The 461,373-nt window shown below is 46.7% G+C and carries 398 protein-coding genes, 6 tRNA genes, 1 pseudogene, 1 riboswitch and 2 other annotated features (2 of these 408 cut by a window edge); of the genes and pseudogenes, 283 read left to right on the forward strand and 122 right to left on the reverse strand.

Going from position 1 to position 461,373, the window contains the following annotated elements:
- From MHI55_RS05490 to MHI55_RS05510, 5 genes are all read left to right on the forward strand, one after another.
- Positions 1-191: the 3' portion of a hypothetical protein gene (locus tag MHI55_RS05490; RefSeq protein ID WP_143781108.1), read on the forward strand. 259 nt of this gene lie to the left of the window's left edge; the window shows 191 of its 450 coding nt (coding positions 260-450); its start codon lies off the left edge, out of view; its stop codon occupies positions 189-191.
- A 40-nt stretch (positions 192-231) separates the two neighbouring features.
- Positions 232-729 carry a hypothetical protein gene (locus MHI55_RS05495; protein ID WP_036606227.1) on the forward strand — a complete coding sequence of 166 codons (498 nt, stop codon included), beginning with the start codon at positions 232-234 and terminating at the stop codon, positions 727-729.
- A gap of 225 nt (positions 730-954) precedes the next feature.
- The gene (locus MHI55_RS05500; RefSeq protein WP_036672582.1) at positions 955-1,281 is read left to right on the forward strand and encodes a nucleoside triphosphate pyrophosphohydrolase; all 327 of its coding nucleotides are present in this window, start codon (positions 955-957) and stop codon (positions 1,279-1,281) included.
- Positions 1,265-3,706, forward strand: a complete 2,442-nt coding sequence (locus tag MHI55_RS05505; protein WP_036672581.1) for a DEAD/DEAH box helicase family protein — start codon at positions 1,265-1,267, stop codon at positions 3,704-3,706. The genes MHI55_RS05500 and MHI55_RS05505 overlap by 17 nt, the downstream gene beginning before the upstream one ends.
- 464 nt (positions 3,707-4,170) lie before the next feature.
- Positions 4,171-4,770, forward strand: a complete 600-nt coding sequence (locus MHI55_RS05510) for a hypothetical protein (protein WP_036672580.1) — start codon at positions 4,171-4,173, stop codon at positions 4,768-4,770.
- A gap of 148 nt (positions 4,771-4,918) precedes the next feature.
- Here MHI55_RS05510 and MHI55_RS05515 read toward each other — a convergent pair whose 3' ends face one another.
- Genes MHI55_RS05515 through MHI55_RS05525 form a run of 3 tightly spaced genes read right to left on the reverse strand, consistent with a single transcriptional unit; the run spans position 4,919 to position 7,924 of the window.
- Positions 4,919-5,707, reverse strand: coding sequence for a MerR family transcriptional regulator (locus tag MHI55_RS05515; protein WP_036672579.1), 789 nt, complete (start codon positions 5,705-5,707; stop codon positions 4,919-4,921).
- The gene (locus MHI55_RS05520; RefSeq protein WP_076319378.1) at positions 5,682-6,608 is read right to left on the reverse strand and encodes a DUF2268 domain-containing protein; all 927 of its coding nucleotides are present in this window, start codon (positions 6,606-6,608) and stop codon (positions 5,682-5,684) included. Before MHI55_RS05520 ends, MHI55_RS05515 begins: the two co-directional genes overlap by 26 nt.
- A 59-nt stretch (positions 6,609-6,667) precedes the next feature.
- The gene (locus MHI55_RS05525; protein WP_076319379.1) at positions 6,668-7,924 is read right to left on the reverse strand and encodes an MFS transporter; all 1,257 of its coding nucleotides are present in this window, start codon (positions 7,922-7,924) and stop codon (positions 6,668-6,670) included.
- Positions 7,925-8,200: 276 nt separating this feature from the next.
- On the opposite strand from MHI55_RS05525, the gene MHI55_RS05530 reads away from it, so the two are divergent.
- Complete coding sequence (locus MHI55_RS05530; RefSeq protein ID WP_076319380.1) at positions 8,201-9,499, forward strand: galactokinase family protein; 1,299 nt, start codon at positions 8,201-8,203, stop codon at positions 9,497-9,499.
- A 166-nt stretch (positions 9,500-9,665) separates the two neighbouring features.
- Positions 9,666-9,947 (forward strand): hypothetical protein, encoded by a 282-nt coding sequence (locus tag MHI55_RS05535; RefSeq protein ID WP_076319381.1) that lies wholly within the window; start codon positions 9,666-9,668, stop codon positions 9,945-9,947.
- Positions 9,948-10,049: 102 nt separating this feature from the next.
- Here MHI55_RS05535 and MHI55_RS05540 read toward each other — a convergent pair whose 3' ends face one another.
- A complete protein-coding gene (locus tag MHI55_RS05540) occupies positions 10,050-10,586 on the reverse strand; it encodes a hypothetical protein (protein WP_076319382.1) in 537 nt (178 codons plus the stop codon).
- Between the two features lie 209 nt (positions 10,587-10,795).
- Between MHI55_RS05540 and MHI55_RS05545 the strand changes: the two genes are divergently transcribed.
- Together MHI55_RS05545 and MHI55_RS05550 are read left to right on the forward strand one after the other, a co-directional pair.
- The gene (locus tag MHI55_RS05545; protein WP_340389226.1) at positions 10,796-11,158 is read left to right on the forward strand and encodes a hypothetical protein; all 363 of its coding nucleotides are present in this window, start codon (positions 10,796-10,798) and stop codon (positions 11,156-11,158) included.
- Between the two features lie 48 nt (positions 11,159-11,206).
- Positions 11,207-11,710 carry a hypothetical protein gene (locus MHI55_RS05550; protein ID WP_340389228.1) on the forward strand — a complete coding sequence of 168 codons (504 nt, stop codon included), beginning with the start codon at positions 11,207-11,209 and terminating at the stop codon, positions 11,708-11,710.
- An 81-nt stretch (positions 11,711-11,791) separates the two neighbouring features.
- Here the strand turns inward: MHI55_RS05550 and MHI55_RS05555 are convergent, their stop codons facing one another.
- From MHI55_RS05555 to MHI55_RS05565, 3 genes are read right to left on the reverse strand one after another with little or no spacing between them, the layout of a single operon-like run.
- Complete coding sequence (locus tag MHI55_RS05555; RefSeq protein ID WP_340389230.1) at positions 11,792-12,955, reverse strand: Ger(x)C family spore germination protein; 1,164 nt, start codon at positions 12,953-12,955, stop codon at positions 11,792-11,794.
- Entirely contained in the window at positions 12,952-14,454 is a 1,503-nt protein-coding gene (locus tag MHI55_RS05560) for a spore germination protein (protein ID WP_235193878.1), read from the reverse strand. Before MHI55_RS05560 ends, MHI55_RS05555 begins: the two co-directional genes overlap by 4 nt.
- Positions 14,426-15,547, reverse strand: coding sequence for an endospore germination permease (locus MHI55_RS05565; protein WP_340389232.1), 1,122 nt, complete (start codon positions 15,545-15,547; stop codon positions 14,426-14,428). Before MHI55_RS05565 ends, MHI55_RS05560 begins: the two co-directional genes overlap by 29 nt.
- 195 nt (positions 15,548-15,742) lie before the next feature.
- Here MHI55_RS05565 and MHI55_RS05570 point away from each other — a divergent pair, with 195 nt between their 5' ends.
- The 21 genes from MHI55_RS05570 (at position 15,743) to MHI55_RS05670 (ending at position 38,242) form a co-directional block, all read left to right on the forward strand.
- Positions 15,743-16,636, forward strand: a complete 894-nt coding sequence (locus tag MHI55_RS05570) for an NAD(P)-dependent oxidoreductase (RefSeq protein ID WP_036606250.1) — start codon at positions 15,743-15,745, stop codon at positions 16,634-16,636.
- 277 nt (positions 16,637-16,913) lie between these two features.
- Positions 16,914-17,645: a nuclease-related domain-containing protein gene (locus tag MHI55_RS05575; RefSeq protein ID WP_017690394.1), complete on the forward strand. Its 732-nt coding sequence runs from the start codon at positions 16,914-16,916 to the stop codon at positions 17,643-17,645.
- Between the two features lie 265 nt (positions 17,646-17,910).
- Positions 17,911-18,801, forward strand: coding sequence for a hypothetical protein (locus MHI55_RS05580; protein ID WP_101314686.1), 891 nt, complete (start codon positions 17,911-17,913; stop codon positions 18,799-18,801).
- Positions 18,802-19,028: 227 nt separating this feature from the next.
- Complete coding sequence (locus MHI55_RS05585; protein ID WP_340389233.1) at positions 19,029-20,804, forward strand: histidine kinase; 1,776 nt, start codon at positions 19,029-19,031, stop codon at positions 20,802-20,804.
- On the forward strand, positions 20,801-21,865 hold the full coding sequence (locus tag MHI55_RS05590; RefSeq protein ID WP_340389235.1) for a response regulator: 1,065 nt from the start codon (positions 20,801-20,803) through the stop codon (positions 21,863-21,865). Before MHI55_RS05585 ends, MHI55_RS05590 begins: the two co-directional genes overlap by 4 nt.
- Positions 21,866-22,137: 272 nt before the next feature.
- Entirely contained in the window at positions 22,138-23,055 is a 918-nt protein-coding gene (locus MHI55_RS05595) for an ABC transporter permease subunit (protein WP_051446994.1), read from the forward strand.
- 14 nt (positions 23,056-23,069) lie between these two features.
- Positions 23,070-23,939, forward strand: a complete 870-nt coding sequence (locus MHI55_RS05600; protein ID WP_340389237.1) for a carbohydrate ABC transporter permease — start codon at positions 23,070-23,072, stop codon at positions 23,937-23,939.
- Positions 23,940-23,999: 60 nt separating this feature from the next.
- Entirely contained in the window at positions 24,000-25,655 is a 1,656-nt protein-coding gene (locus MHI55_RS05605) for an extracellular solute-binding protein (protein ID WP_083669860.1), read from the forward strand.
- A 343-nt stretch (positions 25,656-25,998) separates the two neighbouring features.
- A complete protein-coding gene (locus tag MHI55_RS05610) occupies positions 25,999-26,445 on the forward strand; it encodes a tellurite resistance TerB family protein (RefSeq protein ID WP_036606259.1) in 447 nt (148 codons plus the stop codon).
- 35 nt (positions 26,446-26,480) lie between these two features.
- Entirely contained in the window at positions 26,481-27,074 is a 594-nt protein-coding gene (locus tag MHI55_RS05615) for a TerD family protein (RefSeq protein ID WP_036672556.1), read from the forward strand.
- A gap of 90 nt (positions 27,075-27,164) precedes the next feature.
- Positions 27,165-27,740: a TerD family protein gene (locus MHI55_RS05620; protein ID WP_036606264.1), complete on the forward strand. Its 576-nt coding sequence runs from the start codon at positions 27,165-27,167 to the stop codon at positions 27,738-27,740.
- A 92-nt stretch (positions 27,741-27,832) separates the two neighbouring features.
- The gene (locus MHI55_RS05625) at positions 27,833-28,414 is read left to right on the forward strand and encodes a TerD family protein (protein WP_036606267.1); all 582 of its coding nucleotides are present in this window, start codon (positions 27,833-27,835) and stop codon (positions 28,412-28,414) included.
- 30 nt (positions 28,415-28,444) lie between these two features.
- Positions 28,445-29,701: a TerD family protein gene (locus MHI55_RS05630; protein WP_340389239.1), complete on the forward strand. Its 1,257-nt coding sequence runs from the start codon at positions 28,445-28,447 to the stop codon at positions 29,699-29,701.
- A 209-nt stretch (positions 29,702-29,910) separates the two neighbouring features.
- A complete protein-coding gene (locus MHI55_RS05635) occupies positions 29,911-31,113 on the forward strand; it encodes an HpcH/HpaI aldolase/citrate lyase family protein (protein WP_051446978.1) in 1,203 nt (400 codons plus the stop codon).
- Positions 31,043-32,476, forward strand: coding sequence for a phosphoribosyltransferase family protein (locus MHI55_RS05640; RefSeq protein WP_081745830.1), 1,434 nt, complete (start codon positions 31,043-31,045; stop codon positions 32,474-32,476). Before MHI55_RS05635 ends, MHI55_RS05640 begins: the two co-directional genes overlap by 71 nt.
- Positions 32,473-33,624: a cysteine protease StiP family protein gene (locus MHI55_RS05645; RefSeq protein ID WP_340389241.1), complete on the forward strand. Its 1,152-nt coding sequence runs from the start codon at positions 32,473-32,475 to the stop codon at positions 33,622-33,624. The genes MHI55_RS05640 and MHI55_RS05645 overlap by 4 nt, the downstream gene beginning before the upstream one ends.
- A complete protein-coding gene (locus tag MHI55_RS05650; RefSeq protein ID WP_047844115.1) occupies positions 33,624-34,472 on the forward strand; it encodes a hydrolase in 849 nt (282 codons plus the stop codon). The genes MHI55_RS05645 and MHI55_RS05650 overlap by 1 nt, the downstream gene beginning before the upstream one ends.
- Positions 34,473-35,522, forward strand: a complete 1,050-nt coding sequence (locus MHI55_RS05655; RefSeq protein ID WP_036606276.1) for an ATP-grasp domain-containing protein — start codon at positions 34,473-34,475, stop codon at positions 35,520-35,522.
- A gap of 147 nt (positions 35,523-35,669) precedes the next feature.
- Positions 35,670-36,422: a hypothetical protein gene (locus MHI55_RS05660; RefSeq protein ID WP_100526565.1), complete on the forward strand. Its 753-nt coding sequence runs from the start codon at positions 35,670-35,672 to the stop codon at positions 36,420-36,422.
- A gap of 11 nt (positions 36,423-36,433) precedes the next feature.
- On the forward strand, positions 36,434-37,537 hold the full coding sequence (locus MHI55_RS05665; protein ID WP_036606281.1) for a toxic anion resistance protein: 1,104 nt from the start codon (positions 36,434-36,436) through the stop codon (positions 37,535-37,537).
- Between the two features lie 138 nt (positions 37,538-37,675).
- Complete coding sequence (locus MHI55_RS05670) at positions 37,676-38,242, forward strand: hypothetical protein (protein ID WP_340019396.1); 567 nt, start codon at positions 37,676-37,678, stop codon at positions 38,240-38,242.
- Positions 38,243-38,306: 64 nt separating this feature from the next.
- Here the strand turns inward: MHI55_RS05670 and MHI55_RS05675 are convergent, their stop codons facing one another.
- The 4 genes from MHI55_RS05675 to MHI55_RS05690 are packed head-to-tail and all read right to left on the reverse strand — an operon-like array spanning position 38,307 to position 41,180.
- Positions 38,307-38,969, reverse strand: coding sequence for a DUF2642 domain-containing protein (locus MHI55_RS05675; protein ID WP_340389243.1), 663 nt, complete (start codon positions 38,967-38,969; stop codon positions 38,307-38,309).
- Between the two features lie 13 nt (positions 38,970-38,982).
- The gene (locus MHI55_RS05680; RefSeq protein WP_036606287.1) at positions 38,983-40,329 is read right to left on the reverse strand and encodes an arsenic transporter; all 1,347 of its coding nucleotides are present in this window, start codon (positions 40,327-40,329) and stop codon (positions 38,983-38,985) included.
- Positions 40,330-40,467 carry a hypothetical protein gene (locus tag MHI55_RS05685; RefSeq protein WP_155985018.1) on the reverse strand — a complete coding sequence of 46 codons (138 nt, stop codon included), beginning with the start codon at positions 40,465-40,467 and terminating at the stop codon, positions 40,330-40,332. It lies immediately after the preceding gene.
- A 53-nt stretch (positions 40,468-40,520) separates the two neighbouring features.
- On the reverse strand, positions 40,521-41,180 hold the full coding sequence (locus MHI55_RS05690) for a hypothetical protein (protein ID WP_340389245.1): 660 nt from the start codon (positions 41,178-41,180) through the stop codon (positions 40,521-40,523).
- A 344-nt stretch (positions 41,181-41,524) separates the two neighbouring features.
- Here MHI55_RS05690 and MHI55_RS05695 point away from each other — a divergent pair, with 344 nt between their 5' ends.
- The 4 genes from MHI55_RS05695 (at position 41,525) to MHI55_RS05710 (ending at position 47,060) form a co-directional block, all read left to right on the forward strand.
- Positions 41,525-42,577: a CotH kinase family protein gene (locus tag MHI55_RS05695; protein WP_340389248.1), complete on the forward strand. Its 1,053-nt coding sequence runs from the start codon at positions 41,525-41,527 to the stop codon at positions 42,575-42,577.
- A gap of 245 nt (positions 42,578-42,822) precedes the next feature.
- Positions 42,823-44,631 (forward strand): ABC transporter ATP-binding protein, encoded by a 1,809-nt coding sequence (locus MHI55_RS05700; protein ID WP_100526567.1) that lies wholly within the window; start codon positions 42,823-42,825, stop codon positions 44,629-44,631.
- Positions 44,612-46,450 carry an ABC transporter ATP-binding protein gene (locus MHI55_RS05705; protein ID WP_340389250.1) on the forward strand — a complete coding sequence of 613 codons (1,839 nt, stop codon included), beginning with the start codon at positions 44,612-44,614 and terminating at the stop codon, positions 46,448-46,450. Before MHI55_RS05700 ends, MHI55_RS05705 begins: the two co-directional genes overlap by 20 nt.
- Before the next feature lie 274 nt (positions 46,451-46,724).
- Positions 46,725-47,060, forward strand: coding sequence for a hypothetical protein (locus MHI55_RS05710; RefSeq protein WP_076319394.1), 336 nt, complete (start codon positions 46,725-46,727; stop codon positions 47,058-47,060).
- 97 nt (positions 47,061-47,157) lie between these two features.
- Here MHI55_RS05710 and MHI55_RS05715 read toward each other — a convergent pair whose 3' ends face one another.
- Complete coding sequence (locus tag MHI55_RS05715) at positions 47,158-48,762, reverse strand: bifunctional UDP-sugar hydrolase/5'-nucleotidase (protein ID WP_340389252.1); 1,605 nt, start codon at positions 48,760-48,762, stop codon at positions 47,158-47,160.
- A 273-nt stretch (positions 48,763-49,035) separates the two neighbouring features.
- Between MHI55_RS05715 and MHI55_RS05720 the strand changes: the two genes are divergently transcribed.
- From MHI55_RS05720 to MHI55_RS05740, 5 genes are all read left to right on the forward strand, one after another.
- Positions 49,036-50,019, forward strand: a complete 984-nt coding sequence (locus tag MHI55_RS05720; protein ID WP_036606301.1) for a phosphate/phosphite/phosphonate ABC transporter substrate-binding protein — start codon at positions 49,036-49,038, stop codon at positions 50,017-50,019.
- 177 nt (positions 50,020-50,196) lie between these two features.
- On the forward strand, positions 50,197-50,994 hold the full coding sequence (phnC, locus tag MHI55_RS05725) for a phosphonate ABC transporter ATP-binding protein (protein ID WP_036606306.1): 798 nt from the start codon (positions 50,197-50,199) through the stop codon (positions 50,992-50,994).
- A complete protein-coding gene (gene phnE, locus MHI55_RS05730) occupies positions 50,991-51,842 on the forward strand; it encodes a phosphonate ABC transporter, permease protein PhnE (protein ID WP_340389254.1) in 852 nt (283 codons plus the stop codon). The genes phnC and phnE (MHI55_RS05730) overlap by 4 nt, the downstream gene beginning before the upstream one ends.
- Entirely contained in the window at positions 51,839-52,645 is an 807-nt protein-coding gene (gene phnE, locus MHI55_RS05735; protein WP_101314703.1) for a phosphonate ABC transporter, permease protein PhnE, read from the forward strand. Before phnE (MHI55_RS05730) ends, phnE (MHI55_RS05735) begins: the two co-directional genes overlap by 4 nt.
- A gap of 317 nt (positions 52,646-52,962) precedes the next feature.
- On the forward strand, positions 52,963-53,223 hold the full coding sequence (locus MHI55_RS05740) for a hypothetical protein (protein ID WP_101314704.1): 261 nt from the start codon (positions 52,963-52,965) through the stop codon (positions 53,221-53,223).
- Positions 53,224-53,319: 96 nt separating this feature from the next.
- On the opposite strand, the gene MHI55_RS05745 is transcribed toward MHI55_RS05740, so the two are convergent.
- Positions 53,320-56,067 (reverse strand): DUF5689 domain-containing protein, encoded by a 2,748-nt coding sequence (locus tag MHI55_RS05745; protein WP_257468112.1) that lies wholly within the window; start codon positions 56,065-56,067, stop codon positions 53,320-53,322.
- 261 nt (positions 56,068-56,328) lie between these two features.
- Entirely contained in the window at positions 56,329-56,805 is a 477-nt protein-coding gene (locus MHI55_RS05750; RefSeq protein WP_036606312.1) for an RNA polymerase sigma factor, read from the reverse strand.
- A gap of 216 nt (positions 56,806-57,021) precedes the next feature.
- On the opposite strand from MHI55_RS05750, the gene MHI55_RS05755 reads away from it, so the two are divergent.
- The 8 genes from MHI55_RS05755 to MHI55_RS05790 all read left to right on the forward strand — a co-directional run bounded on the left by MHI55_RS05755 (position 57,022) and on the right by MHI55_RS05790 (position 69,926).
- Positions 57,022-57,735: a response regulator transcription factor gene (locus tag MHI55_RS05755; RefSeq protein ID WP_036606313.1), complete on the forward strand. Its 714-nt coding sequence runs from the start codon at positions 57,022-57,024 to the stop codon at positions 57,733-57,735.
- A complete protein-coding gene (locus tag MHI55_RS05760) occupies positions 57,732-59,198 on the forward strand; it encodes a HAMP domain-containing sensor histidine kinase (protein ID WP_101314706.1) in 1,467 nt (488 codons plus the stop codon). Before MHI55_RS05755 ends, MHI55_RS05760 begins: the two co-directional genes overlap by 4 nt.
- Positions 59,195-60,358, forward strand: a complete 1,164-nt coding sequence (locus MHI55_RS05765; RefSeq protein ID WP_339285785.1) for a hypothetical protein — start codon at positions 59,195-59,197, stop codon at positions 60,356-60,358. The genes MHI55_RS05760 and MHI55_RS05765 overlap by 4 nt, the downstream gene beginning before the upstream one ends.
- Before the next feature lie 383 nt (positions 60,359-60,741).
- Complete coding sequence (locus MHI55_RS05770) at positions 60,742-61,425, forward strand: ABC transporter ATP-binding protein (RefSeq protein ID WP_047841819.1); 684 nt, start codon at positions 60,742-60,744, stop codon at positions 61,423-61,425.
- A gap of 18 nt (positions 61,426-61,443) precedes the next feature.
- A complete protein-coding gene (locus MHI55_RS05775) occupies positions 61,444-62,814 on the forward strand; it encodes an ABC transporter permease (RefSeq protein ID WP_083677543.1) in 1,371 nt (456 codons plus the stop codon).
- Positions 62,815-62,842: 28 nt separating this feature from the next.
- Entirely contained in the window at positions 62,843-63,919 is a 1,077-nt protein-coding gene (locus tag MHI55_RS05780; RefSeq protein WP_340389256.1) for an efflux RND transporter periplasmic adaptor subunit, read from the forward strand.
- A gap of 571 nt (positions 63,920-64,490) precedes the next feature.
- Complete coding sequence (locus MHI55_RS05785; protein WP_340389258.1) at positions 64,491-66,935, forward strand: glycoside hydrolase family 6 protein; 2,445 nt, start codon at positions 64,491-64,493, stop codon at positions 66,933-66,935.
- Positions 66,936-67,589: 654 nt separating this feature from the next.
- Positions 67,590-69,926: a rhamnogalacturonan lyase gene (locus MHI55_RS05790; protein WP_253509396.1), complete on the forward strand. Its 2,337-nt coding sequence runs from the start codon at positions 67,590-67,592 to the stop codon at positions 69,924-69,926.
- A 409-nt stretch (positions 69,927-70,335) separates the two neighbouring features.
- Here MHI55_RS05790 and MHI55_RS05795 read toward each other — a convergent pair whose 3' ends face one another.
- A complete protein-coding gene (locus tag MHI55_RS05795) occupies positions 70,336-70,953 on the reverse strand; it encodes a histidine phosphatase family protein (protein ID WP_340389260.1) in 618 nt (205 codons plus the stop codon).
- A 181-nt stretch (positions 70,954-71,134) separates the two neighbouring features.
- Between MHI55_RS05795 and MHI55_RS05800 the strand changes: the two genes are divergently transcribed.
- The 10 genes from MHI55_RS05800 (at position 71,135) to MHI55_RS05845 (ending at position 80,213) form a co-directional block, all read left to right on the forward strand.
- Positions 71,135-72,148 carry a helix-turn-helix domain-containing protein gene (locus MHI55_RS05800; protein WP_253505974.1) on the forward strand — a complete coding sequence of 338 codons (1,014 nt, stop codon included), beginning with the start codon at positions 71,135-71,137 and terminating at the stop codon, positions 72,146-72,148.
- Positions 72,149-72,338: 190 nt separating this feature from the next.
- Positions 72,339-73,844: an alpha-glucosidase/alpha-galactosidase gene (locus tag MHI55_RS05805; RefSeq protein ID WP_047841825.1), complete on the forward strand. Its 1,506-nt coding sequence runs from the start codon at positions 72,339-72,341 to the stop codon at positions 73,842-73,844.
- Between the two features lie 452 nt (positions 73,845-74,296).
- Complete coding sequence (locus MHI55_RS05810; RefSeq protein ID WP_253505976.1) at positions 74,297-74,656, forward strand: PadR family transcriptional regulator; 360 nt, start codon at positions 74,297-74,299, stop codon at positions 74,654-74,656.
- Positions 74,653-75,348 (forward strand): permease prefix domain 1-containing protein, encoded by a 696-nt coding sequence (locus MHI55_RS05815; protein WP_253505978.1) that lies wholly within the window; start codon positions 74,653-74,655, stop codon positions 75,346-75,348. Before MHI55_RS05810 ends, MHI55_RS05815 begins: the two co-directional genes overlap by 4 nt.
- Positions 75,345-75,902: a DUF4825 domain-containing protein gene (locus tag MHI55_RS05820; protein ID WP_253505980.1), complete on the forward strand. Its 558-nt coding sequence runs from the start codon at positions 75,345-75,347 to the stop codon at positions 75,900-75,902. Before MHI55_RS05815 ends, MHI55_RS05820 begins: the two co-directional genes overlap by 4 nt.
- 132 nt (positions 75,903-76,034) lie before the next feature.
- Positions 76,035-76,805, forward strand: coding sequence for an amino acid ABC transporter substrate-binding protein (locus tag MHI55_RS05825; RefSeq protein WP_340389262.1), 771 nt, complete (start codon positions 76,035-76,037; stop codon positions 76,803-76,805).
- Positions 76,806-76,917: 112 nt separating this feature from the next.
- Complete coding sequence (locus MHI55_RS05830; RefSeq protein ID WP_253505984.1) at positions 76,918-77,577, forward strand: amino acid ABC transporter permease; 660 nt, start codon at positions 76,918-76,920, stop codon at positions 77,575-77,577.
- A 33-nt stretch (positions 77,578-77,610) separates the two neighbouring features.
- Complete coding sequence (locus tag MHI55_RS05835; protein ID WP_301291329.1) at positions 77,611-78,375, forward strand: amino acid ABC transporter ATP-binding protein; 765 nt, start codon at positions 77,611-77,613, stop codon at positions 78,373-78,375.
- Between the two features lie 311 nt (positions 78,376-78,686).
- Entirely contained in the window at positions 78,687-79,436 is a 750-nt protein-coding gene (locus tag MHI55_RS05840; protein WP_253505986.1) for a hypothetical protein, read from the forward strand.
- Positions 79,437-79,463: 27 nt separating this feature from the next.
- The gene (locus MHI55_RS05845; protein WP_253505988.1) at positions 79,464-80,213 is read left to right on the forward strand and encodes a hypothetical protein; all 750 of its coding nucleotides are present in this window, start codon (positions 79,464-79,466) and stop codon (positions 80,211-80,213) included.
- Between the two features lie 154 nt (positions 80,214-80,367).
- On the opposite strand, the gene MHI55_RS05850 is transcribed toward MHI55_RS05845, so the two are convergent.
- Positions 80,368-82,554: a YhgE/Pip domain-containing protein gene (locus MHI55_RS05850; protein WP_253505990.1), complete on the reverse strand. Its 2,187-nt coding sequence runs from the start codon at positions 82,552-82,554 to the stop codon at positions 80,368-80,370.
- Between the two features lie 76 nt (positions 82,555-82,630).
- Positions 82,631-83,212, reverse strand: a complete 582-nt coding sequence (locus MHI55_RS05855; protein ID WP_101314711.1) for a TetR/AcrR family transcriptional regulator — start codon at positions 83,210-83,212, stop codon at positions 82,631-82,633.
- Positions 83,213-83,874: 662 nt separating this feature from the next.
- Here MHI55_RS05855 and MHI55_RS05860 point away from each other — a divergent pair.
- Positions 83,875-84,387: a hypothetical protein gene (locus tag MHI55_RS05860; RefSeq protein ID WP_339189465.1), complete on the forward strand. Its 513-nt coding sequence runs from the start codon at positions 83,875-83,877 to the stop codon at positions 84,385-84,387.
- Between the two features lie 131 nt (positions 84,388-84,518).
- Here the strand turns inward: MHI55_RS05860 and MHI55_RS05865 are convergent, their stop codons facing one another.
- Positions 84,519-86,255, reverse strand: a complete 1,737-nt coding sequence (locus MHI55_RS05865) for a HAMP domain-containing methyl-accepting chemotaxis protein (RefSeq protein WP_036606543.1) — start codon at positions 86,253-86,255, stop codon at positions 84,519-84,521.
- A gap of 458 nt (positions 86,256-86,713) precedes the next feature.
- On the opposite strand from MHI55_RS05865, the gene MHI55_RS05870 reads away from it, so the two are divergent.
- Positions 86,714-88,699 carry a CotH kinase family protein gene (locus MHI55_RS05870; protein WP_340389264.1) on the forward strand — a complete coding sequence of 662 codons (1,986 nt, stop codon included), beginning with the start codon at positions 86,714-86,716 and terminating at the stop codon, positions 88,697-88,699.
- A gap of 92 nt (positions 88,700-88,791) precedes the next feature.
- Here MHI55_RS05870 and MHI55_RS05875 read toward each other — a convergent pair whose 3' ends face one another.
- Both MHI55_RS05875 and MHI55_RS05880 read right to left on the reverse strand, forming a co-directional pair.
- Positions 88,792-89,733, reverse strand: coding sequence for an NADP-dependent oxidoreductase (locus MHI55_RS05875; protein ID WP_339189459.1), 942 nt, complete (start codon positions 89,731-89,733; stop codon positions 88,792-88,794).
- A 29-nt stretch (positions 89,734-89,762) separates the two neighbouring features.
- On the reverse strand, positions 89,763-90,263 hold the full coding sequence (locus tag MHI55_RS05880; protein ID WP_339189456.1) for a MarR family winged helix-turn-helix transcriptional regulator: 501 nt from the start codon (positions 90,261-90,263) through the stop codon (positions 89,763-89,765).
- A gap of 442 nt (positions 90,264-90,705) precedes the next feature.
- Here MHI55_RS05880 and MHI55_RS05885 point away from each other — a divergent pair, with 442 nt between their 5' ends.
- Positions 90,706-92,394 (forward strand): methyl-accepting chemotaxis protein, encoded by a 1,689-nt coding sequence (locus tag MHI55_RS05885; protein ID WP_339189453.1) that lies wholly within the window; start codon positions 90,706-90,708, stop codon positions 92,392-92,394.
- A 35-nt stretch (positions 92,395-92,429) separates the two neighbouring features.
- Positions 92,430-93,074: a Vat family streptogramin A O-acetyltransferase gene (locus MHI55_RS05890; RefSeq protein ID WP_017690335.1), complete on the forward strand. Its 645-nt coding sequence runs from the start codon at positions 92,430-92,432 to the stop codon at positions 93,072-93,074.
- A 331-nt stretch (positions 93,075-93,405) separates the two neighbouring features.
- On the opposite strand, the gene MHI55_RS05895 is transcribed toward MHI55_RS05890, so the two are convergent.
- Positions 93,406-93,678, reverse strand: coding sequence for an HU family DNA-binding protein (locus MHI55_RS05895; protein ID WP_036606368.1), 273 nt, complete (start codon positions 93,676-93,678; stop codon positions 93,406-93,408).
- Between the two features lie 99 nt (positions 93,679-93,777).
- Entirely contained in the window at positions 93,778-93,978 is a 201-nt protein-coding gene (locus tag MHI55_RS05900; RefSeq protein WP_017690333.1) for a cold-shock protein, read from the reverse strand.
- 168 nt (positions 93,979-94,146) lie between these two features.
- On the opposite strand from MHI55_RS05900, the gene MHI55_RS05905 reads away from it, so the two are divergent.
- The 7 genes from MHI55_RS05905 (at position 94,147) to mglC (ending at position 103,957) form a co-directional block, all read left to right on the forward strand.
- A complete protein-coding gene (locus MHI55_RS05905; protein WP_339189450.1) occupies positions 94,147-95,049 on the forward strand; it encodes a tyrosine-type recombinase/integrase in 903 nt (300 codons plus the stop codon).
- A gap of 335 nt (positions 95,050-95,384) precedes the next feature.
- Positions 95,385-97,118, forward strand: coding sequence for a response regulator (locus MHI55_RS05910; protein ID WP_339189447.1), 1,734 nt, complete (start codon positions 95,385-95,387; stop codon positions 97,116-97,118).
- A gap of 26 nt (positions 97,119-97,144) precedes the next feature.
- Entirely contained in the window at positions 97,145-98,932 is a 1,788-nt protein-coding gene (locus MHI55_RS05915) for a sensor histidine kinase (RefSeq protein ID WP_340389266.1), read from the forward strand.
- The gene (locus tag MHI55_RS05920) at positions 98,919-100,097 is read left to right on the forward strand and encodes a substrate-binding domain-containing protein (RefSeq protein WP_340389268.1); all 1,179 of its coding nucleotides are present in this window, start codon (positions 98,919-98,921) and stop codon (positions 100,095-100,097) included. Before MHI55_RS05915 ends, MHI55_RS05920 begins: the two co-directional genes overlap by 14 nt.
- A 183-nt stretch (positions 100,098-100,280) precedes the next feature.
- The gene (locus MHI55_RS05925) at positions 100,281-101,342 is read left to right on the forward strand and encodes a galactose ABC transporter substrate-binding protein (RefSeq protein WP_047844125.1); all 1,062 of its coding nucleotides are present in this window, start codon (positions 100,281-100,283) and stop codon (positions 101,340-101,342) included.
- A 74-nt stretch (positions 101,343-101,416) separates the two neighbouring features.
- On the forward strand, positions 101,417-102,922 hold the full coding sequence (locus MHI55_RS05930) for a sugar ABC transporter ATP-binding protein (protein ID WP_340389270.1): 1,506 nt from the start codon (positions 101,417-101,419) through the stop codon (positions 102,920-102,922).
- Positions 102,923-102,937: 15 nt separating this feature from the next.
- Positions 102,938-103,957 carry a galactose/methyl galactoside ABC transporter permease MglC gene (gene mglC, locus MHI55_RS05935; protein ID WP_036606383.1) on the forward strand — a complete coding sequence of 340 codons (1,020 nt, stop codon included), beginning with the start codon at positions 102,938-102,940 and terminating at the stop codon, positions 103,955-103,957.
- A gap of 276 nt (positions 103,958-104,233) precedes the next feature.
- Here the strand turns inward: mglC and MHI55_RS05940 are convergent, their stop codons facing one another.
- Complete coding sequence (locus MHI55_RS05940) at positions 104,234-104,569, reverse strand: hypothetical protein (protein ID WP_036606384.1); 336 nt, start codon at positions 104,567-104,569, stop codon at positions 104,234-104,236.
- Between the two features lie 274 nt (positions 104,570-104,843).
- Between MHI55_RS05940 and MHI55_RS05945 the strand changes: the two genes are divergently transcribed.
- Positions 104,844-106,400: an ATP-binding protein gene (locus tag MHI55_RS05945; RefSeq protein ID WP_036672692.1), complete on the forward strand. Its 1,557-nt coding sequence runs from the start codon at positions 104,844-104,846 to the stop codon at positions 106,398-106,400.
- A 670-nt stretch (positions 106,401-107,070) separates the two neighbouring features.
- Here the strand turns inward: MHI55_RS05945 and MHI55_RS05950 are convergent.
- From MHI55_RS05950 to MHI55_RS05980, 7 genes are all read right to left on the reverse strand, one after another.
- Entirely contained in the window at positions 107,071-108,903 is a 1,833-nt protein-coding gene (locus MHI55_RS05950; RefSeq protein ID WP_340032073.1) for an ABC transporter ATP-binding protein, read from the reverse strand.
- Positions 108,896-110,680 (reverse strand): ABC transporter ATP-binding protein, encoded by a 1,785-nt coding sequence (locus MHI55_RS05955; protein ID WP_340389272.1) that lies wholly within the window; start codon positions 110,678-110,680, stop codon positions 108,896-108,898. Before MHI55_RS05955 ends, MHI55_RS05950 begins: the two co-directional genes overlap by 8 nt.
- A gap of 83 nt (positions 110,681-110,763) precedes the next feature.
- Entirely contained in the window at positions 110,764-111,198 is a 435-nt protein-coding gene (locus MHI55_RS05960) for a MarR family transcriptional regulator (protein ID WP_340389274.1), read from the reverse strand.
- 313 nt (positions 111,199-111,511) lie between these two features.
- The gene (locus MHI55_RS05965; RefSeq protein ID WP_340389276.1) at positions 111,512-112,459 is read right to left on the reverse strand and encodes an iron-hydroxamate ABC transporter substrate-binding protein; all 948 of its coding nucleotides are present in this window, start codon (positions 112,457-112,459) and stop codon (positions 111,512-111,514) included.
- 61 nt (positions 112,460-112,520) lie between these two features.
- The gene (locus tag MHI55_RS05970; RefSeq protein WP_340389278.1) at positions 112,521-113,537 is read right to left on the reverse strand and encodes an iron ABC transporter permease; all 1,017 of its coding nucleotides are present in this window, start codon (positions 113,535-113,537) and stop codon (positions 112,521-112,523) included.
- Positions 113,538-113,539: 2 nt separating this feature from the next.
- Complete coding sequence (locus tag MHI55_RS05975) at positions 113,540-114,613, reverse strand: iron ABC transporter permease (protein WP_340389280.1); 1,074 nt, start codon at positions 114,611-114,613, stop codon at positions 113,540-113,542.
- Positions 114,614-114,712: 99 nt separating this feature from the next.
- Positions 114,713-116,443, reverse strand: a complete 1,731-nt coding sequence (locus MHI55_RS05980; protein ID WP_340389282.1) for an AraC family transcriptional regulator — start codon at positions 116,441-116,443, stop codon at positions 114,713-114,715.
- A 489-nt stretch (positions 116,444-116,932) separates the two neighbouring features.
- Here MHI55_RS05980 and MHI55_RS05985 point away from each other — a divergent pair, with 489 nt between their 5' ends.
- Entirely contained in the window at positions 116,933-117,934 is a 1,002-nt protein-coding gene (locus MHI55_RS05985; protein ID WP_036672452.1) for a Gfo/Idh/MocA family oxidoreductase, read from the forward strand.
- Positions 117,935-117,955: 21 nt separating this feature from the next.
- Positions 117,956-118,579, forward strand: a complete 624-nt coding sequence (locus MHI55_RS05990) for a pyroglutamyl-peptidase I (protein WP_340389284.1) — start codon at positions 117,956-117,958, stop codon at positions 118,577-118,579.
- 1,219 nt (positions 118,580-119,798) lie between these two features.
- On the opposite strand, the gene MHI55_RS05995 is transcribed toward MHI55_RS05990, so the two are convergent.
- Together MHI55_RS05995 and MHI55_RS06000 are read right to left on the reverse strand one after the other, a co-directional pair.
- On the reverse strand, positions 119,799-120,641 hold the full coding sequence (locus tag MHI55_RS05995) for a 1,4-dihydroxy-6-naphthoate synthase (protein WP_340389286.1): 843 nt from the start codon (positions 120,639-120,641) through the stop codon (positions 119,799-119,801).
- Complete coding sequence (locus tag MHI55_RS06000; protein ID WP_245838456.1) at positions 120,638-121,402, reverse strand: futalosine hydrolase; 765 nt, start codon at positions 121,400-121,402, stop codon at positions 120,638-120,640. Before MHI55_RS06000 ends, MHI55_RS05995 begins: the two co-directional genes overlap by 4 nt.
- Positions 121,403-122,764: 1,362 nt before the next feature.
- On the opposite strand from MHI55_RS06000, the gene MHI55_RS06005 reads away from it, so the two are divergent.
- The 11 genes from MHI55_RS06005 to MHI55_RS06055 all read left to right on the forward strand — a co-directional run bounded on the left by MHI55_RS06005 (position 122,765) and on the right by MHI55_RS06055 (position 134,685).
- Entirely contained in the window at positions 122,765-123,154 is a 390-nt protein-coding gene (locus MHI55_RS06005) for a GntR family transcriptional regulator (protein ID WP_036606399.1), read from the forward strand.
- The gene (locus MHI55_RS06010; RefSeq protein ID WP_076329443.1) at positions 123,147-124,049 is read left to right on the forward strand and encodes an ABC transporter ATP-binding protein; all 903 of its coding nucleotides are present in this window, start codon (positions 123,147-123,149) and stop codon (positions 124,047-124,049) included. The genes MHI55_RS06005 and MHI55_RS06010 overlap by 8 nt, the downstream gene beginning before the upstream one ends.
- Positions 124,024-126,051: a hypothetical protein gene (locus MHI55_RS06015; protein WP_340027327.1), complete on the forward strand. Its 2,028-nt coding sequence runs from the start codon at positions 124,024-124,026 to the stop codon at positions 126,049-126,051. Before MHI55_RS06010 ends, MHI55_RS06015 begins: the two co-directional genes overlap by 26 nt.
- 286 nt (positions 126,052-126,337) lie before the next feature.
- A complete protein-coding gene (locus MHI55_RS06020; RefSeq protein WP_076251242.1) occupies positions 126,338-127,441 on the forward strand; it encodes a hypothetical protein in 1,104 nt (367 codons plus the stop codon).
- Positions 127,442-127,521: 80 nt separating this feature from the next.
- Positions 127,522-128,547, forward strand: coding sequence for an alpha/beta hydrolase (locus MHI55_RS06025; protein ID WP_340389288.1), 1,026 nt, complete (start codon positions 127,522-127,524; stop codon positions 128,545-128,547).
- 52 nt (positions 128,548-128,599) lie between these two features.
- Positions 128,600-129,133, forward strand: coding sequence for a nickel-responsive transcriptional regulator NikR (nikR, locus tag MHI55_RS06030; RefSeq protein ID WP_076251243.1), 534 nt, complete (start codon positions 128,600-128,602; stop codon positions 129,131-129,133).
- Positions 129,134-129,424: 291 nt separating this feature from the next.
- Positions 129,425-131,083, forward strand: a complete 1,659-nt coding sequence (locus MHI55_RS06035) for an ABC transporter substrate-binding protein (RefSeq protein WP_340389290.1) — start codon at positions 129,425-129,427, stop codon at positions 131,081-131,083.
- 42 nt (positions 131,084-131,125) lie between these two features.
- The gene (locus MHI55_RS06040) at positions 131,126-132,121 is read left to right on the forward strand and encodes an ABC transporter permease (RefSeq protein WP_047841855.1); all 996 of its coding nucleotides are present in this window, start codon (positions 131,126-131,128) and stop codon (positions 132,119-132,121) included.
- Positions 132,118-133,119, forward strand: coding sequence for an ABC transporter permease (locus MHI55_RS06045; RefSeq protein WP_143781115.1), 1,002 nt, complete (start codon positions 132,118-132,120; stop codon positions 133,117-133,119). Before MHI55_RS06040 ends, MHI55_RS06045 begins: the two co-directional genes overlap by 4 nt.
- 2 nt (positions 133,120-133,121) lie before the next feature.
- Positions 133,122-134,078: an ABC transporter ATP-binding protein gene (locus MHI55_RS06050; RefSeq protein ID WP_340389292.1), complete on the forward strand. Its 957-nt coding sequence runs from the start codon at positions 133,122-133,124 to the stop codon at positions 134,076-134,078.
- Positions 134,068-134,685 carry an ATP-binding cassette domain-containing protein gene (locus MHI55_RS06055; RefSeq protein WP_101314178.1) on the forward strand — a complete coding sequence of 206 codons (618 nt, stop codon included), beginning with the start codon at positions 134,068-134,070 and terminating at the stop codon, positions 134,683-134,685. Before MHI55_RS06050 ends, MHI55_RS06055 begins: the two co-directional genes overlap by 11 nt.
- 185 nt (positions 134,686-134,870) lie before the next feature.
- Here MHI55_RS06055 and MHI55_RS06060 read toward each other — a convergent pair whose 3' ends face one another.
- A complete protein-coding gene (locus MHI55_RS06060; RefSeq protein ID WP_340389294.1) occupies positions 134,871-136,064 on the reverse strand; it encodes a MalY/PatB family protein in 1,194 nt (397 codons plus the stop codon).
- 410 nt (positions 136,065-136,474) lie between these two features.
- Between MHI55_RS06060 and MHI55_RS06065 the strand changes: the two genes are divergently transcribed.
- The gene (locus tag MHI55_RS06065; protein ID WP_051449838.1) at positions 136,475-137,164 is read left to right on the forward strand and encodes a stalk domain-containing protein; all 690 of its coding nucleotides are present in this window, start codon (positions 136,475-136,477) and stop codon (positions 137,162-137,164) included.
- A gap of 130 nt (positions 137,165-137,294) precedes the next feature.
- Here MHI55_RS06065 and MHI55_RS06070 read toward each other — a convergent pair whose 3' ends face one another.
- Positions 137,295-139,304: a S9 family peptidase gene (locus MHI55_RS06070; RefSeq protein ID WP_340389296.1), complete on the reverse strand. Its 2,010-nt coding sequence runs from the start codon at positions 139,302-139,304 to the stop codon at positions 137,295-137,297.
- Between the two features lie 563 nt (positions 139,305-139,867).
- Here MHI55_RS06070 and MHI55_RS06075 point away from each other — a divergent pair.
- The 6 genes from MHI55_RS06075 to MHI55_RS06100 all read left to right on the forward strand — a co-directional run bounded on the left by MHI55_RS06075 (position 139,868) and on the right by MHI55_RS06100 (position 144,056).
- A complete protein-coding gene (locus tag MHI55_RS06075) occupies positions 139,868-140,425 on the forward strand; it encodes an STM3941 family protein (protein ID WP_340389298.1) in 558 nt (185 codons plus the stop codon).
- A 43-nt stretch (positions 140,426-140,468) separates the two neighbouring features.
- Positions 140,469-141,335, forward strand: coding sequence for an aldo/keto reductase (locus tag MHI55_RS06080; protein WP_340389300.1), 867 nt, complete (start codon positions 140,469-140,471; stop codon positions 141,333-141,335).
- Between the two features lie 225 nt (positions 141,336-141,560).
- Positions 141,561-141,947, forward strand: coding sequence for a GntR family transcriptional regulator (locus tag MHI55_RS06085; RefSeq protein ID WP_036606428.1), 387 nt, complete (start codon positions 141,561-141,563; stop codon positions 141,945-141,947).
- Positions 141,940-142,638, forward strand: coding sequence for an ABC transporter ATP-binding protein (locus tag MHI55_RS06090; protein WP_340389302.1), 699 nt, complete (start codon positions 141,940-141,942; stop codon positions 142,636-142,638). The genes MHI55_RS06085 and MHI55_RS06090 overlap by 8 nt, the downstream gene beginning before the upstream one ends.
- Entirely contained in the window at positions 142,635-143,375 is a 741-nt protein-coding gene (locus tag MHI55_RS06095) for a hypothetical protein (protein WP_339197522.1), read from the forward strand. Before MHI55_RS06090 ends, MHI55_RS06095 begins: the two co-directional genes overlap by 4 nt.
- Before the next feature lie 180 nt (positions 143,376-143,555).
- Positions 143,556-144,056 carry a hypothetical protein gene (locus tag MHI55_RS06100; RefSeq protein WP_036672424.1) on the forward strand — a complete coding sequence of 167 codons (501 nt, stop codon included), beginning with the start codon at positions 143,556-143,558 and terminating at the stop codon, positions 144,054-144,056.
- Positions 144,057-144,183: 127 nt separating this feature from the next.
- Here MHI55_RS06100 and MHI55_RS06105 read toward each other — a convergent pair whose 3' ends face one another.
- Together MHI55_RS06105 and MHI55_RS06110 are read right to left on the reverse strand one after the other, a co-directional pair.
- Complete coding sequence (locus tag MHI55_RS06105) at positions 144,184-145,068, reverse strand: WYL domain-containing protein (RefSeq protein WP_340389304.1); 885 nt, start codon at positions 145,066-145,068, stop codon at positions 144,184-144,186.
- Positions 145,016-146,371, reverse strand: coding sequence for a WYL domain-containing protein (locus tag MHI55_RS06110; protein WP_036606433.1), 1,356 nt, complete (start codon positions 146,369-146,371; stop codon positions 145,016-145,018). The genes MHI55_RS06105 and MHI55_RS06110 overlap by 53 nt, the downstream gene beginning before the upstream one ends.
- A 345-nt stretch (positions 146,372-146,716) precedes the next feature.
- On the opposite strand from MHI55_RS06110, the gene MHI55_RS06115 reads away from it, so the two are divergent.
- From MHI55_RS06115 to MHI55_RS06135, 5 genes are all read left to right on the forward strand, one after another.
- Positions 146,717-148,210, forward strand: coding sequence for a TROVE domain-containing protein (locus MHI55_RS06115; protein ID WP_036606435.1), 1,494 nt, complete (start codon positions 146,717-146,719; stop codon positions 148,208-148,210).
- 26 nt (positions 148,211-148,236) lie between these two features.
- Positions 148,237-149,037, forward strand: coding sequence for a nucleotidyltransferase domain-containing protein (locus MHI55_RS06120; RefSeq protein ID WP_340389306.1), 801 nt, complete (start codon positions 148,237-148,239; stop codon positions 149,035-149,037).
- A 433-nt stretch (positions 149,038-149,470) separates the two neighbouring features.
- Positions 149,471-151,081 carry a 3' terminal RNA ribose 2'-O-methyltransferase Hen1 gene (locus MHI55_RS06125; RefSeq protein WP_340389308.1) on the forward strand — a complete coding sequence of 537 codons (1,611 nt, stop codon included), beginning with the start codon at positions 149,471-149,473 and terminating at the stop codon, positions 151,079-151,081.
- Positions 151,078-153,756 carry a polynucleotide kinase-phosphatase gene (locus MHI55_RS06130; RefSeq protein WP_084650413.1) on the forward strand — a complete coding sequence of 893 codons (2,679 nt, stop codon included), beginning with the start codon at positions 151,078-151,080 and terminating at the stop codon, positions 153,754-153,756. Before MHI55_RS06125 ends, MHI55_RS06130 begins: the two co-directional genes overlap by 4 nt.
- Positions 153,757-153,851: 95 nt before the next feature.
- Positions 153,852-154,481, forward strand: coding sequence for a copper amine oxidase N-terminal domain-containing protein (locus MHI55_RS06135; RefSeq protein WP_036606441.1), 630 nt, complete (start codon positions 153,852-153,854; stop codon positions 154,479-154,481).
- Positions 154,482-154,615: 134 nt separating this feature from the next.
- On the opposite strand, the gene MHI55_RS06140 is transcribed toward MHI55_RS06135, so the two are convergent.
- Positions 154,616-155,008, reverse strand: a complete 393-nt coding sequence (locus MHI55_RS06140; RefSeq protein ID WP_036606444.1) for a RidA family protein — start codon at positions 155,006-155,008, stop codon at positions 154,616-154,618.
- 276 nt (positions 155,009-155,284) lie between these two features.
- On the opposite strand from MHI55_RS06140, the gene MHI55_RS06145 reads away from it, so the two are divergent.
- Entirely contained in the window at positions 155,285-155,536 is a 252-nt protein-coding gene (locus MHI55_RS06145) for a hypothetical protein (RefSeq protein WP_036606446.1), read from the forward strand.
- A 61-nt stretch (positions 155,537-155,597) separates the two neighbouring features.
- On the opposite strand, the gene MHI55_RS06150 is transcribed toward MHI55_RS06145, so the two are convergent.
- The gene (locus tag MHI55_RS06150; protein WP_150366318.1) at positions 155,598-156,518 is read right to left on the reverse strand and encodes an AEC family transporter; all 921 of its coding nucleotides are present in this window, start codon (positions 156,516-156,518) and stop codon (positions 155,598-155,600) included.
- A 121-nt stretch (positions 156,519-156,639) separates the two neighbouring features.
- Here MHI55_RS06150 and MHI55_RS06155 point away from each other — a divergent pair, with 121 nt between their 5' ends.
- The 3 genes from MHI55_RS06155 to MHI55_RS06165 all read left to right on the forward strand — a co-directional run bounded on the left by MHI55_RS06155 (position 156,640) and on the right by MHI55_RS06165 (position 159,581).
- Complete coding sequence (locus MHI55_RS06155; RefSeq protein ID WP_340389310.1) at positions 156,640-157,155, forward strand: mismatch-specific DNA-glycosylase; 516 nt, start codon at positions 156,640-156,642, stop codon at positions 157,153-157,155.
- Positions 157,156-157,414: 259 nt separating this feature from the next.
- A complete protein-coding gene (locus MHI55_RS06160; protein ID WP_076329460.1) occupies positions 157,415-157,990 on the forward strand; it encodes a sigma-70 family RNA polymerase sigma factor in 576 nt (191 codons plus the stop codon).
- Complete coding sequence (locus MHI55_RS06165) at positions 157,968-159,581, forward strand: hypothetical protein (RefSeq protein ID WP_340389312.1); 1,614 nt, start codon at positions 157,968-157,970, stop codon at positions 159,579-159,581. The genes MHI55_RS06160 and MHI55_RS06165 overlap by 23 nt, the downstream gene beginning before the upstream one ends.
- 233 nt (positions 159,582-159,814) lie before the next feature.
- Here the strand turns inward: MHI55_RS06165 and MHI55_RS06170 are convergent, their stop codons facing one another.
- Positions 159,815-160,876: a LacI family DNA-binding transcriptional regulator gene (locus MHI55_RS06170; RefSeq protein ID WP_340389314.1), complete on the reverse strand. Its 1,062-nt coding sequence runs from the start codon at positions 160,874-160,876 to the stop codon at positions 159,815-159,817.
- Positions 160,877-161,206: 330 nt separating this feature from the next.
- Between MHI55_RS06170 and MHI55_RS06175 the strand changes: the two genes are divergently transcribed.
- Positions 161,207-162,526, forward strand: a complete 1,320-nt coding sequence (locus MHI55_RS06175) for a glycoside hydrolase family 125 protein (protein ID WP_340032098.1) — start codon at positions 161,207-161,209, stop codon at positions 162,524-162,526.
- A 346-nt stretch (positions 162,527-162,872) separates the two neighbouring features.
- Here the strand turns inward: MHI55_RS06175 and MHI55_RS06180 are convergent, their stop codons facing one another.
- Positions 162,873-163,928 carry a Gfo/Idh/MocA family oxidoreductase gene (locus tag MHI55_RS06180; RefSeq protein WP_340389316.1) on the reverse strand — a complete coding sequence of 352 codons (1,056 nt, stop codon included), beginning with the start codon at positions 163,926-163,928 and terminating at the stop codon, positions 162,873-162,875.
- Between the two features lie 48 nt (positions 163,929-163,976).
- Positions 163,977-164,864, reverse strand: coding sequence for a sugar phosphate isomerase/epimerase (locus tag MHI55_RS06185; protein WP_047841877.1), 888 nt, complete (start codon positions 164,862-164,864; stop codon positions 163,977-163,979).
- A 130-nt stretch (positions 164,865-164,994) separates the two neighbouring features.
- On the opposite strand from MHI55_RS06185, the gene MHI55_RS06190 reads away from it, so the two are divergent.
- Positions 164,995-165,891, forward strand: coding sequence for an AraC family transcriptional regulator (locus MHI55_RS06190; protein WP_339189361.1), 897 nt, complete (start codon positions 164,995-164,997; stop codon positions 165,889-165,891).
- A 268-nt stretch (positions 165,892-166,159) separates the two neighbouring features.
- Here the strand turns inward: MHI55_RS06190 and MHI55_RS06195 are convergent, their stop codons facing one another.
- Complete coding sequence (locus tag MHI55_RS06195; protein WP_339189360.1) at positions 166,160-166,843, reverse strand: serine/threonine protein kinase; 684 nt, start codon at positions 166,841-166,843, stop codon at positions 166,160-166,162.
- Positions 166,844-167,356: 513 nt separating this feature from the next.
- Between MHI55_RS06195 and MHI55_RS06200 the strand changes: the two genes are divergently transcribed.
- The gene (locus MHI55_RS06200) at positions 167,357-168,274 is read left to right on the forward strand and encodes a PD-(D/E)XK nuclease family protein (RefSeq protein ID WP_339189358.1); all 918 of its coding nucleotides are present in this window, start codon (positions 167,357-167,359) and stop codon (positions 168,272-168,274) included.
- A gap of 168 nt (positions 168,275-168,442) precedes the next feature.
- On the opposite strand, the gene ald is transcribed toward MHI55_RS06200, so the two are convergent.
- Entirely contained in the window at positions 168,443-169,576 is a 1,134-nt protein-coding gene (ald, locus tag MHI55_RS06205; RefSeq protein WP_340389318.1) for an alanine dehydrogenase, read from the reverse strand.
- 189 nt (positions 169,577-169,765) lie between these two features.
- On the opposite strand from ald, the gene MHI55_RS06210 reads away from it, so the two are divergent.
- Positions 169,766-171,436 (forward strand): PucR family transcriptional regulator ligand-binding domain-containing protein, encoded by a 1,671-nt coding sequence (locus tag MHI55_RS06210; RefSeq protein WP_340389320.1) that lies wholly within the window; start codon positions 169,766-169,768, stop codon positions 171,434-171,436.
- Positions 171,437-171,495: 59 nt separating this feature from the next.
- Here the strand turns inward: MHI55_RS06210 and MHI55_RS06215 are convergent, their stop codons facing one another.
- Complete coding sequence (locus MHI55_RS06215; RefSeq protein ID WP_338707938.1) at positions 171,496-171,786, reverse strand: hypothetical protein; 291 nt, start codon at positions 171,784-171,786, stop codon at positions 171,496-171,498.
- Between the two features lie 318 nt (positions 171,787-172,104).
- Here MHI55_RS06215 and MHI55_RS06220 point away from each other — a divergent pair, with 318 nt between their 5' ends.
- Positions 172,105-174,174 carry a hypothetical protein gene (locus MHI55_RS06220; protein ID WP_340389322.1) on the forward strand — a complete coding sequence of 690 codons (2,070 nt, stop codon included), beginning with the start codon at positions 172,105-172,107 and terminating at the stop codon, positions 174,172-174,174.
- Between the two features lie 46 nt (positions 174,175-174,220).
- Here the strand turns inward: MHI55_RS06220 and MHI55_RS06225 are convergent, their stop codons facing one another.
- The gene (locus MHI55_RS06225; protein WP_340389323.1) at positions 174,221-175,906 is read right to left on the reverse strand and encodes a sigma 54-interacting transcriptional regulator; all 1,686 of its coding nucleotides are present in this window, start codon (positions 175,904-175,906) and stop codon (positions 174,221-174,223) included.
- A gap of 477 nt (positions 175,907-176,383) precedes the next feature.
- Here MHI55_RS06225 and MHI55_RS06230 point away from each other — a divergent pair, with 477 nt between their 5' ends.
- The gene (locus tag MHI55_RS06230) at positions 176,384-178,414 is read left to right on the forward strand and encodes a collagen-like protein (RefSeq protein ID WP_340389326.1); all 2,031 of its coding nucleotides are present in this window, start codon (positions 176,384-176,386) and stop codon (positions 178,412-178,414) included.
- 227 nt (positions 178,415-178,641) lie between these two features.
- Here the strand turns inward: MHI55_RS06230 and MHI55_RS06235 are convergent, their stop codons facing one another.
- The gene (locus MHI55_RS06235) at positions 178,642-179,565 is read right to left on the reverse strand and encodes a proline dehydrogenase family protein (protein ID WP_340389328.1); all 924 of its coding nucleotides are present in this window, start codon (positions 179,563-179,565) and stop codon (positions 178,642-178,644) included.
- Positions 179,566-179,965: 400 nt separating this feature from the next.
- On the opposite strand from MHI55_RS06235, the gene pruA reads away from it, so the two are divergent.
- Both pruA and rpoN read left to right on the forward strand, forming a co-directional pair.
- Positions 179,966-181,513: an L-glutamate gamma-semialdehyde dehydrogenase gene (gene pruA, locus MHI55_RS06240; protein ID WP_076251309.1), complete on the forward strand. Its 1,548-nt coding sequence runs from the start codon at positions 179,966-179,968 to the stop codon at positions 181,511-181,513.
- Positions 181,514-181,641: 128 nt separating this feature from the next.
- Positions 181,642-182,946, forward strand: a complete 1,305-nt coding sequence (gene rpoN, locus MHI55_RS06245; RefSeq protein ID WP_340389330.1) for an RNA polymerase factor sigma-54 — start codon at positions 181,642-181,644, stop codon at positions 182,944-182,946.
- Positions 182,947-183,067: 121 nt separating this feature from the next.
- On the opposite strand, the gene MHI55_RS06250 is transcribed toward rpoN, so the two are convergent.
- Positions 183,068-184,501 carry an aspartate ammonia-lyase gene (locus tag MHI55_RS06250; protein ID WP_047841890.1) on the reverse strand — a complete coding sequence of 478 codons (1,434 nt, stop codon included), beginning with the start codon at positions 184,499-184,501 and terminating at the stop codon, positions 183,068-183,070.
- 334 nt (positions 184,502-184,835) lie between these two features.
- Between MHI55_RS06250 and MHI55_RS06255 the strand changes: the two genes are divergently transcribed.
- The 3 genes from MHI55_RS06255 to MHI55_RS06265 all read left to right on the forward strand — a co-directional run bounded on the left by MHI55_RS06255 (position 184,836) and on the right by MHI55_RS06265 (position 188,133).
- Positions 184,836-186,113, forward strand: a complete 1,278-nt coding sequence (locus MHI55_RS06255) for a methyl-accepting chemotaxis protein (RefSeq protein WP_036612082.1) — start codon at positions 184,836-184,838, stop codon at positions 186,111-186,113.
- A 198-nt stretch (positions 186,114-186,311) separates the two neighbouring features.
- A complete protein-coding gene (locus MHI55_RS06260; protein WP_051447252.1) occupies positions 186,312-187,157 on the forward strand; it encodes a hypothetical protein in 846 nt (281 codons plus the stop codon).
- Between the two features lie 268 nt (positions 187,158-187,425).
- The gene (locus tag MHI55_RS06265; RefSeq protein ID WP_036672368.1) at positions 187,426-188,133 is read left to right on the forward strand and encodes a stalk domain-containing protein; all 708 of its coding nucleotides are present in this window, start codon (positions 187,426-187,428) and stop codon (positions 188,131-188,133) included.
- Between the two features lie 151 nt (positions 188,134-188,284).
- On the opposite strand, the gene MHI55_RS06270 is transcribed toward MHI55_RS06265, so the two are convergent.
- Entirely contained in the window at positions 188,285-189,259 is a 975-nt protein-coding gene (locus tag MHI55_RS06270) for a ring-cleaving dioxygenase (protein ID WP_340389332.1), read from the reverse strand.
- Positions 189,260-189,521: 262 nt separating this feature from the next.
- On the opposite strand from MHI55_RS06270, the gene MHI55_RS06275 reads away from it, so the two are divergent.
- Complete coding sequence (locus MHI55_RS06275; protein WP_076251317.1) at positions 189,522-190,283, forward strand: TIGR02206 family membrane protein; 762 nt, start codon at positions 189,522-189,524, stop codon at positions 190,281-190,283.
- Positions 190,284-190,416: 133 nt separating this feature from the next.
- Here the strand turns inward: MHI55_RS06275 and MHI55_RS06280 are convergent, their stop codons facing one another.
- The 3 genes from MHI55_RS06280 to MHI55_RS06290 all read right to left on the reverse strand — a co-directional run bounded on the left by MHI55_RS06280 (position 190,417) and on the right by MHI55_RS06290 (position 192,826).
- Positions 190,417-191,211 (reverse strand): SDR family NAD(P)-dependent oxidoreductase, encoded by a 795-nt coding sequence (locus tag MHI55_RS06280; RefSeq protein ID WP_036612094.1) that lies wholly within the window; start codon positions 191,209-191,211, stop codon positions 190,417-190,419.
- 208 nt (positions 191,212-191,419) lie between these two features.
- Complete coding sequence (locus MHI55_RS06285) at positions 191,420-191,683, reverse strand: YqkE family protein (RefSeq protein WP_036612099.1); 264 nt, start codon at positions 191,681-191,683, stop codon at positions 191,420-191,422.
- Between the two features lie 492 nt (positions 191,684-192,175).
- Entirely contained in the window at positions 192,176-192,826 is a 651-nt protein-coding gene (locus MHI55_RS06290) for a peptidylprolyl isomerase (protein WP_340389334.1), read from the reverse strand.
- Between the two features lie 255 nt (positions 192,827-193,081).
- Here MHI55_RS06290 and MHI55_RS06295 point away from each other — a divergent pair, with 255 nt between their 5' ends.
- Entirely contained in the window at positions 193,082-194,296 is a 1,215-nt protein-coding gene (locus MHI55_RS06295; protein WP_047841895.1) for an MFS transporter, read from the forward strand.
- Positions 194,297-194,398: 102 nt separating this feature from the next.
- Here MHI55_RS06295 and MHI55_RS06300 read toward each other — a convergent pair whose 3' ends face one another.
- The 3 genes from MHI55_RS06300 to MHI55_RS06310 all read right to left on the reverse strand — a co-directional run bounded on the left by MHI55_RS06300 (position 194,399) and on the right by MHI55_RS06310 (position 195,285).
- Positions 194,399-194,590 (reverse strand): hypothetical protein, encoded by a 192-nt coding sequence (locus MHI55_RS06300; protein ID WP_221819027.1) that lies wholly within the window; start codon positions 194,588-194,590, stop codon positions 194,399-194,401.
- Between the two features lie 39 nt (positions 194,591-194,629).
- The gene (locus MHI55_RS06305; RefSeq protein ID WP_036611534.1) at positions 194,630-195,001 is read right to left on the reverse strand and encodes a hypothetical protein; all 372 of its coding nucleotides are present in this window, start codon (positions 194,999-195,001) and stop codon (positions 194,630-194,632) included.
- Positions 195,002-195,123: 122 nt separating this feature from the next.
- The gene (locus tag MHI55_RS06310) at positions 195,124-195,285 is read right to left on the reverse strand and encodes a hypothetical protein (RefSeq protein ID WP_017690239.1); all 162 of its coding nucleotides are present in this window, start codon (positions 195,283-195,285) and stop codon (positions 195,124-195,126) included.
- A 144-nt stretch (positions 195,286-195,429) separates the two neighbouring features.
- Between MHI55_RS06310 and MHI55_RS06315 the strand changes: the two genes are divergently transcribed.
- On the forward strand, positions 195,430-195,711 hold the full coding sequence (locus tag MHI55_RS06315; protein WP_036611533.1) for a hypothetical protein: 282 nt from the start codon (positions 195,430-195,432) through the stop codon (positions 195,709-195,711).
- 153 nt (positions 195,712-195,864) lie between these two features.
- Positions 195,865-197,763: a HAMP domain-containing sensor histidine kinase gene (locus MHI55_RS06320; protein ID WP_340389336.1), complete on the forward strand. Its 1,899-nt coding sequence runs from the start codon at positions 195,865-195,867 to the stop codon at positions 197,761-197,763.
- Positions 197,764-197,840: 77 nt separating this feature from the next.
- Here the strand turns inward: MHI55_RS06320 and MHI55_RS06325 are convergent, their stop codons facing one another.
- Both MHI55_RS06325 and MHI55_RS06330 read right to left on the reverse strand, forming a co-directional pair.
- Entirely contained in the window at positions 197,841-198,083 is a 243-nt protein-coding gene (locus MHI55_RS06325; protein ID WP_143781073.1) for an NHLP leader peptide family RiPP precursor, read from the reverse strand.
- Between the two features lie 54 nt (positions 198,084-198,137).
- Positions 198,138-199,085, reverse strand: a complete 948-nt coding sequence (locus MHI55_RS06330; protein ID WP_253506129.1) for a hypothetical protein — start codon at positions 199,083-199,085, stop codon at positions 198,138-198,140.
- A gap of 219 nt (positions 199,086-199,304) precedes the next feature.
- Between MHI55_RS06330 and MHI55_RS06335 the strand changes: the two genes are divergently transcribed.
- On the forward strand, positions 199,305-200,042 hold the full coding sequence (locus MHI55_RS06335; protein ID WP_340389338.1) for a hypothetical protein: 738 nt from the start codon (positions 199,305-199,307) through the stop codon (positions 200,040-200,042).
- Between the two features lie 37 nt (positions 200,043-200,079).
- Here the strand turns inward: MHI55_RS06335 and MHI55_RS06340 are convergent, their stop codons facing one another.
- Positions 200,080-201,333, reverse strand: a complete 1,254-nt coding sequence (locus tag MHI55_RS06340; protein ID WP_340389340.1) for an acyltransferase — start codon at positions 201,331-201,333, stop codon at positions 200,080-200,082.
- Positions 201,334-201,472: 139 nt separating this feature from the next.
- Positions 201,473-202,468, reverse strand: a complete 996-nt coding sequence (locus tag MHI55_RS06345) for an LCP family protein (RefSeq protein WP_340389342.1) — start codon at positions 202,466-202,468, stop codon at positions 201,473-201,475.
- A gap of 184 nt (positions 202,469-202,652) precedes the next feature.
- Between MHI55_RS06345 and MHI55_RS06350 the strand changes: the two genes are divergently transcribed.
- The 5 genes from MHI55_RS06350 to MHI55_RS06370 all read left to right on the forward strand — a co-directional run bounded on the left by MHI55_RS06350 (position 202,653) and on the right by MHI55_RS06370 (position 213,169).
- Positions 202,653-203,204 (forward strand): undecaprenyl-diphosphatase, encoded by a 552-nt coding sequence (locus tag MHI55_RS06350; protein WP_076251333.1) that lies wholly within the window; start codon positions 202,653-202,655, stop codon positions 203,202-203,204.
- 207 nt (positions 203,205-203,411) lie between these two features.
- Positions 203,412-205,151, forward strand: a complete 1,740-nt coding sequence (locus tag MHI55_RS06355; protein WP_083684457.1) for a methyl-accepting chemotaxis protein — start codon at positions 203,412-203,414, stop codon at positions 205,149-205,151.
- A 342-nt stretch (positions 205,152-205,493) separates the two neighbouring features.
- The gene (locus MHI55_RS06360) at positions 205,494-208,487 is read left to right on the forward strand and encodes a glycoside hydrolase family 9 protein (RefSeq protein ID WP_083684505.1); all 2,994 of its coding nucleotides are present in this window, start codon (positions 205,494-205,496) and stop codon (positions 208,485-208,487) included.
- Positions 208,488-208,573: 86 nt separating this feature from the next.
- Positions 208,574-211,849 (forward strand): glycoside hydrolase family 48 protein, encoded by a 3,276-nt coding sequence (locus tag MHI55_RS06365; RefSeq protein ID WP_340389344.1) that lies wholly within the window; start codon positions 208,574-208,576, stop codon positions 211,847-211,849.
- 525 nt (positions 211,850-212,374) lie between these two features.
- The gene (locus MHI55_RS06370) at positions 212,375-213,169 is read left to right on the forward strand and encodes an SH3 domain-containing C40 family peptidase (protein ID WP_047841902.1); all 795 of its coding nucleotides are present in this window, start codon (positions 212,375-212,377) and stop codon (positions 213,167-213,169) included.
- A 120-nt stretch (positions 213,170-213,289) separates the two neighbouring features.
- Here MHI55_RS06370 and MHI55_RS06375 read toward each other — a convergent pair whose 3' ends face one another.
- Positions 213,290-214,198 carry an ArsR family transcriptional regulator gene (locus tag MHI55_RS06375; RefSeq protein WP_082218994.1) on the reverse strand — a complete coding sequence of 303 codons (909 nt, stop codon included), beginning with the start codon at positions 214,196-214,198 and terminating at the stop codon, positions 213,290-213,292.
- A 179-nt stretch (positions 214,199-214,377) separates the two neighbouring features.
- Between MHI55_RS06375 and MHI55_RS06380 the strand changes: the two genes are divergently transcribed.
- Positions 214,378-215,883, forward strand: coding sequence for an alpha-N-arabinofuranosidase (locus MHI55_RS06380; RefSeq protein ID WP_100526926.1), 1,506 nt, complete (start codon positions 214,378-214,380; stop codon positions 215,881-215,883).
- Positions 215,884-216,414: 531 nt separating this feature from the next.
- Here the strand turns inward: MHI55_RS06380 and MHI55_RS06385 are convergent.
- Complete coding sequence (locus tag MHI55_RS06385; RefSeq protein WP_339189327.1) at positions 216,415-217,167, reverse strand: MBL fold metallo-hydrolase; 753 nt, start codon at positions 217,165-217,167, stop codon at positions 216,415-216,417.
- Positions 217,168-217,298: 131 nt separating this feature from the next.
- Between MHI55_RS06385 and MHI55_RS06390 the strand changes: the two genes are divergently transcribed.
- The gene (locus tag MHI55_RS06390; RefSeq protein ID WP_339189324.1) at positions 217,299-217,730 is read left to right on the forward strand and encodes an Lrp/AsnC family transcriptional regulator; all 432 of its coding nucleotides are present in this window, start codon (positions 217,299-217,301) and stop codon (positions 217,728-217,730) included.
- Positions 217,731-217,764: 34 nt separating this feature from the next.
- On the opposite strand, the gene MHI55_RS06395 is transcribed toward MHI55_RS06390, so the two are convergent.
- The 3 genes from MHI55_RS06395 to MHI55_RS06405 all read right to left on the reverse strand — a co-directional run bounded on the left by MHI55_RS06395 (position 217,765) and on the right by MHI55_RS06405 (position 221,922).
- Entirely contained in the window at positions 217,765-218,265 is a 501-nt protein-coding gene (locus MHI55_RS06395) for a hypothetical protein (RefSeq protein WP_339189323.1), read from the reverse strand.
- A 104-nt stretch (positions 218,266-218,369) separates the two neighbouring features.
- Positions 218,370-220,187, reverse strand: coding sequence for an ABC transporter ATP-binding protein (locus MHI55_RS06400; RefSeq protein ID WP_339189322.1), 1,818 nt, complete (start codon positions 220,185-220,187; stop codon positions 218,370-218,372).
- Positions 220,180-221,922, reverse strand: a complete 1,743-nt coding sequence (locus tag MHI55_RS06405; RefSeq protein ID WP_340389346.1) for an ABC transporter ATP-binding protein — start codon at positions 221,920-221,922, stop codon at positions 220,180-220,182. Before MHI55_RS06405 ends, MHI55_RS06400 begins: the two co-directional genes overlap by 8 nt.
- A 361-nt stretch (positions 221,923-222,283) precedes the next feature.
- Between MHI55_RS06405 and MHI55_RS06410 the strand changes: the two genes are divergently transcribed.
- Positions 222,284-223,207: an S-layer homology domain-containing protein gene (locus MHI55_RS06410; protein WP_339189319.1), complete on the forward strand. Its 924-nt coding sequence runs from the start codon at positions 222,284-222,286 to the stop codon at positions 223,205-223,207.
- Positions 223,208-223,660: 453 nt separating this feature from the next.
- Here MHI55_RS06410 and MHI55_RS06415 read toward each other — a convergent pair whose 3' ends face one another.
- A complete protein-coding gene (locus tag MHI55_RS06415) occupies positions 223,661-225,175 on the reverse strand; it encodes a glycoside hydrolase family 43 protein (protein ID WP_340390576.1) in 1,515 nt (504 codons plus the stop codon).
- Positions 225,176-225,343: 168 nt separating this feature from the next.
- Here MHI55_RS06415 and MHI55_RS06420 point away from each other — a divergent pair, with 168 nt between their 5' ends.
- Positions 225,344-226,210 carry a helix-turn-helix domain-containing protein gene (locus MHI55_RS06420; RefSeq protein ID WP_036611501.1) on the forward strand — a complete coding sequence of 289 codons (867 nt, stop codon included), beginning with the start codon at positions 225,344-225,346 and terminating at the stop codon, positions 226,208-226,210.
- An 80-nt stretch (positions 226,211-226,290) separates the two neighbouring features.
- Here MHI55_RS06420 and MHI55_RS06425 read toward each other — a convergent pair.
- The 4 genes and pseudogenes from MHI55_RS06425 to MHI55_RS06440 form a co-directional block, all read right to left on the reverse strand.
- A pseudogene (locus MHI55_RS06425) lies at positions 226,291-226,860 on the reverse strand (YdeI/OmpD-associated family protein).
- A gap of 11 nt (positions 226,861-226,871) precedes the next feature.
- Complete coding sequence (locus MHI55_RS06430; RefSeq protein ID WP_076251353.1) at positions 226,872-227,381, reverse strand: DinB family protein; 510 nt, start codon at positions 227,379-227,381, stop codon at positions 226,872-226,874.
- A gap of 83 nt (positions 227,382-227,464) precedes the next feature.
- Positions 227,465-228,382 carry a YafY family protein gene (locus MHI55_RS06435; RefSeq protein WP_076251355.1) on the reverse strand — a complete coding sequence of 306 codons (918 nt, stop codon included), beginning with the start codon at positions 228,380-228,382 and terminating at the stop codon, positions 227,465-227,467.
- Between the two features lie 274 nt (positions 228,383-228,656).
- Positions 228,657-229,574: a winged helix-turn-helix transcriptional regulator gene (locus MHI55_RS06440; protein WP_076251357.1), complete on the reverse strand. Its 918-nt coding sequence runs from the start codon at positions 229,572-229,574 to the stop codon at positions 228,657-228,659.
- Positions 229,575-229,971: 397 nt separating this feature from the next.
- On the opposite strand from MHI55_RS06440, the gene MHI55_RS06445 reads away from it, so the two are divergent.
- The 8 genes from MHI55_RS06445 to MHI55_RS06480 all read left to right on the forward strand — a co-directional run bounded on the left by MHI55_RS06445 (position 229,972) and on the right by MHI55_RS06480 (position 238,790).
- Positions 229,972-230,883, forward strand: a complete 912-nt coding sequence (locus MHI55_RS06445; protein WP_076251708.1) for a glycoside hydrolase family 43 protein — start codon at positions 229,972-229,974, stop codon at positions 230,881-230,883.
- A gap of 132 nt (positions 230,884-231,015) precedes the next feature.
- Positions 231,016-232,356, forward strand: coding sequence for a sugar ABC transporter substrate-binding protein (locus MHI55_RS06450; protein ID WP_036611486.1), 1,341 nt, complete (start codon positions 231,016-231,018; stop codon positions 232,354-232,356).
- 157 nt (positions 232,357-232,513) lie between these two features.
- Positions 232,514-233,404 (forward strand): sugar ABC transporter permease, encoded by an 891-nt coding sequence (locus MHI55_RS06455; RefSeq protein WP_036611613.1) that lies wholly within the window; start codon positions 232,514-232,516, stop codon positions 233,402-233,404.
- Between the two features lie 26 nt (positions 233,405-233,430).
- Positions 233,431-234,273 carry a carbohydrate ABC transporter permease gene (locus tag MHI55_RS06460; protein ID WP_036611483.1) on the forward strand — a complete coding sequence of 281 codons (843 nt, stop codon included), beginning with the start codon at positions 233,431-233,433 and terminating at the stop codon, positions 234,271-234,273.
- Between the two features lie 56 nt (positions 234,274-234,329).
- Entirely contained in the window at positions 234,330-235,745 is a 1,416-nt protein-coding gene (locus tag MHI55_RS06465; RefSeq protein WP_340390577.1) for an arabinan endo-1,5-alpha-L-arabinosidase, read from the forward strand.
- 477 nt (positions 235,746-236,222) lie between these two features.
- Entirely contained in the window at positions 236,223-237,203 is a 981-nt protein-coding gene (locus tag MHI55_RS06470; protein WP_282319151.1) for a family 43 glycosylhydrolase, read from the forward strand.
- Positions 237,204-237,397: 194 nt separating this feature from the next.
- Complete coding sequence (locus MHI55_RS06475) at positions 237,398-238,243, forward strand: EcsC family protein (protein WP_083669829.1); 846 nt, start codon at positions 237,398-237,400, stop codon at positions 238,241-238,243.
- A 58-nt stretch (positions 238,244-238,301) separates the two neighbouring features.
- Positions 238,302-238,790, forward strand: coding sequence for a prolyl-tRNA synthetase associated domain-containing protein (locus MHI55_RS06480; protein ID WP_340389348.1), 489 nt, complete (start codon positions 238,302-238,304; stop codon positions 238,788-238,790).
- A 420-nt stretch (positions 238,791-239,210) separates the two neighbouring features.
- Here MHI55_RS06480 and MHI55_RS06485 read toward each other — a convergent pair whose 3' ends face one another.
- Positions 239,211-240,485 carry an MFS transporter gene (locus tag MHI55_RS06485; RefSeq protein WP_036611474.1) on the reverse strand — a complete coding sequence of 425 codons (1,275 nt, stop codon included), beginning with the start codon at positions 240,483-240,485 and terminating at the stop codon, positions 239,211-239,213.
- A gap of 210 nt (positions 240,486-240,695) precedes the next feature.
- Here MHI55_RS06485 and MHI55_RS06490 point away from each other — a divergent pair, with 210 nt between their 5' ends.
- On the forward strand, positions 240,696-240,908 hold the full coding sequence (locus tag MHI55_RS06490; RefSeq protein ID WP_076251363.1) for a hypothetical protein: 213 nt from the start codon (positions 240,696-240,698) through the stop codon (positions 240,906-240,908).
- Positions 240,909-241,061: 153 nt separating this feature from the next.
- On the opposite strand, the gene queF is transcribed toward MHI55_RS06490, so the two are convergent.
- From queF to MHI55_RS06520, 6 genes are all read right to left on the reverse strand, one after another.
- Positions 241,062-241,553 carry a preQ(1) synthase gene (gene queF, locus MHI55_RS06495; RefSeq protein ID WP_076251365.1) on the reverse strand — a complete coding sequence of 164 codons (492 nt, stop codon included), beginning with the start codon at positions 241,551-241,553 and terminating at the stop codon, positions 241,062-241,064.
- Positions 241,554-241,701: 148 nt separating this feature from the next.
- On the reverse strand, positions 241,702-242,475 hold the full coding sequence (gene queE / locus MHI55_RS06500; RefSeq protein ID WP_076251366.1) for a 7-carboxy-7-deazaguanine synthase QueE: 774 nt from the start codon (positions 242,473-242,475) through the stop codon (positions 241,702-241,704).
- Entirely contained in the window at positions 242,468-242,959 is a 492-nt protein-coding gene (gene queD, locus MHI55_RS06505; RefSeq protein ID WP_253431357.1) for a 6-carboxytetrahydropterin synthase QueD, read from the reverse strand. Before queD ends, queE begins: the two co-directional genes overlap by 8 nt.
- The gene (gene queC / locus MHI55_RS06510; protein WP_150366675.1) at positions 242,956-243,633 is read right to left on the reverse strand and encodes a 7-cyano-7-deazaguanine synthase QueC; all 678 of its coding nucleotides are present in this window, start codon (positions 243,631-243,633) and stop codon (positions 242,956-242,958) included. Before queC ends, queD begins: the two co-directional genes overlap by 4 nt.
- Before the next feature lie 373 nt (positions 243,634-244,006).
- The gene (locus MHI55_RS06515; RefSeq protein WP_282319147.1) at positions 244,007-244,711 is read right to left on the reverse strand and encodes an AIM24 family protein; all 705 of its coding nucleotides are present in this window, start codon (positions 244,709-244,711) and stop codon (positions 244,007-244,009) included.
- A gap of 18 nt (positions 244,712-244,729) precedes the next feature.
- Positions 244,730-245,185: a hypothetical protein gene (locus MHI55_RS06520; RefSeq protein ID WP_036611459.1), complete on the reverse strand. Its 456-nt coding sequence runs from the start codon at positions 245,183-245,185 to the stop codon at positions 244,730-244,732.
- A 330-nt stretch (positions 245,186-245,515) separates the two neighbouring features.
- Here MHI55_RS06520 and MHI55_RS06525 point away from each other — a divergent pair, with 330 nt between their 5' ends.
- From MHI55_RS06525 to MHI55_RS06535, 3 genes are all read left to right on the forward strand, one after another.
- Entirely contained in the window at positions 245,516-245,683 is a 168-nt protein-coding gene (locus tag MHI55_RS06525; protein ID WP_164783260.1) for a hypothetical protein, read from the forward strand.
- Positions 245,684-245,890: 207 nt separating this feature from the next.
- Positions 245,891-246,595, forward strand: coding sequence for a hypothetical protein (locus tag MHI55_RS06530; protein WP_017690195.1), 705 nt, complete (start codon positions 245,891-245,893; stop codon positions 246,593-246,595).
- A gap of 151 nt (positions 246,596-246,746) precedes the next feature.
- The gene (locus MHI55_RS06535) at positions 246,747-247,718 is read left to right on the forward strand and encodes a WYL domain-containing protein (protein ID WP_036669185.1); all 972 of its coding nucleotides are present in this window, start codon (positions 246,747-246,749) and stop codon (positions 247,716-247,718) included.
- Between the two features lie 57 nt (positions 247,719-247,775).
- On the opposite strand, the gene MHI55_RS06540 is transcribed toward MHI55_RS06535, so the two are convergent.
- Complete coding sequence (locus MHI55_RS06540; protein WP_017690193.1) at positions 247,776-248,447, reverse strand: 3'-5' exonuclease; 672 nt, start codon at positions 248,445-248,447, stop codon at positions 247,776-247,778.
- Between the two features lie 436 nt (positions 248,448-248,883).
- Between MHI55_RS06540 and MHI55_RS06545 the strand changes: the two genes are divergently transcribed.
- Both MHI55_RS06545 and MHI55_RS06550 read left to right on the forward strand, forming a co-directional pair.
- Positions 248,884-250,830, forward strand: coding sequence for an FAD-dependent oxidoreductase (locus tag MHI55_RS06545; RefSeq protein WP_339189294.1), 1,947 nt, complete (start codon positions 248,884-248,886; stop codon positions 250,828-250,830).
- Between the two features lie 368 nt (positions 250,831-251,198).
- Positions 251,199-252,983 carry a proline--tRNA ligase gene (locus MHI55_RS06550; RefSeq protein WP_339191387.1) on the forward strand — a complete coding sequence of 595 codons (1,785 nt, stop codon included), beginning with the start codon at positions 251,199-251,201 and terminating at the stop codon, positions 252,981-252,983.
- Positions 252,984-253,580: 597 nt separating this feature from the next.
- Here MHI55_RS06550 and MHI55_RS06555 read toward each other — a convergent pair.
- From MHI55_RS06555 to MHI55_RS06565, 3 genes are all read right to left on the reverse strand, one after another.
- Positions 253,581-255,380: a 5'-nucleotidase C-terminal domain-containing protein gene (locus MHI55_RS06555; RefSeq protein ID WP_339189291.1), complete on the reverse strand. Its 1,800-nt coding sequence runs from the start codon at positions 255,378-255,380 to the stop codon at positions 253,581-253,583.
- Positions 255,381-255,552: 172 nt separating this feature from the next.
- Positions 255,553-255,969: an ImmA/IrrE family metallo-endopeptidase gene (locus tag MHI55_RS06560; protein WP_017690190.1), complete on the reverse strand. Its 417-nt coding sequence runs from the start codon at positions 255,967-255,969 to the stop codon at positions 255,553-255,555.
- A 42-nt stretch (positions 255,970-256,011) separates the two neighbouring features.
- Positions 256,012-256,455 carry a helix-turn-helix domain-containing protein gene (locus tag MHI55_RS06565; RefSeq protein ID WP_082219000.1) on the reverse strand — a complete coding sequence of 148 codons (444 nt, stop codon included), beginning with the start codon at positions 256,453-256,455 and terminating at the stop codon, positions 256,012-256,014.
- Between the two features lie 834 nt (positions 256,456-257,289).
- Here MHI55_RS06565 and MHI55_RS06570 point away from each other — a divergent pair.
- The 7 genes from MHI55_RS06570 to MHI55_RS06600 all read left to right on the forward strand — a co-directional run bounded on the left by MHI55_RS06570 (position 257,290) and on the right by MHI55_RS06600 (position 263,336).
- On the forward strand, positions 257,290-257,772 hold the full coding sequence (locus tag MHI55_RS06570; RefSeq protein ID WP_017690187.1) for an ArpU family phage packaging/lysis transcriptional regulator: 483 nt from the start codon (positions 257,290-257,292) through the stop codon (positions 257,770-257,772).
- 46 nt (positions 257,773-257,818) lie between these two features.
- On the forward strand, positions 257,819-259,543 hold the full coding sequence (locus MHI55_RS06575) for a GAF domain-containing sensor histidine kinase (protein WP_340389351.1): 1,725 nt from the start codon (positions 257,819-257,821) through the stop codon (positions 259,541-259,543).
- Positions 259,544-259,561: 18 nt separating this feature from the next.
- Complete coding sequence (locus MHI55_RS06580) at positions 259,562-260,296, forward strand: response regulator transcription factor (RefSeq protein WP_282319144.1); 735 nt, start codon at positions 259,562-259,564, stop codon at positions 260,294-260,296.
- Between the two features lie 188 nt (positions 260,297-260,484).
- On the forward strand, positions 260,485-261,060 hold the full coding sequence (locus MHI55_RS06585; protein ID WP_076319051.1) for an NAD(P)H-dependent oxidoreductase: 576 nt from the start codon (positions 260,485-260,487) through the stop codon (positions 261,058-261,060).
- 47 nt (positions 261,061-261,107) lie between these two features.
- A complete protein-coding gene (locus MHI55_RS06590) occupies positions 261,108-261,566 on the forward strand; it encodes a VOC family protein (RefSeq protein ID WP_076327336.1) in 459 nt (152 codons plus the stop codon).
- Positions 261,563-262,198, forward strand: coding sequence for a VOC family protein (locus MHI55_RS06595; RefSeq protein WP_282319143.1), 636 nt, complete (start codon positions 261,563-261,565; stop codon positions 262,196-262,198). Before MHI55_RS06590 ends, MHI55_RS06595 begins: the two co-directional genes overlap by 4 nt.
- Positions 262,199-262,376: 178 nt before the next feature.
- Positions 262,377-263,336 carry a hypothetical protein gene (locus tag MHI55_RS06600; RefSeq protein ID WP_340389353.1) on the forward strand — a complete coding sequence of 320 codons (960 nt, stop codon included), beginning with the start codon at positions 262,377-262,379 and terminating at the stop codon, positions 263,334-263,336.
- Between the two features lie 100 nt (positions 263,337-263,436).
- Here MHI55_RS06600 and MHI55_RS06605 read toward each other — a convergent pair whose 3' ends face one another.
- Entirely contained in the window at positions 263,437-263,919 is a 483-nt protein-coding gene (locus MHI55_RS06605; RefSeq protein WP_076251382.1) for a hypothetical protein, read from the reverse strand.
- 574 nt (positions 263,920-264,493) lie between these two features.
- On the opposite strand from MHI55_RS06605, the gene MHI55_RS06610 reads away from it, so the two are divergent.
- Positions 264,494-266,350 carry a DUF4127 family protein gene (locus tag MHI55_RS06610; RefSeq protein WP_340389355.1) on the forward strand — a complete coding sequence of 619 codons (1,857 nt, stop codon included), beginning with the start codon at positions 264,494-264,496 and terminating at the stop codon, positions 266,348-266,350.
- A 165-nt stretch (positions 266,351-266,515) separates the two neighbouring features.
- On the opposite strand, the gene MHI55_RS06615 is transcribed toward MHI55_RS06610, so the two are convergent.
- Positions 266,516-267,538, reverse strand: coding sequence for a hypothetical protein (locus MHI55_RS06615; RefSeq protein WP_340389357.1), 1,023 nt, complete (start codon positions 267,536-267,538; stop codon positions 266,516-266,518).
- A gap of 501 nt (positions 267,539-268,039) precedes the next feature.
- Here MHI55_RS06615 and MHI55_RS06620 point away from each other — a divergent pair.
- The 40 genes from MHI55_RS06620 to MHI55_RS06815 all read left to right on the forward strand — a co-directional run bounded on the left by MHI55_RS06620 (position 268,040) and on the right by MHI55_RS06815 (position 308,246).
- The gene (locus MHI55_RS06620) at positions 268,040-268,963 is read left to right on the forward strand and encodes a hypothetical protein (protein ID WP_340389359.1); all 924 of its coding nucleotides are present in this window, start codon (positions 268,040-268,042) and stop codon (positions 268,961-268,963) included.
- A 393-nt stretch (positions 268,964-269,356) separates the two neighbouring features.
- Positions 269,357-269,557 carry a hypothetical protein gene (locus tag MHI55_RS06625; RefSeq protein ID WP_017690177.1) on the forward strand — a complete coding sequence of 67 codons (201 nt, stop codon included), beginning with the start codon at positions 269,357-269,359 and terminating at the stop codon, positions 269,555-269,557.
- On the forward strand, positions 269,557-271,020 hold the full coding sequence (locus tag MHI55_RS06630; RefSeq protein ID WP_340389361.1) for a phage tail sheath subtilisin-like domain-containing protein: 1,464 nt from the start codon (positions 269,557-269,559) through the stop codon (positions 271,018-271,020). Before MHI55_RS06625 ends, MHI55_RS06630 begins: the two co-directional genes overlap by 1 nt.
- A 150-nt stretch (positions 271,021-271,170) precedes the next feature.
- A complete protein-coding gene (locus MHI55_RS06635) occupies positions 271,171-271,578 on the forward strand; it encodes a phage tail tube protein (RefSeq protein ID WP_036611426.1) in 408 nt (135 codons plus the stop codon).
- 256 nt (positions 271,579-271,834) lie between these two features.
- Positions 271,835-272,269 (forward strand): hypothetical protein, encoded by a 435-nt coding sequence (locus MHI55_RS06640; RefSeq protein ID WP_017690174.1) that lies wholly within the window; start codon positions 271,835-271,837, stop codon positions 272,267-272,269.
- 35 nt (positions 272,270-272,304) lie between these two features.
- The gene (locus tag MHI55_RS06645) at positions 272,305-272,427 is read left to right on the forward strand and encodes a hypothetical protein (RefSeq protein WP_256337973.1); all 123 of its coding nucleotides are present in this window, start codon (positions 272,305-272,307) and stop codon (positions 272,425-272,427) included.
- Between the two features lie 24 nt (positions 272,428-272,451).
- Positions 272,452-274,128 (forward strand): hypothetical protein, encoded by a 1,677-nt coding sequence (locus MHI55_RS06650; protein WP_340389363.1) that lies wholly within the window; start codon positions 272,452-272,454, stop codon positions 274,126-274,128.
- Between the two features lie 56 nt (positions 274,129-274,184).
- Positions 274,185-274,817, forward strand: coding sequence for a LysM peptidoglycan-binding domain-containing protein (locus MHI55_RS06655; protein ID WP_036611596.1), 633 nt, complete (start codon positions 274,185-274,187; stop codon positions 274,815-274,817).
- Positions 274,814-275,800, forward strand: a complete 987-nt coding sequence (locus tag MHI55_RS06660; RefSeq protein WP_340389365.1) for a phage portal protein — start codon at positions 274,814-274,816, stop codon at positions 275,798-275,800. The genes MHI55_RS06655 and MHI55_RS06660 overlap by 4 nt, the downstream gene beginning before the upstream one ends.
- The gene (locus MHI55_RS06665; RefSeq protein ID WP_036668841.1) at positions 275,793-276,203 is read left to right on the forward strand and encodes a hypothetical protein; all 411 of its coding nucleotides are present in this window, start codon (positions 275,793-275,795) and stop codon (positions 276,201-276,203) included. Before MHI55_RS06660 ends, MHI55_RS06665 begins: the two co-directional genes overlap by 8 nt.
- Complete coding sequence (locus MHI55_RS06670; protein ID WP_340389367.1) at positions 276,196-276,651, forward strand: DUF2634 domain-containing protein; 456 nt, start codon at positions 276,196-276,198, stop codon at positions 276,649-276,651. The genes MHI55_RS06665 and MHI55_RS06670 overlap by 8 nt, the downstream gene beginning before the upstream one ends.
- Positions 276,652-276,655: 4 nt before the next feature.
- Complete coding sequence (locus MHI55_RS06675) at positions 276,656-277,795, forward strand: baseplate J/gp47 family protein (RefSeq protein ID WP_340389369.1); 1,140 nt, start codon at positions 276,656-276,658, stop codon at positions 277,793-277,795.
- 137 nt (positions 277,796-277,932) lie between these two features.
- Positions 277,933-278,523, forward strand: a complete 591-nt coding sequence (locus MHI55_RS06680; RefSeq protein WP_339189259.1) for a YmfQ family protein — start codon at positions 277,933-277,935, stop codon at positions 278,521-278,523.
- A complete protein-coding gene (locus MHI55_RS06685; protein WP_339189258.1) occupies positions 278,523-279,500 on the forward strand; it encodes a pyocin knob domain-containing protein in 978 nt (325 codons plus the stop codon). Before MHI55_RS06680 ends, MHI55_RS06685 begins: the two co-directional genes overlap by 1 nt.
- The gene (locus MHI55_RS06690; RefSeq protein WP_221819087.1) at positions 279,501-280,136 is read left to right on the forward strand and encodes a hypothetical protein; all 636 of its coding nucleotides are present in this window, start codon (positions 279,501-279,503) and stop codon (positions 280,134-280,136) included.
- Positions 280,136-280,567, forward strand: coding sequence for a hypothetical protein (locus MHI55_RS06695; protein ID WP_339189256.1), 432 nt, complete (start codon positions 280,136-280,138; stop codon positions 280,565-280,567). The genes MHI55_RS06690 and MHI55_RS06695 overlap by 1 nt, the downstream gene beginning before the upstream one ends.
- A 423-nt stretch (positions 280,568-280,990) precedes the next feature.
- Entirely contained in the window at positions 280,991-281,149 is a 159-nt protein-coding gene (locus tag MHI55_RS06700) for a hypothetical protein (RefSeq protein WP_339189253.1), read from the forward strand.
- Positions 281,150-281,370: 221 nt separating this feature from the next.
- On the forward strand, positions 281,371-281,790 hold the full coding sequence (locus MHI55_RS06705; protein WP_339189250.1) for a DUF6838 family protein: 420 nt from the start codon (positions 281,371-281,373) through the stop codon (positions 281,788-281,790).
- Between the two features lie 114 nt (positions 281,791-281,904).
- Complete coding sequence (locus tag MHI55_RS06710; RefSeq protein WP_339189247.1) at positions 281,905-282,114, forward strand: hypothetical protein; 210 nt, start codon at positions 281,905-281,907, stop codon at positions 282,112-282,114.
- Positions 282,114-283,430, forward strand: coding sequence for a phage tail sheath family protein (locus MHI55_RS06715; RefSeq protein ID WP_339189245.1), 1,317 nt, complete (start codon positions 282,114-282,116; stop codon positions 283,428-283,430). The genes MHI55_RS06710 and MHI55_RS06715 overlap by 1 nt, the downstream gene beginning before the upstream one ends.
- Position 283,431: 1 nt before the next feature.
- The gene (locus tag MHI55_RS06720) at positions 283,432-283,890 is read left to right on the forward strand and encodes a phage tail tube protein (protein WP_339189242.1); all 459 of its coding nucleotides are present in this window, start codon (positions 283,432-283,434) and stop codon (positions 283,888-283,890) included.
- Positions 283,891-284,061: 171 nt separating this feature from the next.
- On the forward strand, positions 284,062-284,484 hold the full coding sequence (locus MHI55_RS06725; RefSeq protein WP_076251400.1) for a phage portal protein: 423 nt from the start codon (positions 284,062-284,064) through the stop codon (positions 284,482-284,484).
- Positions 284,485-284,685: 201 nt separating this feature from the next.
- Complete coding sequence (locus tag MHI55_RS06730; protein ID WP_340389371.1) at positions 284,686-286,659, forward strand: hypothetical protein; 1,974 nt, start codon at positions 284,686-284,688, stop codon at positions 286,657-286,659.
- The gene (locus tag MHI55_RS06735) at positions 286,660-287,355 is read left to right on the forward strand and encodes a phage baseplate protein (protein ID WP_036668863.1); all 696 of its coding nucleotides are present in this window, start codon (positions 286,660-286,662) and stop codon (positions 287,353-287,355) included. It abuts the gene before it with no gap.
- Between the two features lie 13 nt (positions 287,356-287,368).
- Positions 287,369-288,379, forward strand: coding sequence for a hypothetical protein (locus tag MHI55_RS06740; RefSeq protein WP_340389373.1), 1,011 nt, complete (start codon positions 287,369-287,371; stop codon positions 288,377-288,379).
- Positions 288,380-288,385: 6 nt separating this feature from the next.
- Entirely contained in the window at positions 288,386-288,643 is a 258-nt protein-coding gene (locus MHI55_RS06745; protein ID WP_017690156.1) for a DUF2577 family protein, read from the forward strand.
- On the forward strand, positions 288,640-289,053 hold the full coding sequence (locus MHI55_RS06750) for a DUF2634 domain-containing protein (RefSeq protein WP_076251406.1): 414 nt from the start codon (positions 288,640-288,642) through the stop codon (positions 289,051-289,053). Before MHI55_RS06745 ends, MHI55_RS06750 begins: the two co-directional genes overlap by 4 nt.
- Positions 289,046-290,104 carry a baseplate J/gp47 family protein gene (locus MHI55_RS06755; protein WP_340389375.1) on the forward strand — a complete coding sequence of 353 codons (1,059 nt, stop codon included), beginning with the start codon at positions 289,046-289,048 and terminating at the stop codon, positions 290,102-290,104. Before MHI55_RS06750 ends, MHI55_RS06755 begins: the two co-directional genes overlap by 8 nt.
- Positions 290,101-290,646 (forward strand): putative phage tail protein, encoded by a 546-nt coding sequence (locus MHI55_RS06760; protein WP_076251410.1) that lies wholly within the window; start codon positions 290,101-290,103, stop codon positions 290,644-290,646. Before MHI55_RS06755 ends, MHI55_RS06760 begins: the two co-directional genes overlap by 4 nt.
- Entirely contained in the window at positions 290,647-291,684 is a 1,038-nt protein-coding gene (locus MHI55_RS06765) for a phage tail protein (protein ID WP_076251412.1), read from the forward strand. It abuts the gene before it with no gap.
- 268 nt (positions 291,685-291,952) lie between these two features.
- Positions 291,953-292,450, forward strand: coding sequence for a phage holin family protein (locus MHI55_RS06770; RefSeq protein ID WP_076251413.1), 498 nt, complete (start codon positions 291,953-291,955; stop codon positions 292,448-292,450).
- 251 nt (positions 292,451-292,701) lie between these two features.
- The gene (locus MHI55_RS06775; protein WP_076251415.1) at positions 292,702-293,649 is read left to right on the forward strand and encodes a glycoside hydrolase family 25 protein; all 948 of its coding nucleotides are present in this window, start codon (positions 292,702-292,704) and stop codon (positions 293,647-293,649) included.
- A 920-nt stretch (positions 293,650-294,569) separates the two neighbouring features.
- The gene (locus MHI55_RS06780; protein WP_339189222.1) at positions 294,570-296,222 is read left to right on the forward strand and encodes an ABC transporter substrate-binding protein; all 1,653 of its coding nucleotides are present in this window, start codon (positions 294,570-294,572) and stop codon (positions 296,220-296,222) included.
- Between the two features lie 207 nt (positions 296,223-296,429).
- On the forward strand, positions 296,430-297,434 hold the full coding sequence (locus tag MHI55_RS06785) for an ABC transporter permease (RefSeq protein WP_315938337.1): 1,005 nt from the start codon (positions 296,430-296,432) through the stop codon (positions 297,432-297,434).
- Between the two features lie 228 nt (positions 297,435-297,662).
- The gene (gene nikC, locus MHI55_RS06790; RefSeq protein ID WP_074093899.1) at positions 297,663-298,562 is read left to right on the forward strand and encodes a nickel transporter permease; all 900 of its coding nucleotides are present in this window, start codon (positions 297,663-297,665) and stop codon (positions 298,560-298,562) included.
- Positions 298,563-299,882: 1,320 nt separating this feature from the next.
- Complete coding sequence (gene htpG, locus MHI55_RS06795) at positions 299,883-301,763, forward strand: molecular chaperone HtpG (protein ID WP_339189216.1); 1,881 nt, start codon at positions 299,883-299,885, stop codon at positions 301,761-301,763.
- A 702-nt stretch (positions 301,764-302,465) separates the two neighbouring features.
- The gene (dgt, locus tag MHI55_RS06800) at positions 302,466-303,881 is read left to right on the forward strand and encodes a dGTP triphosphohydrolase (RefSeq protein ID WP_076209597.1); all 1,416 of its coding nucleotides are present in this window, start codon (positions 302,466-302,468) and stop codon (positions 303,879-303,881) included.
- Between the two features lie 42 nt (positions 303,882-303,923).
- Positions 303,924-304,928: an MsnO8 family LLM class oxidoreductase gene (locus MHI55_RS06805; RefSeq protein WP_339191383.1), complete on the forward strand. Its 1,005-nt coding sequence runs from the start codon at positions 303,924-303,926 to the stop codon at positions 304,926-304,928.
- Between the two features lie 285 nt (positions 304,929-305,213).
- Positions 305,214-306,926 carry a methyl-accepting chemotaxis protein gene (locus tag MHI55_RS06810; RefSeq protein WP_340389377.1) on the forward strand — a complete coding sequence of 571 codons (1,713 nt, stop codon included), beginning with the start codon at positions 305,214-305,216 and terminating at the stop codon, positions 306,924-306,926.
- 342 nt (positions 306,927-307,268) lie between these two features.
- On the forward strand, positions 307,269-308,246 hold the full coding sequence (locus MHI55_RS06815; protein WP_340389379.1) for an RNA methyltransferase: 978 nt from the start codon (positions 307,269-307,271) through the stop codon (positions 308,244-308,246).
- A gap of 123 nt (positions 308,247-308,369) precedes the next feature.
- Here the strand turns inward: MHI55_RS06815 and MHI55_RS06820 are convergent, their stop codons facing one another.
- On the reverse strand, positions 308,370-309,326 hold the full coding sequence (locus MHI55_RS06820; RefSeq protein ID WP_340389381.1) for a D-2-hydroxyacid dehydrogenase: 957 nt from the start codon (positions 309,324-309,326) through the stop codon (positions 308,370-308,372).
- Between the two features lie 207 nt (positions 309,327-309,533).
- Between MHI55_RS06820 and thpR the strand changes: the two genes are divergently transcribed.
- Both thpR and MHI55_RS06830 read left to right on the forward strand, forming a co-directional pair.
- A complete protein-coding gene (thpR, locus tag MHI55_RS06825; RefSeq protein WP_340389383.1) occupies positions 309,534-310,136 on the forward strand; it encodes an RNA 2',3'-cyclic phosphodiesterase in 603 nt (200 codons plus the stop codon).
- A 130-nt stretch (positions 310,137-310,266) separates the two neighbouring features.
- The gene (locus MHI55_RS06830) at positions 310,267-311,124 is read left to right on the forward strand and encodes a cell wall hydrolase (protein WP_036611353.1); all 858 of its coding nucleotides are present in this window, start codon (positions 310,267-310,269) and stop codon (positions 311,122-311,124) included.
- A gap of 275 nt (positions 311,125-311,399) precedes the next feature.
- Here MHI55_RS06830 and MHI55_RS06835 read toward each other — a convergent pair whose 3' ends face one another.
- Positions 311,400-312,614 (reverse strand): glycosyltransferase, encoded by a 1,215-nt coding sequence (locus MHI55_RS06835; RefSeq protein WP_339285948.1) that lies wholly within the window; start codon positions 312,612-312,614, stop codon positions 311,400-311,402.
- A 382-nt stretch (positions 312,615-312,996) separates the two neighbouring features.
- On the opposite strand from MHI55_RS06835, the gene MHI55_RS06840 reads away from it, so the two are divergent.
- The 4 genes from MHI55_RS06840 to MHI55_RS06855 all read left to right on the forward strand — a co-directional run bounded on the left by MHI55_RS06840 (position 312,997) and on the right by MHI55_RS06855 (position 321,723).
- Positions 312,997-313,578, forward strand: a complete 582-nt coding sequence (locus MHI55_RS06840) for a TetR/AcrR family transcriptional regulator (RefSeq protein ID WP_036611349.1) — start codon at positions 312,997-312,999, stop codon at positions 313,576-313,578.
- A gap of 206 nt (positions 313,579-313,784) precedes the next feature.
- A complete protein-coding gene (locus MHI55_RS06845) occupies positions 313,785-316,067 on the forward strand; it encodes a YhgE/Pip domain-containing protein (protein ID WP_100530033.1) in 2,283 nt (760 codons plus the stop codon).
- Positions 316,068-316,738: 671 nt separating this feature from the next.
- Positions 316,739-321,337 carry a glutamate synthase large subunit gene (gene gltB, locus MHI55_RS06850; RefSeq protein ID WP_340389385.1) on the forward strand — a complete coding sequence of 1,533 codons (4,599 nt, stop codon included), beginning with the start codon at positions 316,739-316,741 and terminating at the stop codon, positions 321,335-321,337.
- Positions 321,338-321,567: 230 nt separating this feature from the next.
- Entirely contained in the window at positions 321,568-321,723 is a 156-nt protein-coding gene (locus tag MHI55_RS06855; RefSeq protein WP_017690128.1) for a hypothetical protein, read from the forward strand.
- Positions 321,724-321,820: 97 nt separating this feature from the next.
- On the opposite strand, the gene MHI55_RS06860 is transcribed toward MHI55_RS06855, so the two are convergent.
- Complete coding sequence (locus MHI55_RS06860; RefSeq protein WP_036668894.1) at positions 321,821-322,189, reverse strand: helix-turn-helix transcriptional regulator; 369 nt, start codon at positions 322,187-322,189, stop codon at positions 321,821-321,823.
- A gap of 378 nt (positions 322,190-322,567) precedes the next feature.
- Here MHI55_RS06860 and MHI55_RS06865 point away from each other — a divergent pair, with 378 nt between their 5' ends.
- The 28 genes from MHI55_RS06865 to MHI55_RS07000 all read left to right on the forward strand — a co-directional run bounded on the left by MHI55_RS06865 (position 322,568) and on the right by MHI55_RS07000 (position 349,803).
- The gene (locus MHI55_RS06865; protein ID WP_340389387.1) at positions 322,568-322,972 is read left to right on the forward strand and encodes a hypothetical protein; all 405 of its coding nucleotides are present in this window, start codon (positions 322,568-322,570) and stop codon (positions 322,970-322,972) included.
- Between the two features lie 155 nt (positions 322,973-323,127).
- A complete protein-coding gene (locus MHI55_RS06870) occupies positions 323,128-323,886 on the forward strand; it encodes a CpsB/CapC family capsule biosynthesis tyrosine phosphatase (RefSeq protein ID WP_105597655.1) in 759 nt (252 codons plus the stop codon).
- Between the two features lie 32 nt (positions 323,887-323,918).
- Entirely contained in the window at positions 323,919-324,674 is a 756-nt protein-coding gene (locus MHI55_RS06875; protein ID WP_340389389.1) for a Wzz/FepE/Etk N-terminal domain-containing protein, read from the forward strand.
- Complete coding sequence (locus MHI55_RS06880) at positions 324,655-325,332, forward strand: CpsD/CapB family tyrosine-protein kinase (protein WP_036611333.1); 678 nt, start codon at positions 324,655-324,657, stop codon at positions 325,330-325,332. Before MHI55_RS06875 ends, MHI55_RS06880 begins: the two co-directional genes overlap by 20 nt.
- 187 nt (positions 325,333-325,519) lie before the next feature.
- Positions 325,520-326,422: a UTP--glucose-1-phosphate uridylyltransferase GalU gene (gene galU / locus MHI55_RS06885; RefSeq protein ID WP_036611572.1), complete on the forward strand. Its 903-nt coding sequence runs from the start codon at positions 325,520-325,522 to the stop codon at positions 326,420-326,422.
- Positions 326,423-326,457: 35 nt separating this feature from the next.
- Positions 326,458-327,117 (forward strand): sugar transferase, encoded by a 660-nt coding sequence (locus MHI55_RS06890; protein ID WP_243391516.1) that lies wholly within the window; start codon positions 326,458-326,460, stop codon positions 327,115-327,117.
- Positions 327,118-327,151: 34 nt separating this feature from the next.
- Positions 327,152-328,528 (forward strand): O-antigen ligase family protein, encoded by a 1,377-nt coding sequence (locus MHI55_RS06895; protein ID WP_076319065.1) that lies wholly within the window; start codon positions 327,152-327,154, stop codon positions 328,526-328,528.
- Entirely contained in the window at positions 328,525-328,983 is a 459-nt protein-coding gene (gene pssD, locus MHI55_RS06900) for a PssD/Cps14F family polysaccharide biosynthesis glycosyltransferase (protein WP_340389391.1), read from the forward strand. Before MHI55_RS06895 ends, pssD begins: the two co-directional genes overlap by 4 nt.
- Positions 328,980-329,459: a PssE/Cps14G family polysaccharide biosynthesis glycosyltransferase gene (gene pssE, locus MHI55_RS06905; protein WP_340389393.1), complete on the forward strand. Its 480-nt coding sequence runs from the start codon at positions 328,980-328,982 to the stop codon at positions 329,457-329,459. Before pssD ends, pssE begins: the two co-directional genes overlap by 4 nt.
- Positions 329,460-329,497: 38 nt before the next feature.
- Positions 329,498-330,565 (forward strand): glycosyltransferase family 4 protein, encoded by a 1,068-nt coding sequence (locus MHI55_RS06910; protein ID WP_340032141.1) that lies wholly within the window; start codon positions 329,498-329,500, stop codon positions 330,563-330,565.
- Positions 330,566-330,586: 21 nt separating this feature from the next.
- Positions 330,587-331,531, forward strand: a complete 945-nt coding sequence (locus MHI55_RS06915) for a glycosyltransferase family 2 protein (protein WP_076327307.1) — start codon at positions 330,587-330,589, stop codon at positions 331,529-331,531.
- Between the two features lie 11 nt (positions 331,532-331,542).
- On the forward strand, positions 331,543-332,565 hold the full coding sequence (locus MHI55_RS06920) for a glycosyltransferase (RefSeq protein ID WP_076209611.1): 1,023 nt from the start codon (positions 331,543-331,545) through the stop codon (positions 332,563-332,565).
- Between the two features lie 43 nt (positions 332,566-332,608).
- Positions 332,609-333,514, forward strand: a complete 906-nt coding sequence (locus MHI55_RS06925) for a glycosyltransferase (RefSeq protein WP_235200775.1) — start codon at positions 332,609-332,611, stop codon at positions 333,512-333,514.
- Between the two features lie 8 nt (positions 333,515-333,522).
- Positions 333,523-334,899: an oligosaccharide flippase family protein gene (locus MHI55_RS06930; protein ID WP_340389395.1), complete on the forward strand. Its 1,377-nt coding sequence runs from the start codon at positions 333,523-333,525 to the stop codon at positions 334,897-334,899.
- A complete protein-coding gene (locus tag MHI55_RS06935; RefSeq protein WP_036668919.1) occupies positions 334,886-335,914 on the forward strand; it encodes a polysaccharide pyruvyl transferase family protein in 1,029 nt (342 codons plus the stop codon). The genes MHI55_RS06930 and MHI55_RS06935 overlap by 14 nt, the downstream gene beginning before the upstream one ends.
- On the forward strand, positions 335,911-337,293 hold the full coding sequence (locus MHI55_RS06940; RefSeq protein ID WP_047841971.1) for a sugar phosphate nucleotidyltransferase: 1,383 nt from the start codon (positions 335,911-335,913) through the stop codon (positions 337,291-337,293). Before MHI55_RS06935 ends, MHI55_RS06940 begins: the two co-directional genes overlap by 4 nt.
- A 32-nt stretch (positions 337,294-337,325) precedes the next feature.
- The gene (locus MHI55_RS06945) at positions 337,326-338,657 is read left to right on the forward strand and encodes a UDP-glucose/GDP-mannose dehydrogenase family protein (protein WP_047841972.1); all 1,332 of its coding nucleotides are present in this window, start codon (positions 337,326-337,328) and stop codon (positions 338,655-338,657) included.
- Between the two features lie 13 nt (positions 338,658-338,670).
- On the forward strand, positions 338,671-339,591 hold the full coding sequence (locus MHI55_RS06950) for an LCP family protein (protein WP_036668922.1): 921 nt from the start codon (positions 338,671-338,673) through the stop codon (positions 339,589-339,591).
- Positions 339,592-339,630: 39 nt separating this feature from the next.
- Positions 339,631-341,772, forward strand: a complete 2,142-nt coding sequence (locus tag MHI55_RS06955; RefSeq protein ID WP_340389397.1) for a hypothetical protein — start codon at positions 339,631-339,633, stop codon at positions 341,770-341,772.
- Between the two features lie 10 nt (positions 341,773-341,782).
- The gene (locus MHI55_RS06960) at positions 341,783-342,367 is read left to right on the forward strand and encodes a VanZ family protein (protein ID WP_340032149.1); all 585 of its coding nucleotides are present in this window, start codon (positions 341,783-341,785) and stop codon (positions 342,365-342,367) included.
- A gap of 84 nt (positions 342,368-342,451) precedes the next feature.
- Entirely contained in the window at positions 342,452-342,973 is a 522-nt protein-coding gene (locus tag MHI55_RS06965) for a hypothetical protein (RefSeq protein WP_340032150.1), read from the forward strand.
- A 251-nt stretch (positions 342,974-343,224) separates the two neighbouring features.
- Positions 343,225-343,476: a hypothetical protein gene (locus MHI55_RS06970; RefSeq protein WP_127551208.1), complete on the forward strand. Its 252-nt coding sequence runs from the start codon at positions 343,225-343,227 to the stop codon at positions 343,474-343,476.
- 32 nt (positions 343,477-343,508) lie between these two features.
- Complete coding sequence (locus tag MHI55_RS06975) at positions 343,509-344,417, forward strand: ABC transporter ATP-binding protein (protein ID WP_340389399.1); 909 nt, start codon at positions 343,509-343,511, stop codon at positions 344,415-344,417.
- Positions 344,410-345,201 (forward strand): DUF2705 family protein, encoded by a 792-nt coding sequence (locus MHI55_RS06980; protein ID WP_340389401.1) that lies wholly within the window; start codon positions 344,410-344,412, stop codon positions 345,199-345,201. Before MHI55_RS06975 ends, MHI55_RS06980 begins: the two co-directional genes overlap by 8 nt.
- 177 nt (positions 345,202-345,378) lie before the next feature.
- Entirely contained in the window at positions 345,379-346,452 is a 1,074-nt protein-coding gene (locus MHI55_RS06985; protein ID WP_340389403.1) for an AI-2E family transporter, read from the forward strand.
- 183 nt (positions 346,453-346,635) lie between these two features.
- Positions 346,636-347,031: a GntR family transcriptional regulator gene (locus MHI55_RS06990; RefSeq protein WP_036611299.1), complete on the forward strand. Its 396-nt coding sequence runs from the start codon at positions 346,636-346,638 to the stop codon at positions 347,029-347,031.
- Between the two features lie 23 nt (positions 347,032-347,054).
- Positions 347,055-348,155: a DUF5808 domain-containing protein gene (locus MHI55_RS06995; RefSeq protein WP_340389405.1), complete on the forward strand. Its 1,101-nt coding sequence runs from the start codon at positions 347,055-347,057 to the stop codon at positions 348,153-348,155.
- A 58-nt stretch (positions 348,156-348,213) separates the two neighbouring features.
- Positions 348,214-349,803, forward strand: coding sequence for a stalk domain-containing protein (locus tag MHI55_RS07000; RefSeq protein ID WP_340389407.1), 1,590 nt, complete (start codon positions 348,214-348,216; stop codon positions 349,801-349,803).
- Positions 349,804-349,920: 117 nt separating this feature from the next.
- On the opposite strand, the gene MHI55_RS07005 is transcribed toward MHI55_RS07000, so the two are convergent.
- Positions 349,921-351,279 carry a hemolysin family protein gene (locus tag MHI55_RS07005; protein ID WP_340389409.1) on the reverse strand — a complete coding sequence of 453 codons (1,359 nt, stop codon included), beginning with the start codon at positions 351,277-351,279 and terminating at the stop codon, positions 349,921-349,923.
- A 376-nt stretch (positions 351,280-351,655) separates the two neighbouring features.
- On the opposite strand from MHI55_RS07005, the gene cls reads away from it, so the two are divergent.
- Together cls and MHI55_RS07015 are read left to right on the forward strand one after the other, a co-directional pair.
- Entirely contained in the window at positions 351,656-353,095 is a 1,440-nt protein-coding gene (gene cls, locus MHI55_RS07010; protein WP_076251454.1) for a cardiolipin synthase, read from the forward strand.
- Between the two features lie 348 nt (positions 353,096-353,443).
- A complete protein-coding gene (locus MHI55_RS07015; RefSeq protein WP_036668942.1) occupies positions 353,444-354,355 on the forward strand; it encodes a YitT family protein in 912 nt (303 codons plus the stop codon).
- A gap of 55 nt (positions 354,356-354,410) precedes the next feature.
- Here MHI55_RS07015 and ligD read toward each other — a convergent pair whose 3' ends face one another.
- From ligD to MHI55_RS07040, 5 genes are all read right to left on the reverse strand, one after another.
- Positions 354,411-355,301, reverse strand: coding sequence for a non-homologous end-joining DNA ligase (gene ligD, locus MHI55_RS07020; protein WP_076251456.1), 891 nt, complete (start codon positions 355,299-355,301; stop codon positions 354,411-354,413).
- Positions 355,302-355,372: 71 nt separating this feature from the next.
- The gene (locus tag MHI55_RS07025; protein ID WP_249911535.1) at positions 355,373-356,323 is read right to left on the reverse strand and encodes an RNA ligase family protein; all 951 of its coding nucleotides are present in this window, start codon (positions 356,321-356,323) and stop codon (positions 355,373-355,375) included.
- A 35-nt stretch (positions 356,324-356,358) separates the two neighbouring features.
- A complete protein-coding gene (locus MHI55_RS07030; protein ID WP_340389411.1) occupies positions 356,359-357,471 on the reverse strand; it encodes an endospore germination permease in 1,113 nt (370 codons plus the stop codon).
- 177 nt (positions 357,472-357,648) lie between these two features.
- A complete protein-coding gene (locus MHI55_RS07035; protein WP_315372854.1) occupies positions 357,649-358,518 on the reverse strand; it encodes a VOC family protein in 870 nt (289 codons plus the stop codon).
- A 324-nt stretch (positions 358,519-358,842) separates the two neighbouring features.
- Positions 358,843-359,757: a Ku protein gene (locus MHI55_RS07040; RefSeq protein WP_047841984.1), complete on the reverse strand. Its 915-nt coding sequence runs from the start codon at positions 359,755-359,757 to the stop codon at positions 358,843-358,845.
- A gap of 257 nt (positions 359,758-360,014) precedes the next feature.
- Between MHI55_RS07040 and MHI55_RS07045 the strand changes: the two genes are divergently transcribed.
- The 7 genes from MHI55_RS07045 to MHI55_RS07075 all read left to right on the forward strand — a co-directional run bounded on the left by MHI55_RS07045 (position 360,015) and on the right by MHI55_RS07075 (position 366,626).
- On the forward strand, positions 360,015-360,311 hold the full coding sequence (locus MHI55_RS07045) for a hypothetical protein (protein WP_076209630.1): 297 nt from the start codon (positions 360,015-360,017) through the stop codon (positions 360,309-360,311).
- A gap of 4 nt (positions 360,312-360,315) precedes the next feature.
- Complete coding sequence (locus MHI55_RS07050; protein WP_026081228.1) at positions 360,316-360,492, forward strand: H-type small acid-soluble spore protein; 177 nt, start codon at positions 360,316-360,318, stop codon at positions 360,490-360,492.
- A gap of 266 nt (positions 360,493-360,758) precedes the next feature.
- The gene (tsaE, locus tag MHI55_RS07055; RefSeq protein ID WP_076319083.1) at positions 360,759-361,241 is read left to right on the forward strand and encodes a tRNA (adenosine(37)-N6)-threonylcarbamoyltransferase complex ATPase subunit type 1 TsaE; all 483 of its coding nucleotides are present in this window, start codon (positions 360,759-360,761) and stop codon (positions 361,239-361,241) included.
- Between the two features lie 2 nt (positions 361,242-361,243).
- Positions 361,244-362,092, forward strand: coding sequence for a tRNA (adenosine(37)-N6)-threonylcarbamoyltransferase complex dimerization subunit type 1 TsaB (gene tsaB / locus MHI55_RS07060; RefSeq protein ID WP_340390578.1), 849 nt, complete (start codon positions 361,244-361,246; stop codon positions 362,090-362,092).
- Positions 362,093-362,109: 17 nt separating this feature from the next.
- Complete coding sequence (rimI, locus tag MHI55_RS07065; protein WP_076251466.1) at positions 362,110-362,631, forward strand: ribosomal protein S18-alanine N-acetyltransferase; 522 nt, start codon at positions 362,110-362,112, stop codon at positions 362,629-362,631.
- Complete coding sequence (gene tsaD, locus MHI55_RS07070) at positions 362,628-363,683, forward strand: tRNA (adenosine(37)-N6)-threonylcarbamoyltransferase complex transferase subunit TsaD (protein ID WP_036611272.1); 1,056 nt, start codon at positions 362,628-362,630, stop codon at positions 363,681-363,683. Before rimI ends, tsaD begins: the two co-directional genes overlap by 4 nt.
- Positions 363,684-363,967: 284 nt before the next feature.
- Positions 363,968-364,326, forward strand: a binding site (T-box leader).
- 66 nt (positions 364,327-364,392) lie between these two features.
- Positions 364,393-364,731, forward strand: a binding site (T-box leader).
- Between the two features lie 335 nt (positions 364,732-365,066).
- Positions 365,067-366,626 (forward strand): 2-isopropylmalate synthase, encoded by a 1,560-nt coding sequence (locus MHI55_RS07075; protein ID WP_076327292.1) that lies wholly within the window; start codon positions 365,067-365,069, stop codon positions 366,624-366,626.
- Positions 366,627-367,267: 641 nt separating this feature from the next.
- On the opposite strand, the gene MHI55_RS07080 is transcribed toward MHI55_RS07075, so the two are convergent.
- Positions 367,268-369,226: an ABC-F family ATP-binding cassette domain-containing protein gene (locus tag MHI55_RS07080; RefSeq protein ID WP_036668959.1), complete on the reverse strand. Its 1,959-nt coding sequence runs from the start codon at positions 369,224-369,226 to the stop codon at positions 367,268-367,270.
- A 279-nt stretch (positions 369,227-369,505) separates the two neighbouring features.
- Here MHI55_RS07080 and MHI55_RS07085 point away from each other — a divergent pair, with 279 nt between their 5' ends.
- From MHI55_RS07085 to MHI55_RS07135, 11 genes are all read left to right on the forward strand, one after another.
- The gene (locus tag MHI55_RS07085; RefSeq protein WP_340389413.1) at positions 369,506-370,144 is read left to right on the forward strand and encodes a 5-formyltetrahydrofolate cyclo-ligase; all 639 of its coding nucleotides are present in this window, start codon (positions 369,506-369,508) and stop codon (positions 370,142-370,144) included.
- A gap of 27 nt (positions 370,145-370,171) precedes the next feature.
- Positions 370,172-370,663: a cyclic pyranopterin monophosphate synthase MoaC gene (moaC, locus tag MHI55_RS07090; protein WP_306068493.1), complete on the forward strand. Its 492-nt coding sequence runs from the start codon at positions 370,172-370,174 to the stop codon at positions 370,661-370,663.
- Between the two features lie 37 nt (positions 370,664-370,700).
- Positions 370,701-371,186, forward strand: coding sequence for a MogA/MoaB family molybdenum cofactor biosynthesis protein (locus MHI55_RS07095; protein ID WP_017690080.1), 486 nt, complete (start codon positions 370,701-370,703; stop codon positions 371,184-371,186).
- 214 nt (positions 371,187-371,400) lie between these two features.
- Positions 371,401-371,649 carry a twin-arginine translocase TatA/TatE family subunit gene (gene tatA, locus MHI55_RS07100; RefSeq protein WP_036668966.1) on the forward strand — a complete coding sequence of 83 codons (249 nt, stop codon included), beginning with the start codon at positions 371,401-371,403 and terminating at the stop codon, positions 371,647-371,649.
- A gap of 78 nt (positions 371,650-371,727) precedes the next feature.
- Positions 371,728-372,510: a twin-arginine translocase subunit TatC gene (gene tatC, locus MHI55_RS07105; RefSeq protein WP_017690078.1), complete on the forward strand. Its 783-nt coding sequence runs from the start codon at positions 371,728-371,730 to the stop codon at positions 372,508-372,510.
- Positions 372,511-372,909: 399 nt separating this feature from the next.
- The gene (groES, locus tag MHI55_RS07110) at positions 372,910-373,191 is read left to right on the forward strand and encodes a co-chaperone GroES (protein ID WP_017690077.1); all 282 of its coding nucleotides are present in this window, start codon (positions 372,910-372,912) and stop codon (positions 373,189-373,191) included.
- Positions 373,192-373,264: 73 nt separating this feature from the next.
- Positions 373,265-374,899 carry a chaperonin GroEL gene (gene groL, locus MHI55_RS07115; RefSeq protein ID WP_036611259.1) on the forward strand — a complete coding sequence of 545 codons (1,635 nt, stop codon included), beginning with the start codon at positions 373,265-373,267 and terminating at the stop codon, positions 374,897-374,899.
- Between the two features lie 198 nt (positions 374,900-375,097).
- Positions 375,098-375,538 (forward strand): hypothetical protein, encoded by a 441-nt coding sequence (locus MHI55_RS07120; RefSeq protein WP_340389415.1) that lies wholly within the window; start codon positions 375,098-375,100, stop codon positions 375,536-375,538.
- Between the two features lie 122 nt (positions 375,539-375,660).
- Positions 375,661-375,897, forward strand: a complete 237-nt coding sequence (locus tag MHI55_RS07125; RefSeq protein WP_340027218.1) for a hypothetical protein — start codon at positions 375,661-375,663, stop codon at positions 375,895-375,897.
- Positions 375,898-376,113: 216 nt separating this feature from the next.
- The gene (locus MHI55_RS07130) at positions 376,114-377,166 is read left to right on the forward strand and encodes an NAD(P)/FAD-dependent oxidoreductase (RefSeq protein WP_340027217.1); all 1,053 of its coding nucleotides are present in this window, start codon (positions 376,114-376,116) and stop codon (positions 377,164-377,166) included.
- A 276-nt stretch (positions 377,167-377,442) separates the two neighbouring features.
- Positions 377,443-377,790, forward strand: a complete 348-nt coding sequence (locus tag MHI55_RS07135; protein ID WP_338708006.1) for a hypothetical protein — start codon at positions 377,443-377,445, stop codon at positions 377,788-377,790.
- 268 nt (positions 377,791-378,058) lie between these two features.
- Here MHI55_RS07135 and MHI55_RS07140 read toward each other — a convergent pair whose 3' ends face one another.
- Both MHI55_RS07140 and MHI55_RS07145 read right to left on the reverse strand, forming a co-directional pair.
- Positions 378,059-378,802 carry a hypothetical protein gene (locus MHI55_RS07140; RefSeq protein WP_340389417.1) on the reverse strand — a complete coding sequence of 248 codons (744 nt, stop codon included), beginning with the start codon at positions 378,800-378,802 and terminating at the stop codon, positions 378,059-378,061.
- A 94-nt stretch (positions 378,803-378,896) separates the two neighbouring features.
- Complete coding sequence (locus tag MHI55_RS07145) at positions 378,897-382,016, reverse strand: glycoside hydrolase family 2 TIM barrel-domain containing protein (protein WP_340389419.1); 3,120 nt, start codon at positions 382,014-382,016, stop codon at positions 378,897-378,899.
- Between the two features lie 105 nt (positions 382,017-382,121).
- Between MHI55_RS07145 and MHI55_RS07150 the strand changes: the two genes are divergently transcribed.
- Positions 382,122-382,976 (forward strand): AraC family transcriptional regulator, encoded by an 855-nt coding sequence (locus MHI55_RS07150; RefSeq protein WP_257467884.1) that lies wholly within the window; start codon positions 382,122-382,124, stop codon positions 382,974-382,976.
- Positions 382,977-382,981: 5 nt separating this feature from the next.
- Here MHI55_RS07150 and MHI55_RS07155 read toward each other — a convergent pair whose 3' ends face one another.
- The gene (locus MHI55_RS07155; protein ID WP_340389421.1) at positions 382,982-385,036 is read right to left on the reverse strand and encodes a helix-turn-helix domain-containing protein; all 2,055 of its coding nucleotides are present in this window, start codon (positions 385,034-385,036) and stop codon (positions 382,982-382,984) included.
- 262 nt (positions 385,037-385,298) lie between these two features.
- Between MHI55_RS07155 and MHI55_RS07160 the strand changes: the two genes are divergently transcribed.
- From MHI55_RS07160 to MHI55_RS07190, 7 genes are all read left to right on the forward strand, one after another.
- Entirely contained in the window at positions 385,299-386,519 is a 1,221-nt protein-coding gene (locus MHI55_RS07160) for an amidohydrolase family protein (protein ID WP_340389423.1), read from the forward strand.
- Positions 386,520-386,585: 66 nt separating this feature from the next.
- The gene (locus tag MHI55_RS07165; protein ID WP_340389425.1) at positions 386,586-387,752 is read left to right on the forward strand and encodes a hypothetical protein; all 1,167 of its coding nucleotides are present in this window, start codon (positions 386,586-386,588) and stop codon (positions 387,750-387,752) included.
- 255 nt (positions 387,753-388,007) lie between these two features.
- Positions 388,008-388,943 (forward strand): helix-turn-helix domain-containing protein, encoded by a 936-nt coding sequence (locus MHI55_RS07170; protein WP_340389427.1) that lies wholly within the window; start codon positions 388,008-388,010, stop codon positions 388,941-388,943.
- A 27-nt stretch (positions 388,944-388,970) separates the two neighbouring features.
- Positions 388,971-389,459 carry a DinB family protein gene (locus tag MHI55_RS07175; RefSeq protein ID WP_091033740.1) on the forward strand — a complete coding sequence of 163 codons (489 nt, stop codon included), beginning with the start codon at positions 388,971-388,973 and terminating at the stop codon, positions 389,457-389,459.
- A 190-nt stretch (positions 389,460-389,649) separates the two neighbouring features.
- Positions 389,650-389,937, forward strand: a complete 288-nt coding sequence (locus MHI55_RS07180) for a hypothetical protein (RefSeq protein ID WP_253506327.1) — start codon at positions 389,650-389,652, stop codon at positions 389,935-389,937.
- Between the two features lie 136 nt (positions 389,938-390,073).
- Positions 390,074-390,802 carry a hypothetical protein gene (locus MHI55_RS07185; protein ID WP_340389429.1) on the forward strand — a complete coding sequence of 243 codons (729 nt, stop codon included), beginning with the start codon at positions 390,074-390,076 and terminating at the stop codon, positions 390,800-390,802.
- 121 nt (positions 390,803-390,923) lie between these two features.
- Positions 390,924-391,445, forward strand: coding sequence for a GNAT family N-acetyltransferase (locus MHI55_RS07190; RefSeq protein ID WP_340389431.1), 522 nt, complete (start codon positions 390,924-390,926; stop codon positions 391,443-391,445).
- Between the two features lie 53 nt (positions 391,446-391,498).
- On the opposite strand, the gene MHI55_RS07195 is transcribed toward MHI55_RS07190, so the two are convergent.
- Complete coding sequence (locus MHI55_RS07195) at positions 391,499-391,849, reverse strand: hypothetical protein (protein WP_282319088.1); 351 nt, start codon at positions 391,847-391,849, stop codon at positions 391,499-391,501.
- Positions 391,850-392,287: 438 nt separating this feature from the next.
- Between MHI55_RS07195 and rhaD the strand changes: the two genes are divergently transcribed.
- From rhaD to MHI55_RS07235, 8 genes are all read left to right on the forward strand, one after another.
- Positions 392,288-393,133, forward strand: a complete 846-nt coding sequence (rhaD, locus tag MHI55_RS07200; protein WP_339189132.1) for a rhamnulose-1-phosphate aldolase — start codon at positions 392,288-392,290, stop codon at positions 393,131-393,133.
- A gap of 261 nt (positions 393,134-393,394) precedes the next feature.
- Positions 393,395-395,212, forward strand: a complete 1,818-nt coding sequence (locus MHI55_RS07205; protein WP_282319086.1) for an APC family permease — start codon at positions 393,395-393,397, stop codon at positions 395,210-395,212.
- Positions 395,213-395,555: 343 nt separating this feature from the next.
- Positions 395,556-396,518 (forward strand): sugar ABC transporter permease, encoded by a 963-nt coding sequence (locus tag MHI55_RS07210; protein ID WP_076327280.1) that lies wholly within the window; start codon positions 395,556-395,558, stop codon positions 396,516-396,518.
- Positions 396,515-397,336: a carbohydrate ABC transporter permease gene (locus MHI55_RS07215; protein WP_340390579.1), complete on the forward strand. Its 822-nt coding sequence runs from the start codon at positions 396,515-396,517 to the stop codon at positions 397,334-397,336. The genes MHI55_RS07210 and MHI55_RS07215 overlap by 4 nt, the downstream gene beginning before the upstream one ends.
- Before the next feature lie 382 nt (positions 397,337-397,718).
- Entirely contained in the window at positions 397,719-399,077 is a 1,359-nt protein-coding gene (locus tag MHI55_RS07220; RefSeq protein WP_340389433.1) for an ABC transporter substrate-binding protein, read from the forward strand.
- Positions 399,078-399,264: 187 nt separating this feature from the next.
- Positions 399,265-400,419 carry a copper amine oxidase N-terminal domain-containing protein gene (locus tag MHI55_RS07225; protein ID WP_051447209.1) on the forward strand — a complete coding sequence of 385 codons (1,155 nt, stop codon included), beginning with the start codon at positions 399,265-399,267 and terminating at the stop codon, positions 400,417-400,419.
- 572 nt (positions 400,420-400,991) lie between these two features.
- Positions 400,992-406,115 (forward strand): S-layer homology domain-containing protein, encoded by a 5,124-nt coding sequence (locus MHI55_RS07230; RefSeq protein WP_340389435.1) that lies wholly within the window; start codon positions 400,992-400,994, stop codon positions 406,113-406,115.
- Positions 406,116-406,250: 135 nt separating this feature from the next.
- On the forward strand, positions 406,251-406,463 hold the full coding sequence (locus MHI55_RS07235; RefSeq protein ID WP_047842001.1) for an immunity 17 family protein: 213 nt from the start codon (positions 406,251-406,253) through the stop codon (positions 406,461-406,463).
- Between the two features lie 253 nt (positions 406,464-406,716).
- On the opposite strand, the gene MHI55_RS07240 is transcribed toward MHI55_RS07235, so the two are convergent.
- Both MHI55_RS07240 and MHI55_RS07245 read right to left on the reverse strand, forming a co-directional pair.
- Complete coding sequence (locus MHI55_RS07240) at positions 406,717-409,305, reverse strand: glycine betaine ABC transporter substrate-binding protein (protein ID WP_340389437.1); 2,589 nt, start codon at positions 409,303-409,305, stop codon at positions 406,717-406,719.
- Complete coding sequence (locus MHI55_RS07245; protein ID WP_340389439.1) at positions 409,271-410,500, reverse strand: glycine betaine/L-proline ABC transporter ATP-binding protein; 1,230 nt, start codon at positions 410,498-410,500, stop codon at positions 409,271-409,273. Before MHI55_RS07245 ends, MHI55_RS07240 begins: the two co-directional genes overlap by 35 nt.
- Before the next feature lie 501 nt (positions 410,501-411,001).
- Here MHI55_RS07245 and MHI55_RS07250 point away from each other — a divergent pair.
- Entirely contained in the window at positions 411,002-411,577 is a 576-nt protein-coding gene (locus MHI55_RS07250) for a transcriptional regulator (protein WP_036611216.1), read from the forward strand.
- 126 nt (positions 411,578-411,703) lie between these two features.
- On the opposite strand, the gene MHI55_RS07255 is transcribed toward MHI55_RS07250, so the two are convergent.
- The gene (locus MHI55_RS07255) at positions 411,704-413,335 is read right to left on the reverse strand and encodes a helix-turn-helix domain-containing protein (protein WP_340389441.1); all 1,632 of its coding nucleotides are present in this window, start codon (positions 413,333-413,335) and stop codon (positions 411,704-411,706) included.
- A 187-nt stretch (positions 413,336-413,522) separates the two neighbouring features.
- Positions 413,523-414,809: a DUF5050 domain-containing protein gene (locus tag MHI55_RS07260; protein ID WP_340389443.1), complete on the reverse strand. Its 1,287-nt coding sequence runs from the start codon at positions 414,807-414,809 to the stop codon at positions 413,523-413,525.
- 243 nt (positions 414,810-415,052) lie between these two features.
- On the opposite strand from MHI55_RS07260, the gene MHI55_RS07265 reads away from it, so the two are divergent.
- Together MHI55_RS07265 and MHI55_RS07270 are read left to right on the forward strand one after the other, a co-directional pair.
- A complete protein-coding gene (locus MHI55_RS07265) occupies positions 415,053-416,066 on the forward strand; it encodes a Gfo/Idh/MocA family oxidoreductase (protein WP_340389444.1) in 1,014 nt (337 codons plus the stop codon).
- Positions 416,067-416,098: 32 nt separating this feature from the next.
- Positions 416,099-417,085 carry a Gfo/Idh/MocA family oxidoreductase gene (locus tag MHI55_RS07270; RefSeq protein ID WP_340390580.1) on the forward strand — a complete coding sequence of 329 codons (987 nt, stop codon included), beginning with the start codon at positions 416,099-416,101 and terminating at the stop codon, positions 417,083-417,085.
- Here MHI55_RS07270 and MHI55_RS07275 read toward each other — a convergent pair.
- The 3 genes from MHI55_RS07275 to MHI55_RS07285 all read right to left on the reverse strand — a co-directional run bounded on the left by MHI55_RS07275 (position 417,082) and on the right by MHI55_RS07285 (position 419,745).
- Complete coding sequence (locus tag MHI55_RS07275) at positions 417,082-417,906, reverse strand: MurR/RpiR family transcriptional regulator (protein ID WP_340389446.1); 825 nt, start codon at positions 417,904-417,906, stop codon at positions 417,082-417,084. The two genes, MHI55_RS07270 and MHI55_RS07275, sit on opposite strands and share 4 nt — an antisense overlap.
- Positions 417,907-418,013: 107 nt before the next feature.
- Positions 418,014-418,847, reverse strand: a complete 834-nt coding sequence (locus MHI55_RS07280; protein WP_340389448.1) for an ABC transporter permease subunit — start codon at positions 418,845-418,847, stop codon at positions 418,014-418,016.
- On the reverse strand, positions 418,840-419,745 hold the full coding sequence (locus tag MHI55_RS07285) for an ABC transporter ATP-binding protein (protein ID WP_340389450.1): 906 nt from the start codon (positions 419,743-419,745) through the stop codon (positions 418,840-418,842). Before MHI55_RS07285 ends, MHI55_RS07280 begins: the two co-directional genes overlap by 8 nt.
- Before the next feature lie 446 nt (positions 419,746-420,191).
- Between MHI55_RS07285 and MHI55_RS07290 the strand changes: the two genes are divergently transcribed.
- Both MHI55_RS07290 and MHI55_RS07295 read left to right on the forward strand, forming a co-directional pair.
- Positions 420,192-422,027: an HSP90 family protein gene (locus tag MHI55_RS07290; RefSeq protein ID WP_340389452.1), complete on the forward strand. Its 1,836-nt coding sequence runs from the start codon at positions 420,192-420,194 to the stop codon at positions 422,025-422,027.
- Positions 422,027-423,076, forward strand: coding sequence for a hypothetical protein (locus MHI55_RS07295; protein WP_340389454.1), 1,050 nt, complete (start codon positions 422,027-422,029; stop codon positions 423,074-423,076). Before MHI55_RS07290 ends, MHI55_RS07295 begins: the two co-directional genes overlap by 1 nt.
- A 149-nt stretch (positions 423,077-423,225) precedes the next feature.
- On the opposite strand, the gene MHI55_RS07300 is transcribed toward MHI55_RS07295, so the two are convergent.
- The 4 genes from MHI55_RS07300 to MHI55_RS07315 form a co-directional block, all read right to left on the reverse strand.
- Positions 423,226-425,433 (reverse strand): serine hydrolase, encoded by a 2,208-nt coding sequence (locus tag MHI55_RS07300; protein WP_340389456.1) that lies wholly within the window; start codon positions 425,431-425,433, stop codon positions 423,226-423,228.
- Positions 425,434-425,483: 50 nt separating this feature from the next.
- Positions 425,484-426,254, reverse strand: coding sequence for a DUF3169 family protein (locus tag MHI55_RS07305; protein WP_047842012.1), 771 nt, complete (start codon positions 426,252-426,254; stop codon positions 425,484-425,486).
- Position 426,255: 1 nt separating this feature from the next.
- Positions 426,256-426,465 carry a helix-turn-helix transcriptional regulator gene (locus MHI55_RS07310; protein WP_340389458.1) on the reverse strand — a complete coding sequence of 70 codons (210 nt, stop codon included), beginning with the start codon at positions 426,463-426,465 and terminating at the stop codon, positions 426,256-426,258.
- A 174-nt stretch (positions 426,466-426,639) separates the two neighbouring features.
- Entirely contained in the window at positions 426,640-427,890 is a 1,251-nt protein-coding gene (locus MHI55_RS07315) for an MFS transporter (RefSeq protein ID WP_340389460.1), read from the reverse strand.
- Positions 427,891-428,013: 123 nt separating this feature from the next.
- Here MHI55_RS07315 and MHI55_RS07320 point away from each other — a divergent pair, with 123 nt between their 5' ends.
- Positions 428,014-429,897, forward strand: a complete 1,884-nt coding sequence (locus MHI55_RS07320) for an ABC transporter substrate-binding protein (protein WP_340389462.1) — start codon at positions 428,014-428,016, stop codon at positions 429,895-429,897.
- A 243-nt stretch (positions 429,898-430,140) separates the two neighbouring features.
- Here the strand turns inward: MHI55_RS07320 and MHI55_RS07325 are convergent, their stop codons facing one another.
- Positions 430,141-431,634, reverse strand: coding sequence for a serine hydrolase (locus MHI55_RS07325; RefSeq protein ID WP_340389464.1), 1,494 nt, complete (start codon positions 431,632-431,634; stop codon positions 430,141-430,143).
- 248 nt (positions 431,635-431,882) lie between these two features.
- Here MHI55_RS07325 and MHI55_RS07330 point away from each other — a divergent pair, with 248 nt between their 5' ends.
- The 6 genes from MHI55_RS07330 to MHI55_RS07355 all read left to right on the forward strand — a co-directional run bounded on the left by MHI55_RS07330 (position 431,883) and on the right by MHI55_RS07355 (position 440,481).
- Positions 431,883-433,079: a DUF4367 domain-containing protein gene (locus tag MHI55_RS07330; protein WP_340019589.1), complete on the forward strand. Its 1,197-nt coding sequence runs from the start codon at positions 431,883-431,885 to the stop codon at positions 433,077-433,079.
- A 394-nt stretch (positions 433,080-433,473) separates the two neighbouring features.
- The gene (gene alr / locus MHI55_RS07335) at positions 433,474-434,661 is read left to right on the forward strand and encodes an alanine racemase (RefSeq protein WP_340389466.1); all 1,188 of its coding nucleotides are present in this window, start codon (positions 433,474-433,476) and stop codon (positions 434,659-434,661) included.
- 260 nt (positions 434,662-434,921) lie between these two features.
- Positions 434,922-435,203, forward strand: coding sequence for a ribbon-helix-helix protein, CopG family (locus MHI55_RS07340; RefSeq protein WP_017690037.1), 282 nt, complete (start codon positions 434,922-434,924; stop codon positions 435,201-435,203).
- Between the two features lie 3 nt (positions 435,204-435,206).
- Positions 435,207-435,557: a type II toxin-antitoxin system PemK/MazF family toxin gene (locus MHI55_RS07345; protein WP_024630714.1), complete on the forward strand. Its 351-nt coding sequence runs from the start codon at positions 435,207-435,209 to the stop codon at positions 435,555-435,557.
- Positions 435,558-435,792: 235 nt separating this feature from the next.
- The gene (locus tag MHI55_RS07350) at positions 435,793-437,982 is read left to right on the forward strand and encodes an alpha-galactosidase (RefSeq protein WP_340389468.1); all 2,190 of its coding nucleotides are present in this window, start codon (positions 435,793-435,795) and stop codon (positions 437,980-437,982) included.
- 276 nt (positions 437,983-438,258) lie between these two features.
- Positions 438,259-440,481 carry a Tex family protein gene (locus MHI55_RS07355; RefSeq protein ID WP_036611182.1) on the forward strand — a complete coding sequence of 741 codons (2,223 nt, stop codon included), beginning with the start codon at positions 438,259-438,261 and terminating at the stop codon, positions 440,479-440,481.
- A gap of 180 nt (positions 440,482-440,661) precedes the next feature.
- Here MHI55_RS07355 and cmpA read toward each other — a convergent pair whose 3' ends face one another.
- Positions 440,662-440,805: a cortex morphogenetic protein CmpA gene (cmpA, locus tag MHI55_RS07360; RefSeq protein ID WP_017690033.1), complete on the reverse strand. Its 144-nt coding sequence runs from the start codon at positions 440,803-440,805 to the stop codon at positions 440,662-440,664.
- A gap of 182 nt (positions 440,806-440,987) precedes the next feature.
- Positions 440,988-441,344, reverse strand: a complete 357-nt coding sequence (locus MHI55_RS07365; protein ID WP_047842018.1) for a hypothetical protein — start codon at positions 441,342-441,344, stop codon at positions 440,988-440,990.
- Between the two features lie 119 nt (positions 441,345-441,463).
- Between MHI55_RS07365 and MHI55_RS07370 the strand changes: the two genes are divergently transcribed.
- The 3 genes from MHI55_RS07370 to MHI55_RS07380 all read left to right on the forward strand — a co-directional run bounded on the left by MHI55_RS07370 (position 441,464) and on the right by MHI55_RS07380 (position 442,189).
- Positions 441,464-441,925, forward strand: coding sequence for a SprT family protein (locus MHI55_RS07370; protein WP_036669054.1), 462 nt, complete (start codon positions 441,464-441,466; stop codon positions 441,923-441,925).
- Positions 441,926-442,018: 93 nt separating this feature from the next.
- A tRNA-Asn gene (locus MHI55_RS07375) sits at positions 442,019-442,094 on the forward strand.
- Positions 442,095-442,100: 6 nt separating this feature from the next.
- Positions 442,101-442,189 (forward strand) — tRNA-Ser (locus tag MHI55_RS07380).
- A 222-nt stretch (positions 442,190-442,411) separates the two neighbouring features.
- Here MHI55_RS07380 and MHI55_RS07385 read toward each other — a convergent pair.
- Positions 442,412-443,110 (reverse strand): winged helix-turn-helix domain-containing protein, encoded by a 699-nt coding sequence (locus MHI55_RS07385; protein WP_047842019.1) that lies wholly within the window; start codon positions 443,108-443,110, stop codon positions 442,412-442,414.
- Between the two features lie 107 nt (positions 443,111-443,217).
- On the opposite strand from MHI55_RS07385, the gene MHI55_RS07390 reads away from it, so the two are divergent.
- Both MHI55_RS07390 and MHI55_RS07395 read left to right on the forward strand, forming a co-directional pair.
- Positions 443,218-443,877, forward strand: a complete 660-nt coding sequence (locus tag MHI55_RS07390) for a flavin reductase family protein (RefSeq protein ID WP_340389469.1) — start codon at positions 443,218-443,220, stop codon at positions 443,875-443,877.
- Positions 443,878-443,970: 93 nt separating this feature from the next.
- On the forward strand, positions 443,971-444,642 hold the full coding sequence (locus tag MHI55_RS07395; protein ID WP_340389471.1) for an MgtC/SapB family protein: 672 nt from the start codon (positions 443,971-443,973) through the stop codon (positions 444,640-444,642).
- Between the two features lie 64 nt (positions 444,643-444,706).
- On the opposite strand, the gene MHI55_RS07400 is transcribed toward MHI55_RS07395, so the two are convergent.
- On the reverse strand, positions 444,707-445,603 hold the full coding sequence (locus MHI55_RS07400) for a Cof-type HAD-IIB family hydrolase (RefSeq protein WP_340389473.1): 897 nt from the start codon (positions 445,601-445,603) through the stop codon (positions 444,707-444,709).
- A gap of 4 nt (positions 445,604-445,607) precedes the next feature.
- Complete coding sequence (locus MHI55_RS07405) at positions 445,608-446,384, reverse strand: DeoR/GlpR family DNA-binding transcription regulator (protein WP_340389476.1); 777 nt, start codon at positions 446,382-446,384, stop codon at positions 445,608-445,610.
- 306 nt (positions 446,385-446,690) lie between these two features.
- Between MHI55_RS07405 and MHI55_RS07410 the strand changes: the two genes are divergently transcribed.
- From MHI55_RS07410 to MHI55_RS07425, 4 genes are all read left to right on the forward strand, one after another.
- A tRNA-Glu gene (locus tag MHI55_RS07410) sits at positions 446,691-446,762 on the forward strand.
- A gap of 106 nt (positions 446,763-446,868) precedes the next feature.
- Positions 446,869-446,944: transfer RNA gene (locus MHI55_RS07415), tRNA-Lys, on the forward strand.
- Between the two features lie 17 nt (positions 446,945-446,961).
- Positions 446,962-447,044 (forward strand) — tRNA-Leu (locus MHI55_RS07420).
- A 169-nt stretch (positions 447,045-447,213) separates the two neighbouring features.
- Complete coding sequence (locus tag MHI55_RS07425; RefSeq protein WP_036610863.1) at positions 447,214-447,639, forward strand: helix-turn-helix transcriptional regulator; 426 nt, start codon at positions 447,214-447,216, stop codon at positions 447,637-447,639.
- A gap of 108 nt (positions 447,640-447,747) precedes the next feature.
- On the opposite strand, the gene MHI55_RS07430 is transcribed toward MHI55_RS07425, so the two are convergent.
- The 6 genes from MHI55_RS07430 to MHI55_RS07455 are packed head-to-tail and all read right to left on the reverse strand — an operon-like array spanning position 447,748 to position 452,531.
- Positions 447,748-448,644 (reverse strand): urease accessory protein UreD, encoded by an 897-nt coding sequence (locus MHI55_RS07430; protein ID WP_340389478.1) that lies wholly within the window; start codon positions 448,642-448,644, stop codon positions 447,748-447,750.
- The gene (gene ureG, locus MHI55_RS07435; RefSeq protein ID WP_017690021.1) at positions 448,625-449,344 is read right to left on the reverse strand and encodes an urease accessory protein UreG; all 720 of its coding nucleotides are present in this window, start codon (positions 449,342-449,344) and stop codon (positions 448,625-448,627) included. Before ureG ends, MHI55_RS07430 begins: the two co-directional genes overlap by 20 nt.
- 33 nt (positions 449,345-449,377) lie before the next feature.
- Entirely contained in the window at positions 449,378-450,073 is a 696-nt protein-coding gene (locus MHI55_RS07440) for an urease accessory protein UreF (protein WP_340389480.1), read from the reverse strand.
- 33 nt (positions 450,074-450,106) lie between these two features.
- A complete protein-coding gene (ureC, locus tag MHI55_RS07445; RefSeq protein WP_036610857.1) occupies positions 450,107-451,825 on the reverse strand; it encodes an urease subunit alpha in 1,719 nt (572 codons plus the stop codon).
- Positions 451,822-452,211 carry an urease subunit beta gene (locus tag MHI55_RS07450; RefSeq protein ID WP_036610844.1) on the reverse strand — a complete coding sequence of 130 codons (390 nt, stop codon included), beginning with the start codon at positions 452,209-452,211 and terminating at the stop codon, positions 451,822-451,824. The genes ureC and MHI55_RS07450 overlap by 4 nt, the downstream gene beginning before the upstream one ends.
- Before the next feature lie 17 nt (positions 452,212-452,228).
- On the reverse strand, positions 452,229-452,531 hold the full coding sequence (locus tag MHI55_RS07455; protein ID WP_036669066.1) for an urease subunit gamma: 303 nt from the start codon (positions 452,529-452,531) through the stop codon (positions 452,229-452,231).
- A 261-nt stretch (positions 452,532-452,792) separates the two neighbouring features.
- Here MHI55_RS07455 and urtA point away from each other — a divergent pair, with 261 nt between their 5' ends.
- The 5 genes from urtA (at position 452,793) to urtE (ending at position 457,689) form a co-directional block, all read left to right on the forward strand.
- Positions 452,793-454,043 carry an urea ABC transporter substrate-binding protein gene (gene urtA, locus MHI55_RS07460; protein ID WP_340389482.1) on the forward strand — a complete coding sequence of 417 codons (1,251 nt, stop codon included), beginning with the start codon at positions 452,793-452,795 and terminating at the stop codon, positions 454,041-454,043.
- Between the two features lie 182 nt (positions 454,044-454,225).
- Positions 454,226-455,131 (forward strand): urea ABC transporter permease subunit UrtB, encoded by a 906-nt coding sequence (gene urtB, locus MHI55_RS07465; protein WP_036669070.1) that lies wholly within the window; start codon positions 454,226-454,228, stop codon positions 455,129-455,131.
- Between the two features lie 21 nt (positions 455,132-455,152).
- Positions 455,153-456,244, forward strand: coding sequence for an urea ABC transporter permease subunit UrtC (gene urtC, locus MHI55_RS07470; protein WP_127544208.1), 1,092 nt, complete (start codon positions 455,153-455,155; stop codon positions 456,242-456,244).
- On the forward strand, positions 456,207-457,016 hold the full coding sequence (gene urtD / locus MHI55_RS07475) for an urea ABC transporter ATP-binding protein UrtD (RefSeq protein ID WP_076319112.1): 810 nt from the start codon (positions 456,207-456,209) through the stop codon (positions 457,014-457,016). The genes urtC and urtD overlap by 38 nt, the downstream gene beginning before the upstream one ends.
- Positions 456,994-457,689 (forward strand): urea ABC transporter ATP-binding subunit UrtE, encoded by a 696-nt coding sequence (gene urtE / locus MHI55_RS07480; RefSeq protein WP_076209466.1) that lies wholly within the window; start codon positions 456,994-456,996, stop codon positions 457,687-457,689. The genes urtD and urtE overlap by 23 nt, the downstream gene beginning before the upstream one ends.
- Before the next feature lie 30 nt (positions 457,690-457,719).
- On the opposite strand, the gene MHI55_RS07485 is transcribed toward urtE, so the two are convergent.
- The 3 genes from MHI55_RS07485 to MHI55_RS07495 all read right to left on the reverse strand — a co-directional run bounded on the left by MHI55_RS07485 (position 457,720) and on the right by MHI55_RS07495 (position 459,554).
- Positions 457,720-458,355 carry a hypothetical protein gene (locus MHI55_RS07485; RefSeq protein WP_340389484.1) on the reverse strand — a complete coding sequence of 212 codons (636 nt, stop codon included), beginning with the start codon at positions 458,353-458,355 and terminating at the stop codon, positions 457,720-457,722.
- A 27-nt stretch (positions 458,356-458,382) separates the two neighbouring features.
- Positions 458,383-458,586 (reverse strand): hypothetical protein, encoded by a 204-nt coding sequence (locus MHI55_RS07490; protein WP_017690011.1) that lies wholly within the window; start codon positions 458,584-458,586, stop codon positions 458,383-458,385.
- Between the two features lie 266 nt (positions 458,587-458,852).
- Positions 458,853-459,554, reverse strand: a complete 702-nt coding sequence (locus MHI55_RS07495) for an urease accessory UreF family protein (RefSeq protein WP_340389486.1) — start codon at positions 459,552-459,554, stop codon at positions 458,853-458,855.
- 444 nt (positions 459,555-459,998) lie between these two features.
- Here MHI55_RS07495 and MHI55_RS07500 point away from each other — a divergent pair.
- Positions 459,999-460,081: transfer RNA gene (locus MHI55_RS07500), tRNA-Leu, on the forward strand.
- A gap of 147 nt (positions 460,082-460,228) precedes the next feature.
- On the opposite strand, the gene MHI55_RS07505 is transcribed toward MHI55_RS07500, so the two are convergent.
- Complete coding sequence (locus MHI55_RS07505; protein ID WP_036610823.1) at positions 460,229-460,708, reverse strand: glutathione peroxidase; 480 nt, start codon at positions 460,706-460,708, stop codon at positions 460,229-460,231.
- Positions 460,709-461,079: 371 nt separating this feature from the next.
- A riboswitch (cyclic di-AMP (ydaO/yuaA leader) is annotated at positions 461,080-461,255 on the forward strand.
- A gap of 115 nt (positions 461,256-461,370) precedes the next feature.
- Between MHI55_RS07505 and MHI55_RS07510 the strand changes: the two genes are divergently transcribed.
- A protein-coding gene (locus MHI55_RS07510; protein WP_235193755.1) for a hypothetical protein crosses the window boundary here: on the forward strand, positions 461,371-461,373 show its beginning. Its footprint extends 396 nt past the window's final position; 3 of the gene's 399 nt are visible here — the first part of the coding sequence; the start codon lies at positions 461,371-461,373; the stop codon falls past the right edge of the window.

The raw sequence follows: 461,373 nt of genomic DNA on the forward strand, positions 1-461,373 counted from the left end.
CAGCGGATGTGCACCATGCTAAACAAACTGAGGCATATCAAGTGAATTTGGAACTTGAGGAAGTGCTTCAAGATTCATATAAAGAAATCTGTGAGCAAGCCATTCAAGACATTCCATTGTTATGTAATCATATTGAGCAATGGTTTGGGTTGGAACATAAGCAACTACATGCGCCTACAATACCGAATTAATGTGATATGAAGAATTACCTGATGTAAGAGGGTCTGTATTGTGCAAAGTTTAGAAATCATTTTAATTGATTTTAACAAAAATAATCTGGATCGATTCATTAAGAATGATTTGAACATTCAGGCGGATCAGATCAAAAGTTCTCACTTTTATGATAACCGTAGTGAAAACGATATTGAATTTCAGCAAATAGAGAGCCTTGAAGAGATTCTTTCTCCTAAGGGAACGGGAAATGTATTGTTGTCTCAGCTTAACCGGGGTCATACCTTTAACGACGTGATGATTGTATTCTCATTTGATGAGGAATTTGGAGATATTGTAATTAACTTTCCTGAAGAGGAATTGTTCAGCGGAGAAAATTCAGAGACAACGTTAAAAGCTCAGAAGTTAATAGAGTATATTCTTGATATTAAGAACAAGTATGCAATTGAGAAGGTTAGAATCGGTTATGAACCAGCTATGGATGATGACACTTGCTTGGTCGAGATTGATAAAGAAACAACGAATATTAATGCTATTATCGCAAAACTGTTGGCTTAGAATCCTTCTTAACCAGAGTTTGATGCAGAACAATTAGACTTTAATTGGCAGAAAGCCCATTTCAACTCGAATACGAGTAGTCATGGGTTATTCTCATCTCCTCAATCGAATCTACTGCACTACAAAATCAATCCTTCCCTTACCACGGCAAATGGTATAATGGCAAAAAGGGAGATTCTAGCGCGAGGCTCGAAGGCTCTCACAGCAGAAAGGATGTTATACCACATGCCTACATACAACAAATTGGTGCGGGACAAGATCCCGCATATTATCACATCCAGCGGTAAGGAATGCCGCACACGCATTCTGGACCCGGAGGAGTATAAGCAAGAATTAAGAACGAAGTTGCAAGAAGAATCGGATGAGTACGTAAATGCAGCGAGTGATCAGGAAGCCCTAGAAGAACTAGCCGACATGCTGGAGGTCATCCGGGCGTTGGCGGAGGTACACGGGGCGAATGCGGCCCAGTTGGATAAGCTTCGAGCAGACAAAGCCGAGGAGCGTGGTGGATTCCAGGAACGGGTGTATCTGATCGATGTCGACGAAGCTTAACGTTAAACTCATTACAGATAACTTGGCAGACGAACTGATTGCCCGGATGCAACATGCATCCGGGATTTATATTATGACGTCCTTTATTATGCAGTCTGGTGTGAAGCTGCTGGCCCCGCACTTAAAGCGGGCGGCGGAGCGTGGGACCGAGGTGCGGATGCTCGCGGGAGATTATCTGTACATAACACAGCCAGAAGGATTGCGGGCGCTGTGTGAGGTTCATCCCCGAATTGAGACACGGCTGTGGCGAAGTATGGGCACTTCTTTTCACCCGAAAGCGTATCTGTTCGATCATGACAACGGGGAAGGACTGCTGATTGTCGGCTCGTCTAACTTTTCGTTCACGGCGCTCAAGACGGGGTATGAATGGAATCTGGCGATGAATGCGGAAGCGGAGCCGTATACGTTCCAGATGGCTTTGGACAAATTCATGCAGAGCTTCTACCACGAGACAACCTTGCCAGTGAACCCGGATTCGATTGCGCTGTATGAGGAAGAGTACCGCAAATATCACCAGAAGAACCCGGAGATGATCCAGCGGATCATGGAGATGGAAGAAGCAGAGTTCGAGACGGGGCTACCTGAGGACAAAGAGGAAGAAGCCGCCGAGCTGTCGCTTGCCCCGATTCAGCCGCGTTTGGCGCAGTTGGATGCGCTTGAAGCACTCCAGGGCACGATGGAGGAGCAGTACGACAAAGCGATGGTCGTCATGGCGACCGGGCTTGGCAAAACGTATCTGGCGGGTTTCTTCGCCCAGCGGTTCCAGCGGGTGCTGTTTGTGGCGCACCGGGAAGAGATTTTGTTCCAGGCGAAGAAGTCTTTTCAGCGGATCATGCCGGAGCGCAGTCATGGGATCTATAACGGACAGTACAAGGATGGGGCGGCGGATTGTGTGTATGCTTCGATCTTTACGCTGAGTATGCAGAAGCACCGGGATGGATTTGCGGTGGATGCCTTTGATCTGATTGTGGTGGATGAGTTTCATCATGCGGCGGCGAAGACGTACATGTCAGTGATTGAGCATTTTCAGCCTAAGTTCCTTCTGGGCATTACGGCTACCCCGGATCGGCTGGATGGCAAGGATGTGTATGCGCTCTGTGATGGGAATGTGGCTTACCAGATGCATTTTATTGAAGCGATCCGGCGAGGTTGGCTGGCGCCATTTCAATATTACGGGGTATTCGACGATACGGACTATTCGCAGATTCGCTGGATCGGGACAAAGTATGATGAAGAACAGCTCATGGCCGTTCAATTGCAAGAGGAGCATGTAGAGACGATCTATGCAGCCTGGGTCCGACACAAGCAGACGAGAACGATTGGTTTTTGCTCGTCGATCCGTCAGGCGGATTATTTGGCTGCGTATTTTCGCAGTCAGGGGGTGAAGGTGCTCAGTCTTCATTCGCGAACATCGGAAATGTCGCGGGAGGAAGCGATTCGGCAGCTTGATGCGGGTGAGTTGGAGGTTGTGTTAACGGTGGACCTGTTCAATGAAGGTACGGATATTCCGAGTGTAGACACGCTACTCTTTGTGCGTCCAACGGAGTCGCTTACGGTGTTCACTCAGCAGGTAGGTCGCGGTTTGCGGCTGGCGGAAGGCAAATCACATTGCGTCATCATTGACCTGATCGGGAATTACCGCAATGCGGATGTAAAGTTGAGTCTGCTGGATGTGCGCGGGGAGCTGGAGGGAACCGCGAAAGACCGGGATTCGGCTGTACCGGAAGTTCCAGACAACTGCGGGATTCATCTGGAGACCCGAGTGGTGAATCTGCTTCAGGAGCTAAGCCGCAAACGGCTGCCGCGCCGCGAGAAGCTGCATCAGGATTTTTTGGATGTGAAGCGAGAGCTGGGGCGTATTCCGACTTATCTGGAGTTGCATCTGATGGGGCGTTCGAAGAGTATCGGATATCGAAGCGATTTTGGTTCCTATGTTGGATTTCTCTATTGGGCGGAGCTGCTGTCCCCTGCTGAGGGAGAGGTGTACGTCCGGCATGAGGCGTGGCTGCGTGATGTGGAGAAGACACTCATGAACAAAAGCTACAAAATGATCGTGCTGCTGTACATGCTGGAGCGAGGCGAAGCGCACTGGATGGACCCGATCACGCCGGGGGAGATGGCGAGTTTTTTCCATACGTACCTGACGGAGAAGGAATATCGGAAACGGAAAGACTTTTCGGACAAAGGCAAACTTGCGCTATGGGAATGGAATGAGAAGACGGCAACGGAGATTGAAAAGTTGATTATCGACATGCCAATGTCCAAGTGGAGCGGGGCGAAGAGTAGTATGACCCGTTTCGAGAATGGCGTGTTCTCGCTGAATGTAAAAGTGCATGATAGGGAGGAACAGGCAGTGTTATATCGCTGGACACGGGAAATATGTCTGTATCGGCTGCATACGTATTTTGAGCGAGGAAGTTATTGATAAGTAGCGAGAAGAAGTTCTTATACAGTCAGTCAAATTGAAATTTTACTTGGCAAATAAAAATTTACCAAGAAGAGAAAGCAAAAAGCGTACCAATGGAGTAGTGGTACGCTTTTTGCTTACTTGAAATTAACTTTTTGTAGTTCACTTATATTATTCGAATAGGGGGAACTGTCTAATAATTGCAGAGAGATCGAACAACAAATATATCAACTTAAAAAAGATTAGACATTATTAATATTAAAAGAGGGTTTTATTATAATTTATTGAATAATATATAATATATGGAAGTGGTATCGTCATAAGGAGGTGAACTATTTAGATCTATTTTTTATTAAAAAGTAGATTGTGCCAGAAACTAGTCCAGCTAAGATAAGAAGGCTAACAACGAGAATAAGTATATTATTCCACACAATGTGCATTGTCGAAACCCCTTTCATAATAATTTTTAGGAGGTATTTAAAGTGAAGAAGATCAGTATGTTATTGACATTATTCTTGGTTTCAATATCCATTTCCGTTCTTTTTACTAATTCAGCCCACGCAAGTACAGGTGAGGATGATACAGCCTTAAAAATACAAAATATACTAGATAAGTATGAAGTTAACGAACCATTTTCTGACGAAGATACACAATATTTAAAAGAAAACTCAGCTTTAAACAATAATATAACATATATTCAAAATAAAGGGGACGTATCAGTCTTTTCGGTCTCAAAGAAATTTTTCACAGGTAACAATAAAACATTAGCTTTAACTGGTTATGTAGAATACGATAACGGATTCGGTAAAAATAGTTGGAATTTCTATATGGACGCATGGGACACAGCTGGCATAAAAAGAAACATCCGAGCAGAAGTTAAAATTGATTGTGTAGGTATTGTAAATTTTGAAACTGGAGCAATAGGTAAGATCTATAACAATACAGTAAGCCAGACATCGTCCGGCAAAGTGGATTTCCTTACCTTAAATAAGTCTGATTCATTCACAGGCCTACCTATGTTTGTTTATTATTATCCAAAGGCTACATTTGACGGAGTTGATTTAGCCGGTGAGTTCAGATAAAAACATTTCTCGAAATTAAAATATCAATCTAATAAACCCATGGCTAAGGTGCTCTAGCCATGGGTTTATTAGATTGATCATTTACATAATGGGGCGTTTAATTGATATTACCATTGTTCCGTGTTTTTTCAGTGCGTTCTTTTGGAGGTCACCTAAAATCTTTCACACCTGATACCTCCCCACCCTCCACATAAACCATAATCGCTTGATACAAAAACCTCAAAAAGTCCTCATCGCCAAACTGATCGAAATAACCCACATAGCGACGATCTGTCGTATAGGCTTCCGCGATACATCTCAGAATCTCATCATCACAGCTCATAAATTGTTCCAAGCAACTCTTCCATTCACGCACTAACGCTTGCACCTCACCAGAAGCAGGGGACAGATCCTGATGCTTCGCCAAATCCCGAAAAACCTGCTCCATGTTGACCGAGAACTGCTGGTAGGCTTTTTCTTGCTCTTCCGCAGACAGCTCGCTCACATTTGCTTCAAATTCCTGATACTTCTCGGTATTTCCATATACAAACTTCGCCTCGGATTCATATTGTTCTTGAATGGAAAGGATGGAAGAGTCGTCAAACAGATGAAGATGAGAGATATCCGTCCCATCCACATACTCGTCCAACTGGTCGATGATGGTTTCAAGCTTTTGTTTGCGTTGAACGAGTGTACTGCGATGCTCTCTCAGGATATCTTTCTGTTCTTCTTTGGAAAGTTGCACCATGGCTGTAATGTCTTTCAATGAGAAATTCATTTCTTTGAACAACAGAATCATTTGCAGATTCCCCAGTGCCTCTTGATCATAATACCGATAGCCATTGTCCTCGACTTTGCTCGGTTTCAATAGATCCGTTTTATCGTAATAATGTAATGCGCGTTTGGTGATGCCAGTGATCTGAATGATATCTTTAACGGTGAAATAAGGTGTCTTCATTCCAAAATTCCTTTGTTTCCGCAAGGATGACACTTGCCGGAGTGATGGTCGCTTCGGTAATCGGTGTACCTGTTTTGTTGAGATAATATTGAATCAAGTGATAACCGCAGGCATAGCCAGCTGCATAGGGCATACCCACGGGCGTGAAATTTTGCATAATGGCAAGTTCATCGCCGTATAGATACGGATTAATCTGGTCAAAACCGGTGACATGCAGCTGGTCTTTCATCTTTGGTTTGATAACTTTATTCAATGTTTCCATATCCGTCTTGGCTACCCAGGGGCCTAACAATTCTTCTCCATACAGGGATGTGGCAAAGCTCTCGGCCAGCCCCTCGCTAACAACCATCTCGCCAAGCGTAATCTGCGGACTCCACTGGATATATTGATATCTCACGTTATGATTGCATTCATGGGCTAACACGGATTGCATACGAGGTAGAGTATACCCATTGGGGATCAGGTTCGCAATAATATAACCGGGGATTCCACCATCTCCGCTGATACCTTCGTTCATGGTGAGTGAAGGACTGTTCTTATCGCCTAATAAAATCGTGTATAGATATTCGGGGACCGATAGCTCAATCCCGTGATCTGTAAAGGTAGATAGACTCCTACGGACAGCTTCATGACACTGTTGCCAAAATGCTTCAGACGAAATCGCTGCTAACGATTCGTTAATTTCAGGTGTAATATCTGCTGGAGCGATATTCATAAAGTTATTCATCATGATCACATCGAAGCCATTAGGGTCGCTTGATCGAAACGGGATCTGTTGAATGTTCCATTTGTTCATGAATGGACTCATCATAAGATCGCGGTATAACTCCAATTTCTTATCGGGTGCAGCCTGGATGATCTCCTCATAGATTTGATCTGAACGTAACGCGGTAATCTTCATCTTTAATCTCTCCTTCATGTAAGCTTGAGATCATTATCAAGTATGACCTAACGTAACAGTCAAGCGTTGAAGTTACGCTGCTGGCTCTCTGAACGGTTCTTCATCTTCATAGTGAACACCAGACCAGACAGGATATAGATCAGGCTTAACAAGAGGTAAGGGAGTTGCAGCGAGAATACGCGATCAAATGTCGTTTCACTAACCCGCACCAATAATCCGCCGAGAAGCGTACCAATGGCACTGATCCCAAAGGACAAAAAGCGAAACACACTTCCGACCCGGCCAAGCATTTCATTAGGAACGGAACGTTGCAGGATGGAGGAACGGGTAACATTGTAGACAATAATGAAAAATGCAGCACAGAAATACAGGCCGCCTACCATATATGCATTTGTAGTAAGACCCACCACACCGTAGATGATTCCCATGCACAGAATGGAGGAAATAATCAATTGTTTTGTACTCCATTTCTTACGCATATATGCAACAGCCTGGCTCCCTACAATGCTGCCGATTGTTGCAATGGAGATGAGAATACCGAATGCAAAAGCATCCAACTGAAGCACATCTCGTACAAAAAAGATCTGAGTAGCCAAGATAATCGAATACATCAGCGTAATGGTGACAGATAGAATGGCTAATCCGCGGAGAAAACGATCATGATAGACATATTGAATACCGGACCACATCTCACGTTTCCAATTTTTCATCGGGCGAACTTCCTTCTTGGTTGTTTCCGTATCCCCTGGGTAGAAGTTTCCCTTCAAACTGATTAAAAAAAGCAGAGCAACTACAGCCGTTACGGCGTCTATGGCAAAAGGAAAAACAATATGCAGGGTGATAATGAACCCTCCCAGGGCAACGCCCAGAATATCACTTGTGATTAACTGTCCGGCGGTGAACTGCCCATTCGCTTTTTCCAATTTACTCTCATCTACCAGTTGAGGGATGACCGTCTGCACCGTGCTGTCGAATACAACTCGGCTCAGGCCAATACCAAACATGAACAGAGCCAGAATCGGAATGCTCACCCATCCTCCCCAGATGCATAACGTCAGTCCAAGCAGAAGGAGCATTCGAGTAAAACCTGCGCCAATCAGCATATGTTTGCGTGAGTAACGGTCGATGAGGACACCTACAGGAAGACTGAATAGTAGCCAGGGTAAACGAAGTGCCGTCATGGTGACAGAAGCATACAGCGTATCGCTTGTAAGGGTTGATATGAGCCAAGGAACCGCAGCCAGTGTAAGTCCATCACCCAAAAATGTAAGCGAAAATGCACCGAATAACTTGGTATAGTTTGACTTGATTTTCATCGTTCCCTCCACCAATAAGATGTTAAGCATAGCAACTCCGAGGTTGGAAAATAATGTGTTTTCACTTATACCAAATTTAAGTTATTACAAAATGGTTTTCAATCCTATTTTTACATTAAATAACTTCACAAAACGCTTACAAACTTTCAATTCTACCCTACCTTTTCCGCTACGAAGCTGAGATAATGGGAGAGGAATAAGGTATGAAACAGACGCGACAACCATGTTTACCAACAGTCTAAAAATAAAAGCTGCATATCCATAGGAGGATTATTAATGACGACACAACCATTGAATCTGATCCAATCCACGGAGGGCCAAGCGTTGCTTGCCCAAATGTATGGACAATCACAAGTAGAGGAACAGATCGCACGTTACACGAAGCTGAACGCAACGTTTGAAGAGTACTTTGGCGCACAAGAAGGAAGCAAGTTGTTCAGCGCATCAGGACGCAGCGAGATTGGCGGCAATCATACGGATCATAACCATGGTAAAGTGCTGGCGGGCAGCATTACGCTGGATACGATTGCAGTGGCTGCACCAACTGCGGATTCCGTTATTACGTTTTACTCAGAAGGCTATGACAAGAAATATGTAATCGATCTCACGAATCTTAAACCAAATACGGAAGACGATGGCACAACAGCATTGATTCGCGGTATGGCTGCAGGATTTGGAGAATTCGGATATAAGGTAGGCGGCTTCCAGGCGTACCTCTCAAGTAATGTGTTCTCAGCATCTGGGGTGAGTTCCTCGGCGTCATTTGAGATGCTGATCTGTACGATTTTGAATCATTTCTATAACGATGGAGCACTGGATGTTGTGACCTTGGCCAAAATCGGTCAGTATGCGGAGAATCACTATTGGAACAAACCTTCGGGTCTGCTGGATCAGATGGCTTGTGCGTACGGCGGACTCATTGCTATTGATTTTGAAAATCCTGCACAGCCGGTCATCGAGCCTGTTCAGTGGGATTTCCAACAAAACGGCTACTCATTGGTCATTGTGAATACGGGCGGTAACCACGCCGATCTGACGGAAGATTACGCTGCTGTGCCATATGAGATGAGAGCGGTTGCTCAGGCGCTCGGCAGTGAGTATGTTCGGGAAATTACAGCTGACGCAATCTACGCCAACCTCAAGAAGGTTCGTGAAGCTGCTGGGGATCGTGCCGTGCTGCGTGCACTTCATTTCCTGGAGGAAAATAATCGTGTCGATGGTCAGGTTCAGGCGTTGCGTGATGGACGTTTTGCTGATTTCTTGAAACTGATTACGGCGTCCGGGAACTCATCATGGAAGTGGCTGCAGAATGTATATCAGAGTGGTGCTGTGAAGGAACAGGAGATTGGCATCGCGCTGGCACTGACCGAGAATTATCTGCAAAACCTGGGTGATGGCGCTTGTCGTATTCATGGTGGTGGATTCGCAGGGGTTATTCTGACGATCCTTCCAAACGAAAAAGTAGAAGAGTATATGTCATGGATGCACGACATGTTGGATACGCCGATTATCGTCGTTAATGTGCGTGCACAGGGTGCGGTATGCTTGAATGCATTGATCGCTAACGCGAGCTAAATAGCACTCAGTTAAATAGTTCTAACATGATTCTACGAAGTCTGGGCTATGCCCGGGCTTTTTGGATTGTCCATTTTTTTTTAAAACTTCAAACCTTGAAGGTCTGTAATGTGTTATTTAAGTAGTGGCTATATCTCAATAATGTTCTTATGAGAGGAAGGGTTAGATGAGTACACCTACAGTGGCTGGGCAGGAAGAGGCTCAATTATACGAGGAGTTGCGGCATGCGATCGATGAATTCGAAGAGGGCGAGCAGCGGCAAATAGTTCTGAATCAAATGATCAGACGGCTCAAGTTTGCCAAGTGGCGTAAAGATCGGATGCGCAAGGTCGATGCATACTGTCAAAAGATCAAGCCCGCGACACTTTGGATCATATTAGCCACAGGCGCACTTGCACCAGTCTTGCTGTTTAGCATGTTCATCTGGGTATCGTTGTGGGTGGAATGAAGCTGTAGAGAAGAGTGTACATTATGAAGTTAATAAAAAAGAACCGTTAACCATCGGATTATCGTATTCCGACTGTAACGATTCTCTGAACTATCTTTAGGGTTAGTGGGACATTTGCGTAGACTTACCGTCTAAAGATTGCACTTGTCCCTGGATATACTGGTGGTAATCGCGGAAGCTGCTGATGTGATGCAAGGAATCGGAATTCTCGGACTGAATTTTAATTTTGCCGTCCTGAGGCAGATTTTTCATCTCAGCAATGACGGATTTGGAACCTTGGATATCGCCGGACATGTCCTGGATTCGCTGTAATAATGCCGGATGTCCTTCATGTTGGAGCATTTCGGCGAGCGGTCTCATTTCCTCCAACTTTTGACTCGACCGTTCAAGTGTGGTCATCACTTTGTCTCCATCTGTACTTGCGCTAAGCGAAACCATTCGGTGGATGTGATCTTTCTCCATGCGCTCAAGCGCTTCAAGATGGGAAGCTTCCAGTCGTTTGGGATCGCTCCAACTCTCCGATCGAACGGTGTCATTCTGTTGCTGGGAAGCATTATTCGCAGTGCCATTGCCACAGCCCCATAACAGAGTTGAGCAGGTTAACACGGCTCCAACGGCGATGATACTTTTTAACCTCATGCTGTCACTCCTTCAATAATTTCCTGAAGGTAGTATGAGCAATAATATCCAATATCATGCTTCATCTTTTCATTTCTTTCCCATAATAACCTTTAAAAATGGAGCGTACATACTTTTGGCTACGGATAATCAAAGTGATAGTAATGTAGCAAATGACCCCAATAAGTGAAGTTACAATTGCAACGTTATGTAATGAGGTGAGAAGCTTTATGAATCTTTATACTAATAACATATGGCGCTGGACCATCAATCTTCTGTATCCTGCCATTATCTTTGTCTTCCAGAGTTGGGGACCGATATTGGATTCTTGGGCGGGGCCTATTTTGTTCGTCGCGGTGTTCTGCTTTCTATGGAGCGATGTAAAAGACATGTTCGTTTCGACAGGATTGACATGGTTTATTGCCATCCCGTGTTGGTGGTATTGGATTGAGCGTCCGAAACCATCGTTTGGTGCGGAGAATTTTGCCGCACATCTATGGTTAATTGTACTTATGTATATTGTCTTTGTGCTCATTCCCCAGACTTTAATTCTGACTACTCGGTTGCGGGTAATGCATTATTATAAGAAGTGAAAGTCAATTTAGAATAGGCAAACGTACAAGGATTAGGGGGAAGCAAATATGAGTCTCTTAAAAAGGATCAACAAGCCATACTTCATCTTCCTCATCTGGAACGTACTCATGATCGGCGCTGTACGTGGATTAACCTTCCAGCACGAACCCGGCAGAGGGGTGTCTGGCAACGGTAACCTGGGACTTCTAGTGTTAGCTCCATCTCTTCTGACCTTCCCGATTCTATGTATTTGGACGACAACTTTGTCCAAATGGTGGTTATATGATCAGCGTCAGCGCTGGGGAGGAAAGGTGCATGTCTGTGTACCCTTGATTGCTCTCCTACTGTGTGTGTTGTCAGTCTTTCTGGAGTTACGTATTATCGATGACTTACGAATGCAACTCAATGGATTTACGAATGATCCGAATTCGGCAGTGTACCGTTTTGGCTGGCTGAACCAATACACGAACACACTGTTTTACAACATGCCGATCCTGCTGTTCGGCCTATCTTTCTCCATATTGATAGGCTGGCTGATGGAATGGAAACTTCGCAGTAACAGATCCGCATGATTCGAATTGCAAACGAACGACATCATAAACTTAAAACCCCTTATCCGGCTCCAGACGGACAAGGGGTGTTTTACGCGTTTCCTACACTTTCCGTTTATATTTCCCTGTATAAGGAATCGTGAGATGGATTTTCAGATCCTGAATCGAGTCTTCCGTAAGCATCATCTTGCTCCCGTTGTTGGATAACTTACGCCAGAGCTTTGGATTTTTGCGATACAGCTTCTCCTGAAGACCGTAAATATCCACACCACGCTCAAGGCCGTGACGATAGGTCTGCATGATCTGCTCCCGCAACTTCACTTCACTGATCTGGATCATCTCTTCATAAGAAGTGGGCACCAGGTATTCGTACAGGGCAGTTAGGTAGTGGGCATCAATGTTGAACGTAACGTCTTCACCCTGAATGACAGGTTTAATTTTGATCTTTGGCAACCCTACACTGAGCGCCCCGTAGATCGTTCCATCCTTCTGGACTAGTAAGGGGGCACGCCGCATGTCCTTAATTAGCCAGTGATAACCGGGAAGCTGACTGCGTGGAAAGTATTCAAAGTCATAGCCAGTCTTCTCGAAAAAGGCCCCTTCCACCAGAAACAAATCATGTTTCTTCTCATTCTCAGCCCACTGGGTATTGTTCAATGCAAGACTCGGCAGATACGTCGTGGTAGCCGGATCATTATGTGTTGCAATGAGCTTAAAGCTAAGCACAGGCGGGTACAACGATTCTTCCATGTACGTGGGGAGCGGGTTGTGAAGAATGCTGTCCAGTGGCGACATATTATAGATGGACGTTGCACTCAGGATTTTCTCCAGAGGCTCTCGTGTTCCGTACACCCAGGTTGTATAACGGGATTCTGGAAATCGTCCCAGCATGTCGAACACTTCTTTGATGTGTTTGCTGGTCAGCACACCTTCAGCCATAACGATGGCTGTCACATGCCCCCAAGCCATGTGTAATTGAGCCGTACGGAACAGTTCGTTCAGCGCCAGACTCATGGTCTTCCCTTCGGCATGTCCGACCCATACAGGCGGTGTATCTGCACTTTTGGTTGAACTTTCACTTTTGGCGACACTGGCAAAATCCAGCGTTTGTACATACAGGTGATACATGCCGTCCTTATAATCAATCCCAAATGCTTTGGCGTAGTCTACCTGTTGAATCTCAAAGGCACTCCAGCACCCACTCGTCATCACGCACATCGATAGGCTTAACAGACCCAGCAAACATCGCTGTAACAAGTGTTTCATCGTCCGTTTCCTTTCTTACGCGGTTCTTGAGTCTCAAGATAGACGGGTCTTCGTTTACCTAACCCCTTTGGCAGTTTGAATAATGAAGCTATCGCTTGTTTGAAATGAAGCGGTGTTAGCGGCGTGAGATACGGAATGCCAAATGATTTGAGATCGGTCAAGTAGATGAGGAACAGAATCAACGACAGGATGAACCCATAGATGCCGAGGGATGCCCCCAAGACAAAACAAAGGAACCGCAGGATCAGCACAGAACTGGTCATGACCTGATTCACAATGGTTGCTCCAGCTACGACGGTAACTGCGATGATGACAATCATGAGGGGAGAGACCATGCCGGCTCGAATGGCGGAATCACCGATAATCAGACCTCCAACGACGGTTAATGTCTGGCCGATGGCACTTGGCAAACGTACCCCTGCCTCACGGAACAGCTCCATCAGCAGCATAATGAGAAACATCTCCATTCCCGATTCCATCGGAAGTCCCATGCGTCCAACCGAGATCGTCGCGACTAGAGGAAAGGGGATCTGATCCATATGAAAGGATGTCAGCGCAATATAGAATCCGGGCAGGAACACGGTGATCATCAGGCCAAGAAAGCGCAGCATCCGTCCTACGTTCACAGGCAAGAAGGGAAAGCTGGCATCCTCCGGGGATTTGAGCAAAAGAAACAAATTGACTGGCCCAATAATGGCGCTGGGATTGCCGTCGACAATGAGGATAAAACGTCCGTTCAGGAGACATTCTGCAGCAAAGTCAGGCCTGCCCGTATAATGGGTGACGGGAAACAAAGTAATTTTCGAAGGTGACAGCAACTCTTCCAGTTCATTGGCGGTCAAGATGCGTTCGGTCTCAATCTTACGCAACCGATCCTGAACGTCCTCGATCAGCTCCGGATTGGCGATATTTTTGATATACATCAAAGCCACCTTGGTTGCAGAACGTGTACCGATCAGTTCGATATTGCAGGCAAGTTGGTTCGTACGCAGACGGGTGCGTATCAAGGCAACATTGACGGCAAGTGGTTCAATGAACCCATCTCTTGCCCCGCGGATCGAAACTTCGGTGGTCGATTCCTCCGGTGTCCGAGTAGGGATGTTAGATATATCAATACTCCACATGGTTTGCAGGGAAGGAATACAGATTAACATATGGCCTTCAAAAACACGGAGAGACATCAGTTCAGTTCCAAATGCCGGATCTTCCAGATCCATTCGGGTCCAATCCAGGCTGATGCACTTTTCAATGTCGGATGTACGGATAAAGTGTGTATTTTCATATGTTCGTTTGAGTTCCGGGAGAATAATATGGTAGATCGCTTCACTATCTACCATACCGCTGCAATAGGTCATAAGGATTTGCATCGGAGGTTCTCCGATCATATGACTATTGATGATGACATCATCAGATCCGGCAAAAAAGGTATTCAGGTTATGCTCGTTCATTCGGAACGGTTCAACGTCAGGATTATTCTTGGGTTGGGTTGAGATCGGCACGTTTGGGAGCCTCCTTGTCCTTTTTGTGGATTAATGAAGCAATGGTCAATATTACGGTAACGATGGATACATAAGCGAGCATGACCGGGAACTGAATATGGTCCACATAATAATCCACGTAATCAATGCGCCACCATTGCATCGCCATGAAGCTCATGATGACGGTAATGGTGAGAATCGCGATATATCGTTTCTTCGGTCTGCGGAAATTCAGCAGATCCACGATGAGATACATGGATATGGCCACCCTTGCAAAGGAACCACTAAGCCACTGATAGATGGATAGAAAATCAACGTGCTGCAGCAGCTTGCCTATATTCACAAGTTTCCATTGCTCATAGGGACTGTTTCGTTGTTTGGCTGCTTCTTCTGGGCCAAACTCCACGATGGCTCCGATCGTGGGACCGATCGCCATACTGAGCATAAACACGCCAAGGATCAGAACATGCCACCAACGAATTTTGCCTTTGACTTCATGTTGGAACAACATAATAATCCAGATTTCCATAAGCCCGGCAAGAGAGTAGATCATGCCCCGCCACACGGGACCCATGCCGTTCTCCATAATCGGGAACAATAGACTGTAGTCTTTGTATTTCATATTGGCGGACATTACAAAATAACCAAGCAAAATGACAAAGGGCAGCAGCAGACTGGAAGTCATCGCAATGGAGCGTATGCCTTTAGCCGCTGCCCACGCAGCAACCAGTGCTCCGCCACCTGCCAGAACATAAGGAGGTGTGAATTGAAGATACGTGGATACGGTCCAGTTGGTTGTCTCATACAACGTATGTGTGCCAAGCGTGAATAACAGAATGGAAGCGGAGATTCGGAAGATCCAGGAAGGGACCGCCCCGAATTCTCGCGTAATCCAATCTGTTAATCGCTGTCCACGTACTCGCCGAATGATGATATACATCATGCATAGAAACAACATGAAAAAAGGGCCAGCCGCTACGACAGACAACCATCCATCCCTGCCTGCTGCTTCGAGAATTCCTGGAATGGACAAGACATGGCAGACCAGTCCGGCACTTAATAAAATGATGGAAAAGGACAACCAAATGGTAATTTGACCTTTTTCACGACTCATGCGAATCCTCCTTTCCAATGAAGGAAGTTTCCGTTAGGTTGTACAGCATACAGGAAGTTGATTCCTTTTTCAGATTTTTTCACAGAAAGCTGCAAGCGATATGGACGGACTACGCAGAAAGCTTTAACATACAGATATAGGAATGTCGAAGACAAGCACTGAGCGAAGCATAGAGAAATAGGGAGGAAACCTGCGATGACAAATACAACGAAGGCACCTGGAGAGACAAAAGTTGGCTTTATTGGTACAGGCGTGATGGGTAAAAGCATGGCTGGGCACATCCAGCAAGCGGGATATCCGCTGCATGTGTACACGCGAACTGCTGCCAAAGCGGAAGCATTGGTGAAGGAAGGTGCCGTATGGCATGACACACCAGGCAAACTGGCTGCCGCGTGTGATGTCATCATCACAATGGTGGGGTATCCGAAAGATGTAGAGGAGATTTATCTCGGTGAGGATGGTCTCGTAGCCAATGCCAAACCGGGTTCATATCTGATTGATATGACAACATCCAGTCCGTTACTGGCTGCACGAATCTTTGAAGCTGCGGAAGCCAAAGGACTGCATGCACTGGACGCGCCTGTATCGGGCGGTGATATCGGAGCGCAGAACGCGAAGTTGTCCATTATGGTTGGTGGTAGTTCGGAGGCCTTTGAAGCTGTGCGTCCGCTGTTTGAGCAGATGGGCACCAACATTGTGTTGCAAGGCAAGGCGGGAGCCGGGCAGCATACCAAAATGTGCAACCAGATTGCCATTGCCTCTGGCATGATGGGCGTATGCGAAGCACTTGCCTATGCCAAGACGTCTGGTCTGGACGCGGAGACCGTGCTGAAGAGCATTGCTACCGGTGCAGCCGGAAGCTGGTCGCTCAGCAATCTCGGTCCGCGCATGATCGCAGGCGATTATGAGCCTGGATTCTATGTGAAACATTTTATCAAAGATATGGGAATTGCACTGGAGTCTGCAAAAGCGATGGGCATGAAAACGCCTGGGTTGGCTTTGGCCGAATCTCTGTATCAGGAAATAGCGAATAATGGTCTGGAAGAGAAGGGTACTCAGGTGCTCTACACCTATTATCTTCAGGCTTAACAACCAAGAGAACAGCAGCGTATTCTTTTTCTATTCAGGAAAGGGTTGCGCTGTTTTTTTCAATTTTGCGGTTTATTTATGCGTCTAAAGTCACGAAATTGGTTAAATGTTCATATGTACTTTACGTCTTGGAGAGATTTTGATCGTTTTCCCTTTATTTTTACCCCGCTTTATCCGACATAAGTAATAGAAGTTTACATAATGAATGTGTCAAAGGATGTTATTCCTCCTGTAATGGTCACCCGTAACCCACACTATAATAGAACGGAGCTTGCCCATGTTCAAGAAAATCCTGTCTCTGTTCAAGACACAACCAGAGCTTGCGAACCAGATTACAGCCTCCGCTTCAGCGTTACCATCAACGACAACCATTCCCCCGCGTATGGTCCGAAGTAAGCGCAAGAAAAAAGCGGAAGGGGATTGGACACGTCAGCCGGAGGAGCCTAGTACAGCAGATCAGCTGATAGGTCTTCCAAGTCAATATAAAGTGCTGAACGACCTGCTCGTTACCAATCCGAAGTCACGCTCCGGTTATTCGCAGATTGATCATGTTGTGATCGGCCCTCGGGCAATCTTTGTGATCGAAACCAGAAATCTGACGACAGGTGAGATTCGCGGTGGAAGAAGAGAGGCCAATTGGTCGGTCAGCAGCAGCCGGGTCAAAATGTACAATCCACTTATGCAGCATCGTGCACATGTGGAAGCCATCCATGCACACCTTGGAGACTACAAAAGAGTACGTCTCGTCTCTATGGTGACCTTCACCAACCGATGCCGCATCAGTGTTGATCCTGCTGTGAGGTATGTGAATTCGGATGAACTGATCATCTACGATCATGAATTGGTGGAAACGATTCAGCGCAAGACGGAACGACTTGAGACTGAGGTTCCCGAAACCGTATTTCAAGAGAAAGATATCCAGGCGATCTACGCTCTGTTATCATCGGTTAATTCCACCGATCCTCAGATTCGGTCAGAGCATATGGAGAAGGCTAAAGGGATCAAATAATTACGCTTCACAAACACTGTTGTCCATATGGGCGGCAGTGTTTTTGCGTTGCGGTGGTAGTTAATGCGCGCCTAGTAAAAGGCTTTAGACACAGGTATATCGTCGTATACAACCGGTTTTTAACTTATGATAGAATGTAGACCATATCCAATTGTGTGAATCAAGCATGTTATATGAAAGGATATTTTTGTAAGTAAGTGTTCAAGTCTTGGAGCAGAGGTTAATGGTTCTCAGGAATATACATACGATAGGGGAAGATTATACGATGAAATGGAATTATACGATAAAGACGTTCACAGTTATGCTTGGTTTGGCAGCGATTCTGACAGCTTGTGGTGGCGGAGCGAAAGAGACGTCATCGCCGGAGTCTGCTTCCGGTACAGAAGTTGCTTCATCAGAAACAAGCAGCTCGAATGCTGCCGTAACAGAAACCACAGCAACCGGTTCGAATGGGAGTGATGAGATAGGTTCAGCTACAGAAGAAGCTTCTTCAGCTGACGACGGCAAGATTGGAAAGGACTCCACATTGGAAGAGTTGAAGCAGCAGTATGCGGATAAACTTGGTTATATCCGTGTCCCTCTGAATGATTATCCGGTGCGTCGGGTCAGTGAGGCAGGTTCCAAAAATATTAATGTAGCCAATTATAGCGATGCCGTTGTGGACATGAATGCAGGGGTGCCGATTCATTCCGATTCGCAGCGGTTAATTGATGATGCCTTTCCATTTTTCACAACCGTACAAGCACCTGACGAATCTTATATAACTTGGGAAGAAGCAACCAATCTGGAGCGTGCCATGGTGAAAACACTGTTTATCGCCCGTGAAGGTCTACTGATCACTGAAGATGCGATGAAAAATAAGGATTATAGCAGTACATCGTTCCAGGATTCCAAGGATTTCTTCAGGGTCACAGCGAAATTTGAATCCATGGCACCTGTTGCACAGCATCCGCGTGACATTACGTTGAGTACGCTATACGACAAAGCACGCACGTCATGGGGCAAGCTTGCTGCGATGGACCCGGAGCAGGATGAAGCGGCGTTTGCTGAGATGTACAAGACGACGAGAACCGATGCCAATAATGCCATGGGGTTGCTTAATGTTCTGTTGTCTACGAATGAGGAAGAACGGATCAAAGAGATTTACGGGGAATAAAAATGCCGTGATCCAGAGTTAATCTGGATCATCCCGGTAACATGTCTGGATCACATGCCTTCAAACTCTGACTACCGATTGAAGCGGGGTCAGGGTTTTTCTGGTTTTTTCCAATAGGTGTATGATATGTTTTTAGGAGTAAGACATGTCCGGAATATAGGTGAGGTGTGGGAAAGATGTGGTGGATGAACTTTTGTAAACGCTTTAAATTTAAAACGAAGCTAATCTTGTTTTTATCTACCGCAACGGTCTTAATCTCCGGAATCACAGGGTTGATCACCTATCGCATCCATATCGACCTGTTCAATGAAGAGGTCAGTCGCCAGTATAGTCTTACCGCAGAGCAGATTCTTGCACGTCTGGATTCCAGGGTACACGACATGTATAAAGTCACCGATTATATCACACTGAATCCCTCCGTAAAAAATGCCATCAAAGCACAGACCTCTGGCATCTCGTCCTATGATCAGATGAAGCTAGAAGATGAACTGGATGATCAGTTGTATCAGGTAAGGCTGGATGCACCGGAGATCATGGGGCTCCGCATATATGACCTGAAGGAAAACATATTTAATCTCGGTGCCTTTGCTGGCTCATTTCAACAGATGGATCCTTCCTATCTGGCAGAGATGGTTCATAGACTGGAAGGAACGGGCGGCGAATATGGTTGGAATCGTTTGGGGCCGGATGCCTTCTTGCAGGAGGAACAATCCAATTGGATTCTGGCGGGACGATTAATGCGGTCTGTTGATCTGGAGACCTATGGCGTCATGTTAATTCTGTTTAACACCTCGTTGTTCGAATCGTATCTCAAAGATCTGCGACTGAACGAGGAAGTTGCTGTCTACTTGTTTGACGCAGATGGTGAGCTTCTATATGCCTTTCATAATCAGGATGCGGATCCACCACCACTTACCGAGCTAAGCCTAGGGGCGACGGAGATCAGGGACGAGCAGGGAACAACCCAATTGTATACGAAGCAAACGTCAGACAAAGCGGGCTTCACCCTGGTCAGCAAGGTCTCACTGGCTCAGATTCAGAACAAGGGAAAGATTATTGTAAAAGTTGCTGTGTTCTCTGCAGTAGCCAGCATATTATGCTCCTGGTTCATCATTACCGTAATTAGCGGCAGACTGTTGCGTCCACTTGCGAGTCTAGTCAACGCGATGAAAAGAGTGCGTGATGGACAGTTCGATACACGGGTACGGATCGAGACACGGGATGAGCTCGGTTTCATCGGTGAACGATTCAATGCAATGGCTTCCCGGATTGATACGCTTATACATGAAGTGTACGAGCGCGAACTCAGTGAAAAAGAGGCTGAACTCAAAGCTATTCAGGCCCAGCTGAATCCCCATTTTCTGTATAACACGCTGAGCATGTTTTTCTGGAAGTTCTATATGCTTGGTGATGAGAAATCGGCTCGCCTGGTCACTGCCTTGTCCGAGATGCTGCAGTATACGCTGGAACCCGTGCAGCAACTGACGACCGTTCAGGATGAGATGAAGCAAATAGATCACTACCTGCAGATTCAGCAGGCCCGGTATCAGGAAGCCTTGTCGATTGAAATTGCCGTTCCTGCTGAATTGCTTCGCTGTCAGGTGATCCGGCTGTTGCTTCAGCCCATCGTGGAGAATGTTTTTGTTCATGCCTTCTCGGACAAAAGGAACAACCGCCATCTGGAGATTCGTGGCTCGCGGCAAAACGGGCATGAAGGAGAGCCGGATCTGCTCATCATCGAAATTTCAGATAACGGCTGCGGCATGCACGCATCGGTCATTGAACGCATTATGAAGCCAGTGGCACATGCCGATGAGGAACGTCAGCACATTGGCATGCGGAGTGTACTTCGAAGAATTGAGTTGATTCACGGTGAACCCTACGGTGTACAGATCGAGTCGACTGTGGGAGAGGGTACGCTAGTACGTCTTTGTTTGCCTTATCAGATCGGTGAGGACTTATGCCGGGAAATTCAGGTGACTGAGAGGAGTAGGTTCTGTTGAATGGACGTATGCTTGTAGTGGATGATGAAGCATTATTTCGTCAGGGTCTGATTCATCTGGTTCGCAATAACCCCCTCGGTTGGGAGGTTGTTGGGGAAGCGGCCGATGGAGAAGAAGCGATACAGGCTGTACACAGCTGCACACCTGATCTAATCATTACGGACATCAACATGCCTGTGATGGATGGTCTAGATTTGGCTGAACGCATACACGAGAGTGGACTGGACATTATGATTATCATTTTGACAGGTTATCGAGAGTTCGAATATGCACAGCGTGCCATCCGATATGGAGCAATTGAATTTTTGTTAAAGCCGTTCTCGCTCGATGAAGCATGCCAGGTGTTACAAAAGGCACATGAACGATATCGCCGAAAACAGTCCGACATTCGGATCAGGGAACAATACAGCCAGGTGGACCGTACCGAGAGACTGCGAGAGGAACTGACTTTGTTGCTGCTCCACCATCAATTCGGATCGATAATGAATCGGATCGAGATGTTGCTAGAAGAAGCGTCCGGGATGAGCTTGTCACAAGGCAAAGCGGAGATTCATATGCTTATGAAGGTCATGACGGACTTACGGGTACAACAGCTTCAGCCTCAGGAATCCAGTGGTATGGACTCAACTGCCCCAGATCCACTACTCTGGATTCATACCATACCTGAAGTCATCGCTTGGGCCAGATGCAAGAGCGAAGAGTGGGTGGATATGATAATGCGGCTAACTCAGGAACAGCAGGATCATGTCGTTACACGAGTTATACAGTATATTGAAATGAACTATTCCAGCACATGTACGTTGCAGGCCGTGGCTGCCCATGTTCATGTGACTCCCAACTACTTAAGCCATTTGTTCAAAAAAGAGACAGGACAAGGCTTCAGCCAATATGTCAGCAAGCGCCGAATTGATAAGGCGAAGCTGCTGCTGCACAGCACTCGGCAGAGTATGGCAGATATCGCGGAACTGACCGGGTTCGATAACTCCAGTTATTTTACAACCGTATTCAAACAGATGACGGGGGTATCACCCCGCGAATATCGCAAGCAAGTAGCCAAGTGAAGTGCCCGGTAGCAATCCCCCTCGAACTGCTGCAGGGTCTCAAATTAAAGAGAAGCCTTCTCTTAATATCTGTTCGTTTCCAAGGTCAACCCCACCATGTGGGGTTATTTTTGCGTAGAAAATTATAAAAGGATCGTTAAATAACAAATGTTTACGCTTACATTTTTATCTAAAATACAACTATAGTACATCAACAGCAGAGAGGAGTGATGGATGTGAAGGGAGAACTGACCGCAGGTCCGCCGTCTGGATTACAACCGCCGGACAGTGAGATGAAGCAGCGGCTTCGGCAGCAGCGGCTTCGACGATTCAAGATGAATATTCCGTTAATCTTGATGTTTGTTCCGGTGATTATGTTCTACCTTACCTTTCGTTATGCACCCATCGGAGGGCTGGTCATGGCCTTTAAGGATTACAACTTCTATGATGGGCTGTGGAACAGTCCATGGGTGGGCTTTCAGCATTTTCAGACGCTGTTCAGTGATCCGCGCACGGTGGAGATTATTCGCAACACCTTGTTCCTCAGTCTGTTAAGCATCATTATCGGGTTTCCCATTCCGATCATTCTGGCCATTATGCTGAATGAAGTGCGAAACATGGCCTTTAAGCGAACGGTGCAGACGGTGGTCTATATGCCACACTTCTTTTCCTGGGTCATCATTGCGATGATGATCATGACGGTTTTCTCTTTGGAAAATGGGATCGTCAACCGCTGGGTCGAGGCCTGGACGGGAGCACCTTATCCGTTCATGTACAACAAGGGTTCGTGGGTAGCGGTGTTTGTTGGCTCAGGGATATGGAAGGACATGGGCTTTAATGCCATCATTTTTCTCGCGGCACTAACGACCATTGATCCGAGTCAATACGAGGCTGCACAGATGGATGGGGCCAGCAAAATGCGCCAGATCTGGCATGTCACCCTTCCGGGTATACGCTCTACCATTATTCTCCTGCTGATTTTGTCGATGGGGCGGGTGATGGAGGTCGGATTCGACCAGGTGTATATGCTTCAGAATTCCAATGTCAATGAGATAGCAGATGTAATCAGTACCTATATCTACCGCACCGGTCTACAGGGAGCACAGTTCAGCCTGACAACAGCGATGGGATTGTTCGAATCACTGGTTGCATTTATCCTCATTTTCAGTGCAAATTATATCGCGCGTCGATTTAACGAAGGTTTGTGGTAGGGAGGGAGAACAGCATGAGAAAAACCAAAGGAGAAAAAGTCTTTTATCAAATCAATTATGTATTGTTGTCATTGGTTGCCGTCAGCTGTATCCTGCCCTTACTGAACATTGTTGCTTTGTCATTTAGTGATGCGAGAGCGGTTGTTTCAGGTCAAGTGGGGTTATGGCCCGTCGATTTCACCTGGTTCTCCTATCACAGCCTAATTACGGGAACGCCGATTCTGAATGCATTCTGGAACAGTGTGGAGATCACATTGATCGGTACAGGGCTCAGCATGGCGGTGACGATTATGGCGGCATATCCGCTGTCACGTAGACATTTTTACCACCGGCGCTTCTTTACGATGGCGATGGTGTTCACGATGATTTTTAACGGTGGACTCATCCCGACTTATTTGGTTGTGCAAAATCTCGGTCTTGTGAACAGTTACGGCGCGCTTTGGCTACCGGGTCTGGTAAGCACTTACAACATGCTGATTATGCGATCTTATTTTGAAAATCTGCCGGGGGAAGTGGACGAGGCTGCGCGCATCGATGGTTGTGGTGAACTGGGGCTTTTGTTCCGAATCGTGTTGCCATTATCCAAACCTTTGCTGGCGACTATTGCTCTCTTTTACGGCGTGGGTTACTGGAATTCGTTCATGAGTGTGATGATTTATATCAATGATACGTCCAAATACAACATGACCGTGCTCGTCCAAAATATGATTATGTCCAATCTGAATGTACAGGATTTTACTGATCCAACGATGATATCGAATCTGACCCCGGAAGGCATCCGGGCAGCAGCTGTCATTGTGATGGTCATACCCATTTTGGCAGTGTATCCGTTCTTGCAGAAGTACTTCGTTAAAGGGGTCATGCTTGGATCAATTAAAGGTTAAAGCAGGCTGTGGGTTAACCCGCATGGGTTCATATTACAGGAGAGAAAGAGGGTCTTATCTATGGCGTTAACGATGAAGGCATGGATGAAGTCGGGTCTCGTTCTGGGCTTGATCGGTGGTTTGCTGGCGGGATGTACAGGAGGTAAAGGTAGCGAACAGGCGGAAGGCGAAGGCAACAGGGGGAACATTACGTCAACGATCTATGATCGGGGCGCGGTCCCAAGCGGCATGGGTACGATCGAAGATAATATGTGGTCCAAGTGGATTAACGAGAATGGCCCGGCTAATGTAAAATATACAGCAGTTCCCCGCTGGGAATCTCAGTCGAAACTTAACGTATTATTCGCTTCTGGCAGTGCACCGGATATCATTTTTGAATTCGGTACGCCCATCCGTAACACTCTGTTTAATCAAAAACAGCTGATGCCACTGGATGAGTTGATCGAGAACTCGAGTGTGGAATACAAAGCCTTGATGGAGAAATATCCCCAGCTCAAGAAGGCTGGCATCAAAAGCGATGGTAAGCTCTATGAAGTGGGACGTATGAACGAGGTGTTTCCACTAACGAGCTTTTTTATTCGGGAAGACTGGTTGGAAAAGTTGAATCTGGAGGTACCGACCAATGAGGAAGAGATGCTGGCGGTAGCCAAGGCATTCACGGAGAATGATCCCGATGGAAACGGAGCTAAGGATACATACGGCATCGGTGGATTTCAGTTCGGCGATACAGCGGGTCTGTTCCGCTATATGTACAACGCCAACTGGGTGAATGTGGAGGACGGGGAGATGGTGGTTGGTCCCAACAACATGAAAGAAGCCACGGCATTCAAACGTGCATTATATGAAGCAGGAGTGGTGGATAAGGACTTATTGACCGACAAGGACGGGGCCAAGGCAAAGCAGGATTTCCTGAATGGCAAAATCGGTATGTACGCGGCCATGACTTCGGATTATACCGGGTTTGCAGCGAAGGAACTGGATACACTGATGCAGAATGTTCCTGAAGCCAAATTAAAGGTTATCGCTCTGCCAACCACGTCCGTAGGACAGCACACGATGGTGTGGAATAACCCGGTTCAGATGACTGCAGCTGTGAATTCACGAGCCAAAAATCCGGAAGCAGTTATGCAATATATCGATTTTCTGACCAAAACAGAGTCAGGTCGAACCTTCAAAAATGGATTTGAAAACACGCATTATACGCTGAACGATCAAGGCTGTCCGCGCATCTCGGATCAGGAGAAATATAAGCAGGAGATCAGCTGGGCAGGCGATTACGCCATGTTGTACAGCCGTCTGGAGGAAGGCAAATGCGGGTACACAGAAATGCTGTTCAGCGAAGAGATCCCATCGCAGAAGGAAGGACTTCGACTATTCAAGGAAGCGCGTGAGGTATACATGACGGATCTTCCTGTAGGAGAGGGTGTTACCCATTCAGAACATATGCCGCAGCTACCCAAGGAGCTTCAGGTGAAGTTGACCAATGTGACAACAGCGATCAACGATATCTTTACCCGCTCCATCATTGGCGGAAGCAAATATACAGTCGAACAGGCTGCAACGGAAGCACAGCAGAAGTGGGAGCAAGGCGGGGGCCCGGAGATTGAAGCATGGTACAAAGACTGGTGGAGCAAGGAAAAGGATAATGTACTAGTCTGGGACGACTTCTATGAAATCTATGAACAACAACAGGCTGATTTTGAAAAATCGGAATAAATTCACGGATTCAAATCATTCATGAAATTTATAATTTTGGTGTTGATAGAAATAAGCGCTCTGATCCCCTGATCAGAGCCTTTTTATGTTTGGGCTTCAAATAGGGGAATATTTGACTGAAAAATGAAGTGAAGAGAAAGTTCTCGCATCTCGCTTGAAACTATATCCAGAACGATGCGTATCATAAGGTATTAATTGTTTTTTAATGTAGAAAATTGCCGTATTTCAGAGTATAGTTAAGGAATAATTTAACTTATATTCAACATGATGTAGACATGAAAGTTACTGAAAAATCTTGAAAAGAATGTACGGAACACCAGGTTGAAACTATTGGAGGTTGAGTATGAGTTCATTTAAAAGCTGGTTAAATTCAACAAAACAAGGACTTGAAGAGCAAGTCAAAAAGTTTAAAAATAAAGATTTTATGGATGCCGTGGTTGCAGGTTGTGCACTGGTTGCTTTTGCAGATGGTTCCATTGACGAAGCGGAAAAGAACAAGATGGCCGGTTATATCAACCTGAGTCAGGAATTGAAAGTATTTGATATGGCTGAAGTGATTACACGCTTTAATCATTATGTCGCGAACTTTGAGTTCTCTCCAGAGATCGGGAAGCAGGAAGCGCTGAAAGCCATTGGGAAATTCAAAGCCAAGCCGGATGTAGGACGCGTTATTGTGGGTGTATGCAGTGCGATTGGTTCAGCTGACGGCAACTTTGATGATCAGGAGAAAAGAGTCGTTGCCGAGATATGCATCGTACTTGGACTGAACCCGAGTGAATTCAATCTCTAAGTAGCTATTTTACATATGAAGGGAGGTGAAAATCAGTGGCAAGCATTAATTTGGTCAAAGGACAAAAGATTGATTTAACCAAAGGCAATGCAGGACTTACTGAGGTGATTGCTGGTCTCGGTTGGGACCCGGTAACTGCCAAAGGTTTCTTTGGAAGAAAAAAACAAGCGGATATCGATTGTGATGCATCGGCGATCATGTTGAATGAGGAAGGCAAGTTGGTCAAGGACTCCAACCTGGTTTGCTTCCACAACAAGCAAAGTGCATGTCGTTCGGTTATCCATTCAGGTGACAATCTAACAGGACAGGGAGACGGTGACGACGAACAGATCAAAATGGATCTGTCCCGTATTCCTGCTGATGTTCATAAAGTATTAATCGTTGTTAATATCTACGATTGTGTCAATCGCAAGCAAGATTTTGGCATGATTGAGAAGGCTTATATTCGTATTCTGGATGGTAAAAATTCCAGTGAGCTCGTGAAGTTCAATCTATCCGAAAACTACACAGGTTCAACAGCGTTGATCTGTGGTGAATTGTATCGTCATGGAGGCGAATGGAAATTCTCGGCAATTGGAGAGGGTTCCCATGCGGTACATATCAATGAACTCGCTCGCAGGTACTCCTAAGTACAAGATTTAACCTAAATCGACAATAACCCTGATATTCATATGTCACGATAACTACAATACACTTAAATAAGCGAGGATGATCATACGATGGCAATTAATCTCTCTAAAGGTCAAAAAATCGATCTGACTAAAACGAACCCAGGTTTGACAAAAATCACAGTAGGCTTGGGCTGGGATACCAATAAGTATGATGGCGGAAAAGACTTTGACCTGGATGTATCGGTATTCTGTGCCAATGCAAACGGTAAAGTAGAAGGCGAGAAAAACTTCATCTTCTTCAACAATCCACAAAATGAAAATGGTTCTGTTGTTCACACCGGTGACAACCGTACAGGAGATGGCGATGGTGATGATGAGCAGATCAATATCGACCTGCCTAACGTACCCGCGAATGTAGAGAAAATTGCATTCTCCATTACAATCTACGAAGCTACAGAACGTAGCCAGAACTTCGGACAAGTCTCCCGTGCTTATGTGCGAATCGTCAACGAAGCAAACAGCGAAGAACTGATTCGTTTCGACCTGGGAGAAGACTTCTCCATCGAAACAGGTGTAGTTGTTGGTGAATTGTATCGTCATAGCGGCGAGTGGAAGTTCAGTGCCATCGGTAGTGGTTACCAAGATGGATTGGTTGGATTGACACGCGACTACGGTTTGCAATAGGACGTACAGTACGACTTACAGGATGGGAAGAACCGTCTCCTGGACGGTTCTCCTTTTCATTTAATCACATATTTGGAAAGGTGGAAAAACAAATGACGATCAGTCTTGCCAAAGGACAACGTATTGACCTGACTAAGACGAATCCGGGCCTTACCCGTGTGGTGGTTGGTTTGGGTTGGGATACAAACAAATATAGTGGTGGAGTCGACTTTGACCTGGACGCTTCGGCTTTTTTGTTGTACGAAGATGGAAAAGCCAAAGGTACGGATGACTTTGTTTTTTACAACAATCCAAGCGGCGGTGCGGGTTCAGTGACACATACCGGTGACAATCGTACGGGTGAGGGTGACGGCGATGATGAACAAGTTGTTGTTGACTTCAGCAAAATCCCTGCGCACATTCACCGGATCGGTATTACGGTAACCATCTATGATGGAGATGGACGAGGGCAGAATTTTGGACAAGTCTCCAATGCTTTTGTTCGTGTTGTAGATGCTGCAAGTGATCGGGAAGTGCTTCGTTTCGACCTCGGAGAGGACTATTCCACAGAAACAGCTGTGGTGTTCTGTGAGTTCTACCGTGCAGGTGCGGACTGGAAATTCCAGGCGGTAGGCAGCGGCTTCACCGGTGGACTATCTGCTTTATGCAAAAATTACGGGCTGGATGCACAATAACATAACTTGGCATAGAAAGGTGATTCTGCTATGGCGTTTTCTGTCGTGAAAGGCCAGAAGAGTGATCTGACCAAAACCAATCCGGGCTTGTCCCGTCTAACGGTAGGCATTGGTTGGGAGGCAGCCTCGGGTGTAGAGCTGGACACATCAGCATTCCTTCTGGGTTCAGACAATAAAGTGGCTGGAGATGAGGATTTTATCTTTTATAATCAACCCTCTACCTCGTTCATCACGTACATGGATGGTGGACAGGTTGGTGGCGAGAAGAAACAATTCGCCATTGATCTTGGCAAAATCCCTGCCCGAATTGAGAAAATCGCCTTCAGCCTGACGATTCATGACGGTGAAGCACGACGCCATCATTTTGGACAGGTTCAGCATGGTTTTCTACGGTTTGCCAATGCAGCTACAGGTCAGGAAGTAATGAGATATGATCTGGGAAGCGGTTTTACAGTGGAGACCGCGATTGTCATCGGTGAATTGTATCGTCATAACGGAGAATGGAAGTTCAATGCAATAGGATCGGGTTTTGCAGGCGGATTGAATGCACTCTGTGCTAACTTTGGTGTGGATGTGGATGGTGGAGCGGACCCTGCACCAACGACTTCAACCGTTCCTCCGACAGCTGTACCGACTCCACCACCCCCGGTGCCCGCACCAGAACCGACGCCTTCTCCTGTGAATTCGATCAATTTCAGCAAAATTGAATTGAAGAAGAAGGGCGACACCATTAACCTCAAGAAAAATGCGGGTGGACTTGGTGAAATCCTGATTAATCTGAACTGGAATCAACAGGGTAGCAAAGGGTTGTTTGGTCGCAGCAAGAGTGTGGATCTGGACTTGGGCTGTCTGTTCGAGATGAAGGATGGTACACGAGATGTGATTCAGGCATTGGGACAAACGTTTGGTTCACTGAATCGTTTCCCTTATATTGCACTAGATGGGGATGACCGGACGGGATCGGTTAAGACGGGAGAGAATCTGCGGATTAATGGTGCCCGTATCTCGGAAATTGAGCGCATCTTGGTATTTACCTATATTTATGGTGGTGTGGCCAACTGGTCTCAAGTAGACGGTGTGGTAACTATCCAGCAGAAGGATGGCCCGGATATCATTGTCCGAATGAATGAATACGGGAGCCCGCTTGGCATGTGTGGCATCGCGATGTTACGCAATGTGAACAATGAGACATTCAGTATTGAACGAATCGTGCAGTTCTATAATGGCCATCAGGCGTTGGACGAGGCTCATGATTGGGGAATGCAGTGGGTTGCGGGAAGAAAGTAATCATTTGAATTTAATCAATATATAAACGCTGTATCGGTCAGCGCCATTGCAAGGATACTGTTGACCAACGTTATCCTCGATAATAGACCATCAATCCCTCCAGACTAAGGAGGGATTGGTTTTTATGCCCCGACAGCTGGAATCAACTATTGCAGATTGGCTATTGCCAAAGGTGCGAGGAGGAGACAACCCTGAAATATTTTAACTTTTTGAGTCTGGAAGAAGAAGATACTTTATTTTTCTCTTCACCCGTCTCGTTCAATCACCGGACTTCCAAAGATCTACTGGCATATGCTGTTGGGGCTGCTTTATATATGCCCGCGACGCGCACACATATCGCGGACGACATTATGAATGGTAAACATGAAGGTCTGACGACCATTATTATTGATCTGGAGGACGCTGTGGGTGACGACCAAGTAGAGTTTGCCGAGCAGTGTCTGGTACAGCATCTAACTCAACTGATGACTTATATGGAGACAGGCATGCTGAGTCAGGATCAAATGCCTCTTCTGTTTGCTCGTGTACGTTCACCACAACAGTTGGAACGTCTCATTGATACGTTGGGAGAATTGGTGTCCATGCTGACAGGCGTGGCATTGCCCAAGTTTTGTGTGGGCAATGGAAGAGCCTATTTCGACCAGATCCGCAGTTATAATCAACGGAAACCGGATCATTATCCCGTTCTCTATGGAATGCCTATATTGGAAACGGCTTCAATTATATATCGGGAGACACGTTGGGAGACCTTACTGGGCCTTCGAAACATCCTCGATGAAAATGTTGAATATGTGCTCAATGTACGCATAGGTGCGACCGATTTCTCCAGCCTGTTTGGACTACGCCGAAGCCCGGAATTGACCATATACGATATCGCCACGATCCGTGACTGCATCTCGGATATTATCAATCTGTTTGGACGAATGGACAAGCCGTATGTGATCTCAGGTCCTGTCTGGGAATATTTCAGTCAGCGGGAGCGCGTGTTCAAACCTCAATTACGACAGACTCCATTCGAAGAAACCCTGGGCAAATCAGGGCTGCATCTGAGAATGAAATATATTACGAACACAATGGATGGATTGATGCGTGAAGTCATGATGGACAAGGAAAATGGAATTGTAGGCAAAACGATCATTCATCCTTCTCATATTAAGCCCGTACAAGCGATGTACGTTGTTACACATGAGGAATATTCCGATGCCCAAGACATCATTGCCCGTAATGACGGTAGCCTGGGTGTGTTCAAAAGTAATTACTATAACAAAATGAATGAGATTAAACCACACTTGAGCTGGGCGAATCGAATTCTAATCCGATCACAAATATATGGGGTGTTACATGAACAGCAGCATTTTGTCGGGCTCTTGCCCAAGCACGAACAACAACACAACTACGTTCCCAATTCTTGATCAATTCAGCCTGAACGTTCAGGTTACACATAACCCGCTGCAACTTCCACTAGAATCTCTATTTTCCATGGCTGCACGCATCAATAAGAAACGTTCATTTCTGTTTGTAAGCAGACTGCTGGGCAAGCACATCCCAGTTAATCCGTATACCTCGCTTCTGAGTGGCGCGGCATTGGCTGTTCTGTTATATGAGCACCTGACTGAAAAGACGGAAGAGACGAAAGTTCAGATCACCGAGTGGAAACGGGCAATGGTCGAGGGGCTGATTGATCCCCAACAAGCCCGGCAAGTGTATAACATGCTGTTGCAAGAAAGCTTGAGTTTGCCGGAAACGATTCGTTTTGTTGGTTTTGCGGAGACCGCTACAGCGCTGGGCCATAGCATGTACGAGATGTTTGCTGATCATGCTTCTTACATTCACACCACTCGCGAATATGTTCCAGCGATGCATCCGGATATTCAATTTGAAGAAGAACACTCCCACGCGATGGCTCATCGTTGTTATGCGTTGGATCATGAAGCCTTTGCAGGAGAGGGTCCGATTGTTCTGGTGGACGACGAGATTACGACGGGCAAAACGACGTTGAATATCATTCGGGATATTCAGGCCAGATATCCTAGGAAGCAATATGTGATTGCTTCGCTGTTGGACTGGCGTACGGAAGCGGATGAGAATCGATTTGCCGAGCTGGAAGCTGAACTTGGAATTACTATTACACCGTTAAGCCTGTTGAAGGGCCGTATTGAAGTAGTGGGTACTCCACAGATGGAAGCAACACAGCAAGATGAGCAGCTATCCCGTCCTGCCGTAACGCTTCAAACCTCTACCGTTGCTGATGCCTTCGATCAGCTGCACGCTACTTCGGAGGATGGTGAAGGTAAACGTAGCACAGCGAGCTACGTCCAGCATACGGGCAGGTTTGGTATGCAATCCCGTCATAATGGCGAATTGCGCCAGGAGATTAGCCGGATTGCAGAACGGCTTCGGACGCAGCGTACGGGAGAACGGACTTTGGTGATGGGAACAGGGGAGTTCATGTACATTCCGATGCGTATTGCTGCCGAGATGGGAGAAGGCGTGTTGTATCAATCCACTACCCGCAGTCCAATCCATACACATCCGGCTCCAGGATATGCTGTTCGTAGTGGTGCCGGATATGCCTCACCGGAAGACGCATCTGTTCGTAACTTTATCTATAACATCGCCCCGGGACAGTATGACGAGATTTTTGTTCTGCTGGAGAGACAGATGTCCGAAGAACGAATGGAACCGATGTTGAAGGTACTGGGGCAGTTGGGGTGTGGACACATTCATATTGTATATTGCGGCTTGCCAGAGAAGACAGGGGACAACGAGCAATGAACTTAACTAAACTGGAGCTAATCAGACAACGTGAGATTCCGTCTCCCGAACCGATGGGCAGTTATGCTGCATCGGACGTTGTTTTCCTACTGAAGGATATCAGCCATGTGGATCTGGAAAAGGGAACGGGTGAACGGGAGCAGGCGATCCAATCCGGGATTCATTATTCGGAGATGCTGCCCGTGGAATACCAGCCCACAGCAGAATACATCGAGCTGTTCCATCAGACACTGGAACAATCCGCTGCAAGAATCGCACGTCATACCGCCATTGTGGCTGAGAAGATTGTAGAGCGCAGGGGACTGAATCTTGTGCTGGTATCTCTGGCTCGAGCCGGAACACCTGTGGGCATCCTGATCAAACGTTATATTGAATTGAAATACAAAGTGACGATTCCGCATTATAGCATTTCAATTATTCGTGGCAAGGGTATGGACGAGAACGCAATTTTATATATTTTACAGCAGCATGGTCTGGAAACAGCTATTCAGTTTGTAGACGGTTGGACAGGCAAAGGGGCTATTCGCAAAGTGCTGAAAGAGTCCTGTGACCACATGGAACGGACTTATGGCGTAAGTCTTGATGATGATCTTGCTGTGTTGGCTGATCCGGGGCAATGTTCAGGAACTTTTGGGACAAGGGAAGATTATCTTATTCCTAGTGCTTGTCTGAATTCCACCGTCTCGGGACTCGTGAGCCGTACAGTACTTCGGGATGATCTGATTGGGCCGGCAGATTTTCACGGGGCCAAATGGTATCGTGAATGGTCCTCTGCGGATGTGTCGACCGAATACGTGGATACTATTGCTCAGCATTTTCCGGAGATGATGGACCTGACGGAGATTCAAACGGAGGACAATGCTACTGGTACTTCGGAAATCACCTGGAAAGGCTGGCAGGATATCGAGTCCATCCAGCAATCCTTTGGCATTGCGAACATCAATCTGATCAAACCTGGAATCGGAGAAACAACCCGGGTGTTACTGCGCCGTGTCCCTTGGAAGATTCTTGTGGACCGTCTGGATAATCCGGATTTGCAACATATCATGATGCTCGCCAGAGACAGAAATGTGCCGGTTGAGGTATATCCGGGATTAACCTATTCCTGTTGCGGCATTATTCAATCCCTGGGAGGTGGAGGAGAATGATGATCTACGCAAGTGATCTGGACCAGACGCTGGTGTACTCCCGTCGTGCGCTCCGTATTCCCGAAGATACACCGGGACTTGTTCCCGCAGAGTGGATTAACGGCAAGTTGTCCGCTTTTATGTCGGCATATGCACTGGAGCGACTGCAGTCTTTGCCACAAGACATTGTATTCATGCCTGTAACTACACGTACAGTTGAGCAGTATAGGCGCATTCATATTTTTCAGAGCGAATGTATTCCGAAATATGCGGTGACGAGTAATGGTGGCAACATCATTGTTGACGGTCAGGTAGACGATGAATGGAATCTGCATATTCGTTCTTTGCTTCGTCAGCAGGCAGCTACTCCCGAAGAGATCCTGAATTTATTTGACGATGTGCTGAGCCCGGAGTGGGTAATTAATCAGCGATTGTGTGATGAGCTGTTCTTTGCATTGCTGATCGAACGTGACAAGCTTCCAATGGAGCATATTGCGGAAAAGATTCGGGTGTTAGAGACGCTGGGATGGGAGAGTTCGATTCAGGGGCGGAAGCTCTATCTGGTGCCTTCGGCCGTGAACAAACGAGCTGCAGTGGAGCATATTAGGCAACGCATTGGCGATGTGCCTGTGATTGCTTCGGGTGATTCCTTGCTGGATCGTTGTTTGCTGGACTTTGCGCACTACGCCATTGCTCCGTCTCACGGAGAGTTACATGTGGAGAGACAGCGTGTACCTGAGCAGGTACCGTATCAATTTACGGAACAATTCGGTGCTTTTGCAGCAGATGAGATTCTCGATTACGTTCACCGTATTCATAACGATCAACAGACCCAGATAGACCATGCCGAGATAAGGGAGACCGTATAAATGAAAAAAATGAAGATTTACTTCAACCGTTGGTTCTCTGTAACGTATCATTATATGAATGCGATTCGGGACAATGAGGACGGTATGGAATTTGAGATCTACGGTACTCATCCTGATCCTGGACATATGGCATTACAGGGCTGTGATGTTGCAGAAGTTGAACCGCGTCTAACGGGCCGGGAGTATGTTGATTTTTGCCTCGACTTTTGCCGTCGTCATCAGATTGATGTGTTTATTCCACGCTGGAACATGCTGGACATCAGCAGACATATCTCCCTGTTCGAAGAGATCGGTACACGGGTTATCGTATGCTCGGACACGGAATTGCTGGAACAATTGATGGAGAAAGACCGGTTCTATGAATCGGTGCGTGAGAAGGGCATTATGGAGATTCCGGATTATTTCACGGTCAGTAATGCTGCACAATTCCAGCAAGCCTATGAGGCGCTACGTGCACGTGGACACGATGTATGCTTCAAACCATGTAATGGTGAGGGTGGTATGGGATTCCGAGTGATTAATAATGAACGTGATCCGTTGCAGGAGTTGTTCGGATACGCGCTTAACTCCATTTCGTATGAAGATGCCCTGCGTGCGTTCTCTTCTGCTCCGTCCTTTCAAAATGTCATGGTGATGGAGGTACTGGAAGGATATGAATACAGCATTGATTGTCTTTCGGATCGCAATGGGAAACTTATAACGGCTATCCCGCGTAGAAAAGAAAGAGGACGTTTGCGCTTGCTTGAAGAAAACGAGGAATTGCTGGCGATTGCCCGCAATGTGGCAGAAGTATATCGGATTCCTTATAATTTTAATATACAGATGAAATATCGCAAGGATACACCGAAGCTGCTGGAGATCAATCCGCGTATGTCGGGTGGGTTGCACATGTCTTGTCTGTCGGGCGTGAACTTCCCGTATCTGGCGGTCAAGTCTGCACTTGGCCATGATATTGGACCACTTCATCCGAAGTTTGGCATACTGGGAAGTCATATCGAACAACCATTTATAATCGACGTTCAGAAGGTAAGCGGAGTACACCACGTCTAGCTGAGAATTTCCCTCAACATTGACACCTTCTGGATGGTTTTTTTACAATACGGATGAGAGGTTATTCAAAAAGTCCATCTTCTCGGTACTGAAAATCAGACTTTTTGAATATGCACTGTATGTGTTGTTAAGGCAGGAGGACAAGTAATGTTACGGAAAACGAAGATAGGTATAGGCGCATTGGTCGGTTATGGTCTCGCGGCGATCACGAGTCCCTTTCTACCGGATGTCATCACGTGGGCAATTCCGGCACTGGCAACTGTGGTCGGAGGATTGATTCCTTCACGTTCCACGCCACGTACACAGGTCCAGGGTTCGTCATCAGCCCCTGTACCCATTACAGATATCGGAAATGAACCATCCCGCTTGAATGGTGGACAAGCACCGAGCACAGTGCCAACAGGGGCACGAGAAGCTTCTCTGGCAGAGCCCCAACCGAGCTCCACTCCCGCACAGCATGCGGGCACAGAACAAGCGAAGCCTTCCCGCACCGAACCAGATCCTGTATTTGATCCGGTGATTGAGTACCTGGAAGTTCTGGAGGACATGATCATCTCCGAAGGTCAGAAGAACGAGCTGGATAATGAGATCGTGGAGAAATCATTGGCGTTGTTTGCCCGTTTGCAGCGTGTGATTCCTTCCCTTCAGGAACTAAATAACGGAGATATCAACCATACGGTGCGCAGACTTATTTTGAAAGACCTGAACGGTTTTATTAATCCATTTTTACGTTTAAGTGGAGAAGCCAAACGCAACAATCGGCGTATGCTGCTGAATGGTCTTCGAGACGTGGATTCCAAGATATCGGATATTGTATCAACGATTGAACATAAAGACTTAATGGAGCTCCAGAACAAAGCGGAACTAATACATCAACGGTATAACAGCTCTGAATTATAGGAGGGATTGGCATGGCAACGGAATGGGCTCAGTTGAAGCAGGAAGATGAGCAACGGATTAACCAGGAAGCAACACAGCTTATTCAGAAAGTGTCCCAAAGTGATCCGGCTCATCTGGATACCTTAATGGATGATATCGGCAAGTTGGGCGTGAAAACACAAGAGAGAGCAGGACAGACTCTCAAGTTGCTTGATCGCCCAGTCAATGAATTGATGTCCGGGAACCGGGCAGAGGTATCAAACATGATCCTGAAGCTCCGTGATGAATGTGAGAGTTTGCAGCAGAGTAAAAATGTGAGTTTTGTCGGGAAGTTGTTACGTAAAAGCCCGCTGAAAAACTATGTATACCGTTATCAATCTGTTCGCACGAACATTGATGCGATCATTAACGGGTTGCGGGACGGCAAGGACAACCTGGAAGAAAGCATCGTAAATATGCGCCAATTGAAACGTTCGTCCATTCAGGAGATCTACAATCTGCAGACCAAAATCTCTTTTGGTAATCAATTGAAAGCATTGTTCGAAACCGAGATTGCCAAGCCTGAGAACGAGAATCGTAAAGCACATCTGGAGCGTGGGTTGCGCAAAGTGGTAACACGTACCCAATCCATGACAGAGATGATCATGCTGTACAATCAGGCAATCGCAGCTACCGACATCATTAATGATAACAATGACAAGCTGATTGATTCCGTTAATAATGCCATTGATAAAACAGCGAATCTGATCACCGTTTCGGCCATGATTGCGATGGCTCTTAATGATCAGGAGAAGGTCATTTCTGCTGTGGAAGCGACGAATAAGACGATTGAAGATCAATTCAAGGAGAACGCCAGATTGTTGAAGACAACAACAGAGAAAACAAATGAACTGTTGTCCAAACCTGCGATGTCCCTTGAAGCGGTCAATCAGGCGATGGGTGATCTGATGTCTGCACTGGATCTGTCCGAGCAGTCCAATCGCCGGATCATCGAGAGCTGTAATGACTATACCAACAAGATGACAACCCTTAACGCTAAAATGAGCGATCGACTGGGTCTGGAAGGGCCGAAGGCTGCTGCCATTCCGGAGAAAAACAAACCGGATTCCAGTGCATTAGGATCTTTCCTGGATTAGGGTAGGACTCGCTGCATATCGTATCGAGATTGCTACATGGTTTTATTTTCTACGAGGGACGCCGAGTGCGTCTCTTTGTTTCATTTATTTGATAGAATGAAGGTAAAATCTGGGGTTGTGCGAAGGAGCTTGCTGAACATGCTGGACTTTTCATTCGAGATTATTGATGAGACCAAGATTAATATTCAATACAAATATGGCAGTGAGTTCTTTAACTTTAACCTGTATTATGCAAACGGGGAGTGGACGCTGCATCCTTTTGACGGCATACTGATCCAAAACCGTGAAATGTGCAGTCTGATTGTATCGGAGCTACTCCGTAACAAAGATTTTCATGTCATGTTGGCTAAAGAGAAAATCATCTTATCCCAATTACGCACCAGTGTTAACCTCCAGTCCAATGAGCCGGATGAATGGGTAGCAGATCGGAGAAACGCGGATTATTCCAGTCCTGATGATGAGTTGATGGATTACATAGGGAACCACAGTTTCGAAGACATATTACAGCTTGAGCAAGAACAGATTGAGGCCAAAGTGCAATTCTTCCAACAGATCATTCAGAGAATGTTTATGGAGGGGCTTGGACCGGAAGATGCTGATTTCATCAAAGTTCAGGCCGTGATTCGGATATATAAGGAGACATACGATCGTCTTGGTGAGTTGAATGATCATAATAGGGGTGATCGTGGACGCAGAAGATGGTAGGATGTAAAGGTGAAAAAAAGGTTCATCAGCCATAGGCAGATGAACCTTTTTGTTCTTCTGATATTCAAGGGAGATGAATGGTTTGGATATGATCGGTATGCATAATTAAAGAAGTCCCATCCGCTTCTACCAACGCAAGCAAGTGGCTGTCTGCACTCTTCAATAACCCTGCTCGGTAAGGCTTGCAACCGAGGTTGAGTACAACAAGTTCACCTATCATTTTATGAAGTTGCTGATCGAGTGTACGGGAGAGTGACATGGACGAAGGTTGCATAGGGAAATGTTGCTTACTAAGGGAATAGGGTGTGCTGTTAGTAGGGGAAGGAATAATATACTTCAGATGATTAATGGAAACATAGATAGAATGATATAACGGAGAGTAGAACATAAAGTAGTCATTCATAATATTTGTAATATAACCATGCAGTGTTTTCCCTCCGATGGATATTTCACTGAAACGTCCACGGGCGTTCATCAGCATTTTGCGGTAAGAGATGTTGGTGTGATCCATCTCGGGGTCAGGTGTTGGCACAATCATACTTGTATCATCTGCTGAGTGGACATGCATGGTTTGAACATGATGAAGTGGAATATAAACAAATCGCTGGTTTCCGTAGACTACAATCAGATCCTGGCCTACATCAATGATCTCACCCTGGATCGGTAGTTTACAGCCAGACAGCTCCAATTCGACGGATTTACCCAGCCAATGAGTAAGAAGTTCCACAGTATTCCTCCTCTCAATAGAGAATAGATGTCCAAATATATAGTGAAATTAGGCTAACAATTAGACTTATTGGTATCACAATAAAGGTAACTTTCATATACTGTTTCCAGGAGATTCGAATATGATGGGTCTTTAATATATACATCCAAATTAACGTTGCCAAGGTGCCAATAGGCGTCAGCAAGGCTCCGATATCACTTCCCAGAATGTTGGCAAGATACGCAAGATGCAGTTGAGATTCACTTAGTGGAAGATCTGTAACAGCAAAGGTCCCAATCATGACGGAGGGCAAATTGTTGAATAGATTGGAAAGCAGAGTGAGCATTAACCCCGACACAGCAATGATGCTGGCATTTCCTCCTTCTATTATAGGTTTCATCCACTGAATGATCGATGCGGTCATGCCTGCTCGGTGAAGACTATCCACAATAACATAAATGCTGAAGGCAAAGAGTAGAATGTGCCAGGGCGTTTGTGTTATCACATCTTTGAGTCCAGTCCGGGTGCGATACCAACGCACAGCGAGCATGAGAATAACACCAGTGATTGCAACTACCTCCATACGTATACCGACTTGCTCAGCTAGAAAATATCCTGCACGGATAAATACAACGATACCAATACAGACACGGAACAGCCACCAGTCTACTTTATTCTCGGATTCAGTTGTCTGCAGCGGATGATATCCTGAACCTGATGAAGACTGCAGGGATACAGGGAAATGATGAATAACTTTGGGAATACTTCTACGAAAATAATAGAACAGTAGTACAGTCATCACCATGATCGCAAGCATGGATGGCACAAACATCATCTGAGTATAAGTATTCAGATTTAAGCCAACCATTTGCAAAGCAATCAGATTAGCCAGATTACTAAGTCCAATTGGCGCACTGGAAGCCGTGGCGATTAGAGCACCGGAGATCAGGTAGGGTAACTGTTGATGCATTTTCAGACGAAGTATAGAACAGATTCGAATAATGATCGGAGTTGTGATCAGAATACTGCCATCATTGTTGAAGAAGATGGTCATGAGAAAACAAAGTAATAGAATTAGCCAGAACAATCGAAAGCCAGAACCTCTTGCTTTCTCAATCATATTCAAAGCGATCCAGCGAAAAAAACCGATGCTATCTAAAATAATCGACATGACAATGGTAGAGAGGATTGTTACGGCTGCACCAGATACGATCCCGAAGATTCCAACAATGTGAGCATAGCTGCTCACTCCAGTTAAAATAAGAAGAAGGGCGCCAAGCGAGGTGGGTATAGATTCATTCAATCCGCCAGGACGCCACATCAGGAAAATGACAGTGATGATAAAGACCCCGAAGGTTAACCACAACTGGTAGTCAGGCATTTACTGTGATTCACCTCCCAGGGGGAGAAGTCCTGACGAAGCCTGAAGCAGATGTTCATGGGATGGAGTGGGCCTTCCGGGTGTAACGATCCAGTAAAAAGGCACACCAATCAAGACTAATGCGACGAAGATCAACATGATAATTCCCCCCTTTAAGCTGGTAGATAACTTAAGTTGTCAGTTTATTTCAGTTACTTCTTTTTACCGCCGGATTTGTTGCCACGGGACTGGTTGCCTTGATTGCCTCGCGACTTGTTACCACCTGATTTATTGCCTTGGGATTGGTTGCCTTGAACTCGTTGCCCCTGAGAACGATTGCCTTGGTTGTTCCGTGACTTGTTGCCGCCGGACTTATTACCCTGGGATTGGTTCCCTTGAGCTGCTTGGTTCCCTTGACTTGTATTACTACTGTTGTTGTTGTTGTTGTTCCCACCACCACGTACGAGGGATACAGATTTCACATGTTGCATCGGAATACGAACAATCTCCTGATTTTTCAAAGTCATGATCAATTGGTTCTGGTTGGCATCGGCCAGGATGCCTTCCACTTTTTCAGGTCCTCCCCGGTTAATCTGGACACGGCGGAAGCGGAGTGCTTGCATAACGCCCAAAAACGTGTTGGAAGGAATAGGATTCCCCATGGCTGCATTTCGGTTACCACCGGAACGGCCTGTATCTGTTATGCTTTTGACATGTGATTCATTAACGTAGACAATCCCTTCTTTGCAGTTCATCGCCATATAGTCCCAGCGTACGTCCGTGAGTGTACCTTGTACTGAATCAGGTCCTCCCCGGTTAATCTTAATCTCTCTTCCCAACAAACCTCTCATTCCTTGACCATTCATAGACATTGTGTTTGACCCCTTCCATGATATAAGTTCAGATGGACAAAAATGGTGGATGTAATTATGATCCCTTCCATTCGTCATTCGTGTCTGTCTGTAGTTTAAGCATATGTGACATGCTTCTTGGAGGGACTAGCCAGTTAACTATTTTTATACCATTTCAGCTATAATCTATGAAAATGATGTAAATTTATAGATTAATAACTCGGTTATTCCGCATTATGACAAGTGAATTGGGATGTGATAAGTATCAGGACTGTGCATTCGCCCGTACGACTTTCTGTGCATCTGCATAGGATGATGTAAGAGCCTACGGGCGAATCTTACAGGTACTCGAAAGGCGGATGGAAATGGCTCTACCTGTCTACCATATCAGCTTGTCTCCAACCGAATATCAACAGTTAACGTCCAATATATGGTCAGAGACGTTTGTGAACAGCACGATGCAGATGGACGGTAAGCCGTTTCCGATCCGGCTTCGATACCGTGGAGGACATACACGCGGTTATCCCAAAAAATCATTTGAGATTCGTACATCCAGCCGAACGTATCATTTTAATGCGGAGTATGATGATCCTTCGTTGTTGCGCAATGCACTTTCTTTTCGTTTTTTTGAGTCGATTCGTGTACCCGCACCGTCTACACAACACTGCGTACTCTATCTGAACGGGCAGCTTCTGGGTGTATACCTGAGGATCGAAGGAGTGAAATCCTTCTTTTTTCGCCAACGGAAAATCCCTGTGCGCAGTATCTTCTATGCGGTGAATGATCATGCTGGTTTTATGATAAATTCGAATTCCTCTTCAACAAGTACCGACTTATTGTCAGGGTACAGCTTAATTCGTGGTAAAGATGTGGATCGCACAAGGCTACGTAACTTTATTCAGCAGTTGAACATAAAGTCCAGGCTGGAATTGTTTCGTTTTTTACAGTCGAGGGTGGATACAGACAATTATTTACGCTGGTTAAGTGGAGCTGTGCTTACAGGGAACTTCGACGGATTTCATCAGAATTACACATGGTATGAGAAAATCAAAAGCGGAAAATATGGCATCCTGCCTTGGGATTATGAGGGTACTTGGGGGAGGAATTGTTATGGAACACGAGTTGACCCCAATCTTGTTCGTATTCAGGGGTATAACAGACTTACCGGACGATTGCTGGCATTCCGCAGTTTCCGTCAACAATATAAAAAGCTGATGCGGCAGCATCTGATGAATGCTTTTACAGAGAAGCGAATTATGCCTCTAGTCCATCGATTGCACAATGAGATTCGGGAAGATGTCAACAAAGATCCTTACATGAAATGGCCCATGGACGTATTTGCAGGTGAACCGGAAAGAATTCGCGAATATGTGCTGAAACGTCGGGAGTATCTAAGTGAAAAACTACGTCAGCTGTAAGCACTTAACTAGTGTGAGGAAGGGAGACCTTCCTTTTTTTATTGCCAAAATGATGAGAAGTTTATTGTATTGGGAAAAGTAGGGTAATAAGAATAGAAGCGGCATTGTAAAATACGCTATAATAACCATATGTGTACATAGAAATGATTACATATTGGACGCTGTGGAGAAAACAACATGTCTAATGGAGGCTCTGAGCTGGAACGTGTTATCGGTTTAGGGTGCTCCGAGCCGGAGGAATGCTTATGATCAAGCTGTTGTACTACTTGAAGAAGTACCGAGTTGCCGCGATTGCAGCCCTGGTCATGATGTTAATTGAGCTTGCGGTGGAGCTGGCTCAGCCTTATCTGATCTCCAAGATCATTGATAACGGGATTCAGCAGGGAGACCTTTCTGTCGTCTGGTTGTGGGGCGGTGTGCTGGTTGGCAGTGCTGTTGTGGCTTTTGCTGCCGGAATTGCGAGTTCGTTCTTTGCATCCCATGCAAGTCTGGGGTTCGGATACGATCTGCGGGAGAAGTTGTATGAGAAAGTGCAAACGTTCTCTTATGCCGTCTTTAACCGGTTCGCGACGTCGTCCCTGATTACCCGATTAACGGGGGACGTGACCCAGGTTCAGGACACCGTCTTCATGAGTCTGCGATTCATGACACGTGTGCCCCTGGTGGTGATTGGTAGCATGATTATGGCAGTAATCGTGAACCCGAGGTTGGGTCTGCTGCTGGTTGTCATGGTGCCTGTACTGCTCATTGTTGTAGTGTGGATGATCAAAAAGGCAGCGCTGCTGTTCCGCAATGTGCAGCGCAGACTGGATGCCGTCAATGGAGTCATCCAGGAGAATCTGACAGGCATTCGGCTGATCCGTGTCTTCGTACGGATGAGCCATGAGATCGAACGCTTTGCCGGATTCAGCGGCAAGCTGATGAAAGGCACCATTTCCGCGCTGCGCCTGACGGAGACCACGATGCCGTTCATGCTGCTTATGATGAACGTTTGTATCATCGCCGTGTTATGGTTTGGACGAGTCGACATTGCCTCCGGTAATGCAACCGTGGGTGAAGTGGTCGCCGTCATTAACTACCTGCTTCGCACAATTGGTGCCATGTCTGCGTTGTCATGGATTCTGGTGACGTTCTCCAGAGCAAGCGCTTCGGCGCAACGGCTGAATGAAGTGTTTAATACGGAGGATACATCGGAGACTGAACAGCATAAGGCAGTATCAGCGTCTGTACCATCTGCTGGATCTATGAAATCTTCGCATTTTCCGCAATCTGTATACCCAGCGAAGAAACAGCGCGCTGTGCAGGGAGCGGTTGAATTCCGCAGTGTAGGCTTCAGTTATCCCAATAGTGAAATTACAGTACTGGATAACATCACATTCACGGCAAAAGCGGGGGAGCGCATTGCCATTATGGGGGCAACAGGCTCGGGCAAATCCTCGCTGGTACAGCTCATTCCGCGTTTATACACAGAGGATCAAGGAAAGGTACGGATTGATGGTGCCGATGCATCAGAGCTGGATCTGTCCATGCTGCGTGGTGCGATTGGTTATGTGCCTCAAGAGGTTGTCCTGTTTACCGGTTCCATACGGGAGAATATTGCCTGGGGTCAGGAAGATGCTACCTTGGATGAGATCGTGGAAGCCGCAAAGCGTGCGCAGATCCATGAAACGATTGAGAATTTACCAAACGGTTATGATACATTGCTGGGTCAACGGGGAGTGAATCTCTCCGGTGGACAGAAGCAGCGACTTTCCATTGCACGAGCACTGGTACGCAGACCAAGAATTCTGATTCTGGACGATAGCACAAGTGCGCTGGATGTAGCTACAGAAGGCAGACTACTCGATGCGCTGGAGGAATTGTCGTGTACCACGTTTATCATCACCCAGAAGATCAGTTCAACCACTTCGGCGGACCTTATTCTGCTGCTTGATGATGGACAACTCATTGGGCAAGGAAAACATGAAGACCTGATGGAGTCGTCAGAGCTGTATCGTCGAATTCATGAATCACAATACGGGGAGGGTGCACAGCATGTTCAAAGCATTCATTGAGCCTTTCCGTCAGCCACCGCCTCCGATTGATCCGGAGACGTTACGATCAGGTGGTGGTCGCAAACCCAAGGCACGGGCGAAGAACTGGTCAGGTACGCTAGGTCGTATCTGGACCTATCTGGCACGTCGCAAGGTTAAGCTGTCCATGGTACTGTTGATGGTGTTTGCCAGTTCCGCACTCGCTTTGCTTGGCCCTTACATGGTAGGGGTGGCCGTGGATGATTTCATCGCGGGGGAAGCCGGGGCAAGCTGGACTCAGTTTCTGATTGGATTAACCGCAGTGTATGTCTTGTTCTCTCTTACATCCTGGTTACAAAATATATGGATGATCGAAATTGCACAGGAAACCGTGTTCCGCATGCGGTATGATCTGTTCTCCCATCTGCACAAATTACCGATTCCATTCTTCGGTAAACGCCAGCAGGGGGAGATTATGAGCCGGGTGACCAATGATATCGAGAATGTCAGCGGTACGTTGAACAGCTCGGCGATCCAGATTTTCTCAAGTGTATTAACACTGCTCGGAACGTTTGGGGTTATGCTCTGGCTCAGCCCGTTACTGACCCTGCTTACCTTTATCGTTGTGCCTCTGATGGCCATTGGCATGCGTTGGATTACGCGCAGAACGGGACCGCTCTTCAAGGAGCGGCAGCGCAATCTCGGTGAACTTAACGGTTACATCGAAGAGACTTTATCCGGGCAGCGGATCATTAAGGCATTCTCCCAAGAGGAGCGAGTGATTCGCGGTTTTGAGGAACGAAATACCCGCATCCGGATTTCCGGTTTCTGGGCACAGACGATCTCTGGTTTTATCCCGAAACTGATGAATGGATTGAACAACCTGAGCTTTGCGATTGTGGCGGGCATCGGTGGTATTCTGGCGATTCAGGGTTCGGTTACGGTCGGGGTGATTATTATCTTTGTGGAATATGCCCGTCAATTCACCCGTCCGCTGAATGATCTGGCGAACCAGTGGAATACGTTATTGTCCGCGATTGCGGGGGCCGAGCGCGTATTCGAGGTGCTGGACGAAGATGAGGAAGCGAAGGATGAAGGGGCAGCGATATCTCTGGACAAGGTAGAGGGAGCCGTTCGCTTTGACAAAGTATCCTTTGGATACGATGAAGGACGTAACATTTTGCATGACATCAGCTTTGAAGCCAAACCGGGTGAGATGATTGCCCTTGTGGGTCCGACCGGAGCGGGGAAAACAACATTAATTCAGCTGTTATCCCGTTTCTATGATCCAACAGGTGGCACATTAACGGTAGATGGTCGCGATATGACCACCATTCGGCGTGAGAATCTGCGGTCACATATGGCATTTGTGCTTCAGGATTCATTTCTGTTTCAGGGCACGATTCGAGAAAATATTCGATTTGGCCGTCTGGACGCAACGGATGAAGAGGTGGAAGCAGCCTCCCGGCTGGCGAATGCCCACTCCTTCATTGTGCGAATGAAGGATGGATACGACAAAGTGCTCCAGGCCGATGGGAGCGGCATTAGTCAGGGGCAGAAGCAACTACTCGCCATTGCCCGGGCAATCTTGGCAGATCCATCGATACTCGTACTGGACGAAGCGACGAGCAGTATTGATACTGTTACGGAGATTAAAATCCAGGAAGGGCTGCAACGCCTGATGCAAGGCCGTACCAGCTTTGTTATTGCCCACAGGCTGAACACGATCCGTCAGGCCGACCGGATTCTGGTGCTGAAGGATGGGCAACTACTGGAGCAAGGCTCGCATGATGCATTGCTGGAACAAGGCGGTTTCTACAGCGAGCTGTATTACAGTCAGCTGCGTAAAAAGGCGCAATAGTCATTTTGGATAATATGGGACATGTATTAGAGAACTTGTAGGTATGTAAAAAGAGCAGGGATGAGGGCACGATGCTCCTCACTTCTGCTCTTTTTGCATATTTTATTGAATAAACGTGGGAAATGGAACTGCGATTGTATGTTAAAATAAGGATATATTGGAATAGGTCCGTTTTTGGACGGTTGCCAGCGGTTTTGAAGCATGAGAATGAATTTTTACACGTATGCCTGTAGTCAGTCATGTGATGCATTAGAAGAGAGGAGGGCAATGCGGAATGGAATTCAAATTTGGGAATGCTGCTCTTCTTTTTCCCCCTTTACACATTACGATTATCGCAATCATTATTATTTTCATTCTAGTAAGGTGGAGCAAGCAGTTAGAAACAAGACGTTTTACGGTTTTCTTTTACTTTTTGATTAGTACGTTCATTACGCCAATTTATTCTCAAAGTACAACAAATGGTGTCTTTGAGCTATGGATCCCCGCAGGGTTTATTTTGGTTTTCTTTTATTTGATTCGCAGCGAAAGATATCATCCATCTAAAATGAAAGCGAGTATCTTAGGATTTTCAATAGCATTATATCAGTTAATCCTTCAATATGTCGGATGAAGGGACAGGACAGGATAGGATAATTCAACAAGAACAAGTAAGCAATAGGTTGAAAACAAAAGAGCAGATCCTGATCACAGGACCTGCTCTTTCTCATTTAACTTCCGATAACTTTCCAGTTATTAGCCTGCTCCACCGTTAACGGCTGGTGTCTGCGGATGTAATCTTCCACCAGTGCGGCCATGTCCGTGGCACCTTCGTGCAGTACCTTTTTGCCCGGATACATTGCATAATCCCCGCCGCCAGCAGCGCGGTAGCTGTTCATCACCACAGAGTACATGCCATTCATGTCCATTGGCTTGCCTTCATGTTCCAACTTCACAACTCGACTGCCAACAGGTTGGGAGATATCTAGCTCGTATTCCATGCCAGCCCACATATCGTAATTATAATGTTGAGGTTTGGGTTCCATATAAGCCGGATTAACTGCCACCTCACCAGAAGCATTCACTTCAAAGTAACGTGCCGTTTGTTCCAGTGCCTCCCGGATATCCTGACCACTCAACTCCAGCACCGTCAGAGTATTAGGATAGATGAAGTTGGATAACACGTCCCGAACGGTGATGTGACTCCCGAAACCGCGAGCTTCTTCACTCAGCATGGCGGTATTGGAGAGCTGCGCTCCAGTCGCTTCCATCTGCACTTGATGTACAAAAGCAATGAATGGATGTGCCTTGAGTCGCAGAGCCGTAGCATTGGTGATGGATAAATCCCCAGCCACCTCGCCAATGGGTTGATCAAGCCATGATTGTGCCTCAGTTTCCAGCTCTTCCGTCAGTTTCATGACGGTTGCATCAGGTTCAACCTCATGATGTTCATCCAGAAGTAACAACCGAGCCTGCTTATCTGTAATCTGCCACTTGCCGCCCGATGATTGTTCCAACTGAACGGTTACATGCCCCGCACCATTTCCACTGAAGCCCGGCTGAATGACGGTTACACCATGAATATTAGCGGTAAGCTGACGATGCTGATGTCCGGTAAGCAGCACATCGATGCCTTCGATGTCCCGACAGATGGCATAGCCTTGATTTTCTCCAGTTAACCGTTCTGCGGGCTCGCCTGTCTCCAGATCACTCTCAAATCCGCCGTGATAACTGACGACCATTACATCTGGTTGTTCATGCTCATGGATATAGCTGACCCATGTACGAATCGTCTCCAAGGCATCAAGGAACTGTAAACCCTCAATATTTTTCGGGTGCTCCCAGTTCGGTATGTAGTGCGTAGTTGCGCCCAAGAGGGCTACTTTGACACCCGTAGACAAGGTTTTGATTAGATACGGAGGACCGAAGGTAGGTACATCTGGTTGCTCATCTTTTACAATATTGGCAGACAGCCAAGGGAAATTGGAAGCTTCAACGGCTCCGCGCAACAGATTCTGACCATAGTTAAACTCGTGATTGCCCATCACCGCTGCATCATAACCGAGTTCATTCAGTACTGTAATGAATGGATGCACTTCGTTTGTGGGAACCTGTGAAGCTGCATAGGAGGCCAAGGGTGATCCTTGCAGCAGATCCCCGTTATCCACCAGCATCAATTCAGGTGAACGTTCACGTTCCTTACGAATCAGGGAAGCCAGCAGGGCAAGCCCAGCCGGGCGGTAGGCATTGGTGTTGTAATGAATGGGACGAATCGCCCCGTGCAGATCACTGGTATACAGAATATCAAAGCTTGCCGTATGGTTTGTGGATGTCATTTTACAATCTCCTCTAATATATAAGTTCAGATATATGGAATTACTATAAAACGGAGAAGAATGAATAGCCTGAAGAACCGAAGTATACGCCGATATCTCCGATGTTCTTCTTATATCTTCAACCATAATGAGCCTATTCTAACAGATACAAGTCCCGCTGACAGCCTGACAGGAAACTTTACAAAACTCCAAATTTCGTTTCACATCGCGCTAATATTTGGCAACTATAGTAGATAAGTACTGAAAAATAGAAACTCTTTGGAGGGTGTTCGTTTGAAGAAGTCTGCTTTATTTTTACCATTGTTGATTTTGGTTCTGTTTCTGAGTGCTTGTGGGTCTAGTAGTAGTACAACAGGTTCGGCTAACGGGGATAATGCGAGTTCGAATGCATCCGGTACGTCTACGGCAGAGACAGAGAAAGTTGTCGAAGGTTATGTGCCAACTGAATTGACGGTTCAATTCGTTCCTTCCCAGAATGCAGATACGCTTGAAGCCAAAGCGAAACCGCTGGAGAAGCTGCTTGGTGACAAACTGGGCATTCCGGTAAAAGTCAGCGTATCCACCGACTACAACACAATTATTGAAGCAATGGCTTCCAACAAAGTAGACGTAGGTTTCTTGCCTCCGACAGCTTATGTACTGGCTAAAGAAAAAGGCGCTGCGCAGGTTATCTTGCAAGCACAACGTTTCGGTGTAAATGATGAGACAGGTGCTCCAACCGAAGAGTTGGCGGATTCCTATAAATCCATGTTCATTGTGAAAAAAGATTCGCCGATTCAATCCATCGAGGACCTTAAAGGTAAAAAAGTCGCTTACCAAAACGTAACGTCTTCCGCAGGTTATGTATGGCCAGCAGGTCTGTTGCTAGACAGAGGCATTGATCCATTAAAAGATGTAACACCTGTAACGTTGAAAGGTCATGACCAAGGTGTTATCGCTGTATTAAACGGTGACGTTGATGCAGCAGCTATTTTCCAAGATGCCCGCAACACGGTAGCTAAAGACTATCCGACTGTATTTGAAGATACACGAGTACTGGCGTTCACTGAGCCTATTCCTAACGATACCATTGCCGTTCGTACAGACATGAATGCAGATTGGACTGCGAAGATCAAACAAGCCTTCATCGATATCGGTAAAGATACTGAAGGTCACCAGATCATCAAAGAAATCTATACGCATGAAGGTTATGTAGAGTCCGATGATAGCAAGTTTGAGATCGTTCGTCAGTATGGCGAAAAAGTGAAAGGTGAATAATTTTGATCCAAAAGTAGTTCGGGATCTGTTCACATTGTAGTAGCTTTCTTGGATGGGAACAGCTTAATCGTAGCAATGGACAGGCCAGTTCAGCGTGATCTACGCTGCGCTGGCTTGTGCCATTATAGCAAGGACTCATGTATGGTTGATCATTATGAATGAAAGAAGGATATTGTCATGATTGAGCTTCATAACGTTACCAAAACTTACGCTAACGGCACCAAGGGCCTGGATAATATTAATCTGAAATTTGAGCAGGGTGAATTCATTGCTGTAGTGGGTCTGTCCGGTGCGGGTAAATCAACGCTCTTACGCTCCATTAACCGACTGCACGACATTAGTGAGGGCGAGATTCTGATTAACGGAAGTTCCATCACGAAGGCACAAGGCAAACGGCTGCGCATGATCAGACGTGACATCGGCATGATTTTTCAGAGCTTCAATCTGGTAAAACGGTCCAGTGTACTACGTAACGTACTCGCTGGACGGGTTGGATATCATTCCACTATGCGTACCATTATGGGTCGTTTTCCAAAAGAGGATATTGAACTGGCATTCACTGCGCTGGATCGTGTGAATATTTCGGAGAAAGCTTATTCCCGTGCAGATCAGTTGTCTGGTGGACAACAACAGCGTGTGGCTATTGCCCGTGTATTGGCACAGGAAGCAAAAATCATTCTGGCCGACGAACCGGTTGCTTCACTTGACCCACTTACAACAAAACAGGTCATGGATGACCTGAAACGCATCAATCAAGACCTTGGGATTACGACCATCGTCAATCTTCACTTTATTGATCTGGCGAGAGAGTATGCGACCCGTATTGTCGGATTGCGAGCAGGCGAGGTCGTATTCGATGGTCCGGTGGAAGAGGCAACGGATGAGCGCTTTGCAGAAATATACGGCAGACCGATTCTGGCTGACGAATTGTTGGACAAGCAGGCTGTGCATGAGCAGGGAGAAGTTGTGGTATGAAGGGGCAGTCCAACGTTCCAATTCAGAATTCAGGCGGAGTGGGGAAGGAACCAGGTTCCAGCCCGGCTCAGGTTGTGAATCGCCCAAAACCGCCTGGGCGTACGAAACATTTGCTCACCTTAGTGATCATACTGCTCCTTCTGTGGGCCAGTGCCAAACAGACGGATGCCAGCTTCACGGAGTTGTTTGAAGGTTTTCCCAACATGCTGGATCTGCTGAAGGAGATGTTCCCGCCCCGGTGGAGTTACTTTGATAATATCGTGCAAGGCATGCTTGAAACGATTCGAATGGCCCTGATTGGGACAACCATTGGTGCGATTATTGCAATTCCAGTCTCGATTATCTGTGCCGGTAACCTGATGCCAAGTCGCTGGATCTACTATCCGGCGCGCTTTCTGTTGAACCTGATTCGGACCGTGCCGGATCTGTTGCTTGCTGCTTTGTTCGTTGCTGTGTTTGGTTTGGGGCCAATCCCCGGAATCTTGGCACTGGCTGTGTTCTCGATAGGTCTGATCGCGAAGCTGACGTATGAGACGCTGGAAACCATTGATCAGGGGCCGCTGGAAGCGATGACGGCTGTTGGTATGAACCGGATTCAGCTCATTGTATATGGCGTGGTGCCGCAACTGGCTGCCCAGTTCACATCCTATGTGCTGTATGCCTTCGAAATTAATATACGTGCTGCTGCCATTCTGGGACTGGTGGGAGCCGGAGGGATTGGACTCTACTATGAGGCAACACTTGGGTTCCTGGAGTATGACAAGACCAGCGTAATCATTCTGTTTACCCTCGTCATTGTTCTGGTCATTGATTATGTAAGTACTAAGCTGCGGGAGAAATTGCTATGATGAAAAATGAAACAAGCCGCATCCGGCCTAAACCACGGAAGAACCCGCTACGCTGGGTCATTGTGTTACTGTTAATCCTTATGTATGCCTGGGCGCTTGCCGGTGTACCGTTTACTGGTTTCAAGGAAACTGCCGCTCAGATTATGAAAGCCATTGTAGCCGGGATTTTCTCACCGGACTGGGAGTTTGTATATTTGCCTGAGGGAGAAGACCTGCTGCGCGGACTTCTAGACACGTTGGCAATCTCCGTACTAGGTACTGTAATCTCGGCCGTGCTCTGTATCCCGTTTGCCTTCTGGTCTGCCCGTAACATGAGTGGGCATCGTTCCATCTCGGGTGCAGGTAAAATGGTACTCAGCTTTATCCGCACGTTCCCTGAGATTATCATGGCCTTGTTATTCATTAAGGCAGTAGGTCCCGGATCGTTTGCAGGGGTACTCGCCCTTGGATTACACTCCATCGGCATGTTAGGCAAATTATACGCGGATGAAGTTGAAAATATCGACTATGGCCCATCTGAGGCGCTGCTTGCCTCCGGAGCCAATCGTATGCAGCAGTTGTGGTTTGCCATCCTGCCGCAGGTTATGCCTGGATTCCTGAACTATACGTTGTATCGTTTTGAGATCAATGTACGTTCCGCGACTATACTGGGTGTAATCGGAGCAGGGGGAATTGGTACACCACTGATCTTTGCATTGAGCACCCGGAACTGGCCGCGAGTCGGTATAATCCTGCTGGGTATTATCGTGATGATCACGATTATCGACCTGATCTCGGGGTATATTCGTAAGAAGCTGGTGTAGAATTAAAGTGGCGCTACGAATATATTAGATGATAAATTAAGATAAGTTGATAGCGTAAGAAGAGAGGGCTATTCGGTGCCAAAATATTGGCAAGGATAGTCTTTTTTTGTGTGTCAGACAATAAACAAAGTAGCGTTCTTGATGGTCTGCTAACGGCTGAGGAATAAGAGTATTCCAAGAATTGTATAATAATGATTGAATAATTTTCCAATTACATATAAGATTAATATGTTTCTATATAAAGGGAATTAAGGATATTAATTAATACTCTTTATAGATACCGATACAAGAAGTGAGCTTTAAAAGGAAGGTGACCTATGGAAGTATTTTATTTTATATGGATTGGGTTTATGGTACTCCTATTACTCTACAGAATGTTCTTTCAGAAGTTTAAAAAGCATAACATAGAGAATATTGGACTCAGTGCAATCCTGATCGTTTTCACGGGGAGAAGTTATCCGTATCCCCACATAAACTGGATTTTTGTCATCAGTGTTATCGCCGTGGCTGTTTATGCTGCTGTATGGAACAGTATTCTAGGTTGGAAGAAATGGAATGAGCTGGAACGTTTGAAATGAACCTAAAAAACCGAAACCATGTTACCCTGTGAATCAGGCAATGTTGGTTTCGGTTTTTTAGTTGCTTGGTTAAACGTTAGGCTTCTTTACTGAGACTTAACTAGCCAAAGGCAAAGCTTTAGTAACTTGAACCGTAATTGTCTCGGTGCTGGTTACGCCTGCAGCGTTGATCAGCTCAGCACGGTACGTGTACGTTCCGTTAGCGCGACCCGACAATTCAGTTGTAGCACTTTGGGAAGCTGGTGTTGCTGCGTTCAACGCTTGTGTATCAATCAATACATCATTCTCATAGAGACGATATTCGGTTGCATTTGTACCCCACCAGAGGTTCATGGATACGTTGTAGTTGCCGTCACCATCCCAGTTGTTTTGGGACAACGTAGCTTTGCCCGGAGCAGCATTGGTTACTTGTACCGTCAGCACGTCACTGCGTGTTGTGCCTTTGTCATTGGTCAGCTCAGCTACATAAGTATACGTGCCGTTGGCTTTGCCTGTAATGGCGGTTTTGGAGGACTGAGCCGATGGCGAAGCCGCAGTCAACTTCTGCGTATCGATCAGAACGCCATTCTCATACAGTTTGTACTCAGAACCGTTTTCACCCCACCAGAGGTTCATGCTTACGTTGTACGAACCTTCGAACAGGCCAGTGGTATATCCATTATCAGAAGAAAGCACCGGTTTACCCGGTGCTCCTGCAGCTGGAGTGGAAGGCACTTCGCCGCCACCTTGCTCTTCAGCAGGTACAAAATCATTCAAACTTCTAGGTTTCAATTGATATACATCTTTGAAAATAGCGGAAACGCCTGTGATATCGATTTTGTCACCAGCAGCATAAGGGAAGGAAGTCTCCGTCACACCTGTACGGGTGTCTACACGGATGTGTGTGCTCGTTCCATCTGCTGCTACCGCGTCGAATTCAAAAGATCCAACTGGTGTAGCACTGATGATATTCTCAATCGTTACATTTTTCAATTGAACCAGTTGACCTTGGTTCGCATCTGTAATTGCAGTAACCTCGATTGGAGTAGGTACGGAAGCCGTACCTGTTTTCTCAATCGCAACGATATCGGTAAGCTCGAACTCGCTGTTATAGATGGTTGTTGCTGCTGTTACTTTCACCTTGTCACCAGCATGGAAGCCGCTAGTGTGCTGGAATACGTAGATTCCGGCAGTTTCATCTTGAAGATAGAAGGCTTGTCCACCGAATGCACCAGGCTCTGTCGTCACAACACCTTCGATGGTTACGGTAGTGCCAGCAGCTTTGGTACGTGCTTCAGCAACTGTGATAGCTGCTGGAATCGGTCCTTCTTCTTCCGGAAGCTGTTCTGCTGGCACATTGCCAACAGTCACGGCATTGGTGATCAGGTTGCTACCATTCAGACGCAGACGCAAGCTGGCAGCGCCAGTTGTACCTGGTTTGATCCGGACGTCCAGATCTTTGATCCCGCGACCTTGGCTGTCCGAGGTTACACTGAATGTGGAGCTATACCCGTACGAAGTTGGCCAAGTACCACTTTCATTCTGGATCATGGCGACCTGTGTTCCGCCAGTCAGATAGATACCGGCACTATAACCGGATACGGTTGTGTTCGGAGCCATGTTCTCCACAACTACACGAATCTGGAAGTCTTCTGCATTCGGAAGAGTATCCTGTTTCACGAAGCTGTATGCAGCGTTCGCACTGGATGCAGGGCCACCGTAAGAACCAGCCTTGAACGTGGAACGATCGTACCACTTATATCCGGCAGCAGGTGCGGACCAAGGTTCAGCCTGTGGTTCTGTGGAAGCAGCCGGCTCTTCGAATGGCAACAGCGCTGTAGCTGTGTCCAGTTCAAGTCCGTTCACTTCAGTCAGGCTTGTGTAGTTCTCTTGTGTAGCAAGCCAGTTTACGGTGTTCACGAGCAACACGGCATCATCGGCTTCTTTAAAACCGTCATAAGTTGTTTTGCGTGTGCCTGTCTCTTCACGCAAGTATTTTGGTGATGCATCTTCTACTGGAGAGGAGTCACCGATGAAGGCAGCTTTACCTGCGCCCAGCTTGGATACAGCCACGTAAGGACCTTCTTCAATCCCGCCGCCGTTGTAGACACCTTGGTCTACCGCGTTATTCCATTTTGCGTTGGTTTTTGGCAGGTACACAATACCTTTTGCCTTTTCCGGATCGGTGATTGCAAGTGTTGAACCGGCGTGCATGGCTACAGCCGATAAGCCTTCTGTGATGCCGAAGGCTTGATCTGCCGGTACAACGATATTGGCGTTGATATCGCCAAGTGCGTTATAGCGGAAACGTACGCCGAAGTTATCGGACAACCAGTCCGAGCCGGTTACATTTTGCATCGCTTCAGAATTACGCTCATCGGTGCTCATACCTTTGGCCGGATCTTCGAATGCTCCCCGACGATAGCCGTTGATGACTTCAGAGCCATCCCAGCGGTTTTTATTACGGTCTGCATTATAGTGATCTCCAACAAAGAAGATGCTGCCGCCCGTTTCAACATATTGTTTGAGTGCTGCTTGTTCGGATGTTTTGAAAGGAATTTGAGGCTCTGCAATAACGAATACGTTATACTCTTTCAGATCATCATAGGTAAATGGAGTTGTCTTGCGAAGTTCTTTGACATAGTAACCATCATTCGCGAGTGCATTCCCGAAGTCGGAGAAACCTCCATCAATGACCCAGTCTGCAGCTCCAGCCGTTTGGCCGTGAGAGTTGTCGAACAATACTTTTTTACCTGCATTTTGGTTCACAACCTTTGCCTGGATGAACGGTGCCGGGTCTGTCGGTCCTTCCGCATGAACCGATGCATCTCCGTTCCATAATCCGACCTGAAGCGGCAAAGCCATGGACAATGCCAGGAGTGATTTTAAAAATACTCCTCGCATACCTGTTAATTTACCCAACCAAATCCCTCCCAAATATTAGTTGATTCATGAGTTCGTCCATATTCTACCACATGAAAATCTCACATAGTCATAACAATTTGTAAAAATTAACTCGATATTTGTAAAATTGGGTCTTTTGACATATCCATAGGTATTTCGGTCCCGTCATAATCCATCCAATTCTGCGTACATATTGATTTTACGCAAATAAAAAGCCATCTCTTATGAGATGACTTTGGCCCGAATTCGATTGACGGCATGGAAGACAGAGGATTTAATCATGCCTTCACTGCGATTCACCAGCTCTGCCGTTTCCTTAATGGAGTATCCATGGATGAGGCGAAGTTCTAATATTTTACGATGTTCGGTGTTGTTAATATGGGAAACAAGATCATGAACACCTTCGCTAATTTCAAGGTGGGAAGTATCGACGTGGTGGGTAGGTACCTCCAGACGGCTGTCTCGTCTGAGTGTACGGGTCCGCCTGCGGAAGCTGTCCATCGCCAGGTTACGGGCAATGCGTTTGAGATAATAGAGAATGCGATCTTCAGGGATATCCACGGTAACGTTCATTAGTCGAATGAAACAATCCTGTGCCAGATCTTCTGCATCTTGCGGTTGTTTGACAATATGGGATAGATACCTTGTGATTTCTGATTTATAGTTGATATAAGCATCATTAATTTGTGTGCTGTTCATATGATGTGAATCCCCCTTGGATACAGATCAGGCTTGGGTCCGGTCTGGTATGAGTCTCTTTATTATCCAAGTATATCGGGTGGTTGTTTCCAAAAGGTTCAGAGTTGTATCGGAGTTGTAACATTTCGTGCTTCCCTCTATTCAAGCATACCGCTTGGGATACAAAATAAAGGCAGATGAAGGAAATTCATAGAGCAGGGAGATTACGAAAGTATCATGAGACAAAAAGAGATTTTAATTATTGAGGACGAGGAGTCCATTCGCGATATTTTGTCCTATTCGTTACGTAAGGAAGGATTTGAGATCAAGGAAGCAGCTACGGGAAAAGAGGGTCTGGATCTGCTTCGGGATTCGAAGCCGGATCTGATCCTGCTGGATCTGATGCTGCCAGATATGAGCGGTTTTGATGTGTGCAGGCAACTATCTGTGAACTCCAAGATACCTGTCATCATGATCACTGCGAAGTCGGACATGCTGGACAAGGTACTTGGCATGGAGCTTGGGGCGGATGATTATATCACGAAGCCTTTTGATATCCGTGAAGTGGTTGCACGCATTCGGGCGATCTTTCGCCGGATTGATCTGATCAGCGAGACACTGGAGAATCAGTCCTATGAGGTGGTAAGGCTTGGCAAGCATATTGAGATCCGCAAGGATGAACGGGAAGTGTGGAAAGACGGGGAACGGGCAGGACTTACGAATAAGGAATATGATCTATTGTTATTTCTCGTGACCCATCATCGTAAGGTTCATACACGTTCTGAACTGCTGGACAAGGTATGGGGATTTGATTTTGCAGGGGATACCCGAACGGTGGACATTCATGTGCAACGGATTCGCAAGAAACTGGATAGTGGTGTGCAAGGCATTTCGATGATTGAAACGGTATTCGGTGTGGGGTACAAGCTGAATATTCAGGTACAGACATGAAGTGGACGATCCAGTTCAAAATGGTGGTGTTATTCTCGGTCATTGTATTTATCGGATTCTCCGTCCTGCTGATTCTGTCCAATAAGGTAGCCCAGGAGAATATGTACCGGGAAGTGCATGAGGATATGGTGCAATCCAAAAGAAATCTGGACATTGCGCTGAATCAGTACTTTCTGATACATAACAAACGCATGAGCAGAGACTCGCTCGAAGCAGGGAGTCGCGAGCTCGCGGAGCAGATTGGATCAGCCGTTGGTGGGGAGATTATAGTATATCGCCCCGATGCTTCGCCATACGAATCTGTTGGCAGCGAGGTTAACGTTGCTAAGCGGTCTGACCATCCTGATGTGGAGGAAGCCGTACATTCCCGGATTGCTTACACCACAGTTGTGGATAAGGGTCGGGTCACAGCCAGTCTGTCCTTCCCTCTCCAGATGGATCAACAATTGATTGGAATCGTACAGATGAAGAAGGATTACACGGAATTGTTCAAACGCAACCTTCGTTTTCAAAATACAATCAAGTTTTTTGCAGCAGTTATTTTCGTATTTGTATTTATCGCATCCATCTTTATTTCCCGGAAAATTACACAACCCATCCGTGTACTCACGAAACGTTCTGCGGAAGTGGCCCAAGGAAGTCTGAATGCGGACATTCAGATTACAACCAAGGATGAGATCGGTGAACTGGCTTCAAGCTTCACCGTCATGATTGATCGGGTTCGGGAGCAGATTGATGTGATTGAGCGAGAGCGGGACGAAGTGAAGCAAGTACAGGCCAGAAGCAAAGTCTTTTTTGACAATGTGACACATGAATTGAAGACACCCTTAACGACGATTCTGGGATACGCCCAGATTTTACGGGATAACGGATTTACCGACCAGGACTTTTTTGACAAGGGCATGAATTATATCATCAAGGAAAGCCAGCGTCTCAACACGATGGTTGCGGATATTCTGGAGGTCTCGGTCTCCTCTGCGGTCATTCAGGCATACCGGTTCGAACGTATCGATATATCAGATATTATTCGTGAAGCTTGTGAGGACATGTCGATTAAGGCGAGCAAGTACAATATAGGCATTCACTATGAGCTGGAGGAACATCAGTATGTGCAGGGAGATCGGGATAAGTTGAAGGAGGTCTTCCTCAACATCCTGGATAATTCGGTCAAGTACAGTGATGTGAACTCCATTATCGAAGTACAATCCTTCAGGTTAGGTGATTCCATTGCTATTGTGATCCGTGATCAGGGGGAAGGAATCGGTGCAGAAGCGCTCCAACATGTATTTGAACCCTTTTACCAGGATAAAGGAATCAACAGGGCCGAGAAAGGCAGTGCCGGGCTGGGTTTATCTATTGTGAAGAACATCGTTGAGCGTCATGGAGGAACAGTGGAGATGAAGAGCATCATGCGGGAAGGGACACAAGTGAATATCAGTCTTCCGGGGGAAATGAACGCATGAGACATCCTGGATTTTGGCGTAAAAATCGTGACAGATTGATGCTGTCAGGGTTGTTGATCGCATTTGTCAGCGGGATTTTTGGGATTGGGAGCCTGTTCAGTCTCGGAAATCTCAAACCAAGAACGGTGATTTTGCCAAGTGAGCAGTTCAACAGCCGTCTGGCACCACCACCGAGCAGTACGATTCAGATCGAGTCGGCTACCAAGATTCCAAATGACTTTGCGATCTTTGATTTTGAAGTGTTAGACCGGAATACGATTATATTTAATCAGCCGGAATTTTCCTATTCAGGGCTCAAGCTGTCTCTTCTGCATCTGGATGATAAGGAAGTGAAGAACATTGCGGCTAATACGGATTACGGTGTAACGATCAGCCCGGATCACAAGAAAATCATTTACTCCCAGTATCGGGCAGGTCAGACGCAGAAGACAACGTATGAGTATATAATACAGAGCGGGGAACGTCGCAAGCTTCCGTACGACAACTCGTATTATCGAGTGTTTGTAGGGAACGAATCCTACATCGGTCAGGATGATCTGTTATTTAAACAAGTTGATTTGAGCCAGGGGACGAGTCATGTCATCTACACGTATGAAGAGCTGATGAGCATGTTCACAGGACCAAAACAAGGGAAAGGTTCGAGTGATACGTTTATCGTTATGGATGTGTTGCAGGTCAGTGAGGATCACCAACAGTTTTATATACTGGTGATGCTGAAAGACAAGTATGCTATCTATCGTGTATCGCTTGAGGATGAGCATGAAGTGAAGGCGTATGCTGCAATGGAAGACATCCAACAGTACAAGTTGCTGAAAAATGGTGACATGCTCATCCAGGGAACGATGAATAAGGTACAGGGGCTGTATCGGTATCACGCAGCAGAGGAGCAGTATGATCTGTTATTACAAGGTTCGATCTGGAGCTTCGATCTGGATGCAGATGAATCCCGAATAGCTTACTTTTTCCCGATGGACAGTCAGAATCAGAAAAATGAGTTGCATGTTGCCTACCTGAATGACAGCAAGATTTCGTCGGATACGGTGATCTATCGCAATATTGATAACTTCATCAGTCTGAAATGGAATGACGATGAATTATTTGCTGTAAGCAGCTCAGTGGATAAAAGTGAAATGTACCGCTTTAGTTTCAGAGCCTGGTAAGCTGCGGAAGGTATACGAATATAAGGCCTTGGTCTGATGGAGCGATAGCTGCTCTGTGGACAAGGTCTTTTTGTTATGACATGTTACAAGTTGGATACAACTCCGGCCAGCCCGGATACATCTCCACCCTATAATGATAAGGGAATGTGCTACACGAATCTATACATACAAGTTCAAAAAAACTGGTTTTCAGTACCGAGAAGATGGGATGAAGCTAGAAATGGAGTAGCAGAGCGTAGGGAAAACTACGTGAGCAACGGACATTTCGGCTGAATTCTATATTCGATGTTGATGATGTCATTAGACATCCTTCGTAATCAAAAGCGGGTTTTTTTGAACAACCTCTGTACATATTTAGCAAGTAGAAAGGAAGACATGTAGCAATGCTTCAAGTTGAACAATTATCCCACTCGTTCCGCAATGGCCAGGGAACTGTGCCGGTGCTTCAGGATATCAACCTGACGATTGGAGAAGGCAAGATGGTAGCCCTGCTGGGCAGTTCTGGTTCGGGTAAATCCACACTGCTGAATCTGATGGCGGGGCTGATGAAACCGGATCAGGGCAAGATTCTAATTGCGGGACAAGATATTGTACGTTTCAGTGAAAATCGCCTGGCTGAGTTCAGGCGCAGTCATATCGGGTTTATTTTTCAATCCTATGAACTGCTGTCCAATCTTACGATCCGGGAAAATGTAGAGTTACCCTTGGTGTTTATGGGGATAAGCCCTTCGAAACGCAAAGCAAAAGCATTGAAGTTGCTGGAACAAGTGGGACTGGGTGAAAAGGCAAGCTTGTTCCCGTCACAGTTGTCGGGCGGTCAACAACAACGTGTCAGTATTGCACGTTCGCTCATTACAGAGCCCTCGGTGATCTTTGCAGATGAGCCTACCGGGAATCTGGATACCGAGACGGAGGAAGAGATCATTGCGATTTTGCAGCAGCTTAACCGGGATATGAATACAACCTTTGTCATTGTGACACATGAAGCAGAGGTCGCGGAGCAGATGCAAGTTGTGCTTACACTGCAACATGGAATACTGGTCGAAGAAGCTGTAAGGGAAGTTTGAGGCAAAAGGAGAGGAAAAGTGAGAATACGGGATGTAGCACGTATGGCCTGGGGACAGATCATTCGCAGAAAAATGGTCACGCTGCTTTGTATGATGGGGCTGTCCATCGGTTCTGCCGCCATGATCATTGCACTTAGTGTGGGGCAGTCCGTACAGACCTATAGCGAGAAAACATTGAACGACAATTACAAGATGGATGAAATCACGATTACGCCCAATGAAGGCATACGTACTGGGAACGGCAAGGGGAATGGTCAGACATCGAAGTTTGAACGGGGAGCATTGACGTTGGAAAAGATTCAGATTATCCAAAGACTTCCTCATGTGGTTGCCGTGGCTCCCATGTTAAAGCTGGATTCGCTGGAAATGGTGCTTCCGGATGGTCGCAGCACGTATGTTGAGGTCATTGGTACCCAGCTGGAGACCCTGGGCGGGTTTGGATACAAGTATGCTGAGGGACGTGGGGCAGAGGATGGTCGTATGGCGGTAACCAGTTATGGGGCTGCATTTGGACTCGTGGACCCCAAAGTAACTCAGAAGTTATTCGAGCAGTTGAATGCTGATCCATATAACAACGAGCTTTTGGAGCAGTTTACGGAAATGTCAGCGAAGCAGGATCAGTTGGTTCAGCAGCTGGTTCAGTTCCGATATGAAGATTATGCGAATGCGAGCAAAACCAAAATGAGTGGTTCTATACGTGTGTCTGGAGAGTTGACGAAGCCTTCCAACATGGATGAGATGAGCGCTCAAAACGATAAAAAAGTATATCTGCCGCTCGATACAGCTCGTGCATTGCAGGATGAGCTTGGATTACAGCAGGCCGACAGCAGTGCGGCCAAGCATCTTAACTCGGCTCTGGTCAAGGTTGAGGATAAACGTTATGTATCCCAGGTGGAAGAACAGATTAAAAAGCTGACGTTAAACACACAGAGTAATCTGTTCCAGGAGGAAGCGATGGCAGGTCAATTGGCGATGTACCAAAAAGCGGCATTGGGGATCGGTGGTTTTATCATGTTACTGGCCTCATTATCCATTATTGTAGCGATGATTATGTCTACGCATCAGCGTCGTAAACAGATTGGTGTGATGAAGGTGCTGGGCGCAAATCTGTGGCAGATCCGTCAGATGTTTATTACGGAAGCAGCGATGCTTGGATTAATGGGCGGCGTGGCTGGTGTGGGGATCGCCTTTGCTGCCCTCGGCGGGGTGAACAGTCTGCTGGCGAGTCAGATGGCAGATCAGATGAATGGTCCAATGACCGTCGTTATTCAGCAGTCGGCTCTGCCACTTGGCATCGTTTTTGCTGTTCTGGTTGGCATTGTATCGGGTATATATCCGGCAATCAGCGCATCTCGGACCAATGCATTAACTGTGATCAAATCAATGTAATTTTATCAGCGAAAGGGAAATTGGGCACATGAAGAAATGGATTAAAATTATCATCACCATTGTACTTTTGGCAGGTGCAGGGTACTGGCTGTATGAAAAGTACAAGCCAAAACCGGAGGCACCTATAGAGATTCCGCCCCCGATTACCTTTGATGTGACACAGGAAACGATGACGCAAACGATACAGGTGAAGGGGAAATCCGTATACACCGATCAGACGGATATCTTTGCTCCGTATGCTTCCAACATCAAGCAGTGGCATGTGAAAAGTGGTGAGCAGGTGAGCAAAGGTGATATCCTGTTTACCCTCGATACTTCCACGTTACAAACGGAAGTAGAACAGTTGCAGAGTGATCTGGAGAAAGCTCAGCTGGAAAACAAGATGAATCAGGTTACCCTGGATCAGGCGAATATGAGTGAGTCCCTTGGCGTGACGGAAGAGGAGCGCAAGAAGGCATTTGCAGATCGGGAAGGTAAACGCCTGACGAATGAATTGAATCAAAAAGCGCTGGTCCTCAAGGAGAAGGAGATACAGAAAAAGCAGGCAGTTATAAGTAAGTCTGTTGTGTATGCTTCCGCTTCCGGTATATTTCAGATGAATGAAGAGGATAGCAAGACACGTGCGGTGACGGAAGGACAGCTGATCGGGTCCATTACAAACATCAGCAAACTGAAATTTATGACGATTGTTGGTGAGGAAGAAATGTTCAGGCTCAAGGTGGGCATGCCGGTTAAGGTGCGAATGACAGCGCAGAAAGACCTGCAATTCACCGGGAAGGTAAGTAAGGTGTCCAAATTCGCCCGCAAGAGTACCGATACGGACCTCAAGCAAGCTTCACAGTTTGACGTGGTCATTGATCTGAAGCCGGACGCCAGAATGTATGGAGGCGTGAGTCTGGAAGGCGATATCGAGACGATGCGGAAGGATAAAGTGACGGTAGTGTCCAGTCTCGCGATCATGCGGGATCAGACCGAGCCTTACGTACTGTTAGACAAGGGCAATGGACAGACAGAGCCGCTGACGATCCAGGCTGGAATGGAATCGGGGGACAAGACGGAAGTAGTTAGCGGGTTGAAACCGGGAGACATTGTCGTTTTGCCCTAGATGTAGGAATATAAGAACGAGACATTATATGTAGTGACTAGCTAGACGAGAGGGTTAATTCGGCATTGTAAAACACGAGGTTCATTGTGGCAGATTGCCAGGATGGACCTCGTGTGTCTTTTGGAGCAAGGGATGTCCAGATTCCTGCCTGAATTATGGAAAAAAATATAATTAAATTTATATAATTCAATTTACAGTAAAATTTACATGTCGTATAATCAGAACATAAGGAGGTGACACCGAACATCATGTTTGTAGATGAATAGGAGAAGGCCTTTTTTTTAACCGTTTGAAGAAAGCGCTTACCCAATTTAGGATTCAGACATCCCATAAGTCGTTTTTCACACTTCTTCATGTTTAACACACGTTCAACCACACCCACCATATTATACTCATTCACATGATTCGCCCTCACACACCATTTGTTTGCTCAAGATTACAGTGATACAACCATTTCTTTAGGAGGTGATACAACCAACTCATCCGAACGTTCTCTTCGTGCTAAGCATCATAATGACACAGAGGATCAGACATGAGTACAACCCAATCTAACTAAAGGAAAGGTGGAACTATGAAGACTAAATTGAAAACCAAATCGAGAGGTAAGAAGATCCTGCGCAAAGGTGTAAAGCAAATGTTGGCAGCAACGCTGCTCGCGGCGGGGATTTTCCCTGGACTGTCTCCAGGCTTGGCTCAGGCGGCTGAAGCACATGTGGATAATCCATTTGTAGGGGCAACGGCCTATCTGAATCAGGACTATTCAGCTCTCGTGGATACATCCATTGCACTGACCAACGATGCGTCGTTGAAGGCCAAGATGGAGACCATCAAATCGTATCCAACCGCAGTATGGGTTGACCGGATTGCTGCAATCTATGGCGGTACGGACAACGCTGGTCGCAAAAGTGTAGAGCAACATCTTGATGCCGTTCTCGCTCAAAAGAAACCGGGTACACCAATAACGGCTTCATTTGTTATTTACAATCTGCCCGGACGAGATTGTCATGCACTTGCATCGAATGGTGAGCTTCCACTAACACAGGCGGCACTGCAGACCTATAAAACGGATTATATTGATGTGCTCGCAGATATCTTCGCAGATCCGAAGTATCAGGATATTCGTATTATTGCTGTCATTGAACCGGACAGTCTGCCTAACCTTGTGACCAACCTGAGTACACCAGCTTGTGGTCAAGCCAGCTCAACAGGTATCTATGAGGCGGGTGTGAAGTATGCATTGGACAAGCTGCACGCCATTCCAAATGTGTACAACTATCTGGATATCGGCCACTCCGGCTGGCTTGGATGGGATAACAACCGTTCTGCAGCAGTCGCGCTGTATACAAGTGTTGTGCAAGGGACAGCCGCAGGTCTGAGCAGTGCAGATGGCTTCATTACAAACACAGCGAACACTACACCGCTGGGGGAGCCGAACCTGTCTAACCCTGATCTCAATATCGGTGGACAACCGATTAAATCTGCCAAGTTTTATGAGTGGAATCCTTATTTTGACGAAACCGATTTCACCGCTGCCCTGTATGCTGATTTCGTACAAGCTGGCTGGCCAAGCAGCACAGGTTTCCTGATTGATACTAGCCGGAATGGGTGGGGCGGGGTAGACCGTCCAGCATCTGCTACGGGCAGCAACATCAACGATTATGTGAATTCTGGACGTGTAGATCGTCGGGAGCATCGGGGGAACTGGTGTAATGCCAGTGGTGCAGGTATTGGTGAAGCACCTAAGGCTGCACCAGGACCAGCGCATCTGGATGCTTATGTATGGGTGAAACCTCCGGGTGAATCCGATGGCTCCAGCTCCGAAATTCCGAATAACGAAGGCAAAGGTTTTGACCGGATGTGTGATCCAACCTTCACAACTCGGGATGGTGTATTAACAGGTGCATTGCCTAATGCTCCGGTATCGGGTCACTGGTTCCATGATCAATTCGTGGCACTGGTGAAAAACGCATTCCCTGTACTTCCTGCAAGTAACGGTGGAGGTAATCCTCCGGGCGGAACAACAGCTCCGGCAGCACCAGCAGCATTGACAGCTTCTGCCGGTAACGCTCAGGTCTCCTTGACGTGGACTGCTTCCACAGGGGCTACAAGTTATAGTGTGAAGCGGGCACTGAGTGCATCAGGTCCATTCACAACAGTTGCAGCTAATGTAAGTGGAACATCTTACAGCAACACCGGTCTGATCAATGGTACAACCTATTATTATGTGGTAACGGCAACAAATGCAGTAGGTGAAAGTGTTAACTCTGCAACAGCAACAGCTACACCTGTTGCAGGTGTTACGGCGCCAGCTGCACCGACTGCTCTCACAGCAACTGCAGGCAATGCACAGGTGAGCCTAACGTGGACCGCTTCTACAGGTGCAACAAGTTATGATGTGAAACGCGCGCTGAGTGCAACAGGTCCGTTCACAACGATCGCGGCGAATGTGAGTGGTACGTCCTACACGAACACTGCCCTGACGAACGGCACAACGTATCATTATGTGGTAAGTGCAGTGAATGCAGCAGGGCAAAGTGCCAATTCCGCTGTAGCTTCCGCGACACCTCAAAGTGTCGTTGTACCAACGAGTGATCTTGTCGTGCAATATCGTGCTGGAGATACCAATGCTCAAGATAGCCAGATCAAACCGTATTTCAACATCAAAAACTTGGGCAGTACTGCTGTGAATCTGAGTGATCTGAAGATCCGTTATTACTTCTCCAAAGAAGGCTCGGCTACGATGGATTCGGCCATCGATTACGCTCAAGTTGGCGGAGCCAATATCCAGCGGACCTTCACAGACTCGTATGTAGAGCTGAGCTTCACATCTGGCGCTGGCAGCATTCAGGCTGGTGGACAGACTGGAGACATCCAGCTTCGTATGTACAAAACGGACTGGTCCAACTTTGACGAGACTAATGACTATTCCTTCGATCCAACGAAAACATCCTATCAGGATTGGAACAAGGTAACACTCCACCAAGGTGGAAACCTGGTATGGGGCATGGAGCCTTAAACTTTACTTGTAACTGTCTTAACCGCGATCCTCAGTGTGTTAGAGGATCGCGGTTTTTTGCTATGCATTACAAGAGTCATTCTAGATTGAAGTTCTTGATCAACTGAGAAACGTAGTGGAGGGGACGAAATCGATTCTGAAGAAGCGAAGCGTTCGCCTTTATCAACGGATTTTTCCCTTGGAAAGGGGATGGAAGAAAATCCGGGGATAACAGCGATCATAAGAACGATTCGTAACCGGAACGGATAACCCTCAGAGTTGCAAGTACTTATTTCCTAATGACTCCTAAAAACACTGATTATTAATCGTTTTGGACGGATATTTGCCTAGGGTCTGGCAGACAGGATGTCTATAATAGAACCCGATGGGCGGGATCACCTCGCTCGGATTGGAAAGAGAATGGAAGGGGGACCGCACTCTGGTAGTCGGGCAAGCTGATTTCTCTTTTTTAATTTTGTAAGCGTAATCATTGCGGGTTGAAACCTTCTTTCGAAGAAGGTCTGTGTGGATTATCGAACGTCTAATCATCATCGATGTGTACAAGCGTTACCCATTCTGTCTCAAGGAGCGTGAAGGTGGATGAACTCAGAAACAACAGCGCCGGTACATAAGGGATCGGTGTCAGGTCAGCAATCCGGTCGCAGGAAGGCTCGTATGCCACTTGCAGCCAAGGTGCTCTCTTCGGCACTCAGCGTAGCTTTGCTCATTGGAGGAACAGCTGGGATTACCGGAGCGGAAGCTTCGAACGGTAATGGGGCGACGGAGGCTGGCCTGCAATCACATAAGGGGGGCAGTCACGTGAAAGAGATTCAACTGGAATATCTGGATCGGGGACTGGTGGCTGCATCGACATCTGAAGGTGTTTTTCTCAGTTGGAGATTGCTTGGTGACGAGGCCACAGGGTATAGCGACAAAGGGCTGACAGGTACGGACTTTAACGTCTATCGTGATGGCAAAAAGATCGCTACCGTCACCGACAGCACCAACTATGTAGATGCCGCGGGCAAATCTTCTTCCCGTTATGAAGTGGCAGCGGTGAACAAGAAGGGCAAGGAGAGCAAACGCAGTGCATCAGTCAAACCTTGGGCGAACGGGTATGTGGACATTCGACTGCAAAAACCCGCCGATGGTGTGACGCCTGCGGGAGAAGCTTATACGTATTCCGCCAATGACATGAGCGTGGGTGATGTGGATGGGGATGGTCAATATGAGTTTTTCGTCAAATGGGACCCTTCCAACGCCAAGGACGTATCGCAAAAAGGATACACAGGTAAAACCTACATTGATGCTTACACCTTGGACGGTCAGTTGTTGTACCGGATCGATCTTGGGGTCAATATCCGTGCAGGTGCTCATTATACACAGATGCTAGTTTACGATTTTGACGGAGATGGCAAGGCCGAGATGATGTTCAAGACCGCTCCGGGCACGAAGATTATCAAATATAACAAAAAAGGAAAAGTAACCTCCGAGAAGTACATCACGCTTCCGAAGCAGGATCGCAAGGCAGGGTACTCGAACGAAGATGATTATCGTTTAAGTGCGGATGGTTACTATGATCACGTGGTGGATATGTTCAAAAACTGGCATAAACACGATGAGGTTGTGAAGGGGAACTGGCCTGCGACATTGGAAGAGGCTTTTGGAATGGAGAAAAAATATAACTACCCATTATCTCAGCAGGATGCTGAGAGCCTGGCCGACTATTTCATTGATGTGTACGCAGTAGAACGCAGTAACCGCAATGAGCTGCGCAAGTTCGAAGGTTTTATTGTGGATGGACCGGAGTATGTTACGGTATTTGAAGGTAAATCAGGCAAAGAGCTGGAGACCATTCCATATGAACCCGAGCGTCATGATGATGGTCTGATGTGGGGCGATTATGCCATGGCACGGATTGAACCGGGGAATCGGGTGGACCGTTTCCTGGCAGGCGTGGCGTATCTGGACGGCAAGAAACCGTCTGCAATCTTTGCACGCGGATACTATACACGTTCAACGATGGTTGCCTACAATTGGGACGGCAAGAAGCTGAAAAAGGAATGGAAAGTGGACAGCGGCTGGACGCCAATGAAGAACCCATTCAATGACGGACCGCATGGTGTGGATGGCACAGATCCGCAGTATGGTTCCATCACCACTCAAGGTGCACACTATTTCAGTGTGGCGGATGTGGATGGAGACGGCAAACAGGAGATTATCTATGGCTCCGCTACAATTGATCATGACGGCAGCGTGCTGTACAGCTCCACAGACCTGATGCCAGCCGAGAGTGCTGCACCGGGAACGATTGCCCGTCTGGGTCATGGGGACGCACTTCATGTGGCAGATATTGACCCGGATCGTCCGGGACTTGAGATTTTTATGGTACACGAGGGTGGGCCTTGGGCGCCATATGGTTATTCCCTGCGTGATGCGAAGACCGGAGAAGTAATCTATGGTGGGTACACGGGGAAAGATACCGGTCGCGGCATGGTGGGTGATGTTGATCCGACTCGGCGTGGACTTGAGACATGGGCTGTAGGTTTGTGGACAGCTAAGGGTGAGAAAATCAGTGATCAGATGCCGGGAACGAATATGAATATTCGTTGGTCTGCCGATATGACGACACAGATCGTTGAAGGTGCCATCGACGTCACACCTACAATCAAAGATTGGAATCGTGGCACGTTGCTGACGGCAACAGGCACACTGACCAACAATCACACCAAAGGTACACCTTCTCTCGTAGCTGATATCTTCGGGGATTGGAGAGAAGAGATGCTGGTGAGAACCACCGACAGTTCAGCGATTCGTATCTATCTGAGTACCGAGAAGACAGACCGCAAGCTGTACACGCTGATGCATGATGCGATGTATCGTGTGGGCATTGCCGGACAGAACAGTGGATACAACCAGCCGTCCTATCCGTCCTTCTACATGGCATCGGATATGGACTGGTCCAAAGTAACGCTGCCTAAGTTCTACACGCCAGGTAAGGGCGGAAAGTAAGCAGGCCGGAGTAATAATAGCTAACAATAGCAACATAATATGTGTTCATGATCAGGATGTAACGTAACGCAGCGTCGTTAGTTTTAAGTGTTGGCATCGAAGCTTGGAAGCTCTGGAATTCCCATGTGTCTCGTCACATGGAGGTTTCAGAGCTTTTTTTACATTAGGATCTGCGGGTAGAGGTTGGCGTGATTCAATCCATCCGTGTTACATCATTCTTTTTCATATGTTAAGTCTAAATAAGTTGAACTAATCATTTACACGATAACGGAGAGGACAGAAAAAACCTGAAAAAGCGAAGCGTTCGCCTTTATCCCCGGATTTTCCCTTTAGTAAAAGAATCAATAAATCTGGGGATAACAGCGATTGGAAGGTTGTTCTGTCATCGTAGTGTCAGTGTAAATAATCTTTATTTCAACTTATATAGATGCACGGTATAAGCGAACGCTTTAATAGTGTAGTTACCTTGATCATGGATCAAGGTGGTGATGGAGCACTCGGGAATAAGTTGGTTCTGCATAGCTATAAAATCGGAATGCCAGACGTTAAGCTCGCCCTCGGTAAAGGTTTGCACCAGAAAATCAGTAATGAGTCCACCATGTGCAACCACAATAATGTTACTGTTCTCTGGCTCTTCATTAGCTAATTCGGTTAGGAGGGAGGCCAGCCGTTCACCAGCCTGTTTGGCCGAGTCACCCACGGGTGGAATGTAATCTGGGTCAGACGTACATCGATCCCACATCGCAATGAATTCTTCGAATGACTGATCCGGGCAATCGCCCCAATTGGCACGTTCGCGCCGGCGAGGATCTTCGGTTATATGGGAATGGGTGTGGCGGGCAATCATGTTGGCGGTTTCTTGGGCTCGTCGAAGTGGGCTGGTAAGGATTTTAGTAACGGGAAAGGTAGCTCTGGCAAAATGAAGTGCTGTGGCTTCGGCTTGTAAAACCCCTTCGGAAGTGAGGGAGACATCACCGATTCTTCGTTCTTTGAGACCATGTCTCACCAAATGAAAGGTGGTACTCATGATTGGAAACCTCCTTAGTTATAGACAGTTCACATAAATGATTAGATGATAAACTAATTATATATTCATCTAATTAAATATTGCAATGAGGCTTTTAAGCAAGACAGTTTATATTCAACCTATAGAATTGTTACAATGGTGAAAAGTGAGGATCGATCGTTGAAGGAATGGAGGTATCGACATGAGCATCACAAAGCCTTGGACAGGAAGCCTGTATCAGGAGGGTTTGCGAACAGAGGATTGCGGGCCGCGATTTTACGCGTACTACTACAAGCAATGGGACAACTATCGTATGTCCTATCACAATCATGATTCGACAGAGATCATGTATATTATTTCGGGAATGTGCCGGGTGGATGTGCAGATGTCGGATGGGAGTTCGGAGCAGGCGATTTTGAAAAAAGGGCAGTTCATTATGCTAGATGCAGGTGTCCCGCACCGTTTACTGGTGGAAGATGGCGTTCCTTGCCGGATGCTTAATGTGGAGTTTGCATTCTCAAACTCGCCTCCTGGACAGCTATCCATTCGCCAACTCGCGCTGGAAGAGGAAGAAGTCCACACTCTACTCACTAATGCTTCGCCATATCTGGTACTGCCTGACCCGGAAGAGGTGTATCACATTATGAAAAGTCTGGTGCTGGAACTCGATCAGCGTGGTCTGCTGGAGCAAGGAAGATCGAACGTGCCGATGAAGATCATTCCGCCAGAAGAAAGGTTGCATCACCGCGAGGCCCGAAATCTAACGTCTCCAGAACAGGGCATGCTGGTGCGTACATTGTTCATCCAGTTGCTGGTCCGTGTTGCACGTCTGCGTGGAGAAATGAGCCGGAGTGCGCCAGATCAGGCGGAACTGTACGTCAAACGAACCATTGAATTCATGCATCACAATATGGATCGCAACATTCAGATGAAGGATATTGCGGCAGCAGTTAATCTGCATCCAGGCTATTTACATCGTATTTTTCGTCAGCACACGCAGCACACACCTACCGACTACCTGACGATGCTTCGCATGGAGAAGGCCAAGATGCTGCTTCAGCAGACGAATATTCCGATTTCGGAAATCTCCGACTATGTTGGAGTAGGCAGTCGTCAGTATTTTCATATGTTATTCAAGAAGACGACGGGCATGACTCCGGTCGAATTTCGCTCCTCTATGGAACGACATGTTAGTCAGTACCCGTCGGATGAATGAGCCGATTGCAGTTATTTTCGAAGACGTATCGATTAGTGGGACTGGCGCGTAAAAGTTAGGATTTTTGACAACAAGATCTTGAACAGGTCATGATTTTGATAACGCTTCCCTATTTGCGGTTGGTACAATGATTTCATGAAGAGGGTCATTAACCGAAGCGAAAGATTCGGATTTAGGGGAGGACATAGGCATGTCGTTTAAAGTGGCGTTTATCGGGGCAGGAAGTATCGGATTTACACGGGGTTTGTTAAGGGATTTGCTGACGGTACCAGAGTTTAACAACATCGAGATTGCGTTTTGCGATATTAACCAGCACAATCTGGACATGGTGACTGAGCTGTGTCAGCGGGATATCCGTGAGAATGGATTGAATATTCAGATTCAGCCAACAACGGATCGGAAAGAAGCGTTGAAAGATGCGAAGTATGTACTGTGTACGATTCGTGTTGGGGGACTGGAAGCATTTGCAACGGATGTGGATATTCCACTGAAATATGGTGTTGATCAATGTGTCGGCGATACGCTGTGTGCAGGCGGCATTATGTATGGACAACGCGGAATCGCCGAGATGTTGGACATCTGTAAAGATATTCGTGAACAGAGTGCACCCGACGTACTGCTCTTGAACTATTCCAATCCGATGGCGATGCTGACATGGGCTTGCAACAAGTACGGCGGTGTGCGGACGATCGGACTGTGTCATGGTGTACAGCATGGTCATCATCAGATTGCGGAAGCTTTTGGATTGAAAAAGAGTGAAGTGGATATTGTCTGTGCCGGCATCAACCATCAGACCTGGTATATCCAGGCTTCTCATGAAGGTAAGGATCTTACAGGTGATCTGCTCGAAGCCTTCGAAAAACATCCCGAGTACAGCCGCACCGAGAAAGTGCGGATCGATATGCTGCGCCGCTTCGGTTACTACAGCACGGAATCAAATGGTCATCTGAGTGAATATGTGCCGTGGTACCGCAAACGTCCGGAAGAGATTAACGAATGGATCGACCTGGGCAACTGGATCAACGGAGAGACGGGTGGATATTTGCGGGTGTGTACCGAGGGGCGCAACTGGTTTGAGACTGATTTTCCTAACTGGATGAAGGATGAACCGATGCAATTCATTCCGGAAAAACGGGGCGAGGAGCACGGTTCGTATATTATCGAGGGACTGGAAACGGGACGTGTCTATCGTGGACATTTCAATACCGTTAATAATGGAGTCATCTCGAACCTGCCGGATGATGCAATCATAGAAGCACCGGGATATGTGGACCGTAACGGTATCTCTATGCCACATGTAGGGGATCTTCCACTTGGACCGGCTGCCGTGTGTAACGTGAGCATCTCCGTGCAACGGCTCGCGGTTGAAGCCGCGGTGAACGGAGATGACAAATTACTTCGTCAGGCGTTCATGATGGACCCGCTCGTGGGTGCCGTATGTAATCCAAAAGAAATCTGGCAGATGGTCGACGAGATGCTGGTTGCACAGGCCGAGTGGTTGCCGCAGTACGGAGATGCGATTGCAGCTGCAGAAGCAAGACTTGCTGCAGGTGACTTGATTCCAACAAAGGAATATGAAGGTGCAGCACGTCTTAAGGTGAAAACGGTGGAAGAAATGAAACAGGATCGCGATGCTGCGAACAAAAACGCGGGTGAATCCGATAAAGGGAAAGATCGCGAGAAAGTGCAGCAATAGATAAAAATGCGTAAGGGCCTCTCCAAAATTGGAGGGGCCCTGTTTATTTCTATTTTTTTTCGAAACCACGGATAACAAAGGCAAAAGAGGTATCACCCAAGGAAACCTGCGAATTTTGAGAGGAAATCCAGCGGGCAAAGGCTCCATAATAATGAGTACCTTTTTCCTGCGCTAACTGGAATGAACCTTCTCGCAAAGAGTTGAGGGTGAGGCAGTTTTGTTTGCAACATGACTTGGAGTAGGATTACAGCCGGATAATATCAGCAAAGTTGAAAGAAATACCAATGTGGTCAATGTTCTTATCGTATTAAAGAATTTTATTTGCAAGAGAGGAATGTTGCTAGTGTTACTCTTGCGATGCATATTTACCATGTGATACATATTACCTTTACAGACATAGTAATGTGTCTTATAGTATACACAGGACGGAAGAAAGTCGGTGAAACTCGTAGATGGATGTGCAAGTGATTAACAGTGATCTGATTCGGGGCAATATTGACCCCATCATTCTGAGTGTACTTATACCCGCAGATAACTATGGCTACAGCATTATTAAGGAGATCTATCGTAAGAGCGGAGAGCAGTTTGAATTGAAGGAACCTACGCTTTATTCCAGTTTGAAGAGGCTGGAGAAGAGTGGATATGTGGAGTCCTACTGGGGGGAAGAGACGCAGGGAGGACGACGCAAATATTACCGAATTACAACGCAAGGCCTTGAAGCCTATAGAGAGCAGATTCATGCTTGGCAAGCAGCCAAGGCACTGATTGATTGCATGATTGTCACTGGAGAAAAAGGAGATGAAGACCTATGAGATTGGAAGCTCGCATCACTCGCCATGTGAATCGTTTGTTCGCTCACGCACAAGATACATTAGACAATCGAGAATTAAAAGAAGAGATTCACAGCAATCTCGCTGCGCGGATTGACGATTATATCTCGCAGGGTATGAGTGAAGAGAAGGCGTTCCAGACCGCCATTCAGCATATCGCTGGTATGGATGAAGTGATGAGTGACCATCGAAGGGTACAACGTGTTCCTTACTGGACAGCGTTGTTGCAGTCTGCTCTGATTTATAGCCTCATAGCCTGGATCATTACCATTCCAATGAGAGTGCTGATGCAAGGCTCCGCCATAAACAATCTGTTTATGATCGTGAGTCTCATTGTTGGTGGAATGTATGTATTGTATCTGTTGATCAACAAGACGAGCGATTCTGCAACTTCCGTGAAAACCACGGTTATTCGAATCCCTGCCTTAGTGCAGTGGAATCGCAGGATATGGTGGTTGTGGGCAGCATTAATACTCGTACTATGGGGAACGCAGGCAGCGTTGCGATTCGGAAGCAACATCTGGTTTAATCGACCCATTCAGGTGGATGGACCCTATCAGTTTGCAGTGATCGTCATTGCCTTTGCCATCCCATTACTAAGTGTTATTATTCCTTTGGTTGTGCATCGGGCGTATCGGATCGTTAGTAAGTATGAAGTGAGTGATGCGTTATGAGAATTAGAAACATATGGATTATAACACTTGTTGTGTTGGGCATCATTGGCTTGGTGATTGTTGAAGGCTTCGTTAATCCGAAGATCGAGGCGAAACAGGCTCGGTACGAGGAAGAGCAGCAGAATCCGCTGACACATGATTTTGCCGCTTTAGCCAAATATCGCAGTCCCTACATGGGTGATAATTCAAACCTTAGTCATCTGAATCAGGCTTTACCTTTACGTGAAAGATTGAATGGTTACCAACTGTACCCGGAGACGTTCACGGTCCAAGTGAATTATAGCTTGGATACGCGTGAGATGGATGCAGAGGAACTTGAGCGGATACTTGTATATAATGCGGTTGCGAACTTTGTTATGATTGATAATCTGGAGCAGATCGTCTACCAGTTTGAGAATACCAGCCATACCTTACGTCGTGAATCTGCCCAACAATGGACAGGTACGGAATTAAAGGAGCTTCAGAACCCGGAGCTATGGAATTCGACTGTACGCGAGAAGCTGGTAGAACCGGCACAAGTGAAAAAGGCTTTTTCACAGATTGTTTACAATTAAGCTGCATGAAATAGAAGGAAATAGGCAAGAGACTCGACTCTTCTCCCATGCTATGTTATTATAAATCTCTGATAACGTGGTAACGAACTAAAGCGTTTGGGTTTTGGTTATAGACATGGAGGGGTTCGAGAGATGAGAAAAAAAGCGATTTTACTATTATTCATTAGTATATGTGTATTGATTGTGGCTGGTTGTTCCAGTTCCGCAAGCAAAGACGATAACACGATTGTTGTAGGAATTGATGATAAGTTTGCTCCAATGGGTTTCCGGGACGAGCAGAATGAAATTGTAGGTTTTGATATTGATTACGCAAGAGCTGCAGCGGAGAAAATGGGTAAAGAAATCACATTCCAGCCGATCGACTGGTCTTCCAAAGAGTCAGAGCTGAACAGTGGCCGGATCGACATGATCTGGAACGGGTACACCATTACGGATGAGCGTAAAGAGAAAGTGCTCTTCACGAAGCCGTATCTGGAAAACAGCCAAGTAGCTATTACCTTGGCAGACTCACCAATTACAAAGCTGGATGAACTCGATGGCAAAAATGTTGGATTGCAGGCACTATCCTCCGCGGCAGATGCATTAGCAGCAAGTCCCCTGAAGGATAAAGTGAAAGCTTCCGAATTTAAGGATAACGTGCTTGCACTGACGGATCTGAAGACAAAACGTCTGGATGCGGTCATCATTGATGAAGTGGTAGCTAGATACTACATGTCCAAAGAAGAGGGAACATTCAAACTGCTGGATGAATCTCTTGCACCGGAACAATATGGCATTGGTATCAAAAAAGGCAATGAAGAGCTTCTGAATCAACTGCAAGAAGCGCTGGATGAGCTGAATGCAGATGGAACAGCAGCTAAAATTTCCACCCAATGGTTGGGTGAAGATAAGGTTCTGAAATAGGCAGGTTACACACCTGATATATAGTTAGAAACAAAACGGACCCCGTATTCCATGCTGGAGCGATTTATGCTCCAGAGGAATGCGGGGTTAACAGATTAGAGGAGACAAAACAATGAGTTGGGATTATATATTGACGATTTTAAAACCTATGCTGGAGGGTGCCCAGACAACGATCATTATGTTTTTGGTAGCCATCGTATTGTCTGTGCCACTTGGATTTGCCGTAACGCTCGCCATGAGAAGTCAGTTTAAACCATTGGCATGGATTGCACACACATACGTCTATGTGATGCGTGGAACACCATTACTTCTGCAGGTGTTTTTCTTCTGTTTTGGTCTTCCTTTGCTTCCCGTAATTGGTGAGCATTTGGTGTTTGATCGCTTTGTTGCAGCGGCGATTGCGTTCATTTTGAACTATGCGGCGTACTTCGCTGAAATCTTCAGGGGCGGACTGCTTTCCATTGATAAAGGGCAACATGAGGCAGCGAAGGTACTAGGATTAACGAAGTGGCAGACAATGACCAAAGTCATCATTCCTCAGATGGTCCGAGTAGTACTTCCGGCAACAGCGAATGAATCCATTACGTTGGTCAAGGATACAGCATTATTGTATGCCGTTGCTGTACCTGAGTTACTTTCTTACGCTCAAGGGATAGTGAATAGAGATGCCAAGTTGTTTCCTTTTTTCTTAGCAGCTATTATGTATCTGCTTATAACATTGGTGCTTACTTTGCTGTTCAAGGCATTGGAGAAGCGTTTTTCATATGAATAAATTAAATCTGATCAATCAAAGGACTGTCTGCATATGACACATATAATAGAAGTAAATCAATTGAGAAAATCATTCGGTACACTTGAGGTGCTGAAGCAGGTATCTTTCAACGTGGAACCAGGCGAAGTAATTGCCGTGATTGGACCTTCCGGTTCGGGGAAAAGTACGATGCTGCGCAGCCTGATTCATCTGGAGGATATTTCGGGCGGAACGATTCGCATTCAGGATCAGACGTTGGTTGATAATGGCCGTTACGCAGGTGCCGCAGATATTCGCAAGATGACGGATCGTATGGGTATGGTATTCCAGCATTTTAACTTGTTCCCGCATCTGACCGTACAGGCTAATCTGGAACTCGCGCCGAAGGCTTTGAAAAAAGAAAGTTCAAGCGTCATCAGGCATCGCAGTCTTGAATTACTCGGCAAAGTAGGGCTGTCGGACAAGGCTGATGTCTATCCGGCCAATCTGTCCGGTGGACAGAAACAGCGTGTTGCCATTGCTCGTGCACTGATGATGCAACCAGACATTCTACTGTTCGATGAGCCGACATCGGCACTCGATCCCGAACTGACGGGAGAAGTGCTGCGTGTCATCAAACAGCTTGCGCAGGAGAACATGACCATGATGATTGTCACGCATGAGATGGGCTTCGCCCGTGACGTTGCGGATCGTGTATTTTTCATGGATAACGGGGAGATCGCAGAGGCGGGGCCTCCAGAACAGATCTTCGGCAATCCAAAGCTTGCACGTACCCGGACGTTTTTGCAGCGGGTGGAAGTGCAAGAGGAGTCTCGTTGAATTAATTTAAGAAATGTATTATATGTGAAAATAACCTGTACGCGACGAATACATCCCAGGGTGGTGTGTTCATCGCGTTTTTTGGTGAAAAAAAATAAATGAATTCAATCTTCATCTTCATTTTACAAAAAGTGAAGTAAATGAGTTTGGTATAAATCAGCTGAATTGATTAATTATCAACTAATTTTATAGTTGAAACCTCCTAATTGCATAGGTATAAAGTATGTTATTTAGGATAAAATCCACTATTTGTTACTTTTTATAAATATTTATGATATGGTTTAAGAATTATTTATAAGAGGAGGAATATTATGAGATACGGTTCATTATTGAAACTATGTATGGTTTCTATTTTTTTTATTACGTCTTTTGCTTTTGGTTCGTCTTCTTCAGCTCTATCTGATGATGTGACCTACGATGAGGAAAAGTACGAGATTGTCAAAGGATCTTCTAACCTACACCAAGAGAGTGATGAAGCTAATAAAAATTATGCAACAAGCAAAATCTCTAATAGTCTTATATCTTTGGGAGAAGTTAAGTTAACTGATACAGAAACTGGTGAAACAAGCCTTGGTCTAATTGAAAATGTAGAAATTGAGAAACTCTATGACCTTGTAGATAAACAAACTGGCGAAGAAGCTGTACATTATAAAGCAGAAATTATGGCTTCAACAGAAAACCAAGCAAGTGATAATGGAATTGATAAATCTGGAGGATTAAAATACTTTCAAACAATTTATTATACGGCAACAACAAATGTTGTCGATTATATAAATATTAATAAAATTGATTACAGATTTGAAAGGCAAGAACCACAGTATGTAGTAACTCAAAAGAAAATGCTCATCAATCAAAAGGGCACAGGGATTAATGATAATAAGTACAAAGATCAATTTATTACAGTTGATTTAAATAGCTCAGGAACGATATTGGTTAGAGATTTCGGATGGGTCGCTACTCGATTTGATCATCTAATAACTAGATTAGGAACTAAAACAACTGCTTTAGTTACAAGAGGGTCGAATTCGTGGGAATTCTCATTTAGTATGAATCCGAGGTAAGAAAAAATAATGAAAGGTGGAATAATTTTGAGAAAACCGAGATTTTCAAGAATAATATTATCCGTTCTATTACTCATTTCATTGGGAAATACTTCTGTTCTTGCACAGGAAAACGAACATTCATTTGATACTGAAAAGTATACTATTAAAAGAAGTTATGCTGACACTCATAAACAGAGTATATTAAATGAAAAAGAGTTAGAGTCAAGTCTTCTTGGGCATACATCTAGTTCTCAAATAGAGATAGCAATGGATAACGATGTAACTGGTGAGAAAATAATAGGGTCTGTAGAAGAATTACAAACCAAAAAACTGTATGACCTCATTGATAAAAAAACTGGAGAAGAAGCAGTTCAGTACAAAACTGAAATTAGAGCAGCATCAGAGCATCAAACAAAAGGTAATGAATCTGACTCCAATAACGGTATGATTTTTTATGAGACAATTTACTATACTGTAAATTTGGACAATCCCGGATTTAGTTATATAAACATAAACAAAATTGACTATCGATTAGAAATACAAGACTCACTGTACAAAGTAACCGATAAAAAAATGGAGATTCAACAAAATGGTATGGGGATTAACGGTAAGGCAGTGAGTAACCAAACAAAGATTATAAATTTGAATGGTTCTGGTACAATCCTTCCAAGGGATTATGGATGGACTTCAGTAAATGTCCCTTCTGCTGGTGCAAGAGTTGGTACAAAAACTACAGCGAAAATTGAAGTGAAAGGATCAACGTGGAATTTTTTGTTTTCCTTGAATCCGAGGTAAAACATAAATGATTTTGATAAAAATATTAGTGAGTTGTGCTAAGTAAACAGAGTTATCTAATACTAAAAAAAGCAAAGGCGTACTTTGACTCACACCTCTTGTTGTCCAGAAGAGGGGGGCTTAGGTACACGCCTTTGCTTTTTAATTTACGAATTTACAGGTGAAGTGCGACTTCACTGCTGACGTTTGCGTTCTCCGTGGTGCGATGCATCAGGAAATACGTTAAGGTTCCTCCAAGCCCAATCACGGCGAATATGCACAGAATACCAATTTGATCCCAGGCTACACCGAACTGTCCACTTGAGATGACTGCTTTATAACCCGTTACCGAATAGGTCATAGGCAGCCATGGATTAAACACTTTCAGCCAATTTGGAATTAATTCGAGCGGGAAGGTGCCCGCGCTGGTAGTAAGTTGGAAGATCAGCATCAGAATCGCGAGGAAACGACCCGGATTCTCCAGCCAAGTCACCAGTGCCTGAATGATGTACATGAAGCTTAGGCTGGTAACAAAGCTGAACAAGAGGAACAATGGAACGCTCTGAACATCCAGACCCAAGCCGTATAAGACCAGCCATGAAGCAAGCAGGGACTGCACTGCACTCATGAGTGTGAAAGCCAGCGTTTTACTCATAAAACGATTCCAGCCACTTGCTTCGCTAACCGTGCTGCCGCGTGTGGGTACAACCAGTGTGGCAATCAATGCGCCGACAAAGAGCCCAAGTGACAGGAAGTATGGCGAGAATCCTGTACCATAGTTGGGTACCTCGTTATATTTATGCTCATCGACCTGAACAGGCTCTGCATACATGGTTACGAGTTCATCGGTCTTTTTTACACTACCCGTCTGCTCAGCCGCTTCATTCAACTTGGTGGCAAGTTCGCCAGAGCCGTCTGTTAGCTTAAGGGTACCTTCTTTTAACTGACCAGCACCTTCATCCAGCTTATGTGAGCCATCTGCAAGGGTTGAGATTCCATCAGTGAACTGGCTTACACCCGCAACCAACTTGCCTGCACCAGCATTCAATTGACCTGAACCATCCGCAAGTTTGGCTCCTCCAGCGGCTGCTTCGGATAATTTGGAATTGAACTGTTGTAAACCAGTCGCAAGCTTTTCTTGTCCGGCGGATAACTGCGTGGCACCTTGTACCAGTTGTTGTTCACCCTGCACTAACTGACTGCTGCCTTGATGCAGTTGCTGTTGTGCAGCGTACAAGTTTTGACTGCCTGCGACCAATTGCTGCCCGCCCTGATACACCTGTTCGCTGCCAGTGGCTACAGCCTGACTTACTGCCAGGAGCTGCTGCACAGCTGGACTTGCGGCCAGTTCTGGACTCGCTTCGGCTAATTGGGCAAGACCTTGCGCAACCGCTTTGGCGCCCTCGCTAACTTGGCCGCTACCCTCAACAGAACTTTGCAGCCCAGCAGTCAGCTTTGCACTACCTTCCTCGGAAGCTGTCAGTCCTGCATCCAGCTTGGCTGCACCTTCTTGAGCGGATTGAATTCCTGCCTGTAACTGTTTTCCACCCGCTTCAGCCTGGGTTGCTCCATCACCCAGCTTCTTGCCTGCTGCTGCCAATTGGGACAATCCATTGGACAGGGCACTCGCGCCAGTATGAAGATCATCTGTGCCTTGGGCGAGAGTGGACGTACCTTCTTTTAATGTAACTACGCCCGTTTCGAGCTTATCGGTTCCTGCGGCCAGTTTGGACAGGTTCTCTTTTAATGTAGCAGCACCCTTATCCAGCTTGATCGCGCCATCACGGATCTGACCTGCGCCATCCCCGGCATCCGCCAAACCGCCGGAGATTTTTTCGACCTGATCCAATAACGTTTCGGTATACGATTCTGTGACTTTGGCAGCGACTTTGGAGCGAATTTGTTTGACCGCCGTGCCGCCAATCTGACCTGCGAGGAAGTTGTATCCTTCATTGGGTTCGTAGATCAGGTCTGCCGGCTCAGGGTGCTTATCCATCAGGGTTGTTGCTTTGGTGGAAAAGTCCTCCGGAATCACAATCGTCATATAATACGTGTTGTCTTGCATACCTTGTTCTGCTTGTTCACGAGTCACGAATTGCCAGTCGAAATCATCACTTTTTTTCAATTCATCGACCAGATTCTGACCGACCTCGAGGGATTTGTCGTTGTAGACTGCCCCCTGATCCGTGTTGACCACAGCCACAGGTAACTCGTTCATTTTGCCATAAGGGTCCCAGAATGCGTTCAGGAACAGGCCACTATACAATACCGGAATGAACAGTACAACGAGGATCGGAATAAATACTTTTGGTTTCTTGAAGGCGGACTTCAGATCCTGCCCAAATACGTGGAATGATTTCATCATGTTCTCTCCCTATCCTTACGCTTTCCGTTTGTTCTATCTCTATTATGTTTTGAATCAAGTGATACACCTTTCTCTATGTGGTGGGGGATAAGCCATTCTTGAGAAAGAGGCCCACAAAATCCTTGATCTGATCCTTATGCAGCGTAGGATGCGCTTTGTTCCAATCCGAGGTTAAGGTGACATACAGCTTCAGCAGGACAAAAGAAACCAGCTTGGGATCATCTCTGCGAATCTGCTCTAATTCCATGGCACGGCTCACCTGACGCTCCAGATATTCAAGAATGGCTGTCTCCACTTTCTGCAAACCTTCCTTGGCTTGCGGTGTACCGAACTCGTTGACCTCCTGAAAGAGTTTGATCAACAGCTCATGTTCCTCCCGATACTCCAGCAAAGAATCCATACTCATATGCACGTTATCCAGAAAGGAGTTCTCTTCCTTCACAGTCTGCTCTGTAATCTGTCTCATATCCGCAATGATCGAGCGCAGAATCTCGCTAAACAGTTCTTCTTTATTTTCGAAAAAAGTATAGATCGTTCCCTTGCCCACATTGGCAAGTCTCGCAACCTGCTCCATCGTTGTGGCCTTGTAGCCAAACAGGGCAAAGGATTTCTCGGCAGAATCCATCACCTGTTGCCTTCGATCTATCGTTTTCATCGCATATGCACCTCCTTATATGTTGAAAGGTAATGGGTAAGGTAAGTTATCTAATGACCAATTTACTATTTCGGTCATCTGGTCGTTAACAACTGTAGCACTTGAACGGGGAAGGTGGATGTGATCTTTGTCATAATGTGGGCTGGGGGATGAAAACAATAAATGAGTAGAGGAAGTACGGATGAGGAGTACGTATAAAACACGTTTTATGGACGATCTATCTTGGATTACTTGGCACAGCATCACTCTCGTATCTTATTAAAGGAAAGTATAAGTCGAAACTTAGCAAAATCGATTTTGTCGTATCCGTTATTACATGGATAGGGTTGCTAGGATATGTAACGGAAACAGCTATTTTAAATCCTTCTTTGTGGAAATTTATTACTGTGGCAGCGTTGTTATGGGATGTATTATTCGCAATGCTTTTAAAGGATAACGAAGGGGAAGAGATTTTGGATGGATTACCAATTATGACGAGGAGAGTTTGGATGTTGATAACTTTAGTTATCGCGATTGGACCTCTATACTATGGGCTGTTTAGATATGCTTTCTCTTAAGCGGAGAACTTCTTTTATATTTTATTAACAATGTAACTTAATGGTACAATTCTGCGTCCAAAATCTAAGAGCCAAATTATATATTAGAATGAGAGGAGGTCTACCTTGAAATATTTCTCCTACATCCTGATGATGTGTCTTGTCCTACTCGGTTGTTCCGATTCATCATTGGAAAGCAACGATACAGCAGACCGGATTCAAAGAGAGGGACAGACGATGACGGCAACCAGACAATTGGGTGATTATGAACTCCGATTAAGTGTCCAACAATCTGGTGATCACGACTTCACTTTTCAACCGGGAATAAGGTATAGAGGACAAGATGTCAACCACGAGATTTTCCATTCGAAACAGCTTTTTGATATCGATCTGCAAATGGATGGCAAGACGCTTCTCCCGCCGAGGTCGAGTACCAGCGAAGAATTGGTAACGAAATTAACGAAAGATAGCTGGTATTCAGAAAAAGTTGAAATAACCCTTACACCGGAGCAGGTTCAATATATATCGAATAGTGAGGCCGATCTTATTCTTAATGCTGGATTTCGATCCGAACAATCCGGCTACAATGATGAGAAAAAGATCATGATAAGAGCAGAAGAAATACTGTCTGTTAAATGATACCGGGAAGTATAGAACTAGAACCTACCCACCTACCCTGGTAACAACAAAAAACCAAGGCTTTGAGTGTAGTCACTCATGAGCCTTGGTTTTTACTGTGTCGTATTCTTGTTCTCTATATCCTATTAATTCTATTCTGCACGTACTTTAAAGAATGAGATCAGTTCTTGCAGTTGTTCGGATACAACCGAGAGCTCATCGGAGGCACTCACAATGGCTGCCATGGAGGCTTCCTGCTCATCAATTGACTGCTCAATTTGTTTACTGCTGCTTGCTGCTTTGCTGACATTGGCAGAGAGTTCATCTGCCGTGGCAGACATTTCCTGTGTGCTTGCCGAGATCTCTTCAGTAGAACTGGAGATATCCTGAATCTGGTTTGCAACTTTATTCGTAGCAGTCAGAATATTCTCGAAGAATACACCAGTTTCTTGGGTAACTTCCAAGCCTTTGGTAACTTCCTTGGAACCCAACTGCATCGCTTCGGAAGACTGCATAATATCCCGTTGAATTTCTTCAATTAACTGTCGAATTTGCTTCGCTGATTCCTGCGATTGCTCTGCCAGATTACGTACCTCACCTGCAACCACCGCAAAACCTCTTCCTTCTTCACCTGCGCGGGCTGCCTCAATTGAAGCGTTAAGTGCAAGCAAGTTGGTTTGTCCAGCAATCTCCGTAATCACGTTAACAATGTTGCTAATCTGGTTCGAGTTATTTTCCAAAGACTGAATCGAATTTGACGTATTTTGGACCGCACCCGAGATCAGGCGCATCTGCTCAATGACTTGTTGCATCACCACATTACCTGTGCTGGAGCGCTGCTCCATGCTGAGTGCTTCATCTGCCACATCGGCTGAGCTGCTGGCGATCGTCTGAACTACCGTTGACATCTCTGTCATGGCGCGTGCGTTCTCCACAGTGGCTTTGTCTTGTGACACCAGTCCAGTAGATATTTCTCGAATATTGGTGCTGATGGATTGAATGTTCACATTATTTTTCTCGGAAATGCCCAGTAGTTGTTTGGAAGATTCCGAGAGGTGATGTGAAGCATTCTGTACTTTATAGATGGTTGTATTGAAGCGATGGATCATCGCATTAAACTTCTCGTTGATGATACCCAGATCATCTCGCCCGGTATCGATGGTTACGTCCAGATTACCCGTGCTGACTTCTTCGATACCTTTCATCAGATTGCGGATCGGAAGCAACGTTCTTTTCAGCAAAATGAATTGCAATACCATGAACAGGATCAGGAAACCGATCAGGAACATCAAACCGTACGTAAGCAGTTTGTTCAGGCCTTTTGGAACGGCACTTGCATCTACATCGAAGTAAAGAGCAGCATACATGGAGCCGTCTGCGTTATTAATCGGATAGATCAGAGTGGTCCAGGTTCCGTACTCATCCGTGTAGAAATCACTGAAGGCAGGTTTTCCGTCCTTTTTCATCTGTTCCAGCACTACGACGTTATTCTGAGGCAGCGGGTACATGGCACCCGCGGGTAGATTACCTTCCTCGAATGGTTCCAACAGATTCGTTGGAATCGCGATGATGGACGTTCCGTTTCCTTGCTCAAGTTCTGAACCAAAAATGTACGCTTGCGCGATGTTTGGATAGAATTCATGGATGGAATCGAGATAAGTTTTCATTTCCAGCTGTACAGGACCGGAGTAGCTTTTTTCCTTAGCCGCTTCTGCCACTTTGGCAGTGTCGAGATCATCGTACCATTTCTGGGTGATGACGGTAGCCTGGTCGTGCAACTGTTCAACCAAGATATTTTTTTGCAATTGATACGCGGCAGTAATCAGGATTACACCGATCAACATGATGCTGCCGAATGAAATCACCAAATTTTTGATAAAGAAAGGCATGGTACTCCAGCGAAGCTTATTAAACAAGATGGTTCACTCCTTCTACGATTGTGACGAAGGACTTACCCTGGGTGTTGTACACGCTATGTAATTGTTGACTTAAAAACTGTGAAATCGTCCCTTAATATCCTGTCTGATCAAATTCTCTTTTGTTTCTAAAAGTTTTTCGTAATGGGTTTTGCTATTCACGTATATGAACTCCAGGTAAGTTCTACTCTTCAGATATATCGTTATATAGGCATATTAATATTAGATATTTGCAACAAAATAGGACTTATGAACCGGTTCCAAGGTTATAATTGCGCTTTTTTTCATTATATTTCTTGTATATCCATGAAAATTTCATAGTGATACATATCATTTTTGATCGCGTTTAAGATTCACTAAAGGTTCGTCCCCTACCATGGTTACATAAGCCTCAGTTGCTTAACAGAAATCCAAGAAGGAGGATTCATCATTTGAATATTTTATTACGAAAAGTTGCAGTAACGGCATTGTCCGTGACGATGGTAACGACATCTTTTGGTCTGATTGCAAGTCCGAATGCGGCATATGCTGCAGAGAGTACAGCGACAACCACAAGTGCAGGTGTGACGCAAGCTTATGAATCGTTGTTTCAGACGGATAACGTTATTGATGTGAATGTAACGATTGATGATGCAGACTGGAAGAGCATGCTCGAAAGCCCTCTGGATAAAGATTATAAGAGTGTTAGTGTGGAAGTGGACGGCAACAAGCTGGACAACGTCGGTTTCTCAACCAAGGGGAACCTCACCTTGAAAGCTGTAGCTTCGATGGAGGATTCAGACCGTTACAGCTTCAGACTGAAGTTTGATAAATACGACAAAACGCAAACGCTACTTGGATTGGACAAAATGGTACTGAACAACAACTACGCTGATCCATCGTATATGCGTGAAGTTCTTCACTATGAAGCACTGCGCAGCATTGGCATGGATGTACCGATGACGAACTATGTTAATCTGTATGTTAATGGCGAGCTGGTGGGTTTCTATACTGGTGTTGAAGCAGTGGATGATAGTTATCTGGAGCGCAACTACGGTGAGGATTACGAAGAAGGCGTCCTCTATGATACGGATGAGAAGAGTTATCTTCAATATGAAGAGGGCAGTGACTACAGTACAATCACCAAAGACTTGGGTACGGATAAGGATAAAGCCAAACTCAAAACCTTCATCCAAACGTTGAACGAGATGCCAGAAGGTGAAAAAGGCGATATTGAAAGTGTACTGGACGTAGATTCAGCGCTTCAATATATTGCAGGCAACATGGTTTTTGGCAACTATGACAGCTATAACGGCGACAAAGGACACAACTACATGCTCTACAGTGATGCCGCTGGCAAGTTCACCGTTGTTCCTTGGGACTTTAACATGTCCTTCAACGGGTACTCGGGTGGAGGTGGACGTGGCACAACGACCGGATCAACCACGACCAACGCCAACGCAACAAACGTATCTGTGGACGAGCCCGTACTGGGCATTAACATGGAAAATGTACCGATGATTAACAACCTGCTTGCTGTGCCAGAGTATAAGGAAAAATATTTGAGCTACGTCAATGAACTGACGGACTACATGGAAGGCATTCAGGATCGTATTACTGGCCTTGCCGATGAGATTCGTCCTTACGTAGAAGCAGATCCAACGAAATTTTATACGACAGAACAGTTTGAATCCAACATAGCTTATTCTGCAAATGCAGACGCGGCTGTTGGTATGGGCGGTACACCACCAGCAGGATTTGAAGCCATGACCCCACCCGAAGGCATGGAAGGAATGACTCCGCCTGAAGGTTTCGAAGGAATGACACCTCCAACTCAGCCGGGTGCCGCAACTGGAAACGGTACAACAGATGCAACAACGGGTAGAGATAATACCCAGACACGCCCTGGTGGTAACTTTGGCGGCGGTGGGGGCGGAGGCATGGGCTCCATGGCAGCCGGATCACTGACGACATTTGCAATGAACCGTCTTGCGAATCTGCAAGAGCAACTCGGACGTGAAGTAACGCCTTTGCCTGAGACTCCAGAAGAGACAGGTTCGAATACCTCATCCGGAACAACTGACAAAACCATTACCGTAACTCTCGATGGTAAATTGATCACATTCCCGGATCAGGACCCGTTGCAGCAAAGTGGCCGAGTGATGGTGCCTGTGAACGCAATCCTCGAAGCAATGGGTGCAGAAGTGACTTGGGACAAAACGGCGAAGACGGTAACAGCTGTTCTGAATGATCAGACCCTTGTGCTCAAGATCGGGAGCAGCACCGCAACCGTAAATGGAGATACACTCGAAATTGATGCACCAGCGATCATTCAAAACAGTCGCACACTTGTGCCTGTACGCTTCATCTCAGAAGGACTGGGACTTACCGTGGACTGGGATCAAACCGCTGCACAAGTAAGCCTTACATCCAAATAAGAAATATCTCCTGCAGATCAACGTTATTGTATGGAGAACGAGAAAAGGGATTCGATGGTCAGATCGAATCCCTTTTTGTTCTGCTTTTCAGGTTAGACGGAGCGAACATCCAGCAAAATCCGGCCTCGTCCATGTCTGGCCTCACTTTTGGCATGCGCTTGATTTGCTTCACTCAAAGGGAAGATGGAATCAATCTCTGAGCGGAGGGAACCGTTAGCGATTAGCTGAGCGATTGTGTACAGATCCTCTGATGTCGGGAATTTGGAATTAAACTTGGCTGTAACACCATACTGCGCTGCTTTTTCGGCAGAAGGCAGTTGAGTTAACGATACCAGTCGGCCCCCAGGTTTCAGAACACCCCATGAGCGATCTTCGATCTCTCCACCAACAGCTTCAACAACCAGATCTACATTGCTTACCAGCTCTTCAAACAAGGTTGTCTTGTAATCAATCACTTGATCGGCACCCAATGAAGTAACAAAATCAACATTGGCACCAGACGCGGTAGCAATAACATGAGCGCCTTTCCATTTTGCCAGTTGCACTGCGAATTGTCCGACACCGCCCGCAGCAGCGTGGATCAGAACGGTTTGCCCGGCTTCCAACTCACCTTCGGTGAACAGTGCTTTCCATGCAGCTTCAGCTCCGCCTTTAATGGTCGCAGCATCCTCAAAACTCAGGTCGTCTGGCATATGCACCAAATCCTGAGCAGGAGCCATACCATACTCGGCATAACTACCCTTCACATTACCAAAAACACGATCTCCCGACTGAAAGGTATCAACACCTTCTCCCACGATTTCAACGATGCCAGACATGGCCGTTCCGGGTGTATAAGGCAGCTCTTTGACAAACACGTCCTGCAACCAGCCGTTACGAATCTTCCAGTCCAGTGGAATGGCTCCAGCATACTGAATGCGTACCAGAACTTCGCCGGCAGCTGGCTGGGGCTTATGGACTTCCTGTTCGAACTGTAATGTATCGGGTCCTCCGTATTGATGAATCTGAATAGCTTTCATTTTAGATGTATGCATTGTGCACACGCTCCATTCGTTAAGCAAATTTAGGATAGGGATGAATCAATCTGTGCAGCAATTTTCTGTGAAAGAGATAACAGTAAGTTCTTTTCTTCCTCGGAGAGGCCAGCTGTGGTGATCTGCTCCACTTGGCGCCAGGCGTTATTCACTTGCTCCTCCAGTGCGCGTCCGGCTTCTGTTAGGGATACAATGGTCACCCGTCCATCTGTTTTGGAACGACTCCGAGTAACGAGACCGGCATCTTCCAGACGGCGAACAGACTTGGCTACGGTTGAATGATCCAGGCGAAGTGTGCGACCCAATGAGTTTTGGGATTGATGGTCTTGTGCATATAACTGCATCAGCATAATCTCTTGACCGGGAAAAAGCCCGGTATCCCGAATCAACTGCGCAGCAAGACCCTTGTGAGAGCGTGCCAGAGCAAAAATGCTAAAGCTGATGGGATACTGCGCTACTGCACTGAATTCCTCATTATTTAATTCCTGGAGATTATCAGGCTTTTTGAAATCATCTTTGGCTGTCATCATGTACCTCAACTTTCTTGATTATGTTGTCGGCAACATAAATATAACACTTGGATATGTGGTTGGCAACATAAATTGAACTAAACACTTCTACATGAAACGTAGAGGACAGAAAGAACCTGAAGAAGCGGAGCGTTCGCCTAAAAGCTTTCTGAAATAAAACTTCATTGAAAGGTTGTTCTGTCATCGGAGTATCCAGTGTATATATTCTTTAGTTCAACTTATATAACTCCTCTAAATTTCCAGACAGCAGATCATTCTCACATAATTACGGAGAAAGCGGAAAAACTTTGATTTTTAATTTTGATTACCGTGATAAAAGTCACTGAAATATTATAAATATTGTGAACACTCCTACCGATAAGACTATAGTGATATTCGAAACGGAATCGAAATTGGCTTGAATATCCCCACAATTACATAGGGAAAAGGGTGGCTCACACACATGCGAAGCATGAGCATCGGTACCAAAATCAGTTTGATCGTTATCAGTATATTTATCGTCTTCTCTTCAGCCGTGGCGGTAAGTGTAATCATGGAGATGAAGCAGGGGATCACGACATTTGCTACAGAGAAGGCAAAGCGAGATTTGGAGATGGCGAATAGTATCATTACATATAAGCATCCAGGAGATTGGGCCATTAAGAACGGACAATTATTCAAGGGAGATACCGCGCTGGAAGGCAATTTCGAACTGGTGGATGAGATTGGACAAGCGTCTGGGGACACAGTGACGATCTTCCGAGGTGACGAACGTGTTGCAACAAATGTCATGGTGGACGGAAAGCGTGCTGTCGGCACGAAGGTATCGGACGAGGTCGCCCAGACCGTTTTGCAGCAAGGGGAAAAATACTTCGGTGAAGCCGTGGTTGTGGGTCAGAAATATCAGACGGCCTATGAACCAATCAAGAACGCATCCGGAGAGATTATCGGAATTTTCTATGTTGGCGCTTCTCAATCGTTAATTGATGTGATTATCTCCTCGTTCCTCAAGACATTCCTGATCGTATTCCTGCTTGCAATGTTAGTCGCAATTACCCTGATCCTGCTGTACGTTCGCAGGGTGAGAGTAAGAATCGAACGGGTATCCGTAGCGATTAAACGTGCGGGTACGGGCGATTTCACACAGCCAGTTGTGGACAACGTCCAAGACGAGATTGGCATGCTGGGCATGGGATACAATGAGATGAGAAGTAATCTCCAGGTCATCATTCAAGGAGGACTTCAAGCTGCGGAGAAAGCAGAGCATTCGACTGGGCTGCTACTGAAGATTGCGGACCAAACGTCCAAAGAATCGGCGCAGATTGCATCCTCCGTTGAACAAGTCGCACAAGGAGCCGAGAGTCAGACAATTAGTACAGAAGAAAATCTGCAGGCCATGGAAGAAGTGGCGATAGCCGTACAACGCATGGCGGACAAGGCCTCCAGCATCTCGGATTCTGCTTTGTATTCACGCAAACAGGCTGAAACCGGAGGTGAAGCGGTGCAACTTACCGTTCAGCAGATGTCTACCATTGAATCTTCCGTTACCACAACGGATGAAGTCATTCGTATGCTGGAAGGGAAGTCGGCACAGATTAGCCAGATGGTTTCCGCCATTCATGAGATTGCAAATCAAACGAATCTGCTTGCCCTCAATGCATCCATTGAAGCAGCAAGAGCAGGGGAGCATGGCAGAGGATTTGCCGTCGTATCTACCGAGGTTCGTAAACTGGCTGAACAAGCCGGAGACTCTTCAGATCGTATTGAAGAACTGGTCGAAGCCATGGAACAAGATATGCAGCAATCGCTATCGGCCATGTCGAGAGTGAAGGACGAAGTACAGGAAGGACTGCGCTTGACCCGGGAAACGGAGCAAAACTTCAGCCTGATCCGGGATACAAACCTGCGTATGGCTACAGAGATTGAGGACATGGCTGCGACAAGTGAAGAGATGTCCGCAGGCGTGGAACAGATCGTGGCTTCTGTGCATGAGATCGCTCGTCATGCGCAGACGGCCAGTACCAATTCACAACAGGCTGCCGATTCTGTCCATGAACAGCTCAAGTCGGTAGAGCAGATCAAGGCATCTGCGGCTATTTTGTCTGATGTGTCGACAGAGTTGCAGACCTCACTTAGTCCGTTTAAGATTTAAGATCTGTTACAATAGGGAAAAGGAGGGACTACAATATGGCCCCTGATAAAACAAAACTTTTCCCGAATGAGAATATCCGTACGGTATGTTACATTCAAAACCTGCCGCCGCGTTCCAACGTGGACATCGGTGATTATACGTATTATAGTGACAACACAAATCCGCCAGAGCAATTCTATGACCGGATACAGCATCATTATGACTTTATTGGTGATCGCCTGGTCATTGGCAATTTCTGTGCAATTGCGGAAGGTGTGACATTCATTATGAATGGCGCGAATCATCGGATGGAGGGTATGACCACGTATCCGTTCAACATTTTTGGTGGAGGATGGGAGCGTGTGACACCTACACTGGAACAACTTCCATATAAGGGTGACACGGTACTGGGGAACGATGTATGGCTTGGACAAAATGTTACGATCATGCCTGGTATCACGATTGGAGACGGGGCAATCGTTGCCTCCAATTCAACCGTTGTTAAGGACATTGAACCCTATACGATTGTTGGTGGTAATCCAGCCAAGACTGTTAAAAAGCGTTTTGACGAAGAGACGATTGCACTGCTGCTGGAATTGAAGTGGTGGGATCAGGATGAGGAATGGCTGGATACGCATTTGGAACGTCTTGTCTCTACATATGATCTACAGATCTTGCGCGAACTTCTGAACAGCAAATAGGATGGATGTGCATTGTGCTTAAAAGACAAAAAAAGCTGGTTCCTGATGGAGCCGGCTTCCAAGCAAATCAGGCCCTGGACCGTTTTGAGCGGATCAGGGCCTCTTGTTGTCCAAGATGAAATGTTAATTTAACGGGTGGGTGGTCGTAGGGTACAATCAGACTTTGTTGATGGGGGCTTCAAATGAGTGTGATTTTCTGTATGATCCGAGTTTGTCTGTTTGCCTGAATAAAAGTTAATGATATCATCAACGGTAGTAAACACGACATTTAAATCCATATTATCATTGTGTGTTTGAATAAAAACCTCTTTTCAATAAGTTGTTGCGTTGTTTAATTTAAAGCTTCTTTCATGCTTAAGCCTGCTGTGAATACAGGAACTTTACCTGCAGGTAGTTGAATTTCTTTGCCTGTTTTCCGACTTCTTCCCGTTCTTGCCTCACGCTTCTGCACTTCAAATTTCCCGAATCCGACCAGTTGAACTTCTTTGCCTTCTTTGAGAGCTTCGAGAATCGAGTCCAGTACAACGGTTACAGCTTTTTCAGCATTCTTCTTGGAGAAACCGCCAGCCTTAGCTACTTCTGTGATCAATTGTTCTTTATCCATGGGGAATACCTCGCTTTCAATCTTGGGATGTGGAAACTTTGCTGTGACACATATGTGTAAATAAAAAGCTGCCTTATTAATAAGGCAGCTTTCATATAATTAAAGTTTAGTAACGTTCTCAGCTTGTGGTCCACGGTTACCTTGAGTTACTTCAAATTGAACGCGTTGACCTTCGTCCAAAGATTTGTAACCTTCACCTTGAATTGCACTGAAATGAACGAATACATCTGTTCCTTCTTCAGTTTCGATAAAGCCGAATCCTTTATCCGCGTTGAACCATTTCACTGTACCTGTTTGCATGTGATTCCTCCAAAAAATAAGTTTTTAGCCGATCATTATGACGAGTATAATTTAAAATTGACACTCACCTGGTGCATTTAAACCACGAACTTGATGTCCGCTAATGTATCGATTAATATGATAATACCATGTCCGCTAATATAAGTCAAGATTTGGAGGTATTTTCTAATGAATCAGTCATCAGGGGTTTCGGTGCAGCGGGAACCGACAGTAGAGGAATTCATACATATGCTTGCTAATGAGGGTGAATTGCATCCCAAAACCGTGAAGGAATATACAAGTGATCTGAAACATTTTATCGAATGGTACAAGGAAAGCACCATGCTCAGCGAAGAGTTCTCACTGCAAATTGAAGATGTGGATACATCCACTTTAGTCAGTTATCGTGAAGATGCTCACCAAGTTATGTTATTGAAACCAGCTACCATTAACCGGAGATTGATAACGCTGAAGCGTTTTTTCAAATGGGCTGTCTTGGAATCCAGGCTCAGTCATGACCCTTCCAAACCATTAAAATTCATTCCGGAAGACAAAGTAAGTCCACGTCGAATGACATTGGAAGAAGAGCAGGCATTCCTCGCGGCAGTGGAGTATGGTAATTCCCTTCGTGATCAGACCATCCTCACCCTTATGTTTCACACAGGCTTGCGAACGATGGAGGTATGCAACCTCAAGCCTCATGATATCGAACTTGGTAGACGAAGCGGTCACCTGACAGTGAGCGCCGATAAACGCAACGTGCAACGTAAGATCCCTTTGAATATGCAGTGTGTTGTCATGTTGAATCAGTACTTATCTGATCTTGCTCCCGATCGTGCGTATCTTTTTCCTTCAGAGAAGACAAATGATCGTTTAACGGAGAGAGCACTGCGCCACCTGATTAAAAAAGTAATGATAACAGCAGGGCTGGAAGGACTGAGTTCACACGACCTGCGTCATCGTTTTGGCTACGCCATGGCTGAGCATACGCCACTGCACCGTTTGGCCGAGATAATGGGACACACCAACCCAGATACAACAATGATTTATTTTAAAGCATTAAGTACGAATCATCGTAAAGAACAAGAATGAATTCTGAATTATAGTCAGAATCAAAACACCTCTTAATTAGAAGTACTTCGAAATTTTCCGTGTTTGTATTACTTTAACCTACCTTTAGCATTCATATACGATCCTTCACATTTCACTTAGGCACTGCCCGACAGGGTTGCCTTACCTCTAACAAAGAAAGCGATTACATATCCCTGATAATATTGTATATTATGATGGCAACCTTGGAACAGATCAACATGATCCTGTGCATTTTGCTTCAATTCGGTGACAGAAAGAAATCAAATGATTCACAATGCTACATATATATTCGTTGATAGGGCATAAGGCCGTCATCAAAAGGGAGGAATCCAAACGTGTACCGGGTACTGCTGGTGGATGATGAAGAAGATGTGCGTGAAGGACTTGTTGTAGAGGTCGATTGGGAAGCGCTCGATCTGCGGATTGTCGGTTTGGCTGAGAATGGGCGGGAAGCATTGGAGATGGCGGAGCGGGTGGAGCCGGACATTGTGGTGACGGATATCAGCATGCCATTCATGAATGGTCTGGAACTCGCACAAAGATTGAGGAAACGTAATCCACTCGTGAAGGTGGTCATTTTGACTGGATATGATGAATTTGATTATGCGAGGCAAGCCATCTCGTTAAGTGTGGATGAATATCTGCTGAAGCCGTTCTCGGCAGGGCATCTCACCGAACTGCTCACAAGACTGCGCGCCCAGATGGCGGCTGAAGTGGCTGAGCGTGAAGATGTACAGCAGCTGCGTGAGCACTATCATACCAGTTTGCCTTTATTACAGGCAGATCTGATGGCGACCTTGCTCCATCGGCAGAAATCCTCAACATATATTCATAGTAAAGCCAAACAATGCGGATTGGATCTGACAGGAGAACGTTATGGGGTGTCCGTATTGACACTGCATATGGATGGAGATGTGCAGAAGGAGAAGTCTGAGGGAGTATTCAGCGAGCCTTCACAGCGACATAACCCAACAACATCCGAGGTAGCGGACCAGTCTGAGATATTTGTTCCCGGAGGTTCCTTGCGTCAATCTGAGGATGCTGAGCTGAAACGCTTTGCGGCACTTAACATTGCGGCAGAAGTTTGGGCGGAGCATGGGGCTGGTCATGCCTTTATGCATCAGGAGACGATTGTTCTGCTCTATGTGGATCGTACGGGCGGTACAGATGGAGCGAAGCGACAACAGAAGGCATTGGAAAATGTGATGCGCAGCATCAACCACTATTTACGTATCCCGGCTACGGTGGGCTCTGGTCAGATTGTGGATACACTCGCGGATGTGAATCATGCCTATGAAGATGCCCTGCTGGCATTGGATTATCGGCTTGTGCCCGGGACAGATTCAATCATATACATTGCGGACGTCGAGCGACAGACGGCGGGCAAGTTGCGTTTTGATGAGTTGAAACAGCAGACGCTGACACGATGCCTGAAGGCAGGTACACAAGCAGAGCTGGAGGAAGCACTGGCGATCATTTTCCGGGAAATTACAGTGGAACACGGGCGAAGTGATATTCAGCTCTATTTAATTGAAGTATTAACAACAGTATGGAAGGCAGCACAGGCATCAGGAGAAGCGATGGAAGACATCTTTGGTGCAGGGTTCCAGTTGTATGCGGATTTGTTCCGACTGCCGGGACTTACTGAGGCACAGAAGAAGGTACAGGAGGTCTGTCTACTCGTGCAACATCGCATTGCGAGCGGACGCCAGCATGTATACAAAGATATTGTCGAGCAGGCGTTAGTCTTCACGAAAGAGCATTATGCCGACCCGGACCTGTCCATTCAGAAGGTGTGCGGGCATTTGCATATCAGCTCCGGTTATTTTTGTGGCATTTTCAAAAAAGAAGTACAACTTACCTTCCTGCAGTACCTGATGCAGATCCGAATGGAGGCAGCGCGTGAACTGCTTCGCTCGACCGAGCTGAAGTCGTTTGAAATTGCGGAGCAGGTTGGCTTTGCCGAACCCAACTACTTCAGTTTTTGTTTCAAAAAACATATTGGCGTCTCGCCCAAAGAATATCGTAAACAGGCTTCCCAGGCGGCAAGTGAAGGTTCGATCCGATGAAGTTCTTGTCCAGATGGGTGAAGTCCATGGGAGTTCAATTACGCTCTCGTCTGCGTTCGTCCAGAGTCAGCAGTATCCGGTTTATTATTACATGGTCCTTTTCCGTCTTCATCGTCTTGGTGCTAACCATCATGGCGATGCTTCTGCATGACAAGTTCACGCAGGCTGCCGAGCGAAGTGCGGAACTCACGACGAGACAGATTGTGGACCAGGTCAGTTATAACCTGGAGGATTACGTCCGTAGTATGTCTCATCTGTACCGTGCCATTGAGGAACACATGCTGCGTGACGGGACATGGGAAGGGGAACTGGTGGACAAACAGCTTGACACACTGCTCAGCAGTCGTGAAGATATCATCTCGATTACTCTGCTTGATTCCACGGGGAAATTGCTCAAGAACCGACCTACAGCCGAATTAAAAACCAGCGCCCATGTGACACAGCAAGGGTGGTTTCAGTCTGCGCTTCGTGTGCCGGATCACCTGAGTTTCTCGTTACCTCATATTCAGAACATGTACACAGGCCCATATAAATGGGTCGTTTCCATGAGCAAAGGCATAACGATACGGCAAAATGGTCAGGATCGGCAGGTTATTTTGCTGGTCGATATCAATTTCAAACAGATGGATGAACTGAGCCGTCGGGTCAGTCTGGGGCAACGAGGATACGTGTATATCATTGATGAGAGTGCGGGCAATATCGTGTACCATCCGCAGCAACAATTGATGTATATGGGACTCAAAAGCGAGAATATCGAACAGGCTTTGGTGGCTTCCGGCAGTTACGAAGATGAAGCAGATGGGCAGAAAAGGCTGAATACCGTGAAGTCCGTTGCCAATATCGGGTGGAAAATCGTCGGTGTTGCTTATCTGGATGAGATTATGACAACGCGTCAGGAAGTGAACGGATATCTCATTCGTGTATTGGTCGTTGTACTGGTACTGGTCATTCTCGTATCCCTGTTTCTTTCCTCCAGTCTGACTCGTCCGATCCGGCGAATGGAACGTAAGATGAAGGCCGTGGAGCGCGGGGATTTCAACGTGGAGTTGCCTATTGAAGGGCCGCTGGAGGTGGAACGACTATCCCGTCGCTTCAACCTGATGGTCAATAAAATCCGAACCTTGATGGATGAGATCATCCATGAACAGGAGCAGAAGCGGCGTCTGGAGCTGGAAGCCTTGCAGGCCCAGATCAATCCACATTTTCTATATAATACTCTGAATTCAGTGGTGCGCATGGTAGGCATGAGCCGCAATGAGGAAGTGATTACGATGATCACGTCTCTCTCTCGCCTGTTCCGCATCAGTCTCAGTCAAGGCAAAACGATTATCACGATCAGGGAAGAGCTGGAGCATGCGCAGCATTATTTGACGATTCAACAGATGAGGTTCAAGCGCAAATTCAACTTTACGATTAAGGCAGATGATACGCTTCTGGATTGCCTGACATTAAAGCTGGTGCTTCAACCCCTAATTGAGAACGCCATTGTTCATGGCATCGAGTACCACATGGACGAAGGAAGTATTGAGGTCGATGTTTATCGTGAGGACAACAAGCTGGTGTTTCGCATTACAGATAATGGGGTCGGCATGACGGAAGCACAGATGTCGGGATTATTAAGTGGTCGTCCTGTGGTCAAAAGTGGTGCAGGCTCCGGCGTAGCGGTACGCAACGTCCATGACCGAATCCGGCTCTATTATGGGGAGGGCTTCGGACTTGAATTTGCAAGTGAGTTGGAAGAAGGAACCACGGTCTGGGTTCGGATTCCCATTCAATCTCAGCAGAAGGAGGGCGAGCCTAATGACAGACAATAAGGAGAATAGGGGCGATATCCACAGCCACAGAGTTGTAGGGTCATACATTCGTACGTTTTGGAAAAAGGTTGCTGCGATCTTTCCTGGAATCCGGAAACGTCGGTTAGTAACCCAGACAGCTGCATGCTGCTGTCTGCTCATATGCAGCGCCTGTGGCTTATCGAGTCCCGATGCTACGGCAGTGCCGCCACGTATCGCGCTGATTACGCCAGCTGGGACAGGGGAACTTGCGGAAGCTATCCGGCTTGGCGCCGAAGCGGCTGCCAAAGAGAACGGAGCCGAACTGATTACTGTGGAAGCATACCCTTCCGATGGTGATGTGTACACGCCTGCCATTCTGGACTCTGCTGGAAGTCAGATGCAGGTTAAGCAGGCCAATGCAGGCCGTGGAACGTTGTCTCGCAGTGCGCGAGAGCAGGCTCAAGTGGAGGCCGCAGCATCGGCTCTGAAGCAGGGGGCATCAGCTCTATTGGTTGATCCCCTAAGTGAGAAGGCCCTTAGTGACATCATTCAGGAGGCACAGACAACAAATTCCGATGGAACCATTGTTCCTGTCATTGTGCTTAACGATGAATTTCCCGTGAAAGGCATCACCAGTTTCATCTCGATGGATAATGTTGAGGCGGGAAGACAGGCCGGCCAGGCTATGGCGGAGCTTCTGGAAGGGAAAGGGCATGTGGCTTTATTGGGCCCCGATCCTCTTAATTCTGGTCTTATTCAGAGAGAGCAGGGAGTTATGGAAGCCTTGGTACAGTATCCTGATATTCAAGCGGAACCCAAATCGATATGTAATACACGGGATGGATGTTGGCAGACTGCGAAGCAATTGCTGGACCAGCAGGAGGTGGATGGCTTCATTACTCTTCAGGAACCTGCTTCTCTGGGAGCAGCCGATGAACTGAATCGACGCAAATCGGCGGAAAAGGTAAGGATTGTTGGGTTTGGCAGTGAACAACAGCAACTGGAGCAATTGCAAGAAGGGGTCTTTGATCATCTCATCGTCCAGAATGGATACAGTGCAGGTTATCTGGGATTGAATCAAGCCGTTGCGCGGCTGAACAATCAACAGGTGCAAGCGAGAGTGTTACTTGAGACCAAGCTGGTTAGTACAGACAATATGTTCTGGATGGATAACCAGAAGCTGTTGTTTCCTTTTGTACAATGAACCAATGCTGGAACGAGTGCCGGAACGAATACTGAATGACGAAATTAAGGTGTTTGTTAATTTGAGGAAGATTTCGATAGAACAGGTGAAGATATTGTATTCGAATTTAATGTAAACCCTTTCATAATAAAGACATCGGTGAAGCCGAATGAACTTGGGGGAGGTCATTAGGATATGAAGAATATGAAGAAAACGTGGATGACACTGTTGATTACGGCATGTATGGTTGTGGCGGCGGGGTGTAGTAGCGGCGGAGACAGCGCAGGTGGAAATACGGGAACAGATACAGGAGGCCAGACAGCAGCCGGTACGGAAACGCCAAAGATTGGTGTTGCCATCTACAAATTTGACGATACATTCATGACGGGTGTACGTAATGCCATGACCGCAGCAGCGGAAGGCGTTGCGACTCTGGATATCGTGGATAGCCAGAATGCACAGCCGACCCAGAATGAGAAAGTCGATCTGTTTGTATCCAAGAAATATAATGCAATGGCCGTGAACCCGGTGGACCGGACGGCGGCAGGTGTCATTATTGACAAGGCCAAGGCAGCGAACATTCCGGTGGTATTCCTCAACCGTGAGCCAGTAGCTGAGGATATGAACAAGTGGGATAAAGTGTACTACGTAGGAGCCAAAGCGGAGGAGTCCGGTACGATCTCCGGTCAGCTGATTGTGGATTACTGGAAAGCACATCCGGAAGCGGACAAAAACGGTGATGGCAAACTGCAATACGTCATGCTGAAAGGGGAACCGGGTCACCAGGATGCAGAGCTTCGGACCAAATATTCGGTTCAGGCGATCCAGGATGCCGGTATCGAAGTGGAAGCACTGGCGGAAGACACGGCGATGTGGGATCGGGTAAAAGGTCAGGAGAAAATGCAGGCGTTCCTGGCTTCCCATGGTGACAAGATTGAAGCTGTTCTCGCGAACAATGATGACATGGCCTTGGGAGCCATTGAGGCATTGAAAGCAGCCGGATACTTCAAGGATGGCAAATCCATGCCGGTGGTAGGTGTGGATGCAACAGCTCCAGCCATTCAGGCTCTACAGGATGGCACAATGCTGGGCACGGTGCTTAATGATGCCAAGAATCAGGGTGCAGCTACGGTGGCACTGGCTTCCGTTCTTGCTAAAGGTGAGACACCAACAAAGGAAAATACCAAATACGACATTACAGATGGTAAATACGTCTGGATTGCATACAAAAAGATTACAAAAGACAACATCGCCGACGCCCAATAACAGCACGAGACAGGGACGTCCGACATTCGGGTAGCGTCCCTTTTTTGCCGGTCATATGGAAGGGAGGAACCAAGATGGAGTCACCTTACCTGCTGGAGATGAATGGAGTTTCCAAAGCATTTCCGGGTGTGCAGGCACTAAGTCAGGTCACATTGAAAGTGAAACCGGGGACGGTTCACGCCTTGATGGGAGAGAATGGAGCGGGGAAATCCACACTTATGAAATGTCTGTTCGGCATGTATCACCCGGATGAAGGAACGATACGTATCGAAGGAAAGAGTGTGGATATTCCGAATTCCAAAGCGGCCCTACAGCAAGGCATATCCATGATTCATCAGGAGCTGAACCCGGTCCCGCATCGTCCGGTGATGGAGAATATATGGCTGGGTCGTTTTCCGATGAGGGGAATACTGGTGGACGAGAAACGGATGTATACTGATACGCTGGCGCTGTTCAAAGACTTGAACTTGGATATTGACCCGAAGGCTCAGGCTGGAACACTGTCTGTCTCCAAAATTCAATCCATGGAAATTGCCAAGGCGGTCTCTTTTCAATCCAAAGTCATCGTCATGGATGAGCCAACTTCTTCCCTGACAGGCAAGGAAGTGGATCAGCTCTTTACCATTATTAATGAACTGCGCAGTCGCGGCGTATCCATTATCTATATTTCACACAAGATGGAGGAGATCTTGACGATCTCGGATGAAGTGACGATCATGCGTGATGGCTTCGTTGTCGGGACATGGGATGCTGCGGATTTAACGACAGATCTGATCATTACGCGTATGGTTGGCCGTGATCTGGACGAACGTTTCCCGGAACGGACGAATGTACCTGGTGAAGTGATATTAAAAGCCGAGGGTCTGACATCAAGCCAGTCCAAATCGTTTTGTGATGTATCCTTTGAGCTGCGAAAAGGTGAAGTGCTTGGCATTGGCGGCCTAGTTGGAGCACAGCGGACAGAACTGATTGAGTCCTTGTTCGGACTACGCGGACTCGCTTCAGGTACGATTTCGATTCATGGGCGCAAGGTGAAGATTAACTCCCCCGCAGCAGCGAAGCGTCATAACATCGCGTTACTCACCGAAGAACGAAGAGTCACAGGAATCTTCCCGGTGTTGTCGGTGTATGAGAACACGATCATTGCCAGTCTGGGGCGCTACCGAAATCGCGTGGGCTTGCTGGACGAGAAGAAGGGCCGCGAAGAGGCACGTGAGCAGACGCAGAAGTTCAGAACCAAAACGCCTTCAGTTAACACTTTGATTCGCAACCTGTCTGGCGGTAATCAACAGAAGGTTTTGCTGGCCCGCTGGTTGCTGACCGACCCAGAGATACTGCTGCTGGATGAACCGACACGTGGAATCGATGTAGGGGCCAAGTTCGAGATTTACACCATTATTACGGAACTGGCTCGTCAGGGCAAAAGCATTATCATGATTAGCTCGGAGATGCCCGAACTGTTGGGTATGTCGGATCGCATTATGGTGATGAGCGAAGGGCGTCTCACAGGAATCGTGGACGGAGCCGAGGCAACCGAGCAGGATATTATGAGGCTGGCCGCGCAGCAGCGGATGGCTTAGTCAGGAGGGAAACAGATGAACACACAGATGATCAATCAAGTGAAACAATATGTAACACAACGCGCCATCTTTATCGTACTGATCCTGCTCATTATAGGTATTGCGATTGCCGATCCGAATTTTCTGGCCTTCTCCACACTGCGGGACATCTTGCAGCAGTCCTCCACACGGGCCATTATTGCGCTCGGTGCAGCCTTTATCCTTGTCACGGGTGGGGTCGATCTGTCCGCTGGACGGGTGGTTGGTCTGACGGCGGTTGTATCGGCATCGATGCTGCAAATTGACGAGTATGCCAATCGCTTCTTCCCCGATCTGCCTCAGTTGTGGGTGGGTCTGCCGATCCTTGTCGGGATTACCGCGGGTCTATTCGTGGGATTGGTAAATGGACTCATTGTCGCCAAATTACATGTGCCACCTTTTATCGCAACGTTGGGTACGATGGTTGCCGTGTACGGACTGAACTCCATTTATTTTGATACGGAACCCAACCAGTCACAGCCGATCGGAGGATTGCGACCCGATTTTACCGTTATTGGCTCTGGATACATTGATCTAGGCGGAGGTTATTCCATACCGTATATTGTCCTGATTGCGATTGCGGTGGCATTAATCTGTTGGGTGATCTTCAACAAAACACGTCTCGGCAAAAATATGTACGCGATCGGTGGCAACATTCAGGCAGCGCATGTATCCGGGATTCATGTGGCTCGCAACCTGGTTGCGCTGTATGCCATTGCGGGTGCGTTGTATGGCCTGGGTGGTGTGCTTGAGGCAGCACGCACAGGTGGAGCAACAAACAATTACGGTAACATGTATGAGCTGGATGCAATTGCCGCATGTGTGGTAGGCGGCGTATCAACGGCAGGAGGTATTGGAACGGTACCCGGGGTTATGGCGGGTGTGTTGATCTTCGGGGTCATCAACTATGGTCTAACGTTTATCGGTGTAAGTCCATACTGGCAGTTGATTATCAAAGGATTGATCATTGTTGCTGCGGTGGCTTTTGATATCCGTAAGTATATGGCGAAGAAATAAGATGAGCCTCAAGAGGTTACACCAGTCACTCCGATGACAGAACAACCTTCTGATCGCTGTTATCCCCAGATTTTTTGATTCCCTTCTAAAGAAGTGAAAATCCGGGGATAGCATATGCTTCCGATGCAGCTTTCTTTCAGAAAGCTTTTAGGCGAACGCTCCGCTTCTTCAGGTTATTTCTGTCCTCTACGTTATCGTGTAAACAATTTGTTCATCTTATATGGTAAAGCAGCAAAGAAGCCAGCCCTCGGGATATAGAGAGCTGGCTTTAATTGTTTAACCATTGACCATCCAATCGATAACGGGGATAACTGGTCCAATGATGCATAAGAGCAACATAAATCCGGCGACGTTATAAGATACACTTGTGCCATAATGTGAACGATTTTTTTTGGCGATCAAGAAGGCTGGAATCCAGAAGAGGGCTGCTACTACAAAAGGAATGTGAAGTCCTTGAGTTCCGTTGCTATAAATCGGTATATTTATTAAGTTAAAAAGATAATGACTGATCATAAAATTTGTTGTGCCCCATTGAAAATTAAAGGCGAGACCCATCAAGAGTACGAGTAGAGAGAGCGTTCCGAGGCCCAGTGGTTTTCGTTGTGTTGTCATGTGATATCCTCCATTACCAAGTATTTATCCTAAATTAATCCATTAATGTATTGTACCACAATATTGATCTATGCGAAGAGGAATTGTTTCACTTTTGTTGATTACAATTACATCATATGTCCTATTGCCTTCATAATTTATACATTCGTGCGAATTTGGCGAGCCTCCACTAATCGACAACATCAGCTAATCATAATCGATATAATACATGTACATAAGTTATTTGATGTGAGTTTTATGTCAAAGGGGGCGAGGCTGTTTGCTTAGTTACACGATGAAAATGGTGATATTCCCGCTAGGTTGTCTGCTTGTCATTCTGTCCTCTTATGTTCTCAGGCTTACCCCTAATATGGCAATAATGTCACTTTCGGCGACATTATTGGTAGCAAGTATTTATGGGGAGAGACGATATCCTGTGTTGCGAAAATTTCAGTGGATTTTTCTAGGGATATTCCACTATTTCAGTGAACTGAACTGGTGCAACATGCTGTATTATATGCTCATTATTTCAATGATCCAGGACAAACCAAGGTTGGCGCAGACCTTGCCGATTTCGTTGCTGCTTATGTTGCAATATACGTTGATTCGGCTTTCGTATGTGCCTGTAGATACATATGCTTTGCTGGTTTCGTTATTTGACCTGTTAACCTCGGTTGTTATCATTTTTTTGTATCATACCTTAATCAACAGTGAGGTCGAGAAGCGCAGGCTTCGGGAAAAAAATCGGTTCTTGACCCTGCATGATCCGCTTACCGGACTGTTGAATTACGAAGGTTACATGGAGGTGTTACATAAGACAGTAGAAGAGCAACGGTCTTTTTTGCTTGTCCTTTTGAACGTCAATAACTTTAGCGGCTTTAAAAAAGAGTCAGAAGATCCTTGGTGTACGGTAATCACAGGTACAGGCCAGATGATCAGCAATCATTTCACCGAGGCCTATGGCATATCCCGGTATGCAGGAGACCGATTTGCGGTCGTTTTGCCAGAGATACAGGATGTGGAAGAACGAATGTCGTCACTGTTATCCGTGCAGCTTCAAGGACTCCAGGTAAGCTATAGCATCTCCCTGTACCCGGAAATGTCGGATTCGTTGCAGCACTTTATGACGGTTGCCGAAGATAGGCTTCTTCAACAACAGCGTAGCAAATGGCTGAAAAATGAAGAAGAAGTATTTCGTTCCGAAAGACTAAGGGCTGTGGGTGAACTGGCCGCAGGTATGGCTCACGAAATTCGAAATCCGCTTACCGCAATTCGGGGATTCCTGCAGTTGTCACGTGGACAAGCGTTTAATATCGCGCCATGGTATGAAGTGATTATGGGTGAGGTGACGAGAGTAACCGATCTGACAGCTGAATTTTTGCAGTTTTCCAAACCACATGCCAATCACATGAAGCCTGAACATTTGGGTCACTGCCTTGAACGAGTGATGTCTTTGACCGAGTCAGATGCGGCATCCCGAGGGCATCAAATTACGCTTGAAATGACTAATGAGCCAGTTGTGATCATCATGGATCGAGATAAAATTGTGCAGGTATTGATCAATCTGATTCGTAACGCTTTTGAAGCAATGACAGACCCTGGTGAGGTCCATATGGATTTGTTGCAGGACGGAGACGCAGTACTCATTTCAATTACAGATACAGGAAGCGGCATTCCGGAAAATTCGCTATCCACAATCTTTAATCCATTTTATACAACCAAAGAAGAAGGTACGGGACTGGGACTTGCGCTCTGCCAGAAAATCGTTCAGGATCACAATGGTAAAATTACCGTCCATAGTGAAATGGGGGTTGGTTCCACCTTCACGCTTCATCTGCCAATGGAGACATAAATCATATAACTGACCCAGAGATAGCAATTAAATAGTCATTAGACAAAAACATAAAAACGCCGCATGGGTCCAGAAGAACCCCGTGCGGCGTTTAATATTTCGATTAGCTAATGTGTGGAGTCCACATCGGTTCCGATCATTTTAGCTATATAAGAGTGTGACTTCAAATTCAAGTAAGCGATATGATGATAGAGGTCAGCGTATAAAAGTCTGAAGTTCAAGCCGGTTGATCTTGGCGAATGGGTAGTCGATTTTCTAAGGAACATAGGACGTCTTATTTAGCCTTCAAGTCCTTACTTTAATTTGTAAGAAACTTCAGACACGTTATTTCCCAACAACCCATGAAAAAACGCTGAAAATGGCTGTTTATTTGGATATAACGTGTCTCAGGTTCTTTAGATTTCTGAGGGAGCTTCAAAAGCTTGAATAAGGCGCCTCAGATTCGTTAGTTTACGCTCTTGCTCTGTTCCAACCGCGAGCTGGACGATGTCCTCAAGCCCGGCACGGAGTGGAGCTTTTCATTTGGAATAGAGAAAATCCACTTTTGTGGCATATTGATCGCTTGTTCGCACGCGAAGGACATGTTCTCCCACATTCAGGATACAACGCAATTACTTGCTCCATACGCGCTAAGGTCCGCTTCGGCATGGAGTAACTTTGCAGAGTCGCTTTAGTTCGACTTATTGAGCTGTCCCTGATGTAACTGATAGTAGAATCCTTGTTGCTTCATCAACTCATCATGGTTGCCCCGTTCAGCGATCTGTCCATCATCAATGACGAGAATCTGATCGGCTTCACGAATCGTGCTCAGCCTGTGGGCGATGACAAAGCTGGTGCGGTCTTTCATTAAAGTGCGCATCGCTTCCTGGATCTTCATCTCTGTACGCGTATCAATGCTGCTTGTTGCTTCATCCAGAATAAGAATGGCCGGATCAGCCAGAATTGCCCGGGCAATGGTCAGCAGTTGTCGTTGTCCCTGACTCAGGTTGCTTCCCCCGGAAATGATGGGGGTGTCGTAACCTTGTGACAGTTTGCGGATGAACGAATGTGCATTCGCCAGCTCAGCCGCTTGCCTGATCTGTTCATCGGTTGCGTCGGGCTTGCCGTAGGCGAGATTGTCGCGAATGGTACCCGAGAACAGGTAGGCATCCTGAAGTACAATGCCGAGTTGCCGACGGAGTTGATCCTTCTCCAGTTCCGAGATGTTACATCCATCGATGGTAATCCGTCCGCCTGTAATCTCGTAGAAACGGGGTAACAGGTTGATAATGGTCGTTTTGCCTGCGCCGGTGGGTCCAACAAGTGCAATCATCTCACCAGGTTTTGCAGTAAAACTGACCTTCTTCAAAATGTCTCGCTCCGCACTGTATCCGAAAGAGACGTCTTCAAATACCACTTTACCTTGAATCTGGTCCAGTTGTTTCTTCTGTTCCTCTACGTATTCGCTAGGTGTATCCATAATGTGGAACACACGTTCAGCACCTGCGATTGCAGCCTGAATCAGATTGTACTGATTGGCCAGATCGTTGAGCGGCCGCTCAATCTGGCGGGAGTAAGCGAGAAAGCTGACGATCAGTCCGATGGACGTCATTTCATGATAAGCCATCCATCCACCTACAGAAGCGAGTATGGCAAACCCGATATTATTCATCACGTTCATCGTAGGTCCAACCAAACCCGAAACGGTCTGGGCCTGTGTGCTGGATGTGCGCAGTTTCTCGTTCAAATTCTCAAAATGTTGATGTGCCTGATCCTGACGGTTATAAGCCGCTACGACTTTTTGTCCAGCAATGGTTTCCTGAGCATACCCATTAAGCTCACCAAGCAATTTCTGCTGGGCGGTGAAGTGTTTACGTGTTCTTGACGCGATCAGGCGAGTGGCGATGGTAATCAACGGTACAGTCACCAGACTGAGCAGGGTAAGCCGTACATCAAGTGCAAACATGATTGATAAGGAACCAACGAGCAGGATGGCACTGGACATCAATTGGGTTACGCTTTGGTTCAGCGTTGTAGATACGTTATCGATATCATTGGTCGCCCGGCTCATGAGATCCCCGCTTTGATTTTTATCAAAAAAATGGACAGGCAGCTCTTGTAGTCGGGAGAACAATGCATGTCGCAGATCCTTAACGGTCAGTTGGGACACACCAATCATGACATAGGATTGAGCCCACATCAGGAGTGAGCCAAGGACATACACACTCAGCAAAAGAAGACATTCCTTCAGCAAACCCGCTGTTACTTTGGGCACAATATGTTCGTTTACGGCGCGGCCGAGAAGGTAAGGTCCTGCCAGATTGAGCAGTGTTCCAAGAGCCGTCAGCACTAATGCAGCGATAACTCCTTTGCGATGACGTCCCATGTACGACCATACCCGAATCAGGGCGTGGCGAGCATTTTTGGCTCTGACTTTGGGAACAGGTCCTCTGCCCGCTGGTCCGGGTCTTCCGATGGGAGGCACGACCGTTTGTTGTATGGAGGAAGATGCAGGTTTAGCCAAATTGAACATCCTCCTTCCGTTGCTGCGAATAATAGATGGCTTGATAGTGTGATGAATGAGCCATAAGGTCATCATGTGTGCCTCTGGCAACGATCTGTCCTTCATCAATGACATATATACAGTCTGCATCCTTCACGGAGGAGATCCGCTGTGCAATCAAAAAGGTCGTGCTGTCTTTCATCAAGGACTGCAAAGCCTTCTGAATGCTCGCTTCCGTACGCAGATCAACAGCACTGGTGCTATCATCCAGAATCAGTACTTCCGGTCGCATGAGCAGGGCGCGTGCAATGGATATCCGCTGTTTTTGTCCACCGGACAGATTGACCCCGCGTTGACCCAGCTCCGTGTCATAACCATCTTTCAGTTTCATAATAAAATCATCCGCTGCCGCAGCTTGTGCCGCAGCACGCAATTCAGCATCCGTTGCACCGGGCCGGCCGAAACAAATGTTATCCCGGATGCTGCCGCTGAACAGGATGGATTCCTGTAGCACAATGGACACACGACTACGAAGATCCTGAAGATCCCAGTGGCGAACGTTCACTCCATTCACGAGCACTTCACCCTGCGAAGCATCGTATAGACGGGGAATCAGCTGCACCAGCGAGGTTTTGCCTGAACCTGTTGAACCGATCAGGGCCACTTTCTCACCCGGGCGAGCCTTCAGGTTAATGTCAGTGAGTGCATGGTCTCCGTCATAACGGAAAGATACGTCTCTGAACTCCACTTGACCGCCTGTGTGGGAGGGAAGAGAAGACGTTTGGTTTCGGGACTGATCACGAGTAGACGGGGATGACTGTACATTCCGGGAGTTATCGGTTCCCGATTGAATATCCGGCTGTGTATGTAACACCTCGTTGATCCGTGCAGCTGATACCTTGGCGCGGGAGAAACTCATCATCATCATGCCGATCGACGTGAGGGACGAGAGTACAACCGTGACATAGTTGATAAAAGCAATCAGATCCCCGGCAGCAATATCGCCTCCCACTACCTGGAAACCTCCAAACCACAGCACCGCTACAATGGTAGCGTTCAGCATCAGGCTGAGTACGGGTGCATTCAGTGTGACAATACGCCAGGCTTTGACGGCAGTTGAGGTGTAATCTTCATTGGATTGTTTGAACCGCTTTTTCTCCAGACGCGCACGTGCAAACGCCTTGACGACACGAATGCCGGCAAGATTCTCCTGAAGCACAGCGTTGACCTGATCAAGCTTGCTCTGCACACTGGCGAACAGCGGATAGGAAGCTTTTATCAGGATAAATAAAATAATAAACAGCACCGGTACAGTCGCAATAAGAATCAAAGCCAGCTTCACACTGATCGTAAACGCCATGATGATACTACCGATGATCAGCATCGGCGAACGGATAAACATCCGTAGCAGCATCTGCACAAAGGTCTGCATCTGGGTAATGTCACTCGTCAGACGAGTGATCAGAGATCCTTCCTGAAACGTATCCAGATTGCGGAAAGAGAAGGTTTGAATATGGTCAAACAGTTCCTGGCGCAGATCTGTGCCGTATCCAACGGCAGCTTTGCTTGAATAGAGTGTACAGCCTGCGCCGCCGATCCAGCCGATTAACGCAACAAGTAGCATGATCAGACCTGTAGTCACGATATGGGGCAGATTCCCTGCAAGTACACCATCATCTACAATGCTGGACATCAGCTTGGGCTGGAGCAGGTCCATGGTAACCTCAAGTACCATGAGCAGCGGGGCGACGATTGCCGCCGACTTATATGGGGTCAAGAATCGTTTTAACGTCCACAATAGGGAATCACCTCAATCTTCATAGCATAAGTGAATCAATTTCATAATACCTTTAGCTGCTTCAATCGCGAATCTGCATCACCTCAGGATTCACGCAGGTTTTGAAGCATACGCTGTGCAAGTGCAGACATGATCTTGGATTCTTCCGGTGTAAAATCTTTCTGGGCTTGCTGTTCCAACTCCTGAATCACTTCTCTCAATTCTTGTAGCGCGGAGCGCCCCTGATCCGTCAGGTATACCCGCAGACTGCGCAGATCCTTCGGGTCTGCTTCACGTCTCACATAACCGGATGATTCCATACGCTTGAGCATGACGGTTACCGTTGCGGGACTGCGCTGAAGTTGTTCGGCCAGGTTTTTCTGGGATTGGCCATCTTCCCGTTCAAGCTGGAACAGCAAAGGGGGCTGCCCCGGGTATAACTCGGGGTGGTTCACAAGTTTCTCATGAACCTTGTAGCGTTTCAGTTTCACCAGTTCGGATAGCTGGCCCATTAACCGATCATTTTGGACTGGGTTCATATCATCTACTCCATTTCTACCTTCGTTCCATCTTCTCGGTACAGAAAACCAGACTTTTTGAACATGCACATTTAGTTAGTCGACTAACTAAATTTTAAGTTTGATTTGATATATCGTCAAGTGAATGCAAGTCGTTAATTTTGGATTTAAGGTATTTCCAGGTCGATTGGCTGGAAAGTAAACAAGTAAAATAGATAAGAAAAAAACAAAAACCTCTACTTTGAGCGAAAGAGAGCATGATAACTAACTCTGTTCCGGTCTCTAAGAGAGGTTTTTTGGTATTGTCACACGTTAAGTGTGGAGTGTAAGAAAATTATTTTTTGGAGAACATTTCTTTGGCTTCATCCATGGCCATTTTATTACCGATAGATGAGTAATCCAGCCAAGGCTGTGCACCAATCGGGTAGACGTGACCGGCTTTGACTGCTTTCAGACCTTGCCAGATCGGATTGTTTTGCAGCTCCTTGAACATGGTTTGGGCTTCATCATCCGAATTCACAACCACAAAGATCGCATCTGCATCATAGTCCGGCAATATTTCACGGGAGACGACTTGATACGGTTTAGTCGAATCGATATCAGTGATCCCTTTGGCAGGAGTCAGACCGAGATCCTCATACAAAATGGGACCCATGGGACGGCGTGTACTGAATACACGCAATTCTTTGGCAGTAACACGAATCGCCATCACAGTCCCATCACCAATCGTATCATGAATTAGAGATTTCACTTCTTCCGTTTCGGTTGCGTAGTCCTGAATGTATTGCTCGGCTTCCTTCTCGCGATTCACGAGTTTGCCAATGTCTTTCAGATGGTCGCGCCATGTACCGTCATCCAGATTAAAGACATGCACCGGAGCAATTTTTTCGAATTTGGCAAGATCACCACCGGAAAATTCTTCGTCCAGATAGATCACATCGGGTTTCAGGGCAAGCAAAGCTTCCATATCCGGGTCTTTAACCGGACCAAGTGGCGTTGTATTTTGAAGTTGATCAGCAACATGGGACAGGAAATCTTTGGCTTCGCCACCGATAACGGAACCAACCGGAGTAATGCCGAGAGACAGCAGATCATTGGTCAGATGGATCGACATGGAGGCAATACGTTGCTCTCCTGAACTTGCACTGTTGTCCTGATTTTTGGTTGAAGTATCCGTGGACGAACCACCAGAAGCAGATGATGAATTATTGGTCGTTCCACAGGCTACAAGCACAAGCACCAGACAGATACTCATGACAAGCATAAGATTTTTCTTTAACATGGGTAATCACATTCTCCTTGAACATCTCTTGGATGTCTTTATTGTTTTTTTGAAAAAAAGATCACTTGCTTCGTACTAAAAGGTACAAAAAGTAAGGTGCACCAATCGCAGCAACCACCACGCCTGCCGGAATGGCATTAGGCTGAAAGATCGTTCGCCCGATTGTATCGGCGCTCACCAGAATAACCATACCGATAAGCCCGGCGGCTGGAATCAGATGCCGATGCATCGGACCGACAAGCCTACGCGCCAGATGTGGTGCCGCCAGACCGATAAAGCCGATTCCACCAGCCATTGATACACTAACGGCAGACAAAGCCACGGCACAGAGCAGCAAAATAATACGCTGGGATCGGACAGGCGTTCCGATACTGGTTGCGGCAGCATCTCCAAGATTGAAGGCATCGAGCGTTTTGGATCGACTCCAGATGTACGATATACATAACACCACCCAAGGAAGCAACGCTTGCACATGAATCCAATCCCGGCCCCAGACGCTTCCTGCCAACCAGCGAGCGGCAAAGGAATAGGTGTCTTCATCCAGACGCAGGGATAGGTAGAGTGTCAAGGCATGGAACCCGGCCGCTACCGCGATTCCCACCAGAATCAGCTTAATGGGTGATACGCCGTTATGGCGATCATAAGATAACAGCATGATGATCAGGGCAGCGGCCACACTGCCTGCAAAAGCAAACAACGGGATCAGCAAGGCCACAGAGCCATCCATCGTAAAGGAGAGACTAACAAACACCATTAGTCCAAATGCAGCCCCTGCATGTAATCCCAGAATGCCCGGGTCCGCCAATGGATTGCGGGTGATCCCTTGCAAGGCTGCTCCGGCAATACCAAGTCCTGCTCCGGCCAGTACAGTTACCAGGATGCGAGGCAGTCGGTAATCAAACAGTACAATCTGATCATCCGAACTGCCATTACCAAACAAAGTCTGTAACACAGCCGCTGGGGAGAGACGAATGGTTCCCGTGTTCAGGCTGATCACAATAACGGCAATCGCGATGCAGAGCAGCGTGATACTGACAACTATCGAACGTTTACCTCGTGAAGGTGTATTAAAATTCATCGCTACAAGGCCCTCCTTTCTTTACGGGCCAGATAGAGGAAGAACGGTACACCGACAAAAGCGACCATAATGCCTACCGCGAGCTCCTCGGGCGGGTTCACGATGCGTGAGCCCAGATCGGCGAGCACCAGTAATATCGCTCCAAGTAGAGAAGACATCGGAATGATGAGTCGATAATCCACACCCACCAGTTTGCGTGAGATATGGGGGATGACAAGTCCGACAAATCCAATCGAGCCTACTGCCGACACGGACACACCAGCCAGCACAACAACTGCTGCGAGGGCGAGAAACCTCGTCCAACGCAGGTTAATCCCGAGATTAATCGCCACTTCTTCACCGAGTGACATAAGGGATACACGCCGGGCGAGTGGCATGATCAGCACGAGCGTCATGAGCAGCACGGGAAGAATCAACTTCAGATGCCGCCATTCAATTCCGCCAAAACCACCCGCATACCAGAAGGCCAGATCCTGACTCAGGTCAAAATAAATGGCAATGCCTGTGCTGAGCGAGGTTAACATGGCTGCAATAACGGCTCCGGCAACGGTCAGTCTGATGGAATTCAGACCACCAGGTGCTGCCATTCCAAGCAGGAAGATAAGCAGTGTGCCCAGAACAGCCCCCACGAATGATAAAAACATAATCCAGCCGTATGGCAGTCCGGGCCAAAAGGCAAAGCTCAATGCTACGACAAAAGTGGCTCCAGCATTGATGCCCAGAATGCCCGTGTCTGCCAGCGGATTACGCGTAATACCTTGCATTAAAGCTCCTGCAACGGCAAAGGCAGCGCCGATAATAACCGCGGCAAGGACACGAGGCAGCCGCAGTTCATGAATAATCTGATGTGGTGTCAAAGCTGGGTTGTACTGAAATATGGCAGCCCATACGGTTTCCAGCGTTAGCCCTTTGGCACCTAAAGAGATTGCGACAAACATACTTAGCAGCAGTATGGCTATGGCAGACAAAAACGTCAGCCCAACGGTCACTGCAGATTTTCTTGAATTAGATGGACGATGTGGCAGTCCCGGATGTTGAATACGGGTCACTCCTTTGGTACCAACAACGTATTTCATTGTTATTGATTATCATTATCAATTAGTGATCATTATAGAATCTTAATTCAGGCCCGTACATGGCATAAATTAAGATTCTGGAGATGGACATTTTTTAGATTACAAAAGTGAAGGTTTGTTCGTCAACATAGAGAGCGCTTCATCGAGCTGGATGTTGATGGAATATGGAGCATATACGACCCACGAGTTCCAGTCGATGAGATGTACACGTCCGTTTTTTACCGCAGTATGGCTGTTCCACAGTGGATTCGAAGCCATCTCTTTCAACAGTGTTGCCTTTTCATGCATAGAATTAATCGCCAGTACCAGCACATCTGCCTCCAGTCCGTCCCATTCTCCTGGTGTGAAGGGCAGCCAGTTGAATCCAACGCCGGGAGATTTGCCAGCCAGTTCGGTCTGAATGCGCTGAGGAGCGGCCAATTGCAAGGTTCGATAAAAGACATGTCCAAAGTTCCGATGGCTGTACATCCGTGGACCTTTAGGTGTTAACGTGCCAACGGCAACGGTGATGTCCCCGACGAATTCCTTGATTTTTTTGCGTGCACGCTCTGCCTTGCGTTCATGTCGATCCAGCCAATCTGTGGCTGCTTGGGTACGATCCACAATGGATGCAATCTGATGCAGATGACCAAAGACGTCTGTCTGGTTCCAGGGAATCGTGATGATGGGCGCGACATCGCCAATATGCTCCATCGCTTTGGTAGCTGCATTGTCCTTGGTCAGAATCAATTCAGGATTCACATCCAGGAAAGCCTGACGTCCCTGTTCCCAAGGTTCATAGGCGTGGAAGGGCAGCGTCAGCGATTTGGGCATATGAGGAAGATGGCCTTGGATCTGAGCTGCGCATGGCGTGATACCAAGTGTCATCAGGTGGTCCGTGTATGGATAGGAGAGCGACACGATATTTCGGTGGACCTGCTTCGAATAGGAAGTTGGCGCATAACCAGCATGGTTTCGGAAACGTCGGCTGAAATAAAATTCGTCACGGTAACCCACTTCACGAGCTACATCACGGATACGCAGATCTGAAGTAAGCAGCAATTCCTTGGCTCGGTTCATACGCAGATGAGTGATGTACTCAATCGGATTTTTCTGCATGCGGCTCTTGAATAGCTGCGAGTAATAGGACGGGTGCATGTCAGCCAGTTCAGCCAGCTTCTCCAGCTTGATCTCGTGCATATAGTTTTCGCGCATGTATTGCAGGGTGGACCTGAGCCACTGTTCGGGTTCATCCTGCCCAGCCCCCACGTCAGTCTGGTCTTCTTGAGGCCAGAGCATATGTAACAGTTCCGTCAGGAAGAGCTGTGCTTTCAAGCCCCTTTCCAAACCTTCATTGCTTAATTGTGTAAGCTGTGCGGCAATGCGCTGTATACCGTAAAATGGGCCCTGAATCCAGCCTGTAACAGGTGAACTGAGCTCACGTTCGTAGATTCGTCTGGCTTTTGTTTTCTCCGTAGCCCGATACATATCAAAGTGAATGATATAAAGTTCAATATCATGGTCTTCATCTCCGATCAGTTCAATCGCAGTTCCTGGTAGGGACAGACAAGCTGATTTGCGAACCACGTGAGATTTGATTCCATTCATGATCAGTTGGCCTGTGAATTTGTGCATGTATATGAAGGTATGATGAGCTAGCTCAGCTGTGGACCAGCGCCATTTCCCACGGGTTATAATATGTTCTGCCTGACGAAGTTCGATCAGGGTATCATTCAGGAAGGCATCCAGGCCTGCCCGGGTTGAGGATTCCTTTTCTGCGTTGGGACTTGTCTGCTGATGCAACGTGTGTGGATTCATGCCGCTGTGGGCAGTACCGGGGATGGTAGTCATGGTGCTGTGCAACCTCCTCTCTTATGAACAGTTTAGCTAATAATTGAATCTGGAACGTACCATATTTTCTCGGACCTGAAGGTCTTTCTTAAACGTCTATTGATGTGTTTGGCATGATGTAGTGAATACTGGCTGCCTTGTCAAAAGCACGTTTGCAGTATAGCCAGATGTTTTATGAATAGCACAGGGTATATGATCCCGTTATCAGATGTGATCGATAGTTTAACCAGATTGTCGCTAGTTACAAGTATGTTTACGGACAAGACTTCTTGGCCCTAGTCTGCTGATAATCTTAGCAAATCTACTGGAGAATTGAAATGTACACAGATATGTTCGAGGCCCTGATGAGCTTGAAGTCTATTGAAAGCACATAATCGAAATCGTTTTCTGACGTAAGCGTTTCTTTTTGGTAAAATAAAGGGGATAACATGTTGGCCTGATCTGAATCATGAACCTTTTCAACTCAAATTGCAGTAGGGAGGCTTTAATATGACAGAAGTAGTGGGACGGGACAAAGTACGCTGGGGCATTATGGGCACGGGATGGATTGCATCCCAGTTTGCAAGGGATCTGGAGCATGCGGGAAACGCTGTGAAAGCAGCGGTAGGTTCACGGACAGCGGGAAGTGCGGAGAAGTTTGCAGCTGAATATGGTTTTGCACGCGCTTACGGTTCTTATGATGAAATGCTACAAGATCCTGAGGTAGATATTATCTATGTGGCAACACCTCATCCTGTGCATAAGGAAAATGTAATGGCTTGTCTGGAGGCAGGCAAGGCGGTGCTCTGTGAAAAGCCGTTTACGATGAACGCGCGTCAGTTGGAGCAACTGGTGGAGACGGCACGGGAGCGTAACCTTTTCCTGATGGAAGGGATGTGGACACGCTTTTTGCCACCGATCGCTCAAGCCAGAGCATGGATTGCAGAAGGACGAATTGGTGAAGTGCGTTTGCTCCAGGCAGACTTTGGATTCCGTGTCGGCTGGGAGCCGGAAGGTAGGTTGCTTAATCCGGATCTGGGTGGAGGCGCATTGTTGGATGCAGGGGTGTACCCGATCTCATTCGCATCGATGATCTTTGGTGAACAGCCCCAGCATGTATGGAGTACGGCCAATATCGGTGAGACGGGTGTGGACGAGCAATTTTCCGTGTTGTTGTCCTATTCCGAGGGACGTTCTGCATCACTGAGTGCTGCCATTCGTCTGAACCTTAGCAATGAAGCGGTCATATACGGTACGGAAGGCAAGATTCGTCTTCCTTTATTCTTGGCGGGTAAAGAAGCCTATCTGCATGTGAATGGTCAGGACGAGCCGGAGAAGTTCACGGATGATCGAACATGTATTGGTTATGCTTTTGAGGCAGAAGAAGCGGGACGTTGTATCCTCGAAGGTCGGACGGAGAGTAACACCATTAAACTGGACGAATCCTTGGAAATCATGAAGCTGATGGACACGATTCGGGGCCAGTGGGGATTACGTTACAAATCGGAGTAAACAGACAGGAGCTGACGTGTGATGGTGAAGATTCTGATATCCGGGTTTGAACCTTTTGGCGGGGATGCGGTGAATCCGACGGGGGCGTTAATGGAGGCTCTTGCAAACGAAATGATCGAGGGTGCTGAGCTAAAAACAGTACTGTTGCCCGTGCACTTCGATGAATGTGCAGACCTGCTGATCGCAGAGATGGGAGCCTATCGGCCAGATGTCGTCATCGCCTGTGGGCTGGCCAAGGGCAGAACATCCATCACACCGGAGCGGATCGCCGTGAATGTCAAAGATATTCCGCCAGGCTCCTACGCGGATAACCAAGGACAGCGTCCTGTGGACGAGCCAATTGTAGATGGCATCCCAGATGGATTGTTCTCCACCTTGCCCATACGTGCCATGGTGAATGACATGTCCGCAGCAGGTATTCCTGCTACCGTGTCCAATACAGCAGGTACATATATCTGCAACAACACAATGTACCGGGTGCTGGATCACATTCGAGTAGGGCAACTCCCGATCCGTGCCGGATTTGTACACTTTCCCGCCTCCACAGAGATGGCTGTGTTGCAGCCTTCCGTCCCTTCGCTGCCTATTCCCATGATGCTGGATGCGCTGCGGATCATGATCCGCACGGTTGTGGCTGATTCGTAGGGGATGGTTGCGATCGTTCGGCTGCGGTTGCAGGAGAACGTAGGCGAGGGTTAGATTCGTAGACCGCAGTTGTGAGAGGGAGAGCAGTGGGGTGGATGATGGAGTACAGTAGGGTTCAAGATGACGTGGAGAGCGTGTAGTTGCATGGTTTTTGTCTGCTTCGATCTTGGGTTGAGCAGAGTGTTAGATATGAGTATAAATATGAAGTTGAATAGAGAGTAAAAAAAGAGCTGTCCCATCGTCATAAGTCTGACGTTAGGGGACAGCTCTTTCTATTTCGTGTGTCATGTGTCATGGGTAGTGTAGTCCAACATGGTTAGTGAGGTCACTAGTTTGCAGCAAAGAATCTTGATGAAAGTTTTTTGCCTAGTTAAAAATTAGACTCTAAAACCGCAAACCGCAAACCGCAAACCTCAAATCCGAAACCCATTAAGGCTTATACAACTGTTGTTGGAAAGTAGGAATTCAGCAAAACAGGTACGGGGCAGTTAAAGGACAGACTCCGATTCGTGCCCTCCTGAATGCGACCTTTACTAACCCTAAGTAACTAAGCTCTTAAGAAACAAGACGCAAGGACACCACCATCACCCTGGCTAGCTAAGTGGTTTGTATCCACGAAAACCCCGAATAGACTTCTACGAAGCTTACTCCTCAGAACACCTTGGAACGGACTCAAACGAACCGAGCACACGCTATTCTAGGAAAATCTGCACATACCAATTTCTAACGAATCGTAGGATCGTTATTGGGTGGAATGAAGCGAATTTGTTGGTGATATGACCGATTTCTAACTGAATAGAGTGTCTGGGATTCGTTAGAATTTTCGTAGCATGATATTTGGCTAAATAAGGTGCACTGGGTTCGTAAGAGAAAAAAACTGCGAATTTGTAGCACCCTAAGTCTACTTTTACAAACCACTTAAATTTCGAATCCCCGAATAGGCGCTTCTACGAAGCTTGCTCCTCAGAACACCTTGGAACGGACTCAAACGAACCGAGCACACGCTATTCTAGGAAAATCTGCACATACCAATTTCTAACGAATCGTAGGATCGTTGTTGTGCGAAATTATGCGAGTTTGTCGGTGATATGAACGAGATTTAGCCGAATACGGTGTCTGAGATTCTTTAGAATTCTCATACCACGTTATTCGGCTAAATAAGATGTGCTGTGTTCTTTAGATATAGAGCGAAGTGAAACTAACTCAAATTAAATCAAAGTTAGATTCGCAACAGATCAAGGTCGAACTCGGGAACGAGTCCTTCTTTCATGGCGCGGCCAAGCAGTGCAGTGATTGCACCGTAACCATCATCACCCAGGTTGGCGCTGAACTCGTTAACGTACAGGCCGATATGTTGTGCAGCTACGTCAGGGTCCATTTCTTGGGCATGTTCCATAACGTATGCTCTCGACTCATCCGGGTGCGCCCATGCATATTCAACGGAGGCGCGTGCCCATCCGGCGAGGGTAAGAGCGTCCATGTTGCGACGTGCGATGATCGCTCCAAGCGGGATCGGAAGGCCTGTGTCGCTTTCCCACCAGTTCCCGAGATCTGTCATTAGTTTGAGATCATAATTCTGGTACGTGAAGCGTGCTTCATGGATGACAAGTCCGGCATCGATCTTGCCGTCACGAACAGCAGGCATGATCTGGTCGAATGGCATGACAACAATCTCGCCTATACCGTCAGAAACATTTTGCGCTGCCCACAGACGGAATAATAGATATGCTGTCGAGCGTTCACTTGGCACAGCAACCCGTCGTCCAGACAGATATGCTGGATCGGTCGTGCCATTTGCGGTCAGAACCAAAGGACCACAGCCTCTGCCAAGTGCGCCTCCAGCAGGAAGCAGAGCATAGTCAGATAACACGTATGGCAGTGCTGCATAAGATATTTTCATCACTTCAGGTGTGTCGGGTCCATCCGGATTTGCTGCCAGACCATTGGTAATATCAATATCAGCATAACGGACATCCAGCTTAGGTGCGCCCGGGATTAACCCGTGCACCCACGCGTGAAAGATAAATGTATCGTTTGGACAAGGGGAAAATGCAATTTTCATGATGTAATAACCTCCCGTAAAATGGAACTTGCGGCCTGGAGCGCATCGAGGGCGTCCTTGATGCGCCAAGCGTCGCGGTCGCGTGGACCGACCGCGTTGGATATGGCCCGCAGTTCGAGTGCTGGCACGCCGAACTGCTGGGCAGCTGTTGCCACGCCGAAGCCTTCCATGCCTTCGGCGGCGGCATCGGGCACGCGGCGCAATAGCTCCGCGGCCGTCTCCGCTGTTCCGGTCGCCGTGGACACGGTGACCGCAGTGCCTCCGCTGACAGCGAGCCCGGCCCGCTGCAGTTCATGGCGCAGGCGAGCGGCAAGCTCCGCGTCCGCCGCCACAATGGACGAGCCGAATCCAAGCTCGTCCACACTAAGGAAGCCGTCTGGCGTCTGCGAGCCCAGATCGGCAGCAACCATGGCGTCGGCTACCACGAGGGAGCCGACGTCTGCCCGGCCGGGGAACCCGCCGCCGATGCCGGCACTGATCACCAGCATGTAGGCTGGTGATCCGGCTCCGGCAAGGGGGCCCGGCCTTGAAGATGTGGCAGATGCCTGTGCCACATCGGATGGGCTTGGCGCGGTGGAACCCTGCGCCAACGCCCTAGTGCTCGCAGCCGCTACGGCATATGCCAATGTAGCGGCTGTTCCTGCTGCGGCCGAGGCTGGGCCAACGCCAGCAGCGATGACGTCAAATCGTTCCGCGGCCATGTCTCCCAAACCACGGAGGACCGCATCTTTCTCCGCATCAACCGCGGTTACAATTAACACACGTTGTGATGAATTTGCTTGTACCGGACTAGTATCTGAAGTCGTTGTTGCCTCGCTTAATTCTCCCTGTTGGTCACTAGTCTCGAATGAGGCGTTCGCTTTATTATTCTGATCTTTATCCTGTCTATGTTCATTCATCTCGGATTCTCCTTATGAGGTATTAGAAGTGTAACATATGCCTCCATAGTATCTTTCTTACAGCAAGTTTCTAGTTACACTTCTTAGGGTTACTACTTACTTCTATATTTTCGTGTAAATGTATAGTTCAGCTTATATAAATGGAATTCGGGCATATATTTGTCCACTACAAAAGGACATTTATCTTGATTTTGTCTTTCAAAGAGTGGACACTTTTTCTAAAAAGATACTATATCCATCCATGAATATGAAACACTACATATAGATGTTTTCAGATATAAAATTAAAAATAATCTATATGTAGAATATCAATTCCGAGGTGCTTTCTCATGTCCGTGTCCACCCTTTGAAAGACATATCTACAATATGTATGCTCAGTGCGGACAGCACGAGTTGGCCCTCCAAACGAACAGATAAACGATTCAAAAGGCTGGAGTCTGCCCGACCCATCCAACGCGAATCATATATAGCCTTAGGATTTTAGACCAACAAGCCAAATGAATAACGGTCCAGTCTACACTCGACCACTGCATAGTAGCTTATTTGTGCAAACCCGAATTTTAAGCAAATACACAGTTTTGCTAACTCTGATATAGCTGCCCACTTTACGGCCTACCGTTTGTGCAGACAATAGATCTATAACGCGAGACAACACAACACAAAACAACACAACTAACGCATAACAGACCTAACAATCAATCAGATTAAACGCGCACAAAAAAGTAACAAAGATACAGTGATTATTGAACAATATTTCATCTCCATCATAACGGAAGGGGAAAGATCTGAACAACCTTTGCATGTAATTCTGTCAAAAGCGGTCAAGCAAAGGTTGCGGGTAGCCGTATCACTTCAAGTAGCCACATCTAGCCACATCGCTTCAGATAGTGGTTTTGCTTCACTTCATGTGAACGCCACCCTGATCGAGCCCCGTCGTAAGCCAGAATGAACCTGCTTCCCCAAATTATATATGTCATTTAAACCATATAACCTATCTTTATTAACGTACTCCCAATAAAACAAGAAGTCAAAGTCAACGGTTGACAATTCGATTTAACTGTATTAATAATAGTAATACAGTTAATACACCTAAGAGTTGAATACGTACAGCTGTACAGCTTAGGTAATGCCTTTTTACACCCAGATAACTACACATACACCTCAGATACAGTCATATTTAAAACCCATAGGTTATTTCACACATTTACAGAAAGGAGGTGCGGGATGTTCGAATTAGATGTACGCAGCCGTAAGGCGATCTACGAGCAACTAGTGGACAAAGTCAAAGAAATGATCGTATACGGTATTCTAAAGCCCGACGAGCAGCTTCCTTCCGTTCGTGCGTTATCCACGCAGCTGACCGTGAATCCAAATACGATTCAGAAAGCGTATCGTGAGCTTGAACGTGAAGGTTACATTTATTCTTTGCAGGGAAAAGGGAGCTTCGTATCATCGTCAGTGGAACATCCGAATGAAGCCATGAGAGATGAGATCAGAGAGTCTCTGGTGAAGTTGATTGCAGAAGCTTCGTATTCCGGTTTGACCAAAGCGGATATGACGCTTTTGTTTGAGGAAGCGATGGCCCGTATAGAGAAGGAGGAGCCTCATGATTGAGCTGAATCAAGTCGTCAAAGCATTTGAACAGGAAAAGGCAGTGGATGGCGTAACGATGCACATACATAAGGGGTCGATCTATGGTTTGCTCGGTTCCAACGGGGCAGGCAAGACATCGCTGCTCAAAATGATGGCTGGTATTTACCGTCAGGACAGCGGAACTGTTCGTATCGAAGATAATGAGATTTATGAAAATATGGATCTCAAAGGCCGCACAATTTTTATGGCCGATTCGCCATACTTTTTCCCGCAATCTTCAATAACTCAGATGGCTGCATTTTATCGTTCGGTATATCCGCGCTGGAATGAGGAACGGTTCAAGCAACTGGCCACCGTGTTCAAACTGGATGTAAAACGCAAGCTGCATCGTATGTCCAAAGGCATGCGCCGTCAGGCAGCCGTATGGCTGGGACTTAGCTGCATGCCTGAAGTGCTGCTGATGGATGAGCCTATTGACGGCCTTGACCCGGTCATGCGCCAGCAGATCAAAAACTTGCTGTTCCAGGAAGCAGCTGAGCGTCAGGTAACCATTGTCATCTCGTCGCACAACTTGCGTGAGATCGAAGATTTGTGTGACCATGTGGCGATTATGCACAAAGGCCGAATTATTGTAGAGAAGGATCTCGATGATCTGAAGGCGGATACGCATAAAATCCAGGTTGCTTTCCGCCACCCGGACCATGCCAAAGCCATGGATGAGCAGATTGATATTTTGCATGAAGAGAAACGGGGAAGTGTATCCCTGTACATTGTCAAAGGCAGCCGACAACAGGTAACGGATAAATTCCGTATACATGATCCATATCTGCTGGATGTACTGCCTTTGACGCTCGAAGAAATCTTTATCTATGAAATGGAGGACGCAGGATATGATATTCAACCGATTGTTCTGTAACCGGGGCATCCTGATCCAAAATTTCAGACAGCATGGATGGATAGGCATTTTATATCTCATCACATTGTTGTTCTCACTTCCGTTATATATCGCTACCGAGTACAGGGATGTGCCACAGCAGATTATAAGTTTGTTTCAGGCCAATGGTGAAGTGCAGATTCTGTTCGCTATCACACTGCCCGTAGCAGCTGGTATTTTTCTTTTTCGGTATATTCAGTCTGGTGCACCTTCGGATCTGTTCCATAGTTTGCCGTTACGTCGTAAACATCTATTAACGGTGAATCTGTTGACCGGATTTGTCATGATCCTGATTCCAATCTGGATTACAACTGCGATTACCGGCTGGGTATGGGCGGTACTGGATCAACCTGCGTTTCTGTTCGATGGCAGTACAATCTGGATGTGGGGCTTGAGCATGAGTATCTACTCGCTGTTTATGTTCATGCTAACTGTGGCGGTGGGCATGTGTATTGGTCAATCTGTATTGCAGGGACTCACCGTGTACGCACTCGTCTTGTTACCTGTTGTCGTATGGTTCATTATGTCACTTCATCTCCAGCATTATTTGCTCGGATATGCTTTTGAAGAAGTGGGCTTTAATGCGGAGAAACTCTCACTTGTCCTGCGTGTGGGTTCGATCAGTAACCTCCCTGTAATCCGTCAGGAGTTAATTATCTATGCGATATTTGCAATCCTGTTTATTCCTCTAACCTATGTACTTTATGCGAAAAGACAGGTTGAATCTGCTACCCAAGCAGTTACGTTTAAGCTTATAAAACCTATATTTCGCTTTGGATTGATGTTTACATTGGTTCTGATTGGCGGAGGTTACTTTACAATGATTGCTCCAAGAGGATCAGCTGGATGGGGAATCTTCGGATATATCCTCGGCGGAATTGTAGGTTATATCGTTGCCGAGATGATTATTCGCAAAACATGGCTGATCTGGAGCAGCAGGCTGCTACCCAAGCTGATTCTATATGGTATCATCGCTGGTCTGATACTGTACGTACCTATTGCCGACTGGAATGGATACGCCGCTCGAGTGCCTGAAATGAGCAAGGTGAACAGTATCAAGCTTGGTGGGGAGAGTTATACCTACAGTAACGGTGTCAGTCAGAAAAAGGACGATGCTCACCTCTATTCTAATGATCCGGAATACATGGGGGCAGTTATCGCTCTTCATCAAAAAATTGTGAATTCCGATCTTCCTTTACTGGATGATCCGATTAATACAGGTATGCGTAATGATGAGTCTATATTAATTAACTACAAGCTGGATAACGGCAAAGTGATGAAACGTAAATACTACATTCCAGAAGCCGAATTCCATCAGGAATTAAAGGCTCTGAAACAGTCCCAGGATTACAAAAGAGTCGCCTTTGAAACGTATAAGCTGGATGAAGATGCGTTAAGTTTCGGTATTCGTTCTGCCATAAGTTCATACCGGAAGGTTTATATTAGCAATCCGGAGCAAGTCCGTGAGTTCAAAGCATTGTTGAAACAGGACATTTTTGATCAGACCTATGAAGAACAGCGCTCCCCGTGGCAGTCGTTTGCTTACGCGGAGATGAATCAGGACTCTACTTCGAAAGATCCATTTCAACCGAGGGAGATGTGGAATTTTGAGATCAAACCTAGCTATGATCGGGTATTGGCTTGGCTGAAGGAGAACAAGTTATACGACCAGTTGCTTGTCCAGGCAGATGAGATTGTCTCCGCTCAGTTTGCGAAGCAGGAGATTAACAGTCCGGGTTCGCTTCAGTGGACTACTCCGCAGCCAGAATATATCGATGGAAATCTAAGTGGTAACAAACAGATAGCGACTAAAAACAAAGAAATCATTAGTGATTTGCTCAAACGTCAACGGTCTGGTTATCTAACAGAGAAAGATACCATTTATCAGATCAAGTTGAATGTAACTCGTGGCGAGAACATCTATATGATACTGAAAGAAGAGGATCTGACCGAGGAAATGAAAGCTATTTTGGTCAATCAATAAGCTGGGCTGTATCAGTTGTTAACTATAAGCGGGAAGGGTTCTCCCGTTGATCGAAAGTTTTATTCAACCAGTGAAACCAGATTTACTTGACCAGACACAGTGAATGGAATATATTAGAAAAAGGAAAAGTTCGAGTGACTCGTTCAATCGAATCTCATATGGAACGGCTTATGAGGGAAGCACCCGTAAGAGCAGGCAAATGCCTGACTTGCGGGTGCTTTTTTGTTGTTCGTTGATTTCGTTGGCTATTCTGCTAAATATTTTAGAAGAAAGGGTGTAGAGACGCATGCAAACAGAAGCATGGAAGGAAACGATAAATGAACAGGAGGCCATGGTATGTTGTTCCCTATTGGAACGATCAAGCTCTCATAACTTCATAGAACATCACGGTTTAGTAGAAGAGAAGAAGGGGCGACAGCATATCGAAGATATATCTACAGAAGAAATAGCTTTAATGGAGACGAGTGACATACTATTCCCTTCTCCAGTAGCAGGTAGCCATAGTCACATGAAGGAACAAAGTAACGTCCGGCGTCGTCAATTGCCATTGTTGACTCATCTTATTTTCGGATCACGCCTGCTTATAGGGCTTGTGATTCTGTTCAGCGCAGGCACGATGTATTTTGCTTCTTCAGTAGAGGCTGCTGGCATAGATCTTGGCGTAACAGCGCAAAAAGCATGGGATTCCGTTTTGAACAAAGCCGACGCACAAACCAAGTTAACGTTGAAGCAAGCGTACGATAAAGTGGGAAACTGGAAGACACAAGAGCAGGCTTGGGAACAAAAAATAAAGACACTTCATGCCGCCAATACCGCGCAATTGGAGCGATTACGTGTAGAAATAAGACAAATCGATGATGCGAAGGTCGCAGCTCTAGCTGAAAAGGTGAAGCAAACACAAGCCCGATATGAACCACTATTCGCCCTCTATAGTTCAGTGAATAGACAGTTGGATGCAGCCAAAGCCATCAAAAATAAGGAATGGAGTGCAGCAATCCGCACTCAGGCAGAGACGTTGAGACCCGTTGTGAAACTTGCCAGAGAAGCCATCCGGATCAAGAAAAAGGAACTTGCTGAAGCACGTAAACGGAAGAGCGCTGAAATAAAACGTTTACGAGCTATGCTAGCAGGGGCCGACTCCGCGAAGAAACAGATTCAAACGGCTAAAAAACAGGCGAGTCTGGCAAAAGAACGATATTCCAACGCTCTACAACAGTTCAAACAGAGTACAAAGCAAAGCCAAACGTCACGTGTACTCAGCTCATTGAACGCCTTGGCGTCTGCAGCAGAGAAGTGGGCAGGCACAAAACAAAATATCTACACACTGGAGCAAAAAGTGTCCACTACATATGTGAAAGTCAGACAGGAAATCGCCAAGAGACCCAAATAAGAGGAAACCCGGTCCTCTCTGCAACGTACACAACTTTAGATGTAAAGACGCTTCGATGATGATGGAACGAGGTGGAGCTATTGCAGTCCAAGTTGGAAACGAAACGTACGGGGGCAAAAGGTTTTAAACGTAAACGTTACTGGATTCCCAGCGTTGTACTAATTTTGATCATAGGTTTTATTGGGATTGGTACACAATGGACACCCAAAATAACGGTATTTTTATTACAATCATTAATTGAAACTGCTAATCCAGACACAAATAGCAAGGACACTACGCTCTCGGATGGGATAACTCGTGTTGCGGATGTACCCTATGCAGACGAAGGGCGTAATGACAGTACGCTGGATATCTATTATCCTTCCGTAACATCGGAACCTTTGCCTGTTGTGTTGTGGGTTCATGGTGGTGGATGGGTCTTGGGTGACAAAAAGGATATCGCAGATTATGCCGTACAATTAGCCAAACAGGGTTACGTTGTGGTCAGTATGAATTATGCGCTCGCACCGGATACGAAATATCCCATTCCCGTGATCCAGACGAATCAGGCTTTGACTTACGTGAAGAACCATGTCAGTGAGTATCAGGGTGACCCGGAAAACATATTTCTCGCAGGCAATTCGGCAGGTGCCCAGATTGCAAGTCAGACTGCGGCAGTGGTGACCAATCCATCTCTGGCTAAACTGATGAATATAACGCCAGCCGCCCAGCCGGAAGAGTTGCGTGGGGTTCTGCTATTCTGTGGTCCATACAATCTAAGCACGGTAGCCAATACAGGCTTTCCACTCATACGGACATTTCTCTGGTCATATACGGGAGTCAAAACATTCGAAGACTATCCACGTCTGCATGAAATGTCGACCGTGCTTCAGGCTACAGCAGCGTACCCGCCTGCATTTATTACCTCAGGCAATGATGACCCGTTGACCAGTCAATCGATTGAGCTGGCACAAGTATTGAAGCGCCTTGATGTTGAGGTGGAAACCTTGTTTTTCTCGAACTCATCAGAGAAGCTGGGACATGATTATCAATTTAATCTGGAGAGTGACGCTGGACAACAGGCGATACATTCGGCAGTACGATTCATGCAACAGTATAGTCGATGAGCAGACAAGTCTGTGGTACACTCGAAGCAAATGAGGGCGCAGGAGGAGAAGTATGGCAGATAAAGAAGATTTGACCCGGTTCGGGGTGGCTTTTCCTACACCTCTAATTGAGCAGTTTGACCAGTATATTGAGGAACAGGGATACAAAAACCGATCGGAGGCTTTCCGTGATCTTGTTCGCAAAACATTACTTCAACCTTCTGTATTACAATCCGACCAGGATGTGGCAGGCACCATTGTGATGGTCTACGATCACCATATCAGTGATCTTCCCATTCGTTTGATGGAGCTCCAGCATGAGGCGCATCATGACATCATTTCCAATATGCACGTGCACCTGAACCATGACCAGTGCCTGGAGGTAATTGCCGTACGGGGTAACCTGGGACGATTGCGTCATTTGCATCAACAGATCCAGGTACAAAAAGGTGTTTTGTATGCGGAGCTGTCCGTGACTTATGTAGATGAACTCAACAAACTGGCTCATGCTCAGAGTCGTCAGGAGGGCAATCCGGATCAAAGTCTGGATCACAATCAAGGTGCGGGTCAGCATGGTCACAGCCATCATCATCGCTCTACGGAGTAAGACAAATACGAATACGAGTGTAATTTCTATGAAAATATAACAAATCTAAAAAACAGACTATTGGTTAGATGCCAACTGTCTGTTTTTTTTGTTTGTTATAATACCTGACTTTATAGAGCGCTACAAATGCTCGGTTATACAACTTTTTATTTATTAATTCTGAAATATGAAAAAATATGGATTACGAAGTTAACTTTGTTGACATATGTTTTGTATTTTGTGCTACAATTTCTCTAAAAAGTAACACGATAAAAGGGAGTGCAGCACATATTTAGAGGGGGGACGACCAGAATGGGCAGATTTTTATGGAGATGGGGAAAACGAAAAGGTAGAACAGGATTAGGCATCTTACTTGTATGTTCCATTGGTTTATCTGGTTGTGCACAGAGCACAGCGCCAACAGCTTCATCAGCAGAGAATGGAGAATCAGGTACAGCCTTAACCAAAGACGAATTGGTGCTGGCGGTTGGCACCGAGCCGGAAGGTGGGTTTGATCCAACAACCGGATGGGGGCAATATGGGTCACCGCTTTTCCAAAGTACCCTGCTGAAGAGGGATGCCAAGTTACAACTGGTTAACGATCTAGCTACCGCATATTCAGTTAGTGAAGATGGGCTGACCTGGACGGTTACGCTTCGGAACGATGTGAAATTCTCTGATGGGGAACCCCTGACGGCTGAGGATGTAAAATTTACGTTTGAAACAGCTGCCAAGAGTGGGTCCGTGATTGATCTGACCAATATGGCTGATGTACAGGCACCTGATGATAGCACGGTCTTATTTACACTGAAGTCGCCGCAGTCTACATTCATCAGTCTGCTGACGACACTTGGCATTGTGCCTGAACACGCCTATGGTGCCGATTATGCAGAACATCCGGTCGGATCAGGACCGTACAAGCTGGTTCAGTGGGACAAAGGACAACAGGCCATCGTAGAAGCCAATGAAGAATATTACGGTAACAAGTCTGTATTCCACAAACTCACCTTCCTCTATCTGGATGAAGATGCAGCCTACGCCGCTGCGCAGGCAGGTACGGTGGATATCGCTGCTATCCCGGCAGCGTTTAGCAAACAACAGGTGAATGGCATGACATTAGAGGCCGTGAAAACCGTAGATAACCGTGGCATCATGTTCCCGATGCAGCCTGCTGGTGCCAAGTCGGGCGATGGTCTTCCCGCAGGGAATGATGTGACATCCGATTTGGCGATTCGCCAAGCGGTGAATGTCGTGATTGATCGTAAGGCTTTGGTTGAGGGTGTACTGGAAGGGTACGGTCGTCCAGCGTATTCCGTCAGCGATGACCTGCCTTGGAGCAATGCGGAAGCTGTATTTACGGATGCCAATCTCGAAGAAGCAAAGCAGATTCTGGCCGCTGGTGGCTGGGTAGATGCGGACGGTGACGGTATCGTCGAGAAAAACGGCGTCAAGGCCGAATTCAATCTGCTTTATTTTGCAGGTGATTTAACAAGACAATCTCTGGCACTGGCTGCTGCGGATATGGTAGCCCAGGCGGGAATCAAAATCAATGTTGAAGGCAAAAGCCGTGAAGAGACAAAAAAGATGGCTTACTCCAACGCTGTATTATTTGGTTGGGGCAGTCATGACCCTTTGGAAACCTATAACCTCTATAGCAGTACTCATAAAGGAGAAGGGTATTACAATGTGGGGCTGTACAGTAATCCTGTCGTGGATTCTTGGATGGACAAAGCCCTTCAGGCAACAAGTGAAGAAGAGGCATTGCCGTTCTGGCAGAAAGCGGAATGGGATGGAACAACAGGTTTCAGTTATCAGGGTGATGCGCCATGGGCGTGGCTTGTGAACATAGATCACCTGTATCTGGTTACGAATGGCCTGAACATTGGTGAGCAGCAGATCCACCCCCATGGTCACGGCTGGCCGGTGACAACCAATCTGGAGGAATGGTCCTGGGATAACAGTACAAAGTAGGAAACGTACCGGTAGCTTTAGCCTGAATTGGGGAGAGATTGGATGACAGGCAGGAATGGATGGGCCAGATTTGTTGGTTTTAAAATGTTGCGACTTGTATCTCTATTGGTTGGAGTCAGTGTGTTGTCTTTTATATTAATGCAATTCTCTCCTGTTGATCCGATCGAAGCTTACATTGGTGGAGACATGATCAGGGTAAGCGCCGAACAGCGCAGTTTAATCGAAGAACGTTGGGGATTGAATGAATCTCCCGTGGAACGATTACTAACCTGGGGACAAACGCTGATTCAGGGAGATCTGGGGACATCAATGATCTACAGACAACCTGTAGCGGATATTATCCAGGAACGATTCATGAATTCTGTCGCACTTATGGCTGTAGCTTGGATATTATCTGGCATCATTGGTTTCACTCTTGGTGTAGTTGCCGCCATGAGACGGGATTCGAAGCTGGATCGCCTGATCTGTTGGTATTGTTATACGCTGGCTTCCACGCCAGTATTCTGGATTGCGCTGTTGTTGCTGATGGTATTTGGTGTGTGGCTTGGATGGCTTCCGGTTGGGCTTGGAGTACCCGCCGGGATGTCAGCTGATCAGGTTACATGGGGAGATCGGGTTATTCATATGATTTTGCCAGCGTTGACTCTCAGCCTGACCGGGGTAGCCTCTATTGCTTTGCATACCCGGCAGAAGCTCACAGATGTGCTCGAGTCAGATTATATTCTGTTTGCGAGAGCGCGAGGTGAGCGTGGATTTCAGCTGTTCCGTCGACATGGGTTCAGACATGTTGTTTTGCCAGCCATCACGCTGCAGTTTGCTTCGTTCAGTGAACTGTTTGGCGGGGCTGTGCTTGCAGAGCAGGTATTTTCATACCCTGGCCTTGGTCAGGCGACGGTTCAGGCGGGGTTGCGTGGAGATGTTCCACTGCTGCTTGGACTTGTGATGTGCAGTGCGATTTTTGTTTTCACAGGTAATATGGTTGCCGACATTCTGTATCGCTTGATTGATCCACGGATGAAGGAGGAGCTGATGTCATGAAGCAGACGGTAGAACGCTCCTCCGAGCAGACGACAGAAACAGCCAAAATACAGAAAGTGAAAACTGCGAATCAAGAGGTACGGTACAACATTAATACCGGGTCTCTACAAGCTGGGAATGGAACAGGAACATCACGCCCATCGAGAAAAGATTATACGGCTGCCAGAGACCAAAATTTCCGCAACCCTCGCCAAAGAGCGGTGATCTGGGGAAGCCTCGCGGTGATCTGGATTGCCGTTGTGTGGTTGACGGGCAGACTGCTTCCCACTGGTTCTACGCTGACTTCACTAATGGATCGGAATTTGGCTCCAACCTGGGCGCATCCATTTGGCACAGATTGGCTCGGAAGAGATATGTTCATGCGTACGTTAAAAGGATTGGCAACCAGCATTCAAGTGGGATTGCTTGCTGCATGTGGTGGCGGATTGATCGCACTGCTGTTGGGTTTGACTGCCGCTTCAAGCAAGGCTGCTGACCGGGTAATCTCATGGATTATCGACCTGTTCCTGAGTGTACCTCATCTGGTATCGCTAGTTATGCTGGCCTTTGTATTCGGTGGAGGTTTGGCAGGAGTTGCGGCAGCGATTGCACTCACTCACTGGCCGAATCTGGCTCGGATTGTAAGAGCGGAGATGATTCAACTGAAATCCGCAGAATATATTCAGATTTCACACAAGTTAGGCCAATCGCGGTTACGAATTGCAGTGCAGCATATGCTGCCACACCTGGTTCCACAGCTGTTCGTGGGCGTACTGCTAATCTTTCCCCATGCAATTCTGCATGAGGCAGCTATTACGTTTCTGGGGCTGGGGTTGTCCCCGCAACAACCGGCAATCGGAATTATTTTGTCCGAGTCGATGAGATATTTATCTGCTGGCATGTGGTGGCTCGCCTTTTTCCCGGGACTGGCATTGTTGTTGGTTGTTCGTGCGTTTGATGTATTGGGCAATAGTCTGAAGACGTTGACGGGTACAGGTAGTTCGAGGGAGGTGAGGTAAATATGGCTCTTCTTGATATTGAGGGAGTGTCGGTGTCATTTCGGCGCGCTCACGGCTGGTTTGGGTACGAACAGACTTATGTCATTCAGAATCTGGATCTTTCCATAAACGAGGGCGAGATCGTGGCTGTTGTAGGCGCAAGCGGATCGGGTAAAAGTGTGCTGGCGCAGGCCATCATGGGCATTCTGCCTGCCAATGCCAGGTTGGAGGGGCGTATTAGCTATGGTGGCGAGCCTTTGACCCCAGACCGACAGCTTCATCTGCGTGGTGATGAACTGATGTTGATTCCACAATCCGTCAGTTATTTGGACCCGTTGATGAAGGTGGGGAGGCAAGTTGAACCGGTAACCCGAAATTCGGGACGAAAACGCGGGTTTGTAACTCGATCCCATATGAAAAAGACGGAGCAGGAGCTGACCGAGCGGTATCATCTTCCTCAAGGAACAGCCGGGAAATACCCGTTTGAGTTGTCCGGAGGAATGGCAAGGCGGGTGTTAATGGCTACAGCGACCTCAGGTCAGCCCAAGCTGATCATTGCGGATGAGCCAACACCAGGAATCCATCCCGAAGTGTTGGCCGAGACGATGAAGCAATTTCGCAAGCTTGCAAATGAAGGCGTAGGTATCCTATGGATTACGCATGATGTTACGACAGCGCTGACGGCTGCCGATCGCATCGCTGTATTTCACGCGGGGACCAATGTAGAGGCGGCGCAGGTGGATGATTTTAAAGGGAATGGAGAACGTCTGCGTCATCCATATACAAAAGCGCTCTGGAATGCGTTGCCGCAGAACGGATTTCAGCCACTCCCAGGCTCCCAGCCGTTGGCAGGTCAAGAGATCACCACAGGCTGTTCATTTGCTCCCCGATGTAGCGTAGCAACCGTTGCATGTACCCGCGAACGTCCAGAGCTTCGTAAGGTACGGGGCGGAGAAGTGAGGTGTTTCCATGTCACTTGAAGCACGGGACGTGAGTTACCGTTACGATCCGAAATCGTGGGTGTTCCAGCAGATGAATATGCAGGTGAAACAAGGCGAAGTCGTGGGCTTGTGGGGACCAAGTGGCTGTGGAAAAACAAGCCTTGGACGCATCCTTGCAGGATATGCCGAACCTGTAGCAGGACAAGTACTTCTGGATGGGAATCCACTCCCACGTACAGGAGTATGTCCGGTTCAGCTGGTATTCCAGCATCCGGAGAAAGCTGTGAATCCACGCTGGCGAATGCGTCGTGTACTTCAGGAGGCGTCTGTGCAGGATGAACAGTTGCTCGAAGCATTGGGTATTCAGCAGACCTGGTTGGACCGCAGACCGGGTGAATTATCCGGTGGAGAACTGCAACGTTTCTGTGTGGCGCGAGCGCTTGGTACAGCGACACGTTACGTGATCGCAGATGAGATGACAACGATGCTGGATGCGATCACTCAGGCACAGATCTGGCATACCGTGATGGAAGTGGCTCGCCAGCGTGATCTGGGATTACTGATCATAAGCCATGATCGGGATTTGCTGAACAGGTTGTGCGACAGAATTACACCGATGCCGATATCGATGTCACTGTCACTGTAATTTTAATTATATTCGAATAAATAAATGGATCGAATACAAAAGGGATGCCCCTTGTGCAGTCATTGACCATGAATATGAGTCATGGACTTGACTACGGGGCACCCTTTTTTCTATTTTGACAAATATTCACCATTTAACAAACAGTACACGTTTTGTTCGCAACGTACATAGATGTAACTGACAGCTTATTTGCCCGACACATTGCTTAACAACACAGATAACCTGCGCATCGCCTCTTCAACCGTGGAACGTGGACAGGCTACATTAATGCGCATGAACCCTGTACCCTCCGTTCCAAAGAAGCTCCCGTCATTGAAAGCAAGCCCTGCTTCATGAAGCAGCATATTGCATAGTTGTGCATGTGGGATATTCAGCTCCCGGAAATCCATCCATAACAGATAGGTCGCTTCGGGCAAATGCATTTTGATCTGTGGCATATGTTCCGCAACATATTGCTGTACATACTCCATATTTCCACGGATATAGGCAAGGCACTCATCCAGCCATTCCTCGGCATCATTGTAAGCAGCTTCGGTTGCAGCAGCCCCCAATGTGCTGATATTGGCAAGTCCCATCGTTTTTACACCCTGCGCGAACGATTCCCGCAACTTGGCATTGGGGATGATGATATTGGATGTGCAGAGGCCAGGAATGTTGAACGTTTTGCTTGGAGCCGTACAGATGATGCTTAGATCAGAGACGGCGTCCGAGATCAGGGTCAGTGGTGTATGAGTTCCGCGCTGATGAACAAGATCGGCATGGATTTCATCTGAAACCATCAGTACGTTGTATTGCAGACACAATGACGTAAGCCCTTCAAGCTCTTCACGAGTCCATACCCGTCCAACCGGGTTATGAGGACTGCACAGAATCAGCATTTTGACCCGACCGGTCTGTAAGCTGGATTCCAGTTGTTCCAGATCCAGCGTGTAATGACCGTTATTCTCTACCAAAGGATTGGTGATCAGTTCACGGCCCTGACCACGTACTACTTCATAGAAGGGCGCATACACCGGAGTTTGGATGACTACAGCATCTCCAGGATCGGTGAATCGTTGTACAGCAATGCTGAGTGCAGGCACAATACCTGGAGTGAATACGATCCAGTCATCGTTAATTTTCCAGTTGTGGCGCCGTTCCATCCAGCCTGCAACAGCTGCATGATACGCCTCAGTCCGCACTGTATAACCAAAAATCCCGTGTTCCATCCGTGTTTGCAGGGCCTGAATGACGGATGGTGGAGCAGCAAAATCCATATCGGCCACCCACATCGGAAGCGCATCAGCGGCTCCGAAGATATCCTCAAGCGCATCCCATTTTTCTGATCCGGTAGAGATCCGGTTAATAGGTTGGTCAAATGTACTGTTATTGTTGTTCATCGTATTTAATCCCCCTTAAGTTCCGTTCCTTCGACCACAAATCGACAAATAATTATCTAATACATTGGTTAATTTCGCAACTATTGTGCGTGTATGATTAGCTTCATATGTATGGTCTGGAATTCAGGACTTTATTCATATAAGAACAACTTAACGAGCGAGAGTACAGCGGGAATACGACAAAGACTATTTTTGTACGCCCTTGGTCCTGTTTTGTCCGTTTATCGTTTACAACCTCTTGTCAGATGCTATTATATTGCTAACATTTGGTGGAACAACGGGCTGTTATCCGAATAAGCTCGTACCCATACATGATGAGCATAATTACATGAGTCTTTCGCGTACATCGAGCGATCGCTTGAATCGTATTATGCATAAGGCTGACATTTGAACTCAGGAGGCGTTTAGAGATGAAAAGCAAAAAGTGGTTGGTTGCTGCGGGTGTGTTTGGCATGGTGTTAACCGGATCGGCAGGTGTATATGCAGGTACACAACTGGAGACAATCAAAGCTTATCTGAACCATGGGCTCGCCATCGAAGTGAACGGACAGAAATTTACACCGACAGGTGACCAGGGCAAAAAGCTTGCGCCAATTACATATCAAGGCAGTACATATCTTCCCGTTCGTTCGATTGCAGATGCGTTGAAGACCGAAGTGAAGTATGATTCCCAAAACAATAAAGTAAGCATCGGTTCTTCAAGCTCTTCTGGTGGGTCAACATCCACAGGCAACAGTGGATCGACATCGCCCTCAACAGGTACAAACACACAGGCGGCAGGAGTGAAGTCCAAGTATCTTCCGGCTGATTTCCCATTACCTAAGGATGCGAAGGCAACAAGTCTCATTGAGAACATAATGGATGGTGACAAAAAAGTAGTGCTCACCTACACAACCAAAGAAACGTTGCTAACCGTTGGAACATCCTACAAAGACTACTACCAGACCAAAAACTTGAGTCAGAACACTCAGGATATCCAGGCAGACGGCTTCAGCATCGTGGGGCGTGAAGATGGCAAATATGCCGTAACCATCACAGGTTCGGTGTCTGCAACCAACAAGGATCTGAATGAAATCACCGTAGTGTGGGGCGAAGAGTAATCTTTCCTTCCATAAAAGGTGAACAGCCAAAGCCGCCCGTTGAAATCATAACAGATTTCATTGGACGGCTTTTAGGGTTGTATCCATATCTGGTTCTATAATCTGAACTAATAGTCTAAATATTAGTCCGTTACAGGTACTCGTTGAACCATCCGGCAATATGCTCCAGACGGCGTACCCTCAGATGAGGATGACCTCCACGGGACAACTCGTGGTTTGCCCCTGGGAAACGAACAAGTCTTGTGGTCTGCTTGCGCCGTTTTAATGCAATGAACAACTGCTCGGCTTGTTCAATTGGACACCGCAGATCCTGTTCGCCATGCAAAATGAGCAGCGGAGTACTGACGTTTCCGACATAAGCGAGCGGGGAATGTTTCCATAGTTTTTCCGTGTCATCCCACGCGTTACCGCCAATCTGGTCTTCCGTGAAGAAATATCCAATGTCACTTACACCGTAGAAGGATAGCCAATTGGAGATGGAACGCTGGGTAACAGCCGCCTTAAAGCGGTCCGTGTGTCCTACAATCCAGTTGGTCATGAAGCCACCATAACTGCCCCCGGTTACGCCCAATCGTGATTCATCGATAAACTCATACTGGGACAGGGCATAATCCACACTCTCCATGAGATCGCGATAATCGCCACCGCCATAATCTCCGCGACAGGCGTCTACAAACTGCTGCCCGTATCCGAGGCCACCGCGTGGATTGATATACACAACAGCGTAGCCTTGTGCGGCGAGAATTTGGAACTCGTGCATAAACGTAAAACCATACATCATGTGCGGGCCGCCATGAATCTCCAGAATGGTCGGGATTTTGACCCCGTCAACCATGCCATGAGGTTTTATAATCCATCCTTGCAGCCGCAGGCCATCTGAGGAATTAAACCAGAAGGTTTCTGGTGTACTAAGGTGGATCTCATCCTCAAGCTGTGGATTGCTGCGGGTGAGCTGAATCGGTTCTACCTCAGGATCTTCTGGTTGTTCATATATATATAGATCACCAGGATTTAGTGTATCGGCTACAGCGGCAACGATCTGCCCGTTTTCCAACTCGGCAAATTGATAAATCTCCCGTTCGTCAGGCCATATATAGTCGGCACTGCTGCCGTCTCGAGCGAATTTGGCGATGCGTACACTACCATGGATGGTCGCCAGACAGAAGATTGAAGAACCATCCCTGCTGAATACTGGCCCCGTGGTTGTCAGATGTGAACGCATGTCGCCAACAATGCTGTGATTCAACTGTACGTCCCAATCCGTGCTCAGACATACGAGTTCACCACCTGATATCTGAAGGGTGTACAACTTCACAAGCGTGGCATTTCCATAGGAACGGTCACTGGCGAGCAGTGCAAGAGATTGTCCATCCGGTGCAAAGGCCAGTCGGCTGAACGTATACCCTTCCGGGGTCAACTGTTGCACATCCGATCCGTCTGCTTTGGCAAGGTACACATGATTAGTCAGGGTGTAATCATTATGGTCCTCGCCTTCTTCAGGCATCTGCGCAATCCAAGCGATGGATGTTCCGTCCGGGGACCAGGCGTAGTCTCCGACGTCATAATGACCTGTAGTTACAGGAATTGCTTCCGCATCGATCGGTGCGAGAGCGAAAAGGTGGGAACGTCGACCGTTCCACAATCCACTGGCATCTGACTTCATGCGAATCCGGTCTACGACATGTTCTTGCAGCAGTTTGGGTTTATCGTCTATAGGATCTGTATGTTCTGATTCTTCATTTCCGCTCATATCCACGGATGATTTCACAAGCAAAGTATGACCATCTGGTGACCAGAGTAGGGAACTGACGCCATGTTTCAGGTGACTGATTTGCTGTGCTTCCCCGCCATCTGATGCGATAATCCACACTTGGGATTTCCCATCAACCTCTCTTAAAAAGGCAAGCTGAGACCCATCGGGCGACCAGGCAGGGGAATGATCCTTCTCACCAGAGGTAAAGGGCCTGTCCTTCTGACTCCCCAGATGCAGCAGTCTTAGGTGAGAACAATAACCGTCACGTGCTTCATTCGTTTTCCGGCTTACATATACCAGTTGTCCGCCTTGAGGGGACGGAGTTGGATCATTAACCCATGTAATCTGATAAAGATCTTCCGATGTTATGCCGCGCTGACTCATCATTGTTTGTCCTCCCACCATGAATTAGAATTGGTTAATTTCCTAACCTTTCCATTTATATTAACGGAAAGCAAGGGACAGGACAATAAGTGTAATGAGGGAGGGGGAAGACATTTAACAATGTATATTCATTGAATTAAATATTTGCACGTAACGTAGAGGACAGAAATAACCTGAAGAAGCGGAGCGTTCGCCTAAAAGCTTTCTGAAAGAAAGCTGCATCGGAAGCATAGGCTATCCCCGGATTTTCACTTTGAAAAAGTGGAATCGAAAAATCTGGGGATAACAGCGATCGGAAGGTTGTTCTGTCATCGGAGTGGCCGGTGCAAACATTCTTTAGTTCAATTCATATAGGTGTGTTAAAAGGATTTGCTCGAAGGATGACGAATCCTAATGTTGAATAAGCGCAGAAATGACGAAAAACGGTCTAATTTTAATGTTTAACATTGGTGAATTTGGTTTAATGTACAATGCAATTCCTGTTCTACATTTCAGGTATTTGGTTCTTAGCCATTCGTTTATATAGAACTCGTATGATTCAGTCGCAATGGAGGAGGAACGTCACGTTGAGCACATCCTATGAGCAACATGTGGAATATCCAAACCGGAAACGAATGGCGTGGCTTACGGCAGGGGCGGCACTCTTTGTGGCAGCCGGATTTTTTTTGATTTTTGATCGTTCTTCAGTTACGAATGATTCCATCCTTTCGGATGTGATTGGACTTCTATCCATTTTGTTTTTCGGGCTATGTTTCTGTTACAGTCTGGTAAAGATGATTAAGAAGGAACCTTCTTTTGTAATCGATGAGGATGGGTTTGTGGATGCATCTTCTTATACCGCAGGAGGAGCAGTGGCCTGGAGAGACGTTGAGAATATTTTTATGTATGAATTGATGGGACAGAAAATGATCGGGGTCAAGTTGCGGGACGAGAAAGCCTTTCTGGATCGCCAGAACGGGATGAAACGCAAATTGATGACGGTCAACAGTAATATGGTCGATGCAACCATCAGCGTTGCCCAGAGTAGCCTCACAGTTTCGCTGGATCAATTGTATATCATGATGATGAGCCACTGGAGACATGTGAGTGATAACATGATTTATGATTCGTATAATCGTCGTTAGAGAGGTCAGAATGTCCATAAGTCTTCAGAATGGAGGAATATAGATGATGCATGGTAATCAAACACGCACGATTCTACTTCCGGATGGAACTGCACTGCCTGCGATAGGACAAGGCACATGGAACATGGGAGAGAAACAATCCAGCCAGCAAGAAGAAGTACGGGCACTGCGTTCCGGTATTGAACAGGGAATGACCGTGATTGATACGGCGGAGATGTATGCAGAAGGTGGGGCAGAGGTTATTACGGGAAAGGCCATCTCGGGCCATCGTGACGAAGTTTTTCTCGTATCCAAAGTGTATCCCCATCATGCGGATCACAAGCAGATGATTGCCGCTTGTGAGCGTAGTCTCACGCGTCTTGGTACAGATCGTCTGGATCTGTATTTGCTTCACTGGCGTGGAGGAGTACCGCTCGAAGAGACGGTTGAGGCTTTGGAACAATTGAAGCAATCCGGTAAAATCATTCGCTGGGGTGTATCAAACCTGGATACAAGGGATATGCAGGAGTTATGGAGTCTGCCGGAGGGGTCTCAGTGCATGGTGAATCAGGTGCTGTACCATGCAGCATCGCGAGGTATTGAACATGATCTGCTTCCCTGGATGCGGGAACGGAGCGTTCCTGTAATGGCGTATTGTCCACTGGCACAGGGTGGCAGACTTCGAAGTGAATTGTTGGAGCATCCCGTCATTCAGGAGATTGCACAGGGTCGAGGAGTTACAACTTCGCAGATCGCATTAGCCTGGGTGATCAGGGATGGAGATGTGCTGGCGATTCCCAAGGCGGTGCAGCTGAATCATGTGGCAGACAATGCAGCAGCAGTGAATATCGTTTTGACACAAGAGGAACTCGCCCGTTTGGATGAGGCATTCCCTGCACCTAAAGGCAAAGTACCTCTAGATATCGTGTAGCTGGCTCTTTTTTATTGGATAAGCATATGAATAAGATAACAATACGATTAATAAAGTTATGCAGAGCAGATCTTCACGATCTGCTCTTTTTTTTGTATGGATATCGATAGCAGAAACTTGCCCATCAATTGAGCGAATATATATTTAAACAAATGGGCTTTACAACACTATTTCACTAGTGTACTATGTAACTAACACACCAGTACAGAGAGGAGCGAGAGCTTTGTGACTATAGAATTTGATAACAATTTACCAATCTATCTGCAGATCATGCAGTACATCAAGAGACAGATTGTAACCGGGACACTTCAGGCAGGTGACAAAATTCCTTCGGTTCGTGAACTGGCGGCTGAACTACAGATCAATCCAAATACAGTACAACGGACATTTCAGGAGCTTGAGCGGGAAGAAGTGGTCGAAACCAAACGGGGCTTGGGCAGATATGTGACCAGTGAGGAGCGGAAGATTATGACGATCAAAAAAGAGATGGCCGGTGAATTGCTGGAACGCTTTCTGACCGGAATGCAGGAACTGGGGATCGAAGAGCAGGATATCTTATCCATCGTAGCCGATGCCGTTGCGGAAGGAAAGGGAGGAACAACGCATGAGTAACATCCTTGAACTGAACCAGATCAATAAGACATATGGCAATAAGAAAGCGCTCAGTAATATTACATTGGATATTGCTCCAGGACGAATCGTAGGTCTGCTGGGTAGCAACGGTAGTGGAAAAAGTACGCTCATGAAGCTGGTTGCAGGGTTGTTACATCCGAGCAGCGGAACGATTCAAGTCACAGGTAAGCCTGTTGGGCTGGAGACAAAGGCGCTGGTTTCATTTATGCCGGATCGTCCATTAACCGAGAAGTGGATGAGAGTGCGGGATGCGATTGCGTATTATCGCGATTTCTATGCTGATTTTGATGAGGAGAAGGCGCGGGAGATGCTTGACTTCATGAACCTTGTCGAGAGTGACCGGGTACGACATCTGTCAAAAGGTATGAATGAACGACTACAACTAACACTGGCACTTTCTCGTAAGGCTCGTCTGTATTTGCTGGATGAACCGATTGGCGGAGTAGATCCGGTTGCGCGTGGCAAGATTCTGGATGCGATCGTCAAATTCTATGATGAAGAGAGCAGTCTGATCATCTCCACGCATCTTGTGAATGATATCGAACGGATTTTTGATGAAGTTGTCTTTATTCGCGAGGGTGAGTTGGTGATGCGGGAAGAAGTGGAAACGCTCCGTCTGAAATATGGGAAAAGTGTGGATGAGATGTTCAAGGAGGTCTATGCGGAATGATGACATTATTGAAATATGACTTTAGAAGGAACTGGAATACACTGTTGGCGGGGCTAGTTATTTTGATTATCGCGCAAGTGGGACTTTCCCTTTTCGTGTCTGAGGTCACAGGGATTGTGCTTGGCATTATGGGATATGTTGGAGTAGGTGTGGCTATTTATGTGAAAATGATCAAAACATACACGTCCAATATACGTTCTTATAATCGCCGCCTTTTACCCGTAACGGGCCTGTCACATGTGTTGTCTCCCTTGATCTTTGGAGCCCTTTGCGGGTTGGGGTTAGTCATTATATTCGCGACTCATGCCTACATCTATATCTCAATGAAGCTACGAATGAACATGGCTACCAATATTGATCTTTCGGGTCTGCATGTCTCGGATTATATTAGTTTGTTGCTGTTTAGCGCATGGGTTATGGTATTCATGACCGTCATTATCTTCCTTTCGATCTCGATTGCAGGCAGCTTCCGTTGGAGAACGGGGCCATGGATTGGAATCGTTGCATTCTTTGTCCTCGTTAATCTGCTTGGCTGGTTGGAAAATATCATTACGACAGGACGTTTTAGTCCAAATGAGATGTTCCGGTATACGGAAGAAAGTACAGGTATTGCAATCACAGCCAATGGTGTACTATGGTCGGACGGCATGTGGGGAAGCATTGTATTTGAAGTCATTGTGGCGGTCATCTTGGTGTGGGCTACCATTTACCTGAACAACAAAAAAGTCGAAGTCTGATGACAGGATAATTTGAACGTGATGCGAGCAACCAGGGTTGCTCGTTTTTTTACATCCAGTAATAATCCACTTTTTGAATCCATTACCATTAATTATACGTATATATAAATATATTGTGTGCTTGAGGCGAGAATAGGTTAAAGAGAACAAAAGGATATGTAAGCGAAAGGAGGAAGCGTTATGGAACTATACTTCAGGGATAACTTTTTTAACGCGGGTTACACCGAGATTATGAATCCGAATCAGGAACAGGCCGGGCATCTGGATTTGAAAAGTGTCTTTGGTTCTTCGCTCGATGTATCGGATAACACGGGATTGGTCTGCAGCGGCAAATTTCGCATGTTAACGAATCGTTGGGATATCACTGCAGCAGATGGGAGACATCTGGGTGTGTTGCGGGCGAGATTCAGTTTTTTTAGTAAAAAGTATGAATATGACGCAGGATCACGCGGTACATATGATGTGTCTGCTCCAGCATTTTCGCAGGAATATGATATAAGTGGCAGTGGTGGCCGCATCGTGGCCAGTTTCCGTCGCACCAGCGGCTGGTTTAGTTCAGGGGCATTTGTATTAGATAACCAGTCGGAACAACTGGACACGTATGAATTAATTGCAGTGGTCATGGGCGTGCACGCGATTAACAAAAGACGGAACTCGGCTGCCAGCAGTGGTGGAACCTAGTTTAGGCGCATGTATAGCAAAAAGGTTTGGATGAGATCATCCAGACCTTTTTTTTCGTATATGGATATGGATATGGATATGGATTTGGCTTTTGAGCAATAGTTATGGTTAACCCACTCTTACAAAATCATTGACCATCGGCTTTCGCAAGAGAGCCTTCCTCGCGTTGGGGGTGCTGAACTTCATTGGAGTGTTTGGGATGCATATCAGGATCTTTTTCTATATAACGGGCCAATGCCTTGGCAGCTGTTTCGGACATTCGCTCCCGCAGTACTGTGTGGTCAGCAATTCGAACCCGTTTGCCGAGAAAACGCATTTTGGATAAGACGTAATCCATCTCATTGCGCGGAACGGTCAGCTCGATCCGATATGTCTGCTTGGCTTCCAGGTACTCGACCTGTTTTTCGAAGCAGGAGAAGGCATAGAGGATTCGGGACAGCTCCTGATTGAACTCGGGCAGTACCTCGATGGTGATGGTCGTTTTACGCTTCTCTGTTATCGCAGCAATTCGGGCAGTGTAACCCGAGGCGGTATCCGGTTCAACCGGTTGGGCTTCCACGGTAACGATGCTGTGCAGCTTGGTCGACATGAGTTTGTCGAAGCGAGGAGCATACCAGAGCACGTACCATTCTTTTTTGACCATGGAATACTCCAGTTTATACGGGAAGCCGAATTCATCATGGCTCGTGCGTCCATTGCGGACGCGACCCGTCATGCGAAATCCCTGATGATGCAGAATGATTAGCCGTAACTGTCGAAGTAGTGGGTGAGAGACACTGTTTTCTTCGCTTTTGGCTTTTTCGGTCAGGTAATCTTGAAGGTTCAGGTCCTGCTCACTATTCAACATATTGTGCATTTTATCCAACGTTACAGGGCTCAGCGCTTCTCTCGTAGCAGGGTGATTCAGCATCATGCGAAGCCAGGCCCGTTCCTGTGAGGTCCAGGTGAACAGTCCGGTTTCATTCAGTCGTGTCATCATCTGATAGTTGAACATCTTCTCGAACAGGTTCATAATATTCCGCAATCTCCTTCCATTCCTTGATCATCTCTTGGCGTAGTCTCTGAGGTGCGATTACTTCACAGCTTGAGCCAAAACTCCGCAACCACGGTTTGATCTCAGTGGTACCGTTGACCTGGATTTCGTAGAGAAAGGTATGATCCGTTTCGGGTATAATTTTGCCCCATTGACCTTGCAGACGAACCCGATCCAGAATAAAGTTGCGCTGACCACGCTCCGGGTGGAAAAAGCGAGCTTGAACCGTCACGGTATTTCCCGTATCCACGAGCCAACTGTAGCGACTAATGTCGGTCCACTGCTGCTTCAGTTTGAGCATGTATTGCTCTTCTACTGAATCCTGTTCCTCCAACTGTGTTATGCCTTCCATGCGGAATTTCACAAAGCCGCGCCGGCCCTGATATCCAATTACATACCAACGACCATACTGATGGTCATAGATCACTTCAAGGGGCACGATCCGGTTGGATCGACCACCTGCTTCCCGTTCAAAGCGCGGATTCGTATTCTGTGAACTGTAGCTGGATGGTTTTTTCGGTGAATAGTATAGGAACTGCACACGTTTACGCTGACGAATCGCACTAAGCAGCGTGTAGAGATGAGCTTCGTCCAGGATACGAGAATAATAGTGATACTTATAGATATAGGGCTCGGTAGCTTCTTCTTGCGGGAAACTTGCCGTAATGGCTTTTTTTAAACTGTCGCGCAATAAGTACCCCTGTACGGAAGGAACCTGGGTGTTCGCCATCATATCCACAAAATCATACAACTCCAGCTGTTCCTCCACTGTTAATTGGGTAAGGACGTCCTGTTGTAAGGCATATTGATATGGCCTGCCACCCGGCTCTTTTCGAATAACCCCAACCTCTTCCAGATACTTTAGATCGGAACGAATGGTTTTCTCGTCAGGTAACGCCAGATCCTCCGGCAGATCAGCACAGCAGGCGTCCAGCAGTTCCATCGCGGTCAGGGTTTTATGTTGTAAGGTATGCAAAAGGACAGAAAGCCGCTGAACTTCAGTCTCTTTCATCGACTTGGCGCGGAAGAGGAAGAGCAACATAGGCTCTGCCGACTCCCCGTATTGGAAGCGGACGAGATCTGCCATTTCCCGGCCTGCTTCGGCACTTGAGCGTTGGTCGGCGACGGTCTGCATGATTTCTTTTAATCTGCGATTGGTTTTATCAAAGGTATGTACGGATATGCCAAGCCGCTCGGCATATTGTTTGCGGTTATATGCACCGCTTGTTAGGGATAACATGCGTAAGAACTGAATTTCTTTGTCAAAACTCTCTCTTGCCATGAACATTCACTCCTTGTTATCCCTTCATTGTAGCAGGATGAGTGGCAGGTTTCATTTTAAACTTATGATGGTCGCCATACTTTCGCCATGTTCGCGTGCAGATGTGTGAGGCATAATAAGGTTGTGAAGCGGGGCAGCAACAAACGCTGCGGATCAAGGTTCCGAGGCGCCAGGGAGGGTTACTTCGACTGTTAATCGACCAGGTCGTTGGTTCGAATCCAATCGCCGCCGTACATGGCGGTGTAGCTCAGCGGTAGAGCGGGTATTATACCTTCCCACCTTTTTCCTCGGAACATTTTATTATGGAATATCAGTAAATAGACTCACACCGGGAGGTCATGAGTGATGAGCAGAGCGAAACAATTATTTAATCAACCTCAGCCAACGACACGTAATCATGGGGGCTACGGAGCCTATGAGCGATTGGTGGAGGAACAATATATACAGATGTTGATGACCAATACTTTGAACAATACGTTCTATGCAGATACCCAGCAACTGATGGACGATGCGATGGTCAGTCATCAGGAGATGGCTGAGGTCGATGCAGGGTTTATGGCGCGGGCGCTGGTCTATGCTCGTAATGAAGGTTTGATGCGGTTACAGCCTCTATACGGGCTGGCACTGCTGTCCAAAGTGGATGTGGATCATTTTGCAAAGGTGTTCTCCCAAGTCGTACAGACACCGGCTGATTTGGCTGATTTTCTGACCATTCTGAGAGGATTGGGTCGGGGGCAGGGCGGCCGAGCGGTGAAGCGTCAGGTGAGTCAATTTTTGAACGGCATTACTGAATATTGGGCGATCAAATACAACGGGCGTGGGCGTGGATACAGTCTGGGCGATATGATCGCTACAGCACATCCCAAGCCGATAGATACGAAGCAAAAAGCCTTATTCCGTTATTTGCGCGGGCATGAGGTGGATCTTACGGAACTTCCGCAGTTGCAGGCGCTTGAAAAGCTGAAAGCTACCCCAAACCCGGCAAGCCGGATGCATCTGATCGAGAAAGGTAAACTCCCGTATTCGGTGGTCACCTCGATCATGCAACCGACACGTACGGTGTGGGAGGCGTTAATGTCACAAATGCCGACTTTTGCGTTGCTGCGCCATCTGAATGCAATGGATCGTGCGGGTGTTTTTGAGAAATCGAAAAATATCGATTACGTAACAGGTCGTCTAACGGATGCAGAAGCCCTGCGTAAGTCGCGCATCTTACCTTTCCGATTCGCCAGTGCGTATGAAATGATTGCGAGGGAAGAACTGCGGGATGCTTTGCGACAAGCGGTAGAGCTATCCATTGGCAACCTACCAACGCTGCCGGGAAGAACGGCTATTTTCCTGGATCGTTCCGGTTCCATGCAAGGGGATTATTTACGGATTGGTTCGGTGCTGGCACTGGCGCTTTATAAACAAACAAGAGGTAACGCACTGTTCTGGTTATTCGACCATATGGTTGAGGATGCTCGTCCCAAGATGGATGAGAGCATCCTTTCCCAAGCTCACCTTATTCGCGCACAAGGTGGAACAGACACCGGTCGACCGGTGCGGGAACTTCGGGATATCGGAGAAAAAGTGGATCAGATCATTATGATCACCGATGAACAGCAGAATGAAGGCAGCCCGTTATATGCTGAGCTTGAGCGATATCGCCGGATGATGAATCCGGAGCTGAAGGTATTTATTGTGGATATAGCACCTTATCAGCAGGCAATGGTACCGCCACGGGATGGCAAAACCTTTTACATCTACGGTTGGAGTGAAACGGTATTGACGTATATTGCCGAGACTGTGGCAGGATATGATACACTCGCGAACCGGGTGAGAGAGATAGAGATTTAAATTGGGGAATTTGGAGGGGACGGACCATGACCTACGTTCATGAAGAAATGAGAGATACGATTAGACAACAGCTGAAGCAGATTGAACAGGAGGAGCAGGTAAGGATCATCTATGCCTGTGAATCTGGCAGTCGGGCGTGGGGGTTTCCTTCACAGGATAGTGATTATGATGTTCGTTTCTTGTATGTAAGACCGCTGGAGTGGTACTTGTCGATTGAGGATAAAAGGGATGTTATCGAACGCCCCATCAGTGATCAGCTCGATATTAATGGTTGGGATCTGCGTAAGGCTTTGAAGCTGTTTCGCAAATCAAATCCACCGTTACTGGAGTGGCTGCAATCCCCCATTCAGTATGATGAACAGTATAACGTGGCACAGCATATCCGTGCACTGTCGCCTTTGACCTTCTCGCCCAAGTCCTGCATGTATCATTATCTCAATATGGCAAAGGGGAACTTCCGCGATTATTTACAAGGTGAGCAGGTGAAGATCAAAAAGTATTTCTATGTTCTAAGTCCATTGCTCGCTTGTGGCTGGATTGAACGTTATGATGCGATGCCACCGATGGCATTTGAAGAGCTTGTGCAAGAACTTGTACCTGCGACTACGCCGCTATATATGGAGATTCATGAATTGCTGCGCCGGAAAAAGGCGGGCGAGGAACTGGATCTGGAGCCGCAACTGCCCGCAATACAGGCTTTTTTGGCGGAGAAGATTGAGCATTTTGAACAACTGGCCGGCCAGATGGAGAATGAGCGGATTATTCAATTTGAAGAATTGGACCGGATTTTCCGTTTGGCACTGCAAGAAGTATGGGGGAACAATTAGGACGTTTCTTCTCACCCAGGCAAGCGATTCGATGATGAATGTCCGCGTCCGAATGTTTTATAGTCCAGGTCGGCTGGCTGATTGTGACGAATTGCAATTGCTAGGGAGAGTATGTTCTAAGGAACACAGGACGTCTTATATGGCCTCCAGGGTGCCTTTTTAAAATGTAAGGAACATGGGACACGTTATTGTCCGAAAAAGTCGGATAAAAGGCTGGAAAATGGCGGTTTAGCCCCATATAGCGTGACTTGGGTTCGTTAGGTTTCAAGGGGGCTTCTCATCATGAAATAAGACGCCAGCGATTCGTTAGCGCTCCATCATGCACTTGTGCTGCTTTGGCTCAGGGACGTTTAAGTACGCTTGGGCTTTCAGCAGGTTTGCAAGAAACGCACTAGTGCGTGACGACATTTTTCATATATAAGGAGGAGAACTGATGCATCTGATCTTGAAAGCAAGCGGCGCTGACGCGGGGGTTGTATCCCATTTATTAGCGAAGAATCCGCTGAATATATATGACCGCGTAGACAAAGGTGTGCGTGTAAGAATGGTGTACACTGCGGCTACAGAGAACGAAACAGAAGTACTAATTCATGCCGAGCCTGATCCTGTGGATCTGGTCAGAGGTACACCTGATGGGTATGACATTACGCAATATATCAATGATCGTGAGTTCGTGACCAGCAGCTTGTTCTGCTCCTACATACGTGGGGCGCTAGGGACGGCCTTGAATGGTAAGCCCAAGGAAGACTATGTGCAATGGGTAGGTCATGCTTTTGAGTTGGAACTGACCTTTGGACCAGTGGCTTCCGATCTGCCGGATCGAGTTGTGGAAGAATTATTCTCGCCATTAGGATACGCCGTTTCGGTGGAGCGTGGAGAACTATCGTATTCATTTGATCTGAAAAATAAAAGCACGGTTCGCCATATCATCCTGCGTGGACGTAATACGGTACAACATGCACTGCGTCAGCTTTTTCTACTGATTCCAGTGCTGGATAATTACAAACATTATTTCATCAGTGAAGATGAGATCGATAAAATCAAACGGTATGGTGAAGGGTGGCTGGATGCTCACCCACTGAAAGAACTCATAGTGAAGCGTACGCTACGTTTTACCGAACTGATTCGGCAGTATGAGCGTCAAGAGGGTGCTTTGACTGTGTCCTTTGGACAGGACAGAGGAATAGGCCACACCTCGGAAGCGATTATTCAGGAGAATAAAGCAGGACATCAGGAAGAAGGAGAACAAGAGCACCTGGGGTCCGAGTCCGATAGCGATGAGAAGCAACTGAATGCAGATTCTAGAGGTCCAGGTGAAGGTACGGATGCAGATACAGAGATAGAAGATGGTGATGCAAAGATTGCTGATGTAGATACAGGTACAGCTGGAGGAGATGGCGGGCAATCTGAACAATCTGAACCTCCTGTGCGGTTAAACGAGTTGCGTTATCGTGCGATTACAGATGTGGTTGCAGCGTTGCCAGTCAAACGGCGCATTGTTGATATGGGAGCGGGTGAAGGCAAGCTTTCTGCCCGTTTGGCGTACATTCCCGGTGTGGAGGCAATTCTGGCCGTTGAACCTTCCGGTCAGTCGCGGCTCCGGGCCATGGAGCGCTTTGCTAAGTTGGAGGGTCGTTCAGGAGTGGTGGCTATGCCGGAACCAATCATCGGTTCACTGTTTTATTTTGACGAGCAGATGCAAAACCAGGACGTCATGATCCTGTGCGAAGTGATTGAGCATATTGAGGAATATCGTCTAAACGGAATTATGGATACAATCATGAACGAATATCAGCCAGAAGTGCTGCTGGTCACTACACCAAACAAGGAATATAACGAAGTGTATGCTATGGAGCAGGAAAGCTTTCGCCACCATGATCATCGCTTTGAGTGGACCCGTGCGGAGCTGGTTTCCCGGTGTGAGGAATGGACGCAACAAGGGAACTATGCCTATGAAATTAAAGGTATCGGTGAGCATGCAGAAGGTTATGGAAAACCTACCCAACTGGTCATTTTTGAGCGGAGAAAGGAGAGCCAATCATGAGGAGAATAATAACACCGAACGAAATCTCGGATGTAGGCAGAGGGCAGCAGGATAGGGAAAGTGGGACGGAGGAAAGACAGCGTGAGATTCATCTACCCAACGCAGGCATTGTCGTTCTTGTCGGCCCGTCCAACAGTGGCAAAAGTACGTTGCTGGATCGTCTTGTTGCAGAAAGCGTCATTCGCCGCACGGAAGCCGTCTCATCCGATCAATTCCGCATGCTGGTTGGAGATGATGAGTATGTGGATTGGAAACACCGTCCCCGCAGTGAAGCGGATGTGATCTATGCGGAGTATCAGCAAGTATCGGCCAAAGCATTTGAAGCGATGGAGGCGATTCTGGCAACCCGCTGCCGCCTGAACAAGCTGACCTGGGTGGATGCGACACATCTGTATCCCGAGGATCGCGAGCGCCTGATTCAGGTGGCGAGAAAGGCTCATGTGCCTGTGATTGCTGTCGTGTTGGATATTCCGGAAAAAGAACTACTGGAACGTGATGCCCAGCGGGAGTATCCGCGTGGCCGTCAACGGGTGAAACAACAGGTGCAGCAGTTCAAGCGCACATTACGCTCGATCCGTGAGGATGGCTTTGATGCCAGTTATGTGCTGAAGCGGCCAGATGAGATTACGTTTGTCCGCACATCCAATCCGCTGGTGACTGACATGGGTACAGGTATTGATATCATCGGAGATATTCACGGTTGTTATGATGAAATGATGGAATTAATCGTGCGCCTCGGATATGTGGACAAGGACGGAAGTGGCCTGTACCGTCACCCTGAAGGACGCAAATTGGTCTCCGTTGGTGACGTAACGAGCCGTGGACCTGAATCGTTAAAATGTCTGTTGTTCTGGCAACGTCATTGTGCCGCCGAGCTCGCCTACATGATTGACAGTAATCACGGCTGGAAGATCGCACGTTATCTGGATGGTCGAGACGTTACGCTGAGTCATGGTGACGAACGGGTGGAGATGGAACTGCTACAGTTTGAGCAGGAGCACGGCCAAGAGACAGCAAAGCGAGTACGTGCAGAGCTTAGGACCTTTCTGCTTGATGCACCATCTCATCTGGTCTTTTCCCGAAATGGGGTAAGACAGGTGGTTGTGGCACACGCAGGGATACGAGATCATTTTATCGGAAAACAGTCCAAACGTATTCAGGATTACTGCCGGTATGGCGATGTGGAAGGTACGGATGAGCAGGGTCGGCCAGTGCGCAAGGATTGGTATGTGGATCACAATTCGGGTGAATGCATCGTCTGGGGACATGATCCCCGTCCATATCCTACGATTGTGAATGATACGGTCAACATTGATCAAGGTGTCGTTTTTGGTGGCATGCTCACTGCTTGGCGAATGCCAGAACGTGAGGCAGTCAGTGTTCCGGCGAAGCAGGATTATTCTGGAGATCCGGATAGTCCATTAAAGCGCTGGGAACAGCGGCGTTTTGCTCCGCCAAACATACGTAAGTTCAAGGAGGGTTTCACAGTTCAGACAGCATCCAAACTCGACGTGTCTGTGCACGGTGAGGTGGCGAAGACGGCGATTGATACGTTTTCCCATTATACTGTGCCGCTGGAAGAACTGCTCTACATCCCGCCTACGATGAGTCCGCCCCCGGGTGTCTGTTCTGTAGAGGGGTATCAGGAGCATCCACAGGATGCGTTCCAGTATTATCGCTCACAGGGCGTTACCCGTATGGTTGCCGAGAAGAAACACATGGGCAGCCGGGCCATTTTACTTCTTTTCCGCGATGAGCAAGCTGCGGTGCAGCGAGTGGGCCGACCTATGCTGGGGAACATTGTGACACGGACAGGCCGATCCTTTTTTGACCCTTCAACAGAGCAAGATGTGCTGTCAAGGTTACATACGGACTTGACTGCAGATGGGTATTTTGATCGTCATCAGACGGAGTTCGTACTGCTCGATGCAGAGATTGTACCTTGGAATCTGAAGGCGCGTGAGCTGATTGCTTCACAATATGCACATGTGGCCGAAGCTTCGCTCATGGATCGCTCTACGGTGCTGGACAAACTGCGCGAAGCTGAAGCGGCAGGTCGTAATGTAGATGACTGGTTGCAGGAGACAGCAGGTAAACTCGCTAATGCGGAGACATTTCGCGATGTATTCCAGAAATACTGCTGGGATGTGGATGATATCGGAGATATTCGGATTGCGCCGTTCCACACACTGGCACATAGCTCAGGAGCATTTTGGGAGCAAACGCATGAATGGCACATGGAACAAAACCGTGAGTTTGCCCGGATATCAAAATTGATGATGAAGACGGAATATCGCGTGATTGCAAGTGAGGCAGATGAAGCGGATGTCATTCGTTGGTGGGATGAGATTACGGCGGAAGGACATGAGGGGATTGTGATCAAACCCGAAACATTCCGCGCCTGGAATAGCAACAAAATCATCCAGCCTGCGATAAAAGTACGAGGACGTGCATATTTGCACATCATCTATGGTATGGATTACCTGGCACCCGACAATCTGTCCCGGCTTCGTAAACGCAAAACGTCCAAAAAAGAACGTCACGCCTTAATGGAGAGTGCTTTGGGCATGGAGGGGATCGAGCGCTTTATACGCAGAGAGCCAGTGGAACGAATTCATGAATGCGTGCTGGCGACGCTTTCGCTAGAATCAGAGCGAGTAGACCCGCGTTTGTAAACTGTTATGTGAAAATAAATTTTGTTATTAACCTATATTGTATGGGTAATTATGGTATGATACTCTGGCCAAACTAATTGCTGGAGGTTATCCGTATGCGTATCAAATTAATAAGCAGTTTGCTTGCCATTTTTATGATTTTTGCTACTGTTGCATCTGCCCATCCGGGAAGAACAGATGCAAATGGGGGACATACCTGTCGAACCAACTGTGCAAAATGGGGGCTGAAACAAGGGGAATATCATTATCACAACGGAGGTTCTTCTTCGAGTTCCAAATCTTCCTCTTCAAGTTCATCCAGTTCAGGAAGTACCAAGAAAAGTAATAAGTCTTCAACGGCAACCCAAAAGAAAGCCACTCCTAAACCAGAATATATCAAGTCTGCTATTCAGGTGAAGGTGAATGGTTCCAAGGTTATTTTCACCGAGTCTCCAATTATAATGAATAACACAAATCTCGTACCTCTGCGTGAGATGGCCAAAGCAATGAAAGCCAAAACGTCTTGGGACAGTAAGACTCAGACCATTACCGTTACCAAAGACAAGTACAAGCTAATCTTTACCTTGGGCAGTAAAAAGGTGAAGGTGAACGGAAAAGAAGTCACCCTACAGGCAGCACCCAAGGAAATTAAGGGAACGACGTACATTCCCCTCAGAGTTTTGGTAGAAGGGCTTGGGGCATCCCTCACTTCATCTGGTAATACGCTGACGGTGAAAGTCAAATAATAAGAATAAGAATTCATAAAGAAGCAGGTTAGGAGTTTATCCGGCCCTGCTTCTTTTTTTGTATATGAACTTCGTTAAAGCGAAACCTTATCAGGCCATTTTACTTGGCGCTGCAACTTTTGACATGACCTGGATCAGTCGGTATGAGCAACGGCGCGAATCTCAATCAGTTGATGAGGGAAGGCCAGACCCGATGTCCCAACCATCGTAACAGCCGGACGATGAGTACCAATATACTCTTTATACACAGCAACACATGGCTCAAGATGCTCCTGCGGGTGAACCAAAAAAATCTCCAGTTCAGCAATGTTCGACTTGGTCACGTTAAATCCTGCGAGCACGCGATCCAAGTTATTCAATGTCTGGCGAACCTGTGCTTCAATATCATCGACACCAATAAACGTTCCCTGCATATCATGCGAAAATTGTCCTGCAATGTAGATCGTACCGTTAATGCTGTATCCCTGAGCAACGCTAAATGCTTCTTCCCACGGGACACCGTGGCTATATATTTGAGCTGTAGTCATAAGTTTCTCTCCTTTGGGAATTCAAGATAAGGTTAGTATAAACGGAGAAAAACGACTTGGGCAGTACGCACTTTCATGACAGTGACTATCCATTAGGATAGTGTAAACACGGTGTTTGTGAGCCTAACGACTCATTCCAGAGAATCTTTATATCAGGATATTTAATTTAGGTATAACTAACTTAAGTCCTATATCCTTCCACTAGAATCTGGGTAATAATTATAGTAGGCAAGTGATTAATGGAATCTCATAACGTAACGATAGGGGGTAACCTGTATGGCATCTGTGATTCTGCTGGTGAAACAGACGGAGGACGATGAGAAGGTTATTTATCGCTTCGGACCGAATGAGCGAAAGATGGGGCTCATTGAGATGAATAAGATTAAGGAAAGTGTGAAGGAACTGGAACCTGTCCAGGTGGATGGGGTAAGCCCGAGTTTTTTCTTTAACCGAGCCGCGCAGCGACTGGTACGATGTTTATTCAGGGAAGGCGGCAAGTTCCCGGAACGAACGACGTTTGAAACATAGTTTTAGCACCGCAAAAATAAGTCCACAACCCTGCTCATGGGTCATGGACTTATTTTTCGTTTCAGAACGTTTTGGCATAAGAGATAAGTGCCGTAATTGTGATGATGTTAAGCAACGTTGAGATTAGTACTGTCTGGGCTGCAAAGTCGGGTTCGTTATCGTATTCTTCTGCGAGAATGGATGCGTTGACACCCGTCGGCATACCGGAAGCGATAATAAGTGCCTGTGCAGCGATACCTTCCAACCCAAGCAGTAGCACAATTGAAATCCCGATAGCCGGGCCAATCAGAAGACGCAAAAATGTGCTAATATACACATCAAGGCGATACAGTTGAATTGGATATTTTACAATCTGTGCCCCGAGTGTCAGAAGCGCCACGGCAACCATACTTTGCTGCGCATAGGTCAGCGGCATGGACAGGAACGTAGGCAAGGGAACCTTCCACATGTGTAACAGAATCCCCAGCAAGAGTGCATACGGAACGGGCATTTTAAGAAATCCAATAATCACCGCACGGTAATTACCTTTGAGCTTCGCGCCCTGAATGGACAACACGCCATAGGTAAATGTCAGTAATGCCTGCAAAGACATGACCAGTGCCTGAATGGAAGAGGCGAGTGGATCGCCGCGGAATACCAGTGCATTGATGGGCAGTCCATAGTTGCCTGCGTTATCCAGCATAATACTGTTGTTGAAAGCAGCCTTCATGCCTTTATTCATCTTAAGTGAACGCGCAAATACAGAACCTACAATATAGAGAATCAATACATATATCGCGTAAAAGAGTGTCACGGTCCCAAGCAGTTCGCCCGACATATCCGAGTGGTACATGCTCATAAAGACGGCTGCGGGGGTAATACAATAGAAATTGATTTTGGCGAGTGTGTACAAGTCCAGCTTGAACACCTTTTGCATCCAGGACCCGACGGCGATCAGGAGAAAGACGGGCAGGACGACTTCAAGCATGATGTCTGCAATCATTAGTTCAGCTTCCTTTTTCATGAAAATTTCAATCCGATTTCGAAAATACTTTGATTATTATATCATTTTATACACACACGAAAGATGTAATTAGTTAAAAAAGATAAGGGGGCTTCCCATCATGATTCCAGATCATCTGGATGTTGGTTTATCGATATTGTTTATCGGCTTCAATCCGAGCATTACGTCTGGAGAGACAGGTCATCATTATGCTTACAAAGGAAACCGGTTCTGGCGCATCCTTGAAAGGTCGGGATTAACCCCGCGTTTATATGATGCACAAGAGGATGGAGAGTTGCTGAAGCTGGGGTACGGATTCACGAATATCGTCGCCCGGCCCACCAGAGGTATGGAGGATATTACGAAGGAAGAGTATGCAGAAGGACGCCAGATTTTACGGCAAAAGCTGGAGGACTACCGACCGGACATCGCCTGTTTTGTCGGGAAAGGTGTCTACACCCAGTACAGCAAACGTGCCAAAGTGCAATGGGGATTTCAGGACGACCCGGTCGTCAAGGAGATTCAGGAATTCGTCGCTCCGTCGTCCAGTGGACTCGTGCGCATGTCGATGGATGAGATTGTGGCGATCTATTCCCAGCTTGCTGATTTTGTTGCGGAGAAGAACAGGGAAGATTAAGAGGCGAGTAAGGCAGGAAAGGTAAGATAGCAGGAAGAGGCTACCACGGAATGTGTGATTCGGGTTGCCATAAAGTTCACCACCAAACCTGTAGAGAATGTGCAGCGGCAATTACAGAATGTTGGTACGCAGAGTTCACCCAGTCGGCTTTGGCGATAAGGGCGAATTCTTTTTTTTGGATAAAGTGAGAGGTTTCGGGAACGGCTTCCGTCTATATAGTACAGAACCATGCATGGAAGCTGTGGAGAAGGGGGATTACATGAATCAACAGATACCGGAGGAGGAGCTTATTCAGCGTATTGTTGCAGGGGATAAGCAGTTGTTCTCCGTGCTAGTGGATCGATATAAAAATAAAGTCTACGGCATCATGCGCGGAATGGGCGCGAGTCATCCGGATGCACAGGATCTCGCTCAGGATACGTTTATTCGCATCTATCGTTATCTCCCTTCGCGGCGGGAGGGAAGCAGTTTCTCGTCGTGGGTGTATACCATTGCGGTGAATCGGATGCGGGATTTTATACGGGAAAAGAAACCCGTCATGTTCCCGGTCAATCAGGGGATCGAACCTGTCAGTAATGAAACACCTGAAAAGCGTGTGCTGCATAAAGAGATGCAGCGTGAAATATATCGACAGCTCGAACAGTTACCTGAATCGTATCGCCTGGTGTTATTACTGAAGTACACAAACGAGTTGAGCTATGAAGAGATTGCAGACATTACAGGCATGAGTTCAACCAAAGTGCGCAACGCCCTTTATCGCGGGAAAAAAACGCTGAGGAAGCAAATGGAACGCAAAGGAGGTTTAGCTACGTATGAAGCCTATTTCAAAGGATGAAGATCGGTTGTGGGAAGAGCACCTGTTCCGTGAGGAGCCGGATGCGGATTTCACGCTTAAGGTCATGCAGAAGCTGGATGGCGTGTCCATGGAAAGTGTGGAAGAAAAAAGTCCATTCGTGAAAAAATCTATGAGAGCACATTGGATGCGCCGGACTGGAATCGCCGCAGCGGCAGTTGTGATTCTTGCCGGAGGGGCCTGGTATGCTTTTGATCACACAGCAGAGCCAGCGCAACCCGCGGTAAATGCTGTAGATCGTCTGCCATTGCCTAACATACCTGTGCCTGAAGCATTGAAATATTCCTATTTTGCGGATGATTATAAACGTCTTAAACCTCTTGGACTTGTGGTTAATCCGGATATCAATATCAATGACCAGGGCTACACGCTTAAAATTGAAGACGTGCTTGTAGACCGATCTCATATGGTAATGACCATGCAACAAACAACACCTGATGGATTAGGGGTATCACGGTTTCTGCCTGAGTTGGGGAGAATTCATGTTACGGATGAAGAGGGGCGACAGGTTGCCACTCTTGCAAGAGATGCAAGAACAAAGGGCCCTCTAACTGAACGATTGTTATTCCAGTTTCATGATGAAATTCCGGATCAAGTGGTCGTGCGGGGTGAACTGCGTAATTTAAATGTGGGTAGATATTATGATTACGAGAAGAAATCCTACGAAGATAGAGATGTTACGGTGGATTGGAGCTTCAAATTCAAGATCGATATGACCAAAGCCAAATCATTGGCTGTTGAAAATTCTATGGATAACATATATACGACGCCAGAAGGACTAAAGCTTGATATGACACAGCTTGTACGCACGCCAAACGGAACTCGGCTTGACCTGAATGTGAGTCTGGATGATGAACTTCGTGCCAAAGTTGATGAGAATTGGGCGAGCTATATGAGTATCATCTACCATCTTGAGATTCCTGAAACAAATGAATATCGAATTTTCAATGGAATAAGACCAGATGCCCGTCAAGCCAAGTTCCAGCTCCAAGATCAGAGTGACTTAAGGAACGGTGGGCCGTTGAAGTTGTCAGAGACATGGGACCCTGCGTTGGTAACGGTAGATGCGAAGAACATTCGCTTTGTTCTGGATGGTTACACCCTGCCGGTGAAAGAAGAGAAATCAGTGGAAGTTGACCTGAATAAGAGGCGTAAGGACACGAATTTTTATACTTTTGCACAATTTGAACAGCTTGGAGATAAAATATTATTCTATGATTTTGAGTACGAGCCACTGATGGAATCGTATGATCCTCCGAAGATTGATGTACAGGAAGGGTATTCACTAGTTCTGAAGGGGAGTGGGACGTTCCGAAATGCTTTCATGGGTGATCGCTGGGTTGCAGTAGATTCGGATGGAAAAGAGTATCCTGTTGAAGTGAACGGTTATCCGGATCAACCTAATAATAACGGTGAATACGTTGAAGATGATCTGCAATTAAAAATTCGGGGGTTTAACGAAGAAAAGGGTACAAAATTCACTTTGAAAAGAACCGTAGTCAATAGAGAGTATCGTGATGTGAATTGGGAAGTGGATCTTCCGTCGTACGATAGCCTGCCTTGGCTGAAATAACCACTAGTACAATTCCTCAGACATGAAGTAAATGAAGCTTCGAATGGATGATATAAGGATGGGTGGATGGATCATCAGATTTAAGTGTGAATGTACAGGAATATAAGGATATAAGCCTAATATACGAAAAAGGCCCTGCATAATATGCGGGGCCTCTTTTGTATGCACCAGACTTATGGGACAGCAAGTACCTAACGAATTCATCTTCAGAAAAGAGCAGTACCTTTTCCGAATTATGCCGATTCCCTTGGAATCAACGTAGTCGATAACATAACCGTCTCTTTCGGCGTTCCCGGGCGTTCGATCCGGCGTTGTAAAGCTTCAACGGCACGCTGTCCGAGTTCCTCTTTGCACAGGTTAACCGTGGTCAGGGGCGGGGAGGACGTAACGGCAGAATGTACATTGTCGATACCGATGACAAGACAATCTTTAGGCGTGGAGATGCCCATCTCCTTTAATTTGTGCATCCACTGCAAGGCGATATCATCATTAACACCAATCCAGGCATCAGGGCGCTCGTCCTCTGGCATGTTTTGAATGGTGGTAGCCAATTGGTTAACCCATTCCCCGTTCTCATACGGAATGTTCCATTCTCTGAAGCTGGTCGTATGACTGGTGTCCACATGGAAATGATTCAAAGCCAACTCAATCCCGATTTTCCGCTGGGCGAAGCTCGCAGCACGACCATCATCTGTGATGAGGCCGATCCGTCGGCAATTCAGAGACATTAGATATCTAGCCACGGTGATGCCAGCTTCCAGATTATCATGGCTGATCGTATCACAATTCAGCAGGGGTTCCTGATGATCTACCAAAATAATAGGCCGACCCGTCTGAGAGAGTCGTTGCAGAACCGTATGCGGGAAAGCTCCCATGACAATAATCCCGGCACAACGTTCCCAGTCCAAGTGAGGAGCAATAGCTTTTTCGGGTGAGGTGTTCTCGTCCGTCACTCCGAGTGAGGGAGATACAATGGCATGATGCCAACCACGCTCATTACAGGCGGAGATCATGCCTGACAGAACACGTTGCCAGTAGTGGGGTTCACCGCGGTTGAGCTGATTCATGCAAATGAGAACAAACGGTGGATCGGACGGATCTGCATGGTTTGCAGTAGCAGAACTATTGCTAGTACCTGGAGTACTTTGGCGATACCCCAGTGCCCGAGCGAGTTCCAGAACCCGTGCGCGTGTTGCTTCACTGACACCCGTCTTGCCACTGAGTGCGCGGGAGACGGCATATTTGGATAATCCCAGCTGGTCAGCCAGCGTCTGAATGGATACTTTGCGTGACATATCATTACTCCTTCATTTGACGATCATCTTCTGACACAGTACACTTACAAATAATAATGTTATTATAATTTATCATAACAAAAATAACAATATAATTAGAGTGTTAGCTCCAATCTATATATGTTCAACTGAATATTTACACGATAACGGAGAGGGCAGAAATAACCTGAAGAAGCGAAGTGTGCGCCTTTATCACCGGATTTCCCCTTGAGAAAGGGGATCGAAAAATCTGGGGATAACAGCGATCAGAAGGTTATTCTGCAATCGGAGTGCTGGTGTAAAAAATTATTAGCTGAACTTAAATAAACCAATTCAAAGGAGACAACATCTATGGAACAGTTCAGATTACCGAAAATCCCTATGCCGCATCTGGAATTGCCGCAAGCTGTGCAGGATATTCTGACTGAGGCGGACGAGCGTTTGCAACATCGACCGAGATTGCTGACTCAGTTTCGCAATTGTTTTCCGAATACACTGGAAACGACCACGAAGCTACTGGAGGATGGGACAACCTTTGTGATTACAGGGGATATTCCCGCTATGTGGTTACGGGATTCCGTAGAGCAGGTCATGCATTATGTTCCACTTGCGAAGGATGATGAGAAGTTGCAGCGTATTATCGGAGGCCTGATCAAACGGCATACGTTCTACGCTGATCAGGATATCTATGCCAATGCGTTCAATGAAACAGCGAATGGATGGCATTGGGATGCCAATGATGAGACGGAGATGTCACCTTGGGTGTGGGAACGGAAGTTTGAATTGGATTCTCTTTGTTTCTCCATGAAGCTGGCTTATACATATTGGCGGGAGACGGAACTTACGGATATATTCGATGAGCGCTTCAAGAAAGTGATGGAGAATATCGTACAACTATGGGAGACGGAGCAGCATCACGAAGAGCAATCACCTTACCGGTTCATGCGGCGCAATTGTCCTGCCCATGATACGCTACGTAATGAAGGATTGGGTATGCCGGTGAATTATACGGGGATGATCTGGTCCGGATTTCGTCCGAGTGATGATGCCTGTGATTTTCATTATAATATTCCGGCGAACATGTTCGCTGCGGTAACCTTGCGCCAGATGGGGGAGATCGCGAAGTGGGTGTTCCGAGATGAACAACTGGTAAGCCGGATGGCTCGTTTGGAAGAAGAAATACGACATGGTATTGCCCTGTACGGTACTTACCGTCATCCAGAGTATGGGCAGATTTATGCCTATGAGACGGACGGTTACGGCAACTTTTGTCTGATGGATGATGCGGGCACACCTGGACTGATGTCTATACCGTATATGGAGTATGCTTCGATTGAAGACAGGGTGTATCAGAACACACGGCGATTCATTTTAAGTAAGGAAAATCCGTTTTATTATGAAGGGCGGGTAGCCAAAGGTATTGGTAGCCCTCATACCCCTCCGGGATATATCTGGCACATGGCGCTATCCATGCAGGGTCTGACTGCAGACAATGACGAGGAAATACTGGCGATGATTGAATTGCTGGAGAACACGGATGCGGGTACTGGATATATGCATGAGGGTTTCCACGCCGATGATCCAAACACGTTCACCAGACCATGGTTTGCCTGGTCCAACAGCCTGTTCTCGCAGTTGGTGTATAAGGCAATGAAAAAAGGAATTCTATAAAATGATGAAAGTTCAAAAAAAACTCTCTGCTCGCGAAGCAGCCGTTCCGGTTACGAATCGTTCTTTTGATCGCTGTTATCCCCGGATTTCCTGATCGACTTTTGTAAAGTCGAAATCCGGTGATAAGCGTATGCTTCCGATGCAGCTTTCTTTCAGAAAGCTTTTAGGCGAACACTTTGCTTCTTCAGAATCGATTTCGTCCCCTACACTACTTTTACTATCGAGCGCGACTGTTTTTGAACGATATCATTTTTAGAATAGGGGAGTAGGTAAAAAAAACAAGAAAGCCCAAACTGCTGAACTTTGCAGTTGGGCTTTGTTTAATATGAAAAACACAGGCGCTTTGCTATGTGTTTTTCAGTAGATCGGCGATGAACACTTTCTGGCCTGTGCGGGCGCTTTCCAGGGAAGCGAGGACCATGGCCATGCTGAACTGGTTATCACTGCAATCGGTCTCAGGCAGTCGGCCGGATTCCAGTGCTGCGAACATGTCTTCGAGACAGCCGTGATGACCTGTTTTGTCCATGACAGGCAGTTCCGCTTCAATCCGCTCACTTGGCTGGAAAAAGGATGGTTTGCCGTCAGCATCCAGGCTTTGCGCAGTAACTACTTCAGCATAGATGTCATCATGACCATCCCAGATGGCGGTTCCTTTTTCACCGATTACGCGCCAGCTTGCTTCCCATGATGTGGGTACACCTTCTGCGCACCAAGATCCGCGATAGTTGAATACGGACCCGTCAGACATCTCAAATATACATAACGCCATCGCATTGCCCCGATACCAGGAACCTGGAGGGTTGAACTCATGGCAGTACACCGATACTGGGTTGGCTCCGAGAATATACCGTGCCTGATCAAACGTATGTATCGCCATATCGAGCAGCAGCGGACTATCCATCAGATCACGGAATCCGCCGAAGTGTGGCCCGAGGAAAAAGTCGGCTCCTGCGTAACCTACCTGCCCTATAGCTCCACCGGAAATGAGGTGCTGGTAGGCGCGGATACGCGGATCAAAACGGCGATTCTGCATGACGGCTTGAATGTGTCCTGTGCTGCGAGCGGTTTGCACAATATCTGTGCAATCGGAGAAGGACTCTGCCAGTGGCTTCTCGCCAAATACGTGACATCCTTCCTTCAGCGCCGTCATGGCAATGCCGTAATGACTCGCCGGAATCGTGACATCAAATACGATATTTGCACCAGTCGTTTGAATGGCTTCACGGATATCGGTGAACGTGGGGCAGGTGAGGCCATATCTTGTAGCAAAAGCAAGGGCTGTCTGTTCATACAGATCGACCAGTCCGACGATTACTGTATCTGGCCTTTGCAAGGCATAGTCCGCCCACGTGTTTGCCATGGCACCGCAGCCAGCAATAATTACCCGATAAGGATGAGTCATGTTCTCATCTCCTTTGCATGGATTGTGTTATACAGCTCGCATGGTTTTCTATACCGGATTTGGCACGAAATCGCCACCGCGGCATTGTTTCAAATATCGCAATGCATGCACCTGTCCGGTCATTTCGAGTTCGTCTTTGTAGACGGGATCATGCCAGCCTTCAATATCAATCGTGCCTTGATAACCGTTCTGGCGCAGAATGGTGATAATGTCTGCCCAGTTGTTATCCCCGAAGCCGGGTGTGCGGTGCCAGACAAATTCACGTGGGCCATGCACACCGTATTCCTTGACAATATCCCAGGCAATCGTGGCATCTTTGCCATGTACGTGGAAGACTTTGTGAGCCCATTTGCGTAGCTGTGGAATAGGATCGATCAGGCTGGACATTTGATGGCAAGGCTCCCACTCCAGGCCTACATTTTCATCCGGAACAGCATCGAACATCATCTCCCAGGCCGTTGGATTATGTGCGATGTTCCAGTCGCCTGTCTGCCAGGTGCCTCCCATATCACAGTTTTCAAAAGCAATCCGTACACCCCGGTCTGCTGCCCGGCGTGCCAGTTCACCAAATACTTGCTTGAACCGGGGGATGGACTCATTAATGGGTTGATCGGTCAGACGTCCGGTGAACCCGGAGACGATATCTGCACCAAAGAGCTGTGCATGATCGATAACTCGCTCCCAACTTGCCAATGTATCGGCGTTGTCTCCGGCTCCTGTGAGCGGGTTACCAAATACACTCACCGCGGAGATGACAATACCTTGTTCGTCCACGATTTCACGGACACGTTTGGCTGTCTCAGCCAGGTCCAGGTCACCAGTTGTTTGCCAGAAGGTCAGGTTAAATGATTCGAAGCCATGTTGCATGATCTGCGGGATAACGCGGACGGCGTCCTGCCCGCCTACAAGGGTACCGATGCGTAATGATTTATTCATGGTTGTATTTCACTCCAATATTGGCTTATAGTACTTCGTGACACACTCATTATAGCCGTGGATTAAAGGGATGGCTCTAAACAATCTTGTGTAATAATAGTCGGATCTTGTGAAGAGGGGGGGAGAAGTCGTGCTGGATCTGAAAGCGCTTCACGAAAATACCCGAATTGACCATAAATCACATCCATTTCAGCTGTTCCAAAATCGGTGTTCAGATATGAAAGCGGAAGAATGCATTCTGTATTTGCATTGGCATGAACATTTTGAACTGATTATTATGCGTAAGGGCAGTGCGCTGTTTCATATTGATAGCAAACCTTATGTGGTTCGAGCAGGTGAGGTCATCATCATTCCTGGAGGTACATTGCATGTCGGATATGCTCTGGATGAGGGGGATGTGCATTATGATTCCGTTGTGGTCAACCGTGCACTGTTCCATGATTTCACCCATGATCCTGTGCATGAGCAATATGTCGCGCCGTACTTGGAAGGAAGGGTGAGGTTTCCGGTCAAACCGGCAGAGGAAAACACAGCCTGCACAGAGTATTATTCTTTGCTGAATGAAGCTGTGGAGGAAATGGCGTTACAGCCCCCGGCTTATCAGCTCGTGGTGAAGTCCAAACTGCATGCCTTGTTCACCCTGCTTGCGCGAACCTTTATGCCGCAGCAGCTACCGGATAGATCGGTCGGATCGTATTTTCCAAACCGCGAACGTTTCAAACAGTTGATTGCACAGATTGAAGCGGACCCCACAGGTAAGATGTCTGTTACGGAAGCGGCAAGTCATGTGGGATTGAATGCGTATCACTTCTGCAAAATGTTTAAAAAGCTGACCGGACGTACCTTTGTTGAATACGTGAACGGGTGCAGGATGAGTGAGGCAGAGCAGCTGCTGCAAGGCAGCAGTCTGACCATTACGGAGATCGCCGCCAGAGTTGGCTGCGACAACGCCAACTATTTTACGAAGTTATATAAACAGTACAAGGGCATGACCCCCTCACAGGGGCGGGGGAGAAAAGAAGGTTGAGTACGGCCAGTTTACCAGTAGTCTCGAATAAAATGTCTATAACGAAGGTAGTAGCCATATGCAACTCGCAATCACAAATGTGAGCAGAAGCAGAAATAGAAGTAGAAGTAGAAGTAGAAGTAGAGCGCACAACAGTGATTACCTTTACAATAATCATGCGCATACGCACATATACAAAGAATAACCCGGATAAAGGCCTCTTCAAGGCTGTTATCCGGGTGGTTTTGATTCAATCATATCAAGACAATCATCTATGTGTACAACGTGCTTATTTCATAAATCTGGAGAACAGACGATTGGCTTTCTTGGCGAGGTCGTCCATTTTGACGTTGGCATGATCGAACTGATTGTATCCCCATTTGATCGTTTGCAACATGCGTGGAGATATGGGCGTTCCTTTGATCCGTGGATAGATGTTGTGATAGGCCCAGACAAGATGCTCCCAGCGATTGTCATTGCCGTCCTGAATATATTCGGATACGTCAATCACTTTCCCGCGTCCGTTCTGGAGAATTACATTTTTCAGATGAATGTCGCGAGGGTTCAACCCGCGACTGCGAACGGCTTCTCGCGCTGCTTCCACATCGAGCATCACCTGCTCGGGGACGGGGATTCCTTTTTCCAAACATTCCAGCAAGGTATCCCCGGGTTCAAAACTGATCACAAGTACATTCCGGCCACTGCCGTAATAGGTAGGGAAGTATGGCAGGCCTTTGAGCTGCTCGTATACCTGTTTTTCATTTTCGAGTTTGTCCAAGGCATGATCCGAGTACATTTTGAAGGCATACTGCGGCAAGCCGTCATACGTAAATACAGCCGCATCCGTACCTGTGCCAATGCAATTCAATCCTTCTACATCGCCGATGATGTTCACGAGCTCATTCCGGTCGCTTCCGATGACTTGGATCTGTTGTAGTGCTTCTTCCGCCTGGAACCAATCCGGTCGATTCATGGGTGGTGCCTCCTTTTAGGATATGCCTGTACAATTTTTTTTCATATAATCATTTTCTAACGAACCGAGTAAGTCTTATTTCACGTAAATCGCCAGATCTGAAAATGTAACGAATCAGAGACAAGCTATTGGCTCATTTGCTCGCAGTAAACATGTTCTCCAACCGAAATAAGACTAATTAGCTTGTCTGGGGTTCGTTAGATTCCGTAAAACCTCGTGATCCACGTGATAAGGTGTGTGAGATTCGTTAGCGCCGGGCCCGCACTGGCCTCGGGCTAGACCGTACTAACATCCCGGTCCCGGATTCGCTGCCCTCTATAGAGTATATTATGCGTTCTGCTCCGCAATTTCATCTTTTGGTGATGTTACTATATAAACGATACGGATCGAATCGGAAACGGTTGCGTCAGAAGAAAATAACGGAAGCACGCTTGCGGCAATGTTGCCCGGGCTTTATACTGTGAGCATTAAGGGATCTCATGCAGATCCGGCATACAGAAAGGCAGATTACTTATGGCACAATACCCGCAGTGGTCTTATTCGCAGTCGCGGGCGAGTATGTTCGATGAGTGCCTGCGCAAATATTATTATCATTATTACGGTGCCCATAACGGTTGGAAGACAGACTCTGCTGATGAGATGCAGGTTCGTCTGTACCGTCTGAAGCAGCTCAGCAATCTGTATCTTGTCTTCGGGGATCTCGCGCATCGGATGTGTGAGTCGGCGGTACGCAGCAGGGAAGAGGGCAAAGATAAACCGCGTGAACACTTCCTGGAACAGACGATACGCAAGCTGCTGAATCAGGCGTATGTGGAATCCATGGACGCGGATCAGTGGCGGCTGAACCCCAAGAATCGCACGATGCTGTCGGAGATTTATTACGGGGATGACACGTTAAATGACCGGATTGCCACGATTAAGGAACGGGCTTCGGCCTGTGTCGGTAACCTGTACCAGACGCTTACGTGGGAGGACTTGTCCCGAGCAAGTACGGACATTCTGGAGATCGAGAAATGGGATACCATGATGCTGCACGATACGCGTGTGTATGTGAAGATGGATTTATTGTATCGACGCAGTAACGGCAATATTGTTATTGTGGACTGGAAGACGGGCAAGGAAGATGACTTCTCCGATCAGCTAATGCTGTACGCATCCTATGTGAGAGAACACTACCGAATCCCTTTGGAGCAGATTGAGCTGCGAGTGGAGTACCTGTTAACCGGAAAACACCGAGAGTTTACAGCGACAGAAGAGGATATCCGGAAGGTGGAGGAGAACGTGGGTCGTTACATTGAGGAGATGCGATCCTGCGTGGAGGATGAGTATTACAACCGTCCCAAGGACGTCACCTACTTCACAGCGATGCCATCGCGCCGGTCCTGCCGGGATTGCAACTTCCGCGAAGTATGCAGTGAGCGAGCAGTCTGAAGCCCCAAAACCGGAACAACCTAAAGGCCTTATACCAACCAACAAGCTATCTATGTGAAAAAAATCAAGAAGCGCAAGCCGGGAACATCATCTACCCGACTTGCGCTTCTATTGCGTTCCACAGGCCTGGCGACAAGGCGCCGGGCCTGTGGAACGATCATATCAAGATTACTGGACAGCGGCGGTATTCTCCAGCGCCTGACCTGCAGGAACATAGGCATGCCCGAGATCCCGGGCAACCGCCTCATACGTGATATGTCCATTTAGAGCATTGACCGCGCTGCGAATGGACGAACTGCCGCGAATCGCGGCGGCTGCACCGTGGTTGGCCAGCTGCAGCGCATAAGGCATGGTGGCGTTGGTCAGCGCCACCGTGGACGTACGCGGTACGGCCCCTGGCATGTTTGCCACCGCGTAATGCACGACGCCATGTTTCACATAGGTAGGTTCATCGTGGGTTGTGATATGATCAATGGTCTCAACGATCCCACCTTGATCAATCGCCACATCCACAATGACCGAACCCGGTGCCATCGTCTTCACCACTTGCTCGCTGACAAGTGTTGGCGCCTTGGCGCCCGGAATCAGCACCGCACAGATCAACAGATCTGCCGCCGCAACAGCTGTTGCGATGTTGGACGGGCTGGATACTAGCGTGTGGATCTGATTGCCAAAGATATCATCCAACTGCCGCAGACGATTCAGATTCAGGTCAAGGATGGTCACATCGGCGCCAAGACCAATAGCAATTTTGGCTGCATTTGTTCCCACCGTTCCGCCACCAATAATGACCACTTTCCCCCGACTGACGCCGGGTACACCGGACAACAGAATGCCCTTGCCACCTTCTGTTTTCTCCAGTAGCTGTGCTCCGATCTGGGAGGCCATGCGGCCTGCAACTTCACTCATAGGGGTGAGCAGGGGTAGGGTACTGTTGACCTCCAACGTCTCATACGCAATAGCCGTTACCCGACTTTTAATAAGGGCTTTGGCAAGCTCCGGTTCCGCTGCGAGGTGCAGGTATGTGAACAGAATCAGTCCCGGACGAAAATATCCATATTCACTGGCAAGCGGTTCTTTCACCTTGATGATCATATCGGCTTCGGTCCACACGGACTTGGCATCCATCCGAATCTCGGCGCCCGCAGTTTGATATTCATGATCCGTGAATCCACTGCCGATCCCCGCGCCTTGTTCGATCAGTACCTGGTGACCGGCTCTGATGAAATCAGCAGCCCCGGCCGGAGTCATTGCTACACGATTCTCATTGTTCTTGATTTCTTTGGGAATTCCGATTCTCATCACCATGCACCTCGTCCATTTATTGGTTGTTAGCTTATACTACAAGTTTATGACTTGGATAATCGTTTTGCACCTTACTTGATGTCTAATCTTTAGAAATTGAACTCAACATATTGTCGAAAAAGACTGTTCAGGACATTTGTCCATGGATTATAATGTAAGAAAAAATAACACGAAGAGGGATCGCCATTGCGAAATGACCGTGTGTTTACGATCAAAGATATCCTTGCACGTCCGGTATTTGGCCGAGCACGACTAGCGGCAGGGAAGGATGGAGTGAACCGTCAGGTTGGCTGGGTTCATGTATTGGAGATTACCAATGTATCTCCATTCGTAAGCCCCCATGATCTTATTTTATCCACTGGACTGTGGCTTCAATCGGAAGAAGGGCGCGGAGAGTATCTGCTTCAGCTCATTGGCAGTGAGGCAGCCGGGCTGTGTGTGGAGTTTGGTACCAGCATATACGGAATCCCGGAAGAACTGATTGAACTGGCGGACAGACACCAGTTTCCGCTGATCGTATTTGAGCAACCGGTCCGTTTTGTCGAGATTACACAGGATATTCACTCTCTGCTCATTAATCATCAGCACCAACTGTTGAAAAGTCTGGAAGCCTACTCCCGCCAGCTTCAGCAACGAACATTACAGAGTACGGATATGTCTGCTGTGCTGAACCTGCTGCATGAGTACGCTGCCAAACCGGTGGTGTACATCTCGTCTATGGAGCCGGGTAGCTTTGTGCCCGAACTTGCTCCGGAGATGGAGCAAGCAATCTATACCTGGTATGAACAGGAGGTAGAACATCTGGATCTGAACGATTCGGATACTGAATTATGGTTCCATATGGATGAAGAGAAAGTTCTGCTTTGCCATCCGGTCGTCTGTTTCGGACAGGTGTTCTCTGCTGTAGGCATGATTGTGCATCCGTCCGCTCCGGTGGAGTATCTCAAGCTGTTACTCGACTATACGGCGAAGGCGGCCGCAGCGCTCACGCTTCGATCCCAGTTTCTTGAAGAGAAGATGGTTCGCAATCAGAATGAACTGATCCAGGATCTGATGAATGGCAACATCCATCAGGAGGAACAGGCTCAGACTCGAATGGGGCTTCGTTTGCTGGTGAAGGGACAGTACTGGTTTGCAGGAGGAGTCATCGAGATTGAGCATCGATTGAAGGGTACAGGCCGGGAGCGAATGGAAGCGAATCATCAGGATGTTCTTGTCCTGCTGCGTTCCCTGCTCAAGAAGAACAATCTGCCTAGCCTGATTATGCTGAAGAACAACCAGGTATATCTGTGCTGTGCGAAGGAAGTGGTATCGGCTGCTGCACGTCATCAACTGCTGCGATTGCTGGAAGGAATCGCTCTGGACGTGAAGCAGTTTGCGAGCCGCAACTTGAAGCAGGTCATGATTCATGTGGGATTTGGCAAGTTTCGCAGCCGTTTGACCGGTCTACCGGAGAGCCTTCAGGAGGCCTATCAGGTGATCGAAGTTTCGAGATCGGTAGATTCGATGGAACATGTTCACTTTTACGAACGTATGGGTATATATCAAATGTTAAAAGCATTACCCCAATCCTTCCTGCAACCCTTTGTCCAGGATCACCTGGGTATGTTGATTGAACATGACCAAACGCATCACCTGCGATTGGTAGAGACGTTGGATGCTTACCTGCAGAACTTTGGTTCCAAACGGGATGCGGCCGCCCAGTTATTTATTCATCGGCAAACGTTGTACAACAGACTGGAGAAGCTGGAAGAACTGATGGGTCCAGGTTACATGGATCAAGGGAGAAGAATCTGTCTGGAGATGGCGCTGCTCGCGCACGCGATGATTGAGAATGGGCAGTGGCACTCCTCTTGATGAGGTGAAAGGGATGCAAGACAGACTGTGCACCCATCTTACACTACCTTGAGCACAGTCTAGCAGTTTCTACTAATCCGCCGGGTATGTTGTAATGAAGCAGGCAGGCGTTGCAGAGTGGAAGTGGAGCGTCGGCCCCGATAAAGCTTCATTTGACCGGAGGATGGTGCCAGTGATAAGGAAGAAGGCGCAGCCAGCCGATACGGGGGGGATGACCGGTCAGGGAGTCCTTCCGGTTCTGCGACGTTGTCCTCCATTGAAATGCCACTTTGGTGCAGCCATTCATTAAGTCGTTTAGGATTGATTCCAAGTTGTCCGCTCAGATTACAGATATCGAGGTTTATTCTCACACAAATCCGCCTTTCCTGGAATATCGGGCTGGTAGTAGGGTATGAAAGGGAAGCATGAATTCGAGATCGGTAAATGCTCATGTACATGTTGGCTGTGCTTGATTGGCGGAATGATCCATTATGTTAAGAAGTAGCGCGGAGGGGTCTATGTATACCTTGTAAAAACGTTTCCATGTCCGCTGTTTTGAATATTTACTATAAATTGGCTTTTAACAAGATTCTATCACTTCACATGCAATTGCGCGTCTCAATATAGTCTCAATTTTGTGAGAGAAAAAAGTATATTAAAAGTACCAGTATCTAGTACGGAGGACATATATGGGAAACAGTAGTGAGGCTCAATACGACAAATATGTTGAGGATGGCAAACGTTTCATTGGTCGAACCAAGGAACTGACGACACTGGAGCGGTGGTTCAATCATCCGGAAGCGCCACTGACCATATTTTCAATTACGGGTATGGGAGGCATCGGTAAATCTTCCTTGCTTTCAGAGATGTTATCCGTATCTCGTGATCAAGGTGCGACGGCAATATGGATGGATGGCCGATCATGCGGCGCAACGCCTTCCGTTTTTATGGAATATTTGTCCTCTACTTTGGAGTTGGAAACACTGGATAATGACGGATATCCGCGACCACTGAGCTTGCTGAAAGACACTTCGGTCGAGAAGCGATTGGTTCTGGCAGTGGATAATTATGAAGAACTCGCACTGCTGGAAAGTTGGTTCATGGAAGTCTTCATATCCAAACTTCCGTTAAGAGGGATACTTGTCATTCTGGCATCACGCCCAGAACTTGCATCCGCCTGGCGGACACATCCCCGATTGCATCAGCGGTTTGTACAGATGCAGCTTCAACATTTTACCGTCGAAGAGATTTCGGAGTATATCTCGGTTGCGGGCTCTCTGAATCAGGGGATGGCAGGTACTATTACGAGAATGACCGATGGACATCCGCTGGGTTTGGCGCTTGCTGTGGAAGCTGCGGATCAGAGACGGAATCTTCCCCATGCCGAATGGGCTGAACTGTCGCATATGATTAGTGCCCGATTGCTGTTGGAACTGACGATTCCTCGTCTGCATCCCATGGTGGAGGTGTTAACCCTGCTTGGAACAGCAAATCAGGAATTGTTATCATCTGTACTGGATATGACTGTGACCCAAGAAGAGTACCACATGCTGAGACAGATGTCGTTTATTCGTTCCGGCCCGGATGGTCTTGCCCTGCATGACATGGGCAGGGTGCATCTGCTACGGGATTTGCGCCAACGTGAGCCGCATCGGTTGCAGACGATGCGTATCCAAATCGCGAAGTTGCTTAAACCGCTACATGAACAGGCAGGTTCGCATGAGCGCCGCCAGATTGCCCGGAAGATGTTGTTGCTCTGTCAGGAGTCCATGCTTCAATTCCGCAAGTACGCGGATGTGTCCCGTGATTCCTTGTTCTCCCCTCTTGAAACGATGAAACAAGAGGATCTGCCTTCGCTGCACAGGCTGTTACAACAATGGTGTGAGTACAGCGTGGCACCAGATCAGGCCGTGTTCTATGGCCCGTTCCTGAATGAGCTGGCGCACCGTTATCCCGAAGGGATCGTATTGATGCGTGACCAGCTTGGAGAGCCGATCGCCATGTTCATTACAGTGCTAGTACATAGGGAAAGTAGCGGGTTGCTACTGAAGTATTTTCCAAATGAGATGAATGAATGCTTCACACCACAGGAGCTTGGCAATGATCCGGATCAAAGTGATACTCACTTTGCTTTGCTGGCTGCGGCAAGAGATGACGTGCCTGGTTACACACGAGAAGAACTGGTGGGGTATATGGCACTGGACCGACTGTCTCTGTTGGGTGATGGTGCGAGAGTGATATTGATTGCAACGAATCCTCATCTGAAGTTGTTCCTGCTGAGTATTGGCTTTCAGATGCGGAGAACCCGAACCCGTGCTTGTGACAGATATGAGGACCCGGCAGATGTGCTTGATTTGGATTTGCGTAGTGGGCAATTCGGAGCGTGGGTTATGTCCCTGCTTGATCCTGAATGGCAAGATGATCGGATACAGCCAGGAACAACGGTGCGGGAGCGGACATCCTGGTCGGAACAGGATGTTCGCAAGATGCTAGGGCACCTTCGTTCTCCAGGAGAATTGCATGAATATGCTGGCAGGGTTGCAGGAGCCAGGGATGGCATCCAATTACAGCTGTATGTCATGGATCTGTTGGAAGGCAGAGTGCATGGTTTATCTCCACAGGATCAGATGCTGTTATACGCGGCCTACTGGACGCATGCTGGCAATCCAACTGCCGCAGCCCAGACGTGTTCCATGAGTCGGGCGACATTCTATCGCCATCTCAGAACAGCGCTGACTCGCTTGGCGCGGATTTTGTAGGGTTCTATTCATTCATATACCAATAATAACGACATGAAGAGGCTGGTCATAGACCAAGCCTCTTCATGCGATTATAGAGCGTTGCCCTGGAGATGCCAAGTTGCTTGGCGAGGGTTCGTTTGTTACCACTTGCTGCTTTCAGATATTGAATTAGAAGTTGCGCCTCATAGGTGTCCAATTTTTGCTGGTAGGTAACACCGGAGACAAGTTCGGAATCATCCGAGGTATCTGATTCATCCACATTTGCAACTGTTCGAGGTTCTTGTTCTGCTCCTGCCGAATCCTGACGTTGCTGATATTCGTTGCTCTCATGTGAATGAATTCCGGATGTCAGTTGAATTTCGGACTGTTCTTGTATGGTGAGGGAAGTGAGGGTATCGGGCAGATATTCCTGCTTCACCTCACCATCTGTCGTCAGAATGGTCAGGCGTTCGATCACATTTCGTAATTCACGCACATTGCCTGGCCAATCATATTGGAACAGCAACTTGAACACTTCAGGTGGAACCAACTCAATATGACGGTTATAGAGCAATGAGAATTCTTGAAGGAACGTCTGGGTTAATTCATATATATCTTCCTTGCGCATACGCAGAGGAGGGATGACAAGGTTAATGACATTCAGCCGATAGTAGAGATCTTCTCGGAATTGATTACGGGCAATCATACTCAGTAGATTCTGGTTGGTTGCTGCGATAATCCGGCAGTCGGCCTGCTTCATACGCGTTCCCCCCACAGGAAAGTAACTCTTCTCCTGCAACACCCGAAGCAGTTTCACTTGCAATTCCAATGGCATCTCACCGATCTCATCCAGAAAAAGAGTACCCCCTTCGGCAAGCTCAATCTTGCCCTTTTTGCCTTTGGGATCCGCTCCGGAGAAGGCGCCTTTTTCGTAGCCGAATAATTCACTTTCGAACAAGGAAGCAGGGATTGCCCCACAGTTAATAGCGATGAACGGTGCAGTCTGCAATTCACGGAGATCATGAATGGCTTTGGCGAATAACTCCTTGCCTGTGCCGCTCTCCCCGAGAATAAGTACGGTTGCTGAGGTGGTACTGATCTTGCGAATGGTCTCCATGCATTGCTTGATGACCGGGCTGCTGCCCTTGATTCTGGCAAATGGATCTAATTCGGGACGTAGCCGAGCAACGGCTTTCTCCAGGTGCTGGACTTTGGAGGTCATATGTAATAGTTCCTGATGTAATCGGATTTCGGTTGTTATATCCACTTCGGCAGCAACTGCACCCACAATATGTCCATCCAGTTGGACAGGACGAGCATTAATCAGGGCGAAGAGGTCGGGCCGTGGCTGATGCTGTTTGCGATAGACCGTTTCGCCGGTATACAACGTCTTGAGAGACTGTAGCCGATCTGGAGGAAAAAAGTCCGCCGCGGGTTGTCCGATAATATCATTTTTGCTGATCGAAAAAACATGCTCCGCGCCAGTTGTCCAGTAGGCCACTTTGGCATCTTCATTAATTAATGTCAGAGCTGAACCCGCTGTCTCCAGTGTGGTCTCAAAATAAGCTTCTATTAGGCGATGCGCATGCATCATGGCATGCAAAACATCGGATACGGCGATATATCCCAATAGAGGGCCATCATCCTGAATGAATAAATAAGAAGATGTGTCGAATAAGCAGAAGGCATCTACCAACGATGTTGATGACGGAATGGTAAGTGTGGGGAGGTCTGTATCCAGAACATCCATATCCGTACGCAATAAAGACATTAATTCTGGAAGTAAATGTTTCATCGATATCACCTCAGTTAGAACATAACTTTTGGAAACGACTTCTTTTACACGAGTTACTTACAAAGTGATCTACATATGAAATGACTGGAGAATGATGGTTACCCATATTATAACTTTCCAAATGAGGTGTGTATATATTTTTTGACATGAAGCATACATGTTGTCGGCACAGAAGAGATCAATGTTGAATTTTCATTTCTGATATTTCCTTTTACTATTATTTTAAGGAATTAATGCTAGTTTTTATGAGCGACTCAGTAATTTAAAGTGAGGGTTGAGTTATTAAAAATGACATTTGAGTTACCTTATTAAGCTGTTATTTCTCAATATGTTACACGGGCAGTTGAAGTGATTATTCGTATAGAACATGAATTGTCCACACCATTATGAAACTTCTGAATAATGCTATATGAAGGCTATCCGCATGAAGAAGAACCAAAGGAGGGTGATGAAATGGCCATTCTATCAACTGGGCCCATTGAGAATAATATTTCAGGAATAACGGGGATCCGACCAACTCAATCCGTTACGGTCAAAATCGATAACCGGAATGCGACAGATGTGTTCACGGTGCTTCTTCGGGGCTATTACCTTAATGGAGTCAGAACATTATATGTAGAAGAACTGCTCAATGTATCACCTAATCAGGTCATAACCAAAGTTTATAATGGGAATTTTGATGCTTTTGAGTTTGTATTTTCAACCTCAGACACGGCTGCTCCAGAAGCACAAATATCCGTATGGGGTAAAAATGCCGCAGGCGAATTAGTCGCGGCTCACCGATTGGTATCCCAGGAGTTATTGGGAGAAACGCTGAGCACAACGGGTGTAACTGGAGCCACGGGTATTACGGGAGTAACAGGAGGCACCGGAGCTACTGGAGTGACAGGAGCTACGGGAGTAACGGGAGGCACTGGGACCACCGGAGTGACAGGAGCCACGGGCGTAACGGGAGCAACGGGAAGCACCGGAGCTACTGGATTGACAGGAGCCACAGGCATCACAGGAGTTACGGGTGCGACAGGGACCACCGGAATAACAGGAGCCACAGGCGTTACGGGAGCAACGGGAAGTACCGGAGCTACTGGAGTGACAGGAGCCACGGGCATTACGGGAGCAACGGGAAGCACCGGAGCTACTGGATTGACAGGAGCCACAGGCATCACAGGAGTTACGGGTGCGACAGGGACCACCGGAATAACAGGAGCCACAGGCGTTACGGGAGCAACGGGAAGTACCGGAGCTACTGGAGTGACAGGAGCCACGGGCATTACGGGAGCAACGGGAAGTACCGGAGCTACTGGAGTGACAGGAGCCACGGGCATTACGGGAGCAACGGGAAGTACCGGAGCTACTGGAGTGACAGGAGCCACGGGCATTACGGGAGCAACGGGAAGTACCGGAGCTACTGGAGTGACAGGAGCCACGGGCATTACGGGAGCAACGGGAAGTACCGGAGCTACTGGAGTGACAGGAGCCACGGGCATTACGGGAGCAACGGGAAGTACTGGAGCTACCGGAGTAACAGGAACCACTGGCGTTACAGGAGTAACAGGAGGCACAGGGGCCACCGGAGTGACAGGAGCCACGGGCGTTACGGGAGCAACGGGAAGCACCGGGGCCACCGGAGTGACAGGAGCCACGGGCGATACGGGAGTAACGGGAAGCACCGGGGCCACCGGAGTGACAGGAGCCACGGGCGATACGGGAGTAACGGGAAGCACCGGGGCCACCGGAGTGACAGGAGCCACGGGCGTTACGGGAGCAACGGGAAGCACCGGGGCCACCGGAGTGACAGGAGCCACGGGCGTTACGGGAGCAACGGGAAGCACCGGGGCCACCGGAGTGACAGGAGCCACGGGCATTACGGGAGCAACGGGAAGTACCGGAGCTACCGGAGTAACAGGAGCCACGGGCGTTACGGGAGTAACGGGAAGCACTGGAGCTACTGGAGCAACGGGAAGTACCGGGGCTACCGGAGTAACAGGAGCCACGGGTATTACGGGAGTAACAGGAAGCACTGGGGTTACCGGAACAACAGGTGTCACTGGAGCAACCGGTACAGCAGGGCAAGGGTTGTCCTCGTACGCCTATATTTTTAATACTTCAGCTCAAACTGTAGCTATTGAAGCGGATGTAATCTTCGACAGCAACCAAAATCTTACTAATATTACTCATGCGCCCAATACCGCTGCGATTATTATTGGTAATGCTGGGGACTATGCGGTGTTTTTCAACGTTGCAGGTGTGCAGGCAAACCAATTCACCCTTTATCAAAACGGAGCCCCTGTAGGTGGCAGTGTCTATGGTTCAGGAGCTGGGACTCAACCGAATCCAGGCATGGTCATTATTACGGCTGCTCCCGGTGATGTGCTGACATTACGAAATCATTCCAGCGCATCAGCTGTTGGTCTGCAAACACTAGCAGGTGGAACACAGACCAATGCTAATGCTTCTATTCTTATTCAACAGTTAAGCAGTTAAACTTTTCGAGCGTATAATTTTGATTAATAAATGGATGTGTCCAAAAAAATAGACATTTAAAATTGGGGATGCTAATTTTTTAGACATTAAGAGAAGAACCGGAGAAAAGGAAAGTTGGATGCTCTGCTAAAGTGTTCGTACAGAAAAAAACCATGTGCCCAGAAAAAAAGAGGCAACATGGTTTTCTTTTGTCTTTTTTCATATATATTGATCCAGTTGGAGAATAACTATCGGAACATATTCTTAACGACCATCCAGAGATTAGCCGGTTTTTCGGCCAAACGGCGGGTATAGTACGGATACCACATGGTGCCATAAGGTACGTAACAGCGAATGCGATAGCCTTCTTTGGCGAGACGTTCCTGTTCGCTCATGCGCAGACCATATAACATCTGAAATTCAAAGGCATCCGTCGAGATCCCCCGATCCTTGGCGTATTGTTTCGTCCAGTTAATGATGTGATCATCATGCGAGGCAACCGCAGTGTACACACCCTGATCGAGGTGATTACGAATCATCGTTTTGAATTGATGAATGACTTCAGAAGTATTCTGATAGGCGACTGATCCAGGTTCTTTGTAAGCACCTTTAACCAGCCGAAGCCGAATACCTTCCCGAATTATATCACGTGTATCTTCTTCGGTGCGATGCAGGTAGGCTTGCAATACTGTGCCTGTATTATGCAGTCCTTCCGAGTGCAGTCTTCGGACAATATCCAGCGTCGCTTGAGTAAATGGACTATCCTCCATATCAATTCGGACAAATAGATCATGCAATTTGGCTTGTGTGGCAACGGTACGGATATTTCGATAACCCTCTTCCGGGTCAAGTGCGAGGCCCATCTGGGTTGGTTTTAGCGAGACGTTGGAGTCTACGCCTTCACGTGCAATGCCTTCTACCAGGCGTACATACTCATCCCTGTACAATGCCGCTTCGCTCAGGCGAGTGATGCCTTCGCCCAGATGATCGAGTGTAGCCATAATGCCTTTATTATTGAGTATGTGGATCTCTTCGAGAGCTTCTTCCAAGGTGTTTCCTGCAATAAACTTGCCTGCCAGCTTCTTACCATATCTAATGGACAGGTTCTCTACAGCTTTGTTGCCTGCCACGGTTAATAAGGTTTTGCGATATATTTCCGTTCCCACACTCATTTTCGTTTCCTCCCTCAGCATTGTGCATCTTTAATTCAAGCAAGAAACGTGCCAGATTTGGTGATGTCTACTATTTTTCATGAAAATTAAATTGAACTAAACATTTACACAAAACGGAGAGGACAGAAAGAACCTGAAGAAGTGGAGCGCTCGCCTTTATCCCCGGATTTTCCCTCTATAAAAAGGAAATAAAAAAATCTGGGGATAACAGCGATCGGAAGGTTATTCTGTCATCGGAGTGGCCCGTGTGAATTTTCTTTAGTTAAATTTAACGAGAAAAATATTTCAGTCTCAACCGGAGTTGGCACGGATTTTGCTACATATATTTGGTGATGAGTAACATGCAAAATAATTCAGGCGAGCAGCCAGCGAATCCCACATCCTGAAGGAGGAATCATTGATGAATATCCCTTTTGTTAACGAACCATTCACACCCTTTGCAGTCCAGGCGAACCAGGAAGCATTTGAAGACGCACTTCGTCAGGTAGAAGCTGAACTTGGGCAGGAATACCCGATTATTATTGGTGGGCAAAAAATAACAAGCAGCCGCACGTTAACTTCCGTGAACCCCGCAGCCAAGAATCAAGTTGTCGGAACGATCCATCAGGCAGATCAGGAATTGGCCGAAAAGGCCATTCAGACAGCAGCGGAGACATTCCACACATGGAAACATACTGACCCGAATGAACGGGCTCGTTATCTATACAAAGCAGCTGCCATTATGCGCCGTCGCAAGCATGAGTTCTCTGCATGGATGGTTTATGAAGCCGGCAAGACTTGGCCTGAAGCCGATGCGGATACAGCAGAAGCCATTGATTTTATGGAATTCTATGCACGGGATATGCAGCGACTGAGTGAACCGCAGCCCCTCGTGCGGATTGCAGGGGAAGATAATGAGCTGAGCTATATTCCGCTGGGTGTTGGTGTTGTTATTCCACCTTGGAACTTCCCGCTGGCGATTATGGCAGGCATGACTTCGGCTGCACTGGTATCTGGCAACACAGTGGTCTTGAAGCCTGCCAGCACAACTCCGGTGATTGCCGCCAAGTTTATGGAGCTGCTCGCAGAAGTTGGTCTGCCGGATGGCGTTGTGAATTTTTTACCAGGACCAGGCAGTGAAGTGGGTGATTATCTCGTGGATCATGCGCTCACCCGGTTTATCAGCTTCACCGGTTCCCGAGATGTGGGACTGCGAATTAATGAACGTGCAGCACGAACAGCTCCAGGTCAGAAGTGGATCAAACGGGTTATTGCAGAGATGGGCGGCAAGGATTCTATCGTAGTAGACAGTGACAGTGATCTGGAACTCGCGGCAGAGTCCATTACCGCTTCGGCATTTGGTTTCTCAGGCCAGAAATGTTCGGCGTGTTCCCGTGCCATTATTCATAAGGATGTATATGATGAAGTATTGCAAAAAGTGATTGAACGGACACAGAAACTGACGATGGGTAGTCCTCTTGAAGTTGGCAGTCAAGTTGGGCCGGTTATCGATGACAAGGCATATGCAAAGATCACGGAATATATTGAAATCGGCAAGGGTGAGGGGCGTCTTGTGCACGGTGGCGGTACAGGGAACGTTGAAGGTTATTTCATTGAACCAACCATAATTGCCGATGTGGACCCAAAAGCCCGGATTGCTCAGGATGAAATTTTTGGACCTGTGCTTGCGTTCATCAAAGCAGAATCTTTCCAGGATGCATTGGATATCGCCAATAATACAGACTATGGTCTGACCGGCGCGGTGATCTCACGTAATCGTGAACATCTGGAACAGGCAAGACGCGAATACTTTGCGGGTAATCTGTATTTCAACCGGAAATGTACCGGAGCACTGGTAGGCACACATCCATTTGGCGGATTTAACATGTCAGGCACGGATTCCAAGGCAGGTGGAAGAGACTATCTGCTGTTGTTTACCCAGGCGAAGCTGGTGTCGGAGAAATACTAGACAGAAACTCATAATCCAACTAAAAACTTCTTACATTCGCTTGAATAGTATGCTATTATCCCTGCAAATCCTTTTGTTCGTATAAGAAACACAGATGCTTATTGCCGAAGGCATAAGGAGGGTAACGGATGTTAGGTGTTCAGTTGGTACAGGAACAACGTATTCGGCTGTCCATCACGCCGGAGATGAAACAATCCTTTCATTTGCTAACCATGTCTGGCCAGGATCTGACTCGTTACTTGCTGGACGCAGCGGAGGAAAATCCGGTGCTTGAACTGGAAGAACAAGCTGTGCCCCTTGCCCGGATTCCGCGGCGAATGGATCAGCGCAGGTATGATTCCTATGATCCGTTGCTTCAGGCTAAAGGTGCCGAACCTACTCTGGAACAATTGCTGATTGCGCAAATTCGAGTGATGACAATTTCAGACGAATTGGAAAATATGGCCGTATATTTGGCAGGGTGCGTTAATGATGATGGTTATCTGACGGTTGAACTGGCAGAGGTGCAAGCAACACTTGAGCTTCCGATGAGCAAGATTGCAGCGGGACTGGAGCTTCTCCAATCGCTGGACCCTGCTGGTGTAGGGGCGCGGAATCTGCAAGAATGTCTGTTGCTCCAGATTAGACGTGATCCATCAGCAGCGCTGAATGCGGAGTGGATGGTGGAAGCGGGATTGGAAGCACTGGTTCCTTTTCACCCAGGTAGAACAGGGAGACGATTAGGCATGACTTCGCAGGAAGCTCAGATTGCCTATGACTATATTACACGTCTCGATCCCAAGCCCTGTCGATCGATCGGATGTATAGAACGGCCACATTACATTATTCCGGATGCCATTGTTGGGGTGCGTAACGGTGAGGTCCATTATAGTTTGCATACAGCAGGTAACCCTCGGGTATCGATGAATGAAGCGTGCTTCCGCTGGATCAGGGAAGAGGCTCCGGACACAATCTGGTCTACCCGTGTGGCAGAGGCGAGGGCTATCATTCGGAGTGTACACTTGCGGCGCAGGACTTTAGTGCGTGTGCTGGCGGCAGTGATGGAAGAGCAGAAGCACTTTTTGGTCAAAGGCCCATCCGCGCTAAAACCACTTAATCTGGCTGTTATTGCAGAGAAGATTGGCATGCATGAATCAACGGTAAGTCGGGCGGTGAACGGTAAATACATTGAGACACCACATGGTGTATATGAACTCAGGGCTTTTTTTGCCTCGGGAATCAGTACAACGTCAGGGGATAAAACATCAGCATCAGCGGTAAAACGAAGATTAAAAGAAATCATTCGCATGGAGCAGGCTCAGCGTCCATACTCGGATAGTCATTTGGCCACACTGCTCGCCGAGGAGGGGATTGTCATCTCCCGCAGAACGGTTGCCAAGTACAGGGAGGAACTTCAGATTCTGCCTTCCCTTGAGCGTAAACGGTGGGCTTAATCGAATAGCTGGCGTCTTATCATCTCTGAATACAAGAACCCCCGCAAACCGGATAAACGGTCTGTGGGGGTTCTTGTTAATTAGTTCGTGTTTGGATTGCTGCACCAGTTTTCCTGATTACCTACAATCGTTCCATATTACGCAGGAAGTGTTCTCCGGCAATCCCTGGTGTAGTCATCTGTTCCGGATGAAGAATCTCTTCCAGTTCTTCCGGTGTCAGCAATCCGCGTTCCAAAATAATCTCTTGTAAGGAAAGTCCAGTCTTGAGCGCTTCCTTCACGATGGAAGCTGCCACATTATAACCCAAGTGCGGGTTCAATGCCGTAACCATACTGAAACTTTGGTTCATGATTAATTCGCAGCGCTCACGGTTAGCTTCCATCTCTTCAACTGCATAACGCGTGAAAACATCGATGCCGTTATTCATAATTTTCAGCGATTGCAGCAAGTTGAACGCAATAACTGGGCCCATGACATTCAGCTCGAATTGACCGGCTTCACACGCCATACAGATCGTATGATCGTTCCCCATCACCTGGAAGGATACCTGGTTAATGACTTCCGCCATAACGGGGTTGACTTTGCCCGGCATAATGGACGAACCTGGCTGACGCGGTGGCAGGCGCAATTCATTGAATCCTGCACGCGGGCCTGAAGCCATCAAGCGAATGTCATTACAGATTTTGGAAAGGCTAACCGCACATACCTTCAGCGCCGCTGAAAGTTCCAGATAGGCATCTGTGTTCTGGGTTGCATCCACGAGATCCTCAGCTGTTTGTAGTGGTAGTCCGGTAACAGCTGACAGGTGCTCTGTAACTTTGACGATATATTCGGGTTTTGCATTGAGTCCTGTACCTACCGCAGTTGCACCCATGTTAATGGTAAGCAAGCGGCGATTGGCGAATTCAAGACGCTCAATATCCCGTCCGATTACACGGGCATAAGCTCCGAATTCTTGTCCAAGGCGAATAGGTACGGCATCCTGAAGATGGGTACGGCCAACCTTGACCACATCGTTGAATTCCACTTCTTTTTTACGGAACGCATCCTGTAGTCTTCTCATGGTAGCGAGTAACGTCTCCGACAGTTGGTACGCCGCAATGCGCAGTGCTGTAGGAACCACGTCATTAGTAGATTGGGACATGTTCACATGATTATTGGGATTGCAATGGAAGTAGTCTCCCTTGCTTTTGGTTAACAGTTCCAGCCCGCGGTTGGCCAAAATTTCATTCATATTCATATTCATGGAGGTGCCTGCACCGCCCTGAATGGAGTCTACAATAAAATGATCCAGATGATGGCCTTTCATCATTTCTTCAGCCGCCATGACGATTACATCGCCAATCTTGCTCGGCAGCATCTTCAACTCCATGTTGGTAATCGCTGCTGCCTTCTTCACCGCAGCCAGAGCCGTGATCAGCTCCCGGTGTACCGGAACGCCGGTAATCGGGAAGTTTTCCACGGCCCGTACCGTCTGAATTCCGTAATAAGCATAAGCCGGGATTTCTTTTTCACCGATAAAATCTTTCTCCGTCCGTGTGGACATAGTAGACATCTCGTTCGCCTCCAGTGGCATCAATAAAAATAGTTCGGCTCCAGCGTTGCTGAAGCGCACTCAGTATATCATTTAAGCAAAATGGATGCCAATCTAAATCATTTGGCCTCTTGTGCCGATAATAAATAAAATTAGGGATTTTAAATGGAATATTATTCAATTTTTAAGAAAGGGAGGGGCGGCCAAGCTTGTCTTATACATTATGCGCTTTATGGTAGAGAAGTCATGCATGAACGGCAAGTATGGGGGGAATAGAACGGTTTCAGTGATGTATATCACATGAAATTTGGTACATGATTGGTAAAATAGGAAAAAAGGACTACGGGGTGTGCACATGAAATGGACTTTAGGAGCAAAGACTGTCGCAGGTCTGGTACTGATTTCGATTATTACCTACGGAACTAGCGGCTTTTTTATATTTTTTGTCAAAGACTGGATTACGTTAGATATTCCGAATTGGGTATACATATCGATTATCCTGATCATGGGAGTATGCTGGAACGGGATTCTGGGATGGTTTGCCTCACGCTGGCTGACTCGTCCAATCGTTCACCTGTCCCGGGCTGCACAGCAGGTATCAGCGGGAGATCTGACAACCGAGATTCCGCAGCGACGCACGCAGGATGAACTTACTGTATTATATGATGCTTTTCGCGCAATGGTTTCTAACCTTCGAAGCATTGTAAATGATATTGCAGACAGTACAAGAACGACTTCACAGAACGCACAGTCTCTGAGTGAAGCGATTACCCAGGCCGCTGAACAGATCGAGATGATGTCGGATGCGGTAGATCATATTGCAGTAGGCGTAGAAGAACAGAAGGTCACTTCCCATCAATCTTTGATCACTGCGGATGAGATGCTGAACGATTTCCAACGTATGCATAGCCAGTCAATGGACATGACAGAGATGTCCGGTCAGATGGAACGATCGGTGGATCATACAAAACAGACTTTCTCATCGTTGATGAAAGGGATGGACGAGCTGGCCGAGTCGCACAATCGTTCCCGCGATATTATGCTGTTGCTGGAGAAGGAAGCCTCCGATATCGAGGTAATTACCCAGTCTGTCAAAAACATCGCAGAGGAAACTGGGTTACTTGCCTTGAATGCTTCCATTGAGGCTGCACGAGCTGGCGAAGAGGGTTCTGGTTTTGCAGTCGTGGCGCAGCAGATCCGCAAGCTGGCAGACGAAAGTAAGGAATCGGTACACCGTATTAATGAGCTGATTAGTCGTGTGCAAGAGCGGATCAGGGAGACAGCCCAACTGTCTCATGAGCAGCATGGTCTCGTGGTTAATGAATCGGAGCGGACCGTCTCTGTGGATCAGACGTTGCATGAACTGACAGGAACAGTGGAAGTATTTATGAAGGGTGCGCATGATATCGGTTCCAAGATTGCAGAACAGACCGGTCGCGTGGAGCAAACGCACGGTCATGTGAAGAAGATCCAGGGGAAAGCCGGATCGTTCTCGGATGAGGCGAGACGAATTATGGATGCCGCACACGAAGAGACAGCCATCATGGAGGAGATTTCATCCTCGGCTGAAGAACTGAGACAATTAACCGATCGGTTATTGGACAAAACCAAAGCATTCCGGATGCAGCCTTAAGCTGTGTTCGGGATTTTTTTTGTTTTTGGAGAACAGTTTTGGCATGATAATTTGCTTATTCTGGTTAAAGCCGAACGTTCTTTCGTGAAAACGAAAATTTGTAAAGATTATTTTATGAAAGATTAACAAATTCGCAACTTGCAGGCGATAAATGAAGATATAATAGGATTATCACAACAGATAAAGGAGCCCAGTATATTGAAAACTTGGACAGGTATCCTGCTGATGATTATTTTGGCGGTAGCTACGATTAGTACAACTTCGGCTGCCAGAACCATGAATGAATCGCAAAAACAGCTTAACATAGATGATCAATCCAGCCAGACCGAAGTGGTCGAGGCTTCCAATATAGATAAAATGCATGACACAGCGAAGACAACACAGGAATCCATCCCCGTGAAAGAGGAATACATTTCGATAGCTCCAGAGAATGAGAAGGTCAGATTATACCCTATGAAAGTTGAGGGTTCAGGATATATATATAACGGAATGATTTTGGAAGTGGACGGCAAAGTGCAAGAATTTAGTGATTGGCAGGGAGAAGGCGGGTCTTACAAACCCGAAGTGCACGAGTTGGATCTGAATGGAGACGGCCAGAAAGAAATTATCGTTTTGTACACGGAAGGTCATGGAACAGGTATTTATTTGGGACAAGCACGTATCATTAATCCGGTAACGCTGGAAGAGATGAAGATGCAATCTCTGGATGAGATTGCGAAACAACATGTGAAGTCAAAAGTTACGGTTAGATCAGACCGTGTGGATGTTGATGTCGCCGTTGATGGCGTTCAAGCAGAACCTTTACGGATCGAGGAAGATACGAGTGGCGGCGTATATAACGAAGAGTTGGGGTTCGGTGGAGTTACCTATTACAGTGTAGAGGATGGCCAGCTTGTCGTATCAGCAGCAGGATCTTACGGTGCGGCTTTGTATGCGGGTGATCTGACATTTGCTTATGAGTATCAAGATGGCGAGTGGAAGGCCGTAGATTTGAAGTACAGCATGGAAGTGTATGAAGAAGAATATTATGAATCTTTTGATTGATATCATCCTGTTGATATCATAGTGCAGTGGGAATTAAAAGTTCTCGATTGTGGAGTTAAGTGAACAACTGACAAGAATATCTTCCTTTCTCCGTATACGGACAATGGGAAACAGGGCGAGGCTGAAAAAAATGGGGACATACAGCCTCGTTTTGTGCTGCCCGGAAATAGGCACTGTGTACTAAAAACGTAGGAAACAATTGACATTATCACTTTAGTCGTTTAAATGTATAAAGGACAAATCATTTTAACATTCAGGAGGGATTTTGATGAAGAAAAAAGTTGTACTGGGTTTGATGGTAGGCACACTAACGCTTGGGATCGGAACAGGTGCACTCGCAGCAACAGGGTTGGAGCAGATTAAAGCCTATCTAAACAGCAAGATTACGCTAAAAATGGATGGTGCCACGGTGACAGCCAAAGATGCCAATGGTAAAACAGTGTTGCCTATCACTTACAACGGAACGACTTATTTGCCTGTGCGTGCTGTGGGATCTTTGCTTGGGACAGAGATCACTTATGACAGTGCAACTTCATCCGTCCTGATTGGTGGAAAGAATGGATCTGCGCCCGTAACCAACGGAAAAGTAACGCTGAGTGCACTTGGAACATCCGTACTGGGATCTACCGCTTGGCACACCAAAGATCCTAAGGATACCACATATAAAGGCAAGGATTACAAGGATGTTTATCTGCATAATGATCCTACGAAACAGGGGGATGATATCCAGATTAATACGGGTAAAAAGTATTCTTCTCTGCACTTGGAACTTGCCGCGCTGAAAGGAAATCAGGAGATTCATATCTATGATCAGGATCTCGCGACACTCAAAAAGTTCAATATCACTCCAGAAAGCGGTATGATGAGTCTAGATGTGGATGTTAAAGGTACAGACGCTGTCTATGTAGAGATTGTATCTGAAGATCCGGGTTCGGCTCTGTTTGTACCGCTCACAACATCGTATCTGACGAAGTAAAACACAATCTGCAAGTTTGCGACCTTACAGAAGGGGCAAGGCAAGCATAAACATAAAAAAAACGATGATTCACTAGGCGATTCCTGAACCGTATCCGGTATTCAGAGTTGCCTGGTGAACATCGTTTTTTATTTTCTTTTTGTTACGAATATTAACGAATGACGGTATCCAGCGGTTTAAGATTGGCTTCAATCTCGGCGCGGCGACCTTCAAGGAATGGAGGCAAAGCAAGCGATTCACCCAGATGCTCCAATTCTTCGTCTGTATCAAATCCCGGACCATCGGTTGCAAGTTCGAATAGAATACCGTTTGCTTCACGGAAGTACAGGGAGCGGAAGTAGAAGCGATCTACAAAACCGGAGTTAGGGAATTGGAAGTTACGAACCCGTTCCACCCACTGTTTCAGTTCTTGTTCGTTATCCACACGGAACGCAACATGATGTACGCTGCCACGTCCAGGACGCTCTTGGGCAAGGTCATTCCGTTCCTCAACATGCACCTCGGAGCCGCTACCACCTTCACCGGATTCAAAAACGAGTACATCAGGTTGACCTGGAGTAAAGGCAGGGTAACTTCCTTTAGCTCTGAAACCGAGCAGTTCGGTAAGAACCGGAGCGGTAAGGGAAGCATCTTTTACCGTAAGATGGATAGGGCCTAGGCCTACAATGCCATACTCGGCAGGCACAGGGCTCTGATCCCATGGTTTACCACCAGCGACACCTGTATTATTTTCATCCGAGACCAGAATCAGACGTTGTCCTTCAAAGTCTGTGAACGAGAGCGTGGCACGACCACCCCGTTCAACAATCTCTCCATGTGGGACTTCGAATTCGTCAAAACGCTGCTGCCAGTAAGTCAGTGCTGCATCACTTGGAACGCGCAGTGACGTGCCAGATATACTGTTCACACCTTCACGTGTCTGTCCGGCCATCGGAATCTCGAAGAAGGTAAGTTCGGTACCCGGATTGCCTTTTTCATCGCCATAGAAGAGATGGTAGACGGACACGTCGTCCTGATTGACCGTTTTTTTAATGAGGCGCAAACCCATGATGTTGGTGTAGAAACGATAGTTCTGATCGGCATGTGCTGTTAGAGCGGATACGTGGTGAAGTCCTTTGATTTGCATAATAATTCCTCCTAGGTGAAATGGGATAGTGTAAATGTTCAGTTGAACGTTTGTTAAGTACGGTATATTTTATTTCGATTAAGAAAGTTACTAACTTTTAGTTTGTTTTGTTTCTGAATTTATCTTAACATAAAGATATTTAAATTACAATGCTTATTTAGAATTCCAACTGGACAGCTCTTTCATTCAATGGCAAAATGAAAAAGTTAACATTAAAGAGAGATAATGTTGGTGAGATTCTTGTAAAGGAGAGAAGAGATGCATGGCGTATCCACCATGGCTGGACCCTTATGATGCAGAGCCGTTTATCCTGTTCTCCACTTCACATATCGTTTCAATTAGCGTAATTACAGCATTGATTGTACTGATGTTTTTGCTTCGACACCATCTTCGATCATGGTCAGAGAGGGCACGCCGCATACTGCGGATTGTTCTGGCTTGTATCATGTTTGCCTCCGAAATCGTGCTGCAGCTCTGGTATGTGTATGGAGGGATATGGAGCCTGCAGACGTCACTGCCACTCGAACTATGCAGTCTGTCTCTGCTATTATCGGCGTTGTTACTACTGACACGCAGTCGACTGTTGCATACTGCACTGCTGTTTGCAGGCATTGCCGGAGCCCTTATGGCGATCCTGACTCCTAATCTGGGTTATGGTTATGCACATTTTCGATTTATTCAATTTTTCGTTGCTCATGCCTGCATTATTCTGGCTTTACTCTACATGACCTGGGTAGAACAGCTGCGACCTAGCTGGAGATCTGTAGCAGGTTCGATGATATTTGTGAATGTGGCAGCACTAATTGTATACATTGTAGATGTCATGCTTGACGCGAATTATATGTTTTTGAGACACAAGCCGAGTACACCCTCGGTGCTGGATATGCTAGGTCCGTATCCCATGTACATCCTTGGGGAAGAGATACTTGCGCTAGTTTTGTTCTCGCTAATGTACATTTTGCTCTTTGCCATTCCAGATCGGTTGAAGCATCGTGTGAAAAAAGGTAAAAGCTCCGCGGTATAGGGATAATCCTTGTAGTTGCGTCTGCGCCGCATTATAAACTCTTTATATAAAACATCCCGCAGTAACCTGACTGGATCAGGTCGCTTGCGGGATGTTTGGGCGTTGTCCCTGAATGGGGCCAGCTTTTATATTTTTAACCACGGAGCAGAGATTCCGCACCATCCACATAGATTCGTGTACCTGTAACATGAGAGGCTTCATCGGAAGCGAGGAACAGAACGAGGTTCGCCACTTGCTTCGACGTTCCAGGTTCGCCCTTGAGCGGATGTTCGTGACCCTCAGGGAATTCAACGGGAATCTGTACTTCTTTCAGATCATCCGACGGGTAGGTGTTATCATCAATGTTGGTATCGATGGCTCCTGGGCAGACGGCGTTAACACGTATCTTATAACGAGCCAACTCCAGCGCAGCCATCTTGGTAAACGCAGTTTGTCCCGCTTTGCTGGAAGCGTATGCAGAGAAACCGATCCCTGAGAAGACCCGGTTACCATTGATGGAACTGGTAATAATGATGCTGCCGCCATGTTCTTTCAGATGAGGAATGGCATATTTGACGGTTGCGAAGGTTCCTCGCATATTGATCTCCATCGTCTGGTCCCAGTCCTCAATTTCCATCGTTTCAATCGGGGCCATCGTTCCGTTAATGCCTGCATTTGCAAATATGATATCCAGTTTACCCGCTTCAGCCGCAGCCTGATTGATTGCCTTCTGCACATTATCCGGTTTGGAGATATCACATTCGATCACATACGCTTCTCCGCCAGCCTTTTCAATCGTCTGCTTTGTTTCCTCCGCATTTTCGGGTGTGCGATCGAGCATATATACTTTGGCCCCATGCTCGGCGAAACGAATAGCGGTAGCCTGACCAATACCCGATCCACCTCCGGTTACAATCGCGACTTTGCCTTCCAAACGTTGTTCTGTCATCTCTGATCCCTCCATAAGTTAGATTATCGTTGTACGCTCTACTTCTAACATACCCGGCTCAAGATGCGTGAATCATATGTGTATATATCAAAAAGAACAGGACCGCAATGCGGCCCTGTTCTGGAACAGATCAACTTCATCATCTGTCTGCTGTGAACTTATTTTGGCATGTGAATGGTGGGAAACTCATTCAAGTCATGCCCGATACTTACTTATGTTTCTTCCAGTCCATTGCACTGTTATTGAGCAAATATTCGAAGTCGTTATCCCGGCGCTTCTGCTCCGCTTGGCGAGCTTCTTCTGCTTGCTGACGTTCCTGCTCTTTAAGAGCCGCTTCGGCAGCCTTGGCTTCATCCGCCTGAGCTTTCAGCTTCTCCAGCACATCACTGCTAAGCAGATCCTTCAGTGTTGTGGGTTTATCCTGTGCTACTGCTGCTTTGGGAGCAGGAGTGCGTTTTTTGGATTTTGCCATAGGAAAATCTCCTTTCCAAACATGAATCAGGTTCCATTTATCGTACAGTAGTCATAGTATATCAGGTTCCCGTAAAGCATTCCATGAATCTGCGGAACAAAAGCAGGAAAACGAGGGTTGCGTGACGAATGAAAACGGGTATAAAATCATATACTATTACCGATACTGCGACTATTCCCTGGAGAAAGGAGTCGTTGTTCGTGGAAGTAAACCGTGGTTTACTGAAAGGGCTTGCATGGGGCGTTGCCTTTAGCTGCCCGTTATGGATTGCGATTATCGGCTGGTTACGTTTGATGGGATGGATGTATTGAGGATGATGCCGGAAGAGGTCATTTTTTATAAAGTCATATATGTAACCGCTATCATTAAAATCAAAAAATAAAGCTCTGCCTTGCGAGATTCGCAAAGGACAGAGCTTTTGTTTGTTTAGAGTTCATTAACTCATTAACGAGATATAAAAATGAGGTTTCATCTGTTTGGCTAAGCTGCTGATTAAGGCACTTTTACCGGCTCTGGATACTCCAGACCGTGGGTGTCTACCGTAACTTTTTTCATAACTTGATCCGTAACGGGTTTGTCACCTTCACCTATTTCCTGAGCTGCAATGTTATCAACAACTTCCATACCTTCGGTCACTTTTCCAAAAGTAGCATAGGCATTATCCAAATGATCCGCGTCAGCTAACATGATGAAGAATTGGGAGCCTGCGGAATCCAGATCTCCATCTTTTCGTGCCATGGAAATAACTCCGCGAGTATGATTCAGGTGGTTTTTGTGACCGTTGGATGTAAATTCGCCCTTAATCGTGTATCCCGGGCCGCCCGAACCGTTACCATTTGGGTCACCACTTTGAACCATAAAGCCCGGAATGACCCGGTGAAAGATCAGGCCGTCATAGAACCCTTTATTCGCAAGGGAGATGAAATTATACACCGTGTTGGGCGCAATCTCGGGATAGAGCTCAATAACGATCTTTTGACCATCCTGCATCTCAATGGTAGCAACCGGGTTTGGACCTTCAGGTGCGGCCGGGACCGGCGCTTGCTCGGCACTGGTTGCAGGGCGTCCGCAACCACTAATGACGATAAGCAGCATCGCAAGAACGAGCGATACTGCGGTTGTTTTTTTCCACCGTAAAGACATGAAAACGTTCCTCCTTGCATCTCTGCATTATATATTTTCTCCAAATCATATTTGGATATTTACCCAACTATCATACCGTTTTTGTGGACAGGATGGCAATGTAATACATGTGTTTGTGGTGAACAAGGGATGGTCTTCGTGGAATGATGGGTGTAAAATAAGGAAAATGCTTCCGCATCGGGACGTACGGGTCTGTTCCGTCCGCTCCAATACAGGGCAGTCCCGTCGTCAGTAACGGAAAGGGCGTGCGGGTATATGAACTTCTCGTGGAAGCGCAATCTGGTCATATTGTGGATTGGTGTATTTTTTTGCAGCACCGCGTATTCGATCTCGATTCCATTTCTGCCCCTGTTTCTAAGTGCTGACTTGGGGGTTCGTGATCACCTGGAGTTATGGTCTGGACTGGCATTTGGCATTACGTTTCTTGCGAGTGCACTCGTGTCTCCGTTCTGGGGATCACTGGCTGACAAATACGGACGCAAGCCCATGCTGATCCGGTCGGGATACAGCCTTGCCGTCTTGTATTTAATTAATTATTTCGTGCAGGACCCGTATTCGCTGATTGTTGTTCGATTGTTCCAGGGTCTGCTTGCAGGGTTTGTTCCAGCAGCGATTGCCCTGGTAGGCACAAATACACCTGAAGAGAAGACTGGTTATGCACTTGGTATTATGTCCACTGCAGGAGCCACTGGTGGTATTATCGGACCGTTAATTGGTGGCGTGGTGAGTCATTATTATGGCAACCGGAATGCATTTTTGTTTTCGGCTATTGTTGTGTTAGTCTCCGCGATCATCGCAACCTTCTGGGTAAAAGAAGAGAACTTCAACCGGAACAAAGCGCGTTCCCACGTCATGGATGACATTCGTGAAGCAAGAGCGAATCGTTTGTTTATGACGGTGCTTGGCATGATGGGCATATGTACATTCTCCGTCATGATTCTGGAGCCACTATTGACGGTCTATGTGATGGAGATGGGCGTTCAGCCGGATCGTGCCTCACTCAGCTCGGGTATTATTTTCTCAGCGGTGGGGGTAGCAACAGTTATTATGGCGCCGCGTTGGGGCAAGATTGGTTCAAGGATTGGATACGGTAAAGTGTTGATCATTGGACTGGTTGGTGGGGCTGTAGGGAATCTTCTGCAGTTCTTTACAACAGGTTATATCGCTTTCGGCATTTTACGATTTGTGTATGGTTTATTCTTTGCGGCTGTATTTCCAGCAATTAACGCCATGATTGTGCAGGCTACCGCATCGAGTTTCCGGGGCAGGGCTTTTAGTCTGAATCAATCCGCTGCCCAGATCGGGACGATGGCGGGACCGATTATTGGTGGTGTACTTGGGGGCTGGCTGCCGATACGCTGGATATTTATTATTAATGGAGTGGCATTGATCATCACTGCGATTGTAGCGAAGTGGTCAGGATTGGATCACAAACTGCCCGTGGCAAGTAAGGTTTCCGCTAAGCGTTGATGCCGAATTGCAAAGAGAAAGTGAACTTACAGGTAACAAAAAAGATGACGCTGTGAAATTACAGACGTCATCTTTTTTAAGTCTACTACGGATCTATATAAGTTAGTCATCCGAAGAGGGCTTACGAGAAGCCTTCTCTTTGGGAATGGCATGTTCGACCGCATCACGTTGATCCTCATCCTCAAGTGCTTCGGGAAAGGAGTCCTCAGTGAACAGTCCGAAGTCCGGGTCAATATCCCGTTCGGTCACGAGATTATCCGGTTCATGCACCTGCTTTTGGCGATCTTCCTTCATCGTGTATGCACCTCCTCATTCAGGATGTCATAACAGCTGTTAATGTCGTGGTGGAATGTCGTTCTCTGGTTTGGCATCTGCACCAGCACCATTAAGCAGATCGGTACCATGCAGCGCATCCGGATCGGGTGCAGCAGGATCAACCGGACTGTTCGGTTGCAGAAGGTCTGCATCCGGTACAGATTCCAGCGGTGTCTCAGCCAAACGTGAATCCAATTCCGGCTCATCCACAGCGGTTGCGGCTACGGGTGCCAGATCCGAATCTTCCGTTACAATCCGTCTGCCGGAAACTTCATCAAAGGTATCCATATCGCCTTCCGGGACTTCCGTCTCTGGTGGAATATCGCGGGACCTCTGATAACGGTCATAATAGCGGTCGCTCTCTTCGTTACTAATTGGTTTGTCAGACATGAGTAACACTTCCTTTCATTGTCGGTTGTCCAAATGCTTCTTACCCCGTAGTTACCCAAAGCGCTAGTATTGTAATCTTGCACAGGTTATTATCTCCGGGTGTTCGCTACGATATGAATGCCTTAGAATTTGGGGAATACATATTTAACCAAGAAGTATAAGAATCCGAAAAAGATAATGATATATGCGGCATATTTAATAAATGTGGAAGCGACCATACTTGAATCCGATTTATGCTGAACATCCTTATGTTCTACCTCAACCGTACGATGGGGCTCATTCATTGTAATCATCTCCTTAGCGTGTTTGTTTGCTTTGAGAAACCATTACACCCGGAGCAAAGGATTGAATCGCAGCCACCGTTTTTACAGCTTTTCCTGTTTTGCCTATGTTATGATGAAGCTTGAATATGTAAGGGAGGGATTCATGTGGACTGGTATACACTGGGTAATATGATCACACGCATCCGTATCGGGCAAAAGGCGTCCACACCCGGGTTCTCCCGTACCGTCATCCGTCGTCCGGATGGTTTGTTTTGGGTAGGCGGTATATGGTCCGGGCAAGTTGTCCAGTTACGGGATTTCCTTTTTTCCGACATATGGACCATCTATGATGATGAGGAGACAGAGCAGTGGCTTGAATTTCGCAGTCAAGTTGAACAGAAAGAACGGGAAATGATAGTGAACCAGTTCGAAGACCTGCGTGATTAATTGAATAACTTTAACAATAAAATGGAAATAAGACTATAAATCGACTTAAATGTGAAATTTCATTTTATCTCAAGAAGGTGACGTGACAAACGGTGGCGAATGATAAATGAGAGAATCTAAGATAGGGAAAATTAGAACTTTGAGGTGCTGTGAATGAAAAATGTGCCCAAAGCTATCGTCATCTTATGGATGAGTGTATTGATTATTCTAGGCATGCCACATGGGATAGTCTTTGCAACTACAGGAGCGGTTCAGCAACCTGTATCCATTACAGGATGGGAAGTAAAATGGGGGAACGTTGACGATCAAGGGTTCATCAGTGAGGTTAAGGGAGCAGACGAGATATGGGAAAAGCAGGGCAGCGATAAATTAGAGTATAGCAATACGGATCGATCGAATTCTTTATGGACTCGCCTGACCATTCCTGAGTTGAGTGAGGAAAGTTCAGCCATTCGATTTGAGAACGTTAAAGGCAATCATATTGTTGTTTATCTGGAAGACCGCAAGGTCTACGAGAACTATCATTACAATTATGATAATAATGCTGTGTTGCTGCCCTTATCCAGCGAAAATTCAGGTGACACGCTCTATGTATGGTCGCAAAATGAAAAAGGCCGTCTGGGGATACAAGGTATTGTTCAGGTTGGACCTTATGCCGCGTTACAGGAGAAATATATTCATAACGGACTTATTGATGTAATTTTGGGCGCGACCTTTGTGTTCACAGCGATTACGATGCTGAGTTGTACATTCTTCCTTGGCAAATTCCATAAGGGATTATGGATCTCGCTATGCATCGTGATGGGTTCCATCGGCACAATGATCATCACGTACTCGCAATTTTTGTATACGTTCTATCAGGTATATGGTGACCTGTATTCCGTAGTCTTTGATCTGGCGATGCTGCTGGGTATGCCAGCGCTATGTTATTTTTTTGAACAGATTATCGGGCCAGGACTGCATGGAATCTTCACCAAACTGCGAAAAATACTATTCATATATTCAGTTATCGCGGTGTTATCTCTATTTATCTATGTTACTTCAGGTGGGCAATGGGAGATCCTCTACAATCTGCTCGTACAGCGTGTGGTTGGCATTGTGTTGGTCATTCTGCTGACAATCCTGTTGGTTGGTACCATCGCCAAAGCGCTGCAACGAAATCGGGAAGCTATGCTGCTTGCGACAGGATTTGGTACATTTGCCTTGATCAGTGTGGCTGAACTGTTGTGGTATTATCAGCGGAGTGGGACGTATCATCTGTTATGGTGGAAATGGTCCATGGTTGCATTTGTGATCTCGTTGATTGCCATTCTCGGAAGTCGTTTTGCCGAAAAACATACTAAAGTTCTAGAGTATTCCAAGGAACTGGAGCTGTTCAACAATGAGTTGCAGCGATCCGAAAAGATGGAGATTATTAGTGAATTGGCCGCTTCCGTTGCCCATGAAGTACGTAATCCACTTCAGGTGACAAGAGGGTTCTTGCAACTTATGACGGAACAGGAAGACAACAAAAATAAGGGGTATGTGCGAATTGCACTGGAAGAACTTGATCGGGCTTCGGGCATCATAACGGATTTTCTTACCTTTGCCAAACCTGAGTTTGATCATATTATCTCGCTCAATATCTCGGATGAGTTCAATCATATTGAAGGCATTCTTGTACCGATGGCTAATCTGGAAGGTGGTAAAATCACCACCGACATTCCGCCAGATCTATATATTCGAGGCAATTCCTCGAAGTTTAAGCAGGCTTTTATCAATATTATTAAGAACAGTATTGAAGCTCTGCAGGGACAAGGCCAGATTGATATCTGGGCGTACAAGCAGGACGGAATGATTAAGGTGCATGTCAGGGATAACGGAGAAGGAATGGACGAGGAAGCACTCTCCCGGTTGGGCGAGCCTTATTTCTCCAATAAAATCAAAGGCACAGGCCTCGGCATGATGGTGACATTCCGTATTGTTGAAGCGATGCAAGGACAGATCAGCTTTACAAGCACCAAAGGGGTAGGAACAGAAGCGGTTGTATCTTTTGTCGAGTTCGTCGATTGACGAACTCACAGAAGGATACAGCGGCTTTTTTTGTTCCTACCCCAGATTTCTTACACTACAAGATTAGCTCACCCGAATTAACTTCTCCAAGGTCCGCAATTCACATCATAATTTACTTTGGAAGGATTGGGAGGTATGACAAGTACATAGTTATTCTGCTGCTCCTCAACAGTACGTACCTGAATGTGCTCCGGAATTACGATGCCAAACGCTTCACGAAGCGCCTGCTTCGGATTGGAGTGCAATTGTTGTCTGAAGTGCTCGTCAGTCCAAGCCTTTTCAATAATATCCTCATGCAACGTTTTCTCTGATACCATCATCGTCAACATTCCCTTCATATTTAAAATTAAACTGAATCAGCTTAGTCCTTATGCTCAGAATCCCAACTGTTGCTCGCTAATCCAGTGATGAAACCCGCCTTGGAGAAGCTGTTTCTTCCGTTGTGTAATGTCCTGAACAGCTTGTACTAAAGTGCTGCATAAATAAGAATCAAACGCCTCAAGATGCGATATTCCTAAGTTAGACGATGTTAGTGTACGATTATAGTGATAAGCAATGTCTACGTAAGAGTTCATGAGTTGTGTATTGTATACATTGTCATGTATACGTTCGCTTAGAGGTTGAACTGGATAGTTGTGATTCAGTGCTGCGGATATGTGGGAGAGGTAGCTGTTGTAGTTTCCATGCACAGCATCTTGTTGCGTGTCTGTGAAGTCATCGGTCATCTGAAGTGTCATGAGTGTGATGTTGATGGCAGAACACACCGGGATGATCCGGTCGGACTGATTCAGCAGAAGCAGTGCACCAGTAGCTCCAATGAGGAGAGGGGCAGCCTTTTGCGCAATCAACAAGGGATTCTGTTGGAAATAATCAATGGAATGCTCACCCGTAACACTCACGGCCCAATCCACTACATATTGTCTGAAATAGACCCAGAACGTGGAGGAAGGATTGAATAATACCGAGTAAGATTGAAGTGCATCCATGTAATATAGATTACCCAGGGATAACTTCAATGTGGCATTCTCCGGTTGTTCATCCATCACGTCGTCCTGATTCAGAAAATATAACATATGGATGAGACAGGCTGTACTTAATTGGTGTGCTTTCTCTGGGGGTAGTTTATCTGAGTGTTGCATCCAAAGTGGAGTGATGTACCCGATGTAGCTGTGTCCCGAATCTCGTAACAGCGGATTAACCGAACGAAGCTGCTCTAATGCATGTCCTGACAAGGGTTCGGGATATTCCCGTACGAGTTGTTCCGCTGAAGCAAACACGACCTCCAGATCGGATCTAAACGGATCTAACCAATCTTTCCGCATTATTACATATCGTCCTTCCTGCGATAAGGTGACTAAGGACTGTTCGACTAGATCATGAAGTTACATTTAGTATAGCGGAAATAAACTGAAAAAAATAGGATTTTTTGTGATCAATTGTGAGAAAAATGATGACTTTTTGTATTTTATGGCATAAAAAAGTGGATTTTAGGCCCAAACTAGGAAGGCACAGGATTTCGACATCGGAAAGGCGGCAGAAAAATGAATTTGAAGTGGAAAACATGGATGGCAGCCGGATTGGCAGCCGTAGTTATAACAGCAGCAACAGGACATGTGGCATTTGCTGATCCAGCCGTTCGTGCTGAGCAACATGACGATGCGTCAAAAGCTTCTTCCTCCGGCAAACCAGCGAAGCCATGCATGCAGGCAGGACACGGTCTGTTCATGATTGGTGAGACGGCAGACTTGCTTGGGATTGGACTTCGGGATCTGAAAGAACAGATGGAACTTGGCAAGACGTTGTCCCAGATTGCGAAAGAGCGTAAGGGACTTAGTGAGGAGCAGTTATTGCAGAAGTTGAAGCCTACACTGGCACAGCGTTTGGATCAAGCTGTGGAAGAAGGTTGTCTCACCAAGGAACAAGCTGCAGCCACGAAGGCAGACATGGATACCAAGTTGAAAAAGGTCATTAATACACCGCTGCGTGATTTGCGGCGTGAATTTGCCCACCATGGCAAACGTTCCATGGTAGATAAGGGCGAAATTGCCCGGTTTATTGGAGTCACCCCTGCTCAACTGCACGAGCAGCTTCAGGGAGGGAAATCCCTGGCTGAGATTGCTCAGGCAAAAGGCATTAGTGAAACGCAGCTGGTGGACAAGCTGAAGGAACAATTAACGGGTGATCTGAAGAGATTTGTGAATCAGAAGGGCAATGTACATCCAGCCCCGGGTCCCCAGGAACCTGTTCCTGGACGATCAACTTCGAGCGAAGTAAATTAAAGAAGAGCGTCTCCGTGAGGGGACGCTCTTCTTTATTCTAAAACGGCTCACTCGTTCCCGGACTGCGAGTTGAGCCGGGTGACGGAGTTCGCTCAGGTGAATTTCTTTTGTCCACAGCAGCTGATGGATTGGGAGTTAAACGTGGTTTGCGCATTAACCCTACGGTGAAACGTGAGCCAGGAAGCTTGGACAGCGCCCAACTGATTGCAAGAGCAATACCAACGGTTACAAGGAACGATAGCAACGTTACAGGCAGATGCCATCCACTGAGTTGAAGCGGTCTGGTGACATAAGCGATCGCGTAGATCACCAGTGCATGAACCAGATATCCACCAAATGAATAGCGGCCAATCCAGGCTAAGAGGCGCTGAAACCGTGTATCTTTGCCCCGCATCAGTACAAGGAAACCATACATCATAAACATCTGAGCCATAATGATCAGAAATGTGGTTGGTTTCAGATAGGTGGAGATATTCAGATTAACAACATCCCCGGACCCACGCAGCACTTCGTAACCAAGCCATATATACATCCCTATAAACAGACAGATCGTCCAAGGCAGGATCTTCGTGGTCCAACTCCTCCAGCTATCCACTGACCAGGCACATACGGCACCCAGTAAAAAGTAAAACCAGTACATCACCCATGAATAGGAGCGATATTGCAGCAACGTTGACCAAGGCTCAGACATGGATTCTGTCCAGCCCCCCATATTATAGTAGGACCATTGCATAAGCAGGGCATATAGTGCTGCTGCAAAGAGAATTAGTCCGATAATGACTTGCATGGGCGTGAAACGTGAGGTGTTCTGGATACGTCTCTGAATGGCTTTTGCTCCTGTCCAGAACAGGGGGAACAGAATATAGAACTGAAACACCATAATAACAAACCAGAGATGATATCCCGTCTGTGGTATAAACAGTTCACGAATCAGACTGCGAAAATCCGGTATGCCTGCAAGCCAGAACGCGGGGGTGAAGATACGGACAGAAAGCCAGTAGATCAGTGTCCATACGACAAACGGCATATAAATATCGCCAAATCGCTTTCGAATGAAGCGAGGATATTCCGGTTTGGTGTTACGATGATGGTAAAACAACATTACACCCGATAGAAATACAAACGTTGGCGTACCAAATCGGGTCAGATGATAAATCATGGTCAGCATAATGGAATCCGGTTGTTCAATATCAGCGCGGTAGATATACTCAGCGATACTATGCTGCATGACGATTGCCAGAAAGGCAATGCCCCGCAGTTCGGTCCATTCCGCTATTCGCGGTTTTTTCACATTGTAATCCTCCCTCCAGGAACCGGAGTTCATCACATAAGGGTACCCGTTAAACATTAAGACTGCATTAAATGGAGAAAATAGGTACTAAAAAAGACGGCTTTGGCCGTCTTTTCTATTGATATATCTCATGCTTGTTTTAGTTCTGTTCCTCTGATGATGGAGTCTCTGAGGACTCGGCATCTTCTTCAAACAGTTTCTGAATGTAGGACTGGAGTTTGGTTACATCAACACCCAGCACCTGAGCTGAGCCGACCAGTTCATTGGTGAGTAGCTTGTTTGGTGGAATCTGCTGCTGATCGATTTCGTTCACATGGATATCGAAGCCAAGTGATGCGAGTTTTAACATCTGGGTTGGACTAAGATCTGTCTCGATATAGGGAGCGATGGCTTCCAGGATATCCGGGATTTTGAAAAGCGACGTAGTGCTCTGCATTTTCTTGGCCAGCTCGGTCATGAAGATCCGCTGCCGTTCGGTACGGGTGAAATCCGATGTGGCATCATGCCGGAACCGAACATATTGCAGGGCGGTCTTGCCGTCCATATGCTGCAATCCTTTTTTTAAGTCAATGTCGTACATATGTTTATCTGCTTTACTGGTGTAATACATGTCTTTCTCCACGTCGATTTCAATGCCACCTACCGCATCAACGAGTGCCATGAAACCTGTAAAGTCTGTGTAGACATAATGCTGAATGGGAATACCGAGCAGATCACTGACGGTTTGTTTGGTCAGCTCCGCACCCCCGTAGGAAAAGGCTGCATTAAGTCTGCTTTTTCCATGCCCGGGAATGGCGACATAGGTATCACGCAGTACGGAGAATAGATGGGCTTTCTTGGTGACCGGATCAATGGAAGCGACCATGACCGAGTCCGAGCGTCCTGCATCGTCGCCTCTTGAGTCTCCACCAAGGAGCAGAATGTTCACCCGTTCTTGGCCCTCCCATCTGGGAATCGTTGTTGTTGGTGTGTCTGAATCGTTGTCTGTGCCGGAAGAGGACGAGTTGGATGAAGTCCCGGAAGCCGTGGAGATGCTATTGGCAAAATGAACAATCGAATATCCGTAATATACAACGACACCTGTAATCGCAAGTGCCAGGGTCAGGGCTGTACCCCATAACCATTTTTTAAGCATAATCTTCACCTTTCTATGATTGAACTGATATGTAACCCAAACTAGTTTAACAAAAAGAAAGCAAAATGTCCTCTTTGATTTCGTAACTTCGGTCAATGTGAGGAATGTTTGACAAATAGTTAGTGTATATTTATTATGTAAAAAATAATCTTGTTTTGTGTAATGGGGGTATTAAAAGCCAGTTATGAATCAATCACTATTTAATTGGATTAATCAGTTTGCAGACCAAATACCGTTTCTGGACTGGTTTATGATCACATCATCCGAGTATGCGGTTTGGGTCATGATTGCACTGCTCGTTATCGTATGGTTTCTCGGCGATCCATCGAAACAACGAATTGTTTTTTATGCCTGTGTGGCTTCCATTGTAGCGCTAGTTCTGGCCAAATGGGGGATATCACCAGCGGTCGGTCACCCAAGACCTTTTGTAGAAGGGACTGTGCATCAGCTGGTTGCCCATGTACCTGATCCTTCTTTTCCAAGTAAACATGCTTCCTTTGTATTTGCTCTAGCGGCTGCTTCATTCTTTATTGGACGTCGCTTCGGGTCATGGATGTTGTTACTCGCTGTGTTGACAGGGGTGTCGCGTGTATATGTTGGTGTGCATTATCCAGGAGATATTCTGGGAGGATTCATTCTCGGAAGTCTGCTTAGTGTGGTTCTGATTACAACCCGCAATTATACCAAGTCGATTCCCGACTTCTTCATTAACATACACCGACGTGTTTTTCGTTAGCTTTTGAAAGCAATGTCTAGTGAAGTTTTGGTAGTTTAGTTTATTGAAAGAAGTCTCTTATCTCTGGTTCTGCCAAAGATGGGAGACTTTTTTTGTGTTATGTTCGAAGTTACATGAAATTTACAGAAATTGAATTCTAACATATACAATTCACGACGATAGGTGACGATATATTATAAATATGTATTATTTTGAGGAGTGGGACACATGGAAGACACGCGGGGGAATAAGTTGGGGATATTGAAGTTAACGATTCGAGGCAAGTTACTGACTGGTTTTCTCATAGTCGTGGCTCTGTTGATTGTTGTAAGCGTTTATGCGTTAATACAGATCCATAATATGTCTGGTAAAGCCAATGATGTGGATCAGACCTGGATGCCGAGTGTAAGCCTGCTAGGTATGATGAATGGTGATGTTTCGGATGTAGAGCGGTTGGCGCTGGCCATTATCGTTGAACAGGACGAAGACGAAAACGTCAAGTTAAATGAAGCGTTACAGCTGCTTCTTACCAAGATTGAAGATGAGCGCAAACAGTTGCAAACGTACTTTGTAGGCAACGAAGCAGCGCTTAAGCTGTATAATGAAGATTTCAGTACGAACTATGATGCATATCTGGCTAAAATGCCCGCATTCATCGAAATGGGTCTGAAAAACGATTATGCGGGAGCAAGCAGACTTCATACTGAGGCCTACCCAATGTGGTATACAGCAAACGACACCCTTGCCAAGTTAATTACCTTGGGCAATGAAGGATCGGATGCAGCAACGAATGATTCTGTCGAGTTGGCGGAGAATACATTTAATGTGATTTTGGCAGTGACGATTTTTGCATTCCTGATCGCCGTGTTCATTGCATTCTTCATTGCAAGCATCATCTCACGTCCAATCAAAAAGATGAATGAAGCGGCCATGGCTATTGCCAATGGTGATCTGACGGGTGAGACGATTGTGCTCAAGAACAAAGACGAATTGGGAACGCTCGCGGCTTCCTTCAATACCATGAGTGGTAATTTGCGCTCCATGATTGAATCGGTATCGATGACTTCCGAACAGGTAGCAGCTTCATCGGAAGAGCTTCTTGCAAGTGCAGAGCAGAATACTCAAGCCTCGGAACAGATTTCCGAAACGGTTGAGGAACTGGCCGTGGGCACGTCAGATCAAGTTGATATTGTGAAGCGCTCTTCACAGGCGATGAATGAGATGGCTCTCGGATCAGAGCAGATTGCCGAGCTTGCTCAGAGTGTATCCGTATCTGCTGTAGATGCGGCGAATCAATCTTCCGAAGGAAATATGATTATTCAGCAAGCGGTTGAACAGATGGGTTCTGTTCGAAATTCCATTGCTTCGCTTACTGAATTGGTTACAGGGCTGGGGGAACGTTCAGCAGAGATTGGAACCATTACCGAGGTAATCAACAACATTGCCCGGCAGACCAATCTGCTTGCACTGAATGCAGCCATTGAAGCCGCACGAGCAGGAGAGCACGGACGTGGTTTCGCCGTAGTTGCGGGAGAAGTGCGTAAGTTGGCTGAGGAATCTTCTACATCTGCGCAAAGAATTACGGATCTCGTTCAATTGATTCAGAAAGATACGGATCATGCTGTTCAGGCAGTGAAAGTGAACAGCAGTGAGACAGAAGCAGGAATCGAGATGGTTACTGCGGCAGGACAAGCCTTCGAGCAGATCTCGGATGCGGTCAACAAAGTAGCGGGTGAAATCCAGGAAGTATCTGCAGGTTCAGAGGAAATGTCGGCCAGTACAACTGAGGTTGTAGGATATGTAAGTCAAATCTCCAACATTGCCGGAGAGGCAGCGGGCGGGGTTCATAATGTATCTGCCGCAACTCAGCAGCAGTTGGCTTCGATGGAAGAGATTGCATCATCCGCAGGTTCATTATCCAAAATGGCCGAAGAACTGCAGGAGCAGATTAACAAGTTCAAAGTGTAACTAAGAGATGTTCTGTGATATCTAGGGTGTACAGAAACATACTGACAGGATGGTCAGAATGCCATTCGATTTGTACTGCTGATGATAACAAGGGCGAGAAGCTGTTTCTCTAACGCGCATATGCGTTAGAGAAACAGCTTTTTTTGTCACATGACGCAGAGCAGGTCACAACAATGTTATTTCAGAAGTCACCAACGCTTATATAGCTGGTGAAACAAACGGCTATAATGGTAATTAATGGTGGAACTTACACTGAAATACACCATGGGAAGGAGCGATATAAACTTGCAGTCCAGAGTAATGCATACGGAATATTGATGAAGAGGAGATGAATAGTTGAACATGAAGGGGAGCTGGTGGAGACGAGTCGCTATGATCGCGTTATCGGCAGGATTACTGGCAGGGAGTTTATCGATGGGCACAGGAATTCGTAAGGCGGATGCGGCCGCTGGAAATCAGAACTATGCTGAAGCACTGCAAAAGGCCATTTACTTCTATGAGGCACAGCGCTCGGGTCCGTTGCCAGCGAGTAATCGGGTCGAATGGCGTGGTAATTCGGGCATGCAGGATGGAGCTGATGTAGGTGTTGATCTGACCGGAGGATGGTATGATGCCGGAGATCACGTGAAGTTTGGTTTTCCGATGGCTGCTTCCGCAACGATGCTCGCCTGGTCTGTCGTGGAATACAGTGACGGATATGAACAGGCCGGACAACTGGAGGAGATCAAGGATAATATCCGATGGGCGACCGACTATTTTATGAAAGCGCATACGAAACCAAATGAATTATGGGGACAAGTGGGGGCAGGTAATACCGACCATGCCTGGTGGGGACCCGCAGAAGTCATGCAGATGAACCGTCCTTCGTTCAAGATTGATGCTTCATGCCCGGGCAGTGATCTGGCGGCAGAAACGGCTGCAGCGCTGGCAGCGTCATCGATTGTATTTGCAGATGATGATCCGGCATATTCGGCCAGACTGCTTCAACATGCGAAAGAGCTGTACAACTTCGCAGATACATATCGGGGGGAATACACCGATTGTATCACTGATGCTGCAGCGTTTTATAATTCGTGGACAGGATACGAAGACGAGTTGGCATGGGGTGGCGCATGGCTTTATTTAGCTACTAATGATAGCGCTTACTTGTCCAAAGCCATTGCAGCTACGGACCGGTGGTCTTCTAGCGGAGGCTCAGCCAATTGGCCTTATACCTGGACACAAGGTTGGGACAGTAAACATTATGGTGCCCAGATTCTGCTTGCCCGTATTACGTCCAGTTTGAACATGCCGGAGGCGACAAGATTTATTCAGTCGACTGAGCGCAATCTGGATTATTGGACGGTTGGAGTCAATGGGACACGAGTCAAGTATACGCCAGGAGGTCTGGCGTGGCTGGATCAGTGGGGATCGCTCCGATATGCAGCGAATGCATCCTTTATTTCTTTTGTATACTCCGACTGGGTCAGTGATCCTGTGAAAAAGTCAAGATATCAGGATTTTGCTGTCTCACAGATGAATTATATTCTGGGCGATAATCCGCGTCAGAGCAGTTATGTGGTCGGATATGGGCAAAATGCACCTCAACATCCGCATCATCGGACCGCTCACAGTTCATGGCTGAATAACGAAGATATCCCGGCTAACCATCGCCACATTCTGTATGGTGCCATGGTCGGTGGCCCGAATGCATCGGATGGATATACCGATGATATCGGGGATTACGTGAGCAATGAGGTCGCAACCGATTACAATGCTGGTTTTACCGGCGCACTGGCAAAGATGAATTTGCTATTTGGTCAGAATCATCAGCCCCTGGCGAACTTCCCTGCACCTGAGGTGAAGGGAGATGAGTTCTTTGTGGAGGCTGCGATCAAATCATCAGGTGCCAATTATACGGAAATCAGAGCACAGCTTAATAATCGTTCCGCTTGGCCTGCCCGAATGGGAGATCAACTTTCTTTTAAGTATTTCCTGGATCTGAGTGAAGTGTATGCTGCCGGACGTACGGTATCGGACGTGCAAGTGACAACCTCCTATACGGAGGGGGCGACGGTATCCCAACCAGTTGTGGTGAATGCAGCCCAGCATATCTATGCCATTACGGCGAACTTCGGTAATACCAAGATCTATCCAGGTGGGGAAGGAAATTATCGTAAAGAAGTACAGTTCCGCATTACAGGCCCACAGGGTGCATGGAATGCCAGCAATGATCATTCGTTCCAGACGCTGACCACAGGCACTCCTGTGAAGAGCATATACCTTCCAGTCTATGATGCAGGTGTGAAGGTGTATGGACAGGAGCCTGGTGTTACACCAGTCACTGTCCCAGCCGCACCCGCTGGCGTGCAGGCTGTAGCGGGAAGCAGTCAGGTTAACCTGACCTGGGCCGCTGTATCCGGGGCCGAATCGTATACGGTGAAGCGCTCCGAGGTGAGTGGAGGACCATATACAACTGTTGCAACAGGGGTTAATGGATTGACCTACACAAACACGGGACTGACCAACGGGACGGCTTATTATTATGTAGTGACTGCTGTGAATTCAGCAGGGGAATCATCGGGTTCTGTACAGGTGTCGGCTACCCCGCAAGCAGCTTCGACGGTGCCGGGAGCACTGACTTTAAGTGGGGCAGCTGGTAATGCGCAGTCGGTCCTGACATGGACAGCAGCCTCGGGCGCGTCTAGCTATAAGGTACAACGTTCGGTGGCAGGTGGGGCATATGCAGATGTGGCAACCGGATTGTCCGTGTTGACTTACACCGATACAACAGCGCTGAATGGCACCACGTACAATTACCGGATTGCAGCCGTGAATGCGAACGGACAGACACTGTCCAATGTCCTGGCACTAACGCCTTCTGCACCTCCGGTGACGACCGGTACACTCGAAGTGCAGTACCGCAGCGGAGGGTCAGGGAATTCAAGTAATGCGGCGACTCCGCAGTTCAACGTGAAGAATACCGGAACACAGGCGATTGATCTCAGTACCGTGAAGATCCGATATTATTTCACCAAGGATGGTGCGGATCAAATGACCTTCTGGTGTGATTATGCCGAGATGGGCACGGCCAATGTTGAAGGTACATTTGTCGCAGTGAATCCGGCGAAGGGTACCGCAGATACGTATCTGGAGATTAGCTTCAAGTCCGGAGCAGGCAGTTTGGCCGCTGGAGCAGAGACCGGCGTGATTCAAGCACGCTTTTCCAAAAATAACTGGAGCAATTTCGATCTAAGTAATGATTATTCCTATGATGCTTCCAAGACGGCTTTTGCCGCATGGAACAAGGTAACCGGGTATCAGGGAAACACCAAAGTATGGGGCTTGGAGCCGTAACTGGCTGAATCATAAGCAGAAGAGCAGCATGGACAGACCAACAGCAATTATATTCAATTTCCACTATTCCAGGGAGGTATATATTAATGTTGAAATCAGCTGCGAAAAAAAGTTTAACAGCCATGCTGGCGGGAACCGTCATGTTGACCGGATACACCGGACTCTGGGCAGGGCCGCAAACAGCACATGCCGCAGATCAGGCCATCGAGATTCAGGCAGACAGCATTAATGAAGCCCGGTTTTTGCAATTATATGATCAGTTGAAAGATCCGGCGAACGGATATTTTTCGCCAGAGGGTCTACCGTATCATTCCATTGAGACCCTGTTGAGTGAGGCCCCGGATTATGGTCATATGACGACGTCAGAGGCATACAGTTACTGGCTGTGGTTGGAAACTATGTATGGCCACTACACGGGAGACTGGTCCCAACTGGAAGCAGCTTGGGACAGTATGGAGAAATACATTATCCCGGTCAACGAAGGTGACGGCAAGGAAGAGCAGCCTACGATGAGCTCATACAACCCGAACAGCCCTGCTACGTATGCAGCGGAAAAACCTTTTCCTGATCAATATCCATCGCCACTTAATGGTCAATATGCAGCGGGTAAAGACCCGATTGATGCTGAACTTAAGGCGACCTATGGTAACAATCAGACCTATCTCATGCACTGGCTGGTCGATGTGGATGACTGGTATGGATATGGAAACCTGTTGAATCCATCACATACGGCTACCTATGTGAACACGTTCCAGCGTGGGGAGCAGGAGTCTGTGTGGGAAGCCATTCCGCATCCATCTCAGGATGATAAATCTTTTGGTAAGGCAAACGAAGGCTTCATGAGCTTGTTCACAAAGGAAACTCAGGTACCGTCAGCGCAATGGCGTTACACAAACGCAACGGATGCCGATGCACGTGCAGTACAGGTGCTGTATTGGGCGAAGGAGATGGGATACAACAATCCGGAATATCTGGATAAAGCGAAGAAGATGGGGGACTATCTGCGCTACGGCATGTATGATAAATACTTCCAGAAAATTGGGAGTGCAAAGAACGGTACACCAACTCCGGGTACAGGCAAGGATTCCAACATGTATCTCATGGCTTGGTATACGTCTTGGGGAGGTGGCTTGGGTCAAGGTGGGGATTGGGCTTGGCGCATTGGAGCGAGCCATACCCATCAGGCTTATCAAAACCCGGTTGCAGCGTATGCTTTGTCTGATCCGGCTGGCGGCTTGATTCCGGAATCAGCAACAGCGAAGGCAGATTGGAATGCGACGTTGAAACGTCAGTTGGAATTCTACACTTGGCTACAATCCCATGAAGGAGCCATCGGCGGGGGAGCAACGAACAGTCTGGATGGTTCATACAAAGCCTATCCGGCAGGCGTAAGTACATTCTATGACATGGCTTATCAGGAGGCACCTGTATATCGTGATCCGGATTCCAACACCTGGTTTGGATTCCAGGCATGGCCGCTGGAGCGTGTAGCCGAGATGTATTATATTCTTGCGGAGAGCGGGGACTTGACCTCTGAGAACTTCCAGATGGCCAAGAAGGTAATCACGAAGTGGATCGACTGGAGTAAGGATTATGTATTTGTAGGTGAGCGTCCGGTGACGGATGCGCAAGGGTATTATCTGAATTCGGCTGGACAGCGCATTTTGGGAGGAACTAATGTTCAGGTAGCAACAACGCCGGCGCCGGGAGAGTTCTGGATTCCGGGTGGTCAGGAATGGCAGGGTCAACCGGACAAGTGGAATGGATTCAGTTCGTTTACGGAAAATCCGAACTTCCGTGTAACGACCAAAGATCCAGTGCAGGACACAGGAGTTCTGGGAAGTTACGTTAAAGCTCTGACCTTCTTCGCAGCCGGAACACAGGCAGAGAACGGTACACTTAGCGCGGAAGGCCAAGAAGCCAAGGATCTGGCTGAGGCTCTGTTGAATACAGCTTGGGATTACAATGATGGTGTGGGGATTGTTACAGAAGAAGAACGTAAAGACTACTTCCGCTTCTTTGCCAAAGAGATCTATATCCCGGCGAACTGGTCTGGAACCTTTGGTCAAGGCAATACAATTCCAGGTACAGCAGGTGTACCTTCCGATCCGGCAAAAGGTGGCAATGGCGTATACATTGGATACTCCGATCTGCGTCCAGCTATCAAGCAAGATCCGGCATGGGCTTACCTGGATAATATGTACAAAACGTCATATAACACAACCACGAAACAGTGGGAAAACGGTGCACCTACCTTTACGTATCACCGGTTCTGGTCACAGGTGGATATGGCTACAGCGTACGGCGAGTATGATCGTCTCCTCGGAGATTCGAATAGTCCGGAAGTGGAAGTACCCGCTGCTCCTGCTGGCGTAACAGCAACTGGAGGAAGTGAGCAAGTGGTTCTGAATTGGAACGCAGCCGCTGGTGCAGCCTCGTATACTGTGAAACGTGCAGCGGTGAATGGTGGTCCTTATACGTCTGTAGCGACAGGGGTTACAGGATCAACATTCACGGATACAGGCTTGACCAACGGCACAACGTATTATTATGTCATCACTGCGGTGAATGCCGTAGGTGAGTCTGCACCGTCGACACAGGCATCTGCAACGCCACTCGCAGGTACCGTTGTGCCAGGCGTATTCAACCTCACTGGAACGGCTGGCGATGCCCAGGCGATACTGACATGGACCGCATCAACTGGAGCAGCGAGTTATAAGGTACAACGTTCGGTAGGCACCGGAGCATATGCTGATCTGGCAACAGGTTTGACCGCACTGACGTATACCGACGCTACAGCGGTGAATGGTACGGCTTATAATTATAGAGTCGTAGCCATTAATACGAGTGGTCAGACGAATTCAAATGTATTGGTGTTGACCCCATTGGCACCTCCAGTTACAACGGGAACACTTGAAGTACAATACCGTAATGGAAGTTCAGGGGCTTCGGTCAATGCGATTACTCCACAATTTAATGTGAAGAATACAGGTACAACTGCTGTGGACTTGAGCAAAGTGAAGGTCCGGTATTATTTCACCAAGGATAGTGCCGCTGATCTGAGCTTCTGGTGTGATTATGCGCAGATTGGCAGTGGTAACGTGGAAGGGCATTTTGTTTCGATAGATCCGGCCAAGGGCACGGCAGATACGTATCTGGAGATTGGATTCAAAGCGGGTGCCGGCAGTTTGGCCGCGGGTGCCGAAACCGGAATCATCCAGGGACGTTTCTCGAAAAACAACTGGACGAATTTTGATCAAACGAATGATTATTCCTTTGATTCTACCCAATCGGCCTTCAGTGCCTGGACAAAAGTGACGGCTTATCAGGATGGCGCCAAGGTATGGGGAATTGAACCTTAAATGAGTTGATCGACCGATTGTAGAGTGATGTTACTCATCATACAGGTTAAGCCGGGGAGGAATCCCTGGCTTTTCTTGTTTTATGGAAAGCAAAAATGAAATTCGAAATAATCACCGGAAACTGCTGATAAATCGATCCGTATTGAGTCTGGAGGCAAAAATGTGAATTCGGTGAACGGTAATCGGCAAATGAATCATAGTAATGTTTACCATATTTGCGATTTTAATCATTAAAATATAGGTCATATGGCATATACCCTGAATGAGAAACGACCTAACTCTTTTATCGCGGTAAAATGAAGCATATCAAATAGTTACAATAATTTAACCTTTCAAAAAGAAGGGATCAGCAGTGAATTTTTCCAGCAGATTATGGACACACCCTGATACTTAGTGCTCAAGTTCGCCTATATCAATACAGGACTTTCGACTGATGAACGTTATGGATAGCCCGTTTACAATGGGGCAAGCCCGGGAGAACCAAGCCAGGTTAAAATTCTGTAACATCAGGGGGAACTCGACATCATGAACTGGAAAAAAACGATTATTACGGCAAGTGTCACAGCAACGATGCTGATGGGAAGTCTGACGACAGGAGCACTAACGGCACAGGTATCGGCAGCTGCTGTTAACAATTCACAAGTAAAAGTAATTTGGGGCGTAAACCTACGCACAACACCTTCTTCTTCTGCGAAGATTGTTCGCTTGGTCGCTAAAGGGGAAACGGTAACGGTGCTTCAGCAATCCGGTTCGGATTGGTATAAGATTAAGGATTCTGCTAACCGGACAGGCTACATATCTTCTTCATCCAAATACACACAAGCGATTAGTGGCGGCACAAGCGGATCGGGTTCGAATAGTGGTACATCGGTGACCGGCAATGCATCTGTAGAAAAAGTGATTGCAGCCGGAATGAAATATTTGGGAACACCTTATGAGTTCGGAGCCAGTCGTAACAGCACAGCTACTTTTGACTGTTCCAGCTTTGTACGCCAGGCCTTCATTGATGCACTGGGCATCAAGCTTCCAGCGGATTCCCGCAAACAGGGAGACTATGTAAAAGCCAAGGGTACAGTTCAGACGAACTGGAAAAACCTGAAACGCGGTGATCTGATGTATTTCATGTCGTATAAAGGCAGCTCTGCATCATCGTATTCGGGCGTGAATAAATCTAGCGCAACCATTACGCACACAGGGATTTACCTGGGCAACGGCAAGGTATTACATACGTATTCCAACGCTGGCGGTGGTGTAACAACTAGTGATATCTCCGGCAAACACTGGGAGTATCGCTTCCTGTTTGGTGGCAGTGCGCTGTAAGTTAGAACAAGAACTTTCTTAAATAATCTACGCATGTTCATATGCATACAAAACACCTCCCATTCTGCCTTTGACAGGCGACTGGGAGGTGTTTTGGTGTTATTTATTATTTTGAAGAACTCAATCGTGGTAGTACAGCCGGAACAGGATATCCTGATTGTAGTTGCCGAATCCCTCGCCATATAAGGTAAGCCCGCCCACATGCTGAGCATCTTCCTCCACCGAAAGACGAAGAGTCCATTGGTTGCGTTCGACCGGGATATCTGCGAGTGTAATGTCGGATAGATGTTGTCCATCAATAAACGTACCCTCATTGGTAATTCGCAGTACCTTGAGCATGCCGTACTGATTGACACTGTCACTCCACCATTCAGGGGTGAACATGCCACGTCCGTTGCCTGAATCTCCAGGACTTGTCCATTCCCCCAATCGGATGCCATTCAGCATGAATGTAATATCCGAGGGCCAATTCGGATTAACCGAAGGTGCTTCTGATCCGATCTCAAGGGACAATTCAATCGCATTGATCTGTTGTCCGGATAAAATATAGTTTGGAATTTTGTACTCCACAAATCCACGGCCAAACCACAGAATATGCGCATGCATCCGCTCGGGGTCGAGAAAATAACGAGGGTCATCATACTGTCCGATAACATGATTGGATGTAGCCAGACCACATGTCGGATAGACGTCAAAGTGGGTGTAGTGTCCCACAGGGACGGAAACCTCGTGAAGCTTGCGGGCTGTCCCGCTTTCCTGTGGCATTGAGATGCCAATCCAGTCTACAGCAAGGCTGTTCATTTTATGTGTGCCGCCGTCTTTGCGTATCATTTTGGACTGAATAATGCCCACATCCTGAAGTTTGCGGACATGCATGGTCACGATGGCACTACTCAGACCCAGTGAAGCAGCAAGGTCTTTCACATTCATCGGAGTCTCTGCAACAAGGCGGATGATCTGTAGACGGACTTCACTGGCAAGTGCTTCATATAGGGGTAGCCATTCGGCATCGGTATTTGCTCTGATCACAGTTGTTCCTCCATTTTATCTGTATAGAATTAAGTTAAACATAAATTCAGTAAAAAGAATAACATTTTGCAAAATTCAGGTTGAAATTAAGGCTATAATCGATTTTAATATAAATATGAACGTTGATCCATAGAATATCAATTAATTTTTATATTAATCTTAGGGAGTTGAAATTCATTATGGAAAAAGCAAAAATGACGGTTGATAAAGATTTTACTATTGGTGTAGTGGATAAGCGCTTGTACGGATCATTTATTGAGCATCTGGGACGTGCCGTCTATGGCGGGATTTATGAGCCAGGGCATCCATCAGCGAACGAACAGGGTTTCCGCACGGATGTGCTGGAGATGGTCAAGGAGTTGAATGTACCGATTGTACGTTATCCTGGAGGTAATTTTGTATCCGGTTACAATTGGGAAGATTCGGTTGGACCTGTGTCAGAACGCAAACGCAGACTGGAACTGGCCTGGAGAACGATTGAGACGAATGAATTTGGCTTCAACGAATTCGTGGACTGGGCAAAACAGGCTAATTCTGAAGTGATGATGGCGGTCAATCTGGGAACACGGGGTACGGATGCAGCTCGCAACATTGTGGAGTACAGCAACCATCCGGAAGGTTCGTACTATAGTGATCTTCGCATCAAGCATGGATACAAGCAGCCACATGCGATCAAAACATGGTGTCTGGGCAACGAGATGGATGGTCCTTGGCAGATTGGTCACAAAACGGCAGATGAGTATGGACGGTTAGCTGTTGAAGCGGCAAAAGTCATGAAGTGGACGGACCCGACGATTGAGCTGGTAGCCTGCGGAAGTTCGAATCTGAATATGCCATCGTTCCCGGAATGGGAAGCAACGGTGCTGGATCATACGTATGATCACGTCGAGTATCTGTCCTTGCATCAATACTACGGCAATCAAGAGCAAGATACGCCAACGTTCCTGGCACGCTCGCTTGAAATGGATCGTTTTATCGATACCGTGAAGGCGACTTGTGATTATATCAAAGCGAAGAAACGTAGCAAAAAGACGATGTATCTGTCCTTTGATGAGTGGAATGTATGGTATCACTCCAATGAAAATGATTCGAAGATGGACCCTTGGCAGATTGCTCCGCCACAGCTTGAGGATATCTACAATCATGAGGATGCACTGCTTGTTGGATGTATGTTGATCAGTATGCTCAAACATGCGGATCGGGTTAAAATGGCTTGTCTGGCACAACTGGTTAACGTGATTGCGCCGATCATGACAGATACGGGCGGTGGTTCATGGAGACAGACGATTTTCTATCCATTCATGCATACGTCCCTCTTCGGACGTGGAACAGCATTGGTACCATTGATCCAGTCTCCAAAATACGATACAAAACAAATCACAGATGTTCCTTATCTGGAAGCTATTGCGGTTCATAACGAAGAGCAGGGTGAAGTGACTGTATTTGCAGTCAACCGTCATCTGGAAGAATCCCTTCCGCTCGAAGTGGACCTGCGCAGCTTCGGGAAGTGTACCGTGATCGAGCATATCGTGCTGGAAAGTGATGATCTCAAAGCATCTAATACGGCGGCACAACCAAACCGCGTTGCTCCTCATAATCGCGGGGGTGCAGTTGTATCTGATACTCTGATTACGGCGAGTTTGGCGAAAGCATCATGGAACGTAATCCGTTTGAAAGTCCAGTAATGGATTAGCATAAAGGGATGGGACACGTGGGAGCGCAATGGCAGGTATGATGCCTGAGAGGGAAGCCAGTGAACAGCGGATTAGCGTGTTCCTTCAATTAAAAAAGCTGGGTGCGAGTTCATCGCATCCAGCTTTTTTTCGTTGTATTTTATAGGGAAAGGGAAGGCATGGGGGACATGAGTGATGATGTGGCAGACAAGATAGCATATGAGTTAGGTAATGGTGTGTGTTGAAAATGAAGTGCACAGTCCTGTCATACGCATACGCGCTAACGAGCCTGGGACACCTTATTGTGCCGATTATCGTTATAGTAGATATTTAACGAATCTGAGACACGGTATCCTGGCAAAATGATGGATGAATCTCGGTAAAATCATGCCCAAAGCGGAAAAAACGTGTCTAGGATTCGTTAGAAAATTAGAGTAGCCAAAAACAGACTAATAACTTGTGCTGAGTTCGTTACAATCCCACCCACCTGTGTGAAAAGTTTATTTCTGTTCCGCTTTGATTCAGCGTAGCTTCCGCTCCAATTCAAAACTCAAAACTTTCGCCGTCACGTGGGATGAGCACCTGACCATCCATCTGCTCGGATGCCAGATAAGTCGCAAGATCCGTACGAGACATCACACAATGGTTAATCGCATCCATGTGCACAGCGATGACATGAGCAGATGGCGCATGGCGCTTCACGGCGACAACGTCAGGCCCATCCATTGTAATGGGATCACCCTCCACGAAGCGTGCACCTCCGGCATTCACGACAATGACTTCAGGCGTATATTGGCGGATGGTCTCAGCAGGTTCTTCACACCAGATGGTATCCCCCGCAATATAGGTGACAGGTTCTCCATCTGCTTCAAGTACGAAACCGGACACCTTGCCCATACGTTCGCCGATTTCACCTGTGCCATGATGCCCGGATGTACGGGCGAATCGGACAGAGTGATGCTCATGTTTTTCATCTACAGCTGTTACATTCGTGAATCCAGCCTCCAGAAATACGTTCTCGTCCCCAGGCTGGCAGATCAGAGGAATGTCTTTGCCAAGTTGTTTCGCCGCGGCTTCATCCCAGTGGTCCACATGGGTGTGTGTCACAATCAACAGATCCGGATTCAGATAATCCGTTTCGGTTTCGGGCAAACTCACTCTTGGATTACGTAGCTCATTGGGTGTGTTCGGGAATGCAGGCATGACTTCGGCGTCCATCAACATCGGATCAACGAGAATGTTCAGTCCTCCGTATTCCAGCCACAGTGTAGCATTGCGAATCAGTTGAATTTTCATTATATTTGCACTCCTTCGAGTTGTTTAATAGTATTACCCTATATGGTATACAACCCGTTTAACGGCGTACATAACATGATGAATGGAATTAGGCCACACTAATTTCACCGTGAAAGGATTGCTGAAGCAAGATGAATGAAATGGTAGATGACACAGATATACGTATTTTGCAGATTCTGATTCAAGATGCCAAACGTTCTCACAAAGAGATCGGTGAAGCGGTTCATCTCACAGGACAGGCCGTTGGTGCAAGAGTGCGCAAGCTGCAAGATCTGGGTGTAATTGAAGGGTATACGGTAAAATGGAACCCGGAACGCCTTGGCCTCGGCCTACAGGCATTTGTCACGGTTTTTTTGAACTCAGGCGACAGACACGCTGCCTTTCGTACATTCATTGTTGATCGTAAGGACATCGTTGAAGTCCATCGCGTTAGCGGAGAAGGCTGTTATCTGATGAGAGTGCAGACCGGCACCACAGAGCAGCTGGGTCAACTGCTTGAAGCATTACTGCCCTACGGCAATTACAAAGTCAGCCTGTCCATAGGTGTAGAGAAATCACAGTGATGTGTGGGGAGCTTGTCCTCATCCATCCCGGTACTCAACGATCTTGTTTCTGTTCCTGCAAAGTCTCCTGAAGTAAGGACACCGCCTGGTTCAGCTCTTTTTTGCTCAGCAGATGATCTGTCTGAATATGAGACCGTGTGCCGTCCTTTAAGTACAGGACAAACATGGGAGAAGCAGACAGGAGCCACTTGTTGCGGGCAGGTGAGGCGAGTTCAACTTTGCGAATCTTGCTCCATGGAATCTTCCGTTTGCCCGTGCTCAACGCATCATCATCCCAGGATAACAACATGGCAGGGGTTCTGGTTAGTCGTGACACAAACATGAAGAATAGCGGTCCGATCAACCACATACCCAGCACGGCTGCAATGGAATAGTATATGGTCTCCAGTCTTTCGGCTTGTCCGTCCACGATGATCCATAATAAGCTCACGCACAAGAGAAGGAAAAGGAAGCATAGACTTCCCTTCCATAGAGCTGTGCTGCGTTGGTAACGAATCTGCTGATGGTCACGCTTGGGTGTTTCGGGTTGTTGCATAGATGTTCCTCCTAATTAACAATGCTGATCGATATGCCAAACGTGCCGCCTGCATAAGCAGAGCGGCATGTTCAACGTTCTGTATTTACTATAACTCAGGTTCATTACCCTGATATAGCTGAATTTTTACCTGCATCACGCGCGTGGGTGTACAAGTCTGCATATACACCTTTGGCTGCGATTAGTTCCTGGTGTGGTCCTTCCTCCACAATCTCGCCATTCTCCATCACCAGAATTCGATCGGCATGCATCACTGTGGACAGGCGATGAGCAATGACAATGGTGGTGCGTCCCTGGGATACCGATTCCAACGCCTGCTGAACAAGCTGTTCCGTGTGTGAGTCCAGATTGGCGGTTGCCTCATCCAGGATGAGTACTCGGGGCTGGAACACCACGATCCGGGCAAATGAAATCAACTGCCGCTCCCCAGCGGATAGTCCGCTTCCGCGTTCGGATAGATGTGTATCATATCCGTGAGGCAAACGTGAAATCATCGCATGTGCTCCGACAAACCGGCAGGCCTCAATCGCCTGCTCTCGCGTAATATCCTCACGAAACATCCTCACATTATCAATAATGGAACCGGAGAACAGGAAAGGTTCCTGTTGAATCAGACCCACGATCCGATGAAGCTTAGCCTGCGGCAGATGCCGGATATCGGTACCGTCAATCTCGATACTGCCCTTGTCTACATCATAGAAGCGATTGAGCAGGGAGATCAGTGTGCTTTTGCCAGCGCCTGTTGTGCCTACAATACCTACCATTTCACCCGGATAGAGGTGCAGGTTCATCTGTTGGATCAAGGGCCGGTCTGCCCGATAACCAAACGACACATCATTAAAATCAATCTGGCCCATCACATTTTGTGGTTCCAGCGAGGAGGCCATCACGGGTTTGGGATCGGCAACTTCAGGCCGTGTATTCAGAATGTTCCAGATGCGATCCATTGATACGGTCGTGGACTGGAATGTATTCCATTGCATCGTAATCTGGTTAATCGGTTGAAAGAACTGACGAATATAGCTGATAAACGCATACAATACCCCGACTTGCAGGGACTCACCCAGTACGGCGCGACCTCCAAGCCAGACCATCATAACCAGTGCCGCATTACCAAGGATATCAAACGTCCGGTTGAAGATAACATTGGAGCGGGCTTGAGCAATGTTGGCTTTCAGGTGAAGTGCGTTCTGTTCCGAGAAACGTTTCTTCTGTTCTTCCTCTTGGTGAAAAGCTTGAATCAGAAACATACCGGACAGGTTCTCCGCCGTAAATGCGATCAGACGGGAAAGACGCGTACGGGCATTTTGATAAGCTTTTCGCAGTCGACTACGGAATAATACCGCAACCACCGCAATGACAGGCAGAACGATCAGTGAGTAACTCGCCAGCACAGGATCAAGTTGGAACATAAAGACGATAATGAGCACCAGCATCATACCATCCCGAATCAGACTGAGCAGTACTTGAGTGAAAAAGCTGCTGATGGTCTCCGTATCACTGGATACGTTTGTGACCAGACTGCCGATATGAAAACGGTCAAAGAAGGACATGGACATCTTGGAGATATGCTTGAACAGGTCCTTTCTGATCCGGGATACAATGTTCTGACCCACATGCTGCAACAGATTATTCTGGATATAGGTAAAAATAAAACTGATGACAGCCAACCCAAGAAAGATGGCTGCGAGTTGAACGAGAAAGCCCACACTGGTCTGGCCTACGGCCAGATGATCATCGATGGCGATCTTCACCAGATATGGTTGTAACAAATCTGCCGATATGCCAAGCAGTGAGCAGAAGAAGATACCGGCAAAAGCCCATTTATGAGGTTTGGCGTATGCCATCATTGCTTTAAACGAAGTTCGTTTACTCTGATCGGCTTCTGCATCTGGGTGAAGTTCAGGGTTAGCGTTAGACATGATGTAATCCCTCCTCCTGCAAACGGTAGGTGGCCGCATATAACCCTTTGGCAGCCATCAACTGCGCATGTGTTCCCTGCTCAGCGACTCGCCCTTCATCCAGAACGATAATATCGTCCGCATGACGGACCGCGCTGATGCGATGAGAGATGATTAATGTAGTCTTGCCCTTGCCGATCTCACGCAAACTGCGCAGAATACCACTCTCGGTGACAGCATCAACCGCGCTCATACTGTCATCCAGAATAAGTAACTGTGCTTGTTTGATCAGTCCTCTTGCAAGGCTGGTTCGCTGACGTTGTCCACCAGACAGGGTGAGTCCACGTTCGCCAAGCAGTGTATCGAAGCGATCAGGAAAACGGACAATATTGTCATAGATCATGGCTTGCCGTGCACTATGTTCCACTGTATCCAGCGATACTTCCCGGTCGCTAAATGCGATGTTATCCCGGATGGTGGTACTAAACAGGAATCCATCCTGAGGGACATAAGCGATGCGCGATCTTAGACTTTCCAGCGACAGCTGCCGAATATCGGTACCATTGATGCGAATTGTTCCTTCAGGTGGTTCATATGTACGCAGCAATAGCTTAACGAGGGTACTTTTACCCGAGCCGGTCTTGCCTACAATACCGACCGTTCGCCCGGCACGGATATGGAGTTGAATGTTTTTGAGAGCAGGAGATGAACTGCCAGGATAGGAGAAGGTTAGATTCTCCATGGTGATATCTTGTACGGTTTGGAGCGATGTGGCTTCAGGAAGTTCACGCACATCCGCTACTTCGCTGAGCAGGTCATTCACCCGCTCCAGTGATGCGCCTGAGCGCTGAACGGTATTAATAACATTGCCGATCTGTTGAAGCGGTCCCATAATAATGCGCAGATATAAGGTTAAGGCGACAAAACTCCCGAGTGTAATAGAATTCTGCATGGTCATAATACCTCCGACAAGCAGAGAAACGACCAATGAGATGGCTCCCAGCAGCGGGAGCAAAGCCTGAAACAACGAAGACAGACGAACCAGACGAAGCTGCTTGCTCTTGATTGCATCGACGGTAGTTCCAAAGCGCGCACGAGCACTGTCTTCGATTGCAAATGTCTTGGTTACGCGAATGCCACCCAGCTGCTCTTCCGCAGATTCCGTCATGGTAGCAAGAGCTTCCTGCACGTCGCGAGAGCGCTTGCGAATCCGCGGACCAAAAAACACGACCAGAAATGGAATCGCCAGCAAAGGAACAACACTAATTAGAATGAGCGTCAACGGAATCCCGCTAAGCAGCATCATGACAATGCAGGACAACAGCAGGAAGGTGGCGTTGGTCATGAGTGTCACACCATTGGATATCGCTTCACGTACGGAAGTCACGTCATTCATGACATAACTGAGCAGTTTTCCGTTCCCCTGTTTGGAGAAATAATGTTCGCTAAGTTCGGAAAACTTACTGAATATACGCTCACGCGTCATGAATTCGAAGCGTCGACCGAGCTTCATAATCATGAATTGCCCAGTACCGAACAGCAGATTATACCCGATGGCAATAGCCAGAAGGGACAGGCTGTACCTTACGACCGTCTGCATCTGAAGAGAGTTCTGCATCAACTGATCCGTGAAGCTGCCGAGTATGCGGGGCAGGGATGCTTGCCCGACATTGGAGGCAATAATCAGAAGAACAGCAACCAGATAAACAGGCCAGTTCGACACAACATAACCGCGAAGTAATCCTTTCTTGGACATAAGCGTTGTTCTCCTTTTGTTATAGGTGAAGTCAGTTCAGGCAGGTGGAGTCAAGAAAAGGGCCGACACCTGTTATTAGCGCGTCGTGCCCTCTTACTGTATGCGATCCAGTTCGTTGTTTATCCGTCATCCGATAGATTTCTCTATTCTTATTTTTGCGCTAATCCGATGGGATGTCAACGAAGCCAGTTAGCAATAGCAGGTGGCCCCGATTAGTGACAGCGGAGAAGAGTTCTATGTCGTGTTCTCCTGTTGTATTCACCAGATGTCGAAATTACTGAAACATTTTCTAGGGATGCCCCGTCTGTAGGAATGAAGAGGTTAAAAATAGGCTTTACTAATCATATGGAGGTGCCAGGAAATGAAACATAAAAAAGGATTGGCTGCAACACTTGCGCTCTGCGTTTCTTTGACAGCAGGAGGTGCATCGGTACTTGCTTTCACAGATGTGAAGGATGAAGGTCAGAAGTCGGTTGTGGATTCATTGAAATCAAAAGGCATTGTTAACGGAGTAACAGCGGATCTGTTCCGTCCAGATCTTGCATTGTCCGAGCCACAGGGTGTTCAACTGATTGTGAATGCATTTGGTCTGAAAAATGAATTTGCGGAAGCATCCGCTCAGAATAAAATCAGTCCGGATACGTGGTATGCCGATGCGGTGCAGGCCGCTACTCAGAATGGACTGTCCATTCCGGTTGAAGTGAACCCGCAGGGCAAGTTGACGCGTGAACTGTTTGTCATTTTGCTGAATGAAGGGATTAACACAACCGGGAATTATCCGGTCATCATGAAGTATAATCTTGTTAAGGACGAAAATAAAATCGGTAAGGACGCCATATCTGCAGTCCAGAACCTGCTGAACATGAACATCATTGAACTGGATAAGGACGGGAATTTCCGTCCAGATCAGTCGCTTACCCGTATGGAGGCTGCAAGCATGATCTTTAATGCACTTGAATTTGTGGATAAACACGGCAATGGCGGCTCGACAGAGCCAGCTCCAACCAATCCAGGTGAAGGCCAACAAGCGATTGTACCTGAAGTAACAACGACAAAGGTTGATGACAAAACAACCAAAGTTAAACTCAGTGCTGAAATGCCGCACCCTGGTTATGGATTGAAGATTGATGATGTGAAATTGGAGAAGGATGGACGCGCCATCGTGCTCTATTCCATTATTCAACCTGATCCAGACATGATGTATCCGATGGTTATCACAAATGTGACTGCAGAAACGGATATCCCAACAGGGTATACGGCAGAAGCTCAACCTTCTGGTAAGTAAATTATTCTTTGAGATATCAAACTTGCGCTAAGCACAACGTCAATGAACAGAATATAGCTTAACTTAAAAACTCACCCTTCATGCGTGCATGGAGGGTGAGTTTTTAAGTTGCTGGAGAGGCGACACCAATTACCAGCATTCAACTAATGCAAGGTGAGATACGCTAACGAACTCAGCGCACCTTATTTGGACGTTTATAGTGGTTATGCAATTCTAACGAACTTGAGACGCGTTATTCCCGCAAATAAGACTGGAAACAACATATAAAGCATCTAACAGGCAGGAATAACGCATCTACGATTCGTTAAAAATCCCAATCAGTGAAATAGCGTCGAATAACGTGTGCTGGGTTCGTTAGACTTTCCAGATTCACGACGCTTCTGCGAAAGGTAAATTAGTGAGAGGTTGCATAGTTACAAACCTGATCGAAAGGTATTGGATCTTGCGGTTTGATTATTCGTCCAGAGGTTCATAGTCAAACCAATCGAAACTTGCAGGCGTACACTCCCCCGATGGAGCATAAGCGTAGATGGCGATCATCACACCTGTGAAACCACTTGCCACTTCGGTAGATAACAGATGTGTTTCTCCAGAACCCACTTCGATGGCATCGGATGAACCTTGCTGATAGAGGAACGTGAAGTGATTACGGTCAGCCTTGATTTGTAATACAACCGGCCCCGTGTCACAGTCAAGCACCTGTTCGGTTCGCAGAGAGCCGACGGTTCGCCGCAATACGATTTTCTTCTGACCGTCGATCTGTGTTACAGCCAAGTCGTAATGATATTTATCATTCATAAATAAGGTTAGTCCAGCTTCCTCACCGTTCGCATTTGGCTCATAACGCAGCTCGGTTGCCATTTTGCATAAGAAATGGCTCAAGCGACGTCCGACAAAGGCTGGATTTCCTCCATCATCGAGTGAAACCGGCTGACCCCGCAGGATGAGTTGCCCGGGATTTTCTGTGAGTGTCCAACTATTCGGAGCCGGGTTCCGTAAGAAGATCCAGTTCATGCCTAATGATGGTTCGTCAAAATCATCCCGAATAGCCTGAGGTGACCAAGGGTGCTCAGTCAACAAAGGCCCAGTCATCTCCTGCTCAATATGTCCGTTCACACCGATTATCGGCCAACCGTCATCCGTCCACGTGACAGGTGCCAGGAACGTTTCACGTCCCAGATGGTGCCGCATGGGGTAACCTGCCGGGCGAATACCAAGAGATACGGCCCACCAGCTTCCATCCTGGATCTGGACAAGGTCTGCATGACCGGTTGCATGAATGCTGGATTTCATGCTCCGATTGGACAGAATCGGATTATGAGGACACGGATCAAATGGTCCGTATGGCTCTGCGCTCCGAGCGATGGTTTCCATATGGCCATACTCGGTTCCACCTTCGGCGATCATCAGATAATAGAGGCCGTTTATTTTATACATGTGGGGAGCTTCGGGGGCTGCTCCTCCGGTTCCAGTCCAGATCAATCGACTATCGGTTAGTCTGGCTCCGGTCGTGGTGTCTATCTCGCACTGATAGATGCCTTCGCCTTCATCGCCGTTACAGGCCGTTTGAAAATACACACGTCCATCTTCATCAAAGAGAAAAGAGGGATCAATGCCGCCCTGATCAATAAAAATCGGAGCAGACCATGGTCCCTCGGGCAGGGCACTACGCACATAAAAATTTCCGCCGCCGCTGACATTGGTTGTTGTCATGTAGAACCAGCCATCATGGTACCGGAGTGTTGGGGCAAAAATACCGCCAGAGCTGCCTGCGTTCGCTAAAGGGAGTTGTTCAGCTGTTGTGAGGACATGGCCGATCTGTCGCCAGTTCACAAGGTCTTTGCTGTGGAGGATGGGCACACCAGGGAAATATTCAAAGGTACTGGTTACCAGATAATAGTCTTCATCTAGACGGCAGATACTTGGATCTGGATAAAACCCCGGAATGACCGGATTGGTATATTTCATCATTTATGCTCCTATTCATTGTGAGAGTTTAGTATGAATCTGGACACATTGAAAATCCCTGCTACAAGGCGAATTATAACGCTTATAAGTATATGGAACCTTGATTTTTCGGTCTTGGAATAGCATGATATAGACATTCAACCCAACTATGTTCGAGGAGGGGTGCTTTTGAGTAATGCATATTTGAGATGGTTTACCTCGGACCATCAACAATTTCCGTTTTTTATTCAGTACGGTGGACATGTTGAGGACATGGAGCTTCATAATCATATGGATTTTACGGAACTTGTGATTGTTCTGAATGGTCATGCAACCCATGTGGTGAACACCGAGGAATTTTTTATTAAAAAAGGGAACGCATTTGTGATTAATGGCGACACCCATCATGCGTATAAAGACCCTCATGATTTTAGGATCTGTAACATTATGTTCAGTCCCGAGATGCTTGCTTCGGCTGGGCCCGATCTGAGAAAATCTAACGGCTTCCAGGCGCTGTTTGTTTTGGAACCGTTTTATCGTAATATTCACTCCTTTCCGAGTAAATTGGCGTTATCCATTTCCAGTCTGGAGTATGTAGAATCACTGATATCGTTCATGATTGAAGAGTATCAGAGTAAACAGCAAGGGTATCAGACGATGTTGATCTCACGTCTTACGGAGATGGTTGTTTATTTGTCGAGGCAATATGATACGCAGGAGAAAGGGATCGAAGGTAATAATCTGATGCATCTGGCAAATGCCATTTCATTTATTGAAGATCATTATCTGGAGCCACTGTCGCTAGAGGATATTGCGGGGAAGTCGAATATCTCAATAAGGCATCTGAATCGGATTTTTCGATCCTATTATCAGATGACCCCGATCTCTTATCTGCAAAAGTTGCGTCTGGAGAAGGCATGTCATTTGTTGAAAAACGGGAATCTGTCCATCACGGAAATTTCGTATGAATGTGGATTTAACGACAGTAATTATTTCACCCGCCAGTTTAAGAAAGCTTTTGGCAAGTCTCCAAAAACATACAGGCAGACTCATTAATACATGACCGAATATAAAACACCAAAACAGGGCCTCCTCATATGGAGGTCCTGTCTGCTGTCTCAGGGAAAAGGGGGAGTTCAATAGTTCAAGAGCCGTCCGTTGTCATGCCACTGACCGTACATTTTATTTTCCTTTGTGTTGGTTATGAACTTATTCAATCTGCTCTGGAATAATGCTGGCTGATTCTTAACACTTTGGATCGTATCGATCCGAACGTTTTGATACAGGGTAGGAAAGGACATGAAATTTGCATAAACCTGATGATCTTATTTCAGCCTCTGTTCGATCACACCATCAATTATGAAAGCATTTGGCTCCATAACAGGAAGAACCTTTCTACCCTCGTCATGCATGAAGCCCAACTTTTCAAGACGACGGACACGTTCCTTGTTCAATTCAGTCCATGAGCTGCGTTTACTTCTAGGAGATAATCTCTGTGCTAATTGAGTCTCGGATATTTTCTTTTTGACTCCATCGATCCAGCCAAAGCACAGCGACTCCTCAACCACGTCCAAATACAGCAGGGTATTTGGCACGGGTTTTATGCTTATCATTACCCAGCAAGATTTCTCGACTTTTCCACGCGTATGCAACCAATTTCTCAATTCATCCCTCGACGTCATGGGGATACAATTTACATTTTCCATCCGATTGTCAACTATACTTGAGCCGGTTCCTGATACCAAAAGAGTGAATAGTCATTCATGATGGAGGCATACCCCAATTGACGCAGCATGGTAGAAACATTGCCTCGATGATAGGTTCCGTGGTTAACTACATGGATTACGATGTCCGATAAGCTGGTTTCGCGAACTCCTGCAAATGGATTATCGAGTAGAATGGTTTGCTCCAGATCAGCTTGGCCTCGTAACCACTCACTGTATTGTGCCGACAGGTCGGTAAAACATTGGATGTACTCATCCACAGAACCGTGAATTTCACTATTGAGTGGTATGCATGCTTGCAGTGCCTCGGGCATCCCGGTGCCAGTTAACACCAGATACCACATCTTATCCACTGTATAGATATGGCTGAGTGCGTGAGCAATGGTTGGATATGAACTGTTCACTTCCTGACTCAGGACAGAGGAGGGCAGTTCCTTGATTCTGCCCAGGATGGTTTGATTGGCCCATGCGTGGTAGTTATACATTTGTTCCGGATGATTCATTGATGATCGTCTCCTTTAATTTGGCGATGGATTAGATGAACTTACTGAGATGATTATAAAAAAAGAAGTATGACAACAGCGTGTCATACTTCTTCATAGAGCTTAAGTGCGTTTCGAAGTTGTTCTTTCAGAATGTCTCTTAATTCAATCGGTTCAAGTACCTCGGCGCCACTGCCTAAACTAAGTAGAAACGACCATAACCACTTGGCTTGTAACGGTTGATGAACCGAGATACGCATTGTCATACTTCCATCCTCGTGAAATTGCTTATCTGCCTGTTGAAAATGATCCATGGCTTCCGCGAGCGCTTCCGGGTTCACCCGAAATACCACATCACTTACCTGATCTTGCCATGATGGATCTGAGACAACCGTCTCTTGGGGAAGCTCAAGGTGGGGTTGGAAGTGTTCCGATGTCAGTTGCACGTTCATCATCCGGGACAGTCGGAACTCGCGATAATCCTGCCGTGTCTGGCAAAATCCATATATATACCAATTACGATATTTAAAATGAAGTCTTACCGGTTCCAGATGGCGGGGGGTATGTTCATTTTTCGTATTGATGTAGTCAAAACGGACAACCTGATGATCCGTAATACCTTTACGCAGATGAGGAAGGGCATCAGGTTCTGTTCGACGTGTCTCCAGATCCACCGAGAGACTTGAGGTTTGATGCTCCGGTCCAATCGTTTGCAGACGTTCAATCGTGCCTTGTGCACGTGCATCTTCGAATACTGTGGACAGACTGCTCAGGACCGTGATCAGGGAATCCACATCATAAGAACCAAGCAAGCTTTTATCCATCTTGTATCCGTCCATCATGCCATAGCCGCCTTTGAGTCCCTGATGGGAGACGACCGGGAAGCCGGCGGCACAGATTACATCAATATCCCGATAGATCGTTCTTGGGGACACCTGAAACTCTTCAGCCAAGGTGGAAGCAGACAATACTTCGTGGTTCAGTAGTTTATATATGATTGAGATTAATCGCTCCAATTTCAAAAGGTATCCCCGCCCGTTATTCCATTTTGTCTTTATAGGCCATTATTATATCACGCCAGGGTAAACAACATGGAGGATTACAGAGGGGCTATAGGAGTCATATCATCCAGTATGTTTTGTTCCAACATGATAGGACAAGTTCTTAGGCGAGAGCAAACAAAAAAGAGTGCTGGATAGCACCCTTTCGAAGACACATGATTGTTGTTGTGTTGAACAGTTACGTTAGCAGATCGGTCGAACTTAATTAATATCGAGTGAATAGTCAGAGCCGGCTCTACTCTTCTTGCACGTTATAGAGAACCCGAGCGAGCAGATTCTGTCCATAGTTTCCGAAGTTTTTACCAAAGATCGTTAAGCCCCGTTTGTTCAAAGGTTCGTCCGTAACCGCAATGCGGAAGTGAATATCGCTTTTGTAATCCAGCCTAATCTGGTCCAACGTCACGTCCGAGATGCGGCATCCGTCGATATAGCTGCCTTCCTGTGTAATCCGGATCAGCTTCAGCATGCCGTACTGATTCAAGTGCGGAGGCCACCATTCCGGATTAAAGGTACCGCGTGTATTGCCAAAATCCCCCGGACTTGTCCAGCAGCCAATCTCAATCCCATTGACATAGAAGTAAATATCCGAAGGGTAATTGTCACAAAAGCCAGGGGCCTCCGATCCCAGTTCCATCGACAACTGAATTTCGCTAAAGGACTGATTGGGTTTGAGATAGTTTGGAATCCGATATTCCAGATAACCTTCAGCCAGCCAGATCATCTCCGCATCAATTCGCAGTGGATCAGCAAAGTACCGCGGATCATCGAACTCTCCAACAATGCTGTCCCGGGTAGCGAGACCACATGTAGGTGCGGCCTGATAATCGCTATAATGACCGACCTGAATTTCCACCTCATAACGATTGTTAATCTCTTGTGAACGCAGATCAACCATCAATTTTTCCTCATTGAGATAACATATCTTCTGAATTCCATGTTTGCCAACGGCGGTGTTGATCTCGATCAATCCGCTCTCTTCAAGCTTCTTGATATGCATCGTGATGGCGCCATTGCTCAGTCCCAGCTTGGTTGCAAGATCATTGAGATTAAGACTTTGGTTCTTGGCCAGCAGCTCGATGATCTGAATCCGGATTTCCGAACTGAGCGCTTTGAAGATATTCACACCCGACATCAGATCTTTAATATAAATCATAGGTGGATTTCCTTTCCCCGTTCTGAACAAAGTCTTCGACACAGACATTTGCACATTTATATGTTTTATTTCAGATAATTATAAATCATTCCCTCATGGAAGGGAAGGGTGGAGAAATAGAAGCCAAAACCCTTGTATATAGCGCAAATACGAAAATATAATCTATATTTTGTCCACTAATCCGGTTAAAATAAGTGTTAATCAGTTCACATATATTTGAAATATACCATTGAAATGTCATGTAACCGCTTTTATAATCCTATTATACCTAAATTGATTCAATACTTCATGAACCTAATTAACCATTTGAACAGGAAAGGTGGAGTTCAGTTTGGAAAAGTTAAGCAATGTGAAGAGGTTTAAGTGGAAACGGTTGGCGTTACCGGCATTACTTGTGATGGTATTACTGCTGGCAGGTCAGTCAAAAGCTTTGGCGGCATTCTGGAATCTGACCGGAGATACCGCTGTTCATGATCCGTCGATTATCAAAGAGGGCAATTCCTGGTACACCTTTTCAACCGGCCCGGGCATTCAAGTATTGAAATCCGATAATGGATCGTCCTGGTATCGTGTTCCACAGATCTTCTTAAGTAAGCCATCCTGGTGGGCTTCTGCCGTTCCGGGACAAAGCGGATTGGATGTATGGGCACCGGATGTAGAGCAGTATAACGGAAAAGTATGGCTCTATTATTCAATCTCCACCTTTGGCTCCAATCGGTCTGCGATTGGTCTTGCGTCTGCGAATAGCATTGGAGCAGGGCAGTGGAAGGACGAAGGATTGGTGCTTCAAACCACGACCGCCAATAATTATAATGCCATTGATCCAAATCTGGTCATTGATGCTTCAGGCAATCCATGGCTGGCCTTTGGTTCTTTCTGGAGTGGCCTGAAGATTGTCAAGCTGGACAAAAACACGATGAAACCGACGGGAAGTATAACTTCCATTGCTGCGCGCCCGAATAACGGAGGTGCTATTGAAGGACCAAGTATTGTATATCGTGGCGGCTACTATTACCTGTTTGCTTCCATCGATTCTTGCTGCCAAGGGGTGAACAGTACCTACAAAATGGTCTATGGACGTTCGACCAGTATAACAGGCCCTTATGTGGACAAAAACGGAGTTAATATGCTGAATGGTGGCGGAACGATATTGGATACAGGCAATGTAAAATGGAAAGGTCCAGGTGGTCAGGACGTGTACAACGGCAATGTCATCGCAAGACATGCCTATGATGCAGAGGATAATGGCAATCCGAAATTGCTGATTAATGACTTGCTTTGGGACTCGAGTGGCTGGCCGAAATATTGATTTATTTTATATAAATATAAAATGTTTTATAAAAGTGTTGACTAAAGTGATCTGGATTTGATAAATTTAACAACAGAAATCTTATTTCATCCAATTGAATACGGTTACAAGTCCAGATCAGGAGGGGTTCAGATGGTAAAGAAAAAGAATTGGGTCACATTTATGCTTCTTATGCTGGTAAGTGCGCTGGTACTCGCAGGTTGCGGAGGAAGCAGCGGTGCAAGTGGGGACAAGGAGTTAACGTTTATGTTCCGCGGCGGTACTGATGAGCAGAAAGCATACCAAGCGGTGGTCAAGAAATTCGAAGAAGATCATCCGGGTGTGAAAGTCAAAATTATCGTAACGGCTGCGGATCAATATGCAACCAAGCTAAGAGCGGCAATTACAGGCAACAGCTTGCCTGACGTATTTTATATCAATCCGGGTGACGTGAAAGCGTATGTGAACAGCAATGTGCTGATGAACCTCACTTCGTATATTGAAAACAATCCGGATGTTGATCTCGATAATATCTGGAAATACGGCGTGGACCTGTATCGTTATGACGGCCAAATGGCAGGTCAAGGTGATATCTACGGTATGCCGAAGGATCTGGGGCCATTTGCACTGGGCTACAACAAAACGTTGTTTGAAAAAGAGGGCATCCCACTCCCTGACAAGGATAAACCATACACATGGGAAGAGTTCATCAAGGTGAACCAGCAAGCGACCAAGGATACCAATGGAGATGGTAAACCGGATGTATACGGTACTGGATTCAACGTACAGTGGGCACTGCAATCCTTTGTATGGAGTAACGGTGGGGATTGGTTGGATGAGACCAAAACAAAAGTAACGATTGATGATCCAAAATTCGCTGAAGCACTGCAATTCTTCGCGGATATGCAGAACGTATACAAAATTACACCTTCCATTGAGGAAGCGCAAACATTGGATACGTATCAACGCTGGATGAAAGGTGAAATGGCTTTCTTCCCTGTAGGCCCATGGGATATGAGTACATTTGAGAAATTGCCTTTCGATTATGATTTGCTGCCATTCCCTGCGGGATCAACTGGCAAATCGGCAACGTGGATCGGATCTCTGGGAATCGGAGTATCCGCGAAAACGAAACATCCAGAAGAAGCAGCAGCATTGGTGAACTACCTTACGGCTTCGAAGGAAGGCATGCAACAACTGGTAGATGCCAAGGTACAAATTCCGAACTTGCTTGATATGGCAGACGAGTGGGCCAAAGATACATCCACGAAACCAGCCAACAAACAGGAATTCATTGATATTGTTGAAGATTACGGCCGGGCTCTGCCAGGTAACTACACGTACAATGCGGAATGGTATGACCTGTTCTTCACGGACATCCAGCCGGTATTGGATGGCAAGATTACAGCCGCAGACTATGTGAAGCAGCAACAACCGAAAATGCAAAAACTGCTCGACAAAGCGGTAGAACAAGAAAAGAAATCTCAGAAATAGTAGATAGGAAAGGGTGATGCCGGCAGCCTGCAATCATGCTGCTGGCATCATTCGTATTGGAACTTATTGGATTCCATACGGGCATGTGGCATTCGTTGATCGACAAGGTTCAATCGAAGAATGCCACATGCTGATACTAGAAACAGGGGTGAACGCCGTGATTACGAAATCGAGTTTGTATCGCAAAGAGATGCTGTACGGATATCTGTTTATTTTACCTCCGATTCTTGGATTGCTGATCTTTGTCATGTTCCCGTTCCTCTACTCCCTTTATGGTTCCTTTACGGATTGGGACGGACTGGGACAGATGAACTTTATCGGTTTGGCCAACTTCAAGGATTTGCTCACGGATGACCTCTTTTACAAAGCGATGTTTAATACATTCTTCCTGATGCTTGGTATTCCAATTGGATTGTTGCTCGCATTATTGCTGGCAATGGGTCTGAATCGTAAAATTCCCGGCACGACGACATTCCGTGTGATCTATTACATTCCGGTTATTTCTTCCCTCGCTGCGGTGTCCATCATGTGGAACTGGGCGTACAACGGGGATTACGGTCTGGTGAACCAGTTCCTTGACCTGTTTGGGATTAAAGGTCCTAACTGGCTAGCGAACAAAGACACGGTTAAACCGGCTTTGATTATTATGACGGTGTGGAAAGGCTTGGGATACACGATGTTGTTGTACCTGGCAGCACTGCAAAGTGTATCACGTACATACTACGAGGCGGCTGAGCTGGATGGAGCGAACGGGTTCCAAATCTTCCGCAATATCACCTGGCCTATGGTGAAGCCAGTTACCTTTTTCCTCATTGTTACAAATATCATTGGCGGTTCCCAGATCTTCACCGAGATGAACATTATGACACCTACGGGTGGTCCTGAATACTCTTCGGCATCAATCGTTTTCTACATCTGGCAGAAAGCCTTCAGTAACTTGCAGATGGGTTATGCCTCAGCGATGGCCATGATTCTTGGTATTTTCATTTTTGTCATTACCCTGGTGCAATTCAAAATGAACGAAAAATCAGCCTATGATGGGGATTGATTGTCAAGGAAAGGAGTGAACCGGAGATGTCTTACAGTCAAAAGAGGAAATTAACAAACTCGATCATCTTTATCGTACTCGCGATTGGGGCGATTGCGATGATTGCACCACTGATCTGGATGTTGTCCACTTCATTGAAGGAGAAGCAGGATGTGTTCGCGCTTCCGCCTGTATGGATACCTGAAGTATTCCAATTTGGAAAGTATAAAGAAATCTGGGAAGCCGGTCCCCTACTCAGCGGGATCAAAAACAGCCTCATCGTTGCGGTAAGTGTAACGGTGGTGGGTACGTTTACGTCCAGTATCGCTGCCTTTGCTTTTGCCAAATTAAGATTCCCGCACAAAAACAAACTGTTTCTCGCGTTGCTGGCATCCATGATGATTCCTTATCCAACAGTCATGATCCCGCAATTCATCATGTTTGCAAAGCTGGGCTGGGTGGATACGCTGTTACCACTGATTGTTCCTGGCCTGTTCGGTAACGTAATCATGATCTTCTTCCTGCGCCAGTACCTGCTTAGTGTACCTGATGCAATTATTGAGGCGGCCAAAATCGATGGAAGTTCCTACTTCCGGCTGTACTCCAGTATTACGTTTCCGCTTATCAAACCGGCGATTGCTGCACAGCTGATTCTCTGGTTCATGGGCATCTGGAACGATTATCTGGCACCGATTATTTATCTGAATTCACCAGAGAAGCAGACGTTACAGCTCGTTATAGCAAACTTTAATGCCACGTATGCGATTCAAACCGATTACCCGCTTATTATGGCGGCGTCGATTGTGGCTCTGTTACCTGTATTAATCATCTTCCTGATCTTCCAGAAACAGATTATTGAATCGGTTGCCATTTCGGGAGTGAAGGGATGAACCAGCGGAAGAAATTCCGACGGTGGTCGAATTCAGGAAAAGGAGTGGTTGCTTCCATGTTGTTATTGTTGGTTGTTGGAGCTACTGGTTGTTCTGGAGCAGGAGAAACGGTGTCCCGTCCCGTCTTTCCTGAAGCTCCTCAAGATACTCAGCTGTATGACACTTCCATTTTGGACGATGAATCACGCTGGACGGTTAACAATGCGCATGATCCGGCCATTATCAAAACAGACCAGGGATACTACGTCTATTCCACAGACGTTCGTGTAGCAGGAGAAGCGAAACCCGGTGTCATGGTACGCAAATCAGATGATCTGATCCACTGGACATGGGTAGGTCAGGCTCTGCCCGGGATTCCGCAAGAAGCGCTGGATTGGACAGGTGCAGTCAATCTGTGGGCACCGGATGTGATTCAGGCTGGTGATACCTATCGGATGTATTATTCGGCTTCTTCTTTTGGCAGTACCCAGTCAGCTATTGGTCTTCAGACATCCTCATCTCCCGAAGGTCCATGGACAGATGAAGGGCTGGTTGTGAAAACCTCTGCGAATGAACAGGACAAGTTAAATGCCATTGATGCTAATCCCATCGTAGATGCTGAGGGCAATTCGTGGATGGTATACGGTTCATTCTTTGACGGCATCTATATTGCGCCACTTGATCCCGACACCGGGAAATTCAAGGACGAGGGTTACGGTACTTGCATTGCTGCTCGGGATCGTGCAACTGAAGAGGGCGCAGTGGAAGGTCCATACATTGTGTATAACCCGGAGTTCAAAAAGTATTATCTGTTCGTCTCCTATGATTCCTTATTCGAAGATTATAACGTGCGGGTTGCGCGTGCTGATTCGATCACAGGACCGTACACGGACATGAATGGCATGAACATGCTGGATACGGATCATCTGCCGCAATATGAGATCGGCACCAAAATTCTCGGCGGTTATCGCTTCACAGAAGGCGAGGGCTGGGTTGCGCCCGGACATAACTCGGTTCTGAAGGACGGAGACGATTATTACATCGTGCATCATGCACGGGGCGAGACGGATAAAAACTGGCCATATCTGCATGTACGCAAAATGTTATGGACCAAGGATGGCTGGCCTGTGGTTTCACCTGAACGTTACGCAGGTGAGACTGCACAGGATATTCCGAAATCCATGATTGCCGGGGAGTGGGAAGGCATGGCGCTTGATCCGTCCGTGGACGGGCAGATTCAAGCCGTGCCTTATACCCTAACAAGCAACGGTAAAATTAAAAGCGAAAAAGGTTCAGGAACCTGGACATTTGATGACAAACAAACACTGACGTTGAAGTGGAAAGAAAGCCCATGGGGCGGAGCTTCCACGGAAGAGCTGCAACTGCTGCCGTCCTGGGACTGGGAACGAAGCCAGCCCGCGCTGGTGGTGACAGGCCTCGATGACCACGGCATGGCGGTCTGGGGCAAGCAGATCAGCGCAGCTGAGGAATAAGGAGCGAGCTGCGAGAGAGAAAAGAGACGAGCTGCTGCGCCAAGGTGCACAAGCAGAGAGCGCCAAGGCCCTACCACCCCCGAACGTCCGCTGTGTATGACAAAGTTGGCCAATAGCTCTGCGGCCAGCCCTGCATTACATGGGGAGAGTTGACCCTGCGAAGCGGTCAACCCCATAAGACCGAGCCACAAAAAAGGCTCGAAGTTGAGTTGTAACCCAGCGAGCGCGGTGAGAGCGAGCTGCTGCTCCGATGGTGCACAAGCAGTGAGGGGGAGGAAGGAGCCGCAGGAGCGAGTTTGGCATCCGATTTCAACCGCCAGGAGCGGTGGAAAGAGAAATCGGAGGACAAGAGAGCACCAAGGCCCTGCCACCCCCGAACGTCCGCTGTGCACCACCTCAAAAGGGTTTTCGCTTTTTCGCAATTGGGTTACATCCCCAAACTACGAGTCAAACAACATTTGAAAGGGGAGCATTCCCATGACTGATTCCATTACATTTACTAATCCTATCCTGGAGCAACGTGCTGATCCGTGGGTGTACCGTCATACAGACGGTTACTATTATTTCTCCGCTTCCGTGCCAGCCTTTGACCGGATTGAAATCCGAAGAGCAGAGACGTTGGAAGAGTTAAGAGATGCTGAGCCGGTAACGGCTTGGACGAAGCGTGACACAGGGCCAATGAGTGCCAACATTTGGGCACCGGAGATTCATTTTATCGATGGCAAATGGTACATACACTACGCTGCCGCTCACACCAGTGAGACCAACGAAGGTCTGTTCGATCATCGGATGTATGTCCTGGAGAACGATTCCGCGAATCCACTCGAAGGAGAGTGGGTAGAGAAAGGGCAGATTCACACCCGGTGGGAATCATTCGCGCTGGATGCAACGACCTTTGAACATAAGGGAATCCGCTATCTGGTCTGGGCACAGAAAGATCCCGATATTGTGGGCAACTCCAACCTGTACATTGCCGAAATGGAGAACCCATGGACGCTACGCGGCGAACAGGTTATGATCTCTACGCCAGAGTATGATTGGGAGATCATCGGCTTTAAGGTCAATGAAGGAGCAGCCGTGATGCATCGGAATGGGCGTTTGTTCATCGGCTACTCGGCCAGCGCGACTGATTACAATTATTGTATGGGTCTGCTCACTGCAGATGAAAATGCCGACTTGCTTGATCCGGCCAGCTGGGTGAAATCACCCAAGCCGGTATTCCAGACTTGTGAAGCGAACGGCCAATACGGCCCGGGTCATAATAGCTTTACGGTGTCACCGGATGGCAAGACCGATATTCTGATTTATCATGCGCGTAATTACAAAGACATCGAGGGTGATCCCTTGTATGATCCGAACCGCCATGCCCGTGCTCAAGTGATTCATTGGCGTGAAGATGGCACACCTGATTTCGGTGTTCCGGTCCCAGATGGCAGCGCAGTAGCAGAAGCAAAATAAGAGGTAATGAAACCTTAATATGAGAGCCCTTAGTTAGCGAGTGATGCTGATTAAGGGCTCTTCTGGGTGTGAACGATAAGATAGAGTGGCCTGAACATATGTGTCCTGGACACAAAACAAAGCAACCACAACGATGATTTCTGCGTATGAGAGAGATACAGATTACGATGCAGAACCTATTAGGAGGATCACATATGGATTCACGCGAGACGTTGGACAAGGAACTTGAACAGATTTTGAAATGGGAGAAACAACAGAAAGACTTGTTTATTTGGGATAAAATCGGGCGTTTGCCCTTTGCGATGTTGGATAAAGTGATGCCTAAAGCGCTGAAACAGAAGATCGGAGATTCCCTGAACGACGTGGGTCAGTATGTGCAGAATGGGGGCAAGTTTCTCGTACAGAAGAAAAAAGTAGCCAAGCTGTTGCAAGAGGAAGCCGGGAGGTCCGGTTATTCCATGATGGATACGACCTATCGTCTGGAGCAGGAATCTGAAGCGGAGGGGACAGCAAAGATTCATAGTGTAGAGAATCTGCCACTTCAGGTGCTGGACCAGGTGGCTGATAACATTACCGAGAGTCGAACGAAGTTTGCCGCGGCTCAGGGAGCAGCTACAGGGTTTGGTGGCATTGTAACCATTGCTGCAGATATTCCGATGGTGATGGGGCTTTCCTTGAAGGTACTGCAAGAGATGGCTCTATGTTATGGTTATGATCCAGATGAACCGCTGGAGCGTATCTTCATTGTCAAATGTCTGCAATTCTCTTCCGCTGATATTGTAGGCAAGAAAGCGATCATTGAAGAACTGGCCGCTTATGATGATCCCGACAAACCCATTGAAGTAGTATCGCAGATGCAGGGATGGCGGGAAGTGTTTAACTCCTACAGTGAATCTTTTGGCTGGAAGAAGCTGTTCCAACTTGTGCCGATTGCAGGCATGGTGTTTGGTTCGGTGAGCAACAAAAATACAATTCGAGATGTCGCCGAAGCAGGCAAAATGTTGTACAAAAAACGGCTGATCCTTCAGCGTTTGAAGTAATATTACAGAAGAAGTCATATTATAGAAGAATATTTATATTGAAAGAGATGAATTTGATATGTTAAACAAACAGGGTTTCTATGATCTTTTAGATCGCAATAATATCGTTTACAAAAGTATTGAACATCCCGCAGTATACACGATGGAGGAAATATTCTCTTATCAGATTCCACATACAGAACGTATCGTTAAAAATCTGTTTCTGCGTGATGATAAGAAGCGCAACTATTATCTGGTGACGATTGCTGGGACGAAGTCCGTTGATTTGAGAAGTTTAAGCGAAAAGATACCTAGCCGCAAATTAAGTTTTGCCAGTGAAAAGGATTTGTTGGAATTCCTCGGATTGGAAAAAGGGCACGTCAACCCTATGGGGGTTCTCAATAATATTCAGAAAAACGTGACCGTAGTTTTTGACAAGGATTTAGTTGGTCAGAAAATTGGAATTCATCCCATGGAAAATACGGCGACGGTATTCCTTGAATTTGAAGATGTGAAGGAACTGATAACGGCTCAAGGTAGCAACGTTGTCATGTGTGACGTGGAATAAACGGTTGAAGCTAAATACGAGAACAACAAATATAAAAAAGGGTTCCTGCCAGTCTGTGAATACAGAGTTGGCAAGAACCCTTTTGTTATGGTTCAAACATTTTATATAGACTGCAAATGTAGGTGACTAAAGTGAAATCTAACGAACTCAGCAGACGCTACTGGGCGATATTTCACTAATCCCGATTTCTAAAGAATCTCAGACACGTTATTTCTGCATTTCACACGCACATTCCAAGGTTTTCGGCCTTTTTCTCGGGAATAGCGTTCCTCAGATTCTTTAGATTGCGAAATCGGCAGTATTCGTTCAAATAAGTGCTGTCAGGTTCGTTAGCGCAAGATAACGTCTTATAAGGGCAATGCTGCACGTAAGGATTGGATCTAATATAGAATAAAAAGTGGGCACCTATTGATGTATTTTTTACTCTTCACTACCGTTTTCTTTCGCCCAGATATTGAGTAATTTATCGGATGGAAGCAGGAACGTGAAGATCCCGAGCAGGGGCAGGAAGCTGCACATCTGCATTACGGGTGATACACCGAAAACGTCAATCCAGTTGCCCAGCACGAGTGCGCCCAGACCTCCCATACCAAATGCCAGACCAGTAATTAGACCGGAAACCGTTCCGATTTTGCCCGGAATCAGCATCTGTGCGTACACAACCGTAACCGAGAAGCTGGATAACATAATAAAACCAATAATGGTTAGCAGTACGCCTGTCCAGAACAGATTCGCATAGGGCAACAACAGAGCCAGAGGAGCAGCTCCAGCCATGGACAGGAAGATCAGGTTACGTTTGCCGAATCGGTCCGCAAGAGGTCCTCCGAAGAATGTACCAAGTGCTCCAGCAGCCAGGAACAAGAAGATATAGATCTGCGCGTCCTCTGTGGACAATCCAAAAGTATCTTTCAGATTAAACGCATAAAAGCTGCCGATGGAAGCGATATACCAGGAACGAACAAAGACGAGCAAGATCAATAGCGTGATGGCGGCAGTAATCTTTTTACGTAAAGCAGGATTGGGTGCACGACGGGCAGCAGCTTGTCTACGCAGGTATCCTCCCGATTGCAGCATGCGTCCATACCAACGGGCGATGTAGATCTGAACCGCAATCCCCATGGCAGCAATGCCTGTAAATCCAATGGCACCGAACAGTCCAAACGGGATAAAGATCCAGCGTGTAAGCAATGGGGCAAGGGATTGCCCTGCGTTACCACCGACTTGGAAGATGGATTGTGCCAGCCCGCGGCGCTGACCAGCAGCCATATGCGATACCCGTGAACCCTCCGGATGGAAAGCGGCAGAACCCAGACCCACAAAAATAACGGAAATTAGGACAGCCATGTAACTGTCAGCGAAAGCCAACAGCAACATGCCGGTAAATGTAAAACCCATGCCAATGGGCAGAATGGATGGCGTCGGTTTTTTATCTGCAAACCAGCCTACGACAGGCTGCATAATGGATGCGGTAAAGTTAATAGCAAAGGAGATCCATCCGATCTGAGTATACGTGAGATGCATAGAATCTTTCAGAATCGGAAAAATGGCTGGAATAACCGACTGGATCGAATCATTGAAGAGATGAACCAAACTAATGGCAATGAGTATCCGGTAAACGGTGCTTTGGGCATCCGATCCGGGTGGGGCTTTCGAACGCGCTGCGGCGTCCTTGGTTAAAGTGGATTGAGTAGACATGTACAATTCTCCTTTGGTCGCGGTCACGAGGGATCAGCGCCTGATGTTGTAATATATGCGTGTAAGCATATTGTTACATAATAGGATAGATTGATTGGACCGACAAGGGGAACATGAGAAAACGTACATTTACAAAAGAAACGTATTACTTTAGCGTATACTGTAAGAAGACCCATATTTATGTGTAAGAAGGATAGAGGAGGGATGGATATGAAATCCTTATCACCTTATGAATCCGCCAAACGTGAGTTGGTGATGACTATTTTGTATATGGCTGTAATAACGTTTCAGGCTATATATGTTTCCCCAGCATCTTTGTCTGTGGCTATCGTCATATTTATCATTTTTCAATCGATTGGTGTGATGATGTTGAGACATTACATTAAAAAAATCAAAGCACTAAAGGAAGATCAGTCTACTTGAATGCGCTGCGATCCAATTGCGTTGAGACACTTAGTCTCATACAGGTGTATACTAACCAAAGAAAAAGCCGGATCTCTTCAGGTTTTGAAGAGTTCGGCTTTTCTGTGTCCTATAATTTATTTTAGTTATAGCAGAGTTTATTTACCCGCCAGTTTAACGATTATCAATCGTCTCCGGATACATATCATGGTTCATCATGCGGTGGTCGGCCATCTGCTCGTACTTTGTTCCCGGCTTACCATAGTTCGTATACGGGTCAATGGAAATGCCGCCGCGCGGTGTGAATTTGCCCCATACTTCAATGAAGCGCGGGTCCATCAGCTTGATCAGGTCGTTCATGATAATATTCACACAATCCTCGTGGAAATCACCATGGTTGCGGAAGCTGAATAGGTATAGTTTGAGCGATTTGCTCTCCACCATTTTGATATCAGGAATGTAGCTGATATAGATCGTCGCAAAGTCCGGCTGACCCGTAATCGGGCATAGGCTAGTGAACTCCGGACAGTTGAATTTCACAAAATAATCACGGTACGGATGTTTGTTATCAAAGTTCTCCAAGATTCCCGGATCATATTCAAACGTATATTTTACGTTCTGGTTGCCCAGCAACGTCACATCTTGCATCTCATCAGGTTGTCTCATCGGTTATTAAACGCTCCTTGTTTCCGTCAAAGCCCAAAGCCTCGCGGTATATATGAATAGGCAATTTCGCCTGTTTAATTCTCTTGTTTTCTAAGGACATTTCGTCCTCATCCTTACATCATGCCGCCCATTCCACCCATACTACCCATCACACGCCGCGTTTGTTGCCCCATACCAACGTATGAAGCTGTGGAAGCACACGAACGTTGTTGAGGTCATCGGATGCACTAACTTGGTCGATCAGCCACTCATAGCGAGCAAGCAGTGAGGACGCCAGATCTGGCGTATCAGCGGAAGTCACATCCGGGTTCCCGGTTTGCAAAAATAAATCCGTGCCCGGATACCGTGCATGCACACGGCGGGCATAGTCCAAGTCTGTCTCATCGAAGATCACGATCTTCAGACTGTGACTTCGTTCTACCGGGCCAGCGGCCAACCGTTCGATCAGATCATCCAGCACGGCCCAATCGGTGTCCATGCCGGAGCTGGGTGGCTTGGGCGAGACGGTGACTTCGTCAATGTTCGCCAGCCAAGGCTGCCAGCGGGAGCCCTGTGTCTCCACCGCAGTGCGGATGCCGTTCTCCCGCAGCAGGGCAACCAATCCGCCCAGCGAAGCGAGCAGGGCGGGATTACCGCCAGAGATAGTGACATGGGAGAAACGGGTGCCGCCAACGCGGCGCAATTCTTCCCATACATCCTCTGGCGTAATCATGCGAATCTGGTCCTTGCCGCTGCCGTCCCAGGTAAAGGCCGAGTCGCACCAGGAGCAGCGATAATCGCAGCCCGCGGTGCGAACAAACATCGTTTTTTGCCCGATCACCATGCCTTCGCCTTGAACTGTCGGTCCAAAAATCTCCATCACGGGAATACGAGCCTCTTTGCGAGATCCCGTCTCATTCACCTGTTGTGTCACACTACTCATCGATCATCCACTCCCGTCTCGCTTCCGCGTAACTGGTTGGTGTCTCGAAGAGTCGGACAAACTCCGTCCGTCCACCGTCCGTTAGCCCGGCATAGGGCTCCGTTTGTAACGCATTTTCCATCTGTTCGAATAGCCAAACGACCATATTTTCAGCCGTTGTATTCATTAAAGGAAGCGTCTCGTTGAGGTACTGATGATCCAGATATCCCTCAATCTGAGTTTTCCATATATCTTTGATATGTCCAAAATCAACCGTCAGCCCGGTTTCACCTGGATAACCGCTGATGCCAAAAATAACTTTATACGTATGACCGTGCAAGTTCTTGCACTTGCCTTCATAACAATGTAGATGATGTGCCGCGTCAAAAGTAAACTCTTTGCTGACGAGCACACGTTTGCGGTGATAGCGCAGCTGGGTGGGCAGAATATCTTCTCCGATGCGTTGCAGATGCTCTACAATACGGAATGTTCCAGGCTCTCTCATCGTACATCCACTCCCGTAGATCCGGCAGCACGTTGCTGTACATAACGATCCAGTCCGGCTTTGCGCAGTTTGCAAGCAGGGCATTCTCCGCATCCATCGCCGATCACGCCGTTATAGCAGGTTAAGGTACGCTCGCGTACATAATCAAAGGCGCCGAGATCATCCGCCATCTTCCACGTTTGGGCTTTGTCCAGCCACATGAGCGGCGTATGAATGACAAATGGATAGTCCATCGACAGGTTAAGCGTCACATTCATCGACTTCACAAATGAATCACGGCAATCCGGGTATCCGCTGAAATCCGTCTCACATACACCTGTAACCAGGTGACGTGCTCCTTTTTGCTTGGCCATAATGGCCGCAAAACTGAGGAACAGCAAATTTCGTCCATCTACAAATGTACTCGGCAGTTCGCCTTCTTCATGTGTAATCTCCACATCCGTGCGAGTGAGCGCATTGGGGGCAAGCTGATTTAACAGGCTCATATCGAGTACCGTTTGCTGTACGCCCAGATCACGAGCGATCTCGGCTGCACATTCAATCTCCAGCTTGTGGCGCTGACCATAATCAAACGTAACAACCTCGACTTCGGCAAACTGTTGTTTGGCCCAGAACAGACACGTGGTACTATCCTGACCGCCGCTGAATACAACGACTGCTTTTTCTTCGTTCAACATAAAAAAACCTCTCCATCTTCTTGAGATCAAACCATGCACATAGGCATAGAGTGTCGGAAGAACAGAGAAGTTCATGAACTGGCATCCATCAAAAAACACACCTTCTCGATAACCGCTTCAAAAAAGCAGGCAAGAGTAAGTGTCCTTAGTTTTTTACGTACATGATTGCATGGTGACCGCAATGTGTACGCAAGACTTATACTGACCATCACATGGTCAAGTCTTATAGAGGGAGTTCGCGAACCTCTCCCATGCCACAGGCATGGATTTTCTTCTTCAATTGTCTGAACCATTATAACATGAAACGGTGTGGTGACCACCCCACTGGAGCATAGTGGAAGCTAATTGGTCGGCTCCATCAACTAACAGCTTATTTGATCAATACATTGCCGAAAGGGATCACTTCTTTCAGAATTCGTTTTAACAGTCCCTCATCGTTAAGATCCTGTTCCAAGCGGTGATTCTCACGTCCCGCCTGAAAGAGTACAGATCCATGTCCTGTCATCTTCCAATGATAATTCATATGCTGACTGGCAAGGTTGTTACCATATACGGTGAGTTCCAGATGTGCATTTTCGGGATAGGCAATAATGCTACCAGCATCCACATAGAGCGGCGCTGTTGGGTGAAGTTCCTGTTGGCAGACCTGACCTTGAGTGAGCAATCCGATTTTGCCTTTGCCGGAAAATTTCATTTTCACTGCATCACGGGTGATCAGCATGTTTTTGATTTTCTGAATTTTGGTATGCATGGTTACACCATCAGAGTAGAAGAACAGGTGGCGGAAGTCATAGAGCAGATCACTGTCCTCCGTGAGCTCCACTTCCTTCATCGTGAATCCGGGAGGCAGGGCAGCCACAAATTGGCAAGGTCCGGTGATTTCGGATTTAATCAGCTTTTTTTTGCGATATATGCCCGTGATATTCATGAATTTATCATTGCGACTCCCACTTGGACCGCGGAAGGCCACAATCTGCTGCGGATGCAAAATATGAAGGCGGTCATCTTTAATCAGTGAAAATGTGACGACTTGTCCTGCTCCGCTTGCTTCAGCATTGTTCAGGTGTATGTTCATGCAGTTGCTCCTGTTCTTTTATACTCGGCCCGAACGGCGACGCATTCCCCAGCGCATCACACGAATCAGAACAAAGTAACCCAATATGAGAGAAACGACAGTGATGATCGTCGTCTGAATTCGTTTGGTGGTAGCTGCTTTGGCATTCTGGTCGTCCTGTAATTTACTTACCATTTCAGTTAGTTTCTGGTTCTGAGCCAGTAGTTGTTCGTTCTGGGTCTTAAATGCTTCGACATTGGCCTGGGCTTGTCCCAACTGAGCAGACGTTTGATTTAATTGCTCCATCGTTTGCTTATAACTTTCCTGCAGAGCGTTCACTTCTCCGGGCAGTTCGGAGACTCGCTCCCATCCGCTGTATATATCCGTAAAAATATTGGCACTGGCTGCACTTACTGTCGAAGCGATCGAAACGGTAAATAGAATGCATGTGGTGAATAACACCCGAATGAAATAACCCTGAATGGATTTTGGCATCGTTAACACCTCTTTCTTCGGTTAGATAGATCAATCGCCGAATTCGTCGTCTATTGTTGAAATACGGCTCTTACATTATACGTCAAAACCGGGACGATGGGTTCAAGATGATATCGTTTTATTACCCGAAATATATAAAATTATTTAGGAACAGGGCTGTTTAGCTTACAAATCTGCGGGGTAATAGAACGATAGGCAAGCATACCGGACCGTTTTACAGATCTTTTACTTCAGTTCCGGGTGCATGCTATTCACAAATGCGCAATTTAATGAACGATACCAATATATCCGATTGAATATAAGATCGTGAACATGAAGGAGTAGAAACATATGTATACAGCAGATCAGAACACATCAACCAAAACAATTATGATCACTGTTAATGGAGAGCCAGTAGGGCGTAAGCTGGTCATTGACAGTGTCACCTATGCACCGGTAAACGAAGCAGATAGTGTACAATATTTACACAAAATGGGAATCGATCATCCTACTGTTTAATTTGGGACTTGTCATAGATAAGTGATTGATAAGCTTGGCATAATGCCAGGCTTTTTCGTCGTTTATTGTCGTATTGAGACGGATTTAGGGATATAAAACTAATATATTGGAAAAATTTAATGAGAACATGTGTTCCGTGACAATATAGTGTCCATTCACCCTGATAACTTAGAAGATAATACACATAAATCGGGGGAGAGACTACCAGTGAACTCAGTCTTTGAAGTATCTTATTCGTGGAATAAAGAGGCCATACCGACAGGGGGAGCCGACCCCGTATATATGATGGTAGAGTGGCGTAACGGTGCCCCTGCCAAAAGACTTAGGAAAATAGCACCCAAAATTGTATCAAGAGATTTGGAACTTTTGCTCAAACCGGAATATGGAGTACAGCTAAAAGGCATTTATGGATGTCGTTCCAAAGAAACGGATATTGGCTGGTTATTGAGGCTTGGGGATATGTACAAGGGAGAAAGTAAACAAATTTTGCTTGAATTCGTCATGGGACCCCGTGTATCAGGAAAAGCTGCCGTATGTTCAGCCTACTGGAGCACAAGGAAGTTGAAGCAAAGTCAACGTGTATTGTTACGAAGAGAACAGTTGTATATTCAGTACACCAGTCATCTGGGCATGCTGCGACAGCCAGAAGATCCCAAGGTGGAAAAGACGATCAAATTAAGTGAAACGGTACCCTTGATCAAACAAGCCCTGCGCGCCTACGAAAGAGGCCGGGTTCAAGAAGGAAGTAATATGTTACGTCGTCATGCTGATGCCTTGTTAATTGAAGCTGCGCGGAAGCAAGATCTGGACTATTACGCGGAAGCCGAGATCGTTGAAAAGTTGCGTTATCACTATGAGATCACGTTTACAACAGGATATCATGATCGTGAAAAAAAGATATTAGGGGAATAGGGTTGATTTCAGGTGGTAACGGTATAGAGAGAGTCTACATATTTGAAGGTGAAGTTTAGGAGAAGGTCGAATGTATGTATCAATATCATATTAAACAATGGATGGAGTTGTATCAAATTTATTGAAACAACATCGTGGAGGGTCCGGCAAAATGACAGACCGACTAATCCGATTAATGCGCATTATAACGCTGGTGCAGGCGAAGCCAGGCATACTGGCACGTGAGCTCGCCCAGCGATGCGAGACGACGGAAAGGACGATATACCGCGACATGGAGGCCCTCAGTGCAATGCATATCCCGATCGCCAATATGGGACACGGGCAAGGGTACATGTTTATCAGCCAATTTGCCATGTATCCGCTAAATTGGTCTGATGAAGAAGCCCAAGCCTTCATGCATCTTGCTGAAGTTATGGAGAATATTCGTCCTTTGCTGAAACCTGCTTTTGAGAGCGCTTATGAGAAAGTGGTTGCTGCGAGTCAGAAAAACAAAACAGAACGAGTGGAATGGTCGGAGCAAATTAGTGGATTGTTCAAAGCGGGATTGCCCGCATGGCAAAATGAAAACAACGATTCGCAGAATCAATCCATGATTACCCTGCTTCAGGCTGGCATTTCACAGAACACCATTGAAGGGGAGTATCTGTCTCAAGGTAAAAAAGGGATCGTACGTATAGATCCTTACTGTCTTATCCCTCGTGAATACAGATTTGAGCTGTTAGGGTATTGTCACCTGTCGGAGAAACTTCGAATATTTCAGGTGAGCCGGCTGCAAAAGATACGAATATTGCCACGCACGTTTCGCAAAGAGGATTATCTGATGCAATCGCACTTCCGCATTCCTTGGGCATACGAGGGAAGTACGGAGTGGACTGCGTTCAAAATTCGATTTGCACCCCATGCTGTGGAGCGTGTGATGCAGGAGCAATTTTTTTTACGACCCATCCTAACCATTGAACCGGAAGGTAGCCTGTTATTTGAAGCCATATTAAGTGATGTTGACGAATTTCTTGTATGGATATCTAAATATGGACCTGATGCGGAAATTCTCGAACCGGAGATCTGCCGCATCAAGATGAAAGAACGTCTAAACTATTGGCAACAAATGTACAATAAAAGTTGAGATTAGAATGCCACCTATCCTAAGCCAAAACACGATTAAGTACTGTGCTGTGGACGGTTACTCTTTGGTTTTGAAAAGGCTTGCCAGATTGCCAAATGGGGATTCTTTTTCTTCATCTTCTGTGGAGCTGGAATAAACAACCTTGGATGTAATGCCCTCATCATCGGCTGCACAGTTGTTTTCCAGAGTGAAACGGTCAAATTGATGCATAAACACCTTGGCTGTATTGATGGCATCATCCAAGGCACGATGCTGGGTACCATCAAATTCAATTCCGCAGATTTCAAGAGCCTGAGCGAGTCCGAGTTGACGGAACTTACCTTCTTTACGAACGGTGCGGGACCATTGTTGCTGGAGATCGTTATGATTGGTGATCCAGGCCACATCAAGTTGATGGGTGCGACAATGAGAGATCAGTTTGCTGCGGTCATCGGGTCCCCAGGAACACATGTAATAGGGGTCACTTCCCATCCAGGCGATGAATTGATTCAGTGCTGCCGGAAAAAGAGGGGCTGCATCAATATCTTTCTGTGTGATACCTGTAAACTGAATCGTGTCAGTGGAAAGAACAGACTTATTGGAAGGACGAACATACGTATGGAACGTATCCGTTACGACCAATCCATCCGCACTTTCCGTAACTTTAACGGCACCGATATCAATAATTTCAGAAGAATAGCGAGTATTGCGGCTTACCGTGAATTCAAGATCATATATGATATATGGCATAGGACAAGCTCCTTTATCGATTAATACCTGTGATAGATTTCTATTCCTCTATATTACAGGGAACGTGCTGCCATGTCAGCCATCGCCAGAGAATTCATTGTAGTCAGGATGAACGGACAGTCTGAGTGTTTAATGGTCTTTCTAATGCATTTCCGGTTTTGGTAAGTCTTTACTTCGCCAAAAGTGGTCGTTATAATGAGGAAAGTTAGGGACTTTTCCTATGTTTTGTTTGTATTTATGGCAACATAAAAGTAGAATTTTACGTCTTATTATCAGAACTTCCTAACACCGTTTGAAGTGTTGGGGAGTTTTTTATTATTTATAGCATACTCATGTAGGAAAGGAGAAAAAGTTAGTCGGTTGTTGGTATAACATAGGAAAACTACTTCACGAGTTAGTATTATTGAATTTCAAGTACATATGGAGGTTTGTTTCTTTGATTAGTAGAAAATTGAAAATAACAACAATTATAGCCAGTGTGTTTATTGTTTTAATGAGCGCTGCATATGGTGCATTCTATATTTGGAACAAGAATTATAAATTTAATAATAATTATGTATGGCAGCCTTTGGAGGACGTGCAATCTACACTAAACCTGAAAGATTCCTATAACGTTATTGTAGCTGGAACGGATCCGGAAGGTATTACTGCTGCCTTATCAGCTGCTCGTAATGGGATGCGTGTATTGCTGGTGGAAGCAAGAGATCGCAACATGTTGGGAGGATTGTTGACCGAGGGAGGTCTTAATACGCTGGATCTAAATTATTCCCCTGAACAACCGCAGTTATTGAGTAGTTTGCGGCAGCCTGACTTTTTGAACAAAGGTATCTTCCAGGAATGGTTTGACCAGATCGAGGGTAGTTCATTTGATACCAATACAGCGGCTAACATTTTCTATCGGATGGTTCGTTCTGAACCTAATATTGACCTGTTGATGAATGTTAAGGAATTAGTCCCACTTACTGAACAATCTACGGGAGATCACACGACAATAACGGGTATGAGCATAACTAAAGAAGATGGAACAACTGTTCAGATCTCAACCCGCTCTATCATTGATGCAACGCAAGATGCGGATATTGCAGCCGCTGCAGGAGTTCCATACTCCATAGGTAGACAAGATATTGGAGATGGTAAATCGAAAATGGTGTCTACGCTTGTATTCAAGTTAAGCGGTGTTACTGATGAGGTATGGCAAAAGTTTAGGGAAAGAGAGGGAACCGGGGTTGATAAGATGAGTGCTTGGGGGTACGGTGATGCTCGAAAATATGAATCCTCCAATCCACAACATATTAAGATTCGCAGTCTGAATATCGGAAGACAAAATGATGATACAATCTTGATTAATACGATGCAAATCTTTGGGGTAGATCCGTTAGATCCGATATCTGTGAAAAAAGGTCTGGAAATCGGGCGTAAAGAAGCCCCACTAATTGTTGATTTTCTGAAGGAAAATTATGATGAATTTGCAGGGCTACAATATGCTGGAACAGCGAACGAACTTTACGTGAGGGAATCACGTCATATCTATGGCGAGTACCGATTAACATTAGCTGATGTCATGGAAAATCGTGATCATTGGGATGCCATTGGATACGGCTCATACGATATTGATATTCAGAGCACGAGTGTTGGAAATCCCGGCACGATTATGTTGAGTCCGATTCAATATGGTGTACCCTTTCGCTCGCTTGTACCGCTAAAGGTTGATGGTTTGCTCGTCGTTGGACGTGCAGCAAGTTTTGATACAATCCCACACGGTAGTGCAAGAGTTGTCCCACTGGGAATGGCAGAGGGAGAAGCAGCAGGAGCGGCGGTCAAGCTGGCATATATCCATAAGGAGTCCTTCCGCGAACTCTCAACTTCCGAAGAGCGAGCATCTGAATTACGTAAGATGCTGGAGAATCAGGGGATGGATCTGAAAGTACATCGTTTCGAACAGCCTGATTATATGGAGCATAAGGATTACAAGGGATTGCTGGCTGCAGCGAGTATGTATATGACTTCAGGCAATTATAATAACGATGGTTGGGAACTGGATAAAGGAATGAATCCAGAACGATTTTTAAGTAAATTGAAAAGAATGCAAGCGATGTTTCCAGAAGCCTACACAGGCAGTGCCGACCAAGCTCTAGCAAATATGGAGAATGCCGTAACCCTACCTTTAACGTTGGATCAGGCTGCGTATATGTTATGTCTGGCAATGGGATCTTCAGAAACGGAAACTTCACTTGAACAGGCACTTGCTCATTTGCAAACACAAAACTTTATAAGTGCCGACACGCTTGCTGGCATTGCTGACAAGAACAATCTTACAAATGGGGATGCGTTTATGCTCATTCGTGATGTAGTGGAGTATTATTCAGGAGTTGTATTCGACTAATTGGTTGACAATTACTTGTAAATGAACTAATGTGGTCAAAAATGATAACAGCGTTATAACGAGGACATGATTGTGCAAGCCAGCTTCAACAGAGAGGGAACAGTGTGGTGCAAGGTTCCTGTAGCTGCTTCATAAATTCCTACCTCGCGAGCTGCGGAAGAGAATGCCCCTACAGGGTTGCAACCTCCGCCGGCAGGGCCCGTTATGCCCCGTAGGACTGCATGTTACAGATCGCAAAGGTTGCGAACGGATTAATTTGCAGTTAAATAAGGGTGGTACCACGACACATTCGTCCCTTGACGGATGTGTCTTTTTGCTGTTTATGCGCCGTATTTAATAACAAAAAGGAAGATTAGGAGTGTGTTATGATGCGTCAAAGTGAAATGCTTGTCCCAACATTACGTGAAGCGCCAGCGGAGGCAGATGCAGCGGGACATCGCTGGTTACTGCGTTCCGGTATGATTCGCCAACTGGCAGCAGGGATATACAGTTACTTGCCCCTCGGACGGCGTATATTGTTAAATGTTGAACGGATCGTTCGTGAAGAGATGGATCGTGCTGGATGTCAGGAAGTGTTGCTGCCGATTATGCAGCCAGCCGAACTGTGGGAAGAGTCCGGAAGGTACACACAGTATGGTCCTGAATTAATGCGTCTGAAGGATCGTCATGCACGGGAATTTGCTCTTGGACCAACACATGAGGAAGTCGTAACCGCTTTAGCGCGGGACGAGGTGAGTTCGTATCGTAAGCTGCCATTCACCCTTTACCAGATCGGAACCAAGTTCCGGGATGAACGCCGTCCTCGATTTGGATTGCTGCGTGGACGTGAGTTCATCATGAAGGATGCGTACTCTTTTGCTTCGGACTGGGAAGAGCTTGATCGGACTTATCAGGCTATGAACACGGCGTATAGTCGCATTCTGGAGCGTTGTGGTCTGGACTATATCCGTGTTGAGGCTGACGCAGGAACGATTGGCGGCCAAGGGGAAACACATGAGTTCATGGCTCTTGCTGATGTGGGTGAGGACACAATTGTAACCTGCAAACATTGTGGATATGCTGCAAATCTGGAGAAAGCGGGTTATCAGACTTCTGGAGATATTCAGAAAAAAGAAGGAAGCTTGGAAGTTCCAGCCGACTCTTCGAGTGCAGACTCCGCGCTTCAAACGGTTGAACATTCAGGAGCGGAAAACCTAGTACGTATCTCGACACCTGGCGTTCGTACGATCGCAGAGTTAACTGCTTTTGTGGGCAAAGGTGCTGAACATATGATCAAAACGCTGCTTTATGTGGCGGATGGTCAGCTCGTCGCTGCCCTTGTGCGTGGAGATCATGAATTGAATGACATCGCATTGAAACAGGTGTTGGGGGCAGAGGAACTGATCCTTGCAGACGATGCAGCCATTGCGGCACATCCAAATCTGAAGGTAGGATTCCTGGGTCCGATTGGACTAAATCTGCCGATGGTGGTGGACGCTGACGTGGCAGTGATGAAGAGTGCAATTACAGGAGCCAATGAAGTGGATGTGCATGTTTCCGGTGTACGCCCAGGGATTGATTTTGCATTGGAGCGAGTAGAACGAATCCGCTTTGCTGCGGAGGGGGATGCTTGTCCAACATGTGGATCACCACTTGTGTTTACCAAAGGTATTGAGGTTGGACACATATTCAAATTGGGAACGAAATATAGTGATGCCATGGGTGCTTCATTCCTGGATCGTAATGGTCGCCAGTGTGCGCCAGTCATGGGATGTTACGGCATTGGCGTATCCCGCCTGATGGCTGCGATAGCTGAGCAGTATGCAGGAGATGAAGGCATAAGATGGCCTGCCGCTGTTGCGCCTTATGATGTGCATCTGGTTACAGTAAGTTGGAAGGATGAGCAGCAGCGTCAGCTCACCCTCGAACTGGAACAACAATTGATCGATGGCGGTTACACAGTATTGGTTGATGACCGGGATGAACGTCCAGGTGTGAAATTCAAGGATGCGGAGCTGATCGGATTGCCTGTGCAGATCGTTATTGGCCGAGGAGCAGCCGAAGGACAGGTCGAACTGGGATCACACGCACTTGCAGCAACAGGTGAATCGAAACGAATCGGGTTGACGGCACAGGAAGCTGTACGTTATGTGAAGGAACAGCTCACTTCCTAAATTCAGGGATTCGTTAATTATATGAGTTCATATAATAGTACCGAATATGATGCGGTAGCTGATTTTGATTGCTGAAATTCCAATGTGAGCATGAAAAAGAGGGCTATAGGCATGCAATTTGGTAGGATTTTATGAGTGATATCATACGAAATAACTATATTTGGATAGTTGTATTTAGTATACAAATGATTTTATGATTAAGGATTTGAAGATGATCATACGCAGGCGGATTTATGTGCAAGTATGCAATTTTGAGAAGATAGAGATGTCGAAATTAAATGTACAATAAACGCATGAACACGGTCATTCCGGAGAGTTCTTATATAGTTCGGTGTCGAAGGCACATGATAAAGTTGGTCCGTAAAGGCCAGGCTGGGATTTATTTTTGCCTCAGATGATTGTCAGGATCAGCAGGATATGTCCACAGGAAATGTTCAAGTATCTGATGTGGATTGATGTTTAAGAATGGAGATACAAAAGGGTGTCCCTTTAACCAGTAATCTGGCTTTGGGGACACCCTTTTAGTTATGACAAGATAGATCGGTATGCTGATGCACTATAAGCGGTCATGCCTATATGCACTTTGCTTTGCTGAGCTTAAGAAGCTGCAGGCAATTTCAATTGTTGACCTGGATAAATCCAGTGTGGATTTTTGATATTGTTCAGCTTTTGCAATGCCTGCCAAGTTGTGCCGTATTGTTTGGAGATAGAGTACAGGGAATCTCCGGATTTCACAACATGCAGTTTGGCTGGAGCAGGTTTACTTGGTGTTGGTTTAGACGGTTTTTCCGGTTTTGGTGTTTCTGGTTTTGGCTTGGTTGGAACTGGTGTTTCTGTTGCCGGAGTTTCCGGCTCTACTGCAGGTTTTACCGCTTCACTGATCCGACCATCTGTTTTGATGTCTACAGCGCCAAGCTTCTGCATGTAATTGATCAATGCTTCGTCCAGCGCGCCGTACATACCCGTAGTCGGATATTTGGCAAACATGGTGTATTCGTCACCACCAACAGCTGTGAAATCATTGGTTGCCAGTGTATACGTTGCTTCCGGATCAAGGGCTTTATCGCCCACGGTTACGGAATGTACACGGCTACCTTCTGCAGCGGAAGTGTCGATTTTGAACTTGATACCAGATACTTGCGGGAATCCACCGCTTGGTTCCGGGTAGGAAGCTACACCGACTTCAAGGGCTGCCAGAATATCGGACCCTTTCACTTCAAGAGTTACCACTTGATTACCAAAAGGAAGCACTGTGATGATATCACCTTTGGTTACGATCCCTTTTTCAATGGAAGAACGGATACCACCACCGTTAGTCAGTGCAATATCGGCTTTGCTGACATCACGAATGGCATCTGCAAGCAGGTCACCCAGGTTAGTTTCTCCTGCACGTACCTGTTCACGTTTACCATCCAGCAGAATAGCTGTATTGGCTACTTCTTCTTTCAGGATAGGTTCTTGTTCTTTTTGAATGGAGTTCACGAGAGTCGCGACTTTCTCATTTGGTTTGATGTCTTTTGCTTCCGTTTCATCAATTAATGTTGCTTGTTTCTTTGTTACTTTACCACCATCTACCCATAGATCAATGACACCTACGTAGTTAGTGTATTCTCCTGCACTTGCAATCAATGTTCCGTTATCGGATACAAGGCCATCTTGCAGTACAGTGTGGCTGTGACCATCGATGAATACATCGATGCCAGGAACTTCTTTAACAACTTTAAAGCTAGTATCGGTGCTGGACGCGTCTTGTCCAAGGTGTCCCAGAACAACAACAACATCTACTTTGCTGCGGATTTCGTTCACCAGAACTTTGGCTTCCGCAGATGGATCTGTAATATCAAGACCTTCTACGTTTTTTGGATTCGTTTTGTACAACGTTTCCGGTGTAGTCAAAGCGATGATACCAATTTTAACGCCATCCACCTCTTTAATGAGGTAAGGATCGAAGAGACGTGTTCCGTCTTTTTTCTTCACGTTGGCACTCAGCATGGGGAAGTTCATCATGTCCGCCAGTTCGATCAGGCGATCTGAACCATAGTTGAATTCGTGGTTACCCGGTACGATGGCTTGGTATCCCATTTCATTCATGACTTTCACGATGCTCTCACCATTCACGAGAGTGGCAAATGTTGTACCATGCACAGCATCTCCAGCATCGAGCAAGAGTGTGTTCGGGTTTTCGCTACGATATTTGTCAGCGATTCCAGCTACTTTGGCAAAACCCATAGCAGGTGAAGACTCAACTGCACGGGCATGCGTATCATTCGTATGTAGAATGGTAATGTGTTTACCTGTGCCCGGAGTGGTATCCGTTGCAGCTGCGGCAATACCTACACTGCCAAACAGCAAACAGACCGTTAGCAGAAGTGAAACGTAATTCTTCCAGATTTTCATATGAATCCGAAACCTCCCAAAATAATAATCTACTTGAGCATTTACACAGCTCAAATAGTATTTTAACAGACTATTATTAGGAAATCTCGCGAATTACGTAAAAATAAGTAACCTGAAAGTGACATGTAAATCTGCTGTTGGAAAATATAATCTTCGGAAAGAACGTATGTTCTTAAAGAGTGTAAAAAAAATGCTGCGCTTCACGTGGCAGTCCGGTACGCAAACAAAATTTCTCCAAAGATTCATCCGGTTCAGGCATCACTCCGGAGGTCAGCAATTGAATGGCAAAACGGTTAGCCTGTCTTTCCAGCTTGCCTGGAGCAAAATAGGAATGTTCCTCCAGAAAGAATCGATTAATCCCTTTATGAAGTCGGTCGTGTCCAAGCTCATGGGCGCACACAAACCGTTGCCACTCCGGCGGCAAATCATTGTGTATGACGATAAACCTGCGCCGGAGCTTGCGAAAGTACAGTCCCTTGGTGGACTTCCCCAAATTGGTGAAACGAATCTGTATTCCAACCGCGCGGGCAATGCTGAACGGGCAGTTGGTCCGGTGTTTTCGAATCAGCTTTGTTACGATGTCATCCATATGATCTCACCTGCTGCCTCATTAAATTCAGTGGGTCATGCCTCATGGGCGATTGTCCGATTCGTCTGTCTTTTTGCGTTTGTTCATCTGTTTGGCTTCCCAGAACAGACCTGTCAGCACATCCTTGATTCGTTTCTTGTCCTCTTCATCGAGTGGAATACCGTCAAACATCAGATCATCATCGTCCTCCAGCATCTTTTTGAAATCACGACGGTCTTTGTATGTAGCCCATTCCGGTACGTCCTGAAGTTCAGCAGCACTCCCTGGTTCAATATAACCGGCCTGCTTCATCATCTCTGTATAGGGCACCGAGAGTGCATCTGAAATCTTGCGGATGGTCGCTGGTTTCGGGACACCCCGGACCCCATTCTCAATACGTGAAATCTGTGAGTTGCTTATTCCGGCTGCTTCGGCGAGCTGATTGATGCTGTATCCTTGTTGCTCGCGCAGTTGTTTCATATAAGGACCAAAAGCGTGCTCCACAATTATGCCAACTCCTTTGATTCGTACAAGTGCTTGAGTTATAAAGAAGGCAGTTGGATGGGGGAGGTAGGTGTGCGTTCAATGCCCGTTTCGGATTCGGATCGTTCTTTTGATCGCTGTTATCCCCAGATTTCCTATTTCCCTCTCTAAAGGGAGAAATCCGGGGATAAAGGCGAACGCTTCGCTTCTTCAGAATCGATTCCGTCTCCTTCACTGCGTATGCGCGTGATACACACCTAAGTCCCTTCCCTAAAAATCAGTGGCTTCTTTATAAAAATCAAATGACTTGTACGGAAGTTCATTAATTAAACAGTACTATATCGTATATATACCATTAGGTAAAGAGATATGAAACAATTATGCCAAAAGGCATAGGAAATGAGAGCGAAGGTTTTATTTTATCGTCAAAACGAACCAAAATGAAGGTTTACTCCGATCTCCAGAAAGTGGTATCCTCAAATAGAAATACGAACACTATACGAACAAAATGTAAAGTTGAGGCGGAGCGTGTGTTTTGTAATCACCTTCTGAAAAGTGGAATTCCCCGGATTATAGCGGTTTGGAGTGATTCCAAAAGGCAACAGGGGGAAATTTAAAAAATGTCGTTACTTTTTTAGGAAACTGGACAACTCTATGAATAAGAGCGTTTTGTCATCGAGCAAATAACGATTGCAAAACAATTTCATGTGAACCATTGAATGAGTGATATGAGTTGAGAAATGAAAGTGCTAAAGATGAAGTGGTTGCATGTTTAACTAGGTTGTTCTGTCATCGGAGTGATCATGCGAAACTATTAGAAATTTATTTTATAAAGAATACTAAAGGAGGAAGATAAATATGGAATTGATGCTGCCCGAATTGGACCGACGCAAAACGCAAACAGCTGTTGAAGCTGCGCTGGAAAAATACCGAATCTATAAAACCATTGCATTTGAAGAACGAGAGGTCATGGTGACGGCAAGTTATGCCGAGCGTTTCCACGGTGCAACCAATGTAACGGGGGATTCCACGGCGAGAACGGCAATTTACAATGTGGACGTGCAGCGCGCGCGTCAGGCATATTGCGATACGATTGATTTTGTTGTGTCCCGGCTGAGTGAAAAGGAACGTGTACTCGTCTGTGAACGATATCTGAAAGACGATGATGTGTTTGACTATAAAGTGTATAACCATGTGTTTGACCCGCCTGTCAGCAAGGATACGTATACGAAGATTCGTACACGTGCTTTCTACAAAATGGCGCTGGCTCTGTCAGATCGAGGTCTGATTAATATGGAGCCTTTGTCTGTGTCCCGCAAAGAGCGACAGAAGCTGGGCTGAGTGAGTGAGTGATTGAAGAAGTTGATCCTTTAATATCCAAGGTGGATTGGTTACAATAGTTGAACAAACCACAGTTGGTACAGCCAAAGGAGAGAAGTCTGCGATGTCGGAAGAAGTCGGAATGCAGGAAATGGTCACGTTGAAGACAATCGCGGAAACGCTCAATACGTCCAATAATCTGAACTTAATGCTGGATACCGTGGTCGGGAAATTACTGGAGTTGACCGGATTAACGGCAGGCTGGATGTTTCTGATTAATGAACGTGGAGACTATACCTGTGTTTCGGATTACAATCTGCCCCCGGCATTACTGCGTGAAGATAAAGAGCCCATGCGAACGGGTACCTGCTGGTGTGTGAACCGCTTTAAGGACGGTCAACTCAATCATGCGGTCAACATCATTAACTGTAAACGGCTGGAGGATGCGGTGGAATTCCAATGGGGAGATACCCATGATATTACCCACCATGCAACCGTCCCGTTAAGGTCAGGTGAGAAGATGCTCGGCCTGCTCAACGTGGCTGCGCCAGCCAAGGAACATTTCAGCGACAGTGAACTGGCGCTGTTACAGGGCGTGGCATACCAGATTGGTAGTGCGGTAGAGCGGATGAGATTGTATCGCACGGAGCAGCGACGAGCTGATCTGTATGCCAAGCTGGGGGAGTTCAGCACGGCCTTGGGTCTTGCAGTGAACGAATGCACCAATTCTGATGCTTTTTGTTTAAAAGTTGTACAGCTGCTTGGGCAGCATTATGATTGGCCTTTTGCTACAATCATTCAGCAGAAAAGCGGAATGTTCGTTTTGCAGGCAGCCTATGCAAATGATACGGTTCGAACGTTATCAGGTACTCCGTTATCTTCCGAAGTGACGAGCCACATTAACCATGTAATCAATAGTCATCGTGTAACATCTCTGTCTGGGACAGAGATCGCTGAAATATTTACCCTGTGCAAGCCTGACCAGACTACGAATTCCATTGCCTCGGGAATTGCTGCTCCACTTCCGTACCATACGCCGGGAGAAACGGGAATTCTGGTGATCGGAATAGGAACATCAGGTCCTGCACAGGCGGACCGTGAAGTGCTGGAGGCATTGGCCGAACATATTGCGGCCTCATGGGAGAGTCTGAAGCTGGCGGAGAATCGCCGCGAACTTGCACGAATGGAAGAGAGAAACCGGTTGGCTCGCGATCTGCATGATTCGGTTAATCAGATTTTATTTTCACTATCGTTAACGGCTAAAGGCGCGGAAAGTATGTTATCCGGCTCCGAGCAGTTGCTCCCGGCAACGGAAGCGTTGAAGGATATTCGGGCTTTGTCTCAGGAGGCTCTCAAGGAAATGCGCGCATTGATTATGCAGCTCCGTCCCGCGGGACTGGAAGCAGGGCTGCTCCATGCACTACAGGAATACGGCACAAGCCAGGGGCTTCAAGTGGTGACGAATCGGACGGGAATGCGGTCTTTACCACGTAATATAGAAGAAGCATTGTGGCGAATCGGACAGGAAGCGCTGAATAATGTACGGAAACACGCGGATGTTCCTTCTGCTGAGGTCACCCTCAAGTTAAGTAATCATGAAGTGGTGCTCACTGTCACAGATCAGGGAAAAGGTGGTGCGAACAGGCCAAAAGCGTCGTCTGGAAGCTCCCTTGGCCTGTCCATTATGAAGGAACGGGCTCAATCGCTCGGAGGCAGCTTAGAAATAGTGAGTTCTTCCCGTAAGGGAACGACAGTAACGGCAGTCATTCCACTTCCGTTCGAATCTGTATAAAGTCAGGGGGAAGAAGAGATGCCGATTACGATTTTGCTCGCAGATGATCATGCGATGGTGAGACGGGGGCTGCACGTTTTTTTGACGACACAGCAAGACATGAAGGTTGTGGGCGAAGCATCGAACGGACAGGAAGCATTGGCTCAGGCGGAAGCGTTAAAACCTGACGTGGTATTAATGGATCTGCATATGCCGGTCATGGACGGAATCGAAACAGCCAGAAGGCTGCGCACGTTATTGCCAGCAACGCGAATCATTGTGCTCACCTCGTTTTCGGATCAGGATCATGTCGTTCCTGCTGTTCGCGCAGGAGTTAAAGGATATCTACTCAAGGATATTGAACCGGAGGATCTGGCTGTAGCCATTCGCAATGTGCATGCAGGTCAGGTGGAATTGCATCCTGACGCAGCAGGTCAATTGATGCATGTGATGGCTTCATCCGATTGGTCCATAAATGAACAGCAACCACAGCATATACTGACAGATCGGTCAGCAGACAATCAACATCAGGAGCCAAAGCAGAAGGGGAAATCAACTGAAGCGTCTCTTGGCGGACTGGATATGCTCACTCGCCGTGAACAAGAAGTCTTGGGGCTGATTGCTCAAGGATTGAGCAACAAGGAAATTGCAGTTCAATTGGTCATCACCGAAAAAACGGTCAAAACCCATGTCAGTCATCTGCTCGACAAACTGGGACTGGCAGATCGGACGCAAGCGGCTCTTCATGCCGTAAGAAATGGCTGGGTCGTGTGACCAATTCCGACATATGTTCATACTTAAGTCGTATAAACTCAACCTAAAGGTTGAGTTTTTTGGTATTTCAAGTTAAGTCTATCTGCTGACGATTTGGATGCAAAAGAAAGGTAAGATAAGAGTAGAAATAACAGATCGGTTGAAACATGAGAGTTTGAATTATTAAAAAACCAAGGAGAGTGACATGAATGAATATTGTTATTTTGGCAGGAAGCAATCGGAACAATGCAACCAGTACACGTCTGGGAGAGTATGCTGTGGAGATTATTCGCGGTCAGGGACATCAGGCCAGCCTGTTTGATCTGTATCAGACACCACTCCCATTCTACGCACCAGATGAAAAACAAGCGGATCATGAACATCTGGCAGACCTGAATACACGTATGCTCGCGGCTGATGCGATCATCCTGTCTACACCAGAGTATCACGGCAGTATTAGCGGTGTGCTCAAAAATGCACTGGATCACCTGAGTCAGGCTCATTTCAGCGGCAAGACCGTCCTGTCCATCAGCTCCTCTGGCGGAGCGGTGGGGGTAAGTTCGCTTTTACAACTGCAAGCGATTGTTCGCAATCTGCATGGCATCAATGCCCAGGAGTGGATATCCATTGGTGGTGCGCAGCGCAGACGATTCGAAGCGACATTTGACGGATATGAAGAGTACGAAGGCAGTCAGGATATAGAGGACCGGGTGCAGCGGGTTATTGGATCGTTTTTAAATCTGGCACAGACGTTAACGAATGCGCGGAATTCAACCATGAGTTGAGAACCAAGGAAGATGAAAAATCGGAAAAGGAAAAGAGGTTGAGCATTATGATTACTGGCATATTTGAAACACATCTAAACGTGACGGATCTGGAGAGATCCCATCATTTCTATGAAACGGTCCTTGGTTTACCTCATGCCTACGGGCAGAAAGAACGTGGGAACTCCTTCTACTGGATTGGTGGAAAAGGCAAAGCCATGCTGGGATTGTGGCAAAAGGAATCTTCCGAGGTGAAACGTCAGCACTTTGCTTTTCATGTATCTCTGGAGGATATGAAACACGCGGTGGCTCACTTGGAGAACAAAGGGATCAAGACACAGAACTTCCTGAATGATGATATCGGTGAACTGTACGTCTTCGGCTGGATGCCTGCGGTATCTGTATATTTTAAGGATCCAGATGGTCATTTGCTTGAATTCATCGCCATGCTCCCGGATGAAGCGAAGCCTGAACTCGGCATGGTGCCGTGGAGTCAGTGGGAGGAGATGCAGGAGAAGACCGTATGATGATTGAAGAATTACAGTTATATACAACACGGATGGAGGACCTCAAGCATTTTTATCGTGATACGTTGGGAATGGAGGTGTCCAATACGACGGATCAGGCCTTCAATCTGCAGGTTGGAAGGACAAAGATGATTTTCAAACCGTGTGAAACAGATCGTGAGCCCTTTTATCATGTGGCCTGGTCGATTCCGACGAATCGGTTCAAGGAAGCGAAGCAGTGGGCTGCATCACGTGTTGTTTTAAGCAGGGAGGAAAATCGGGATGAGACATACTCTGCTAATTGGGACTCTCATTCTCTCTATTTCGAAGATCCAGCAGGCAATATTATCGAGCTGATTGCTCATCATCGTATTCAGAACGAGAGTGACCATGACTTCTCGACTCAAGATATATTACAGGTGTGTGAAGTTGGACTGGTGACGGAGGATGTTCTGTCTACGGTGAATGAGCTTCAGCAGATTGGACTCACGCGATGGGGTGAGGTTAGTGATACCTTTGCTCCTGTAGGAGATGTACATGGTTTATTTATTGTGGTGAAGAAGGATCGAACATGGTTTTTCTCCAAGCAAAAAGCAAAGATCTATCCCCTGGAAGTATCCATCCGTGGCGTGGGCAAGCTTCGAATTGGCTAAACTTTGTATTCCGGGGCAAAACGGGCATATGTGGAGCATTTCCATCATGTTATAGAAGTAAACGCTTTATTTATTAATTAGGATATATAAGTTGAACTAAATTTACAAGATAACGGAGAGGACAGATCTTAGTTCAACTTATATAGTTTCTCTGATGGCTTACAGATGATGAAGGGTGGTGGCAAGCTTGGATCGACGTTTGTTGGAAGATGGACTAGCGATTATCGTTTCCAGTCGGGAACGTACAGGAGATCTGTGGCACGCACATTATGGGGCGGGTGCGATTGCGGCATATTTTTGGTTGCGGGAAAATCGTCTCACTGCCCTTGCCGCCGGCAGTGTTACCGCCGAAGCAAAAGCCATGCTTCGCCAGCATGGAATCAGCCCTGGTCAGACCTCTCCGATTGGTGAGATGATGCCCAGGGAAGATGCCGAGGCGTGTATTACGGACGCATTGGATCGAACGATTGGAGAACTGCACTGGGTTGGACACCAGGCCATCTACGGGGCAATCAGTCTGAAAGCTATTCGCGAACTGGATGGATGGGGTACTGCGGAGGATATTGGTCGGCTGGTTGAACTGATCGATTCATTCGATCGAACCATCCCGGGAAGATCCTGGATGAACACAACGATGAAAGAAATTCGCAGTCTGAAGCCGGAAAACGGCGATGGTTTCCCCGAGATCGAAGATCCAACGCAGTTGTCACGCCTGATTCTGGATGAGCTTGGTGCGTTCCAGACTATCTATCACGCGGAAGCGCATCATGATCTGATCGGTCATATGCTGACCTATGGACATGCGCTTAACATATTATATGAATTGGGTTATCCGGCATTATTCCACAAAGGCATTCCGCCTTTCCTTACCATGGTGAAGGCACTACGCTTAAGCCGAGATGTGGATATTGAACAGGAGATGCCGACATTGCAATCACCCGTAGACCTGCTGCCACTAGAACGGGCGGAACGATCAGTGGCGCTCCCTCATGAACTGGAATATTGGCTCACCGACAGACGTTCCCGTGACTGGAACGGAGGTCATGTATTCAAATTCCCGTTCAGTTTCTATCATCATGCGAAGAACGGGGAGCCCGTACCGGAAACGTGGGAGAACTTTCGTTATATCATCGCGTGAGATAAAACATACATTTCAGAAGGGGTGTCCGACATGACGGACACCCCTTCTAGGCATTATTCTGGTCTACCGAATTGTAGGGTAGGCATCCTGTACCTTTTTAACGGGGCCAAATTTCAAGGATAAAAAGGATCAGCATGACTCTGGACACCAGCATGTATGGTGATTTTCGTATGGGCTGACGCGCTGCCCATATTCCCCAGGAACTCATAAGTGCAATACTCCCCCAGAACATCCATAAGGAGATGCCTTCGGGTGTAAATAGAAAGGACAGCTTGGGCAGTCCCCTGTTGCCAGCCCCAAGAAGAACAGTGGTCATATAGACGAGGATAAGGAAAAACAACTCGAAGAGCAGGGTTTGCAGCCAGAAATAATAGATGTTGAACACTCGTAGCATGATGACTGTGATCAGGATAAACAGGATACCAACGGATAAGAATGTTGCCGCGGTCCATCCAATGAGAGATGTTGTTACAACATCTGTTTCCTGATATAAGATGTACATCGCCAACGCATACATAGCGGGACCCGCCATATAACTGGTGACAGCAATCCAAAGATAGAATAAATACCTCTTTTTCATGGTTATATCCATCCTTTATTGTTCGTAGGATTTGAAAGCTACTTATGTCATATAAACATCATCAGGATGGGTTTGGTTGGACTATCAATAGGAGTTTTCTCCAAGAAATCGGCATTTAACCGCCATAGAGACAACTACATTCATGCGTATTTCATCCCGATTACCATCAGCGCGAGTGGGAAAAGGCAGTAAAATGGTATTATCGGATCAGCAGCAAGGAAGACAACCGACAGCTCATACGCTAAAGTACAGCCGGCCATGGGGCCGGTTTTTTAATTCGGTGATTGCATCCTTGCCCTGATCGGGTATTAAAGACTAGATATATAAGTTGAACTAACGATTTACACGAGAACGAAGAGGACAGAAATAACCTGAAGAAGCGGAGCTAAAAGCTTTCTACAAGAAAGCTACTTCGGAAGCATACACTGCGCCTTTATCCACGGATTTCTACCTTTATATAAGTGGATCAAGAAAATCCGGGGATAACAGCGATCGGAAGGTTGTTCTGTCATCGAAGTGGCAAGTGTAAATATTCTGTAGTTCAACTTATATAGATAACAGGAGGCTACGTGATATGAAAACAGTATTGTATGTTCCACTGGATGATCGTCCAGCGAATCTGGATGATGTGATTGTGCAAGGGAAAGCAGCCGGTATCCATATCGTTACACCGAACCTGAGTGATATTAAGAATCGTCTCGACTCGGAGAAAACCGTAGATGGCACAACGCTGCTCGGCACCTCCACGCCGGTTTATGGCAAACCGTCCAAGATTCACGACTTTATTCTGAAACATGCTGCCAAGGTCGACGGATTTATTATTTCATCCGATATGCTCGCCTATGGCGGTCTGATTGGCAGTCGTCAGCTCCGCGAAGATGGAGGAGGCACCTATCCTGAGTACGATGAGGAAACCACTCGTTTGCTGGATGTGATCCGCGTGATCAAGCAGAAATACCCACGCAAACCCGTATTTGTAATGGACACCATCATGCGTTTGGCTACGACCTCGTTTGCAGATGGCTTGGCGCTTGATGCATATAATGAGTCCCGTGCATTGATGCAGCAGCCACGTCAGACATACACTGAGTTTGAGGATATTATCGAAGGTTATAACCTGTCTCCGGATGGAGTGGAATATGGGACAACGACCTATTTTGATAAAGAACAGTATTACAATACAAGACAGCATAAATTCAAAACAAATCTGTACATTCTGGATCAGCTGGCTCGCACAGGTTATATCGATTTCCTCGCAGTTGGAGTCGACGATGCTAACACGCAGGGTGTTCAGATCAATGAAATCAAATATGTAGAAGCGCGGATCAATGAATGGCTGGGTGGAACCAATGGGCAAAATCCGGATCGTGCTATTATCTTGCCGGATGCAGATGGTCTGGGGCACGCTTTGGTTGCTCGCATGGCTAACCAGTTGTTCCGAGGCGGGGCGAGGGCACGTTACGCAGTGAAATATTTTGGTCCTCACGGCAATACCATCATTAACACGTATGAATACATGGATGTACACGAGAATGTGGTTCGTCATGTGGATATTGTAGGTGGTGTGCTTGTAGCGGATTCGGCATATCCTGAACCGGAAGTGGTGACGGATGTGGGTGCTGGCTTGGAAAATGAACAGCTAGTGGCTGTAGCAGCCGATCAAGTTGTCCCGTTTGACATGACCTCCGAACTGGATCGTATGACGAAGGGTCACCCAGGTAATTCCGGGGAGAACACGGGCATCGACATTGAGATTATCGCCATTACGGCTCTGGATCAGGTGCAGGCTGCGTTGGAGCAATTGACGCTGAATAGTGAGCAAGGTCTACCTTCGGTGTTGATTGATTTTGTGGGTAAAGGGCCAGCCAATGTTGATGTTGCCGAAGCATTGCTCAACAGTCCATATACCGGACGGGTTCTGGGTTATAGTGCATGGAATACACCAGGTAACAAGATCGGTATTGCTGTAGGTATGGGGCAGTCGAGGTACGCATTGATCACAACAGAGAAGCATGAGCATAAGTTGCGAGATGCTATGAATGCGCATGGCTCGCTGTTGTTTAAGCGTTTCCTGAAGGATTATTACTACAAAGCGGTAGCGATTGCGGACATCCGCACGTATTCCCGAGCCCATGCGTTGTATACCAACGTGGCTACCCTTTCAGACCAAAATATGTTGCTGTTCAACTCAGAGGAAGACTATGCCCATTTGCAAACATTGCTCCGTGATTTGATGCAGACTTATACCACGGCGCTTGCGAATAAAACAGCCTTCCAGACAGGCAATGTGGCGATTAAGCAGATCTGTGATGACGAATTGTCTTATGCGACGTATAGCAGTGCGCTGCTGGAATATGGGAATCCTGATTTCATCTGGGGCCGTGCATTTGAGATTACGTTGAACCCGCAGGTTAATTTTAATATTGTGTAAAAGATTGCCTCCGATATGCAGCCTATAAGCCATGACCGCTTCCTTTAAACGTTGACTTAGGCCAGCACTGGAATAAGGTATGGTGTGGAATGGATCGGAACCAGTTAAGGGGATCGGATCAGTTGATCATTACGATCCCCTTAACATTACGTTTAACTTGCAACGCTACCCTATTGCACTAGCTAACTTATCAAGTGCAAGGTACTCCTTATTCGAAAGCTCTTCAATCATTGAAGTTAGTTTGGGTATATTGAGAGAGTGTTCGTTGATTATCATTTGTTTAAGCGTATTGTTTCGAAGAGAACGAGCCTTTAGTTCAATATCCTCAAATAGGTTATAAAACAGACTGCCATCAATTAATCCAAGTTTATGTAAATAATGAATTCGCTTGGTCATTAACGTCTTATGCTCAGATAACATATGTAATGCTCTTATATATTGATGATCGGCACGAACAGATTCAATTAATTTGTTATAAATGTGGATACCAAATACAGGGTCCAGACTGCCGTGCAGACATTGCTCTTCTGCTGGAGTGCCTTCAATGACTTCAAAGTATGCAGCACTATTCGTAGAATTAAGATAATGTTTCAGTGAGATTTTGAAAAACTCCAAATTGAAACGATAGGACTTGAACGAATTCATGGAGATAAGTTGTATACCAAATACATTATCCCAGCAGTCCTCTTTATAGTTGATATGTTCATTGACTGCTTGCTCAATCTCATAAAAGGATCCCTTTGTTTTCTTATAATTGGGCAACGGGTCAGGAAAAAAATCTGCGATATTAAATTCTTGATTATCCCGATCATAACCGTATATGAATAAATCATGAGGTGCACTTTCTTCAGTTCTATAGGCTTTAATATGTTGTTTATCGATAAGAACATAAATGTAGTTACCATTATTAATTGACTCTATGAAGAAATCGGTAACATTTAACTTGAGCAATTGGATCATTTCTTTTTGCATACTGTGAATATTTAACAACGGATGGTACTCTCTCATTAATGGCTGGTAGAACTCCAAGTGGAAAGTATCCGGTTGGTAGAAATCAAACCTTAGTTGCATGTGATTCGTAAATAACCATTCATGGTAGGAAGGGTGATTGGGAAGAATAGAGTGCATATTAGCATGAATCGGATAACCTTGAATTACAGGTGAATGCATAATAAGTTCTTTTTTCATGATCAATATCTCACTCTCTACATGGGATAGTTAACTTTTAGCGCACCACAAACGCCTTTCTTAATGCTTCACACTTCGTCTAATTACGTACAGCCTATATACGAAGGATATTACACCTGCAATAAAATGTAAATAAATAACATTGTTTTGATATCGATATAAAAGTGATTGCTGTGTTGGGAAATTAGAACAGGTGTCGTCTTTTTTCCACCCGAACGTCTCCCTTAATCGCACCGAAGTCGTACGGAACACCATCCGCGCTAGGAATGAAAGGGTGTAAGATTGTATTATCGGATCAATAACAAGGGACGCACCGAAAGCACATACGCTAATGTACAGACCGGCCAGGTGGCCGGTCTTTTTGATGCGGTGAATGTAGTCCCGTTACTGGTTCGATAGCAATACAGACTCTGAGTTAAAAGGGGGAGTCTACTGCTGCTACATTGTCGCTGCACGGTGTGGGCAGATCTCAAACTTGCAGCTAAAGGGGGCGAAATGAATGTGTCTATGAGAAATGAGATTAGCACTGCCATGAGCACCAGTAAAATGAGTAAGCTCATTAAAAAAACGCTGAAACAGAAGCTTGCGGTACTTGTTCCAGATTGGAACGGTCGTGTGCTGGATGTACCTGCGTCAGGCGAAGTTTTGGCCGGGCCTTGTGCAGTGGTTGCGTTTGCCGAAGAAGTGCCGAAGTCTGCATGGGCGGGATATCGAAGGATTATTAAAATCTCACCATACACTCGTCCGGAAGATGGTGGCGCTGAACAAGTGGAAGCTTGGTCATCCCTTCTAATTGATGGGTTACACCAGGTAAGACTGATTGACGAAGAAGGCGGAGCCTTCACTTGCATCTATCTGGGTTCTTCAGATAGTGACCGGGTGGAGGCAGGGTCTGGAATGCTTACGCGCAGTCTGCGGTTCGGAGTGTATGTTCCAGAAGACTCGGGAGCTGTCCTCGCTGAAACAGGCGACGCGTGGTTAGCTGCGCTTCAAGGCTGGACACAGTCGGAACTTGGTTCGGGCTGGTCGGTATATGGGGATGTCTGGCCCGGTGGATACGATATGCCGTCTGTGTTATGGCGATTGGCTGGATGCAGCACGTCTGTGGCGGGGACTTCAGCATTGGAGGTTCGACAACAGTGGACTGGGCATGTGCTCACCGATCATTCGGTACTAACACGCCAGACCGTTACTCGGTTGGTCCAGCAACTTGCAGTGCAATCTCGTCTTGCCGTCACTGAAACGGGTGGCGAAGAGCACGAAGGTAACACGCGATATATCACAGTGGATGAAGTCACAGCAGATCTGCAGACCGATGCGTATCTGAACGGACAGATTCGCCTGACGTTGCAACAGCGGATTCGTCGTCCGGGTACAAATGTACCTTTCATTCGTGAGATTCACCATAGCAAAGGTATGGAGTAAACGTTAGTCGAGAGGAACCTTCTATTAGAGGTTGTTCAAAAAGTCCGCTTTTGATTACAAAGGATGCCTAACGGCATCATCAGCATCGAATATGGAATTCAGCCGAATAAGCATAAGCTTACGAAGTATGTTTCCTTTGGAAACATTGTAGTTGCTCACGTAGTTTTCCCTACGCTCTGCTACTCCATTTCTAACTTCATCCCATCTTCTCGGTACTGAAAACCGATCTTTTTGAACATGCACTTTTAAGAGTGGTTCCAGATTATAGCTTTGAAATGATAGATGTGGCTTCAATATTATAGCTTCATATTCATAGGATCAAAAATTCATAGATCAAGCTTAAAGATCATCGTTTCACGAAATTAGTAGTCCAACAAATGAGGTGAGATGGCAATGGCAAGCTCAGTGAAAAAAAGCAAACAGACAGCCCCGCGGTATACACGGGCAGAACTGATGAATCATGCAGAAGCCCTCTTTGCCGTTAAGGCAGAGGTGCTGTACGGTGCGCTGTACGAAGCGGCGCAAGAGACGTTTTCCATTGAAGAAACGCAAGAACGAATTAACCAATTTATGAAAGCGAAGGTGAAGGGATAATGGCAGGTGGAACTTGGGAGCAAACAAATCGTCCGGTCCTTCCGGGCTTATATATGAATTTTCAGGCGGCAGCATCTTCGGCCATTCAAGCGGGTACGCGGGGAACGGTCGTTGTGCCAGTCAAGGCCAACTGGGGTCCTGTGGGGACTTTTGTTGAAGTAGGGAGCGAAGCGGCGATTGAACGTATCTATGCGGCGAATGTGCTGGACAACGGTACGGCTTATACGTCCTTGAAGCTCGCCCTGTTGGGTGGGCCGAAGAAGTTGCTCGCTTATCGGGTAGCAAGTGCCGCGGCCAAAGTAGCCACGCTTACCTTGAAGGACAGCAGTGATGCCAATGTGCTGCAACTGGACGCGAAGTATCCGGGGGATCGTGCAAATGGATTCTACGTCACCATCCAGCCAGGTGTGATTGATAATACGAAACATGAAGTGCGTCTCTTCGAAGGTAACCGGATGTTGTATGCGCTCCTGACAGCGGATATTACAGCAGCTTCTCTGGCAAAAGAGATTAACGCGGATGAACAAAATGTCTGGGTAACGGCGCATGCGATTGGCGATGGTGCAGGTGTAGTTGCAACAATTGCGGGTGCGGCATTCAAAGGTGGCGTAAGTGGCAACGATGACCTGACCAATGCAGAATACATTGCTGTACAGGGTGCGCTGGAAGGGGAGCAATTCGACGTCTTGGCTTTGGATCAGGCGGCAGATGCACCTCTGCTTGCGAGTTTTGCGGCATGGGTGAAACGTGTACGTAGTGAAGGTAAACCGGTGGTGGCTGTATTTGGCGGTTCCGCAGTGGATGACACTTCTGCTACAGCAGCACAAAAAGCAGCAGCACGTTCGCTTGCGCTCAACCATGAAGGTGTGATTAATGTTGGTACAGGCGTTCGCCTTGGAGATACATTTTACAGCTCGGCGGAAACGTCCGCCTATGTTGCGGGACTGATTGCCGGACAACGTCTGAACCAATCCACAACCTATGCAGCTACTCCGTTCGATGATGTGACACGTCGCTGGACGCGTGCAGAACAGGAACAGGCGGTACACAATGGCGTATTTATTTTCTTCCATGATGGACGTCAGGTGAAAGCACTTCGCGGTGTAAACACACTGGTAACGCCAGCGGCTGGACAGAATAATGCGTGGAAAAAAATCCGTTCCATTCGTGTGTTGGATGCTATTAACACGGATCTGCAACGTTCCGCAGAAGATACGTATATCGGTAAAGTAAACAATACCGAAGAGGGCCGTCAAGCACTGATTAGTGCCATGAAGGCCTATTTGGCGCTGCTCGCACAGAGCAATGTGATTGAAGCCGACGGTTATGATGTCATTCTTGACCCGGCATATTATGGTGCTGCACCAGTTCTCAAACCGGAAGCGGATCAGGTATTCCTGCAATGGAATGTGAAGCTGACGGATGTAATGGAGCAGTTGTTTGGTACATTTTACGTGCAATAAGGTTGTGTGAAAGGAAAGAACCGTTTTCTAGGATAATTACTATACGTTGAACTGATGCTTTACACGATAACAGCGATCGGAAGATTGTTCTGACTGCGGAGTTATACCGTGTAATATTTATTAGTTCAACGAACCCAAGGAGGAAAATATATGTTGGATGCATCAAGAGTAATTCTCGGTACCCATGGTCAGCTGCATATCGATGGTGTGTGGCAGACAAACATTAACAAGTTGGAAGCGAGTGTGGAGATTGAAAAGCGTGAGCTGAACCTGGTCGGTAACGACTGGAAAGTGCACAAAAACGGCGCAAAAAAAGGAACAGGCACGATGACCGGCTACAAAGTCACTTCCGATATGATCCAGCGCGGCTTCACCAAATTCGAGATTATTTCCAAGCTGAACGACCCAGAATCGTATGGACATGAGAGTGTATTGCTGAGAGGTTGCATGGTGGACAAAATCCAGCTTGCCAACTGGACAGCGGGTGAGGAAGTACCTGAGGAAACGGGCTTTACGTTTGAAGGATTTGAATTGCTGAATCCGATTGTGGCGAACTAAAAAGGACTTTAATGGAGGCCGAGATGATCTCGGTCTCTTTGTTGTCTACTTAAAGCAAATTTAGTATCTACACGATAACGGAGAGGACAGAAATAACGTGAAGAAGCGGAGCGTTCGCCTTTATCCCCGGATTTTCCCTTGAAGAGGGGAATCAAAAAAATCTGGGGATAACAGCGATCGGAAGGTTATTCTGTCATCGGAGTGGCTAGTGTACCATTATGATTGCCAAATGTGAGCAAGAAGGAGATAACGCCCAATGAGTATGAATGAAAATATGTCCGAAGAACAGATTTTGGATCAGTTGTTTGAAGCAGCAGAACGTTTGCCAGAGGAGAATGTGCGCATTCAGCGTCTGGATCTGTTGTTGACCTTGCGTGGACTGACGTCTTCCAAAGTGGATCATATTCGTGAACGTTGTACCATTCGAAAAACGACCAAAGGCCGCACCGAGGAAAAGGTGGACACCGAAACGTTTAACGCGCTGCTCATTTCTGAAGCAACCGTGAAATTAAAAGTCCGCAGCCTGGAATTGTCCGGCTGGGGGGACACCCGCATTACAGGCCGCATGAAGCTATCCGGTGGCGAACAGGCGGTACGTCGTATGTTGCTGGCTGGTGAATTGGATGCTGTAGGTGATAAAGTGCTGGAGCTGTCCGGCTTTGGTGTGGAGATTGAAGACCTAAAAAACTGATTCACTCCGGCGGAATGACCACGTTCCTATATCATATGTGGGTACGTCATCATCTCCGGCCCGGAGAGTTCTGGTCTTTGCCACGCGGGGAGCGCTCGCTGTTGATTGCGTTCTCGGAAGAAGAGATGGCAGCAATAACCTCGCAAATGAATCGATAACGAAATAGGGCAGGAGGTGAAGAAATGGCAGAAATGATTGTAGGTTTATCCAAATCGAATGCGGAAATGCGGACAACCCTCCGATACCTGGATCAGATCCAACGCTCAACCGAACGTCTGGGCAGAGTTCGTTATCAGAGTCTGATTAAGGTGAACAATGAACTGAGAACGACCGGACGCAGGTTGGAGCATATTTATAGTATGGCTGTGCGAATCAGCAGGCTGCGTATTACACCGACGGTTGATCTGGTTGACCGTGCTACTCCGGCATTGAATGGTTTGTTGAGAAAAATGAAGCAAATCCGATCTAAGATGTTGAATGCTACAGCTAGTGTGCAGCTCAAAGTCAGCCACCAGATTTCAGGTGTATCCGTTAATGTGAATTCACAGCCACTGATCGATGCTTTGAATATAAATACCCAATCTATTAATATGCTGAGTACCAAGCTAGACTCTATCAATATTGGAGCGGCACCAGCGGCCGAAGCGAAACCTAAAACTTTTTTGCAGAAGATGAAAGGTATGTTTGATCGTGGGAAATCAATCTCATCTGGTGTGGGGAAAGTCTTTGATGCAAGAAATAGTGGGAAGAAGCTATGGAAAGAAATCACAACACCTGCCACACCGGGGAATAAATTGAAAAAGGCGTTCAAGGTTACAAAACGTGGGGCAAAGTTTGTGAATGATTTCTCGTCCGCAGGGTCCGATTTGATCGGTGGATTCGATGGATTGTGGGGCGATGTAAAAGGTCTCTTTGGTGGAGGTGGAAGCGGAAGTGGGGCAGGAGGCAGTGGTGGGTCTGGCATCATAAGCAAACTTGGTGGCAACCTCGTTAAAGGAGCGGGAAAATTGTTCGCACCACTCCGTATGTATAACAATATTAAAGAACTTGCAAGCGCCCCACCTGAGGATCGTGCTCGTGCGGTGGGTTCGGTTGCTGGTAATGCAGTAGGAACAGCTATTGGTACCGTACTTGGCAGTGTAATTCCAATTCCGGTGGTTGGGAACATGCTGGGCGGTTCAATAGGCGGTTGGCTGGGTGAAAAGGCAGGCGGTTGGCTGGGTGACAAGGTAGGTGGATTCCTAAAAAACAACGCGGAAGACATCTCAAAAGTAGCAAAATTTGCTTCTGAGGGAGCGAGTTACGTGGCGGAGAAAACGACGAATTTGTTCAATGGGGTTGCAGGTTTTTTTGGTTTCGGTTCTAAAAAGGAAGAGCAGACCGCCCCAGCCGCAGCGGTCATAACGTCACCCTCAACACCTGTAGCAACGCAGACACCACCCCCTCCACCGATAGCACCTCAGATGCCGCCTCCATACAGGCCGGCAGTTCTATCGATCACCGGTCCAGAAGCCTACATGAACAATCGATTTGGTTCACCGACGGCTGCGGGTCTTATGGGAACAAGTGTGATGCAATCCCAAGCGGTAGCAATGAATAACGCGGGTCAACCCAATGAGAAAGCTTCGCCGCTCACAGTGCGTATTTCCGAAGAACAGATGAGCAGTCTTGCAGGTTACCTTAAGGATTTCAAAACGGAAACGACGAACCAAATTGCTGTGAATATTGCACCGGGTACGGTACAAGTGACCGTTCGGGAGAACGCTATTGATTATGACGCAGTTTCTCATCAGGTGGGGCAACGTATCTCTGATGAGTTCCGCCGCGCGATGCAAAATCGCAAAACAATTATGGCCTAAGCAGAAAGGAGGCCGCAGATATGTCTGTACTTGAAGATAAAGTTGGTCCTAACAAAATGTCATTTACGTTGAAGGATGGCAATACTCCATTTCAATTTCCGGTAAACCCTGAAGAAGTTAATATTTCCAGATCTAAGGGATATGAAACGGTCAATATGTTGGAGCATGGCGAGTTTGATTTTGCACAAGGGGAGAAGGTGAAGGAGATCACCTTCTCTTCTTTTTTTCCGAAACGATATGATCCGTCCTATTGCATGGATGAAAAATATTTTCTGGATCCACGCGTGGCGATGAATGTGTTGAACACTTTTCTCATCTCCAAAAAGCCGCTGCGTTTCATCATTTCAGAGACGGGCGTGAACGTGCCTGTTTTTATTGTTTCGCTTAATTCGAGCTTTCGTGGGGGGGAGACAGGGGATATTTATTTCGACCTGACCCTACGCACATGGCGGGATTCCAAGGTGGAGAAGGTGGGCTCTGCGGCATCCGCGAGCAAGTCAGGTTCGCGTACCGATTTGAAAAAGAACAGCAAGACCTACACCGTCAAATCTGGCGACTCCCTGTCCAAAATAGCAAAGCTTGAGCTGGGTAGCAGTTCCAAATGGAACGAGATCTACAAGCTCAACGCAAAGATCATCGGGAGTGATCCGAACCGGATCAAACCCGGACAAAAGCTGGTGATGCCATGACCTACAAGGTCATTGTCGACGACAAATACGACATCACCAAGTTGGTGGAGACGATTACGCTGAAGGACTCGCTTGACCAGATTGCCTATCAGGCTAACATCCGGCTGGCGGTGTCTGCATCTTCCGGTCTGCCTTCGATCTCACCGGGCATGGCGGTGCGGATTAGCGGGGTTCCTTTTGGCGAAAAATCCATGGTTCATCTGTTGCATCCTGCGGTCATCTGGGAGGTGGAAAGCTCGAACAGCGGCACCAAGCGGCTGTCTCTCACGGTGTACGACCGGATGATTTATCTGGAAAAATCGGAGGACGAGTTCCTGTTGCCTAAGGATCAGACCGCTACGCAACGACTCAAAACCTACGCCAAAGAGTGGAAGATTCCATACGCTACATTGCCAGAAACCAAGATAAAGCTGGGAAAAGCCGTGTATCGGTCACAGACGATCTTTTCGATGATGTTTGCTGATCTGAAAGAAACGGCGAAGTCCGGCGGGGAAATGTACCATCCACGGATGACACCCGGCGGGTTGCAACTCTTCCAGGTCGGCAGTAATGCAAAGGTGTATGAACTTGATCGACTGATTGATCTGACCCAGATGCGTACGCTCGAAGGGGCGGTTACCAAAGTGAAAGTCATGGCGGCGTCGGAGTCACCGAGTGGCAAAGAAGTTCCTTCCAAAGTGCTTGCGATTGAGCAGGATCGTGTGGAAGAACTGGGCACATTACAAAAGCTGGTAGAGGACGATCAGGTGAAATCGACAACCGCCGCGAAAAAACTGGCGAAAAGTCATCTGACGGGTATTCAGGAGACCTTTACGATATCCGCACCGGATGTGAATACGATCCGCGCTGGGGACGCAGTGTTGTTAAAAGGACTGAAGCTAATCGTCATGTCGGTTAGCCGTGATCTGTCTGCCGGACCTGGAATGATGACGTTGGAACTGGGGACAGCCGAGCTGGTGAAAAGGAGGTATTACCTTGAATAAAGATGATCCGTATGGGCATTTTGCCGACGTCATGCGGGGTGCGATGAGTACACATTCCCGTCAGGCCGTGAGCGGGCTGGGCGCGGTACTGGGTACGATGACCTCATCCGGCGTGAAGCTGGATGATTTCAAGCACGAAGTGCAGGATTATCTCGTGGCCGAGTTGCCGGGCACGCTTGGACTGCCGGAGCGCGAGGCTGCTGGCGCGATTTCCGGTATACCTGACGTGGCAAACGGCGGAACGACGGGCACGGGACGGTTTCTTTTGCAAGAAGAGGAAGTGGAAGAAACGGTGTTGTCTCTTGGCAAAGGTCTGAAAGCGGGAGATCGTGTGCTGGCGATGCGCGTGAATGGCGGTAACGACATTGTGGTGCTGTGTAAGGTGGTGAGTGCGCATGCCTAGTTTGTTCCCGGAAACGGGTGTGGTCTGGGGAGATGAGGAGGGTCTGTCGGGGGCGGCTTCGGAAGAGGTACGCTTTGGACGGAGCTGGCGATTCGATTACGATGCAGGGGATTTTGTGCTGACCCCAAGTGGTAAAGTCGCTGCGGCTGGTGGGCATGAAGCCTGGGTACAGTGGTGCATTAAGGCCGTGAAAACGCCAAGATACAGACATGTGATCTATTCCCGAAACTATGGTTCGGAGCTGGAGGATCTGGTGGGTCAGGGTGACAGCCGGGGTGTGATGGAAAGTGAGATTACCCGGATGGTGACTGAGACGTTGCTGGCTGATCCACGCACGGATTCGGTAGACCAGTTTACGTTTGATTGGAATCGGGAGCAGTGTATGTTCTCGTGCCGAGTGGCGAGTGTGCAGGAAGAGATGTTTATTCTGGAAAGTGAGGTGATCTGACGGGATGGCTGAGATTCCGCGTTATTTGGAGGACCAGACGGAGGAACAGATTATGCAGCGCATGCTGGATCGTCTGCCCGCGGATCTGGATAAGTCGGAAGGATCGTTTCTGTGGGATGCGGAGGCTCCGGTTGCGTTTATGCTGTCTGAAGCGGCATTGTGGGCGCAGGAATTACTTCGGCGAGGGTTTGCTAGTACTGCGGCGAGCAGTGATCCGAATTTTCGTTCGGAAGAGCTGGATCTGCGGGCGGGAGAGCACGGCATCACACGGCGAGCTGCGGTAGTTGCACAAGGTTCGGTTAGATTCGTGGGTACGCCGGGCAAGGTGATTCCTGCGGGTACGGTTGTGGCTACGCTCGCGGATGAAGTATCTGCTGAAGCTTCGCTCGAATATGAGACAGTGGGACGTTTGGAACTGGATGCAGATGGTTCTGGGGTGGTAGGCGTGCGAGCCCTTGTTGCCGGAAAAGAGAGTAATGTGCCTGCAGGCACGGTAACTGTGCTCTCTACACCTGTAAGTGGCGTGACTTCTGTCACGAACGTTGATGTGATCAAAGGCGGTGCGGATATTGAGGCCGATACGGCATTGTTGGAACGCTTTTATGCCAAAGTCCGCAACCAAGGGACAAGCGGCAACAAAGCACAATATGTGCAATGGGCCAGTGAAGTGCCAGGTGTTGGTGCAACGCGTGTTATTTCTTTATGGCAAGGGCCAGGCACGGTGGGATTGTATCTGCTGGACACGGAAAAGCGCGCTGCGGGCACCGATCTGGTGACGGCGGTACAGAAGTATGTTGACCCCACGCAGGATGGACAGGGTGAAGGCGTTGCACCGGCGGGGCCAGTGGTGTCCGTGATGCCAGCCGAGGAAGTGCCGATGAACATTCAGGTGAAGCTGACTCTTGCTAGTGATGCAACGTTGGCCGATGTACGAGCATTGATCGAACGCGGGGTGACCGCGTATCTGAAGCAGTTGGCTTTTGCCGATCCACTCGTTCGTTACACCCGCATTGCCGCGATTCTGCTGGACATTCCGCCGATTATCGACTATTCGGAGCTGACCGTGAACGGTGTAAGTGACCAGAATATCGAGATGATCGCGAGTCAGGTGGCGGTGCTGGGGACGGTGGATGTGTATGAGTAGTGTTGGGCAGATGGTGGGCGAGGAAGTAGTTTTGGAGTGTGGAGACCAAGAAAGATTGGGAGAGGTACGCCGATCTGAGTTGAAGCTGGTGAGCGAGACGCTCCATGTGGATGTGCAAGGAAGGGAGGGGACAGGGCATGAGTGCTCCTTCTATTGTAGATGTTGGACTGACGAGTGAGAGAGGGCGGGAGTTGTTCTCGTATTTACCAAGGTATTATGAGACATCACGCGTGATGCAGGCCGATATGCAGGCCAAAGGCAACGAGATGGATCTACTGTACCAGGCGCTGGATGAGACGTTGGAGCAGTTTTTTGTCCGTACAGCGACGTGGGGGCTGGACTTCTGGGAAGAAGAGCTTGGCATTGAGACGGATCGTCTCAAACCCGTGGAACAAAGGCGTGCGGTGGTCGAGTCGAAGCTGCGCGGGGCAGGAAAGTTTTCTGGCAGGCTGGTGGCGAACGTGGCTGAGGCGTATGCCGGGGGCAAGGTGGATGTAACTTTTCAGCCGGAAGCGTGGAGTTTTACGGTGAGTTTTGTGGATACGATGGGCATCCCGCCCAATATTGATGATCTTAAACGGGCAATTGAGGAATTAAAACCGGCCCATATGGCCGTGGAGTATGAGTATCGCTATCTGGTGTGGGATGATCTGGACAAGAAGCAGAAAACATGGGACGAACTCGATGCCGCGTCCTTGACGTGGAATGAACTGGAGGTGTGGGCGTAATGCCAAAAGAAACCGATCGACTGAAATTACCTCTTCCCTTGGGGAACGAGAATGTAACCCGAGAGAGTATTAACAGGATTTTTGAAAAGATTGACGCAGGCGTTGCAACACGTGAATCCATCCTTATACCTGCGGAATCTGATCTTAATAGCTATATTACAGAAGGGGAATATTATTGTCCTGCTAATGCTACTGTAGAAACCTTGCTTAATTCCCCAACAGGAGAGGCGTTTCACTTGACTGTAGAGCCTCATGCGGGAGTGTTGCAAACCCTGACCACCTTCCAGCCTGGCAACTTAGAGGTTTTTCAAAGAAACTACTATTTTGGTTGGGGTCCATGGAATAAAGTACCTACTAGAGACGAACTTGAAGTGATACTGCCCCAGGCTGACGAGAATGCTCAGGCGGCTGTTAACGTCGCTGTTAAACCTATAATTGAAAGTTATTCGCCCAACCTCGTGAAGAATTCCGCCGCATTATTCGGTTTAGATTTTTGGGAGAACACCGGGAGTCAGCTCACTTGGACGACTAGCAAAGGTGCTAAAACATTAAAATATTTTGTGATGTCATCAACCGTACAACAAGGATCAACAGCCCTTTTGCATTCGGAAAGTATAAGCGTCAATCCAGGCGCACACAGGTTTCAGGGTGTTTTTTACACGTTAGGCATGACAACAGATTCCTTGCGTTTAGATGTGATGGACCCAAGAACAGATGATGTAATACGGACACTTATACCAGAGCGAAACACGGATTGGCACCGCAAGTCATCGGTGGTTACAATTCCAGCCGGGCTGTTCAGCGTTAAAATACGGCTGACCGTTAGCGGCATGGGCGGAGCTGTGACAAACTCAGCTAAAGGAATCACTAGAATCAAACTTTCGGAAGGTTCAGCCGATGTGCCTTACAGCGCCGAGGGTGATGATTTGGCACTGTACGAGTCAAGCAAACAAAAAACTCCATGGGGGGCGCTATAGATGGCAGATACAGCAGTTAAATTATTTGGCGGCACACTCCCGACTACGCCGACAGTTGCTTACACCGGAAAAGCGAATACGACATGCATCCTTAAATCAATAGTGATTTGTAATTTTAGTAGCGTGACCAATTATGTTTCTATACGACTAAGTGGCAATCGATATTTGGTTGGCGGGAGACCTTTAAAACCGTATGAAACTTTAGTTGTACCAGTAACCGACCTCGTTATTAACCCATCGGAAACGTTCGAAATATGGAGCGGTGTAAATAGTGGATTCGTAAATGCTAGGATATCCGCTATTGAACGAGACGGGTCCCCTGCAACTTTGGGGTTAAGTCCCAGTCGCGTAACATTGAATACAGGCATTACATCAATAACTACGTCCGCCTCCGCTAAAAGGCTGGTAAAATCCTTTGTGATTACCAATTATGACGGGGGAACAAGAACTGTAACTGTCCGGTTTGGCGCTTCTGGGGATGCCAACAACCTAATAGGAAACTACAAGATATCCGGGTACGATACTGTTTTAATACCGTTTGCTGACATCATACTCACTTCTGGTGAATGGGTAGAAGGTTTTGCTGATAGCTCAAGTGTGGTTGTTGTCCACGCCGTTACTCAGGTGGTGACATAATGCCGACACTTGATAATTTCTCACTGAGCAATCAGGGGTTGGGTGGTCCTTCGCTTGAACTCGAATCAACGTTAAATGGGACGTTGAACATCGTAGCTGAAGACGGCACTGCGAGGAATTCGCCTTCAAACAGTTATACAAAGATTAAAGCTATTCAAGTAGGATACAAGGGGAAGTACAGGATAACAACCAATACAAGCGCAAGCACTTCGATAACTGGTTGTAAGATCGCTATTTTTGTAAATGGGGTTTATCAAGGGGTTAGTTTTGATGTTCCGATAGGTTCAGGAGGTCAAACCTTTGAGGTGACGGTAAACGCCGGGGATTCCATAGAAGTGTGGGTGTATCATACAGGCGGAAACTCGTTTAATGTAAGCCGTGTTACTCTTTATTCTTCTTTAGCGCCTGTAGGGAAAGTCACGCTTTCTTGATCTTAAAAGGAAAGCACAAGCGAGTGGAACGGTAGAGAGATAGCAGGGGGAAAGGGTGTGACGTTGTGAGCCGGGAAAGCTTATACTGTTGTCTGTTAAAACCCGAATAAATATATTCAGGAAAGGAAGTGAAAATACAATGCAAACAGGAATGAGAATTATATATATGATCAATACGGTGAAATTGTAGCTTCAATTTGGCAAGGTGACGGCTCGACACGAAACGAGATTACGAAATTGGAACACATTGATCTGGAATATGATGAGACGCCTTAACATTTATCGAATTGTGAAAATTGATCCTTAAACAAAACTGCCAGTGCTGGAAAGGATTCATACCGAACTGACAGTGGAAGAGAACATAAAAGAATTGGAAGACCCAATTTTGCTCATGGCTAATGAAAATACAGGAGCGATTTTGTAATGGTTAACCAAGTGGTTGTAAGGAATGCAACGGAAAAAATCTTGGACAAAGGACTTTATCCAAAAACGGGTCAGGTGTACTTGTTGGATGACATCACCAATGCTGATTATCGGCAAACAGTCGAGGATTACATTTTAGAACAAACTGAAGGGAATTAATGAGCGTACCTAAGTGGTGCGCTATTTTTAAGCTCTAGAGCCGTCAGGGGCTTTCATATTGAATTCAGGGGGAGTTGATCTGGAGACAAGTAGGTAAATGTATTTTGGCAGCAGGTAGCTCAGCGGCTTCATATATAGGACACGAAAAATCGGATGCCAGTCCGGTGTCATATAGAAACGATACCTTTTGTAAAAATATTCAACCCCAAAGGAGGTGAACCATGAGCATAAACCACTTAACCGACTCTATCTCTACAACACTAACTCAGCACTTCCCGAACATCCCGATCCTCCCCCAAACGGGCACTGGTCCCACCCCGGGCATATCCTACCGTCTGCAGTCCGCTCAACTCACCAGGGAACGAAGCGATCGCTTCGTGCAATCTTATGCCTTTGAAATCCGCTGGCTTGACGCAGACAATATCCCGGCAACACTGCCGGACGAGTTGTTTGAAGCATTGGAAACCATCAACGTGGAGGGCACACCCTATCGCGCAACGGAACTGCGTTGGGAGACGGAGAATGACACACCGCGAATGCTGGTGTACTATACCATGCGAACCACCAAAGTGTCGGAGTCCGCCGCTACTATGCAACAACTGGAACAGCGGCCTTCCGTACTTAAAGCTACGAGAGAATAATGATATGAGTTCAACGTAACGATGTTTATCCTGTCCTTGGAGTAGTCAGTATAGCTTGAACTTAATTAACCAAATGAGGGGATCAGTATGAAAGGAATAGGAGGCGCATTGGCGATGTTTACGAAAAAAGAACCGGATCCTAAAACACCGGAAGCTCAACAGAAAAACAATCAAAAATACAGCAAAGCACAGTTCGCCGAATCGAGGCAACTTAGCTGGATTGAGAAAGACATTTTGGCAGCAGTTCTGCTGGAAAAACAAACATACACTTTGCAAGAAGCACAGCAACACATCCAACAATTTATGAATGGGGAGGCACAATAATGGCTGGAGGAACATGGACGACACAAAACAAGGTACGCCCCGGCGTATATATGAATTTTGCATCAGAGGGCTCATTGCCGGGTACGGTAGGGGAGCGGGGAACGGTCGCATTGGCACTTCCATTGTCATGGGGGCAAACAGGCACAATCCTGACGGTACAAGCAGGTGAAGATGTACAAGCCAAATTGGGCTATGACTGGACAGCACCGCAATTGCTGCTGATCCGCGAGGCATTGAAACGGGCGCAGACCTTACTTCTTTATCGACTCAATGCAGGTACCAAAGCCAAGGCAACCTTGGATAAACTGACAGTCACAGCCCAACACGGCGGTGTACGTGGTAACGATTTGGCTGTTGTAATCTCCGCGAATATCAATGAACCGGAACAATTGGATGTCTCCACTTTGCTTGCGGGTAAAGAAGTAGACAAACAAACTTCATCCACCATCGAAGCTCTGGAATCCAACGCATACGTTACATTTACTGGTGAAGGGGCACTCACAGCTACAGCGTCACTTCCACTAACAGGTGGATTGGATGGCGCAGCAACGAACCAGGAGCATTCCGATTTCCTCACCAAGCTGGAAGTACTGGATTTTAACACGGTCGGCCTGATTTCAGATGATGCCACACTCAAGTCAGTCTACACAGCTTACATCAAGCGTTTGCGTGATACCGAGGGCAAGAAGGTACAGCTGGTTCTGTCCGATTATCCGGCTGCAGATCATGAAGGCATTATCAGTGTCAAAAATGGTGTTGTGCTCGCAGACGGTACCATTCTTACGCCGAAACAAACCGTAGCATGGACTGCCGGTGCAACAGCGGGTGCTAACCTGAATGAATCCCTGACGTTCCGTGCGTATGACGATGCCGTGGATGTGAACGGACGACTGACACATAGCGAGACAGAAGCGGCATTGCGTAATGGAGAGTTTGTATTCACGGCGAGCAGCAACCGTGCGGTGGTGGAGCAGGATGTAAATACGTTCCGTTCGGTGACACCGGATAAGGCACGTCATTTTGCCAAAAACCGTGTGGTGCGTGTACTCGATGGCATCGCTAACGATATGAAACGGATTTTCGAGTCCTATTATATCGGTAAAGTGAACAACAACGAAGATGGGCGCAGCCTGTTCCGTTCCCAATGTGTTACTTACCTCAAGCAACTTCAGGATATTGGGGCGATTCAAAATTTTGATTCGAAAACAGATATTACCGTTACTCCGGGAAATGAGACTGACAGTATTCTGATCGAGATTCAGGTCCAACCTGTGGATTCCGTTGAAAAAGTATATATGAAAGTGAAGGTGGTTTAAGATGGCATTTTTGAAAGCAAGTGACACAATCTCCGGCCAAGAAGGCCGCGCATACGCAACGATTAACGGACAGACGGAAGAGATGTATTATGTGAAGACGCTGGAAGCAACAGTGGAGAAACAAAAAGCAGAGGTAAAAACGTTGGGCCGCCGCGGTGTACAGCACAAAGCAACTGGTTGGTCCGGTTCGGGTTCCATGACAATTTTCTATACCACTTCCCGTTTCCGCGAGCTGATGCTCCAGTACATGCAAAATGGTGTGGACACGTATTTCGACATTGAAGTGACCAACGAAGATCCTTCCTCTACAATTGGCAAACAGACCGTGACCCTCAAAGGTGTCAACCTCGACAGTGTGATCATGGCATCCCTGGATACCGAGGCGGAGGCTTTGGAGGAAGAAGTGAGCTTTACCTTTGAAGATGTCGATATGCCTGTATCGTTCAATCTGCCGAAGTAATGTAACGTGGAAAGCATAATGATTTGAGATTTATAAAGAGTATAAATTTACAGCGGGTTTGTAAAAGAAACCTGTTCAACTTGCCTGTGTTACGGGCTATTTGGCGTGTCAAAATATTGTTCTTCGCCGCTTCGTGCGGCGGGGGACCTAACTTTAGAGGAGGAACAATACATGAGTGGACTGAGTATGTTTTTTGCCCAAAATGCAGCAACAGATACAACGGAGGAGTTTACCGTATCCCCCCGATTTAAAGATGAGAAAGGTGAGCCCGTTGCCTGGAAACTGCGCAGCATGACTGAGGACGAAAACCAGGAATGCCGCAAGGCAGCTACCCGCAAAATTAAGGGCAAGAACGGTGTCTACACACCCGACATCGATGCGAATGATTACATGGCTCGTCTGATGACGGCAAGTGTCGTTTATCCCGATTTGAAAAACGCAGAACTCCAACGTTCATATGGCGTGATGGGGGCGGAATCGCTTTTGCGGAAAATGCTGTTGCCTGGGGAATTTGCTTCGCTTGGTGAACAGGTCCAGAAGCTGAACGGCTTCAATCAGGATATGAACGAACTGGTGGATGACGTAAAAAACTAATTATAGAGGGCGATTCTGAAGCCAATCTGGCTTATTACGCTCTCCATGAATTAAACATTTTGCCGCATCAGCTAATGGCCTTCTCCATGCGAGAACGAGCAGCGATCTATGCAATGATCTCCATCCGGGTGGAGGAAGAGAAGAAAGAACGGGCCAAAAATCGCACCCGGAAGAAATAAAAAGGAAAGGAGGGAGAAATGAATGTATGCCATGTTTGCAAGACTGTACCTTACTTCAACACGTATAGTAACGCAATTTCAACAATTACCTGCTGCTATAAGTACCATGTTTAATTCTGCTCGACTGAACAGTATTGCAATGGCATCCAAATTGCTACAGGGCGTATCCGAGGAACAAGCCAAAGTGAACGCCGCTTTTGCAGAAGGAGCCGGGCGTGTAAGAGCCTGGATCAGCATGATGAAATCAGCAGGACAAGCGGTTCTTGTTCCAGCAGCACAAGAAGAGGATCTGAAGCATCGCTATATGGCTGCTACGGGTGACGATGCTCAGGGGGAGATGATCTTCAATCGCTACCGTGCGGAAGCTTTCAAGAGCGGACAGAATGTTACGGATGCTTTGAAAGGCACACTATCTCTTATTCCGTATGCACAGAATACCGACCAAGTTGATCAACTGAGGGATATGACTAAACGGTTGAGCTTGCTTTCTCCAGATGGAAAAAGTATGTCAGATGCATCCAGTGCCTTGGTTGCTGCCATGAACGGAAACAATGGTGAACTCGCCAATTCTTTTAACATTCCTGTTGGAGCACTAAGCGGAGCGGGTCTGCAGCAAACTATCGATTCATCCAATTTGGATGAGTTTATACAAAAGCTTGATGTCATTTTGCAAAAGCAAGGCTATACCCAACAGGCTTTTGACACCATGCTGGATTCACCCTTGCAGAAGTGGAATGCACTGGTGAATCAGTTTAATGGGGTTCTCGGCCAGATTGGACAGGTAGCTCTTGTTGCCTTGACGCCTCTACTAGATCGATTAAATGAGGCATTTGCCAATGGTGAATTCACTGGCATTATTGAATGGCTTAGCAATGCATTTACGGTTGCGGCAAACGCGCTGACGATGCTGGTAAATGGCATTCTGTATATAGCAAGTGTGATCCAACAAAACTGGGATATTATTCAGCCGATCCTTATGGCGCTTGCGCTTGTGGCTCTGGCTTTGGTCATTATCCAAGTTTACAGTTTGGTTACAGCCTGGTTATTACTGAATTTGCCTATTCTGCTCGTCATTGCTGCCATCGCAGCTGTTATCGGTATTTTAAGCATGATGGGAATATCGGGAACTGAGATTTTGGGAGCAATTATCGGTACATTTATGCTGCTTGGAGAAATGGTAAGGGTTGTGATTGCCACGATGTGGAATCGATTTGCTATATTCGCAGAGTTCATAGCCAATGTCTTCAAAGACCCATTCTATGCATTCCAAAAATTGCTTTACGATTTGGGAATGTTCGGGATGCAGATATTTTACAATCTTATTGTAGGAATTGAGGACTTTCTGGGCAAAGCGATGGGGGCAATTGGGAAGGTAGCTTCCTTTATTAATGATATCTTTGGTACAAATTTAGCTGTCATGTCCGAAGCCGATATCAACATTGCTAGTAAAAACGTCAAGGGTTGGATGGATACATTGAAATCATTTGAGCCACAGAGTGACAAAGATGTATTCCACATGAATCGAATGGACGGAGAATTCGATCCAAAGGTTTCTGACAAGGGACAAGATGCAGCAAAAAAACTATTATCAAAAATACCTTCTCTGCCTGATCCAAATTCCAAAGAAACAAAATTACCCGGAAACTTCGGCGGCTCAACTCCAAAAACACCTTCCATGCCATCGATGCCAACTGCACCTGCTCCCACCGTTGTTCCCAACAGCAACATGAGTAACATTAACAAAATTAACAATATCGGACAGGTGGACAAGATCGGTGACGTGGATGGCACAGTGGATGTAACCAGCGAGGACTTGAAACTGATGCGTGAGCTTGCTGAGATGCAGGCGATTCAGCGATTTGTCAGCCTTACTCCAACCGTTCAGGTCACCACAGGGGATATCAACAGCGGACATGACGTGGACAGCATCATCAGCAAAATCACCGATGGACTGAACAGTCAGATCGTCTCCAGTGCGCAGGGGGTGTATGGATAAGTGGAATATTATATTCAACTAAGCTTCAATAACCGCTCTGAATACATGTTTTTCCCGGTGACACCTGAGAGCATTGAGTTTTCGGATTCGGGAGACGGTAGTACGTTTAATGTGAGCGCTTTGGGTGAAATTAACGTGATCAAATCGCCGAAGCTGCGTGAAGTCAGTTTCAGCGGGATTTTTCCGGCAGACTACAGCCCGTATCATCTGAACTACGATGCAAGACATCCGGCAATTCAGAAGCAGTTTTACCGTGATCCTTATGAATATGTGAAAAAGATCATCCGTTGGATGCAGACGGGTAGACCCGTCAGGCTGTTCTTTTCCAGTGCAAGGTACACCATTAATATGGCGGTTTCCATTGAGAGCTTCGACTGGAAGGAGACAGCGGGTACGGTGGGGGATATCCAGTATGATATCAAGCTGAAGCAGTTCATTTTTTATGCCGCCAAAAAAGTAGTGCCACTCAAGGACAGCAAGGATACGGCTGCTTCGAAAACAAAAACCAAAGCCTCCCGGCCCAATGAAAAAATCCAGCCCAAGACTGTCACACTCAAAGCCGGAGACTCCTTGTGGTCTGTAGCTAAAGCCCATCTGGGAGATGGATCTCGCTGGAAAGAGTTGCAAAAGCTGAATAGCATCAAAGATGCACAACTGAAGAAGCTGCCGATTGGACTTGTGATCAAGCTTCCGTGAAAGGAGAGGGAATATGCAAGAGCAGATCAGGCTGGATGATAAGCTGGCAAACATGAAGGAACGGTTATTGCTGGATGACAAGCAGGGCAACATCTGGGACATTAGCGAAATTGCCGGTGACATTACGTACAAAACCTCCCGCATCGGCAAGCCTTCCTCTCTGGAATTCACGTTGATCAAGGGCAGTCTGTACCAAAATAAGAAATTTACCTATGAGAATGGATATGTCGTGAAATATATCAGCAACGAGGTAGGCATATTTTACGGATATATCTTCTCGGTGGATAGCGGTAAGGACGAAAGTGTCAAAATCAAAGCCTACGACCAGATGCGTTATCTGACTGCGAATCAGACGTACAAGTTCGTTAATGCTACTGCTGCGGATGTAATTAAACGAATTGCAAAGGATTTCCTGTTGAAGACTGGTGATCTGATTCAGCCCAAATATGTTATTCCACGCATGTTATTTGATAACAAAAAGCTGATTGACATGATCTGTGAGGCGTTGGACCGAACGCTGATCTATGGCGGCAAAAACTACATCTTCTACGATGATTTCGGCAAGCTTGTGCTTCGGGATGTGGAAGAGATGCCTTACGGCTTTGTCATTGGGGATAACAGTCTGCTCACGGATTACAGCTATACGCGGTCGATTGACGACCAGACGTATAACAAGATCAAGCTGTATCGGGATAACAAGGATACGGGAAAAAGAGAAGTGTTTGTTCATCAGGATTCAGGCAGCATCCGTCAATGGGGGCTGCTTTTTTTGTACCAAAAAGCGGATGATGGCCTGAACGAAGGACAGATTGATGACATGCTGAAAACTCTGATGACCCTTCGCAATCGTGAGACGCAGACATTGAAAGTGGATGCACTTGGTGATTTCAAGGTGAGGGCAGGCAGTTTTGTCAACATCCAGATCGATGAACTGAAGATTAATCAATATTTTCTGGTAGACGAATGTACGCATAAGGTACAGGGAGGCGTGCACACGATGTCGCTGGATTTGAAGGTGGTGTAACGATAAATGATGCTGGACGTGATTAAAAAGGCGGCGGTGGCCGCTGTAGATGCCAAGTCTCCCGTTCAGGTAATGTACGGAAGCGTGACAAACACTCAGCCTCTGGAGATCACCGTTGAACAACGGCTGGCATTGGCTGAGCCTTTTCTGGTACTGCCGGAATCCGTAGTGAACAAAACTTGGACCGTGGGTGACCATGTTTTGTTGTTACGTGTTCAAGGTGGAGACAGCTTTGTTGTGCTGGATCGGCTGGTGAATCCATGATTCCACAGGGTGCGCAGATTAGCGCAGAAGATCAGGAAGAAGCTACTGTGCTTCCGAGTCTAACTTATGTATTTCAAGCTTCGGGACAACGAATTGGAAGATTGCAACTGGATGGAAAAGATGCGGTAAAACAGGCGGTGTATAAAGCGTTGTCCACACGCCGCTACGAGCATCTAATCTATTCCTCGGATTATGGTATGGAATGGTCCTGGGAAGGAATGGCCGGGAGATCCATGGTTGAATCGGAACTGGAACGCTGGATTCGCGAAGCGTTGCTTCCAGATGATCGCATTTCGGATGTAACCGAGTTCGATTTTGTCCACGAGGCTGACGGGGTACGAGTTTCGTTTACCGTGGAAACGGATTTTGGAAGCTTCAGGGAGGAGACGGAGGTGAACATGGATGTATGAAGAGCAGACGTTTGAAGTTATTTTAAACCGAATGCTGGATAGGGTACCAGATGGTGTGGATAAACGTGAAGGCAGCATTATCTATGATGCACTTGCGCCAGCGGCAGTGGAAATGGCTCAGATGTATATCGAGCTGGATGTGAACGCCAATCTGAAGTTTGCAGATACAGCCTCTGGAGAGTACTTGGATCGCGCGGTGGCTTGGTCTGGTATTAGTCGGAAAGCGGCCACGAAGGCACGTTGGGTTGGGAGTTTTCGGGATAACGAAGGTAAGCCTGTTGAAGTTCCTTTGGAGAGTCGTTTTTCTACGGGGGATCGGGTGTACGTTATTGTGGAGCGCATCGCGGCAGGACGATATGTGTTGGAGTGTGAAGTCGCGGGAGCGGAAGGTAATGAATATACGGGGGCGCTGCTGCCCATCGATTATATTGCTGGCCTGACGACAGCTGAATTGACACAGTTGCTGGTTCCTGGCGAAGACGAGGAAACGGATCAGGCCTTATATGATCGCTATCAGGACAAAGTTTCCCGTCCGGTCACGAGTGCGAACAAATATCAGTATGAGTTATGGGCACGGGAAAACTCCGGTGTGGGCAAAGCAAAGGCTTTTCCACTGTGGGCCGGGCCGGGTACAGTCAAAGTGGCATTGTTGAATAATGAAATGCAAACACCTGCTGAGGCGGTCATTGAGGCGGTGCAGGAATATATCGATCCAACTCAGGATGGAATGGGTGAAGGTGCTGCTCCAATCGGACCCGTGGTCACAGTAGTGGGAGCGCAAGAGACACCTATTGATGTTGAGGTGCAGGTCACGCTTGCTTCTGGTTCAACGTACGAGGGAGTGAAGACACTGATTGAAACGGGAGTTACGGCGTATCTGAAAGAACTGGCTTTTGCGGATCCGTTGGTTCGTTGGACACGTATTGCCAATGTCATTCTGGATATCCCGCCCGTGATCGATTATAGCGATCTGCTGGTGAATGGTGGTATGTCCAATCTGGAGATCGCTCCCGGCGCAGTAGCTGTTCTTGGGACGGTGAAGGTGACATGAGTAAAACAGAGGTGTTAATGACTCTTTTGCCCCCATTGTATGAAAATGTGCTTGAGATGCAGCTTCTCACGGAGACCGAAGGTGTAGAGCTGGACAAGCTTACGGTGGGTTTGGAAAGTGTGCTGGATCAATTCTACCCAGAGTCTGCGACCTGGGCACTGGAACGTTATGAGCGAGATTTGCAGATTCCGACGAATCAAGCCAAGCCAGATGACCAGCGGAGATCCGTAATCATTTCCAAAATGCGCGGTAGCGGCAAAGTCGCTGGCTCCATGCTCAAGAACGTGGCGCAGGCCTACGAAAGTGGCGGAATTGATGTATCCGTTTTGCCCGAGGAATACTTGATCCGAATTCGCTTCATCGACACATGGGGCTTGCCACCCAATCTGGATGATCTGAAGGCAGCGATTGAGGATATCAAACCGGCACATATGACCGTGGACTACCGTCTGCGGTATTTGACGATTGCGGAAGTTGAAAGCATGACGCTGGAGGAGATCGAACAGACAGGGCAGGATAAATTTGCAGGAGGTGGAGCATAGATGAATGAACCAAAAACACCAAACTTGGGATTGAATAAGATTGACCGTTCCACGCCATCGACGACCTATTTTGATCTGGATAAATATTTGGATCAGAACTGGGAGAAGGTTGATGAGGGTGTAGCGACTAAGCAAGATTTAGAGGAACTTCGTGAAGCGATAGAGGAGATAGATGTTCCTGATGCGTCTTTGACGCAGAAAGGGAAGGTTCAGTTGTCTAGTAAGACGGATGGCACGTCCGAGACGGTGGCGGCAACGGAGAAGGCGGTTAGGGATGCGAGGATTGCTACAAATTATGCAATTGATGTTCATGCCGACTCAATAGTTAATAGTTCGGAAACGCATGGCTTGCGAATCAAAGCTGGAAAGATGGAATATTATAATGGAATCATATGGACTCCAGTGGCTGCAGGTCCAACGACATCTACTGAAAACTTGACATATTATGTTAATTCTAGTACAGGATATGATGGTAATACAGGCTTATCTCCTGCCCAGGCTTTCAAAACTATAGCTAAGGCTATTTCAATCCTACCTGAAGTTATAAACCACAGAGTTTATGTAAGAGTGAATAAAGGAAACTATCCGGAGCAGATTATAATATCTGGAAAGTCAGGTATAGGTAGAATTTATTTGAACGCTTCCAACGAAGTGACAATAGGCAGCTGCTATTTAAATAATTGCTCAGTCGAAGTCGAGATATACGGATTTGATGTAATCAACACTCGAGGCACTTCTTTTCAAATTGAACTATGTAAATATGTACGGTTGAGCAATTGTAAATTTGAACAGGCAACTAGTGATACTGGTATTGGTGTTTTCATACGCAGTGCTTCTAATGTAGCCCTTATTGAAAATAAAATTAGCAACAAATATTATGCGCTATATGTGGATTTAATTAGCCATGTGTATGCTGAGAAAAACACAGGTAGTAATAACTATCTAGCTTTGTATGTCGTTGGTGGATCCGTAGTATCAAAATCAGATTCACAGCTACAAGGTTCGGAACTTACTTTTGGTGGTGGGGTAATTCGATGAAGTTTTTAAGTAGTTCAATTTCAGTTTCAATATTGGTTTCGAATTGTGACAGAGAGGAAAAACATAATTATGTATTAGGAAGTAGAAACCTTTTTTAGGGATTATTTATAAGTTAATTTTTGTATTGTAAAGTTGATAGATTATATTATACTTAACTTTTATTTTGAACAGGGAAGTACTGTTTGGGTTGTTTAATTGGAAACTTTGCTTGTTACGTTTGAGAGAAGAAGAATACTAAAGAAACTTAAAGATTAATTGAGGTGAAACCATGGAACGATGGGATACCCTATGGAAATGGGGAATTGCACTCATGAGCAGCTCGGTAACCTACTTCTTCGGAGGCTGGACAGGCGTGCTCGGTGTATTACTCGTATTCGTCATCCTCGACTACCTAACTGGTATCGCGGCGGCGGGTATGAGTGGGAAATTAGAAAGTAACGTAGGCATGTTCGGCATCGCACGAAAGGTATTTATATTTGCAATGGTATCGGTGGCTCATTTGGTGGACGGTGTTCTGGGAGACGGACATTTGTTCAGGGATGCGGTCGCCTTTTTTTATATCGCAAATGAGTTATTGTCCATTATCGAAAACGGGGGCAAGTTGGGCGCTCCGATTCCGCCTGTGATTAGACAGGCAATTGAAGTGCTCAAGGGCAAAGGGGGAACCGGGGAACTCCCCGGTAACTTCTCACCGAGGGACAAAGACTCTTTTTCACAGGTAGATCCGGACGACATCGATTCACGGACTGGAGATAGTAAGAAGTAATGCGACTATAGCAAGCTAGCACTTGAAAATACACATAACTCAACCCATCAGGGACACGCACACAAGCAACCCCTTATCCAACCGCATTAACTATAGGAGCATTTTGCATCAATCCAGAGAGTGACATCCAATCAGCAATGTATAGATCAGAATGCTCTAATCTGTCTATACTTGTACCCGGGAACGCTTGAATCGAATGATGTAAAATGCTGATACAAACGGCAATTTGCCGCATAAAGGGTGTGAGAAACATGCAAACGAGGAGTTCAGGCAACACACAGGGCATTGACGTCTCCCGATACCAGGGGAATATTGACTGGTCCCAAGTAAAGACAAGTGGCATGACATTTGTATTCATCAAGGCAACCGAGGGACAGACATATACCGATCCGAATTATCAGAAAAATGTAACCGGTGCACTTGCTGCGGGTATGCTGGTCGGAACGTATCATTTCTTCCGTGCGACATCTACCGATGGTGCCAAGGCAGAAGCGGCACATTACGCCAATACACTTAACAAAGTTGGAGGCGCGAAAGCGTTACAACTTCCACCCGTCATGGACTACGAGAACAACCCTGGCAACCTGAGCAAAGCGCAGATGAATACAGTTGCCAAAGCTTTTTTAACTGAATTACAACGTCTGACAGGTGTAAAACCGATCATATACACGGGCAATTCATTTGCCGGTAATTTTGACACATCACTCAGCTCATACGATCTGTGGATCGCGCGTTACAGCAACACCCGTGTACCGGACGACCAGCTGGCATGGAAGCGTTGGACGTTCTGGCAGTATACGGATTCGGGCAAAGTGAATGGCATTAGTGGGAACGTGGATATGAATGAATTCGAGGGAACAGCGGCACAGCTCAGAGCAAGATACGCAGCAGTAACTCCAAAACCACCGGAGCCATCCAATCCGACGAATCCAAGTCATCCGAATCCACCAACCGAACCACCGAAAGGGGGCGAACCGATGACAGCCGAAGAGAAAGCAGCGTTTGATGCGCTCAAATCCCAGGTCGACAAACTGCAGGCGCGTCAGCAGATGGAAGTTCCAGTATGGGCGAAGGCAGCTGTGGATGCAGCACTAGCATATGACACCAAAAATCCATTGTTCAGCATCGATAATGGGGCAAGTTATGATTTTTACCGTTTTATTACCGTAATGCATCGCAGAGGTTTGTTTAAAAAGTGAGCTGATTCTTAGCAAATTAAAATGTTGATCTGATCTGAATGTGGATTGAGTGGAGAAGGAACACGAGACGCTTTTTGTCGAACTGTGTTCCTTTTTTGTGTTTTGTGTAAGTGATATTAACGCATATAATAAAGTTGAATACTTATGTCTGTAAATCGCTTGTCTAATTGATTAATGTGATGTAAAGTAAGTTACACGAAATTGTTTTTCACCACAGTTTATTTACACAATCCTCCTCATCATGACAAAACCATAACATATGAAGTTATTGTAATGTCTCCCTGTTGTACAATCCAACATCTCAAGACGACTCGTTCATACATTTTACACATCCAATCTGCAAGAGAAAGCCACCGATTTAAACAACTTACACGATTCATCAAACAACCTAGCCTATGTTGAGTTTCTTTCATCCGTATTGCTAACAATACCTAATTGGGTTCCCACACTCCATGCCCAAGACGACACGCTCAAGGAACAGACTTTATTGCGTAGCCAGCAGCGTAGTATCCATATGCCCATCAGTATTTTTAATCTACCAACTTAAACTTGCTCTTACCAGTCCATAACCATTCACTGTTTCTTATTGACCTTAGTTCAAATAAAACGCAACAATCTTATTCAATATCATAGATTCATCTCATAGGATACGTTGTTGAACGGTCTCTTTTTCTATAAAAGTAATCAACCGACGTCCTTAATCCTGTGCACGGTGATCTGATATTCACCTGTATTCTATGGGTATCCCATGCTGTTTTTACAGTTCATATACATGCCTTACTTTTCCCAGAACATTAATTCAGGTATCGCAGGCATCTAAAGCCTTTTATATGATACAGAGCACCAAACCGATTGCCAACATTGGAGATCTTTCATGCCAGCATCACACACATTATGAGACAGGGAAGGGTGTTGCACGTATGCGAATGAGAAAAAAATGGATGTCCGGTGTTCTAACGATGGCCTTGAGTACCGTATTGGTGTTGTCCGGTTGCTCCAGTAACGAGAGTGGAGAGAATACGCCTGCTCCGGCGGAAGGAACCGACCCTCCAACCGAAACGGTAGCACAGGATACGATGATTATGGGCCGTGGTGGGGATTCCGTAGCACTGGACCCGGCGATTGTAACAGATGGGGAGTCGCTGAAGATTGGGCATCAGGTGTTTGATTCATTGCTGGACTACAAGGAAGGCGGAACAGAGGTCGTTCCTGGATTAGCAGAGAGCTGGGAGATTTCGGCGGATGGGCTCAAGTATGTGTTTAAGCTGAAGTCCGGTGTGAAATTCCATGATGGAACGGACCTCAACGCAGAGGCTGTTGTGTTCAACTTCAACCGCTGGGGCGATCCGGCGAGTGAATATAAATTTGAAGGAGATTCCTTCGATTATTACGATTCCATGTTTGGTCCAGAGGACGGACGTGTGATCAAGGAAGTGAAGGCGACGGACGAGACTACGGTGGAGTTCACATTGAACCAACCACAAGCGCCTTTCCTGCAAAATATTGCGATGACGCCATTTGGCATTGCCAGCCCAACCGCGATTCAGGAGAAAAAAGAAAACTTTAAGAGTGAGCCTGTGGGCACCGGCCCATTTGTATTCAAAGAGTGGAAGCGTAACGACTCCATCACCCTGGAGAAAAACGCGGATTATTGGAAAGAAGGACTGCCAAAGCTGAACAAAGTAATCGTGCGTTCTATTCCGGATAATACCGCTCGCTTCAATGCCCTGCAAAACGGCGAGATTGATGTCATGGAAGACCTGAACCCGGACGATCTGTCCATTCTTGAGGGCAACAGCGAGTTACAGAAGATCGAGCGTCCACCGTTCAACGTGGCGTATATCGGCTTTAATTTTAAGAAGAAACCATTTGATAATGTCAAAGTCAGACAAGCCCTCAACCATGCGGTGAACAAGCAGGCCCTTATTGATGCGTTCTTTGCTGGACAAGCTGAACCTGCTGTGAACCCGATGCCGCCAACGCTGTGGGGATACAACGATACCATTGAGGATTACCCATATGATCTGGAAAAAGCAAAAGCTTTACTGGCCGAAGCTGGCTTCCCTGACGGATTGCCTGATCCGGTAACCTTCTATGCGATGCCGGTATCCCGCCCGTATATGCCTGATGGCAAGAAGGTAGCGGAAGCGATCCAGGCCGATTTTGAGAAAATCGGAGTGACCGTCACCATCGAATCACCGGAGTGGGCAACGTATCTCGAAGATACAAAGGCCGGGGAGAAGGACGACATTTACATGCTCGGCTGGACAGGTGACAATGGTGACCCAGATAACTTCCTGTATACACTGCTGGATAAAGATGCCATTCCAAGCAACAACCGCAGTTATTATGTAAACGAAGAATTACACACATTGCTGACGGGTGCACAGACAGAAACCGATCAAGACAAACGTGCGGAACTTTACAAACAGGCACAGGTCATTATCAAGGAAGACGCACCATGGATTCCTCTGGTACACACGACGCCAATTCTGGCGGGTAAATCAAACTTGAAAGGTTTCGTTCCTTCTCCACTGGGCACCGAATCCTATGCCGGTGCTTATTTCGAGTAAGCTGTAAGCTGAACTTATCCATTTCAGGATAACTGCGATCTGAAGATGGCACTACAGTTCGGAGTGATTACGTTTTAATTCTTTCTATCAAAGCGCTGGTGAGACGAAATGCTTGGCAGAACCCACATCCGGACGTAACTATCCAAAGCATGCGTTTTTGCCGGCGCTTTTTATTTTGCACGATATGTCGAAGGCAGGTGAACAGGATTGAACAGCTATATTGTCAAACGTGTGCTTGTGTTGCTGCCTGTACTTCTGGGCATGACCCTGATTGTCTTTTCCATCATCCACGCCATCCCGGGTGACCCGGCCGAGACCATACTTGGGCAAAAGGCAACCGAACAATCCAAGCAGGCCCTCCGTGACCAACTCGGTCTGGATAAACCCTGGTTCCAGCAATATTTCGCCTACTTGGGCGATTTGCTCAAAGGCGACCTTGGAACATCCATCCGCACCAAGGTGCCTATTGCCCAGGAAATTGTGCCTTATCTGACAGCAACCCTTGAATTAACGATGGCAAGTATGTTGTTTGCTGTCATTATTGGGGTGAATGCCGGGATTGTCAGTGCATGGAAGCACAACTCCTGGTTTGATTATTGCTGTATGGTCATTGCTTTGGTGGGTGTATCCATGCCGATCTTCTGGCTCGGTCTGATGGAACAATGGCTGTTTGCGAACAAGTTACAGTGGCTGCCGTCCATTGGGCGCATGAATGCGCGTGATCCGGTGGATGCCATTACGGGCTTGTATGTGCTGGATACGATGATTGCTGGACAATGGAATCAGTTGTGGACCGTAACAAAACATTTGATTCTGCCAAGTGTTGCACTGGGAACGATTCCAATGGCTGTTATTGCCCGGATGACGCGTTCCAGCATGCTGGAAGTGATGAGTTCCGATTACATTCGTACAGCAAAGGCGAAGGGACTGGGTCCGTTTTTTGTCGTATATGGACATGCGCTCAAAAATGCGTTTATTCCCGTCCTCACGGTTATCGGCATCCAGACCGGATCGTTGCTCGGGGGGGCGGTGTTGACCGAGACGATCTTTGCTTGGCCTGGCGTGGGACGTTATATATATGAAGCAATTAGTTCGCGGGACTATCCGGTGATCCAGAGTGGCATTCTGATCGTGGCGTTCTTTTTCGTGGTGATCAACTTGATTGTGGACTTGCTTTACGCTGTGTTTGATCCACGGATTAGTTATAAATAGGGCTCCATCAAGAACCAATCTGCAGAAGCGAAGCTAAAAACTTTCTAAAAGAAAGCTACATCGGAAGCATAGCTGCGCATGTCTCGCCGGATTTTCACCTTTAAATAGGTGGATCAATATAATCTGGGGATAACAGCGATCAGAAGATGGTAATGCAATCGTAGTGCTTGAGTGTAATAGAACGCGTTGATCTTTTGTTATATTCATGTTCAAGAAAGGAGACACCGCATGGCCAAATTATCGACCAATACCGGACCATCCATTGACGCTGCGTCGGCGAGCACATCCGGTCCATGGCGGGAAGCGTGGAGAACGTTTCGGAGAAATCGGCTTGCGCTTGCGGGTCTGATTATTATCGTATTTTTTATCCTGTTGGCCTTCCTCGCGCCATACATCGCACCTTACGATTACAAGGAACAGGTGTTGGTGGATCGGCTTCAGGCCCCTTCGGCAGAGCATTGGTTTGGTACCGATGATCTGGGGCGTGACGTGTTTTCCAGAGTGCTGCATGGGGCGCGTATTTCCTTGTGGGTGGGCTTTTTCTCCGTCATTGGTTCCATTATTGCGGGCACGCTGCTGGGGCTGATTGCCGGATTTTATGGAAAATGGGCGGACATGCTTATCTCGCGTCTATTTGATATTTTGCTCGCCTTTCCGGGGATATTGCTAGCCATCGCCATTGTGGCGATATTGGGCCCGTCTTTGCAAAATGCACTGCTCGCCATTGCCATCGTGAACATTCCAACCTACGGAAGATTGGTGCGTTCACGGGTACTCAGCTTGAGACAGGAGGAATTCATTACGTCGGCACGGACACTTGGAGCGGGCAATGGGCGAATCTTGTTTCGCCACATCTTGCCCAACAGCCTTACTCCTCTGATCGTGCAAGGTACACTCGGAATTGGGACTGCGATCATCGAAGCTGCTGCACTCGGATTTCTAGGCATGGGTGCACAACCACCCGACCCCGAATGGGGTAAAATGCTGTCGGACTCCCGTCAGTTTATACAAAAAGCACCGTGGACACTGATCTTCCCCGGCGTTTCCATTATGTTGACCGTTCTCGGCTTCAACCTAATGGGCGATGGACTGCGTGATACCCTTGATCCGAAAATGGCCAAAAAGTAGAATTATCAAACTCAAACTCAAACCGTAACTCTGACCGTGACCGTGACCGTGACCGTGACCGTGACCGTGACCGTAACTTGTAACCCAAGCTCGAACTCAGACTGCAATTTTGATTGAAACTCTAGCTCTGCAAGCCTAACTTCTTCTGTAACGCAGCATGCGTGCCAAAGGCAACGTTAACACTAACCGTAAGCACTAATTTTTATCACAATCCTATCTGAAGCTGTAACGCCAACACTTGCTTCAACTCTAAAGAACCCGGGAGCCCTTATTTTACGATTTCCAGCCAATTTCCCAGTCTAACGAACCTCACACGCGTTATTTTGCGAAAACCTGCGGAAAGTCTCAAAAGGTTGGCTAAAGTCGAGAAATACCATGTCTACGATTCGTTAGATTATGAAGTCATCCCAAAAAGGCCAATTAACGTCTCTGAGATTCGTTAGCGCGTGACTGTCATACTGCTCAAGACATTCAAGCAACCACAATACCAAGATACCAAAATACCAAAATACCCATACAACATACATCAATCTCATCACAGTAAGGCCGAGGATACTCTAAGGTACATTAGATGGATATGTTTTAACGCTATCTACTACAGCAAGAGACACATCACAATCTTTGACCATGCCGGTTCGAACTTTGGTTCGAGGCGGCTTTTGTTTTACCTGCGGGATTACTGTAAAATAATTGGTGATGTGCAAAAGTTAAAGAGTTATTCGATCTTTTAGTTAAAATAACCGCCTACGTATTGACACCCAATTTTCCCATATGTTATATAAAAGGAAGGGTTTAGCACTCCGATCATTAGAGTGCTAACAGATGATGTTTTTACTATAAGCTTACATATGGAATGATTCTGTTTTTGAAAATAGATATTGAACCTGAGTAGAGCATGCGAAGCCAAGGTATGCAACAGACTTGAAGCTGCATTCCACGTCTAAGAAATATCACTTCATTGATATTCTCTATCCTAAAAAATTAGTCGCTGATCAAATGCAAAAGTAGTTCAGGGGACGAAATCGATTTGGAGGAAGCGAAGCGTTCGCCTTTATCACCGGATTTCTCCCTTTTCAAAAGGGAATCAAAGAAATATGGGGATAACAGCGATCCGAAAAACGATTCGTAACCGGAACGGCTACATTGCAGAACGTCGTGCACTTATTTTTACAATGAGCCAGTTAGAAGTGAATCACAATAACTGTGGACTAGAGCGATCAAAGGTTTTTGAGTCTACTAATGGCCGCAGGATTATCTCAGTTACTTTCTATTGTCAGTCAAATCATTCGATATCCCAATTTGAAAGGAGTCCAACCACTCATGGCTAAAAAAGAATTCCAGGCAGAATCCAAACGTTTGCTGGATATGATGATCAACTCCATTTACACCCAAAGAGAAATCTTTTTGAGAGAATTGATCTCCAACTCCAGTGACGCCATTGATAAAATTTATTACAGAGCACTTACCGACGATTCGCTCGTTTTCAACAAAGAGGACTACTTCATCAAGCTCACGATTGACAAAGAAAACCGCACGCTCACACTGACAGATACCGGAATTGGGATGACGCAGGAAGAGCTGGAGAACAACTTGGGGGTTATCGCGAAGAGTGGTTCCCTGGCGTTCAAGAAAGAAAATGAAGCCAAAGACGGCCACAACATCATCGGACAATTCGGGGTTGGTTTCTACTCGGCATTTATGGTGGCGGACAAGCTGACCGTAACGAGTAAAACGCTTGGCAGCGACGAGGCTTGGAAATGGGAGTCCGAAGGCGCGGATGGTTACACAATCACACCAGCAGAGAAAGATTCCGTAGGTACGGAAATCGTCCTGACGATCAAAGAAAATACCGAAGAAGATTCGTATGACGAATTTTTGGAAGAGTATCGCCTGAGATCCATCATCAAGAAATACTCCGACTTCATTCGCTACCCGATCAAGATGGATGTAACGGGTCAACGTCCAAAAGAGGGCACGGAGAACGAATTCGAGGAATACCAAGAAGAACAAACCGTGAACAGCATGGTGCCGATCTGGCGTAAAAATAAAAGCGAATTGACTGAAGAAGACTACACGAACTTCTATATGGAAAAACGTTACGGTTTTGACAAACCGCTCAAACACCTGCATATCAGCGCAGATGGCGCTGTGGTATATAATGCAATCCTGTTTATCCCGGAAAATACGCCGTTTGATTACTATACCAAAGAGTATGAAAAAGGCCTTGAACTCTACTCCAACGGTGTATTGATCATGGATAAATGCGGGGATCTGTTGCCAGATTACTTTGGATTTGTTAAAGGTATGGTGGATTCGGAAGACCTGTCCCTGAACATTTCGCGTGAGATGTTGCAACATGACCGTCAGCTTAGCCTGATCGCGAAGAACATTAAGAACAAAATCAAGAGCCAACTGCAAAGCCTGCTGAAGGACGAGCGAGAGAACTACGAGAAGTTCTACCAAGCGTTTGGCCGTCAATTGAAATATGGTGTATACAGCGACTATGGTGTGAACAAGGATACTTTGCAGGATCTGCTGTTGTTCACGTCTTCCAAAGAGAGCAAACTCGTGAGCCTGGACGAATACGTCTCCAGAATGCCGGAAGATCAGAAGTACATCTACTATGCATCTGGTGAGTCCATTAGCCGTATTGAGAAGCTGCCACAGATCGAGGGTGTTCTTGAGAAAGGGTACGAAGTATTGTACTTTACCGATGACATCGACGAGTTTGCAATCAAGATGATCACGAACTACAAGGAGAAAGAATTCAAATCCATCTCCAGTGGTGATCTGGGTATCGAAGATAGCGCGGACACAGAAGAAACGGACGCTCAAGACAACGACAACAAAGAGTTGTTTGAAGCAATGCAAGCTCAATTGGCGGGTAAAGTCAAAGCGGTTAAAGCTTCCAAACGTCTCAGAAGCCACCCGGTATGTTTGTCCACTGAAGGTGAGCTGACGATTGAAATGGAGAAAATCTTGAAAGCTATGCCGAACAGCGAAAACGTACAAGCCGACAAAGTACTTGAAATCAACGTGAATCACGATGTCTTCAAATCGTTGAAAGACGCTTTCGCACAGGATCAGGAAAAGCTGAACCTCTACACTAGCCTCCTGTACCACCAAGCATTGCTGATCGAGGGGTTGCCAATTCAAGATCCAGTAGAGTTCACTAACGATATCTGTAAGGTTATGGTGTAAACTTCTGCGATATCGCAGTGATGTAAGGACGATGCACTGAATCAAAGTGATGGAATGTTCCATGCGGTTTCCGGGTGAAAGGCTCAGAGCTTATATAGCCTGGAAACTATAAAATACCTTTTAATTTACGATATCCACCCCGACAGGGCGTTTCAGTCCTGTCGGTTTTTTTGTTTTTACCCACAACGGGCAGGGGGCGGGGGAGGCAGACTATCATTGCAGCGATGGATGAACATCGTAATGAAATTCTTTAGCTTTTCAAAGTTTTGAAGAATTCCCCCTTATAGGGATTGTGATGTCATTTAGATTTGGTGTGAAAACAGCAAAAAGTAGTGAAGGGGACGGAATCGATTCTGAAGAAGCGAAGCGTTCGCCTTTATTCCCGAATTTCTCCCTTTTTAATGGGAATCAAAGAAATTTGGGAATAACAGCGATCATAAGAACGATCCGTAACCGGAACGGCCACGCAAACTGTATAAGTCACTTTTTTCATCATTAGTCACGATAGTGTAAAACTCAATATTAATCATTGTCATTTAGATGCACGGATGATAGTCTGGCAGGGTATAATAAGAGAAGATGACTGTTCATTACAAGTTGATGTAAGAAGAGATGACAATCGCAGACAGGTTTTACTTTTCGAAACCACAGATGTTGTGTATAATCACTCAAAATAGAGACAGTCGGCTAGGAGTGATCCCCATGCAATGGAACGATCTGAGAGAACATAGACAATATCCTGAATTAACCAAATTGGATGGATCTCGTGCAGCGTATGAACGGGACTATTCGAGACTCATTCATTCACCGACCTTCCGTCGGTTACAGGGCAAATCGCAGGTGTTTGGCGCAGGAACGGGTGATTATTATCGTACTCGTTTGACCCATTCCCTGGAGGTGGCACAGATTGCACGAGAGGCTGCCCGAAGTCTGATTCGCCGTTTTCCCGAGGTAGACTGGGACCGCGCGGACAACCCAGGTCTTATTATTGATTCAGAGGTGGTGGAGTGCGCTGCAATCGCACATGATTTTGGTCACCCGCCGTTTGGGCATAAAGGTGAAGAAGTATTGGATGGTATTCTGGATGACCTCATCAACACCGAGGCTAAGAAAATCATGAAAAAAAGCCGCAGCGCCAAAGTTCCCAAGGTCGAGTCTGAAGTACGTGCTGAGTTAAAACGGAAATACGAGCATTTTGAAGGCAATGCGCACAACTTCCGTCTCATTATGCACTTGGAGAAACGTGAAGATATTGATGGACTGAATCTGTCTGATGCGGTATTACTAGGGATAAACAAGTATCCGTACCCTGGGACAGAGAGCAAAAAAGGCATGTATCATCATGAGTGGCAATATATTCGGGAGATCCGTGATCGCTGGAACGTGCCGGCAGGCAAGAAGACGCTGGAAGCACAGCTGATGGACCTTTGCGACGATATTGCGTACTCCTCACATGACCTGGAGGATGGCATCAAAGCAGGTAAAATTGAAGTACATGAGCATTTCCTGCAAGATCCGCATGTGAATCGACTGATTGTGGATAAGATTACAACGCTGGAGGATCTGTTCTGGAACGGATGGACCCGTGAAGCGATTGGGCAAAAGGTAGAAGAGGTTCTCGCTTCGTTCCTGCGCATCTGGAATGAAAAGATGCCGTTCTGCGAGCACGATTACTCGCGTACCCGTCGTGAGGTGAAGGCCTATTGGGTGAGCTTTTTTGTAGGCAGCCTGGGCGTTATTGACGACGGTGACTGGAAGAAGGTAACTTTTGTCCGTGAAGGGGCTGAAGACCTTGATATGCTGCGTACGGTGAGTGTGCTCAAGAGTTTTGCCTGGGTAACCATGATTCGTGACCTGCGTGTGCAGCGGCTACAGAAGCGCAGTGAGTGGATGATTAAGCGATTATGGGATGCATTCCTCGATCCGGAAACGTCCAAATCCATTATTCCATCCGACTGGCTGCAGCGGTATGAGAAGGATCAAGCCAAAGCCCAGCCGATCTGGACTTGGGAACACATGGTGATCGATTATATCGCAGGAATGACGGATGCATTTGCCGAGAAAATATATAATGAACTCTACGGTCTGAAGGTGGGTTCGATCTACGATCTGGATTAAAATAAACCGATATAAAGGGAGATGAGACGCGTGGCTAAGCGAATGAGTGAGACGTTCAGTCTGGGCGTACTTGACCTTGTTCCAAGGTTAAACGATGCCACAGCGGAACAGGCGCTTCAACAATCGGTGACACTTGCGCAACATGCCGAGGCTTGGGGATACGCCCGATACTGGACGTCAGAGCATCATGATATGGCTGAACTGGCATCGGCCTCTCCCGAAGTACTTTTATCGCACATCGGAGCAAGGACAACAACGATCCAACTTGGCTCAGGTGCGGTCTTGTTGCCGCATTATAGCCCGCTCAAGGTTGCGGAGTCGTTCCGCCTGCTGGCTGCGCTCTATCCGGGGCGCATTGAGCTTGGGCTCGGACGTGCTCCTGGCGGTGGACCTCATGCCACGATGGCACTCAGTGGCAATTACTTGCAGCATGTGTCCAAGCTACCTGAATCACTCGCAGCACTCACAGAACTGCTCGAAGACCGTTACATGTACGAGGATCATTCCGTGACAGCTCGTCCGATTCCCGAGCTCCCGTTATCACTCTGGATGTTGGGAACTAACGTGAAGAGTGCAGAATTTGCGGCACGGTTTGGCATGGGATATGTCTTTGGTCAATTCATGAGTGATGCCGATGGTACAGAGGCTGTAAGGCGATACCGAGAAGGATTTATGCCTAGTGCAACGATGAAGGAGCCTGAGGTTATGGTGGCAGTAAGCGTATTGTGTGCCGAGTCAGAGACGGATGCTTTGGACTGGAGTCGTGACATGGAGGAGAGGCGCAAGCTGGATGGGAAAGAACATTCAACTGAGCCGAATTCAAGTGGTACCGCGGTCTCTAATACGAATGATGAAGCCGTTAGTGATCAAAATGAATCGGTACGGCACTATGCAGGTACACCTGAGCAGGTATGGGCTCGATTAAAAGAGGTGAGTCGAAGGCTGGATACGGAAAGTTTGCTTCTGGTTACGGCAGGACCAGATTATGAGCGCAGGTTGGATTCATATCGATTGCTGGCTGAGCATAAGACGGCAATACTGAACTAGGCTGATCATTTTATGATGTTAGCCGTTGAAATCCGAACAAACCGAAGAGCTGCAGATCGGGACTTTACCGTATGCTGCAGCTCTTCGGTTTGGACTTTGTCAAGATTCAACAATTTTTTACAAAACCAAGCATCTTAATGACAAAATAATGTTATAATACTTTACGTCTATTTTCCTATCGATATAATATAGAGAAGTTCTTTTGACAAGAGGTCAAAAGAAGGGGAAAACAATGACATAAGCACCTGAATTCGGGATGACCGAAGAGGTCAAGGGGGAAATCATATGTTCAGCAGATTCAAGATCAAGAGTATCGGTCTGCGTATCAGCATCGCGTTCTACTTGTTAATCCTCTGTTTAATTATTTTGAGTGTCACGATTGTCACCCGGATGAATTCAATTGAAACCAACACGAACGAAATTACGAACAATTGGATGCCATCAATCCAGCAAATTAACCGGTTAAATTATACCACAGAACATGTTCTGTCACTAAGTTATCGTCACTTTGACGCGGATGAAACAGACAAGGCATTTTTGTCAGAAGAGCGTACCAAGTATATTCGTGAAACGACGCAGGCGATTAAAATCTATGATCAGCAGGAGAAGTCTGCGGAAGAGCTCGAACACTGGAATGCGTTCAAGAACAAATGGGAAGCGTATCTCAAGATTAATACGCAATCGATCAAGCTGAGTGATGAGGGTCAGACACAGCTGGCGAAGGAAGTGGCTGATAAAGGTGCTGATTCCTTTGACACCATGCAAGTCGATCTTGATTATCTTGTGGAATACAATCAGGAACAGTCCAATCTTGCGGCGGCCCAAACGATTAGATCGGTACAGGATGGTAGATTAATCATCATTATCGGTGTTCTTGTCATGATTGCCATTACAGCGGTCAGCATTCCGATTATTCGTTCACAGGTCGTGAAACCACTGCTACGTGTTATTAGTGCGGTGAAACTGATTGCAGAAGGACAATTGAATGTTCAGGACATACATACCAAACATGAGGATGAAGTTGGTGTTCTGGCCAAAGCGGTGAATGACATGAAAGGTAACCTGACTTCCATGGTTCTGAGCGTCAGACGAATTGCGGAAGCTGTTAATCTACAAAGTGGGGAACTGGCAATATCCTCAGAAGAGGTTAAGATTGGTAGTCGCCAGATTGCTGTGACCATGGAAGAGTCAGCCAAGGCCACAGAGAGCCAGGCAGAGACAGCCGTGGAATCAGCCCGTACGGTTGAAGTGTTGAATGATCACATTCAGAGTCATACGGAACAAGGCAGCCAGCTGCGCGTCATGTCGGATCGTGTACTGGAACAAGGGCTGAATGGTCGCAAGGTGATGGAACAATCCGTGCAGCAGATGCAACAGATTTCCGGTTCGGTCTCTGCTTCCATGAACAAGATGGAACGATTGAATCGTAAAAATGAAGATATTTCCAAGCTGGTTCAAGTCATTCATGACATTGCACGCCAAACCAATCTGCTGGCATTAAATGCCTCCATTGAGGCAGCGCGTGCGGGAGAGAGTGGACGCGGATTCGCCGTAGTGGCATCAGAAGTGAGGAAGTTATCTGAGGCTGTGCAGACTTCGGTTGAAGAGATCACGGCGATTACCGAGGATATTCAGCAGGAGTCACAAGGGGTGGTTGCGGAATTACGTACGAACGTTCAGGAGACCGAACTGGGTCAGGAACATGTGCTTACCTCAGGTCAACTCTTCCGTACAATTAATGAATCGGTGGAAGGCATGGTTGGTGTCATCGGCACTATGACAGATGGTCTCGCAGGCATGCAGGAAGCAAGCGGAAGAATGAATGATTTCAGTCAGCAGATTTCCGCTGTTTCGGAACAATCGGCAGCGAGTGTGGAAGAAGTTTCTGCATCGGCGGAAGAGCAAGTAAGTTCTATGGAAACGATTAGCGGCAACATTCAAAGTCTGAAAGAATTATCCGAAGATTTGCTTACATCCATTGAAAAATTAAAAATATAACCTTGTTCTTATAATAGAAGAAGCTGGAATCACGCAGGCGGCTAATGGTGAGAAATCAGTATGATATATGAGCTGTTGGCCTATAACGTTTACTGGCAAGAACGATTAGATTTCCAATGTTATAATCTCAAAATAAAATAAGGCGTTCCTCAACAATGGGAACACCTTATTTTTTTTCTGTCCAAATAGATACGCGCAAGGAAATGGGTAGTTGTCTAGGAGCCTAACATTGTATACAATGACTACCTGAAAGCAAACGTATGAGTCGTATTTGATATGTCTTCAATGAGCTTACTATTTATATAGAAGAAACATGATTAATGAAGGAAGGAGAGGGGAATTTTGCCTGATGAGACACTTGGTATGTACGCTACTTCTGGGAAACACCTCTACACCTTTGCTTGCCACGAGAACGAGCAAGAATTATGCATGCTGGAGTTGACTACGCTGCTTGAACCGAGTTCGGAGATCCGTATGGATATGGGGTCGTATGTGTGGTCTGAACGATGTATTCCACCTGGACGCAGTCCTTTTATCCACGGCAGACTAGACGTGATCGGCGAAGGGGAGACTGTGATGGATCTGCTTCCTCTTGCCAAAAATATTCACCTGTTGCCAGATGAGACATTCAAGGTAGTTTGTCTAAAAGAAGGGGATCAAGCCCCTGATTATGCACAGTCTCGTCAACTGGAAAAAGAAGTTGGCATGTGCATTAAAGGCAAGGCACAGATGAAACAACCTAAGGTGACTTTCGGCCTAATCCGAACAGGAGAAAAATGGATCTTGGGCCAGTGGACAGAAGCGGATCGATCATGGCAGATTCATCGGCAGAAGCCGCAAAATTACTCAACTGGATTTGGCATCACGCTTGCGAGAGCGCTGGTTAACATTGCTGTTCCGAGAGTAGAAAACCATCGGTTGCTTGATCCATGCTGTGGTATGGGAACGGTTGTGATTGAGGCTTTATCCATGGGAATTGATGCAAAAGGTAACGATCTCAATCCGCTGGCTGTCCGAGGTGCGCGAATCAATCTGCCGCATTATGGATATGATTCAGATCGAATCACACTGGGGGATATGAATGAACTGCAAGATTTGTATGATGCGGCAATTCTGGACATGCCCTATAATCTCTGCTCTGTACTTCCGGATGCTGAGCAACGAGCCATGCTGGAGAGTTTGCGCAGATTGGCAAAACGGGCGGTGATTGTTTCCACAGAGTGGGTAGAAGAGCACTTGTTGGAAGCGGGATGGACTGTAAAAGAGTACCGAACAGTACACAAAGGCACGTTTATACGTCATATTTGGCTGTGTATGTAAGCGTGAAAAAACAAAAACTCTACCTCTGAGGAAATTTCCAGAGGTAGAGTTTTTTACTGTGTACATATCCATTGATATCGTTGATCTGATTTGCACAATATTGCATGGGAACGGGTGTTTGTGTTAATATTTATGACTATAATCCACAAGGTTCACCGGCAGGGTATCGCCAGCGACGTAAGCTTCCAGATTTTTGACGAAAATATCAACTGCTCGATCCGCGTATTGCTCTGTACTTCCTGCGATATGAGGCGTAATTAACACGTTATCCATGCTCCATAGCGGGTGGTCTGCAGGAAGAGGTTCTTCTTCGAACACGTCCAGTGCGGCGAAGGCAACTTGGCCGTTTTGGAGTGCATTCAGCAAGGCTTCCGTTTTCACACTGGGGCCACGGCCGACATTGACGAAGCAGGCACCGGATCGGAACTGCTCAAATGCAGTTTGATCATATATATGTTTGGTTTCATCAGTTAGCGGTAAAATGTTAATTACATAATCGCCCTGGTTCAAGGCTTCATGTAAACCGGTCATGTCGTACATTTGGTCCACATTGGGGACATCCTTACCTGAGCGACGAACTCCGATTGTGTGCATGCCGAGTGCTTTGAGAATACGGGCTGTTTCCGTACCGATCTCACCTACACCAACGATGACCGCTGTTTTGCCATGCAGTTCCGGCAGTGGTTTGGCAGGAGCTTTCCATTCGGACTGCTGTTGATGCAGCATAGCTTGTCTCAGCCAGCGACTGTGGGATAACATCATGCCCAGAATAATTTCGGTGATTGGAATCGCGTGAACTCCATTTGCACTGGTGACCTGGACGTTCTTTTGTTGCAAATCTGCGAAGGGGAGATTGTCCACACCAGCAGACCAGACCTGAACCCACTTCAACAGGCTGTCCTGTTTCAATGCATGTTCTGTGACGAGTGGGGACCAGCCGAGAATAATCTCAGCTTCTTTCAACTCAGCGGGGTCCAATTCCTTGGCTTTTCCGAATTTCAGGGTGTATTCTGGTGCAGCATTCTGAATGCGTTGTTGCTGTTCTTCGGATAGAGATGGAAAACATACAATTTTACCCATAATGTGTGGTCCTCCTGAGATAAATAGTTTGATGAGTTTGATAATTAAAGTGTATCAGATTTGGTGTTGGATGTGCATTAAGGTGGGAAATGCAGGAATCTAGCCTTATTTGCAAATGGTTATATTTGTGTCACTCTATACTTACCCAACTTGAAACGATATGTATAGTTATGAAATAATAGAGCGAACTTTAGAGAGGTGTATGCAATGAATAACCAATCACATCAGGATCATTCATCCCGACGGGAAAGATTGTTTGTAGCCATTCGTCTTCCTGTTGCTGTTCAGCAGTCTCTTCAGATGGATTCGAGGCTTGTACAGAATAAGCTAGATTTTCGTAAATGGACAGATCATAGAGATTATCATATAACCTTGCAATTTCTGGGGGATACATTAGTTAGTGACATCGGGCACCTGCGAAAAGCATTGCGCTCAGCAGCAAGCGGATTTCAGCCGTTTGAACTTCAGCTTTCCGACTGGGGCACATTTGGACTTGAAGAAGCACCTAAGGTACTTTGGAAGGGTGTTAGCGGAGAGATAGAGCACTTGTTTTCATTGCAAAAACAAATCGTGCAGGCGACTTCGCCCCTGGGGTATGAAGCTGAATTAAGACCTTATGCTCCCCACATTACCATTGCCAGAAAATATCTGGGACAGCTTCCAGGTAATGAAAATAAAGGGATATCTGGAGTGCTTCCGGAACATTCCACAGGTGTTAATTCATGGATGGTGGAGGACATTGTACTTTATGTGACAAGGCTGGGACAATTGCCAATGTATGAGGTCGTGGATACGTTCACTTTTTCCTGATAATCATTTTTATGCCATAAAATCACATTGACATAACGTTTATCCCTATGTAATATTAGCCATCGTTATTCAAATTCTTTTTTTTGGGTTACTTAGTTAAGGGAATTGTTTCGACAGGAGGAATCTTCGAATGAACATTATAAGCAAAAATCGTTGGGTAGCACCGATGTTATCAGTGCTGCTTGTATGTATAGTGGGGGTAAATGTCGTTCAGGCGACGGGGAAGTGGAATGAAGCTAGTGATAGTAAACAGATGACCGAACTTACGGCTTCTGTGCAAAATAACCAAACATCTACGCAAGAAGAGAGGCGCATGATGGAAGATGGGACAAGTCTGTCCTCTAATCTGTCTGCCCAAACCGTAGCGTGGACTGAATCTCTGCCAGCGAAGAACTGGCTTACGACTGCTCAAGAAGAGCAGGAATTGCAAGAAGCCAAGGCCAAGAACAAAGCTAGAGCGGTAGCTGCGGCCAAAGCCAAAAAAGAAGCTGCACTGAAATTGGCCAAAGTGAAACGTGCCAAAGAAGTCGCTGCTGTAACAACTCCCCCCCAAAAACTATACTTTACACGGACCAAACTTCTGAACCAGGAAGACTCGAAACTTGCAACCTGGTCATACAGTGTGTCCGATAAAGAACTGCATCTGCTGCAAAAAATCGTCATGGCAGAAGCGGAAGGTGAACCGTACGAAGGCAAAGTGGCAGTTGCCAATGTTGTCTTAAACCGGCTGCGGTCAGCCAATTTTCCCGATACCATTTACAAGGTCATCTATCAGAAATCCCAGTTTAGTCCTGTAGCGAACGGACGTATGAAACGTGTGGTTCCCAACGAGGACAGCATCAAAGCAGTGAATGCTGCGTTGAACGGGAAGAAGGAAGTTGCCGATGATACGTATTATTTCTTATCATTGACGCTTGCTGACGATCTGACAGTTGCTCGCTCGCAGAAAAAAGTAAAAACGATCGGTCATCATACTTTTTACAAGTAATCGACCCGTAAATTCTGCAAACAGGCAGGGTAGTTAACTGTGTGTGCTTCACACGGCCCTTGAAAAAGCCTGAATCGTAGTTTTATTTCGTTATTTAAAAATATCGTTATACTCTAAATTACCCTTTTTTCTGCCAAATCATACGGTGGAATTAGTGAAAATAAAAGAAGGTTCCCTTCCAAAAATTCGGAAGGGAACCTTCTTTGTATATCGTGAGCAATTGTCTTGTCCCCTATAACACCTCGTGAGAGCTGTTCTATAGGTCCATAGAGGCGTCAGAATGGTATTCTGGTACCTGACAAGGACGTGGCAGTAATTCCGGCTGTGAAGCGCTCCACGGAGGTTGTTGTGACTTCGGCTGTCGTCGGAAACAATAAGTCATGAACAGCTTGAGCACAGCACTTCGGATCATAGACCGAATGGTTACCTGAATGATGCGCTACGTTCAGCGGGCTTTCAGTTTGAGTAGATGCCTGCTCCACTAGTTGTCTGAAACGATTGGTGATCACGTCGGCAGAGTGAATGACGTGGCCGTATCCGGCTTGTACAAAGTATTCACAGTTCTCTTCCTCTTGACCTGCAATCGGAGGAATGAACAACATCGGTAGACCCTTGGCCAACGCTTCAGTGCATGTCATGCCACCTGGCTTCGTAATCAGCACATCGGATACATCCATCAGTTTGCTTACTTCCCGTGTATATCCCAGAATACGAATATTCGGGTGCTGGAAGCAAGGCATTTCCTTCATTTTTGCGATCATTTTTTCATTGCTTCCTAGACAGAAGACCAATTGAACACGATCTGCCCAAGACGTGAGAGCTTTCATATGATCCTCATCAAACGAAAGTCCCCATCCACCACCCATAAGTAGCGCTGTAGGCATGTTCTGAAGCCCCATCTCTTCCCGTAGCTTCACTTTATCTCCAGCTTCCCAGAAGTCTGGATGCACAGGGATTCCCGTGATCTGAATATGGGAGGGATCTACACCCCGGATTTCAAGCAATGCTTTGACCTGAGGGGTAGAGACCAGATATTTGTTCACTTCCGGATTAATCCATGTTCCGTGCACGTCATAATCCGTCACGACCGTATAGAGCGGGATATTCAGACCCTGGCGTTTGAGCCGGGAGATGACAGCATTCGGAAAAGGATGGGTACAGATCACCGCATCGGGTTTCAGTTGGGATACGACCTGTGCCGTCTGTGTATAGAAAATTCGGTGCAACGCCAGCTTGGTAAAACCATTTAATGATTTATTGTACTGTGTGCGGTACAACAGGCTGACCAGTTTGGGTTGAACCGATAGTGTCTTTCGATATGCAGAGAAAATTAGTGGAGCTACCGTTGGGTTCAAAAATTTGCCTAGTTCAATGACACGACTGTGAACATGTGGACTGACTTTTTTGATGCCATGTGCCAGCGCATGAGCGGCCTGAGTGTGACCGGTACCGAAACCTTCCGATAATAAGAGCACTCTTGGTTTTCGCATGAGTTCACCTTTATTCATAAGTTTTAATTCAAAATGAAGATATTCATTGTTTATTCTAGCTATGGAATGCGTTACTACATGAATATACATTGAAGCACAAAATCATGTTTCTTCTATGAATATTTACACCATATATCATACAATGAGACAACTTAAACTTCATTATATACACGTATTATCTGAGTCATCTTACACTATAGACGACGACAGAAGGAGTTTCCACTGCATTTAGGTTAAAAAATATTAACACAATTTTTAAAATGTTAGGGTTGCAATCTGTTTTCGAAGGTGGTATTGTAGTTTTTGACCGAATGACTGAATTGTATTTCTGGTCATTTATGTAGAGCGATTGAACAATGAATGTGATTAAAGGAGGGATTAGATGGCTCCGATTGACAGGAGACAGCAGGTTATTCATGCAGCAGCCCAGTCGTTTGCCATGTTTGGATACAAAGCAACGACGATGGATCAGGTCGCCAAGATTGCGAACGTTGGCAAAGGAACGATCTATACGTTTTTCACCAATAAGGAACAATTGTTTGATCAGATCCTGGTAGAAGTGATTCAGGAAATGAAGAACATCGCGCATCGTGAAGTACATCAGGAAAGTGCATTTTTCGATAATCTGTTTCGGGTACTGGATGCCTTGTTAGAGTTTCGTCGTGATCACGATCTGCTCGTTAAGTTATCTCAGGAGCTGAAGGACTTTGGAACACTGCAGGCCAAGGAAGGCTTGGACAAGGTGGAGAAAGTAATCTCCGACTTTCTGGCTAAGGAGCTTGAGAAAGCAAAAGACAATGGAGAGATTCGAGATTGTGATCCGCAAGTCGTCGCATTTATGATGATTCGCCTGTATATTGCACTCACCTCAGACTGGAGCAAACAACATCAACCGCTGAGCAAAGAGGAAATTAAGACTTACTTTCGCCTTTTCTTAATGGAAGGAATTGCTGCTGTAACGTAATCCGAATTTAATCTACTATAATATAAGGATTTTCACGCGTATCAAGCAGGGAGGCTTGTCGGAAGACAGGTTGTTTTTTTGTCCTAAAGTGACCGTTTGAGGAAAGTGGTCACTTCGTGTTTCAGTATGTTTTCTGGAATGCGACATTGTATTTCATTATGGTTATTCCTGCTCATGGAGCAGAGAGATTAAGGGGAGAAAATGACATGAAATCTTTATCCGTGTTTTTCAAGGATGTGGGATCGGCCGTGAGAAACCCGAAGGTGTTGATCCCTGTTATTGCAATTATGTTTATACCGATCCTGTATAGTGGCATCTATCTGGCAGCCTATTGGGACCCGTATGGTCATGTGGATGAGATGCCGGTTGCCGTTGTTAATCTGGATAAAGGTGCTGAGCTGGAGGGCAAATCCCTCCATGTAGGTAGTGATCTGGTGGATGAGCTGAAGAAAAATGCCGATTTTAAATGGGATTTTGTCAGTGCCAGTCAAGCCAAAGAAGGCATGAGTAATGACAAATATTATATGCAAATTACGATTCCGGAGAACTTCTCATCTCAGGCAACAACATTGCTGGATGACAAGCCGGAGCCGGCTGATCTGATCTATGAACCGAATGGCAATTACAGTTTTGTTGGTGCACAGATCGGTAAGACCGCTATTAAGGACCTGAAAGCAAAAGTCTCAGCCAAAGTAACGGAATCCTATGCAGAAACATTGCTCGACAAGTTCTCCGAAGTATCGGATGGCTTGGCTGAAGCAGGAGATGGGGCGGGTGAACTGAATACCGGCGCAGGCAAACTGGATGATGGTGCTGTTAAGCTCAAGGATAACCTGGCGAAGCTTGCATCCGGAACGCTTGAACTTCAGGAAGGACTTTCTCCATTAAGTGATGGTGTTAACGCGCTGCACACAGGGGCAACCAAACTTGAAAGTGGAACATCAAATCTTGTATCCGGTCTGCAACAGCTTCAGGCAGCTGCTTCGAGCCAGCTTCAGAGCGGAGCAGATCAGTTGAAGGATGGTAGCGCCAAGTTGGAAACTGGACTCCAGTCTTCACTGGATGGCACAAGTAAGTTGCAGGCTGGTCTGAAATCATCAGAACAGGGCAGTGCGAAGCTGTCGGATGGTCTGCAAAGTGCTGTTCAGGGCAGTGGCACTCTGGCAACAGGCCTGCAATCGGCTGTAGATGGCAGCTCCAAGGTTGCTGATGGTGCACAGGGTGTAGCCGCCGGATTGAAACAGCTTGCTGCATCGAACCCCGAACTGGCTGAAAATGCGGATGTACAGAAGCTGCTTGCAGCAAGTGAAGCTGTTGCTGATGGCAGTGCACAACTGCATGAGAGCGAGCAGAAGCTGGCACAAGGTGCAGATCAGCTGCATCAGGGCAACCAGCAACTGGCTGCGGGTGCAACCGAGCTTCATGGAGGTCAGGAGCAACTTCTTGCTGGTGCGAACCAGCTGGTGGATGGTCAGAAACAATTGCTGGCTGGTGCAGGGCAGCTTAGTCAAGGAGGAGCGAAACTCTCCGATGGTCTGAAGCAGTTCAGCGGCAAATTGGGTGATGCTGCAAGTGGCGGTACATTGCTTGCAGATGGTGCCAAGCAGCTGGGCTCAGGAACAACAGCTTTGCAAACGGGTGTAGGTAAACTCAGTGGTGGCGTTAGTTCACTAACCGATGGTTCCAAGCAATTGGGTGATGGCGCGGGCAAACTGGCTGACGGCCTTACTGAGCTAAAAGATGGCTCGAGTGAATTGGAAACCAAGCTGAATGATGCCGCACAGAAAACATCCGAAGTTAAGAAAACGGATGATGTAGTGAACATGTTCGCTGAACCGGTAAACTCCTCGGAGAATACAGCAGAGAACGTGAGTAATTATGGTACAGGATTGACACCGTTCTTCCTGTCGATCGGTCTATTTGTGGGATCGTTGATTTCCACGATTGTATTGAAAATGCGGGAAACGTCCGTACCTGGTGCAACAGGCTGGAATCGTTTTGTCAGCCGGACACTGGTATTTGGGTCCGTGAGTATTTTCCAATCGGTTATCGTGGCAAGTTTCATGTTATATGGTCTTGGACTGGAGACGCACAGCGTAGGGTTGTTCTACCTGTTTACCATTATTACGGGGCTGACCTTCATGTTGATTGTTCAGGCACTTGTAACCTGGCTGGATCTGCCTGGACGTTATGTTGTCATTCTGCTGCTGGTCTTCCAGCTTGCGGCTAGTGCAGGGACCTTCCCGGTAGAACTGATTCCATCATGGCTTCAGGCATTTAGCCCTTGGTTGCCAATGACACACAGCATTATGGGCTTTAAAGCCGTGGTATCGAGTGGTAATCTGGATGTGATGTGGCATCAGGCAGGTATTCTTAGCATCTATGCAGGTGTATCCATTCTGCTGACGCTTGCTTACTTCCTCTGGAATGGCAGACGTCCGAAAAAAAAAGTCGAACAGGCTGATTCTGGTCAAGTTGTGACGGCATAAGTCGAACCTGATCTTCAGCAGGGTCATATTATTGAAAAAAACTTTATTTTCTTGTAGTGAAATTATGCAATATAGTAGTCAAATAGTGCAAATAGCCTGTGACCCCAAAAAGGGGTTGCAGGCTATTTTGTATACAAATGCATAGAGAAGTAAAGTTTCGCTGGCTTAAGCAGTGAAAATTTAGTGGAATTATGGATAAACGTAGGCGGCACATGGAACGATTTTCTTCTGTCAGCAATTTAATTCAGTTGTACTCTGGCTTAAAAAGTGTATAATTATTCGAAAAAGAGATGAATTTAAACGTCACTACTGTAAAGCTGTACTGCAAAACATTTCTTATCAGAGGTATTAAAAAGTTTAAATTGCGCTGATGTTAGGTCGGTGTTAAAATAATAGAACTATATCAAAAAAACGTCGCTCCATTTCAGTAGCCGTGCCAGCGGTTGCGTGTTGATTTATACAGGCTGTTTGCCGGATCGTCCGGATCAGCTCATCTCATTTAATGGCTTCTGCCCAATAGCAGGCATTATTTTTGACAGTCTCATGCTGTCACCTCTTCTATCTAGCAGGCTCTATCGCAAGCGAAAGGCCAGCTCCTCCCGTTTCATTGTTGCCTGTTGCCTATGTTCTTGATCTTTCCGAAATACTTCATTATAGAAAGGTTGCGTTCCATGAGACACATCGGATTACCTCCAAAACAGGGTCTGTATGACCCGCAGTTCGAAAAAGACGCATGCGGAATGGGTTTTGTTGCCAACATCAAAGGAGTACCTTCACACGATATCGTTAGTCAGGCACTGACTATGCTTAGTAACATGGAGCACCGTGGAGGACAGGGAAGTGAACCGAATTCCGGTGACGGAGCAGGTATCCTGATTCAGATTCCACATCGCTTTTTTGCACAGGAAGCGGAACGTCTTGGTTTTGCATTGCCTGAACAGGGATTCTATGGCGTAGGGATGTTGTTCCTTTCCCAGGACCCTGCCATTCGCAGTGCGCATGAAGAGAGCCTTAAAAAGATTATTGAAGAAGAAGGTCAGACGTTCCTGGGTTTCCGGGATGTTCCTACTTTTGATGAAATGCTTGGCCGTTCTGCGCTTGCAGCAAAACCTTATGTACGTCAGGTGTTTATTGGAAGATCCGAAGATGTGAAGGATGAGCTTGGATTCGAGCGTAAGCTGTATGTTATTCGCAGACGCGCTGAGCTGGCTATTCGTTATTCGGCAGATGAAGCAGAAGGTGGTTCGTTCTACCTTCCGAGCATGTCTTGTCGCAAAATTGTATATAAAGGCATGCTGACAACTGAACAAGTTGGCGGGTTCTATCTGGATCTGCAGGAAGAACTCGTGGAATCGGCCATTGGACTTGTGCATTCCCGTTTCAGTACCAACACCTTCCCAAGCTGGGAACGTGCCCACCCGTATCGTTTCATGATCCACAACGGTGAGATCAATACGATGCGTGGTAACGTGAACTGGATGCATGCACGGCAATCCTTGTTCGAGAGCGAGTTGTTTGGTAACGACATCGCGAAAGTAAAACCGGTTATCAATCCGGACGGTTCGGATACAGCTATGTTTGATAACACGCTGGAGTTCCTGTATCTGAGTGGTCGTTCCCTGCCACACGTGGCGATGATGATGGTTCCTGAACCTTGGAGCACAGATGAGGACATGGACCCTGCCAAAAAAGCATTTTATGAATATCACAGCACGATGATGGAGCCTTGGGATGGACCAGCAGCAATGGCCTTTACAGATGGTTTGCAAATTGGTGCAACACTTGACCGTAATGGATTGCGTCCAGCTCGTTATTATATAACCAAGGATGACCGTATTATCCTGTCCTCCGAAGTTGGGGTACTTGATATTGCGCCGGAAGAGATCCTGTACAAAGATCGTCTGCGTCCAGGTCGGATGTTGCTTGTGGATACACAAGAAGGCCGCATCATCGCGGATGAGGAAGTAAAAGCAATCATTGCAGCCGAGAATCCGTATCAGGATTGGCTTGATGAGCATTTGATGGATCTGAGCGAGTTGCCGGACGCACCGGAACTTCCTGATCCAAAACATGATAACGTGACCCAGCTTCAGCTCGCTTATGGTTATACATTTGAAGAACTACGTAAAATCCTGGAGCCGATGGCAACAACAGGTATGGAGGCTACGGGTTCGATGGGTTATGATGCACCACTGGCTGTGCTGTCGGATCGTCCGCAGCGTCTGTACAACTACTTTAAACAGATGTTCGCCCAGGTAACCAACCCGCCAATCGATGCAATCCGTGAAGAGATTGTAACGTCTACGGCAACAACCATTGGTCCTGAGCGCAACTTGCTGAATCCGGAACCGGAGAGCTGTCGCCAGATCCGTCTGGATACACCGGTATTGTCCAATGAAGACTTTGCGAAGATTCGCCATGTGCGTCGCCCAGGCTTCCGCTCCATGACGATTCCAATCTTCTTCACCGCTGCGGAAGGAGCAGAAGGACTTCGCAAAGCGATGGATTTGCTCTTCGAAGCTGCCGATCGTGTCATCGACAAAGGTCATAACATTCTGATCCTGTCTGACCGCGGTGTGGATGCAGAGAATGCTGCCATTCCTGCATTGCTTGCTGTAGCAGGTCTGCATCACCATCTGATTCGCCAGGGAACCAGAACCAAAGTCAGCATTATGCTTGAATCGGCAGAACCGCGTGATATTCACCACTACGCGTTGCTGCTGGGTTACGGTGTAAGTGCGGTGAACCCTTATCTGGCTTTCGAAACGCTGGATGACATGATTCAGCAAGGGTTGTTGCGTGGTATCTCGCATGAGAAAGCAGTGAAAAACTACATTAAAGCAGCTACCAAAGGCGTTACTAAAGTGTTGTCCAAAATGGGGATTTCTACGATTCAATCGTATCGTGGAGCTCAAATCTTCGAAGCGGTGGGTCTGAAATCAGACTTCGTTGACCGTTACTTTACCTGGACACCTTCCCGTATCGGTGGAATTGGGTTGGAAGAAGTGGCAGCCGAAGCGTTGACACATCATAACCGTGCCTTTACGGAAAAAGACGGTAACGATAAAGTATTGGATTCTGGTGGGGATTATCAATGGCGTAACGACGGAGAAGAGCATCTGTTCAATCCGCAAACCATTCATACCCTGCAACACGCGGTACGCACTGGGGATTACAAGCTGTATAAAAAATATTCCAAACTTGTGCAAGGTGAGAATGATCAATTGTTGACCATTCGTTCCATGCTGAAGCTGAAACCGGTGGGAGCTTCCATTCCACTCGAAGAAGTTGAATCCGTAGAAGATATCATGCGTCGTTTCAAAACAGGTGCAATGTCCTTCGGTTCGATCAGTAAAGAAGCGCATGAAGATCTTGCCATCGCAATGAACCGTGTTGGAGGTAAATCCAATACCGGTGAAGGTGGAGAAGATCCGGCTCGCTTCATTAAAGATAGCAACGGGGATTCCCGTCGCAGTGCGATTAAACAGGTAGCATCCGGACGTTTTGGTGTTACATCCAACTATTTGGTTAATGCCGATGAGATTCAGATTAAAATGGCTCAGGGAGCTAAACCAGGTGAAGGCGGACAGCTGCCAGGACGTAAAGTGTATCCTTGGGTTGCTGAAGTCCGTGGTTCAACACCAGGTGTAGGTCTGATCTCGCCACCACCGCATCACGATATCTACTCGATCGAAGATCTGGCAGAGCTGATCTATGACTTGAAAAATGCCAATCCGCGTGCTGAGATTAACGTGAAGCTGGTATCGGAAGTGGGCGTGGGTACCATCGCAGCTGGTGTAGCCAAAGGCCGTGCCGACATTATCCTCGTCAGCGGTTATGACGGTGGTACAGGTGCATCACCGCAAGGTTCGATTCGCCACGCAGGTATGCCTTGGGAACTAGGTCTTGCAGAGACACATCAAACGTTGATGTTGAACAATCTGCGTGACCGTGTTGTCCTCGAAACAGATGGCAAAATGCTTAACGGCCGTGACCTGGCGATTGCTGCCTTGCTTGGAGCAGAAGAGTATGGATTCTCTACGGCACCGCTCGTTGCACTTGGCTGTATCATGATGCGTGTCTGTCAGATGGATACCTGTCCGGTTGGTGTAGCGACACAGAATCCGGAATTGCGTAAAAATTATATGGGTGATCCAGCTCATGTGGTTAACTTCATGCGATTTGTTGCTGAAGATGTGCGTGAGATCATGGCTGATCTTGGTTTCCGTACGATTCAGGAGATGGTCGGACGTACAGATTGCCTCGAAACGGTAGAAGCCGTAGATCACTGGAAGAAAAAAGGTGTGGATCTGTCTGTATTGCTGCACGTGCCTGAAATGCCGGAAGGTTCTGCACGTTACCGTACACAGCATCAGAATCACCAATTGGAAGAAACGCTGGATATGCAACAATTGTTGCCACTGGCACAGTCTGCTATTGAATCCAGTCAACCGGTTGAAGCGGTGCTTCCAATTACAAACGTTAACCGTGCAGTAGGTACCATTTTGGGTAGTGAGATCACACGCAAATATGGACTCGCAGGATTGCCTGAAGATACGGTTAAATTCAAGTTTGTCGGCTCTGCCGGACAAAGCTTTGGGGCCTTTGTACCTAAAGGTATGACCTTGACCGTTGAAGGGGATTCCAATGACTACGTAGGTAAAGGACTGTCCGGAGGTAAACTGATCGTGATGCCTTCTCCGAAAGCAACGTTTGAGGCGGAAGATAACATCATTATCGGTAATACGGCTCTCTACGGAGCAACAAGCGGTGAAGCGTATATCCGTGGTATTGCGGGTGAGAGATTTGCTGTACGTAACTCGGGCGCCAAAGTAGTCGTTGAAGGTGTAGGCGACCATGGTTGTGAGTATATGACAGGTGGACGTGTCGTTGTACTGGGCGATACAGGTCGTAACTTTGCAGCAGGGATGTCCGGAGGTATTGCCTATGTGTATGATCCGGAAGGCACATTCCTGAAACGTTGTAATCTGGAAATGGTTCTTTTGGAACGTATCGAAGATGTGGCCGAAAGTGCAGATCTGCGAGGCATGATTCAACGTCATGTTGCCAACACAGGAAGTGCTGTCGGTCAGCGCGTTCTGGATAACTGGCAAGATGCGCTGAATCAGTTCGTTCGGGTTATTCCGAAGGACTTCAAACGTATGACAGAACAGATCGAACGGATTCAGGCAACAGGTTTGACTGGAGAAGCAGCGCTGCTTGCAGCGTTTGAAGCGAATATGCGTGAACTTGCACGTGCTGGAGGTTAATAACTTCCTTGTTCCAAGGTGTAAGTGCATGAACAGGTTGTATTAAGAATAATAGGAGCAATATGGTTGCCATTCCGGCACCATATTGCTCCTATTTTGCTTTCGACAAAATTAGAACCCCATCAAAAAACGTTATCGCCATGAGACGACAACATCGAGGAACTTTCTCAAGTATAATAAGGCTAGTTTTGGAGGGCAGGGAAAGTATAAAGATAAGAGAGGTTAGCGGAATGAATATGAAGCATCCAAACAGGGACGATCGTAGGCCGACAGGTAAACAAGTCGAAGCAACCCAGATGGACATCATGAAGGTGTTACTGCAATGCGGAATCGACCCGGAGCGTTGGAACCATTTCGTATCCTCCGTCAACAACAAGCGTCCTTGACACAATAGACAAGCATGGAATGAAAGGGAATTAAGACACAAAAAAAGCCCAGAAGCCAGAGAGGTTATCTCTCGGGAACTGGGTCCTCTTTTCGGGTTTAGTCCATGCTGCGTTCCATTCGGACAAATGCAATAAAACGACGTGCCTCTTCTTCTGTTAAAGACTTCCCATCAATCATCAGATCGAAGCGTTCTAACACTTCTTTGTCCGATAACTCCAAGGTATCCACGAAATCACGTACGTCTTCATCCATCACGACATCACTTTGCTTTGTACGTCCTATAAGATAATCGATAGACACATCAAAGATGTCAGCAAGTCTCGTTAACACTTCGAAATCCGGTTTACGTCGATTCTTCTCGTAGTGGGAGAGAGCAGCTCTTGTAATATGAATGGAGCTCGCAAGTTCTTCTTGAGTAAGTCCCCGCTGTTCCCGTAATTCCGCAATGCGATTTCCGTAGCTCATAAGCTATTTCCCCCTGAACGACATCAAATATATATTGAAACAATCCTGAGCCAAGTGTTTGATCAGGGCAGCTTTCCTGCAAAAGAGTAACTCCTCATGTGTTTCCTTTAACCCATTTCCATTTGTAAATAGGTCTGTCTAAGGACATCTCAAATTGTCGTAAATCAAAAGAACCATGTCCAAATACCGCTTGACATGATACGTATTGTATCGTAAATTGGACGTATGGAGTTACAAAATGTATCATTTGGGATATTTTAAGTATCTCCTGGTTGCCTGGACCATATACCTGTGAGAAGGAAGTAGAGGCAGTCCATGTAGGCTAATCCATTCTAAAGGAATGAAACCATGTATTCAATAATTCAGGAATGGGCTGATATGAAATTAAATGTCCATATGTACATTCAGGAGTTTCACGGGAAAATGGTAGACCGCAAAAGACGCCCTGTTCTGTTACTTGGAATGGACACTCAAGCAATCACCTTTCTGAGCGACCTGAACTTGCCGGTATCATCAGAAATGCTCATTGGTTTGGATGTTGAAGATCAACATGTATGTGTACGACTTCACGCAAGGTTGCAATGGAAACAGCCCTTCGGAGAGCTCACAATGTATCATTCAAACTTGCATATTCAGCACGAACAGAAACTATATATAACTGGACAGTTAAACACAATGCTTACTGAAGTTCAGTTTCCCACGGTTTCCCGTTTTCAGTATGAAAAGGCAACAGAACAAAAGGCTCTGCAAGAACCCTATCATTACATTGATTTCACCATATAATTCCAAGTCGATTCTTAACATTTTCTGAACAAAACATGTACTTAACGCCATTTTACTATATTTCATAGCGTTATGCATTAGTTCTTTAACACCAAAAGCATTTGCGCAATGAATAAAGGGGCGAGGGGGCTCATACTATTTCAGGAAGTTTGGATATGGTTGAAATGCACTGCCACATATTATCCGGCCTAGATGATGGTCCTGTTCGAATGGAGCAGTCCGTTGCGATGGCTGAGAAGGCGGCAGCCTCAGGAATTACCTCCATTATTGCTACTCCGCATCACCTGAACGGGCAATACAACAATGAACCGATGGTGGTCAATCAGGCCGTGAACCTGCTTCATGCAGAACTTCGCAAACGCAACATTCGCCTGGAGATCCGTCCCGGACAGGAGATCAGGGTGCATGACAACCTGATTGGAGACTTATATGCAGGAAAGTGCTGCACACTCGCCGGAAGTCGTTACATGTTGCTGGAACTTCCCTTTGGTCATATTCCCTCACAGTTCCCCAGGATACTGCATGAATTACGAATAGCGGGAATTACCCCTATTATTGCTCATCCGGAACGTAATCGCGTCATTTTGAAGAAGCCAAGGTTGTTGGCTGATTACTTGAGTCAAGGCGGACTATGTCAGCTTACAGCTCAATCTTTCACTGGGCTTTTCGGACGGAAAGTTCGGCAGTGGTGTTTTCATTTTTGCAAAGAAAACGGGTTTCATTTCATTTCATCAGATGCACATGATACGTGCAAAAGGACATTTGCCATAAGTGAAGGAGAGCGGGCCATCGAGCGTCGATTTGGAGCTGAAGCCGTTAAGCGGCTGGCAGAGAATGCGTCGCATATTCTATCTAATTCGTGTCTGGTCACAGAACGCTGGAAACCTCGCAAATGGCTACTGTCCATCTGGTAGTTACATAGGATAGATCACAACGTATAGGAGGAATGAAAGTGGAACTGAAAGGATATTTTCGACTCTTACAAAAGAAACTGTGGTTGATTGTTGCAATTGCTTTGATAGCCGGTGTTGGTGCAGGGGTCAAAAGCATTTTCTTCACCCAGCCCATCTATGAGGCAAGTTCCAAACTGATCGTGAACCAGACCTCTAACGTTCAAGGCCAGGCGATGATGGACTTCAGCATGATCCAAACCAATATCAAACTCATTAACTCATACAGAGAAATTATTAAATCTTCCGCCATTATGGATAAAGTCGCTACCACGTATCCGGACCTAGGCTTAACCTCTGCTCAGCTCATGAATAGCACTACCGTCTCTACAGCCAGCGAATCCCAAGTGATGAGCATAACTGTACAAGGGACTACCTACGAAAAAGCCGCAAAAACGGTCAATGCCATCTCCAACGTGTTCCAATCTCAAATCCCCCTAATCATGAAAATCGATAATGTGGCTATCCTCAGTGAAGCAAAAGTGGATAGTAACGCATCTCCAATCAATATGAAAACCACATTAAGCATCATTGTCAGTCTGTTCGCAGGTCTTGTGCTCGCGATTGCACTTGTATTCCTGATGGATTATCTGGATGACACATTCAAATCCGAAGCTGAACTTGAAAAAGAGCTGGGTCTGCCTGTGCTTACCGTGATATCCAAAATGAAAAAAGACGATCTGAAAAATACGAAAAATTACGTATCTCAACAGAAAGTGGGGGATGGCAAATATGTCGCGGCTAACCAATGAAAATAACAGTCTGGTGACCTATTTTAACTCCAAATCTCAGATCTCGGAGGGATACCGTAAATTACGGACGAACATCCAGTTCTCCTCAATCGACAGTCATATCAAAAAAATCATGGTGGCTTCCGCTGAATCCGGCGAAGGCAAGACCACAACGATTAGCAACCTGGCGGTAACCTATGCCCAGGAAGGCAAGAAAGTTCTGCTGATCGATGCGGATCTGCGTAATCCTTCTTTGCACCAGGTGTTTTCTGTACCGAATCATATCGGTCTTAGTAGTGTGCTGTCTAATCAGTACAGTGTGGAAGACGTGCTTAGAGAGAGTTACATCGACAATCTCCAATTGTTCACTTCTGGCCCAATTCCGCCGAACCCTTCCGAGATGATTGGTTCCAACCGGATGAAAAGGCTGATCGAGAAGTTAGAGGATCAATATGATGTCATCATGTTTGATACACCGCCGGTGCTTGCGGTAACGGATGCACTCATTGTGAGTTCGCTGTGTGATGGTGTGCTACTGGTCGTGAACTCGGGCAAGGTCAAGAAGGAACTGGTGAAGAAGACCAAGGCTGCTCTGGAGCATGTGAATGCACGAATTCTGGGCGCAATCCTGAACAATATCAAAAACGCTGCAGTTCCGGTGGGCTACGGAGAGAAGTAAACCTTCCATCCAATGCTCCCAAGTAAACAGGTAATGTCTACTGCACCTTTATCACTGTAGGCACTCGGTCATGCTGTGGGTTCAATGAACCTTAGACGTTAATCGTCGAAGGTATGACGTGAGGACGGGTTAGATGCCCTGGTTCAACTTTTATCAAACTAAAAAAAAAGAGGATAGGGTGGTATTTATGAAAAAAGTGAGAAAAGCAATCATTCCTGCAGCTGGACTAGGTACACGATTTTTGCCAGCCACAAAAGCGATGCCCAAAGAAATGCTCCCTATTGTGGACAAACCAACCATACAGTATATCGTTGAGGAAGCCATTGCCTCTGGAATCGAAGACATCATCATCGTAACGGGTAAAGGGAAACGGGCAATTGAAGATCATTTCGACAACGCTTTTGAATTGGAACATAACTTGCTGGAAAAAGGGAAGCTGGGCCTGCTTGAAGAGGTTCGCAAATCCTCTAACGTGGATATCCACTACATAAGACAAAAAGAGGCCAAAGGACTTGGTCATGCTGTCTGGTGTGCACGTAACTTTATCGGTGACGAACCTTTTGCCGTGTTGCTCGGAGATGACATCGTCGTATCGGAAGTTCCATGCACCAAACAATTGATCGATCAATATGATCAGGTTCAACATTCCATTGTTGGCGTACAAACCGTACTGGCTGAACAAACAGACAGATACGGCATTGTGGACCCGCTTCAATCGGATGGCCGTTTGACAGAGGTTCTCAGGTTCGTAGAGAAACCTGCCCAAGGCACAGCGCCTTCCAACCTGGCGATTATGGGGAGATACGTACTGAGTCCAGAGATTTTCGAACATCTGGAGCAACAAGAGATTGGTCAAGGGGGAGAGATTCAATTAACAGATGCGATTCAGCGCTTAAATGAGACACAAGGAGTGTATGCTTACGATTTCGAGGGAGTACGTTATGACGTGGGCGAGAAACTGGGATTCATTTTGACAACCATCGACTTCGCTCTGCAAAAACAGGAACTTAGAATTCCAATGCTGCAAGCTCTGCAACAGATTCTGGAAAAAGAGTCGGTAGAACATGTAGCCGGGGGGGAGTTTGAATGAGTCCATCTCCCCAAACGAAGGAAGCGGAGATTGTTATGGACCCAAGTCTGGGGTACAATGCATCAACGATGTCAGGACAAAATGCGGATAAAGTGTATCTATTTATGAAAAGAATGCTCGATTTGCTGGGTTCTTTCATAGGTTTGATCATTTTGTGCCCCTTGTTTGCGGTCATCGGATTACTGATCAAAATCGAGGCCCCGCAGGGGTCTGTTTTTTTTCGTCAGGTACGAGTAGGACAGAATGGGAAAGAGTTTCATATGTACAAATTCAGGTCGATGGTTGCGAATGCAGAAGATCTGCTGGAACAGCTGATTGATCAGAATGAAGTGAACGGGAATATGTTCAAAATGAAAAATGATCCCCGCATTACCCGGATTGGCAAGTTCATTCGGAAAACCAGTCTGGATGAGCTGCCACAGTTGTGGAACGTGTTCAGAGGAGAGATGAGTCTCGTTGGACCCAGACCGGCTCTGCCCAGAGAAGTGCAGAACTACACTTCCTATGACAGACAACGTCTTCAGATGATCCCGGGATGTACGGGATTATGGCAAGTCAGCGGTCGAAATAGTGTTGGTTTTGAGGAAATGGTGGAGCTGGATCTGACGTATGCCCGTGAGCGCAGCATGATGGTGGATATCAAAATTATCTTCAGAACGTTCAAGGTGCTGGTAGGTTCGAAGGATGCGTTTTGAAACACGATTCTGGCTTTGAGGTGGCATAGTAGATATGCAAAAGACCGGTATACTTGCTGCATTAAATATGAAGTCGTTTAATATCATTCTTTTTTCGCTGGTAATTGTTTTCGCAGCAATCTATCTTCCGCTAGTCTCGGTTGTTGCACTCATAGCTGTGATTCTGCTGGGCGTTTATATTAAACAGCCCAGCTGGATTTTTATGATTCTCATCGTAAGTTTTTCATTATCCATTGATAAAATATTTAGCATTCATCTGGCAGGACTGGATTCGCTGTCCTTCTACAAGCTGGCGATTCTGGGTTTTGTCGTCTCTCTTTTTCTACGCTTTGGTATTCGCAAAGAGTTGATATATCCTGCACTGGCGATTGGTTTTTTATTTGTGGAGAGTTATTTTCTATCTGATCTGCCCAGTAAGGTTAGTCCGCTCGATCCATTCAAGGCCTTTCTGGGAGTCATTGTTCCTTTTTTGTTGCTGATGCCCCATTTTTCAAGAGAGATCAGTCAACGAATTATACGTGTACTCGCATGGTTGCCGCTGTTCAGTCTGGCTGGTGGTTATATTCTGCAACTCGCCGGCATATTGTCCATTACTAACCTGGAGATGTCGGGAGTAACCCGGTTACAGGGTGCCAACATCGCCGCGCATCTGGCCATGTTGTGTTTTATCTCGATCTGCGTCTGTCTGATTCAGATCAAGCAAGGCCATCAGGTTGTTCTGTATTACATGCTTACCTTGACACATCTGGTCATTCTGGTCCAGACGGGAACAAGGGGGCCACTTATTGCGCTTATACCGATTATTCTGGTCTATCTTTTTGATCAACTAAAAGCCTTCATCAAAGGCAGAGTCAGTGCCATTATTCCTCTCATTCTGTTTGTTGTCGCTGTGGCCTATATGGTGATTGCACAGTGGGACAATTATGAGATGAGGTCAGAGAGCAAAGGCTTGTCGGGAAGGGATGTAGCCTGGAATTATTTTATTGGCAAAGCAAATGAGTATCCGATATTTGGACGTGGACTCGGCTCAACTCTTGTAGCGAATGATGGAAGTATCTTTTCCGGCTTCGTTGTTCCGCATAATGAATACATTCGTTTTTATTATGATGGCGGGTTAGTTGGAGCCATCCTGTTGTTTCTATCGCTGCTGCTGGTGTTTCGGGCTGTTTACTTCCGATTGGGCGGCATGATCCGGTTGTATTTTGCCGGTATGATTATCGGTTTCCTGACCTATTCCTTTTTTGACAATACCCTGTCCACGGTTCATCTGATTGCTCCATTCTGTATCTTCCTGAACGCGTTATATGCTACGGGAAATGGAGTCCATTCCAAGTCAGGGGCTGAAGCAGAAGTGGATATACAGATACAGCGAGCCAAGGACGTATCCTTTTCAAAGGAGATTAGAACATGAAGGTCTGTTTGATCAGTTCTACAGGCGGCCATTTTGATGAATTAACCAAAATTATTCCTGCGGTTGAAGAACATGATTATTTCCTGATTACCGAGAAAAATAAAAGCAGAAAAGTAGAATCGTCTCAGGGCAAAGTATACTTCTTAATGCAGCAAGAGCGTAAAAATGCGATGTTCTTGCTAATCTTTGTGGCTAATATTATCAAATCGTTCTTTCTATATCTGCTTGAGCGTCCAAAGGTGATCATTACAACAGGGGCGGGAGCCACATACCCTTTTTGCCTCATCGGTAAAATTTTCGGTGCCAAGCTGATTTATATCGAAAGTTATGCCAAAATCTATTCCTCCAGCGCAACCGGGAGATTGATGTACAAAATCTCGGATGAGTTCTTCATTCAATGGGAAACGTTGCAGGATAGCTATCCCAATGCGAAGTACAGGGGGGCTTTATTTTGATATTTGCTATCGTTGGAACCCAGCGTTTTCCCTTCAATCGGATGTTTGAGCTTATTGATGAGGCGATTGAGGCAGGAATTATTGAAGAAGAGGTTGTTGCCCAATCCGGATATACCGAGTATCAGCCGCGGAATTTCACTGTAATTCCTTTCCTCACGCAGGAAGAGATGAATGAATATGTGGAGCGCAGCAGATGCATTATTTCTCATGCGGGTGTTGGCTCCATTACAAATTGTCTTGAACGCGGCAAGCCCGTTATTGTCATTCCACGCCGGAAAGAATGGGGCGAACATGTGGATGACCATCAGCTTGAAATCTCCAAGGTTTTTCAGGATAACGGCTATGTGGCCGTCGCGGAGAGTCAGGCTGAATTACAAAAACTGGTTCCTTACATAGAGGAGCTGACGTTCCAGCCTTATGTGAGAAAACAGTCTGATCTGATCTCATCCATTAAAAATTACGTGAATAGTCTGTAAGAGGTATGAAGATTAACGATGAAAAAAAGGAGTCTATCATGAAACCAAAAGTATTGGTTGTTGGATCATCCTTGAAGGATATGGGCGGAATTGTGAGTGTCATCAAAAACATTGAGGATTCCTCCATCTCGGAAATGTATGCTATGCAGCGAGTCGAAACGTATATCACGGGCAGCGTGTTCTCACGGCTGCTTATTTTTATACGGGGATTCATGCAATTCTGGATGAAGTTGTACACGTTCAAGCCGGATATCGTGCATATTCATATGGCGAACAATGGGAGCTTTTATCGGAAGTCTCTATTTCTGCTAACCGCACGAAAGTTGTTTCGAAAGTCAGTAATTCTGCATATTCATGCGGCCAGCTTTGATGATTTCTACAATCAATTTGCTCTGCAGCGCAAGTATTGTCACTACATTCTGAATCAGGCAGACAAGTTGATTGTCTTGTCCCAGACATGGAAAGAATACTTTGCTACGATTGTGCCGGAGACAGCGATTGAGGTTCTTTATAACGGGGTCTTTGTCAAAGAACCGTTTGTAAGAGAACAACAAACAGCCGTTAATGCTCTCTTCATGGGCAGACTGGGTGAGCGAAAAGGAGTCTACGATCTGCTTCAGTCCATTCAGCAATTAAAGGCGCTGGGCGTTACAGCCACCTTTAATCTGGCAGGGGATGGTGAAGTCGAAGAAGTCAAAGCAATCGTGCAGCAGTATGGAATAGAGGATCGTGTCAATGTACTCGGCTGGATTAACGGAGAGCAAAAGGAAAAGCTGATGCGGGAAGCGGATCTACTGGTCCTGCCTTCTTATCATGAGGGATTACCTATGGCCATACTTGAAGCAATGAATTGTGGCTTGCCCATTATATCGACCACCGTCGGAGGCATCCCCGAAGTGATTACATCCGGTCATAATGGGCTGTTAATCGAGCCGGGAGATGTGCACGGGCTGACATCAGCGCTGGAATATCTCATCACGGATGAAGAGGTTAGAGCAAGAATGGGTTCACATAACAGAGAGATTATATCGGATAAGTTCGATATGAATCTTCTCGTGGGCAGATTATCAGGAATATATGATGCACTTCAAGTGAAGGTATCCTAGTGAACAGGAAAAGGTGATGAAATGAACCCCTTGGTATCTTGCATCATTACGACCCATAACCGGGCCGAGTTATTGAAAAATGCGTTGAGAAGTGTACGTGAGCAAACACATCCGTATCTGGAGATTTTCATTGTGGATGATGGTTCAGAAGATCAGACGCCAGAGATCTGTCAGGCTTGGACCCGGGAAGATTCACGGATTCGGTACATCCGGGTTCCATATCCCAAAGGAGCCAACCATGCACGGAATGTAGGGATATCCCAAGCCAATGGCAAGTACATTGCCTTCCTGGATGATGATGATGAATGGATGCCTGACAAAATAAAAACCCAGGCGGAAGTGTTGGAGCGTTCACAGGAATCATTCACCTTTTGCAGCAAGTATCTCGCATACACGAATGAGCAGCATCAGGTGGTCAAACGGAAATTGTCAGTGGAACCTCGCGATGTTATCCGGTATGAGGATCTGCTTACATTCAACTGGATTGGGGAAACGTCCAAAATCATGGTACTTACCTCACTGGCCCGTGAAGTTCGATTCGATGAAAATCTGACATCCGCTCAGGATTATGATTTTTATCTGCGTATATTGAAACGAGGCTACATCGCCGTGAATGTGAAAGAACCGCTGGTGGATATCAACATCCATAGTGGTCCACGAATTTCAACCTCTACAACGGCCAAGTACAAGGGCCAACGCAAGATTATTTTGAAATACTACAATGACATGTCCAAGGAACAGAAGCGCCGTCAGTTACACCATTATCGAATGCTCGAATGGTCGAGAAATACACTTCGCAATAACGTTTATTTGAAAAAAGCACTGTCGCTGTACCCTTGGTGGAAAGATTGGGTGCTGCTCAAGCGTAATACCAAAATTATGATGCAAGGATTTCTAATGAGATTTCATGCAAGGCGCGCAGTTGGTACGTATACAGAGGAACCTGTGCGAATGAAACTAAAGTAAGAGGTGCCTGGATGGAAAATCCGACGGTGTATATGCTGCCCAAGATGATTGAGAACAATAAATTCAATGAGCTGTTATCCGATTCCATTGAGAACAAGGGATGGGAAGTGAAACAGTTTACCAAAAGGGATCTAATCAAACTGAAAAAAAATGATGTGCTGCATTTTCATTGGCCCAGCTTCTATTACAGAGGTTCATCCGTGCTGACAACAGTGATCAAATCGATTCTATATGTATTGATGATTTGTTTTGCACGCTTGCGCGGGGCAAAATTGTTCTGGACGGTGCACAACATCTGGCCACACAACAGCGGCAAGACACGGTTCGATTATTGGATGAGAAAAATACTGGTCCAAAATTGCTCCAAGCTGATTGTCATGGGCAAACCCTTGATCTCTGAGATCTGTTCGACGTTTGGGATTGATTCCAGCCGGATCGAGGTTATTCCGCATGGACATTACAAGGGAGTGTATCAGGGTAAAGGCGTGAATATCCGCTCCCGGTTTGGCATCCCGGAGGATAGTTATGTGTATGCGTTCTTCGGTCAGGTGTCGCCGTACAAGGGCGTGGATGATTTGCTGGAGGCATTCAAGGATCTGGATTCCGAACAAGCCCATCTGTTGATTGCCGGCAAAAAGGTAAAGGATTATGACCTTGGAGATGAATTTCTCAAGAGTGGACATATTCATACCCATTTTCATTTCATAGAAGATGATGAATATTCGGACTATTTTGATGCAGTCGATTCGATCATTCTTCCATACAAGCAAATTGCTACTTCAGGCAGTGCAATTCTGGCATTGACCTTCTGTAAACCGGTGGTGGCACCACGGATTGGCTTATTGGAGGAATACCTGCCCGAAGATTGTGCGGTACTCTATGAACCTTCCGATCCGGATGGATTGCTCAAGGCAATGAATATGATCCGGTTAAAACAATCGGAGTTTCAGGAAGGCAGTGGTTTTGTCAAAGCGTTGGAGCGGCTGGATTGGCCAGTGATTGCCCAAAGGACACTTACCCTGTACTCCAGTTAGTGCAGATGAACGGGTGGACCTAATTGAAAAATATGGGGATGAAATGATGAAGGTAACCGTCGCGATCTGTACGTATAACCGTGCACAGGATGCGGTAGAGGCCATACGAAGTGCAATACAACAGAATTACGCAAGCAGCAACTATGAGATCATACTCATTGATAACAATTCAAAAGACAACACACGGGAAGTCGTGCTTCAAACCATCTTGCAGCATGAGAACCATTCGATCCGTTATGTGTTGGAAGAAAAGCAAGGCTTGTCTGTCGCCCGTAACCGGGCCATTCACGAGGCGCGCGGCGAGTATATCCTGTTCCTTGACGATGATGCCTTTGCTTGCAGGGACTGGATTCACCAGATCGTTAGTGTGTTTGAGATGAATGAAAATATCGGTTGTGTTGGTGGCAAGATTGATCCGATCTGGGAAGTACCTGAGCCAATGTGGATTCCACCGGAGAACAGGTCGCTATTCACCATTCTGGATTTTGCAGATGAAGTCACTGAAATGAAAAGTCCTTATATTCCATTTGGTGCAAATGTGGCTTTTCGTTTATCTGTCTTTGATCAACTGGCTCCCTTCCGTGAAGATCTTGGAAGAGTGGGGAATAATCTTCTCTCCAGTGAAGAGAGTGAGTTAATTGCAAGAATACGGACAAAGTTCAAGGTATATTACACGCCATACGGCGCGGTACAACATAAAGTAGCCAAAGAGCGAACGACAAAGAACTGGTTTCTGCGCCGAATCTATTGGCAAGGTGTGAGTGATGCCATTCGTGATCAGGATCGTGGTGTTGTGCGTACGGCCAAACATGGCATCAAGCTTGCACAGGGGATCACAACCTCACTGATCTACATTTATAATGCAGATCGGTTCACACGTCAGCTTGCCAAAGTATGTTACCGAAACGGCATGATTGTTGGGTCGCTTCGTCAAAACAGTAAGGGATGAGGATCGCTATGGCGCAAGTTGCACTTCGCAAAGTATTCAGAGGAAACGGCTTAATGAGTGCCATATTTCAGACAAGTGGAACCAATCTGCTGGTCATGACACTGACGATGTTGTCTTCCATTTTGACGTCACGCATGTTCGGCGTAGAGGGAAAGGGTGCATTCTCGGCCATCCTGTTCTGGCCAGCGCTCTTAACCGGATTGGTCGGATTTGGACTACCAACTTCTATCATTTATAACATCAAACAGAGCGCAACCGAGAAGAGTGCGCAGTATGTTCGGTTAAGTTTTCTTTTTCAAGTTCCGGTGTGCATCATTATTGGTATTGTGGCCTGGTTTGGATTGCCTTTCTGGCTCTCCAGCTTTCCGCCGGAGGTCGTGCATATATCCAGATGGTATACGATTGCAACCGTTCCTGTACTTATTGTCATCAATCTCATATCAGCGCTCTCGCAGAGTCGGGAGAAATTCGCTGTATATAATGGTATCCGGTTAATGATCCCCCTGTTTAATGTAGGCGGGCTTTTTGTGTTATGGGGCCTGGGCATGCTGAGCATTCAGCTCGCGGCAGCGATCTATTTTGTAACCAGCTTCTCAGTGGTGGCGTGGGCTATCTATGCGAACCGTAATGAATTAAGACTGAGATGGTTCAAGGATCGGGTGGACCAGAGTTCGGCCAAGAAACTTTTTGGTTATGGCAGCAAGGTGTATGGCGTTGAATTGTTAGGAACGCTGTATACCCAGTTTGATAAAATCATTATTTTGGCTTTGCTCACCCCGCGTGATTTTGGACTGTATTCCGTCGTATTTGCGTTATCCCGAATCTACAATGCGGTTCAGACGGCGATTAGCAATGTTGTTTTTCCAAAAGTGACTGGATTGCCCCAAGAGCAGATTATTCGAACAGTTGGCAGAGCCTTCCGCATCTCGCTCATGGTCATGATGATCATTGTAATACCCACTATGTTTGTGGGGAACTACCTGATGGGTCTTCTGTTTGGTTCCGAATTTTTGGAAGCGAGCGTTGCATTTTATATTTTGGCTGTGGAATGCATCATTGGTGGAGGCTCCTGGATTCTGGCATCCGCATTTAATGCACTTGGTCGGCCAGGACTTGTAATGATCAGACAGCTCATTGCACTCTCGGTGACGGTGGCTTTGTTCTTTGTATTCACCCCGCTGTGGGGGCTCAACGGAATTGCGATTGCCTTATTGATCGGATCCATTGTACGAATGGTGGTTACTGTCGCCGCGATGAAGATTGTATTTAAGGTGAAGTTTGCCGCCATGTTCTATGACAAGGAAGATATACCGTTTCTCTATGAACGGTTAAACAAAAAAAGAAGAAGAGTCACCCAAGGAGGAGATGGAGATGCTGGGCACTAACAATATTCATCCAATGGAAGAGTTGAAGGGACATTTACGTCAGATTTTGAAGGTCATTCCACCGCGTACCGAAATCTATTATTTGGATTACCCGGTGCATAGCAATGGTGGCGACTTGTTGATTATGAAAGGTACTGAGGCTTTCTTCCGGGACAATGATATTCATGTACGTGCCAGATACAGCATTCTGGATTGCCCTTTGTCCCTCAAGGTACCGGAAGGTATCACGATTGTGTTGCACGGGGGAGGTAACTTTGGTGATCTGTACCCTGCCCATCAGAAATTGAGAGAGCGCATGATTGCCCAGCATCCGAATCACCGGATTGTCATTCTGCCACAGACGATGTTTTATAAGAGTGATATTGAATTGAAAAAGACAGCCCAAGTATTCAATCGTCATAAGGATGTACACTTTTTTGTCCGGGATACCTTATCTTATGAGATAGCCAGTAAAGAATTTCAACAAACCAATGTGTATCTATCTCCGGATATGGCGCATCAGTTATGGCCTCTTAAGTCCAAGAGCAAGCCTACTGCAGAGATGTTGTATTTCTTTCGTAAAGACATTGAGAAAACTCAGAATCAGGTGCATTACGAATCCGTCAGTGGACCCAAGGCCACGTTTAAAGACTGGGAGACATTGTACAACCGGGTAGACCGGAAGATCATTCGCATGATTACATCCCGGTTAAAGTCAGGGAAAGGCAGCTCTTTTGCCCGCTGGTTGTGGTACAAATACTCTGATCGGATGGTACATACGGCCATTAAGGAATTCAATCAATACCAAACCATCACGACATCCCGTCTGCATGGACATATTCTGGCCTGTCTCCTGGATCAACCGAACATCCTGCTGGATAATTCATACGGCAAGAACTCGAATTATTATGCAGCTTGGACCAAGAGCAATCCGGCAGGCAGACTGGAATCCAATCAGACCAGCACATATAACAAACCAACCGAGACCGGCAAGGGAGCAAGTACGGTTGTGTTATCGGATGGTGCAGCCCTATGAGAAGTATTCTGTTATCCGGCGGTTCTGGCAAGCGTCTCTGGCCGTTATCCAACGATTCCAGATCCAAGCAATTTCTTAAAGTTCTTCATGGGCCAGAGGGAAATCCGGAATCCATGGTACAGCGGGTATGGGGACAGCTGAATCATGCCGGACTTGCATCAGAGGCGCTTATTGCGACCAGTTTGCCACAGGTGGAGATTCTGACTTCTCAGCTGGGAGACGATGTGAGACTGGTTGTGGAGCCCGAGCGCAGAGATACGTTTCCTGCGATTGCGCTGGCAGCCTCCTATCTGTATTCCGTAGAGAGTGTGAGTCTGAATGAGACGATTGCAGTGTTGCCTGTAGATCCCTTTGTTGAGAAAGAATTCTTCGAAGTGCTGGCAACCTTACCGGAGATGCTTGATAAGTCTGGTGCTGATCTGGCCTTAATGGGAGTTGTGCCCACATACCCGTCAGAGAAGTACGGATACATCATTCCGCAATCCCAATCTTCCAGTGAAAATAACAATGAATACGTGAATGTAGCGAAGTTCCAGGAGAAACCCTGCGAATCCGATGCGGTCCTCATGATTGAGCAGGCCGCATTATGGAATTGCGGGGTTTTTGCTTTTAAACTTGGTTATTTGATTAATCTGCTCATTGAGATGGAACTGCCGATCCAGTATGACGAGATGCTGAAGCAATACGGAAGATTGAACAAGATCAGTTTTGATTACCAGGTTGTCGAGAAGGCAAATCAGATTATTGCTATTCCGTATAACGGCTTCTGGAAAGATCTAGGCACGTGGAACACACTCACGGAAGAGATGGGAAGCTCGGTTGTAGGAAAAGGGTGGATTACGGGAGATTCCCTGAATACCCACCTGGTCAATGAATTGAACATTCCGGTTGCCATATTGGGCTTGTCGGATGTGGTGGTCGCCGTGAGTCCGGATGGCATTCTGGTTAGCGACAAAGAAGCCAGCCCACGGATCAAGGAAATCTTGAAGAACGAGGATCAACGCCCCATGTATGAGGAGCGCAGGTGGGGTTGCTACCGGGTTCTGGATTACACAAGAAACGAAGCTGGCGGCGAGGTTCTCACCAAACGAATCTGCATCAGTGCCGGGAAAAACCTGAGTTATCAATACCATTTGCTTCGCAATGAGGTATGGACGGTTGTATCGGGAACTGGAGAATTGATTCTGAATGGGCAGAGCCGAATGATCGGGCAAGGAGATACGGTGATCATTGACCGGAGTATGCTTCATTCCGTCAGAGCCGTTACGGAACTGGAGATCATTGAGGTACAGATCGGCAGTCAGCTGATTGAGGAAGATATCGTTAGAGTGTCTACCGAATGGCAGGACATTGTTCAGACATATGTGAAGCACGCGTAACCAACACATTAGGACATGGGGGAGATTATGGAATGAATATTACGGTGATTGGCACAGGGTATGTGGGTTTGGTATCGGGCGTATGTTTTTCGGAACTGGGAAATAACGTGATCTGTGTCGACAACAATGTGGAAAAAGTGAATATGTTAATGGACGGTCATGTTCCGATCTATGAACCGGGTCTGAAGGATATCATGAATGCCAATATGAAAGCAGGAAGGCTGTCCTTCACCACCAACATTCAGGATGCTATCAGTCGTTCGGATATCATCATTATCGCGGTGGGTACGCCATCCCTGCCTAATGGCGAAGCAAATCTGAGCTTTATTGAGCTTGTCGCGCGAGAAATAGGTTCTTATATGGATAATTATAAAATAATAATGACTAAAAGCACTGTTCCTGTCGGAACCAACGATCGTATTCAGGAATGGATCAGCAGTTTGACGAATCATCCATTCGACATGGCATCGGTACCGGAGTTCCTGCGAGAAGGTACCGCTGTCCAGGATACGCTCTATCCTGACCGGATAGTCATTGGGACACATAGTGAGCGGGCAGTCGCCACGTTGAAAGAGCTGCATCAGCCATTAACCGATCAGATTATTGTTACGGATATTCGCTCGGCGGAAATGATTAAATATGCATCCAACGCTTTCCTGGCAACCAAGATCTCATTTATCAACGAAATCTCTAACATCTGTGAAAAAGTAGGAGCAGATGTCAGCCGCGTTGCCGAAGGCATGGGCTATGACAGACGAATCGGTGCCTCCTTTCTCAAAGCAGGCATTGGTTACGGAGGTTCCTGTTTCCCTAAGGATACACAAGCTCTGATTCAAATTGCAGGTAATGTGGATTATGACTTCAAACTGCTGAAGTCCGTGGTGGAAGTGAACAAAGATCAACGCTTTAACGTCATTCGTAAACTGGAAGACGCACTAGGCTCACTCGAAGGGAAGGAGATTGCCATCTGGGGGCTCGCTTTCAAACCGGATACCGATGACGTTCGTGATGCTCCGGCGATTGAGATCATTCAACGTTTGCTTGAGCAGGGAGCAGTGATTCGGGCATATGACCCCATCGCTACCGAGAACTTCCGCAAAGAGGTGGATTCCCCATCCATTACGTGGGAAGAGCGTGCCATGAAAGCGGCGGAAGGTGCTGATGCACTCTGTGTTCTGACGGAATGGAAAGAGTTCATGGAGGTTAATTTGACTGATTTGGCAGCGCATATGAATCAACCCATCCTGATTGATGGAAGAAACATCTACGGAGAAGATCAGATTAAAGATACGTCCTTTCAATACTACTCCGTTGGTCGTCCAGGTCTAACCAATATCGATGGAAGAAAAACGGCAGTCATCTGACGGAGGCCATAACATGAGACGCGGGATCAAAATAACATTAGGTGCCATTTCCCTTGTTGCAGTTGTCATGATTGGATATTCTGTGTATCTGTATTCGCATGTTAAATCAGCGGCGGATCAAATGTATGAACCACGGGAACCCATCAAGCAGGTATCTATTGTAGACCAGCGGGGTGGGGGAGATTTCCCTGTGGACATGGAGAATGAAGAACCTTTTAATGCTTTGATTCTGGGTGTGGATGAACGTTCCAATGATCGGGGGCGCTCCGACACCATGATTGTATTAAGTGTTAATCCTGCGAAAAAATCCGCACTTATGTTTAACATTCCCCGAGATACCAGAACAAATATTGTTGGTCACGGCACGGAGGATAAGATCAACCATGCCTATGCTTTTGGGGGCGTTAACATGTCTGTGCAGACCGTGGAACAATTGCTCAACGTTCCCATACATTACTACATGAAAGTGAATATGGAGGGCTTTGCACAAGTCATCGACATGGTGGGTGGAGTGGATGTGAATAACCCGTTTGCATTTGACTATGAGGGTTACCGGTTCGAGCAAGGGAATATTCATCTGGATGGTGAAGCTGCTTTGGGATTTTCGCGGATGCGTTATGATGATCCGAAGGGAGATCTCGGGCGGAATGACCGCCAGCGGGAGATCATCAAACAAGTGCTGAAGAATACGGTCCAGGTATCCAACGTATTGCAACTGGAGACATTGCTGGACGAAGTCAGTGCTCACGTCAGAACCGACGTTACCTTTGATGAGATGAAGCAGATGTTCTCCAATTATCGTTCGGTACTGGATCATATTGAATCCGTTGAGATTAAAGGCACGGGCAAGAAAATAGACGGAGTGTATTACTATATCGTGGAACAATCGGAACGAGACAGGATACATCAGATGATTGAAGAACATTCAAAATGATCGGATAGGGCGGTGAACCAGATGCGTATCTCCAGGCTAATGAAATTGTCCCTGATTGTGCTACTAATGTATATGCTCATGATACCGGCAAGTACAAATTATGTTCAATCAGCTCAAAACTATCAATGGAATAATATACCTATTGGTGGTGGGGGGTACGTTACAGGGGTGGTTATTCATCCGACTGAGCCTGATCTGGTTTACGCTCGAACTGACGTTGGAGGAGTATATCGGTTGGATACAGCTTCAGGAGATTGGGTTCCACTACTGGATCATTTCGGAGATGAGGACAGCAATCTGTACGGCGTGGATGGAATTGCGCTGGATCAGCAAAACCCTAATGTCGTGTATATCGCTGCTGGGAAGTACGGTAACGTGGGGCCGAGTGATATTCTGAAATCTACAGATCGGGGAGAGACCTGGATTCGAACCGGACTTAATCTTCGGAATGAATCGAATGGAAATATCCATCGAGCCATGGGAGAGAGCATCGCGGTTAATCCCACGAACTCCAATTACCTGCATGTGGGTACACGATATGATGGATTGTACACTTCCAGTGATGGTGCAGCCACGTGGAGCAAAGTATGGGATGTACCTAGCGGGCTGCCCGGTGAGGGAATTCGGAGTGTAGCTTATGGATTGAATCCCGTGACGAAGCAAGGTCAAGTTGTGTATGCGGGGGTTCGCGGCATTGGTGTGTATAGCAAAGCACCAAGAAGCAACGGGCAGACCACTTGGCAACTTACCGGGAGAAGTCCCGAATATCCTGCACGTATGACTGTGGCGAAGAACGGGACGTTGTATGTGACCACGGATAATCAGGGCGTCTACAAGTTCAATGGTGTGCAGTGGACAAATATAACACCCAGCTCCAGTTACTCATCTTATTATGGAATCACGATTGATCCCAATAATGATAATCACATCCTGGCAGCCGTTCGAACAGGCGGAGATAATCTGCCACTGTATCGTTCCGTTAATGGCGGACAGAGTTGGACAACAGTGAGCAAAACGCTGGTATCCAAACCGTCCTGGTGGACACCCAACATGTTTTTCTCAGCGACATCCAGTATCAAGTTTGATCCGCATAATCCGGGCACCGTATACGCTACAGACTGGTTTGGCGTGTACAAGACGGAAAATATCAATGGTACCAATGGATTGACTGGAAATACAGCGAGTACTTGGGAAGCCATTACTGATGGTCATGAAGAAGTCGTCGCACTCACGGCATCCACACCACCTCAGGGTGTTTCATTCTTTAGTGGTTTAACGGATCAAGTCGGATTTAGACATGAAAATGTAACCGATGTTCCTCTTAATAAAATCCCGCTCGCAGGTATGCGAGAAATTGTGAGTATTGACTATCACGAGGCAAATCCGAATTACATGATATTTCTGGGAAGCAGTGACTGGTATGGTACCACCACACGTTTATTTGTCTCTTCCAATAACGGAGTTACGGTAACTCCAATGAATGTTCCGGCTGGCTCCAAACTGGGGAGAGTCGCCTATTCAGCCATTAATCCAAATGTAATTGTTTATTACCCCCAGACCGGTAATCCGGTCAGAAGCACGAATCGTGGCGCAACATGGCAAAATATGAATGGTGCCCCTTTTCAGGCCATCGGGGGGAATATGGTCTTTGCCTATAATCATCCACTGGCTGCGGATCGCATCAATGGATATAAATTTTATATGTATGCTGCTGGTTATCTGTATCGGTCTACGGATGCAGGTGCCAACTGGTCCAAAGCGAATACGGTTCGCCTTCCGATTAATACGGATATCAATACAAGCTTCATTAAAGTCGAGGCTGCACCTGGCGTGGCGAATAATGTATGGGTGAGTCTGGGAACCGATGGATTATATGCATCAACGAACTCGGGAAATACATTTTCCAAGATCCAGGGTGTTCAGAATTCCAAATTATTTGCCTTTGGTAAAGCTCAGCCCGGCAGATTGGTTCCAGCTGTCTATGTATATGGCACCGTAAATAACGTGCGTGGATTCTTCCGTTCCGATGATATGGGGGTAACCTGGAATAATATAGGTCCTTTAGGTAATGGAATCGGGCTGGGCAATGAACCGCAAATTATGGCGGCAGACCGTCAAATCTATGGTCAGGTATATGTAGGTACAAATGGCAGAGGCATGTATGTTGGATCAATAGAATAACGAGAGAGATATGAAAGTGGTGAAGATCAAAATGATGGAGGAGGGCTCCGGGCGCACGAGACAAAAGCATGTACGAAGAACGTACGGATTTCTCATTGCTCTGCTGTTGATTGTGATCTGGATTCTGGTCATCTGGTCCATGTCCACGCAATCCTCTCAACAGCAAGACATTCAGCCTTGGCTTCATAAATGGTCTCAAAAATTGCACATCGGTTTTACACTTCCCGATGTGCAATTCACTTACGGGGAGTATGAGTATTCGCTGAAGCAGCGGCCGTATGATTTTGCAGAGTTCATCTTTCGCAAGAGTGCGCACTTATTTGTATACGCTGTGCTCGCCGTGCTTGTGTACGGCGGGATGCGGTACAGAAGAACCTCCCTTGTGACCAGTATCGTTTCTGCTCTGGCTGTGGTGTTTGTTATAGCCTCCATTGATGAGTATATTCAGAAGTTCAGCCCGGATCGGACAAGCTCGATACGTGATGTTGGAGTAGACTTGCTCGGCGGCTGCTGTGGGATTGCCATATATGCAGGACTTCAGTCCATGATCCGAAGGATCAGAAAAGGAAAGCGTACTTCTATTCACAGCGAGTGATTTCCCAGGAAATTAGATGTATCGTTCAACTTCTACTTGTCTGCCATCCATCATAAGTATGGAGTAGGACAAGGAGGACTGGACATGCTGCGAAGAAGGAACCGGAATGCTTTGCTCAAAAAGATCGGGTTCATCGCGATCATTGTATTATTGCTGTGGTTGATTGCCAGAACCATTCCGTATTTGTTTCAGGCAGATACATCGGATGAAGCTGCTGCTGTTGCCGAAGAGTTTTACAAATATGAGCAGACGGGTGACTTCGGCAGTTCATGGGAACTTTTTCATCCCCTGATGAAAGAGCGGTTTCCCAAGAGTGCTTACGTACAGAACAGAGCACATATATTTATGCAGCATTTTGGCGTGGAAACGTTTGAGCTGGAGATGGAAAAGCCGGAGCGCGAGTTCGATGTAACCGTGATCGATGGCGTTAAGCCATTTTCTGAAGCCTACAGAATCCGGGTCACCCAGAAGTACTCAGGTACCTTTGGCCAATTCGATATTGTGCAGACCTGTTATCTGGTAGAGGATGGCGATGAGTGGACCTTACTTTGGTATTATCCAAATCAGAAAAACGAGGATACCTCGAAGGTCGACAATAGTGACTGATCAGGAAATAGTATTAACCCATACATTGAACCGAATTGTATCATTTACCTAACATAAGGCTCCAAAAATGCGAGACTTTTGTCGCATTTTTGGAGCTTTTTTTGTTTTTTGCTTGTTTTTATAGCTTTAAAGCCTTGACATTAGTCCCGGTGTCAAGTAAATTACGAGATAGATACAAAATGTATCAATTTTCAGCGTCTAACGACAAATAACAAGGACTTCTAAGCTCCTTGTGAGGGGAAGGAATATCATTGATCGAAACGGGCCGCTTTTACTGTGTCAGTTGTGGGATGATTGTGTCGGTCACTAGAAGCTCTGTCGAAATGAAGGAAGAGGGCAATGGAGGCAATCACGTATTTCGCACCGGATTCTACCGGAGTGAAATGCCGCTTGGATGCTGTGAAGCGTGTGTAGTTGAAGCGAAACGTCAGGGGAAATCCCAGTTTGCGGGACAATATACTAAAGATTATGATACACTATGTGCATATGAGAAACGGGCATGAATGATGTGCTCGTCCATGAAGGAGGGGATTGAATGCAGCAGGAGCCGGTCGTCCGGATTCAGGGCGTCAGCAAGATCATATCCTCCCGATCATTGGTCAGCGACCTGACTCTGGATATTTCTCCGGGGCAGGTTTTTGGTTTTTTAGGACCTAATGGCGCGGGAAAAACAACGACGATTCGAATGATGGTTGGACTGATGTCCATCAGTAAAGGTGATATTTTCATTTCGGGACACAGTGTAAAGAACGAGTTTGAGCAGGCGGTAGCGCAGGTAGGAGCTATTGTGGAGAATCCGGAAATGTACAAGTTTCTGACCGGGTACCAGAACCTCGTTCACTTTGCCCGCATGTCGCCGGGAGTTACGAAGGAACGTATTGCGGAAACAATTGAGCGTGTGGGGCTTGCGGCCCGTATACACGATAAGGTCAAAACCTATTCACTGGGCATGCGCCAGCGTCTGGGTGTCGCGCAAGCGATATTACATAAACCGAAGCTGCTTGTACTGGATGAGCCGACCAATGGTTTGGACCCACAGGGTATACGGGAACTGAGAGATTATTTGCGTCAGCTCACCCAAGAGGAAGGCATTACGGTCTTTGTATCCAGTCATTTGTTGTCGGAGATGGAGCTGATGTGTGATACAGTTGCCATCATCCAGAATGGCAAGTTGATCGATGTAAGAAACCTTCGGGCTGAAGCAGGTTCGGATGCATTAATCGAAGTTGCTTTTGAGCTGAATGATGCAGATCGTGCCGCGGATCTGATTCAGGGTGCTGTCGTACAGGGCAATGTCCTGGTGATGCGGGTGTCTCGTGAGCAGATTCCGGATATCAATGCCAAGCTGGTTAGCGAAGGGTTTCAGGTATACGGTATTCGTAACGTGACTCACACCCTGGAAGAACAATTTTTGCAAGTCACTGGGGGTGGAGGCATTGGGTAGTTTTGGTAATCTGATATTGAACGAGAATATGAAAATTTTCCGTCGTCCCCGTACCTGGATCATGTTATCGATTCTGGCGCTGATCTCGCTATTAATGCCAGTGTTACTGCGAGAAGGCATGGGGTCCAATGAAGTTTTGTACTGGGAAGCGGCTGTAACGACCATCCAGATTACGTTTTTCCTGAACACGATCTTCTGTGTCGTGATTGCAGCGGAATCGGTTGCGGGCGAATTTACCTGGGGAACCATTAAGCTGTTGCTGATCCGTCCATGGTCACGAAGCAAAGTTCTTGCTTCCAAATATCTGACCGTCGTTGGCTTCAGTATTGTCAGTACATTGCTGATCATCGCGATGGCCATGCTAACGTCTTATATCCTTTTCTCGCATGATGCTCCGGGAGGAAGCGGTAGTCCGGCTACGAATGCTCTGATGTTATGGGGATATTTGTACGTTGATCTGTTCATTACGCTTGCGATTGCCTTTATGGTGTCCTCCGTATTTCGTTCAGGTGCACTTGCGATTGGATTATCTCTGTTCATTATGTTCTCACAGAGTATCTTCTCACTCATATTCAATCCGGTCCGTTATGAGTGGGCCAAGTATGTTCTATTCAACAACATGGATCTTAGCAAATACATGACCTCCGGGGCAGATTTTGCGCTAATGGGTGGTCCAAGTGCAGGAATGACACTGGGTTTCTCCATTGCAGTTCTGGCGGTGTATTACGTTATTTTCATGGTGATTTCCTGGGTTGTATTCAGCAAAAGAGATGTGGCAGGCTAACGCCTGCTTCTTTTTTTTGCTCCAATGTTTGTTTTGGAAAGAAAATAAGTGTATATTCAGCATCGCCTGTGGCATGACTGTCATTTAAGGGTACTTAGTATCATAAGTAAATGACTAGATATACATATGAACGCCGCAGTCACTTTGGCAGAGCAGCGCATGGAGGGATCACGTTTCTTGATAAATAACAAGTTCTACCGCATATGTACAGCGATTATTCTGCTGCTGCTCATCGTGTATCTGGGGGAAAAAGTGAACTTTATTTTCAGCCCCCTGACCTCACTGATTCACATCATCATCATTCCGCTGCTGATTGCTGGTTTCTTCTATTATCTGCTGCGCCCGCTTGTCGATTATATGGAAAGGCATAAGATCAAACGTGCATTATCAGTTCTGATTATTTATGTCGTAATTGCACTAATACTTGCAGGTTTTAGTGTGCTTGTATGGCCTTCCCTGCGTGAACAATTGATGAATTTCGTGGAGAATGCTCCAGCGTTGGTTACTTCACTCAGCGATCAGTTGAATGCACTTGAAAAGAGCAATGTTGTATCCAGATACCTGCCTGATGATTCCAATCTATTCTCACGATTATCCGATGTTCTGAGCCAAGGGATCACTCAGGTAACCAATTATGTCTCCGGGTTATTCTCCGTGGTATCCAATCTGGTTATTATTCTGGCAACGTTCCCGATTATGTTGTACTACATGCTCAAGGAAGGTAGCAAGTTTGGAACGAATCTGACCTTATTGTTGCCAAGATATTATCGGAAGGATGGGGAAGAAACCGTCCATGAGATCGATGAAGCATTAAGCAACTATATTGTTGGCCGGGTTATTGTTAATGTAGCCTTGGGGATTCTGATGTACATCGGTTTTCTCATTTTAGGTTTGCCTTACGCATTGCTGCTGACTGTTGTATCCATTATTCTGAACTTCATCCCTTATGTGGGTGCTTTGCTGGCAGCTATTCCAGTTGTCATTGTTGCGTTTATCGAATCACCTTCGATGGCGATCTGGTCACTGGTCATCATTGTAATCGCACAGCAAATTCAGGATAACCTGATCTCACCTTACGTCTATGGCAAGCAGCTCGATATTCATCCACTGACTACTGTTATCCTTTTGCTCGTGGGTGCTGACCTGGGAAATATCTTGGGTATGATCATCGTAATTCCCCTATATATGATTCTGAAAATTATAGTTCGCAAAATCCATTATCGGATTGTCGAAGATAAGACTGAAACTTAAATGGAATTTGAAATACAACGCTGTCACATCGATAAGCTCAACAGGATAAGCCGCATATCAATGGTGAAGGGGCAGGTAAGTTTGCCCTCGCCATTGGTATGCGGCTTTTTTTCATACATATTGCTCACTCGTGTTATACCTGTTATACTTGATATATAACAGAAAACAAAAGAAGGTGAACCCTTGATTATTCAACTGGATATGCAATCCGAACTTCCCATCTATTCGCAACTTGTTTATCAAATTATTGAAGGTATTGCTAGTGGTGAGTTACAGCTAGGTGAGGCGTTACCTTCGGTTCGGAATTTGGCCGCAGATATCGGGGTTAACCTTCACACCGTCAATAAGGCTTATACACTACTCAAGCAAGATGGATACATTCTGGTTCATAGACAAAAGGGAGTTGTAGTGAACCCTGATGGAATGCCTGGTTTAACGGATGATTTTTTGAAAAAGCAGCAAAGAGAATTAAGACCGATTATTGCGGAAGCGATCTGTCGAGGAATGACCAAAGAAGAATTATCTGCGGTGTTAGACCAAATGTATGATGATGTGAAGATGGGTCACAACAAAGAGTAAAGAATCAAGGGAGTGTGTTATGTATGCAGCTATTTAGTATATTACCTATCATTTTAATCTTTGCTCCATTAGCCTTACTTCTATCTTTTACACCATATCTGACAAGGGAAACCATTAGCTTTGGGGTTACGGTAAGTCAATATAATTACTATACACCCATCTTACGTAAGCTAAGAAGTACGTTTGCTACAGTAAGTCTGATCGGAAACGGGATGATTATACTTGTTTGTCTGTATTTTCTCCGATCTGCTAATGAAGATGCTACCGCAATGATTACCGGTGTTAGCACAATGATATTTATTGTGTACTGGACAGCGCTACACATCTTATTTCATTTCAAGATGAAAAAGATAAAAGGAACACTTACAACTGTAGAAGCACCTCAAAGAGTTAAAATCGATACCACCTTCCGCCAAAATAAACTCACCTATTCCAACTATTGGTTTCTCATTCACATTGCTATTATTGTTGCCATTGCGATCATTTCGATCCTGAATTATAAGGCACTACCTAACGTCATTCCAATAAAATATGATCTTCAAGGCCATGTCACTTCCAGTGTGCCTAAAACTTACCTCTCGGTACTGGCTATTAATCTTGTACAGCTAGGAATCATTGCACTTATGATGTTGGTTAACTGGAGTATTAAATCAAGCAAACAACAGCTTACTACGTCTAATCCGGGCCAATTTGCTGCTGAAAATATTCAATTCCGCCGTAAATGGTCCCTATTTACGCTTGTAACAGGATTACTTCTTACCATTTTATTTGCCTTTATTCAGATCAATATGTTCGTCCCTAATCTGGTCTTGTTAACAGCTATTAGCTTCATCACTCCTGTGGTGATCGTGTTAGGTGTTGTATGGCTGTCTCTCACAGGCAGACAAGGCGGTGGCAAAATTCGTAATCAACAAGAGGATCACGAACGATCTAAGGAGCAGCCTGTGAATGACGATGATCATTGGAAGCTTGGGTTTATTTACTTCAATGCCAATGATCCTTCTTTAACCATAGAAAAGCGTTATGGAATAGGCTGGACAATTAACTTCGCTCGTCCACTATCTTGGGTCCTGTTGTTATTCATCATTGCTATTGTTGTTATAAGCATAGTCCTGAGCCAATAAATGCTCATAATGCTATGCATATAATAGATGAAATTAATTATTAGGAGGAGTTATTACAATGAACAATTGGAAAAAGCTATTACTTTCTCTTACTTTCGTAGGTCTCATCCTTCCGGTAACATCCATCTCAGAAGCTGCTGAAAAATCTGCTGGTAGTGAAAATCTTGTTCCTATTCGTGAGATTGCAGAAAAGAATGGGGCAGAGGTATCTTGGCAACAAAAGACAGGAGAAATCACAATACGAAAAAGTGAGCTTACGATTGTAGTTAAGGTAGGAGAGAAACAGGCGATGGTGAATGGGCAAGCCATATCCTTAGACAATCCTGTTCAGTTAACGAAAGGAACTACCTATATGGATGGGGCATTTCTTTCCGAGACGCTGAAGGCAGCACCTGAGGATATATTCATTTCCCTTATTCGTGAGGGCGATGGCAAGGAGGCTGCCAAGTATGTTCATACCTCTGTGAGTGGAGTGTTGTCACCCACGTTGTTGAGTCAGCTGTGGGGAGCTTTAGAAGGACAAAATGGCAATATTACAAGTGAAGCCATAGCTAAGCATGTAGAAAATAATACAGTGCATCGCAATGTTACCTATACGTTCAAAACAGAGCTAACTCGTTTAAATATTACGGTCAGAATGAATCATAACGGACTTGTGGATGATTTGCATATTGCCGCCGCTACGCCAGATGTGTATCAAAAACCAAGCTACGACGACCCATCTACCTATACAGAACAAGACATTATGGTTGGTCAGGGTGATTTAGCTTTGCCAGGGACATTAACTTTGCCCAAGGGAGAGGGACCTTTCCCGGTTGTCATTCTGGTACACGGATCTGGGCCTAGCAATCAAGATGCTGCCATTGGTGGTGCAAAGCCGTTTCGCGATCTTGCGGTAGGTTTAGCTTCACAAGGAGTTGCTGTATTAAGATACGATAAAGTTACGTATGAGCATACCTATAAGGTGGCTTCACAGCCTAAATTCACATTAAAACAAGAGAGCGTAGATCAGGTAAACGATGCAGTGGAATTGCTTAAAAAGAATGCACATATTGATTCTACAGCGATTTTTGTAGCTGGACATAGTCAAGGCGGGTTTGCAATGCCATTAATCATTGCTGAGGATAAACAACATGATATTGCAGGAAGTATTCTACTTGCTGCACCAAGTAGTAGCTTTGCGGATGTGCTTACCGAGCAGCAGGACGAATTGGTAGAGCGGATGAAGCTGCTTGGTTTAGACACGGATGTCATTCAAGGGCAAGCTGATTTTTATAAAAATGTGGCTGCGATGGTTAAAGATCCAAAATATTCTGTAGATCATCTTCCTGAGGCGTTTCCACTTCAACCTGCTTATTGGTGGTTTGAGCAGAGAGATTATGTGCCTGCGGAACTGGCTAAAACACAAAATACACCTATGCTTGTTATACAAGGCGAAAACGATGTGCAAGTGTCTATGAATCAATTCCAAACCTGGAAATCGTCTCTCCAAGGTCAATCCAATGTAACGTACAATAGCTATCCAAAGGTAAATCATCTTTTATCCAGCTATGATGGACTTTCGATCGGTCAAGAGTACGCTGAGCCATCTAATGTCTCCAAAGCCATTATCGATGATATTGCGAAGTGGGTATTAAAATCAAACTAAAAACGGGAGTTCCATTCTTGGTTGAATGATTACATGGAGAAGTGACGGATGGGGCGAGATATAAGTAAGAAGAGCACTTACTGATTTAGGTGAGTGCTCTTTTTTTACAAATTTGCTTTATTTAGCCAAATTAGGCCTTTTCTCGTCTTCATCGGTATAATCAGACATGGTCAGTGGTTCCTTGGGAACAACGGCCACTTTGTAGAACCGATTTTTGTCTTTTTCCAGCAAAACAAAGATTAGATTCTCGAACTCATATTCTTCCTGTTCGTTCATCTCGGGACGATGGCTGTAGAGCCATCCACCAATGGTGTCCCACTCATCTGCATCCAGGCTGGACATAAACATGTCGTTCACCTTCGATAAGGAAACCTTGCCATCCATAATGACATAGTTCTCATTGATGACTTGAATATCTTCCACTTCGTCTGCGTCGAACTCGTCACGAATCTCACCAACAATCTGCTCAAGCACATCCTCGATGGTTACAATTCCGGAAGTTCCTCCATATTCGTCGACAAGTACGGCGATATGTACGCCATCTTTCTGCATTTTCTTGAGCAAGTCCTTCACAGGAGTTGTTTCGTGAACAGCCGATACAGGCTGAATCAGGGAGGATAGATCAACAGGTTCATCGTTTCCGTAAAGTTCCAGGAAGAATTGTTTCGTATTAATGATACCGATGATATCGTCTTTACTCTCATTCACTACTGGAAAACGTGTATATTGTTCTTCACGAATGATCTCCAGGTTTTCCTCATTTGTTCTATTCACATAAAGGCAGACCATATCGGTCCGGGGTACCATGATTTCTTTGGCTAACATCTCATCAAAAGCAAAGATCCGGCTTACATAACCGAATTCGGCTTGGTTGATTTTACCACTTTCAAAGCTTTCATTAATGATGATCTGCAACTCTTCTTCGGAGTGTGCATCTTCATGTTCAGAAGCAGGTTTGATTCCGAACAGTTTCACCAGTTGGTTCGCTGAGCCGTTTAACAGCCAGATAAAAGGATACATAATTCGGTTAAACCAGATGATAGGTGTAGACGTTAGCAGTGCAACAGTCTCGGCTTTCCGGATTGCAATCGTTTTTGGAGCGAGTTCACCAACCACAACATGCAGATACGTGATGGAAGCAAACGCGATAACAAACGATAAGAATGAAGAAACCGCCTCAGGAATTTGCAAGCTTTCGAACACAGGGTGGAGAATCTTCTCTACCGTTGGTTCACCCAGCCAGCCCAGTCCCAGAGATGTGATCGTGATTCCAAGCTGGCAGGCAGACAAATATCCGTCCAGATTGGCAACGGCTTGTTTAACAGCCAGCGCACGCTTGTTTCCTTCTGCAATCATTTGATCGATCCGGCTCGGACGAACCCGTACCAGAGCGAATTCCACTGCAACAAAAAACGCCGAAAGTCCTATCAAAATCGCAACCAATACTAAATTTAACGCATACCTCTCACTGTCCATTCACTACTGTTCTCCTTTAGGTAATAAGTTTTTAACGATTATTATATCTAATTTTACGTAAGAAGACCACCTCCAGACAAAGAAATGAGGAAGAGTCTGGAAGGTGAAATGAGCAGATTGGCGTCACAATGCGAATCTGCTCCATCATTAAACTGATATGTAGAAGGTAACACAGTCAGAATATACAATGAACGAAGTACAAATTTGAATTTCCAGAATCAAGTATGCCGTCTGCTTATGTAAAGTTTTATCTAAGCAAACGTTACGAATAGGGGGTACATTGGGTATCTATGATTAGCTGTATACATAATCGTCAAAGATGTGTAGGTGAGAGAAAGGCAAGGCCATGAAGCTTGCCACTTGAGGAGGAAGCCGAATGTTCTGGCTGGTCATTATATTACTCGTATTTATTTTCCAGGCAGCCACAATTCTTTTGCTGGAATTTCGTAATCCGGCTAAAGCTGTGGCTTGGCTGTTTATTTTGTTCTGCGTGCCTTTGATCGGTTTTGTAGTGTACTATTTCGTGGCGCAGGATTATAACAAACGAAAAAAACTCCGTAAGGGTGGATCGCGCATCTTCCGTGAAATGAAGGAAACGATCTGGGAACAAGCCCACATCATTGGAGATGTCGAACAGATGCCTGGCGATCGTTTCAGCCACCAGCATCGATTGTTTAACCTGTTATCCCATCTGTCGGAGAGCCCGATTACAGGTTGTAACCACAGTACGGTGCTCACAAATGGTGAAGAGGCATTTGCGGCAATGCTGAGGGAAATGGAAAAAGCAAAGCACCATCTGCATGTGGAATTTTACATTTTTCGTGATGATGTCATCAGCACCAAGTTTCAGGATGTCATGATTCGCAAGGCACAGGAGGGCGTGAAGGTTCGGTTTATTTGTGACGGTCTCGGAAGTCACAAGATGAGCTGGAGTTTTATCCGCAAACTGCAAGATGCAGGTGTGGAATTCCATTATTTTCTACCGCCACTGATTGCCACGATTGACCGAAGAGTCAACTACCGGAATCACCGTAAAATTGTTGTTGTGGATGGACAGGTTGGTTTCGTAGGTGGCATCAATGTAGGCGATGATTATCTTGGACAATATCCGGAGATTGGTTTCTGGCGGGATACACATGTGCAGATTGAGGGAGATGCCGTATATTTCCTCCAAAGTACATTCCTGAACGACTGGAAATTGGCTTCCGGTGAGCGAATTACCGAACCCCAGCTTGCGGAATTATTTCCACCCCATATCTGTAGCGGGGAAGAACGAATTCAGATTCTGGCCAGTGGGCCGGATCAGGACTGGGATGCCATTCAGGAAATGTGTTTTGGGGCCATTTCGGTAGCTTGTGAACGGATATACATTACCACACCTTATTTTATCCCTGATCCTGCCCTGTATGAGGCACTCAAAACAGCTGCTGTCAGTGGCGTTGATGTGAAAATTATCATTCCATATCAATCCGATTCAAAGCTTGTTCATTTGGCATCCCTTTCATATGTAGAGGAACTTCTGCGAGCAGGTGTTGAGTTCTTCCAATATCGCAAAGGTTTTGTACATGCCAAAGTGATGATTGTGGATGAGTTGCTTGCAACGGTAGGCACGGCCAATATGGATATGCGCAGTTTTTTTTGCAATTTTGAGTTAACGGCTGTCCTGTTCGAGTCCTCTCCGATTCGTCGTTTGATCACTGACTTTGAACGTGATCTCGGGGAATGCAGTCAGATCGATGGGGAGTTATTTCAGAAGCGTTCACGACGGCAAAAAGCCGCAGAAATGCTTTCTCGGATGCTTTCACCGCTTCTTTAGCCGATTTAGGGCAGATTTCTGAAGATAAGTTCACTTTTTGTGAATTTATCTTCTTTTTGCTAAGTATTTTGCGCAAATTTGATCTTTTATGATATAATAGATATATAAATCATGTCTTGGCGAAGGAGGGGAGTCTGCGGGAAAACAGGCTCCCTTTTGCTCTCTTTTGAAAGTGCAAACCGGGATGAATAACATTTTGAATCCATTTTATATCGCCTTTAGATGCTTGCGCTGTATAGCCGGGGCACATATAGAACGCAGTTTGCTGTTCTCCATATGTAGATTCACCCTGAGTATTTAAATGATTTATAAAATGGATTCACACACTGATTTAACGGGGGGGATACCATGTCCAATGTAACGGTGAAAGAACTAACAGCCAAGCAAGCTGACCGCGGGGTCAAAAGCTCGGTGTTTACATTAAAGCTGCTGCAACGTATTGTGATGATTCTGATCGGTGCTGCACTAATGGCTGTATCGCTTGAAGTGTTTCTCGTACCGAATGGTGTTATTGATGGTGGGATTACGGGGATTTCAATTATGGTGTCAGAACTTACACATCTGCCACTCGGAGTGTTCCTGACCTTGCTCAACTTGCCTTTCCTGATTCTGGGTTACAAGCAGATTGGTAAAACATTTGCGTTATCCACGCTGCTGGGGATCGTGGTCATGTCCATCGGGACATCATTATTGCACCATGTGCCTGCATTAACACCAGGGGAGCCTTTGCTCGGAGCTGTATTTGGCGGATTGATCCTGGGTGTGGGTGTTGGACTTGTCATTCGGTCTGGCGGTTCACTGGATGGTACGGAGATTGTGGCGATCTTGCTTAGTGAGAAGTCACCTTTGTCTGTAGGACAGATCGTATTGTTCATTAACGTGTTTATTTTTGCAGGTGCAGGATTTGTATTCGGCTGGCCGAATGCCCTGTATTCCATGATTGCATATTATATTGCGATGAAGATGATTGATATTGTGAATGAAGGACTTGACCAGTCCAAATCGGTATGGATCATTAGTGAGAAATATCGTGATATCGGTTCAGCCCTGACAGACCGTCTTGGTCGTGGTGTAACTTTCCTGGATGGAGAGGGCGGATTCAGCGGCGACGAGAAAAAGATCATTTTTGTCGTGATTACCCGTTTGGAAGAAGCGAAGCTGAAGACCATCGTTGAAGATTGGGACCCGCAAGCCTTTGTGGCTATCGGTAACATTCATGACGTGAAGGGCGGACGTTTCAAGAAAAAAGGTATCCATTAGCGATTGATATATACATGAATGATAATAGCCGACACCCTTGTGATGAGGGAGTCGGCTATTTTTTCTTCAAATGTTTGAGAATGAGCTCTACCGGTTGGGGTTCAACAGCTGCGATTAAATCACCGGTTTGGTTCAAACGTTCAATAATGTTCATCAGATGGTAATCCTGGATGGAGACGTTACTTCTAACCTCATCCCAGGTAAGGGGTGTAGAGACAGTGGCGCCAGATTTGGCACGTGGTGTATAGGGAGCGGCAAGGGTTTTGCCTCCATAATGCTGGAGATAGTCAAAATAAATGCGGTCTCCACGGTCCTTTTTAAGTCGTTCCAGTGTGAACAGATCCGGGTGCTTCTGAGTGACATATTTGCCGACAAAATAACCAACCTCTCTCAATTCATCAAAGGTTACACCTTGCACAATGGGAACGATGATCTGAACTCCTGTTGCGCCCGAAGTTTTGGGAATGGACCTCAGACCAAGGGAAGTCAGGGTTTCGCCAACGATGAGTGCAGCTTGCATGATCCGGGGTTCATGTTCCTGAGAAGGGTCCAGATCAATCATCCATTCACTGGGCAGATGGCTTCCCACAGTATGCAGAGAAGGATGAAATTCAAGTGCAGCCAGATTACCAAGCCATAACAATTCGGGAAGTCCATTCATGACCACATAGCGGATGCCGTCGTGAACTTCAGTGCGCACATAATCTGGTACGGGCTCAGGGGCATTCTTTTGATAGAAAAATGTTCCTCCAGCGCCGTGGGGATATCTTATCGTGGTGAGAAGTCGATTGCTCGTATACGTGAGCAGATAAGGAGCCAGAGCGGCCAGCTTTTGCAAATAGATGGCTTTGGTAACACCCGCTTCCGGCCATAAGAGCTTGTCCGGGTTGGTGACCGTCAGCTCAGTGCCTTCTATTATGATGGTTCCCTGGATCTTGGGGGCCATATGGAATACCTCCTATATGCTTAATGAATTATTGAAACATGGGCCGAAACACGAGTGCAGCGAACTCTTCATCATGGAAGAAGCTGGTTCGCCAGGCAATCTTCGCGGGTTACATCCGCGAAGGTTTGAATACTGGGATGGCGTAGAGTGTTATGATGAGTCAGCTCCATATATTGCACTTTGACTCCTATTCGCGGTTCCACCCAGGTGGTCTCCGCACTGCGCTCGGGTACATTATGGAACGGTCTGTCCTGCCTGATCAGAGGCTCGACTTGATGTGTGAGTTCCCGCCACGTATTGGAGTTCAATTTGCCAGTCCCGACATGACCAATATAGACAAAATCAGGCCCATCATATACACCGACCGCGACGGCATTCACAATACCGCTCCGGTACGTGACTCCCCCGATCATGGCATATACGTCATGCATGATTTTGACCTTCTGCCAGCGCTGGTCCTTGCCCTGTATGCCATAACTGCTGGTGAGATCCTTGCAGACGATGCCTTCCATCTGATGTTGTCTCATGACCGTAAGCAGGGAAGCGGCATCAAGTGTATTGGTGACCTCCTGAACATGGGGAGCGGTGTTAAGCACCTCGTGCAACAGGCGCTGTCGATCTGCCAAAGGCTGATCCGTCACCCATTTCCCCTCATAGAACAGGATATCAAATACCATATATGTGACCGGAATCTGATGTATGGCTTGGGCGATACCTTCGGGTCTGCTCATCCGATCCCGCCGCAGAACGTGATAAAACGAAGGTTTTCCGGTATCCGGGTCCAGCGCAATAACTTCTCCATCCAAGATATAGGAGGAGCCTGAACACAGATTGCGTGGTGTTACCAGTTCGGGATACTGTGCGGTTCGATCATGTAATCTGCGATTCACCAGGCGCAGCTCATGCCCATCCTCATAGGCAAGCATGCGGACTCCATCCCACTTGACCTGGGCAATCCATTGCGGCCCTGTGGGCAAAGTATCTCTGGATATGGGTTCGAACGGAATCAGCGGTTTGAACATGGGGAACTCCTCTCTCGTACACCAATTAGCTCAGGTTAATTGGGAATTTTACTATATTTTTTGAAGCGGGACTTCATATGATGCACCAGAATGAGCAGTAATGGAAGTGCTATACCACAGGTCAGATCCCAATCAATCCAATAGGGAATAACGACCTTGAGATAAAAGCTCTCGTTTGGAGAGATTAGAATTGACATGGCGAGAATAAGCATGGCACCCGGCAGGATCAGAGAACGGTGACTGGACAAGCGAAACAGATGAGCGATGCCCAGGACAAAACCGTAGAAGAACAGAGCGGCTTTGAAGAAAACAGCAATAATCCAGACCGATGCTATGAAAGCTTCGATGCGTTGCATAAAGTTTCCGATATTGATCTTCTGTGAAAGGTTGAATGAAGCGAACCAGTGATGCTGGGTCATCCATGGTCCCATAACGAGCAGACACATACTTAGCGTCAGTGTGAGTAACAATCCGCCAATCATCCCTGCTAACAGAATGTCCTTCTCCAGATGGGGCTCATTTTTAGTGTAGGGAAAAAACATCATGAAGATGCATAGCTCACAGTAGGGATAGGTGAGTACAGCAACAAAACCTTTGAATGGATCAAGAAACCCTTGTGCCAGCACAGGTTGGATGTTGGACAAACGTACATGGGGGATTAGACACACCGTCAGAATAAGCAGAAACAACACGATCAGAGGAAGAAAGACCTCAGCAGTTTTACCAATGCTCTCCAGACCCGACAGAAGCCCCCAGACAAGCGCACACATAAAAACCAAATGCAGAATCAGTAATGGAGATTCCGGCAAGATCTGAGTAGACATAAAATCGCCAATCTCCCTAATGAACGTTGAGGTACTGATCAGGAAATAAAAGAGATAAAAAGAGCCAAACAAGGTTCCGATCCAGGGTCCCAGTGTTCGAAGAGCATTTTGAATCAGATTTAACCGGGGATGCAGTTTGTAGGCAACTAGCATAATGAAGAGTATTCCCAAGCCCCCTACGACTCCCAATAAGGCTGATAACCAGGCATCCTGATGAGCGTAGGATGTGATCATGGAAGGGAAGACCAGAATCTGCTCCCCAATTGTGCACAGGAACATGAGTGAAGCGAGCTGTCTAACAGTCAAACGTCCCTTTTCGATCATGAGGTATCTCCTTAACATATCTTGTCTATGTATTGGTTAGAATGCACCAATTGTGCCAGTTTTATAAAAGCCAACTCAAAAAGCCCGGGTAACTGATCTCTCTGTGATGTAGAGAAATCAGTTACCCGGGCTTATTAAAATGAGGTTAAGCAAACATAGTGTAACGCCTAAACAAAATCAGTTCGCAGTTGTCAGACGTATACGAATATTTTGTGGGTCTACCGTAAACCAGGTACCCTCCACTTGGGTAACGACTGCAACGGATTGACGCAATTGCTCAAGTGCCTGATCCAATTGTTCCTGTGTGGCGTACACAATGGTGAAGTAGTCAATTCCTGTAGCGTTATCTGGATTAACAGGTGCGTTCACTCCCGCCCAGATATTAAGTCCCAGATGATGATGATAGCCACCTGCGGATACAAATAGTGCTGACATGTTGGCGAAGTTACCCACGATATCAAAACCGAGTATGCCAGTGTAATAGTTGCGAGCTTCTTCCAGGCTACGGACGTGGAAATGTACATGACCAATAACGGTGCCAGTAGGCAGACCCTGCCAAGGTTCATTCTCCGAGATGGCAAACAGGCTTTCCACATCAACAGGATCACTTGCCATCACGTAGTTATTGTCGCTATCCCGTTTCCAGGTATCACGTGCACGGTCCGCATAGATCTCAATCCCGTTCTGATCGGGATCGGAGATATAGAAGGCTTCGCTGACCAAGTGATCGCCTTGGCCGATATCGATACCGGATGCAGCCAGATTACGAAGAGCAAGACCCAGGGACTTGCGGTCAGGCAGCAGGATGGCGAAATGATACAAGCCAGCGTGTGAGCGTTCCGGCAGGGTAATTCCATCCGTGAGCTCTTCCAATCGCAGCAGGGACTGTTTTCCGTCGGCTGTCAACGTGGCCACTTTGCCACTACGCTCCAGTAATTTTAATCCAACCACTTCGGTATAGAACTTAATTGAACGGTCTAGGTTCATAATTCGCAGACTCACTTCACCCAGATGGGTTGTGGCAGGGATTTGATACGTTGTATTCATGATGGTTTCCTCCTGATTATGTGATTATAGATAATAGGGCTTAGCGTTTGGTTGCTTGTATGCGTTGAAAACGGATTATGAAATTGCATATTGTTGAAGCAGAATTACAGCGTGACTGTATATTTATAAATAAGTTACTTTTCATAAGTTAATATAAAATATAAATCAGCTTTCGTCAATTGTATTTTACGATTAAAACTGGAGTTTTGTTGACAAGAACTGCTTCAATAGTTCTGTAAAAAAAAAAGTCCGACTGTGAAGCCGGATCGGAGTAAACCTCATTACATGAGTTATAAAACGGAATCGTTCTTGCCTGAGCGACATTCAAACTTTTGGTTTGGGTGTGGCCTTTTTTCTTTTGGCTGGTGCAGAAGGTGTATCCGATTCTCCTCCGGCAACCGCTTGCGCAGGCGTTTTGCGCGGTGCACGTTTCTTAGGCTTGGCCGTTGTTGTCCCAGGGTCAGCCGGAATAGGCTTCACGGCCTCGATACTTGCCTGCAAGGCAGCCATCAAATCCATCACATTAGCTTCAGGTTTGGCTGGAGCAATCTTGATTTCTTCGCCTGCCACTTTGTGCTGGATGAGGTCCAGCAGTTTGCTGCGATAGTCATCGGTATATTTACCGGGTTCAAAAGGTGTGGACAATTGATCAATCAGCAACTTTGCCATCGTGAGTTCCTTTTCATTCACGTTCTGCACTTCCGGCAAGTTGGGCACCTGGGAGACAGGACGAATCTCGTCCGGATAGAAAATCGTCTCCATGGAGAGGCAATCTTCCAGCACACGTATTGCAGCCAGACTGCTTTTCGAGCGAATGGAGATTTTGGCGATGCCAATTTTGCCGGTATCCCGCATGGCGTTCATCAACAGTTGGTAGGCATTTCCACCAGCCTGATCGGGCGATAGGTAATATGTTTTCTGAAAATAAATCGGATCAATCTCAGTCAAGTCGACAAAATCCAGTATGGTAATGGTTTTACTGGTGGAGTCGTTTAACGCTTCCAATTCATCTTTCTCGAAGAGAACAAACTTTCCTTTTTCATATTCATAGCCTTTGGTGATCTCTTCCCACTTCACGTCCACTTCACAGGAGGGACATTGACGAACATAAGCGAGCGGGCTGCCGCAGACTTTATGGATATAGCGCATCGAGATGTCTTTGTCTTCGGTAGCCGAGAACATTTTGACAGGGACATGCACAAGGCCAAAACTGATTGCGCCTTTCCAGACGGTATGCATAGATCGGCTCCTTTCAAAAGGTTGTTCAAAAATTTCCGCTTTTGATTACGAATCTCCGGACTTTTTGAACACGGATTTATATTTAATAGTATGGGCATCTGGCGCGAGGGATAATCGTCTTGTAGACGAACGAATTCGTATGGTTCGGCGAGACTCGGGGATGATAACAGAAACATGCTTCGGATTCCAACAGGAAGATGAGCATGGGATAAGTAAAGTAGTTTATTCTCGCAGCACATATGCCGGGAGGTGCAATATTGAAGAACAGACGTGATGAGGAAGAAGCTCACAAGCATGCATTTTCTCCGTATCCTCTTGCCAAAGCCGAAAGTGCTGAAGAATTCTATACACCTGCTACAGCTGTAAACTGGGAAGCGGTCACTTCAGAAGAATTGCCCCTTGATCGGGAGTCGTTCATGCTCGACATTGACCGGATGGTGAACGAAGGGTTAGGCGGGGGACAGGTTACGGAAGATAACGGTTATATTGGTGAAAGTACAACAGATAGCATGGTTCGAGAGTCACATGATGATCCGGAAGGGGAGTATGAATAAGATGATGGATGCAAAGCGCGCCAAAGCGATCTATGATTCGAAGGATACCATTGCCGTTACGCTGGAGGGAGATCCAGTCTGGATCGAGAATGTGGATGAAGCCAATGGTATGGCAACCGTTCAGGTTGGCAGCAGACCGGGAAATACCCAGACGGTTCGTGTGGATCGCTTGGAGGAGTAGATACAAGTAGCATATCGTTATAGAGGAATTAGAGAATGAATAAACGCAGAAATATATGCATAACACGGCCGGTACCGAGAGGTGCCGGTTTTTGGTTTTTCCTAATAGGAGTCTGAAACTTCGAAGGAAGCGAGTTTTGAGACACGTCTAATAATGCATGTTATATTTCCGCTTGCCTCCTTGGATGTTGCGGGGGAAGAAAGGGACCGATATAATAAGGTTCAAAGTGAACTCAGGCGGCTGGACCGCCAAAGGTGGGGCGAATATTGAATCAGACGCACGAGCAGTGGGTGTATCAATCCCATGGCATTGCAGATACAGAAGCACTCGCTTCCGCACTCGCCAGACAGGCAAACGCCGGCATGGTGATTGCTTTGGATGGTGATCTGGGCGCGGGAAAAACGGCATTTTCACAGAAATTTGCCTGGCATTTGGGTGTACGTGATGTGGTAAGCAGTCCCACATTCACACTAATTAAGGAGTACGAAGGGCGTCTGCCTTTATATCACATGGATGTATATCGCATATCGCTGGAAGAAGCGGATGAGCTTGGACTTGATGAATATTTCTATGGAGCCGGAGTCAGTCTAGTGGAGTGGTCGAGTATCATTCCCGAATTGCTGCCGCAAGAGCATTTGCATGTGCAGATTGACACAACGGGCCTGGAAGATCGAACGATTACGCTGGATGGGTACGGCGAGACTTATGCAGCCATGTGCCGACAGTTCAGACAGAATGGAGTCAAATGATGATGGAAGATTTACAAAAAGAGCCGCGTCAGCGGTTTTTGGCGTTGGATACATCCACCGCAGTGATGGCAGCTGCGATGATGGAAGATCATGCGCTTCTGGAAGAACGCAATGAACGGGCTGAGCGTAACCATTCGGTACACGTCGTACCGGTGATGGAGCAGCTGCTGGCCGCCAGCAACACACAGCCTGGGCAACTTGACGGCATTGCCGTTGGCGTTGGCCCAGGCTCGTACACGGGCATCCGCATTGCGGTGACCGCGGCGAAGACACTGGCCTGGGCGTGGGACATCCCCGTAGCCGGGGTGTCCAGCCTTCAGGCCATCGCCTGGGGCGGCTGGCACAGCGGCCTCGCCGCCAAGGCAGAAGCTGCGGCAGAAGATGCCGCAGCAGGGGCTGGCGGAACGCCATCCGCGGACCAGGGCAGCACAGGTGCTGCCCCTGTCCACTGGATCGTTCCGCTTGTGGATGCACGGCGCGGTCAAGCGTGCACCGCGCTGTTTGCCTCCGCCGGGAGCGATGCGCCCCGGCGTCTGGCGCCTGATGCCATCCGCAAGATGGACGGATGGCTGGAAGCCCTCGCCGCCCGCATGGCGGAGGCGGCGCCGGAAGAGCGGCCCGTAGCCGTCTGGATCGTCGGCGAGACGGGCCCTCATGCTGCGGCAGCGGCGGAGCTTCGCTGCCCCGCAGGAACGGCGATCCAGCTCGTACCTTATGAGCTGGAAGGCCGCTGGGTTGGGCGCCTTGGCGCCGCCGCGCTGCTTGCAGGTCAGCGTGATGACGTGCATGCGCTGGTGCCAAACTACACCCAGCTGTCTGAAGCGGAAGCCAATCTGCTGCGCAAAGGCTAAAGGGGGAGGGGAAGCAGATGGACAATGTGGCGAATAATAAGCAGGAAGCAACGCTTCAGTTCAGGTTCATGACACTCGCGGATATTCCCGATGTGATGGAGATTGAACATGAGGCCTTTACCCTGCCCTGGACGGAAGAAGCATTTCAAAATGAATTGACACACAATCATTTTGCTAAATATATGGTGATGGAATTAGATGGAAAGGCCATTGGCTATGCAGGTATGTGGACAATCATGGATGAAGCCCATATTACCAATATTGCAGTCAGAGGCGCGTATCGTGGACGCAAGCTTGGTGAAAAGTTACTGGATGAATTAATGAGCACAGCGGCTTATCTCGGGATGGAACGAATGACGCTGGAGGTCAGAGTCTCGAACAGCATTGCTCAGCGTTTATATCAGAAAAAAGGGTTTGAATCGGCGGGTCTTCGTAAAGGATATTACTCCGATAATGGGGAAGATGCGATGATTATGTGGGCGAACTTGCCGTCTGCAGGCCGGAGCGGCGAAGAGGAAGGAAGCGTACTGGATTCATGAACGAACTTAATGAAAAAATAAATTCTGCACCATCCTACATTTTGGCGGTGGAGACAAGCTGTGATGAAACATCGGTAGCAGTAGTCAAAGATGGACGGGAAGTGCTGTCCAATCTGATCTCAAGTCAGATCGAGACCCATAAGGCATTTGGTGGTGTTGTACCTGAAGTGGCTTCACGCAAACACGTTGAAGTCATTACGTTGATGCTGGAACAGGCGATCGAACAGTCCGGCATTCGTCCACGTGATCTAAGTGCAATCGCCGTGACGCAAGGTCCGGGGCTGGTCGGAGCACTGCTGGTGGGTATCGTTGCGGCCAAAACGATGGCGATGGCACTGGGCAAACCGCTCATTGGCACACATCATATTGCCGGGCATATCTATGCCAACCGACTTACTCATGAACTGCAATATCCAGCGATGGCACTGGTCGTATCTGGTGGACATACAGAACTCGTGCATATGGAATCCGAGGGTAAGTTCAAACTGATTGGTCGTACACGTGATGATGCCGTAGGCGAAGCGTATGACAAAGTAGCACGTGCACTGGGTTGTCCTTATCCGGGAGGCCCGCATGTGGACCGGATGGCGTCTGAAGCGGAGGATGTAGTGCCATTACCACGGGTATGGCTGGAAGCAGGTTCGTACGATTTCAGTCTCAGTGGTCTGAAGTCTGCTGTACTGAATGTGCTCAACCAGGCCAAAATGCGCGGAGAAACCTTGGAGCCGTCTGCGGTTGCACGTGGTTTCCAGGAAGCTGTTGTTGAAGTGTTGGTGGAGAAAGCCGTTAGAGCAGTTCGTGAATATGGTTCACGTCAACTGTTATTATGTGGTGGTGTTGCAGCTAACCGGGGGTTACGCTCGGCATTACAGGAGCGATGCACGAAGGAAGGGCTTGAACTGTTGATCCCGCCAATGGAGTATTGTACAGATAATGCGGCCATGATTGGAGCGGCTGCGTATCTGAAATGGCAGCGGGGAGAAATTGCTGAATTTGATGCGAAGGCAGATCCAGGACTTTCTCTGGAGGAATGGTCCGTTCAGTCCTTATAGAGGTTGTTCAAAAAGCCCGCTTTTGATTACGAATGATGCCTAGCGGCATCATCAGCATCGAATATGGGATTCAGCCGAAATGTCCGTTGCTCACGTAGTTTTGACTACGCTCCGCTACTCCATTTCTAGCTTCATCCCATCTTCTCGGTACTGAAAACCGATCTTTTTGAACACGCACTTATAGTTTATATAAACAGGCAGTTTGAGATTAAGAGTTGACAGCAGGGATGTAAAGAATGTATATTTAGTTACAAATTTAAACAGGAATTCAGATTCCTGAACTGATAAACGCGATGAACAGGAATAGTAAGGTCATTCCCGGTCTTAGAGAGCTGCGGTATGGTGCAACGCAGTCGAAGGAAACCTGAAACTCACCTGGAAGCGGAACGATGGAACACGGTGACTCCCTGGGAGAATCCGAAGGCCGATCATGGCCCAAAGTACATGGTTACGGGTTGCCTCCGTGAATGGGCCGTTGTCGGTAGGACCGTTATTACAAGGATCAACTGACGATAACTGAGGGGGCTTTCAGGCTGCTTCAAGTGATCCGGATATGCGAAAGCATTCAGGGGTTGTCTTGAATGAACAGGAAGGAAGTCAACAAGAGTGGTACCGCGAAGGTGAACAGCCTGTCGTCTCTTGCATTATTGCATGAGGTGGCAGGTTTTTTTGATTTTCAAAATAAGGATGAATGAAGTTAGGTCATATTATAAATGTGATGAACGGGAGTAGTAGAACGATAAAGCGCTCAGAGAGCTGCGGGGTGGTGCGACGCAGTGGCTGGAATCATTCGAATCTCGCCCGGGAACGGAGTTGTGGAAGCGTGGGGACGATATCAATCGCCCAGTTGTCCTGATGGACAACAACATGTGTTACACAGCAACGGTTAACCCCCGTTATAGGGTGTTTCTCCGAATGCGAGTAGTGTCGTGCGTGCACGCACATCCAGCGGATTTCGGAGACGACGAGGTGGATGGAGTCCGGCGCAAGCCTGGCCCATCAAGCGAGAGTGGTACCGCGGAGGGGATAATAACCCGCCGTCTCTTATATGAGATGGCGGGTTATTTGTGTTTGCTGCCGGCAGCAGGGTGGGCATGGGAAGAACCATATGGGGATTGAAAAGTCAGAGGATCAGGGTGTAAGTCGACGTACACTCTGTCATGAAGGTAAGCAGGATATACAACGAACGAGTAACGAACATTGAACAACAAGTATAGGCACGAAACATTCAACAGGTATTACTGATCACCAAGGACTAAGCTACAAACAACATACGCGTTTACAAACAAAATATATAACAACAGGGACGGCGATTAGCGGGTGTTCTGTGGCACGTGGATCGTAACGAAAATATTTATAAAAATTTGATGGAGGTTGATGGATATGACAACAACTAATAACAAACGCATGATTGAAATTTTTGATACAACGCTGCGTGATGGAGAACAGGCACCGGGAGCAAGTCTGCAGCCCGAGCAAAAGATTGAACTGGCACACCAACTGGCTTCTCTGGGTATCGACGTCATTGAGCCTGGATTCCCGATCTCCAGTCCAGGTGAGTTCGCGGCGGTTCAGGCGATTTCGAGACAGTTGCAGAACGTGGAGATCTGTGGATTCGCGCGTGCGGTCAAAGGTGATATCGATGCAGCAGTTCAAGCAACAGCGGATGCAGCACGTCGCCGAATTCACCTGTTTATCTCTTCTTCGGATATTCATATTGAGCATCAACTACGCCGTCCGCGCAGTGAAGTGGTGGCTACCGCTCGTGAGATGGTATCTTATGCACGCCAGTTCACGGACATCGTAGAGTTCACAGCGATGGACGCTGCCCGTACCAAGATGGACGATCTGATTGAAATGGTTGAAGTCGCCATTGAAGCTGGAGCGACCATTATTAATCTGCCGGATACGGTCGGATATGCCCTGCCACATGAGTATGGCGAGATGTTCCGCCGGGTGCGTGAGGGTGCAAGAGGTGGCGATCAGGTTCGTTATAGTGCTCACTGTCACAATGATCTGGGCCTGGCCGTAGCCAATAGCTTGGCTGCGATTGCCAATGGTGCTTCTCAGATTGAAGTGACCATTAATGGTATCGGAGAACGGACAGGGAACTGTGCACTGGAAGAGCTGATTATGGCGCTGGAGACTCGGGGAGACGCAATTGGTGCAACGACGAACATTAAGCTGAATCAGCTGTATGAGACTTCACGTCAGATTAGCCGTGCGATGCACTTCCCGATTGCGTACAACAAACCAGTGGTGGGACGTAATGCATTCCAGCATGAATCCGGCATCCATCAGGATGGTCTGCTGAAGAATCGGAGCACCTATGAAATTATGGACCCGGAAGCGCTGGGTATTCCGCGCAGCATGATTATTTTGGGCAAACACTCCGGTCGTCACGCCCTGAAGGATCGGGTTCGCAAATACGGTTTTGAGCCGGATGAGCAACAGATGGAGCAATTGTATGAGGTGTTCAAAGAAACCGCAGACCAGCAAAAAGTGGTCAGTGACGATCAGTTATTACAGATGGTTAGCCAGACCATGAATATTCCTGCACAGGACTATGAACTGGTTGAATTGCAGGTGACGGCCGGCAGCATGACGGATCGAATGGCCGCCGTTCGCATTCGCACAAGCGCTGGAGAACAATCTTACTCCGCTGTTGGCGGTGGACCCGTGGATGCAACCATCCGTGCGATTGGTCAGAGCATTTCCGATGATATTGCATTTGTTGATATGGAGATGCATGCCTTGAGTGGTGGAGAGGGTGCAAGTGCAGAAGCTGTAGTTACCGTGGAGCGTGCAGGACGTGAGTTCCGGGGAACAGCAACACATAATGATATCGTCATGGCTGCCGGTTTGGCTTATGTAGCGGCTTGTAATGCTGCTGGGCTGAAGGCCGAGTCTTCCGAACCTCATGAACAAGAAGCACATGCGTAAAACATCTATTGCCAGATCGCATCTACAGCGGCAATAGTAGCAATTGCAATTCGTTGTAAATATGCATGGCATATAGTAAATAAATGACGGGCAGGCCTTGAACGACAAAGGTCTGCTTTTGTCTTATTATGGAGGTACATTGAGGAGTGGAATGATGCATTTGTCAAGGTGTTATTATAGTTATCCACATATCCAGTGTAATTTGTGGGTAACTATCCCAAAGCCAAACCAGCATAGTTTTCGAAACGAAAAGGGTTTAGGGGATAGAATGACTCCTTACTATCCACAAAGTTGTGGATAAAGTGGATAACTTGGTGGATAAATATGGTTTTTGTGTGCAAAAGGCTATTCTACCGCTGTATAATTAAGCTTATTAATGTGCTTGCTATCTTGCTTTATTGTGGATAAGTGTAAGGGACAGGGGGATAAAAATATTTCTCTTCATTCGAGTAAATTTGACAAAAGTCAAAACAGCTCCCCTAAGTAGAGTTCAATCTCAAGGAACATAAAGAAGATAGGGTGCTTAGCTTCAATACGCATCCTCAACAAACAAAAAGCTGATCCCAATAAGGAATCAGCCGGTGGTACTACTATAATTGTATGACGCGATCAAGCCATGGGCTGAGTCTGTACTATTCGTACTATTCCATAGCTAGTTCTTCCCAGTCCTCGTATGCTTTGGTGAGTTCTGCTTTGTGTTCCTCCGATTGTTGCTGGAGTTCTTGCAGCTTCATATAATCCTGATAGATTTCAGGCAGAGCCATCTGTGCCTCAAGTTCGGTAATCTTTGTTTCCAACTCTGCAATCTGTTGTTCCAGAGCTTCCTGCTTGCGTTGTCGGTTGCGCTCTTCACGCTTCGCCTGTTTTTCCGCTTCGAATGAAGCCGCTCCGGATTTTTCGGTTGTGGCTGTGTTCAGATCGGATTTGGACGAGTTCTTGGACGAAGCCTGACGTGCCTCAGCAGCTTCACGTGCGATGTCCTCAAGCTCCTGTTTTTTCTCCACATAATCATCGTAATTACCGAGATATTGTTCTGTGCCGCCTGGATGAAGCTCAACAATGCGTTCAGCCATTTTGTTGAGGAAATACCGGTCATGGGAGATGAATAGCAGGGTGCCTTCATAATCCATTAAAGCCGCTTCCAACACTTCTTTGGCAAACAGGTCGAGATGGTTCGTAGGCTCATCCAGAATGAGCATGTTGGCTTCCTTCAGCATCAGCTTGGAGAGAGACACACGTGCCTTCTCACCGCCGCTGAGGGAGGAGATTTTCTTGAGCACATCGTCACCGCTGAACAAAAAGTTCCCCAGTACGGTCCGAATGCGTGCTTCTTCCATCCCGGGATAGGCACTCCACAGTTCTTCCAGAACCGTGTTGGACGGATTGAGCCCAGTCTGTTCCTGATCATAATAGCCAATCTGCACTTTTGTTCCCCATTGGATCTCCCCGCTTACCGGACGTAAACTTCCCGTAAGACACTTCAGCATGGTGGATTTACCAATACCGTTTGGTCCAATCAGAGCAACCGTTTCCCCGCGTCGCAGATCGAAGGATACGTTGCGGAACAATGGAGAAGCCTCGTCATAAGCGACAGACAGCTGATCCACTCGAAGCACTTCCTTGCCTGACATAACGGCGGTTTCGAAGGAAAAATGGGCTTTTTTCAAATCTCCCATTGGTTTATCAAGCCGCTCCATTTTGTCGAGGGCTTTGCGCCGGCTTTGCGCCCGTTTGGTCGTCGAAGCACGTACAATGTTTTTCTGGACAAAATCTTCCATCTTGGAGATTTCGCCTTGCTGTTTCTCATATTGCTTCATCTGAGTTTCATATTCGGCAGCTTTGAGCTCCATATAACGGCTGTAATTTCCCGTATATTTTTTGGAGCGGTGACGTTCGATCTCAACGATGGTTGTTACGAGTCGATCAAGGAAGTACCGGTCATGGGATACCACGAGCAGTGCGCCTGAATAACCTCTCAGATAATCTTCCAACCAAGTAAGGGTGGCGATATCGAGATAGTTGGTAGGCTCGTCCAGCATGAGCAGATCAGGTGCCTGAAGCAAAATACGAGCAAGCGCAAGGCGTGTCTTCTGCCCGCCGCTCAGAGTAGCAATGGGAGTGTCTGGCGAAAATTCGCCGAATCCCATCCCGTGCAGTACGCTGCGAATGCGGGTTTCCATCTCATAACCGCCATGGTCCTTGAACCAGTCGGAGCGTTTCGCATAACGTTCCAGCAGGTCAGCATACTTTTTCTCGTCTTCCATCTGGGCAGGGTCGGCAATATCGCGTTCCATCTGACGCAAATCAGCTTCAGCCTGTGTCAGGTGAGCGAAGACGTTCATCATTTCTTCCCAGATGTTACGGTCGGATTGTAGCCCGCTGTTCTGAGCCAGGTAACCGAGCGTCGTTTCTTTGGACTTGAAAATCTGTCCTCCGTCATAGGACATTTCACCGGCTACAATTTTGAGCAAAGTGGATTTCCCTGCACCGTTTACACCAACGAGGCCGATGCGCTCGCGTTCTAATATTTGTAAGTTCACGCCGTCCAGGATTGGATCGACACCAAAACGTTTGATAATTCCGGATACTTGCAGCAGCATAAAATTAAGTTCCTCCATAGGTCCAGTTCTTGATATGACAACTATATCCCAGTTTACATGAAATACAGAGCAATTGCACCGATTGGGAACGCATGGGGCATGTAGTCTTTTTGATCAATCAATGATAAACTGAAAGAAGGCATGTTATTACATGAGGATTTTGCAGAAAATGAATCATTTTAACCATTTCAACAAGATGACAACTGGTCATAACATATAAATTGTTTTTAATGAGAGCTTTTTTCTACCTTCCCTATCAACAGGAGGTTATTCAAGGATATGCAGGATCATGCGGAACTGAAAAGTCAGCTTCGATCCAGACTGAGACAGAGCCGTGATCTGATGGATGCAAACATGCGTCAGCAGGCAATGACTAAGATTAACGCTGGAGTGAAGCGGGAGCTGGAGCGCCTTAGACAGGCCAAGAGCAAGGTTGTGAACAAACCACTCGTTATATTCAGTTATTTGTCCTATGGAGGCGAAGCGTCCACAGCTTTTCTGTTTCAAGAGGGCTGGAATCATGGAGATGTGATGTTTGCACCAAAAGTGTTGGCGAATCCACCTCGAATGGAGCTACGGCGAGTGACTGGAGAACAAGATCTGGAGCCAGGCATATGGGGGATACCGGAACCCAAGGATTCCTGTGAAGTCCTGACGCCTGATGATTGGCCGGATATCGATCTCATATTGGTACCGGGGCTTGGTTATGATCTCCATGGCGGGCGTATTGGTTATGGTGGCGGTTATTATGATCGTTTTGCCGAGACGCTTGCAGCAACATGTGTGATGACGGGCAAGAAACCGTTGATGGCTGCGATGGTATTGCCGGGTCAGCTACAGGAGGAGATCCCGATGGACCTGCTCGATCTGCGGATTGATCTGTTGATAACAACCGAAGGTATATTACATATCGAATAAAGGGTTGTGATGTGATTGAGTTCAGAAGTGAACAACGGCCAGGCTTCCGGTGGTAAACTGACCCATTTTAATGAACAGGGGCGGGCCCGGATGGTTGATATCTCAGGTAAGGAAATTACCGTACGTACGGCTGTGGCTGTAACCAAAGTGACGATGAATCCAGATACACTGGAAGCGATTCGGGAGGGCCGAATCGGCAAAGGTGATGTTCTGGCTGTGGCTCAGATTGCCGGGATTCAAGGCGCGAAGAAAACGTCGGACTGGATTCCGATGTGCCATCCGCTGGCACTGACGGGTGTGGATATTCGTTTTCATGATAACGGAGTGGATGAATTACACATTGAAGTTACTGTCAAAACCGAAGGCAAAACGGGTGTTGAGATGGAGGCGCTCACGGCTGCCTCAGCTGCAGCACTGACGGTCTATGACATGTGCAAGGCCATGCAAAAAGATATGATTATCGGTCCAACCATGTTGAATTCCAAGAGTGGTGGCAAAAACGGTGATTATAGCCGATAGGCAATATTTATTTTCATAGAGGAGAAGGGTGATCTTTATGGTGTGGAGAACAGCAATCCTGACAGCCAGTGACAAAGGAGCCCGCGGGGAACGTGAGGATACGAGTGCACAAGTCATTCGGGAGCTGGTGGAAGAAGAGCTGGGTGGTCAAATCGTGGAGTACCGTATCGTTCCGGATGAACCCGATGAGATTATTGCGGCTTTGATTGAGATGACGGATTATTTTCACGCCGATCTGGTGCTGACTACCGGTGGCACGGAGCTGGCCATTCGTGATATTACTCCGGAAGCGACCCGGCGCGTAATTGAGCGGGAAGTTCCCGGGATGGCAGAGGCCATGCGGTACAGTGTAATGAGCAAAAACCGTTCTGCAATGCTGTTCCGCGGGGTATGTGGCATTCGAGGGCGCACGCTGATTGTTAATCTGCCAGGTACACCAAAGGGTGTGCATGAACATCTGGCTGCCATTATGGATCAGCTTCCGGAAGCGCTGCTGATGGTTACGGGTCAGTTCAAGCAATAATCGAGCACGGACTCTGGGGCAAGATATCCGATTAGCCATGAACCGGTGTTAGATTGTTCTAGTGACATCTCTTATCTTATTTGTGAATTTTGCGGGTTATGTAAGTGGTTACATCTATGGTATGATGGGCTTAAATTAAGAACGCAGCAGAGACATCTATGAACATCTGGCCGAGTATGCGCATCTTCGAAGCTTGAGACGAGGAGGAATATCAATGTTTAGTTCCATTGGACCAACGGGCTTTATTTTGCTGGCCGTGATTGCATTGTTGTTGTTTGGACCCAACAAACTTCCGGAACTGGGACGTGCAGTTGGGCGTACCTTCCGTGAATTCAAAGAGGGCGCTCGCGAGATTATCTCTGAGGATGACTCGTCCAATCGCAAAGAGCAGGAGAAGGCGAAACCGCTGGCGGCTGAGAGCACACCTGCAGACAAGCCTGCTGATAAACGCCTGCCGGAATAATCTTGACGGCAATGAAAGAGAAATCCCTTCCTGCCGGAAGGGTTTTGTATTTTAAGCTGGCAATAATGGGGGGCAGGCATGACGCAGCAAATGGAAGAAATGTCGATTACGGAACATCTGAGCGAGCTGCGGAAGCGGCTGATCTACGTATTAAGTATTTTTGTGCTGGGACTGATTGCAGGATTTTTTGTGGCGGACCCGGTATACCAATATCTGACCAAGGCAGAGTCGGCAAAAGGTTTTGTATTACATGCCTTCTCGTTCTGGGACGGGATTGGCATCTATATGAAGATTGCAGGGTTGTTCTCACTTATTATTACACTGCCGTTTACGGTGTATCAGATCTGGAAGTTTGTTAGTCCAGGGCTAAAGCCGCGCGAACGAAAAGCGACGCTGAAGTATGTGCCCTATGTGTTTCTTTTATTTCTGACAGGTATGGCTTTCTCGTATTATGTTATTTTTCCGATGGCACTTGCCTTCACAACAGCGATAACGGAGAAGATGGGGCTTGTGGAGACCTATGGGATGAAACAGTATTTCAGCTTCCTGTTTGGCATTGTGCTGCCTGTGTCCCTGTTATTTGAACTTCCTTTACTTATTATGTTTCTGACAGGACTGCGGATTCTGAATCCAATTCGTCTTCGCAAGATGCGCAGAGTCTCTTACTTTGTTCTGATCTTCATTGCAGTGGTCATTACACCTCCAGACTTTATTTCCGACCTTCTGGTGATGATTCCCTTGCTCTTGTTATATGAGATCAGTGTGTTATTATCCGCAATCGTATATCGCAAGCAGCTTGCAGCCGATGAAGAGATCGAATCCCGCTACGTTCGTGCCGAGGATAAGAAACATGCGGGCTGAATGAGGATAAGCTGTAATGTGCCCGGAAAAGACGGTATGTTCTTATCCGGGCTATTTCTGTAGACTGCCGACAACACGACAGGACAAGCAGGCATATTATGTTCAACAATGGATACAATGGGGAAGGGACTGTCTGTTAACGTTGCAGAAGGGTTAAACAATTTCGTAGAATAAGATTAGTGAATTGCAACATAGAACCAGGCACAGCGGGTGTAAATTGGCTATGTTTGTGTAAATTCAACGTAAATTCTCGCAGGAATTCGTCAAAAGGACTTGAAATCATGCTTCAAGTTGAGTATCATAAAGTTGGTTGTTAGCACTGAACACTGTCGAGTGCTAATACATATGGCTACAACCTACAATGTAACGTTATATAATTTCAAAAGGAGGCTATTTTTCATGATCAGACCTTTAGGTGAACGCGTATTGGTAGAACCACTGGAGCAAGAACAAACAACTTCTTTCGGGATCGTACTCCCGGACTCCGCCAAAGAAAAACCGCAAGAGGGTAGAATCATTGCAGTTGGTGCTGGAGTATTGAAAGACGGCGTACGTGTAGCTCTGGAAGTGAAAGAAGGAGATCGCGTTATTTTCTCCAAATATGCCGGTACAGAAATCAAATTCGAAGGTAAAGAATATTTGATTATGAAAGAGAGCGATATTCACGCGATTCTCGACTAATTCAAATTTAATCGGATAACCGAACCATATAGCACGACCATTTTCCAACAAAAACTAGGGAGGTTTTCTTAACATGGCTAAAGACATTAAATTCAGTGAAGACGCTCGTCGCTCCATGCTTCGTGGTGTGGACGCATTGGCTAATGCAGTAAAAGTAACACTCGGTCCTAAAGGCCGCAACGTGGTTCTGGAGAAAAAATTCGGAAGCCCGCTCATCACTAACGATGGTGTAACCATTGCTAAAGAAATCGAACTGGAAGATGCATTCGAGAACATGGGTGCACAACTGGTTAAAGAAGTAGCAACAAAAACCAACGATGTTGCCGGTGACGGTACTACAACAGCAACTGTATTGGCGCAAGCGCTGATCACAGAAGGTCTGAAAAATGTAACTGCAGGCGCTAGCCCAATCGGTATCCGTAAAGGGATCGACAAAGCGGTTAAAGCTGCGGTTGCTGAATTGCAATCCATCTCCAAACCAATTGATTCCAAACAATCCATCGCACAAGTTGCAGCAATCTCTGCAGCTGACGAAGAAGTAGGCGAACTGATCGCTGAAGCTATGGAAAAAGTGGGTAAAGATGGCGTTATCACTGTAGAAGAATCCAAAGGATTCGCTACAGAGCTTGAAGTGGTTGAAGGTATGCAATTCGACCGTGGATACATCTCTCCTTACATGATCACTGATACGGACAAAATGGAAGCTGTTTTGGACAATCCGTACATCTTGATCACAGACAAAAAAATCTCCAGCACGCAAGACATCTTGCCATTGCTTGAGAAAATCGTTCAACAAGGCAAACCGCTGGTATTGATCGCTGAAGATATCGAAGGCGAAGCACTGGCTATGCTGGTTGTGAACAAATTGCGTGGTACATTCAATGCTGTAGCTGTTAAAGCTCCAGGATTTGGTGACCGTCGTAAAGCAATGCTGCAAGACATCGCTGCCCTCACTGGTGGCCAATTGATCACGGAAGAACTGGGTCTGGACCTGAAATCCGCTGTTGTGGAACAACTGGGTACAGCTCGTCAAATCCGCGTAACTAAAGAAAACACAATCATCGTTGACGGTGCTGGTAACAAATCCGATATCGATGCACGTGTTAGCCAAATCCGTACACAATTGGAAGAAACAACTTCCGAGTTCGACAAAGAGAAACTGCAAGAGCGTCTGGCTAAATTGTCCGGCGGTGTAGCAGTAATCAAAGTTGGTGCGGCTACTGAAACAGAATTGAAAGAACGCAAACTTCGCATCGAAGATGCCCTGAACGCAACTCGCGCTGCGGTTGAAGAAGGTATCGTATCCGGTGGTGGTACAGCGCTCATGAACGTATATAGCGCGGTTGCGGCTGTAGCTCTGTCCGGTGACGAGCAAACAGGCGTAAACATCGTCCTGCGTGCTCTGGAAGCACCAATCCGTACAATCGCAGCTAACGCTGGCGAAGAAGGTTCCGTAATCGTGGAACGTCTGAAAAAAGAACAAACAGGCATCGGCTTCAACGCTGCAACTGGCGAGTGGGTTAACATGATCGAAGCTGGTATCGTTGACCCTGCGAAAGTAACTCGTTATGCATTGCAAAACGCGGCTTCCGTAGCAGCAATGTTCTTGACTACTGAAGCAGTTATCGCTGACAAACCAGAACCAGCAGGTGCTGGTGGCGGAATGCCTGACATGGGCGGTATGGGTGGAATGGGCGGCATGATGTAATAAAGGTGTAAAAACCTTTAAAGCATCATGTGCCTGGCAGAGTGAATTCTCGTTACGATGTGACAAGAATTTGTGAAGCAGTCACTGTTACAAATTATAAACAATACAAAAACCACTTCTTAATTAAGGAGTGGTTTTTGTATTGTTGAGTATTTTTATAATCAAAGTTAGTATCAAGAGATATGGAGGGCATATATCATGAAACATATTAGAAAAATGATAGTGGCAGGTTTAGTGTCTGCTGCTGTTATCATCTTAATCTATAATTTCACTTCTGATTCCGAACGAAAATTTGTAAAAGTAAATGAAGCTAGTGATACTCCATTAACTACATTCACAGTAATTAATAATGAGGATTTCGCAGGCACTACAAATACGCATCAGTTTGATATTCCAACAGGGTTTAGTTATGTGAAAGTGAGTTTTAAAAACACGGGTTCGAAACACTTCACGTTCACGATCAATGAAGGATCACCTAGTGGAACTGAAATATTGTATGGCAGGGTCCCGGCAGACGGAAAAGAGCATACATATTATAGTGACAAAGCATTGTCGACGGGTTCGTATTATGTAAGTACCTCTTCTGCGCAAGGGATGTCGGGCATATTGGATGTTTCTCTTGGAACTGATGTTATTTAAAGATTCGGTAATTCGCTCTAAATGTAGATTTGAAGCCCTGTGATTGAAACCTCGTTCCTATGGTTTCGTATGTACTGTGATACATAGAGAGCTTATCAGTAACGACTTGAGGAGGAAATGATTTGAGAAAGGGTACAAAGTGGACATTATGGATTCTGGGCTTGATGCTCGCTGCAATTTTTATTAACTTCTATATGAATCTATATAGCTTCGCTTATGCGCTAATTACCGTGCTGTTGCTTGCTTTTATGGGGTGGGGTTTCTTAGCGAAATTAAAGAACGACGTTCGTCAGCATGAAGATTACCATAGAAGAGAGCATCAGTATGCGAACGATGACATCGATAGATACACCAGGTAGAATTCAACCAACCTATCATACTTAGCACGTAGCATACATGAGAAGTTATAAGAAACTTGCCCTGAAATGATTAAAGGCTCCCGTGAGGGAGCTTTTTTAATGGATAATCTTGTAAAAGGAAGTAGTGATGTTTTTCTATTGCTAAACAGACAGTTGTTAAGTAAAATAAACATATGAACAAGTGCTCATATATTAAAACATAAAACGATATTGGGGATGATACATATGTACGATGTATTGGTTATCGGAGCTGGGCAGGCAGGCTTGGCAGCAGGTTACTATCTTCAACAGTCGGGGTTAACCTTTTTAATCGTTGATGCTGCCTCATCTATCGGGGAATCTTGGCGTAAACGGTACGATTCCTTGCGTCTTTTTACCCCACGAATGTATGATGGGTTACCGGGAATGCCGCTTAATGGAAATGAAAATAGCCTGCCAAGCAAAGATGAAATTGCAGATTATTTTGAAAACTATGCTAAACAAATGGAGCTTCCAATAAAGTTAAACTGTAAAATCTCCCGTCTCTCGAAGCAAGATGAGGTGTACTATGCTGAAACCAATGATGGAACGATTGAAGCGCGCAATATTATCGTTGCCACGGGGCCTTTCCAGACCAAAAATGTTCCTCATTTTGCTAAAGCATTATCCGAGCATGTGATTCAGCTTCACTCATCAGAATATAAAAATATCTCTCAATTGCTTCCTGGATCAACAGTAGTTGTAGGCGGAGGGAATTCAGGTGCCCAAATCGCCGTAGAGTTGACATCAGATGATAAGCAAACCGTATACATATCCATAGCTCGAAATATTACCTTTAGGCCTTTGCATATTATGAGACGAAGTATATTCTGGTATTTTGAAAAGCTCGGAATATTACGTGCAAGTGCAGATCGTATGGTTGGAAAATGGTTGAGAAATCAGCCTGAGTACGTATATGGCTATGAGTTAAAAGAATTGATGACCCAGGGAAAAGTTAACCTGCGCCCACGTGCCATTAATGCAATAGATGACCGCATCCTATATGAGGATGGTAGTGAGACACGAATAGACAATATTATCTGGGCGACTGGGTTTAAGCGAAATGATAGTTGGATCGATATCAATACTGCTTTTGATGCCCAAGGTGTAATTATACACGAGAGAGGCGTATCACCGGTTGCTGGATTGTACTTTGTAGGGCTACCTTGGCAAACATCACGGGGTTCAGCACTGTTGGGATGGGTTAAATACGATGCTCAGAAAATCGTTAATCATATCATTCAAAGGTAAGACACATTAAACTATATAAATTGAGCTAATCATTTACACGATAACGGAGAGGACAGAAAAAACCTGAAAAAGCAAAGCGTTCGCCTTTATCCCCGGATTTTCCCCTTCGGAAAAGGAATCAAAAAAATCTGGGGATAACAGCGATTGGAAGGTTATTCTGTCATCGTAGTGTCTGTGTAAATAACTTTAGTTCAACTTATATAGATTAGATATCAGGAATGATTAGCAAATATCATAACTCACATTTTTGGGTATATTCCTAAAAGGAGGGATATTATGAAATTATTTAAACTGCCAATGATTCTTTGTGTTATAGTGCTTGTATCTATTGTCTCAGCTTGTGGTGCGGATGATAGACTACACGGAAAGAGCGATAACTGGGATGTTTCTCTACAGAGATCAACAGGGAGCTATAGTATTACTTATATAGGTGATGAAAAGCGCATAAAGGATTTTGTGTTTGACCTTACCGGCAATAATATAAAACAACAGGGGAAAGCGCTTGAGGAACAAGGAGTACCGTTCAGTATGTCGGGAACGGTTACTGAGGCGGAGAAAACGAAAGACCCGATTACCTTTAAAATGAGTTGGAACAATCAAAGCGAGATTGTAACTTTTGAGTAACTCTCGTATGCGGGAGGTGTTCATCATTGGACTTATGGCAACTATTAATCGCCTGGATATGCATTGTTTGTTGGATTGTCACATACAAAGATAAGATCAGTAAATGGATATTGTACCCTGTATCGCTTTTTTGTATCGTGATTACTTTGATATTAGGGCTCTTTAATTCCTAAAAAGAAGAGATCACAAGTAAAATTATATAGTACATACCATACGTTAGGCCGTTCCTTCATGGAGCGGCCTTTTTACCTTTTTACACAATGGGGTCTCATTTCGCAACAGTTATTTCAAAAGTAGAGTGCTCAGAATCCTGTACGCTGAAGCGATATTCCAATCCGTTGCGAACTGTCGCCCCATCAAAATCAGACTGATTCACATCACGATCCAATAGACCGATATCCTGGATGACATCTTGTGCATCGTTATACGTGTAATCACTATTGGTTGTGAGAATGAGTGTGGCGATAGCAGTCATATAAATTCCACCTGTTGGTTTACGCGTATCACCAGTTGCGTATAACCTGACTTCCTGAATGCTCTTATCTGCATTCACTGCACCAACCAAACGCAACTCGTCATTGAATACATACTCGAAAGTGCCAGTGCCCTGCTCGGAAGAGTCTTGTATATTCAAGCGGGTAATACTCAAACCATTCAGTCGGTATTTGCCTACGGCGCCATTAAACTTGTTTTTAAATTCATCGGTAGTCATGTGGAGGCCCGAAAGTTCAATCTGGGGTGAAGGGGTCTGATCTATTTCAGACTGAGTAGAGTTCGAAGATAAATTCAGCATCCCATACAAACCTATTGAAGCAATCGCAAAACAGGCCGTTGTTAGAAAAATATATCTGATTGGCAACCTATTACCTTTGCGAATAGATAAGATCATCCCAACAACAAATCCCAAAAAAGCGATAAATCCAAGAATGAAGAGAGTGGTAAACAGATATTGCAAATTCTCACCTCGTAATAGAGTAATAGCTGGTACGAATCTTTCTTGCACCTCATTCATTATAATGTTCCCATGACAAAGTTCAAACTCCCACTATTCACTGCCCCAACAAAAAAAGCACTGCCGGCAGGCTGCCAGCAGTGCTTGCTTGATGTTATACAGGTCTTACCGTAAAGGTGAAGTGATACGCGCGGTTGGCTGGCAAGGTGTATTCGACATGGGTACGTGCGCTCCAGCTGTCATCTCCGCCAACACCCATTTGTTTGTAATTGATGCGTGCGATAGTCTGTGTGCTCTGAGGTAATTTGTACACATGGTCGTTTGCTTCCAGTTCCTCCGGTGTCCACGGCAACGCATTGATTTCAAATGGTATAGTGGCTTCAACATGAAGGCCAAGCTGACCATCCGCTGATGTAATTTCAGCGAAGCGTACATCCGTTTTGTTACCACACTCTTGTGGTTTCAGATAAGGGACGAATTGATCTCGAACCGCACCTGTGTAATAACCGAGACGTGCACTGGTTAGACGGTCTGCATAATTGTCATGCGGTCCTCTGCCGTACCAAGAGATTGTATCCAAGCGGTTATTCAGTTGCAACAGCATACCGAATTCCGGTAGATCAGGTAAGCCTATGCCTGGAATAAGGGTTTGACTGATTTCCAATACACCATCCGCATCAATTCGGTATGTGATGGACAGCGTACATCCCGGATGTTGATCCCACGTATAATCGGTCGTTACGAGAATGCCTTGCTCGTCTGCATGGTGCTCAAAGCGAATTAATCTGCTGGTAGCGTGAGCATCTCTCCAGAACGCAGAACGCTCATTCAGGTGGTTCCCCATATCGTTGTCTGTCATGGCTCTCCAGAAATTCGGCCGGACAGGTGCGAGCAATTGCTCCTGATTGTTAATCTGATAGGATGTTAAAGCGCCAGTGGCTGGATTGAAGTTCAACGTGACTTGGCCTGTAGTCACTTTCAATTCATCTTGCAGATCCTGTACCTGCGGCGCATTGTCTTGTCCTTGACGTATCGGTTGGATTGGACGCAATCTCGGAGATACCACGAACTGATCCCAGGCAATCTCATGACCTACTCCTGCCCATTTGGTTGCCACTTTGGTAACCAGAGATACAGTCAGCACCGCTTCCTGGAACAGATCGGAAGATGGCGTATAAGGGATTCGGACTTCAACCGATTCGCCAGGAGGTACCGCGATATCCAACGTACCGTTCTCTACAGATTTGCCATCGTGAGTTACTGTCCATACGAGCGAATATTCGCTCAGATCCGTGAACAGGAACTGGTTTTTGATGCGCAGCAAGCCGTCTTTGACATCAACGGTTTCCATACGAACGTTCTGATAACATTTCTTCACTTCTTCCAGCTTCGGTGTAACCGTCTTATCCGCCAGAATCAATCCGTTCCCGCAGAAATTGCCATCATGAGGAGATTCACCGAAATCGCCACCATAAGCAAAATATTCTACACCGTCTGCCGTAGTGGTACGAATGGACTGATCAACCCAGTCCCAGATGAATGCACCCTGCAACACATCATATTTATCGAACAACTCCCAATACAGATGCAGACCTCCACAAGAATTACCCATGGCATGGCTGTATTCACAGATGATGTAAGGCTTCTTAGGTCCCTTCATGCGCGCGTATTGCTCCACATCTTGTGGGCTGATATACATTGTCGATTCAATATCACTTGCCGAATCAGAAGGGCGATAATGGAAGGTGCCTTCATAATGAATAAGACGTGTTGGATCGACTTGTTTCAGATAATCGTACATGGCGATGAAGTTATCGCCGCCGAAGGATTCATTACCCAGAGACCATATAATAACGGACGGATGGTTTTTGTCCCGTTGGAACATCGAGTTACAGCGATCTATTACGTTATTACGCCATTCCGGCTTGCTCGCGGGAATATTGTTTTCATTCATTTCCTTTTGCCCATATTCCCAGGTACCGTGAGTTTCCAGATTCGTTTCGTCAATGACATAGAGGCCATATTCATCACACAGTTCGTACCAGAGTGACTGATTCGGATAATGGGATGTACGCACCGCGTTAACGTTATAGGACTTCATCAACTCGATGTCACGAATCATGTCTTCCCGTCCAATGGCTCGACCCTTATCCGGGGAAAATTCATGACGATTCACGCCTTTGAACACAATGCGTTTGCCATTGATTTGCATCAGGCCGTCCTTCAGTTCAAACTTGCGGAATCCGATCCGGCTGCGGACCGCTTCCAGTGTTTCGCCTGATTCGTCCTGAATGGATAGCACAAGTGTATACAGGTTAGGGGACTCAGCGCTCCATAGAAGCGGCTTCATAACCTCTGCTGACAACTGGAATGAAAGTTCATCCTCACCCTGGAAAGTAACGGCCGCAGTAAGTGGCTGCTTCAGTACAGTTTGCTGTTGTGCATCATAGAGCTGTGCCTGAACGGACAATCCGGTAGGGGTCTGAGCGGCATTATGATTAAATAACTTCAAATCCAGCAGTAGCTCCGCATCCTGATACGCGTCATCCAGTTCGGTACGAACAAAGAAGTCGGCGATCTGAACCGGTGAAGGTGAATGCAAATATACACCACGGAAGATTCCGCTTAACCGCCAGAAATCCTGATTCTCCAGCCAGCTCGCATCACACCAGCGATATACCTCCACAGCGAGCTTGTTCTCACCTTCCGTTAGATACGAAGTGATATCAAATTCTGCGGGCGTGAACGTGTCTTCACTATAACCGACGAGTTCCCCGTTGACCCATACATAAAAGGCGGATTCAACACCCTCGAAGTGCAGCAGGACAGGACGGTCTTTCCAGTCAGCAGGAACAGTAAACGTGCGGATGTACGAACCCACGGGATTATAAGTTGTTGGTGCAAATGGTGGCTTCAATTCAGGTTCACGCTCGACCCACGGATACGTCATATTTGTATAGTGGGGATAATCGTAACCTTGCAGCTGCCAGTTGGAAGGAACGGCGATCTCGTCCCAGTCACTGGCATCATAGTTGTTCTCATAAAAGGATGTAATCCGTTGCTCCGGTGTCTCCGCAAAGGCAAACTTCCATTGACCATTCAGTGATTCGTACCATGGCGATGCGCTGGAATCATTGGACAATGCTTCTGTTATAGATGGAAACGCTACCATAGAAGCATGTGCGGGTAGACGGTTTACTTGAAAAGTCTCGGGATTATTGTTCCATTCCGGGTATCCATTTGCCGGAGGGGTGTGTACCAGTTTCTTTCGCATAACAGCAACTCCTTCTGAAATGTTATAATATTGTCATTATAGAATTGAATGATGACTTAGAGAATAAAGAATATTGCCCATATATATCACAATATGAAACTAACGATGAAGAAAGTGGTGTACTGGATGGATACCCGGATTTTTTTTGGTAAAACAGAAGAAGCTGCTCGCCTGCCGATCTATATGACCACGGTTGGTTACTGGGAACATCAATATGAAACTGAGCGTCCAGAGGGGTTCCCGGATTATCAGATCCACCAGATTATTCATGGTCAGGGGAGACTGATTATACAAGAGGACGAGTATATCGTCGGACCGGGTGACGTTTTCTTTCTGTATCCCGATGTTCCGCATCGATATATGCCCATCAGTGACCGTTGGGAACTGGCTTGGGTCTCGTTTCAGGGGAGAGAGGCTAGCCAGTTATTATCTTATGCGGGGATTACCGGTTCACGCGTATGCAGACTCAGGACAGCCACGCTGCTGCGTGGCCTGGAGCAACTTCTGGTTAGAGGAGAGAATGACGGTGATACGGATTACGCAGATTACGATGTGGAGTGTTCCAAACAATTATATGCCCTGCTGCTGGATCTGAAGCCACTGCTCATCGCATCCGCCAATTATAATGATGAACTGGAGCGCTTGAAGCCTGTGCTGCGTTATATCGCAGAGCATCTGGATCGTTCACTGTCGCTGAAGGAACTGGCCGATGTGGCTGTGGTATCTCCCCAATATTTGTGCAGGCTGTTTCAGAGGGCACTCCATACCAGACCTGTATTTTACGTGAACCAAGAACGGATCAATCGAAGCAAACAACTCATGTTCAGTGAGAGAGAGCTTCGAATATATGAAGTGGCTGATCGGGTGGGTTACGAGAACGCCAGTTATTTCTGTGCGATGTTCAAAAGGCATACAGGCATGAGTCCAGAGCGTTTTCGCAAACTGCACGGACTGAATTGATGGAGTTACAATTTTAGTGCTCCACTCGCGGTAGGAGCAACAGAGTACACTTCACTTAAATGACATGCCAGATACACCTTCATCCAACCCTCGGAATCGTTCAGATCAACACCTAGAATCTCCTCTATTTTGCGCAGGCGCAGATACAACGTATTGGTATGAATATGCAGACGTTCGGCTGTGGCTTGCACAGATCGATTCGCGGCAATGTAGGTTTTGAGTGTGAGTTCAAGCTCTCCTGATTTTTGCTGTTGAAGAGGGGACAGAATTTCGTGAATGTAGTTCTCGATATCGGAAGGTTCCTGATTAAGAAACAACCGATTGATCCCCATCTCTTCGTAGAGCATCAGGCCCGCTTTGTTTTGTTTCAGCAAAAAGGACAATGAGCGTGTAGCCTCGTCATTGCTTTTGCACACATACTCAAGCCCTTGATACAGTCCACCGATGCCGATAGATAGGGCAGGAGTCTTGGAGGTGGTCCATTTCTCCACAGCCGTTTCCAGCCTGCTGATGATCCAGTGTCTGACCTTGGGCTCGGATGCCGCAGCCAAAATCGTAATTTTGTGATGTGCACTGAACAATAGATGTTCGCGGGTGCCCAGCTCCTTTTCGATAAATCCGATCAACTTGCGCACCCAATTTTCAGTTGTTTTCATGTCGGGATGTTCCCCATAGAGCTGCAATTGAGCGACGAACAAGGACTGATGGGCTGGCAACTGAAAGCTGGAAAGTCGTGCCTCCAACTGCTGTGGTTCTCTATATTGCACGAGATCGCTGAAGAAATCATGGTTTTTCCGATAGGACATCTCGGTGAGTGAGTAGGTATTCACCATCTCCAGCATCACAATAGCTCCGCCTTGTTCCAAAATCACATGATCCAACTGACCTAACGGATGATCTATTTGGATGGCAAAACAGCCAAGCACCAGAGATCCGTTCACAATGGGATAGAGGTAATAATCGCTATGATCCGTTCCACCGGATAAGGTGATGGGGTTAAACTGACTGTCCAGAGCGGTATAGATATCGAGCTCACTTAGCAAGACACTTTCCGGGATGAGCGGGTACCAGTCATTTCTCGCCATGTCCACATAATAGGTGGGAAGTTTCAGCATCGACCCAACCGTCTCAATGATATGTCCGAGGCTCACATGTTCAATGGAAAGTGCCGTGAATTGATTATGAATTTCATTGCGGCTAACGAGATATCGGTTCGTCTCCAGCAGTTCTGAATACATGGTGGCGTTGGAGATGGCAATGGCTGCCTGATCCGCAAATCCCTGCATCACATTCAGATCATGTGGGGCAAATCGTCTGTTTTGTTCAAATTGGTATACCAGCATTACACCGATTTTGTGAGTATTCATTGTCACGGGAACGGCGATAAGTCCTTTTGCCATAATACCGTCAGGCAGTGAACTTACAATGATATCCGCATTCTCCTGACTAACATTGCCCATATCTTTAAAGGCATCATCCGGTGTGCTATACATTCGGCCAATGCCTTCCTCGTATACTTTTCCCGTAATGCCCTCATCCAGCTCGCCCTGATATTGATACACGCTATCCTGAAAACCGACTTTGGCTCTAGGAATCATCTTGCCAGAGTCCGGATCAACCATCATGAACAGTCCGCAGGAAAGGGAGGGGATGACATGGAGCGCATTCTCCATGATTTTGAGTAACAAATCGTTCAGCTCCAGGGAACAGGTCAGCTCCCGCAGTCCGGTCAACCATCGATCATTGTGTGCACGTTCCTTCTCAATCTGTTGCTTCAGCAGTCCTTCCCGAATCAAAGACTCCAGACGTTCACTCTGTAGCAGGGTAAGTTGTTTCTGGGTATCGATAACCACACGAATGTTGATGTTAGACAAAAAAACAAACGTGTACCTGAGAATCTTCCAGGATGACTCAATCTGTTCTTGATCTGTATATTCAGGTAGCTCTCCTTCACGTAGCCAGTTATTCCACTGGAAATCATATTCATCCTTGATCCAGATTCCGTACGGAACAGACCCAAAGACTTGAACCATAAATGAACGAACCGCTTCATGAATCATAGCAAACGTACTCCTTTTGTGTTCACATGGCAAAATGCTTACATATATAACATGATCTTCACTATGCTGTGTGATTTATATTTTGTATTGTGTATATCACCATAATTAATATTAGAATGCTGTTGCTATCAACAATGACATTATACATATGCAACTTATATAATGTCATTAACTTTAACACGATACAATTTCATTGTAGTACAACAGTAGAGCTGTAAATAGTTGAACTTACAACCAAGTCTGAAAATGAGGTGGAGTACAGATGAGTCAAATTACTGCTTTTGTAGGTGCATTGTTGATTGATGGACAAGGTGGAGAGCCTGTTTCCGATAGTGTGGTCCTGGTTGAGAACGGGAAATTCATAGCTGCGGGTGCAAAAGCAACCGTTCCAATTCCGGAATATGCCGATCTTGTTGATGTAACAGGCAAAACGGTGATGCCAGGATTAATCGATGCCCATGTCCATGTACACGGGGCCAAAAATCTGAATATGGCTGCGGTGGCGCTGGAAGCCAATGAACTCCAGATGGGGAGAGCACTCCAGGATCTGCCGAAGCTGATCAACGCAGGATTCACAACCGTCAGGGATGTCGGTAGCCATGTTGCTGTATACATTCGCGATCTGATCAAGGAAGGTGTGGTGAAGGGGCCGCGGATTAAAACTTCCCGTCATATGCTCTCTCAGACGGGTGGGCATGCAGACATCCATATGATTCCAACGGAACTGAATATCTTCACCGTGTGTGACGGCGTTCCCGAAGTCATTAAGGCAACACGCACGCAGTTCCGTGAAGGGGCGGATTTCATTAAAGTGTGTTCCACAGGCGGGGTACTTTCGGAGAAAGATGACCCTCGCTGGTCGCAATTCCGCATGGATGAGCTGAAGGCGATCGTGTATGAAGCGGAAGCGGTACAGTCTTATGTGGCTGCACATGCGCAAGGTGCACAGGGGATCAAAAATGCGTTGGAAGCGGGCGTACGCACCATTGAACACGGAATCTACATTGATGAAGAAGGCATTGGCATGATGCTGGATCAAAAGGCGGTTCTGGTTCCAACGCTGGCCATTGTACATCGGATCATCAAAGAAGGGCATAAATACGGTGTTCCCGAATTTGGTATCCGCAAAGCCAAAAGTGTATATCAGGAGCATATTGAGAACATGATTATCGCGCGTAAGGCAGGCGTAACCATTGCAGTAGGGACAGACTTCTGCACGTGTGCACCTGTTGAGCATGGCGGGAATGCACTAGAACTTCGATTGCTTGTTGATGATGTTGGATTTACGCCGATGGAAGCGATCGTAGCCGCAACAAGAGATGCGGCGAGAGCGATGCAGATGGAAGCGGAGATCGGTACGATTGAGCCTGGCAAAGCTGCTGATCTGCTGGTATTGAATGTGAATCCGTTGACGGATATTGGACTGCTCGAAAACACAGAGAATATCGAACAGGTCTATTTATCAGGTGAACGCTTGAAATAAGAAAGATGGTTCTACGTGAACTGAACTGAACTGCACTGACAACATAGAGAATGGGGAGAAGTCACCATGTTTAGTCAACCGATATATATCGCCACAGTATTGCTTGTTATTTTAGCTATAGGGGAACTGGTTTCGATCTGGTCCAAAGCGCGAATTCCTTCCTTGCTTGTTATTCTGATCGGATATTTGCTGCTGAACTGGGCGGGGTTATTTCCTAAAGGAGTGGTATCCAGCTCTGCTCTGACGGCGTTCGGGGCTCTCATGGTGGCTCCGCTGATTGTACACATGGGGACATTAATACCGCTGAAATTAATACGTTCCCAATATAAAGCAATACTGATCTCATTGTTCGCATCACTCACGGCGACAGGTCTTATCCTGTTAATCGTATCACCGTTCTATGGTTATCCTACGGCTGTTGCCGGATCAAGTCCGGTTGTTGGTGGCATTATCTCTTATCTGATCACAACCACGAAGTTGCAGGAGATGAATCTGGGTCATCTGATTACAATTCCGGCTGTTATTCTGGGTATTCATTCCCTCGTGGGGATGCCGATTGCAACCAATATGTTGCGCAGATATGCGTTAAAACTGCAGAAGCAGGGCGCTTTTGAGAACAAGGTTGCAGGGGAAGGCCACGTGAACATTAAAGAAGTGAATGCCAAAACATTCCTTCCGCAGCGATTCCAGACCGCACCTATTCTGCTGTTGCTCTTGTTCATAATGGGTAGTCTCTCCATTTATCTAGGTAATGTAACCGGACTTAGCTACAGTATCTGGGCTCTGTTGCTGGGGGTTCTCGGGCATCTGATCGGACTGTTCCCATCTCGTATTCTGGATAAAGCAAGTACATCGGGAATTGCCATGATAGGTCTGATCGTAGTCGTTATGACAAGTATGGAGTCGATCACTTTTGATGCGGTGGTTAGTTCCATTATTCCAGTGTTGTTCATTATCGCAATCGGTGTAATTGGGGTGCTGATCGGTGGATTTGTTGGCTCCAAGCTGTTCAAATGGGACCCACTCAAAGGTCTGCCTGTGGCACTGACTGCACTATTCGGTTTTCCGGGGGACTACATTATCTGTGAGGAAGTAAGCCGTTCAGTTGGACGTGATGAAAATGAACGCAAAGCCATCCTCGATGAGATTTTAACACCAATGCTGGTAGGTGGATTCACAACGGTCACAACAGCATCCGTGTTAATTGCGTCCATACTGATCAAGACACTTTAAGAGGTTGTCAAAAACGATCTTTTTGAACACGCACTATAAGAAAAATTGATGTTCTTTTCATCCCAATTTCAGTTTCCATTAAGGTTGGGAAGGTAAGATAAGTCTTGTAAACCCCTTCTCGTGTTAAATAGATGTGTGACTGGCCCTATCGGATTGTCCTCCGGTAGGGCACTTTTTTTCTTCATTTCTGCGGTTGGTGGTATGATAGATGAATACATAATGTGTAACCAACTCTAGTGACCGGAGGATGGAATTGTGGATCACAGTTTGCACCCGTTGTTTAAGCCTATTCAGATGAATGGAACGTACCCTAACAGTTATTATGTTGAGAAAGTACCTGCTACTGGTCTGATGGCTTATGTGGCCTGTTATTGGGAATCAGGATCTCTTCCGAACACACATGCGGATGTTGCTAAGAGAGAAGGTCCAGAGCGATCGATGATGACGGTACCTGCCCGGGTATTACCGGATGGTTGCACGGACATGCTGATTACATACGACCCGGTCTGTTCAAAGCACTCCTATGCTTACTGTGGCAATTATACAAAGCCGTTCGCTGTACCTGAGCCATCCGATGATGGTTCCCCTGCTGGAGACTACACCTTTGGTGTCCGGTTCTTCCCGGGTGGAGCGCATGTCTTCCATGGCATGCCTCTGGAGTGGTTTACGGATAAGCGAATTGCCCTTCAGGAATGTTGGCCGGAGAAGCTGAACGGGCTTCAGGAACGGATGGCCGAAACGAATCATTTTGCAGAGCGAGTAGAGGTTATGAATGCGTACTTGAGTCCGTTGCCCGTGCAGGCAAGCACATCGGAGAACAATGTGATGAAAAACGTGCTGCACCGCATCTTTATCGATGGGGGACGTATGAGTGTCCAAGAGCTGGCGATGCGTGAAGTGATCAGTGAGCGGCAGCTGCATCGAAAGTTCTCGGAGTGGGTCGGAATCAGTCCCAAACGGTTCAGTGAGGTGGTTCGTTTTCATCGTGTGCTGAGCGATATTCATCAAGGGAACACGGCAGACTGGGCAATGCTTGCCCAGAATCATGGATTTTTTGACCAAGCCCATCTAATTCGGCAATTTCGCAAGTTTTATGGAGAGACTCCGTTGACGGCAGCCAGGGAGCATGGCAGAATGTTGTCCGATTTGTACAATAGATCTGTAGCACCTTCGGTTATACTGAAGTCGTGAGAATAAAAGATAAGGGAGACATCATATATGAATGGAACATTGCAGATTCGGGATCACTTGTTAAATGAATTGGAAACAGGCGTACGGACGGGGGCTTCGTTAATTCGCTTGATCCGTTCGGAGGATTGGTCGTATCGTCCACAGGAGAATATGCGTTCATTGGTGGAGCTAGTGCATCACTTTATCCAAATCACGGCATCGGATCTTGCCATTATGCAGGAAAAAGGTGAAGCTGAGGTTGGGCTGGTGGAGAATAGCCTGTCGGGGATTGAGGATATCGAGAAGCTTGAAGCAACATTATGGAGCAATTTCGAATCCTACAAAGCTTATATCACGGGATTGAGCGAAGACGACTTTTTGAATCGTTCAACAAAAGCTTTTTATATGGAACATGGTCACTTGCAGGTTCAATGGCAGATTGAAACGGTAACACACGTATTCCATCACCGTTCGCAGCTGTATAACTATCTCAAGCAGCAGGGCCATGAACTGAACTTTTTCATGCTGTATGCGTAATTAAACCTGTAATATTAAAGTAAGCTTAGTTGGCTCCACCGGATGGTCCGGTGGGGCTTTTTTTGCGTACATTCGTCTATCAATCTATGAAGTCTATCAAAATTGGACATTATGACCCTGGTAATTCACCGTTGCTTTAATAGATTTCAAGCATAGAATACCGTATCAAAGCAAAAAGGAGGTGAATTCAATGGCCATCCTTTTACCGATACAAAATTACAACCTTCCTGCCGGAGTAGGCAAGTCCTACTACGAAAATTTGGCTGGAGGCACAAATGCCAGCGCTACAGTGAACAACTTTGGACCTTTTCCGGTATCTCTCGTGATTACACGTGTTAATGCACCAGTAGTCACTTACGTTGTTCCTGTAAACAGCAGCCTTACCATTTCTGCAGGTGGAGTTCTGGTGTTTGCTTTGTTAGCTAACCTTGGAGGCGCAGCTTCCGGAACAATTCAATTTGCCGTAGGTGATTTGTAATTGGTGTAGACTGGAATGGAATGACCTCTGTCGGACATCTTGTCGGCAGGGGTTTTTCTTTTTTATGTGGAAGCTTCTGGATTGAAAGTGATATTATACTAGAGTCTTATTATTTGATTAATAGGTTGTTATAAGAATGAATTTCTTATACAGCGAGAGAAAGGGAGATTTGATGTTTAGAAAGATGTTCATCTATATTATGGGGGTAAGCTTAGGATTGTCCGTAATTCTGTTACCACATGTTGTTCAGGCTGCGAGTGAGTTGGCTACTCTGGAGTATGGCAACGGGGCTACATATTATGGAGAGATCAAAAATGGAAAACCTCACGGGAATGGAACCATGACCTGGGGGAAAACCAAAACTTACAAAGGAAGCTGGGCACAGGGAAAACGTTCGGGACATGGTGTTTATAAAGTTATAACACGCAGTGAGGACAGAATTACAGAGTCCAAGTATGATGGGAACTGGAAGAATGACAAGAAAGATGGTAAAGGTAAACTTCATGTTAACGAAATAGCTTTGACTGGATATATGCTGGAATCGCGAATCCAAACAGGGACATTTGCAAAAGATCAGTGGATTGCAGGCTATGATGTACGAAATGGGGAATATGATCCGCCATATTCGTTTCTTTACAAAGATTCGAAATTGAGACTAGAAATTTGGGGAGATGTCGGAAATATTTTGAATGGATTAAAGAATAACTATTTCTTCTCGTTTACATATCAAAAGGGAAAAGTATATAAAAGTGTTGGTGTTGGAGATGAGTATAATCCCAAGCAATTTAGTTCCTTCATAAAAAGTGTAGAGAAAGAGATCAAGCCTCATATCAATCAATTTGAGAATTTGGCTAAGCAATTATAAGTGCCATTACAAGGAATGAACATGTACACAGATTATAAATGTTGTTTATCCTGACGTTCATTCGATTAATTTAAGGTATAAGCTGCACGCAGATTGGTGTTGGCATACAGGAGGTTAGTGGATGATGAATAGAACAATCTTATTTGAAACCGAACGGTTGGAATGTGCGACTTGGAACGAAGGAGATCGTGCGCTGGCGTTTGCATTGTGGGGCGATCATGAGGTTGCCAAATGGATTAGCAGCAAGGGATTTCTGAGCGAGGATGAAGTAGAAGCGCGATTGACACAGGAGATTCAAAGGCAGAAGGAAGCGGGGGTGCAATATTGGCCCCTTTTTGAGAAAGAGTCGGAGGTGTTTGTGGGCTGTTGTGGCCTGCGTCCGTATTCTCCTGAAGAGGAGATCTATGAATTGGGATTTCATCTAACCCAGGATCATTGGGGGAAAGGGTATGCACAGGAAGCGGCACGGGCGGTAATTGGTTATGCCTTTGACACAATGAATGTGAATGCACTGTTTGCCGGGCATCATCCGGATAATGAAGTATCACGTCACATCTTGATCAAGCTGGGATTTGAGTATACAGGTGATGAACGTTATGAACCGACAGGAAAGATGCATCCATCGTATGTGCTGCGAAAATAAGAAACCCCCGACCAATGAAGGACAGGGATTGAGGGCATCCGGTTTCCTCTTTCTTATAGAACAAGTTCATTCGAAACAATCCGATGTGCGGTGACGATTTGCCCGGTGCTGTCTTTTCCCCACACTGAAATTTCAGTTGATGCAGCTGCGCTTCCACCCGTTGTGAATACATATTCGTATCCATCCAGGTTGGCATAGTAGGTTTGAGAGAAGACTTGCCCGGGGGTCAGATTAACGGATTGCAGCACATATAAGGTCCTCGTTCCATTCAGGAAATAACCTTCAATGAGTACATTGGACGTATTGATGGAATCGGTGTTGACCATTTTGATGGTGACTTGTTGTGTAGGCCTGCTGCCACCGGAGAGGTTGTTCTCGATCGGGCCTGTAGAAAGGACTGCCATAGGTCCATCTCCTTTTTTTATGAATGACTTTTTCTGAGAAAAGCTAGAATAGCATATGTTAGAATCGACAAAAGCGTTTGGACAGAGAGAGATATGTACTGAATGAAAAGGAGGAACTGAATCTTCTGGCCAAAGGGGATATATGTTTTCATGCTTTTTTTATTTCGCTTTCAGCTTCTATTAAGGTAGCAGAGGTAAGATAAGTCTTGTAAACCCCTTCTCGTGTTAAATAGATGTGTGACTGACCCCGCCGGGCGCCGGTGGGGTATTTTTTTGTTTTATTTTCAAATAAACAAAACTAAACAAAGAAAAATAAAAGGTTAATTCTGTGTTTGTTATTGACTATCAAATATAAACAAAGGTATAATGAATGTGAAATAAGGAACTTACTATGTACGTGGCAAGCCATTTGATTTTCAATATAAGGAGAGATTGATCATGAACGTGACCCTTAGCAATGAAACAACGCAGGCTGCAGGTTTCCATATCCCATTTGTCCGTGAGATGGCTGAGATTACACAACATATGTGGAAAAATGGCTGGGATGAGCGCAATGGCGGTAATGTCAGCTATCTGCTGGAGGAAGAGGAAGTTGCCCAATATATCGATATCCATCATGTGATTCGCAAGATCAAACCGGCATTTTCGGTGCATGAGCTGGCAGGCAAGTATTTTATCGTGACCGCATCGGGCAAATATTTCAAAAATGTACTCGCTGATCCGGAGAGCAATCTAGGATTGCTGCGTGTATCGCAGGATGGACAGGAGCTGGAAGTGCTCTGGGGATTGAAGTCGGGAGCGAATCCAACAAGTGAGTTGCCTACACATTTCATGAGCCATATCGAACGTTTGAAATTGGATCCGAACCACCGGGTTGTCATGCACAACCATGCCACTCATGTATTGGCTATGACGTTTATCCACGATTTGGATGAAGCAAAATTCACGAAGACGCTGTGGCAGATGTGCACGGAGTGTGTGGTTGTATTCCCGGATGGGATCGGTATTATTCCATGGATGATTCCTGGATCGAACGAGATTGGACGCGAAACGGCTGAGAAAATGAAAGAATACCACGCAGTCATCTGGCCGCAACATGGCATCTTTGGAACAGGAGCAACGATTGACGAGGCATTTGGTCTGATTGAGACCATCGAGAAGGCAGCCCAAGTGTATATGCTGGTTGCTGGTCACGAGATCCGGCAGAGAATTACGGATGAGCAGCTGACCACACTGGCACAAGCGTTTGGTGTTACTCCTCGTCCCGGAATTCTGGGCAGTTAAAATAGTTAACGCATAGATCAAGGAAGTGGTCTTTGGTTCATTGAACCAAAGGCCATTTCCTTTTTTTTGACGAACAATCGTCATTTTGGTTCAAAAAAGTTCAAATTGCTGAACAAGAATGGCTTTGTTATCGATTATTGAATCGTAGAATGCATTATCACGCGCTGGCGAAATTCGGGTGAAATGACGTATTGTCAACGGCTCTGCGATTTTGCATAATAACAATGCTTCACAGATGAGAGACGGAAGGAAGTTATGATCATGCTTGGCAAAATGAAGAGAATCTTAATAGGCAAGCCAATGAAATCGGCTGAACTGGATGGAGAAAAATTGGGGAAATGGAAGGCACTCGCCATCCTGTCCTCGGATGCCCTATCGTCCGTTGCCTACGGTACGGAACAGATCTTGCTGGTGCTCGTTGCGGCCGGATTCGCCGCCCTGTGGTATTCTGTTCCGATTTCCATCGCCGTGCTGGGATTACTCGTCATTTTAATTTTTTCCTATCGCCAGACGATATTTGCTTATCCAACAGGAGGCGGCGCTTATATCGTAGCCAAGGATAACCTGGGTACAACATCCAGTCTGATTGCCGGAGGATCTCTGCTGGTCGATTATATTTTGACCGTTGCGGTAAGTTCGTCGGCAGGGACGGATGCGATTACGTCGGCTTTTCCTATGCTGCATGACTACAGTGTTGTGATTGCTCTGATTATGATTGTTTTTCTAACCATTATGAATTTGCGGGGAGTGACGGAGTCAGCGTCTGTGCTGGCGATCCCCATTTATCTATTTATCTTTTCGATTGCGGTTCTGATTATCTCGGGTGGAATCAAATTTCTTGCCGGGGGGATGGAAGCAGCTGCACCAGAATTCGGAACTAGTCTATCCCATGTGAGTATGTTTCTGTTATTAAAAGCATTCAGCTCCGGTTGTTCGGCCTTGACTGGCGTGGAAGCGGTAAGTAACGCGATCCCAAACTTCAAGCAGCCTGCTGAGAAAAATGCCGCGGGTACATTACTGCTCATGGGTTGTATTTTGGGAGCCATGTTCATCGGTATCACCTTACTGGCTTATGGGTACGGAGTGAAGCCTGATCCCAAAGCAACGGTCATCTCCCAGATTGCTGAAGCGACGTTTGGCAGGGGCACGATGTATTTTATCATCCAGGGTGTAACGGCACTGATCCTGTTCCTCGCAGCCAACACAGCTTATTCGGCTTTTCCGCTGTTATCCTTCATGATGGCAAAGGATAAATACATGCCGCATGCATTTATGGTCAGAGGAGACCGCCTTGGTTTCTCAAACGGGATCATTTTCCTCAGTGTGATGTCTGCGCTGCTGGTGGTCGGGTTCAAAGGGAATACGGAAAGCCTGATTCCGCTCTATGCGGTTGGGGTGTTCATTCCATTTACCCTGTCACAGCTCGGTATGATGATTCGCTGGATCAAAGTCAAGCCGTCTGGCTGGCAGATGAAGTTGCTGGTCAATACCGTCGGTATGCTGACTACACTATCGATTACCCTGATTTTTATTTTCACCAAGTTCACGCAGACATGGGTCATCTTTATCTTTTTGCCGTTCGTTGTGTATGTGTTCATGCGTATTCACCGTCACTATTGCAACATTGCAGATGAGCTACGGATTGATATTCAGGTTGATAAGCCAGCCAAAAAAGGCAATACGATAGTCATTCCTGTTGCGGGCATTACCCGGGTCGTTATGAATACGATCAGTTACGCCCAGACGATGTCGGATCACGTCGTCGCGCTGTACATTGGATTTGATGATGAGGCGATACGCAAGATGGAGCAGAAGTGGGAAGAGTGGAATCCAGGCGTTCGTCTGGTTGTAATCAAATCGAGATACCGTAGCATTATGGGGCCGCTGAAGAAATTCATTGATACTGTAGAGTGGAAAACGGCCGAGACCGATCACATCACTATATTAATCCCGCAATTCATCACCAAGCACTGGTGGCAAAATGTACTGCACAACCAGACCAGCTTCATGATCCGAGCCTATCTGATCAATTACAAAGACGTGATTGTCACCACGGTGCCATATCATCTTAATCGTTAACTCGAACGGTTAATCGCTTTACCTCGTTTGGAAGATTTTCAGATTATTGTAAAATGAGTCGCTTTTATTAATAAGCAAACGTTCATATTCCATTTACACATCAAACCGCAGGGACATCTCCAAACAGGGGAGTTCTTGCGGTTTTTTGTCATGAAATCCGGTTTGGATACCGCTTTCGAATGGATGCACATTTCCGTAAAGTCCCTTGTCCATGATTAACGTTACGTTGATTCAGAATGAATTTTGCTGTGACATTCGACTCTTACACTAGATAACGTGGTGCTGAAGTTGATCTAACATTTCACACACACTGAATGCGTGAAACAAGGGGGAAGAAAATCCGATGAGTGAGCTTGATAACCGGATCAGCTTGCCCGCCGCCAAACGGCGCGTATCCGGTACGAGTGAGCGCCGGACTGCCTCGCTGCGTGTGCAACGAATGCGGGAGAATCTGCTGGCCTATGGTTTCCTGGCACCATCGCTGCTTTTGTTTGCAGTGTTTCTGTTTTACCCGATGTTTAAGTCCGTGTACCTGAGTCTGCATTCCACAGATCCGACGGGGCAGATTGCGGCTTATGTAGGACTGGATAACTTCAAGGCCGTGTTCCAATCAGGACTGTTTATGCAAGGGATGAAAGTGACATTACTATTTGTCCTGTTTACAGTGCCTACGGGCATGCTGGCTGCTCTGATTCTGGCTGCACTGACCCACAACCGGTTCAAGGGAATGCGTGTGTTCCAATTTGTATTCTCTCTGCCCGTGGTGTTATCCGTCGGTTCGTCAGCGGTGATCTGGAAGTTTCTATTCCACCCGACCCTGGGCATGCTGAATTATCTGCTTGGCAAAGTAGGTATGGATCCAATTCCCTGGCTCACCAGCCCGGATTGGGCATTGATCTCAATTTCCATCATGACAATCTGGATGAACCTTGGATTCAACTACATTATTCTATCCAGTGGTTTGGCGGGCATCCCGGATGAGATCTACGAGAGCGCCAAGATTGACGGTGCAGGACCATTGCTGACGTTTCGCAAAATTTCGATGCCGCTACTGTCACCAACGTTGTTCTTTGTCACGGTTGTATCAATCATTGGTGCTTTTCAATCGTTCGGTCAGATCAACATTCTAACCCGGGGTGGTCCGATGGACAGTACAAATGTTTTTGTATATTCCATCTATCAGGAAGCCTTCGTTAATTTCCGCTTTGGTACAGGTAGTGCACAGGCACTGATCCTGTTCGTGGTGATTATGTTGCTGACCCTGATCCAGTTCAAATGGGTAGAAAGGAAAGTGCATTACCAATGAGTGCGACATGGACCAAAACGCTGTTGTATGTATTACTGACGATCTGTGCAGCGCTTGTGCTGTATCCGGTGATGTACACCTTTTTCATGGCCGTGATGACGCCGGAAGATGCGAGTGCTTATCCGCCGCATATCATTCCAAATTCAATCGATCTGTCCAACTTTAGCGAAGTATTTGATATTGTTCCGATCGGTCGATTTATCGGCAATACCTTTCTTGTCGCAGGACTGACAACGCTTGGTCAATTGATTACAGCGAGTATGGCAGCCTATGCTTTTGCGAAAATGCAGTTCAAAGGCAAAAACGTCATCTTCAGCATGTTTGTCGCAACGATGATGATTCCATGGGAAGTGACGATGATCCCCAACTACCTGACGGTTCGCAGTTGGGGCTGGCTAGATAGTTACCAGGGGCTTACCGTGCCGTTTCTTGCAACGGCGTTTGGTACATTCCTGCTAAGACAGTTCTTCATGCAGCTACCCAAGGAATTGTTCGAGGCGGCGAGGATCGATGGTTGTGGTCATATTCGCTATTTCATATCGCATGTCTTGCCTTTGTCCCGTCCGGCACTTGGAACACTGGCAATCTATTCATTCCTTAGCATGTACAATTCGTATCTCTGGCCGCTGCTGGTGACAAACACACCGGAAATGAGAACCGCACAGATCGGAATCTCGATGCTGGAGTTCCAGGAATCCACAGCGTGGAATCTTGTATTTGCCGGAACAGCCATGGTCATTCTACCATCCTTACTGCTATTGATTTTCGGGTTGAAACAGCTTGTCCGCGGAATTGCCGCAGGCGCGCTGAAAGGGTAGGCAATGAAAGTTTTACAACTATTTAGTTGAATTGAAGTGGAAACTCTGAAGGTTTTGATCTAAAGATTTTAATTTAGAGGTTTTGAATTAAACCATGTATCTTCGTACAAGGCCCACGGTTTGGATACCAGGAGCGAATAAAATGATGCTCGTGCTTCAAATAAAATGTTGAAATGAACGACGGTAGTAGTGGAGGGGACGAAATCGATTCTGAAGAAGCAAAGCGTTCGCCTTTATCCCCGGATTTCCCCCTTTGAAAGGGAATGAAAAGAAATCCGGGGATAACAGCGATCAAAAGAACGATTCGTAACCGTAACGGCCACACCGCGTCATCCCCAAGATTTTATTGTACGCGAGCCATATAAAAGGAGAGCGATTTCGTTTGAAAAAAAGAGGAACATTCGCATTAATGCTGTCTGCACTCATGTTGGTCATCTCCGCTTGCGGAACAAAAGCTGAAACAAGCAGCCCGGCAAGTGGAGCTCAAGCAGAAGCTGCCGCAGCTGAAACGACACAATTGACGTGGTGGCATTCCATGTCTGGCGCTGGGGAGAAAGCCATTAACCAACTCGCTTCCGATTTTAACGCTAGCCATCCGGACATTCAGGTGAAACCCATCTATCAAGGGAAGTACGATGAAAGTCTGAACAAACTCAAAGCATCCATGGGCTCAGACAGCGGTCCAGACATTATCCAGGTCTACGAGATCGGTAGCAAGTTCATGATCGATTCGGGCATGATTACGCCAGTACAACAGTTCATCGACAAGGATCAGTTCGACCTGTCCCAACTGGAGCCAAACATCATCCGATACTACACCATCGATGGCAAATTGAACGCCATGCCGTTTAACACATCCAACCCGATCCTGTATTACAACAAGGATATGTTCAAAGCAGCAGGTCTGGACCCGGAGAACCCGCCGAAGACGTATGAAGAGTTTGAGCAAGCAGCAAAAGCACTGGCGAAAGACGGTAAGCCAGGTGCATCCATGGCGATCTACGGCTGGTTTATGGAACAGTTCTTTGCAAACCAGAATGCAGATTATGTAAACAATGGAAACGGAAGAAATGAAGCGGCTACAGAGTCTCTGCTGAACTCCGAAGCTGGAGTGAAGACTTTAACGTGGTGGAAAAAGATGATTGATGAGAAGACCCTCTCCAATCTGGGACGTAGCACAGACGATACAACAGCAGCATTTACCGCTCAGCAAATCGGTATGACTCTTGATTCCACAGCTGGCCTGCGTAAAATCGTAGAAGGTTCAGGTGGCAAGTTTGAACTGGGAACAGGCTTCCTGCCTCGTCCAGCCGATGCCAAAGAAGGCGGCGTTGTAGTGGGTGGAGCGAGCTTGTACATCATGAACAACAAATCGGAAGCGCAACAACAAGCGGCATGGGAATTCATCAAGTACTTGACTACACCAGAGGTACAAGCGAACTGGAGTGTTGCGACAGGATACTTCCCTATTACGACAGCAGCCTACAATGAGCAAGTATTAAAGGATAATATGGCGAAGTATCCGCAATTCCAGACAGCAGTCGATCAATTGCACGCTTCCGCAGATTCGACAGCAACATCCGGGGCATTAATGGGTGTATTCCCGGAAGCCAGACAACTTGTCGAAGGAGCGATTGAAACGGTCCTGAATGGACAAGGTACACCACAGGAAGCACTGGATGCAGCAGCTAAACAAATTACAGACAAGATTGCGCAATATAACAGCACGGTGAAGAAATAATTAAATTCATATCCATGTTGAATGCAGTGATTAAGCTGCATTCAATTTTTTTGTTTTACTAAAAAGAAAGACTAACATTTTTTGTTAATGATTCCGAAAATAGAATAGGAAGCTGAAAGGGGTATCCCAATACATGGATTCATGAAAAGCAATGGACAATATTAAAAATAAGAAGGAGTACAAGTGAATGAAAAGAGTAACGGTTCTAATGATGGCATTTATGTTGTTGTTTGTTTCAAGTGTTTATGCGGAGGAACTTAAAGTTAAAAATATTGAACTCATCCCTAATACTACAGTTTCGGTCGGTTCTAAGATTAATCTTAATATAGTTGTTGTGTATGATGACGAAAATTCAATACATAGCGATAACGATCCATACTACAGAAGAAATACAGGTCTTACAAAAACAGATTATACGATCAGTGAACCTCATATACTTCAAGTGCTGAGCACTGGGATGGTAAAGGTAATAGGTGTAGGTTCTTCAACAATTACTGTTAAAGTCGAAAATGTTGAAAGATCAGTTACTATTTCAGGTAGTTTGGATGAAGCAATTGATGGAGGATACATAAAAAATGGTGTGACTCTTGTTCCGATGAAAGAGGTATTCAAGGCACTGGGAGGGAGTGTTAGTTACATTGCTCAACAGGACGCCTTCGAGATTAAAGTTGGTTCTACCAAACTAACTCTCCCGAAAACGGGAACAAAAGCAACGTTAAATGGAGAGCCATTAACTCTCAAGTCCCCGCTGCTTGTTCAAAATGGCGTAACTTTGTTTCCTGCTTCAGTTCTCTCAGATGCTCTGGATGGAACTGTGACTTATAACTCTAAAGCTAAGCAGATGCAAGTATCTATTGGTAAAGGTAAAATGACTATTAATATTGAACAACCTCAAAAACAAAACAGTGTAACAGGAACAACTCCAACAAAAGGGAAACTTTATGCTGTGCCAGCTACTGGAGATATGAAAGGGTGGAGCATTCTCAAGGGTCATCCTTACGAAAAAAGCATCCGTGTGTACTTCAAAATCAATGGGTCAAATGTACAAATATATACTAAGGATATAAGGAAGGTAGATCTGAATAAAAAAGTAACATGGACCGATTTAGAGGGGAAAAAACACACGAATACGGTAAAACAGTTATATACTGTTTTTGGGGAATTAAGTAATGAATATACTAGTGACATACTATATAAAATGTTTGGAAAAACATATTCAGACTGGATCGGGTCAACTTCACTGAATGCAGATCGATACGTTGACCAATACTTGGAGCAACAAGGATTAATTGAACCCTATGGAAGTAATATTACTTTGACACCAGACACAGAAGTGTATTGAAAACCGTCTGTAACATTTCGAAAAAGTGAAATTAGTATCATTTTTCATATTTTATATTATCCCACAAGAAAGTCTCTGAGAGTAATTGGAGATGTTCTTGTGGTTTTTTTTTAACATTCTATTAACTCATACTGATTTTGCGCTTAATAGTTCTCTTTTATACTCAGTTAATGTGGTGATCTAAAGTGATCCGTACATATCGTTTTATCATGTGAAAATGCATGTCTCAAGACTCAGGTTTTAGTGGGTTTAAAGAAATGAGTACTGTTACTAAATGTCGAATTCGTATATATATTCAGTATAAATGTCAATTTAATTGACGTTAAGTAACCGTATATCTAACATTTATATAACTTTAATAGGCTTAATAACGTGTTTTTAGTTAAAAGTTAGTGCTATTTATTCATTATTATAGAGGTTAGTTTAGAAAATGTGATATGAGTGTTCTATTTTCTTTCATAACGAAGAAATATTGTTTACACAAGTCTGTTATTCAGTTATCTTATATTTGAACTAATGTACAAGCTGGCTGAACAAATGATTGCCAAGTTGAAAACATGGGGGTAGGACGAATGAACAACAAGCAAGTGAAACGTTGGGCACAAGGGTTTCTGGTTTTCGTTCTTGTCGTTACAGGTGCGGCACCAATAGGTGGATTAAGTAGCACCGCATATGCTGATGAGGAAAGTGTAGTAACGGAAGAGCCGCACACAAGTGATCAGGAGACTTCCATACCGAATACTGTCCCAACTGAAGAATCGTCAGACCTGGAGGGGACAGAGTCACCAACTAACGAAGATGGTGATTTTGATGGAACTGAAAGTGAAGAACCAGACGGGACTGGAATCATATCCATTGCTGATGCGAGAGTCCTTGCACCAAATACAAATGTAGCCGTTTCAGGTGTCGTAACGTACAGTGAACTCTCCGGAGAATTCACGAATTATTATATTCAAGACGAAGAAGCTGGCATTGTAGTCCGAGCGAAGAATCAGGTTGATGTGGGGGATCGCATTGAAGTGTATGGTCCAATTACCCACTACAGCGGACTCGTCCAGATCGAGAAGGATAAGTCAGGTTTTACCGAAGGATACATGAAGGTCACTGAGCAAAATGTGACACTCCCCGGACCCAAAAATATGGTGTCCACAGACTTTGTCAGACCAGCAGACCAAAGTAACAAAGGTCCGGGCGAAAAGTATGAGGGAATGTTTGTCGAAGTAAGAGATATTCAGGTAACACGGGGCAGTAGTTCGACGTTTTACGCTACGGATAGTCATGGTGCTGAGATGACGATTTATGCCAAAAACTCTCCTACCGCGCTAACTGTTGGCAAAACCTACGAATATGTGCAGGGTGTTCTGACATTCAACAGTAATTACGGATTAGAGATTTTGCCTAGAACAGCCGCAGATGTTGTAGAAAATAGCCTGTCTGTGATGGCAAGTGTTCCATCTGGCGGGATTCCCCGGAACAATGAAGTCACATTAACCTCTCCAGCCAAGAGTGCAGTTGTACATTACACGACGGATAATACAGAGCCTACTTCTTCTTCCGCCGTGTATAGTAGTCCAATAGTGATTGATCAAGACATCGTAATCAAGGCTGTTGCCATTCTTAATGGACAATCCAGTGCAGTGTACACCTTTACGTATCAAATACTTCCTGATAAAGAAAACGTGCGTATCCATGATATTCAGGGCGCAGGACATACTTCTGTTTTTAACGGATACGATGTTAAGGATATTGAAGGTATTGTTACCTCTGTCAGTACAAGCAGTTTTTACATGCAAGAGCTTCCGGGCGAGATGGACGATGATAACCGGACATCCGAAGCCATTCAGGTTTATAAACCAAGTCATGGAGTTATCGTTGGCAATCAGGTGAAGGTATCTGGGAAAGTTACGGAATATGGGGCGGTTAACGAATTAACCACCACGCAAATTACGGCGAGTACGATTGTAAAAGTAATAAATAAGGTAGATCTACCTGCACCTGTGAAGTTGGGTGTCAATGGACGTGTAATTCCAACCGTCATTGACTCAGACTCTTTTGCAGAATTTAATCCCGAGATGGATGCTATAGACTTTTTTGAAAGTTTGGAAGGCATGCGTGTTGAACTGGAAAAGCCTGAAATTATAGGTCCTTACTCCAGTCAACCGGGTCTGGCCGTTGTTGTGGATAATGGTGAGAATAATCCACTTCGCACACCTAACGGTGGTGTTATTCTGACCGATAACAAGAAAGATATGAATGAGAGTGATCTCAATCCGCAGCGTCTATTTATCGGCAAGAAACCTTCCAAAGCAGTAAAAACAGGCGATAAGTTGGATGGGAATGTAGTCGGAGTAATGACCTACTCTAGTGGAAATTTCAAGGTGAGTCCTGAAGGGAATTTACCAGCAGTTATCCCTGGAGAAACGAAACAAGCGACTACTTCCATTGAACAAGCGGCAGATAAACTGACCATTGCTACGTTTAATGTGGAGAACTTCAGCAAAAAAGATTCAACACGAGCCAATAAAATCGGTAAAATCATCGTGGATAATCTGAACACGCCAGACATCATTGGCATCATGGAAGTTCAGGATAACGATGGCGATGCCGACACGGGCACAACAGCGTCCAATGAGAGTTTTCAGACGCTAATTGATGCAATCAAAACGAACAACGGACCAACATATCGATATAGTGAGATTTCTCCGGAAAATAACAAGGATGGCGGGGCACCTGGTGCCAATATTCGTGTAGGGTTCCTTTATCAGCCGAACCGTGTATCGTTGGCTAATGGTATCGGAAAAGGAAATGCTACGACAGCGATCACAGTCAAAGCTGACGGCAGTCTCTCCAATAATCCGGGTCGTATTGCACCAGGGGATGAGGCGTTCGCCAGCTCCCGCAAGCCGCTTGCCGCTGAATTCGAATTCAATGGTGAACGTGTGGTGGTGATTGCCAATCACTTCAATTCGAAAGGTGGAGACCTGAAACCTTTCGGAAATATACAGCCTGCCACTCGAAGCAGTGAAGTTCAACGGGCGAAACAAGCTGCATTGGTGAATGGTTTTGTGAAAGAGTTACTGAACAAAGACCATGAGGTAAATGTCGCTGTTCTTGGTGATTTTAATGATTTCCAATTCTCGAATACTTTGAACATTGTTGAAGGTAATGAACTGGACAATCTGGTAAACGAACTGCCAGAAAATCAGCGGTATTCCTACATCTATGATGGAAACTCCCAGACACTGGATCACATTTTGGTGAGTGAAAATCTGACTGAGACGGCAGCCATCGAAGTGGTACATGTGAATGCCGATTTTGAGACAGCAGATGGACGAGTGAGCGACCATGATCCACTGCTCGCACAATTGAGTATTGGAGATCCAGTGGAAGAGGGGGGCTTTAACCTTCGCGTGTTGCACACAAACGACACGCATGCGCATCTGGATAACATCCCTCGCCGAGTAACTGCAATTAAGGAAGCACGCAATGATAATACCCTAGTGCTGGATGCTGGGGACGTGTTCTCGGGTACATTGTACTTCAATCTGTTTAACGGTCTGGCTGATCTGGAATTCATGAACATGATCGGATATGATGCCATGACCTTTGGTAATCATGAGTTTGATAAAGGTCCAAGCGTACTGAAAGCATTTATTGAAAAAGCAGAGTTCCCGTTTGTAAGTGCTAATATTGATTATTCAAAGGATGCGAGCTTGAGTGGTTTGTACAACAATAACATCGGTGATCCGGGTGAGAAAGCTGAAATCTATCCGGCGATTATTACGGAAGTGAATGGTGAGCGAGTCGGTATTTTCGGACTGACAACACCTGACACGGTATCTCTTTCTTCACCAGGAGATGACTTGAAGTTTGCAGATTACAAGGCAAGTGCACAAGCAACTGTACAAATGCTGCAAAATGAAGGCATCAATAAAATCATTGCTTTGACTCACCTGGGCTACTCAGAGGATCTCAAATTGGCTGAAGCCGTAGAAGGAATCGACATTGTGGTTGGTGGTCATTCACACACCATTCTGAACGCACCAGTTTTGGTGGATACCCATGCGGACCCAACTTTGGTTGTGCAGACTGGGGAATATGATGTTTCTCTTGGTCAATTGGATGTTACGTTTGATGAAGCAGGCGTATTGAAAAAGTGGAACGGCAAATTGCTGAGTCTGGATGCCAAAGATGCAAACGGCCAATTCGTCTATGCTGATGATGTGGAAGCCGCAAACAAGCTGAAAGAATATGCGCCTCAGCTGGAACAATTCAAGAAAAAAGTTATTGGTAAAACGAATGTCTTCCTGGATGGAGAACGTGGCACTGTGCGGAAACAGGAAACCAATTTAGGAAACCTGATGACAGACGGTATGCTGGAGAAAGTGAAATCCATTGTGCAGGAAAATGACGTCAAAGGATACGTGGCGATCCAGAACGGCGGTGGCATTCGAGCTTCATTCCAGACAGGGGATATTACGCTGGGCAATCTCCTGTCTGTGATGCCATTCGGTAATAATCTGTCTGCTTTGAAAATGACAGGTAAAGAAATCACAGCCGCGCTGGAAAATGGCGTTAGTGGTGTGGAAACGGGAGAAGGGCGCTTCCCGCAAGTGGCAGGCATGCGGTTCTACTACGATTCCACGAAACCAGGCGAGAAAATTGATGCAACAACCAACACCGTAACCCAAGTTGGTCAACGTGTAGTCAAAGTTCAGATTAAGAATGCAGATGGTACGTACACGGATATCGATCCGAATGGGTATTATATCGTCGCTACCAATTCATTCATGGCTAACGGTGGAGACTTCTATCGTGCTATGAGAACGGCAAAAGATGATAATCGATTCTACGAATTAAATCTGGTCGATTATGAAATCTTCCATGAACATCTAGACCGTGTAGGTAATGTGAATCAAGTGACGGAAGGACGCAGCACGGATCTGAAAGGTACGCCACTTCCGGGGGACGGAAATGGAAGCAATCCTGGTAATGGTGGCGGCAATAATGGAAGTAATCCGGGCAGTGGTAACAGTAGTGGAGGGTCTACAACACCTACTCCGCCTGTAACTCCAACCACACCAACCAATCCTACAAACCCAACTACGCCAACTGTTCCGGGTAATGGAGGAAACCCTAATCCAACTACTCCGGTCGTAGACCTGAAGGACATCGGAAATCACTGGGCAGCTGCTGCCATTGAGCAGGCCATTTCCCGGGGAATTGTGAACGGATATCAGGATGGTAATTTCCGTCCAAATGCACCAGCGACACGCGCCGAATTCATTGTGATGTTGGGAAGAGCATTTGAACTTCCAGCCAGCAACAAGGCATTGACGTTTAAGGATGCTGCTGGGATACCTGCATGGGCGCTATCCTTTATTGCACAGGCAGTGGATCAAGGCATCATTAGTGGGTACACGGATGATACGTTTCGTTCATCGGGTAAAGTATCGCGGGTAGAGATGACGGTTATGCTCGTCAGAGCACTCGGCCTTCCAGTGGAGTCCGATCCGGCACTGAGTTTCGCGGATGCAGATAAAGTACCTGCATGGGCCGTTCCATATATCGCTGCTGCATATGATGCAGGACTGGTGAAGGGAACAGGCAAAAATATGTTTAACCCCCTCGCTGAAGCAACACGTGCTGAAGTGGTAACCTTGTTATTGTCAGCAAGCGAGTTGCAAAAGCAATAAAACGCATGATACAGACGGTTTAGAACAGCTTGTAGACTTCCATCTACAAGCTGTTTTTTTTACTAATTAATGCCTGTTAATTTTCACCAAGTGAAGGTATAGTAGACAGGATTATATTGAAGGAGTGTTGACGTAATGCAAGATCAACCCGTTTTAATCGCACTATTTGCCATAGCGGCAGGAATTTTTAGTTTGCTCGGTGGTATCAACAACTGGGACTGGTTTATGAAGAGTTTTAGAGCAGGGATTTTTGTAAAGACCATTGGACGGCAGGGCGCAAGAGTGGTATATGGTATTCTCGGTGTAGTCATGATTGTCATTGGTGTATTACTGTTACTGATCGGATAGTTATTGGGAAATAAACGAACTAACCAAGTATCATCTACATACGATGTTCATGAGCGAAGGCAAAATAAGAGGATATGTGAGAAGAGTCAAATGAAAAAAGCGTTTGAATGCTTAAAGCAGCAGTATGCAGTAACACCAGCATACAATATCTAATCAAATAGCATGCCTGAAAAAAACATAGCCATAACAAAAAGACCACCGAAATTTTTCGGTGGTCTTTTACCAAATTCAGGTTTATCCATCTCAATCTGGTTTAATTATCTTTTAAGTCTTCAACAGAGTTGATATCCATGTACGTTGGAACAACCAGACCTTGTTTGACTCCTGTCATGCTGACAGCGATATCTTCAATCTTGTCTCCATATGTCTCCCAGTAGTCCCCATGTGTAAGCGGGAGCCATACGGCTGGAGAAGCATCGATATCACCTGCCGCCAAGCCTGCCCACATGGGGCCAGCTTCGACTTGCAGTGCTTTGACTGTGTAACCCAGATCCGTCTCAAGCACATACTTCATCAGGTTGGTACTCGCAATTTCAGAGTCCCATGCAACATAACCGAGACGTAAATTGTCACCTTTAACCGGGGTTAACCCCTTGGTCCATTCTTCAATTTGGTCCGGATGTTTTTCCGCATAAGTCTTGGCAGCTTCTTCAGGCGAAACGCCCTTTTGAATGTCTACCATGATTTCACTCATTTGATCTGCAGTCCAATTAAAACGAGAGAAGAACTCATAGGCAACGGGATGATCTTCTTTGATTCCCTTACGTCCAACCGTGTGAACTTCCTCTGCATCGCCGAAAATTAAGTCGGGATCATCCAAATACTTCAGATCATACTGATTGAACATCCAGTGCGGAGTCCAACCCGTAACGATGATGGGTTCTTCATTTTTATAAGCTTTGTCCAATGATGCAGTCATTGCTGCTCCAGAACCTTCAATCAGATTCCAGTTAGACAATTCATAATGTTTAATGGCGTTTGCTGTGGCCTTCATCAGACCTGCACCTGGATCAATACCAACAATCTGGTGATTAACCTCTTCGCCCACATTAGCACTTGCCGATGGAGTGGAAGAAGCTGCACCTGTCTCCAGATCTGCAATCGAATTGACTTCAGTCATGTACTTAGGAACCACGAGGCCTGTACGTACACCTGTCATATTAGCCCCCAGATCGTCCACCTGGTCTTTGTAACGTTCCCAGTAGTCTGCGTGTGTCAATGGCAGCCAAGCTGCTGGAGAGGCATCTACGTCGCCTGAGGCAACACCCGTCCACATTGGTCCGGCTTCGACTTGCAGAGCGTTAACTTTATAACCCAATTTGTTTTCCATCACATATTTTAGCAAGTTCGTACTTGCGATTTCGGAATCCCAAGCCACATAGCTGAGTTTGAATGCATCACCGTTCACTGGAGTTAGACCTTTGGTCCACTCAGCAATCTGATCGGCATGTTTCTCAGCATAAGCTTTAGCTGCTTCTTCTGCAGATGTGCCATCTTGGATAGCAGTCATCATTTCACCCATTTCATCCGATGTCCATTGGAAACGGGACAGGAATTCAAACGCAACAGGGTGATCTTTTTTCAGACCTTTACGGGCGATGGTATGAATTTCTTCAGCATCACCGAAAGATTTTTCTGGATCTTCCAGATATTTCAGATCATATTTGTTGAACATCCAGTGTGGAGTCCAACCTGTAATGATGATTGGATCTTCATTTTTGATGGCTTTGTCCAGCGTAGCCGTCATGGCTGCACCAGAGCCTTCAATCAGAGTCCAGTCAGTCAATTTATAGTCTTCGATCGCTTTTGCAGCGGACTTCATGATACCAGCCCCTGGATCGATACCAATAATCTGATAGTTCACTTCTTGACCTACAGCATTGGCTGCTGAGTTGTTGCCACCAGCCGAAGTTGTGCCACCAACGAAGTATTGTGAGAAACCAGCTACAAGCACAAGGAATGTTGCCGCAGCAGTGATCCATGCTTTTTGCTTGGCTGTAATGCGTGAGGTTTTTTTGCGACCTGGCATAAATACATTTTGTGTAAAACGGTCCAGAACAATCGCGAGTACAACAACGGCCAGACCGGCTTCGAAACCTTTACCGATTTGAAGCTGTGTTACAGCACGATAGACTTCCGCACCAATACCTTGCGCACCGATCATGGATGCAATAACAACCATGGACAGTGATAGCATGATGGTCTGGTTAATACCGGACATCACGGTAGGCAAAGCGAGTGGAAGCTGTACTTTGAACAACTTTTGCATGGAAGTTGAGCCGAATGCATCAGCTGCTTCAACCAATTCGCCAGATACCTGTCTGATACCCAGGTGAGTCAGACGAATCGTTGGCGGAATCGCAAATATAACAGAAGCGATAACACCTGGAACGACACCTAGACTAAAGAATGTGACCGCAGGCAACAAGTAGACAAATGCAGGCATCGTCTGCATGAAGTCAAGCAGCGGTGTAATGATACGCGCCGCAGTTTTACTGTATGCAAGCCAGATTCCGACAGGTACACCAAGCAGGATCGAAACCAATCCTGAAGTGATAACCAGGCCGAGTGTGTCCATCGATTGGGACCAGTATCCCAAGTTATCTACGAGCAAGAACCCGATAACCGTAAATAGTGTCAGTGGGAGTCGTCCTACGAGGAACGCAAGAACACCCAATATGGCAATGAACAGGAGTGGATGGGGCAGCATGAACAGCCCGGAGAAGAATCCAACTACTGCCTGAATAACAATAGAGATTACATTAAACAATCCGGAGAGCGAGGAGCTCATCCAGTCAACGATGGATTCAATCCACGATGCTAGTGGTATTTTGGGAATCATTCTCAAGTTCCTCCTTTACTGCAACTTCACCGCTAAGTGCACCCAGCAGGGCACCGCGGACGATAACACCTTGCAGACGGCCATTCTCACCAACAACAGCGAGTGGCACATGGGCAGAACTTACAATCTCGAACAATTCATGGATCAGGGTCTCAGGCGACACCGTCGGCCCGTCCGTGATCAGAATGTCGTTCAATAATTTGTTTTCGCGCATAGCACGAGTTGCATCTTCAGCTGTAATAACACCCAGCAGTTTGATCGAACGGTCAATGACAAACAGGTTGGAAATACCACGTTCGCGCATTAATTCGAGGGCAACACGAGGACCACGATCAAGCGTAATTGTTTCAGGACGACGCATTACGTGAGATGCTGTAAGGACCTTGGACAGATCCACGTCTTCGACGAAGCGGGCCACGTATGAGTTGGCCGGTTGAATCATGATTTCTTCCGGTGTACCGATCTGCACAACTGCGCCGTCTTTCATGAGGGCAATACGATCGCCGATGCGCAGCGCTTCGTCCAAGTCATGGGTAATGAAAATAATGGTCTTTTTCATTTTATCCTGAAGCTCGATCAACTCATCTTGCATATCACGGCGAATCAATGGATCAAGTGCACTGAAGGCTTCATCCATCAGTAGTACTTCCGGGTCATTGGCAAGTGCACGCGCCAAGCCGACACGTTGCTGCATCCCGCCACTAAGTTCATCTGGCATTTTGTCTTCCCAGCCTTTAAGGCCAACCAGCTCAAGTGAGGTTTTTGCCTTCTCCCGGCGTACTTCCTTATCTACTTTTTGTATTTCCAATCCATACTCCACATTATCAAGAACGGTACGGTGCGGGAACAACGCAAACTTTTGGAAGACCATGCTAATTGTTTTCCGGCGCACTTCGCGCAATTGTTCTTTGTTCATCTTGCGTAGATCCTTACCATGGACCAGAATTTCTCCGGATGTTGGTTCAATCAGACGATTGAACATCCGAACCAGTGTGGATTTACCACTCCCGGACAGTCCCATAATAACGAAAATCTCGCCTTCCTTAATGTCCATGTTGACCCGGTTGACACCAACCGTTATCTGTTTTTCTTTGGCCAACTTTTCTTTACCCCAACCTTGCTCCAGTAATTGCAGACCTTGCTCGGTTTGGGGTCCAAACAATTTACTTACGTTTTTCACTTCAAGTATGGTCATGTTTTCACCCCTTCTGATGTGTTGTGCACTTCGAACGGCTTTCAGCATCCATAAGCCCATACACTTATGCGCCCAGCCACGAAATCCGGTAATTGTTGCTTCGCTTCCCGTCTTTCTGGGTAACGTTTTTAAGTCTAACAATACTTAACCAGTATATCAACCGAATAAACAGTACATAATGTTTGTACAGTAAAAACTGTACAAAGTTTTTCGTCCAAATACTCCGTCATTCTCCTTATTCTGGCTAATAAGGCAGCTTTACATTTGACATTGCTTTTCCTACAATAGAAAATGAGCTGAATTGAAGCTGAATTTTTTGGTTAAAAGATAGTCATAGGCAATTGTAGCCTGGTAAAGTTCCCATTTTCATACATTGGGTGAATGAAAGCCCTCTGGCATATATGATGTCCGGCCGAGTGCTTTCCCATGTAAGCAGGACTTTTAAAGTGTTGCAATTATTTCGCCAAAGACTGTGGAATGTTCAGAATGGAGGTTGCAAGCATGGGCTTGGACCATTTACAAGAGGAACAGCAGGCAACCGTGCTGAAGATTCGTAAGCGCGTCATTGAAGCCATTGGACGTAATATGGATCTTTACGGCGTTACGCTGTCGACGGGACACTTATATGGATTGCTATTTTTTGCAGACAAACCAATGACCCTTGACGATATGGGACGGGAAATGGAAATGAGCAAAACGAGTATGAGTACAGGTGTACGAACACTGCTGGATTTGAAAATGGTAAATAAAGTGTGGAGCAAGGGCTCCAGAAAAGACCTATATGAAGTGGAATACGACTGGCATCAGACGTTTACGGATTATTTTGCGATTAAATGGAGAAAAGCCGTGGAGAGTAACCTTCAGATTCTACGCAAATCAATTGAAGAACTGAATCGGTTAGTCGAAGGTCTGGATGAGCAGGCAGACGCTGAACTTATCCACATTCTGATGGAAGACAAACACAAAGTTTTGCAAGCGGAAGCATATTACAAATGGTTGGATCGGTTGATTGATACCATGGAAAATGAAGAGATATACAAGCTGGTTCCGAAGGAAGAGATTAAGGAACATTCATAATTACATGCAAAGGGCCCTTTCCGTTATAGGAGAGGGCCCTTTGGCCTGTGCAATATCTTACTGAATTATAATGAAGGAACACGATGAAAAGATAATCTTGCCCATCGTATCGACCTATGTTCACATCTAATGTCCGATCAGACCCGCCTGAGGAAAGACTACAGACTGCTGAGTAATCTGTTCCAGTTCGTTCAGAATCTGCAACCGGCCACCTGGGGTCCAGCATAACCGTTGCCAGTTCGAAATATCGTGAACGTTACCAGACAATACAGCAGGGGATCGATTCCACGATGCCGTTTGTTTCATGCGTCGGAACACCTTTTCACTGGCAGGTTGAAGCGAAGCACGATGAATTAACAGGTAATCCGTGTCCAGCACGGGAATACTATCCGCTACATACTCATTTCTGGAACTTTGGGGAGATACAAGCTGAGCAGGCTGAAGTCCCAATTCAGCATACAACAAGTGATTTAATGGATGCTCGCCAGTCCCTTGTAAGCGAATGGATTGATTCGTAACCTCCATCAGAGCCAACCGTTTTTGTCCGAAATAGGGTTGCAGGTTTAGGCTTGCTTCAAGCTTGCGAAACTCAAGTTCTTTGAAATTCAGCAACGCTTGTTTCTCACGTCCGACCAGTTCGGCTATGCGAATATGGTTCTCTTTCCAGTCATTAGTGGACTCCAAGATGATGGTGGGTGCAATACTTTTCAGGCGATCATAATAGGGCTTGTGGTAAAAGTCACCGATGATCAAGTCTGGCTTCGCCTGCCGAAGTTGATCGAATTGTCTGGTTAATCGGCGTTCTTGTTCATATTCATCCGATTCTCGGTCAAATACACCTTCACCTTCCAGCACAGCTACCGGGAGCAGTCCAAGCGAGGCCAAGTTCTCATGGAATCTCATAATGGATGCCGTAGCTACGCGAAGTTGATCTCTTTTCATATATACGCTGGGAGCAATCCCCAAGGTTTGTTTGAATTTGCGGCTAAAATAATACTCATTGCCATACCCGACAGATACCGCGACGTCTTTGAGGACACAGGATTCCTCTGTCAGCTGTTTTTTTGCTTCGTTTATACGTAAACGATTCAGGTAATCGGTCGGTGACATGCCTTTGGCCTTCTTGAAACTGCGTGAATAAGAGCTGGGGGTGAGTCCAGCAATCTTGGCAAGCTGATCCATGCTGATTCCTTCACTCATGTAACGTCGCATATACATAATACTGCGTTCCAAGGCAGGGTCCACTTTCTCATGATTGGCTTCCAGCCGGTTCTCTGAGAGAAATTGCAACAGTTCATGCAGCTGGCTATGTATGCTGATAAAGTGATCGGGTTGAAGGCCGCGATAGGTTTCATACAGTTGTTCCAAACGTAATACAGCCTGCTGCTCATGACGAACCAGCAACCTGCCTGTATGCCAATCCAGCGGGAAGGCAGGTGAAGAGGTCATTTTCCATTCACCGCGCACTTGTTGCAAACAAACCGTATCCATGCTTAGCAATATACATTCGGTCATATTCGAGCGTGCAGCGGCCTCGATGGTTGTTCCTGGCTTCAGTACAAACAAGCTGCCCGCTTGCGCCGTGTAGACTGTATCATTCAGGACCAGAACACCGTCTCCTTGCAAAATAAGACAGAGCATGGGCCGTGACACCGTCTTGCCTTGCACACGGAAATTCTCCCCACGACGCACACGGCACATGGAGGAGAGGAGCGGTAGAGATGAGGTTTCAGCAATGAAGGGAAACTGTTCAGTCATACGGACCATCCTTTTGTCTTATTTTTCTTAATGATAACAATTATCATTCTCATATGGAAGATGTTTTTGAAAAATAGTTTTCGACAACCAAAAAAGGACTACCAAGAGCCGTTATGGCTGCATGGTAATCCTTTTTGTTATGGACAAGTCCGTTGAATGGGCTATACGCCTGAATCAATATGAGATGTTAGTACGGTGTCACCAATAGAATATTGTCGAGGAAAACGTCGCTCATTACTTTTTTCCCTGTTCTACCCGTTTGCACGTGATACAAGCGATATTGATCTTTGGCATTGATGTAGAAGAGGCCCGCAACATCATCTCTGATATGGAATGCATCCCATTCGTCCCCGGTAAGTTTCGTTACTTTGAGAGCTGTATTAACCGAATAGAGCCCGTTGTTGCCCGAGATGTATGCAGCCGTAGATGTACCATTGGTCAATTGATTCGCCACATACGTTACATTTGTCAGGTTCAGGTTGGCAGACTTGGTCACTTTGTTGCCCGAGACCGTTTTGGCATAAGCCTTTTTGTCTGCATCAATAAGGACAACCTTGTCTGTACCTAAGGCACTTACTTCACGAACGCTTTTGTTATGAAGCTGAAGTGTTTTGGCTGAAGTTGTTAACGCAAACGCTTTGCCTTTGGCATAATTGTAATCCTTATTACTGTCGAGAACGATTCCTTTGTTATACACGTAAAGATTGTTTCCCCAACCACCGGAATATACAGCATTCACATCCAGTTTGGCTTTGGGATTAACAGCGGTCGCTTTGCCAGTGTTGTAATTAACCTTATACATGACAACAGCATTGGTGGAGTAAAACTCCTCGTAGGGGTCTGTATTTACCATCAGTTGCAGTTCGTTTTTGGCTTGATTCGTAAAATAACGTCCTTCCACTGCGCCTGCGGCAATCCGCTGCACAGCTCCAGCACCGTTGGACGTTTTGGACACGATCCACGTGTTTCCATTAACCAACGCATTATAGTAGGCACGCCCTTTGGTTACCAGGAGGAATGGGAAGTCGGTATCAGCCTTGTCAGCAATCTTGGTGACAGATGAAGCGTCACTATTGCCATTCGCACGATAAATGGTACCTGTAGCATCCAGATAATAGATGAATCCGTTATCCGTGTAATAGCTGAGTACATCTGTAGCAAATGTCTCCGCCGCATCGCTGGACCCGTCATTCGGAACCCGAAGCAAGGTTGTGGAAGAAGAAGTCTGCGTATAGTAGAGGTAAGAGCCTGCCGCGAGCAAGTCCACCCCTTGGAAATCAATTAATACTTCTGTTGTATTGCTGCCATCCGCGGATACTTTGTACAAAACTCCGTCGGACTCATAATACACTGTGGATTGGCTAAGTGAAGCTGCCTGGGCTGCGGTTCCACCTCCCAATGTCACTGCTGCAATGAGTGCAAATAACAGCAATGTACAAATGGTGCGTTGTACGTATGTATACCCTGTTTTCATTCGATTATCGTCTCCTTCGTTCTTCTATATGTATGTCGTTAATTCATTCTGTTATATCGGTAAACTATGGAAGATATGTTAGATCTCAAACATGAAAAAAAGAAGAGAATGAAATTGAATTTCATAGTCATTCAAACCTGAAATCGAATTGTGCATGATGCTGCCAATCCCGTCCCAAAGCATTCTCCGCCTGACTTGATCGTGATAACATTACACTCAACCAGAGCAGAGGAGTGAGCGATCATGGTAATGAATGTGGCGATCATCGGATTTGGGAATGCAGTGGTGAATTATCATTTGCCTTATCTGGACAAAAAAGAAAACATCAAGGTGAAGACGATATACCGTCGCGAGGAAGATCGGGTTGGCGACACAGAGCGTGAATCACTTTATCCCGAGATTACTTTTACGACGAATATCGAAGACATATTGCAGGATAATGAGATTGAATTGATTGTTGTTGCCACCCTTGTGGATAGCCATGTAGAGTACGCCAAGCTGGCATTGGAACACGGGAAACATGTGCTCGTGGAGAAACCTTTTGCCTCCACTTCTGCGGAAGCCAAAGATATCTTTGAACTAGCCAATCGTAAAAATCTCATCGCCATGGCAAATCAAAATCGCAGATTTGATGGTGATTTCCTGACATTGAAGAAAGTGATTGAGAGCGGCAAACTGGGGAATATTGTTGAAATCCAGTCCCACTATGATTATTTTCACCCACAGTACACCAGAAGTGGATTTGGATTGCTGCATGGCTTGGCCGTGCATACGATCGATCAGTTAATCTCCATCTATGGTGTAGCTGACCGAATTGATTATGATGTTCGGAGTTTGATCGCGCCGGGGGAATCCGATGATTATATCGATATTGATTTTCGTTATGGACGAATGAAGGCCACGATTAAGTGCAGTCTGCTTGTGAAGATCGAACATCCAAAATTCATTGTACACGGGGATCGAGGGAGCTTTGTTAAATATAGCAGTGGGCATCAAACGAAAAATGGAGATGGACGAACCAGGGTATCCATTGAAGCTGAACCGGAGAATAACTGGGGTACGATTAGTTATGTGGACGATGAGGGAACATCACATACGGAGAAAGTTCCTTCTGAAGCGACAGACTATGGCGTTTTATATGATCAACTGTTTCAAGCCATTCGACATAACGGTGATAAACCGGTCAAGGATGAAGAGGTTTTATATGTATTGGATATTTTACATGACGGAATCGAAGCAGCGAAGAGAGCCAACTGACAAACAACCAACGACAGGAGCGAAACGATATGATGAATATAGCAACGATTGGTACAGGGTCCATTGTAGATGCCATTTTATCTGCGATCAATGAGCTGGAAGATGTTACGTGTACAGCGATGTACTCCCGGAAGAGAGAGACAGCACAGGAGCTTGCGGGGAAGTATGAGGTCGATACAATCTATACGGACCTGGAATCCCTATTTTCAGATACAAATGTAGATCTGGTATATGTTGCTTCACCAAACAGCATGCACTACGAACAGGCCTATCAGGCACTTCAACATGGCAAACATGTCGTCTGCGAAAAACCGTTCACGTCCACGCTTCAGGAAGCAGAAACGCTGATTGCACTTGCAAAAGAAAAGAATCTGTTGCTGTTTGAAGCCATCTCCAACATTCATCTGCCCAATATTAAAGTCATACAGGAGCAACTACCAAAGCTTGGTCCGATCAAACTCATCCAGTGTAACTACAGTCAATACTCGCGCAAATACAATGATCTGCTTGCAGGGGAAACGCCGAACGTATTCAATCCACATTTCTCTGGTGGCGCGCTGATGGATATCAATATTTATAATCTGCATCTGGTCATGAATCTGTTTGGCAGTCCGAATACCGTATCGTATACCGCGAACCAGCATGCTAACGGCATTGATACGTCAGGTGTAGTGGTTCTTAAGTATCCGGAGTTTATTGCGGAATGTGTAGGTGCCAAAGACACAAACGGCATGAACTTTGTGCTTATTCAGGGCGAGAAAGGTTATCTTCAGGTTGTAGGAGGAGCTAACGGTTGCCGGGAGATCAAGCTTCAGATCGGGAATGAGCCTGCTGAAGAGTATAATGCGCAGACCAAATCCAATTGGCTGTACTATGAGTGGGAAGCGTTCAGGGACATCCATGCAAGTGGTGATCACAAACGGTGTCACGAACTGCTCGAACACAGCCGGTCTGTGATGAGTGTACTTATGAGTGCACGTCAGGATGCCGGGATTGTATTTACAGCAGACCAGCGTTAATACGTATCGCTAATGCTCCCCATGTACAACATGTCGAAAATGTAGAGTACCGAGACCATCGAAGACATTTTGGACAGTCTTAACTGTTCATTGTATCCGTAAGCCAGCAGCGTTTCATCACAATGTCTGGACAGGGTTGAATGGTTGTTGCCCGTGACCGCGATGACTTTCATCTGTTTGTTGCTCAGCACTTTGGCGGCTTCAATCATGGATTGGTTCTCACCTGTGTGTGAGATAACAAAAGACAGCGTCAGGCTATTGGGATTCATCGTGTTCAAATAATGCATGTTGGGACTATTGTGAGCAATCGCAGATGTGCCGAGTTCATTCCACTTGGCACAAGCCTGTTGAGCCAGATAATAATTCATATCACTGCCATAGACATCAATGCGTCCGGATTCTTTGACCCAGCTAGCGATTCGTAGCAAAACAGGAGCGTTTAACATCCGGCGGGTATCATCCAGCGCTTGCTGATACAGGTAAGGAACCGAGTCGATGGCAGCCAGCACGTTGCCTTGTTCTGCAATTACATGATCCTGCGTCTGCAACGCGGAAGGTATCTGTTGATATTCAAGAGCAAGTTTTAACTGAAAGTCTGGGTACCCCTTGGTACCCAGCTTTTTGCATAAGCGAACAATGGTGGATGAGCTTGTATAGGTCTGCTGAGCCAGTTCATGGGCTGTAGAATCAAATACAACTTCGGGATTGCTTAGGATATAGTCCACAATATGCTTCTCCTGTGCCGTTAATTGTGAAGCATATTTTAATTTTTGAAGTAGTTTGGATTCCATACAGTTGTTCCATTCCTCTCTATAAATCATCCCATAGCATATATCTCCACATCATAACCTGCACTTATTTATTTCTCAATCTGTATAGCGGAGCGACAGTGTAGTTTGTTGATTTTCGTCGCTACACTCCACATCATTCAGATCTGACTTTCCGCCAGTTGCTGACGACTATTCCACGACGTGACCAGACGGAGAAGAACCAAACTTATGAGCAGGAGCACTGCTCCAATTATGAGTAACATCCAAGGACCAATCAGCAGCATGCCACTGGCTTGTCCAGCGACTAAGGCGATGAGGGGAAGGACAATTAATCCGCCGAGCTGATAGGCTTCCTGGAACCCACGGACCTTGGCCGAGATCAGGACGTTTAATAAAATGACCATAAGACTGCAAGCGGGAACAACCCACACGACAAGTATGATCCAGTTCAGATTGGGAAACATCAACGTTCCAAACATGGGGTACATCAGAATATTGGCAATGATTCCGTAGATCAGGAAAGTAACCCAGGATAATAGAATGGAAGGGATCAGGGCAGCTAGCACTTTACCTTTAAAAAGAGTGTCCATACTGATCGGTGTGAACAACAATCCTTCCAGCGTCTTACGTTCCTTCTCACCAGCGAAACTATTGGCCGTCAGAATACTGGAGGCCATCACCGGAATGATGAGAAACAAGGGAGCGAACATATACATGGCCAAGTAATAGACAATACGATGATTATCTGTAGGCATGGAAGCAAGCTGTGGAATCTGTCCACCATGGGTTAACGCATCCAATGATTCGAGCAGAAAGCTGATGTTGCCCACAGAACGAAGTTCCATTCTGGAGGCCGCCCACAGGAGGGCGGAGGGCATAATGATTCCAATAATCAGTGGAACGATCAACATGGGCAACCAGAGCTGAATGCTGGCTGTGACGGACCGGATATCTTTACGTACCAGTGCACGTATGGCTTGGCGGTTATTCATGGTGGTGTGCCTCCCTTATGGCAAAATAGATACTTTCCAGATCACTGCCCGTGATGCGGGCCTGATAGACTTGACCATGCTCCGTTAATTGCCTTAGCAGTAATGGAATATCTTCACGCGATGTAAGCTGAAATACTGCTTGATGTGCGGAGGTTATTTCAGGCGTAAAGTCGGTTGCCGTGTGCCATCCTTCGGGCATGTCGGCTTCTACTTCGAGCTTCGGAGTGGACAGGTACCGGCTAACAATCTCCTGTTCCGTGCCTTCCTCAACGATGCGCCCCTTTTCCATGAAAATATAATGATCACAGACGGCTGACAGCTGGGACAGCACGTGGGATGAGACCAGGATTGTCATCTTTTCTTCCTTATTTAACTGACGGATAATGCGCAGCACCATCTGAATTCCATCCGGATCAAGGCCATTGGTGGGCTCATCCAGAAACAGGATGGAAGGACGGTGCAAGAGTACTCGTGCAAGGCCCAAGCGTTTCTTCATGCCTGTGCTATAGGTGCCGACTTTTCGATGCTGATAATCCTGCAACTCGAACAGAGTTACAAGCTCGTCGATGCGTTTCTTGGCATGCTTCAGGCCAAAAACATCTGCGAAGAAAGTCAGATTGTCACGCCCGCTCATATTTTCATATAATCCACTTTGCTCGGTAAGGGTGCCACACATGGCCAGTACTTTCTCCGCCTCACAAGCGGCGTCCAATCCGTTAATGGTTACCTGTCCACCGGAAGCGCCCAAGACCCCATTCATGATGCGGATCAGTGTGGTTTTGCCCGAACCGTTGGGCCCAATCAACCCGGTGACACTGCCTGGTTTAACTGTGAAACTGACATCATGCAGCGCTTGATGCACCTTGAATTGCTTGGATATATTACGTACTTCAATCATGTATATTCACCGTCCGATCTGAGTTTGGAGATTATACGTGTGGTAGGCTGATATCGTTCAAATGGACGACAAAAAAGATATTTTCCTCCTTCAATAGTCCCGAATGTAGGATGCACATTTACCCTGAAGTCTGCCTGAAATCGGGTCTCAGGTTTGTTTTCTCTCTGCCTTGTAACATGTATCCTTATTTTAGGGTAGAACATCCGTTTCATCGCTATTCATAACGTGGTAATGAAAGATAAGGCCTTACGTCTCATGAATGCCTGAAATATGCATATAACGCCGGTCTTGGTTATTCAGGGCCGGCTTGACGTGATGTTTTGTCGTGCCTGTCACGGGGAACGTCTGTTTCTAACGATTACATAATGAATTCGTCTAACACATCCATATGAATACATCGTATGGGTACATATTGTGTATTGGACGTAGAGGAAGGTGAGTGAGTCATGACAGCATCCAATGAATATCGTTTTCAAGTGAACCTGAGCGGGATGATCCAGATTTTATCCAACCATCTATATAGCAGTCCTAAAGTGTTCTTGCGAGAACTGATGCAGAATGCGACGGATGCGATTACCGCACGAACGGAGGCGGAGCCAGGGTATCAGGGTGAAGTGCGAGTTGAACTGACAGGAACAGGTGAGCAATTGACCATGATGGTGGAGGACAACGGCATCGGCTTGACTGAAGCTGACATCCATGAATTCCTGGCCATGATTGGACAATCCTCGAAGAGGGGGCAGCAAGCGCTGCTGGATGGAGAGACTTCGTTTATCGGGCGTTTCGGGATTGGGTTGTTATCCTGTTTCATGGTGAGTCACGAAATTGTCATGCTGACGCAATCCGCGAAGGGCGGCCCTTCGATGGAGTGGCGGGGCAAGCCGGATGGCACCTATACGATTCGACAGTTGGATACACAGCTGTCCCCGGGCACGAAAGTATATCTGCGCTGCACACCAGACGCGGCTCACTACTTTGAAGCAGATTATGTGAAAGAGGCCCTGTTCTATTATGGAGCGTTATTGCCGTATCCGGTCACGCTGTATCATGACGGCGCGCAACATGTGGTGAATAGCGAGACACCGATCTGGCTGATGGACCCTGCACTCGCACGTTCACGCAGAGCGGAGGTATTGGCATTTGGTGAACGTCTGCTTGGTGAGCAGTTCCAAGACTTCATTCCGTTGACAACGGCTTCAGGCCGTACCGGGGGTATTGCTTTTGTACTGCCACACGCGGTTAATCTGAACGCCAAGCGTTCTCACCGGGTTTACTTGAAGCGAATGCTGATTTCGGAGAAGGCCGAGAACATTTTGCCAGAGTGGGCTTTCTTTGTGAAATGCCTGATCTGGACAGATGAGCTTCAACCGACGGCATCACGGGAACATTTCTATGAAAATGAGAAGCTGGAGGAAGTTCGCTCCGAACTCGGAGACGCACTTCGCAAGGGACTGGCCGACATGGCTGAGAGCCAGACGGAACGGCTTCAGAAGCTGATTCGTCTGCATGCTCTGTCCATGAAGGCATTGGCTGTGCAGGATCAAGCATTCTACGCGATGATTCATCGCTGGTTGCCATTTGAGAGTACGAGGGGTCACCGTGAATTGGGTGAGTTAATTGATGAAGGAGAGACATTGTATTTCACGTCCTCTGTTGATGAGTACCGTCAGATTCATCATGTAGCTTCCGCACAATCGATGCTGGTAATTAACGGTGGTTATATCTATGACAGCGATTTGATGGCGACACTGCCGATGACCGTGCACAACGTACACACGGAGCGGCTACAGCCGGATCAGGTCTCGATGAGTTTCACCGATGTGCCACCCGCTGAGCGTAATCAGTATTATGATGCGTTGCGACTGGCCGATTCTGCCTTACAGCGCTTCCGTTGTCGGGCTGAGGTGAAAGGTTTTAAGCCATCGGATCTGCCAGTGTTGTTCACGCTGTCTCAGGAATCCTCAACACTTCGTGCGCTTGAAAAAGCAAGCGAGGAGAGCACGGAATTGTTCTCGTCTGTTCTGGGTTCATTGTCTTCTGGCATGAGTTCAGCAGGGTACTCAACCTTGTATTTGAACGTGAGTAATCCGATCATTCAGCGGGTACTGACATCACCGGATGACCAGATGACACCGATTGCCATCGAAATGTTATACGTCAATGCACTGATGATGGGGCATTATGCCATGAGCAAGCAGGAGCTTGAAGTGTTAAATCAGGGCATTGTTCGTTTTATTGATTGGGGTTTGCGTGCCAATACAGATCGTAAGGGGGAAGCCTGATGAAGACAGAGATGGATTTTGAAGAACTGATGGACGAGGCCTATGGTTTGCCCAATGGTCCGGCGAAGCTTGGTATGCTGGAGGAAGCGGCAAGAGTTGCCGATGTGAACGGCATGGAGGAAGAGGCATATGAAGCAAGATCGGAGATTGTGGAGACAGCAACATTCTGTGGTTATCCGATGAAAGCACTGATTGCTTTTTCCTGGCAGCTGGGCAAGTTCGACCAACAGCCCGAAGAATATGATGAAGAAACGTTAATGTGGTCGTACAAATGGATATTGGGCAAGATGCCCGACTTCCCGGAAATATCACGCGAGAAGATCCTAGAGCTGTTGGAGGATTTCGGACGGCGCTTCAAGTCCTACGGTTACAGCGAACGCTCCTACTGGTATTATCGGTTCCGGATCTTTATGGATTTTGGGGAGCTGGAGGAAGCGGGACGTAGTTATGATCGATTCAGAACGATGGATCGTGACTTTATGAGTGACTGCGAAGCCTGTGAGCAGGATGAGATTATGCGATATTTCTTGTTAAAAGGAGACGATGAGAAGGTGTTGGAGGCGGCACAGCCTATCCTGAAAGGGCGTATGAGCTGTGCAGAGATTCCGCATCTGACTTTGTCTGAAATTTTGATGCCGCTATATCGGTTGGGACGGACTGCGGAAGCAGATAAACATCAGACCAAGGGATATCGCCTGATTAAAGGCCAGAACGATTTTGTGCAGAGTTTTGCGGAGCAGATGGATTATCTCACACGTACGAATCCGGCAAAAGGCATTGATGTGCTGGAGGAAACACTGGTGTTCGCTGCTGATCATGAAGATCCTTACGCTAAAATGTTGTTTTATGCCAGAGCGGCATCGTTGCTTCGCCGCTGGGTGGAAGAATCTCCAGAATACCGATTGCGTTTGCCAGCATCCTTCCCGTATGAAGGTAACCCGGGCGACCTGCTCAAGCTGGCCGATTACTTTGCGGAGCATGCTCAGACCGCTGCAGCCAAGTTTGATCAGCGCAACGGGAACCTCCATGTATCTTCGTTGATCGAATAGAGACGGATATAACTGAGTAACAGATCGCTATAATAAGTTAGGAAAAGTAACGAAACAGGCTTGTTCGAGAAGGATCGTACCCTTCTGAACAAGCCTGTTTTTTTGCATCATGAGCATGATAAATCTAATCGGTATGAAGATGTTTTATTTTATTGTGCTGAAGTAGCAGAAGGGACAGGCGCTGGTACTGGAACCGGTGCAGTTTCAGATGTCTCCTCTGCAGCTTCGGCTTCTTCAGCAGGTTCTGCTTGCGGCTGCCTAGCAGCCATCAGTTCAGCGACGATTTGATCTGTTGGTTGTGTAAGCAGCGCATACATGATCGCAGCCTCTTCCTGACGAATCAGAGGTTTGCGGGAAAGGAAATCAACAGAACCATCCTCCATTACCTTCACCTCGGGTCCATGGATACCAAGCTTCGCCATCATCTGAATGGCTGGTACAGCCCATGCATCTGTGTGCCCCGCAAGTTTCACATCATTGAACAGTTCGCTAGGATATTGTAGTTGCATAATTCTCCACATCATGACCATGGCTTCCTGTCGGATAATCACTTGATCCGGCTTAAATTGCTGTTCGTCCGTGCCAGTAATCATACCCAACTCATATCCGAGTTGAATATATCCGGCTGCTGCATGATCTGCCCAGTCGGTGCCAGCAGGAGGCGTAGTTTTGCTGGGCTTCAATCCACTCAGTTTAAGGGTGTTCTCAATAAATTCAGCTCGTGTCACACCTGTTTTTGGTTGGAAAGACTTGTTGCCATCATTCTCATAATATCCAAGAGATTGTATGGCATAGATGGCTTCGGCATAAGGACTGTTCTCACGAACATCCCGGAAGCCCATAGGCTTTTGACCTTTTTTCTCATAACCCATAGGGTTGAGGTAAGGTTCTTTCATGTATGTGGTTCCATCTGCATATTCTTTGAATGCTGTGAATTGACCAGTCAATTCATCTTTGAAGAGATTATCTTCCACCTGAATCAGGTTGCGTTGACCCAGGAATACATCGTTAATGCTCAGTTGTCCTGGCTTATCCCCGCCACCTTTCAAGGAACTTACAATCGTGCTAAGTCGAAGATCTGCGTACAATCCGGTGAAGCGTTGCAGCTCAGCTGCGGATTGCGGCGTGTATTCCTTGAACTGTACAGGCTCTGCATATTCCGGGAAGAAGCTCTGGATGAATGCAGGGTAGAACAGGTTACGAAGTGCTCCATTTTGATTATACGTCAGGAAAACGCCTGTATTTTGCTCGGGAATAAGGAAGAGATAAGAGCTGAATCCGGTCAGGTCGCCTCCTTTTGTAATAACTTTTGGACTACTTCCTGCTCCGGGAAGCTGAAATGCAGCTTCGAATCCATACGTCGTGTTTGGTAACAGTGGATGAATGGAAGAACGGTACTGTTCCATACTTTTTACCGTGGATTCCTTGAAAATTCGCTTGTTGTCCTTCACGCCATCATTCAGGAACGCAATCATGAACTTCCCGATGTCCTCAGCGGTAGACAACATGCCACCTTGAGGCATTGGTGTTGGAGAGATGGTGTAAAGATCAAGCGGATTGTGTGCCGCATCATAGCCCGTGGCCAGCTGCTTTTGGAACTTTTTGTCCAGCATGAAACTGCTATTATCCATTCCTAGCGGTTTGAAGATATGTTGTTGCATGTAGGATTCAAAGGGCTCGCCGCTTACATTCTCAACAATCATGCCAAGCAGCAAAAACGAGAAATTATCGTACATATAGGCGCTACCAGGCTCGCGAACGACAGGAGGCATGTGTTGCTTAGCGTAATCCTCCATCGCTATGTACTTGTCGAAATCAGTATGGATGTCTTCCTGCTGCGGATCACGAATCTCGAATCCGGTCGTGTGTGTGAGCAGGTTCTCCACAGTTACAGGTTTGTCAAAAGGATTATCGAATTCGAGCCCTTTCACATAGGTCTGAAAATCAGCTTGCAGATCAACCTTGCCTTGCTCCACTAGCTGCATTACAGCAGCTGACGTGAACGTTTTGGATACAGAGGCTACACGGAAGGCCGTATTTTTCGGATCGATCGCTGTTTTACTCTCCACATCGGAGAAGCCATATCCTTTTTCCGCCAGAACTTTGCCATCCTTCACAACAACAACGGAGGCTCCCACATAATGGGGTTTTGCCTCAGGTGAATCGAAGAATGAATCCAGAAAAGCTGTAGCCGATTCAGTTGTCAGCGCTTTCGTCTTTCCTTGTTCAGCAGCTACTGGAGTCGCGGTCTCCGCCTGAACTGCGGGTACCCACAGACTGAGAGACAGAACCGCAGCCATAAAAGCTCCTGTTAGGGAGGTGAACCTGAAACGGGTCTTTCGTTTGGATAAATGCATGCAAACACTCCTTTATGAAAATATTTACAAAATAGTTACCTACTCATGTATTACTGATTACTCGCACGATAGGTTTCACGATAATAGATTCCAATGTTGGCAATCCAGATCACAGAGAGCATCACAATTGGGAATGGAGCAAAGGTAAAGAGCATCGAATATAGAACCATAGAGACCATTCCAACCCCAAGAAGTACATTCATCATCTGAAAAGAACGATAGGCTGCGCGATAGACAATCCATTTCTCGCCTTCATCCAGCTTCTCAAAATGATCTTTCTTCATATTGCGCGAGTTCAGATCCAGAGTGCGCTCAGGATAATAACGGTTGTATCGCTTCACAGTCAGAGTTTGCACGACCACAACGATGATAATAGAGATACATGAAGCAACAAAATTCAAGAGGTTGAACAGTTCTGGAGAATTCGGCATGGTTCGGTTGGATGCATACAAGGATAAAGCAAGTGCTGCCCAGGTAAACGTAAGAATAACGCTGAATCCGCTGAGTATCATCGCTTTTCCGAGGGAGCGCTCTGCGGGAGAGATGAGTGAATCGGAATCTCCATAAGCATCATTTTCCATGGGAGGGACAGATGGCGTGCGGGAGAGACTGAAGATGTTCCACACCGTCATAACTACCACAAGAGCCGCCAGGATTGCGAATAAAAGATCATAGTCATAATACACGGACAGCGTCCAGTTCAAGTCAGAAGGGAGTTTACTGACTCCGCTAGCGCCGAGAAAACCAACTACAGCGCCACCGGCTGCATACAAGGGAAGACGCAACCGCTTTTTAATGGACGAGGATGATGAATTTTTCATTTTAATCTCCACCTTTCAGTTCAAAGATTTTTTCGACAGGTTCATGAAATACATGTGCTATTTTTAGTGCCAGAACGACCGACGGAGAGTAATCTCCACGCTCAATCAGGGCAATGGTTTGACGGGATGCACCAATGAGTTTGGCCAGTTCTGCTTGGGATATCCGGTCTCTGGCTCGTAACTCCCGAACGTGATTGTGTAATTCTTCCACTTGCTCACCTCCATGAACCCAATGTACATGATATTTGACTAAATGTAAACTATAATATACAAAATGTTAAAGATCATTTACTTATAAACGTTGATAGTGGACATGAAAAAGAGAGCCAGTTGGGCTCCCTAGGATAATTATTTTGTTTTCGGAAAAGTTGCCAGAAAAGTGAAATCAAGATGCATCTGCACACGGCAGATGTTGATTCTGTTCCTCTGCCTTCCGAAGTAACATTCGGAAAAAGATGAGCGCTCCAAGCCCCATCAAGATATACAGACCAGCCATCGCATAGGAGGGCAGAAAGGCTCCAATGGTTAACCCGAGACTGCCGAGAAGGGCAGCGGCGTTGTAACTCAACCCGTCAGCAGCCATATAGGCAGCACGGTCCGAATCTGGAATTATGCCCGCGAGCATGACCTGACGAACAGGGGCGTACATCAATTCTCCAATCGTTAGCAATATAGCGGATGAGATGAGTAACCAGGCCCAGTTGCTGAAAGCAAGTACGGTGAAACCTGCGGTATAGAGGAGCATACCAACAGTCATAATAGATCGGGACTGGAAGCGACCTATCCATCTGGAGAATGGAATGGCAACCAAAGCGACCATAACGGTGTTAATGACCATGATCAGGCTGAACATATGCAGACCTGAGACATCTGAGCCGAACAGTTGGGCGGTGAATTCATTTTTTAGACGAACAGCGATGTATTTATCCAACTGAAATTCCAGGGAGACTGCAAGTACAGTAGCCGTGAAAAATATCATGAAACGTTTGTCCTGAAAGACCGCCCAGTACGTTTTCAGTATGTTCCTCTGGATGGGAGTATCGCCATAACCAAATACACGTTTATCCATTGTTTCACGAATCATAAAGATCAAAATAAACAGGGTAGCTAGGCTTTCAAGGCATACCAGACTGAACAATAGGAAACGAAATGATTCGAAAAATAGCCCGCCCATCAGTGCACCAAAAGTTACAGCAACGTTTGTTGTCCAATATTGCAATCCATATACATAATGACGTTCATGTTCACTGCTCACGTCGACAATCATGGCATTAGCAATCGGCACGGTGATCCCTGAACTGAGACTGCTGAGCAGAAACATGAGACAAGTGACAATGATCGAATCCATCCACGGCGAATTGGCGATGGCCAAACAAAGTAGAGCCACTACCTGCAGAGTTTGTGCAACCACCATTAACTTCTTCCGTCCAATTCGATCAGACCAATATCCTGCCCACAATCCCACAATCATGGAAGCGACAATATTGACCGTAAGCAATAACCCCGCCAAACCTGCACCAATCTGAATACTCAGATAGATCGCCATGAATGGAATGATGGACTTTTGGGTCAGATCGGTGAAAAAATCAGTAATGATACGTATCCTGATGTTCGGGTGCAAATCGGCGTATTTCATAAGTTGTTTTTCTTCCTTCCCACTGGTCGTGTTGATGTTACTGAGTATAATGGAGGAAAACCTGAAGAAAAACTGTAGAAGCATCCGGATGGATTTCGTATTTTAGCAGAAGGTAGGGCATATATGGACGTATCAGAACATTACATTCAACTGCGATTAAACTTTCCACATGTACATGATGAACAAGAAGTGCATACAACCGTAGGTGAACTCGCCGATCTATTATGTTGTACCATGCGCAATATGAACCTCATTATGAACAAATTCAAGGAGAACGGATGGGTCAGGTGGAACCCGCAACGCGGAAGAGGCAAAAAATCGATGCTGGTATTTTGTGTTCCGTTGCTTGAAGTGGCGCGTGAACGATTTGAACATCTCCTGGATGGGAACAGGATGGAGGACGCCTATGAACTGGCCGCCACCTTACCAATTACAATGAGAGAACATCTGATGCAGCAAATGCAGCATCAATTTGGTCTGCGTTCGAATGGAGGGGACAGAGGACGAGTGGATACATTGCGGATTCCACGGAATATCCCTTTTAAGACATTGGATCCCACGCAGACGGCCATGTGGGGAGAAGTTTTTATTGTTGCGGAGGTTTTTGATCGTTTGGTTCGTTATAATGCTGAACACCAGGTCTGTGAACCGAGTCTGGCTGTAGCATGGGAGAGTCATTCAGAGGGGAGCGAATGGACCTTTTATCTGCACAAAGGTATACCCTTTCATCATGGCAGAATATTGGATTCAGAGGACGTGAAGTTTACCTTTGATCGCATTATCTCTGACAATAGTAACCCGTGCAGGCCTCTGTTTGGATCTATTGAGCGCATAGAGACGTTGGACGAATTGACTGTACGTTTTGTGTTAAACAAGCCTAACTTCATGTTCCCGGATCTGATGAGTAGTATGTCTGCATCGATCTTGCCGAGAGATGTGGAGATGAATCCGCTCCATCCGATTGGAACAGGACCTTATCGGTTGACACGTCATGATTCCAAGCTGCTTGTGTTGGAAGTATTTCCTTCCTACTTCCGAGGCCGAGCCTATATTGACCGCGTTGAAATATGGCAACTTCCCCATTCTGGGAGGGTGGAGTCCGTCATCAAGCATAATATATTTCCGGATGCGGAGCCTCGTGCCGTGCAACATGAGATGCTGGGTGGCATGTATATGACGTTTAATATGCAAAAGGAAGGGCCGCAGCATGATTTGAATTTTCGCCGGGCTGTTCAACAGCTATTGAATGCGCAGGAGTTGTCGCAAGCGCTCGGAAGCACGAACACGCAGGCTGCCTATAGTCTGATTCGAGGACGAGAACAGCAACCTTTAAAGGTGGGTTCAGATCAAGGGGAGCCATGGAAACAGCAATCGGAACAAATAGAATGTTCGGTCACACCTGTTCCTGACCTTTTCGTGGAGACCTCACTGGCGCGGGCCTCAGCATTATTGCGTCATAGCTCTTACCAAGGGCAGAGTTTAAGTCTGTGGGTGGAAGAAGGCGAGAAGATGGAGATGGATATGGTCTGGTTTGCAGAGAGATGTAAACAGATTGGCCTACATATCAACATTATGCCGGGAGATCCGATCCATGCAGTCTATCAAGATGGGTTCGGGGATTGTGATCTGATCTATACAGGAGAAATCTTCAATGATCATGTCGTGCTGAGTCTCGTGACGATGTACACCTTCCAGAACACGTTATTCCTGATTGCGATGAATGATTACTGGAGACATGAACTGGAACAGGAATGTGGACGAGTGGTCATGATCCAGGAACCTGCGGAGCGGTTGAATAGATTGATTCGGCTAGAAGATCGACTGATTCAGGAGGCATTGCTTCTGCCCACATACAGCTTCAAGGAAGAACACACCCATCATGATTCGCTGAGAGATTATCGTCTTGCGGGGTATGGTCTGCCTGATCTGCGCAGATTGTGGGTGAAGAGAAGCCCTGGGGCCGCTGAAGAGGATACGAGTTATCCGGTGTATATTCCGTTGTGGTAGGATTAGCTGCCACAACGGAAATGAATCAGGCGTTTTCTATATAAATTGAACTAAACATTTATACAAAACGGAGAGGACAGAAATAACCTGAGGAAGCAGAGCGTTCGCCTTTATCCCCGGATTTTCACTTTATGAAAAGAAATCAAAAAAATCTGGGGATAACAGCGATCAGAAGGTTGTTCTGTCATCGGAGTGACCAGTGTAAATATATTCATTAGTTCAATTTATATAGTTTCAGATCATTTACGAAACCCTGATGAATTCAATAGGCTTTGTACCCGGTTCAAGCAACAAAGGAATGGAGATGGATTGAGCAACTTCTGAAGATTCATTGAGGGTAAACGTATACGTGATCTTCAGACCGAATAACACAAATTCGACGGAAAACGTATCTTTCCCGGTGTATTCCATGGGCATTTCAATGGCGTTAAAGGTTGCTTGCAACCCGTCCGTTGTCTCTTGAATCGACATCTCGCCATAACCAGGATGCGTGTAAATACCCGCATAAGCGGTGTAAGGGCGATCACAAGGTATGATGTGAGGTTCTTCAATATTTTCCTCAACGGCAGTGTCTGCTTGAATAGGCACTTCCAGAGGATTCTCCGGATTAGCCTCCGTTTCTGTTGATTCTTTCCCCATTAATTTTCTCAATTTGAAACTCCAATTGACGGGTTCTAATCCAAGCAGTCGGTCCATGATACGAAAAGCAACCGTATAGGGAATTATACTTCCGTTGGTATTACTCAGAACCACGATTCCAATCTGCTCCTCTGGCAAAAAGGCAACTTGTGATGCAAAGCCATCAATAGCCCCACCATGATGAATCATGGCATGTCCACGATAAGGCTCAATCATCCAACCCAGACCATATGTACTCATAGGCAGTTCTTGGCTTATAAACGGCGAATCACTGGGCATCTGAGGACTATGCATAATCTTCATCTGTTCCTTAGATATCAATGACGTTCCTTCCCATTGACCTTGATGCAACTGGAATTGAAGCCATGCAATCATATCGATTAGATTGCTGTTAATGGAACCAGCAGGTCCTATGGCATCAATGGCTCGAAAAGGTATTCTCGTATTCTGACCATCCTTCTCCATATAAGGGTAAGCATAGTTAGGCTGAAGTTGCATTTTTTCAACAGAGAACAGACTTGAGTTCATACCCAGCGGATTAAATAGAGTCTTCTGAACCATCTGCTCCCACGAAGTTTCATTGAGCTGTCCAACCAGATAACCTGCCGTCATGTACATCAGGTTCTGATACTGCCATTTGTTTCGGAAATCCTGATTTGGCTCCAGATACTGTAATGTTCGAACAAGTTCTTCTCTTGTACGCGGGGAGTTGTACCATACCAACTCATGCCTTGGAAGACCCGAACGATGACACAGCATGTCGCGAATAGTTATACGTTCTGTTGCGACCGGATCAAACATCTGGAAGTCTTTCATATACGACTTCACAGGGGTATCCCAGTCCAGTATCCCCTGATCCACAAGCAGAGCAGCAGTTGCTGCGGTAAAGGCTTTGGTACTTGAACCGATGGCAAACAACGTATTAGGGGTAACTTCAAGTTTGGACTCCAGGTCACGATAACCGTAGCCTTTTTGCCAGACGACTTTATCCTTATGGACCACCGCCACCGCTGTGCCGACACCATTCCATAATTGAAGCTGCTCGTCGATGAATTCATCCAGTCCTTCCAGTGATGTGCGAAGCTTTGTTGTCGTCATACCTTTTCCTCCTAATATTCAATAAAACGAATAATCTCCTACAATTCACTATGCCTTTTCTGGATAAAGTTAACATCCTCCCTGAGACTGATTTTGCGTAGCAATGCCGTATTAACGGACTTCACCGATTGCTTGTCAAACTAGTCCGCATATATCGAACAAGTCCCTCATAACATGTACTAATCAAGTAGGGATTCTGCTGCAAGCACAATCCTGAAGTGAAAACATGTGCTAAAGGGGATGATGTCATGCGCCGAATATCATGGATGCTTGCCATGGTATTGGTCTTATCGGCCTTACTTGCCGCCTGCGGGAAGAAGGATGCGGCAGCTGTGGTCAAAGATCTGAACGAAGTCGTAGGAGAGATGGAAAGTTACCAGGGGGCAGGCGTGATGACGCTGCATACCGGAGATACGCCGCAGCAGTACAAGGTCGAGGTATGGCATCAGAAGCCTTCCTATTATCGTATTGCGTTAACGAATGCCAAAAAGGATGTAACACAGATTGTACTGCGTAACGATGAAGGCGTGTTTGTTTTGACACCGAGCCAGAACAAAAGCTTCCGTTTTCAGAGCAATTGGCCAGATAATCAAGGACAGGTATATCTCTATGAAACATTGATTCGGAGCATTACGGGGGATACAACCCGTCAGTTTGCGGATGAGAAGGAGAGCTATGTTTTTGATGTAGCTGCCAATTATAATACACATGCACTCGTCAGACAGAAGATCTGGCTGAACAAAAGTGATTACGCACCGAAACAGGTTGAGGTATCCGACTCCAATGCCAATGTGGTCGTGGATGTGAAGTTCGATTCCTTCAAATTTGGTGCTGCATTTGAGAAAGACGCCTTTGACATGCAACGTAACATGACAGCAGCTACAAAAGAGGGCGGCCAAACAGGAACGGATTCTGGTGTAACTCCTGCGGAGCAAACAGGTGAGGGCGGTAAAGAACCTGCCAATCCTCAGACTGCGCCGGAACCTGATGGAGCCGTTACTGATGGACAGTCGGGTGTAGGTGGTGACACAGAGCAGCAAGGTACAGAAGGTGCTGCAACAGGTCAGGAAGGCGAAGAGCCAACACTTGCAGAACCGGAAGGGGCAGACAGCTTCGGCGTGATTCAGCCGACCTATGCGCCGGAAGGCGTGCAGCTCAAGGACGATCAGATTCTGGAAGAAGCGGGAGACTATTCGGTTATGCTTCGTTATGAAGGAACATATAATTACACGATATTCGAAGCCAGACCACAGGATCGAGCTGTATCACTTGCTCCATCCAGTGTAGTAGATCTTGGATTCACACTGGGGATGATCAGCGGAGATGCATTGAAGACTCTGACATGGATGACAGATGGCATAGAATATCGGATCACCAGTGCCGACCTGCCTCAGAACGAAATGGCACGCATTGCAACATCGATGCAGGAAGAGTCAGGCAAATGATTTTTGAACAAATGAACGAATAGTAGCATAAACATAAGGAATGCTAAGAAGCATCGGAGACCTGTTCTCCGGTGCTTTGCTTTGATGTAAGAAAGGTATTCATTTAGCGCTGTTTTTCTTACCCGATACACTCAATAAAGCAAAATGCGCTTCTACGCAGAGGGAACCGGGTAAATAATCGATATAAGCAGATTTTGCTTGGGTGAAAAGTGGGATTTTGCCCTGCTAATCTCGCTTATCGGTCTTCTTCTGTGTTCGCATTTGTTCTTCAAAAGGCACACCTTACATCTGTTTTTGGATGCGAAACTTCGGTTCATTTGACAGTCACATGCTGGAGCATTACGATGGAGTCTGACGTGAGCCGGATTAAGATGATTAGAGAAGGTGACTTAACGTGCAAGGACAATATCGGCCGACCCAAGCGGAGATCAATTTGGATCATTTGTGTACTAACGTAGAAGCTTTCCGCGAGGCATTGCCTCAGGGCATGAAATTCCTCGCCTGTGTGAAGGCCAATGCCTATGGACATGGAGCGGTGGAGACGGCTAGGGAACTGGAACGAGTGGGTGTGGATTACTTAAGTGTGGCTTTTCTTGACGAAGCTCTAGAACTGCGACAACATGGGATTACGATTCCAATCCTGGTACTGGGATATACGCCGCCTGAAGGAATCGCTGTTGCATGGCAACATGATGTGACCGTCACATTGTTCAGCAGGGAAGTGCTTGACGCCATTCGACATCTGGATGCGAGCACATTCGCTAACCAACTGAAGGTTCATATTAAAATCGACAGCGGCATGGGCCGATTAGGTCTGTTGCCTGGCGATGAGGCATTGGCTTTCATTCAGGAAGTAGCTTCGCTCAATCAGGTGATGCTGGAAGGTATGTTTACCCATTTTGCCAGAGCAGATGAAGAAGACAAAACCTATACACTGGAGCAGTATAGACGGTTCCAAAGCGTAGTTCGTGCGCTCAGGGATCAGGGATGTTCCATCCCGATTATACATACGGCGAACAGCGCCGCTGCCATTGATACACCGGAATTGTCCTATGACATGGTACGTGTGGGAATAAGCCTGTACGGACTGTATCCTTCGGCTGAGGTGAATCATCAGGTGGTGAAGCTGTCCCCGGTATTGACGCTGAAGACAAAAGCGGTTCTGGTCAAAACACTGCCACCCCATTGGGGGATCAGTTACGGAACCCGTTATTTTACGCAAGGTTACGAACGAATAGCGACCCTGCCGATCGGATATGCAGACGGATTCTCCAGAATGCTGACAGGTAAAGCAGAAGTGCTTGTACGCGGACGCCGCGTCCCTGTCGTCGGTACAATCTGCATGGATCAGTGTATGGTGTCGTTACAATCTTTCGCGGAAGAGGCGGAAGAAATTCAAGTCGGCGAAGAGGTTGTCCTCATCGGTCATCAGTCTGGTGGCGTAATAACCGCAGACGAGGTGGCATCTCAGCTCGGTACGATTGCTTATGAAGTGATCTGCATGATGGCGCACCGCATTCCGCGGGTATATACCCGCGGGGGAGCAGTAGTCGCCAGAATCAATCCACTTTTGACATCCTGACAGGTAAACTGGACGTCATTCCCAATAAACTTTTTTTCAGAACAGAAGGAAAACTGTCGGAGCATCTCGAATTATGTATGACGGTAAGGATTTAATTCCTGAATTGAGATGTTTGGTCTGTACGAATATTGTTCCCCGTGTTTATAATGGAGTACAGCATACTTGATATACTCGGGGCATATATATTCCTTTGTATAAAAGTTCTGGAAAAACGTAATACTGGTTCACAATGGCGAAAGGTTTGTGGGGGTGGAAGAAAGGTGGCCAACTTGCAGAACACCAAGCGGATCATGATCAGTTTACCTGATTATCTTTTGCAGGAAGTGGATGGCATCGTAGCGCTGGAGAATTCCAACCGCAGCGAATTGATTAGGCAGGCTATGAAGCTGTATTTAACGGAGCGTAAGAAACGTTACATCCGTGAAACGATGCAGCGAGGGTACATGGAGATGGCAAAAATTAATCTGACCATGGCATCCGAAGCCTTTCATGCGGAGGAAGATGCGGACAGCACTCTGGACCGCTTAGTTAGCGGGGTGTAGACATTGATCGTAAAACGTGGTGACGTTTTTTTTGCGGATCTTTCTCCCGTTGTCGGTTCCGAGCAAGGTGGAGTCAGGCCGGTTCTGGTGATCCAGAATGATATCGGCAACCGGTTCAGTCCAACTTGTATTGTGGCGGCTATCACCGCCCAAATCCAGAAGGCAAAGCTGCCAACGCATGTTGAAATTGATGCGGCGGCACACGGCTTTGACCGGGACTCGGTTATTTTGCTCGAACAAATACGGACGATTGATAAACAGAGGCTGACTGACAAGATTACCCATCTGGACGAGGAGACCATGAAATTGGTCAACGAAGCCTTACAGATCAGCCTTGGTTTAATCGATTTTTAAGGCAACAACCAGCGTCTTGTACGCTGCACTGCCGTCCGTTGGCAATGGATGTTCCCGTAAGGGAACACACTGAATTCAGACTGTAACCAAAAGAGCGTATGACATCCTTCGGGCTGTTATGCGCTCTTTTGATTAAAGCTTGATGAAAGCGTAGAACATTGGCGATCTTTTCGCTATAATGAAACCTGAGAAACCGTTTACCCGAAAGACCTATATATAGAGGTGGAGGAGACATATGAGCATTTACATCAATCAGGAGAAACTTCAGTTTCATTTACAGACCCGCGAGGCCAGTTACGTATTTCAGGTACTGCCTTCAGGATATTTGGTGCATTTGTATTATGGCAAAAAATTACGCGACACCGATCTGAGCTGGTTGCATGTTCGTACAGAACGAGCATCTTTCAGTCCGAACCCGGTACCAGAGGACCGTACAATTTCATTTGATACATTGGCAGTGGAACTACCCGTGTATGGCACAAGTGATTTCCGTAATCCGGCTATCCAACTGGAACTTGAGAATGGCTCGACGGTTTCGGAGTTTACGTATACAGGCCATCGATTGGTCAAAGGAAAGACAGCGCTTACTGGTTTGCCAGCAACGTATGTTGAATCCGATGAAGAAGCAGAGACGCTGGTTATTGAGTTGGAAGACCGCGTTGCGGGTATCAAAATCGAGCTTTCCTATACAGCCTTTACGGCATTTAATGCGATTACACGCTCCATGCGTATCGTTAATGAGAGCGCTACCTCAGTGAATGTGGCGCGTGCGCTCAGTTCATCTGTTGATTTTCCGCATGCAGATTATGAATTGTTGCAGTTGTCAGGGGCATGGACACGGGAACGTGATATTGTTCGCAGACCGCTTGCGTCAGGCCTGCAAGGGATTGAGAGCCGTCGCGGTTCAAGCAGTCACCAGCAGAATCCTTTTATTGCACTGATGACACCAGGCACGGATGAAGACCAAGGTGAAGTTTATGGATTCAGTCTCGTCTATAGTGGTAGCTTCACTGCACAGGCTGAAGTGGATCAGTTCCACACCACCCGTGTGTCACTCGGAATCAATCCGTTCGAGTTCAGCTGGAAGCTGGAGCCGCAAGAAACGTTCCAGACACCTGAGACGGTTATGGTGTACTCGGCTGCAGGTTTGGACGGCATGTCACAGTCCTACCACGAATTGTATCGGGAGCGTCTTGCGCGTGGTAAGTTCCGTAATGCGGAACGTCCGGTTCTGGTCAATAACTGGGAAGCAACCTACTTTGGATTCAATGCAGACAAGATTGAGCAGATCGCTCGCGCCGGACAGAAGCTGGGTATTGAGCTGTTTGTCTTGGATGATGGCTGGTTTGGACATCGGGACAGTGACAACTCCTCGCTGGGCGACTGGATTGTAGATAAGAACAAATTGCCACAGGGATTGGATGATCTGGCTAACCGCGTAACAGGTCTGGATATGCAGTTCGGATTGTGGTTTGAGCCTGAGATGATCTCACCAGACAGTGAGCTGTACCGAGCGCATCCGGACTGGTGTCTGCATGTGCCTGATCGTCGCCGCACAGAAGGACGTCAACAACTGGTACTCGACTTCTCTCGTCAGGATGTACGTGATGAGATTGTGCGGATGTTAACAGACGTACTTGGTTCTGCACCAATCACTTATGTGAAATGGGACATGAACCGCAATATGACGGAAGTGGGTTCTGCATTGCTTCCGGCAGATAGACAGCGTGAGACAGCGCATCGTTACATGCTCGGACTGTATGACGTTATGGAACGAATCACTTCGGCGTTCCCGAACATTCTCTTTGAAAGCTGTTCAGGTGGTGGTGGCCGCTTCGATCCAGGTATGCTGTATTACATGCCACAGACGTGGACAAGTGATAACACGGATGCTATATCCCGCCTGCGGATTCAATACGGTACGAGTCTTGTATACCCGGTAAGTTCGATGGGATCGCATATCTCAGCGGTACCGAATCATCAGGTCAACCGGATCACTTCTCTTGAGATTCGGGGACATGTTGCGATGTCGGGCAACTTTGGGTACGAGCTGGACCTGACAAAATTCACGGAGGAAGAGAACGACATCGTGAAAGCCCAGGTTGAGCTGTACAAAGAGATTCGTGGAACGGTTCAATATGGAACATTCCGTCGCTTGCTCAGTCCGTTTGAAGGCAATGAGACGGCGTGGATGTTTATTGCACCGGACGGAAGCGAAGCTGTTGTATTCTACTTCCGTGTGCTCTCTGAGCCCAATGCGCCACTTCAGCGCCTGAAGCTGAAAGGATTGGACCCTAATGCGGATTACCGTCTGAAAGGCGGATCGGAGACCTTTACCGGCGATGCCCTCATGTATGGCGGTATTTCGGTAGGCAGCACATCAGGAGACTATCTGAGCGAGATGTTCCGGTTCGAGCGCGTCTAGATTGCTATTTTATTTAAAGCTTTAAAAAAAGGGAGGACCGAGGAGCGTCGTGATGACGATTTTCGGTCTTTTTTTGACGTAATGGGGAAGGCTGGAGGATGACATCATTCTGTCAGAACTTGTATGCTTGCGGATTGATGGAAATCTGGACGTGATTCTGTGATAATATAGGGTAGAGTGGAAGAAACAAATGGTTCAACTATACTGTAATTACAGCAGCAAAGCTGCCCTGAAATGATTGTAACGAACGATTCAGGAAGGAAAGAGGGATTTATTTTGTCTGAACAGGAAACGGTTCTGGAACCCAATGAAGAAACAATAAAGGCAGAACGCCATGAACGAATCATCAAACAGGTAGCCAAGGAACTGTCACTGTCCTTGAAGCAGGTCCGCACAACGTCGGAGCTTCTGGACGAAGGCAATACGATTCCATTTATCGCCCGCTACCGTAAAGAAATGACTGGAGAGCTGGATGAGAACCAGCTGCGATCGATTGAAGAACGCATTGTTTATCTGCGCAATCTTGAGGATCGCAAATTGGAAGTCATCCGTATTATAGAGGAACAGGGCAAACTGACCGGAGAACTGAAGCAATCCATTACGCAAGCTGTGAAGCTGCAGGAAGTGGAAGATCTGTATCGACCTTACCGTCAGAAGCGGAAAACGCGTGCCAGTGTGGCCAAGGAAAAAGGTCTTGAGCCCCTTGCTGTATGGATCTGGGGTCAACCGAAACAAGGAGATGTACTCCAGGAAGCTGCGAAATATATCAATGCTGAACTGGGTGTAGAAGATGCGGAGTCGGCGCTTCAGGGAGCCAAAGATATTCTCGCAGAGAACATCGCAGATGATGCTGCCATTCGTGCCTGGATTCGTCGATACACCTTGGATCACGGGATGCTGACTTCCGAAGCGAAGGATGCTCAAGAGGAGTCCGTGTACGAGAATTATTATGATTACCGCGAATTGGCCAAAAAGATGCCTCCACACCGTATTCTCGCGATTAATCGCGGTGAACGTGAGAGTATTCTGAAAGTCGGCCTGGACGTACAGGCAGAACCGGCCCATCGCCATATGGAAGGACAGATCATTCGTGGTGCTTCTGCCGTGCAGGATATCCTGCGTGATGTGATTGAAGATGCATACAAGCGGCTGATTGCGCCTTCCATCGAGCGTGAAGTTCGTGGAGAGCTCACGGAAAAGGGTGAAAATCAGGCCATATCGGTATTCTCGGCCAATCTGCGTAACCTGTTACTTCAACCGCCGATTCATGGCAAACGTGTGCTGGGTGTCGATCCGGCCTATCGTACCGGTTGTAAACTGGCTGTAGTAGATGATACGGGCAAACTGCTGGAAGTGGCTGTGACCTACCCAACGCCACCACACAACAAGAAACGTGAAGCTGCCGAAGTATTCCATCGCATGATCAAGCAATATGATATCGGACTGATCGTCATTGGTAATGGTACCGGATCACGTGAGACGGAGCAGTTTGTTGCCGAGATCATTCAGGAGAACGGTGATGAAAGTCTTGTGTATCTGATTGTTAACGAAGCAGGCGCGAGTGTATATTCTGCATCCAAACTGGCCCAGGAAGAGTTCCCGGATCTGGATGTTGCGGAGCGCAGTGCAGCTTCCATTGCACGTCGTGTACAAGACCCGCTGGCGGAGTTGGTTAAGATTGATCCAAAAGCCATTGGCGTGGGTCAATATCAGCATGACGTCTCCCAGAAGATTCTCGAAGAAAGCCTGAAGGCTGTCGTGGAATCCGCAGTTAACCATGTGGGTGTGGATGTGAATACAGCATCACCTTCGTTACTGTCATATGTTGCCGGAGTTAATGCTACGATTGCCAAAAACATCGTGAAGTACCGTGAAGAAAATGGCCGGTTTACAAACCGCCGTCAGCTTCAGAAGGTGCCACGTCTGGGTGCCAAAACCTATGAACAGTGCGTAGGATTTATGCGTATTGGTGAGGGAGAGAACCCGCTGGACCGTACACCTATTCACCCTGAGTCTTACAAGGTAGTGGATCAGCTGTTCAAGGAGCTTCAGGTTGCACTGGACAAGCTGGGCAGCAAGGAACTGTCGGTATTACTGTCGGAGCAACAGCCAGAGCAATTGGCTGTGAAACTGGACGTAGGTGTGCCTACATTGCGTGACATTCTGGACAGCTTGCAGCGTCCGGGGCGTGACCCGCGTGAAGAAATGCCGTTGCCAATCTTCCGTACAGATGTATTGAAAATTGAGGATCTGGTGGAAGGCATGGAGCTGCAAGGTACGGTTCGGAACGTTATTGATTTTGGTGCCTTTGTTGATATTGGGATCAAGAGTGATGGGCTTGTCCATATTTCACAGCTCAGCAACGGGTATGTTAAACATCCGATGGACGTTGTGTCTGTCGGGGATAATGTAACGGTCTGGGTTATGAGTGTGGATACCAAAAAAGGCCGTGTCGGCCTGACGATGAAGAAGCCTGCTTCTGCGCAACAGTCTTCTTAAATAGTAGGATTGGAGAATAGCCTTCCCTAACCAGGAAGGCTGTTTGTTGTCGACAGTAATAGTCCCGTTATCCGTTCTAATTCCTCTAGTAAGTACGGTGGGCAATATGTGCATTTTCTTAAAGTGCGTGTTCAAAGGGCCATCCTTCGTAATCCAATGCAGACTCTTATGAACAACCTCTTAAAGTTCGTTCTCCGCGCTGCGTGGTGTGCCATTTGCTGGTTTGTTACGATAAAAGAACCAGCATTCGTTCAGCAACTTGATCTGCCGGCTGTCCTTTTTGTGAAATGCACGCATCAGTTGATTGCAAAGCCATTGAGGCAAGGGTATCTCCTCCTCTTGCATAATTCATCTGTACGTTAGCATATGTGGCAATAGCCTGGACTGTGCGGGATAAGTGGAGGCCTCCGGCAAATCAATCTGGTTCAATCAAAAAAAAGCACAAATCCCAATTCAGGGAAATGTGCTTTTCGTTCTCATCATTATAAAATGATACCAGCGGTGAATTAGAGGGCTTCCATCTCTTCTTCATACCATTGTTCCAGTTGGGCCTGAAGAGCCCGAATCTCGGTAAGGAGAGAAATCAAAGGATAATGGCTTTCACGTAATACTGCAAAAGATTCTTCAAGCGCATTGATATAATCAAGGCCACCGATGATAGTAAGATTTTCGTTTAGGAGATCGAGGCTGTCACATTCGGCGATCGCCCAAGGCAGGACAGGGACATCTGCTGCAGTGAGTTTATCAATTTCCTTGTGCAGGCGCAGGTTGAGCGCACTGAGTTGATAGGCGTAATCTGCGGGCATTTCCACGAACTGCAAGTGTTGTTCCTGCTGCAGGATGACATAGCGCATTGTAGGCATAACGAGTAATAATCTCCCCTCATACATTCTACTTGACAGTGTAGCCTACGAAACGGTTAAAATTCAAGTATTATACCGGAAAAACAAATGCTCCGAGGGGGTGCAAGGAGAGGATATCGATGGAAAATGAGGAATTGCAACAATGGATTGAACAGGTATCCCTGGATCATTTCGGAGTGCCGTTCACCCATGAAGCGTTGTTTAACAGTCGCCTGACCACGACGGGTGGGCGTTATATGCTCAAAAGTCACCGGATTGAGATCAATCCGCATCAACTCGAAGCCTATGGGCGAGATGAGGTTGAGAAAATCATCAAGCATGAGCTGTGTCACTATCATCTGCATATTCGTGGGCGCGGCTATCAGCATCGTGACCCGGAATTCAAGGCTTTATTGCAGAAGGTTGGCGGCTCGCGTTACTGCCAATCACTTCCTGACGGCAAAGGCAGAAAGCCGCTGCCATATCGTTATAAGCTGGTGTGCAAGAGCTGTGGTACGGAATATTTGCGCAAGCGGAAAATAGATCCGAAGCGTTACCGTTGTGGCCGCTGCGCGGGAAAACTGGGGCTTCAGAATATCTGATGTGCGTTTCGTTCAATGTATTAAAGAAAGTGATGGAAGGGATGTTGACTTGGATTATTAATCATGGTAGATTAATCTTATTCAAGTTAATTTTCCCTGATAGCTCAGTTGGTAGAGCACTCGACTGTTAATCGAGTTGTCACAGGTTCGAGCCCTGTTCGGGGAGCCATTTCTTGGAGAGATACCCAAGTGGCTATAAGGGGACCCTCTGCTAAGGGGTTAGACTGCGTAAGCGGTGCGAGGGTTCGAATCCCTCTCTCTCCGTTCTGAATTAAACTTCTCTGCAAAGGGATGAGAACCCTAAAGGTTCGTCGGAGCATAAGCTTCGTTAGCAATACTTCGCAGTCTCGAACGAAGTGAGAGTACTCCTCTTTCTCCGTTCTGATTGCACAAAGAATCCTCTTCACATTAGACCGGTTAACGGTCAGTGTGAAGGGGATTTTTTGCGTTTACTGATCTTTGCTTATCCTTGGTGTACGCCTCAGCCTAAAGTGAAATGCTCAACATCTCGTATAAACCTTTCTTGCCTGCTTCCGTTACTTCGACAGAGCGACTTCCTGTTTTTTGACGAATCCAGTCCAGTTCCGCTAACCGATGTCTGAGTTGTTCCCCAAGCATACCTGAGAGATGATGACGGCGTTCGCTCCAATCCAGACATTTGCGAGCGATGGCACGGCGTGATCCCGGCTTCATCTGAAGTTCAATTCCGAACGTAGTGAACCACTGTATTCCTTTCTCTGTAACTTGATAATCCTTGCTGTGTGCCTCTTCGGGGTCTGAAAGATACCCCTTTTGTACTAAGGCTTCACAGAGCGAGATTCCCAATTTCCCGGCCAGATGACCATAACAGGTCCGTGCATGACTCAGTTGTTGAAGCTGATCGGATTGTTTGAGAGAGCGGATCTGTACAGGCGGAGCAATACTGGCCATGCTTTCAATCAGATTAGCAATTTCTTTGTTTGCAAGACGGTAGTATCGGTGGCGCCCTTGTTGTTCAACTTCGAGTAATCCTCCCTCTACGAGTTTAGCTAGATGGCTGCTTGCCGTCTGGGGAGTGACACTTGCCATATGAGCAAGCTCTCCTGCGGGCAACGCACGGCCATCCAGTAAGGATGATAGAAAAATAGCGCGGCTTGGATCAGCGATTAACGACGCAATAACAGTAATATTCGGATATACATTCATACTTCGATCATACCTGAACTATTACTGTATTACAATCGAGTTGTATCGTCCCATATGGGTCAGATTAAGCTTATAAATCATTGGAATCGGAACAGGAGAGGTACAGGATGAAAAAGATAACGAAACAGGACTTCGCTACAGAGCAGTTGTCCGCGAGTCCAGAAGTGATTCAACATGAGACGATTAATCCCAGTATTTTATATTATGGTACGCCTGTAGTGCTGCTAAGCACATTAAATGAGGATGGATCAACCAACCTGTCACCATTATCCTCGTCTTGGGCACTGGGGGATTGTCTGGTTCTCGGTCTGGGTACACAGGGCAAAGCCTATGAAAATCTGAGTCGACATCCGGAGTGTGTGATTAATTTACCAGATGAAGCAATGTGGAGACAAGTTGAGGCATTGGGTCGTTATACGGGAGTCACACCGGTTCCTGAGGAGAAAAGGAAGATGGGCTATGAATATTGTCATGATAAATTCACTGTAGCTGGACTGACATCTGAATGCTCGGTTCAGGTGGCGCCAGATAAAATAGTTGAATGTCCGCTCCAGATTGAAGCGGCTGTACAACACATACGTATTCCCGAACATACACCGTTCATGGCGATTGTGGAAGTGAAAGCGTTGAAGGTGCACGCGCACACAAGACTAATATCTGGACCGAACAAAATTAATCCAGAGGAATGGCATCCGCTGATATATAATTTCAGACATTATTTCGGATTGGGCAAGAGACAAGGGGAAAATTTCCGGGCAGAGAATTGACCTGAGTAGAAGTTCTTTATTAGTCATGTAAAGATTGGGTAATAGTAAAGATAGACTCATGTAAGCATATACATAATGAAAGAGGTGATGTGCATGGAAGTGGAATATTTGATGCGTGTACTCATAGCTGGAATATGTGGTGTGCTAATCGGATATGAGCGCAAGAATCGAATGAAAGAAGCGGGAATCCGTACTCATTTTGTGGTCGCCGTTGGTGCTGCCCTGATGATGATTGTATCGAAATACGGATTCCAGGATCAGGCTGGCTGGGACAATCTGTCCCTTGACCCTTCAAGGATCGCTGCACAAGTCGTTAGCGGTGTGGGGTTCATTGGAGCGGGCATGATCTTCACACAGCGTCACACGGTCAGGGGATTGACCACAGCGGCTGGCATATGGGCTACGGCAGGCATGGGACTTGCTGTGGGTTCAGGTCTGTATTGGACGGGTGCGGGCGTGACACTGCTTATTGTCGTGGCACAGATGTTACTGCATAGACCTACACGCTGGCTGGTATCCGCTCGAACAGAGACGTTAACCATCCATCTGCAAAATGAGGGAGAGGCCCTGAAGACTGTTTTGGCACTGCTGGGACAGGAGAAGATCTCGGTCATCGGATTTAAGACAGAAGAGCAAACAAGCACAGACTCCGTGGAAGAGACTGCGCTTGAGTTCACATTGCAACTGCCGGGTTCATACCGGGGCGAGCAACTGATTATTTTGTTACAGGATGTGCCTCACGTTCGATCTGCTGAGTTAAAATGAAGAGAACCTGCATGGATCAACAGGTGATCATGCAGGTTCAGTACTTAATTCAGTATGGGTTCAATTACTGACCTTCTCCGACAGTCGTTTCTGGGCGGGATACCGGTTTACCTTCAAGCAGGCACTCGATGGCATGGGCAACACCGTGCTCCACATTGGTCAGCGTTATGGCTTTGGCTAATGCCTGGATTTCGGGTTCGCCATTACCCATGGCGATGCCGAGTCCTGCCATTTTTAACATGGAGACATCATTGAAGTTATCGCCGATCGCTACTGTATCTTCCATGGAGATGTTCAGGTGAGCCGCCAGTTTGGTGAGGGCATTACCTTTGGATACGTCCGGGTGCTGCATTTCGAAGTTATGCTCAAAGGATACAACCATGGCGACATCAGATCGGGAAGCGAAGTATTCTCGTCCTGTCTTTACTTTGTCCGGATTCATGGAGAAGGCCATAATATTATAGATGTAGGCTTCTGCCGGAATTTCGAGATGGCTGTTTACGCGGTGGTAGTCTTTTTTGTCATAGTGTTTCTTGATGGAGCGAATCATGCGTGCAATGTCCTCACCAGGGTTTGAACCAAGAACACGTTCCATTTCGGCGAGCAAGGTCTCATGACTGCTACGCGGGGCATAGATGCCTTGTTGTGTTGAAGCCTCATAATAGACATCATGATCTTCCAGCCACTGCATGACGGAAGCTGCTGTGTCACGATCGAGCGGAAGATGGAATAAACGTTCACCGTCTGCATCATGAATTGTCGCTCCGTTGGAGCCGATAATCGGGGTTTTGATTCCACCTTCGCGGCTGATGGTCACAACATCGGAATAGACACGTCCTGTTGCAATGGTAACTTTCATACCGGATTGCTGGGCCTTTTGGATGGCTGCGGCATTCTCCGGGCTAATCTGGCTATCTATGTTCAACAAAGTTCCATCTAAATCTGTGGCAAATAATTTCATATATTTACAACTCCTTATCATCTGTAGGTTCAGGAATGAGAATCTCAACCTGTTGTTCGGCTAGAAAAACAAGCCATTCTTTGGTTGGCCATTGATCCGTAATCAACACATCCACCAATGACCAGTCGGCAAAACGATAACCATAACGTCTATCAAACTTGGATTGATCTGCAAGAACAACAACTTTCTTGGCAGCTTTCATCATTTGGTGTTTAATTTTCCCTTCCTCTTCGGAAGCACTGAAGCCATCCATGGTGATACCGCCAATTCCGATAAAGGCTTTATCTACATAATAGTGGGAGAGGGTCTCGATAACAGAAGTACCGTAGACATAACGTTGTTCCTTATCTACTTTGCCTCCGAGCAAACGAATCTGGACAGCAGTGTGATTGGAGAGAAGATCAGCGGAATGAATCGAATTAGTAATGACAGTACAGGATTTGCCGTTTAAGTTCTCGGCACAGGCCTGTACAGTCGTGGAAGAGTCTAGAATAATGATCTCGCCTTCCCTTACAATGGCCGCAGCGAGTTTGCCAATGGCCCTCTTTTCCTCAGATACATCGAGTAAACGGTCTTTGTAGGATCTGAATTCTTGCGGAGGAGGGGGGAGAATCGCGCCGCCACGTGTTCGGATAATGGCATCCTGTTCCTCAAGCTTAATCAGATCCCTGCGTGCAGTATCCCGTGATACATCAAACAAGGCGACAATATCATCGGCTGAGATGCGATTGTGTTTGCGTAGATATTCAACAATGAGCTGCATTCGTTCTTCTTGAAACAAACATGTCACCTCCGAGTGTATGGATGACCGTACTTATACTGATACTTTAATTATAAGTATTCTTAATGTGATTTGCAATATTATAAGTGAACGTAAGTTTTTATAAGTGTTTTGATGGATGGTTTACATTATTCCTGCACGGGGATGACATTGGCATGAACGGGAGGTGGCTAATAACGGGGCTCTGAAGAACAGTATGCAATGGACAAAAAGGCTTGAAAAATAAATTTTAAAAAAAGTATTGCAAGTTCAAATTGTCCTGTGGTATACTCATTCTTGTCGCCAAGAAAGACAACTTGTTATTAAGGCCCGTTGGTCAAGGGGTTAAGACACCTCCCTTTCACGGAGGTAACAGGGGTTCGAATCCCCTACGGGTCATATCTTCACCACCTCATGAGATCTACATTTTCGATGAGTAATCGTCAAAGTCATTGCTCTTATAGACAAGAATGAAGCATGGCACATCCGGTGAAGTTTACAGCAAGAGCCATTAGCTCAGTTGGTAGAGCACCTGACTTTTAATCAGGGTGTCGAAGGTTCGAGCCCTTCATGGCTCACCATTTTTACAATTGAATATGCGGTCGTGGTGGAATGGCAGACACGCTATCTTGAGGGGGTAGTGGGTGTATACCCGTGGAGGTTCGAGTCCTCTCGACCGCATCACAGCAACAATATAAGATAGACTTCTATGATCATTCATGGGAGTCTATCTTTGTGTTATACGATATACCTCATCCTGTTTCAGGCATATAAAGGCTGAGCATTCAGGAATAATGTGGTATAATTCAAGCAGATGAGTTGATTATTACGGTTGGAAGGCGGTTCTTGTATGCAGTCGATCTATGAGCGAATTGAACACCTGATTGCCGAACGAGGAATGACCAAGAAGGCTTTCTGCCAACAGCTGAAGATTAGCACAGGCAATCTGGGTGATTGGAAACGTGGCAAGTCTATTCCGAGTACGAATAAATTAATTGAGATTGCTTCGTTTTTTGATGTGAGCCTCGACTGGCTCATGATTGGACGTCCATCGAAGGAAGCGATGGTTCGGGAAAAACGGGAGGATTATTTTTTTGACGTTTTGCGGCAATTGAATTGCCAAGAAAGTGAATTATCGACTGTGGAACAGTCTTTTATCAGCGAATATATTGAGTTCACCCGTTACCGTAAATCCAAGGAAAGTAAGGATGCTGGCGACTATCGCTATAAACCTGAGAACAAATCAGAGAACGATTCTGAGGAAAACGAAGCGTAAGTGATATGAGCAGCATCCATAGACTGAATGTACAAAAACCTCTGGACTAATCCGAACACACTCGGAGACAGTTCAGAGGTTTTTTGGTGTTAACTATGCTTGATGCCCTTATTTACGAAAAACAAGAGTTTCTTTGCCCAGCAGATGTGGGCGGAGTGTGTTCCAGATCTGAAGACACTGCTCCTGAAGTTCCCAAGCTGCCATGCCAAGGAGTCGAACGCCGATGCCTCCGGTTGCCAGCAAACTTGCACCTGCGAGCATTCGCCCATCTGGTGGCAGCGCAGATCTGACTTGCTCCAACTCCGCAGTACCAAGACCTGGGGCAATCATCCATAACGCAGCGGTATGTGTGTAGTGAAGGAGAGACGCTGAGTGTTTGGGATCATCGGTATCCGGTTCGAGTCCGAATCGATCCCAGACAGCCAGTTGTTCACCTTGCCATATCTCCGTCAAGCTGCGGTAACGCTCGAATTGGAACGCTTCTCCCCGATGAATCCGTCCTGCAGACCAGATATCTGCATAGGCCAGGATTGCCCTTTCTTCCAGCTCAAAGGTTACAGCGAGCGCAGAAGAACTTCCCTTGAAAGGAATGACGCATTCAGGGAAGTATTCCAGCGTGGCCCCTTTTCCCAACCGAAAGTGATGATTAACGGATGAGGGAATGGAAGGTGTAGGATGAAGTCTGGTAGCAGATGTGCTGCTCAGCATGACATGGGTGCCTTCACCTAATTCCCACTCGGAATGATAATGATCCCCGTTAAGGACTCCGGGAGAGACGTCTGACGTGTACACACATAATTCGGTTCCGCCTCCGGGAGGTCGAAAAGATCGGCTAAACCGGAGTGGTGCGCTGTAATAACGATCAGTCATGACCGTCCGGTCGCCTTGAAAGGCAAAGGTGGCCCGAAGCTCGCTGCGGCGTGTGACGGGTGCACCTGCACTTTCATTCCTATTTATCTCTGTTCCCGTGGGGACAGAAGATGAATTAATGCGAGTGGGTGCCATGTTCATGGCTGTGTGAATGCAGATGTGCAGCGGAAGCATCGTCATCCATATATTGATGTTCAAGCCAGTGGACAATCTCGGATACACCTTCACCGCTCATTAGATTAGACATGACATAAGGGCGGCCTTCGCGTACCCGTTCGGTATCATTTTTCATAACTTCCAGACTTGCGCCAACGTAAGGGGCGAGGTCGGTTTTGTTGATTAACAACAGATCTGAACGCGTGATACCGGGACCGCCTTTGCGAGGGAGTTTCTCTCCTTGGGCAACGTCGATAATGTATATGAACACATCAGCGAGTTCCGGACTGAATGCAGCGGAGAGATTGTCGCCGCCGCTCTCGATGAAGATCAGTTGCAGATCTGGGAAACGTTCAATTAACTCATCAACCGCTTCGAAATTCATGGAGGCGTCCTCGCGAATAGCGGTGTGCGGGCATCCGCCTGTCTCGACGCCGATAATACGCTCTGGTGCCAGGGCGTTCTGACGCAGCAAAATCTCGGCATCTTCCTTGGTATAAATGTCATTGGTGATGACAGCAAGGCTATAACGTGTACGCAGTGCCTTGGACAGCTTCTCCACAAGGGCTGTTTTACCTGAACCTACCGGTCCACCAATTCCAATTCGCATCGGACGACTCCGATCAAATGCCTTACGTTCCCACTCCGGATGATGCGTATGATTAGCTCCTCCACACATAACAATTCCTCCTTGGTTAGATAAAAGTTGTAGTTAAGACATAAACAGCCGCGCGGGTAAGGTCTCATGCCGCATGGCGTAGATTTCCTGGGCGATTCCGAAGCTGTGCATATCTTCGGGGTCATTGTCTCGAATGAGAGCCCATTCCGCTTCGATATCATCAAGCAGTTTCTGAATCAACATCTGCGCTTCGGTTTGTCCGATGGGCAGCAGGCGAAGTGCGCTGTTCACATAAGCGTTCACCGAGGTATACAGATGCCCGGTAACGGCTTCATCCAATTCAATCTCCAATTGATAGTTGATATAACCGTGAATGGTCGTGATGCCACAATAAGCACCGTATTCCCGTATGGCCTCATCAATCAGGGAAAAGTCCATCCATGGATAGAGTGAACGGGCCAGCTTGAGCAGTCTCTTTCCCATCTTGTGGCCGCTTTCCCTGAGTTCCCGAGGGGAGCGCTGGGCGTGGACGCGTTTATCATACAGGGCAAGTAGAGCTCCATCTTGCTGTTTTATCGCCTGATAGACTCCTTTGATGGCAAGACCATCTAGTCGTACAAGGCTGGAGTGAAGCTGGCTGCGAATAAACTGTTCAAGCTGCGCGATATTTTGCACGGTGCCATCATGCGTGTAAGCTTCCAGACCGAAGGAATGGGAGAAACCACCGATGGGCAGGGCCGAATCCAGCAGCTGAACGTAACGGAGTAGCTTCGTGCCACTGTTCATCATGAGTGCCCCCTTATCAGCTAATCCGTATTCCTATCAAAACATAAAGTACCGCTGTGCCATAGGCAGCTCGTCTGCGGGTTCACAGGTGAGAAGCTCGCCGTCGGCGCGTACCTCGTAGGTTTCGGGATCGACTTCAATGACAGGGGTGACGTCGTTATGAATCATGTCTTTTTTGCTGACTGAGCGACAGCCTTTAACGGGTTCAACCCGCTTTTTCAGGCCCAATGACTCTTTGATCCCTGCTTCTGCTGCGGCTTGGGAGACAAATGTGATCGATCCGCTGGCAATGGCGCTACCATAGGCTCCGAACATCGGTCTGCCAAATACCGGCTGAGGTGTCGGGATGGACGCATTGGGATCACCCATCTGGGCAAATGTGATCATGCCACCCTTAATGACAATCTCGGGTTTAACACCGAAGTAAGCCGGTTTCCATATGATTAGATCTGCCAGCTTGCCAACTTCCACCGAACCGACGAGATGACCGATTCCGTGAGCGATAGCTGGATTGATAGTGTACTTGGCGACATATCGCTTGATCCGATCGTTATCGGAGGGAGAATTCGGGTTGAGCTCAAGTTTGCCGCGCTGTTTTTTCATTTTGTCGGCTGTCTGCCAGGTGCGGATAATGACTTCGCCCACTCGGCCCATGGCTTGAGAATCGGAACTGATGATGCTGAACACGCCAAGATCATGCAAAATGTCTTCGGCTGCGATTGTTTCGGGACGAATCCGCGAATCCGCAAAAGCGACATCTTCCGGGATGGAAGGGTCCAGGTGATGACACACCATCAACATATCGAGATGCTCTTCTACAGTGTTGCGTGTGTACGGTCGTGTTGGGTTGGTTGATGAGGGGATAACGTAGGACTCCCCAGCGGCCCGGATAATATCCGGTGCGTGTCCGCCACCAGCGCCTTCCGTATGGTACGTGTGGATCGTCCGGCCGTTGATTGCAGCCAGGGTGTTTTCGAGAAATCCGGTTTCGTTCAATGTATCGGTATGGATAGCCACTTGAACATCATGTTCCCCGGCGGCAGTCAGACAAGCGTCGATAGCGCTCGGGGTAGTGCCCCAATCTTCATGTAGCTTCAGGCCGATTACCCCAGCTTCAATCTGTTCAATTAAAGGTGCGGTACTGGAACTGTTGCCTTTGCCAAGGTAACCGATGTTCATGGGAAAAGCTTCTGCGGACTCTAGCATCCGGTGGATGTGCCAGGCTCCTGGTGTGCAGGTGGTGGCTTTGGTTCCTGTTGCTGGTCCTGTTCCCCCGCCGATCATGGTCGTGACCCCGGAGGATAACGCAGTCTGAATCTGCTGTGGGCAGATGAAATGAATATGGGTATCAATGCCGCCAGCGGTTACAATCATGCCTTCACCGGCGATGATTTCGGTGGAAGCACCGATGACCAGTGCGGGATGAACACCATCCATTGTATCCGGGTTACCGGATTTGCCAATGGCGCAGATATGACCATCTCGAATGCCGATATCCGCTTTTACAATGCCCCAATGATCGATAATGATAGCGTTGGTGATAACAGTATCAGGAGTGCCATCGCTTCGCAGAGCAGTGGTGGACTGGCCCATTCCGTCGCGGATAACCTTACCACCTCCGAACTTGCTCTCATCTCCGTATACCGCATAATCATGTTCAATCTCTGCCCATAGTTCGGTATCCGCAAGTCTTACGGCATCGCCGGTTGTTGGTCCAAACATGGACGCGTATTGTTCGCGGCTCATTCGTTTCATGAAGGTTCACCTCCATCTTGTATGGGAGGGGAGAACGTCTTCAGGAATGCCTCCAGTTTCACTGGATCAGGAGCTTGATCCGCAGAGCCTTCGGTTAATCCATTGAACCCGTGAATCTGGCGTTTGCCGCCAAAGGTTGTGAGTTCAACCGGTTTCTCTTCACCGGGTTCGAAGCGAACTGCGGTGCCTGCCGGAATGTGCAGACGATGTCCAAAAGCTGACGTGCGATCAAAGTCCAGTGCTGCATTAACTTCATAGAAGTGAACGTGAGAGCCGACCTGGACGGGGCGGTCGCCGCGGTTAAGGACAAGGAGTCGTAGGGTTAAACGATCTGGATGACAGATGATGTCGTCATCTGGCTTCAAACGGTATTCACCAGGAATCATGGTTTCTCCTGCCTTTCTCAGCGTATAGGTTCATGTACAGTAACCAGTTTTGTACCGTCAGGAAATGTGGCTTCTACCTGTACTTCAGGAATCATATCGGGAACACCATCCATACAGTCTTCACGTGTCAGGATGGTGCCTCCGTATCTCATTAATTCGGCAACACTCATTCCATCCCGTGCTCGTTCCATCAGTTCGGAGGTCAACAAGGCGATGGCTTCGGGAACATTCAACTTGAGTCCGCGTGCTCTTCGTTCACGGGAGAGGTTAGCGGCCACGGTAATCAGGAGTTTTTCCTTTTCCTGCTCAGTCCAGTGCAAGGCAATCCGACCTTTCGCTTATAATGTCTGATATGTTCATGGATCATATTGTATGTTAAATATACTCACACAGGGTGATTTCTTTGTCAATAAGCTTCAAGGCATATTAGCAGTATGCATGAAACGAGTAGGCATGAAATAAAATTATGTAAGCTATATTGACATGAAGAGAGTAACCCTCCATAATTTGGATCAACGAACATTTCGGACGCAAATGACCTTAATGTTCGTCAATAGACTAAAAAAAGGGAGTGTAGGCTATTGAAGAAGAGGTCGGTCAAGTTATGGAGTATTTTGCTGGGTGCGGTCATTGTGATGACAGGATGTGTGGAGGGCACTGCGCCGCCTGAAGCTTCGGGTTCAGGTGGTACAGGAGAGCCGGCTGCATCTGGTGAACCGATTAAAGTTGGTATTCTTCACTCTCTCAGCGGAACGATGGCGATCAGTGAAGTATCTGTTAAAGATGCGGAGATACTTGCCATTGAAGAGATCAACGCCGCGGGCGGAGTTTTGGGTAAACAGATCGAACCTGTAATTGAGGATGGCGCTTCGGATTGGCCTACTTTTGCAGAGAAGGCTGGGAAGTTACTGCAACAGGATAAGGTCGCTGCTGTATTTGGTGGATGGACCTCTGCAAGTCGGAAGGCTATGCTCCCGGTGTTTGAACAGAACAAGGGTTTATTGTTTTACCCGGTGCAATATGAGGGATTGGAATCGTCGCCAAATATTTTTTATACAGGAGCAACAACCAATCAGCAGATCGTTCCATCCGTAACCTGGTTACTGGAGAACAGGGGCAAGACGTTTTATCTGCTCGGTTCAGATTATGTATTCCCAAAAACGGCCAATCAGGTCATTAAGGCACAACTCGCAGCAGAAGGCGGCGAAGTAGTGGGTGAAGAATACACACCGCTGGGTCATACCGATTACAGTACCATCATTAGCAAAATCAAAGCTGCGAAGCCGGATATTGTATACAATACGCTGAACGGAGATAGCAATGTGGCCTTTTTCAAACAATTGAAGGATGCCGGAATCTCCTCGGATCAGATGACGACCCTCTCGGTAAGTGTGGCGGAGGAAGAAATCCGTGGTATTGGCGCAGACGTATTGAAGGGGCATCTGGCTTCGTGGAATTATTATCAGACAACGGATACACCTGAGAATGCAACATTTGTTGCCAAGTATAAAGAAAAATACGGTGCTGATCGAGTGACAGCTGATCCGATTGAAGCGGGATATGTGGCGGTTTATCTCTGGAAGGCGGCGGTGGAAAAAGCAGGATCAACCGACGTGGAGAAGGTGAAGGCAGCTGCCAAGGGTCTGGAGTTTGATGCCCCGGAAGGTAAGGTAACCGTGGATGGAGAGAATCAGCATATCTACAAAACCGTACGGATCGGTGAGGTGCAGGAGGATGGGCAGTTCAAGGAATTGTGGAATTCTGGTGAGCCTGTCAAGCCGGATCCTTATCTGAAAACGTATGAATGGGGAGCAACCCTCAGCGCTAAATAACATAGAAACCTCGCGATAAAACAGGCAACTCGCTTCAAAGCAGCCGAAACATAAACGAGGGTGTGACAACACATCCTCTTACCGTATCGCGGTAAAGCGTTACTGTGATGTGAAAAATGTTACTGCCGCTAATTGAATTCATGTGAAATATCGAGAGTCACGGTATGGAGGAGGGGATAGCGATGGATATGTTTATCCTGCAGATGTTCAATGGTCTGAGTATCAGTTCAATTCTGTTGTTGATTGCATTGGGGCTTGCAGTAACGTTTGGGCTGATGAATGTCATCAATATGGCTCACGGTGAACTGATCATGATCGGTGCATATGCAACATATGTAACACAAAATCTGTTCTTGTCCTATGCTCCAGCGGCGTGGTTTGGTGCCTACTTTGTTGTGGCTCTGCCGATTGCGTTCATTGTAGCGGCTCTGATTGGCTGGTTGCTTGAAGTGGTGCTGATCCGGCATCTATATGGCAGGCCGCTGGACAGTCTGCTGGCGACATGGGGTGTAGGCATGATGCTGCAACAACTGGCCCGTACGATATTCGGAGCGCCCAATGTGGGAGTATCCAGTCCGGCTTGGCTCAATGGGGGATTGGCGATCTCGGATGGTATTGTATTTCCGTATAAACGAATTTTCATTATCGCACTGGTTGCGGTTGTGCTGCTGTGTATGTATCTCTATATCTATCGAACATCTTCCGGAAGACGAATGAGGGCTGTGATGCAGAATCGGAGCATGGCGGGGTGTCTTGGGATTTCGACCCGGCGGGTGGATGGCATGACCTTTGCGATTGGTTCGGGCATTGCCGGAATTGCTGGCTGTGCATTAACGCTCATTGGTCCGATTGGTCCTTCGCTTGGTACGTATTATATTGTGGATGCGTTCATGGTCGTTGTTCTGGGTGGGGTGGGAAAATTGGTTGGAACCGTGTGTGGTGCACTGGGGATTGGTATGTTCAACACGCTGTTCGAAACCTATACCTCGGCCTCCATTGGCAAGGTGCTTGTGTTTGTATGTATCGTTGCTTTCCTGCAATGGAAACCACGTGGCTTGGTCGCGATGCGCACACGGAGTCTCGATTAACGTGAAGAAGGGGGTTAGTTCATGTCCGCTTTACTCAAGACTGGCAGTCTGAAAATGAGAATCATCTGGGCGGTTGTACTGATCATGATGTGTCTTGCTCCACTAATCTCCACGGAGTTTCGTCTGAGTCTGTTAGCCAAGTTTTTGGCGTTGGCAATCCTGGCCATTGGTCTCGATCTGATCTGGGGTTATGGGGGTGTGCTGAGTCTTGGGCATGGGGTGTTCTTTGGTCTGGGTGGATACGCGATGGCGATGTATCTGAAGCTTCAGGCCAGTGGAGCAACACTTCCTGATTTCATGGGATGGAGTGGTCTCAGTGGTCTACCGTGGTTCTGGGAACCGTTTCGCTCTTTCCCGGTGGCGTTGTTATTGGGGATAGCCCTTCCGGCATTGCTTGCCTTTGCCCTGGGGTGGTTTACGTTCCGTAACCGGATCACCGGTGTTTATTTTACCATCCTGACTCAAGCCTTGGTTCTTATTACGGTAACACTCTTTGTTGGTAAACAGGAATGGACGGGTGGGACAAATGGCATCACCGGATATAATTCAATCTTTGGTTTTACACTTCATTCCGCTGGAACGACGATTGCTCTCTACTATATAACGCTTGCTGTTCTGGTGATCGCTTATATGCTCTGTCGTCGGATGGTGAACAGCCGGTTCGGTCAAGTGCTCGAAGCTGCGCGTGATGGAGAGAATCGGGTGCGATTCCTCGGATATGATCCGGCAGGATATAAAACGCTGGCTTTTGCTTTTTCCGGTGCGCTTGCAGGCATCGCGGGCATGTTGTTTGTTCTTCAGGTGGGTATTATCTCGCCATCGATGATGGGGATTGTACCCTCCATTGAGATGGTCCTGTGGGTTGCATTGGGTGGTCGCGGTACGCTTATTGGAGCGGTCATCGGAGCAGTGGTGCTGAATGCAGCCAAAACAGGCATAAGTGAGGCTTATCCCGAAGGGTGGCTGTTTGTCATTGGTGGGCTCTTTGTAACGGTCGTTTTGTTCATGCCAAACGGTATTGTAGGTGTATATCGTCATGTCGTTCGCTTGCTGAAGCGGAGAGGAGAGAGTGCGCATGTCCAAGTCACTCGGGAAAAACCTAAAGTCTACTGAGGAATCAGCGGTGTTGGTAGCCGAGGATATTACGGTGGCCTTTGGTGGGTTCGTTGCTGTCAAAGGCATGAATCTGAAGCTGCATGAACATGACCTGCATTTTCTAATCGGACCCAATGGTGCAGGGAAAACAACGATGCTGGATGTGATATGTGGCAAAACAAAACCCATGTCCGGTTCGGTGAAGATGGGGGATGGCACGGAATTAACGCGACTGAAGGAGCACCAGATTGTTCGCAAAGGTGTGGGACGCAAATTCCAGGCGCCATCGATCTTTGCAGGTCTGACGGTACAGGAGAATCTGACGCTGGCAGCGGAGACTCGCCGTTCCCCTTTGCAAGCCATCGGTATTCGTCGATATGGGAAAATGAGTGCTGCCATGGAGCATGTTACCCTCCAGATTGGTCTGCAAGACCGCGTTGATGCTCGTGCAGGAGCGTTATCACATGGGGAGAAGCAGTGGCTAGAGATTGGCATGTTGCTTCTGCAGGAGCCACGGGTGTTGTTGCTGGACGAACCAGCCGCAGGCATGACGGATGAAGAAACACACAAGACCGGGCGACTTCTGCAAGAGATTGCGCGTGAGCGCTCGGTTGTGGTGGTGGAGCATGATATGGAGTTTGTGCGAGAGTTCGCAGCCAAGGTAACGGTGATGCATGAAGGGAAACTGCTGAAGGAAGGTACGATGGCGGAGGTACAGGCAGACCCGAAAGTGGCAGAAGTGTATTTGGGCAAAAGGAGGGATGAACATGCTGTCGCTGCAACGAATTGAATCCGGCTACGGGGAAAGCAATGTGCTTCGTGGTGTGAACCTGGATGTACAGCCCGGACAGGTGGTGTGTCTGATGGGCCGTAACGGTGTAGGGAAAACAACGTTGATGAAAACATTAATGGGGCTGCTCAAAACACGCAAGGGCAGTATTCAGTGGCAAAATCAGGAGTTATCCACCTTGGACACAGCCAAGCGGGCAAGGGCAGGGATTGGTTATGTACCGCAGGGGCGGGAGATTTTCCCGCAGCTTACGGTGAAAGAAAACTTATTGCTCGGTCTGGAGACAAGTGCACCGGGAGTAAAAACGTTCCCGGAGGATGTACTGGCGATGTTCCCAGTGCTTGCTACGATGTATGGACGGCAGGGCGGGGATCTGAGTGGTGGACAGCAGCAGCAGTTGGCATTCGCCCGGGCATTGGCTTCGCGTCCAGGGTTGTTGCTACTGGATGAGCCGACAGAAGGCATCCAGCCTTCTATCGTGGAGGACATTCGGCAGGTAATTTTGCAGCTCAAGGCAAAGGGGAACCTCTCGGTTTTGCTGGTAGAGCAGAGTATTGATTTTGTGCGAAGTGCCGCAGATTACATCTATATCATGGACAAAGGAACCATAACCCTGCATGGGACACCGCAAGAACTGGATATGTCGCAGTTTGAACATCATCTCTCCGTATAGTTGTAGTTAGTCGGCGAGTGGAGAGAGGTTTCAGGAACGCTTGTCCAGGATATTCGAGTATTTCGGATATAACCGCCGGATGCATTCCGGACAGATGTCATGGGTGAATTCGGCGTGGGTATGCTTCTCCAGATAACTCTCAACGGAGTTCCAGTGTTCCTCTTCGTCCTTGATTTGTTTGCAGACGGCGCAAATAGGCAGCAGTCCGCGCAATGTGCGTACTTCAGACAATGCTTTCTTCAATTGGTGTTCTGTCTTTCTCTGTTCGGTAATATCCATGTGTGCAATTAAAGCGAGATCGGTATCCAGAATTGAATTTGAGTAAGATAGAGGGGTGAGTTCTACACGAAACCACCTCTTTTCGTTGTATACAGTATACACGCAGATGTCATATGTATGATTTCGATTAAAGGGTATTCCGCGTTCTTTCAGATTCTGTGCGACAAGTGCCATGTTAGCGTTCTTGCCTCGTTTTGCCCAGGCTTCCGTCAGGTGCAGGTAGTGTCTATGACTACTGTGTATATCCGGGTTTGGTGAGCATTGACCAAGTCCCTGTTGCCAGGCACGGTTACAACTTTGGATAATCCAATTGTCATCAATGATGATGAGCTGGTGACGTATGGACTGGAACGACAGCCTCTCCAGATCGGATGTAACATGTCTCATGGATGAGACCCTCCTTTGGCAGAAATCTTATCTCAGTTCATCTGGAATATCCAAAATATCAGCGACCAGGTGCCTGAATCGGGTTGCTTTGCGTGTGCCGTGAATAAGATTGGATAAACGATAGGGTGGGATGCCATGCTGTTCACAAAAGGTCTTCTGGTCCACTTGAAGTTCGGTTAGCCGTCGTTTGATGGCCCATCCGAACGGAGTAACTGGTTTTTTCTTGTTCAAAAGGGTTCACCCCTGGTTAGAATGTAGTATTCAGCCGCTCTTTCTTCATGTAGAATATATAGAAATGCGAGCTGTATGTTTCATTATATACGTAAATTCGTCATCTAACAATTAAAAAAGACGGAAAAAAGTGTATTTTGTGATTATAAATGGCGTAAATACGTAAATAAAACAAATAAAATGAAAAAAAACACGTCGGCAAGGAGGTTGCCGCGTGTTTTTTAGTTTGTTTGAATGAAGGGGAGCGGGTATGAGGAGGAAGAGGATTAGGCCCTGTAGGCATGAAGTCCAGCTCCAAGCATATGGAAACTGGGGAAAAATGATTTCATGGACATCGAGGTTGGCTGTGCCAGTCCATCCGCAGCCGAGGCGCTGACGGTCTTCCATTCATTCTCCAGATCTATGGCCAGGCGGACCATCAGATCCTTGGTTGTATCGTTGTTCAGGGGAATGACTTTGGAGGCTTCGGTTATGCAGGCATTCATGGCTGAATGCAGGTAACCAAGGACCGCCTCCTCGACAGGGATGTCGAGGAGGTGGTTAATCCAGGCGTGAACAGTGGATAGGCAGCCAACCGAATCGTATTTGGCAAAGATCTGTTCGAGCTGGCTGAAATCAATCCAGGGGTGCAGAGCGCGTGCGAGTCTGATCAATCGTTTACCCATGGCGGCAGCTTGTTCTCTGAGATCTCCAGGGGTTCGCTGAACATGGACGAGCTTGTCGATTAGAGCTATCCGCCATGTATCCTTGTGATCTGCTGCGGTATAGATGCCTTTGATGGCCATACCTTCAAGACGAACGATGCTGGGATGCAACTGACAACGCATGAATGATTCGAGATCTTCAGCATTACGAATGGTACCCTCCCTGATATGGATATCCATGCCGAAGGAATGGGTGAACCCTCCAACTTGAATAGAGGAATCAAGCAGTTTGACATAATCGAGCAGCTTATTCCCACGGTTCACAATCATTCGCCTCCTGTGTTCGTTAAATGTCACTTAAAGTGACATTTATATTCCTTTTTGTTTGCTTTATGTTTAAAAATCCGAATTATATGATAGTTATCATCCCATAAATGTCCGCTTTTTGTCAATAGTATCCGTGAAAATTAATGGATTAAATCTGGAATTTAATACTTGTGTTATTTTATATAACTTATTGTGTTATTTATGTGGTGAAGTTCATGGAGGACTATATATAAGGAAGGACTATATATAAATGAATCAACAAGATCGGCTCTTACCGAAAAAGAGGGGATCAAATCTAATCATATGCAGTTCATGGGTAAAGATGACGAGATTATGCGATTTTTGATGAAAATGCCTAGCTGAAAAAGAAGTATTAAAAAATACTTTACTTTTAGTTCTGAACCCGGTATAATCAATTCTGTTGCCGATTATTTACGACATGCGGTCGTGGTGGAATGGCAGACACGCTATCTTGAGGGGGTAGTGGGCGTATGCCCGTGGAGGTTCGAGTCCTCTCGACCGCATCATATGAACGATTAAAAAGAAGCTTTCCATTAATGGGAAGCTTCTTTTTTTTGTCTTTTTCGAACAGTATGACATCTGGGTTGAAAAAAGGCCATCCATTACCGGAGGAATGTTGCTCTACCTTCCGGCTACGGGTGGCCTGTGTATTATTTTTGCAGCAAATTCTTGATATCTTCTTCAATCTTGTCCGGTGTTGTTTTGGGAGCATAACGTTTAATGACCTGTCCGTTCTGATCCACGAGGAATTTGGTGAAATTCCATTTGATTGCTTTGGAGCCGAGCAGGCCAGGAGCTTCTGTGCTCAGGTGTTGGAAAAGAGGGTGAGCGCTTGAGCCGTTCACATCAATTTTCTCAAACATGGGGAAGCTCACGCCATAATTCATCTGACAGAACTCGGCAATATCGTCGGAAGATCCTTTTTCCTGTGCAAACTGGTTACTTGGGAAACCAAGCACTTCAAATGGAGCATCTTGAAATTTGTCTTGCAATTCTTGCAGACCTTTGAATTGAGGGGTAAGGCCGCATGAGCTTGCCGTATTCACAATCAGGAGCACTTTGTCACGGTAGTCGGACATTTCAACTTCTTGACCGCGAAGGGTATTCACTTTGTAATCGTAGACTGTCATCTAAATCGCCTCCATTTATTTACTCTTATATCTTCTATTATATTGGTTGCAATTAAATATTGCAAAACTAATATGGTGTTAAAAGAATCAAAACAGGCAAGTTGTGCAGAATACGTGAATGAATTGCGAAGTGATTTACGCCAGAGTGAGAATTAGATAGCCTTGAAGAGATAGATAGAGTATAACTTTGTTGTAAGCGTTATTATGGATAGGAATTGGCAAAAATCTGCCGATTTGGTGATCTGGGCGGACTTTACACCGACATGGCACGGGTGTATGATTCATAGCGTAATTTCAATTTAAACTAAATTGTACTTGAAAAACGAAACAAACGATAATATCGCTCGATCTTACCTTAAGATATACGAACGATGTTTTAATCGCTGAGTTTCCATTCATTAATGAATGGGAAACGGGGGAACCAACGGAATGTGCTGTCCAGGACAGTGGGCATTCATGGGGTGAATTTTCCGGTGACAGCCGGAAATAGGGCGACTCTCGCGCCCGAATCCGTCAGCTAACCTCGTAAGCGTTAAAGGGAGAGGCAACAAGCCGTACGCTGGTTCATGGTGTTTTCGCCATGGGTTATTTAAGAAGCGTTCGGGAGGCCTTGGTCCCCCACGCTTCTTTTTTGTTGTCTTTTCACGCCAAGGGAGGAACGAATG

Source organism: Paenibacillus sp. FSL E2-0151 (assembly GCF_037993015.1).
In the GTDB taxonomy this organism is placed as follows: domain Bacteria; phylum Bacillota; class Bacilli; order Paenibacillales; family Paenibacillaceae; genus Paenibacillus; species Paenibacillus amylolyticus.

Excerpts from the sequence above, each read along its gene's own strand:
- MHI55_RS06780 (WP_339189222.1), top strand. The coding sequence starts at position 294,570 with ATGCGAATGAGAAAAAAATGGATGTCCGGTGTTCTAACGATGGCCTTG.
- MHI55_RS05565 (WP_340389232.1), bottom strand. The coding sequence starts at position 15,547 with ATGAGTCGTGAAAAAGGTCAAATTACCATTTGGTTGTCCTTTTCCATC.
- MHI55_RS07270 (WP_340390580.1), top strand. The coding sequence starts at position 416,099 with ATGAATATAGCAACGATTGGTACAGGGTCCATTGTAGATGCCATTTTA.
- MHI55_RS06965 (WP_340032150.1), top strand. The coding sequence starts at position 342,452 with ATGCTGCGAAGAAGGAACCGGAATGCTTTGCTCAAAAAGATCGGGTTC.
- MHI55_RS05540 (WP_076319382.1), bottom strand. The coding sequence starts at position 10,586 with ATGAGGTTAAAAAGTATCATCGCCGTTGGAGCCGTGTTAACCTGCTCA.
- MHI55_RS06760 (WP_076251410.1), top strand. The coding sequence starts at position 290,101 with ATGAGTAAAACAGAGGTGTTAATGACTCTTTTGCCCCCATTGTATGAA.
- groL (WP_036611259.1), top strand. The coding sequence starts at position 373,265 with ATGGCTAAAGACATTAAATTCAGTGAAGACGCTCGTCGCTCCATGCTT.
- MHI55_RS06925 (WP_235200775.1), top strand. The coding sequence starts at position 332,609 with ATGATGAAGGTAACCGTCGCGATCTGTACGTATAACCGTGCACAGGAT.
- MHI55_RS06625 (WP_017690177.1), top strand. The coding sequence starts at position 269,357 with ATGGCAAGCTCAGTGAAAAAAAGCAAACAGACAGCCCCGCGGTATACA.
- MHI55_RS05920 (WP_340389268.1), top strand. The coding sequence starts at position 98,919 with ATGACAGACAATAAGGAGAATAGGGGCGATATCCACAGCCACAGAGTT.
- MHI55_RS06685 (WP_339189258.1), top strand. The coding sequence starts at position 278,523 with ATGCCAAAAGAAACCGATCGACTGAAATTACCTCTTCCCTTGGGGAAC.
- MHI55_RS06155 (WP_340389310.1), top strand. The coding sequence starts at position 156,640 with ATGATTCCAGATCATCTGGATGTTGGTTTATCGATATTGTTTATCGGC.
- ureG (WP_017690021.1), bottom strand. The coding sequence starts at position 449,344 with ATGTGTGGAGGAGCTAATCATACGCATCATCCGGAGTGGGAACGTAAG.
- MHI55_RS06090 (WP_340389302.1), top strand. The coding sequence starts at position 141,940 with ATGAGTAACATCCTTGAACTGAACCAGATCAATAAGACATATGGCAAT.
- MHI55_RS06275 (WP_076251317.1), top strand. The coding sequence starts at position 189,522 with ATGGCGTATCCACCATGGCTGGACCCTTATGATGCAGAGCCGTTTATC.
- MHI55_RS07075 (WP_076327292.1), top strand. The coding sequence starts at position 365,067 with ATGACAACAACTAATAACAAACGCATGATTGAAATTTTTGATACAACG.
- MHI55_RS06855 (WP_017690128.1), top strand. The coding sequence starts at position 321,568 with ATGAATATGAAGCATCCAAACAGGGACGATCGTAGGCCGACAGGTAAA.
- MHI55_RS05760 (WP_101314706.1), top strand. The coding sequence starts at position 57,732 with ATGAAGTGGACGATCCAGTTCAAAATGGTGGTGTTATTCTCGGTCATT.
- MHI55_RS06670 (WP_340389367.1), top strand. The coding sequence starts at position 276,196 with ATGCCTAGTTTGTTCCCGGAAACGGGTGTGGTCTGGGGAGATGAGGAG.
- MHI55_RS06060 (WP_340389294.1), bottom strand. The coding sequence starts at position 136,064 with ATGAACAACAATAACAGTACATTTGACCAACCTATTAACCGGATCTCT.
- MHI55_RS05795 (WP_340389260.1), bottom strand. The coding sequence starts at position 70,953 with ATGAGTACCACCTTTCATTTGGTGAGACATGGTCTCAAAGAACGAAGA.
- rimI (WP_076251466.1), top strand. The coding sequence starts at position 362,110 with ATGGACAATGTGGCGAATAATAAGCAGGAAGCAACGCTTCAGTTCAGG.
- MHI55_RS07190 (WP_340389431.1), top strand. The coding sequence starts at position 390,924 with ATGATGAATAGAACAATCTTATTTGAAACCGAACGGTTGGAATGTGCG.
- MHI55_RS07250 (WP_036611216.1), top strand. The coding sequence starts at position 411,002 with ATGGGCTTGGACCATTTACAAGAGGAACAGCAGGCAACCGTGCTGAAG.
- MHI55_RS07140 (WP_340389417.1), bottom strand. The coding sequence starts at position 378,802 with ATGAATGAGGTGCAAGAAAGATTCGTACCAGCTATTACTCTATTACGA.
- MHI55_RS05755 (WP_036606313.1), top strand. The coding sequence starts at position 57,022 with ATGAGACAAAAAGAGATTTTAATTATTGAGGACGAGGAGTCCATTCGC.
- MHI55_RS06920 (WP_076209611.1), top strand. The coding sequence starts at position 331,543 with ATGGAAAATCCGACGGTGTATATGCTGCCCAAGATGATTGAGAACAAT.
- MHI55_RS06955 (WP_340389397.1), top strand. The coding sequence starts at position 339,631 with ATGAAATTGTCCCTGATTGTGCTACTAATGTATATGCTCATGATACCG.
- MHI55_RS06310 (WP_017690239.1), bottom strand. The coding sequence starts at position 195,285 with ATGAATGAGCCCCATCGTACGGTTGAGGTAGAACATAAGGATGTTCAG.
- MHI55_RS05825 (WP_340389262.1), top strand. The coding sequence starts at position 76,035 with ATGAGAAAAAAAGCGATTTTACTATTATTCATTAGTATATGTGTATTG.
- MHI55_RS06265 (WP_036672368.1), top strand. The coding sequence starts at position 187,426 with ATGAAGAAAAAAGTTGTACTGGGTTTGATGGTAGGCACACTAACGCTT.
- MHI55_RS07080 (WP_036668959.1), bottom strand. The coding sequence starts at position 369,226 with ATGCTGCTGCAAGTATCCGGAATTATCAAACGTTTTGGTGTCGATCCA.
- MHI55_RS06290 (WP_340389334.1), bottom strand. The coding sequence starts at position 192,826 with ATGTCTTTACGGTGGAAAAAAACAACCGCAGTATCGCTCGTTCTTGCG.
- MHI55_RS06390 (WP_339189324.1), top strand. The coding sequence starts at position 217,299 with ATGAATGAAATGGTAGATGACACAGATATACGTATTTTGCAGATTCTG.
- MHI55_RS05970 (WP_340389278.1), bottom strand. The coding sequence starts at position 113,537 with ATGAATTTTAATACACCTTCACGAGGTAAACGTTCGATAGTTGTCAGT.
- MHI55_RS06200 (WP_339189358.1), top strand. The coding sequence starts at position 167,357 with ATGGCACAATACCCGCAGTGGTCTTATTCGCAGTCGCGGGCGAGTATG.
- MHI55_RS06725 (WP_076251400.1), top strand. The coding sequence starts at position 284,062 with ATGAGTGGACTGAGTATGTTTTTTGCCCAAAATGCAGCAACAGATACA.
- MHI55_RS07285 (WP_340389450.1), bottom strand. The coding sequence starts at position 419,745 with ATGATTGAAGTACGTAATATATCCAAGCAATTCAAGGTGCATCAAGCG.
- MHI55_RS06745 (WP_017690156.1), top strand. The coding sequence starts at position 288,386 with ATGATGCTGGACGTGATTAAAAAGGCGGCGGTGGCCGCTGTAGATGCC.
- MHI55_RS06095 (WP_339197522.1), top strand. The coding sequence starts at position 142,635 with ATGATGACATTATTGAAATATGACTTTAGAAGGAACTGGAATACACTG.
- queE (WP_076251366.1), bottom strand. The coding sequence starts at position 242,475 with ATGAGTAGTGTGACACAACAGGTGAATGAGACGGGATCTCGCAAAGAG.
- MHI55_RS05915 (WP_340389266.1), top strand. The coding sequence starts at position 97,145 with ATGGGAGTTCAATTACGCTCTCGTCTGCGTTCGTCCAGAGTCAGCAGT.
- urtE (WP_076209466.1), top strand. The coding sequence starts at position 456,994 with ATGCTGTCGCTGCAACGAATTGAATCCGGCTACGGGGAAAGCAATGTG.
- MHI55_RS07235 (WP_047842001.1), top strand. The coding sequence starts at position 406,251 with ATGCAAGATCAACCCGTTTTAATCGCACTATTTGCCATAGCGGCAGGA.
- MHI55_RS06915 (WP_076327307.1), top strand. The coding sequence starts at position 330,587 with ATGAACCCCTTGGTATCTTGCATCATTACGACCCATAACCGGGCCGAG.
- MHI55_RS05535 (WP_076319381.1), top strand. The coding sequence starts at position 9,666 with ATGAGTACACCTACAGTGGCTGGGCAGGAAGAGGCTCAATTATACGAG.
- MHI55_RS06005 (WP_036606399.1), top strand. The coding sequence starts at position 122,765 with ATGTTCGAATTAGATGTACGCAGCCGTAAGGCGATCTACGAGCAACTA.
- MHI55_RS06585 (WP_076319051.1), top strand. The coding sequence starts at position 260,485 with ATGAATATTGTTATTTTGGCAGGAAGCAATCGGAACAATGCAACCAGT.
- MHI55_RS06655 (WP_036611596.1), top strand. The coding sequence starts at position 274,185 with ATGTCATTTACGTTGAAGGATGGCAATACTCCATTTCAATTTCCGGTA.
- MHI55_RS06255 (WP_036612082.1), top strand. The coding sequence starts at position 184,836 with ATGAAATGGACTTTAGGAGCAAAGACTGTCGCAGGTCTGGTACTGATT.
- MHI55_RS05895 (WP_036606368.1), bottom strand. The coding sequence starts at position 93,678 with ATGGATAAAGAACAATTGATCACAGAAGTAGCTAAGGCTGGCGGTTTC.
- MHI55_RS05505 (WP_036672581.1), top strand. The coding sequence starts at position 1,265 with ATGTCGACGAAGCTTAACGTTAAACTCATTACAGATAACTTGGCAGAC.
- MHI55_RS07305 (WP_047842012.1), bottom strand. The coding sequence starts at position 426,254 with ATGAAAAATTCATCATCCTCGTCCATTAAAAAGCGGTTGCGTCTTCCC.
- MHI55_RS06105 (WP_340389304.1), bottom strand. The coding sequence starts at position 145,068 with ATGAACCTGTTCGAGAAGATGTTCAACTATCAGATGATGACACGACTG.
- MHI55_RS05620 (WP_036606264.1), top strand. The coding sequence starts at position 27,165 with ATGGCAATTAATCTCTCTAAAGGTCAAAAAATCGATCTGACTAAAACG.
- MHI55_RS05745 (WP_257468112.1), bottom strand. The coding sequence starts at position 56,067 with ATGGCTTTGCCGCTTCAGGTCGGATTATGGAACGGAGATGCATCGGTT.
- MHI55_RS07325 (WP_340389464.1), bottom strand. The coding sequence starts at position 431,634 with ATGACGACAACAAAGCTTCGCACATCACTGGAAGGACTGGATGAATTC.
- MHI55_RS07280 (WP_340389448.1), bottom strand. The coding sequence starts at position 418,847 with ATGAATAACCGCCAAGCCATACGTGCACTGGTACGTAAAGATATCCGG.
- galU (WP_036611572.1), top strand. The coding sequence starts at position 325,520 with ATGAAAAAAGTGAGAAAAGCAATCATTCCTGCAGCTGGACTAGGTACA.
- MHI55_RS06280 (WP_036612094.1), bottom strand. The coding sequence starts at position 191,211 with ATGACAGAACAACGTTTGGAAGGCAAAGTCGCGATTGTAACCGGAGGT.
- MHI55_RS05685 (WP_155985018.1), bottom strand. The coding sequence starts at position 40,467 with ATGTTGATCTTCGTCGCATTAGTCTTGATTGGTGTGCCTTTTTACTGG.
- MHI55_RS05515 (WP_036672579.1), bottom strand. The coding sequence starts at position 5,707 with ATGAAGACACCTTATTTCACCGTTAAAGATATCATTCAGATCACTGGC.
- MHI55_RS06360 (WP_083684505.1), top strand. The coding sequence starts at position 205,494 with ATGAAGGGGAGCTGGTGGAGACGAGTCGCTATGATCGCGTTATCGGCA.
- MHI55_RS05710 (WP_076319394.1), top strand. The coding sequence starts at position 46,725 with ATGGAATTCAAATTTGGGAATGCTGCTCTTCTTTTTCCCCCTTTACAC.
- groES (WP_017690077.1), top strand. The coding sequence starts at position 372,910 with ATGATCAGACCTTTAGGTGAACGCGTATTGGTAGAACCACTGGAGCAA.
- MHI55_RS06450 (WP_036611486.1), top strand. The coding sequence starts at position 231,016 with ATGGTAAAGAAAAAGAATTGGGTCACATTTATGCTTCTTATGCTGGTA.
- ligD (WP_076251456.1), bottom strand. The coding sequence starts at position 355,301 with ATGGCCCCCAAGATCCAGGGAACCATCATAATAGAAGGCACTGAGCTG.
- MHI55_RS07175 (WP_091033740.1), top strand. The coding sequence starts at position 388,971 with ATGAATGGAACATTGCAGATTCGGGATCACTTGTTAAATGAATTGGAA.
- MHI55_RS07120 (WP_340389415.1), top strand. The coding sequence starts at position 375,098 with ATGAAACATATTAGAAAAATGATAGTGGCAGGTTTAGTGTCTGCTGCT.
- MHI55_RS07440 (WP_340389480.1), bottom strand. The coding sequence starts at position 450,073 with ATGATGAACAGTGGCACGAAGCTACTCCGTTACGTTCAGCTGCTGGAT.
- MHI55_RS06630 (WP_340389361.1), top strand. The coding sequence starts at position 269,557 with ATGGCAGGTGGAACTTGGGAGCAAACAAATCGTCCGGTCCTTCCGGGC.
- MHI55_RS06125 (WP_340389308.1), top strand. The coding sequence starts at position 149,471 with ATGCATCTGATCTTGAAAGCAAGCGGCGCTGACGCGGGGGTTGTATCC.
- urtD (WP_076319112.1), top strand. The coding sequence starts at position 456,207 with ATGTCCAAGTCACTCGGGAAAAACCTAAAGTCTACTGAGGAATCAGCG.
- MHI55_RS06015 (WP_340027327.1), top strand. The coding sequence starts at position 124,024 with ATGATATTCAACCGATTGTTCTGTAACCGGGGCATCCTGATCCAAAAT.
- MHI55_RS06130 (WP_084650413.1), top strand. The coding sequence starts at position 151,078 with ATGAGGAGAATAATAACACCGAACGAAATCTCGGATGTAGGCAGAGGG.
- MHI55_RS07035 (WP_315372854.1), bottom strand. The coding sequence starts at position 358,518 with ATGAATACAACGTATCAAATCCCTGCCACAACCCATCTGGGTGAAGTG.
- MHI55_RS07155 (WP_340389421.1), bottom strand. The coding sequence starts at position 385,036 with ATGATTCATGAAGCGGTTCGTTCATTTATGGTTCAAGTCTTTGGGTCT.
- MHI55_RS06295 (WP_047841895.1), top strand. The coding sequence starts at position 193,082 with ATGAACTTCTCGTGGAAGCGCAATCTGGTCATATTGTGGATTGGTGTA.
- tatA (WP_036668966.1), top strand. The coding sequence starts at position 371,401 with ATGTTTAGTTCCATTGGACCAACGGGCTTTATTTTGCTGGCCGTGATT.
- MHI55_RS05690 (WP_340389245.1), bottom strand. The coding sequence starts at position 41,180 with ATGTCTATGAATGGTCAAGGAATGAGAGGTTTGTTGGGAAGAGAGATT.
- MHI55_RS06550 (WP_339191387.1), top strand. The coding sequence starts at position 251,199 with ATGCGTCAAAGTGAAATGCTTGTCCCAACATTACGTGAAGCGCCAGCG.
- MHI55_RS07000 (WP_340389407.1), top strand. The coding sequence starts at position 348,214 with ATGAACAATTGGAAAAAGCTATTACTTTCTCTTACTTTCGTAGGTCTC.
- MHI55_RS06055 (WP_101314178.1), top strand. The coding sequence starts at position 134,068 with ATGTCACTTGAAGCACGGGACGTGAGTTACCGTTACGATCCGAAATCG.
- MHI55_RS06300 (WP_221819027.1), bottom strand. The coding sequence starts at position 194,590 with ATGAAGGAAGATCGCCAAAAGCAGGTGCATGAACCGGATAATCTCGTG.
- MHI55_RS05890 (WP_017690335.1), top strand. The coding sequence starts at position 92,430 with ATGGCCCCTGATAAAACAAAACTTTTCCCGAATGAGAATATCCGTACG.
- MHI55_RS05855 (WP_101314711.1), bottom strand. The coding sequence starts at position 83,212 with ATGAAAACGATAGATCGAAGGCAACAGGTGATGGATTCTGCCGAGAAA.
- MHI55_RS07430 (WP_340389478.1), bottom strand. The coding sequence starts at position 448,644 with ATGGCACCCACTCGCATTAATTCATCTTCTGTCCCCACGGGAACAGAG.
- MHI55_RS05925 (WP_047844125.1), top strand. The coding sequence starts at position 100,281 with ATGAAGAAAACGTGGATGACACTGTTGATTACGGCATGTATGGTTGTG.
- MHI55_RS07165 (WP_340389425.1), top strand. The coding sequence starts at position 386,586 with ATGTTTAGTCAACCGATATATATCGCCACAGTATTGCTTGTTATTTTA.
- MHI55_RS05905 (WP_339189450.1), top strand. The coding sequence starts at position 94,147 with ATGAATCAGTCATCAGGGGTTTCGGTGCAGCGGGAACCGACAGTAGAG.
- MHI55_RS06350 (WP_076251333.1), top strand. The coding sequence starts at position 202,653 with ATGAATCAATCACTATTTAATTGGATTAATCAGTTTGCAGACCAAATA.
- MHI55_RS05545 (WP_340389226.1), top strand. The coding sequence starts at position 10,796 with ATGAATCTTTATACTAATAACATATGGCGCTGGACCATCAATCTTCTG.
- MHI55_RS06100 (WP_036672424.1), top strand. The coding sequence starts at position 143,556 with ATGGAACTATACTTCAGGGATAACTTTTTTAACGCGGGTTACACCGAG.
- MHI55_RS06470 (WP_282319151.1), top strand. The coding sequence starts at position 236,223 with ATGACTGATTCCATTACATTTACTAATCCTATCCTGGAGCAACGTGCT.
- cls (WP_076251454.1), top strand. The coding sequence starts at position 351,656 with ATGTTCTGGCTGGTCATTATATTACTCGTATTTATTTTCCAGGCAGCC.
- MHI55_RS06195 (WP_339189360.1), bottom strand. The coding sequence starts at position 166,843 with ATGAATCGACCGGATTGGTTCCAGGCGGAAGAAGCACTACAACAGATC.
- pruA (WP_076251309.1), top strand. The coding sequence starts at position 179,966 with ATGAATATCCCTTTTGTTAACGAACCATTCACACCCTTTGCAGTCCAG.
- MHI55_RS06660 (WP_340389365.1), top strand. The coding sequence starts at position 274,814 with ATGACCTACAAGGTCATTGTCGACGACAAATACGACATCACCAAGTTG.
- tatC (WP_017690078.1), top strand. The coding sequence starts at position 371,728 with ATGACGCAGCAAATGGAAGAAATGTCGATTACGGAACATCTGAGCGAG.
- MHI55_RS05700 (WP_100526567.1), top strand. The coding sequence starts at position 42,823 with ATGATCAAGCTGTTGTACTACTTGAAGAAGTACCGAGTTGCCGCGATT.
- MHI55_RS06555 (WP_339189291.1), bottom strand. The coding sequence starts at position 255,380 with ATGAAAATCTGGAAGAATTACGTTTCACTTCTGCTAACGGTCTGTTTG.
- MHI55_RS07215 (WP_340390579.1), top strand. The coding sequence starts at position 396,515 with ATGAGTGCGACATGGACCAAAACGCTGTTGTATGTATTACTGACGATC.
- MHI55_RS06035 (WP_340389290.1), top strand. The coding sequence starts at position 129,425 with ATGGGCAGATTTTTATGGAGATGGGGAAAACGAAAAGGTAGAACAGGA.
- MHI55_RS07350 (WP_340389468.1), top strand. The coding sequence starts at position 435,793 with ATGAGCATTTACATCAATCAGGAGAAACTTCAGTTTCATTTACAGACC.
- urtC (WP_127544208.1), top strand. The coding sequence starts at position 455,153 with ATGTCCGCTTTACTCAAGACTGGCAGTCTGAAAATGAGAATCATCTGG.
- MHI55_RS07255 (WP_340389441.1), bottom strand. The coding sequence starts at position 413,335 with ATGACTGAACAGTTTCCCTTCATTGCTGAAACCTCATCTCTACCGCTC.
- MHI55_RS06710 (WP_339189247.1), top strand. The coding sequence starts at position 281,905 with ATGTTTACGAAAAAAGAACCGGATCCTAAAACACCGGAAGCTCAACAG.
- MHI55_RS05610 (WP_036606259.1), top strand. The coding sequence starts at position 25,999 with ATGAGTTCATTTAAAAGCTGGTTAAATTCAACAAAACAAGGACTTGAA.
- MHI55_RS07195 (WP_282319088.1), bottom strand. The coding sequence starts at position 391,849 with ATGGCAGTCCTTTCTACAGGCCCGATCGAGAACAACCTCTCCGGTGGC.
- MHI55_RS06890 (WP_243391516.1), top strand. The coding sequence starts at position 326,458 with ATGGACCCAAGTCTGGGGTACAATGCATCAACGATGTCAGGACAAAAT.
- MHI55_RS07150 (WP_257467884.1), top strand. The coding sequence starts at position 382,122 with ATGAAGAAAGTGGTGTACTGGATGGATACCCGGATTTTTTTTGGTAAA.
- MHI55_RS06805 (WP_339191383.1), top strand. The coding sequence starts at position 303,924 with ATGAGTGAGACGTTCAGTCTGGGCGTACTTGACCTTGTTCCAAGGTTA.
- MHI55_RS05800 (WP_253505974.1), top strand. The coding sequence starts at position 71,135 with ATGAGCATCACAAAGCCTTGGACAGGAAGCCTGTATCAGGAGGGTTTG.
- MHI55_RS05645 (WP_340389241.1), top strand. The coding sequence starts at position 32,473 with ATGAACTTAACTAAACTGGAGCTAATCAGACAACGTGAGATTCCGTCT.
- MHI55_RS05580 (WP_101314686.1), top strand. The coding sequence starts at position 17,911 with ATGAAATGGAATTATACGATAAAGACGTTCACAGTTATGCTTGGTTTG.
- MHI55_RS06560 (WP_017690190.1), bottom strand. The coding sequence starts at position 255,969 with ATGGATGACATCGTAACAAAGCTGATTCGAAAACACCGGACCAACTGC.
- mglC (WP_036606383.1), top strand. The coding sequence starts at position 102,938 with ATGAACACACAGATGATCAATCAAGTGAAACAATATGTAACACAACGC.
- MHI55_RS05640 (WP_081745830.1), top strand. The coding sequence starts at position 31,043 with ATGAACAGCAGCATTTTGTCGGGCTCTTGCCCAAGCACGAACAACAAC.
- MHI55_RS07130 (WP_340027217.1), top strand. The coding sequence starts at position 376,114 with ATGATACATATGTACGATGTATTGGTTATCGGAGCTGGGCAGGCAGGC.
- MHI55_RS06475 (WP_083669829.1), top strand. The coding sequence starts at position 237,398 with ATGGATTCACGCGAGACGTTGGACAAGGAACTTGAACAGATTTTGAAA.
- ald (WP_340389318.1), bottom strand. The coding sequence starts at position 169,576 with ATGAGAATCGGAATTCCCAAAGAAATCAAGAACAATGAGAATCGTGTA.
- MHI55_RS07370 (WP_036669054.1), top strand. The coding sequence starts at position 441,464 with ATGGAAAATGAGGAATTGCAACAATGGATTGAACAGGTATCCCTGGAT.
- MHI55_RS05500 (WP_036672582.1), top strand. The coding sequence starts at position 955 with ATGCCTACATACAACAAATTGGTGCGGGACAAGATCCCGCATATTATC.
- MHI55_RS06465 (WP_340390577.1), top strand. The coding sequence starts at position 234,330 with ATGTTGTTATTGTTGGTTGTTGGAGCTACTGGTTGTTCTGGAGCAGGA.
- MHI55_RS06715 (WP_339189245.1), top strand. The coding sequence starts at position 282,114 with ATGGCTGGAGGAACATGGACGACACAAAACAAGGTACGCCCCGGCGTA.
- MHI55_RS06775 (WP_076251415.1), top strand. The coding sequence starts at position 292,702 with ATGCAAACGAGGAGTTCAGGCAACACACAGGGCATTGACGTCTCCCGA.
- MHI55_RS06540 (WP_017690193.1), bottom strand. The coding sequence starts at position 248,447 with ATGCCATATATCATATATGATCTTGAATTCACGGTAAGCCGCAATACT.
- MHI55_RS06145 (WP_036606446.1), top strand. The coding sequence starts at position 155,285 with ATGGCATCTGTGATTCTGCTGGTGAAACAGACGGAGGACGATGAGAAG.
- MHI55_RS07290 (WP_340389452.1), top strand. The coding sequence starts at position 420,192 with ATGACAGCATCCAATGAATATCGTTTTCAAGTGAACCTGAGCGGGATG.
- MHI55_RS05525 (WP_076319379.1), bottom strand. The coding sequence starts at position 7,924 with ATGAAAATCAAGTCAAACTATACCAAGTTATTCGGTGCATTTTCGCTT.
- MHI55_RS07040 (WP_047841984.1), bottom strand. The coding sequence starts at position 359,757 with ATGCATACCGTCTGGAAAGGCGCAATCAGTTTTGGCCTTGTGCATGTC.
- MHI55_RS05770 (WP_047841819.1), top strand. The coding sequence starts at position 60,742 with ATGCTTCAAGTTGAACAATTATCCCACTCGTTCCGCAATGGCCAGGGA.
- MHI55_RS07245 (WP_340389439.1), bottom strand. The coding sequence starts at position 410,500 with ATGACCATACTTGAAGTGAAAAACGTAAGTAAATTGTTTGGACCCCAA.
- MHI55_RS05705 (WP_340389250.1), top strand. The coding sequence starts at position 44,612 with ATGTTCAAAGCATTCATTGAGCCTTTCCGTCAGCCACCGCCTCCGATT.
- MHI55_RS06230 (WP_340389326.1), top strand. The coding sequence starts at position 176,384 with ATGGCCATTCTATCAACTGGGCCCATTGAGAATAATATTTCAGGAATA.
- MHI55_RS07265 (WP_340389444.1), top strand. The coding sequence starts at position 415,053 with ATGGTAATGAATGTGGCGATCATCGGATTTGGGAATGCAGTGGTGAAT.
- MHI55_RS07450 (WP_036610844.1), bottom strand. The coding sequence starts at position 452,211 with ATGATTCCTGGTGAATACCGTTTGAAGCCAGATGACGACATCATCTGT.
- MHI55_RS05985 (WP_036672452.1), top strand. The coding sequence starts at position 116,933 with ATGACAGAAGTAGTGGGACGGGACAAAGTACGCTGGGGCATTATGGGC.
- MHI55_RS05680 (WP_036606287.1), bottom strand. The coding sequence starts at position 40,329 with ATGCCTGACTACCAGTTGTGGTTAACCTTCGGGGTCTTTATCATCACT.
- MHI55_RS05945 (WP_036672692.1), top strand. The coding sequence starts at position 104,844 with ATGAAAATGGTGATATTCCCGCTAGGTTGTCTGCTTGTCATTCTGTCC.
- MHI55_RS05665 (WP_036606281.1), top strand. The coding sequence starts at position 36,434 with ATGGCAACGGAATGGGCTCAGTTGAAGCAGGAAGATGAGCAACGGATT.
- MHI55_RS05820 (WP_253505980.1), top strand. The coding sequence starts at position 75,345 with ATGAGAATTAGAAACATATGGATTATAACACTTGTTGTGTTGGGCATC.
- MHI55_RS06635 (WP_036611426.1), top strand. The coding sequence starts at position 271,171 with ATGTTGGATGCATCAAGAGTAATTCTCGGTACCCATGGTCAGCTGCAT.
- MHI55_RS06440 (WP_076251357.1), bottom strand. The coding sequence starts at position 229,574 with ATGATTTATATTAAAGATCTGATGTCGGGTGTGAATATCTTCAAAGCG.
- MHI55_RS06460 (WP_036611483.1), top strand. The coding sequence starts at position 233,431 with ATGTCTTACAGTCAAAAGAGGAAATTAACAAACTCGATCATCTTTATC.
- MHI55_RS05670 (WP_340019396.1), top strand. The coding sequence starts at position 37,676 with ATGCTGGACTTTTCATTCGAGATTATTGATGAGACCAAGATTAATATT.
- MHI55_RS06595 (WP_282319143.1), top strand. The coding sequence starts at position 261,563 with ATGATGATTGAAGAATTACAGTTATATACAACACGGATGGAGGACCTC.
- MHI55_RS06220 (WP_340389322.1), top strand. The coding sequence starts at position 172,105 with ATGGGAAACAGTAGTGAGGCTCAATACGACAAATATGTTGAGGATGGC.
- MHI55_RS06430 (WP_076251353.1), bottom strand. The coding sequence starts at position 227,381 with ATGAATCATCCGGAACAAATGTATAACTACCACGCATGGGCCAATCAA.
- MHI55_RS06385 (WP_339189327.1), bottom strand. The coding sequence starts at position 217,167 with ATGAAAATTCAACTGATTCGCAATGCTACACTGTGGCTGGAATACGGA.
- MHI55_RS06995 (WP_340389405.1), top strand. The coding sequence starts at position 347,055 with ATGCAGCTATTTAGTATATTACCTATCATTTTAATCTTTGCTCCATTA.
- MHI55_RS05740 (WP_101314704.1), top strand. The coding sequence starts at position 52,963 with ATGGAAGTATTTTATTTTATATGGATTGGGTTTATGGTACTCCTATTA.
- rhaD (WP_339189132.1), top strand. The coding sequence starts at position 392,288 with ATGAACGTGACCCTTAGCAATGAAACAACGCAGGCTGCAGGTTTCCAT.
- MHI55_RS06820 (WP_340389381.1), bottom strand. The coding sequence starts at position 309,326 with ATGGGTAAAATTGTATGTTTTCCATCTCTATCCGAAGAACAGCAACAA.
- MHI55_RS07210 (WP_076327280.1), top strand. The coding sequence starts at position 395,556 with ATGAGTGAGCTTGATAACCGGATCAGCTTGCCCGCCGCCAAACGGCGC.
- MHI55_RS06895 (WP_076319065.1), top strand. The coding sequence starts at position 327,152 with ATGCAAAAGACCGGTATACTTGCTGCATTAAATATGAAGTCGTTTAAT.
- MHI55_RS07365 (WP_047842018.1), bottom strand. The coding sequence starts at position 441,344 with ATGCCTACAATGCGCTATGTCATCCTGCAGCAGGAACAACACTTGCAG.
- MHI55_RS06960 (WP_340032149.1), top strand. The coding sequence starts at position 341,783 with ATGAAAGTGGTGAAGATCAAAATGATGGAGGAGGGCTCCGGGCGCACG.
- MHI55_RS07260 (WP_340389443.1), bottom strand. The coding sequence starts at position 414,809 with ATGAAAACAGGGTATACATACGTACAACGCACCATTTGTACATTGCTG.
- MHI55_RS07485 (WP_340389484.1), bottom strand. The coding sequence starts at position 458,355 with ATGAGACATGTTACATCCGATCTGGAGAGGCTGTCGTTCCAGTCCATA.
- MHI55_RS06640 (WP_017690174.1), top strand. The coding sequence starts at position 271,835 with ATGAGTATGAATGAAAATATGTCCGAAGAACAGATTTTGGATCAGTTG.
- MHI55_RS06875 (WP_340389389.1), top strand. The coding sequence starts at position 323,919 with ATGAAAGTGGAACTGAAAGGATATTTTCGACTCTTACAAAAGAAACTG.
- MHI55_RS06810 (WP_340389377.1), top strand. The coding sequence starts at position 305,214 with ATGTTCAGCAGATTCAAGATCAAGAGTATCGGTCTGCGTATCAGCATC.
- MHI55_RS06705 (WP_339189250.1), top strand. The coding sequence starts at position 281,371 with ATGAGCATAAACCACTTAACCGACTCTATCTCTACAACACTAACTCAG.
- MHI55_RS06175 (WP_340032098.1), top strand. The coding sequence starts at position 161,207 with ATGGAACAGTTCAGATTACCGAAAATCCCTATGCCGCATCTGGAATTG.
- MHI55_RS06945 (WP_047841972.1), top strand. The coding sequence starts at position 337,326 with ATGAATATTACGGTGATTGGCACAGGGTATGTGGGTTTGGTATCGGGC.
- MHI55_RS06020 (WP_076251242.1), top strand. The coding sequence starts at position 126,338 with ATGCAAACAGAAGCATGGAAGGAAACGATAAATGAACAGGAGGCCATG.
- MHI55_RS06615 (WP_340389357.1), bottom strand. The coding sequence starts at position 267,538 with ATGAAAAAAGAACTTATTATGCATTCACCTGTAATTCAAGGTTATCCG.
- MHI55_RS06140 (WP_036606444.1), bottom strand. The coding sequence starts at position 155,008 with ATGACTACAGCTCAAATATATAGCCACGGTGTCCCGTGGGAAGAAGCA.
- MHI55_RS07025 (WP_249911535.1), bottom strand. The coding sequence starts at position 356,323 with ATGTTCAAACCGCTGATTCCGTTCGAACCCATATCCAGAGATACTTTG.
- MHI55_RS07315 (WP_340389460.1), bottom strand. The coding sequence starts at position 427,890 with ATGAAATACGCCGATTTGCACCCGAACATCAGGATACGTATCATTACT.
- MHI55_RS05765 (WP_339285785.1), top strand. The coding sequence starts at position 59,195 with ATGAGACATCCTGGATTTTGGCGTAAAAATCGTGACAGATTGATGCTG.
- MHI55_RS06370 (WP_047841902.1), top strand. The coding sequence starts at position 212,375 with ATGAACTGGAAAAAAACGATTATTACGGCAAGTGTCACAGCAACGATG.
- ureC (WP_036610857.1), bottom strand. The coding sequence starts at position 451,825 with ATGAAACGAATGAGCCGCGAACAATACGCGTCCATGTTTGGACCAACA.
- MHI55_RS06690 (WP_221819087.1), top strand. The coding sequence starts at position 279,501 with ATGGCAGATACAGCAGTTAAATTATTTGGCGGCACACTCCCGACTACG.
- MHI55_RS06305 (WP_036611534.1), bottom strand. The coding sequence starts at position 195,001 with ATGTCTGACAAACCAATTAGTAACGAAGAGAGCGACCGCTATTATGAC.
- MHI55_RS05595 (WP_051446994.1), top strand. The coding sequence starts at position 22,138 with ATGAAGCAGCGGCTTCGGCAGCAGCGGCTTCGACGATTCAAGATGAAT.
- MHI55_RS06250 (WP_047841890.1), bottom strand. The coding sequence starts at position 184,501 with ATGTCTACTATGTCCACACGGACGGAGAAAGATTTTATCGGTGAAAAA.
- MHI55_RS06830 (WP_036611353.1), top strand. The coding sequence starts at position 310,267 with ATGAACATTATAAGCAAAAATCGTTGGGTAGCACCGATGTTATCAGTG.
- MHI55_RS06065 (WP_051449838.1), top strand. The coding sequence starts at position 136,475 with ATGAAAAGCAAAAAGTGGTTGGTTGCTGCGGGTGTGTTTGGCATGGTG.
- MHI55_RS06270 (WP_340389332.1), bottom strand. The coding sequence starts at position 189,259 with ATGCAAATCAAAGGACTTCACCACGTATCCGCTCTAACAGCACATGCC.
- MHI55_RS07300 (WP_340389456.1), bottom strand. The coding sequence starts at position 425,433 with ATGCATTTATCCAAACGAAAGACCCGTTTCAGGTTCACCTCCCTAACA.
- MHI55_RS06535 (WP_036669185.1), top strand. The coding sequence starts at position 246,747 with ATGACAGACCGACTAATCCGATTAATGCGCATTATAACGCTGGTGCAG.
- MHI55_RS06345 (WP_340389342.1), bottom strand. The coding sequence starts at position 202,468 with ATGCTTAAAAAATGGTTATGGGGTACAGCCCTGACCCTGGCACTTGCG.
- MHI55_RS07085 (WP_340389413.1), top strand. The coding sequence starts at position 369,506 with ATGCAGGATCATGCGGAACTGAAAAGTCAGCTTCGATCCAGACTGAGA.
- MHI55_RS05885 (WP_339189453.1), top strand. The coding sequence starts at position 90,706 with ATGCGAAGCATGAGCATCGGTACCAAAATCAGTTTGATCGTTATCAGT.
- MHI55_RS06740 (WP_340389373.1), top strand. The coding sequence starts at position 287,369 with ATGCAAGAGCAGATCAGGCTGGATGATAAGCTGGCAAACATGAAGGAA.
- MHI55_RS07240 (WP_340389437.1), bottom strand. The coding sequence starts at position 409,305 with ATGATTCCCAAAATACCACTAGCATCGTGGATTGAATCCATCGTTGAC.
- MHI55_RS06320 (WP_340389336.1), top strand. The coding sequence starts at position 195,865 with ATGAAAAATGTGCCCAAAGCTATCGTCATCTTATGGATGAGTGTATTG.
- MHI55_RS07095 (WP_017690080.1), top strand. The coding sequence starts at position 370,701 with ATGGTGTGGAGAACAGCAATCCTGACAGCCAGTGACAAAGGAGCCCGC.
- MHI55_RS06070 (WP_340389296.1), bottom strand. The coding sequence starts at position 139,304 with ATGATGAGTCAGCGCGGCATAACATCGGAAGATCTTTATCAGATTACA.
- MHI55_RS06150 (WP_150366318.1), bottom strand. The coding sequence starts at position 156,518 with ATGATTGCAGACATCATGCTTGAAGTCGTCCTGCCCGTCTTTCTCCTG.
- MHI55_RS05900 (WP_017690333.1), bottom strand. The coding sequence starts at position 93,978 with ATGCAAACAGGTACAGTGAAATGGTTCAACGCGGATAAAGGATTCGGC.
- MHI55_RS05555 (WP_340389230.1), bottom strand. The coding sequence starts at position 12,955 with ATGAAACACTTGTTACAGCGATGTTTGCTGGGTCTGTTAAGCCTATCG.
- MHI55_RS06395 (WP_339189323.1), bottom strand. The coding sequence starts at position 218,265 with ATGCAACAACCCGAAACACCCAAGCGTGACCATCAGCAGATTCGTTAC.
- MHI55_RS07180 (WP_253506327.1), top strand. The coding sequence starts at position 389,650 with ATGGCCATCCTTTTACCGATACAAAATTACAACCTTCCTGCCGGAGTA.
- tsaD (WP_036611272.1), top strand. The coding sequence starts at position 362,628 with ATGAACGAACTTAATGAAAAAATAAATTCTGCACCATCCTACATTTTG.
- MHI55_RS06400 (WP_339189322.1), bottom strand. The coding sequence starts at position 220,187 with ATGTCTAACGCTAACCCTGAACTTCACCCAGATGCAGAAGCCGATCAG.
- MHI55_RS05995 (WP_340389286.1), bottom strand. The coding sequence starts at position 120,641 with ATGAAAATTGCATTTTCCCCTTGTCCAAACGATACATTTATCTTTCAC.
- MHI55_RS06285 (WP_036612099.1), bottom strand. The coding sequence starts at position 191,683 with ATGGCAAAATCCAAAAAACGCACTCCTGCTCCCAAAGCAGCAGTAGCA.
- MHI55_RS06405 (WP_340389346.1), bottom strand. The coding sequence starts at position 221,922 with ATGTCCAAGAAAGGATTACTTCGCGGTTATGTTGTGTCGAACTGGCCT.
- MHI55_RS06040 (WP_047841855.1), top strand. The coding sequence starts at position 131,126 with ATGACAGGCAGGAATGGATGGGCCAGATTTGTTGGTTTTAAAATGTTG.
- MHI55_RS07320 (WP_340389462.1), top strand. The coding sequence starts at position 428,014 with ATGGACGTATCAGAACATTACATTCAACTGCGATTAAACTTTCCACAT.
- MHI55_RS05695 (WP_340389248.1), top strand. The coding sequence starts at position 41,525 with ATGGCTCTACCTGTCTACCATATCAGCTTGTCTCCAACCGAATATCAA.
- dgt (WP_076209597.1), top strand. The coding sequence starts at position 302,466 with ATGCAATGGAACGATCTGAGAGAACATAGACAATATCCTGAATTAACC.
- MHI55_RS05655 (WP_036606276.1), top strand. The coding sequence starts at position 34,473 with ATGAAAAAAATGAAGATTTACTTCAACCGTTGGTTCTCTGTAACGTAT.
- urtB (WP_036669070.1), top strand. The coding sequence starts at position 454,226 with ATGGATATGTTTATCCTGCAGATGTTCAATGGTCTGAGTATCAGTTCA.
- MHI55_RS06940 (WP_047841971.1), top strand. The coding sequence starts at position 335,911 with ATGAGAAGTATTCTGTTATCCGGCGGTTCTGGCAAGCGTCTCTGGCCG.
- MHI55_RS07400 (WP_340389473.1), bottom strand. The coding sequence starts at position 445,603 with ATGAAATTATTTGCCACAGATTTAGATGGAACTTTGTTGAACATAGAT.
- MHI55_RS06650 (WP_340389363.1), top strand. The coding sequence starts at position 272,452 with ATGGCAGAAATGATTGTAGGTTTATCCAAATCGAATGCGGAAATGCGG.
- MHI55_RS05990 (WP_340389284.1), top strand. The coding sequence starts at position 117,956 with ATGGTGAAGATTCTGATATCCGGGTTTGAACCTTTTGGCGGGGATGCG.
- tsaB (WP_340390578.1), top strand. The coding sequence starts at position 361,244 with ATGGAAGATTTACAAAAAGAGCCGCGTCAGCGGTTTTTGGCGTTGGAT.
- MHI55_RS05520 (WP_076319378.1), bottom strand. The coding sequence starts at position 6,608 with ATGAAGATTACCGCGTTACGTTCAGATCAAATCTATGAGGAGATCATC.
- MHI55_RS06720 (WP_339189242.1), top strand. The coding sequence starts at position 283,432 with ATGGCATTTTTGAAAGCAAGTGACACAATCTCCGGCCAAGAAGGCCGC.
- MHI55_RS07295 (WP_340389454.1), top strand. The coding sequence starts at position 422,027 with ATGAAGACAGAGATGGATTTTGAAGAACTGATGGACGAGGCCTATGGT.
- MHI55_RS06590 (WP_076327336.1), top strand. The coding sequence starts at position 261,108 with ATGATTACTGGCATATTTGAAACACATCTAAACGTGACGGATCTGGAG.
- MHI55_RS06330 (WP_253506129.1), bottom strand. The coding sequence starts at position 199,085 with ATGCGGAAAGATTGGTTAGATCCGTTTAGATCCGATCTGGAGGTCGTG.
- MHI55_RS05880 (WP_339189456.1), bottom strand. The coding sequence starts at position 90,263 with ATGATGACAGCCAAAGATGATTTCAAAAAGCCTGATAATCTCCAGGAA.
- MHI55_RS07160 (WP_340389423.1), top strand. The coding sequence starts at position 385,299 with ATGAGTCAAATTACTGCTTTTGTAGGTGCATTGTTGATTGATGGACAA.
- MHI55_RS06410 (WP_339189319.1), top strand. The coding sequence starts at position 222,284 with ATGAAACATAAAAAAGGATTGGCTGCAACACTTGCGCTCTGCGTTTCT.
- MHI55_RS05785 (WP_340389258.1), top strand. The coding sequence starts at position 64,491 with ATGAAGACTAAATTGAAAACCAAATCGAGAGGTAAGAAGATCCTGCGC.
- MHI55_RS05965 (WP_340389276.1), bottom strand. The coding sequence starts at position 112,459 with ATGTTAAAGAAAAATCTTATGCTTGTCATGAGTATCTGTCTGGTGCTT.
- MHI55_RS05790 (WP_253509396.1), top strand. The coding sequence starts at position 67,590 with ATGCCACTTGCAGCCAAGGTGCTCTCTTCGGCACTCAGCGTAGCTTTG.
- MHI55_RS06610 (WP_340389355.1), top strand. The coding sequence starts at position 264,494 with ATGAAAACAGTATTGTATGTTCCACTGGATGATCGTCCAGCGAATCTG.
- thpR (WP_340389383.1), top strand. The coding sequence starts at position 309,534 with ATGAATAACCAATCACATCAGGATCATTCATCCCGACGGGAAAGATTG.
- MHI55_RS06570 (WP_017690187.1), top strand. The coding sequence starts at position 257,290 with ATGGAATTGATGCTGCCCGAATTGGACCGACGCAAAACGCAAACAGCT.
- MHI55_RS06730 (WP_340389371.1), top strand. The coding sequence starts at position 284,686 with ATGTATGCCATGTTTGCAAGACTGTACCTTACTTCAACACGTATAGTA.
- rpoN (WP_340389330.1), top strand. The coding sequence starts at position 181,642 with ATGTTAGGTGTTCAGTTGGTACAGGAACAACGTATTCGGCTGTCCATC.
- MHI55_RS06165 (WP_340389312.1), top strand. The coding sequence starts at position 157,968 with ATGAAGCCTATTTCAAAGGATGAAGATCGGTTGTGGGAAGAGCACCTG.
- MHI55_RS06880 (WP_036611333.1), top strand. The coding sequence starts at position 324,655 with ATGTCGCGGCTAACCAATGAAAATAACAGTCTGGTGACCTATTTTAAC.
- MHI55_RS06605 (WP_076251382.1), bottom strand. The coding sequence starts at position 263,919 with ATGAAAAAGAGGTATTTATTCTATCTTTGGATTGCTGTCACCAGTTAT.
- MHI55_RS06870 (WP_105597655.1), top strand. The coding sequence starts at position 323,128 with ATGGTTGAAATGCACTGCCACATATTATCCGGCCTAGATGATGGTCCT.
- MHI55_RS05575 (WP_017690394.1), top strand. The coding sequence starts at position 16,914 with ATGTTCAAGAAAATCCTGTCTCTGTTCAAGACACAACCAGAGCTTGCG.
- MHI55_RS06910 (WP_340032141.1), top strand. The coding sequence starts at position 329,498 with ATGAAACCAAAAGTATTGGTTGTTGGATCATCCTTGAAGGATATGGGC.
- MHI55_RS06700 (WP_339189253.1), top strand. The coding sequence starts at position 280,991 with ATGGTTAACCAAGTGGTTGTAAGGAATGCAACGGAAAAAATCTTGGAC.
- MHI55_RS05850 (WP_253505990.1), bottom strand. The coding sequence starts at position 82,554 with ATGAAATCATTCCACGTATTTGGGCAGGATCTGAAGTCCGCCTTCAAG.
- MHI55_RS07205 (WP_282319086.1), top strand. The coding sequence starts at position 393,395 with ATGCTTGGCAAAATGAAGAGAATCTTAATAGGCAAGCCAATGAAATCG.
- MHI55_RS07135 (WP_338708006.1), top strand. The coding sequence starts at position 377,443 with ATGAAATTATTTAAACTGCCAATGATTCTTTGTGTTATAGTGCTTGTA.
- MHI55_RS05605 (WP_083669860.1), top strand. The coding sequence starts at position 24,000 with ATGGCGTTAACGATGAAGGCATGGATGAAGTCGGGTCTCGTTCTGGGC.
- MHI55_RS06485 (WP_036611474.1), bottom strand. The coding sequence starts at position 240,485 with ATGTCTACTCAATCCACTTTAACCAAGGACGCCGCAGCGCGTTCGAAA.
- MHI55_RS07145 (WP_340389419.1), bottom strand. The coding sequence starts at position 382,016 with ATGCGAAAGAAACTGGTACACACCCCTCCGGCAAATGGATACCCGGAA.
- MHI55_RS05940 (WP_036606384.1), bottom strand. The coding sequence starts at position 104,569 with ATGACAACACAACGAAAACCACTGGGCCTCGGAACGCTCTCTCTACTC.
- MHI55_RS05625 (WP_036606267.1), top strand. The coding sequence starts at position 27,833 with ATGACGATCAGTCTTGCCAAAGGACAACGTATTGACCTGACTAAGACG.
- MHI55_RS07005 (WP_340389409.1), bottom strand. The coding sequence starts at position 351,279 with ATGGACAGTGAGAGGTATGCGTTAAATTTAGTATTGGTTGCGATTTTG.
- MHI55_RS05650 (WP_047844115.1), top strand. The coding sequence starts at position 33,624 with ATGATCTACGCAAGTGATCTGGACCAGACGCTGGTGTACTCCCGTCGT.
- MHI55_RS06515 (WP_282319147.1), bottom strand. The coding sequence starts at position 244,711 with ATGAACATACACCTGAACAATGCTGAAGCAAGCGGAGCAGGACAAGTC.
- queD (WP_253431357.1), bottom strand. The coding sequence starts at position 242,959 with ATGAGAGAGCCTGGAACATTCCGTATTGTAGAGCATCTGCAACGCATC.
- MHI55_RS05600 (WP_340389237.1), top strand. The coding sequence starts at position 23,070 with ATGAGAAAAACCAAAGGAGAAAAAGTCTTTTATCAAATCAATTATGTA.
- MHI55_RS06695 (WP_339189256.1), top strand. The coding sequence starts at position 280,136 with ATGCCGACACTTGATAATTTCTCACTGAGCAATCAGGGGTTGGGTGGT.
- MHI55_RS07505 (WP_036610823.1), bottom strand. The coding sequence starts at position 460,708 with ATGACAGTCTACGATTACAAAGTGAATACCCTTCGCGGTCAAGAAGTT.
- MHI55_RS05875 (WP_339189459.1), bottom strand. The coding sequence starts at position 89,733 with ATGCATACATCTAAAATGAAAGCTATTCAGATTCATCAATACGGAGGA.
- MHI55_RS06365 (WP_340389344.1), top strand. The coding sequence starts at position 208,574 with ATGTTGAAATCAGCTGCGAAAAAAAGTTTAACAGCCATGCTGGCGGGA.
- MHI55_RS05750 (WP_036606312.1), bottom strand. The coding sequence starts at position 56,805 with ATGAACAGCACACAAATTAATGATGCTTATATCAACTATAAATCAGAA.
- MHI55_RS06080 (WP_340389300.1), top strand. The coding sequence starts at position 140,469 with ATGATGCATGGTAATCAAACACGCACGATTCTACTTCCGGATGGAACT.
- MHI55_RS06185 (WP_047841877.1), bottom strand. The coding sequence starts at position 164,864 with ATGAATAAATCATTACGCATCGGTACCCTTGTAGGCGGGCAGGACGCC.
- MHI55_RS05805 (WP_047841825.1), top strand. The coding sequence starts at position 72,339 with ATGTCGTTTAAAGTGGCGTTTATCGGGGCAGGAAGTATCGGATTTACA.
- MHI55_RS06160 (WP_076329460.1), top strand. The coding sequence starts at position 157,415 with ATGAATCAACAGATACCGGAGGAGGAGCTTATTCAGCGTATTGTTGCA.
- MHI55_RS05930 (WP_340389270.1), top strand. The coding sequence starts at position 101,417 with ATGGAGTCACCTTACCTGCTGGAGATGAATGGAGTTTCCAAAGCATTT.
- MHI55_RS06845 (WP_100530033.1), top strand. The coding sequence starts at position 313,785 with ATGAAATCTTTATCCGTGTTTTTCAAGGATGTGGGATCGGCCGTGAGA.
- htpG (WP_339189216.1), top strand. The coding sequence starts at position 299,883 with ATGGCTAAAAAAGAATTCCAGGCAGAATCCAAACGTTTGCTGGATATG.
- MHI55_RS05630 (WP_340389239.1), top strand. The coding sequence starts at position 28,445 with ATGGCGTTTTCTGTCGTGAAAGGCCAGAAGAGTGATCTGACCAAAACC.
- MHI55_RS06680 (WP_339189259.1), top strand. The coding sequence starts at position 277,933 with ATGAGTGCTCCTTCTATTGTAGATGTTGGACTGACGAGTGAGAGAGGG.
- gltB (WP_340389385.1), top strand. The coding sequence starts at position 316,739 with ATGAGACACATCGGATTACCTCCAAAACAGGGTCTGTATGACCCGCAG.
- MHI55_RS06645 (WP_256337973.1), top strand. The coding sequence starts at position 272,305 with ATGTGGGTACGTCATCATCTCCGGCCCGGAGAGTTCTGGTCTTTGCCA.
- MHI55_RS06445 (WP_076251708.1), top strand. The coding sequence starts at position 229,972 with ATGGTATTACTGCTGGCAGGTCAGTCAAAAGCTTTGGCGGCATTCTGG.
- MHI55_RS06050 (WP_340389292.1), top strand. The coding sequence starts at position 133,122 with ATGGCTCTTCTTGATATTGAGGGAGTGTCGGTGTCATTTCGGCGCGCT.
- MHI55_RS06525 (WP_164783260.1), top strand. The coding sequence starts at position 245,516 with ATGTATACAGCAGATCAGAACACATCAACCAAAACAATTATGATCACT.
- MHI55_RS06045 (WP_143781115.1), top strand. The coding sequence starts at position 132,118 with ATGAAGCAGACGGTAGAACGCTCCTCCGAGCAGACGACAGAAACAGCC.
- MHI55_RS05715 (WP_340389252.1), bottom strand. The coding sequence starts at position 48,762 with ATGACATCCACAAACCATACGGCAAGCTTTGATATTCTGTATACCAGT.
- nikC (WP_074093899.1), top strand. The coding sequence starts at position 297,663 with ATGGCCAAATTATCGACCAATACCGGACCATCCATTGACGCTGCGTCG.
- MHI55_RS05660 (WP_100526565.1), top strand. The coding sequence starts at position 35,670 with ATGTTACGGAAAACGAAGATAGGTATAGGCGCATTGGTCGGTTATGGT.
- MHI55_RS06380 (WP_100526926.1), top strand. The coding sequence starts at position 214,378 with ATGGAAAAAGCAAAAATGACGGTTGATAAAGATTTTACTATTGGTGTA.
- MHI55_RS05815 (WP_253505978.1), top strand. The coding sequence starts at position 74,653 with ATGAGATTGGAAGCTCGCATCACTCGCCATGTGAATCGTTTGTTCGCT.
- MHI55_RS07395 (WP_340389471.1), top strand. The coding sequence starts at position 443,971 with ATGGAAGTGGAATATTTGATGCGTGTACTCATAGCTGGAATATGTGGT.
- MHI55_RS06755 (WP_340389375.1), top strand. The coding sequence starts at position 289,046 with ATGTATGAAGAGCAGACGTTTGAAGTTATTTTAAACCGAATGCTGGAT.
- MHI55_RS06355 (WP_083684457.1), top strand. The coding sequence starts at position 203,412 with ATGGAAGACACGCGGGGGAATAAGTTGGGGATATTGAAGTTAACGATT.
- MHI55_RS06580 (WP_282319144.1), top strand. The coding sequence starts at position 259,562 with ATGCCGATTACGATTTTGCTCGCAGATGATCATGCGATGGTGAGACGG.
- MHI55_RS06490 (WP_076251363.1), top strand. The coding sequence starts at position 240,696 with ATGAAATCCTTATCACCTTATGAATCCGCCAAACGTGAGTTGGTGATG.
- MHI55_RS06480 (WP_340389348.1), top strand. The coding sequence starts at position 238,302 with ATGTTAAACAAACAGGGTTTCTATGATCTTTTAGATCGCAATAATATC.
- MHI55_RS06225 (WP_340389323.1), bottom strand. The coding sequence starts at position 175,906 with ATGTCTTTATTGCGTACGGATATGGATGTTCTGGATACAGACCTCCCC.
- MHI55_RS07385 (WP_047842019.1), bottom strand. The coding sequence starts at position 443,110 with ATGAATGTATATCCGAATATTACTGTTATTGCGTCGTTAATCGCTGAT.
- MHI55_RS06180 (WP_340389316.1), bottom strand. The coding sequence starts at position 163,928 with ATGACTCATCCTTATCGGGTAATTATTGCTGGCTGCGGTGCCATGGCA.
- MHI55_RS05810 (WP_253505976.1), top strand. The coding sequence starts at position 74,297 with ATGGATGTGCAAGTGATTAACAGTGATCTGATTCGGGGCAATATTGAC.
- MHI55_RS06110 (WP_036606433.1), bottom strand. The coding sequence starts at position 146,371 with ATGGCAAGAGAGAGTTTTGACAAAGAAATTCAGTTCTTACGCATGTTA.
- MHI55_RS05975 (WP_340389280.1), bottom strand. The coding sequence starts at position 114,613 with ATGAAATACGTTGTTGGTACCAAAGGAGTGACCCGTATTCAACATCCG.
- MHI55_RS06750 (WP_076251406.1), top strand. The coding sequence starts at position 288,640 with ATGATTCCACAGGGTGCGCAGATTAGCGCAGAAGATCAGGAAGAAGCT.
- MHI55_RS06170 (WP_340389314.1), bottom strand. The coding sequence starts at position 160,876 with ATGTCACGCAAAGTATCCATTCAGACGCTGGCTGACCAGCTGGGATTA.
- MHI55_RS06520 (WP_036611459.1), bottom strand. The coding sequence starts at position 245,185 with ATGCCAAAATCCATTCAGGGTTATTTCATTCGGGTGTTATTCACCACA.
- queF (WP_076251365.1), bottom strand. The coding sequence starts at position 241,553 with ATGAGACAACCTGATGAGATGCAAGATGTGACGTTGCTGGGCAACCAG.
- MHI55_RS06135 (WP_036606441.1), top strand. The coding sequence starts at position 153,852 with ATGCGTATCAAATTAATAAGCAGTTTGCTTGCCATTTTTATGATTTTT.
- MHI55_RS06935 (WP_036668919.1), top strand. The coding sequence starts at position 334,886 with ATGCTGGGCACTAACAATATTCATCCAATGGAAGAGTTGAAGGGACAT.
- MHI55_RS06120 (WP_340389306.1), top strand. The coding sequence starts at position 148,237 with ATGACCTACGTTCATGAAGAAATGAGAGATACGATTAGACAACAGCTG.
- phnE (WP_340389254.1), top strand. The coding sequence starts at position 50,991 with ATGAAGGGGCAGTCCAACGTTCCAATTCAGAATTCAGGCGGAGTGGGG.
- MHI55_RS05530 (WP_076319380.1), top strand. The coding sequence starts at position 8,201 with ATGACGACACAACCATTGAATCTGATCCAATCCACGGAGGGCCAAGCG.
- MHI55_RS06930 (WP_340389395.1), top strand. The coding sequence starts at position 333,523 with ATGGCGCAAGTTGCACTTCGCAAAGTATTCAGAGGAAACGGCTTAATG.
- MHI55_RS07030 (WP_340389411.1), bottom strand. The coding sequence starts at position 357,471 with ATGATCGAAAAGGGACGTTTGACTGTTAGACAGCTCGCTTCACTCATG.
- MHI55_RS06010 (WP_076329443.1), top strand. The coding sequence starts at position 123,147 with ATGATTGAGCTGAATCAAGTCGTCAAAGCATTTGAACAGGAAAAGGCA.
- MHI55_RS05780 (WP_340389256.1), top strand. The coding sequence starts at position 62,843 with ATGAAGAAATGGATTAAAATTATCATCACCATTGTACTTTTGGCAGGT.
- MHI55_RS05980 (WP_340389282.1), bottom strand. The coding sequence starts at position 116,443 with ATGACTACCATCCCCGGTACTGCCCACAGCGGCATGAATCCACACACG.
- MHI55_RS05840 (WP_253505986.1), top strand. The coding sequence starts at position 78,687 with ATGAGATACGGTTCATTATTGAAACTATGTATGGTTTCTATTTTTTTT.
- MHI55_RS07230 (WP_340389435.1), top strand. The coding sequence starts at position 400,992 with ATGAACAACAAGCAAGTGAAACGTTGGGCACAAGGGTTTCTGGTTTTC.
- MHI55_RS07425 (WP_036610863.1), top strand. The coding sequence starts at position 447,214 with ATGCAGTCGATCTATGAGCGAATTGAACACCTGATTGCCGAACGAGGA.
- MHI55_RS05830 (WP_253505984.1), top strand. The coding sequence starts at position 76,918 with ATGAGTTGGGATTATATATTGACGATTTTAAAACCTATGCTGGAGGGT.
- MHI55_RS06115 (WP_036606435.1), top strand. The coding sequence starts at position 146,717 with ATGAGCAGAGCGAAACAATTATTTAATCAACCTCAGCCAACGACACGT.
- MHI55_RS07225 (WP_051447209.1), top strand. The coding sequence starts at position 399,265 with ATGAAAAGAGTAACGGTTCTAATGATGGCATTTATGTTGTTGTTTGTT.
- MHI55_RS06415 (WP_340390576.1), bottom strand. The coding sequence starts at position 225,175 with ATGAAATATACCAATCCGGTCATTCCGGGGTTTTATCCAGATCCAAGT.
- MHI55_RS06975 (WP_340389399.1), top strand. The coding sequence starts at position 343,509 with ATGCAGCAGGAGCCGGTCGTCCGGATTCAGGGCGTCAGCAAGATCATA.
- MHI55_RS06950 (WP_036668922.1), top strand. The coding sequence starts at position 338,671 with ATGAGACGCGGGATCAAAATAACATTAGGTGCCATTTCCCTTGTTGCA.
- MHI55_RS06325 (WP_143781073.1), bottom strand. The coding sequence starts at position 198,083 with ATGATGGTATCAGAGAAAACGTTGCATGAGGATATTATTGAAAAGGCT.
- MHI55_RS07015 (WP_036668942.1), top strand. The coding sequence starts at position 353,444 with ATGTCCAATGTAACGGTGAAAGAACTAACAGCCAAGCAAGCTGACCGC.
- MHI55_RS06860 (WP_036668894.1), bottom strand. The coding sequence starts at position 322,189 with ATGAGCTACGGAAATCGCATTGCGGAATTACGGGAACAGCGGGGACTT.
- phnE (WP_101314703.1), top strand. The coding sequence starts at position 51,839 with ATGATGAAAAATGAAACAAGCCGCATCCGGCCTAAACCACGGAAGAAC.
- nikR (WP_076251243.1), top strand. The coding sequence starts at position 128,600 with ATGGCAGATAAAGAAGATTTGACCCGGTTCGGGGTGGCTTTTCCTACA.
- MHI55_RS06335 (WP_340389338.1), top strand. The coding sequence starts at position 199,305 with ATGAATTTGAAGTGGAAAACATGGATGGCAGCCGGATTGGCAGCCGTA.
- MHI55_RS07330 (WP_340019589.1), top strand. The coding sequence starts at position 431,883 with ATGCGCCGAATATCATGGATGCTTGCCATGGTATTGGTCTTATCGGCC.
- MHI55_RS05865 (WP_036606543.1), bottom strand. The coding sequence starts at position 86,255 with ATGCCTTTCTTTATCAAAAATTTGGTGATTTCATTCGGCAGCATCATG.
- MHI55_RS05570 (WP_036606250.1), top strand. The coding sequence starts at position 15,743 with ATGACAAATACAACGAAGGCACCTGGAGAGACAAAAGTTGGCTTTATT.
- MHI55_RS06840 (WP_036611349.1), top strand. The coding sequence starts at position 312,997 with ATGGCTCCGATTGACAGGAGACAGCAGGTTATTCATGCAGCAGCCCAG.
- MHI55_RS05960 (WP_340389274.1), bottom strand. The coding sequence starts at position 111,198 with ATGAACCCAGTCCAAAATGATCGGTTAATGGGCCAGCTATCCGAACTG.
- MHI55_RS06835 (WP_339285948.1), bottom strand. The coding sequence starts at position 312,614 with ATGCGAAAACCAAGAGTGCTCTTATTATCGGAAGGTTTCGGTACCGGT.
- MHI55_RS07390 (WP_340389469.1), top strand. The coding sequence starts at position 443,218 with ATGAAAAAGATAACGAAACAGGACTTCGCTACAGAGCAGTTGTCCGCG.
- MHI55_RS06770 (WP_076251413.1), top strand. The coding sequence starts at position 291,953 with ATGGAACGATGGGATACCCTATGGAAATGGGGAATTGCACTCATGAGC.
- MHI55_RS06235 (WP_340389328.1), bottom strand. The coding sequence starts at position 179,565 with ATGAGTGTGGGAACGGAAATATATCGCAAAACCTTATTAACCGTGGCA.
- MHI55_RS06865 (WP_340389387.1), top strand. The coding sequence starts at position 322,568 with ATGAAATTAAATGTCCATATGTACATTCAGGAGTTTCACGGGAAAATG.
- MHI55_RS07275 (WP_340389446.1), bottom strand. The coding sequence starts at position 417,906 with ATGATTTATAGAGAGGAATGGAACAACTGTATGGAATCCAAACTACTT.
- MHI55_RS07185 (WP_340389429.1), top strand. The coding sequence starts at position 390,074 with ATGAATTTCTTATACAGCGAGAGAAAGGGAGATTTGATGTTTAGAAAG.
- MHI55_RS05835 (WP_301291329.1), top strand. The coding sequence starts at position 77,611 with ATGACACATATAATAGAAGTAAATCAATTGAGAAAATCATTCGGTACA.
- MHI55_RS06675 (WP_340389369.1), top strand. The coding sequence starts at position 276,656 with ATGGCTGAGATTCCGCGTTATTTGGAGGACCAGACGGAGGAACAGATT.
- phnC (WP_036606306.1), top strand. The coding sequence starts at position 50,197 with ATGATTGAGCTTCATAACGTTACCAAAACTTACGCTAACGGCACCAAG.
- pssD (WP_340389391.1), top strand. The coding sequence starts at position 328,525 with ATGAAGGTCTGTTTGATCAGTTCTACAGGCGGCCATTTTGATGAATTA.
- MHI55_RS07050 (WP_026081228.1), top strand. The coding sequence starts at position 360,316 with ATGGATGCAAAGCGCGCCAAAGCGATCTATGATTCGAAGGATACCATT.
- MHI55_RS05550 (WP_340389228.1), top strand. The coding sequence starts at position 11,207 with ATGAGTCTCTTAAAAAGGATCAACAAGCCATACTTCATCTTCCTCATC.
- MHI55_RS06765 (WP_076251412.1), top strand. The coding sequence starts at position 290,647 with ATGAATGAACCAAAAACACCAAACTTGGGATTGAATAAGATTGACCGT.